Genomic DNA, 336,511 nt, shown 5'->3' on the forward strand with positions numbered 1-336,511 from the left:
TGAGGTGGCGGTGCGGCTGGATGTCGAGGTGCGCGGTGAGATCACGCAGCATGATGTGAAGGTCCTCGAACTGTCCACGCTCAAGGGCGTGTTCGAGGACGTGGTCGCCGAGACCGTCTCCTACGTCAACGCACCCCTGTTCGCCCGCGCCCGGGACGTCGAGGTGCGCTTCATGACGAGCAGTGAGTCCCCCGACCACCGCAACCTGGTCACCGTACGCGGCACACTGGCGACCGGTGAGGAGGTCTCCGTCTCCGGGACGCTGGCCGGCAACCGCAACCGCCCGAAGATCGTCGCCATCGGTGACTACGACGTGGACCTGGACATCACCGACCACATGGCGTTCCTGCGCTACGAGGACATGCCCGGTGTCATCGGCACCGTCGGCCGGGTCCTGGGCGAGGCCGGGATCAACATCGCGGGCATGCAGGTCGCCCGGGCCACCGAGGGCGGCGAGGCGCTGGTGGCGCTGACCATCGACAGCGAGGTCGCCCCGCATCTGATCACGGAGATCGCCGGGGAGATCGGCGCCACCTCGGCCCGCTTCGTCAGCCTGGCCTGACAGCGGGCGGCACCACGGGCTCGAACGGAGCCGGGGCCGCGGTGTGACGGGAGACGCCGGCACACCGCGGCCCCGGCCGCTGGGGGAACGGGCGCACGCGCCCGGGCGCACCGCAGGCTGTCACAGGACCGGCCGCCGGCGGACCGACCGTCAGAAGACCAGGGCCTGCTGCTGCGCGCCGGACGGCGCGAGGGCGCGTTCGTGCTCCAGCAGGGCGCGCTTGCGCTCCAGGCCGCCGCCGTAGCCGGTCAGGCTGCCGTCGGAGCCGACGACGCGGTGGCAGGGGACGATGACGCCCACCGGGTTCTTGCCGTTCGCCAGGCCGACGGCACGGGACGCCGACGGCCGGCCGATGTGGTGGGCGAGTTCGCCGTACGTCCAGGTCTCGCCGTACGGGATCTCGCGCAGTGCCGTCCACACGCGCTGCTGGAAGGCGGTGCCGCGCAGCATCAGCGGCAGGTCGAAGGTGTCGCGGTGGCCCGCGAAGTACTCGCGGAGCTGGTCGCGGGTGACGGCGAAGACCGGGTGGTCGTCGGCGTCCAGGCGCGGGCCGAAGGTCGCCTGCTCGGGGCGGTGCCGCTGGTCGACCATGTAGAGGCCGACCAGGTGCTCGCCCTGCGCGACGAGGGTGAGGGGGTCGTAGGGACTGTCGATGACGGTGTGCACGCGCTCACCGGCGCCAACGGCGCTCATGGTGTTCTCCTTGCCTGCCTTGTTCGCGGTGTGGTCCGCCGGTGCGCCTCAGGTCGCGGTGGCGGCCGCGGTGGCCCGGGCGGGGGCGGGCGGCGCGGCGACGACGTCGGCGGTCGGCATGTGGTTGATGGGGTGGTCGCCGGTGGCCCACAGGTGCTGCACGGCGTACGCGCGCCACGGGCGCCAGGACGCGCTGTGCCGGGTGAGCGCCACGGGCGTGGTGGGCAGGCCCAGCGCGCCGGCGGCGAGCTTGACGCCCAGGTCGGTGGCGGTGAACGCGTCCGGGTCGGCCAGCGCGCGCATCGCGATGGTCTCCACCGTCCACGGGCCGATCCCGGGCAGCGCGGCCAGGTCGGCGCGGGTCCTCTGCCAGTCGGAGCCCGGGCTCAGGTCGAGGTCGCCGCGGGCCAGCGCGCCGATCAGGCCGTTCAGCGCGGCCTGCCGCTTCTTCGGGAACGCGACGGTCGCCGGGTCCAGCTCCGCCAGGTCGGCGGGCTCGGGGAACAGGTGGGTCAGACCGCCGCCGGGGTCGGTGACGGGCGTGCCGTGCGCGGTGACCAGCCGGGCGGCGTGGGTGCGGGCGGCGGCCGTGGAGACCTGCTGGCCGAGCATGGCGCGGATGGCGAACTCGGGGCCGTCCACGGTGTGCGGGACGCGGCGGCCGGGATTCTTGCGGACCAGCGGCTCCAGCACCGGGTCGGCGCCCAACTGCTCGTCCACCGCGTCCGGGTCGGCGTCCAGGTCCAGCATCCAGCGGCAGCGGTTGATCGCCGTGGTCAGGTCGCGCAGGTCGGAGACGGTCATCCGGCAGTCGATGTACGCGGCCGGGGTGGGCCGCAGCTCCACGATGCCGTGGCCGTGCGGCAGCCGCAGGGTGCGCCGGAACGCGCCGGAACGCCACTCCTCGACGCCGGGCACCGAGGTGGCGACCAGGTGGCCGAAGAGGTTGTCCGGGCACAGCGGCTGGCGGTACGGGAGCCGCAGCGCCAGGCTTCCCGCGGCCGCCTGCGGCTGGCTGCGGCGGCGCAGCTCGGTCGGGGGCAGCCCGAAGACCATGAGTACGGTGTCGTTGAACGAGCGGATCGAGGAGAACCCGGCGGCGAAGGCCACCTCGGCCATCGGCAGCGTGCTGGTCTCGATCAGCAGCCGCGCGGCCTGCGCCCGCTGGGCCCTGGCCAGGGCGAGCGGACCGGCGCCCAGCTCGGCGCGCAGCTGGCGCTCGACCTGCCGGGTGCTGTAGCCGAGGCGGGCGGCCAGACCCGGCACGCCGTCCCGGTCGATGACGCCGTCCTTGATCAGCCGCATGGCCCGGGCGACCAGGTCGGCGCGCTCGTTCCACTCGGGGGAGCCGGGCGTGGCGTCCGGGCGGCAGCGCTTGCAGGCCCGGAACCCGGCCTGCTGGGCCGCGGCGGCGCTCGGGTAGAAGCTCATGTTGCGCGGCTTGGGGGGTACGACCGGGCAGCTGGGGCGGCAGTAGATCCTGGTCGTCAGTACCGCGGTGAAGAACCACCCGTCGAACCGGGCGTCCTTGGACTGCACGGCCCGGACACATCGCTCGGTGTCTTCGTACATGTCTCCAGGATGCGGCCCCGGAGCCCGGTCGGCTGGCGGAATTCCGACATCACCCTTACGAGCCGCCCTGCCGCGGGCGCCCGCGGAGGCCGCCTTCCCGTGCCCCGCCCGCGAGCCGCCCGCACGACCGGCCCGCCCGAACCGCCGCCGTCAGCCCAGGCCGCCGTCAGCCCAGGCCGGGGTCGCGGGCGACGCAGTCGTGGCAGAAGGCGGCGAAGGCGGCGGCGCGCCGGGTCGGCGTGGCCCCGGCGGGCCTGGCCAGCACCACGGGCAGCGGCACGACCTCGTCGCTGATCGGCCGGACGGTGACCTCGCGGCCCTCGTAGCTGTAGTCGAGTGCGGGTCGCTGGATGAGCAGCGAGTAGCCGAAGCCGCGGGCGACGAGACTGCGGACCATCTCGAAGCTGCGGGTGCGGTGCCGTACGCGCGGTGAGACCCCGGCGCCGACGAGGACCTCGGTGAAGTACCGCATGCTGGGCGGGACGTCGAGCATGATCATGTCCTGGTCGGCGAGGTCGCGCAGTCGCACCGTGGAGCGGCGCGCCAGCGCGTGGTCCCGGGGGAGCAGTACGTGCGGCTCGGTCGCGTAGAGCACCTCGTGGGCGATGCCGGGCTGGATGTCGACGCCGTAGAGCACGGCCACCTCGCAGCGCCCGTCGAGGAGTTGGTGCTGGAGGTCGACGAGTGAGCCCTCGACGAAGTCGACCCGGACCCGGGGGTGGGCGCGCTGGAACTCCTCCAGCAGTCCGGGCAGCAGGAACGGCGCGATGGTGGTGAAGCAGCCGACCAGCAGGTCCCCGGCCGGGGTCTGCCCGACGTCGCGCAGGCCCGCCTGCAACTCGTCGGTGCGGGCCAGCAGGGTGCGGGCCTGGGGGAGCAGCACGCGTCCCGCCTCGGTGAGGGTGAGCCCCTTGGACTTGGAGCGCAGCAGCAACTGGACGCCCAACTGCCGCTCCAGTTCGGCGATGCCGAGGGAGACCGCGGCCTGCGAGACGAACAGCTGGCGCGCGGCCCCGGTCATCGTCCCGGTCTGCGCGGCGACCACGAAGTAGTCCAGCTGGCGCAGGCTGATCCGGTCGGTCATGAGCTCACTTTATAACGCGGATCATATTAATATCATTTCCAAAACCGGCCAGGAGAAAGAGACTTGGAGGACCGAGACGAGGAGGTTGCGTCATGGCGATGACCGACATGACATCGTGCCCGGTCCATCAGTCTTTCGACCCGCTCGCGGAGCCCTATCTCGCGGACCCTTATCCGGACATGACCGCCGTACGCGAAGAGGTTCCCGCGTTCTACGCGCCCTCGATCGACATGTGGGTGATCACCCGCTATGACGATATCGAATCGGCCTTCAAGGATCCGGGCACCTTTTCCGCGGCCGTCGGTCAGCGCCCGGTCTTCCCGCTCACCGACGAGGCCCGCGCGATCATCGCCGGGGGGTTCCACGCCAGCCCGGTGATGTCCGACTGCGACCCGCCCAAGCACACCCGCATCCGGCGGCACAACCTCAAGGGGTTCTCCGCCCGCCGGGTCTCCGTGCTGGAGCCCAAGGTGTGGGCGAAGGCCACGCAGCTGGTGGACGACATCCGCCCGGGCCGGGTGGACCTGGTCCCCGCTCTGACCTACCCGCTGCCCGCCTACATGATCTTCACCTTCATCGGCTTCCCCGATGAGGACATGGACATGCTCAAGAGCTGGTGCGGCAACCGCATCGCCTTCAGCTGGGGCCGCCCCAGCCCCGAGGAGCAGCGCGAGATCGCCACCAACATGGTCCACTACTGGCGCTACTGCGAGGAGTTCGTCGCCAAGCGGGCCGCCGACCCGGTCGACGACTTCACCAGCGACCTGATCCGCATCCACCGCGAGGACCCCGAGGCGATCAGCCTGGAGGAGATCACCAACGTCGCCTACGGGCTCAGCTTCGCCGGCCACGAGACGACCACCAACTTCACCGGCAACGCCATCCGCCAGCTGCTGAGCCACCGCGAGCAGTGGGACGCCCTGTGCGCCGACCGCTCGCTGGTTACGGCCGCCGTCGAGGAGACCCTGCGCTACGACAGCAGCATCATCGCCTGGCGGCGCATCACCACCCGCCCGGTCACCGTCGGCGGAGTGGAGATCCCCGCGGACGCCAAGATCCTGCTGCTGCTCGGTGCCGCCAACCGCGACCCCAAGTACTTCTCCGCGCCCGAGGACTACGACATCATGCGCGGCGACGTCCGCGCGCACCTGGCCTTCGGCAAGGGCATCCACTACTGCATCGGCGCCGCCCTGGCCCGCATGGAGGCCCGCATCGCCCTCGACCTGCTGGCCCAGCGGGCGCCCGGCATGCGGCTGGTGGAGGACCAGGAGCTGACCTTCCCGGCCAACGTCTCCTTCCGTGGCCCCAAGCACCTGCTCGTCGACTGGCCCTAGCCGCCCACGGACCCGGTGCGCCGTCCTCCGCTGCACCGCGCGGGACGGCGCACCGGCACGCGACCACGCCGCCGCCAACACGCCTGCCGCGCGCCCTCGTTCAGCGTTCGGCGACCAGCAGCGTCTGCACCACCCGCCCGCAGTCCCCGGCCGCGTCGTCCAGCGTGCCCGAGGCCAGGCCCGAGCCGTCCGGGCTCGCCGCCGTCGCGGCGCGCAGGCAGAACCACTCGCCGACCGGCTCGCGGTGCAGGGCGAGCGTGACGTCGGTGTTGATCACCAGGCGGCGGTGGTGGTCGAGTTCGAAGGCGACCGCCCACGTGCTGTCCGCCACCGTCAGCGCGCGGGTCAGCGGCGTGTCGTCCTCACCGGCCACCAGCGGGACGCGCTGGCGCACCCAGGCGGTGCCGGGCCCGAGCGTGTCGAACCCCCCGCCCGGCTCGAAGCGCCACTCCATCGCCGAGACATAGCCGTCCAGGTGCGCGCCGGCCATGGTGTGAAGCGGCTGGGGGCCCGGCAGCTCGGGCGGCGGGGCCAGCGGGCGCAGCGCCGGGGTGTCGCCGGGCGCGGCCGCGATCCGCCAGGCCCGCGCGTACATCACCGGCCGTCCCTGCGCGCTCAGTTCGCCCTCCAGAAGTTCGGCCCGCCCGCCCGAGCGCACGGTCCGCACCGCCACCTGAACGTCACCGACCGGCACCGGGCGCGGCAGCTCCAGCGTGACCCGCGCGATCCGGAATCCGGGCCGGGGCTCGTGCCGCTCCAGCGCCCGGCCCAGCAGCGCCGAGGGCGGACCGGCGTGCTGGGCCTTCGGGCTCCACGGTCCCGCCGTCGCGGCGGTACTCTCGTAGCGCCCGCCGCCCAGGTCCCGGTAGAAGAAATCCGAAGCGGAATCCGGGCCCGCGGAATTGTTTGTCATAGCCGCCGTCCTCGCCGTATCAATTGGATGGGATAACTCGTCGGCACTGCGCCGCGATTCCTAAAAAGCATCACCGTTGACCGTGTCCGCCTCTCAAGGACAGGATGTAGTCATGCCCGAAACGGACATGCCCCGAACCGTCGCCGTCGCGATCTCGGACGGAATTCCGATCTTGGAGGTGGCCGCGCCGTGTGAGGTGTTCGGTGTCAACCGGGTCGATCTGGCCGATCCCTGGTACGACTTCATGGTGTGCGGTTCCGACTCCGCCCGGTTCGGCGGCTGGTTCCGTCCCGAGGGCGCGCGTTCCCTGGACGAACTCGCCACCGCGCACACCGTGATCATCCCCGCCTGCCGTGACGTCGCGGAGGAGCCGCCGGCCGAGCTGGTCGAGGCGGTGCGCGCGGCGCACGACGCGGGGGCGCGCATCGTGTCGATCTGCACCGGCTCGTTCGTGCTGGCCGCCGCCGGTCTGCTGGACGGCCGCCGGGCCACCACGCACTGGATCCACGCCGACCTGCTGGCCGCCCGCTACCCCGGCGTCACGGTCGACGCCGACGTGCTGTACGTGGACGAGGGCGACGTCCTGACCTCCGCGGGCAAGTCGGCCGGGATCGACCTGTGCCTGCACCTGGTGCGGCTCGACCACGGCGCCGCGGTCGCCAACGCCCTCGCGAGACGCCTGGTGATGCCACCGCACCGGGACGGCGGGCAGGCGCAGTTCGTGGCGCCGCCCGCGGTCAGCGGCCAGGACCACCCGCTGGCCGACCTGCTGCCGTGGGTGACGGCCCGGCTGGACGAGCCGATGACGGTGGTGGACCTGGCGCGGCGGGCCAACATGAGCACCCGCACCCTCAGCCGCCACTTCAATGCGGTGACCGGCAAGACCCCGTTGCAGTGGCTGCTGTCGCAGCGGATCAACCAGGCCCAGGAACTGCTGGAGACCACCGACCAGAGCATCGAGCAGATCGCCGCCCAGACCGGGATGGGCACCGCGGGCACGCTGCGGCGCCACTTCAACCGGATGGTGGGCGTCTCGCCCGACACCTACCGGCGCACCTTCAAGGCCGAGCCCCTGGTGCCGGAGGCGGAGGACGAACCGGCCGATGGGGAGGCCGAGTTCGCCCGGCGCTCCGGCGGCCGCGCCGAACTGCTCGCCCGGCGGCGTCCGCTGGAACTGATCTGCCACTGACCGACGGCACCCCGGCGCGGAAGCCCGCCACCGTGCCGCCCGCGACGCGCCGCCGCACCGGCCGTGACCGGTGCGGCGGCGCGTGCGACGGCCGTTCACGCGGGGAGCGACGCCCCGGACGGCGCCGCGGCGCGGACCGCCGCGGCCCTGGTCGTCCAGGCCAGCGTCAGCGCCGCCAGCACGGCGACCCCCAGCAGCACCGCGGGCGCCGGGACCACCGAGCCGATGGCGGCCAGCGGGTAGGACGCCATCATGCCCACGTAGGTGACGGCCTGATAGGTCGCGGTGAGCCCGGCCAGGTGCTCGGGGGAGGCCAGCTGCTGGACCTGGGTGAGCCCGTAGAACTGGCAGCAGCCGTACCCGGACCCCAGCACGAGGGAGGCCACCAGCACCAGCGCGGGCTGGTGGAGCCAGGCGGCGAGCGCGGCCACCAGCATGCCGCCCACCACGATCGCCAGCGCCCAGCCGAGCAGCCGGGGCGTCGGCGGGGTGTGCAGCCTGCGGGCGAGTGGCTGGACGAAGATGCCCGCTCCCGCGTTCGCGACGACGACCAGGGCGCTGAACATCAGGGGATCGCCCGCGATCTGATGGGCCACCAGCCCCGGCAGGTAGCCCACGGCCACCGCGACGGCGATGAACACCCAGGGCGCCAGCGGCAGGACCACGGTGACGAAGCGCCGCTCACGCACCTCGTGGAGGCGCAGGTTGCGCAGGAAGCTGGTGCCGGGGGAGGGGGTCAGGGTCTCCGGCACGGTGAGCAGGCAGGCGAACGCGGCGGCGCAGATCAGCAGGTGCGGCAGGTACGCGATCACGGTGGGGTCCGGGGCCCACTGGGCCAGCACGCCCGCGACGAGCGGACCGAGGCCGAAGCCGATGCCCATCGACACCGTCAGCCGCCGCGGGCCGTGGTCGGCGTCGCCGGAGGAGGCCGACAGCTCCTTGATCCAGGCACCGCCGCAACTGAAGCCCGCGCCGCTCGCCATGCCGGACACCAGGCGTCCGGCGAGCGTGAAGCCGAGCCCGTTCGCGCCGACGATCAGCAGCACGGTGCCCAGCACCGACAGCACGACCGTGGGCAGCATGACCTTGCGGCGGCCGAACCGGTCGGAGCAGGGCCCGCCGAACATCAGCCCGGGGATCAGGCCGATCACGTACGGCACGAAGGTCGCCTGCACGGTGGTGGCGGACAGGTGGAGCCGGGCCTGGTAGAGCAGCAGCAGCGGGGTGAACTGCTGGGCGCCCCAGCCGATCGCCACCACCGGTACGGCGGCCCGCAGCCAGGCGCGGCCCGGGCGGGGGACCGCCGCGGGGACGGCCGGCCCCCGCTCGGCCCGGGGGGTCACCGGGCTGCTCGCAATGCGTGTGTTCTCGTTCACGGCCACGATCGTGCGCCAGGCGGGGGTGCGATCACGAGTGTCGGAAACGACAACATGCGTGCAGTTTCGGGCATGCCTCGCGTGGTCACGGGAGCCCGGCGGGACGGCCGCGCAACTGGCGGCCGACCGAGTGCAGGATCGTTATTGCCAAGGTCGGCCGCCATGTTGTTGGGTGTCCCGGACGCCTTCCCCTTTCCCGCGGTCAGTTGGTGCGGAACAACCGGATGAGGTATCTCCATGAGTTCACCGTCCCCGCGGCCCACGGACGGTGCCAGGCACCGACTGGGCGTCCGCATGCGGGAACTACGGGATCACGCCGATCTCAGCGTCGAAGCTTTGGCCGTAGCTTCGGGAATTAGCCCGATGGAAATCAGCCAGATCGAAGCGGGCCGTCGTGTGCCCACCCGCCAGGAGATCGCCGCCTGGTGCGCGTGGACCCGTGCCGAGCAGCAGACGGAGAGCCTGATCGCGGCGGTCGCCCACCTCGACCGGGCGCCTTCGGCGAAGCCTGGTCCGGACGCGCCCGCCTCGGAGGGAGGCTTCTTCATGCGGAACGAGGAAAGCGGTCATCTGCGGGTCTACGAGCACAAGTTCATCCCGTCGCTCCTTCAGACCGACGCCTATGCCCGGGCGCATTTGACGAAGATCCTCAGCTGGCGTGGCGCGATGGACTCCTTCGAATCCGCGATCCGTGAACTGGAGTCACTCCAGAGGCAGTTGCGGGAAAACTGGCGGCGATACACCTTTCTCGTCGACGAACTCGCGCTCTACACCAAGGTCTGCGCCACCGGCGACATGGCCGCCCAACTCGCCCACCTGGATTACGTGGCCACCCTGCCCAACGTCGAACTGGGCGTCGTGCCGTCCGACGCCGAGCCGGCCGTCTGGCCCTCCGCGAGCTTCTGGCTGCACGAGACGCACGTACGCGTCGACGCCCTGACCGGCGAGCGCCAGCGGGTCGTCGACTCGCGCCAGGTCGCCGAGTACCACCGGGCCTTCCACGCCGTCGCGGTCTGCGCGGCCTACGGCGCGACCGCCCGCGGGCTCATCGTGATGGCCGCCGAGTACTGGGACCAGCTGACCGACTGACCGGGCACCGGCCGACGGACCGACCGGCCGCCGGAAGGGCGCGGAGGTCGAGAGTCGGCAGGTGGGCCGATCAACCGACCGTCCGACCGCGGCCCGGCGTGTCGCCGCGTCCCCGTGCCCGCGCGACGAGGTCACTGGCAGGTTCGCGACGTCATCGTCGCCAGACAGACGTCGGATTCCTGCCGGACTCCCGCCCCCGTGTGCTGCTGGACTGATCCCACAGTCACCGAGCGCCCAGCACAGGACGGGAAACCATGTCCACAGCCACCACACCTGTCGTCGGCGGTACGACGCGCACCACACGTTCGCCCCTGACCGGCTGGCTCGCCGTGGTCTCCGTGATGATGGGCATCTTCGCCATCGTCACCACCGAGATCCTGCCGATCGGACTGCTGACCTCGGTCGGCGCCAGCTTCCGCATCTCCGACGGCACCGCGGGCCTGATGATGACCATGCCCGGGTTCCTGGCCGCCGTCTCCGCCCCCACCCTCACCGTCGCCACGGCCCGCGTCGACCGCCGCGTGATGCTCTGCGCCTTCATGGGACTGCTGGCCCTGGCCAACTTCCTCGCCGCCCTCGCCCCCGGCTACTGGCTCGTGCTGGTCTCCCGGGTCATGGTCGGCATCACCATCGGCGGCTTCTGGTCGATCGGCGCCGGGCTCGCCGAGCGGTTCGTCCCCGCCGCGTCCGTCGCCCGCGCCACCTCCGTGATCTTCTCCGCGGTGCCGCTCGGCTCGGTCCTGGGCGTTCCCGTCGGCACGCTCATCGGCAACGTCGCGGGCTGGCGCACCGCCTTCCTGGTCATGGGCGTCTTCACGGTCGCCGTGCTCGCCGCGATCCTCGCCGTCGTCCCCGCGCTGCCGCCGCGGCAGACCACCCGGCTCAGCGTGCTGCGCGGAATGCTGCGCGGCGTCAACACCCGCTTCGCGCTGCTGCTCACCTTCCTCGTCGTCATCGCCCACTTCGGCACGTACACCTACGTCAGCCCGTTCCTCCAGGAGGTCACGCACGTCAGCCCCGGCATGATCACCGTGTTCCTGCTGGTCTACGGTGCGGCGGGCATCGCGGGCAACTTCGCCGGCGGCGCGGTCGTCGCCCGCCGCCCGCACCTGGTCCTCGCCACCGCGGCGGCCATGCTGGCGGCGGCCACCCTGCTGCTGCCGGTGCTCGGCCGCTGGGACGCGGGCGCCATCGCCCTGCTGATCGTGTGGGGCGTGGCCTACGGCGCGGTCCCGGTCTGCTCGCAGACCTGGTTCGTCAAGTCCGCGCCCGAGCACCCCGAGGCGGCGTCCGTGCTGTTCACCGCCTCGTTCCAGGCGACCATCTCGATCGGCGCGCTGGTCGGCGGCGTCATCGTCGACCGCACCTCGCCGTCCACCGTGCTGGAGCTCGGCGGCGTCGTCGCCCTGCTGACGGTGGCCGCGGTCCGGGCGCACCTGGCCCGCCGCCACGCCTTCCCCGGCCAGGAGTGACCGCGGCCCGCCCGGGCCCGTACTCCGGCCGCAGATCCCCAGGACACAGCCATCAAGGAGGACATGACATGTGCGGAATCGTCGGGTGGGTGGACTTCGAACGCGACCTCGGCCTGGAAGCCGACGTCATACGGGCCATGACCGACACCATGGCCTGCCGCGGCCCGGACGACGAGGGCACCTGGACCGGCCGGCACGCCGCGGTCGGCCACCGCAGGCTCTCCGTCATCGACCTGGAGGGCGGCCGCCAGCCGATGAGTGCCGAGGAGGACGGCCGCCTGTTAGCCGTCCTCACTTTCAGCGGTGAGATCTACAACTATCGCGAGCTGCGCGCCGAGTTGATCTCGCGCGGCCAGACCTTCCGCACCCGCAGCGACACCGAGGTGGTGCTGCGCGCCTACCTGGAGTGGGGCGAGTCGTTCGTCGACCGGCTCAACGGGATGTTCGCCTTCGGCCTGTGGGACGCGCGCCGCGAGCAACTGCTGCTGGTCCGCGACCGGATGGGCGTCAAGCCGCTCTACTACTACCCCACCCCGCACGGCGTCCTGTTCGGCTCCGAGCCCAAGGCGATCCTCGCCAACCGCGAGGTCCCGCGCCGCATCGGCCTCGACGGCCTGCGCGAGCTGCTCGACATGACCAAGACCCCGGAGCACGCCCTGTTCACCGGCATGAAGGAGGTGCGCCCGGGACACCTGGTCACCGTCCGCCGCGAGGGCCTTGCCAAGCGCCGCTACTGGGCGCTGGAGGCCAGGGAGCACACCGACAGCCTGGACGTCACCGTGCGCACCGTGCGGGAGCTGCTGGAGGACACCGTCTCGCGCCAGCTGATCTCCGACGTGCCGCTGTGCAGCCTGCTGTCCGGCGGCCTGGACTCCTCCGCCGTCACCGCGCTGGCCGCCAAGGCGCTGGCCGGGCGGGGGGCCGGGCCGGTGCGGTCGTTCTCCGTCGACTTCGTGGGCGCCGCCGACAACTTCGTGCCCGACCCGCTGCGCGCCACCCCCGACGCGCCCTTCGTCCGCGACCTCGTCCGGCACGTCGCCGCCGACCACCACGAGATCCTCCTCGACAGCGACGACCTGAGCGACCCGATGGTGCGCGCCGCCGTCCTCGGCGCGACCGACCTGCCGCCGGTCTGGTACGGCGACCTGTGGCCCTCGCTCTACCTGCTCTTCCAGGCCGTACGCGCCCACTCCACGGTCGCGCTGTCCGGCGAGTCGGCCGACGAACTGTTCGGCGGCTACAGCTGGTTCCACGACCCGGAGGTGCTCACCGCCGAGACCTTCCCGTGGCTGACGAGCACCCCCGGCCCGTTCTACGACGGCACCCCGCTCTTCGACGACGGCCTGCTGCGGACCCTCGACCTCCCCGGCACCCGCCGGGCCCGCTACCACGAGGCGATCGCCGAGGTGCCGGTGCTGCCGGGGGAGACCGGCCTGGAGAAGCGGATGCGGGAGATCGGCTACCTCAACCTCACCCGCTTCCTCAACACCCTGCTCGACCGCAAGGACCGCATGAGCATGGCCGTCGGCCTGGAGGTGCGGGTGCCGTTCTGCGACCACCGGCTCGTCGAGTACGTCTTCAACACCCCCTGGGCGATGAAGACCTTCGACGGCCGGGAGAAGAGCCTGCTGCGCGCCGCCACCCGCGACCTGCTGCCCACCTCGATCGTGGAACGCGTCAAGGCGCCCTACCCCAGCACCCAGGACTCCGGCTACGAGAAGAACCTCCACGCCCGCCTCGCCGAACTCGCCGCCAACCCCGACGCGCCCGTCCGCCCCCTGCTCGACATGGCCAAGGTGCGGCGCCGCCTGGAGAGCCCGGTCAGCGAGAACAGCACCCAGATCACCCGCATCGACCTGGAGGTCCCGCTGTGGGTGAACGCCTGGCTCGACCGGTACGAGGTCACCGTCGAGGACTGACCCCCGCCGCCGGCTCCCCGGCGGCCTGAACCGAGGGCGGTCCGCCCGTCCGCCACCCGCTCCCGCCCCCGCGCTGTTCCCCCGGCAGCCGGGGGCGGGCCCCTTTCCCCGCCGCCGAGGCCGCGCCTGGTGGGCCCGCGGCCGGACCGCGTAACCTGGAGTACGCAGTGAGGGGCCCGCTCAGGGCCCACGACACGTACAAAGGGACTGAACGACACTGGGCAAGCGACAGCCCGAAGGGCCGCCTCCGGCACCGGCGGTGCAGCGCATCCGTCTGCGCTACACCAAACGGGGACGCCTTCGGTTCACCAGCCACCGCGACTTCCAGCGCGCTTTCGAGCGGGCGCTGCGCCGCGCCGAGGTGCCGATGGCCTACTCGGCGGGCTTCACCCCGCACCCCAAGGTCTCCTACGCCAACGCCGCACCCACCGGCGTCGGCAGCGAGGCCGAGTACCTGGAGATCGCGCTGACCGAGCCCCGCGACCCGCAGCGGCTGCGGGCCCTGCTCGACGAATCGCTGCCTGACGGCCTCGACGTGACGGACGCCGTGGAGGCGCGCACCTCCGGTCTGGCCGACCGGCTGGAGGCGTCGGTGTGGCAGCTGCGGCTCGACGGGGTCGACCCTGCCGAGGCCCGCCGCGCGGCCGACGCGTTCCTCGCCGCCGAGGCGGTGGAGGTGCGCCGCACGACCAAGAACGGCGTGCGCGCCTTCGACGCGCGCGGCGCCGTGGTCAGCCTCACCGAGGTGTCGCCGGACGGTGCCGATGGGCCCGGGCAGGCGGCCTGTGCGATACTGCGGCTGGTTGTTCGGCATCTGACACCCGCCGTACGACCCGACGACGTCCTGTCCGGCCTCCGTGCGACGGCCGACCTCGCGCCGCCGGTCCCCGCAGCGGTGACCAGGCTGGCGCAGGGGCCGCTCGACGAGGAGTCCGGCACGGTGACCGATCCGTTGTCGCCAGACCGCGACGCTGCCTTGGCCGCCTCACCCACGGCCGCCGGGCTGCCCGTCGCGACGGTGCCGGCCGGTTCCGCGTAGGACACGTCGTCGACGCGTCACCGACGACCGGGAGCCACCCGGGTCCGGGGACGCGCTGACCAGGAGACTTTCGCCTGACCCGGACATCAACGGGCCCGGCGAGCGAGACGACAGCTCCCGTGTGGCGCCCGCGCCCCGGGCGGCGGAACCGTGAAGCAGCGGGACCGCCGCCGGAACCGAGCGCGGCGCCCGGGAGCGTGACGGGAGACATGCCCGCATGCTCGACAACGAGCCAGGCAACGAGGCGCCCGAGGCGCCCACCAGCGAAGACACCGCCGCCGCGACCAGCGGCAGCACCCCGCCGCGGCGCAGGCGGCGAGCCGCCTCGCGTCCGGCGGGACCGCCGGCCCAGGCCGCGGGGAACCAGGACGTGACGGCGCAGGACGCGCCCGCCGCGGACGCCCCGGCTTCCGAGCCCCCGGCCGCTGCCGCCGCCCCGGCCGAGGAGGCCGCCCCGGCGGCCAGGACCACGCGGCGCCGCGCCACCCGCAAGGCCACCGCGCCCGCCGGGTCCCCCACGGCCGCCGAGACCGCCGTCCCCGACGCACCGGCCACGCCCGCCGAACCGGCGAAGACGGCCGAGCCCACCGCCGAGGCCGAGCCCGCCGCCGAGGCGCCCGCGCCGCGCACCCGCCGTCGGGCGACCCGCAAGTCCGCGTCGCCCGCGCCCGCGCAGGAAGCGGCCGCGCAGGCGGCACCCGAGGCGCCCGCCGAGCAGGCCCCCGCCGCCGAGGCCGCCGCGCCCGCGCCGGAGGAGAAGCCGCAGCGCGCCCGCCGTACCCGTAAGAAGGCCGCCGCCGCGCCTGTCCAGGACGACTCGCGCCGCCTCAAGCCCGGCGCGCTGGCGCCCAAGGACGACCACGCCGCCGCCCCGGTGACCGCGCAGGACGAGCCGCGGGCCGAGGACGAAGAGGCCGAGGAGACCGAGGAGGCCGCGCGCACCGCCGCGGCCCCCGCCACCGAGCCCAAGGCCAAGGCCGGGCGCAGGACCAGGACCAAGGCGGCACCTGAGGCCGAGACGGCACCCGAGGCCGAGGCGGCGCCGGAACCGGCCGCCGAGCCGGAGTCCGAGCCCGCCCCCGCCCGCTCCCGTCGCCGCGCGGTCCGCCCGCCGACCGCGGTCTTCCAGGCCCCCGTCTTCGTCGCCCCCGAGGAGCGTCCCGCCGCGCCCGGCAGCGACCGGAGCCAGAACGAGGCCGACGACGACGAGGCCGAGGGCGCCGGCCGTCGCCGCCGCCGTCGCCGCAACGCCCCGGCCGAGGAGACCCCCGCCGAGGAGACGCGCGCCGAGGCGCCGGACACCGCGTCCGGTGAGGCCGCCGAGAGCGCCGACGAGCAGGACCAGCACGACGAGCACGACGACCACGACGAGCACGGGGACCGCCCGTCCCGTCGTCGGCGCCGGGGCGGCCGTCGCCGTCGCCGGGGCGAGTCCGGCGAGGGTGACGAGGCCCAGGGCGCCGAGGACGAGCACGACGAGCAGGACCACGAGCACGAGGCGGAGCACGCCGACGGCGCCGAGCACGACGACGAGGGCGACGAGCACACGGACGAGGGCGGCTCCAGCAGCAGCCGTCGTCGCCGTCGCCGTCGCCGCCGCAGCGGTGACTCCGCGTCCGACGCGGGCGGCGAGACGGGCGCGGACGACCCGGAGCGCACGGTCGTCAAGATCCGCGAGCCGCGCAAGAAGACCGAGCCGTCCGACGAGGTGCAGTCCATCAAGGGCTCCACCCGCCTGGAGGCGAAGAAGCAGCGCCGTCGCGAGGGCCGCGAGCAGGGCCGCCGCCGGGTGCCGATCATCACCGAGGCCGAGTTCCTGGCCCGCCGTGAGGCCGTCGAACGCGTCATGGTGGTCCGCGAGAACGGCGAGCGCACCCAGATCGGCGTCCTGGAGGACGGCGTCCTGGTCGAGCACTTCGTCAACAAGGAGCAGGCCACCTCCTACGTCGGCAACGTCTACCTGGGCAAGGTGCAGAACGTCCTGCCGTCGATGGAGGCCGCCTTCGTCGACATCGGCAAGGGCCGCAACGCCGTGCTCTACGCGGGCGAGGTCAACTTCGAGGCGCTCGGCCTCTCGGGCGGCCCGCGCCGCATCGAGACCGCGCTGAAGTCCGGCCAGCCCGTGCTGGTCCAGGTCACCAAGGACCCGATCGGCCACAAGGGCGCCCGGCTCACCAGCCAGGTCTCGCTGCCCGGCCGCTACCTGGTCTACGTGCCCGAGGGCTCGATGACCGGCATCAGCCGCAAGCTGCCCGACACCGAGCGGGCCCGCCTGAAGCAGATCCTCAAGAAGATCGTCCCCGAGGACGCCGGCGTCATCGTGCGCACCGCCGCCGAGGGTGCGAGCGAGGAGGAGCTGGCCCGCGACGTCCAGCGGCTCCAGGCGCAGTGGGAGGACATCCAGAAGAAGGCCAAGACCGGCAACGCGCCGACCCTGCTGTACGGCGAGCCGGACATGACCGTGCGCGTGGTGCGCGACATCTTCAACGAGGACTTCTCCAAGGTCATCGTCAGCGGCGAGACCGCGTGGGAGACCGTCCACGGCTACGTCTCGCACGTCGCGCCCGACCTGACCGACCGCCTCCAGAAGTGGACGTCCGACGTCGACGTCTTCGCCACGTACCGGATCGACGAGCAGCTGCTGAAGGCGCTGGACCGCAAGGTGTGGCTGCCGTCCGGCGGTTCGCTGGTGATCGACCGCACCGAGGCGATGGTCGTGGTCGACGTCAACACCGGCAAGTTCACCGGCCAGGGCGGCAACCTGGAGGAGACCGTCACCAGGAACAACCTGGAGGCGGCCGAGGAGATCGTGCGCCAGCTGCGGCTGCGCGACCTCGGCGGCATCATCGTGGTCGACTTCATCGACATGGTGCTGGAGTCCAACCGCGACCTGGTGATGCGGCGTCTGCTGGAGTGCCTGGGCCGGGACCGCACCAAGCACCAGGTCGCCGAGGTGACCTCGCTGGGACTGGTGCAGATGACCCGCAAGCGGGTCGGCCAGGGCCTGCTGGAGTCGTTCTCCGAGACCTGCGTGCACTGCAACGGCCGCGGCGTCATCGTCCACATGGACCAGACGACCACCAACGGCGGCGGTGGCGGCGGCAAGCGCAAGAAGAAGGGCCGCGGCGGCGCCGACTCCGCACCGGAGCAGCCGGTGGAGGGCAGCGCGATCGCCGTCAAGGACGTCACCGACACGCTGGAGGCGTTCGAGGAGCCGCAGGCCCCGGAAGCGGTCGCCGAGGAGGCCGAGGAGGCCGCCGAGGAGTGGTTCGGCAGCGCGGCCGAGGCGGAGGCCGCGGCCACCGCGACCCGGCGCGGCCGCAGCCGTCGCCGTGCGACCCGCGCCGCGAGCGCGCCCGCGGGGCCGCCGCCGAGCTCGGACGTCGAGCCGGAGATCGTCGTCGCGCCGCCCGCCGAGCCGCAGGCCGCCCCGGTCGCGGAACCGGTCGCCGAGGCCCAGCCGGAGACCGCGCCCGAGCCCGCCCCGGCGCGTCCGCGCCGCCGCGCCACCCGCAAGGCCAGCTCGCCCGCGGGAGCGCCGGCGCAGGCCGCGGAGGCGGAGATCGTGGTGGCGCCCTCGACGCCGGAGCCGGCGGCCCAGGCCGAGCCGGTCGCCGCGCCCGAGCCGGAGACCGCGCCCGCGCCGGAGCCCGAGCCGGTGCGTCCGCGCCGCCGTGCCACCCGTAAGGCGTCGGCGCCCGCGGGCCCGCCGCCCGCCGCGGAGGGCGACGCCGCGGTGGTCGTGGTGCCCGCGACCGCCGCACAGGAGGCGCAGCCGGAGGCGGAGGCCCCGAAGAAGCGCGCGCCGCGCAAGACGGCGGCGAAGAAGACGGCGGCCAAGAAGACCACGACCGCCGCCAAGAAGACCGCGGCCAAGAAGACGGCCGCGAAGAAGACGACGAAGAAGGCCGCCGCCAAGAAGACGGCGACCGCCCCGGAGTCGTCCGACGAGTAGGCACCACGCGTGAAGGGCCGCGGCGTCCCCGGGAGGGGTGTCGCGGCCCTTTCGGCGTCCGAGGGGCGGACGGGGGGCCGGACCGACGGCGAGCGGCCCGGCGGGGACGGCCGCCGCCCGGCGCCGTGCGGCGGGCCGCCCACGCGGACGGCGAGCGCCCTCGCAGACCAGTCGAACGCGGCCCGGCCGCGCGTGGCTGGTGCGCGCAGTACCGCAGTGCCCGGAGGCGCGCCGCACCGCAGTGCCCGGGTGGTGCGCGTCGCGCCCGCAGTGCCCGGGGGTCCGCGCAGTACCGCAGTGCCCGGGGGTCCGCGCAGCACCGCAGTGCCCGGGGGTCCGCGCAGCACCGCAGTGCCCGGGGTGCGCGCAGCGCCCGCAGCTCCCGGGTGGTGCGCCTCGCGCGCGCAGTGTCCGGCGGCGCCTCCCGCGTGCCCAGTGCCCCGGCAGGGCCCAGCGCGCCTTCGGCGCTTGCTGTGGCGCAGCGCCCGCCGGTGCCCGCCGTGTCCATCCGCGCCCACCCGCTCAGGGGACCGCTTCGCAAGGGGGCGCGGGAGCCGGCTCGCGCGCCGCGCCGCCCGCCCCGACTCCGCCTTCCCGTACTCCCCGTGGGCCCGCGCAGGGCCCGCGGAGCCGGTTTGACCCATCCGGGGCGGCCCCGTAACCTTGACCTTCGGCGTTTCTGCGCCCGCTCCTGAGCGAATCCCTCCCGGCCCGCCGGGAGAGGCCCCTCACCCTTCGCGGCCCGTGCCGCACGAGTGGCTGGCATCAGGGGTGCCATTTCGAGCGAAGAGAGTGAGATCCGCGTGTACGCAATCGTGCGCAGCGGTGGCCGCCAGCACAAGGTCGCTGTCGGTGACATCGTTGAGGTTGACAAGCTTTCCACCAGCAAGGTGGGCGACACGGTCGAGCTCTCGACCCTGCTCGTCGTCGACGGCGACTCGGTCACCAGCGACCCGTGGGTCCTGGCCGGCGTGAAGGTCCAGGCCGAGGTCGTGGACCACCACAAGGGTGCCAAGATCGACATCCTGCGGTACAAGAACAAGACCGGTTACCGCCGCCGTCAGGGCCACCGCCAGCAGTACACGGCGCTGAAGATCACCGGTATCCCCACGGCTGCGAAGTAAGGGACTGAGAAGAGATGGCACACAAGAAGGGCGCATCGTCCACCCGGAACGGTCGCGACTCCAACGCTCAGCGGCTCGGCGTCAAGCGCTTCGGCGGCCAGGCCGTCAACGCCGGTGAGATCCTGGTCCGCCAGCGCGGCACCCACTTCCACCCCGGCGTCAACGTCGGCCGTGGCAAGGACGACACGCTGTTCGCCCTCGCCGCCGGTGCGGTCGAGTTCGGCACCGCGCGCGGCCGCAAGGTCGTGAACATCGTTCCCGTCGCCGGCTGACCGGCCCCAGCGGAACGACACACAGCACCACGCCGAGGGCGGACGCCGTTTCCCGTAGCCCGGGAAGCGGGTCCGCCCTCAGCACGTTGTACGGGCAGACCCGCACGGCGAACCACCCTGTACGCATCTGGAGGCATCCGTCATGACCACCTTCGTGGACCGCGTCGAACTGCACGTCGCCGCGGGTAACGGAGGCCACGGCTGCGCCTCCGTGCACCGGGAGAAGTTCAAGCCGCTCGGCGGCCCGGACGGCGGCAACGGCGGCCGCGGCGGCGACGTGATCCTCGTCGTCGACGCCGGTGTCACCACGCTGCTCGACTACCACCACTCGCCGCACCGCAAGGCCACCAACGGCAAGCCGGGCGAGGGCGGTCACCGCTCCGGCGCCGACGGCCGCGACCTGATCCTGCCCGTCCCCGACGGCACCGTCGTCCAGGACCGCCGGGGCAACGTGCTCGCCGACCTCGTCGGCCACGGCACCTCGTTCGTCGCCGCCCAGGGCGGTCGCGGGGGCCTGGGCAACGCGGCGCTCGCCTCCGCCCGCCGCAAGGCCCCCGGCTTCGCGCTGCTGGGTGAGCCCGGCCAGAGCGGCGACATCGTGCTGGAGCTGAAGACCGTCGCCGACGTGGCGCTGGTCGGCTACCCGAGCGCGGGCAAGTCCTCGCTGATCTCGGTGCTGTCCGCCGCCAAGCCGAAGATCGCGGACTACCCGTTCACCACGCTGGTCCCCAACCTCGGTGTGGTGACCGCGGGTTCGACCGTCTACACCATCGCCGACGTGCCCGGTCTGATCCCCGGGGCCAGCCAGGGCAAGGGCCTGGGCCTGGAGTTCCTGCGGCACGTCGAGCGCTGCTCGGTGCTGGTGCACGTGCTGGACACCGCCACCCTGGAGTCCGACCGCGACCCGGCCACCGACCTGGAGGTCATCGAGGCCGAGCTGCGCGAGTACGGCGCGGGCCTCGCCGACCGCCCGCGCGTCGTCGTGCTCAACAAGGTGGACGTGCCGGACGGCCAGGACCTCGCCGACCTCGTGCGCCCCGACCTGGAGGCGCGCGGCTACCGCGTCTTCGAGGTCTCCGCGGTCTCCCACCAGGGCCTCAAGGAGCTGTCCTACGCCCTCGCCGGCATCGTCGCCGAGGCCCGCGCCGCCCAGCCCGAGCCGGAGGCCACCCGCATCGTCATCCGCCCGAAGGCGGTCGACGACGCGGGCTTCACCGTCACCCACGAGGACGGCTTCTACCGGGTGCGCGGCGAGAAGCCGGAACGCTGGGTCCGACAGACCGACTTCGCCAACGACGAGGCCGTCGGCTACCTCGCCGACCGCCTCAACCGCCTCGGCGTCGAGGAGGAGCTGGTCAAGGCCGGCGCCCGGGCCGGCGACGAGGTCGTCATCGGCGCCGAGGACGACGCGGTCGTCTTCGACTGGGAGCCGACGATGGCGGCCGGCGCCGAGATGCTGGGCCGCCGCGGCGAGGACCACCGCTTCGAGGCGCCGCGCCCGGCCGCCCAGCGCCGCAAGGACCGGCAGGCCGAGCGGGACGACGCGCAGCGCGAGTTCGACGAGTTCGGCCCGTTCTGAGGGCGGCGGACGGGCCCGGCCGCCGGCGGTCCGCCTGACGGTGCGCGCGGGCGCGCCCCGGCCCGGTTCCCGTAGATTGCGCGGGAGTACGTCACGAGGACTTGTGGGGTGGACGCGGTGGCAGGGCAGCACGGGGACGGACGGGCGGTGCGCGAGGAGGTCACGAGCGCCCGCCGGGTCGTCGTCAAGATCGGGTCGTCGTCGCTGACGACCGCGTCCGGCGGCCTGGACGCCGACCGGGTGGACGCCCTGGTGGACGTGCTGGTCACCGCCCGCGAGGCCAAGGAGGTCGTGCTGGTCTCCTCCGGTGCCATCGCGGCCGGGCTGGCGCCGCTGGGCCTGGAGCGGCGCCCCCGGGACCTGGCCCGGCAGCAGGCCGCCGCCAGCGTCGGCCAGGGCCTGCTGGTCGCCCGCTACACCGCCTCGTTCGCCCGGCACGGGGTGCGGGTCGGGCAGGTACTGCTCACCACCGACGACGTCAGCCGCCGCGCCCACTACCGCAACGCCTACCGCACGCTGGACAAGCTGCTGGCGATGGGCGCGCTGCCGGTCGTCAACGAGAACGACACGGTGGCCACCGACGAGATCCGCTTCGGCGACAACGACCGGCTGGCGGCCCTGGTCGCCCACCTGGTCCACGCCGACCTGCTGGTGCTGCTGTCGGACGTCGACGGCCTCTACGACGGCGACCCGCGCAAGCCGGGCACCCGGCGGATCGAGGAGGTCGCCGGGACCGCGGACCTGGAGGGCGTGGAGATCGGCAGCGCGGGCCGGGCGGGGGTCGGCACCGGCGGCATGGTGACGAAGGTGGAGGCGGCGGGCATCGCCACCGCCGCGGGCATCCCCGTCGTGCTGACCTCCGCCACGCACGCGGCCGACGCGCTCGCCGGGCGGGTCACCGGGACCCTCTTCCACCGCACCGGCAAGCGCTCGGCGGACCGGCTGCTGTGGCTGGCGCACGCCTCCACCCCGCGCGGCGCGCTGCGGCTGGACGCGGGCGCGGTGCGGGCGGTCACCGAACGCCGCACCTCGCTGCTGCCGGCCGGGCTGACCGGCGTCGAGGGCCAGTTCGCCGCGGGCGACCCGGTGGACCTGGTGGACGAGGACGGCGTCACCGTGGCGCGGGGGCTGGTCAACTTCGACGCGCGGGAACTACCCCGGCTGCTCGGGCGTTCAACTCGTGAGCTGGCCGCCGAGTTGGGCCCCGCCTACGAGCGTGAGGTCGTGCACCGTGACGACCTGGTCGTACTGCGCTGACCGGCCCGTCCGCGGTCCGGCGTGCCCCAGCGGTGTACGGGGGTGGCGGCCGGGGCGCGGGTGAGTGGACGTGTCGGTGATCCGGGGGCTTCTTGGTGAAAACCGCCCCGCGGCCCGTCCAGGACTGGTCAACTTTGATGCGGGGAGAGAGAACCGACAGCGGTGCCGGGCTTGCGCGGCACCGCACCACGACCCGCTTCCACGGCGAGCGGGGACCGCATACAGGAGGCCGCCGGTGAGACGAGGGCGCCCAGGGGCGTCGCCCCGAGGAACGGCCGGGCGGACACTGACCAGCGTCGGGGACATGCCTGTGGGCCAATCCGTACCGGATCGCGGGCCGCAGCCGGGGGCCGGCGAGCGCGAGGCCTCCCGGCTCTGGCACGTCACCTTGAACCTCTCCGGAGCCGAGGCACCGCTGCCCGAGGTCAAAAGGGCGCTCGAACAACTGGCGCACGACCACCCGTTCCTGCTCACCAGCCGGTACGCCGCCGACCACGCGGAGATCCGGTACTGGGAGGAGGCGCGCGACCTGCACGACGCGGCGGCGATAGCGCTGCGCCTGTGGGGCGAGCACAAGGCCACCGCCAAGCTGCCCCCGTGGGAGATCGTCGGCCTGGAGGTCATCGACCGCGAGACCTACCACCTGCGCGTCTCCGAGGGCTACGGCCCACCCCCGGCGACCCCGGTGGGCGTGCACCCCTACTGACCGCTCCGCCCGGCCGGGCCTTCCGCGCACTCACTAGAATCCGAGGTGGGGCGGGCCCGGTGGCAGGACGGAGAGCACATGGCGCAGCAGGCGCGGGCGGTCAGGACGCGGCGGAGCATTCTGGAGGCCGCCGCCTCGGTCTTCGAGGAACTGGGCTACGAGGGCACCTCGACCACGGAGATCCTGGCGCGCAGCGGCCTGACGCGGGGCGCCCTCTACCACCACTTCCCGGGGAAGCGGGCGCTCGCGGACGCGCTGATGGAGTTGCAGGAGGAGGCGCTGATCCTGCCGGACAACCCGGTGCGGCTCCAGGCGCTGATCGACCTGACCTTGATGTTCGCCGAGAGGCTGCGCAGCGACGTCGTGCTGCGGGCGGTGGTGCGGCTGACCGTGGAGAAGGGCTCCTACCAGACGGGGCAGAACTACCGCGGTGCCATGGTGGCAGCCTCGACCCTGCTGTCGCAGGCGCTGGAGGGTGGCGAGCTGCTGCCCACGGTGGATCCCGACGAGCTGGCCTTCCTGCTCCAGGGAATCTTCACCGGCACCCAGATCCTGTCCCAGGCCGTCAACGACCGGGCGGACCTGCCGCAGCGGATCTCCGTGATGTGGCGACTGCTGCTGCCGTCCATCGCCCATCCGCGGTTCCTGCCCGGTCTCAGCATCGACCCGGACCGGGGGCGCACGCTGCTGGAGTCGCAGCCGGCCTGAGGCCGTGGCGGGGTGAGGTGTCCAGGTGGGGGATGAGGGTGGGCACGGCGATGCCGGGCAGCAGGCTCTTCCACAGGAACGACACGCGATCCAGGAGGTCGGTGCGGCCGCCGGCCGCCTCGGAGAGGATCTGCAGGCCCGTGAAGAGCCCGACGACCAGCCGGGTGACTTCCTCGGGGTTCACGTGCGGCAGCAGTTCGCCGCCGTCGCGGGCCTCCTCCAGCAGCCGCAGGGTCACCGCGTGCGAGCCCAGGTACGGAGTCGCACGCGGCTTGCGGTAGACCGCCTGCTCGACGGCGAGGCGGACCGCGCCGCGCATCATCGGGTCGTGGCGCAGCATGTCGGCGAAGGACATGCTCAGGTCGATCGCCGCCTGGAGCCTGAATCCGTCCTCGCGAGGCACCAGTGCCTCGTCCTGCACGGCGATCACCGCGTCGGCGATGGCCTCCTTCGAAGGGAAATGCCGGTAGACGGCGGTGCGGGGGACTCCGCTGCACTCGACGATCTCGCTGATGGTGACCAGCTCGTAGCCCGCCCGCCCGAAGAGCAGTCCCGCGGCCCGCAGGATGCGCTCTCGCGTGTCGGGCCCGATCGTCTCCACGCGCCGCCCTTCCCGGATCGTGACCACTGTACGTGACGACGTATTACGTAGGATCCTAGTAGCGTCGCGCGCCGCCTGGACCGAGGTCGCGCGAGCGGAACTCGCGGGGAGGGGAACGTGGTGGACCTTCAGCTGTCGGAACGCACGGCGCTGGTGACGGGCGGCAGCAGGGGGATCGGCCTGGCCATCGTGCGCGCGCTGGTGCGCGAGGGGGCGCGGGTGGTCGCGGCGGCCCGCACGATCACCCCGGAGCTGAAGGCGTCCGGCGCCGTCCCGGTCGCCGTGGACCTCACCTCCGCCGACGGTTGCGAACGCCTCGTGGACGACGCCCTCGGCGCCCTCGGAGGCCTGGACGTGCTGGTCAACAACGCCGGAGGCGGCGACACCTACGCCACGGACGGCTTCCTCGCCACGGACGACGAGGTGTGGCGGCGCTCCTGGGAACTCAACTTCTTCGCGCCGGTCCGCATGGTCCGGGCCGCGCTGCCCGCCCTCATGGAGCGCCGCGGCACGGTGATCAACATCTCCTCGGTCGGCGCCCACATGCCGGGGCGGGGCCCGGTCGACTACAGCACCGCCAAGGCGGCTCTGGGCGCGCTGGGCAAGGCGCTGAGCGAGGAGTTCGGCCCGCACGGCGTCCGGGTCAACACCGTCACGCCCGGCCCCACCCGCACCGGCCTGTACGAGGACCCCGACGGCTACGCGGCCCGCAGGGCCCGGCAGCGCGGCGTCCCGCACGCCGACTACCTGGCGCGGGTGCCGCAGGGGATGGGCATGACCAGCGGCCGGCTCGTCGAGCCCGAGGAGGTCGCCGACCTGGTCGCCTTCCTCGCCTCCGGCCGCGCGTCGAGCGTGATGGGCGCGGACTACGTGATCGACGGGGGAGCGCTCAAGGCGCTGTGACCGCCGAGCGCCGCCGGGGATTCGTCCCGGTATGTGGGATGCGGCGTGGAGAGCTGGGCGCGGATCAGTACCCTTCGGGCATGACCACCACCGCATCGTCCCCCGTCATCGACACCGCACGCCGCGCGAAGGCGGCCGCCGCCGTGCTCGCGCCGCAGCCGCGGGCCGCGCGGGACGGCGCGCTGCTCGCCATCGCCGACGCCCTCGAAGCCCGTACCGCCGAGATCGTCGCCGCCAACGCCGAGGACGTCGGCAAGGCTCGCGCGGCCGGCACCGGTGAGGCCGTCGTGGACCGCCTCACCCTGACGGCCGAGCGCGTCGCGGCCATCGCCGCCGACGTGCGGGACGTGGTGGCGCTGCCCGACCCGGTCGGCGAGGTGGTGCGCGGCTCGACGCTGCCCAACGGGCTGGAGCTGCGCCAGATCAGGGTGCCGCTCGGCGTGGTCGGCATCGTCTACGAGGCCCGGCCCAACGTCACCGTGGACGCCGCCGCCCTGTGCCTGAAGTCCGGCAACGCGGTCCTGCTGCGCGGCTCCTCCTCCGCCTACGCCTCCAACACCGCGCTGGTGGGCGTCCTGCGGGACGCCGTGGAGTCCGCGGGCCTGCCGGCCGACGTCGTGCAGCTCGTTCCCGGGGAGAGCCGGGAGTCGGTCAAGGAGCTGATGCGGGCGCGCGGCCTGGTCGACGTGCTCATCCCGCGCGGCGGTGCCTCGCTGATCCGCACGGTCGTCGAGGAGTCCACCGTCCCCGTCATCGAGACCGGCGTCGGCAACTGCCACGTCTACGTCGACGAGCACGCCGACCTGGAGATGGCGGCGCGCGTCCTGGTCAACGCCAAGGCCTCCCGCCCCAGCGTCTGCAACGCCGCCGAGACCGTCCTGGTGCACGCGGCGGTCGCCGACGCCTTCCTGCCCCGCGCGCTGTCCGCGCTGGCCGAGGCCGGCGTCACCGTGCACGGCGACGAGGCGTGGCAGCGGGCCGGCGAGCAGGCGGGCCGCCCGGTCGTGGCCGCCACCGACGACGACTGGGCCGCCGAGTACCTGTCGTACGACATCGCGGCGGCCGTCGTGCCGTCGCTGGACGCCGCGGTCGAACACATCCGCCGCTGGTCCTCCGGCCACACCGAGGCGATCATCACCCGCGACCAGGGCGCCGCCCGCCGTTTCACCTCCCTGGTGGACTCCACCGCGGTCATGGTGAACGCCTCCACCCGCTTCACCGACGGCGGCGCCTTCGGATTCGGCGCCGAGATCGGCATCTCCACCCAGAAGCTGCACGCCCGCGGCCCGATGGGGCTGCCGGAGCTGACCTCCACCAAGTACGTGGTCACCGGCGACGGCCACGTCCGCTGATCCGGGCCGCCGACCGGGCCGTCCCACATTCCGGCACTCCCTGCCCAAGGCACCGCCCGCGGGCTTACCCTGGACGGGTGTCTGAGGATGTGGGCGGTAAGCCGTTCCCGGACGGTGACGACCACGGAGACGCGGGCGACGCGTTCGCATCCGTGGTCCTTGACGAGGCCTTCGTGGAGGCCGCGGTCTTCCACGAACCCAGCGCGGGCGAGCGCATGCTCGCCGCCGCCCAGGCGAGGGCGGAGGCGGAGGCCACCCGGGCGAGGGTCGGCGGCGCCGACGACGACGGCCCGGACGACGACCCCCGGTACTACGAGGGCACCTACGGGCCGGGCGAGTACGACGCCTTCGCCGCCGAGCACGGCCGCTTCGGCGTCTACCGCCAGCGCCACATCTACGGCACGCCGGCCCGCTGGCACCGCACCGTCGCGTGGGTGCTGGCGCTCGTGATGGGCGTCGGCGTGGTCTCGCTGGCCTTCGCCGCGGTCTACCGCACCGGTGGCCAGGGCCGCCAGCCCGCCCCGCCGCCCGCCACCGGCCGCGCGGACCTGCCCCGGGCCACCACCCGCCCGACCGCCGCGACCACCGCGGGGCCGCTGCTGACCGGGGGCGGCGCGCCGGTCGGCACCGGCTCGCCCACCGGCGGCGCCCCGCCCACCGGGGCGGCCACCGGGGCGACCCGCTGAGGGGCCGCTTGCGGCTCTTGGGATGACTGCCTTTCAGGACTACTTGCGGCACGGGACGTTCAGCCCGCGGGGCGGAGACCTACTCTTGTCGTATGACCGGGCGTGGAGACCCCCCGGAGGGGACGCCCCAGGGCCTTCCGGGAGGCGGTGACGACGAGTACGGAGCCATCGTGTTCGATGAGTCGTTCGTTCGTGCTGCCCGGATACGGGAGTTCTCCGCCCGCGAGCGGCTGGCCGGCGCGACCCGGGCGACCCGGCCCCGGCACCCGTGGGGTACCGGCGGAGCCCGCCCGCAGGCGTACGTCCTGGTCCTGCTGATCGCCCTCGCCTTCGGCAGCGCGATCTACCTGGGGGTGCGCCACCACTACCGGCCCGCCGCGCCGCCCGCCGCCGCTCCGCTGCGCATCACCCTGGTGCCGCTCGTCCCCCCGGGACCGGTGCCCGCCGCGAGCGCCGACCCGCTCTACGCCGCCGACGACGTGGCCCACTACCCGATCGGCCTCCAGGGCGTCTCCCTCCCGGCGGCCCACCGCACCGCGCACTTCACGGCCGGCCAGGTCGGCGAGGCGCTCGGCCTCACCCAGGAGTACCTGGTCGCCTCCTCGCTGGACGAGGCCGCGCTGACCGGCGGCGACGTGCGCGAGGTGCGCGACCTGCTCGATCAGGGGCAGCTCACCCAGTTCGACCACAGCCTGGCCAGCCCCGCCGACGACGGGCGTCACGCGGCGACCGGCTGGCTGGTGCGCTTCGATCCCGCCCGCTACCAACTGGCCGACCCCGGCATCCGCGTGCGCGGCACGGTCAGCTACGCCGAGCGGGACGGCGGCGCGGGACTGGAGGTCGACACCGACCACACGCTGGTCTACCGGATCCGCGCCGCGGGCACCTCCGCCGACCGCCCGGCCTCGCTGTTCACCGTGCGGCGCAGACTGAGCCTGTACTTCGACCGGGACGACCTGGCGGACCATCAGCTCCAGCTGCGGCAGGCCGCCGTCGAGGCCGGGCCGCTGACCTGTGCGGGCGACCCGTCCGGCTACTTCCGGCCGCTGCTGGCCGGACAGAGCGCCGCCACCGGCTCCGGCACCGATCCGTACGACCGTGCCGAGCCGATGGCGGCGGGCTGCGGAGCCCTCAGCCCTGGTCCGAGTCCGGCTCCGGGCCGGAGCCGGGACCGGAGCGCGCCCCCGAGCCGGTGAACCGGTCGCGCAGCTTGCCGCCGATGTCCCCGGCGCCGGTCGATATGTCCCGGATCAAGCCCATCAGCGGGTCCTTGCTGCTCTTGACCGAATCGGCGTAGTGGTTGGCCGACTCCTTGAAGGACTCGTACACCGAGGTGTCCTTGTCCTCCTCGCGGCGCGGGTAGTGGCCGTCCATGATCCGCTGGTAGTCCCGGCTGGCCGCCCACTTGCGCAGCTCGGCCGCCCGGACCGTGGTGAAGGGGTGGGTGCGCGGCAGCACGTTGAGGATCTTCAGCACCGAGTCGCGCAGGTCGCCGCCCGCCTCGTACTCGTCGGCCTGCTTGAGGAACTCGTCCACGTTCATCTCGTGCAGGTGGTTGCCGCCCGCCAGCTTCATCAGGCCGCGCATGGACGCCTGGAGGTCCTGGCCGACCAGCAGCCCGGCCCGGTCCGCCGACAGCTCCGACTTGCGGAACCACTCGCGCAGCGCGGTGACGATCGCCATGATCGCGACGTTGCCCAGCGGGATCCACGCCACGCGCAGCGCCAGGCTGGTCAGGAAGAGCAGCACCGTGCGGTAGACCGAGTGGCCGGACAGCGCGTGGCCCACCTCGTGGCCGACGACCGCGCGCATCTCCTCCTCGTCCAGCAGCTCCACCAGGCCCGTGGTGACCACGATGATCGGCTCGTCCAGGCCGATGCACATCGCGTTGGGCTGCGGGTCCTGGTTGACGTACATCGGCGGGACCTTCTCCAGGTCCAGGATGTAGCAGGCGTCGCGCAGCATGTCGTTCAGGTGCGGGAACTGCCTCTCGCCCACCCGCACCGAGTCCGACAGGAACAGCAGCCGCAGCGAACGCTCGGGCAGCAGTCCGCTGAGCGCCTTGAACACGGTGTCGAAGCCGCTCAGCTTGCGCAGCGCCACCAGCGCCGAGCGGTCCGCCGGATGCTCGTAGGCGCGTGAGGAGATACCGGGGAAGCGCCTGCGGCTGCGGCTGGGCACGGTCCCGCCGGGCGTCCCGGTGCCGGACTCGCCGGCGCCACCTGATTCGTTCGGCACGGTCATTGGGCCTCAATCCCTTGATAGCCGGTGCGTGCTCGTCCCCCGTACCACCCCACCTTAGGGCCCGGCACCGACAGGGCTACGCTGAACGGCATGCACAACCCCGTGACGCACGACCCCACCACACTGCTGGCCGTGGCCTCCGACTCGGCAGGCCCCGGCTGGCTGCTGCGCACCGTGATCGTCGTGTCGGTGCTCGGTGCCGCCTTCCTCGCCTGGTTCCTCCTGCGCGGTTACGGCGACAGGGACTGACCGGACGCGGACTGACGGGCGGTTACCTGGGCGAACCGCTCCCGATTCGCTTCTGTTGACGCTCGATCTCGTACTGCTCGTACTGGACGTACACAGTCAGGACGCGCGGGACCTGCGTAGGGTTCCGCGTGCCCACGGACGTACCATGTGCCACGAGTTCCAGACGGACGAGTCCTCCGACCGCAAGGGGTCCAGCCGACCATGACCGCACACATCCCAGCAGCTGTGGCAGCGCTCGCCGAGGGTGGCCAGCACAACAGCCTGAACCCGATCCTGACCGGTGGCGGCGCGCTGTTCGCGCTCCTGTTCCTGCTGTGGATCGTCACCCGGTTCAACCGGGACCGCTGACCCCGGGCCGGCCCCGGCTCCCGCCGGACGCCAAGTAGGGTGTGCTCGCATGGGAGAGCAGGCAGCGTCCGGGCGCCCCTCCGGACTGATCGTGGTCGACGACGGAGGGGCCGGGCCGGTGAAGAGACGACTCGGTGTGATGGGCGGCACGTTCGACCCGGTGCACCACGGGCACCTGGTGGCCGCGAGTGAGGTCGCGAGCCTCTTCCACCTCGACGAGGTGGTCTTCGTCCCCACCGGTCAGCCCTGGCAGAAGGAACACCAGCGGGTCTCCCCGGCGGAGGACCGCTATCTCATGACGGTCATCGCGACCGCGTCCAACCCGCAGTTCTCGGTCAGCCGCACCGACATCGACCGCGGCGGCCGCACCTACACCCTCGACACGCTGCGGGATCTGCGCGCCCAGTACGGCGACGTGGACCTCTTCTTCATCACCGGCGCGGACGCGCTCTCCCAGATCTTCTCCTGGCGGGACGCCGAGGAACTCTTCTCGATGGCGCATTTCATCGGAGTGACCCGCCCGGGGCACACTCTGTCGGACCCCGGGATCCCCGACGGCGGAGTGTCCCTCGTCGAGATCCCGGCCCTGGCCATCTCCTCGTCCGACTGCCGGCAGCGGGTGGCCCGGGGCGAACCGGTCTGGTACCTGGTGCCGGACGGCGTGGTGCGCTACATCAACAAACGGAAGCTGTACCGGGACGCCGGATAGCCTGCGGGCGGCAGTCGTGCGATCGGGAGGGGCACTGGTGAGTGATCAGGAGCAGTACGGCCAGGAGCCCTACCGGGGCCGCGACCCGTACGCCCCGTACTCGCCCGGCTACCCGCAGCCTCAGCCGCAGGACCACGAAGGCCAGGACGGCTACGAGGGATACGACCCGTACGCCGACCAGGTCCCGCCCGGGCAGCAGCAGTACGCGCAGCAGCAACAGCAGCAGTACGCACAGCAAGAGCAGTACGCACAACACCAGCAATACGGCGGTCAGTCCTACCCCGGCCCGGCGGCCCAGGGCTACCCGGAGCAGTCCCAGGGCCAGGGCTACGGAGCCCAGGGCCACACCCCGTACCCGAACCAGGGGTACGGGGGCCAGGGCTACGCGGAACAGGGCTACGCCGGCCAGGACTACGCGGGCCAGGGCTACCCGGAGCAGGGGTACGCCGGTCAGCGGCATCCCGTCCAGCCGCATCCCGGCCAGGGCTACGGGCCGGAGCAGGGCCACCCGGAGCAGGAGCACCCCGCCGCCCAGCCCTCCGCCGCCGTGCCCCAGCAGCGCTCACCCGGGCCGGGGCCCGCCGAAGCGGAATCCGGGCCGCCCTCCGGCGCGCAGGGAACGCAAGGGGACTTCCACACCGAGGAGTTCGCCTTCGTCGAGGAGGAGGACGAGCAGGCCGAGGACGTCATCGACTGGCTGAAGTTCTCCGAGTCCCGCACCGAGCGGCGCGACGAACGCAAGCGCCGGGGCCGCCATCGGGTCGTGCTGCTGGTCGTGGTGCTCGCGCTGGCCCTGGCGGGCGGCGTCGGCTACCTGTGGCAGTCGGGCAGGCTGCCGGGGCTGGGCGCGGGCCGGGGCACGGCAGCCGCCGCGGGCGCCCAGAAGCGCGACGTGATCGTGGTGCACCTGCGCGAGGTCGACAGCGACGACAGCTCCACCGCGCTGCTGGTGGGCAACGAGACCACCGGCGAGGGCACCACCGTGCTGCTCCCCAACTCGCTGACCCTCAGCCCCGACGCGGGGACCACCACGCTGGCCAAGTCCGTGGTGGACGACGGCGCGGCGCCCACCCGTGACGGGCTCGACACCCTGCTGGGCGCCGACATCCAGGGCACCTGGCGGCTGGACACGCCGTACCTGGAGATCCTTGTGGACGCCGTCGGCGGCATCACGCTGGACGCGGACGCCACCGTCGCCTCCGGCGGCAAGACGCTGGTCACCGCGGGCAAGGGCCAGGAACTCGACGGCCAGGCCGCGGTCGCCTACGCCACCTACCGGGCGCCCGGCGAGCCGCAGTCCCAGCAGCTCGCCCGGTTCGGGCAGGTCATGCAGGCGGTGCTGACGAAGATGCCGGCCACCGCCTCCGCCGCCACCAAGATCGTCAACACCCTGGGCGCGATCCCCGACCCCTCGCTGTCCAACGCCCAACTCGGCGCGACCCTGGCCCAGTTGGCGCAGCAGGCGCAGGGCGGCCACTACCGCACCACCATGCTGCCCGTGCGGAGCGACGGCACCCTCAGCGAGCAGGCCACCGACGACGTGGTGAAGAACGTGCTGGGCGGCGCCGTGAAGAACGCCGACCCCAGCGGCATCCCCACGGTCGCGGTGCGCAACGCGACCGGCAGCGCCAAGTCGGGCGACGCCGCCCAGGTGCAGGTCGTCAACTCCGGCTACACCTACGTCAGTGGCGGCACCGCCGCGCCGCAGAGCCGCTCCCAGGTGCTGTACGGCTCGACCGCGCAGAAGGCGGCGGCGGGCGAGCTGGCCAAGACGCTGGGGCTGTCCGCCTCCGAGGTCCGCCAGGGCCAGGGCGCGGCGAACGCGCAGATCACGGTGGTGCTCGGCGCGGACTACCACCCGGCGGCCGGTTCGTAGCCGGGCCGCCGCACGGCGGGGCCCGTCGCCGGGCGCGGCGCCGGCCCGGCGAGATCAGGTGACATGTCCGCCATAGAAAGATGACATGTCCGCCGTAGAAAACGGCGGCGGACATGTCACCGGGACGTGAGACCCTGGTGGGGTACCCGTACCCGACCGGAAAGCACACCCTGTGACCGCCACGGACCGCTCCATCGAGCTGATCAGCACCGCCGCCCAGGCAGCGGCCGACAAGCTCGCGCACGACATCATCGCGTACGACGTCAGCGACGTGCTGTCGATCACGGACGCGTTCCTGCTGGCCTCCGCGCCCAACGACCGGCAGGTCAAGGCCATCGTCGACGAGGTCGAGGAGCGGCTGAACAAGGAACTCGGCGCCAAGCCGGTGCGCCGCGAGGGCGAGCGCGACGGCCGCTGGGTCCTGCTGGACTACGTCGACATCGTCGTCCACGTCCAGCACGCCGAGGAGCGCGTCTTCTACGCGCTGGAGCGGCTGTGGAAGGACTGCCCGGAGATCGAGCTGCCCAAGGACGCGGTGGAGACCCGCGGCAAGGCGGCCGAGTACGCCCGCGAGCGGGACGCCCAGCCGGACGGGGAGACGAACTGAGCGCCCCGGCCGCGTCCGGCGGCGCCGCACCCCAGGCCGGACGGGGACGCCGCATCGTCCTGTGGCGGCACGGCCAGACCGCCTGGAACCTGGAGCGCCGCTTCCAGGGCACCACGGACATCCCGCTCACCGAGACCGGTGTGGCCCAGGCACGGCGGGCCGCCCGGCTGCTGGCCGCGCTCGGCCCGGACGCGCTCGTCTCCTCCGACCTGGAGCGCGCCCGCCACACCGCCGCCGAGCTGACCGCCGTCACCGGCCTGGAGCCCACGTACTACGAGGGCCTGCGGGAGACCTACGCGGGCGTCTGGCAGGGCCTGACCAACGGCGAGATCATGGCCCGCTACGGCGAGCAGTACGCGGCCTGGAAGCGCGGCGAGCCGGTCCGGCGCGGCGGCGGCGAGCTGGAGACCGAGGTCGCCGACCGGGCGGCCCCCATCGTGCTGCGCGAGGTCGAGAAGCTGCCGGAGGACGGCACGCTGGTCGTCGTCAGCCACGGCGGCGCGATCCGCACCACGATCGGCCGCATCCTGGGCCTCGCCCCGTCGTCCTGGGAGTCGCTCGGCGGGCTGTCGAACTGCTGCTGGTCGGTCCTGGGCGAGGGCGTGCGCGGCTGGCGCCTGCTGGAGCACAACGCGGGCACCCTGCCCGAGCCGGTGCTCGGCGACGACGCCTGAGGGCGGTCCCCGGGAGCGGATTTCGTATCCGGGCAGGTCACACGCTAAGCTCTAGGTGTTCCGAACGAGCGGCGAGTACGCGAGCGGGAACAGCGGGGCTATAGCTCAGTTGGTAGAGCGCCTGCATGGCATGCAGGAGGTCAGGAGTTCAATTCTCCTTAGCTCCACGAAGGCGAGAGGCGAGGCGTGGCCGCGTAGAAGCGCGGACCGCCTCGCCTTCGTCGTCTCTCCGTACACCTGGTCTGCGGGCTTGCGGGCGCTTCGCCCCCCGCGTCGCCGTGGCGTTCGGCTTCGTCCGCCCCAACTGGGCGCGGCTGCCCAGGCGTCGGCGGGCGGGGAAGCGCTAGGCGTCCGCCGCGTACATGTAGTCGCCGGTCCGCGCGGAGAGATGCGCACCGCCGCCGAGCGGGCGGCCCGGGGGCCTGCGCAGGGCCCGTACCGCCTGCACCCCGGTCAGTGCCAGGAAGGCCAGCCCGACCGCCGGGTAGGCGGCGGACAGCAGCATCTGCCCCGCGTTCTGACGCAGTTCGGGGCGCCCAGGGCCGTGCGGCACCGCCCAGATCAGGTAGCTGCAGAACACCAGCCCGGCCGCCCCCGCGCCGATCCGCCACCGCAACTCGCCGCGCCGCAACGCCTCCGAGGCCAGCAGCAGCACCATCGGCACGCACCACACCCAGTGGTGCGACCAGGAGATCGGGCTCACCAGCAGCGCGGTCGCGGCGCAGGCGCAGGCGGCCCAGGCCGAGCCGGACGGCAGCCGGTCGCCCGCCAGTGCCGCCGCGACGGCCACGGCGAGCCCGAGCAGGCCGATCGCGGCGGCCGACAGCAGCCAGGAACGGCCGGGGTCGGTGGAGTGCAGGACGCGGGCGATGACGCCGCGCACCGACTGGTTGGCGGTGTCCTCGACGTGGCCGACGCGATTGGCCTCGAAGATCATCCGGGTCCAGAAGCTGTGCGAGTCGCGCGGCAGCACGAGCGCGGCCGTGCCCGCGGTGACGGCGAACGCGGTGGCCGCCACCACCGCCCGGCGCAGCGCGGGGTTCCACACCCGCCGCCCCGCGCGCAGCCCGCGCCAGCCCTGGACGACGCCGACCAGCGCGAGGAAGACCGCGAACAGTGCCGGCGTCAGCTTGATCCCCGCGGCCACGCCGATGCCGATACCGGCCCAGCGGTGCCCGGAGCGCCGGGTCAGGTCCCACAGCACCAGGACCGCGAGCAGCAGGTTGATCTGCCCGTAGCGCAGCGTCGTCCACACCGGTTCGCACCACACGGCGCCCGCGGAGACGGCGAAGGTGGCCGCCGCGTGCGGCATCCGATGCGGCCGACCGACCAGCCGCAGCGACAGGTGGACGACGACGAGCAGCAGGGCGAGGTTGGCGGCGGTGGCGGCGGCGCGCATCGCGGGCACGCCGAGCCAGGTCAGCGGCGTGAAGATCATGGCGCCGAAGGGCGGGTAGGTGGTCGGCAGCTTGGCCCGCGTGGCCACCATCGCGTAGAGGTCACCGCCGGTCCTGATGGTCCAGCCCTCGGCGCGGTAGACCATGAGGTCGATCATGGAGACGTGGGCGGCCCGCTGCGCGATCCAGAAGCCGGTGAACGACACCAGGCACGCGACCGCCGCCACCACGGTCGGCCGCCTTGCCACCGCTCCCCGTACCCCGCCTGTCGGCCTGCCTTCGGCGATGGGTTGCGACGCGGTCACGGCGGCGGCTCCTGGGTCGACGGACACAGCCTCCTGACAGTACCCCGACCCACCCGCAACAGCAGCCCGTCCCACCGGCCCCGCCCGCCGCTTCCGGGCCCGAGCCCGTCCCCCCAATGGATTTGGCGAAAGGCCCCCCGGTCCGTGTAATGTTTACCCAGTCGCCGGGCCCGCCCGGCCGACGAAGACCTGGGGCTATAGCTCAGCTGGTAGAGCACTTGCATGGCATGCAAGGGGTCAGGGGTTCAAATCCCCTTAGCTCCACTTCCAGGACCCTTGTGATCTGCGGAAACGCGGTTCGCAGGGGTCTTTTTGTCAGCCCTCCGTGTTGACGCAGGGTCGCTGGGCCTGGGCCGCAAGGGTCTGGCGGAGGGATCGCCCGCCTGTGCTTCTCCGGGGGCAACGTGTGTGGGGCGACCGCTGGAGAAGCGTTCGTTGCCGGGCGAAGTCCTGGCGGGCCGGGCAACGAGTCCATCACTGGGCGATGGCTCCGCCTCCTCACCCCGGAAGAGGCCGCGAGGTCCATGGCGGCGCTCGCACGCGATGCCGCCCTCAGCCGCCAGGCGTTCGCGCACGTGGCTCAAGTCAGCAGTGGAGGGTGGGCGGAGCCAGTCGCTGAAACGCGAAGCCGCAGAGCTGCTTCGGGCCGAAGAGCAGGCGCGCCGCTTGCCGGGGCGGGGCCGTCAGCGCGCTCCGCGTCCGTAGCGGCGCTCGAAGCGTTCGACGCGTCCCGCGGTGTCCAGGACGCGTTGGGTGCCGGTGTAGAAGGGGTGGCTCGCGCAGGAGATCTCGACGTCGATCACCGGGTAGGTGTTGCCGTCCTCCCACTCGACGGTCTTGTCGCTGGTCGCCGTCGAACGCGTCAGGAACGCGTAGTCGGCGGTCCGGTCGCGGAAGACGACCGGGCGGTACTCGGGGTGGATGCCAGGCTTCATGGGATCGCCTCTCCTGCGGGGATGTCGGTGAGCGCCGGGCCGGGGGACCGGACGCGCCTCGTCGTGCGTGGTGTCTCCACTCTACAGGGAAGTGGTTGTCATTTTCATTAAGCTGGTACGGTGAGGTCCTGACGACCGGCCATCACTCATGCCCCGTTGGAGGGTCACCGTGTCAGCACAGTGCCAACTCACCGGCCGCAAGCCCGGGTTCGGCAACGCCGTCTCCCACTCGCACCGCCGCAGCAAGCGCCGCTTCGACCCCAACATCCAGCGCAAGCGCTACTGGCTGCCCAGCGAGGGCCGCCACGTCCGGCTCACGCTCAGCGCCAAGGGCATCAAGACGGTCGACGCCATCGGTGTCGAGGCGGCCGTCGCACGCATCCGCGCCAGGGGAGGCGACGTCTGATGGCGAAGAAGAGCAAGATCGCGAAGAACGACAAGCGCCGCGCCGTCGTCGCCCGCTACGCCGAGCGCCGCGCCGAACTCAAGGCCGTCATCGCCGCCCCGCACTCCACCGACGAGGAGCGTGACGCGGCGCAGCGCGAACTGCGGCGTCAGCCCCGCGACGCCAGCGCCACCCGGGTGCGCAACCGCGACGCCGTCGACGGCCGCCCCCGCGGTCATCTGCGCGCCTTCGGCATCTCCCGCATCCGCCTGCGGGAGATGGCGCACGCGGGCCAGCTGCCCGGCGTCCGCAAGAGCAGTTGGTGACGGGGCCGCTGAACCGGCGGCTGGCGCACGGATGGCGGCTGAGCGGTTCGCGCGTCCCGGGAGGTGGTCTCGTTGCGTAGGGAAGCGGATGAACTCCGCCCGAACGGACGGCCGTTCACCCTGGTCGTCTGCCGGACCGGGTGTGACGGCCCCGCGGCAGCCGAGGTCATGGACGAGTTCAGGACCGCGGTACGCGGGTGTCCGCACGGGGTGCTGGTCGCGAGCGGGTGTCTGGGCTCCGTGCTGCGCTGTGACGCGGGCACTGCGCACGGGTCCGGCGGTCGGGGCGTGTTCGCCGTGGTCCAGCCGTGCGACGCGGACCGCGGCCCGACCAGCCCGGCCATCGGACTGGGCCCCGTCCCCGACCGCGCGGGCGCCTCGGTGGTGTGCCGATGGCTCAAGGCCGGCTGCCCGGACGACGGGAGCCTTCCGGCGGAGCTGCGCCCAGGACCGCCACCGCGAACGGTGGCACACCTGAACTGATGGGCCCAACCCTCAACCCCCCCAACCCCCCAACCGATCGCCGGAGTGGCACGACTGCTGTAGCGGCCCCCGGCGGCGCGTCCGCACATCCGGTCGGCCTCACCGCCCGGCCAACCGTTGTTCTCATCCCATCCCCCGGAAAGGCCCCCGATGGCAGTCCCGAAGCGCAAGACGTCCCGCAGCAACACGCGTCACCGCCGCGCCCAGTGGAAGGCGACGGCACCCGCGCTGGTGCCCGTCACGGTCGACGGCAGCACGTACCTCGTGCCGCAGCGGCTGAAGAAGGCCTACGAACGCGGCCTCCTGCGCCCGGAGGGCTGACGCGGATGCCGTACGACCGCCTGCCGGTGAATGTGCTCTCGGGGTTCCTGGGAGCGGGCAGGACCACGCGGCTCGACCATGTCCTGGCCAACCGCGAGCAGTCGCGCGAGCACACCGGCCTCACCCGTCCCGCCCACGCCAGCATCCGCGTCCGTGGCACGCGGACCGGGACGTCGCTGATCCACGCCGTCGAAGCCTCGGAACCCGTCGCGGCCTGACCTCGGGCGGGAGGGGCGGATCCTCGCGGCCGCCCCTCCCCATCCGCTCGCCGCGGGCGACGGGCCGTCACCAGCCATACGGGCTAGCCGGTGTGGGCCCAACGCGGGAGCGGGAGGTTTGGGATGGGGGAACGGAGGCAAGCCAGCAGAGATGCTGGCGGTCCACCCTTGCCCGCCAGGTCGCCGACCCGCGTTCAGGAGAAGCGATGTCGCAGCTCGATGAGGACCGCCGCCGGCAGGCTGACGACGGGCAGGACAATCCGCGCGTGGTGTCGGGGACGAGGCTCAGGAACTACCTGACGACCACCGATCACAAGACGATCGGCAGCATGTACCTGGTGACCTCGTTCGGCTTCTTCCTCGTGGCCGGAATCCTGGCCATGCTGATGCGAGCGGAACTCGCGCGCCCCGGGCTGCAGATCGTCACCGAGGAGCAGTACAACCAGCTGTTCACCATCCACGGCACGATCATGATGCTGCTGTTCGCCACCCCGACGTTCGCGGGCTTCGCCAACGCGGTGATGCCCTTGCAGATCGGCGCCCCCGACGTGGCGTTCCCGCGGCTGAACGCCGTGACCTACTGGCTCTTCCTGTTCGGAGGGCTGATGGTCGTCTCCGGATTCCTGGTGCCCGGCGGCGCGGCGTCCTTCGGGTGGTTCGCCTACGCGCCGCTCAACAGCGCCGTCCACACTCCCGGCGCCGGCGGCGACCTGTGGACGATGGGCCTGGTCACCGCGGGGCTGTCCACCACGCTGGGGTCGGTGAACTTCATCGCCACCATCGTGTGCCTGCGGGCACCGGGGATGACGATGTTCCGGATGCCGATCTTCACCTGGAACATCCTGTTCACCTCGATCCTGGCGCTGCTGGCGTTCCCGGTGCTCACCGCCGCGTTGCTGGCCCTGGAGGCGGACCGCAAGTTCGGCGCGCACGTCTACGACCCCGCCAACGGCGGGGCGATCCTGTGGCAGCACCTGTTCTGGTTCTTCGGCCACCCCGAGGTCTACATCGTGGCCCTGCCGTTCTTCGGTGTGATCACGGAGATCATTCCGGTCTTCAGCCGCAAGCCGACCTTCGGATACGTCGGAATGGTCAGCGCGACGATCGCCATCACCATGCTGTCGGCGACCGTGTGGGCGCACCACATGTTCGCCACCGGGATGGTGCTGCTGCCGTTCTTCTCGCTGATGTCGTTCCTGATCGCCGTGCCGACCGGGGTGAAGTTCTTCAACTGGATCGGCACCATGTGGCACGGCACCCTGTCCTTCGAGACGCCGATGCTGTGGTCCATCGGCTTCCTGGTGACCTTTCTGCTGGGCGGGCTGAGCGGGGTGCTGCTCGCGTCACCGCCCCTGGACTTCCACGTCACCGACTCCTACTTCGTCGTCGCGCACCTGCACTACGTGCTGTTCGGCACGATCGTGTTCGCCACGTTCGCGGGGTTCTACTTCTGGTGGCCGAAGTGGACCGGGCGGATGCTGGACGAGCGGCTCGGGAAGATCCATTTCTGGACGCTGTTCGTCGGCTTCCAGACCACCTTCCTCGTCATGCACTGGCTGGGGGAGGCGGGCATGCCGCGGCGCTACGCCGACTACCTGGCGGCCGACGGCTTCACCACCCTCAACACGATCTCGTCCATCGGCGCGTTCCTGCTCGGCATGTCCACCCTCCCCTTCCTGTACAACGTGTGGAAGACCGCGAAGTACGCGCCGAAGGTCGAGGTCGACGACCCCTGGGGCTTCGGACGGTCGCTGGAGTGGGCCACGTCCTGCCCCCCGCCGCGCCACAACTTCCACGCCCTGCCGCGCATCCGTTCCGACTCACCCGCCTTCGACCTGCATCACCCCGAGGTGCTGCACCTGAGGCCCGGGACGACGGGCACGGTCGTGCCGACCCCCGACACGATGGGAGAGCAGAGCGAATGAAGGCCGAGGCGTACCTGTTCGGCGGCGTCGCCGCCTTCTTCCTGGTCACCGACGTCATCTACACCTGGTTCGCCAAGGAGCCGGCCGGCACCGCCGCGCTGACCGTGTCGTTCCTGATGGCGACGATCATCTCGTTCTTCTTCGCCATGACCTACCGGCGCAAGGGCCGCAGGCCCGAGGACGTCCAGGACTCGGAGATCCGGGACCGCGCCGGGCCGCTGGACTTCTTCCCGCCGCACAGCGGCTACCCGCCGATGACCGGGCTGGGCTTCGCGCTCCTCGGTGTCGGGATCATCTACGGGCTCTGGCTGTTCCTCATCGCGCTCGGCATCCTGGCCGCGGGCGTCATCGGCATGGTCTTCGAGTTCAACGGGCACGACTGACCGCGAGCGCCCTGCCCGCCGACCGGGAACCCCTGTCCGCGGACGGGCCCGTGCCGGCGGCCGGTCCTCGGCGGTCGCCCGCCGGTCGGGCCGGCGCTACTCGTCGGACTCGGCCACGGGTTCGGCGAGCCTGGCGGCGATCTCCCGCCGTTCGTCCTTCGTCACGGGCATCTGGACCGAGTCCCGGTAGTACCAGCCGCTGAGGAGCGCCCTCAGCCGCTCCCCGCGCGGGGCGTCGCCCGTGGGGCGGGGCAGGGGCCGGGGCACCTCCCGGACGACGAGCCGGTAGCGGTCCGCGGCCGAGACCGGGCGATGGCTCTCACCGAGCGCGCCCGAGACGTTCTGGCTGACCTTGCCGGTCTCGTGGCCCTCCGTCAGCAGCCGGCGGTCGTGGGCCTGCAACGCCAGGCAGATCCGCTTGGTGACGAGGAAGCCGATCACCGGTCCGACGATCACGGCGACCCGGAAGATCCACGTCAGCGCGTTGACCGACCACCGGAAGCTGTAAGCGATGACGTCGTTCCCGCCCGCCAGCAGCAACACCGCGTAGAAGACGATGGCGGCGACCCCCAGGCCCGTACGGGTAGGGCGGTCCCGGGGGCGGTCCAGCAGGTGATGCTCCGACAGGTCCCCGGTCACCCACTTCTCGAAGAACGGGTAGAGGTAGAGCACCAGGAACAGCACGGCCGGCAGGATCACCGCGGGGATCAGGACGTTCCACATGATCGTGTGGCCCGCCACGTTGTTCTCCGACGGCGGCATGATCCGCAGGGCGCCTTCGAGGAAGCCCACGTACCAGTCCGGCTGGGCGTCGGTGGCCGCCGTGTCGGGCACGTAGGGGCCGTAGTTCCAGATGGGGTTGATCTGCCCCACCGCCGCCAGGGCGGCCAGCACTCCGGAGACCATCAGGAACAAGCCGGTCGACTTCGCCATGAAGTGCGGGAACATCGGCTGGCCCACCACGTTGCGGTTGGTCTTCCCGCGTGCCGCCCACTGCGTGTGCTTGAGGTAGACCACCAGGACCAGGTGAGCGGCGATCAGCGCCACCAGCAGGCCGGGGACGAGGAGTACGTGGACGGCGTACAGCCGGGGGATGATCGCGTGCCCGGGGTAGGAGCCGCGCCACAGGAAGTAGGCCAGGTAGGTCCCGACGACGGGAATGGACAGCACGATGCTGTTCGCCGTGCGCAGGCCCGTACCCGACAGCAGGTCGTCGGGGAGGGAGTAGCCGCAGAAGCCCTCCAGCAGCGCCAGGAGGAAGAGCGTCACCCCGACGACCCAGTTGATCTCCCGGGGCCTGCGGAACGCCCCGGTGAAGAACACCCTCAACATGTGCACGCCGATGGCGGACACGAAGACCAGCGCGGCCCAGTGGTGCATCTGACGGATCAGCAGACCGCCGCGTACGTCGAAGCTGATGTCCAGGGTGGAGGAGTAGGCGTCGGTGACGACCAGGCCGCGCAGGGGCGCGTACGAACCGTGGTAGACCTGCTCGCTCATACTGGGCACGAAGAAGAGCGTCAGGTACACACCCGTCAGGAGCAGTACGGCGAAGCTGTAGAGGGCCAGTTCTCCCAGCAGGAAGGACCAGTGGTCGGGGAAGGCCTTGCGCAGCAGTTCCCGGCCCGCCTCGGCGGCCGGCAGCCGCCGGTCGAGTGCCTCGAACCCCGTGACCGCCTTCTCCCGTGCCTTCTCCTCGACCCTGGCCTTCTTCTGACGCCCCAGCATCCGCCACGCTCCCCATCCGCTTCCGTCGGCTGAGGAATGGGTAACCGGATCCGGCCGCCTCGAACCCGGCCGCGTCGGGCCGGGCGCACGCCACGCATGCGGGCCGGGGCGCACGGCACGGGGGCGGGCCGCGGCCCGCCGAACGTCTCACCAGCCGACGTCGGTCCCGCGCCGGCCCTCCGCGAGCGGCTCGTCCCCGGCCCGGGCGAAGGCCTGCAACGCCTCGATCAGTCCGCCGCGTTGGGTACGCGGCATGCCGGCGACGATGCGCGCGATCTCCGCACGGCGCCGTTCGGTCGCCTCGCCGACCACGCGGCGGCCCGCCTCGGTGAGGCTGATGAGGATCTCGCGCCGGTTGGCGGGGCTCGGCGCGCGGTCGAGCATGCCGGCGGTCGCCAGCCGGTCGACCATGCGCATCGCGGTGGAGGGGATCACGTCGAGGTGCTCGCCGAGCCGGGAGATGTTCATCGGGCCGCGGGTGTCCAGGACCACCAGCATGCGGAACTGCGGCAGGGTGAGCGTCTCCTCGACGGAGGCCAGGGAACGGGCGGACACCGCCACGAGCAGCCGGGAGGCGGTGAGGACGGCCGTGACGACCTCGTCGGCCGCGTCGTCGTGGGCCCCGCCGTCCTCGGGCTCGTCGGCGCGAGGGGGGCGGTCGGTGGTGGGCGCGCGCTTGGACATGCCCCCTTTCTACCCCGTCGCGCCGCCCGCCGGAGGACCCGCGGTCTCACGGATCGGACGGGTTTTGCACAGGGCAATGGTCGGTATTGCATAATGCAAATATGACGAACACCGCCGATCCCGCCTCCCCGCCCGCGATACCCGCCGGTGCGCCACGCGTCCGCCGAGGGCTTCCCCAGGCCCTGACGGCGCTGCGCGAGGCGAAGGGCGGCTTGCTGGTCCTGGCGCTGGTGGTCGGCGCGGGCGCCGGTCTCGGCGCGATCGCGTTCCGCTGGCTGATCAAGACCTTCACCCTGCTGCTGTCCGGCCACGCGGACTACTCCGCCGCCGGTCACGCGGCCAACCCGCACGTGCCGGGGCTCGGCCGGTGGTTCGTGCTGCTCGCGCCGGTGCTCGCGGGTCTGGTGTACGGGCCGCTGGTGCACCGGTTCGCCAAGGAGGCGCGGGGGCACGGTGTGCCCGAGGTGATGTTCGCGGTGGCCCGGCGCGGCGGCCGGATCGCGCCGCAGGTCGCGGTCGTGAAGTCGCTGGCGTCCGCGTTGTGCATCGGCGGCGGCGGGTCCGTCGGCCGGGAGGGGCCGATCGTGCAGATCGGCTCCGCGCTCGGCTCCACGCTGGGGCGGATCGTGCGGATCGCCGAGGACCGGATGCGGGTGCTGGTCGCGTGCGGCGCGGCCGGTGGGATCGCGGCCACCTTCAACGCCCCGCTGGCAGGCGTGTTCTTCGCGATGGAGCTGATCCTGCGGGACTTCACCGCCGAGTCCTTCGGCATTGTCGTGCTGGCGTCGGTCACCTCCTCGGTCATCGGCCGCGCCGCCTTCGGCAACACGCCCTTCCTCCACCTGCCGCCGTTCGCCGTGCACCACGTCTCGGAGTACCTGCTGTTCGCCGCTCTTGGGCTGCTGGCCGGTGCGGTGGGCGTCGGGTTCACCCGGATCCTGTACTGGGTGGAGGACGCCTGCGACTGGGCCTGGCGGGGGCCGGAGTGGGCGCGGCCCGCCGTGGGCGGGGTGCTGCTCGGCGTGCTGCTGCTGGTGCTGCCGCAGATGTACGGGGTCGGCTACCCGGTGCTGGAGAACGCGGTCAGCGGCAAGTACGTGATCGGCTTCCTGCTGGTGCTGCTGGTCGGCAAGATCGTGGCGACCAGTCTGACCATCGGCATCGGGGGCTCGGGCGGGGTGTTCGCGCCGTCCCTGTTCATGGGCGCGATGCTCGGCGCCGGCTACGGTGCCGCGTTGCAGCACCTCGCGCCGGGGATCGCGGGACCGGTGGGCGCGTACGGGCTGATCGGGATGGGCGCGGTGTTCGCCGGCGCGGCCCGGGCGCCGATCACCGCCGTGATCATCATGTTCGAGCTGACCGGTGAGTACTCGATCATCCTGCCGCTGATGGCCGCGATCGTGCTCGCCACGGGGGTGAGCCGCTGGCTGTCGAACGACACGATCTACACCCTGAAACTGCGCCGCCGGGGGATCGACCTCGACGAGCAGCCCGCGCACGCGCCGCTGGCCGGGGTCACCGTCGAGGCGGTGATGGAGCCGGTCCCGCGTCCGCTGGCCGGTGCCATGCCGCTGGCGGACGCCGTGGACGCGCTGGTGCGCTCGCCGCACGGCGTGCTGCCCGTCGTCACCGACGGCGACACCTACCTGGGCACCGCCACCGCCAGAACGGCCGCCGAGACCCTCGCGGGCGAGACCGGCACGGCGGCGCCGGTGAGTTCGATCACCCACCTGCCCAAGCCGGTGGGTGCGGCGACCGACCTGTCCGACGCGCTGGACGCCCTCGTCACCGCGGACGGGGCCGGCCTGCCGGTGCTGGACGAGACGGGCTCCCGGCTCATCGGCTGGGTCACCCACCAGAGCATCCTCACCGCGATGCACCGCGGCCCGGAGTCAGGAGCGGCGGCGCGGCCGAAGGCGGCACCGGACCCGGCATGACGCCGGGCGGCGCCAACGGCCGTGCGCGCGACCGGCGTTGCGCCGCGCGTCACGGCTGTGGTTCCGCCTCCGAACCCTTGCCCTGATTGGTCTGCTCCAATTAACGTCACGACCGCACAGAAGCCGGCAGAACCCATCCCCCCACCCCGTGTTCTGTCCCGATCCTCCCATCCCCCCTTATGGAGGACTGCGTGGTCTCCCGACGTTCCTTCCTGACGGCGGCCGGCGCCACGGCGACCGCCGCCGCCCTGTCGCCCTTCTCCCCGCTGTCGCCCTTCACGCGCGGCGCGACCGCGGCCGGTGCCTCGCTGCCGGTGTCGCTCGTGAACAACTCCGACAGCGACACCGTCTACGCGTACATCAGCGGCTCGGACAGCAGCGGCTGGCCCGTCTTCGTCTCCGCGGACGGCACCGTCAACCGGCTGCCGAACCCCTCCTCGACGGTGACGCCCATCGCCGACTACTCCATACCGCTCGGTGCCTCCGGCTCGGCCGCCACCAAGGTGACGCTCACGGACTACGTCATCGGCGGCCGCGTCTGGTTCTCCGTCGGCCAGAAGATCCAGTTCTTCGTCAACCCCGGCTCCCCGCCCGGCCTCGTGCAGCCCGGGTTCGTCAGCTCCGACCCCAACTGGCAGACGCACTGGACGTTCTGCGAGTTCACGTACAACAGCGCCAACCTGTACGCGAACATCTCCTACGTCGACATGGTGACGCTGCCGGTCTCCATGGCCAGCACCGGCAGCGCGGGCAACCAGTCGGTCAGCCCGCTGCCCGACGGCGCGCTCGCCTCCATCGCCTCCGGCCTGAAGTCCCAGCACGCCTCCGACGGCGCCCCCTGGGACCAGCTGGTGGCCACCGACTCCTCCGGCGCGGTCCTGCGCGTCCTGGCGCCCAGCCACTCGCCGGTGGACTTCGGCGGCTACTGGGACGACTACCTCGACCAGGTCTGGAGCCACTACGCGAGCACCACGCTGACCGTCAACGGCCAGGGCAGCATCGGCTCCTACTCCGGCACCGTCCAGGGCGACGCCATCGTCTTCTCCGGCCTGAACGACGACGGGGTGCCGTTCACCAAGCCCAGCGCCGCCGACATCTTCGGCTGCGCCAGCGGGCCGCTGTACAACTCCGGCTCCGACGCGCGCGGCGCGGTCGCCGCCCGCCTCGCCGCCGCGCTCAACCGCAGCACCCTGCTGGTGTCCGGCGGCGAGAACCAGCCCGACGGGATCACGCCCGCGCAGTACTACCAGAACGCGACCACCAACCACTACGCGCGGCTGGTCCACCAGTACGCCAGCATCGGCTACGCGTTCCCCTACGACGATGTCGGCCCCACCGGTGCCGCGCCCGTCGACGGCCACCTCCAGGACCCGGCGCCCACCTCCTGGACGATCGCGCTCGGTTCAGGCGCCGGGGGCGGCGGCAACAATGGTGGCGGGGGAGGCGGGACGACCAGCGCCTACACCACCATCCAGGCAGAGTCGTACACCGCGCAGAGCGGCACCGGCACCGAGGCCTGCTCCGACTCCGGCGGCGGCTCCGACGTCGGCTGGATCTCGGCCGGCGACTGGCTCAAGTACGCGTCGGTGGACTTCGGTTCGAGCTCGCCGAACCAGTTCACCGCCCGCCTCGCCTCCGGAGCGGGCTCGGGGGTCAGCGGCGCGATACAGGTCCGCCTCGACAGCACCACCGGCACGAAGATCGCGGAGATCGACTTCGCCAACAACGGCGGCTGGCAGTCCTGGCAGACCGTGCCCGCCAACATCGTGGCCCCGGCCACCGGCGTCCACGACCTCTACCTGGTGTTCGCGGGCAGCAGTTCGGACTTCGTGAACGTCAACTGGTTCGCGTTCACCCACTGATCCGTCCCCGCCGCCAGGGAACGGACCGGCGCCGGCGCCTCGTTCGGGGCACCGGCGCCTTGGCGTGCGAACGCGAGCGGTCGGAACGTCGCTCAGGGCCCGCGCCTCGGGCGAGGGCGCCCAGGGGTGATGGCCGGCCAGGCAGGCGTCGAGGGACGGCGCGTCGGCGAGGTGGCCGCTGCCGGAGCGCGGCCGCGTCGGTCAGGCCTGGCCGGTCTCGAAGCGGGCGATCTTGTCACCCCGGACCTCGAAGCGCCAGGCGGTGCGCATGGAACCCCAGCGGCTGTTGGTGTAGTCGGCCACCAGCGAACGGCCGCCGTCCGACACCGATTCGACGTCCATCCGGCCGTCGCTGCCGAAGGCCTCGCTGTCGATCCACTGCCGCAGGTCGCGCTCGTCGCCGTCGTCGCTCATCGTCGCGTCGTCGGTGAGCAGGGCGAACAAGCCCTGCTGATCACCGGAGTCGAGGGCGTCGACGAACTTCGCCACGACCGGGTCCAACGCGTTGGTCATCGAGTCTCCCGAAAGCGTCTGCCGGGGGAAGGGAGGCTGCCGACGGGCCCGGGTGCCGGGTGGGGCTCGTGCGCCCGGGCCCTCGCTGTCAGCCCAGCGGGCCCTGCTCGACCGAGGTCATCTCCTTCCAGGTCAGGCGGGGACGGGACGGGCAGAACGGCACCGTGCCGGTGTTGCGCACGTAGCGCGCGGCGACCCAGGCGACGCGGCCGTGAACGCGGTCGCGCAGCTGGTACCACAGGTCGTTGCCGTCGACCCGCTGGCCGTGGACCTTGCAGCGCAGGCCGACCTGGGCGTGGTACGGCAGGGCGCCGAGGCGGGCCGCGCTCGTGCTGGGCAGCTCCCGCTCGACGACCCCGCTGGGGCTGATCACCGTGCCGTACGGCTGCGGCGGGGCGGCGAGCGCCGGGGTCGCGGTCAGCAGGGAACCGGCTAGGGCCACCGTCGCCGTGGCGACCGCCGCGAACCGGCGGCTGGAAGTGAACGCCATCGAGAAGACCTCCTCTGGTGAGGAACAGGACGAGAGGTGTTGTCCTGGGACAACGCATCCTCAACGAGGCGCTACGACGGAGGTTGTGGCGATTCGCCCGGATGGCCCAGCGCCCGTGCGGGGCGTGCGCCGTGCGCGGTGGCCGCGTTCACCCCGGCGGCCACCGCGCACCGGGCAGCACGCCGCGCCGCCGGACCGCGCGCCCCCCTCACCGCGTCAGTGCTCCTCCAGCCGCAGCGCCAGCGCCGGGCAGCGGCGGATCGCGCGCAGCGCCTGGGTCTTCAGGTGGGCCGGCAGCGCCATGTTGGCCAGCGCCGGGTAGCCGTCCGGATCGAGCCTGATGACCTCCGGAAGGATGTCCGCGCACAGGCCGTGCCCGTCGCAGAGCGTCCAGTCGACCATCAACTGCTCGGTCGGCTCCTCGCGCGGCAGCGGCAGCACCCCGGTCACCGGGCGCCCGCAGCCGCCGCCCAGCACGTGCGCCGCCAGGTCGTCGGTGAAGACGGCGAGCGCGGAGCGCACGAAGCGGGAGGTGCCGTCCGGATGCGAGCAGGCACCGCGCCTGCGGACGGTCTGCGCGACCCGCCGCAACGCCTCCAGCGCGGCCTGCCCGCCGCCCCCGAGCACCTCCGACAGCGCGGCGGCGACGCTCGGCAGGCCCAGGCGGCACGGACCGCACTGGGCCGCCGACTCCGCCGCCAGCCACTGGGCGACCCGCAACGTCTCGCCCAGCGGGCACAGTTCGGGGGACAGCGGTGCCACCCCGCCCGCGCCGAGCGTCGCGCCGTGCGCGTTCATCCCGGCCCGGGACACCGCGGCGACCGACGCCGCGCTGGGGTCGAGCCAGCCGCCGTGGTAGCCGCCGACCAGCACCCCCTGCCCGATCCCCGAGCCGCAGGCGTGCAGCACGTAGCTGAGCGGCACCCCGCTGGGCACCTCGACCAGCATCGGACGCGGCACGGAACCGGTCACCGTCAGCAGTACCGTCCCGGGCTCCTCCGGCGTACCCGCGTGGGCGTAGCGGGCGGCGCCCAGGCGCGCGGCGACGGCGAGTTGGGCGTACGTCTCGGTGTTGGACAGCAGCGTGGGCAGGCCGTCGACGCCGGACTCGCTGGCGTGCGTGCGGCGGCCCGCTGGCAGCGGCACCTCGTCGTTGGCGCCGCGGATGATGGAACTGGCCTCGCCCGAAACGAAGCGCTCCGGCATGCGCAGCACCTGCGCCCGCAACGTGCGACCGCGCCGGTCGTCCAGGCCGCGTTCCTCCAACGCGGCCCGTACGGAGGCCTCCAGCGGGTCGCGGGTGACCGCGACGATCAGGCGTTCCGCGCCGAGGGCCTCGGCGACGAGCAGCGCGCCGTCCAGCACCAGGTGCGGCGACCGGGTCAGCAGCGCGGTGTCCTTGCGGCAGGCGGGCTCGCCCTCGCAGCCGTTGACGACGACGGCCGTACGGCACGAGCGCGCCCGCGCGGCGGTGGCCACCGCGCGCAGCTTGCGGGCGAACGGGAAGGCGGCGCCGCCGCGACCGCGCAGGTCGATCGACTCGGCGAGCGTCTCGACCTCGGCCGCCGGAAGCAGCGGCAGCGTGCCGTGCACGGAGTGGTGGGTGGCCAGGTCGAGCCGCGAGGCGATGTCGAACCCGGCGGTCAGCCGGGGCACTCCGAGGGTGTGCACGGCGAGCGGCGCGTCGGGCGGAGGGGTGGAGGTCCGTGCGGGCAGGTTCACCGGTGGCCTTCGCTGTGGGGGAGGGGGTCGCTCGCGGGCGTGGCGGCGGAGGGCTGGTGCGTGGCGTCGCTCCACGGCTCGCCGCCGCGCGGGCCGGCGCCCGACGGGGCGCTCCAGGGCTCGCCCGGCCGGGGCCCGGCGCTCCACGGGTCGGCGTGGGCGGCGCGCGCGTCGGGAGCCTCCTGGGGTTCCGCGGTGTGGCCGAACGCCTGTGGCTCGTCGAGGCCGTAGGCGTGCCGGGTCTCGTGCGCCGGGGCGGGCTCGTGGACCCCGTACGGGTCCGTGGCGTAGGCGGAGGCGGGTGCCGGGTGAGGGGCGTGGCCGATGCCGGGGGCGGGAACCTCCGTCAGCCCCGTGCCGGGGAGGCTCTCCGCGCCGTGCGCGCCGTGAGCGCTGTGCGCGCCGTAGGCGCCCTGATCGGCGCCGAACGGGTCCGGGGCCGCGGGGGCGTGCGCCGCCCGGCCGAAGGAGCCTGCGGGCCCGCTGTACCCGGGGGCCTGGCCGGTCAGGTCGTCGGCGGCCGTGCGCGCGCCGGGTATGCCGCCGCCGGGTATGCCGCCGCCGAGCCCCGCACCGCCGGTCAGGCCGGAACCGAGTCCCGCCCCGGCTGACAGGCCCGCGCCCGCGGCCTGCCCGGCGTCCGGCGCGAGTCCCGTGCCCGCCGCGAGTCCCGCCGCCGCACCGGCCCTCGTTCCCCCGCCGCGCCCGCGGGCCCCGCGCCGCACTCCGCCCGCCGCGCGGCGTGCCCCCGCGCCCGCGCGATGGCGTACCGCCGCGAGCCCCCGCCCCGGGGCGCCCAGCCGGGACGGTCCCGCCGAACGTCCCGCGTCAGCGGTGCGGCAGACCGCGGGCCGGTCCATCACGGCGCCGTCGCGCACGTGCGTCCGCCAGCGGACCACCAGCGCCACGCACACGCCGATGACGCACAGGATGTAGGAGGCGTTGACCCAGCCCGCCGCCGAGCGGCCCGCCTTGAGCCCGTGCAGCAGGCCGGTGAACCACGCCGGGTAGGCGCACGCGTGCAGCATCCGCCAGCGCCCGGCGTGCCCGCGTGCCGCGAACGCGCCGCGCAGCACTCCGGTGGCGACGGACAGGACCAGCAGGTAGCCGGCCACCACGCCGAGACCGATGAGGAACCGCTCGCGCCCTCCGCTGAACGGCACGAGAGCCGCCACGAGGGAGACGTGCGCCTCGCCGACCTTCACCGACACGTGCAGGATCAGGAAGCCGAACGCGGCCACGGCGGTGGCCCGGTGCAGCGCCTGCGTGGCGATGCGGTGGCGCGGGCCGAGCAGCGAGGTGCCGGTGCACATCAAGCCGTAGACGACCGTGGAGGTCAGCGAGACGAGGGTGAACACGCCCGCGCCGTAGTCGAGGAAGCGCCGCGGTCCCGAGCCCGTCGCCGGCACGAGGGCGAGCACCACGACGACGGCCGCGGTGACGGTGAGCAGCACGCCGGCGGGTATCCGGGAGGCGGCGGCCGGGCCGCCCGCGCCGGGCGTTCCGGCCGGCCCGAGCAGCCGGGCCGTCCACGGCGCGTACCGCTCCAGCGCTCTTAAGGGCGCAGTGGGGGAGTACCGCGAAGGCGGCGAGGAGGCCCCGGACTTCGTGGACGCCGACGGATTCGCGAACTGTGTGGACTTCACGAAAGAGGAGAACACCGCGAAAGCGGACCGCGGGGTGGATGTGGGGGAGGATGCGGACGAAGCGCGCCGCCGCCTGCCCCCGCCGCCGTGTTGAGGGTTGATGCGCATGGTGGTTTTCTCCGGCAGCCGTTGGGGGATACGGGGGAGTTGATGGCTGACGCTAAGCCGCTACCGCAGGTATGGCACCAGGCTTGCCGCAACTGCGTTCGTGTGGGCCGTCACACTGCTAACGTCATGTCAATTGATGCTCTACGGAGCGGAGTTGACGTCCGTCGAACCGGGTGGCGGAACCTTTCCCCAGCGTCCTACCAGGGACCGTTCAGTACGGACGGGCCTGCGCCAACTTCTCAGCCATTACTTTCACTTGACCATTTCTTGAACGGATCATGTCCCTGACGTGGACAGATCAGCGACAGAGTTTCGCTTTGTGCGGAGGTACCTCACCGGTATCCGGTGAACCCGCTCCGCGGTTCGCGACGCATCTCGACCAAGCGACGCGACGCATTTACGCGACGATCCGTTTCGCTGGGGGTTTCATGAAGCTTGTCCGCTCTAGAACTCGCGCCGGACTGGCGGTGGCGGCAACCCTGCCGCTGGTCGCCGGCGCACTGGCGATGGGCATACCCAACGCCCAGGCCGACACGGCGCACGGGCGCCAGGTGATCGCCAACACCAAGCCGTCCTGGGCCACGTCCAACGCCGACCACGGTACGGCCGCCGCCTCCACCAAGGTCGATCTGCGCGTCTACCTGGCCGGTGACGCCAAGGGCCTCGCCGCCTACGCGCAAGCGGTCTCCGACCCCAGCTCGGCGAGCTACCACAAGTACCTGTCCGCCAAGCAGGCCCAGGCCCGCTTCGGCGCCACCAAGCAGCAGATCGCCGAGGTCACCGCCTGGCTGAAGTCGTCGGGCCTGAAGGTCACCGGCTCCAACCAGCACTACGTGTCGGTCTCCGGCGACCGGACGTCCGTCGAGAAGGCGTTCAACGTCCAGCTGCACAACTACTCGGTGGGCGGCCACGTCTACCACGCGCCGTCCGCCTCGGCCACGGTGCCCGCCTCGCTGAACGGCGCCGTGCTGACCGTCACCGGTCTGAACAACGCCCCGGCCAAGGCCCAGACCGACGCCACCGTCGGCGCCGCCACCAACGGCACGACCCCGGGCGCGTCCACCCCGGGCGACCAGCTGCCGCCGCCCTCCGCGGTGTTCAAGAACGCCGGTCCGTTCTCCACGTACTACGGCTCGAACACCGACAACAAGCTGCCGTCCGCGTTCGGCTCCAAGGCGCCCTACGCGATCAAGGGCTACACCGGCAAGCAGCTGCGTGCCGCCTACGGCGCGGGCAAGTACACCGGCAAGGGCGTGACGGTGGCGATCACCGACGCGTACGCCTCGCCGTACATCGCCCAGGACGCCGCCGAGTACGCCAAGCGCAACGGCGACGCCCCGTACAAGAAGGGCCAGCTGACCCAGGTCCTGCCCGGCAGCTACAACAGCACCGCGCCCAACCAGTGCGGCGCGGCCGGCTGGTACGGCGAGGAGACCCTGGACGTCGAGGCGGTGCACGCGGTGGCCCCGGCCGCCGACATCACCTACGTCGGCGCGGCCTCCTGCAACGACCCGGACCTGCTCGACGCCCTGTCCAAGGTCGTCGACAGCCACCTGGCCGACATCGTCTCCAACTCCTGGAGCGACGTCGAGTCCAACGCCACCCCCGACTCGACGGCCGCCTACGACCAGGTCTTCGAGCAGGGCGCGGTCGAGGGCATCGGCTTCTACTTCTCCTCCGGTGACGACGGCGACTACGTCGCGGCCAGCGGCAAGAAGGACATCGGCGCCCCCTCCGACTCCCCGTGGGCCACCGCGGTCGGCGGCACCTCGCTCGCCGTCGGCAAGGGGAACACGTACGAGTGGGAGACCGGCTGGGGCACCGACAAGTCGGTGCTGTCGGCCGACGGCAAGTCCTGGACCGGCTTCCCCGGCACCTTCAGCTCCGGCGCGGGCGGCGGCACCAGCACCCTCTACAGCCAGCCGTTCTACCAGCGCGGCGTCGTGCCGACCTCGCTCAGCGAGGCCAACGGCACCAAGTCCCCGATGCGCGTCATCCCGGACATCTCCGCGGTCGCCGACCCGACCACCGGCTTCCTGGTCGGCCAGTCGCAGAGCTTCCCGGACAAGTCGATCAAGTACAGCGAGTACCGCATCGGCGGCACCTCGCTGGCCTGCCCGGTGACCGCCGCCGTCCAGGCGCTGGCCCAGCAGGCCCAGGGCGGCGTGCCGATCGGCTTCGCCAACCCGTCGATCTACGAGCGGTACGGCACGCCCGCGTTCCACGACGTGACCGACCACCCGCTGGGTCAGGGCAAGGGCATCGCCGACGTCCGCGTCGACTTCGCCAACAGCATCGACGCCAGCGGCGGCCTGATCACCTCGCTGCGCACCCTCGGCACCGACAGCTCGCTGCACGCCACCGTCGGCTACGACAACGTCACCGGCGTCGGCACCCCGGGTGCGGGCTACGTGAAGTCGTACGTCCCCGGCAAGCACTGAGCACCACCCGCGAAGCGGTACGCCGCACGCCGTGACGGCTCTTCCCGAGCGCCGGGACGGCACGCGGTGAACGTCGCACGGGGCCCGCACCGGACACTCCGGTGCGGGCCCTTGCGCGGCTGGGGTACCCTGTGCCACATGCGTGCCGTACGCCTTCTGCTTACCGGGCCGCGCTGACCCAAGGTATCCAGCACCAGGTCAGTCGCGGCGTCCCCTCCTGCGTGAGGGGATTTTTCGTTTCCGGACGTTTCCGTAGGACCAGACGCGACCGGCCTGCGCCTGTCATGACATCGATGGAGCTTCGAGGGACATGAGCGAGACCACCTCCGCCGCAGAGGCGACCGCCCCCCACCGCTACACCGCTCAGCTGGCCGCGCGCATCGAGGCCGGCTGGCAGGACCGCTGGGAGCGGGAAGGCACCTTCGAGGCGCCCAACCCGGGCGGCGGCGAACTGGGCGGCCCCGAGGACGTCACCTCGCGCCCCAAGAAGTTCATCATGGACATGTTCCCGTACCCCTCGGGCGCGGGGCTGCACGTCGGCCACCCGCTGGGCTACATCGCCACCGACGTCTTCGGCCGCTTCCAGCGCATGACCGGCCACAACGTCCTGCACACCCTGGGCTTCGACGCGTTCGGCCTGCCCGCCGAGCAGTACGCGGTGCAGACCGGCACGCACCCACGGATCACCACCGAGGCCAACATCACCACCATGCGCGCGCAGCTGCGCCGCCTGGGCCTGGCCCACGACAAGCGCCGCTCGATCGCCACGATCGACCCGGAGTACTACAAGTGGACCCAGTGGATCTTCCTGCAGATCTTCAACTCCTGGTACGACCCCGAGGCGCGCAGGGCCCGGCCCATCGCCGAGCTGGTCGAGCAGTTCACCTCCGGCGCCCGGCCCACCCCCGACGGCCGCCCCTGGGAGGCGCTGACCGCCGCCGAGCGCGCCGACGTCCTGGGTGAGTACCGGCTGGCCTACGCCTCCGAGTCGCCGGTCAACTGGTGTCCCGGCCTGGGCACCGTGCTGGCCAACGAGGAGGTCACCGCGGACGGCCGCTCCGAGCGCGGCAACTTCCCGGTCTTCAAGGCCAAGCTGCGCCAGTGGATGATGCGCATCACCGCCTACGCCGACCGGCTGCTGGACGACCTGGACGCGCTGGACTGGCCCGAGGCGATCAAGCTGCAACAGCGCAACTGGATCGGCCGCTCCGAAGGCGCCCGCATCGACTTCCCCGTCCACGTCACCGGTGACGGCGACGCGGCGATCACCGTCTTCACCACCCGCCAGGACACCCTGTTCGGCGCCACCTACATGGTGCTGGCCCCCGAGCACGACCTGGTCGACGCCATCGTCCCCGACGCCTGGCCGGAGGCCACCCACCCGGTGTGGACCGGCGGCCACGCCACGCCCGCGGAGGCCGTCGCCGCCTACCGCAAGCAGGCCGCCGCCAAGTCCGACGTCGAGCGGCAGGCCGAGGCGAAGGAGAAGACCGGCGTCTTCACCGGCGCGTTCGCGGTCAACCCGGTCAGCGGCGAACTGGTGCCGGTCTTCATCGCCGACTACGTGCTGATGGGCTACGGCACCGGCGCGATCATGGCCGTCCCCGCGCACGACTCGCGCGACTTCGCCTTCGCCCGCGCCTTCGAGCTGCCGATGCGCTGCGTCGTCGAGCCGTCCGACGGCCGCGGCCAGGACACCGCCGAGTGGCCCGACGCCTTCGACTCCCACGAGGCGCGCATCGTCAACTCCGCGTCCGGGACGATCTCGCTGGACGGCCTGACCGTTCCCGAGGCCAAGGCCGCCATGACCGCGTGGCTGACCGAACGCGGCATCGGCGAGGGCACCGTCAACTACCGCCTGCGCGACTGGCTGTTCAGCCGCCAGCGCTACTGGGGCGAGCCGTTCCCGGTCGTCTACGACGAGGACGGCGTGGCGCACGCGCTGCCGGAGTCGATGCTGCCGGTGCAGCTGCCCGAGGTCGAGGACTACAGTCCGCGCACCTTCGACCCCGACGACGCCGACACCTCGCCGGAGACCCCGCTGTCGCGCAACGAGGACTGGGTCAACGTCACCCTGGACCTGGGCGACGGCCCCAAGCCGTACCGCCGCGAGACCAACACCATGCCCAACTGGGCCGGTTCCTGCTGGTACGAGCTGCGCTACCTGGACCCGCGCAACACCGAGGAGATGGTCGACCCGGCCGTCGAGGCGTACTGGATGGGCCCGCGCGAAGGCCAGCCGGCGGGTGGCGTCGACCTGTACATCGGCGGCGCCGAGCACGCCGTGCTGCACCTGCTGTACGCGCGCTTCTGGCACAAGGTGCTGCACGACCTGGGCCACGTCTCGTCGTACGAGCCGTTCCACAAGCTGTACAACCAGGGCATGATCCAGGCGTACGTCTACCGTGACGCCCGCGGCTTCCCGGTGCCGGCCGCCGAGGTCGTCGAGCGCGACGGGGAGTACTACTTCGAGGGCGAGCGGGTCCGGCGCGAGCTGGGCAAGATGGGCAAGTCCCTGAAGAACGCGGTCACCCCGGACGAGATCTGCGCGGAGTACGGCGCCGACACGCTGCGGCTGTACGAGATGGCGATGGGCCCGCTGGACGTCTCCCGCCCGTGGGACACCCGCGCGGTCGTCGGCTCGTACCGCTTCCTGCAGCGGCTGTGGCGCAACGTCGTCGACGAGGAGACCGGCGAGGTCACCGTCGTGGACGACGAGCCGTCCGAGGAGACCCTGCGCGCGCTGCACAAGGCGATCGACGGCATCCGCACGGACATGGCGAACCTGCGCTTCAACACCGCGATCGCCAAGGCCACCGAGCTGAACAACCACGTCACCAAGCTGGAGCGGGTGCCGCGCACGGTCGCCGAGGCGATGGTGCTGCTGGTGGCCCCGCTGGCGCCGCACGTCGCCGAGGAGCTGTGGTCCCGGCTGGGCCACACCGGCTCGCTGGCCTACGCGCACTACCCGGTCGCCGACCCGGCGCTGGTCCAGGACGAGACGGTCACCTGCGTCGTGCAGGTCAAGGGCAAGGTCAAGGCCCGTCTGGAGGTGCCGCCCGGCATCGCCGAAGCGGAGCTGGAGGCGCTGGCGCTGGCCGACGAGGCGGTCGTCGCGGCGCTGGACGGCGCGGCCATCCGCAAGGTGATCGTCCGGGCGCCGAAGCTGGTGAACATCGTCCCGGCGTGAGGATCTTCCCGTGATCCCTTAGGGGGTCGCTGGGGGCCGGCTGCGGGTCCGTACGGAACCCGCGGCCGGCCCTTTGCGTTTACGGTGAAGGGGCGGGTCCCGGCCGTCGGGCCGTCGTGGTCGCCGCACGCGGTCCGCCGGGGCCGTGCCCACCGAACGCCTTCAGCCGCCAGGGGAGCGCCCATGGAAGCCGTCCTCATCGTGATCGTGCTGTTCCTCCTCACGCTCTTCGCGCTCGGGGTGGTCGCCACGGTCAAGACCGTGCGCGCGGTACGTCGCGGGGTCGAGCGCACCGGGGCCCAGGCGCGCCGCGTGGTCACCGAGACGACCCTGCGGGCCAAGCGCGCCCAGCCGGGCGCCTTCGGCGAGCTGGCCTCGATGCGGCTGAGCCTGCGGCAGTCGATCATCGGCACCCGGGAGGCGCTGGAGGGCTCCGTCGCGGACGACCCGTCGCTGAAGGAGGCGCTGGGCCTGCTGGAGCGGCTGCGCGAGCACGCCCACGCGCTCGATGACGAGCTGCGGGCGCTGGAACGCGAACCGGACCGCGCCCGGGTCGGCGCCCGGCTGCCCGAGCTGCGTGAGCGCACCGAACGGGTCACGCACTCCGCCGACTCGCTGCGCTGGGCGGCGCAGGACCGCGCCCGGCAGTTCGCGGACGACGAACTCGCGGCGCTGGGCCGTCAGATCGAGCTGGAGGCGGGCGCCCTGCGGCACTGGGTCCCGGCGGAGGGAACGCGCGCGCTGAACGCGGAGGGGCCGGACGCGCGGCGCTGAGCGCTCGGAAGCCGGGCGTGGAGGAGCGGCGGGGGGCGGGCGTGAGGGGCGGAGGCTTTCGGGGTCGGCGCCGTGATGCCGCGCCGCGATCGGGGTGGCCGTCGGGGCCGCCCGGGCGGAGCGGACCGGTCCGTTCGCGGGCGGGTACTACTGTCGGCCTCGGCCGTAGGCCGGTAATCTCGCGGCCATGTCCGCCCATGTCGCGATCGTGACCGATTCCACGGCCTATCTGCCGCAGGAGGCGCTGACCCACCACCGCATCGCGGTCGTCCCGCTCACCGTGATCATCGGCGACGAGGCGCTGGAGGAGGGCACCGAGGTCTCGGCGCGTTCGGTCGCCACCGCGTTGCAGCGCAGGAAGCCGGTCAGCACCTCCCGCCCGAACCCGGAGGAGTTCGCCGCCGCCTACCGCGCGGCCGCCGCGACCGGGGCGGGAGCGATCGTGTCGCTGCACCTGTCCGCCGAGTTCTCCGGCACGTACGACGCGGCGTGCGCGGCCGCGGCCGGGGCCGAAGTCCCGGTGCGCGTGGTGGACACCGGGATGGTGGCGATGGCACTGGGCTTTCCCGTGCTGGCCGCCGCCGAGGCGGCGCAGGCGGGCGCGACGGTGGACGAGGTGGTGCGTGCCGCCGAACGGCGGGCGGCGGACACCTCCGCGTACTTCTACGTCGACACCCTCGACTACCTGCGCCGGGGCGGCCGGATCGGGGCGGCGCAGGCGCTGCTCGGTTCGGCGCTCGCGGTCAAGCCGCTCCTCCAACTCGCCGACGGGCGGATCCAGTTGCTGGAGAAGGTGCGCACCGCGTCGCGGGCCGTCGCGCGGCTGGAGGAGATCGTGGCCGAACGGGCGGGCGTCAGCGGTCCGGGCGACGCGGCCAAGGTGGACATCGCCGTCCATCACCTCGCCGCGCCGGAACGCGCCGGGGCCCTGGCGGACCGGCTGCGTGACCGGGTCCAGGGGCTGGGCGAGCTGCACGTCAGCGAGGTCGGCGCGGTGATCGGCGCGCACACGGGTCCGGGGTTGCTGGGGGCGGTCGTGTCGCGACGGTGAGGGCCGTCTGCCGTAAGGCTTCCCGGGTCCCCTCCTAAGGCTCGCCGGGTTCCCTCCGTAAGGCTCCCCGGGTTCCCTCGCGAGGGTGACGGAGTTGTCCACAACTCCCGCCTCGTCCACGGAAATCCACCGCCCGGACCGGGGTCGCGCGAACGCGCCTACGGTCAGTGTCCATGGGAACGCAATGGGCTACCGGCCTGGGGCTGGGGCAGGCCGGGGATCACACGGGACATTTCGCCGGAGCGGGACGAGGGGAGAGTGCGGGGTGGAGTGAGCACGGGGGGCGGAGCGAGCAGGCGGGACGGAGCGAGCGGGCGGGACGGGGGCAGAGTGCGGGGTGGAGTGAGCTCGCGGGGCGGGCTGACGGCGGCGCGCGGCGGGCGGAGGCGCTGTTCGGGCCGCCGGTAGGCGTACGGGGGCGGCGGGTCGCGGAGCGCGGTGAGGGCGCGGAGTGGACGGACCCGGGCAGTGGCTCGGTCGGCGGTGGCGTCGTCGGCGGTGGTGGTGTCGGAATCGGCGGTGGCGTCGGAACCGGCTCCGGAGGGGCGGCGGGCGCGCGGTGGCGAGTGAGGTGGCGCGAGGCCGTGTACGAACGGCTGCCGGTGTGGCTCCAGTTGAGATGCGGCATGGAACCGCGCACGGTCGCCGCCCTGGCCGGGGTGCTGGTGATCGCGGTCGCCTTCGGCGTGCACCACTTCTGGGCCGGCCGCCCGCGCGCGATCGCGGTGCCGCCCGTCACCCGGGCGGCCATGTCCACCGAGGACGCCACGTCCAGGCCGTCCGGTGGACCGCCCGACGTCGCGCGTGCCGCGACGCCGAGCGCCTCGGCGAGCGGTGCCGTGCTGGTCGTGGACGTCAGCGGCAAGGTCCGCAGGCCCGGCGTCCTGCGGCTGCCGCCCGGCTCCCGGGTGCTGGACGCGCTCACCGCCGCGGGAGGAGCGCTGCCCGGAGTCGACACCGGCACCGTCAACCTGGCCCGCCCGCTGGTGGACGGTGAGCAGATCGTGGTCGGCGGACCGCAGGCGGCGGCGCCCTCGGGCGGGGGGCAGCCAGGCGCGGCAGCCGGCGCCGCGGCTGCGGGGGCGCCGGGTGCCCCCGGCGGGCCGGTCAGCCTGGGCAGTGCGACGGAAGCGCAGCTGGACGCGCTCCCCGGCGTCGGTCCGGTGCTGGCGCAGCGCATCATCGACTACCGCAACCAGCACGGCGGCTTCACCTCCGTCAACCAGTTGCGCCAGGTGACCGGGGTCGGCGAACGCCGCTTCCAGGAACTCCAGCCGCTGGTAAGGCCATGAGCACCGCGACGCGGCCCCGCGCGCCCGAGCCCGGTCGCCGGCCGCCGGGAGACGTGGGGCGCGGTGGTCACCCGGAGGCGAACGAACACGGCCCACACGCGACGGGCGAGCCCCATGACGCTCGGCCCGAGGCCCCGGCCGACCTGCGGCTGGTCGCGCCCGCGCTGGCCACCTGGCTCGCGGCAGCCGTGGCACTGACCGCCCCGGCCGGTGCGGTGGCACTGGCGACGGCGGGCTGCGTGACGGCCGGCCTGGTGCTGTGCCTCCTGCGGGTGCGCGGCGGGCGAGCCGGTCGGTCGGGGGCCGCGGTGCCGGGCCGGTTCGCTGCGGGGGCCCGCGGGGGAGTGTGCGGGCTCGTGGCGGCCACCCTGCTGTGCGCGGGCGCGGCGGCGGGGGTGGCCGGGCTGGACGCGGCCGGGTCGCGGCGCGGCCCGCTGCCGGCCCTGGCCGCTCGACACGGCCGTGCCACCGTGGAGTTGACACTCACCGGAGATCCACGGCGGGGGCGTCCGAGGGTCCTGGGGACGAGTCAGGCGCCGCCCTCGGTCGTCGTCGAGGCGGAGGTGGACCGAGTCACCGAGGACGGCCGGACCACCGCCGTGCGCACCCCGGTGCTGCTTGTCGTCGACTCCGGTCCGAGCACGGACCGGTGGCTGCGCCTGCTGCCCTCCACCCGTCTCACGTCGGCTGTGCGCGTGGCCCCGGTGACCGAGCCGGGTGACCGGACGGCCGCCGTGCTGCGCGCGACAGGGCCGCCGAAGGTGACCCGGCCGCCGACGGCCGTCCAGCGCGTCGCGGGAGCCCTGCGCGCGGACCTGAGGACCGCCACCGACCAACTGCCGCAGGACGCAAGGGCGTTGCTGCCCGGCCTGGTGGTCGGCGACACCTCGCGGGTGACCCCCGAGCTCCAGGATGCGTTCGAGGCCACCGATCTGGCGCACATCCTGGCGGTGAGCGGTTCCAACCTGACGATCCTGCTGGCCCTGCTGATCGGTCCGCCCGCGCTCGCCACCCGGGCCGAGCGCAAGGGCGTCGCCGCCCGGCTCGGGCTGCCGCTGCGGGCGACGGCGGTGCTGGGCGGGCTGCTGACCGTGGGGTTCGTGGTGCTGTGCCGCCCCGAACCCAGTGTGCTCAGAGCCGCCGCCTGCGGCCTGATCACCCTGCTGGCGATCGGCACGGGACGCCGCAGGGCGCTGCTGCCCGCGCTGGCGGCGGCGGTGACCGCCCTCGTCCTGTACGACCCGTGGCTGGCCCGCTCCTACGGTTTCGCGCTGTCGGCGCTGGCCACCGCCGCGTTGCTGGTGGTGGCGCCGGGATGGCGGGAGGCGCTGGTCCGGCGCCGGGTGCCGCACCATCTGGCGGAGGCGCTGGCGGCGGCAGCGGCGGCACAGGTGTGCTGCGCCCCGCTGGTCGTCGTGATCGCCGCGCACGTCAGCCTGGTGGCGATCCCGTGCAACCTGCTGGCGGAGCTGGCCGTGGCGCCGGCCACGGTGCTCGGTTTCGGTGCGCTGGCCGCCGCACCGCTGTCGATGGGGGCGGCCAAGGCGCTGGCGTGGCTGGCGGGCTGGCCCGCGGGGTGGGTGGCCGCGGTGGCGCGCCGGGGGGCGGAGCTGCCCGGCGCGGGCGTGGACTGGCCCGGTGGCTGGGTGGGCGGGCTGTCGCTGGCGGCGGTCACCTGCGCGGTGCTCCCCCTGGCCCGCGGCGCCTTGCGGCGTCCGTGGGCGTGCGGGGCACTCGTGGTGCTGCTGGTGGTCGCCGTGGCGCGTCCGGCGCCGCTCACCCGGCTGACCACCGGCTGGCCGCCGCGGGACTGGAGACTGGCCGCCTGCGACGTCGGGCAGGGCGACGCGCTGGTGCTCAACGCGGGCGCCGGTTCCGCGGTCGTGGTGGACGCGGGCCCCGACCCCGCGGCGGTCGGCGGATGCCTGCGCGACCTGGGCGTCGACGCGATCCCGTTGCTCGTGCTGACGCACTATCACGCCGATCACGTCTCCGGGCTGCCCGGTGTGCTGAGCGGCCGCCGGGTCGGCGCCATCGAGACCACCGGCCTCGAACTCCCCGCCCGGGAGGCGGCGTTCGTACGACGGCTGGCGGGCGCGGCGCACGTTCCGTTGCTGCGGGCGGTCGCGGGGGAGCGGCGCCGGATCGGGGACCTGTCGTGGCAGGTGCTGTGGCCGCCGGCGTCGGTCGACGAACTGCCGGGGGACGACCCCAACGACGCCAGCGTCGCCATGCTGGTCAGGGCGGGCGGCCTAACCGTCATACTGCTGGGCGACCTGGAGCCCGACGCGCAGCGGGAGCTGCTGGCCCGCGACCCCGGCCTGCCCGAGGTGGACGTACTGAAAGTCGCCCACCACGGCTCGGCCTACCAGGACCCCGACCTGCTGCGCAGACTCCGCCCCCGCCTGGCGCTGATCTCGGTGGGCGCGGGCAACACCTACGGGCACCCGGCGCCCCGCACGGTCACCGCCCTGAGAGCCGAGGGCGCCGTGGTCCTGCGCACCGACACCGACGGCCCGATCGCGGTGACCGGCGACCGGCCCGAGGACCTGAGGGTGATCACGGAGGGGAGGAACGCGTGACGCTCACAACAACCTCGCGGCGCACCGCCCGCGCCCCCCGGGTCCCTCCGCCGCACCGCCGCCGGTCGCTCCGGAACCCGGGGCAGGCGGTGCGGCGGGTCATTCCTCCTCGTGCCAGCCGTCGTACTCGCAGGCCAGCGCGTCCAGGTCGGCGTGGGTCAGCGCGGATGCCGGGTCCTCGATGACGACCAGCCACTGGGCGTCCTCGGCGTCGTCATCGCCCGCCAGGGCCTCACGGACGACCTGGGGGTCGTCCTCCAGGTCGAACCGTTCCGCGGCGGCCTCGGCCGCGTCTCTCGCGGCGTCCCGGTCCGGCAGTACCAACAGATGTCTCACAGCGTTCACCTGCACATTCTGCGATACGCCTCCGGTGGACCGGCAGCCGGTCCCGGTCCCGGTCCCGGTTGTCAGTGCTCCGTGGGATGCTGGAGCGCGATGGCGAAGAAGACTGCGACCGACGACCTGCTGGCCCCCGTCACCCTGGCGGTGGGGCAGGAAGACCTGCTGCTCGACCGCGCCGTGGCCGAGGTGGTGGCCGCCGCGCGCGCCGCCGACGCGGACACCGACGTGCGCGACCTCGCGCCCGAGGCCCTCCAGCCCGGCACGCTGGCCGAGTTGGTGAGCCCCTCGCTCTTCGCCGAGCGCAAGGTCATCGTCGTGCGCAACGCCCAGGACCTGTCGGCGGACACCATCAAGGACGTCAAGGCGTACCTGGACGCCCCCGCCGAGGAGATCACCCTCGTCCTGCTGCACGCGGGCGGCGCCAAGGGCAAGGGCCTGCTGGACGCCGCCCGCAAGGCCGGGGCGCGCGAGGTGGCCTGCCCGAAGATGACCAAGCCCGCGGACCGACTCGCCTTCGTGCGAGCGGAGTTCCGCACCGCGGGCCGTTCCGCCACCCCGGAGGCGTGCCAGTCGCTGGTCGACGCGATCGGCAGCGACCTGCGCGAACTCGCCTCCGCCTGCTCCCAGCTCGCCGCCGACGTCGACGGCACGATCGACGACGCCGTGGTCGCCCGCTACTACACCGGCCGCGCCGAGGCCACCGGCTTCGAGGTGGCCGACCTCGCGGTCACCGGCCGGGCCGTCGATGCGCTGGAGCGGTTGCGCTGGGCGCTCGCGGTGGGCCAGCCGCTGCCGGGGATCACGTTCGCGCTGGCGTCCGGGGTCCGTGCCATCGGCAAGCTCGCCACCGCCCCGCGCGGCGCCCGCCCCGCCGACCTCGCCCGGGAGCTGGGCATGCCGCCGTGGAAGATCGACCGCGTGCGCCAGCAGATGCGCGGGTGGACCGGGGACGGCGTGGCCGCCGCGTTGCGCGCGGTCGCCGAAGCCGACGCCGCGGTCAAGGGCGCCGCCGCGGATCCCGCGTACGCGCTGGAGAAGGCGGTCGTCACGATCGCCCGCGCGGCTCGCTCGCGCAGTTGATCAACCATTGATCAACAGTTGATGGTTGATCAATGGTTGACGAGCGACTGCCGCCCGACGTCCCTGGGAGCCCCACGGCTGACGCCTGCCCGCCGACCTTGCCCGCCGTGCGCCCCGCCGACTTGCCCGCCGGCCGTGCGCCCCGCCGACGCCACCCCCGCCGCCGTCCCCCGCCACTGACGCCGTTCCGCCCGCCCCCGTAGTCCGCCCGCTCCTCAACCGCCCGCCCGCGCCCCCCGGAAAAACCCCGCTCCCCAACCGCCCGCCCCCGCCCCCACCCCCCGAAAAAACGCCGAAGGCCCTCCCTCCCGTCGGGGAATGACGGGGGAAGGACCTTCGGTGTACATCCGGTGCGCCGCACCCGCGTGGCGAACGCAGGCCGCGTGCGGCGCGAGACCGGGCGGCGGAGCCGCCCGAGGTGGTGCCGGGCCGGAGCGGTTGAGAGGGTCCGCTGAATCCGTACCGGCGGGGTGGTCCCGGACGTCGCTTCGCGCGGAAACCCGCGGTGGAAGTCGTCCCGGGACAGGGCTTCAGGAGCCGGAGCGAGCCCTCGACGGGACCCGGTCCGTGCCCGGATCACACACGATCGGGCCGATCGAACAGAGAGAGATCAATCAAGCAGCGCGATCGAGCAGATCGAGGCGGTCGAGCAAGATGAAGCGGGAGGATCAAGCCTGGACGGAGGCGACCGACTTGGCCAGGGCCGACTTCTTGTTGGCGGCCTGGTTGCTGTGGATGACGCCCTTGCTGACGGCCTTGTCCAGCTTGCGCGAAGCGGCGCGCGCGGCCTCGGCGGCCTTGGCGGCGTCGCCGGACTCGACGGCCTCGCGGGTGCGGCGGATGGCGGTCTTCAGCTCGGACTTGACGGCCTTGTTGCGCTGCCGGGCCTTCTCGTTGGTCTTGATCCGCTTGATCTGGGACTTGATGTTCGCCACGTAGAGCCTCTGGTAGATCGATGGTTTCGTGAGGAGCGCCCCGCGCGGAAGACGGCACGAGGCACAGTGGTCCAGGCTACCAGCAGGCCCTCAGCGCGCCCAAACCGGTCACCCGCCCGCCCGGCGCCCCGCTCGCCCCCGCGGTCATGGGACTATGGAGGCTACGTATCGATCCGACCACAGGCGACAGGCGCCCCACCAAGGCGCCTAGAGAAACAGGACCCTGCGTGCCCGCGACCCCTTCCCACGTGCCGGAGCCGAGCCGTACCGACCCGGCGCTGATCCGCAACTTCTGCATCATCGCGCACATCGACCACGGCAAGTCCACGCTCGCCGACCGGATGCTCCAGCTGACCGGTGTGGTCGAGCAGCGGCAGATGCGCGCTCAGTACCTGGACCGCATGGACATCGAGCGTGAGCGCGGCATCACGATCAAGTCGCAGGCGGTCCGGCTGCCCTGGGCGCCGACCACCGGTGACGGCCAGGGCACCACGCACGTCCTCAACATGATCGACACCCCGGGCCACGTGGACTTCACCTACGAGGTCTCCCGTTCGCTGGCCGCCTGCGAGGGCACGATCCTGCTGGTGGACGCCGCCCAGGGCATCGAGGCGCAGACCCTCGCCAACCTGTACCTGGCGCTGGAGAACGATCTGACGATCATCCCGGTGCTCAACAAGATCGACCTGCCGGCCGCGCAGCCCGAGAAGTACGCCGCCGAGCTGGCGCACATCATCGGCTGCGACACCTCCGACGTGCTCAAGGTGAGCGCCAAGACCGGCGACGGCGTCGCCGAGCTGCTGGACGAGGTCGTCCGGCAGGTCCCGGCCCCGGTCGGCGACGCGAACGCCCCCGCCCGCGCGATGATCTTCGACTCGGTCTACGACTCGTACCGCGGCGTCGTCACCTACGTGAAGGTGGTCGACGGCCAGCTCTCCCGGCGCGAGCGCATCCAGATGATGTCCACCGGCGCCGCCCACGAGCTGCTGGAGATCGGCGTCTCCGCGCCGGAGATGGCCGCCTCCGACGGCCTCGGCGTCGGCGAGGTGGGCTACCTGATCACCGGCGTCAAGGACGTGCGCCAGTCGAAGGTCGGCGACACCGTCACCCAACTGCACAAGGGCGCCACCGTGCCGCTGGGCGGTTACAAGGACCCCAAGCCGATGGTGTTCTCCGGCCTGTACCCGCTGGACGGCTCGGACTACCCGGAGCTGCGCGACGCCCTCGACAAGCTCCAGCTCAACGACGCCGCCCTGGTCTACGAGCCGGAGACCTCCGCCGCGCTCGGCTTCGGCTTCCGCGTCGGCTTCCTCGGTCTGCTCCACCTCGACGTGATCCGCGAGCGGCTGGAGCGCGAGTTCGGCCTCGACCTGATCGCGACCGCGCCCAACGTGGTCTACCGCGTGATCATGGAGGACGGTTCCGAGCACACCGTCACCAACCCCAGCGAGTTCCCGGTCGGCAAGATCAACGAGGTCTTCGAGCCCGTGGTGCGCGCCACCGTGCTGGCTCCCAGCGAGTTCGTCGGCGCGATCATGGAGCTGTGCCAGAGCCGCCGCGGCGCGCTGCTGGGCATGGACTACCTGTCCGAGGACCGCGTCGAACTGCGCTACACGCTGCCGCTCGCCGAGATCGTCTTCGACTTCTTCGACCAGCTGAAGTCCAAGACCCGCGGCTACGCCTCGCTGGACTACGAGCCGACCGGCGAGCAGACCTCCGAGCTGGTCAAGGTCGACATCCTGCTGCACGGCGACAAGGTCGACGCGTTCTCCGCGATCCTGCACAAGGACAAGGCGTACGCGTACGGCGTGCGCATGGCGGGGAAGCTGCGCGAGCTGATCCCGCGCCAGCAGTTCGAGGTGCCCATCCAGGCCGCCATCGGCAGCCGCGTCATCGCCCGTGAGACGGTCCGCGCGATCCGCAAGGACGTGCTGGCCAAGTGCTACGGCGGCGACATCTCCCGCAAGCGCAAGCTGCTGGAGAAGCAGAAGGAGGGCAAGAAGCGGATGAAGATGGTCGGCAACGTCGAGGTCCCGCAGGAGGCGTTCATCGCCGCGCTCTCCACGGACGACGGCGACACGGCGAAGGCCAAGAAGTAGCCCCTTCGCAGGGCCCCCGGTACCCACGTAGGGACGCGGAGACGACGGCCACCACGTAGGGGCACAGCGAAGACGGCCACCATCAGGGGCGCGGGGAACTGCGCGACCAGCCACAGCGGATCCGAGGCCCGGGGGACGGCGTTCGCCCGTCGTTCGTCGGCCGCAGGCCGGTGGTCGGCTGAGCGCGCAGTTCCCCGCGTCCCTTTCGGGCGCCCTGCGGGCGCACCCCTTTCGGGTGCACCGCGTTCGGGCGGCGCGCCGCGTTCAGGGGCGCCGCAGGCCGTAACGGGCGCGAGCCCGAACCGTTACGCACGGTGGCAGCGGCGCGACGGGCGCGGCGCCAGAAGGGATCCGCGGTATGACTGACTCCTCGATGGCCAGGCGGGCGCTGTTCGTCGCGACGGGCTCGGCGCTGGCGCTGGGCGCGGCGGTGTCGGCGGCATCGCCCGCGCTCGCCGACGACTTCGACGGCGGCCACCTCAGCGTCAACCAGGGCGCGGAGTGCGCGCTGCGCGATGTCGGCGACGTCGGCCGCAACGTGGTGGCCACCGGGGCGCTGCCGAAGGTCTTCAACAACGTCGGCAACGGCACCGGGCGGGTGGACGGCGTCAAGGAGTTGTGCCACGCGGTCCAGCAGACCCCGCGTCCCACCCACGTCGCCCCCGCGCACGCCGGCGCCCACCACGGCGCGGTCCCGCAGGGTGGCCAGGTCCGGTCCCACCAGGCCACCGGCCTCCTCGGCGGCCTGCCCATCGGCCACCGCTGACACCACCGGGCCTCGCGTCCGCCACCGCCGCCGGGCCTCGCCGGGCCCAGCCGGACCTCCCCGTGGACGCCCGGCGGCGTGCGGAAACGCTTCCGTTAGGCCCCGGCGGCGCATGGGGGGCGAAGTATGTACATGGCACTCACCTCGCTCGTCACGGTTTGAACAACCGCACTCCGACGGGCGTTCAGGCCTTACATGCCGCGAGATCGGCGTCTACCCTGATGGCTGCCTAAAGGTTACTGGCGAGTCACTAGCAATGAGCGGGCCCCGGAGGTTTTCGTGACGCAGACACAGCCAATGATCGAGAACCGGCCGCCCTCCGTGGCCCACCTCTTCCTCCAGAGGGTCGAGGCCACCCCCGATCACGAGGCGTACCGGTACCCGGTGCCCGCGCAGGGCGGCGGTCCCGATCAGTGGCGGTCACTGAACTGGAGCCAGGCCGCGCAGCGCGTCGACGCCATCGCCGCGGGCCTGATGGACCTGGGCGTACGGCCGGAGGAGCGCGTCGCGATCGCCTGCGGCACCCGCGTGGAGTGGCTGCTGACCGACCTCGGCATCCTGTGCGCCGGCGCGGCCACGACCACCATCTACCCCAGCACCAACGCCGACGAGTCGGGCTTCATCCTCGCCGACTCCGGCAGCCGGGTGCTGTTCGCGGAGGACGCCGGGCAGCTGGCCAAGGCCCGTGAGCGCCGTGCCGAGCTGCCCGAGCTGGCACACGTCGTGGTGATCGACGCCTCCGCGGTGCCCGAGGGCACGGCCGACGACGGCTGGGTGCTGACGCTGGAGGAACTGGAGCGGCGCGGCGCCACGTACCTGGAGACGCACCCGCAGGCCATCAAGGAGACGGTGGCGGGAATCACCGCCGACCAGCTGGCCACCCTCATCTACACCTCCGGCACCACCGGCCGGCCCAAGGGCGTGCGGCTGCCGCACGACTGCTGGTCGTACATGGCCAAGGCGATCGCCTCCACCGGCCTGCTCGGCCCGGAGGACGTGCAGTACCTGTGGCTGCCGCTCGCGCACGTCTTCGGCAAGGTGCTCACCGCGGGCCAGATCGAGATCGGCCACATCACCGCGGTCGACGGCCGGGTCGACAAGATCATCGAGAACCTGCCGGTCGTCCAGCCCACCTACATGGCCGCCGTGCCCCGCATCTTCGAGAAGGTCTACAACGGGGTGGCCGCCAAGGCCCGCGAGGGCGGCGCGGCCAAGTACCGGATCTTCCAGTGGGCCGCCGGGATCGCCCGGGAGTACGCCAAGGTCTCCCAGGAGAACCGCAGGGCGACCGGCAACCCCTCGGTCCCGCTCGGCCTGTCGGTCAAGCACGCGGTCGCCGACAAGCTGGTGTACGCAAAGATCCGCGAGGCGTTCGGCGGGCGGCTGCGGGCCTGCGTGTCCGGCTCCGCCGCGCTCGCGCCGGAGATCGGCTACTTCTTCTCCGGCGCCGGCATCCACATCCTGGAGGGCTACGGACTGACCGAGTCCTCCGCCGCCAGCTTCGTCAACCCGGGCGAGGCGTACCGCACCGGCACGGTGGGCAAGCCGCTGCCCGGCACCGAGGTGCGCATCGCGGAGGACGGCGAGATCCTGCTGCGCGGCCCGGGCATCATGCAGGGCTACCACGGTCTGCCGGAGAAGACCGAGGAGGTGCTGGAGCCGGACGGCTGGTTCCACACCGGGGACATCGGCGAGCTGTCGGAGGACGGCTTCCTGCGCATCACCGACCGCAAGAAGGACCTGATCAAGACCTCGGGCGGCAAGTACATCTCGCCCGCCGAGGTCGAGGGCCAGTTCAAGGCGGTCTGCCCGTTCGTCAGCAACGTCCTGGTCATCGGCGCCAACCGCAACTTCTGCACGGCGCTGATCGCGCTCGACGAGCCGACGATCATGACCTGGGCCAAGGAGCACGGCCAGGAGGGCAAGCCGTACGCGGAGGTCGTCGCGAGCGAGGGCGCGCGCGAGCTGATGCAGGGCTACGTGGACCGCGTCAACGCCGACCTCCAGCGCTGGCAGACGATCAAGAAGTTCCGCCTGCTGCCGAGGGACCTCACGGTCGAGCACGGCGAGCTGACCCCGAGCCTGAAGCTGAAGCGGCCGGTGGTGGAGCGGGAGTTCCAGCCCCTGATCGACGAGATGTACGAGGGCGCGCGCGAGGCGTAGCCCCGCGGCGCGCGGGACCGGGGCCGCCCGCCCCGGTCCCGCCCTGGCCCCGCTCCGCCCCGGGGCCGGCCGCAACGGCGCGCGGATGCCGGACAATGGACGCATGCCCTCCGCTCTTCCCGACGGCGAAGCCGTTCCCGCCGACGGCTCGCTGCCGCCGTCCGCGCTGGACGGTTCCGCCTCCCGTCCGCTCGGCTTCTACCTGCATGTTCCGTACTGCGCAACGCGTTGCGGATACTGCGACTTCAACACCTACACCGCCACCGAGCTGCGCGGCTCCGGAGGGGTCCTCGCCTCGCGGGAGAACTACGCCGACACCCTGATCGACGAGATCCGGCTCGCCCGCAAGGTCCTCGGTGACGACCCGCGTCCGGTCGAGACGGTCTTCGTGGGTGGCGGCACGCCCACCCTGCTGCCCGCTCAGGACCTGGGCCGGATGCTGGCCGCGATCCGGGAGGAGTTCGGGCTCGCGGAGGGCGCCGAGGTCACCACGGAGGCCAACCCCGAGTCCGTCGACCCCGGCTACCTGGAGTGGCTGCGGGACGGCGGCTTCAACCGGATCTCGTTCGGCATGCAGAGCGCCCGGCAGCACGTGCTGAAGGTGCTGGACCGCACCCACACCCCGGGCCGCCCCGAGGCCTGCGTCGGCGAGGCGCGGGCGGCCGGGTTCGCGCACGTCAACCTGGACCTGATCTACGGCACCCCGGGGGAGTCCGACGACGACTGGCGGGCGTCGCTGGACGCCGCGATCGCCGCCGGGCCCGACCACGTCTCCGCGTACGCGCTCATCGTCGAGGAGGGCACCCAGCTGGCCCGCCGCATCCGCCGCGGCGAGATCCCGCCCACCGACGACGACGTGCACGCCGACCGCTACCTGATGGCGGAGGAAGCGCTGTCGGGGGCGGGCTTCGGCTGGTACGAGGTGTCGAACTGGGCGACGACGCGGGCCGGGCGCTGCCGCCACAACGAGCTGTACTGGCGCGGCGCGGACTGGTGGGGCGCGGGCCCGGGGGCGCACAGCCACGTCGGCGGCGTGCGCTGGTGGAACGTCAAGCACCCCGGCGCGTACGCGGCGGCGCTCGCGGAGGGCCGGTCCCCCGGAGCGGGCCGCGAACTGCTGTCGGACGAGGACCGCAGGGTCGAGCGCGTCCTGCTGGAACTGCGCCTGTCCGATGGCTGCCCGCTCACCCTCCTCCACGAGCCCGGCGCCCGCGCCGCGGCCCGAGCGGTAGCCGACGGCCTGCTGTCCCCGGCCCCCTACGCCCAGGGCCGAGCCGTCCTGACCCTGAAGGGCCGCCTCCTCGCGGACGCGGTGGTCAGAGATCTCGTGGACTGATCCGCCTACCCCGTGACGAAGTCGATCAACTCCTCCACCCGGCCCAGGAGTTCGGGCTGGAGGTCCTTGTAGGAGTTGACGTTCGACAGGATGCGGCGCCAGGCGGCGGGGGTGTCGAGGGGCCAGCCGAGGGCAGCGCACACGCCCGTCTTCCAGTCCTGGCCGCGCGGGACCCTCGGCCACTCGGGGATGCCGACGGAGGACGGCTTCACCGCCTCCCAGATGTCGATGTACGGGTGGCCCACGACCAGCACGTCGTCGCCGGTCACCTGGGCGGCGATGCGGGACTCCTTGCTGCCGGGCACCAGGTGGTCGACCAGGACGCCGAGGCGGGCGTCCGGCGCGGGGGAGAATTCGGCGACGATCGCGGGCAGGTCGTCCACCCCCTCCAGGTACTCCACGACCACGCCCTCGATCCGCAGGTCGTCGCCCCAGACGCGTTCGACCAGCTCGGCGTCGTGCCGCCCCTCGACGTAGACCCGCCCGGCGCGGGCCACCCGGGCCCGGGCGCCCTGGACGGCGATCGATCCGGACGCGGTCAGCCTCGGGCCGCGCGGCGCGGACGCGGCCGCCGGGCGCACCAGCGTGACGGTCTTGCCGTCCAGCAGGAAGCCGCGCGGTTCCAGCGGGAAGACCCGCAGCTTGCCGAAGCGGTCCTCCAGCGTCACGGTGCCCGCCTCGCAGGCCGTCACCGCGCCGCAGAAGCCGGTGGCGACCTCCTCCACGACCAGGTCGCGTTCGGCCGCCACCTCGGGCGCGGGCGCGGTCCGCTTCCACGGCGGGGTCAGGTCGGGTCCGTAACTCCTGCTGCGCATGGGCCAGATGCTACCTACGCCACGCCGAACCGCCGGGCCAGCACGTCGCGTTGCTCGCGGACGAAGCGGGCGTCCACGCAAGAGCCGTGCCCCGGCACGTAGACCGCCGTCTCGCCGCCGAGCTCCAGCAGCCGGTCCAGCGCGCCCGGCCAGGCGTCCGGCACGGCGTCCGGGCCCGCCTGCGGGTCGCCGGACTCCTCGACCAGGTCGCCGCAGAAGACCACCGTGGGGGTCCCGGGGACCACCACGGCCAGGTCGTGCCCGGTGTGGCCGGGGCCGACGGTGACCAGCCGCACCTCACGGCCGCCCAGGTCCAGGTCGTGCCGCCCGTCCACCAGCACGTGCGGGCGGACCAGCGCCGCGACCGCCTCGGCCGCCTCGCCGGGGTCCACGCCCAGCCGTACGGCGGTCTCCCGCAGGTCGTCGCGCTCCCGCTCCAGCACGCCGTCCAGCGCCCTGTCCGCGTACACCCGCACGTGCGGGCGGAAGGCCGCCGTGCCCAGCACGTGGTCGAAGTGGGCGTGGGTGAGGACGACGCCGGTGGCCTCGCGGCCGGTCAGCTCCCGCACCTGGCGGCTCAGCAGTTCGCCCTCGCGCACCGTGGAGCCGGTGTCGACCACCAGCACGCCGTCCGTGCCGACCACCACCCCGATCGTCACGTCGAGGAACGGCAGCCGCCGCCGGGCCACACCGGGCGCCAGCCGCTCCCATCCGTCGGGGCCGCCGCCCGGACCCCCCGGGACCCCGGACCCTCCCTGGTCTTCCCAACTGTTGTCCACAGGCACGACGCTATCCGCAGGCACCCCGCCACGCGCGCGGTACCGTGGCTGCGCGGACGGGGGAGAGCCGCCCTTGCCGGGGTCTTGCCACCGCGCCGTACACTGGCTCCGGAGAACCTGGCACTCGGAACCGGTGAGTGCCAGCAGCCGGACCCTACGGCTCGCCAGACACTTACGGCTTGGAGGTGCGCGCGAATGCTGAGTGAACGCAGGCTCGAAGTGCTGCGCGCCATCGTCCAGGACTACGTGGGCACCGAGGAGCCGGTCGGCTCCAAGGCGCTCACCGAACGGCACCGGCTCGGCGTCTCACCCGCGACGATCCGCAACGACATGGCGGTGCTGGAGGAGGAGGGCTTCATCCACCAGCCGCACACCAGCGCGGGCCGCATCCCGACCGACAAGGGCTACCGGCTCTTCGTCGACCGGCTCGCGGGCGTCAAGCCGCTGACCTCCGCCGAGCGCCGCGCGATCCAGAACTTCCTGGACGGCGCCGTCGACCTGGACGACGTGGTCGCGCGCACCGTGCGACTGCTGGCGCAGCTCACCCGTCAGGTGGCGGTCGTGCAGTACCCGTCGCTGACCCGCTCGACCGTGCGTCACGTCGAACTGCTCTCGCTCGCCCCCGCACGGGTGATGCTGGTGCTGATCACCGACACCGGCCGGGTCGAGCAGCGGCTCGTGGACTGCCCGGGGCCGTTCGGTGAGACGTCGCTCGCGGACCTGCGGGCGCGGCTCAACAGCAGGGTGGTGGGGCGCCGGTTCGCCGACGTGCCCTCGCTGGTGCAGGACCTGCCGGACTCCTTCGAGCCGGACGACCGCGCCTCGGTCTCGACCGTCCTGGCCACGTTGCTGGAGACGCTGGTCGAGGAGACCGAGGAGCGCATCATGCTCGGCGGCACGGCCAACCTGACCCGGTTCAACCACGACTTCCCCCTCACCATCCGCCCGGTCCTTGAAGCGCTGGAGGAGCAGGTCGTGCTGCTCAAGCTCCTCGGCGAGGTCAAGGACGCGGGCGTGACGGTGCGCATCGGGCACGAGAACGCCCACGAGGGACTGAACTCCACGTCGGTCGTCGCCGTCGGTTACGGTTCGGGCGACGAAGCGGTCGCCAGGCTCGGCGTGGTCGGCCCGACCCGTATGGACTACCCCGGAACGATGGGAGCGGTACGCGCAGTGGCGAGGTACGTCGGACAGATCCTGGCGGAGTCGTAAGTGGCGACGGACTATTACGCGGTCCTCGGCGTACGACGCGACGCGGGCCAGGACGAGATCAAGAAGGCGTTCCGCCGCCTCGCACGCGAGCTGCACCCGGACGTCAACCCCGACCCGAAGACCCAGGAGCGGTTCAAGGAGATCAACGCCGCCTACGAGGTCCTCTCCGACCCGCAGAAGAAGCAGGTCTACGACCTCGGCGGCGACCCGCTGTCGGCGTCCGGGGGCGGCGGCGCCGGCGCGGGCGGCTTCGGGGCCGGGTTCGGCAACTTCAGCGACATCATGGACGCCTTCTTCGGCCAGGCGTCGCAGCGCGGACCGCGTTCGCGCACCCGGCGCGGCCAGGACGCGATGATCCGGCTGGAGATCGAGCTGGACGAGGCGGCCTTCGGGACGACCAAGGAGATCCAGGTCGACACCGCCGTCACCTGCGGCACCTGCAACGGCGAGGGCGCGGCCCCCGGCACCTCGGCGCAGACCTGCGACATGTGCCGCGGCCGCGGCGAGGTCTCCCAGGTCACCCGGTCCTTCCTGGGCCAGGTCATGACCTCCCGCCCCTGCCCGCAGTGCCAGGGCTTCGGCACGGTCGTGCCCACCCCCTGCCCGGAGTGCGCCGGTGACGGCCGGGTCCGCTCGCGCCGCACGCTGACCGTCAAGATCCCGGCGGGCGTCGACAACGGCACCCGCATCCAGCTCGCCGGCGAGGGCGAGGTCGGCCCGGGCGGCGGTCCGGCGGGCGACCTGTACGTGGAGATCCGGGAGCTGCCGCACTCGGTCTTCCAGCGGCGCGGCGACGACCTGCACTGCACCGTGACCATCCCGATGACGGCCGCAGCGCTCGGCACCAAGGTCCCGCTGGAGACGCTGGACGGGCTCGACGAGGTGGACATCCGCCCCGGCACCCAGTCCGGCCAGTCGATCCCGCTGCACCAGCGCGGCATCACGCACCTGCGGGGCGGCGGACGCGGCGACCTGGTGGTCCACGTCGAGGTGCAGACGCCCTCCAAGCTCGACCCCGAGCAGGAGGAACTGCTGCGCAGGCTGGCCGTGTTGCGCGGTGAGGAGCGGCCGTCCGGCCACTTCCAGCCCGGGCAGCAGGGCCTGTTCTCGCGGCTGAAGGACGCGTTCAACGGGCGGTAGCCGCCCGGTGCCCGGTCCCGGGCCGGGGGTGCGCCCCCGCCTCGGGACCGGGCGCGGCCATGGCACGATGTCCCCATGGCCGCGTTGAACGACCTCGTGAGCACGCCGGTGATCCAGGCGCCCATGGCCGGCGGTGCCTCCTGCCCGGCGCTGGCCGCCGCGGGGGACCCGGAGGCGATGGCACTGCGGGCGGGCCAGGGCCACCGGCTCGCCCGCGAGCTGCCCGCCGCCCGTGTGGTCGCCGAGCTCGACGCCGAACTGGCCTGCGCTCGCGCCGAGTTGACCCACGCGCCCACCGGGGCGGCCCGCCCGTGACCGCCCCCGTCTTCGTCACCGAACCCGGCCACGTGACCGCGGCCCCCGGGGAGTCGATCACCCTGTCCGGGCCGGAAGGCCGCCACGCCGTATCGGTGCGCCGCCTGCGCACCGGCGAGGAGGTCGTCCTCACGGACGGCGAGGGCACCGCCGTCGTCGGCACGGTCACCGCGGTCGAGGGCAAGGACCGCCTCGAACTGACCGTGGTGCGCCGCGTCGAGGAGCCGCCGCCCGCACCCCGGATCACCGTCGTCCAGGCGCTCCCCAAGGGCGACCGGGGCGAACTGGCGGTGGAGACGATGACCGAGGCGGGCGTGGACGCGATCGTGCCGTGGGCCGCCTCGCGCTGCGTGACCCAGTGGAAGGCGGAACGCGGCGCCAAGGCACTGGCCAAGTGGCGTGCCACCGCCCGGGAGGCCGGCAAGCAGGCCAGGCGGCTGAGGTTCCCCGACGTCGCCGACCTCATGACGACCCGTCAGGTAGCGGAGCTGCTGTCCGGCGCGGCGTTCGCGGCCGTGCTCCACGAGGAGGGCAGCGCGCCGCTGGCCGGGGCCCGGCTGCCGGAACGCGGCGAGATCGTCCTCGTCGTCGGCCCCGAGGGCGGCGTGGCCCCCGAGGAACTGGCGGCGTTCGAGGCGGCCGGGGCGGGCGCGTACCGGCTCGGGCCGACCGTGCTGCGCACCTCCACCGCCGGCGTCGCGGCCACCGCTCTGCTGCTCGGCCGCACGGGGCGCTGGGGCTGACCAGGCCGGACGCCGCGGGGGCCGAACCGGCCCCGTCACGTGCACACTTGCGGGGCCGTGATCGGCAAAGGGGTCGTCGCGAGAGGAAGCACGACACTAGGGTTGCGTGCGTGACGCAGCCTTCCTACCTCCGCAATCCCCATCCGCACGGCGACCTGATCGCCTTCACCGCAGAGGACGACGTCTGGCTGGCGCCGATCGACGGCGGTGGCAGGGCCTGGCGGGTCAGCGCGGACAACGTACCGGTGTCCCGCCCGCGCATCTCGCCGGACGGCGAGCACGTCGCCTACGCCTCGACCCGCGACGGCGCCCCCGAGGTCCACCTCGCCCCGGTCGACGGCGGGCCGGTGCGGCGCCTGACGTACTGGGGGGCGTTCAGGACGCAGGTGAGCGGCTGGACTCCGGACGGCGAGGTCGTCGCGATCAGCCCGGCCGGGCAGGCCACCGCGCGCCGCACCTGGGCCCGCGTCCTGCCGGTGGACGGCGGCCCGGCACGGCTGCTGCCCTACGGGCCCGTCGGCGACCTGGCGTACGGGCCGGGCGACGCGGTGCTGCTGCTGAGCGCCCTGATGGGCCGGGAGGCCGCGTACTGGAAGCGCTACCGGGGCGGCACCGCGGGCAAGCTGTGGCTGGACCGCGACGGCGACGGCACCTTCGAGCGGGTGCACACCGGGCTCGACGGCAACATCGAGTGCCCGATGTGGGTCGGCGACCGCATCGCCTTCCTCTCCGACCACGAGGGCACCGGCGCGCTCTACTCCAGCCTGCCGGACGGCTCCGACCTGCGGCGGCACTCCCCGCTGGACGGCTTCTACGCCCGCCACGCGGCCACCGACGGCACCCGCGTCGCGTACACCGCCGCGGGCGTGCTGCACCTGCTGGACGACCTGGACGGGGCCGAGCCGCGCCCGCTGGACATCCGGCTCGGCGGGCAGCGCACCGACGTGCAGCCCTATCCGGTCCGCGCCGCCCACCACCTCGGCGGGGCCAGCCCCGACCACAGCGGCCGGGGCAGCGCCGTCGAGGTGCGCGGCACCATCCACTGGCTGACCCACCGCGAGGGCCCGGCCCGCGCGCTGTCCGCCGAGCCGGGGGTGCGCGCCAGGCTGCCGCGTACCTACCGCAAGGGCGGCGACGGCGAACCGCAGGTCGTGTGGGTCACCGACGCCGAGGGCGAGGACGCGCTGGAGTTCGCGCCCGCCACCGGGGTGCGCGAGGGCACCGAGCCGCTGCGGCTGGCCGCCGGGCGGCTGGGCCGGGTGCTGGAGCTCGAGGTCTCCCCGGACGGCCGGCACATCGCGATCGCCTCGCACGACGGCCGGGTGCTGCTGGTCGCCCCGGAGACCGGTGAGGTGCGCACGGTCTCCACCTGCGAGGACGGCGACGCGAGCGGGCTGGCGTTCTCGCCGGACTCCGGCTGGCTGGCCTGGTCGCAGCCCGGCCCCGAGCCGCTGCGGCAACTGCGCATCGCCAGCACCGCGACCCTCGCCGTCGCCGACGCGACACCGCTGCGGTTCAACGACTTCTCGCCCGCGTTCACCGCCGACGGCAAGCACCTGGCGTTCCTGTCCGAGCGGGCCTTCGACCCGGTCTACGACGCCCACGTCTTCGACCTGTCCTTCCCCAACGCCTGCCGTCCGCACCTGATCACGCTGGCCGCCGACACCCCCTCGCCGTTCGGCCCGCAGCGGCACGGCAGGGCGTTCGGCGGCGGGGACGACGACCACAAGGCGGACGGCGGCGACAAGCCGGGCGATGGCGAGGCCGGCCCGGGCCAGGCGGCGGGCGGCGACGAGCCGCGCCGCGCCCCGGTCACCCGCGTCGACCTCGAAGGACTCGCCGACCGCATCGTGCCGTTCCCGGTGGAGGCGGCCCGCTACAGCGACCTGAAGGTGGCCAGGGGCGGCGTGCTGTGGCTGCGGCACCCGCTCGCCGGGGTGCTGGGCTCGGCCCTCGCCACCCCGCAGGCCGAGCCGCCGGTCAGCGCGCTCCAGCGCTACGACCTCGACCGGCTGCGGTCGGACGACATCGCCGACGACGTCGACGAGTTCGAGGTCACCGGTGACGGCGAGCGGCTGCTGCTGTCCTGCGGCGGCAAGCTGCGGGTGGTCCCGGCCGACTCCAAGACCTCCGATGACGACGACGACCACAGCGTCACCGTCGACCTGTCACGGGTGCGCGTCACCGTCGAACCGGCCGCCGAATGGCGGCAGATGTTCGCCGAGACCGGCCGCCTGATGCGCGACAACTTCTGGCGGGCCGACATGGGCGGCGTCGACTGGGACGGCGTGCTGGAGCGCTACCGCCCGGTCGTGGACCGGCTGGCCACCCACGACGACCTGGTCGACCTGCTGTGGGAGCTCCAGGGCGAACTGGGCACCTCGCACGCCTACGTCTCGCCCCGCGGCGGACACGGCGACGCGCTGCACCGGCAGGGCCTGCTGGGCGCCGACATCTCCCGGGACGCGGACGGCGTGTGGCGGGTGGACCGGGTGCTGCCGTCCGAGACCTCCGACCCGCAGGCGCGCTCCCCGCTGGCCGCGCCGGGCGTCGCGGTGCGCGCGGGCGACGCCCTGGTGGCGGTCGACGGCCGCCGGGTCGACCCGCTGACCGGCCCCGGCCCGCTGCTGATCGGCACCGCGGGCAAGCCGGTGGAGCTGACGGTGCGCCCGGCGGCCGGCGGTGAGCCGCGGGCCGTGGTCGTGGTGCCGCTCGCCGACGAGGACGCGCTGCGCTACCACGACTGGGTCGCGGACCGCCGCGCCCACGTGCACCGGCAGTCCGGCGGCCGCCTGGGCTACCTGCACGTGCCCGACATGGTGGGCTCCGGCTGGGCCCAGCTCCACCGCGACCTGCGGGTCGAGGTCGTCCGCGAGGGCCTGGTGGTGGACCTGCGGGAGAACCGCGGCGGCCACACCTCGCAGCTGGTGGTGGAGAAGCTGGCGCGCAAGATCATCGGCTGGGACGTGCCGCGCGGCATGCGCCCGACCAGCTACCCGGCGGACGCCCCGCGCGGCCCGATCGTCGCGGTCGCCAACGAGTTCGCCGGATCCGACGGCGACATCGTCAACGCGGCCATCAAGGCGCTGGGCCTCGGCCCGGTCGTCGGCACCCGCACCTGGGGCGGCGTCATCGGCATCGACTCGCGCTACGGACTGGTCGACGGCACCGCCGTCACCCAGCCCAAGTACGCGACCTGGATGGAGGGTTACGGCTGGGGCGTGGAGAACCACGGCGTCGACCCGGACGTCGAGGTGCCGCACACACCGCAGGACTGGGCGGCGGGCCGCGATCCGCAACTGGACACCGCCATCCGCCTCGCCCTGGAGGCGCTGGCCGCCACCCCGGCCAGGTCGGCTCCCGCGCTGCCCGAGGTGTGAGGCGCGCGGACCGGGCCCGTGCCGCGCCGGTGCGGGCCCACCCGTGCCGCGCCGGTACGGGTCCGCCGTGCCGCGCCGGTGCGGGCCCGGTCCGATCATGGCGATAGCATGCGCCGGGACGGCGGCCGGGCTCCGCGGCGGGACGCCTCGGCCGGCTCCGGACCGCACACCACGACCGCGGGTCCCCACCGGGCCCGCGACCTCGAAAGGGAGGCGTTGCCGTGGCGGGAGAGCCGCAGGCGGACTGCTTGTTCTGCAAGATCGTCGCGGGGGACGTCCCGGCGACCATCGTCCGCGAGACCGAGACCACGGTCGCCTTCCGGGACATCAACCCCCAGGCGCCGACCCACGTTCTGGTGATCCCCAAGGAGCACCACCGCGACGCCGCCACGCTGGCCGCCGAGGCCCCGCAGGCCGCGGCGGACGTGCTGCGCGAGGCGCGTGAGGTCGCCGTCCACGACGGGGTGGAGGCCACCGGCTACCGGGTGGTGTTCAACACCGGATCCGGCGCCGGCCAGACCGTCTTCCACGCGCACGCCCACGTCCTGGGCGGTCGCGGCCTCAACTGGCCTCCCGGATAAGCGAGCTGACGGGCAGTCATGTCAGCGCGCGAACTCGTGGTGCTCGGCACCGCAAGCCAGGTGCCCACCCGGCACCGCAACCACAACGGCTACGTGCTGCGGTGGGACGGCGAGGGCATCATGTTCGACCCCGGCGAGGGCACGCAGCGTCAGATGCTGCACGCCGGGGTCGCCGCGCACGACCTGACCCGCGTCTGCGTCACCCACTTCCACGGCGACCACAGCCTGGGCCTGGCCGGGGTGATCCAGCGGATCAACCTCGACCGGGTGCCGCACGAGATCACCGCGCACTACCCGGCGAGCGGCGAGCGGTTCTTCGACCGGCTGCGGTACGCCACCGCCTACCGCGAGACCGTCGCGCTCACCCAGGCCCCGGTCGCCGCGGACGGCGTCATCGCCACCACCGCCGCGTTCACCCTCGAAGCCCGCCGCCTGTCGCACCCGGTGGAGTCCTTCGGCTACCGCCTCGTCGAGCCGGACGGCCGCCGGATGCTGCCGGAGCGGCTGGCGGAGCACGGCATCTCGGGCCCCGCGGTGGGGGAGTTGCAGCGCGGCGGGGTGGTCGGCGGCGTCACGCTCGCCGACGTCAGCGCGCCCCGCCCCGGCCAGCGCTTCGCGTTCGTCATGGACACCCGGCTGTGCGACGGGGTCCACGCGCTGGCCGACGGGTGCGACCTGCTCGTCATCGAGTCCACCTTCCTCGCCGCCGACGCGGAGCTGGCCCACGAACACGGCCACCTCACCGCCGAGCAGGCGGCGCGGGTCGCGGCCGGGGCGGGCGTGCGGCACCTGGTGCTCACGCACTTCTCCCAGCGCTACCCCGACGCGACCGCGTTCGAGCGCGAGGCGAGGGACGCGGGCTTCACCGGCCGGCTGACGATCGCCAGGGACCTGGACCGCGTGCCGGTGCCCAAGCGCCGCTGGGCGTCGTGACGTCCGCGCTCCGCCGACCGTACGCCGCGACCGCGCTCGCGGCGTACGGTGCCCCGACGAATCCGGGCGTACGATGATCAGATGGCTAGTGCACCGATCCCCAAGGCCGAGCTCCACCTGCACATCGAAGGGACGCTCGAACCCGAACTCGCCTTCCGGCTCGCCGGACGCAACGGGGTGGAACTGCGGTACGGCTCGGCCGAGGAACTGCGCGAGGCCTACTCGTTCTCCGACCTCCAGTCCTTCCTGGACCTGTACTACGAACTGATGGCCGTGCTGCGCACCGAGGACGACTTCGCCGACCTCGCCCGCGCCTACCTGGAACGCGCCGCCGCGCAGGGCGTCCGGCACGCCGAGATCTTCTTCGACCCGCAGGCGCACACCTCGCGCGGCGTGCCGATCGGCACGGTCATCGGAGGCCTGGCCAGGGTGCTGGACGACAGCGAGGAGCGGTACGGCGTCAGCACCGCCCTGATCATGTGCTTCCTGCGGGACGAGTCCGCCGACTCCGCCCTGGAGACCCTCCAGGCGGCCACCCCGTACCTCGACCGGATCATCGGCGTCGGGCTGGACTCCGCCGAGGTCGGCAACCCGCCGGAGAAGTTCCGCGAGGTCTACGACCGCGCCGCCGCCCTCGGCCTGCGCCGGGTCGCGCACGCGGGCGAGGAGGGCCCGCCGGAGTACGTGACGCAGGCGCTCGACCTGCTCGGCGTCGAGCGCGTCGACCACGGCCTGCGCTCGCTGGAGGACCCGGAGCTGGTCGCGCGGCTGGTGCGCGACCGGATTCCGCTGACCGTGTGCCCGCTGTCCAACGTGCGGCTGCGGGCGGTCGACCGGCTGGAGGACCACCCGCTGCCGCGCATGCTCGCCGCCGGGCTGCTGGTCACCGTCAACTCCGACGACCCGGCCTACTTCGGCGGCTACGCGGACGACAACTTCACCGCCGTGCGCGACGCGCTCGGGCTGGACGACGAGACGCTGCGCGACCTGGCCGCCAACTCCTTCCGCGCCGCGTTCCTGGACGACACCCGGCGCCGGGCCTACCTGGAGCAGGTCGCCGCCCACGAGTTCGGCTGAGCCGCCGGACCCCGCGCCGGGCGGTCCGGCGGCTCAGTACCGGCCGCCCGCTACGCCCGCGCGCCCGACCGGTCCAGGATGCGGGCCGCCACCGCCGCGGAGTCGACCAGCGGGTGCAGCGCCAGCGCGCGCAGCGCGTCACGGCGCGAACCGCTGTCCGCCGCCGCGATGGTGGCCCGCTCGACCGCCTTGACCGCGAGCATCATCCCCGCCTGGTGCTCGTCGGGCGGCGCCACCGGCAGCGGCCGGGCACCGTCCGCGCCGACCTCGCAGACCACCTCCACGACCGCGTCGTCGTCCAGCGCGGCGACCGTGCCGCCGTTGCGGACGTTGAGGATCAGCCGGGTGCGCTCGTCCCGGGCGATCGCCCGCATCAGCGCCAGCGCCACCTGGTCGTAGCCGCCGCCCTCCAGGTCGAGCGCGTCACGCTCCCAGCCGCCGGACGCCGCGCGGCTGTCGGCCATGTAGGTCTCCTCGCGCTCCAGCCGGGTGCCCTCCCACAGCTCGTACGCCCGCTCCGGGGCCGCCGCCGCGCGGGAGAAGAACCGCGCCTGCTGCCCGGCCAGGAACTCCCCGCGCGTCGCCTCCCCCGAGCGCGCCGCCGCCAGCGCCTCCCGGGTGAAGTAGTAGTAGTGCAGGTACTCGTTGGGGATCGCACCGAGCGCGCGCAGCCATTCAGGACCGAAGAGCCTGCCCTCCTCGAAGGCGCCAAGCGCCGCGTCGTCCGCCAGCAGCCCCGCCAGCAGGTCCCGCCCCGAGCCGTCCTCCAGGCGCCGCAGCCAGCCCAGGTGGTTGAGCCCCACGTAGTCGTACGACACGGCGTCCGGGTCCGCGCCCGCCGCCCGGGCCGCCCGCCGCACCAGGCCCACCGGCGAGTCGCAGATCCCGATCACCCGCTCGCCCAGCACCGCCCGCATCGCCTCGGTCACCATGCCCGCCGGATTGGTGAAGTTGATCACCCAGGCGTCCGGGGCCACCGCCGCCACCCGCTCGGCGATCCGGCGCGCCACCGGCAGCGTGCGCAGCCCGTACAGCACGCCGCCCGCGCCCACGGTCTCCTGGCCCAGCACCCCTTCGGACAGCGGGATCCGCTCGTCGTCCGCCCGGCCCGCCATGCCGCCCACCCGGATCGCGGAGAAGACGAAGTCCGCGCCGCGCAGCGCCTCGTCGAGACCGGTCGCGATCCGCACCGAGGGGGCCCGCGGCGCGCCCGCCGCCTGCGCGGCCAGCACCGAGGCGATCACCGACAGCCGCGTGCGGTCCTCGTCGTAGAGCGTCAGCTCCGAGACGGATCCGCCGTCGAGCAGAGCGCGGTACACCAGAGGTACCCGGAAACCCCCGCCGCCCAGGATCGTCAACCTCACTCCGACACCGCCTTCCCACGATGCGCGCGAAGGGCACCGGTGACGCCGGGCCCCGCTGTCATCGTGCCGTCACCCACGTACCGCCGTCATCAGGCACAGTGTCCAGCACCAGGCCATCCGCCCCGGGCGCCGACCGGCGTCCGGGCCGCGCCGGAAGGAGCACCGCCGTGGCCGTCCCGTCCGCCCTCGACCCGCTCGCCGCGCTGCGCGGCCCCGGCGATCCCGCAACGGACGTCTACCTGACCGGGACCGTGTTCCTGGACATCATCTTCACCGGCCTCGACAGCGCGCCGGTGCGCGGCACCGAGTCGTGGGCCCGCGGCATGGGCTCCAGCCCCGGCGGCATCGCCAACATGGCCACCGCGCTGGCCCGGCTCGGCCTGCGCACCTCGCTGGCGGCGGCCTTCGGCGACGACATGTACGGCGACCACTGCTGGGAGTGCCTGGAACGTGACGAGGGCATCGACCTCGCGCTCTCGCGCCGGGTGCCCGGCTGGCACTCCCCGGTGACCGTCTCGATGGCGTACGAGGGCGAACGCACCATGGTCAGCCACGGCCACGAGGCGCCGCCGCCCGAGGAGCCCGCTCCGCAGGTCCCGCCGCCCGCCCGGGCCTGCGTCGCCTCGCTCACCCCCGGCACCCGCCAGGACTGGATCGCCACCGCCGCCCGGCGCGGCAGCCGGGTCTTCGCCGACGTCGGCTGGGACGAGTCGGGCCGCTGGGACCCGGACGACCTCGCCGACCTCGCGCACTGCGACGCCTTCCTGCCCAACGCCGCCGAGGCGATGCGCTACACCCGCACCGACTGCCCCCGGCGGGCCGCCGCCAAGCTCGCGGAACGGGTGCCGCTGGCCGTGGTGACGCTCGGCGCGGAGGGCGCGTACGCGGTGGACTCCGCGAGCGGCGAGACCGCCGACGTGCCCGCGCTGACGGTGGACGCACTCGACCCGACCGGCGCCGGGGACGTGTTCGTGGCCGGCTTCGTCACCGGCACGCTGGCGGGCTGGCCGCTCGCCGACCGGCTGGCCTTCGCGAGCCTGACGGCCGCGCTGTCGGTGCAGGAGTTCGGCGGCTCGCTGTCCGCCCCCGGATGGGTCGAGATCGCCGCCTGGTGGCAGCACGCCAAGGCCTACGACGACCAGGACCGCGAGGCGCTGCGGCGCTACGCGTTCCTCGACCGCCTGCTGCCGGCCGGGGCGAGGCCGTGGCCGCTGCGGCGGGCGGTGCCGACGATCGGCTTCCGGCGCACGTGAGCGGCGCGGCACGCGAGGCACGGCGCACGGGCACCGCGCACGGGCGCGGCGGCACTAAACCCCTCGGCCACCACCCCCGTACCGTCGTACCCTTGGTACCCAAGGCCCACGTGGCGCGACGAAGAGACGAAGGCGGGACGAGAAGGCCATAGAGCCGGCCCATGACACAGACACCGACGCAGCAGCAGACGCAGGCCCGCGCCCACTTCGTCGTACCGGCCAAGCACCCCATGGTCACCGTCCTGGGATCCGGTGACTCCCTCCTGCGCGTGATCGAGGCCGCCTTCCCCGCCGTGGACATCCACGTGCGCGGCAACGAGGTCAGCGCCACCGGGGACGCGGCCGAAGTCGCCCTGGTGCAGCGGCTCTTCGACGAGATGATGCTGGTGCTGCGCGCCGGCCAACCGATGACGGAGGACGCGGTGGAGCGGTCGATCGCCATGCTCCGCAGGAGCGACGACGGCGAGGGCGGCGAGACCCCCGCACAGGTCCTCACCCAGAACATCCTGTCCAACCGGGGCCGCACGATCCGCCCCAAGACGCTCAACCAGAAGCGCTACGTCGACGCCATCGACAAGCACACCGTCGTCTTCGGCATCGGCCCGGCCGGCACCGGCAAGACCTACCTGGCCATGGCCAAGGCCGTCCAGGCCCTCCAGTCCAAGCAGGTCAACCGGATCATCCTGACCCGTCCCGCGGTCGAGGCCGGCGAGCGCCTCGGCTTCCTGCCCGGCACGCTGTACGAGAAGATCGACCCGTACCTGCGCCCGCTGTACGACGCGCTGCACGACATGATCGACCCCGACTCCATCCCGCGCCTGATGGCCGCGGGCACCATCGAGGTCGCCCCGCTCGCCTACATGCGCGGTCGCACGCTCAACGACGCGTTCATCATCCTGGACGAGGCGCAGAACACCTCGGCCGAGCAGATGAAGATGTTCCTCACCCGCCTCGGCTTCGACTCCAAGATCGTCGTCACCGGTGACGTCACCCAGATCGACCTGCCCGGCGGAACCAAGAGCGGCCTGCGCGAGGTCCAGCAGATCCTCGAAGGCGTGGAGGACGTCCACTTCTCCCGCCTGACCAGCACCGACGTGGTCCGCCACAAGCTGGTCGGACGGATCGTGGACGCCTACGAGGCGTACGACGGCCGCGGCGGCTTCGACGCCGGCCGCGGCGAGGGCGGCGGCCGCACCGGCCGCGCCAGGAACGACGGAAAGTAAACGACGGCCACATGGCGATCGACGTCAACAACGAGTCCGGCTGGGACATCGACGAGGAGTCGGTGCTCGACGCCGCCCGTTACGCCCTGGCGCGCATGCGCATCCACCCGCTCTCCGAGCTCTCGGTGATCGTGGTGGACGCCGCCGCCATGGAACAACTGCACATCCAGTGGATGGACCTGCCGGGACCCACCGACGTGATGTCCTTCCCGATGGACGAGCTGCGTCCGCCGGGCAAGGACGACGAGGAGCCCCCGCAGGGCCTGCTCGGCGACATCGTGCTGTGCCCCGAGGTGGCCAAGGCGCAGGGCGAGGCCGCGCCGACGAGGCACTCGATGGACGAGGAGCTGCAACTGCTCACCGTCCACGGCGTGTTGCACCTGCTCGGCTACGACCACGAGGAGCCGGGCGAGAAGGCCGAGATGTTCGGTCTGCAGAAGACGATCCTGGACGACTGGCGCGCCGAGCGCGGTGTCGAGGGGCCCTCCCCGGCCCCCACGACCCACTGACCGCCGTGATCGTCGCAAGCGTCCTGCTGATCGTCGTCGCCTGGCTCGCCGCCTGCGCGGAGGCCGGTCTCGCCCGCGTCTCCCGGTTCCGCGCCGAGGAGGCCGCCCGCACCGGGCGGCGCGGCGGCGACCGGCTGCTGGCCGTCGCCTCCGACCCGGTGCGCTACCTCAACGTGGCGCTGCTGGTGCGGGTGGCCTGCGAGACCTCGGCCGCGGTGCTCATCACCGTCGTCGCGGACCGCTCCTTCGCCCACACCTGGGAAGTCCTGGTCGTCGCCATCGGCGTGATGGTGCTGGTCAGTTACGTCGCCGTGGGTGTCTCGCCGCGCACCATCGGCCGCCAGCACCCGCTGAACACGGCCACCGCCGCCGCGTACGTGCTGCTGCCGCTGGCCCGGGTCATGGGGCCGGTGCCCAAGCTGCTGATCCTCGTCGGCAACGCGCTCACCCCCGGGAAGGGCTTCCGGCAGGGCCCGTTCGCCTCCGAGGCGGAGCTGCGGGCGCTGGTGGACCTCGCGGAGAAGGACTCGCTGATCGAGGACGAGGAGCGCCGCATGGTGCACTCGGTCTTCGAACTCGGCGACACCATCGTGCGCGAGGTCATGGTGCCGCGCACCGACCTGGTGATGATCGAACGCGTCAAGACCATCCGCCAGGCCCTCACCCTCGCCCTGCGCAGCGGCTTCTCCCGCATCCCGGTGACCGGCGAGAACGAGGACGACGTGGTGGGCATGGTCTACCTCAAGGACCTCGCCCGCCGGGTCCACGTCAACCGCGAGACGGAGAACGACCCGGTCTCCACGGTGATCCGCCCGGCGAGCTTCGTGCCCGACACCAAGAACGCCGGTGACCTGCTGCGCGAGATGCAGCGCGACCGCAACCACGTCGCCGTGGTCGTCGACGAGTACGGCGGCACGGCCGGTCTCGTCACCATCGAGGACATCCTGGAGGAGATCGTCGGCGAGATCACCGACGAGTACGACCGCGAACTGCCCGGCGTCGAGGAACTGGACGGCGGCGGCTACCGGGTCACCTCCCGCCTCGACATCGGCGACCTCGGCGAGCTGTACGGCGTCGAGCTGGACGACGAGGACGTCGAGACCGTCGGCGGCCTGCTGGCCAAGGCGCTGGGCCGGGTGCCGATCCCGGGCGCCAGCGCGGTCGTCCCGCTGCCCGAGCCGTCCGGCCCCGGGCCCGCCCCGGCCGCGCTGCGGCTGACGGCGGAGACCCCGGCGGGCCGCCGCAACCGCATCGGCACGGTGCTGGTCGCCCCGGTGGACGCGGCCGAGGCCCAGGAGGCGCTGGAGGAGGCGGAGCACGCCCGGCACGAGGGCGTGCGGCACGAGGGCTGAAGCGGGTGCGGGGCGGGCGGCGCGGGGCCGCGGATATGCTCGCCCGCATGAGCGACAGCGCAGCCGTGGACCTGGACCCGGAAGACCGCAAGATCCTCACCCTGGCGCGTTCCGCGCGGGCCCGCAACGGCGTTCCCGAGGGCGCGGCCGTACGGGACGAGACCGGGCGCACCTACGTCGCGGGCTCGGTACTCCTGCCGTCCCTGCCGCTGAGCGCGCTGCGCACCGCCGTCGCGATGGCGTTCGCCAGCGGTGCGAAAGCGCTGGAGGCCGCCGCCGTCGTCACCGAGGCCGCGTCGGTCCCGGCGGAGGACCTGGCCGCGGTGCGGGACCTGGGCGGGCCTGGCACCAAGGTCTTGCGGGCGGGCCCGGACGGCGCCGTGGCCGCCGTCGAGACCGCCTGAGCGGGCCGCCGGGGCGGGCACGCGGCGACCGCACGCCCGCCCATCGGGGAGAATGGTGCGCATGAGCGCTCGTACACACTCCGTCGATGCCCCGCACCGGGCCGGTTTCGTCTGCTTCGTCGGACGGCCCAACGCGGGCAAGTCCACCCTCACGAACGCTCTGGTCGGCCAGAAGGTGGCGATCACCTCCAACCGGCCGCAGACCACCCGCCACACCGTGCGCGGCATCGTCCACCGCCCGGACGCCCAGCTGGTGCTGGTCGACACCCCTGGTCTGCACAAGCCGCGCACCCTGCTGGGCGAGCGGCTCAACGACGTGGTGCGCACCACGTGGGCCGAGGTGGACGTCATCGGCTTCTGCCTGCCCGCCGACCAGAAGATCGGCCCCGGCGACAAGTTCATCGCCAAGGAACTGGCCGGGATCAGGAAGACGCCGAAGATCGCCATCGTCACCAAGACCGACCTGGTCGACCCCGAGCGGCTGGCCGAGCAGCTGATCGCGGTGGACCAGCTGGGCCGCGAACTCGGCATCGAGTGGGCCGAGATCGTGCCGGTCTCCGCCGTCCGCGGTGATCAGGTCGCGCTGCTGAGCGACCTCGTCGTGCCCCTGCTGCCCGAGGGCCCCGCGCTCTACCCGGAGGGCGACCTCACCGACGAGCCCGAGCAGGTCATGGTCGCCGAGCTGATCCGCGAGGCCGCGCTCGAAGGCGTACGGGACGAACTGCCGCACTCCATCGCGGTGGTGGTCGAGGAGATGCTGCCGCGCGAGGACCGCCCCGCGGACCGGCCGCTGCTGGACGTGCACGCCGTCATCTACATCGAGCGCCCCAGCCAGAAGGGCATCGTCATCGGTCCCAAGGGCGCCCGCCTGAAGGACGTCGGCAGCAAGTCCCGCAAGCACATCGAGGCGCTGCTCGGCACGCCGGTCTTCCTCGACCTGCACGTCAAGGTGGCCAAGGACTGGCAGCGCGACCCGAAGCAGCTGCGCAGGCTCGGCTTCTGACGACGCACCGACGGCACCGCAACGCCGACGGGCTTGCGGGCGGCCCCGCCGGGACCGCCCGCGCACCGGCGCCGGTCAGGAGTCCAGGACCGCCCGGACCAGCGCCCGCTGGGCCTCGCTCAGGTGCGGGTCGTCCACCCGTACCGTGCGGTCGCCCACCGTGATCTCGTAGCGGAATCCGTCCGGTGCCCCGCTCGTCCTCGTCCGGTCCGCCACCGCGTCCCTGGCCAGCGAGTCGAGCCGGGGCGCGTCCGCCCGGCCGGTGGTCTCCAGCTCACCGCGCCGGGTCAGCCCCGCGAAGCCGCCCGTCCTGGTCACCGATATCCGCATCGCGTCCTCACTCCGTGGTGGGGGCGGGCACGCCCGCCTGACGCGGCACCGCACCGCCGGTCGCGGCCGGCGTGACGCCGACGCCCTGCCACGCGGCCAGCACGGCGCGGTGCTCCTCACCGTCACCGTACCGGTGCAGCGCCGAAGCGGCGGTGGCCGCGGCGAAGGCGGCGAAGTCCGCGTCGTGCGCGAGGTGGCCGCCGGTCAGCGTGTCGTACCAGATCCGGCCGGCGCGCTCCCAGGCGAAGCCGCCCAGCGCGGTCGCCAGCAGGTAGAACGCGTGGTTGGGGATGCCGGAGTTGATGTGCACGCCGCCGTCGTCGTCGTAGGTGTCGACGTAGTGCGCCATGTCGCCGGGCTGCGGGTCCTTGCCCAGGCGCGGGTCGTCGTAGGCGGTGCCGGGCGCCTTCATCGAGCGCAGCGCGACCCCGTGCACGCCCTTGGCGAGCAGGCCCTCGCCGATCAGCCAGTCGGCCCGGTCGGCGGTCTGGCCGAGGTGGCGCTGCTTGATCAGCGAGCCGAAGACGTCGGAGACCGACTCGTTGAGCGCCCCGGACTGGCCCTGGTAGTCGAGGCCCGCCGTGTACTGCGTGACGCCGTGGGTGAGTTCGTGGCCGATGACGTCCACGGCGATGGTGAAGTCGTTGAAGATCCGGCCGTCACCGTCGCCGAACACCATCTGCTTGCCGTCCCAGAAGGCGTTGTCGTACTTCCTGCCGTAGTGCACCGAGGCGTTCAGCGGCAGTCCCGCGCCGTCGACGGAGTGGCGTCCGTAGGCGGAGAGGTAGAAGTCGTAGGTGGCGCCGAGGCCGTCGTAGGCGCGGTTGACCGGGGGGTCCGAGGTGGCGGCGGCGCCCTCCGCGCGGACCTCGGAACCGGGCAGCGTCTGGGTGTGGTGGGCGTCGTAGATGGTGCGCTTCGGCGTGTCGTCGGCGCGGGCGGCGATCGCCTCCGGAGCCACCGCCGCGTGACCGGCGACCCGGCGGCGGCTGCGGTGCGCGGCGTCCAGCTCAAGCGACAGGCGGGCGGGCAGGTGGAGTTCGGGGTCGGCGGACCGGGCGAGGTGGTGGAGCAGGTGCGGGGGGACGATCGAGCAGAACGAGCGGGAGCGGGCGTCGTGGCCGGTCGCGTGCGGGGGATCGGTGAGTGAGTCCATGAGTGAAATGTCGCACCCTGTAGTCGAGTTGTCACTATCCGTGGCAGAAATTGACGGGATGGAGTGGATTCCGGGCGGTTGGGGTTGCTTTCGTGTCTTGCATACTGAGAGGGACCGGGCTTGCGCTGGGCGTCGCAGGACCTCTCGGCTAGGCTTCCCCATCATGCGATGCGGGCTGCTTCTCCTTAGCCGCCGCGGTGAGGGCCTGTAGTCGAGGCCGACCCCCTCCCCGCGGAGTTCGGTGCTGCGCGATCTCGCCGCCGTCGGCCGTCCTACGAGCCACACGACTCCAGGAGCCTCCCGCATGAGCAGTCCCGCCCCCGTCGGCCGCCCCACGCCCGTCACCGCCGCCACCGTGCGGCAGCGCCCCTCCGGCATGCCGATCCACCGCTACGGCCCGTACGAGGCCGTCGACATCCCGGACCGAACCTGGCCGGACCGGCGGATCACCAAGGCGCCGCGCTGGCTCTCCACCGACCTGCGGGACGGCAACCAGGCGCTGATCGACCCGATGTCCCCGGCCCGCAAGCGCGCCATGTTCGACCTGCTGGTGCGCATGGGCTACAAGGAGATCGAGGTCGGCTTCCCCTCCTCCGGGCAGACCGACTTCGACTTCGTGCGCTCCATCATCGAGGACGGCGCGATCCCCGAGGACGTCACGATCTCCGTCCTGACCCAGGCCCGTGAGGAACTGATCGAGCGCACGGTGGAGTCGCTGCGCGGCGCCCCGCGCGCCACCGTCCACCTGTACAACGCGGCGGCGCCGCTCTTCCGCCGGGTGGTCTTCCGCTGCGGGCGCGAGGAGATCAAGCAGATCGCGGTGGACGGCACCCGGCTGGTGATGGAGTACGCCGACAAGATCCTGGGCGACGAGACGGTCTTCGGCTACCAGTACAGCCCGGAGATCTTCACCGACACCGAGCTGGACTTCGCCCTGGAGATCTGCGAGGGCGTGATGGACGTCTGGCAGCCCGAGGACGGCCGCGAGATCATCCTCAACCTGCCCGCCACCGTGGAGCGTTCGACCCCCTCCACGCACGCCGACCGCTTCGAGTGGATGTCGCGCAACCTGTCGCGCCGCGAGCACGTGTGCCTGTCGGTCCACCCGCACAACGACCGCGGCACCGCGGTGGCCGCCGCCGAGCTGGCCGTCATGGCCGGCGCCGACCGCGTCGAGGGCTGCCTGTTCGGCCAGGGCGAGCGCACCGGCAACGTCGACCTGGTCACGCTGGGCATGAACCTGTTCAGCCAGGGCGTCGACCCGATGATCGACTTCTCGCAGATCGACGAGATCCGCCGCACCGCCGAGTACTGCAACCAGATGGAGGTCCACCCGCGCCACCCCTACGCGGGCGACCTGGTCTACACCGCCTTCTCCGGCTCCCACCAGGACGCCATCAAGAAGGGCTTCGAGGCGCTGGAGGCCGACGCGGCCGCCCAGGGCCGGGGCGTGGACGAGATCGAGTGGGCGGTGCCGTACCTGCCCATCGACCCCAAGGACGTGGGCCGCTCCTACGAGGCGGTCATCCGGGTCAACTCCCAGTCCGGCAAGGGCGGTGTCGCCTACGTGCTGAAGAACGAGCACAAGCTGGACCTGCCGCGCCGGATGCAGATCGAGTTCTCGAAGATCATCCAGGCCAAGACCGACTCCGAGGGCGGCGAGGTCACGCCGGCCGCGATCTGGTCGGTCTTCCAGGACGAGTACCTGCCGGTGGACGGCGCCGCCTGGGGCCGGATCGCGCTGCGCAGCGCGCAGACCTCCACCAGCAGCGACGGCGCCGACGCGCTCACCGTGGAGGCCGTGGTCGACGGCGTCGAGACCGTGCTGACCGGTACCGGCAACGGCCCGATCTCCGCGTTCGTCGACGCGCTGACCGGCATCGGCGTGGACGCCCGGGTGCTGGACTACTGCGAGCACACCCTGAGCGAGGGCGCCAGCGCCCAGGCCGCCTCGTACATCGAGTGCGCCATCGACGGGAAGGTGCTGTGGGGCATCGGCGTCGACCCCAACACCACCCGCGCCTCGATCAAGGCGGTGGTCTCCGCGGTCAACCGCGCCACGCGCGGCTGACCCGGAACTCCCCGGCGCGCCGACGGCCCCGGCCCCCCTGTCGCAGCGGGGCGCCGGGGCCGTTTTCCGACCGGAACCCGTACGCGGTACTGACGGAGCCCCTCGGTGTGGCTAACATCACTCCAACACGGCAGCGTTGCCGGAGCATTACGTCACGTTGCGTCATGTTTCGTCATGGACGCGTAAACGTCACGTCGCCCTCCGTCGGCACGCCGTCCGTGATCGTGCCGGGACGAGCCGCCGGAGGTCGCGCCGTGAGCCTGTCATCTCTTGAACTGTGCTACCGGGGTCTGTACGTCTGGGGCGTCCGGACGACGTGGCACACCGAGGGAGACGGCGAGTTCTTCTGCCCCGGGTGCGGCGGGGACCGCAACTACCGCCGCCGCACCGGGACCCGCCGCCTGACGCTCCTCAACGTCCCGCTGCTGCGGCGCGGCTCCGCCGGGACGGTCGCCGAGTGCGGGGCGTGCGGGGAGCGCTTCGGCCTTGAAGCGCTCCAGGCGCCCACCACCGGCCGGTTCTCCGCGATGCTGCGCGACGCGGTGCACACCGTCGCCCTCGCGGTGCTCACCGCGGGCGGCGCCGGGTCCCGGGCGGCACGCGAGACGGCGCTTGAGGCGGTGCGCGACGCCGGGTTCAGCGACTGCACCGAGGATCAGCTGATCGGACTGCTGGCCGCGCTCGCCGCCGACGAGGGCCGGATGCCGGGCGCCTACGACGCGCGGGCCGAAGCCGTGGACGGCTGCGGCACCTGGCTGTCGATCGAACTGCACGAGGCGCTGTTCCCGCTGGCCGAGCACATGGAACCGCAGGGCCGCGAGCGCCTGCTGCTCCAGGCGGCCCGCATCGCCCTGGCGGACGGCCCCTACCAGGCGGCGGAGCGCGAGGCGCTGGCCGCGGTCGGGCGCTCGCTGTCCTTCCCCCAGGAGGACACCGACCGCCTGCTGGAGGCAGCGGCCGGCACGCTGTCCTGAGCCGGACGACTCCCCGGTCCGCCGTCCTCGGCCCTCGCCGCCCGGGCGCGGCCCGCCGTGCGCGACAATGACCCCATGACCCTCTTCCGTGACGACGGCCTCGTGCTGCGGACGCAGAAGCTCGGCGAGGCCGACCGGATCGTCACGGTGCTCACCCGGCGGCACGGCAGGGTGCGGGCGGTCGCGCGGGGGGTGCGGCGGACCAAGTCGAAGTTCGGCGCGAGGTTGGAGCCGTTCTCCCACGTCGACGTGCAGTTCTTCGCGCGCGGCGGCGAACTCGTCGGCCGCGGGCTGCCGTTGTGCACGCAGGTCGAGTCGATCGCCGCGTACGGCAGCGGCATCGTCGGCGACTACGCCCGCTACACCGCCGGGACCGCGATGCTGGAGACGGCCGAGCGGTTCACCGACCACGAGGGGGAGCCGGCCGTCCAGCAGTACCTGCTGCTGGTCGGCGCCCTGCGCACGCTCGCCTCCGGGGAGCACGACGCGCGCCTGGTGCTGGACGCCTTCCTGCTGCGCTCGCTGGCCGTCAACGGCTACGCGCCGAGCTTCGAGGCGTGCGCGCAGTGCGGCATGCCCGGCCCGAACCGGTTCTTCTCGGTCGCCTCGGGAGGAGTGGTGTGCGGGGAGTGCCGGGTCCCCGGCAGCGTCGTACCCTCTCCGGAGTCGATGGAACTGCTGGGGGCGCTCCTGACGGGCGACTGGCGGATCGTGGACTCCTGCGAGGAGCGGCACGCCCGGGAGGGCAGCGGGCTGGTCGCCGCGTACCTCCAGTGGCATCTGGAGCGGGGCCTGCGGTCGCTGCGGTTCGTCGAGAAGTCCGCCGGGTCGTAGGCCCGGACGGGGCACGGATACACGGGAGAAGGTAAAAGAGCGCATGGCACGTCGTGGGATTCTCAGCCGCAACCGCCGCGAGTACCGGGTCCCCGACCCGCACCCGTCCGGCGCCCGGCCACCGAAGATCCCCGCCGAACTGGTGCCGAACCACGTCGCCGTGGTCATGGACGGCAACGGCCGCTGGGCCAAGCAGCGGGGCCTGCCGCGCACCGAGGGCCACAAGGTCGGCGAGGGCGTGGTGATGGACGTGCTCAAGGGCTGCATCGAGATGGGCGTGAAGAACCTCTCGCTGTACGCCTTCTCCACCGAGAACTGGAAGCGCTCACCGGAGGAGGTGCGCTTCCTGATGAACTTCAACCGCGACGTCATCCGCCGCCGCCGCGACGAGATGGACGAACTGGGCATCCGCATCCGCTGGACCGGGCGGATGCCCAAGCTGTGGAAGTCGGTCGTCCAGGAACTCCAGGTCGCCCAGGAGCAGACCGTCGACAACGACGCGATGACGCTGTACTTCTGCGTCAACTACGGCGGCCGGGCGGAGATCGCCGACGCGGCGGCGGCCATGGCGGCCGACGTGAGGGCCGGGCGGCTCGACCCGTCGAAGGTCACCGAGCGCACCTTCGCCAGGTACCTGTACTACCCGGACATGCCCGACGTGGACCTGTTCGTGCGGCCCTCCGGCGAGCAGCGCACCTCCAACTACCTGATCTGGCAGTCCGCGTACGCCGAGATGGTCTTCCAGGACGTGCTGTGGCCGGACTTCGACCGCCGCGACCTGTGGCGGGCCTGCCTGGAGTACGCCTCCCGCGACCGCCGCTTCGGCGGCGCGATCCCCAACGAGATGGCGGAGGGTCTGCGCAAGGGCTAGCCCGCCCGCTTCCCGCCATACGAAGGCCCCGGCGTCCCCCGTGGACACCGGGGCCTTCGCCGTCTGCGCCTCCGCTCGCCGAACGTTCTGACATCTCATGCAATAATTGTCAGCATGTCCGACGACGAGAAGCTGGAAGCGATCCTGGGCGCCGCCTACGAGTGCTTCCGGCTGCACGGCGTGCGGCGGACGACCATGGACGACATCGCCCGTCACGCGGGCATGTCACGACCGGCCGTCTACCAGCACGTACGCAACAAGGAAGACGCCTTCCGGCGGCTGGCGACCCGGCTGTTCTCGCAGGCGATGGCCGACTTCCGGGCCGGCCTCGACGCCGACGCGCCGTTCCCCGAGCGGCTGGCGCTGGCCCTGGCGGCCAAGCTCCGACTGGTGATCAAGATCTGGTCGGAGAGCCCGCACGCCGAGGAACTGCTCGGCGAGGGCGTCAAGCTCACCGCCGACCTGGTCTTCGAGGCGCACGCCGCCACCCTCGACGCGCTGACCGCCGCCGTACGCGCCGAGCGTCCCGACGCCGACGCCGAGGAGTTCGCCGAGCTGCTGATGGCGCTCGGCCGCGGCCTGGAAGTGCGCTCGGCCGACCCCGACGTCCCGCTGCGGCGGCTGCGGCAGGGCGTCGCACTGCTCGTCGCGGGTCTCGACCACCCCGCAACCGCCTGAAGCCGTAAGGGGACGCCATGTCCGTACTGCTGCACCGAATAGGCCGCACCGCGTACCACCGCCGCAAGACGGTGCTCGCGGTGTGGCTGGTGATCCTCGCCGCGCTGGTGGCCTGCGTGGCCGCGTTCGGCGGCAGGCTGGACGACACCTTCAGCGTGCCCGGCGCCCAGTCCCAGCAGGCGCTGAACACCCTGAAGAAGACCCTCCCGGCCGCCTCCGGGACCAACGCCCAGATCGTCTATACCGTCCCGCGCGGCAAGGACGTCACCAAGCCGCCCTACGCCACCGCCATCGCGGACAGCCTGGCGAAGGTCGCGCGCACCCCGCAGCAGGACGCCGTCATCACGCCGCAGCAGGCCCACACGGTCTCCCCGGACCACTCGGCCGCCGTGGCCCAGGTGCAGTACCCGCTGCAACGCGCCGAGGTCAAGCAGTCCTCGCTGGACGCGGTCGAGGCCGCCGCGAGGACGGCGAAGGCCGACGGGCTGAGCGTCTCGGTCGGCGGCACCGCCTACGGCAGCCGGGGTGTCCAGGTCGGGCCCGGCGAGATGATCGGCGTGGTGGTCGCGCTCGCCGTGCTGGTGATCACCTTCGGCTCGCTGCTCGCCGCCGGGATGCCGCTGGTCTCCGCGCTGCTCGGGGTGGGTGTGGCGCTGGTCGGACTGATGGCGCTGACCCCACTGGTGTCGGTCTCCTCGACGGCGGTCACCCTCGCGCTGATGCTGGGGCTCGCGGTCGGCATCGACTACGCCCTGTTCATCCTCTCCCGGCACCGCTCCCAGCTCGCCCGCGGCATGGAGCCGCGTGAGTCGGCGGCCCTGGCCAACAGCACCGCGGGCAGCGCCGTGGTCTTCGCGGGCAGCACCGTGATCATCGCGCTGGCCGCGCTCAGCGTGATCGGCATCCCGTTCCTGACCGTGATGGGCCTCGGCGCGGCCGGCGCGGTGCTGATCGCGGTGCTGGTGGCGCTCACCCTGCTGCCCGCGCTCGCCGGGTTCGCGGGGGAGCGGCTGGTGCCCAAGCCGGGTTCGCGGGCCGCGCTGCGCGCCCGGGCGGCGGCCGGGGACGGGGACGACGAGGGCGGGCGCGGGCGCGACACGATGGGCGCGCGCTGGATCCGGTTCGCCACCGCCAAGCCCCTGCTGACCGTGGTCGCGGTCGTCGGCGCGCTGGTGGTCGCCGCGCTGCCCGCCGGGGACCTGCGGCTGGGGCTGCCGGACAACGGTTCGGCGGCCAAGGGTTCCAGCGAGCGCGTCGCCTACGACACCATCAGCGACCACTTCGGGCCCGGCTTCAACGGCCCCCTGCTGGTCCTGGCCGACGGCCCGGCGACCGGCCCCGCCGCCCAGCGCGCCGCGCTCGGCGTGGCCAAGGAGCTGCACGGCCTGCCCGGCGTGGTCGCGGTCGCGCCGCCGCAGCCGACCAAGGCGGCCGGGCAGTCGGTCATCCAGGTCGTCCCGGCCGGCGGTCCCGAGGACCAGCGCACCACCGACCTGGTCAACGTCATCCGCGACAAGGCCGGTGCCATCCACACGGCCACCGGCGAGACCGTCTCGGTCACCGGCACCACCGCCGTCAACATCGACGTCTCCAACCGCCTGCGCGACTCGCTCCTGCCGTACCTGGGCATCGTCGTCGGGCTCAGCCTGATCCTGCTGATGATCGTCTTCCGGTCCCTGGTGGTCCCGGTCAAGGCGACCGGCGGGTTCCTGCTGTCGGTCGCGGCCTCGCTCGGCCTGGTGGTCGCGCTCTTCCAGTGGGGCTGGCTCGCGGACGCGCTCGGGGTGGCCAGGACCGGTCCGGTCGTCAGCTTCCTGCCCATCATCCTGATCGGCGTGCTGTTCGGGCTCGCCATGGACTACGAGGTCTTCCTCGTCTCCGGCGTCCGCGAGGAATGGGTGCGCACCGGGCGGGCGAAGGAGGCCGTGGTGGACGGTGCCCGGCACAACACCCGGGTCGTCACCGCCGCCGCGCTCATCATGTTCACCGTCTTCGCGGGCTTCTTCCCGACCGACGACGCGTTCATCAAGCCGATCGCGTTCTCCCTCGGCGTGGGCGTGCTGCTGGACGCCTTCGCGGTGCGCATGACGCTCGTCCCGGCGATCCTGGCCCTGGTCGGGCGCGCCGCGTGGTGGCTGCCGCGACCGCTGGAGCGCCTGCTGCCCAACCTCGACGTGGAGGGATCGGGGCCCGCCGCGGACGGCGAGCGGGCCGCCGGGGTGCCGGTGCGGTAGTCCCGGGGGAAGGCGTGGGAGAGGGGCGGCGGCACCGGACACCGCCCCTCTCACGCGTTCAGTGCCCGGCCGGCGTCACTCCTTCATCCGGGCGCAGCTCTCGCAGGTGCCGAAGATCTCGATCGTGTGGTCCACGTCCACGTATCCGTGCTCGGTGGCGAGGGCCTCCGCCCACTTCTCCACCGCCGGGCCCTCCACCTCGACCGCCTTGCCGCACTCGCGGCAGACCAGGTGGTGGTGGTGGCCGCTGCTGCACCGCCGGTAGACCGCCTCGCCCTCGCTGGTGCGCAGCACGTCCACCTCGCCCGCGTCGGCCAGCGACTGGAGGGTGCGGTAGACCGTGGTCAGCCCGACCGAGTCGCCGCGGTGCCGCAGCAGGTCGTGCAGCTCCTGCGCGCTGCGGAACTCGTCGACCTCGGACAGCGCGGCCGAGACCGCTGCCCGCTGCCGGGTCGAACGGCCCTGCACGGGCGGGTTTGCGGTGGCCACGATCGTCCTCCTCGGTGCCGCGCGGGCTCGTGTCGCCGGTACTGCCCCCATTGTGCCAGCGCCCGCCGACAGCCGGGCGGGCGCGCGCCGGGCCCCGGCGGGGCGGCCGGTGCGCGGAAAAGCGGGAACCGATTTGATCCGGGGGGTGCGGACGCCGGTAATCTGAGGTATTCGCTGGGCCGCAGCGGGCCGCCTGAACACGACGCGCGGGTACCGAGCGGATCCCACACTGACCGCTTCGTCGTACTGAAGAGAGCACCGTGGCCGCCGACAAGATCGACACCATCGTCAGCCTGAGCAAGCGCCGTGGCTTCGTCTACCCCTGCTCCGAGATCTACGGTGGCCAGCGCGCCGCCTGGGACTACGGCCCGCTCGGCGTGGAGCTCAAGGAGAACATCAAGCGCCAGTGGTGGCGTTCCATGGTCACCTCGCGCGACGACGTGGTCGGACTCGACTCGTCGGTGATCCTGGCCCGCGAGGTCTGGGAGGCCTCCGGTCACGTGGCCACCTTCACCGACCCGCTCACCGAGTGCACCTCCTGCCACAAGCGTTTCCGCGCGGACCACCTGGAGGAGGCGTACGAGGCCAAGCACGGCCACGCCCCCGCCAACGGCCTCGCCGACATCAACTGCCCCAACTGCGGCAACAAGGGCGCGTTCACCGAACCCAAGCAGTTCTCCGGCCTGCTCTCCACCCACCTCGGCCCCACCCAGGACTCCGGTTCCGTGGCCTACCTGCGCCCCGAGACCGCGCAGGGCATCTTCACCAACTTCGCCGCCGTCCAGCAGACCTCGCGCAAGAAGCCGCCGTTCGGCATCGCGCAGATCGGCAAGTCGTTCCGGAACGAGATCACTCCGGGCAACTTCATCTTCCGCACGCGTGAGTTCGAGCAGATGGAGATGGAGTTCTTCGTCAAGCCCGGAGAGGACGAGACGTGGCACGAGTACTGGATGGAGCAGCGCTGGAACTGGTACCGCGACCTCGGCATCCGCGAGGAGAACATCCGCTGGTACGAGCACCCCAAGGAGAAGCTGTCGCACTACTCCAAGCGCACGGCTGACATCGAGTACCGCTTCAACTTCGGCGGCACCGAGTACTCCGAGCTGGAGGGCGTGGCCAACCGCACCGACTACGACCTGTCGGCGCACTCCAAGGCGTCCGGCCAGGACCTGTCGTACTTCGACCAGGAGGCCGGCGAGCGCTGGTTCCCGTACGTCATCGAGCCCGCGGCGGGCGTCAACCGCGCGATGCTGGCGTTCATGCTCGACGCGTACAACGAGGACGAGGCGCCCAACGCGAAGGGCGCGATGGAGAAGCGCACCGTCATGCGGCTCGACCCCCGGCTCGCGCCGGTCAAGGTCGCGGTGCTGCCGCTGTCGCGCAACCCGCAGCTGTCGCCCAAGGCGAAGGGCCTGGCGGCGGACCTGCGCAAGAACTGGAACATCGACTTCGACGACGCGGGCGCGATCGGCCGCCGCTACCGCCGCCAGGACGAGATCGGCACGCCGTTCTGCGTCACGGTCGACTTCGACACGCTCGAGGACAACGCGGTGACGGTGCGGGAGCGGGACACGATGAAGCAGGAACGGGTGTCCCTGGACCAGGTCCAGGCCTACCTGGCCAGCCGGCTGCTGGGCTGCTAGCCGGAGGTCGGGCCGGGGGCCACTCGCCGTTGTGGTTGCGGTGGTTGGGCGGCCACCGGCCGGTGGGGGTTGAGCGCGCAGTTCCCCGCGCCCCTTGCGGGGCTATCGCGGTCCGCTGTGCCTTTTAGGGGCGCGGGGAACTGCACGACCAGCCACGACGGTGGTGCTGGGGGCCACTCGCCGTTGCCATGGCGGTAGTTGGGCGGCCACCGGCCGGTGGAGGCCGCTCGCGCAGTTCCCCGCGCCCCTTACGGGGCGACCGCGGTCCGCTGAGCCTTTAGGGGCGCGGGAACTGCGCGAACAGCCACAGCGGTGCCGCGGGGGGCCACTCGCCTTCGTGGCAGCGGTGGTTGGCCGGCCACCGGCCGGTGGGGGTCAACCCAGCAGCTTGCCCACGATGCGGTCAAGGGCTGCCAAGTCCTCGGGCGGCAGGGACAGCAGGGCATCCGGCGGGGTGCCCAGGATCGCGTCGGCGCGCGAGGCCTCCGCCTCGCCCGCCTCCGTCAGGCGGACGAGTTTGGAGCGGCCGTCCGCCGGGTTCGCCGTGCGTTCGACCAGCCCGCGCCGCGCGAGGTCGTCGACGATGAGCGTCGCGTACGGCGCGTCGATGACCATCCAGTCCGCGAGCGCCCGCAGGGTGATCGGCCCGCGGGCGATCCGCCGCAGCGCCTTGACCCGGTTGAAGCTCATCCCGAGCGCGGCACCGACCTCCTTGCGGCGGTCGTGGGTCTCGTGCAGCAGCGTGTGCAGGTTCCGCCAGACCTGTTCCGCGGTCTGCGCGGTCGGGTCGGCGGTCACTCGTGTCGCGTCCATCAGGCGTTCACCGGCATCTTGATCTCGTCGGTCTGGAGGCGGTCCGCGGTGCGCTCCGCGGTGGCCCGCGCCCAGCGACCGGAGGTGATCGTACCGACGAGCAGGACGACCGCGCCGCACGCGGCGATGATCCACCACGCGGTCCGGCTGCTGTCGGTGAACTGCTGCCCGTAGCCGCCGGTGACCCCGGCGGCCATGACCGCGCCGATCACGGCGACGCCGAGCGAGCTGCCGATCTGGCGGCTGGTGGAGGCGACCGCGGCCGCCACGCCCGCCTGGGAGCGCGGCATGCCGGACACCGCCGTGTTGGTGATCGGGGCGTTGACCAGGCCGAAGCCGATGCCGAAGATCACGTAGCCGAGCATCAGCAGCACCGTCGGCATGTTCGTGGCGTAGCCCAGCGCCAGCATCACGCCGCTGAGGCACATGCAGGAACCGGCCAGCAGCAGCGGCACCCGCGGCCCCCGGCCGCCGACGATGCGGCCCGACAGCGGGGCGAAGACCAGTGCCATCGCGGCCATCGGCAGCATGTACAGACCGGCGTGGAGCGCGTCGAGGTGGCGCACGTCCTGTAGGTAGAGCGTGTTGAGGAAGAGGAAGCCGCCGAGCGCGGCGAAGCCGCTGACGGCGATCACGGTGGCGCCGGAGAACGGCGCGCTGCGGAAGAACCGCAGGTCGATCAGGGGCTCCTTGCGCCGCGGCTCGTAGAGCCCGAGGCCGACGACGGAGAGCACGGCCAGCGCGCCGCAGCCGAGGATCAGCGGCGAGGTCCAGCCGTGGCCGGGGGACTCGATGATGCCGTAGGTGACCGAGGCGAGCAGCACGATCATCAGCACCTGGCCGACCGGGTCGGGCCTGCGCGCCTTGGGTGCCCGGGACTCCGGGACGAACAGCCGGGTCAGCACCAGCGCGGCCAGGCCGATCGGCACGTTGATCCAGAAGATCGACCGCCAGCCGACCGTCTCGACCAGCGCGCCGCCGATGATCGGGCCCGCCGACATGCTGATGCCGACCACGCCGCCCCACACGCCGATGGCGCGGGCGCGTTCCCTGGGGTCGGTGAAGGTGTTGGTGATGATCGACATCGCCACCGGGTTGAGCATGGAGCCGCCGATCGCCTGGAGCATCCGGAACGCGATCAGCCAGCTCAGGCTGGGCGCCAGACTGCACAGCAGGGAGGCGGTCGTGAAGATCGCCAGGCCCGCCTGGAAGACCCGGCGGCGGCCTATTCGGTCGGCGGTCGAACCGGACAGCATCAGCAGGCTGGCCAGGACCAGCGTGTAGGCGTCGATCGTCCACTGGAGGCCGGACACGCCCGCGTGCAGTTCCTTCTGCATCGAGGGCAGCGCGACGTTGAGGACGGTGTTGTCCAGGCTGACGATGAGCAGGCTCATGCAGCAGATCGCCAGGACGAGCAGGCGTCGCCTGCGGGTCAGCTCGGGCACGTACGACTCCCCGTGAGTGGTTGTACGGATAGAACTATTAATACCGTACAACTAAAACGGGGCCGCGCTTCATTCCCGGGGGAGCGCCGGGGGGCGAGACCCCGAGGGCGGACCTATGGCCGGGCGGGGGCGCTCAGGCCCTCAGGCGGAGGCGCCCAGGCCGGTCAGGACCAGGGCGCGGATCGCCTCGAAGGCGGGGCGGATGTCGTCCGACGCCCAGTCCGCCGCGTAGGCGGGGTCGTGGAAGCGGCCGGTGGCGTCCCACACCGCGCGGGCGGCGCGCGCGGGCTCGGCGGCCGGGCCGCCCGCGGCGAACTCGCCCCGGGCGACGCCGTCCTCGATCACCTGGGTCAACTGGCCGACCAGTGTGGTGACATGGCGGTCGACCACCTCGCTGTGCTCGCCGACGAGCACCATGTACGTGGCGAACAGCTCGGGGTCGTCGCCCGCCTTGTGGCGCTTGGCCTCGAACAGCGACTCCAGCCACGCCCCCAGCCGCTGCGGCGCGGGGCCGGAGCCGGCCGCGACGTCGGCCAGCGCGATCTCCGACCGCTCCAGCCAGCGGGCGGTCACCGCCTCGCGCAGCGCCGCCTTGCTGGGGAAGTGCCGGTAGACGCTGCCGTGGCTGACCCCGAGCGCCCGCGCCACGTCCACCACGGTGGCCTTCGCCGGGCCGTAGCGGCGCAGCACCTCCTCGGTGGCTTCGAGGATGCGGTCGGGGGTCAGCGCGTCCGGCGGCATGCGGTCCGGCCTTTCTGCGTCGCGGGCGGCGGTAGGCCCGGCCGGGCGGCGGGCCGCTGCTCACCGCCCGGCGGGTCACTTCTCGCTGTCGAGGTGCGCCATCTGGGAGTCGGGGTAACGGGCACCCGCGGCGGCTCCGGCCGGTACGGCCTTCTCGACGGCCGCCAGGTCGGCGTCGTCCAGCGTGACGTCCAGCGCGCCGAGCGCCTCGGCCAGCCGGTCCCGGCGCCGGGCACCCACGAGCGGGACGATGTCCTCACCCCGGGAGAGCACCCAGGCGATGGCGATCTGGGCGACGGTAGCACCCTTGGCCTCGGCGATCCGGCGCAAGGCGTCGACCAGGTCGAGGTTGCGCTCGACGTTGCCGGCCGCGAAGCGCGGGCTGAAGGCGCGGAAGTCGCCCTCGCCGGGCTTGCGGTCGCGCGTCCAGTGGCCGCTGAGCAGACCGCGGGAGAGCACGCCGTACGCGGTGACGGCGACGCCGAGTTCGCGGGCGGTGGGCAGGATCGCGTCCTCGATGCCCCGGGAGAACAGGGAGTACTCGATCTGGACGTCGCTGATCGGGGCGACCGCGGCGGCCCGGCGCAGGGTGTCGGCGCCGACCTCGGACAGGCCGATGTGCCGCACCCAGCCCTTCTCGACCGCCTCGGCGATCGCGCCCACGGTCTCCTCGACGGGCACGTCGGGGTCGACGCGGGCGATCCGGTAGACGTCGATGTGGTCGGTGCCCAGGCGCTGGAGCGAGTAGGCCAGGAAGTTGCGGACCGCGGCCGGGCGGCCGTCGTAGCCGCCCCAGCCGCCCTCCGCGTCGCGCAGGGCGCCGAACTTGACGCTGATCAGGGCGTTGTCGCGGCTGCCGGGACGGGCGGCGAGGGCGTCGCGGATGAGCAGTTCGTTGTGGCCCATGCCGTAGAAGTCGCCGGTGTCCAGCAGGGTGACGCCGGCGTCCAGGGCGGCGTGGATCGTGGCGATGGACTCGGCGCGGTCCGCCTCGCCGTACAGGGCGGACATGCCCATGCAGCCGAGGCCGATCGCGGAGGTGACCGGACCGGTCGTGCCGAGGGTGCGGGTACGCATGCGGATGACTCCTTCGAGAGAACGTTGCTCAGCCAGAGTCGCATACGCGATGACAGATTTCAATATCTGTCATCGCGTACGCGTTCGTCATGCCGTCCCGCTCCGCCCGAACCCCCGTCGGGCCGCCCGTCACCGCACCGTGCGCGGCAGCCGCAGGCTCAGGCCCACCGCGGCGGCGACCAGCGCGACCTGCACCAGCAGCGCCGTGACCAGCGCGTCCCGCATGCCCGCCGACGAGGCCAGCGACAGGAAGAGCGTGCCGAGGGTCGCCACGCCCAGCGCCAGCGAGGACTGCTGGGTGGTGACCATGACGCCGCTGCCCACGCCCGCGCGCTCCGCCGGAACCTCCGACAGCACGATCCGGAACAGCGTGCTCATCGCCATGCCCTGGCCGAACCCGAGCACCGCCATGCCCGGTGTCAGCGCCAGCGGCCCGATGTGCGGCCACCCCGCGAGCGCGGTCGCGACCACCACGAGTAGGCCCAGCCCCTGCACGGTCAGGCCCACGCTGACCACGTGCCGCCCGTACCGGGTCACCAGCCGGGGCGCGACCAGCGACGCCGCGAAGAACGCCACCGCCATCGGCGCGAGTGCGGTGCCCGCGGCGACCGGTCCGAGCGCCAGACCCTGCTGGAGCGCGACCGCCATCACGAACATGAAGCCACCGAAGCCGGTGAAGAACGGCAGCGCGACCCGCAGTCCGCTGCGCATGCCGTGGTTGCCCAGCAGCGAGGGCGGCAGCAGCGGGTCGCCGCCGGAGCGCTCACCGGACCGCTCGACCAGCCAGAACGCGGCGCCCAGGAACGGCGAGGCGGCCAGCATCAGCCAGGTCCACAGCGGCCAGCCGACCGCCCTGCCCTCCATCAGCGGCACCAGCAGGGCCAGCAGCGTCGCGCCCAGCAGCAGGGTGCCGCGGGTGTCGATGCGCGCCGGGTTCGCCGACCGGGTCTCCGGGACGCTGCGCAGGCTGAGCAGGATCGCCGCCAGCGCCACGGGCACGTTGACCAGGAAAATCGAACGCCAGCCGGTGCCGGCCACGTTCGCCGCGACCAGCCAGCCGCCGAGCAGCTGGCCCAGCACCGCCGAGATGCCGCCGGTGGCGCCGTACAGGCCGAGCGCCCGGCCGCGCCGCGACCCGGTCGTGGTGGCCTGGATGGTGGCCAGCACCTGCGGCAGCATCAGCGCGGACGCGGCGCCCTGCGCGACCCGGGCGCCCACGAGTGTCCAGGCGTCAGGGGCGAGTCCGCAGGCCAGCGAGGTCAGGGCGAACAGCGCCGTGCCGATCAGGAACAGCCTGCGCCGTCCCACCATGTCGCCGAGCCGTCCGCCCAGCACCAGCAGGACCGCGTACGCGACGCCGTACCCGGCGGCGACCATCTCCAGCAGCGCCGGGCCGGCGTGCAGGTCGCGGTCGATGGTGGGCAGGGCGACGTTGACGATGAAGAAGTCGATCATGGGCAGCGCCGCGCCGAGCAGCAGCGTCAGCAGTCCGAGCGGGCTGAGGGCCGACGGCTCGGCGGCCTGCCTGCCGGGCGCCGCGTGGCGGCCCGGGCTGCGCACCCCGGCGGGCGCGGTCTTGGATGCGGTCGGTGAAGTCACCCCTTCACGATCCGGCCTCACGGAAGGGGGTACCAGAGTGTGCTTATCCAGGTATTGGGGGAACCTGGCAATCGTATGAGCGGTGCGGCACCCTGGTGGCATGAGCGCGAGTACCGACATCCGCCGCCGTGAACTGGCCGACTTCCTGCGCAGCCGCCGCGAGCGCATCACCCCCGAGCAGGTGGGCCTGCCGCGCGGCGCCCGCCGGCGCACCCCCGGCCTGCGGCGCGAGGAGGTCGCACAGCTCTCCGCGGTCGGCGTCACCTGGTACACGTGGCTGGAACAGGCCCGCGACATCCAGGTCTCGGCACAGGTGCTGGACGCCGTCGCGCGCACCCTGATGCTCGACCCGACCGAGCGCGCCCACCTGTTCGTGCTGGCCGGACTGCCCGACCCGGCGCCCGGCAGCGACTGCCCGTACCTCACGCCGTCGCTGCTGGAGGTGCTGGAACGGATGGAACCGCTGCCCGCCTGCGTGATGAACAGCCGCTACGACATCCTGGCGTACAACCGCGGCTACGGGTGGCTGGTGGACGACCTCGACGCGCTCCCGCCCGAGGAGCGCAACATCCTGTGGCTGATCTTCACCAACCCCGACTGGCGCGAGGCGGTGGTCGACCGCGACCAGGTGATCCGCCGCTGCACCGCGCAGTTCCGCGCGGCGATGGCCGAACACGTCGCGGAACCGGTGTGGAAGCTCCAGGTCAAGCGGCTCCAGCAGGTGTCGGAGGAGTTCCGCGAGGTGTGGAGCGAGCACGAGGTGATCCGGCCGTCCAGCACCACCAAGCGGTTCCTCAACAAGCGCTTCGGCCTGCTCAACATGCTCCACACCAGCATGTGGCTGGGCCAGCGCAGCGGCAGCCGGATGGTGGTCTACACCCCGCTGGACGAGGAGACCCGCGAGCGCCTGGACCGCCTGCACGCGTTCGCCCTGGCCCAGGAGGACGCCCGCCGCACGCCGCGGCGGAAGGCGCAGCCGGTGGCCGAGCGCCGCCCGGTCGCGGTCTGAGCCGGACCCGCCGGGCAACCGGACGGCGGGGCTGATTCGCGGCGGCCCGGATGCGGGACAATGGAGCTTCCGTCCGCATCCCCACGCCCCGAGGAACCGCCGCGATGACGCCCCCGCAGACCACGCCGTTGCAGATCGGACCGCACACCGTGACGCCGCCCGTCGTGCTCGCGCCGATGGCCGGGATCACCAACGCGCCGTTCCGCACGCTGTGCCGGGAGTTCTCCGGCGGCAAGGGGCTGTTCGTCTCCGAGATGATCACCACGCGGGCGCTGGTCGAGCGCAACGAGAAGACCATGCAGCTCGTCCACTTCGACGCCTCGGAGAAGCCGCGGTCCATCCAGCTGTACGGGGTCGATCCGGTCACCGTCGGCAAGGCGGTGCGGATGATCGCGGACGAGGACCTCGCCGACCACGTCGACCTCAACTTCGGCTGCCCGGTGCCCAAGGTGACCCGCAAGGGCGGCGGCTCCGCGCTGCCGTACAAGCGCCACCTGCTGCGCGCCATCCTGCGCGAGGCGGTCGGCAACGCGGGCTCGCTCCCGGTCACCATCAAGATGCGCAAGGGCATCGACGACGACCACCTGACCTACCTGGACGCCGGCCGGATCGCGGTCGAGGAGGGCGTCACGGCGGTCGCGCTGCACGGCCGCACCGCCTCCCAGCACTACGGCGGCACGGCCGACTGGGATGCCATCGCCCGGCTGAAGGAGGCGGTCACCGAGATCCCGGTGCTGGGCAACGGCGACATCTGGTGCGCCGACGACGCGGTGCGGATGATGCGCGAGACCGGTTGCGACGGGGTCGTGGTGGGCCGCGGCTGCCTGGGCAGGCCCTGGCTCTTCGGCGACCTGGTGAAGGCCTTCGAGGGCGGCGGTGGGCAGGCGAGGCCCACGCTGCGCGAGGTGGCCGCGGTCATGCGCCGGCACGCCGAACTGCTGGGGGAGTGGCTGGGCGACGAGCGGCGCGGCGTCATCGACTTCCGCAAGCACGTCGCCTGGTATACCAAGGGCTTCGCGCTGGGCGCCCAGTCCCGTCAGCGGCTGGCGCTGGCCTCCTCGCTGGCCGAGCTGGACGAGCACCTCGGCGCGCTCGACCTCGACCAGCCGTGGCCTGACGGCGCGGAGGGCCCGCGCGGGCGTACCGCGGGCACGAAGCGGGTCGTCCTGCCGGACGGCTGGCTCAAGGACCCCTACGAGACCACGGTCGCCGTGGACGCCGACGCGGAATCCGACACGTCGGGCGGCTGACGCAGGACATGCCGGGCGGTTGACGGGGGCACGTGGAGCGGGCGAGGGCGTTTTCACGCCGCTCCGCGCCCCCCGGATCACCCAATCCGGGAAATTCGGCGAATGATGGACACAAGGTGACCATTCCGGCGTCCGGATCCCAAGACGGGACGGTTTTGCGCCGCGTGATTCTCGCCACGTTTGATTTGACCCCCGCTCATATGAGCGAGATCGAAAACGGCACTCGGTGTCGTCACTTCTCCAATTCATGGCACCGAGTGCCATTCATCGTGCTTCAGTTCATCAAGGCGTCGTAACCTTGAGTCACGGTCGCGGCTGCTCAGCTGCCGGGATCGCCGCTCATGTGATGGCAATCGTTCAAGAAGTGAACACACGGGGGTGGCGGGTCCCGCATCCCGGATCCCAGGCGAATGGCCCAGAAATGCTTTCGATCTCCTGGCAGACGGGTGGTTACGGCCATGTGACGTGGCCGTGCACGTACTGCACCGCCTTGGAGATGGGTACGCTCCCCGCCGTCAGGGCAACCCCCGTGCGCGAGGAGTCGGTCCCGTGTCGGAAACACAAACACCCCAGAAGTTCGTCTACGACTTCACTGAGGGCAACAAGGACCTCAAGGACCTGCTGGGCGGCAAGGGCGCGAACCTCGCCGAGATGACCAACCTCGGTCTTCCCGTCCCTCCGGGCTTCACCATCACCACCGAGGCGTGCAAGGTCTACCTGGAGTCGGGCAGCGAGCCGTCGGCGCTGCGCGACGAGGTGAGTGCGCACCTCGACGCCCTCGAGAAGAAGATGGGCAAGAAACTCGGCCAGGCGGACGACCCGCTGCTGGTCTCGGTCCGCTCCGGGGCGAAGTTCTCCATGCCGGGCATGATGGACACCGTCCTCAACATCGGCCTGTCCGACGCCTCGGTGGCGGGCCTCGCCGCGCAGGCCGGGGACGAGCGCTTCGCCTGGGACTCCTACCGCCGCCTCATCCAGATGTTCGGCAAGACCGTGCTGGGCGTCGACGGCGACCTGTTCGAGGAGGCGCTGGAGAACGCCAAGCAGGCCAAGGGCGTCAGGACCGACGTCGACCTGGACGCGGACGACCTGCGCACGCTGGTGGACGAGTTCAAGGCCGTCGTCGCCAAGGAGGCAGGCCGCGACTTCCCGCAGGACCCGCGCGAGCAGATGGACCTGGCCGTGCGCGCCGTGTTCGACTCCTGGAACGGCGAGCGCGCCAAGCTCTACCGCCGCCAGGAGCGCATCCCCGGCGACCTGGGCACCGCGGTCAACGTCTGCTCGATGGTCTTCGGCAACCTCGGCCCCGACTCCGGCACCGGTGTCGCCTTCACCCGCGACCCGGCCAGCGGCCAGCAGGGCGTCTACGGCGACTACCTGCAGAACGCGCAGGGCGAGGACGTGGTGGCGGGCATCCGCAACACCGTGCCGCTCGCCGACCTCGCCCAGATCGACCGGCCGTCGTACGACGAGCTGATGCGCATCATGGAGACCCTGGAGAACCACTACAAGGACCTGTGCGACATCGAGTTCACGATCGAGCGCGGCAAGCTGTGGATGCTCCAGACCCGGGTCGGCAAGCGCACCGCCGCCGCGGCCTTCCGCATCGCGACCCAGCTGGTCGACCAGGGCCTGATCGACGAGGCCGAGGCCCTCCAGCGGGTCAACGGCGCCCAGCTCGCCCAGCTGATGTTCCCGCGCTTCGACGTGAGCGCGAAGGCCGAACTGCTCGGCCGGGGCATCGCCGCCTCCCCGGGCGCGGCGGTCGGCAAGGCGGTCTTCGACTCCTACACCGCCGTGAAGTGGTCGCGCTCGGGCGAGAAGGTCATCCTGATCCGCCGCGAGACCAACCCCGACGACCTCAACGGCATGATCGCCGCCGAGGGCATCCTCACCTCGCGCGGCGGCAAGACCTCGCACGCCGCCGTGGTCGCCCGCGGCATGGGCAAGACCTGTGTGTGCGGCGCGGAGGACCTGGAGGTCGACACCAAGCGCCGCTGCCTGACCGCCCCCGGCGGCGTCGTCATCGAGGAGGGCGACGTCATCTCGGTCGACGGCTCGACCGGCAAGGTCTACGTCGGCGAGGTACCCGTCGTACCGTCCCCGGTGGTCGAGTACTTCGAGGGCCGCATGCACGCCGGCGCCGACGACGCCGACGAGCTGGTCAAGGCCGTGCACCGGATCATGGCGTACGCGGACCGGGTGCGCCGGCTGCGGGTGCGGGCCAACGCCGACAACGCCGAGGACGCCGCGCGCGCCCGCCGGTTCGGCGCCCAGGGGATCGGGCTGTGCCGCACCGAGCACATGTTCCTCGGTGAGCGCCGCGAGATGGTCGAGCGGCTGATCCTCGCCGACACCGACGCCGAGCGCGACGAGGCCCTCAAGGCCCTGCTGCCCCTCCAGCAGCGCGACTTCGTCGACCTGTTCGAGTCGATGGACGGGCTGCCGGTCACCGTGCGGCTGCTGGACCCGCCGCTGCACGAGTTCCTGCCCGACATCACCGACCTGTCGGTGCGGGTGGCGCTGGCCGAGTCCCGCAAGGAGCCGCACGAGAACGACCTGCGCCTGCTCCAGGCGGTGCACCGGCTGCACGAGCAGAACCCGATGCTGGGCCTGCGCGGCGTGCGCCTCGGCCTGGTCATCCCGGGCCTGTTCACCATGCAGGTGCGGGCCATCGCCGAGGCGGCGGCCGAGCGGATCGCGGCGGGCGGCGACCCGCGCGCCGAGATCATGATCCCGCTGGTCGGCACCGTGCAGGAACTGGAGCTGGTCCGCGAGGAGGCCGACAAGGTCATCGCGGACGTCGAGGCCGAGCACGGCGTGGAGCTGAAGCTGGCGATCGGCACGATGATCGAGTTGCCGCGCGCCGCGCTCACCGCCGGACAGATCGCCGAGGCCGCGCAGTTCTTCTCGTTCGGCACCAACGACCTGACCCAGACGGTGTGGGGCTTCTCCCGCGACGACGTGGAGGCCAGCTTCTTCACCGCCTACCTGGAGAAGGGCATCTTCGGCGTCAGCCCGTTCGAGACGATCGACCGCGACGGCGTCGGCTCGCTGGTGGCGCTGGCCGCGAAGGCCGGCCGGGCCACCCGCCCCGACCTCAAGCTCGGCGTCTGCGGCGAGCACGGCGGCGACCCGGAGTCGGTGCACTTCTTCCACGAGGTCGGCCTCGACTACGTCTCCTGCTCGCCGTTCCGGATCCCGGTGGCGCGCCTGGAGGCCGGTCGCGCGGCCAGCCGCAGCGAGGGCAGCGACCACCGCTGACCGGCCGCTGATCACAGGACCATCGCGAAAACCCTCACCGGGGGCGGCGCCTTGTGCGAGGCGCCGCCCCCACCTCATGCCGTCGCGGTCCCAAGCCCTTCGTACCTGACCCCGGTCAGTTGCTCGGACGCCGTCCACAGGCGTTCGGCCGCAGTGTCGCTGAGGGTCCAGGAGGCCCGCCAGGACTTCGCGGGGCTGCCGCGCAGGCCCGGCCAGTGCGGCCCGTAGAAGTCGTCCGGTGCGACACCGGGCGCGGTCGCCGCGTACAGCGTGGGCAGCGCGCCGCCGGACGGCGGCTGGGCCACGACGCGGTTTGCGGCCTTCGCCAGCCGCGCCGCGAGCCTGCGGCCCTCCATCGCCGGGCCCGCCGTCTGGAGGTTGGTGTCGGCGTAGCCGGGGTGCGACGCGGCCACGACGAGCGGCGAGCCGGCCGCGGCGAGACGCCGGGCCAGTTCGTGGACGAACAGCAGATTCGCCGTCTTCGACCGGCCGTAGGCGATCCAACGGCGGTAGCGGCGCTCGCTGTTGAGGTCGCCGGGATCGATGTTGGCCAGCGCGTGCATGCCGCTGGAGACGGTCACCACGCGGGCGTCCGGGGTCGCCAGCAGCTTGGGCAGCAGCAGCCCGGTGAGCGCGAAGTGGCCGAGGTGGTTGACGCCGAACTGCGCCTCGAAGCCGTCCGCCGTCCGCGTGTACGGCAACGCCATGACGCCCGCGTTGTTGATCAGCAGATCGAGCCGTTCCTCGTCGGCGAAGTCCTCGGCCAACGCCCGCACCGAGGCCAGGTCGGCGAGATCCAGGAGCCGGAAGGCGACCCGGGCGCCCGGCGCCTCGGCCCGCATCCGCGTCGCCGCCTCCTGCCCGCGCCGCTCGCTGCGGCAGGCCAGCAGCACCCGGGCGCCGTGCCGGGCCAGCTCGCACGCGGTGTGGAAGCCGATGCCGCTGTTGGCGCCGGTGACCACGGCGACCCGGCCGGTCTGGTCGGGGATGTCCTTCGCGCTCCAGCCCATCGTGGCGGCCACCTCTCGCCCGTCGTCGCGGCACGTCGCGCACCGCCTGCCCGGTTGTCGAAGCCGCAGCCTAAGCCCTGGTCAGCCGCCGGTCACCGACCCGTCCGCGGTCAGTCGTCGATGCCGGACCTCTCCACGCCCGCCACGATGTGCCGCTGGAGGACGACGAAGACCACGACCAGCGGCAGCACCGAGACCGCCGCCGCCGTGAACAACTCGTGCAGGTTCACCGTCTGCGCGGTGGCGAACGACGCCAGCGCCACCTGCACCGTCCACGCCGACTGGTCCTGGCCGATGACCAGCGGCCACAGGAAGGAGTTCCAGGAGCCGATGAACACGATGGCCCCGACCGCCGCGAACACCGGACGCGAATTGGGCACCACGATCCGCCAGTAGGTCCGCCAGTACCCGAGCCCGTCCACCCGCGCCGCGTCCTCCAGCTCACCGGGAAAACCCAGGAAGTACTGCCGGAACAGGAACGCGGCGAACGCGCTGAAGAGCGTGGGCACCACCAGGCCGCGCAGGCTGGAGACCCACCCCAGCGACGAGACCAGCACGAAGCTCGGCACGAACGTCACCGCGGACGGGATCATCAGCGTGCCGAGGATGCCGTAGAAGACCGCGTTCGCGTACGGGTACGGGATGCGCGCGAGACCGTAGCCGCACATCGACGCCAGCAGCAGCGTGCCCGCGGTCGTCAGCACCGCGATGCGCGTGGAGTTCCACAGCGCGTGCGCCATCGGCACCGACGGATCGTCGAACAGCTCGCGCACGTTGGACAGATGCAGGGTGTGGGGGAAGAAGGTCCAGCCGGGCGCGGTGATGTCGGACTCGCTCGCGAGCCCGTCGCGGACCATCAGGTAGAACGGGATCAGGAAGAGCACCGCGAGCGCGATCAGCAGCGTCAGCCGCAGCGCCCGCGCCAGAGCGCGCAGGTGCGCGTCCATCTCACGCCTCCTTCCGGCCGAGCCCGAACCAGCGGGCCTGCGCCACCGTGACCACCGCGATGACCAGCGCGAGGATCACCGCGCCCGCGCTGCCGAGCCCGAGATCCTGGCCCTGTCCCAGCGCCACGTAGTACAGGTAGACCAGCGGCGGCCGGGCGTAGGGCGGGTAACCGGCGCTGGTGGACAGCAGGTTGTAGAACTCGTCGAACGCCTGGAACGCGTTGACGACCAGCAGCAGCACCACCGCCACCGAGGTCGCCCGCAACTGCGGGAAGGTGACGTACCGGAAGGTCTGCCAGCCGGGCCGCGCGCCGTCCACCGCCGCCGCCTCGTACAGCGAGCGCGGCACGCGTTGCAGTCCGGCGAGGAAGAGGATCATGTAGAACCCGGCCTGCAACCACAGCCGTACGGTGACGATCACCAGCCAGTACCACGGCGGGTGGGTGGTCGACAGCCACGCCACCGAGGCCGCGCCGAACCAGCGCAGCACCGTGTTGGCCAGCCCGAAGCGCACGCCGTTGAAGACCGCCATCTTCCAGACCAGCGAGGCCACCACGTACGAGCAGGCGGTCGGCAGGAAGAACACCGAGCGGAAGAACGCCCGCCACCGGCGCAGCCGGTGCACCAGCAGCGCGAGGCCCAGCGAGACCGCGAACGTCGTCGGCACGATGAACAGCGTGAAGACCGCGAACGTGGCCAGGCTGGAGCGGAACGCCGCGTCGTCCAGCATCGACGCGTAGTTGGCCAGGCCCACGAAGTGCCGCGGGGTGACCGTGTCGTGCGCGTCGAAGAAGCTGAGCACGACGCTCCACACCAGCGGCACGTAGCCGAAGACCACCAGGCCGGCGACGAACGGGCCGGTGAAGACCCAGAACCACAGGTAGCGCCGCTGCGGGCCGAGAAGGCGGGCGAGCACGCCCGCCTCAGCCGTTCTTCCGCACGCGCGCCAGTTCGGCCGCCACCACCCCGGCCGCCGCCCTCACCTGTCCCGCCGGGTCCGCGCCGTCCTTGATGATCCTGCTGTACGCGTCCTGCAACGCGGTGCGCGACCTGGGCGTCCACAGCAGCGGGTCGGCGTGCCCGTAGCGGGTCGCGAAGCGCACCGCGTCGGCCGCCGCGCCGGTGCGCAGCCTGGCCGCCCGCTCGGCCAGCGAGATCCGCGCCGGGATGTGCAGGCCGTAGGAGGTCGCGAAGTCCTCCTGGTAGTCGGTGCGTTGGACCCACAGCCAGGTCGCGAACCCCTTGGCCGCCGTCACGTGCCTGCTGCGGGCGCTGACCGCGCAGGCGTACGCGCCGACCGGCACCGCGGGCGTGCCGTGGGCGCCGTCCGCGGGGAACGGCAGCACGCCGAAGTCGTCGCCGAGCGCCTTGGAGATCTGCGGCAGCGCCCACAGCCCGGTCCACTGCATCGCGGTCAGGCCCTGGACGAACGCGGACGGGTCCGACCAGTCGGCGGGCGCGCCCAGCAGCAGCGACTTGTCGGCGTACAGGGTGTGCAGCTTGCCCAGCGCGGCGTACGCGGCCGGGCTGTCGAACCCCACCGTGCCGCCAGGGGTGACGAGTTGGAGTCCCGCCGCGTACAGCGGGGTGCCGCCCAGCACCCCGGCGCCCCCGTCGTTGCCGAGGAAGAGGCCCTTGACGTCCCTGGTGGTGAGCTTCGCCGCCGCGGCGACCAGCTCGTCCAGCGTCTGCGGCGGGGCGACCTTCGCCTTGGCCAGCAGGCTCTTGCGGTAGTAGAGCATCTGCGTGTCGATGGTCTGCGGGATGCCGTAGACCCGGCCGCGGTAGGTCTTGGGGCCCAGGACCGCGGGGTTGAAGTCGTGCTCGACGCCCTTGATCCCGTCCGTCAGGTCGACGACCTGACCGCCCTGGATCTGGTCCAGCGTGGGGCCGTTGACCTCGAAGACGTCCGGGCCGTCGTCGGTGAGCAGCGCGGCGGCGGTCTGCGTGTCGTAGTCGCCGGGCCGCCACTGCACGGTGACCCGCGCCCGCTCGTAGGCGGCCGCGTAACGCTTGACGGCCTGCTCGGTGCCGGGCTCGCCGTACTGGTGGTACCACTGCGACAGGGCGGGCCCGCTGCCCGAACCGCCGCCTCCGCGGCCGTTGTTCGACCCGCAGGCGGCCAGGGCCCCGGCGAGTGCCGCCCCGCCGGCCGCGGCGAGCAGACGGCGGCGCGGGAGTAACGTCGGATGTGATCCGGTGGTGTCACGCGTCGGCTCGGTCATGGTCATGAAGTATCGCCGGGATACGTGTAAGGCGCATTGCGTATCCGTGAAGTCACCCCCGTACGAGGGGCGTTGGGCGGCCCGCCGCGAGGTGTTCGGCTCACGCGGCCGTCGCGCCGGGGCTCACCAGGCGAAGGCGCGGGCCGGGTTGGCGACCAGGATCGCGTGGGCGCTCTCCTCGCCCAGCCGGTCCGCGAGGCGCGGCCTCAGCACCCGTGTCAGGTACGGCATGCCAGGACCGCCCCCGTTCACCGAACGGGCGGCGGCGGTCGTGGTGTCGCCGCCCAGCAGTACCTGACCGCCGAAGCCGCCCTCCACCAGCGCCGCCACGCAGTCCAGCATCCGCCAGTCGGTGGCGTGGTTGGCCCGCGAGGGACCGTCGAAGGCGAGGAACGCCCCCGACCGCGCGGCCTGACGGTGCACCCACTCGTCCGGCGACCTGTTGAGGTGGCCCAGGATCACGCTGCCCGGCGCGACCTCCAGCCGTCCGCACAGCAGGTCGAGCACGTCGAGCACCCCGGTGCCGAGTTCGTGGTGCACGGCGATCGGCGCACCGGTGGCGTGGTGCGCCTCCGCGGCCGCCGCCATGGTGTGCCGGGCGTGCGCGTCGAGGCCGTGGAAGGCGCCCGCGACCTTGATCAGGCCCGCGGTGACCGGCCGTTCCCCCGTCCCTCGCACGGCCTCGGTCAGTTCGGTGACGAAGACCTCGGCCAGCCGGGGCATGACGCGGGCGAGCAACTCATCGTCGTAGTGCGCCGCCTGGTGCAGCCCGGTCGCCGCCACGATGTGCGTGCCGGTCTCGCGGGCGAGGTCCACCAGCGCGTCCGCCCGGCGCCCGGTGCCGTACGGCGACCACTGCACGACGGCGTCGCCGCCCGCCGCGCTAAAGGCACGCAGTTCCGCCGCGGCGGCGGACACGTCGTCCAGTTCCTGGCCGGGCAGCTGGCGGCTGCGGAAGAACAGGTGGTCGTGCGCGTCGCAGACGCCGAGCAGGCCGGGGTCGAGCGGGCCCAGGACGGTGTGGATCGAGGGCGGCATGGGGATGACTTCCCTTTCGGGGCGGGCGGACTACTCCGCCGCGTCGGCGGAGGGTGACCAGACGCTCAACACGCCGTCCACCTCGGCCAGTTCGGCGACCAGCTGATGGATGCTACCGGTTCCCTGAAGGGACAACTGGACGTCGGACGTGCCGCCGCCGGGCGGCTGTTCGTCCTCCGCCTCCTTCCACGGCGCCCGGTCCACCCGTACGTCCAACACCTGGAAGCCGTCGCGGGTGCAGTGCTCCAGCACCCGCGGCAGCACCCCGCCGCCGACCCGGTAGGACAGCTGGAGCTGAGCCTGCTCGGCCGTCGAGATGGCCGGGAAGCGGCGGGTGACCAGCGGATATCCCCGGGCCACCAGGAAGTGCACGGCGGTGGCCGCGATCGCCAGCAGCGGCAGGCCGCCGCCGCACGCCATGCCGATCGCACAGGTCAGCCAGACGGCCGCGGCGGTGGTCAGGCCCCGCACCGCGTCCCGGCGCACGAAGATGATGCCGCCGCCGATGAAGCCGATGCCGGAGACGATCTGGGCCGCCACCCGCGAGGGGTCGAGGGCCACGTGGCTCATGCCCAGGACGCTGTTGAAGCCGTGCTGCGAGACCTCCATGAACAGTGCGCTGCCCACGCCCACCAGGGTGTGGGTCCGCAGCCCCGCGCTCTTCTGCTGGACCGCGCGTTCCAGGCCTACGAGGGTGGAGAGCACCAGCGCGAGACCGATCTCGGCCATCTGCCGCAGGCCCTGACCCGCGCCGGGATCCCACAGCGGCAACGCGATCGAGTGCGCGATATGCACGATCCACCTCCACTCGCCAGGCCATCAGCACCCTATCCCGCACGCTCCGGGAACCGGGTGTCTGGCCGCGGCGTCTCCTGGCTCGTGACGGCGCCCGTGCCGGTGCGCGTGTTCCCTCCCGAACGGCCATGATCCACCGCCATCGACGTGATCTTCGTCTCATGACGGCCTGACAGGCCCATGCCGCGCGGGCGTATCACTCCGTGCCCGTAAAAGACGGGCAAATCACCCCGTAAAGTCGAGTAAACCGAACCGAACGCATTTCCGTCCCTCCTGGTGAAGGGGCTGCCGGAAGAGAGAGCGACAACCGTGGGACTGACGTCCGAGATGTTCTTCGCAGGGCTGGTGATCGCCGCGCTGGTGGCGTCCGTCCTGGCGCTGTGGCTGTGGCCGCGCGTGGCGCGCGCGAGCGTGCCGTCCTGGCTGGGCCGGATCGGCCTGCTGGTGGCGGTGCAGGTGACCGTCCTGGGCGTCCTGCTGGTCGCGGTGAACAACTCCTTCGGCTTCTACTCCTCCTGGCAGGACCTGCTCGGCGCCCCGGTGGGCAAGCAGGTCATGGACACCAGCGACGCCAAGGGCGGCCGCCCCTCCGGCATCAAGGTCGGAGGCGTCGTCCAGGCGGGCCTCAAGGGCGGCAGGGAGCAGGCCGGCGAGGTCGAGTCGGTCCACTTCCAGGGCCTCGCCTCCGGCCTGAGCAGCGACGGCTTCGTCTACCTGCCCCCGCAGTACTTCCAGAAGGCGCACCAGGACGAGCGCTTCCCGGTCGTGGTCGCCCTCACCGGCTACCCGGGCGTGGCGTCCAACCTCATCACCGGCCTGAAGATCCCGCGCACCGTCTCCGACGACATCGCGGCGAAGAAGATCCGCCCGGTCATCTACGTCATGGTCCGGCCGACCGTGGTGCCCGGCCGCGACACCAACTGCACCGACGTGCCCGGCGGTCCGCAGGCCCTGACCTTCTTCAACCAGGACCTGCCGTACGCGGTCGCCTCCCGGTTCCGCACCACCGAGGGCCCCGGTTCCTGGGCCGCGGTCGGCGACTCGACCGGCGGCTACTGCGCGCTGAAATTCGCGATGACCAACCCGGCGCGCTACGGCGTGGCAGCGGGTCTGTCCGCCGACTACGGCGCCGCCCAGGACAGCCAGACCGGCGACCTGTACGCGGGCAACGCGCAGTACAAGCGCGAGCAGGACCTGAACTGGCGGATGGCGCACATGCCGCCCGCGCCGGTCTCCCTGCTGGTCTCCAGCAGCAAGAAGGGCGAGGGCAACTACAAGCAGACCCTCCAGCTCGCCGCGGACGCCAAGTGGCCCACCAAGGTCACCAAGCTGATACGCGACGAGGGCGGCCACAACTTCAAGACCTGGCGGGCCGAGTACCCGGACGTCATCCGCTGGATAGACCAGCAGCTGCCGCCCACCCCGAGCGCGGCCTCCGGCGCGAACTCCCCGTCCGGGCAGCCGCATTCCTGATTCCGCCGTTCTCCGCCGTCTTCCCCGCCCGTCTCCCCGTGCCGTCGGCCGCCGAATACTCATACATAAGGATTCGGAAAATCGGCGGGAGAAATGCCAAGGGCCCGCACACCGTCATCGGTGTGCGGGCCCTCGCGCTATTCACGGCGGTGATCCGGACACGGCCGCGCTGTCAGGCGGACGCGTCGCGCGGAATCAGCGGTTGGCGCCGTTCCCGGACAGAACCGGGATGTTGTCCAGGATGTGCGACAGCGGGTCGTCGCCCTTGACCTGGCTGGAGTTCTCGGTGCACTGCTGGATCTGCGGCTGGGTCAGGATGTCCTGGACCGTGATCGGGACCAGGCCGACGACCGAGCCGATGTCACCCTTCACCGGCAGACCGACACAGGGCTTGTTCAGCGAGCCCTGGACCAGACCGATCTGCGGGCTCATGTAGCCGCCGGTGGTGGTGTTGCCGTACACCTGGTCCGAGCCGTTGCCGTTGGCGGAGCTGGGGCCGTGGTTGTTGCCGATGGCCATCGCCGGGGCGGCAGTGACACCCACCGCGGAAACAACAACCGCAGCCGTGGCGAGAATCTTCTTGATCACGCGAGTCTTTCCTTCCGATCCTTGAGCGCCCCGCTACCGGAGCAGCCTGCACAACTCCCGCCGGAAGGAGAAGTTCCTATCGTTCACTCTCCCGGATCAATTGACATCGGTGCCGCGCGCTTCAGTAATCCGGATGGCCGGTCAACCCGTCGTGACGCGAGGGCCCCAGTAGGATTCCGGTATGACCGGTAGCGGGACCACGAGGGGGCGGGTCGCCATGGAAGACCCCGTCGGACCCGGCGGGCCGCGCGCTCAACGGCCGGACGGGAGCACGCCGGTGACGGAGGACCAGCTGGTCACCATCGCCCCGTTCGCCCCGCCGGCGCCGCAGCCGCCGGACCGGCCGTGGCTCGGCCCGCTGCTGATCATCGGCATGCCGATGGCCGCCGCCGTGCTGGTCTTCACGATCCTGTCGCTGCACTGAGCCGCCCGCCCCGGTGGCGGTCAGGGGCGGGCGCGGCGGACCGCCGCCGTCAGCGCGGTCTCCTTGCGGCCCAGCAGGCTCGGGTCCGGCCGCACCAGCGCGTCCAGCGCCGCCTTCGCCGCCGCGCCCACCTCCCGCGTCCCGCCGTAGTACCAGGTCACGTCATGCGGTTCGGCCACTGCGACACCGTAGGAGGTGATCCCCGCCGCCTCGCACAGGGCGATCGCACGGCGGATGTGGAAGCCCTGGCTGACCAGGACCGCGTGCGTCACGCCAAAGATGCGTCGGGCCCGAGCACACGAGTCCCAGGTGTCGAAGCCCGCGTAGTCCAGCACGATCTGCTGGTACGGCACGCCGTGCCGGGTCAGGTACGCGCGCATGGCGCCCGGCTCGTCGTAGTCGGTGCGGCTGTTGTCGCCGGTCACCAGCAGGGCCCTCACCTTGTGATCGCGGTACAGCCCGGCGGCGGCGTCCAGGCGGTGCGCCAGGTACGGGGAGGGCGCGCCGTTCACCAGGCCCGCGCCGAAGACCACCGCGACCGGCTCGGACGGCACGTCCGCCACGTTCCGCACCCGGCCCGAGGCGGTCATGTACATCCAGGTCATCGGCGCCAGGGCCAGCACGCACAGCGCGGCCACCACCCGCACCGCGCGCCGCCGTTCACGCGTCGTGCGCGGAAGCCGCACGCGGTGCGGCAGCCGTACGCACCGCGCAAGCCGTACGGACGGCGGGAGCCCTGCGCGTCGTGGAAGCCTCGGTCTCATGCCGTCCCCCTGAACGTGCGCCTGCGGAAGCCTCGCACGCGCGTACGGAAACAACGGACGCCGTGCGGCGGTCCCCGGTTCCGCCCGACGATGTGCCACCCGACGGAGTTCCGCCCGATGATGGGGGCATGGGGGACCTCACGACACCCGGCGCGACCGCGCCCGTCCTGCCGTTCTTCGTCTACGGCACGCTGCGGGCCGGGCAGGCCAACCACGACCGCGTGCTGCGCGGGCGGCTCGCCGCGCTGCGGCCCGCCGAACTGCCCCGGGCGGTCCTGTTCGACGGGCCCGGCTACCCGTACGCCCTCGACGGCGGCACGGGCGACACCGTGCGCGGGGAGCTGGCCGAGGCGCTGCCCTGGGCGTACGAGGCGGTGCTCGCCGACCTCGACCGGCTGGAGGAGTACGTCCCCGGGGCGCCCGGCAACCTCTACGACCGCGTGACGCGCGAGGTGCGCTGCGGCGGTGCGACGCGTCCCGCGTGGGTCTACCTGGCCGGCCCCGCCACCGCCGCCGCACTGCGCGCGAACGGCCGCCGGATCGCGTCGGGGGACTGGTCGGCGCGCGGCGCGTAGCGGTGGCGGAGGATCACCGGGTCGAGCGCGGCTGCGGTGGGCGCCCGCTACCGTCGCAGTATGAACGGGAACCACCTGCCCCCCGCCCCCTACGACGAGGCCGCCACCGAGCGCTGGGTGCCGGAACCCGACAAACGCCCGGGCCGCACCGCGTTCCAGCGCGACCGGGCGCGGGTGCTGCATTCCGCCGCGCTGCGCAGGCTGGCGGGCAAGACCCAGGTGGTCGATCCGGGCGTGGCCATGCCGGAGATCAACACCAGCCCGCGCACCCGGCTCACCCACTCCCTCGAATGCGCCCAGGTGGGAAGGGAGTTGGGCGCCGCGCTCGGCTGCGACGCGGACCTGGTGGAGACCGCCTGCCTCGCGCACGACCTGGGCCATCCGCCGTTCGGCCACAACGGCGAGGAGGCGCTCGCCGAGGTCGCGCGCCCCTGCGGCGGCTTCGAGGGCAACGCCCAGTCGCTGCGGCTGCTCACCCGCATCGAGCCCAAGCGCTTCACCACCGACCGCTCCGGCCGGGTCGCCAGCGTCGGCCTCAACCTCACCCGCGCCGCCCTCGACGCGGCCACCAAGTACCCCTGGCCGCGCGGCGGGCACCCCACCGATCCGGAGTCGCGCAAGTTCGGCGTCTACGAGGACGACCTGCCGGTCTTCCACTGGCTGCGCGCGGACGCCCCCGAGGGCCTGAAGTGCTTCGAGGCGCAGGTCATGGACTGGTCCGACGACGTGGCCTACTCCGTGCACGACGTGGAGGACGGCCTGCACGCGGGCCACGTCACCCCCGGCATGCTGCGCTCCGCCACCGAGCGCCAGGAGATCTACGCGGTCGCCGCGCAGCGCTACGCCCCGGGCGCGCAGGACGCCGAACTCGCCGACGCGCTCGACCGGTTGCTGGCCCAGGAGTGGTGGCCGGACGGCTACGACGGCTCCTCGGTCGCCCAGGCCCGGCTGAAGGACGCCACCTCGCAGCTCATCGGCCGCTTCTGCCTCGCCGCCGAGAGCGCCACCCGCGACGCCTACGGGCCCGGCCGCCTCACCCGCTACGCCGCGCAGCTCGTCGTGCCCCGCGAGGTGCGGCTGGAGTGCGCGGTGCTCAAGGCGGTCGCCGACCGCTACGTCATGCAGCGCGCCGACCAGGCCCGCCGCCGCGCCGAGCAGCGCGTCGTCATCGCCGAGTTGGCCGACGCGCTGGCCGACGGCGCGCCGGACGGGCTCGACCCGCAGTTCCGCGGCTTCTTCGAGGCGGCGGCCGACGACCGCGCCCGCCTTCGCGTGGTGGTCGACCAGATCGCGTCACTGACCGACGCCGCCGCGCTCGAACTGCACCACCGGCTCGCCGCGCCGGGCCGCCGCGCCGGGTGACCGCCGCGCCCGTCACGCCCGCCGGGAACGTCCGGCCCCGGCCGGACGTATGACACAAGACATGGCATATCCCGGCAGCCGGTACGACGGGCCGGGCCCGGCGGGCGCACGCGCCCGGGGCCCGGCGGTCCTCGCGGCGCCCTTCACGCGGACCGCGCGGTGCGGGACGCTCTCGTGCACGGATCGTGTACGGATCACGTGCCGGGCGCCGGCCACGTGTCGGGTGCCGCGAGACGGGTATCGAGTTCGGGTTACGGATCGCCGGGGGATTCCGCGCGAGGAGGCGCACAGTGGTCGACGCACATCAGACGTTCGTCATCGTCGGAGCGGGGCTGGCCGGGGCCAAGGCCGCGGAGGCGCTGCGGGAGCAGGGGTTCACCGGCCGGGTGATCCTCGTCGGTGACGAACGCGACCGCCCCTACGAACGCCCCCCGCTGTCCAAGGGCTACCTGCTCGGCAAGGACGAGCGCGACGCGGTCTTCGTCCACCCGCCCGCCTGGTACGCCGAGCACGACGTCGAACTCCACCTCGGCCAGCCCGTCGTCCACCTCGACCGCACAGCCAAGACCGTCACCCTCGGCGACGGCGCGGTCATCGGCTACGACAAGCTGCTGCTGGCCACCGGGGCCGAACCGCGCCGCCTGGACGTGCCCGGCACCGACCTGGCCGGCGTGCACCACCTGCGCCGCCTCGCCCACGCCGAGCGGCTGCGCGGCGTGCTGTCCTCGCTGGGCCGTGACAACGGCCACATCGTGATCGCGGGCGCGGGCTGGATCGGCCTGGAGGTGGCCGCCGCCGCCCGCTCCTACGGCGCCGAGGTCACCGTCGTGGAGCCCGAGCCGACCCCGCTGCACGGCGCCCTCGGCCCCGAGCTGGGCGCGGTCTTCGCCGACCTGCACCGCGAGCACGGCGTCCGCTTCCACTTCGGCGCCCGCCTCACCGAGATCACCGGCCAGGACGGCATGGTGCTCGCGGTGCGCACCGACGACGGCGAGGAGCACCCCTGCCACGACGTGCTCGCCGCCATCGGCGCCGCCCCGCGCACCGCGCTCGCCGAGGCCGCCGGGCTCACCATGGCCGCCCGCGCGGACGGCGGCGGCATCGCGGTCGACGCCTCCCTGCGCACCTCCGACCCGGACATCTACGCCGCCGGTGACTGCGCGGCCGCCCAGCACCCGCTGATCGGCGCCCGGCTGCGGGTCGAGCACTGGGCCAACGCCCTCAACGCCGGGCAGGCCGCCGCCCGCGCCATGCTGGGCGAGTTGGTCAGCTACGACCGCGTCCCGTACTTCTTCACCGACCAGTACGACCTGGGCATGGAGTTCTCGGGACACGCCGCGCCCGGCACCTACGACCAGGTGGTGTGCCGCGGCGACGTCGGCAAGCGGCAGTTCATCGCGTTCTGGCTGCGCGCGGGCGAGGAGGGCCACCAGGTGCTGGCCGCGATGAACGTCAACGTGTGGGACGTCACCGGACCCCTCCAGGAGCTGATCCGCACCGGCCGCCCGGTCGACCCCGAGCGGCTGTCCGACCCGGGTGTGCCGCTGGAGTCGCTGCTGGGCTGAGACGCCCCGACCGCGGGGGCGGCCGGCCGGCGACCGGGCCACCGGGCGAGGGGCGCTCCCGCGGTCGCCGTAGAATCCAGACGTGGCGGGTCGGATCAGGGACGAGGATGTCAAGGCGGTACGGGACGCGGTCCCGATCGACGCCGTGGTCTCCGAATACCTCCAGCTGCGGCCCGCGGGCGGCGGCAACCTCAAGGGCCTGTGCCCGTTCCACGACGAGAAGTCGCCGTCGTTCCAGGTCAGCCCGAGCAAGGGCCTGTACTACTGCTTCGGCTGCCAGGAGGGCGGGGACACCCTCGACTTCGTGATGAAGCTCGACCACCTCTCGTTCTCCGAGACGGTCGAGCGGCTCGCCGCCCAGGCGGGCATCACCCTGCGCTACGACGAGGGCGGCTACACCCCCGGCCGCCAGCAGGGCGAGCGGATCCGCCTGATCGAGGCGCACAAGGCCGCCGCCCAGTTCTACGTCGAGCAACTCGGCGGCGCCGAGGCCGAGATCGCCCGCGCCTTCCTCGCCCAGCGCGGCTTCGACCAGGCCGCCGCCGAGCACTTCGGCGTCGGCTACGCCCCCGCGGGCTGGGACCACCTGGTGCGCTACCTGCGCGGCAAGGGCTTCACCGACAAGGAACTGCTGACCTCGGGACTGGCCAGCGACGGCCGCCGCGGCGCCATCGACCGCTTCCGGGGCCGGCTGATCTGGCCGATCCGGGACATCACCGGAGAGGTCATCGGCTTCGGCGCCCGCAAGTTGCGCGAGGACGACAACGGGCCGAAGTACCTCAACACCCCCGAGACGCCGCTGTACAAGAAGTCGCAGGTGCTCTACGGGATCGACCTGGCCAAGAAGGAGATCGGCCGCACCGCCCGCGCGGTCGTGGTGGAGGGCTACACCGACGTGATGGCCTGCCACCTGGCCGGCGTCACCACCGCCATCGCCACCTGCGGCACGGCCTTCGGCGCGGACCACGTGAAGATCCTGCGGCGGCTGCTGATGGACAACTCCACCGCCGAGGTGGTCTTCACCTTCGACGGCGACGCGGCCGGCCAGAAGGCGGCGCTGCGGGCCTTCGAGGACGACCAGAAGTTCGCCGCGGAGACCTCCATCGCGATCACCCCCGGCGGCATGGACCCGTGTGAACTGCGGCTCGCCGAGGGCGACGCGGCGGTGCAGCGGCTGGTCGAGGGCCGCACCCCGCTGTTCGCCTTCGCGCTGCGCTCCATCGTCGGCCGCTACAACGTCGACACCGACGAGGGCCAGGTCGCCGCCGTGGACGCCGCGCTGCCGGTGGTCGCGGCCATCAAGGACCGCGCGCTGCGCGACCGTTACGCGATCCGGCTGGTCGGCATGGTCGGCATCACCTCCAAGACGGAGGAGGACGCCATCGTGCGCCGGGTGCGGGCGCTGGCCAGGAGCCGTTCGGAGCGCGGCCCGGTCGAGGCGTCCGCCCGGCGCGGCCAGGCCCGCCGGCAGCAGGCCGCCCCGCCGCCGCGCCGCACCCCCGCGGGCCCCCGGCTCGACCTGCGCAGCCCGCACCACCGGGTCGAGCGCGAACTGCTCAAACTCGCCCTCCAGCACCCGCAGTTGGTGGCCCCCGCCTTCGACGCCTACGGCGAGGACGAGTTCACCGGCCCGCCGTACGCCGCCGTGCGCCGCGCCATCGGCGACGCGGGCGGGGTGACGCACGCCGACGAGTCGTACCTGACCCGCGTCCGCGACCTCGCGCCGGACGACGCGGTGCGCGCGATGATCACGGAACTGGCCGTCGAACCGGTCATGCACAAGGCCCCCGACCTCTACGCGGGACAGGTCCTCGTCGAGGTGCGGCTGTACGCGGTCAAGCGCCGCGAGTCCGAGCTGCGCGCCGACTTCGCCCGCCTCGGCCCGCGCCCGGACCCGGCCAAGGCGGCCGCCGTGCAGAGCGAGTTGTGGGCCCTCCAGCAGTACGGGCAGCGGCTGCGGGAGCAGGGCGCGGCGGGCCTTTGACCCCAACGAGGGGTTTCGCAGAGAAACTGAGCGCACACCCCTCGTAGTCGGCGCGTGTCGTACCGCACACTGGTTGCCGGTGCCTGAGTCCTCGAAGCGCGGACCTCCGGTCGCGTCCGGTCGCCCGCCCAGTGTGGAGGCTGACCACGTGCAGACGCAGACCCTTGCCCCCGGGACCGCCGAATCCGACGCCGCGGCCGACTCCGCGTCCGGCGAGGCGGCCGACGCCGTGACCACGGAGCCGCTGCTCGACCGGGTGCCGGCGCAGGGACTGCCGCCGGGGCACCCCGAGGCGCGCGCGGCGGCAGGGGCGGACGCGAACGCCGACGCCGGTTCCGACGCCGATTCCGATTCCGACGCCGCCGGCGACGCCCGCAGGGATGCCGACGACGACGCCCCGCAGGCGCGGCGGCCGGTGCGCGAGGACGCCTCCGGCCCGTCCGCCGACCTCTTCCGCCAGTACCTGCGCGAGATAGGCCGCATCCCGCTGCTGAGCGCCGCAGAGGAGGTCGAACTCGCCCGCAGCGTGGAGGCCGGGCTGTTCGCCGAGGAGAAGCTGAGCACCACCCCCGACCTCGACTCCCGCCTCGCGAGCGACCTCGACCGGCTGGTGGTCCGCGGCCGGATGGCAAAACGCCGCCTGATCGAGGCCAACCTGCGGCTGGTCGTCTCGGTCGCCAAGCGCTACATAGGGCGCGGCCTGACCATGCTCGACCTCGTACAGGAGGGCAACCTCGGGCTGATCCGCGCGGTGGAGAAGTTCGACTACGCGCGCGGCTACAAGTTCTCCACGTACGCGACCTGGTGGATACGCCAGGCCATGAGCCGCGCGCTGGCCGACCAGGCCCGCACCATCCGCGTCCCGGTCCACGTCGTCGAGCTGATCAACCGGGTCGTACGGGTGCAGCGCACCCTGCTCCAGGAGCACGGCGTCGAGCCCGCCGCGGCCGACGTCGGCGAACGCCTGGGCCTGACCGAGGAACGCGTGCTGGAGGTGCTGCGCCTCGCCCTGGAGCCGGTCTCGCTGCACGCCCCGGTCGGCGACGAGGAGGACGTGGCGCTCGGCGACCTCATCGAGGACGGCGACGCGGCCTCCCCCGTGGAGTCGGCCGCGTTCCTGCTGCTGCGCGAGCACCTGGAGGCGGTGCTGTCCACGCTGGGGGAGCGGGAGCGCAAGGTGGTGCAGCTGCGCTACGGACTCGACGACGGCCGCCCGCGCACCCTGGAGGAGATCGGGCGGCTGTTCGGCGTCACCCGCGAGCGGATTCGCCAGATCGAGTCCAAGACCCTGGCCAAACTGCGTGACCACGCCTTCGCCGACCAGCTCCGCGGCTACCTCGACTGACCGTGCCGGCCGTACCGCGATCGGGCCTCAGTTCGCCGGGAACGCCCCCGGATGGGTCTGGTCGCGCACCGCCGTGAACTGCTGGCGCACCGCGGAGCCCGCGGCCAGGTCCTCGTCGCCCGGCTCGCTCACCCGGCTGCCGGAGCGCACCGCGGACTCCCAGTGCGGAGGATCCTGCGGCGAGAGCGACCCCTGCTGCGCGCCCAGCGCCCAGGCCGCCTGCCGTGCCGCGCCCAGCGCCGCGTAGTCCGCCGGCGGCGGGACCACCACCGGTGCCCCGAACAGCGCGGGCGCCAGCGCCTGGACGGCGGGAAGCTCGCCCGCCTGGCCCAGCAGGAAGACCCGGCGCACCGGCACACCCCGGCCGCGCAGTACGTCCAGTGCGTCCGCCAGCCCGCACAGCATGCCCTCGAACGCCGCCCTCGCGAGGTGCTCCGGCTTCATGCTCTCCCGCCGCAGGCCCGCCAACGTGCCCGCTGTGTGCGGCAGTTGGGGAACGCGTTCGCCCTCCAGGTACGGCAGCAGCACGAGGCCGTAGGCGCCGGGCGTCGAGCGCAGCGCCAGGTCGGACAGGCCCGCGAGGTCGGTGCCCAGCAGTTCCGCGGCGCCGCGCAGCACCCGGACCGCGTTGCGGGTCTGGACGACGGGCAGGTGGCGTCCGGTGGCGTCGGCGAACGCGGTGATGGCGCCGGTCGGATCGGTCAGCGGCGCGTCGTGCACCGCGAACACCGTGCCGGCCGCGCCCAGCGCCACGACCGCGTCGCCGGGGGCCAGGCCCAGGCCCAGCGCGGCGGCCATGTTGTCGCCGGTGCCGGCCGAGATCAGCAGGCCCTCCGGGGTCTGCCCGGCGGGCTCGGCGGGCCCCAGCACCTCCGGCAGCCGCACCCGGTGGCCGAGTGCCAGCTCCACCAGGTCCATCCGGTACCCGCCGGCCGCCGCCGACCAGTAGCCGGTGCCGGAGGCGTCGCCCCGGTCGGTGGTGCGGCGGGCCGGCCGCCCGAGCAGTTGCCACACCAGCCAGTCGTGCGGCGAGAGCACCTCGGCGGTGCGCTGCGCGGAGGTCGGTTCGTGCTGGGCCAGCCAGCGCAGCTTGGCCACCGGGTACGGGGCCTGTGGCACGCAGCCGACCGCTTCGGCCCAGCCCGCGGGCCCGCCCAGCGCCTCGGTCAGGTCGGCGGCGGCCACCTGGGCGCGCTTGTCGTTCCACAGCAGCGCGGGGCGGACCAGCACCCCGCCCGCGTCCAGCGCGACCAGGCCGTGCTGCTGGCCCGAGACCCCGATGGCCTGGACGCCTTCGAGCAGGCCGTCCTTGGCCGCCTCGCCCAGCGACAGCAGCCATGCCTGCGGATCGGTCTCGCTGCGCGGGACGGACTCGTCGACCGGGTGCGGCGCGTAAGCCTGCCTGAGCACGGCGCCGGTGTCCGTGTCGCAGACGACGACGGTGGTGCCTTCGGTAGAACTGTCCAGTCCGGCGACTATCCCCATGGGCCGATCATGCCGTACGGACGCGCGCGGCGGCGCCCGCGGTCCCGGTTACCGCCGGTCCGCGGGCGCCGCCGGAATGCCGTTGGGGGCTGCCGTTGGCGTGCCGCTTGGGGCTGCCGCTTGGGTGCCGCTTGGGTGCCGCGGCGTTCAGGTGTTGCTGGTGCCCCAGTCGTCCTCCGCCGCGCCGGAGCGCTCGCGCAGGTAGGGGACGCGGTCGGTGACCGAGTCCGGCAGCCGCTCGCCCGCCTTGTCGGCCAGCGACCCCGCGGCCTTGCGCGCGAACGCGCGGCCGTTGGTGCTCGCGGACTCCACGGTGTTGCGCACCGCGGGGTTCTGCGCGATCTGCTGGGCGGTCTTGCGCAGCTGCTCGTACCGGTCGCGACCGGCCCGCGCGCCGAGCACGTATCCCACGGCGACCCCGGAAATGAACGTCAGCCGGTAGCGCATGGCTCCACCCTTCCCTCTCGTCCTCAGGCTCTTCGCGCCTACCCCTCGTAGCGGAGCGACAACCCCGGCGATACGAGTTGGCGGAGCACCCCCCCACTTGCGCTAATGTATGTGGCGCAGCGAGCGCGCGCCGTCCGGGAGCCCCGGGCGTGGGTGCATTCGAGGCACCGAGGCGATCCCCTGTAGCTCAATTGGCAGAGCAGCCGGCTGTTAACCGGCAGGTTACTGGTTCGAGTCCAGTCGGGGGAGCTTCGATCCCCTGTAGCTCAATTGGCAGAGCAGCCGGCTGTTAACCGGCAGGTTACTGGTTCGAGTCCAGTCGGGGGAGCGCGACCGACGAGGACGAGCAGTCGAGACGGACCCCAGGACCCTCCGGGGTCCTTTTTGATGTCGGCCCGGCCCACGTTCTGATGTTGGCCCCGGCCGGCGGGAACCGTCCCACGCGCGGTGAAGTCCTTAGGGATGTGCGTGTGGGACCCGTGAGGGCGACAGATCGTATGAGCGGCTATGCTGCGGCAGACGATGTGCACGACACACCGTACGGGGCGGTAGCTCAGCCGGTTAGAGCAGCGGACTCATAATCCGTCGGTCGTGGGTTCGAGTCCCACCCGCCCCACCGGCAGCCTTCTGAGCCGAATCGTTTCTACCTCAGCATTGGCATGGAATCAGGCCCCACGGACCCGACATGCCGGGCCCTGTCACCCGTTCGGCAGGCACTTCAAGACCGCTTGCTCGCCCATTGCTCGCCCGAAGTGCGAACGACTCCTCGCGCCCGCTGCGCTTCACGCCGCGACCCCAGGAGGCTCGACCGCCTCGCACGGAGCGGAGGGACGCACTGGTGGCGCGTCGCCGATAGCTCCGCGACTGCCCGCTGCTGCGCCCTCAGGCGGATGTTCGTCGTTGCGGCACCGTGCGGCGCAACCCACCTTTGGCTCATCGCCGGACGTTCGAGTTCATTTCGGTTTTGATCACTGGCCGTGGTCGTCAGTGGCAAACGCCGGGGCTACCGCCTTGCCGCGAACCCGTTCTACGATCACCCGTATGCCGGGGCCGTGACCCCGGCTCCCTTGTGGGACTCACCGCCCCCTCTCCTCGTGATCTTTGTCGGCAAACACTGGGTGCGAGGCGCGAGGGACGGTTACTTATGGCGTGATTTATGGGGTAGAGGGTTATCCGAACGTCAAGGCGCGCTCAAGTGCGGCGGAAGGGGTAGCGCCCCGTACCCGGGGTCTGCGACCCTGCCGTTACATTCGCCGGTTTGCACCCCCCATCAACCCCAGAGTGCGGAGAGACAGACGCGCGCGACCGCGGGCCACCCCTCGGACCCCGGCGACGAGCCGTACGTGGCCCCGGTCCTGAATCTCGCCGCCCGACGCGGGCAGGTGAGGGCCGTGGCTGATGAGGTACCCGACGCCGACCACCTGGCCCAGGCTCGCGAATTCTGGGCCCGCGCATTCAGCGGCGCCGGCCTCGACATCGATGCCCCGCATACCACCGCGGTCGTGCAGCTCGTCAGCAAGCAGCTCGAACGGCTCGTGATGGGCATGCTTGAGGTCAGGGAAGGCAACGAGCGGATGGAGCCGAACCCGGAAGAGGGCATGGACTACCAGTCGGCTCTGGAGATGACCTCGCTCCTGCGTGAGCTGAGGCAAGTGGCACAGGTCGGGCACGTCCAGGGCGGGTGACCGCTTCGCCCTCCAGAGTTCAGCCGGGCACGGTGGTGTGGAAGGCGTGCAGATAGGCGTTGACCGGGGTGACGCGGCCGAGGCGCAGCCCGGCTCCGGTGATGAGCGCCGTGAGGCTGTCGCGGGAGTGCTTGGCACCGCCGACGTTGAGGAGCAGAAGCAGGTCCATGGCGCTGGTGAACCGCATCGACGGCGTGCCGTCCACGAGGTTCTCCACGATCACGACCGAGGCGCCCGGCCGTGCCGCCTTCATGATGTTGCCCAGCGTGCGGCGGGTGCTGTCCTCGTCCCACTCCAGGACGTTCTTGATGACGTACAGGTCCCCGCTCACCGGTACCGTCCGGCGGCAGTCGCCGGGCAGCAGGCGGGCCCGGGCGGCGAGGGGGCCGCCGTCCCGCAGCCGGGTGTCGGCACCGGCCACCACCTGGGGCAGGTCCAGCAGCGTCCCGCGCAGCGTCGGCTGCTTCTCCAGGAGCGCGGCCAGTACGTGTCCCTGGCCGCCGCCGATGTCCACGACCTCGGTGACGCCGGTGAGGTCCAGCGCCTGCGCGAGGTCCGCGGCGGCCTGACGGCTGGAGCGGGTCATGGCCAGGTCGAACACCCTCGCGCTGTCGGGCGCGTCCTCCTGGAGGTAGGGGAAGAACTCCTTGCCGAACACCTCGGGGAAGACGCTCGTCCCGGTGCGGACCGCCTCGTCCAGCCGCGGCCACAACTGCCAGGTCCACGGCTCGGTGCACCACAGGGCGATGTGGTGGAGGCTGTCCGGAGCGTCGGTGCGCAGCATCCGCGACATCGGTGTGTGGGCGAACGTCCCGTCGGGGCGCTCTTCGAACACGCCGTACGACGACAGTGCGCGCAGCAGCCGGCCGAGCGCGCGAGGGTCGGCGTCCACCCGCCGGGCGAGCTCGTCGGCGGGGAGCGGGGCGTCGTCGAGGGCGTCGGCGAGGCCGAGCCGGGCGGCGGCCCGTACCGCGCCCGCGCAGGCACAGCCGAAGACGAGCTCACGCAGCCGCATCGGCCCCTGGCCGTCGTGGTGGCCGGTGCCGATGCCGGTGTGGGTACCGGCACCGGGGCCGGTGCTGGTGCCGGTCACATCGAGCACCGGTGGATGGCTGACGGGGGTGCCACGTGGCGAAAGTCGCCGGTGACAAGGTGTGCGGCTGCGAAGCCGCGGCGTTCGGTCATGAGGTTCCCTAGCCTCTCCGCGTTCCGTGCGGCCTGCGACACAGCCACTCCCAAGCGAAGTTATGGGAGGTTCCCCCGCTCCGCACGCGCACGGAGCGCCGGATCGGCCGGATGGTTCAACGGCCAGGCGTGTCGGCGCCGGGAGACGGGACGCGTTGTCGCCGCGCCGACGCTGACGCGAGCCGGTCGGGGAATGGCCTCCACAAGGACACGACCAGGCCATTACTGCCAAAGGCTTGCAACTGGGACCACTTGTCAGTGGCTCGATCCGGCCCCTAGCCTTGCCGGGCCGTGGTGTTCGGGAAGACCGGTGTGATGCCGGAGCGGCCCTCGCCACTGTGATCAGGGAGTCATCGTGTCGTCCCCGCCGTGCGCGCGGCGGGAGCCACTGGGCCTCGGCCCGGGAAGGCCGACGCGGCGGCGTTCGACCTGTCAGCCAGGAGACCGGCCACGGCACCGCACGACGAACTGTCCACGAGGTGCTGGAGAGGCTGTCCCGACATGGCCCTGCCCGAAAACACGTCCGCTTCCCCCGACACACCCGCGATCCCCCAGCGCTTCGGCCGGGCCGACTGGATACGCACCGGCGTCCTGCTGTCGGTGATCGCCGCCCTGCACGTGCTGGCCTTCGCGATCCTGGTGATGATGGTCGCGCCGCACCACTACACCGTGGGCAAGCAGGCGTTCGGCGTCGGCCTCGGAGTGACCGCCTACACCTTCGGCATGCGGCACGCCTTCGACGCCGACCACATCGCCGCCATCGACTACATCACGGCGTTGCCGAGAACGCGTTCTGCCAGGTCACGGACCATGACCTCGTCCCGCAGCAGAAGGGCGACCTCGCGGTCCCAGACCGTCATGCCGCTGTCGAAGACGTTGACGCTGAGATTCCTGATGTGCGGCCGGACTTCGTTGAGCAGAACACGCGGGTCACGCGTCTGCGTGTGGGCAACTGTATTCATCGAAGGCCTCTCCAGTCGTCGGTTCCTGTGTGTGCGGGCCGTCCCGGCCAGGACGTGCGGGCAAGTCCTGTTCGGGCCGGAACGCCTCGATGAGCGCGCGGCCGTTCGCGGCGATGACGCAGGCGCGGCAGGCGTGGACGCCATGGCCGGGGCCCGAGTCGCCGTGGCCGAGGGCGATCTGGACCGGGTCGACGGTCAGGTGGAACGGGACGCCGTGGCATTCGCCGTACCAGCAGGGGGCGGGGAACGGGGTCATCGCTGCTCTCCGGCTCGCCGGTGTATGTGCGGGCCTTGGGCCCGTAACCGCTGGTAGGCCATCCGCTCAAGGGCGTTGAGGCAGTCCGGGCAGGCGTACATGGGGACGGTTCCCCCGCTGACGTGGACGGGACCGATCCAGGCGACCAGTGCGTCCGTCCGTCGGCAGTACAGCCAGCACGTTCCGCGTTGCCACTGGGCCGCGCGCGTCATGCGGTGATCGGTGCTCCGTCGAGGCGGGCGCGTTCGATCAACGACGCGCCGGGGCGCCGGTGTTCGCCGAGGGTCGTCTCGACGCGGGCGCCCAGCAGGAGGACGCGGCGCGTCAGCAGGCCGCAGGCCGCCGGGTCGCGGGAGAGCCGGTCCCAGTCGGCTACGAGGACGACGCGCTCAACGGCCGTACCGGCGGCGTGGATTGCGTTGAGCATCGCGTCGAACGCGGGACGCCGGTTATCACTGAGGGCGTCGTCGCCGATGTCCAGCCAGCGCCCGCCCCCGGCCCAGCCCTTGGCCTCCATGTACGCCGTGCAGGCGTCCATGCGAGCGTTCAGCATGCCGGTGGCGGTGGTGGCGTGACGGTCGTAGACGTACGCGACGGTGGCGGCTGTCATGGTCGGCTCCAGCTTCGTCCAACGGGGCGGCGCCGAACGCGAACGTCGGGATGTCCGGGTGGCGCCGCAGGGCATGCCGATCACGCTAAGTGTGCGGGCGATCACGCCCCAGGGGCGGGCGGCCCCAGCTTGGAGCCGGGCTGGGGCATACTGTCCTAGTTCAGGCCCAGGCGGTCGGCCAGTCCGATGACCGGTGCGTCGCGGCGGCGCGCTCGGGCGCGTAGGTCTTCGACCAGCCTCCGGGACGTCGAGTGGTACCTCATCCACTCCGGGGCGTCGGCCTCCGCCATCAGCAACGCCCGCTGGGCGGCGGATTCGTCGCCGAGGTCGGTGTACGCCAGCGCCCTGTCGACGTGGAACCTCGCCCGCCACGTCGGCGGAAGCGAGCCCACGTCGGGGACCGCCCGCGCCGCCCTGACCGCCTCGTCGCTCTCCTCCATCTCGACCAGGAAGTTCACCCGTGCGATCCCGGCGTTCGTCGGACCGAACGGAGTCGCGTACACGAGCAGGTCCTCGCCGATCGACGCGGCGGCGCCGGACGCCAGGTTCAGCAGCTCTCGCACGTCCGCCCGCTTGTCCTGCCGGGACGCGGCCGTCGCGGCCCGCAGCAGCAGCACGCCCCACAACGCCAGGTCGACCGGCGCCGAGCGGAACGTCGGCTCGATCCTCCCGGCTTGGGCGAGCGCCACCCGCTCGGCGTCACCGAGCCGCCCCTGCTTGGTGAACACCCACGAGAGGGTCGAGGCCGCCAGCGTCTCCAGTCGCGGATCGTCGCAACGGCTGATCGCGGCGAGGGACCGCTCGATGGCTGTGAACGCCGCGTCCTCCTTCCCGAGCGCCGTCAACGTCGTGGCGGCCACCTGATAGGCCACGGCCAGAACGGAGTTCGCCGCGGCGGCGGCCGGCCCCGTGTTCGCGTGCACCGCGGCCCGTGCGTCACGGATGAGTTGGGGCAGCAGGGCTCCGATCTCCGCCATGCGGCCTTCCCGGCGGATGACCTCCGTCGACCGAAGCGCCTCCCGCAACTGAGCGATGCTCGGAGGCTCTTCGGGGTCGCCGTCGCCACCCAGCAGGTCCGACACCGGTGATACCGCTTGACGCAGCGCCAGCACCGACGGCAGGTCGTCGCTCCTGAGCGGGTGGGCCTCGAAGGTCGTGGGCTGTCCTACGAGGTGACTCGGCTCGGTGTCCAGAGCGCGGGCGAGGGCGTTGATGCTCGTCAACCGGGCGGTCTTGCGGCGCCCTTGTTCCAGTTTGCGCACGACGTCGACGGACAGGCCGGCGGCTTCGGCCAGCTCCTCCTGGGTCAGGCCGCGACGACGCCTCAGTTCCGCGATGCGGTCGCCCATGCCCGTCTCGAATGCCGCGCCCATGCGCACCCCCCCGGTCAGAGGACTCACTTCCCACGGTACGCGGAACGCGACCGCAGCGGAGGCGGGGAGCGCTCCCGCACTCGAAAGTGGCGAAGGCGCCCTTGAGGCGCCGGCCGGTCCGTCTGGCCTGATTGATCCCACGCGGGCGGCCGGCTCCAGGACCGGAGCGTACCGGCGGGGCGGCACGGGGTAGGTCTCCACGATGACCTTGAGAAAGTCGCGGGGCCTCGTGTCGTTGGCCGACGGGGCGCGGCTGCGTTGGACGGCAGCGGGGGAGACCACTCGGCGGCCTCCCGTGGTCATGCTCCACGGCGGCCCCGGGCTGCCGGACTATCTGGGCGACGTGGCCCCCATGGTCGCGGACCTCGCGCTCGTGTACCGGTACGACCAGCGCGGCACCGGCCGATCCCCCTGGCAAGGCCGCCATTCCTTTGCCCGGCACGTCGCTGATCTCGCGGAACTGCTCGACGTCTGGGACGCGCCCAAGGCCGTGTTGATCGGGCACTCCTACGGCGCCGACCTGGCGAGCCGGTTCTGCCTGACGCACTCCGACCGGGTCGCCGCGATGCTGCTGATGTGCGGGCCGTTCGTCGGTGACTGGCGTACCGGGGACCGGGCTGAGCGTGACCGCCGCATGTCCTTGGCACAGCGGAAACGGCTTCGCGAGCTGAAGGAGTCGCCCCACCGCACGGAGGAGGAGGAAGGCGAACTGCTCACGCTCGCCTGGTTCACCGATCACGCGGATCCCGAACGAGCCTGGGGCTGGGCCACGTTGGGTGCCCGGCGGCGGCGCCCCGTCAACTGGGTCATGAACGGCGAACTCGGCGAGGAGCGGCGTGCGGACCCGCTCGACGCGCACGTTGCTGAACTGCGCGCGTGCCTGCCCCCGCGGGCGGAACTTCTCGGCGGGGCAGACGATCCCCGGCCCGTGTCGGCACTCGCGTCACTCGCGCACCGGCTCGGCCTTCCGCTGACGCGGATCGAGGGCGCCGGGCACGAGCCCTGGCTGGAGCGGCCCGCCGTCGTACGGGCGCATCTTCGGCGGTTCGTGCGGGGCGCGGTGGACGTCTAGGCGGCGCAAGGTTCGCCCTCCCGGCTTCGACGCCCTGTTCGGCGGCGACGTCAGAGACCTGCTTCGCTCCACGCGGGACGGCCGCCGAGGAGCGGCTCCGCGCAAAGGCGGCGCAGGCGTGCGCCCCGCACGGCGCGACCGCCCCCGCACCCCACATGCCCCCTTTCGACCTGCGAGCCCGGGACACCCCCGGCATCATGGGAAGCGAGGACGCGGACCCGCGGCCTGCCCGGTCCGGCTCCCCGCGCGGAGAACCCCCTACGTGGAACGGGACGGTCCATGAGCGAGCAGCACGCCCCCGGCGCATCCGGCCCCGTCGCGCGGGCCCTGGACGAGGAGGAGTGCCTGCGGCTGATCGCGCCCGGCGGCATCGGGCGGGTCGCCTACAGCGGGCGCTACGACCTCACCGTCCTGCCGGTCAACTTCCGCCTCTACGAGGGCGACATCGTGTTCCGCACCGAAGAGGGCAGCACGATGGACGAGGACCTGCGCAGCGGCATCCCCGACGCCGCGTACGAGGTGGCCTTCCAGGTGGACGACTTCGACGCCGACACCGAACAGGGCTGGAGCGTGCTGGTCCATGGGCCCGCCTACCACGTCGTGGACGAGCAGGAACGCGAGGCGCTGTCCGGGGCGGGCGTGCGCCCGTGGGCTCCAGGGGAGCGCCGCCTGTTCTTCCGCATCAAGCCCCACCGCGTCTCCGGCCGCTGGGTGCGCGGAGCCGAGGGCGAGGGCGGCGACGAGTGAATCCGGTCTGCTGAATTTTCCGTTCCGGATTCCTGGATCATTTTTGGGCCCGTTCCGTTCCGGTCCGGCTCGTCAGTGGGTTTTTGTGAGGCTGAATCCGGCGGGCGGACTTTTGGGCTTCGGCGCCGCTTTCGGTCGTTCGGGAAATGGCGCATTCCGGGCGGGGTGTGTGACCCGCGGGGCGTGGATTCGGCGATTCCGGTGCCTTCCACCTGCATACACGGTGCTCACCTGGCCTTTCTTGAATCGTTCGGGAACGTACGGGCGGGCCTTGTCGTGCGCTGCGCACCGCTGCTAGCCTTCCGGCGATTTCGTGGAGATTCCGTGTTCATTCGGTAATGCGCGCCCTGGCGACGCAATACCTTGATCCGTCGTCCCGGGGGGTTCGCGTCATGCGTCATGGCGGTTTCGCGGCACGTCGCACGTTCCCGTCCCGATGAGAACGCGAGCGGCGGAAACCGCCCCGGCCCACACGCCGGCATCACGGGACTTCCGGCTCTACTGGGGTGCCGACGCCGTCGACCGGCTCGGCACGCAGATGTCCCAGATCGCCCTGCCGCTGCTCCTGCTGGACGCGGGCGGTTCCGCCGCGCGGGCCGGGCTGGTGGCCACGCTCGCCGGGGCCGGCGGCGTGGCGGCGGGGCCGGTCGCGGCGGCGCTGGCCGACGGGCGGTGGCGCGGGCCGCTGATGCGCTGGTCCTCGCTGGCCGCCGCCACCGCGATGGGGTGGGCGACCCTCACCGTGCTCGGCCACCGGATCTGCCTGCCCTGCCTGGTCTGCGCCCTGCTGGTGGAACGGGCCGCCGCGTCCTGCTTCGAGGCGGCCGCCGCGGGCAGCGTGGCGCGGCTCGTACCACCCGAGTGGTATCCGCGGGCGGTGTCCCGCCTCCAGGCCGGTGAGCAGGGCGGCGCGATCGCCGGACCGGCGCTGGCCGGTTTGCTGCTGCGGCAGGCGAGGGCCCTGCCGTTCCTCGCCGACACCGTGTCCTACCTGGCCGCCGCCTTCCTCGTACGGGCGATCCGCACCGACCTGGCCCCGCCCGCCCTCGCGGACGCCCGGGAACAGCGGTTCGCCCGCCGGATGGGCGCGGGCGCCGGTTTCGTGCGCACCAGCCCGTTCCTGCGCTTCCTGCTCGTGTGGTCGTTCGGCGTCAACGCCCTTCTGGCACTGCTGAGTTACACCGCCGTCTTCGCTGTCCACGCCGCGCACGGGAGCGCCGCGGTCGGGCTGGTGCTGGGCGCGGCGGCCGGAGCCGGGCTGGTCGGATCGCTGCTCGCGCCGGTGGCGGTGCGCCAGGTGCCCGGCGGCGTGCTGGTGGTCGCGCTGTCCTGGCTGACCGTGCCGGCCGCGGCCGGGCTCGCCTTCGCCGGTCCCGCCTGGGTCTGCGGCGCGCTGCTCGGCCTCGTCGCGCTGCTGGTCCCGTCGGTGGCCGTGGTGCTGCACGCCCGCGCGGTACGTGTCGTCCCGCAGCACCTCCAGGCCCGGGTCGCGACGGTGGCCGGGACCGCGACGGCGGCGGTGGCCATGGCGGCGCCCGCGTCGGCGGGAGCGCTGACGGACGCCGTGGGGCCGGCCTGCGTGGACCTGGCCTGCGCGGCCGGCCTCGCCCTGCTGGCGCTGTACGCGGCGACGGGCCCCGCCGCCCGCGTCGACGCTTCGCCCGCCTTCGTGGACGTCGCACCCGAAGGTCCGACCGCCCTGGAGCGAGGATGACCGCCGCCCGCGACTTCCAGGTCTTCCGCCCCGCCCTCCCGCAGGCCGCCCGCCGCGCACCGCACCGGATGGTCTTCACCGGCGACGCGGACGGCCGGTGCGAGGTCTTCACCTGGGACAGCCGTACCGGCGCCGCCCGCCGGGTGACGAGCCGCCCACACGGCACCCTGCGCTGCGCGATCGGCTCCGGCGGCACGGTGTGGTGGTTCGACGAGGACGGCGGCGGCCGTGGCCGCTGGCTGCTTCAGGACTTCGACGGCGGCCCCGACGCCCCCGCGCTGGCGGGCGTGCCCACCGGACACCCGCGCGGGCTCGCCATCAGCGACTCCGGCACCGCCGCGATCGGCCTCGCCGAGGGGTCCGGCCTCGCGGTCCACCTCGGCCCGCCCGGCGGACGCGTGGAGCACGTGGTCCGCACCGGGTATCCCGCGACGCTCGTCGACATCGCCCCGGACGGCGGCCTGCTGGCGGTCACCGGCGGGTCCGGGACCGAGCACGCGGCCGTGCTGCTGCGGCCGGACGGGCACGTCGTCGCCGCGCTGCGGGGGTGCGAGGAGGCGCTGTGGCCGCTGGGCTTCCGCACCGCGCCGAGCACCACGGAACCCGCGGCGGGACCTGCCCCGGAACCCGCCGCGCAACCCGTCTCGGGGCCGGAACTGCTGCTCGTCGTCCGCTCCGGCGACGGCTACCGGCTGGCCACCTGGACCCCGGGCCGGGGCCTGCGCCGGTACGCGTGGTGCTCGTTCGACACCGAGATGACCGCCCGCTGGTACCCGGGCCGCCGCCAGGCCCTGGTGCGCCGCGACCGGAACGGGCGCAGCGAGCTGTACCGCGCCGACCTGGACCGGGCCGTGCTGGAACCGCTGCGGGTGCCGCCGGGCGCGGTGCTCGACGCGGTGCCGCGCGAGGACGGCGACGTGCACTACCTGTGGACCGACACGCTGACACCGCCCGTCGCGGTGTCGTCGCGCGGCACGCCGCTGCCGCAGCCGATGGCCGATCCGCCCCGGGTGCCCGGCCGCGCCCTGGAGGTGTGGACGCCGGGACCGGACGGCGAGGCGCACACCCTGCTCACCGTCCCCGAGGGCGCCCGGGCGCCGTACCCCACCGTCTTCCTGGTGCACGGCGGCCCGGCGGAGCACGACCGCGACGCCTACGACCCGGCCGTGCACTCGCTGGTCGCCTCCGGGCTCGCGGTGGCCCGCGTCAACTACCGCGGCTCGACCGGTTACGGACCGCACTGGCGGGACGCCTGGCGCGAGGGCGTCGGCCTCACCCAGGTCGCCGACCTCGCCGCGGCCCGCGACCACCTGGTGCGCGACGGCCTCGCCGACCCCGGCGCCACCGGCCTGTGGGGCACGTCCTGGGGCGGCTACCTCGTACTGCTGGCACTCGGCACCCGGCCGGAGCTGTGGCGGGCGGGGGTGGCCGTCAAGCCGGTGGCCGACTACCCGATGGCGCACCGCGACGGCACCCCGCACCTGCGCGCCCTCGACGAGCGGCTGTTCGGCGGCACCCCGCTCCAGGCCCCGCGGCGGTGGGCCCGCTCCTCCCCGCTGACCTACGCCGCGCGGGTGCGGGCCCCGCTGCTGGTGGTCGCCGCGCGCCAGGACGCCAAGTGCCCGCCCGCACAGGTCGAGTCGTACCTCGCCGCGCTGCGCGACCACGGCGTGCCGCACGAGTCGGTGTGGCTGGGCACCGGCCACGACGGCCTGGACGGCCGGGACCACCTGAAGGTCCTGCGCCACTCCCTGGTCTTCCTGTCCCGGCACCTGAACGGTCCCGGGCCCGGAAGGAACGACCCCAACCCCATCGCAACCACAAGGAGTTGACCGTCATGCAGAAGGACATCATCGACAACGACCCGCTCGTCGAGGCCGACGAGTCGAGAAGCGTCGGCGTGATCGTGGGCGTCCGCATCCCGTTCCGCGAGGCGGAGACCACCGAAGAGCAGATCTGACGCTCAGCCGGCCGTGAGTATTCGCTGACACTTCGTCAGCTGTGAGCCCCGCCGGACGCGTGTGCTCCCGCGCGCGTCCGGCGGCACCGCCCGCTCCGGCCCCCCGCACAGAGCCAGAACCAGCACAGGACAGCGAAGGAAGCAGAGGCAAGCCGTGCGCGTACTCCTGGTCAACATGCCGTGGTCGCCCGTCGACCTGCCGTCGCTCGCCCTCGGCATCCTGAAGCGGGCCGTCAACGAGCGGGTACCCGGCGCCGAGGCGGAGGTCCTGCACGCCAACCTGGAGTACGTCGACTGGCTCACCGCCGCCGACCCCCGCTTCGGATACGCGGACTACGACTACTACGCGCTGTCCTCGTACTTCCTCGGCTGCGGCGACTGGGTCTTCTCCTCCGCCCTCTACGACGACCCCGAGTGGCGGGTGGCCGAGTTCACCGCGGCGATGGGCGCGAAGATCGGCGAGGAGCGCCTGGCGGCCTCCATGCGCCTGCACGCCGAGGCGCCGCGCTTCGTGGCCCGGATCGTCGACCAGATCGTCCAACAGCGGCCGGACGTCGTCGGGTTCAGCTCCACGTTCCAGCAGAACACCGCCGCCCTCGCCGCCGCCCGCCACCTCAAGCGGCTCGCCCCGCACATCGTCACGGTGATGGGCGGCGCCAACTGCGACGGCGAACAGGGCGCCGCGGCGCACCGCAACTTCCCGTTCGTGGACTACGTGGTGCGCGGCGAGGGCGAGGCGTCCTTCCCCGCGCTGCTGACCGCGTTGCGCGACGGGACCGGCACCGACGCCATCCCCGGGGTGTGCCGCCGGGACGGCGAGCGGTCGGTGGCGAACCCGATGGCCACCGCGCCGCTGCCGCCCGCCGCGATCCTGCCGCCCGACTACTCCGGCTACTTCGAGCGGCTGGCCGCGTCCACCGCCCGCTCCTGGGTCGAACCCAAGCTGGTGGTCGAGGGCGCGCGGGGCTGCTGGTGGGGCGAGAAGCACCACTGCACCTTCTGCGGGCTCAACGGCTCGTTCATGGAGTTCCGCAGCAAGAGCCCGGAGACCTTCCACGACGAGATCATGGCCCTGGTGCGCGAGCACCGGGTCCTCGACATGTACCTGGTCGACAACATCCTCGACATGGGCTACCTCACCAGCGTGCTGCCCCGCATCATCGACAGCGGCTACGACCTGCGCATGCACGTCGAGATCAAGGCCAACCTCAAGAGCGCCCAGTTGCGCACCCTCGCCGACGCGGGCCTGGTCTTCGTCCAGCCGGGCATCGAGAGCCTGGGCGACCGGGTGCTCGACCTGATGGACAAGGGCGTCAGCGGATGCCAGAACGTCCGCATGCTGCGCGACGGCCAGGCCGCCGGGCTCTCGGTCTTCTGGAACTACCTGCACGGCTTCCCCGGTGAGCAGGACACCGACTACGACCCGGTGATCGCCCAACTCCCGGCGCTGGAGCACCTCGACCCGCCGGTCGACCAGTCCGCGCGGATCGCCATCGAGCGCTTCAGCCCCTACTTCACCCGCCCCGAACTCGGCTTCTGCGAACTGCGCCCGGCCCTGCCGTACCGCGTCACCTACGACCTGCCGGAGTCCGAACTGCTGGATCTGGCCTACGTCTTCGACGTGCCGCCGCGCGGCATCGGCGAGGCGACCACCGCCCGGCTCAACGCGGCCCTGCGCGTCTGGCAGGAGGCGCACCCCGGCAGCAGGCTCACCCACGTCGACCTCGGCGACCGCATCGTGCTGGCCGGCCGCCGCCGCGCGTTCGCCTGGCGCGCGCACGAGATCACCGACCCCGTCGAGGTCGCCGCGTTCCGGCTGCTGGACCAGCCGCACACCCTCGCCGCCCTCACCCGCAAGCTCGCCGCCCGGGTGGACGGCGAGCCGCCCGAGACGTCCGCGGTGCGGGAGATCCTCGACCGCTGGCTGGACTTGGGCCTGGTCTTCACCGACGCGGGCTCCTACGTCCACCTCGCCCCGCGCTCGGTCAACGACGACCTGCTCAGGCTCGGCTTCCTGCGGGCCCTGGACGCGGACGGCGCGCCGGTGGCCGCGACCGGGGCCGAGCCGGAAGCGGCGGCGGAACGCGCTCCGGCGACGGTCTGACGCCCGGCCCCGACGCCCTCCCCCTCGACTCCCGCCGACGACAGGAGACTTCCGCCGTGACCACCGCCCCCAACGCCCGCGCCGTCGTCAACGCAGTCGTCAACGCCGACGCGGGCGCCGACGCCTCCTTCGCGCGCGTCCTCGCCTGGCGGGACTACGATCCGGTCGTCCGCGCGCTGGACGGGATGTCCCTGGGCACCGTCGAGGTGGGCGGTGATCCGGCTGAGGCCGCGCGAGGGCTGTGGGACGCGGGCGCGCGCCGGGTGGAGCTGCCCGGGACGGTGGACCTGGCCGACCCCCGTGATCCGGTCGCCACCGTGTGGGCGCTGTGCCTGGTGCGCGACCTGACCGCGCTCGGCGCCGTCGTGGACTGGCGGCTGGCGCTCGGCCCCGGCACCGACTGGCGCACCCTGTCCCACCTCCAGCCGCCGCGCGCCACGACCGGCACCCCGGACGACACCGAGGTGCCCGGACGGTGGCGGCACGGCTACTACCTGGGCAAGTGCCTGTGGCGGCGCGGTCCCGGCTTCGTCCAGATCCGGGACCGGCGCTGGGGCGCGCTGCACCGCTTCACCGTGGACGAGCCCGAGTACCAGGAGGCGATCGCCCTGCTGTCGCGCGGCGTCCCGCGCTCGGCCGTGCCGCCCGCCGTGCTCGCCGACCTGGAGCGGGAGCGCCTGGTCGGCTCGGTCGGCGAGCAGGCGTGGTTCCTGCCCTACCGGGTGCGGCGCTGGGCCAAGGGCGCCATCACGCTGTGAGCCGAGGCCGCCCCGCCGGCCGTGAACGGGGGCCGTCCTAGCAGGCGGTGGACGGCCCGTTCTGCCGCACCATGTTGTCGGCCGACATCCAGCCCGCCTCACTGGTGCCGTCGACCCGCACGTACCACCACTTGTTGCCGAACGCGTTGTCCACCCAGCAGTGGTACATCAGCTTCGCGCCCGACTTGACCAGCACCAGGTCGGGGCAGGTCTGGTACGGGCCGCTCTCCAGGTGGTAGTCGCCCTGGAGGTAGGCGTACGTGCCGGGGTTCGGGTCGCGGTGGCTCCAGCCGGCGCACCCGCGCGAGACCGCCGTCGCGGTGGGCGCCGCCTTGCCCGGCGCGCTCGCGGAACCGCTGGGGGACGGCGGCGCCGGTGCCGAGGCGGAGGGGGAGACGGACTGCGAGGCGCTGGGGGAGGGCGGCGCGGAAGGGCGGGCGCTGGTCATGCCGGTGACCGCCTTGCCCATGCTGGGCTGCGGCACGCTCGCCGGAACGCTGATCGCGGGCGGCGCGGCGGGACCGTCGGACACGTCGTCCCGCGCCCCGCCGCCGCCCACCAGCGCGTACGCGACCCCGCCGCCCGCGAGCACCACGGCCGCCGCGGCGGCGACGATCGCGGTGCGGTTGCGGCGCCGGGCGGACGTACGGCGTCCGGGGGCGCTCGCTGTCGTGCGGGCGCTCGCCGTCCCGGCGCCGGGCGGCGGCTGGGGCAGGGTGCGGGCCCGGGCCGGCGGGGTGTAACCCGGCCGCGCGGGCTGCGGGCCGGAGGACGGCGCCGGTGCGCGCTGCCCGTACGGCGCGGGCCGGGGCGCCTGACCGCCCGTCGCGAGCGTGCCGGGGGCCGTGCCCAGGTTCGTCGTCGCCCCGGAGGCGACCGCCTCCAGCAGTTCGCGCGCTCTGGCGGCGGTGGGCCGCTCCGCCGGGTCCTTCGCCATCAGCGCGCGCAGCACGGGAGCCAGCGGGCCCGCCGCCCGGGGCTCCGGCAGCGGGTCGGAGACGATCGCGGTGAGCGTCGACCACACCGAGGTCCGGCGGAACGGCGAGGCGCCCTCCACGGCCGCGTACAGCGTCATTCCCAGCGACCAGACGTCGCAGGCGGGTCCCGGCTCGTGGCCCTGGGCGCGCTCCGGGGGCAAGTAGTCGAGCGAGCCGACGAGTTCACCGCTGCGGGTCAGCTTGGAGGCCGCCTCCCCGCCGCCGGCCTCCACGCTGGCGATGCCGAAGTCGGTGAGCACGACCCGGCCGCCGCGCTCCAGCAGCACGTTGCCCGGCTTGACGTCGCGGTGCAGCACACCCGCGCGGTGCGCGGCGGCGAGCGCGTCCATCAGCCGCGCGCCGATCCCGGCCGCCTCCCGCGGGTCCAGCGTGCCGCGTTCGGCCAGCACGTCGTCGAGCGAGGGACCGTCGACCAGCTCCATGACGATGACCGGAAGGCCCTGGTCCTCGATCACGTCGTGCACGGTGACGACGCCCGAGTGCCGGATGCGCGCGGCGGCCTGCGCCTCGCGCCGCATCCGTTCGCACAGGTCGGCCAGTTCGTGCGGGGAGGCGTCGGTGTACGCGCGCAGGATCTTGACCGCCACCTCGCGGCCCAGCAGTTCGTCGACCGCGCCGCCGACCACGCCCATGCCGCCGCGCCCCAGCGTCCGCGTCACCCGGTAGCGCCCGCCCAGCACCCGCCCGACCGGCTCACCTGCGCCGATTGCGTCCCCCGCCGTCACCGCACGCTCCGTTCCGTGATCGTTCCGGACCGGCCCGTCGCGCCGGACCGGTGCCTCTTCGCCGGCGGGCTACAGCGTAGGGGGTGTCCCGCTACGGGCGTGTCGCGCCCCGTACCACCAGGTCGTCCAGCAGCCGCGCGGTCGCCTCGGCGATCTCGTCGACGGCGCGGTCGAACACCTCCCGGTTGTGCGCGGCGGGCGTCCGGAAGCCGGACACCTTGCGCACGTACTGGAGCGCCGCCGCCCGGATGTCGGCCTCCCCCACGGCCTCGGTCACCGGCGGCCTGAGTGTCTTGATGCTGCGGCACATGTCTTCAGTGTGCCGCGCTCCCGTCCCCGGCGCGCCGTGCCGGGGACGGGAGCCGCGTAGCCGTCAGCCGAGCAGCACCGGCAGTTCGCGGTGGCCGTTGGAGATGAACGAGCTGACCGGACGCAGTTCGCGCTCCGGGACCGCCAGCCTGGCGTGCGGGAAGCGGTCGAAGAAGGCGGGCAGCGCGATCGACGCCTCCAGCCGGGCCAGCGGCGCTCCCAGGCAGAAGTGCACCCCGTGACCGAAGGCCAGGTGCTCCTTGTCGGCGCGGGTGACGTCGAAGTCGGCGGCGTTGGCGCCGTGCCGGGCGACGTCGTGCCCGGCGGCCTGGTAACCGGCGAGGATCGGCTCGCCCCGGGCGATGGTCACGCCGTCCAGCTCGATGTCCTCGACCGCGTAGCGCAGCGGAAGGTGGGCGACGGGAGCGCGGTGGCGCAGCGACTCCTCGATCACGTCGTCCCAGCTCGCCGCACCGGAGCGGACCAACTCCAGCTGGTCGGGGTGGGTCAGCACGGCGTGCACGGCGTTGTCGATGAGGTTGACCGTGGTCTCGTGGCCCGCGCTGATGACCAGCAGCAGGGTGTCGACCAGTTCCTGCTCCGACAGCTTCGTGCCGCCGTCCTCCTCGCGGGTGGCGATCAGCAGGCTGGTCATGTCGTCGGCGGGTTCCTTCCGCTTGACGGCGACCAGTTCGGTCAGCAGGGCATGGATCGCGTGGTAGGTGGCGAGCGCCTCCTCGGGGGTGCTGGAGGTGGCGAAGACGCCGTCCACGGCGGTGCGCAGCGGCTCGCGCAGGCGCTGCGGGACGCCGAACAGCTCGCAGATGACCTGGATCGGGATCGGGTACGCGTACCCCTCGCGCAGGTCGACGGCCGTGCCCTGGGCGGTCCGCGCGAGTGCGTCAAGCAGGTCCTGGGCGATCCGCTCGATCCTCGGGCGCAGCGCGGCGGTGCGCCGGGCGGTGAAGGCGGGCGCCACCAGCTTGCGCAGCCTGCGGTGGTCGGCGCCGTACGCGGTGAACATGTTGGTCACCGCCACCCACGTGAACAGCTGCCAGTCCTGCGGGATCTCACCGTTCGCGAAGGCCGGCCAGTGCTGCTTGGGGTCCTTGGAGACTCTGGGGTCGGTCAGCAGCTGCTTGAGCAGGTCGGCGTCGCCTATCGACCACGCCACCACCTGGCCAGGAAGTTCCACCCGCGTCGCCGCCCCGCGCTCGGCGATCCGCCGGGCCTCGCCGGGGATGTCGGTTCCTGCGGGGTCGATGACGTAAGGGGCGAGCTGGGTCGTGCCTGACTGCTGGTCCATCGGACGTCTCCGGGGGTCTCGGGGGATGCGGGAGATGCGGTGGGCGGTTCCTTCGGCAGTGCGGTACGGGGGGTGGTGGTACGGGGTGCGGCGTCGGGCACCGGGACCTCGGCGGGCAGCGGCACCCGTACCCCGGTCACCGGCGGGAAGCGCACCGGCAGCGCGGCCAGCGCCCGGTGGAACGGTCCCGGCCGCCAGGTCAACTCCTCGGCGGGAACGGCGAGTTCGAGGTCGGGCAGCCGGTCGAGCAGCCGCTCCAGCGCGACCGAGGCGATGATCCGCGCCTCGCGCTGCGCCGGGCAGCCGTGCGGTCCCGCACTCCACGCCAGGTGGGCCCGGTTGCCGGAGCGCCGGTCGGTGGCGAGGGCCGGGTCGGTGGTGGCGGCGGCGAAGCTGACCACCAGCGGGACGCCCGCGCGCAGCGGCACGCCGTCCAGCTCCACGTCGCGGAACGCGTAGTGGACGCCGTAGTTGGCCATCGGCGGGTCGGTCCACAGCACCTCGTCGAGCGCATCCTCGACCGGCAGGCTGCCGACGCCCAGGTCGCCCGCGAAGCGGTCGTCGGACAGCAGCAGCCGCAGGCCGTTGGCGATCAGGTTCTGCTGCGGCTCGGTGCTCGCGCCCATCAGCACGACCAGCTGGTGGATCATCTCCTCGTCGGTCAGCCGCGCCTCGTGCGCCAGCAGCCGCGAGACCATGTCGCCGCCGGGGCGCCGTCGCTTGAGCGCGATCAGCTCGACCAGGGCCTCGGTGATCAGGGCGTCGGACTTCTCCGCGTCGATGCCGTCGAAGATCCCGCGCATGCCGGTGTAGAGCCGGTCGCCCAGGTCGGCGGGGCAGCCGAACATCTGGCCCAGGACCCGCAGCGGAAGGTGCTTGGCGTAGTCGTTCAGCAGGTCCGCCTCGCCGACCGGGCCGAAGGCGTCGATGAGCGCGTCGGCGCTGTGCTCGACGTAGCCGCGCAGCGCGTCGGGCTCCACCGCGCGCAGGCAGTCGTCGATCGCCCCGCGCAGCCTGCGGTGCGCGTCGCCCTCGGAGAACAGCGCGTTGGGCCGGTACGCCATCATCGGCACGACCGGGTTGTCGGGCGCCACCGTCCCGTCGGCCAGCGCGCGCCAGCGGCGGGCGTCCTTGCCGAACGTCTCGGTGCCGCGCAGCACTTGCAGCGCCGCCGCGTAGGAGGTGACGAGCATCGCGTCGACGTCCGGCGCGAGCCGCACCGGGGCGGCGGGCCCGTACGCGCGCAGTCTCGCGTAGATGGCGCCGGGGTCCGCGGCGAACTCCGGGCCGTACAAGGGCGTCGCGCCGGCGGGGGCGTGCGCGGGGCAGCCGGGCGGCGGCGTGCCGGGGCGCGGGTCGTCCTGGGGTGCGGGGTGGGTCACGCGGGCTCCTGGCCTTCGCGGGCGGACAGGTACTGGACGAGGGCGATGAGGGCTTCGGTGGACGACCGCCGGTCGCGGGCGTCGCAGGTCACCAGCGGGGTCTCGGGCAGCAGGTCGAGCGCCTCGCGCAGCTCCTCCTCGGCGAACTCCGGCGCGCCGTCGAAGCGGTTGACGGCCACCGCGTAGGGCAGCCCGTACTCCTCCAGCAGCCCCATCACGTCGAAGGAGTGCTCCAGGCGGCGGGTGTCGGCCAGGACCAGGGCGCCGAGCGCGCCGCGTGCCATGTCCTCCCACAGCCGGGTGAAGCGCTGCTGCCCGGGGGCGCCGAACAGGTAGAGCACCAGGTGGTCGTTGAGGGTGAGGCGGCCGAAGTCCAGGGCGACGGTGGTCGTGGTCTTGTCCGGCACCCCCCGCAGGTCGTCGGTGAGCGCGCCCGCCTGCGTCATCGTCTCCTCGGTGCGCAGCGGCCTGATCTCGGACAGGGTGCCGACGAACGTGGTCTTGCCCACCGCGAAGTGACCGACCACCAGGAGCTTGACGGCCGTGCTCACCGTCGAGGGCAGGTAGACGTCGTCACAGGCGAGCGCGGAGCCCATCAAGGACCTCCTGGAGGATCCGGGGTTCGGTGGGTCGGGCGGACGGGACGGGGGAGCGGGTGAGGATCAGGCCGTCGTCGGCGAGATCCCCCAGCAGCACCTTGGTGACGCTCACCGGGATGCCCAGGTGCCCGGCCACCTCGGCGACCGACAGCGCGCCGCCCCGGCACAGCCGCAGCACGCGCTCCTTCTCCGGGCTCAGGGCCCCCGGTTCGGCGCCGGTGGCGATCACCAGCGTCACCAGGTCGAAGGTGTCGCGGGTCGGATGGGCACGGCCCTCGGTGATCACGTACGGCCGCACCAGCCCCCGCCTGCCGGGCCGCGGCGCGGTCATCCGGCGGTGCCCGCGCCCTGCCGCGGCGGGCTGGTCAGCGCCTTGCCGAGGCGGTCCACCAGCTTGTGCATGCGAAACGTCACCGCCTCCATGTCCACCTCGGCGGCGGCGGACACCGCGAGGTAGGCGCCGGGGCCCGCGGCGACCAGGAAGACGAAGCCGTCGGCGAACTCGATCAGGGTCTGCCGCCACACGGTGTCCGGGCGGTCGCAGAACTCCGCCGTGCTGCGGCTGATGGACTGGAGCCCCGACAGGGCGGCGGCCTGGCGCTCCGCCTCGTCCCTGCCGATGCCCTGGGAGTGGGCGCGCAGCATGCCGTCGGCGGACAGCAGGATCGCGTGCCGGGCACCGGGCACGGCCAGCGCGTCGTCCAGCATCCAGTCCAGGCGGTCGTCGGTCATGTCGCGGGGTTCCCTTCGTGGTCCGGGCGTGAGCCGTCGGACGGCGTCCCGGCGGCGGGGGGCCGGCGGACGGTCAGCGTTTCCTCGTCGGCGGGCGGTTCTGAGGCCGGCGCCGGGCGCGCGGCGGGGGCCGGTTCTCCCGCCGCGCGGCCCGAGCGGGTGCCGCGGGCGAACGCGCCGATCATCGCGGCGGCCTGTTCCGGCGAGCGGCCCGCGGGCTCCTCGGCCGGGACGGGCGGGGCGGCCACCGGGGCGTGCGCGCCCAGTTGCCTGCGACGGCGCCGGGGCAGCCCGTTGGCGGTCGTCGCCAGGGCGGTCGGCGGGGTGACGGCCGGCGCGCCGCCGGCGGCCGGGGCGGGCGCGGGGGCCGCGGGTACCGGGCGGGCGGCGGATCGCGCGGGGGCGGCGTCGACCGCGGGCGCGGGGTCCTCCTCGACCCGGGTGAGCAGCTCACCCGGCAGGAAGAGCACCGCCCGCACACCGCCGTACGGCGACTGGGTGTCGACCGAGACCCGGAAGCCGTACCGCGCCGCGAGCGCGCCGATGACCGCGAAGCCGAACTGCGGCGGGTCGCCGAGGTCGGCGATCTCCACCGGCCGGTGTCCCGACAGCAGTTCCGCGGCCCGGCGCACCTCCTGGTCCAGCAGCCCGACGCCCGCGTCGTCGATGACGATGGCGGCGCCGTTGTGCGCGGGCTGGATGCCGACCTGGACGGTGGTGTTGGGCTGCGAGTGCCGCGCCGCGTTGTCCAGCAGCTCGGCGACGGCCAGCACCACCGGTTCCACGGCGCGGCTGACCACGCCGGAGCCGACCTGGGAGTGCGCCTCGACGCGGCGGTAGTCGCGGATGCGGGAGGTGGCGCCGCGCACCACGTCCAGCAGCGTGGAGGCGGCCCGCTGGCGGCCCGGCCACGATCCGCACAGCACGGCGATGGCCTGGGCGCGGCGGCCGAACTGCGCGTTGGTGTGGTCGATCTCCAGCAGGTCCTGGAGCACGGCCGGGTCGTCGTGCCGGTCCTGCATCGCCGAGATCGCCAGCTGCTGCTCGTTCGCCAGGCCCTGCAGTGCCCGCATCGACGCCTTCAGCGCGTTGCGCGCGGTGCGGTCGGCGCGGGCCCGGGTGGTCTCCACGGAGGTGGTGAAGGACCGGATCACCGCCGCCAGGCTCAGCGCGTAACCGGAACCGACCAGCGAGGGCGGCACCGGCACGTTAGCGGCGGCGGCCGGCCCGCCGTCCAGCAGGGCGGGCAGCCGCACCTCGGCCAGGTCCCGCAGCGCCTCGTCGCGGTCGCGGGCCAGGCCCTCCAGCTCGGTGATCCGGCGGCGCAGTCGTACGACCGCCAGCCGCTCGCGGACCAGCAGGACGACCACGGCCAGGGCGACCGCCGCCAGGCACCACAGCCACGCCTGGAGTGTCTCTCGTGTCATCAGATCCTCGGGACGGGACGCGTGAGGGGACGGGAAAGTGCCTCACACGTCGGTCGTCGGGTCGGTGGCTCGTTCGCGTGTCCGGGCGGGAGCCTACGGGGCCCGGCGACCGGAACGCGACCGGGGGTGATCGCCAACTGCCCGTTCGAGTGCGGGATTTGGCCGGTATCGCGGCAGATCGACGGGCTGATCACCACAGCGAAGTGACCCGTTCGCGTTCCGTGACGATCGTCACCCGGCGCCCTCGTCCCGCGGGGTACGGCGGCCGTGCGCTGCCCGGCGCCCACCTCCCGCGGGCTACGGCGGCCGTGCGCCCGCGGTCAGGCCGCCGTACTCACGGGATTCTCGCATCGGACACCGAATAGTTCGGGAGCCGATGTATTCTGGAACCGGAGTATTCGGTGAGCGGCAGCCGTACCCCGGGCCGCCGCGGGACCAGGAAGGCGGGTGGACCGGTGGCGAGCGCCACGGCACGGCAGCTGACCGCCCTGCTCACCCAGGAGCGGCCCCGGCCCGCACGGATACGCGAGCGCCCCGGCGGCTGGTGGCTGGCGGTGACCACGGTCTGCTTCGGCGCGTTCATGGGCCAGCTCGACGCCAGCATCGTCACCCTGACCTACCGCGGTCTGGGCAGCGACTTCCACACCTCGCCCGCCGCCGTCGAATGGGTCTCGCTGGCCTACCTGATCACCCTGGTCGCCCTGCTGGTCCCGGTCGGGCGGCTGGCCGACGCGCACGGCCGCAAGCTGTTCTACCTGTACGGATTCGTGGTCTTCACCGCCGCGTCGGCGGCCTGCGGACTCGCGCCCTCGCTGGCGGCGCTGGTCGTCTTCCGGGTGGTGCAGGCCGCCGGGGCCGCGATGATGCAGGCCAACAGCGTCGCCCTGGTCGCCACCAGCGCCCCCAGGGAGCGGATGCGCACCGCGCTCGGCGTGCAAGCCGCCGCCCAGGCGCTCGGGCTCGCCCTCGGCCCGACGGTCGGCGGCGCGCTGGTGACCACCCTGGGCTGGCGCTGGGTCTTCGGCATCAACGTGCCGATCGGCGTGATCGCCCTGGTCGCCGGGCACTACCTGCTGCCCAGGACCCGCACCCGCAACCGGGTGCCCGGCTTCGACTGGCCGGGCCTGGCCCTGCTCGCGCCGGCCACCACCGCCGGGCTGCTGGGCGTCTCGGCGGCCTCGGGCCTGCGGGTGCCGGGCTGGGCGGTCGGCACGCTGTTCGCCGCCGCGGTGGCGGCCGGGTGGGGCTTCGCCGTACGGCAGGGCCGGGCCGCCGCACCGCTGCTCGACCTCGGGCTGCTGCGGCGCCGGGCGGTCTCCACCGGTCTGGCGGGGGCGCTCTTCGGCTACCTGGTGCTCTTCGGGCCGCTGGTGCTGGTGCCGGCCGCGCTGACGGCGGCGGGGCGCAGCGAGCTGACCGCGGGGGTGGTGCTGACGGCGCTGCCCGCCGGGTTCGCGGCCGCGGCCACCGGCGCCGACCGGGTGCTGCCGCGCGGCCTGCCGGACCGCACCCGCTGCCTGCTGGGCGCGGGCGTGTGCGTGGCCGCCCTCGCCTGGCTCGCCGCCACCGGCCCGGCCGCCCTCGGCACGCTGACGGCGGCGCTCGCGGTGCTGGGCCTCGGACTCGGGCTGTTCACCCCGGCCAACAACACCCTGATCATGAGCGCGATACCGGCCGGCTCCTCCGGGACCGGCGGCGGCCTGGTCAACATGGCCCGGGGCCTGGGCACCGCACTGGGCGTCGCGCTGGTGACGCTCGCCCTGCACCTGACCTCGGCCACCGGAGCGCTGGTCGTGCTGCTGGCGGCGGGCGGAGCGGCGCTGGTGGCGGCGGCCCTCGGACCGCGTACCGGACGCTGACCGGCCGCTCGCAGGTCCGCGTTCCGGACGGTGGCCCGCCGTGCCCGGTCCGCGTTCCGGACGGTGGCCCGGCCCGCGCGGCCCGCCGACTATGGTCGTGCCATGCCGACCCCGCACCACCCCGACGACCCGAACCCCGCGGCCCCCGGGCGCGGCGGGCCCGACGCCCGCCTGCTGACCGAGGTCGTCACCCGGCTGCGCAGGGCGCTGCGCGCCTCGATCCGCACCGACTACCCGTGGGAGACGCTGCCCATGGCCCAGGTCGAACTGCTCCAGGTGCTCGCCGAGCACTCGCCCGCCCGCATCGGCGACCTCGCCGCCCGGCAGCGGCTGGCGACCAGCACCGTCAGCGGGCTCATCGGCCAGATGATCACCTCGGGCCTGGTGGCCCGCGCCGTCGACCCCGCCGACCGCAGGGCGTCCGCCGTCACGCTGACCGATGCGGGCCGCGACCAGCTCACCGCCTGGGCGCGGGCCCACGAACGCCGCCTGGACGCGGCCCTGGACGCGCTGGACGCCCACGACCGCGCGATCGTCCGCTCCGCGCTGCCCGCCCTCTTCCGCCTCGCGGAGCACCTCGACGACACCGGAGCCCCGGACGGCCCGGCCACCGCCGCGCCGGACGGCCCGCGAGCCGCGTCCGGCTCTCCTACCCCCGCTGATCCGCCCGCGCCGCGGGGCTGAACCGCCGCATCCGGCGCGCCGTCAGCACGCCCTCCGCGCCCGCGTTGGCGACCGCGATGCGGGGCAGCTCGGTGGGCCGCTCGTAGAGCAGGAAGCGCGGCTGCCAGCGCGGGCGCAGCCCGGCGTTGTCCCGGTGCACCCCCTCAAGGCCGCGGCGCGGCGACAGCAGCCGCACGATGAGCCGGTGCACCCGGAAGACGAACCCGGTGCCCAGGCCCTGGCCGTACGTCACGGGGGCGTGGAAGACGGTGAAGTTGAGCGCGATCCGCTCGACGTCCGCCACCGGATCGGCGCCCGCACGCGCCCGCAGCAGCAGTTCGGTCAGCATCAGCGCGAAGACGCTGTCCGGCGACTCCCGTTCACGCCGCATCAGGTCCAGCGAGAGGCCGGCGCCGCCGCCCCACGGCACCAGGTCCAGCAGGGCGCAGGTGCGGTCGTTGGGGTCGCGGCACTCGACGATCACGCAGGCGCCGTCGGCCGGGTCGCCCATCCTGCCCAGCGCCATGGTGAAGCCGCGGTCCACCGCGCCGTTGCGCCAGGCGTCGGCCAGGTGGACCAGGCCGTCCATCTCCTCCCGGGTCACCTCCCGGTGCCGTCGCACCGTCACCGAGTAGCCGGCCGCCAGCAGTTCCTCGCGGGCGGCACGCAGCGTGCGGGCCTCGGGCGCGGTCAGGTCGACGTCCGCGACGGTGGTCACCGCCTCGTCGCCGAACGCCAGCACCCTCATCCCGGCGCGTTCGAACGCGCCGGCCGCCCGCTCGCTCGCCCCGGTCACCGCGGGCACCCAGCCGTGGGTGCGCGCGGTGCGCAGCCAGACGCCGATCGCGGCTGGCCAGGCCGCCGGGTCGCCCACCGGGTCGCCGGAGGCCAGCGCGACCCCGTTGACCACCCGGTAGGTCACGCCGGCCTCCTGGCCCGCCGACCAGGCGACCGCCTTGTCCCGGTGGAGCGCGAAATAGCCGAGCGAGTCGTCCGCGCCGAACCGGGCGAGCAGCCCGCGCAGCCTGTCCTCGTCGTCCGGCCCCAGCCGGGCCCGGCCGCGCGGGCTGCGGAAGAACGCGCGCAGCACCTGGAGCAGCAGCGCCACGCTGAGCACGTTGATCAGCAGGTCGATCCAGCCGGGGACGGTGATGTCGGGCAGTTCGAAGAGCGTGGAGAGGGTGAAGACCCGCAGCAGCGCGTAGCGCAGGCAGTCCGTCCAGGACGCGGCCGGTTCGGTGTCCGTCCCGTGCACCAGCACGGTGCCGAGCCCGGCGGCCAGCACCCCGCCCAGCACGAACCAGCCGATCCCCAGCGGGATGTTGCCGCGCTCCCCGCGTACCTGGCAGGCCGGCCGGGCGATCACCAGCGCCACGGCGACCGCGCTGGTCAGCCCCGCCGAGACCCAGTTGATCACGTGCTGCCGGGCGTCCGGCAGCACCAGCAGCGCCCCCCAGTACACCAGCGCGTTCAGCCCCGCCAGCGTGAAGGTGATCAGCCACGCGGCGCGCTTGCGGCGCCGCAGCATGACCGCGAGCAGGCTGGCCACCAGCGCCGCGGTGAAGCCCGCGGTCACCAGGAACGGGGTGAACAGGTCCCCGCTGTCGGCCCGGTAGATGCGGTCGCGGAACGGAGCGATCAGCCCGGTGAGCACGTCCAGCGCGGCGGCCAGCCGCAGGTACCACACGACGGCGACCGCGCACGGCTCCGCCAGCGGGCGCAGGAGCCGCTCGGCCCGGGTCGGCGGCAGGTCGGCCAGCGACACCCTCGGTGGTGCCGGGCGCCTGGACGGCGCGGGCCGCGGGCTCTCCAGGTGCGGCGCCCCGGCGACCGCGTTGTAGACCTTGCGGCGGGCCGCGTCCAGCCGCCCGTGCACCCGCTGCTCGCGGCGCTCGGCCCGGGCGAGCCTGCGCGGCCGCGAGTAGTAGCGCCAGCGCGCCCAGGGGCTCGCCGGGCGGGCCAGCCGGATCGCGCCGAAGAACGCGGGCAGCACCAGGAACAGCCCGAACAAGCCGGTCCACAGCTTGCCCTTGAGCAGGCTGATCACCACCAGCGCCAGCAGCACCCCGATGGCGACGGTCCGAGTCAGCAGCGAGCCGGTGAAGCCGCCCAGCGGGGTCACCCCGAGCAGCAGCAGCCCGATCACGGTGACCGCGAGGATCACCGCGTCCACCGACTGGCGGCCCTCCTCGCGCCAGTAGACGTCCTCCAGGTGCAGCACGAGCGCGAACTCGTCGAGCACCAGCCCGCACCCGATGCCGAACAGCAGCCCCAGCAGGTCGTGCCCCGTCCGCGCCTCGCCGCGCAGCGCGAAGGAGCCGATGCCCCCGACCAGCATCCCGGCAAGGCCGAAGACCACGTGGTGGATGTGGAGCCCGCCGGGCTGGACGTTCCCCGGCCACCAGCTCACCCCGCGGCGGATCATCCGCACGCTGAAGCGGATGAACAGGAACGACCCGAGCAGGCCGACGAGCAGCAGGAACAGCGGCTCACGCCCGGTGTCCACGATCCGGGTCTGGTAGCCGTGCGCCAGCCACTCCCACATGGGTACGCGTCACCTCGTCGTCGTCGTCGTCGCGGCAGCGGCGGTCGTCCGCCGTCGGAGGGGCGGCCACGGCGGGCCGCCCCTGGTCAACGACAGCTTCGCACCCGGGGCGACGCGAACGCCCGAGCGGCGTCGCGTGGCGGTCCGCGACGGCGTGCGGTGCGTGCGGCGGCACGGGGTGCGTGCGGCGGCGGATGGGCGCGGGACGGCGCGCGCGGCTACTTCACGGACGTCAGCTTCGCGTACACCACGACGTTGCCCAGGTAGCTGCGGGTGGCCTTGGAGAAGCCGCCGCCGCAGGTGATCAGGCGCAGCTCCGGCGTGGGGGTGTCGGCGTAGACCTTGGCGTCGGGAAAGTCCTTCTTCTCGTAGGCGTTGACGCCGTAGACGGTGAAGACCGCGACGTGCTTGTCGGCGCGGGTGACCTCGACGGTGTTGCCCTTGTGCAGCGAGCCGAGGTCGTAGAAGACGGCCGGGCCCTTGAGGTTGTCCACGTGGCCGGCGAGCACCGCGGCGCCCTTCTCGCCCGGCGCGGGGCCGCCGTCGTACCAGCCGGCCAGGTTCTTGTCGGCCTCCGGCGGCACCTGGAGCTGATTGCTCGCGTCCACGCCCAGCTTCATCAGCGGCGCGTCCACCTTGATGGCCGGGATGCGCACCCGTTCCGGCAGCGAGTACGGCAGCGGCGCGACGCTCGGGCTCGGCGAGGCGGAGGCCGCCGGGGCGCCGTGGCCCGGGGAGGGGGCGCCCACCGCCTGGGCTGCGGTCGGGGCGGGCGGCTGCGAGGTCTCGGTGCCGTTGTGCAGCAGCCAGGCCCCGGCGAGCAGCGCGGCGGCCGAGAAGGCGATGACGGCCCGGGGGGCGCGACGGGGGCGGCCGGTGCCGGGCGGATCGTCCGTCTGCTGGGGTTCGCCGGGTCCGTAGGGCCAGGGGCGCGGGGTGGACGGCATGGTCGGCGGCCTTTCGACGACGGTTGCGCGGCACGGCGGTCGGTACGGCTGGACGCCGGACGGCGAACACGGCGCGCACGTGATGACGTTATGTCCGATGTTCGCCTCATCTGACAGGGGATCACACGACACGGCGGACGGCGAGCGATGACCGACCCGTACGGAGCACACCCACCGGGCGCTTGTTACCGTTCGGTGTGCCACCGATACCCAGCCGGGACGTGAGTCCGGGCAAGCCCGCTCCGCAGCCAGGCCCGGCCCCCGCACGCCGCCGCCTGTTCGCCGACCTCACGCCCCTGCGCACCTCGGTCGACTACCGGCGGCTGTGGTTCGGCAACACCATCTCCTGGATGGGCCAGCAGATGACCGCCCTCGCGGTCTCGCTCCAGGTCTACGCGATCACCAGGTCGACCTTCGCGGTCGGCCTGGTCGGGCTGTGCTCGCTGGTGCCGCTGGTCGTCTTCGGGCTGTACGGCGGCGCCATCGCCGACACCCTCGACCGCCGCAAGCTCGGCCTGGTCAGCGCGACCGGGGCGAGCGTGATGTCGGTGGTCCTGGCGGGAGCGGCGCTCGCGCACTACCACCACGTCTGGCTCCTGTACTCGGTCGTGGCCCTCCAGGCGGTCTGCTTCGCCATGAACTCCCCGGCCCGCAGCTCCATGATCCCCCGGCTGCTGCCGCCCGAGCAGCTGCCGGCGGCGAACGCGCTCAACTCGCTGACCTCCAACCTCGGCCTGATGGTGGGACCCAGCCTCGGCGGCATCATCGTCGGCCTGTGGGGTTATCAGGCCGCCTACCTGGTCGACGTGGTGGCGTTCGGCGCCTCCCTCTACGCGATGTGGCGGCTGCCCGCGATGCGCCCGGACCACGGCGAGCGGGACGGTGCCGCGCCGCGCCGGGCCTCGGTCGTGGACGGGCTGCGCTTCCTGGCCACCCGGCCCAACCTGCGCATGACGTTCTTCGTGGACCTGGCCGCGATGGTGCTGGCCCAGCCGCGCGCGCTCTTCCCGGCGATCGCGGCGCTGTGGTACGGCGGCGACGCCAAGACGGTCGGCCTGCTGGTCGCGGCGCCCGCGGTCGGCTCGGTGCTCGGCGGGCTGTTCTCCGGCTGGCTGGGGCGGGTGCGCAGGCACGGGCGGGCGATCCTGTGCGCCGTGGCCGCCTGGGGCGCCGCGATCGCGGTGTTCGGGCTGACCCGGCAACTGTGGCTGGGGCTGTTCTTCCTCGCGGTCGCGGGCGCCGCCGACACCGTCTCGATGGTCTTCCGCTCCACGATGCTCCAGGCGGCCACCCCGGACCGGATGCGCGGTCGCCTGCAGGGCGTGTTCATCGTGGTGGTCGCGGGCGGACCGCGGCTGGGCGACTTCCTCGCGGGCTCCGCGGCCGACCTGACCTCGCCGTCCACCACGGTGTTCTGCGGGGGGCTGGCCTGCCTGCTGGTGCTGGCGTTGCTGGCGCTGCGGTGGCGGGGCTTCGCGCGCTACGACGCACGCGATCCACAGGCGTGACCTGGAACGATCTGGGCCGGCCAGGCGTGAACGGGCCGACCGTGGGCACAACTGGCTACGCAACCGCGTTCGACGCGGGGGCGTCTGACCGGGTGTAGGCGGTTGAAGGACCAGGGCGACCGGCCCGGTCCGCACGGAAGGCGGGACGAAGACGTGGGCATCATCGGCTGGATCCTCCTGGGGCTGATCGCCGGGGCGATCGCCAAGATCCTGCTGCCCGGGCGGGACCCGGGCGGCCTGGTCGGCACCACCCTCATCGGCATCGCGGGGGCGTTCGTGGGCGGCTGGCTGTCCATGCACTTCCTGCACCGCCCGGTGCAGCACACCTTCTTCGACGCCCGCAGCTGGGGCTCGGCCATCGTCGGTTCGCTGGTCCTGCTGATCCTCTACCGCATCTTCTTCGGCAACTCCCGCTCGCGGCGCGGCTGACGCCGGGATCGCCGGGGACGCGTCCCCGGCCGGTCAGCCCAGCATCTGCCGCAGCAGGTCGCGCAGCGTCGTGCGGTCGTGCTCGGACAGGGCGGCCAGGGGCTCGCGGGCGAAGCCCAGGGAGGCGCGCAGGCGGGTGGCGGTGTCCTTGCCGGTGTCGGTGGCGGCGGCGAGCTTGACGCGGCGGTCGGCCGGATCGGGGCGCCGCTCCACCAGGCCGCGCGCCTCCAGGCGGTCCACGATGCCGGTGACGTTGGACGGCTCGCACTTGAGCTGCTCGGCGATCCGCCGCATCGGCATCGGCTCGCGGGACAGCAGCCCGAGCACGCGCGCCTGGGCGCCGGTGAGCTGGTGCCGGGCCGCCGCCGTGTCGTACTCCTCGTAGTAGCGCGCCACGACGGTGCCGATCAGTTCGACGACCTCCAGCGTGAGGGGGTCCATGGGGGCGGGGGCCGGTGCGGTCATGGGGTCAGTCTACCCACTTGCTTGACATCATGAAATATCCAGGTGCATGGTTAGTTCAGTTAGTGAAGTACCTGGTGGTACCCGGAACTGCCTGCAAGTGCCGAAGAAGCAAGGAGATGCCCCCCGATGTCCGCGTCCGCACCCGCACACCCCCAGCTCCCCGCCACCGGCCGCGAATGGCACCTGGTCGCCCGCCCCGACGGCTGGCCCGTCCCCGGTGACTTCGCGCTGCGCGAGGCCGAGGTGCCCGCCCCCGGCCCCGGCCAGATCGCGGTGCGCAACCTCTTCATGTCGGTCGACCCATACATGCGCGGCCGGATGAACGACGTCAAGTCCTACGTGCCGCCCTTCCGGCTGGACGCCCCCATGGACGGCGGGGCGGTCGGCGTGGTCGTCGCCTCCGAGGCCGAGGGCGTCGCGGTCGGCGACCACGTGCTGCACGGGCTCGGCTGGCGCGAGTACGCGGTGCTCGACGCCCGGCACGCCACCGCCGTCGACCCGGACGTCGCGCCGCTGTCGGCCTACCTCGGCGTGCTGGGCATGCCCGGCCTGACCGCGTACGCCGGTCTGCTGCGGGTCGGCGCCTTCCAGGAGGGCGACGCGGTCTTCGTCTCCGGCGCGGCCGGAGCGGTCGGCAGCCAGGTCGGCCAGATCGCGAAGCTCAAGGGCGCCTCCCGGGTCATCGGCTCGGCCGGCTCCGACGAGAAGGTCAAGGTGCTCGTCGAGGAGTACGGCTTCGACGCCGCGTTCAACTACAAGAACGGCCCCGTGCGCGACCAGCTCAGGCAGGCCGCCCCGGACGGCATCGACGTCTACTTCGACAACGTCGGCGGCGAGCACCTGGAAGCGGCGATCAGTTCCCTGAAGGTGCACGGGCGCGCCGCGATCTGCGGCATGATCGCGCAGTACAACGCCACAGAGCCGCCCGCCGCCCCGCGCAACCTCGCCATGGTCATCGGCAAGCGGCTGCGCCTGGAGGGCCTGCTCGTCGGGGACCACGCCGACCTCAAGGACCAGTTCGTCGACGAGGTCGGCGGCTGGCTGCGGGACGGCAGCCTGCGCTACCGGGAGACCGTGGTCGACGGCATCGACCACGCCGTGGACGCCTTCCTCGGCCTGCTGCGCGGCGAGAACACCGGCAAGATGGTCGTCCGCCTCGACGCCTGAGACCGGCGCCGTCCGCGATCGGCACCGGGGGTGTGTTGCGTCCGCCCGCCCCCGCTCGCTTACGCTTCATCCGACCGCCGCGACCGTGGGCGCGAGTCGCGACGCATCTCAGGAGGATCATCCCGTATGTCCATCCAGTCCGTAGACGTCCTGTACACCGCCGTGGCCACCGCGGAGAACGGCCGTGACGGCCGCGTCGCCAGCGATGACGGCAAGCTCGACGTGGTCGTCAACCCGCCCAAGGAGATGGGCGGCAGCGGCGCGGGGACCAACCCCGAGCAGCTGTTCGCCGCCGGCTACAGCGCCTGCTTCCAGGGCGCGCTGGGCGTCGTCGCCCGGCAGGAGAAGGCCGACATCTCCGGCTCGACGGTGACCGCGAAGGTCGGCATCGGCAAGACCGAGGCGGGCGGCTTCGGCCTCACCGTCGAGATCTCCGCGTCCATCCCGAACGTGGACGCCGCCACCGCCCAGGCCCTGGTGGAGAAGGCGCACCAGGTCTGCCCGTACTCCAACGCCACCCGTGGCAACATCGAGGTGAAGCTCTCCGTGGCCTGACGCCTCGTCAGGATCACTCGCTTCGCGACTAACGCCCGTCCCGGACGCCGCTCAACGGCGCGCTCCGGGGCGGGCGTTCGCGTCTCATTCGCCCTTACCCGCGGTCCGCGCGGGGCTCGTCCCGTCCGCGGCGCCCGGGTCCAGCAGCCTGAGGAAGTCGCGGAAGGCCACCGCCATGTCCACCGACTCCGGGTCCAGCAGCCACTGGAGCTGGAGGCCGTCAAGCACCGCCGCCAGCAGCGGCGCCGCCCGCTCCGGGGTCAGGCCGCCCGCCAGCCGCTGCCCGTACTCCTCCCGCAGCGCGTTCGCGCCGCCCTCCCGGGCCCGGCGGTAGCGGCGCCGGAAGAAGGCGCGGGCCGGATGGCGCGCGGTGACGCTGTCGGCGGCGAGCACGGTGTAGGTCCTGACCAGGGCGGGCCGGGTCGCGTGGTACTCGACCAGCGAGGCCAGCATCTCCAGCGGCCAGCCCGTCCCGCGCAGCGCGGCGGCGGTGAGGTCCCACTGGCCTGACGCGTCCAGCACGGCTGCCAGCAGCGCCTCCTTGGTGGGGAAGTAGTGCAGCAGCCCCTGCTGCGTCAGGCCGACGCGGTCCGCCACGGCACCCAGGGTCGTGCCGCGGTAGCCGCGCTCGGCAAGCACCGCGAGCGCGGCCTCGACGATCTCGGCGCGCCGGTCCTCGGACCGTGCGGTCCGGCCCCCGCGGCGCCCGTCCGGGCTCTTCGCGGTCACGGTCGAGAGCCTAGGGGGTCCCGGGTGGATCCGCGCGGCGTCATGGCATCCACCCGGCCCTGGCACAACGTGACGCTCCCTGCGAAAAGGGGCGACGGCCCGCAACCGGCGCCTACCGGCCGTTCTGTCCGACATCGTTGTCTGACCCCGGCGGCGGTGAAGGGGACTCCGTACCCCAACTCACCTGCACCGAAGCGGATTTGAGCATGGGGGAGGAGGGGGCTACGGTCCATGGGTAACGGTGGCCGTCCGCCCGCGCGGCGGCGGTCCCGAGCGTGGCGCGAGGACGCCGAGGTATGCCTCGTGTCCGCGGGGGCGGAGCGTCCTGACGCGCTCCGCCCCTTTTCTCGTGCGCCCCCTTCGGACGGGCTGCGGGCCTGCCCGTGCTGACGCGCGTAGACGACCCGCGTAGACACTCCTTGACCTGCCACGGTCAACGGCTCTAGGTTCACGTCACCGTCACATCCCCTCAGGGGCCGCCACCCCGAAGGAGCCTTCCCATGCGCCGACTTCGCCCCCTTCCGACGACCCGCCGCGGCCGGGCCACCGCCGCCGTCGCGGCCGCCGCGGTCGCCGGGACCGCGCTGTTCGCCACCGGAGCGGCCACCGCCGACAACTCCGTGCCGCGCTCCGACAAGGAGATCCCGAACCTCACCAAGGTCGAGGACCAGATCGAGGCCTACTACGGCGACACGGTCATCAACGGCGAGCACTACGCGTCGCCCAACTCCCCGTACGCGCAGCAGGTCGAGGGCGTCGAGGCCAAGGCGAAGGCGTACTTGAGGCAGGCCGTCCGGCACGACCACGGCAAGAAGCCGGCGATCGTCCTGGACGTGGACGACACCACGCTGCTGACCTACAACTACGAGCTGGAAGTGGGCTTCGCCTACACCACGGCCTCCAGCGACACCTACATCCGCACCAGGACCATGCCGGCCGTCTTCGGCATGACGCGGCTGGTCGACTGGGCGGCCCAGCAGGGCGTCACGGTCTTCTACGTCACCGGCCGTCCGGAGGCCCAGCGCGCGCCGAGCGCCGCCAACCTGGCCGCGGTGGGCTACAAGCCGGCCGCCGACGCGAGCCACTTCTTCCTGAAGAACCCCACGAACCCGCCCGCGTACCTGCCGTGCGGTGCGACCTGCACGACCGTCCAGTACAAGTCCGGCACCCGCGAGCACATCGAGTCGCTCGGCTACGACATCGTGGCCAACTTCGGCGACCAGTACAGCGACCTGTCCGGCGGCTACGCCGACAAGGACTTCAAGCTGCCGAACCCGATGTACTACATCCCCTGAACCGCCCGCGTCCCTGCCGCGCCGGGAGTGACGGCGTGTCACACCCCGGGTGCGGCAGGGGGAGGCGGGGGTGGGCCCGGGCGGTGCGGGGGCTCGGGCGGGGGCGGGCCCGGGGGCGGATGGTGCGGCCCTGGCGGCTTGGGCGGGGGCTCCGGGAGCGAGTCCACGTCGGGCGCGGCCTGCGGCCACACCAGCAGCACCGGGCACGGCGCGTGGTCCACCACGAACCGCGTCGCGGGGCCGAGGCTGTGCGGGCCCAGCCGCTCGCGGTCGCCGTCGCGTGCGCACACCAGCAGGTCGGCGCCCTCAGCAGCGCGCACGATCTCCCGCTCGACCCGGCCGCTCAGCTCCCGCCGCCGCGCGGGCCTGCCCAGCCGCCGTGCCGCCGCGTCCAGCAGCTCACCGGCGGCGGTCGCCGACAGCTCCTCCAGCCGCGCCCCCGGGTCGCGCCCGGCCCGTCCGCGTCCCAGCAGTCCGCCGAACACCGCGTGCGCGGCCTGCGCGGGAGCGGGGTCGGTGACGTGCGCGAGCGTCAACTCCTCGTCGTCGCGGGCCCGTTCGCGGGCGGCGTCGACGCAGGCCGGCCAGGTGCCCTCGGCGATCCAGATCACGATCCCCACGGCGGCTCACCCTCCGATCGTCGTCAGCGACACCCACAGTGCCACGCTCGCGGCGATCAGCGTGGCAGGCACGGTCAGCAGTCCCAGCAGGGTGAAGGAGCCCAGCGCCGGACGCTCGTCGTGCTCGTGCAGCACCCGCCGCCACAGCAATGTCGCCAGCGAGCCCACGTACGTCAGGTTGGGCCCGAGGTTGACCCCGAGCAGGACGGCGAGCACCGGGGCCGCGCCGCCCGGCGAGACGATCGGCAGCAGGGCCAGCAGCGCGGGCAGGTTGTTGATCAGGTTGGCCAGCACCGCCGCGACCGCCGCGACGCCCAGCAGCGCGGGCAGCGAGGTGCCACCGGGCAGCACGTCGCGCAGCCCGTCGGCGAGCCCGTTGTCCACCACCGCCTTGACCACCACGCCGAGGGCCAGCACGAACAGGCAGAACGGCAGCCCGGCCGACTTCACCACCTCGACCGGCGTGGTCCGCCCCCGCCTCAGCGCCCGCACGGCCAGCACCAGCGCACCGGCGAACGCCGCCCACGCCGGATTCACCCCGGCGAACGAGGTCACCACGAACCCGGCCAGCGTGCAGCCCAGCACGGCGAGGGTGAAGACCGGCGGCGCGACGCGTTCCGCCTGGTGCCCGCCGCCCGCCCCGGCCGCGAGGTCGGCCCGGAAGAAGCGCCGGAAGACCCCGTACTCCACACCGATGGCCGCGAGCCACGGCAGTGCCATCAGCCCGGCGAAGCGGGCGAACGACAGCCCGCTCGCGGAGAACGCCAGCAGGTTCGTCAGGTTGGACACCGGCAGCAGCAGCGAGGCGGAGTTCGCCAGATGGGTGCAGGCGTACACGTGCGGCCGGGCCCTGGCCCCCGCCGTGGCCGCCGTGGCGAACACCACCGGCGTGAGCAGCACCACGGTGGCGTCCAGACTGAGCACGGCGGTGACCAGGGACGCGACGACGAAGACCCCGGCCAGCAGCCGCCCCGGGCGCTCGCCGCACACCCGTGCCACCAGATCGCCCGCCGCGCCGAACAGCCCGTCGTCGTCGCAGAGCTGGGCCAGCACCAGCACCGCGGCCAGGAACCCGACGACCGGCAGCAGGCCGCGCAACTGCGTCCAGGCGTCGTGCCACGGCACCGCTCCGACCGCCACCAGCACCACCGCGGCGGGCACCGCGGCCACCGCCTCGGGCAGCCCGCGCGGCCGCACCACGGCGAACGCCAGCACCACCAGCAGCAGGGCGACGGAGAGCACCTCGGCACCCGCGCCGTTCACCAGGAGCCTCCCGGGGTTCGCGTCGTCGTCACAGACCGGACCGTCACCACGGACCGGACGGTCATCACAGGCCGGACCGTCACCACGGGCCGGACAGGGGTCGGACGGCCATCGTCACACGCGGGCGCCACCGCGCCGCGCCCGCCCTCGCGTGTCCGCCGTCAGGGCCCACGGGAAGGCCTGTTTCCGGGCCCCCGGGCCGCGCGTCAGCCCGGTGGCGCGCGGTGCTCACTTACGGGTGACACCCGCGTAGGCGATCCTGGCCAGCTCCCCCTGCCCCTCGGTGCTCGGGTGGAACCAGTCCCACGGGCTCAACTCGGCCGTGGTGAACGGCTCGTCGTGCACCGCGCCGCCGTCGTAGCGGCACAGCGGGTACTGGCCGCAGACCTGCTGAAGCACCTGGTCGTACGCCGCCACCCGGGCGCGCACGGCCTCGCGGCGGGTGGTGTCGGCGGCCGTGGTGCCCGTGGGGTCGGCCAGCATCGACGGGCAGATGCCCAGGTTCCACACGGAACGGCCGAGCACGCTGGAGCGGCCCACCGACCACAGCCGGTACAGGTCCGGCACGCTCGCCACGTACACCTCGGTGTGCGGCGAGCCGGTGCGCAGTGCCCGCAGCGCGTCGGCGAACCGGGCCCTGAAGTCGGCCACCGGGGTCATCGCCGCCACCGAGTCCGCGCACGCGTCGTTGGCGCCGATCAGTATGGTCGCCAGCCCCGGGCGCTTCGCGGCGGCCTCGCGTGCCTGGTCGACGAGGGTGTCGACGCGGGCGCCGCTGACCGCGAAGTTCCAGGTGTGGCCGGCCGGCGAGGCGAGCAGCCGGGTGGCGAGGCTGTCGACACCGGAGCGGTCGCCGGTGGCCCAGGAGGCGTCCGGGCAGTCCGACAGCAGCGAACAGGCGTCGAAGCCGCGGGTGATGGAGTCGCCGAGCGCGGCGACGGAGGAGGGCCGTGGGTTCCACGCCGGCCCGCTCGGTGAGGGTGACCCGCTCGCCGCCGGACGCCCGGAAGGCCCGCATCCGGCCACCACCAGCAGCGCGGCGCACACCGCGGCGACGAGCCCGGCCCGCCGTCGCCGGACGGCCCGCGCCGGGTGACGGCGCTCGCGGCGGGGCCGCGGTGTCTCGCGCATATGCGCCCCCTCATCGGATGACCGGGTGATATCTGCGTCAGCCCGACGGTACGTCACTCCTCCAGGGGCGCCGCACGGTAGCTTTTCCTCGACAGCCACGTCACGGTCACACCGATTGGTTCAACTCGGTGGCACAGTGGGTGATCGACATAAGTTTGAATACGAGCGATCAGTTCTTGTCCCGTTTGGTAAGAATGGTGCAGAATGTCGGGCATTGTCCCGAGATGACCGGACCGGGCACGAGGCCGCTGGGGAAGGCGAACCTCGTCCCACACTGGAGGTCCCGGTGACGACACGTGGAGTTCTTTACGTGCACTCCGCACCCCGCGCGCTGTGCCCGCACGTCGAGTGGGCGGTCGCGGGAGTGCTGGGTGCGCGGGTCAGCCTCGACTGGATCCGCCAGCCCGCCTCGCCGGGCACCTGGCGGGCCGAGTTGTCCTGGCACGGCGACTCCGGCACGGCGTCCAAGCTGGCGTCCGCGCTGCGCGGCTGGCATCTGCTGCGCTTCGAGGTGACCGCCGAGCCCAGCGCCAACGCCGAGGGCGAGCGCTACAGCAGCACACCGGAGCTCGGCATCTTCCACGCCGTCACCGGGCTGCACGGCGACATCCTCATCCCGGAGGACCGGCTGCGCGCCGCGCTGGCCAGGGCACGCCGCGGCGAGGCCGACCTGGAGGCGGAGGTCGCCAAGCTGCTGGGCAAGCCGTGGGACGACGAGCTGGAGCCGTTCCGGTACGCGGGCGAGGGCGCGCCGGTGCGCTGGCTGCACCAGGTGGTGTGAGCACCAGGCTGTGTCGTTGACCCGGCTCGGGCGCCGGGGCATAGCGTGATCGCATGACCGACACGATCACCGTCGCCGTCCTGGGCACCGGCACCATGGGTGCCGCCATGGCCCGCACCCTCCTGAGGGCCGGTCACGACGTACGGGTGTGGAACCGCACCCGTTCCCGTGCCGAGCCCCTCGCCGCCGACGGCGCCACCGTGGCCGACGACCCGGCCGCCGCGGTCCGCGGCGCCGACGCCGTGCTGACCGTGCTGCTCGACGGGCCCACCGTGCTGGAGACGATGCGGGCCGCCGCGCCCGGGCTGCGCGAGGGCGCGGTGTGGCTCCAGGCGAGCACGGTCGGCCCCGAAGGGCTGGCGCCGCTGGCCGCGCTCGCGGAGGAGCACGGCGCGCTCTTCGTGGACGCCCCGGTGCTGGGCACCAAGCAGCCCGCGGAAGCGGGGGAGTTGCAGGTGCTGGCGGCCGGCCCCCAGGAGGCCCGCCCGGTCGCCGACCGGGTCTTCGACGCCATCGGCCGCCGTACCGACTGGCTCGGCGAGGAGGCCGCCTCGGGCGCGGCCAGCAAACTGAAGCTGGTCTTCAACAACTGGGTGCTCACGGTGATCAACGGAACCGCCGAGTCGCTGGCGCTGGCCAAGGGGCTGGGCGTGGACCCCGAGCGCTTCCTCGCCGCCCTGGAGGACACCGCGCTGGACTCGGGCTACCTGCGGATGAAGGCCAAGGCGATCCTGACCGGCGACTACTCGGTGAACTTCACCGTCGACGCCGCCGCCAAGGACGCCCGGCTGATCGAGCGCTCGGCCGAGGGCGCGGGCGTGCGGCTGGACCTCGCTCCGGCAGGCGTCGTCCGCCTGGCCCGCGCCTCCGAGGCGGGTCACGGCGACCAGGACGCCGCCGCCTCGTACTTCGCGAGCTTCGAGGGCCCGGCGGGCGGCTGATCGGCTCAGCGGACGGTGATCAGCCCAGCAGGCGGGTGAGCGCGCGGCGGTCGCGGTCCGCCGCCTCCGTCCCGCTCGCCGTGAGACCGTCCGCCGCGGTGAGGTGACGGCTCGTCAACTCCCGTGTCACAGGGGGATGTTGCCGTGGGCCCCGCGTCGCTGCGGGGCCCCGGCGATCGCGCGGGCCAGCGCGGAGCGGGTCGCGTCCGGCTCGATCACCTCGTCGACGACGCCCAGTTCCATGGCCTTCGGCAGACCGCCCGCCACGATCTCGTGCTCGGCGGCCAGCTCCAGCTCGACCTGCTCGCGCAGTTCCTCGGGGACCTCCGACAGCTTGCGGCGGTGCAGGATTCGCACCGCCGCCACCGCGCCCATCACCGCCACCTGCGCCGTCGGCCAGGCGAACACCCTGGTCGCGCCCAGCGAGCGCGCGTTCATCGCGATGTAGGCACCGCCGTACGACTTGCGGGTGACCAGCGTGATCCGCGGCACCACGCACTCGCCGAAGGCGTGCAGCAGCTTCGCGCCGCGCCGCACCACGCCCTCCCACTCCTGCCCCACGCCCGGCAGGTACCCGGGGACGTCCACCAGCACCACCAGCGGCACCCCGAACGCGTCGCAGGTGCGCACGAACCGCGCCGCCTTCTCCGCCGACAGCGAGTCCAGGCAACCGCCCAGCCGCAGCGGGTTGTTGGCGACCACGCCGACCGTGCGGCCACCGAGCCGCCCCAGCGTCGTCACCATGTTCGGCGCCCACCGCGGGTGCAGTTCAAGACCGGGGACGTCCAGCACCGCGTCCGCCAGCGGGTGCACGTCGTACGCGCGGCGCGGCGAGTCCGGCAGCAGCCCGCCCAGCGGCCGGTCGTCCACCGCCCGCGGGTCCACCTCGCCCTGCGCGCCGAGCAGCACCGCCAGCCGGCGGGCCCCGGCCAGCGCGTCCGCCTCCGAGTCGGCCACCACGTGCACCACGCCGGAACGCCTGCCGTGCGGTTCAGGGCCGCCGAGCCGGGCCATGTCCACCCGCTCACCGGTGACCGAGCGGACCACGTCAGGGCCGGTGACGAAGATGCGGCCCTCGGGCGCCAGGACCACGACGTCGGTCAGGGCCGGGCCGTAGGCCGCGCCGCCCGCCGCCGCGCCCAGCACCACCGAGATCTGCGGCACCCGCCCGGACGCCTGGATCATCGCCTGGAAGACCCGTCCGACCGCGTGCAGCGATCCCACGCCCTCCTGGAGCCGGGCGCCGCCGGAGTGGTAGATCCCGATCACCGGGCAGTTCTCCGCGACCGCGCGGTCGTAGGCGCGTACCACCACGTCGCAGCCGTCCGCGCCCATCGCGCCGCCCTGCACCGTGGGGTCGCAGGCGAACGCGACGACCTTCACGCCGTCGGCCGTGCCGATCGCGGCGAGCATCCCCGAGGCGTCGTACGGGGAGACCTCCTGGTAGCCGCCCTCGTCGAGAAGGGCCCGCAGCCTGAGCCGGGGATTGCGCGGATCGCTGTCACGCGGTGGTCGTCCGGCCATGCTGCGGGCCTCCTACGACCGGCACCGGGCCGGTCACGCTACGGCTGCCGTGCCGGTCAGCTCCTGCGGAAGGCCAGCACGATGTTGTGACCGCCGAAGCCGAACGAGTTGTTGAGCGCGGTGATCGTGCCGTGCGGCAGTTCGCGCGGCTGGTCGCGCACGATGTCGGCGTCGACCCCGGGGTCGAGGTTCTTGATATTGATCGTCGGCGGAGCGACCCGGTGGTGCAACGCGAGGACCGTCGCCACGGTCTCCACGCCGCCGGCACCGCCCAGCAGGTGGCCGGTCATCGACTTGGTGGCGGAGACCGCCATGTGGTCGAGGTCGTCACCGAAGACCGAGCGCAGCGCCTTCACCTCACCGACGTCACCGGTCGGGGTGGACGTCGCGTGCGCGTTGACGTGGGTGATCTCGGCGGGCTTGACGTCGTTGTTCGCCAGCAGGTTGCCGATCGCGTCCGCGATGCCGCGGCCCGAGGGCTCCGGCTGCGCGATGTGGTGCGCGTCGCCGGACACGCCCTGGCCCAGCGCCTCGCAGTACACCCGGGCACCGCGCCGCTCCGCGTGCTCGGCGGACTCCAGCACGACGACGCCGGCGCCCTCACCGAGCACGAAGCCGTCCCGGTCGACGTCGTAGGGGCGCGAGGCGCCCTGCGGGTCGTCGTTGTTCTTGCTCATCGCCTGCATGTTGCCGAACGCGGCGATCGGCAGCGGGTGGATCGCCGCCTCGGTGCCGCCCGCCACCACGACGTCGGCGCGGCCGGTGCGGATCATCTCCACGGCGTAACCGATCGCCTCGGCGCCCGACGCGCAGGCGCTGACCGGGGTGTGCACCCCGGCGCGGGCGTTCAGCTCGATGCCGACGTTGGCCGCCGGGCTGTTGGGCATCAGCATCGGCACGGTGTGCGGGGAGACCTTCCGCACGCCCTGCTCCCGCAGGATGTCGTACTGCCCCAGCAGGGTGGTCACGCCACCGATGCCGGAGGCCACCACGGTGCCCAGGCGGTCCGGGTCGACCGACGCGTCCTCGCCCGCCTTGCCGGAGAAGCCCGCGTCCGCCCACGCCTCACGGGCCGCGATCAGCGCGAACTGCGCCGAGCGGTCCAGCTTGCGGGCCTGCGGCCGGGCAATGACCTCACCGGGCTCCACGGCGATCTGCGCCGCGATGCGGACCGGCAGCTGCTCCGCCCAGTCCTGTTCCAGCGGGGTCACCCCGGACCGGCCGGCCAGCAGGGCTTCCCAGGTCGATGCGCTGTCGCCACCCAGGGGTGTGGTTGCGCCGATACCGGTGACGACCACGGTGCGATTGGTCGAGTTCACAGGAATTCTTGTCTCCACGTTTCGAGGGTGAAGCAAACGCGTACCACCCGTCGGGGTGGCGACAGACGCGTCGGCCTACGAGGTGCGACTGGGGGGCGTCCCTCAGTCCTGGTGCTTGAGGATGTAGTCGGCAGCGTCGCCGACGGTCTTGAGGTTCTTGACGTCCTCGTCCGGGATCTTGACGTCGAAGCGCTCCTCGGCGGCGACGACGACCTCGACCATCGACAGCGAGTCCACGTCCAGGTCGTCCGTGAAGGACTTGTCGACCTGGACGTCCTCGGTCGGGATGCCGGCGATCTCGTTGACGATCTCCGCGAGACCCTCGACGATCTCTTCCTGAGTGGCGGCCATGTTGGCGCTCCTTCGATGTGTTGCTCGGTGGTCGTGCGACCCGCGGAACTGCGGGTCGCCGGGATCTTGTGCCTAGGGGAGGGTAACGACCGAGGCCGCGAACACCAGACCCGCCCCGAAGCCGATGACGAGGGCCGTGTCGCCGCTCTTGGCCTGACCGGTGGCGAGAAGCCGCTCCATCGCCAGCGGGATCGACGCCGACGAGGTGTTGCCGGTGGTCTCGATGTCACGGGCGACCGCGACGTGCTCCGGCAGCTTCAGCGCCTTGATCATCGAGTCGATGATGCGCATGTTCGCCTGGTGCGGGATGAACGCGTCCAGCTGGTCGGCGGTGACACCCGCGGCGTCCAGCGCCTGCTGGGCCACCTTGGCCATCTCGAAGACGGCCCATCGGAAGACCGCCTGGCCCTCCTGGGTGATGGCCGGGAACCGCACCTCGTCCGGCCGGCCCTCGCGGTAGACGTCCCACGGCAGGGTCTGCTTGATGGTCTCCGCCTTGTCGCCCTCGGAGCCCCAGATCACCGGGCCGATCGCGGGCTCGTCGGACGGCCCCACCACGACCGCGCCCGCGCCGTCGCCGAACAGGAAGGCGGTCGCCCGGTCCTCCTTGTCGGTCAGGTCGCTCAGCCGCTCCACGCCGATGACCAGCACGTACTGCGCCGAACCGTCGGTGACCATGCCCTTGGCCAGCGACAGGCCGTAGGTGAAGCCCGCGCAGCCGGCGGAGATGTCGAACGCGGGCGGCGTGCCGGCGCCGACCCGGTGCGCGATCTCCGTGGCGACGGCCGGGGTCTGCTTGAAGTGCGAGACCGTCGCCACGATGACCGCGCCGATGTCCTCGGGGGCCAGCCCCGCGTCCGCGATGGCCTTGCCGGCCGCCTCGACCGACATCTCGGCGACCGTCTCGTCCGGGCCCGCCCAGTGCCGGGTGACGATGCCGGAACGCGACCGGATCCACTCGTCGGAGGAGTCGATGTACCGAAGGATCTCCTCGTTGGGCACCACACGGGTCGGCCGGTAGCCGCCGACGCCGAGGATCCGGGCGTGACGCGCGCCCTGGCTCGGCTTGATCTTCGCGGACATGCGGGGCTCCTCAGTCTTATTCGGCCGCGGGGTGGAGGCGCAGCAACGGCTGGCCGGGGGCGACCGGGTCGCCGTCCTCGACGAGCCACTCGACGACGGTGCCGCCGTGCTCGGCGACGACCGCCTGCCGCTCCCGGTTGTTGCCGACGTGGGCCACCGTCGCGCCCGGCGCCAGGACCTCGCCCGGCTTGACGGACGGCTCCATGCTCACCGTGCCCTTGAACGGGGCCACCGCGAGCCGCCACGTCGGCGCGTGCTCGAGCGGGTTCGAGGACTCGTCGCCGTGCTCCGCCACGATCTCGCGGGCCGCCTCGATGTCGTCCGGGGTCTTGAGTGCCAGCGTCTTCACGCCGGGCAGGGCGCGCTTGGCCAGCCCCACCAGAGTACCCGCGGGGGAGACCTCGATGATCGCGGTGACGCCCAGTTCCTTGAACGTCTCCATGCACAGGTCCCAGCGGACCGGGCCAGCCACCTGCTTCACCAGCCGCCGCGCGATCTCCGCGCCGCTGTGCACGACCTGGCCGTCGGCGTTGGACACGTAACGGGTCCGCGGGTCGCGCACCGTGACGCCGGGCAGCAGGGCCTGGAGCGTGGCGACGGCGGGCTCCATGTGGGTGGTGTGGAACGCGCCCGCCACCTTCAGCGGCATCACCCGGGCGCCCTCGGGCTTGTCGGCGGACAGCGCCGCGAGCTGCTCCGTGGTGCCCGCGGCGACGATCTGGCCGGCGCCGTTGACGTTCGCCGGGGTCAGGCCCAGCTCCGCGAGCTTGGCGTGCACGACCTCCGGGTCGCCGCCCAGCACCGCGGACATGCCGGTCTCGGTCACCGCGGCGGCCTTCGCCATCGCCAGGCCCCGCTGCCGTACCAGCGCCATCGCCGACTCGGCGGTGATCACCCCGGCACCGGCGGCGGCGGTCAGCTCGCCGACGCTGTGGCCGGCGACCGCGGCGATCCTGCGGCGGGCGTCCGCCGGGTGCGGGAAGAGCGACAGCGCGGAGACCAGGCCCGCGGCCACCAGCAGCGGCTGCGCCACGGCGGTGTCGCGGATCTCGTCCGCGGTGCCCTCGGTGCCGTAGTGCACCAGGTCCAGGCCGGCGACCGCCGACCACCAGTGCAACCGGTCGGCCACGCCCGGGAGTTCGAGCCAGGGGTTGAGGAAGCCAGGAGTCTGGGCACCCTGGCCGGGAGCTACGAGTACGAGCACCTTCACACTCTCTCTCGCGTCAGGTGGTCCCCGCCGGTGAGGACAGGGACCAAGAACGGTCAGGCGATTTGTGGGTGTCCCACAAAAGCTCAGCGCGGTTGATCGGTACTGGAGAGGCGGCCCAGGATCAGCGCGATCCGCAGGGTGAACGCGGAGCGCACATCGGAGGGTGACCAGCCGGTGACGTCGGTCACACGTCGCAGCCGGTAGCGAACGGTGTTGGGATGCACGAACAGCATCCGCGCCGCGCCCTCCAGCGAGGAGGCCTGTTCCAGGTAGACGCTGAGGGTCTCCAGCAGCGCCGAGCCCGCCTCCTCCAGCGGTCTGTAGATCTCCTCCACCAACTGCTCGCGGGCCGCGGGATCGCCCGCCATCGCGCGCTCCGGCAGCAGATCGTCCGCGAGCACCGGGCGCGGCGCGTCGGGCCAGGCGGCGCACGCCTTCAGCCCCGCCGCGGCGGCCTGCGCGGAACGGGTCGCGGCCAGCAGGTCCCCGACCACGGGGCCGGCCACCACCGGCCCGGCGGCGAACGGGCCGATCAGGTCCTTCGCGGTACGGATCGGGTCGTCGCTGCCGCCCGCCACCACCACCAGCCGGTCCCCGAACACCCCCGTCAGCACCTGGAGTTTGGCGTGCCGGGCGGCGCGGCGGATCGCCTCGACGGTCAGTTCGCTGTCGCCGTTGGGCGCCGTGCCGAGCACCACGATCACCCGATCCGGCGAACTCCAGCCGAGCGCGGCGGCCCGCGAGAGCACCCCCTCGTCGGCCTCGCCGGACAGCACCGCGTTGACGACCAGCGACTCCAGACGGGCGTCCCAGGCGCCGCGGGCCTCGGCGGCCTGCGCGTAGACCTGCGCGGTGGCGAACGCGATCTCGCGGGCGTAGACCAGCAGCGCCTCGCGCAGCACGGACTCGTCGCCGGGGGCCGCGATCTCGTCGATCGCGGACTCCATGACCTCGATCGTGGTGCGGACCATCTCCACGGTCTGCCGCAGCGAGATCGCCCGGGTCAGCTCGCGGGGCGCGGTGCCGAAGACGTCCGTGCTGATCGCCTGCGGCGCCTCCGGGTGCCGGAACCACTCGGTGAACGCGGCGATGCCCGCCTGCGCGACCAGGCCGATCCACGAGCGGTTCTCCGGGGGCATCGCCCGGTACCACGGCAACTGCTCGTCCATCCGCGCGATCGCCGCGGCAGACAGTCTCCCGGAGGACTTCTCCAGCCGCCGCAGGGTGGCGCTGTGCGGGTGGGAGCCGCTGGGGCTGCTGGAAGATCGCGTGGATTCGGACACGGGACAAGCCTGCCTCATGCACGACCGCTCCCGAACCGCTGGGTCACTCCGTGGGGGCCTTCTGCCCACCCGCCCAGCCGTTGGCGCGGTCAGGGGCGGTTCGGTTGACGCGGCCCGGTGGGTGGCCGGGGCCGGTCCCGCGTGGGTCTTCTGCCCACCCACCCGCCCGTTGGCGCGGGCGGTGCGTGCGGGGCTCAAGACATGGGGTCCGGAGGCCGGGTCGCGTGTGGGACCGTCTGCGATCACGGGCGGACGGGTGGGAGCCCGCGGCCGAAGGTGCGATCGCGTGCGTGTGCAGGGCAGGGGGGCGGGCCGGTGCCGGGACTGATCGAGTGAACGGGCGGGTGGGTGGGGGACTGCGTTCGGAGGCGCGATCGCGTGCGGGTGGTGCTGGGCAGAACCCCCTGCCGGTGCCGGGCTGACTGCGGTGGACGGGCGGGTGGGGGACCGCGTCCGAAAAGCCCGATCGCGGGGGCGTGGTGCTGGGCAGAACCACCCCCCGGTGCCGGGCGGCTGAAAGCCGCCTTCCTGCACGTGCGCCCGGAAGCTCGGGCCGTCGCCTACCGTGGTCCACGTGATCCGTCGGATGCCCGCCGCCGCCCGCTACCGGGGAGGCGATCCCGCCGCAGGGATCGAGACCCTGCACAGCTTCTCCTTCGGCCCGCACTACGACCCCGGCAACCTCCGCTTCGGCGCCCTCGTCGCGGTCAACGAGGAGCGCCTCGCCCCGGGCGCCGGGTTCGCGCAGCACGCGCACCGCGACGTGGAGATCGTCACCTTCGTCGTCGACGGCGAACTCGCGCACGACGACACCGCGGGCCACCGCCACCTCGTGCGCGCCGGTGAGCTCCAGTGGCTGAGCGCGGGCGGCGGCGTCCGCCACACCGAGCGGAACGCCAGCCCCGACCGCCCCCTGGCGTTCGTCCAGATGTGGCTGGAGCCGGGCGAGTTCGGCGGCCCGCCCGCGTACGGCCGCACGAGCGGTGACCGCGTCAGCACGCCCCGCCGCCCCGGCGCCGCCCTCGTCGTGCACCGGGGCCCGGCCCGCCTGACCGCCGCGCCACTGCGCCACCTGCACGTCGTACGGGGCCAACTCCTGCTCGACGGGCAGCCGTTCGGCCCCGGGGACGCCGCCCGCGTCACCGGCGGCGGCGAGTTGGCCGTCGACGCGGACCCGGAGGCGACCTACCTGGTCTGGTCGCTGGACGCCTGAGAGGGCGTCCCTACCGCGCGAGTTCCGCCAGCACCGCGTCCGTCAGCCGCGGCCACACCTCGATCGCCCACTCCCCGAAGTCCCGGTCGGTCAGGCAGACGCACGCCGCCCCCGCGTCCGGGTCCACCCACAGGAACGTGCCGGACTGGCCGAAGTGGCCGAAAGTGCGCGGCGAGGACGAACCGCCGGTCCAGTGCGGGGACTTGGCGTCGCGGATCTCGAAGCCCAGGCCCCAGTCGTTGTGCCGCTGCACCCCGTAGCCGGGCAGCACGCCGCGCAGCCCGGGGAACGCCACCGTGATGGCCCGCTCCAGGGTCTCGGCGGCCAGCAGCCGCGGCGCCTGCAACTCCGCCGCGAAGCGCACGAGGTCGTCCACGGTGGAGACCGCCCCGGCGGCGGGGGAGCCGTCCAGCGAGGTCGCCGCCATGCCCAGCGGCTCGAAGACCGCCTCGCGCAGGTAGTCCGCGAAGGGGATCTCGGTGGCCTTCGCCACGTGGTCCGCCAGCACCTCGAACCCGGCGTTGGAGTAGATGCGGCGGTCGCCCGGCGCGGCCTGCGCCCGGCGCTTGGCGAAGGCCAGCCCCGAGGTGTGCGCGAGCAGGTGGCGTACGGTCGAGCCCTCGGGGCCGGCCGGCTCGTCGAGTTCGACGGCGCCCTCCTCGACGGCGAGCAGCACCGCGTACGCGGTGAGCGGCTTGGTGACCGAGGCGAGCGGGAAGCGGTGGCCGGTCGGGCCGAAGGTCCCCGCCACCGTGCCGTCCGCGCGCACCACCGCCGCCGAAGCGGTCGGAACCGGCCAGTCCCCCATGCGTCCCAGGCTTTCCATGACCGCGAGCGTATCCGGTGCGGCTTGCCTAGAGTGCACTCAAGGTCTCTAGCGTGGAGATCACCGCGAGGGCGGGCGGCCCGGGGGACGGCCGCGAGGGCGCGAGCAGGCGGAAGGACGGTACGGCATGACAGTCGTGGACACCGCGATGGCCACCGCGCACCGGGCGGAGGCCGTGCGGCACTCCGCCACCGCGGGCGCGACGTCCGGCGATCCGATCCGGGACTGCGCGACGACGGCCCGGCCCGCGCGCCGGCCGGCCGGCCGAGACGGCTACACGATCAGCGAGGTCGTCTCGTACACCGGCCTGAGCGCCCACACCCTGCGCTGGTACGAGCGGATCGGGCTGATGCCGCACATCGACCGCTCCCACACCGGCCAGCGCCGCTACAGCGAGGCCGACCTCGGCTGGCTCGACTTCGTCAACAAACTGCGGCTGACCGGGATGCCGGTCGCCGACATGGTCCGCTACGCGGAGCTGGTCAGGGAGGGCGAGCACACCTATCCCGATCGGCTCCAGCTGCTGGTCGCGCACCGCGAGGACGTGCGCCGCAGGATCGCGGAGCTGGGCGACACCCTCGGGGTCATCGACCGCAAGATCGATCTCTACGCGAGCGCCCCCACGGGCGCGGGAGAGGTACGGAATCCATGAGCAGCAACAAGCTCGGCACCATCGCCCTGGGCACCGGCGGTCCGCTGGTCGGCGTCCAGGGGTTCGGCTGCATGGGCATCAGCGAGTTCTACGGGGGCACCGACGAGGCGGCCGCCCGCGACACGCTGGACGCGGCCCTGGAGGCGGGCGTCACCCTCTTCGACACCGCCGACATCTACGGGTCGGGGGCGAACGAGGAGTTCCTGGCCCCCTTCGTGAACGCGCACCGGGACGACATCACGCTCGCCTCCAAGTACGCCATCGTCCGCAAGGCCGACGACCCGGACTACCGCGGGGTCCGCAACGACCCGGCGTACATCCGGCAGGCCGTCGAGGCGAGCCTGACCCGGCTGAAGACCGACGTCATCGACCTGTACTACATGCACCGCAGGGACCCGGCGGTGCCGTTCGCCGAGTCGGTGGGCGCGATGGCGGAGCTGGTCGAGGCGGGCAAGGTCAGGTACCTGGGCCTGTCCGAGGTCACCGGCGCCGAACTGCGCGAGGCGCACGCCGTCCACCCGATCGCCGCCGTGCAGTCGGAGTGGTCGCTCTTCAGCCGGGACGTGGAGATCTCACTGGTCGGCGCGGCGAAGGAGCTGGGCGTCGCCGTCGTGCCGTACTCGCCGCTCGGCCGGGGCTTCCTGACCGGCGCCTTCACCGACGCGGGCAAGGACCTGGGCAGCGGCGACTTCCGCACGCAGCAGCCGCGCTTCACCGGCGACAACGCCAAGGCCAACGCCGCGCTGCTGGAGCCGGTCCGCGAGATCGCCGCCGCGCACGACGCCACGCTCGGCCAGATCGCCCTGGCCTGGGTGCACCAGCGGCAGCAGGTGCACGGCCTGACCGCGGTAGTGCCGATCCCGGGCACCCGCAAGCGTTCCCGCGTGCTGGAGAACACCGCGGCCGCCGCCATCACGCTGACCGACGACGAGCTGGCCCGCCTGGAGCCGATCGCCGGACAGGTCGCGGGAGACCGCTACCCGGACATGTCCAGCACCTCGGCCGCGCGCGAGTAACGCCTCGCCGGCTCAGCCGTCACCGGGCTCAGCCGTGACCCGCCGCCGACGGGCGCGGGCTTCGGCTCAGGCCACCGCCGCCGCGCCCGCCGTGCAGGTCGCGTCGTCCGAGGCGCACACGACCTGCCCGTAGCGGCCCAGCGCTATGCGGGTGAAGTTCTTCAGGCTCTCGGTGCCGGAGGCGAAGTAGCCGGTGTGCTGCTGCGCCCCGGCGGCCGAGACCACCCGCGCGCCGAACGACGGCGAGACCGGGTCGGGGCCGTGGCCGAGCCCGCCGACCTCGACGTAGGGCACGTCCTGGATCCAGTCGGTGGCGTCCCGCGCCGCCCACACCCGCGCGTCGGTGTGCAGGCCCGCCACGTTCTGGGCGCGCATGCCGGGGGAGCCGTAGACCGCGATGTCGGTGACCTTGTGCTGCGGCAGCCGCCCCGCGCCGACCCCGCACAGCACCGAGCCGTAGGAGTGGCAGAACAACTGCACGCTGGTGGTCGCGGGCAGGGCGCGCACCATCGCGTTGAGCCGGACCGCGCCGGCCTCGGCCATCGTGCCGGTGGAGGCGTCCAGGCCCAGGCCGTCCGGCGTGGTGTAGTCGGCCCAGGCGATCACCGCGTAGTGACCGGCCGGGTCGGCGGCGCGCTCGGAGTCGTACAGCGCCTCGGCCATGCCGTCCGGCGCGGAGTACGGCTTGCTGGTCTTCTCGAAGGTCAGGATGTCGGTGTCGACGCCCGGCACCACGACCGCGGTGCGCCGCGCGGTCGCGAGGTCGCCGAAGACCTCCGCGACGCGGCCCTGCCCGGTCGGGTCGAAGGCCAGGATCTGGCGGCCGGGGGCGCGCAGCGAACCGTAGCGGTGCGCGAGCTGGAGCGCCTCCGAGCGGCCGTCCGGGGTCAGGTCCTCGGCGTGCGAGCGCTTGATCTCCGCCGCCTGCTGCTGGCCGAGGGCGAGCCGGTTGGCCGCGTAGCGCAGCGGGATCGGTGCGCCGTTGAGGTTGCCGACGACCAGCGGGTAGCGGTCGGCCAGCCTCTCGCGCTGCGCGGCGGTCAGCGAGGCGAAGAACCGTGTGACGGTCCTGGCGCTCGCCGAGTCCGGGTTCGGCAGGTGGCGGCCGGCCACAGAGCCGTGCAGCCAGGCCGAGACGGCGGCGGCGCGCGGGTCCTGGGCGGGCTTTTGATGGCGCATCGCGGTCCAGCCACTGGTCGACAGCAGCACGAAGACGACCATGATGGCCAGCGCCGCGCGCCCCGGCGAGCTCAGGTCCTGCACGATCACGCGCAGCCAGGCCCAGCCGAGGGAGCGGGAGGAAGTGGGGGGAGCGCCGACGCGCTCGTCGAAGACATTCACCGCGGGCCACCATAGGAGACTTTCCGCGGCGTTCGTGAATCCGGTGACGTACGTCACGTTTGAAGTGGTCTCAAATGGTCGTTTCCGACACGAAACAGCCGCTGACCGAACGTAAGGCGACGGTGTGTCAGGCGTGATGCATCAGGGACACGCCAATGACGTCCCGGTGTTGAGCGGCGCACACGAACGGCGGCGGCCCGCACCCGGGAAACCGGGTGCGGGCCGCCGCCGTTCGAGGCGACGCCCGAGCGCGTGCGTCAGGCGTCGCCGCCCGCCGCGCCGGGGTCGGCCGCCGCCACGTCCAGCAGCTGGTAGCGCTCGATCGCCTGCTTCGGCGCGGAGCGGTCGACCTTGCCCTCCTTGGCCAGCTCGGTCAGGACCGCCAGCACCACCGACTGCGCGTCGATGTGGAAGAAGCGCCGTGCCGCGCCGCGGGTGTCGGCGAAGCCGAAGCCGTCCGCGCCCAGCGACTGCCAGGTGCCCGGCACCCAGCGGGCGATCTGGTCCGGCACCGCCCGCATCCAGTCGGAGACCGCCACGAACGGCCCCTGCGCGCTCTGGAGCTTGCTGGTGACGTACGGCACGCGCTGCTCCTCCTCCGGGTGCAGCAGGTTGTGCTCCTCCACGGCGACGGCGTCACGCCGCAGCTCGTTCCAGGAGGTCGCCGACCACACGTCGGCGCGCACGTCCCACTCCTCGGCGAGGATGCGCTGGGCCTCGACCGCCCACGGCACGGCCACGCCGGAGGCCAGGATCTGCGCCGGGACCGAGCCCTTCTCGCCCGCCTTGTAGCGGTACAGGCCCTTGAGGATGCCCTCGGCGTCCACGTTCTCCGGCTCGGCCGGGTGCTGGATCGGCTCGTTGTAGACCGTCAGGTAGTAGAAGACGTCCTCGCCGGCCTTGCCGTCGGCGGTCGGGCCGTACATCCGGCGCAGACCGTCCTGGACGATGTGCGCGATCTCGAACCCGAACGCCGGGTCGTAGGCGACGCACGCCGGGTTGGTGGACGCCAGCAGCTGCGAGTGGCCGTCGGCGTGCTGGAGGCCCTCACCGGTCAGCGTGGTGCGCCCGGCGGTGGCGCCCAGCACGAAACCGCGGGCGAGCTGGTCGGCCATCTGCCAGAACTGGTCGCCGGTGCGCTGGAAGCCGAACATCGAGTAGAAGACGTAGACCGGGATCAGCGGCTCGCCATGCGTGGCGTAGGCCGAGCCCGCCGCGATCAGCGAGGCGGTGCAGCCCGCCTCGGTGATGCCGTCGTGCAGCATCTGGCCGCTCGGCGACTCCTTGTACGCCAGCAGCAGTTCGCGGTCGACCGACTCGTAGGTCTGGCCCTGCGGGTTGTAGATCTTGGCGGACGGGAAGAGCGAGTCCATGCCGAAGGTGCGGTACTCGTCCGGCGCGATCGGCACGAAGCGCTTGCCGATCTCCTTGTCCCGCATCAGGTCCTTCAGCAGCCGGACGAACGCCATGGTGGTGGCGATCGACTGCTGGCCGGAGCCCTTCTTGACGGCCGCGTAGGCCTTCTCGTCCGGGAGGGCGAGCGGCTTGGCGCGCACCACCCGGGTCGGCACGTAGCCACCGCAGGCCTTGCGGTGGTCGTGCATGTACTGGATCTCCTCCGAGTCGCGGCCCGGGTGGTAGTACGGCGGCGCGCCGGACTCCAGCTCCTTGTCGGCGATCGGCAGGTGCAGCCGGTCACGGAACCGCTTGAGGTCCTCGACCGTCAGCTTCTTCATCTGGTGGGTCGCGTTGCGGCCCTCGAAGTTCGGGCCCAGCGTCCAGCCCTTGATGGTCTGGGCGAGGATGACGGTCGGCTGGCCCTTGTGCTCCTTGGCCGCCGTGTACGCCGCGAAGATCTTGCGGTGGTCGTGGCCGCCGCGGCCGAGGTGCAGGATCTGCTCGTCGGTCATGCCCTCGACCATCTTGCGCAGCCGCTGGTCACTGCCGAAGAAGTGCTCGCGGATGTACGCGCCGGTCTCGGTGGCGTACGTCTGGAACTGGCCGTCCGGGGTGGTGTTGAGCTTGTTGACCAGCAGGCCGTCCCGGTCCTGGGCGAGCAGCGGGTCCCAGCTGCGGTCCCAGATGAGCTTGATCACGTTCCAGCCGGCGCCGCGGAACTGCGACTCCAGCTCCTGGATGATCTTGCCGTTGCCGCGGACCGGGCCGTCGAGGCGCTGGAGGTTGCAGTTGACCACGAAGGTCAGGTTGTCCAGGCCCTCGCGGGCGGCGAGCGAGAGCTGGCCGAGCGACTCCGGCTCGTCCATCTCGCCGTCGCCGAGGAACGCCCACACGTGGCTGTCGGAGGTGTCGGCGATGCCGCGGGCCTCCATGTAGCGGTTCATCCGCGCCTGGTAGATCGCGCCGAGCGGGCCGAGGCCCATCGAGACGGTCGGGAACTCCCAGAAGTCCGGCATCAGCCGGGGGTGCGGGTAGCTGGACAGGCCGTCGGGGGCCTTCGACTTCTCCTGGCGGAAGCCGTCGAGCTGCGCCTCGGTCAGCCGGTCGAGCAGGTAGGCGCGGGCGTAGATGCCGGGGGAGGCGTGGCCCTGGAAGAAGACCTGGTCACCGCCCTTGCCGTCGTCCTTGCCCCGGAAGAAGTGGTTGAAGCCGACGTCGTACAGCGACGCGGAGGAGGCGAAGGTGGCGATGTGGCCGCCCACGCCGATGCCGGGGCGCTGGGCGCGCGAGACCATGACGGCGGCGTTCCAGCGGGTCGCGTTGAGGACCTTGCGCTCGATCTCCTCGTTGCCGGGGAAGAACGGCTCGTCCTTGGTCGCGATGGTGTTGATGTAGTCCGTGCTGCGCATCTCGGGCACGGCGACCCGCTTCTCACGGGCGCGTTCGATGAGGCGGAGCATCAGGTAGCGGGCGCGCTCACGGCCGCGTTCGTCAATAGCCGCATCGAGCGAGTCGAGCCATTCCGCCGTCTCCTCGGGATCGAAATCCGGGACCTGGCTGGGAAGGCCGCCAATGATGATCGGGTTGCGATCGGATCCGGAAGCCACGCTGTTCCTTCGCTACTAGGTCTTGCTCTGCTGTGTCGCGCCGCCTCCATCGTGTACCGCGGCTGGAGATTCCGTCATCTCTACTGAGTGGTAACTACCACTGGCTGAGACACATCGAGCTGCGACGGTGTTCGGCCCCGGTTCAGCCGGGCCAAATCGCAACTCTACGCCCAGGCCGGAAGCGGTCGGACACCCGTATCGGAAGAGAACTTCCATTCGCTCGCGTGGGGCTCGCGCCGCCCTCGGCTCCCCGGGCCCGCCACCGCGCGACCGGGTCCGAATCCTTCGGCGGGTAGCGGCGCCGCAAATGGGTAAAATCGGCTGTGGCGCCCGTCATGGCCGAGTGTGCGTCTTGCGGCGACACGGCCCCAATAGTCACCGTTTCGGCGATCTCGGCAGCCGGGTACTTGCGCGATCCGCCCGGTCCGTGTGGACTACGGCCAACGCCTCGCGCACGTGCGGGGCAGCACACATCCCCAAGACAGGAGGCAATCCGTGAGCGCGACCGCGGACCACGCGGAGGAGACCAACCCGGCGAGCCGGTTGGGGTTCCAGCCCGGACAGGTGGTCCAGGAGTTCGGCTACGACGACGACGTCGATCACGATCTCCGTGAAGGTATCGAGGAGCTTACGGGTACGGAGCTCGCCGACGAGGACTACGAGGAGCTGCCGGACGCGGTGCTGCTGTGGTTCCGGGAGGAAGACGGTGACCTCACCGACGCCCTGGTGGACGCCACCCAGGCCGTCGACGACGGTTCGCCCATCTGGCTGCTGACGCCCAAGACCGGCCGCGACGGCTACGTCGAGCCCAGCGACATCGGCGAGGCCGCCACCACCGCAGGCCTCACCCAGACCCGCACCTTCAACGCGGGCAAGGACTGGTCGGGCAGCCGCCTGGTCACCCCGAAGACCGCCAAGGCCGGAAAGCGCTGAGCGGGCCGGAAGGCACCCGGAAGCGCTGAGAAGGCGCAGAGCGCCCCCCCTGGCGCCCGCCACGAGCCAGGCCACGACGACCCTCGCGCCCCCGCCGGCCCCCCGTGCCCGCGGGGGCGCGTCGCGAGGCCCCCCGCGCCCGCGGGGGCGGCACACCGCGGTGACAGACTGTCCCGCGACGTAACCGCCCTACCGAAGGGACGCGACCCCATGGCGATCGAGGTCGGCACCAAGGCTCCGGACTTCGCACTGCGCGACCAGCACGGCCAGACCGTCCGGCTCTCCGACTTCCGGGGAGACAAGAACGTCGTCCTGCTCTTCTACCCCTTCGCCTTCACCGGGGTGTGCACCGGCGAGCTGTGCGCCCTGCGCGACGAACTGCCGAAGTTCGTCAACGACTCCGTGCAGCTGCTCGCGGTCTCCAACGACTCACCGTTCAGCCTGCGGGTCTTCGCCGAGCGCGAGGGCCTGGAGTACCCGCTGCTGTCCGACTTCTGGCCGCACGGCGAGGCCAGCCGCGCCTACGGCGTCTTCGACGAGGAGAAGGGCTGCGCGGTGCGCGGCACCTTCATCATCGACACCGAGGGCGTGGTGCGCTGGACCGTGGTCAACGGCCTGCCGGACGCCCGTGACCTCGACGAGTACGTCAAGGCGCTCGCCGAGCTGTGACGCGCCGCCCCCGTGGCGCTTGGCTGCCGCGGTGGCGGGGAACCGGTCACTAGGATCGGTTCGTTGACCCGGCGGAAGCCGGTGAGCACGACCGACCGGCGACCACCACCGGTGACCACCGGTGACCACGCACCACGGGGGCACCGCACCAGACGTTCCCCCTTTAGACCTTGGAGGACTCGTGGGAGTCAGCCTCAGCAAGGGTGGCAACGTCTCGCTGACCAAGGAGGCGCCCAACCTCACCGCGGTCCAGGTCGGCCTGGGCTGGGACGCGCGCACCACCACCGGCGCCGACTTCGACCTCGACGCCAGCGCCCTGCTGACGAACCCGGAGGGCAAGGTCCTCAGCGACCAGCACTTCGTGTTCTTCAACAACCTCAAGAGCCCCGACGGCTCCGTCGAGCACACCGGGGACAACCTCACCGGTGAGGGCGAGGGCGACGACGAGGTGATCAACGTCGACCTGGCCTCGGTCCCGGCCGACGTCGCCAAGATCGTCTTCCCCGTCTCCATCTACGAGGCCGAGACCCGCCAGCAGAGCTTCGGCCAGGTCCGCAACGCCTACATCCGCGTGATCAACCGGGCCGACGGCAACGAGCTGGCGCGCTACGACCTGAGCGAGGACGCCTCGACCGAGACCGCGATGGTCTTCGGCGAGCTGTACCGCAACGGCGCGGAGTGGAAGTTCCGCGCCATCGGCCAGGGTTACGCCTCCGGCCTGCGCGGCATCGCCCAGGACTTCGGCGTCAACGTCTGACGCTCCTACGTCGACGTCTGACGCCCCGGCGCCGGCGCGCGCCCGGCGCCCCCGCACCACCCGCCCCGTACGCCCGGCGTCGCGTTCCCCAGCGGACGCGGCGCCGGGCGCGCTGGGGCGGTACGCACCACGCACGCATCACCGGGGAGGAAGCAACAACATGGGTGTCACGCTCGCCAAGGGGGGAAACGTCTCCCTCAGCAAGGCCGCGCCGAACCTCACGCAGGTCATGATCGGCCTCGGCTGGGAGGCCAGGTCCACCACCGGCGCCGACTTCGACCTGGACGCCAGCGCGCTGCTGTGCGCGAACGGCCGGGTGCTGGGCGACGAGTACTTCGTCTTCTACAACAACCTCAAGAGCCCGGACGGCTCGGTCGAGCACACCGGTGACGAACTCGTCGGTGGCACCGGCGGTGACGACGAGACCATCCTCGTCGACCTCTCCAAGGTCCCGCAGACCGTCGACAAGGTCGTCTTCCCGGTCTCCATCTACGAGGCGGAGAGCCGCTCCCAGACGTTCGGCCAGGTCAGCAACGCCTACATCCGGGTGGTCAACCAGGCCGACCAGTCGGAGCTGGCGCGCTACGACCTGAGCGAGGACGCCTCCAGCGAGACGGCGATGATCTTCGGTGAGCTGTACCGGTACGGCGGCGAGTGGAAGTTCCGTGCGGTGGGCCAGGGGTACGCGTCCGGACTGCGCGGCATCGCTCTAGACTTCGGGGTCAACGTTTCGTAAAACTGCGCGGACTGCACGCGCGGGGGACCCTCAAGGATTGGATCGAGTGTGCTAGTCCGTACCTTCGGCTGGTCAATGGTGATCACGGTCATCGGCCTCGCCTTCGCCGGGCTCGTCTGGGGGTGGTCGGGTCTTGCGGTCGTCGCGATCCTGTCCGTCCTGGAGATCTCCCTCTCCTTCGACAACGCGGTCATCAACGCCGGCATCCTGAGGAAGCTCAACGCCTTCTGGCAGCGGATCTTCCTCACGGTCGGCGTGCTGATCGCGGTGTTCGGCATGCGGCTGGTCTTCCCGGTCGCCATCGTCGCCATCACCGCGAAGATCAACCCGGTCGACGCGGTGAAGGTGGCGGTGAACGACCCGGACCGCTACCAGCACCTGGTCACCAACGCGCATCCGGCGATCGCCGCGTTCGGCGGGGTGTTCCTGCTGATGATCTTCCTCGACTTCATCCTCGAGGAGCGCGAGATCGCCTGGCTCGCCTGGCTGGAGCGGCCGTTGGCCAAGCTCGGCAAGCTGGACATGCTCTCGGTGGTCGTGGCGCTCGTCGCGCTGCTGGTCGCCGCGATGACGGTGGCCACCGCGGTCCCGCTGCACGGCGGTCACGGCACGGTCGACAAGACCGCCACCGTGCTGCTCGCCGGGGTCGCCGGAATGGTCGCCTACCTCGTGGTGGGCGGCATCTCCGGCTTCTTCGAGGAGCAGTTGGAGGACGAAGAGGAAGGCGAGGAGGGCGAGCAGGCCGACGGCGAGGAGGCCTCCGGCGAGACCGCCGGTGGGGCGGCCGGTGGGGTGGCCGTCAACTCGGCGCAGAAGTCCGGCACTTCCGCGCTCGGGCTGGTCGGCAAGGCCGCGTTCTTCATGTTCCTCTACCTGGAGGTCATCGACGCCTCGTTCTCCTTCGACGGTGTGATCGGGGCCTTCGCCATCACCAACCAGATCTTCCAGATGGCCCTGGGCCTGGGCATCGGCGCGCTCTACATCCGCTCGCTGACCGTCTTCCTGGTCCGCAAGGGCACCCTGGACGACTACGTCTACCTGGAGCACGGCGCCCACTACGCGATCGGAGCGCTGGCGGTCATCCTGCTGGTCACCATCAAGTACGAGATCAACGACGTGATCACCGGCCTCGTCGGTGTGGTACTGATCGGTGCGGCGTACCTGTCGTCGGTGGTGAGGAACCGCCGGCTCGGGGAAGGCTCCGGGGAGCCGGAGCAGCGGACGGAAGTCCCCTCAGGGGTCTGACCGTCGATCTGAACAGTACGCCCGGCCCTCCGCCCGATACGGCGCGCAGGGCCGGGCGCGTCTGGGGAGGGTGACATGGCCAAGGTGTGGGACTTCCTGCGAGGCGGTGCCTCGCAACCGCAGTTCGACATGGGCAACGCCCACACGGTCACGCTGACCAGACGCCGCCAGGTCGTCTCGCTCAACCACCAGGGATCGGCCTCCGGCAACCTGCGGGTCAACCTCACCTGGTCGATGCGCACCTCCGACATCAACGACCGCACCAGCGGCGGCTTTTTGACCCGTCCGCTCAACCTCTTCAAGCCGCAGCTGGTCCAGGCCCAGGGGCCCGCCATGGTCAACGTCGACCTCGACCTGGCCTGCATGTACGAGATGGCCGACGGCACCAAGGGCGTGGTCCAGCCGCTCGGCGACTTCCTGGGCAACTTCAACGAGCCGCCCTACATCCAGCTCAGCGGTGACGACCGGTTCGGCTCGGGCACGGGCGAGACGGTCTACATCAACCTGGACAAGAAGGAGAAGTTCGCCCGCCTGCTGGTCTTCGTCTACATCTACGACGGCACCCCCGCGTTCGACCGCACCCACGCCGTCGTCACGCTCTACCCCAGCAGCGGGCCGCGCATCGAGATCCCGCTCACCGAGCGTGCCCCGCAGGCCCGTTCCTGCGCGGTGGTGCTCATCGAGAACCGCAAGGGCGAGCTGACGGTGCGCCGCGAGGTGAAGTACGTCTACGGCTTCCAGTCGGAGCTGGACCGGCTCTACGGCTGGGGCCTGCAGTGGGGCCGCGGCTACAAGACCAAGGCCTGACCGGCCCGTTCACCGCGGGCCCCGGCGGCCCGCTCAGCGCCGCCGCTGGAACTGTGGCCCCTGCGGCGGCAACGTGATCGCGGGCGGCGGCGCCTGCTGCGGGTATCCGTAGGCGGGGTGCGGCGGGTAGCCGTAACCGGTGGCGGGCTGCGCCGGCGCTGCGGCGGGCGGGGGCGGCGGATAGCCGTACGACGGCGGCACGGTGGGCGGCGGCGCGACGGTCGCCGCGGCGTCGGGCTGCGGCGCGGGCGGTACGGGCACGGAGGCGGGCGGCGGGCTCGCGGGCGCGGGCGGGGCCTGCGGCGCCTGTGGGGCGGGCGTGTCGGGGACGGTCAGGCCGTCCGGGCCGCCCGGGGCCGCCTCGGCCTCCCCCTCGTCGTCCTCCACCACGATGCCGAACTCCGTGGCCAGGCCCAGCAGTCCGGAGGCGTACCCCTGGCCCAGCGCGCGGAACTTCCAGCCCTCGTCCCTGCGGTACAGCTCGCCGCAGATCAGCGCCGTCTCCTCACCGGTGTCGGGCCGCACGTCGAAAACCGCGACCGGCTCCGCGCCCTCGCCCGCCGCCGCGTCGTACACCATCAGCCGCAGGTCGTGGACGGCCTCGAAGGTGCCGCCGTCGGCCGAGGCGGCCAGCACGATCCGGCGCACCGCGGGCTCCATCGGCGCCAGGTCCACCTCGATGCCGTCGGTCAGCCCGTCCTCGTCCTGCCGCTTGGCGCGGTGCCTGACCAGGCCGCAGGGGTGGGTGGGCTGGTTGTAGAAGACGAAGTCGGCGTCCGAGCGCACCCGGCCGTCCTCGCCCAGCAGCAGCGCCGACGCGTCGATGTCGGGCACCTCCGCGCCCGGTGACCAGCTCAGCACGGTGCGCACCGAGCCCGCCTCCAGCGGAATGTTGGACCCCTTGACCATCGCGTGCGTCATGGCGTTCATCCTGCCTCGTCACGGCCGACGGCACCAAGGCAGGGGGGCATGCGGGACGGCCGGAGGGCGTTTCCCCGGGCTCAGGTGGTTACGCGGATTTCACCTGTGATGGTAAAGACTGCCCCATAGAAATGCGTACGATAATCGGCCACGAGCGGCTCGGGGAGGGGCCTGCGCCAGGGCCCGGCAGGGGCTCAGCACGCGGTGCGAGCGCCGCCAGATCACCCACGGGGAGCTGTATGCACCACTTCGGACACCTCGCGCCCCAGGTGCGCGGCGAGCTGTTCCACCGGGAGCCCGCCGCGTTCAGCGCCTCCTCCCCGCTGCCGGTGCTGGCCGCCGCGCTCGGCGCCACGCTCTACAGCCCGGCCACCCGCCCGCGCCTCGCCGACGACGTGCGCAAGCAGACCGCCCGCGGTGTGGTGTCCATGGTGCTGTGCCTGGAGGACGCCATCGACGACGCCGAGGTGGGCGCGGCCGAGGACAACCTCGTGGCCCAGCTGACCCGGCTGGCCACGGAGGGTGCCGGGGGCGACGGCGACGGCCTGCCGCTGCTGTTCGTGCGGGTCCGCACCCCCGGCCAGATCACCGCGCTCACCCGGCGGCTCGGCCCGGCCGTGCGCGTGCTGTCCGGCTTCGTGCTGCCGAAGTTCACGGAGGAGACCGGCGTCCCGTTCCTCGAATCGCTCGCCGGGGCCGAAGAGGTTTGCGGGCAGCGGCTGCTGGCGATGCCCGTACTGGAGTCCGCCGCGCTGCTGTACGCCGAGACCCGCGAGGAGACCCTGCGCGGCATCGCCCGCACCGTGGAGAAGTACCGCGACCGCGTGCTCGCGCTGCGGCTCGGCGTCACCGACTTCTGCTCGGCCTACGGACTGCGCCGGGCGCCCGACATGACCGCGTACGACGTCGGCATCGTCGCCTCCGTCATCGCCGACGTCGTCAACGTCCTCGGCCGCGCGGATGGCACCGGCTTCACCGTGACCGGGCCGGTGTGGGAGTACTTCCCGCGCCAGGAGCGGATGTTCAAACCGCAGCTGCGCCGCACCCCCTTCACCCCCGGCGCCGAACGGCTGCGCTCCGCGCTCATCGAGCACGACCTCGACGGCCTGCTGCGCGAGGTCGAACTCGACCGTGCCAACGGCCTGCTGGGCAAGACCTGCATCCACCCCGCGCACGTCGCCCCCGTCCACGCCCTGTCCGTCGTCACCCACGAGGAGTTCAGCGACGCCGCCGACATCCTGCGCGAGGAGCGCGGCCGGGGAGGGGTGCTGCGCTCCGCCTACACCAACAAGATGAACGAGGTGAAGCCGCACCGTGCCTGGGCGGAACGCACCATGCGCCGCGCCCACGTCTTCGGAGTGGCCCGCGAGGACGTCACCTTCGTGGAACTGCTGGCCGCCGCCGTCCACGCCGCCTAGCCGCGCCCCCCACAGCAACCCCGCAACCCGCAGCCTTACAGGAGCACTTCGCCGATGACGACGACCGTGACGCCCCCCGCCGAATGGAGCGGCCGGTGGACCGCCGGACGGCTCGGGGTCGCCCTGGACGGCCCGCCCGAGCTGTACGGGCTGCTGGGCCTGGCCGTGCGCGACAACCCCAAACGGGCCCACCTGCTGGTCTCCACCGTGCTCGGCAAGCACGTGCCGCAGCGGCCCGGCGTGGTGCACGGCGCCGGCCTGCGGCTGGGCCGCCGGGTGCGCGAGCTGATCGGCGAGGACGCCCGCCCGGTCGTCCTCGGCTACGCGGAGACCGCGACCGCGCTCGGCCACAGCGTCGCCGACGGCCTGGGCGACGCGACGTACCTGCACTCCACCCGCCGCCCGGTGCCCGGCGTGCAGCCCGCGGGGCGGTTCACCGAGTCCCACAGCCACGCCACGGATCACCTGCTGCTCCCCGGCGATCCGGAACTCCTGACGGGGGCCGGGCCGTTGGTACTGGTCGATGACGAGTTCTCGACCGGCCGGACCGTGCTGGGCACGGTGACCGCGCTGCACGCGCTGCGCCCGCGCGACCACTACGTGGTGGTCGCGCTCGTCGACATGCGCACCGCCGCCGACCGCGAGCGGCTCGCGGCGCACGCGGCCGGGCTCGGCGCGCGGGTCGACGTGGTGGCGCTCGCCTCCGGGACGGTGCGGCTGCCGCAGGACGTACTGGAACGCGGGCGCGAACTGGTCGCGCGGCAGCGCGCTCTCGACGCCGGCGGGCACGACCTCGCCCGCGGCGGCGCGGGCGCGTCCGCGGGCGACGGGGGCCACGGGGCCGTGCGCGTCGCGCTGGAGTGGCCCGCCGGGGTGCCGGACGGCGGGCGGCACGGCTTCACCCCGGCCCACCGCGAGCGCCTGACGGCCGCGCTGCCCGGCATGGCGGAACGTATCCGCGCCGCCCTGCCGCCGCACGCCCGCCGCGTCCTGGTGCTCGGCACCGAGGAGCTGATGTACGCGCCGCTGCGGATCGCCGCCGAACTCGACCGCGACGACGCCTTCGAGGTGCGGTACTCCACCACCACCCGCTCGCCCGTGCTCGCGGTCGACGACCCCGGCTACCCCATCCGCACCGCCCTGGCCTTCCCCGCCCACGACGACCCCGACGACGGTCCCGGCCCCCGCTACGCCTACAACGTCGCCCCCGGCGCCGACCCCGCGCGCCGCTTCGACGCGATCGTCGCGGTCACCGACTCCGCGGGCGACACACCCGCGCTGCACGCCCCCGGCGGCCTGCTCACCCGGCTCGCCGCCCACACGGACCGGCTGCTGCTCGCCGTCGTGCCGTCGTACACCCCCGAACGACAGGTCGATACCCGTCATGCTTCCTGACCCGCTGCGCGGTCCCGCGTTCTCCAGCTACGCCCCCGACGAGGTCGGCTGGCTGCTGAAGGACCTCTCCGGCGTCCGCCTTGAGGCCCCGATCGAGGAACGCGAGGAGGCGGTGCAGAACGGCGGCGCCCACTACGCCGAGTCGCTGCCCGTCGAGTACCAGCCGACCGCCGAGTACCAGGCGCTCTTTCGCTCCGCCCTCGACGCCTCCGCGCGGCGCGTCGCCCACGCGGTCGCCGTCGTCACCGAGACCGTGCTCGCCGAACGCGGCCCGGCCCCGGTGCTGGTCTCCCTGGCCCGCGCCGGCACCCCCGTCGGCATCCTGATGCGCCGCTGGGCCCGCCACGCCCATGACCTGGACCTGCCGCACTACACGATCTCCATCGTGCGCGGCCGGGGCATCGACACCAGCGCGCTGCGCTGGCTCGCCGCCCACCACGACCCGGCCTGCGTCGTCTTCGTCGACGGCTGGACCGGCAAGGGCGCCATCACCCGCGAACTGGCCGCCGCCGTCCGCCCGTTCGACGGCTTCGACCCGCGCATCGCGGTGCTCGCCGACCCCGGCGGCTGCGTGGAGACCTTCGGCACCCGCGACGACTTCCTCGTCCCGTCCGCCTGCCTGAACTCCACCGTCTCCGGGCTGGTCTCCCGCACCGTGCTGCGCGACGACCTGATCGGCCCCGACGACTTCCACGGCGCCAAGTTCTACCGCGACCTGGCCGCATCCGATGTCTCCGCGCACTTCCTCGACACCGTCACCGCCCGCTTCGCCGACGTCCCCACGTCCGTCGCCGCCCCGCGCGAGGCCGACCGCACGCCCACCTGGGCGGGCTGGGAGGCGGTGACCCGGGTCAGCGAGGCGTACGGCATCGGCGACGTCAACCTGGTCAAGCCCGGCGTCGGCGAGACCACCCGGGTGCTGCTGCGCCGGGTGCCGTGGCGGGTGCTGGCCCGGCGCGGCGCGGGCCCTGACCTGGACCACGTACGGCTGCTGGCCGCGCAGCGCGGCGTTCCCGTGGAGGAGGTGGACGAACTGCCCTACCTGTGCGTCGGGTTGATCCACCCCCGCTACACCAGGGGCGCCACCGGCGCCGACGGCCGTGCGGTGGTGAGCGCGTGAACACCCCGCAGCCCGCCCCCGGCGCCCCCTCCCCGTCGGCCGCGAGGTCGACGGTCATCGCCACCGACCTCGACCGCACCCTGATCTACTCCACCGCCGCCCTCGCCCTCGGCATGCCCGACGAGCAGGCGCCGCGGCTGCTGTGCGTCGAGGTCTACAACGGCAGACCCCTGTCCTTCCTCACCGAACGCGCCGCCGAACTCGTCCAACAGCTCGCCACGCGCGCCGAGTTGGTGCCCGTCACCACCCGCACCCGCGCCCAGTACCACCGCGTCCACCTGCCCGGCCCGCCCCCCAGGTACGCCATCTGCGCCAACGGCGGACACATCCTGATCGACGGCAGGACCGACCGCGACTGGCACGACGAGGTCCGCCGCACCCTCGCCGACGGCTGCGCGCCGCTGGCCGAGGTGCTCGACCACCTCGTCGCCGCCGCCGACCCCGCCTGGCTGCGCACCGCCCGGGTCGCCGAGGACCTGTTCGCCTACCTGGTGGTGGAACGCGCCGGGGTGCCGGAGGGCTGGCTGAAGGAACTCCAGGCGTGGACCGCGGAACGCGGCTGGACCGCCTCCCTCCAGGGCCGCAAGGTCTACGCGGTACCCCGGCCGCTGACCAAGAGCGCGGCGCTGGCCGAGGTCGTGCGCCGCACCGGCGCCGACCGCGTGCTGGCCGCCGGCGACTCGCTGCTCGACACCGACCTGCTGCTCGCCGCCGACCGCGCCTGGCGGCCCGGCCACGGCGAACTCGCCGAGACCGGCTGGAGCGCGCCCAACGTCACCGCCCTTGACACCGTCGGCGTCGCGGCGGGCGAGGCGATCCTGCTGCGGATGAGCACGTGGACGGAGGCGACGAGCGTCGCGCAGAGGTGAGGCGGACGGTGGCTCCGTCGACCGGACGTCACCTCGTCAACGGGACACCACCCGCGAGCAGTTGGCCCGGGCCCGCTCCACCCGCCGGGCGTTGGGGCGTTCGCTGGAAGCGATGAACTCCAGCGCCTCGTCCCGGGACCGCCCGCCCCGCAGATGCCTGCGCAGCAGCCGCTCCTCGCGCACCTCGGGCGGCGCCTCGACGAACCACAGCGCGTCCAGCAGCTCGCGCACCCCGCGCCACCCCTCGCCGTCGTCCGCCAGGTAGTTGCCCTCGGTCACCACCAGCCGCGCGGTCGGCGGCACCACGATCCCCGCCGCCACCGGCTCGTCCAGCCGCCGGTCGAAGTCCGGCGCGTACACCGCCCGCCCGGTCTCGCTGCGCAGCCTGCGCAGCAACGCCACGTACCCGTCGACGTCGAAGGTCTCCGGCGCGCCCTTGCGCCCGCGCAGGCCCAGGCGGTCCAACTGCGCGTTGGACAGGTGGAACCCGTCCATCGGCACGTACGCCGCCGAGCCCGCGCCCAACCGCTGCTCCACCCCGTGCACCAGCCGCCTGGCGAGCGTCGACTTGCCCGCGGCGGGCGGCCCGGCCAGCCCCAGCAGCGCCCGCCGCCCCGCGGGGCCGGGGGCCAGGGCGGTGGCGTCGTCGATCAGGCCGCTGAGCATGCGCTCACCCTACGCAGCGGTGGCATGGCCGTAAACGGGTGGTGACGTGACCGTGGAGACCGTACCGTCCGCCGTTGCGCCGCCGCACGGTGCAGCGCGCACCGCAGCGTCGTGGCATCGTTCGTCGTCGTACCGCCCAGTCGTTTCGCCGGATTCCGCGAGGAGCACGCGTTGCCCGAGACCAAGAACCCTCCGCTCACCTCCGACCTGTACGCCTACCTGCTGGCCCACAACCCGCCGCTGGACACCGTGCAGCGCGAGCTGATCGACGCGACCCGCGCCCGGTTCGCCGACGACGCGGGGTTGCAGACCGCCGAGGAGCAGGGACCGCTGCTGGCCTTCCTGGTGCGGCTGACCGGCGCCCGCCGGATCGTCGAGGTCGGCACGTTCACCGGCTACTCGACGCTGTCGATGGCCCAGGCGCTGCCCGCCGACGGCCGGATCATCGCCTGCGACATCTCCGAGGAGTGGACGGCGCTCGGGCGCGAGGCGTGGGCCAAGGCGGGCGTCGCCGACCGCGTCGACCTGCGGATCGCGCCCGCCCTGGAGACGCTGCGCGCGCTGCCGGACGACGAGCCGTGGATCGACATGGCGTTCCTCGACGCCGACAAGGGCAACTACCTCGCGTACTGGGAGGAGTTGGTGCCCCGCACCCGGCCCGGCGGCCTGCTGGTCGTGGACAACACCCTCTTCCACGGCGGCGTCGTGGACCCCGCGGCGAGCGGCGGCGCGGCGGCCATCCGCGCCTTCAACGACCACGTGCTCACCGACGAGCGGGTGGAGGCCGTCCTGCTCAGTGTTGCGGACGGATTGACTTTGGCACGGCGGACGGGGCGTTGAGCTGACGCCGGGCGGCGGCGGCCCTGGCCGCCGCCGCCTCGCGCCGCGCCTGGTCGGGGTGGCGCTGCTGCCAGTACGGGTTGTCGTGCGGCAGATGGCTGTGCACCCGCCCGTACATCCCGAAGGTCATCAGGACCAGGCCGAAGACGAAGCTGAACAGCACGTTGGACATGTGGAACGCCAGGTAGTTGAGCCCGGTGTCCAGCACGGCGAGGTTGACGAAGCCGCTCACGACGAACAGCACGCCGAGCGTCATGTTGAGGTTGGACGCCAGGTTGCCGCCGATCAGCATGCCCGCGAAGAGCACCGCGCCCACGATCATGGACAGCAGGCTCAGGGCGCCGTTGGAACTCAGGCCCGCCACGCCATCGCCGTGGGTGGAGAAGAACCCCACGCGGCCGATGAACCCGAAGACGCCGAACACGACCAGGACGAGGCCCATGAGCCCGGCGCCGATCCGGTAGACCTTGCTGAGGCGGTGGTCGATGGGCAGGTGTTCGTCGAGTCTCATGCCGCCCTCCTCGACTGCGGCGTGCCCGCGCCTGCCGCGGTGCCTACGACCAGCATCCGCCTCGGCGGCGACCCGGGCCAGTCCTCGAAGGGGAGGAATCGTCCTCGACGGGGAGTAACCACCCTCCGCGGGGCATTCCCCACGGGGAGGAACGAGAGGTGTTCGGGCGATTCCGGCTCTGCGGTCCGGGCCGTCGCGCCCGCTCCCGCTGCCGGGCCCCCGGGCTCCCCGGCTGTCGCGTCAGCCGCAGCAGCCGCCCCCGCAGCAGCCGCCGCCCCCGCCGCCCTGCGGCGCGCTCGCGGCCCGGCCTGCGGACGCGGCACCGGTCACCGCCACGGTCGACAGCAGCTTGACGGTGTCGTCGTGCCCGTCCGGGCAGGCGGCGGGCGCGGACGACTCGGCCATCGGCCGGTTCAGCTCGAAGGTGGTGCCACAGGCGCGGCAGCGGTATTCGTAACGAGGCATGGCGGCAGGATAGCGGCCGCAGGCCCGCTTCAGGGGGCGGTCCGAGAGGCCGCGGCGCAGGTCAGCGGTGGGCCGCGCGGCCGCCGCGGATGTCGGCCACGACGCGTTCCACGGTCTGGCGGATCGCGGCGGTCTCGGTCAGGAACGCCCAGTAGTCCGGATGCCGTCCGGTCAGCGCGGCCACCGCCGCGTCCAGCCTGGTCACGGCCGCGTCCAGCGGGCCGGCGTGCCGGGGGTCGGGCGTCGTGCGCCCCTGCATGGCGAGCCGCTGCGCGTCGCGCACCGCGAACCGCGTCCGGTCGATCTCGGCCTGCGGGTCCTTGCTCACCTCCTTGAGCCTGCGCAGCCGGTCCCCGGCCGCCGAGACGGCCGCGTCGGTCTCGCTCAGCAGCTCGCGCACGGCGGTCAGCCCCGCGGTGGCGTCCGCCCAGCGCTGCTCGTCCCGCGCGGTCTGCGCCTCCCGCAGCCGCCGCTCGGCCTGCGCCGCCGCGGCCGCCGCCTGCTCCGGCACCCGTTGCAGATCCTGCCAGCACGCGGCGCTGAACCCGCGGCGCAGCTCGCTCAGCGTCGGCTCGACCTGGGCCGCGCGGGTGGTGATCGCCTGGACCCGGGTGCGCAGGCTGACCAGGCGGTTGTCGATCTCCTTGGCCCGCTGCGGCAGCCGCTCCGCCTCCGCGCGGATCTCCTCGGCCGCGCGGCGCACCTCGTCGGCCCGGCCGATCGTCTCCTGTACGCCGTGGGCGCTCGCCCCCTGGTTGAGCTTGGTCAGCTCGGGTCCGAGCGCGGCGAGGCGGGCGGCGAGGTCGTCCGCGCGCAGCCCCCCACCGCGAACGGTGTCCAGCGCCTGGGTGGCGGCCAGCAGCGACTGCTTGGCCTGCGCCACGGCGGGCGCGAGCCGGGCCAGCTCGGTCGCGGCGCGGGCCTGCAACGGTTCCAGGCCGCGCCCGAAGCGGTCGAGGTCCGCCCTGACCTTGAGGATCTCGTCCTTGGCCAGGGTGAAGGCGTTGCGGGCGCGGGTGGCGGAGGCCAGGTCGAGGTCGACCGCGTCGAGGTCGTGCTCGTCGACGGTGGCGATGTAGCGGGCGCTGACCTCGTCGACGCGGTGGCCCAGCGCCTGGAAGTCCGCCGCCGCCTTGCGGCCCGCGGGGGAGCGGTCGGCGGCCGTGATGGTCTCGATCGAGATGGCCAGGTCGCGTTGGGCGGTGTCCAGCTCGTAGAAGGCCTCGGCGGCGGCTTCCTTGGCGGCCTGCGCCCCCGCGCGGTGATCGTCCCCACGCCGCCACCACGAACGTGCCGTCGTCACATCCCTCTCCCGCTGGTCCGCCACGGTACTGGCGTCCATCCTCGCACCTGGCCCGCCCGAACACAGCGGCCGGGTGCGAGGCCGCGGGAGGTCAGGAGGCGGTGCGCACGGTGATCGACCCGTTGGAGCTGTGCGCGGTGACGACGTGGCCGCTGGAGGAGTCCTGTGGGACGCTCACGCTCGCGTGGCCGTTGTCGCTGGTCGCGGTGACGGCGTAGGAGGCGCGCGGCAGGCCGATGGTGACCGGGCCGTCGGAGGTGGAGGTGCTGACCCGGTCGGGCACGGCGGCGAAGTCGATGCGGACCTGGCCGTTGGACGTCCCCGCGCGCACCTGTTTCGAACGGACACCGGAGGCGACGATCCGCCCGTTGCCGCTGTCGAGGGTGAGCGTGCCGGTGGAGCCGCTGACGTCGACGGCGCCGTTGCCGGAGGTGATGCACAGCGGCCGGCTGAAGCCGGAGGCGGTGACGGCCCCGTTGCCGTCCTTGACGGTGACGGCGACGCCGCGCGGGACCAGGATCTGGTGGCGCACCGAGCAGTCGGCGACGATCCCGGAGCAGTGCAGCCGCAGGCGCAGGGTGGAACCGTCCATCGCCCAGGAGACGCTGGGCTTGCTCCCGACCAGCGTGTGCGCCGAGAACCACCGCGTGACCTGCACGTCCTTGACGTCGGCGGGCCGCACGTCCAGGGCGCTGTCGTCGCTGTCGATGGTCAGCGAGGTCCCGGCGAGCGCGAAGTCCTTGTGCTGGGGGTCGCTGTCACCGGAGGAACTCGAACACCCCGACACGGCGAGCGCGGCGCAGGTCGCCAGAGCGAGGAGCCCGGCGGCGTGGGCGCGGTTGCGCGTAGGCGTACGGACGGCAAGGACACGGGGCGAGGCGGACACGCGAACTCCCTGGCTGGTCACCGAAGAATGCCGCCAACGCTACGGATCCGGTGGCTGGGCGGTAAGCCGGTCGCCCCCCGGGGAGGGGGTGGGGGTAACCCGAGGGTCCCGGCTCTCGGGCGCGAGGGTGGTGGGCGCGGGGTCGTCGGGCCTTTCGGCGCTGGGGTCGTCGGGTCCCGGGGCGGAGCAGCGGCGGCGGGCTCATGGGCCGGAGAGGCGGGGCCGCCGCGGCCGTGAATTTGTCCCGGGCGCCCCGTGGCAGGGTAACCTGTCGTCTCCCGCATCCTGCGTGGTGCACGAGGGCGCATAGCTCAGCGGTAGAGCGCTGCTCTTACAAAGCAGATGTCACAGGTTCGAATCCTGTTGTGCCCACCAGGGAAAACGCCCCCGTAGCCAAGCGCTACGGGGGCGTTGACGGTAGGACTTGACGGCAACCGGGGTCAGCCCGGGTGCTTGCGCCGCTTGAGCAACCTGTCTATGTGCCCCATCGCCTCGCGGCGGGTGCTGTCCGACACGTGGGTGTAGACGTTCATGGTCACCGCGATCTGCGAGTGCCCGAGGATCTCCATGACCACCCTGGCCGGCACGCCTGCGGCGAACAGCAGCGTCGCGCACCCGTGCCTCGCGTCGTGCAGGCGGATTCTCGGCAGACCCGCGGCGGCCGAGATCCGTTCGAAGGACCGGCTGATGTTCCGAGGTTCGACGGGTCGACCGGTCCGTGTCGTGAAGACGTGACCGCTGTGCTGCCAGCCTTCACCGGCCAAGACCTGCTGTTCTCGTTGCCGCAGACGCTGCCAGCGCAAGGGCGCGATGCACATGGCCGGCAACGGAATCGACCGGGCACGCCGATTCTTGGTGTTGTCCTCGTAGAGCTCCTTCTGCACACGCTGAACCTGGTTCCGTACCGTCAGCGTTCGGTGCTCCAGGTCGATGTCGCGCCACCGCAAGCCGAGAACCTCACCACGTCGCAGGCCGAGAGTAATGGCCAGCACGAATGCTGCGTACAGCGGATCTGTTCGCGAGGCTTCGAGGAACGTCAGAGTCTCGTCCAGACTCCACGGGTTCAACTCTCGCGGCTGGACGCGCGGCGCGGGGACCAGCTGCACGACGTTACGGCTGATCAGCTCCTCGCGGCACGCTGCCGTGAGGGCGCTCCTCAGCACCCGGTGTGACTCCTTGGCAGTGGCCGGGGACGCCTGGGCGGCAACCGACGCCAGCATCCGCCTTACGTCAGGGACTCCCAGCGACTCCAGGCGTTTCCCTCCCAACAGCGGGATCAGGTAACGCCTGACGTGCGTCTCGTACTTCGCGTACGTGGTCTTCTTCCGCTCTGGCTTGACGAACTCCGCAAGCCAATACGGGAGCCACTCCGAGAGCTTCGCCGAGCGCGTCGGAGTCGGGATGCTCAGGCGGTCGCGTCGGACCAATTCCTGACGCTTGGTGTCGCACTCCTCCCATGTAGAGCCGTAGACAGTCTTGCGCTTGCGTGTGCCGTCAGGCTGGGGGACATAGACGCGGGCCTCATAACGGCCGTCTTTGCGCTGCCAGATACTGCCGGCACCGTTCGGGTTCTTCTTCCGCGGTGGCATCAGGCGGCGTTCTCCTCGATCTGTCCTTGAATGAAGGCACGCAGGCTGTCAGGGGTCACCCGCCGTGCACGCCCGACGGTGAAGCTCGCCAACTGCCGGGATCGGATCAGGTCGTAGACCTTGCTCCGACTCAGGCGCAGGGCTGTCATGACTTCCGGCACGGTCAGGGCTTGGATCTCGGGGATACTCACGGGTCCTCGCTTCGAACAGTGCTGGTCCTGCCGAGCGTCGTCGGTAGGACCAGCGGGCGAACGGGGCGGGGCGGTCAGTCCGCCTTGCTTCTGGGGGATCCGCAACATCCGCCACGCCGCAACACCACAGGTCAGCGGCTTGTATCTGTTGCGGATGCCGATTGTGTTGCGGATAGGTGCCGCCGCGCGGTGGCGCGGCGGCACCGTGGAGAGCGGCGGGTGTCAGCCGATGGCGCGCAGCGGGCGTGTGCCGGTTTCCTCAAGCATGTGGCGGCTCTCGGCGGAGCTTTCCGCCACACATCCGCCCCCGTTGACCTGCGATGTTGCGGATGTTGCGGATGTTGCGGACTTCTCGGGGGGCGGGGGGCAGTAGCGTGCCCAGGCGTCGGTCAGGTCCTCGGCGTAGTAGCCCTTGGGGGTGCCGCTGCCGACTCGGATGCCTCGGGGGCGGATGGGGGTGTTGTCGGGGCGGACGTACTGGCTCAGGAGCTTGGACAGACCACGGGCGGTGAGCGGTTTGCCGTCGTCGTTCAGGTCGGCCCAGGGTGCGTCATCGAGCCGGTGGAGGACTTCTAGGATGGCTGCGGTGGGCATGCGGTCGGCGCCGCAGAACACCTTGTCGCGCAGGTCGGTCAGCAGGCGGACCCCGAGGGAGGCTTCGTTGCCCTCGCCCGCTGCCTTGATGAGTTCCACGCAGGCGGCGCGGGCACGCTCGGGCCAGTGCCCGCCGGCCGCGTCGGCGACGGCGAGCAGAGGTTCCCACACGTCGGCGGGCCGGTCGGATACGCCCTCGGGCATCTCGGGCCAGGCTTCGGCTACCTGGTCATGCACGGTGGCGGCCCACTCGGCGAGCCGGTCACGGAGAGCGTGGCCCTGCTTCTCGTGGACGCGCCGGCGGTACGGTTCGGCCTTCTCGTTGGGGGCCTTCTTCCGCATCCGGATGATGACCGAGCGGGTCAGGATCGTGTCCGGCAGCGAGCCGAGTCCGGCCATGGCTACCGCGCAGAACGAGGAGAACCACTCGGTGGACTGGTTCGAGCCGTCCCCGACACAGCGCAGGGACTTCGCTCCCCGCCGGTAGCCGGAGTTCAGGAACCCGCGGACCTCCTCATTGCCCCCGGCCTTGGGGCCGAACACGGTGTCGATCTCATCGAAGAGCAGCGTCGGGGTTCCCCCGTCGGCCTCCACCAGCCGGAACAGGGCGTTGGCGGACGCGTTGACCGTGGTGACCGCACGCGGGGTGAGCGTCTCCACGATCTCCAGCGCGCGGGACTTGCCCGACCCCGGCTCAGGCGAGAGGAACGCGAGCCGGGCGGTGCCGTCGAAGGCGTCGATCAGATGCGCGTGCGCGTCCCACAGCGTCACGGCCACATACGCGGACTCGGTCGGGAAGATGTTGAAGCGGCGGTGGAACGCTTCGACCTCATCGAGCAGGGCGGCGCCGTCGATGGACGGGGCGGACCCGTTGGTGCTGGTCATGCGGCGTACCTCCTTTCGTGGTGCTGGGCGGGCGTGCCAGTGCAGAAGTCCTTGTGAGCGGCGTAGTCGGCGACCAGGGCCGCCACGGCGTCCCGTCCGCGCGCGGTGCCGGTCTGGCCGCATGGGCAGGCGTAGGCGGCGGTGGGGGTGTCGCCGTAGCGCTTGGACCAGCGCGCGCCGTCGTAGCGGTGGCGGTAGACCGGCGGGGCGCAGATGCGAATCCCCGGCCGCTCCGGCGTCGGGTCCTGGCCGTCGTGGCGGGCATGGCCGGTCGGGTGCGGGTCAGAACGAAGAGCTGAAAGGACGGCCTGGCGGCCGTCGCCCTTCGTGCCACAGCCCACGTCGGCGCCGCGCGACGCCGGGCGCGAGCGCACGGACGTGGGCGGGGTGGGCTTTTCAGGGCGGGGGGTCATGCGGCGTCCCGGGGCCGGCAGGTACGAATCGACCAGTCCAGGGCGCTGCGGATGGTGGCCCGGCACTCGCCCGATGCAAGTCCGGCCGCCTCACCGGCCGCCTGAAAAGCCTCCTCCACCACGTCCCGGGCGATCTCGCCCCATGCGACGAACCGCCCCAGGGCGCGGGCGCCCTCCAGCAGCCGGTTGTTCCGGCCGCCCTCCCCGGTGCCCCGCACGGCAGCGGTCTCGCGTTCCAGGGCGACCGTGGCCCGACGGGTGGCCGCCCCGCGGACGATGAGCGGCGCCATGGCCACGGGGGCGGGGGCGGGCCGCTGAAGCTCCCGCATCAGCCACGCGGGTAGTTCGGCCACCGGGCACCGGTTGACGGCCTCGTAGACCCCCTGGGGGGTGATGCTGCCCGCCGCGACGACGTTGCCGCCCCATGCGCGGGTGTCGACGTACGGGGCGAGGGTGCGGGCGCTGTTGTGCAGCTCGATGCCGGGCCCCACCGAGAAGTACAGGTGCATGCCGCCGCTGGGCGTCCGCACCGTGTAGGTCGTCGGCCATGGCTGTCCGGCGCGCTCGCAGAGCGCCGAAAAGAATGTCGCGCCGCAAGGCGCGTCCGAACTGCCCTTGTACTTTTCCTCCTTGGGCACGTCCAGGTCGATGACGACCAAGCCGGACGGGCCGGTGGCGATGCCGACGTTGTAGGGGCCCGTCGTCCAGGCGGCGCGGATGCGGTCGGGGTCGGTGGTGGCGCGCTGCTCCCACTTCACGTGGCCGCCGGCGCACGGGCCACTGTGCGGGCAGGCGTGCTCGCCATGCAGCGCGGGCGCCTTGCCGCCAGGTCGGAGCGGGTGGACGTGCCAGCCGCGACCGGCGGCGGCCAGAGCGGCGGCGAGCAGGTCTGCTCGCCGCGCGTCGGTGCGATGGGTCATGCTGGATGCCTCCAACAGGTCTGTTGTGGACTGGTTGGGCCGGGGCGACCGCGTGTCTTTGGCGAGATCGGGCGGTCGCCCCGGGCCTGCCTAGAACGGCGGTTCGGCGCCCTCCGCCGCGCTGGCCCCGCCTGTGGCGGGGGCGCTGGTTGCGGCCCACGGGTCGGCGCTGGCCTGGCCCTTCTGGGCGGGGTGCTTGCCGTTGATGATCACGGTGGTGAAGCGGACGGACGCGCCGATGTCGTCGACCTCGACGGCGAGCATGGAGCGCTTCTCGCCGGTGTCGGTCGTCCAGTCGTGCTGCCGCATCCGGCCCGTGGCGACGACGCGAGAGCCCTTGCCGAGGCTGTCGGCGACGTGCTCGGCGAGGGCGCGCCAGGCGGAGCAGCGGTAGAAGGCGGTGGTGCCGTCCTTCCACTGGTTGCTGGTGCGGTCGAAGCTGCGGGGGGTGACGGCGATCGTGAACTTCGCGAGCGCGGCGCCGCCGTCGGTGAACTTCAGCTCAGGGTCGTCGGTCAGGTTGCCGACGAGGGTGATCGGGGTCTCTCCGAACGACATGTGATCACTCGCTTTCGGGGGTCGTGGGCTGGTGGTCGGCCGTGAAGTACAGGCGCACCCGCTCGCCGTCGCGGGCGGGGTACTGGCGTGCGCGTTGGGTGTCGAACATGTCGGCCAGGGTGCGGCTGATGCGATCGGCCTCGGCTCGGTCGCAGATCACGCGAATCTCGAACACGGCGGGTTCTTCCGGGTAGTGGCGGGTTATGGCGGAGAGATCGGGCACCTCGGACGAGGCGTTAGGCAGGCCGGTGCGGCGGCCGTGGTGGCGAAGGCTGCTCAGGTTCTGCGTGGTTTTGCTGATGTATGAGGCAGCGGCCTCACTGCTGCACTTCGTCATTGGCCAGCCATGGGATCAGGCACTGTCCCTGGGGGCCGCGTTGGCGATCGGCTTGTTCATCGCCGAGTGGGTCGGTAGGCGACTTGGCCGGCCGTGGGCAGTCCGGCGCCGCCGCTGAGGCCTCGCTGGGCTAGCGAGACAGGGCGTTGCGGTTGCGGGCGATCAGCCCGTATGCCGGAGCGGTGATGGTGTTCAACTCCTGCCGGACCGGTCCGGCGTAGTGGTGGTGGGTCTCGGCGTGCGTGGCCTTCAGCGAGCGCAGCGCGGAGCCGATGGCGGCGGCGACCGCGGCTACGGCGGCCATCGGGAGGGTGACGAACAGGACGCTGGTCAGGGTCACGGCGGCGAACCCCTGGCACGCGAGCCAGATTCCGCAGCCGAGGCCGACGCACGTGACGCCGACGCCGATTCCGGCAACCGCGGTCCCGGCGGCCCACGCGGGGACGATCCGGTGGTCCGGCTGCGGGACCGGCGGCGTGGGGCCGTAGGACGGCAGCGGGGTGGTGTCGCGGTAGGCGGTCGGCATCTGTGGCACGGGCCGGTAGACGTCTTCGATGATCCGCCGGGCTTCGGCGGCGGCTTCCATGTCGGTCATGCGCGGCTGCCAGGCGCCGGGCGGGTCGTGGTCGGGCATGGCGGGCTCCTGTTCGAGGTCAGGTGAGGTGGCGGGCGGCCTCGGCGAGCGCGGCGCATACGGCGCGGACGGGTCCGGCGGCGCCGGTGCCGGCGGTGAAGAAGCCGAGCAGGAAGAGCACGAGGGCGCTGCACGGGCCGACGTAGCGGCCCCGTAGCAGAACGAAGGCCAGCGCCCCGAAGAGGGCGACGGCGGAGAGAGTCAGGATCACGAGCGGCCTCTCGGGAAACGGCGGCGGGCAGCACCTGGGGTGCTGCCCGTGCCTTGTTTTGTCGTGTGACTTGTCGTCTGGCTTGTCGTCTCGCCTGTCGCTTGTCTTGTCTTGTCGCTTGTCGCCCCGCAGGTCACAAGCCGTTTCCGGGCCTCTAGAACCTCCCCGGGCCCTTTGCTTTTGGCGAGGCGACAGGCGACAAGTGATCAGTTCTCGTCAGGCTGTTGAGGGGCGTGCCTGCGGTGGACGTAGCGGGCTTTGGTGCCCTCTCCGACGCGGACCGCGATGCCGTCCTCCACCCACGTCTTGAGCCAGCCGACGACCGTCTGGCGGGTCGTGCGGTACTCGTCGGCGAGTGCGCGGGCGATCGCGGATGCCCCGGTGCCCGCCGGGCCGGCGGCGAGCAGCGCGGCGAGCGCGGCTTGCTGTGCGGGGTTGTCCTGCTCGCCCCGCAGCGCCGACAGGTTCAGCCCTGTGGAAGCGGGCGGCGTGTCGTCGGTGGCGCGGGTGTGCGGGTCGGGTGCCGTGGCGAACTGGGCATCGATCTGGGCCCGGAACCGCCGCAGCATCTCGTCTTCCGGCGAGCCCTGTTCGGTCGGCCGCTCGCTGCGCAGGGCGGACAGGTTCAGCCCCTCCCCGGACGGCCCGGCGCCCGGGGCGTCATCGGTGGGGGTGTGGTCGCGCATCCATGCGGTGCGCTGCGCGTCCCAGCGGCGGGCGTAGGCGGGCCCGGCCGCCTTTGCAGAGATGCTGTCCAGCACGGGATGCCGGTCGGAGGTGGCGGCGATGATCTCGCGGATCTGGTTCGGCAGGATCCGCCACGCCTTGAACAGCGCGGCCGGGGACTCCGGGGTGCCCATGAACCCGGCGCCCTTGTAGGGGGCCTGGTCCACCCGCAGCCCGCGGGAGCCGGGGAACATCTTCGACAGGTCCATGCCCTCGGTCTCACCGCCGGTCAGGGCGACACGGGCCTTGGCTTCCCGGCGGATCATCAGGTTGCCCAGCACGCTGCCGGTTGCCCCGAGGGCGGTGAGCACGGTGCGGATGCCCATGGCGCGGGCGATCCGGATCACTTCCAGGATCTTCTCCGCGAGCTTGCGCATCTGCCGGTCTGGGCTCGCCAGGATCTCCGCGCCCTCATCGATCACCAGCATGATCTGCGGAATCTTCGCGCTGATCGGGAGCAGGTCGGTGTTGTGGCGGGCGAGCAGGTCCTGGTAGCCCATCTTGCGCTTTTTGGCCACCCTCACGGCGGTGTCCAGCATCGTCATGGCCTCATCGAACGTTCCGGCCAGCCAGTCGACACCCGGCCGCACTGCCCTGCCGCCCTCGGCCTTGATCTCCCTGTTGAGTGCCGGGAGGACCCAGGGCAGGCCGGCCGACCCGGCGTTGAGGTCGATGACCCAGGTCAGCATGTCCTCGGCACGGGCGAACCCGGCCAGGATCAGATGAACGAGGTTCGTCTTGCCCGAACCGGTCGGGCCGACGACCAGCGCGCACTGCTCCCGCAGGTAGGCCCGGATCTCTTCCGCGTTGGTGCGGTACCCCCACGGGATGCCGGTGTGCACGGACAGCGGCCCGTAGTCGGTGGGGTAGGTCCGCTCCTGCTCCAGCACGTTGACGGTGGTCACGTCGATGATGACCCGGCCCTGGTGGATGCCGGGCGAAGCAATGGCGGTGCAGCCGTGCGGCAGCCGCGCATCCGCCGAGAGCCGCGCCGACTCGGCGGCAATCTTGCTCCAGGTCGCCCCGCCGGGAGGGAGTTCGGCGTCGATGGAGTACCCGGTGCCGGTCTCCCACTTCTCCACCCCGACAACTTGGACGGTGATGGAGCACACCCGCTGGATGCGGTCGATCCACTCGGCGGCGATCGCCCGCCGTTCGGCGGACAGTTCGGCGGCGATCTGCCGCTGCTCCGCGGTGATCGCCTCCTCCTCCTGTGCCTCCTCATACAGGCCGACGGAGTGGGCGGCGGAGCCGATACCGACGCCGATCGTCGCGAGTGATCCCAGAGCGGCCCAGGTCAGGGGGCCGTGGGTCATGGCCCATGTGGTCCACCCGGCGCCAACGAGCCAGCTGGCGGCTCGGGTGGTCAGGGTGCGTCCGGCGTTGCGCCAGCGCAGTCCTGCGATGGTGTGGCCGAGGGCGCCGGCCGCGCCGACGGCGAGCGCCCAGCCGGGGGGCATGTGGGTGGCGGCGCCGACGGTGGCGACCGCGAACGCGCCGGTCGTGGCGGACAGCGCGCCGGTCACGGGTCCGTGACCGGCGGCGAAGTCCCATGCCACACCGCCACCCGCCCCGTCGCCCTTCTCCTTGCCCTTGGTCCTGGTCTTGGTGGTGGTTTTGGTCATGGTGACGGTGGGCGTGCTCATCTCAGACGTTCCAGCCCTTCTCCGCCTCGGGCCCGTTGCGCGGGTCCTCGTGGCGGGCGATGTCCTGCTCGTGTGCCTGACGGAAGATCGGGCCGAGGTCCTCGGCCGCCGAGACCGCGGTCATCAGCGCGGTGAAGACCTCGTTGAAGCCGCCGGCGACTTCCTTCTCCAGCGGGAACTCGCCGTCGGCTCGTTCCGCCAGGATCCGCAGGGTGTTGGCGACGCAGGTGAGGGCTTCGGGGAGCTTTTCGACCATGGCGAGGATCTCCATGCAGCCGTCCGGCTCGTAGGAGGTGGCGGCCGACTCCATCTCGGCTGCCGCGTCTTCGAAGTTGAACCCGTTCACGTGTCCTGCCTCCTTGGCGAGGGTGATGGTCGGGAAGGCTTGGGTAGGCCGCTGCACCTGGGCGGCGATCTCCTCGGCGCCCTGTTCGGCCGCGGCGTCGGCGGCGGTCTCGGCCTGTTCCAGCTCCTCGCGGATGGCCGCGTCGCGTTGGCTGCGCTCATCGGCGGCGCCGTTGACGAGGCGCCGGTACAGGCGGCGGCCGGGGTACTGCATCCACTGGCAGCGCATGCGTCGTCCGAGCGGGGTGGACACCAGCCCCACCACACCGATCACGGCGGCGAGGAGACCGGCGAGCAGCCTGCGGGAGTGGAACCGGGCCGCCGACCGTCGTAGTGCCCGGCGCGCCAACCTGCGTGCGGGTGCCTTACGGATTGCGGAACGGTGCCCGGCGACCTTGCCGCTCGCCCGCCGGTCACGCGCCGCACGCGACTTGTCCGTCAGTGCTCCGCGGGCCTGAGCGGCCTTGTTCACCGCCGCGGTACGGGACTTGCCCAACGGCCCCTTCCCGGCGGCGCGGTCGGTGCGGCGGGCGGCGGCACTCGCTTTGCGGGCGTCGGCCAGGCCCCGGCGCGCGGCTGTGGTCTGGGCCCGCTGCTGTGCCCGGCGCGGAGCCGCCGCACGCTGCTGCGCACGGAGCGCCTTCACCTGCCGTGCCCCGCGGCTCGCCGTGCCCGCGCCCGAGCGCAGCGCGGACTTCGCCGCACCCGGCGCCCGGCGCGCGGCGCCAGCCATCCGGGGTGCTGTAGAAGGCTGCTTGGCGCCACGTGAACGGCCCGCACTGCTGGCCGACCCGCCGCCTCCGGTGCTCTTGCCCTTGGTCTTGCGATTGCCGGTGCCGGTGCTGCGGGATTGTGAGGGGACCGAGGCGCTGCCGCGCCGGCGCAGGAGTCCCCCGCGGGCTTGGCGGGACCGTCCGGCGTTGTTGCGGGCTGTGGTCTTGCGGCCGTTGGTCTGACGGCGGGAGCGGGTGTAGGCGGCGGCCAGGCCCAGGGCCGCGGTGCCGCCTGCGCTGGCGGCCAGTGCGGCAGGGCCGCCCGCCAGAGCGGTGGTGGCCAGCAGACCGACCGTGGTGTTGCTCGCGGACAGCGCCAGCGGCACCACCGGCCAACCCCCCGGCGTGTGCGGCAACTCCTCCGGCGCGCTGTGTACGGCCGGGACGGGCAGGGCGGTCTCGGGCGAAGGTGGGGCGGTAGCCGGGGCTACCGGTTCGGTGGTCAGGTCCGTCATGCTGAGTGCACTCCCTTTCAGGGGGCAGGGGCCCGGCCGACGCGGTCGAGGCGACGGCCGGGCCCCGAAGTGTCGGCGGGAGATCAGGCGGCCGCCACGGGGGTGTCCGCGCAGGCCACGCAGGTGCCGAGCGAGGTGGGGATGACGTATCCGGCATCCCGACCGCAGATGGGGCACGTGCGGCGGGCGCGGTTCGCGGCCGCCAGGGCCGCGGTGCGGCCCGGCGTCATGGGCCGCACCGGCCGAGCCAGGTCGATGCGGTAGAGGTAGGCGACCCTCATGCCGCGGGTGCGGCGTGAGGTCCACATCAGTTGTGCGGCGATCGGCTGCCCGGCGGGCCGTAGCCCGCGTGCTCGGAGTTGGCGGCGGGTGGCGTAGCTGTCGGGTGCGAGTCGGTAGGAGTAGGTCGGCAGGCCGTAGCGGGTGCCGGCCGGATCGTAGAAGCGCAAACCGCCAACCCCCTTGTCAGCTGGCGATGGTGGTGGGGAGGTCGGCGAGGTAGGGCTCGCGGGTGCGGACCCGGCCGCGGGCGGTGCGGGCCGTCGACTCCGAACCACCGAGCCCGGCGACCGTCATGGCGGCCGTCATCTGGCTCGTCGTCGGCTGCGCTCCGAGCGTCCCGTATAGCGCCCGCACCAGCTGGTCGACCCGGTTCGGGTAGATCACCGGCGTACAGACACCGACGCCCGTCGGCACCCGCCCGCCACCCGTCAACGCGGGCGGCTCCGCCCGTCCGGCTACGGCCGCGTCCTGGTCTGTGGTGGGCGTGGGGTGGGGGCGGTCGAGGCGTACGGTCGCCGCCGGTCCGACGGGAGTCGGTGCCCCCTCGGCGTGGGCCGGATCGTGGGCGACGGGTGGGGTGGGTTGGCGGGTGAGGTAGGCGTGGACTTGCCGCATCAACGCGCCGAAGGCCAGTAGCGCGGCGACCGGCGGGACAGCGGCCACGATGTAATCCATGGGCTGCGCATCCGCACCGACACCGGCGACGTTCAAGGCGATCGATCCGGCGGAACCGGTCGCGGCGAGGCAGATGGCCCAGGGGTCGACCCTGCGGGCCAGTGAGGCGCGCAGGATCAGCAATTCGCCGATGACGATGAACAGGTCGACGGTTGCGGGCCACGCCCACGAGCGCATCACCGCGTCCGCCAGGCCATGACGGGCGGCGACGGCTTGCAGATGGTCGTACGACAGCCAGAACGCCGCGGCCGTCAGCACGATGGTGAGGGCTCCGGCGAGCGCGGTGATGCTCGACTCCACGGCGACGGGCGTCAACGGCTGCCCGTCACCCGTCGAACCCGACCCGACGGCACGAGGCTGGGGCGGGGTCATCGGGCCTCCTTGCCGCTGCGCAGGGCGGCCACCACGGGCCCGGCGTGCTCGTTGAGCCGGGCGGCGACCGCGGCCACCGACTGCTTGGCCGCCACCGTCAACGCGTGGCCCGGGGTCAGGTGGCCGGGCTCGGGAAGGTGCCAGGAGTCGTCCACCGGCAGGCGGATCACGCAGGTGGTCAGCACCGCCGGGCGGCCCCCGTCCGGTTCCGCCCACCACCGGTGCTCGTCCTCGCCGAAGACGCTCTCGTGCTGCCAGTCCCGCCACCGGGGCGGGACCGCCCGGCGGTCGGCGAGCGCTTGGTGGGGCAGCGGGAGGTGGACTTCGAACAGCAGTTTGCCGGTGGCCTCGTCCCAGGCGGGGGTGATGGCGCGCAGGTCGGGGCGGGTGCGGATGTAGCCGGGGGACATGACCGGTTCGGTGGCGATCCGCCACACCGAAGCGGCGAACTCCGCCGCGCTCAAGGGCCAGCCCGGGTCCGTCAACGGGGCTGCGTTCTGGCGCAGATAGACGCCGAACCGCGACAGGCCGTCCGAGGCCCGCTCGCGGTCGTAGTCGCCGTCGGGCAGGGCCACGGTGGCCGGACTCCATCGGATGCTCATGCCGGGCTCCCCTCTGGTGTGGTGGTGTGGGTGCCGGGGCGGCCGGCGCGGCGGCCGTTGACCGACGGCAAGACCGGGACGGCCTCGGTGGCGACCCGCCACCCGCCCCCGGCCCGCTTCGCCGCATACATCGCCTCGTCCGCCCTGCGTAGCGCGCACGACAGGTCAGGCAGCGGCTGGTCGACCGTCAGGGCCGCGCCGATAGACGCCCCCACGGTCAGGGAGCGGCCGTCGTGCCACAGCGGGGCGGTGATCTCGTCGTGCAGGCCGCCCAGCAGCCACGGCACCGCCGCCGCATCGGTTGCGGGGACGACGGCGGCGAACTCATCGCCGCCCAGCCGGGCCGCGATGCTGCCCGGGCAACCCTCCAGGATGTCGTTGAGACTTGCCGCGGTGCCGCGTAGTGCGGCGTCTCCGGCGGCGTGGCCGAAGCGGTCGTTGAGCTGCTTGAACCGGTCCAGGTCCAGGCAGACCACCACGGCGGGGCCCCGGCGCAGCAGCCGGGCGGCGCGGTGCTCGAACGCGGCACGGCCCATCAGCCCCGTCAGCGGGTCGCGGCGGGCAGCCTCGATCCGGCGGCGCATCCACCAGGTGTGGACCGACCATCCGGCCGACAGCGGCCCGGCGGCCGCGGCGGCGGGCCACAGCGTCATCATGCCGCCACCCCCTTCACCACCCGGCGCCCACGGGGCGCCGGCGTGACGACCGGCATGGGGGTGGGGGCGAGGCGGAGCAGCTCGGGCATGGTCACGCCGATGGTCTCCACGGCCAGCCGCAGGGTGCGGTCGGCCAGGCCGGGGTCGTCGGCGAGGATGTCGCGCGCCGCGTCCAGCCGCGCCGCGCGCTCCTGCTCGCTCTCGCCGTCCTCGCCCAGCCACAGCTCCACGGGCGTGCCCAGGGCCAGTTCGAGGAAGTCGGCGGTATCAGCGGCCCGGTACGGGCCGAGGTAGGTCTTCACGGTCGCGCTCTCCTGTCGCAACAGCGAAGGGCCGCGCCACCGCATACGGGTGGCGCGGCCCTTCGGGTCCGGGGGTCAGGCCGGACGGCGGGCGGGGTGCAGGTGCGGGTGCGGGCGGGGCGGACGGACCGGCAACGGCGGACGCTCATCCCGCCCGTGCCGGCCCTCGGCCCCGACGTGCGGCAGATGCGAGTCGTCCAAAGCGGCCCGCAAGCGTCGAAGCATCACCGCCGACCACCCCCGCTCTCGGAGCGGCCGTTGGCCTCGCGAACCTTGCGCGACAACTCCTCGCGCTCAGCGTCTGACAGACTGATGAACACAGGTCCTCCTACTCAGGTGCCTGTACGCGGTCTCTCGGGGGGCCACCCGAGAGACCGCTCTTGCGTGGTGCTACTGGTCGGCGATGTCGCCGCCGTGCCCCGGGCCCGATTCGATCGGGCGCCCTCACGGCAATAGCGCCGGGGCTGGTTGGACCTCAACTACACGCGGGCCCGCTCGCTTCGGGGAAGTCCCTCCCGAAGGTCTGAGGTGGCGGGCAGTCGCCGCGTCGGTCTTTGAGCCGGTTGCGCGGTACGTCGTGGGCGTGCGCCCTTTCTCGGCCGGCTGGTCTCCACTCGCTCCGGCCGGTGTCGTCACGGCCGTGCAATCGCGGTGGATCACGCTCTGGAGTTGATGAGCAGGCCAAAGAAGGCCGCTGTGCGCGGGCGCTCCCGAAGTCTGCGAAGCGATACATGTATTAACAGGTATCGCATGATGCTGCGTCAAGTCCGCAGGTCCGGGTGTGTTGGATCAGCGGTTGACGTTCACCGTGAAAGCCAGATTGCCGTCGTGCGGCCAGACAAAGGACTGCGCAGATGGACGACTTGGGGACGTCTGGCTAGGGTCGGAGTCGTCCCAGAACGTCCCTCGCGTCCGGGAGGACGAGTGGCCAACGAACGTCTCCGCGCGGCGATCGTCGAGCGCGGGCTGACACTGGAGCAGGTTGCCGAGCGGTTAGGCGTCGCACCGAAGACGGTTGAGCGCTGGATCAGTGACCCGGCAAGGAAGCCATACCGGCGCTTCCAGTACGCGACGGCGTCCCTGCTTCAGCAAGAGGTCTCGTACCTCTGGCCGGACGAGCGCACCGCAGCCGAGGTGACAGCGGCCGGCAACGCCGAGCTCATCCGCATCTACCCCCACCGGTCGACGGTCCCCAACGCCCTTTGGCCGACGCTCTATGCCGGTGCCCGCGAGTACTTCGATGTCGTTGCCTACTCCGCGTTTTGGCTCACCGAGGACACGGCCTTCCTCCGCATTGTGCGCGAGAAGTCCGCTGCGGGAGTCCGAGTACGGTTCATGCTTGGAGACCCCGACAGCCTGGCCGTCGCCCAACGCGGAGACGATGAAGGCATCGGCGCCGCCATGGCCGCAAAGATCCGCAACGCGCTTCTGAACTACGCCGGAATCTTCGACCTCCCAGGGGTCGAGTTCAGGCTCCACGGCACCACGCTGTACAACTCCCTCTACCGTTCCGACGATGCCATGCTCGTCAACGGCCACATTTACGGTGTCGGAGCGTACCTCGCACCGGTTATGCACCTTCAACGTGTCCCGGGCGGCGAACTCTTCGACACCTACGCCGAGAGCGTCGAGCGCGTTTGGGAAGGAGCCCGCTCGATCTCCTCACCCACTGACCTCACCGGAGCGACCGCATGAGCCGCATCGATTACTACCGCGACCCCGCCGCTCCGTCGGCTAACTCCGTTGTGCCTTCGGTCACGGCAGTCGTACGAGACGCAGAGGGGCGGCTTCTCCTCATTCACAAGACTGACAACGACCTTTGGGCTCTCCCTGGAGGTGGACACGATCTCGGGGAGTCCGTAGCCGACACCGTCGTACGTGAGGTACGGGAGGAGACCGGCGTCGAGGTGGTCGTCGACGACATCGTCGGCCTCTACACCGACCCGCACCATGTCATGGCCTACGACGACGGCGAGGTTCGTCAACAGTTCTCTATCTGCTTCCACGCCCATCCGGTAGGTGGCGAGCTGCGCACCAGCGACGAGTCGAAGGAGGTTCGTTGGGTCGTCCCAGCAGACCTCGACAACCTCGACATTCATCCTTCGATGCGGTTGCGAATCGCCCACGGGCTCGATGCCGCTCGAGCAGCTCCTTACATCGGCTGACCGGCCGCCTTCAGTCGCTCATCCACCCTGCATGCAGCGGCATGGATCTCTGGCGCCGCCCGCTGGATGAACCTGCCCACGATCGTGTCCGGCCCGTATCTGTCAACGATTTCGCCCACGCGGGCTGCTGTGGTGGTGCGAGCGCCGTCCGGCGTCGTAGTCATGTCGCAGAAGATGAGTGCGTCTACAAGTTCTGGCCGCTCCAGCTCGAACTCTGACTCCAATTCGCGACGTAGCCCGCGCTCCTCCGCCTCGAGCAGTGCGCAGGAGTGATGGGCGACCAGCCGCACTACGCGGTCGTCTGCGTTCTCCTGGTCTCGCAAGAATCGAGCCCCGTCGAGCGGGTGAAATCCTGTGAAGGCAATATGTGGCGAATAGCCAACATCGTGCAGTATCGCTGCGGCTTCCATCAGCTCCGCGTCGGGGCCGAGAATCGGCCTTAGCTCCCGGGCCCGGCATGCGACCCCCTGAACGTGCGCCCACCGCCGCGGCAGCGGCTCAGCAAGCATTCGTTCAGAGATGTCGTAGGCCCAGTCAGTGAGGTTCATCTACTCCAGCTTCCGAGGTTGCGATGGTGTTCGGGACGCGGAGCACTGTCCGTCCCTTGCCCGGCAGGGACAGCAGCACACCGTCTGCCTCGAGGACGGCGAGAGCACGGCGGATGGTAGGGCGCGACTTCTGAAACCGATCGCACAGGGTCGACTCGGATGGAAAGGCGTCGCCGACAGCCAGATGTTCGTCGTGGATCAGAACTGTCATCAGCTCAGAAAGCGACGGGGATGCCTCACCGCCCATCACCCGCCAGCCCACCCCTGGCTCTGGGCGGAGGAATCCATCTGCTTCCAAGACCTTCAGAGCACGCCGAGCAGTGGTTCGGGATACCTGGCGCTCCCGGACGATGTCCGACTCACGAACAAGTCCACCCTTGCCTGGGGCAGTCGCACGGACGACTTCCGCAACTCTGCGGAAGGTGCCCCGGGGATTGGCCTCAGCCACGAAGTCCTCCTGGCAGATGCAGCGGGGTCCAGTTCACGTGTCATGAGGGTCACATCTTCCGTCTGGGAACGCAAAGGCCGCGCAGCAGACGTTGGGACCATCCCCGCGGGCGCGGGGAGCACAGCACCGACGGCGCCCTGTTGGAGCGCATCGCGGGACCATCCCCGCGGGCGCGGGGAGCACCTCTGAGCACCGGCCCTGCTGGGGTTCTTTGAGGGACCATCCCCGCGGGCGCGGGGAGCACTTGCTGCGGCTCGCCGCGCTCCCCGAGGACGAGGGACCATCCCCGCGGGCGCGGGGAGCACACCTCTCGCACCGTCTTCTCGCCCCAGTACGGGGGACCATCCCCGCGGGCGCGGGGAGCACACCGCGAGCGACGGCCAGGCGGTCCGCGACGCGGGACCATCCCCGCGGGCGCGGGGAGCACATTTGCAGAACAAGATGGAAGACGTTGAAGACGGGACCATCCCCGCGGGCGCGGGGAGCACCCGCCGGTAGTCGGTGAAGCAGTACCAGCCGTGGGACCATCCCCGCGGGCGCGGGGAGCACGTAGGCCTGCTTCATCAGCACGGGGTCCGCAAGGGACCATCCCCGCGGGCGCGGGGAGCACTCGCCGACCCGATCGACAGATCGGGATGGGGCGGGACCATCCCCGCGGGCGCGGGGAGCACAGGAGTCTCGTTCGGTCGGCAGGCAGAGGGATGGGACCATCCCCGCGGGCGCGGGGAGCACGCCAAGGCCCGGTTCGCACAGGGCGTGTTGACGGGACCATCCCCGCGGGCGCGGGGAGCACACCTTCGCCGAGAAGGCGGAACTGGAGGCCTGGGGACCATCCCCGCGGGCGCGGGGAGCACAACCCGCCGAAGGGCGAGTGCCCGCAGTGCTGGGGACCATCCCCGCGGGCGCGGGGAGCACCAGTCGCGCGTCTGGACGCCCCCGGCCTGCGGGGGACCATCCCCGCGGGCGCGGGGAGCACCCGGCTATGTCACCATCCCCGTCGCTAACGGCGGGACCATCCCCGCGGGCGCGGGGAGCACTCTCCTTGACCTGGGACTTCACTGGCCTACGGCGTCGAGACGGACCACTTTCGCAGATTCCGACATAAGCATCCTTTTGGTTCAGGTTTGGCCGAAGCGTCGGCGCTTAGCCGCCTTGCTCCAGCCGGGACGTGGTTTGGTCTCGGTCGTTGGCCTCGTTGCGGATGCGTCTCCACCGGGGCGCCGGATGAGGGTGAGACCTTCGTGGTCGATCGGGTGCCAGGAGTGCTCGTGGGTCCGGAAGGTGAATCCCTGCTCGTTGTCGGCGGTGTGAGCGAGCAATGCGCGGCCTTGGCCGGACAGCTGGCACACCTCGTTCCAGAGAGTGTCCCGAATGCGGGCGGATGGGTTGCCGATGAAGACGCCCGGCGAGATTTCGAGTAGCCAGCGTGTAAGGAAGCCCCGTAGTCCTGGGGGACAGTTGGTTAGGACGATGACAGTCACCAGCTGTAGTCCGTCGCGTGGTTGAGACCTGCGGCAACGTGGTGGCCGTGGTCGGACTGCAGAGTGACCTCGTCGTAGGCGTCATCTTCTGCGGTCGTAAAGTCGGCGGGAAGGAGGAGTTCGTGGATGTCGTTGACGATGCGGTCCAGGAGCCGAACTTCGTTAATGCGGTCGCGTAGAGCTCGGCGAGTGCGTGCTCCGACGTCTTCCGGCGAAATGGCCGCTGCATCGAAGGCGGCCGGAATGGCGATGTCGGTTTTGTAGAGGTCGGCGATGTCCAGGACGAAAGACAGCTCGTGCCCGGAGTGTACGAACCCGAGGGCGGGCGAGCAGCCGAGGGCTGCCACGACGGCGTGTGCGACGCCGTACATGGCTTGGGCAGCGGCTGTGATGGCTTGGTTGGCGGGGTCGCTCGCGGCGAAGTCTCCTGGCGTATATCTCCGGCCTTGCCAAGGGACACCGGTGCGTTGGGCCTGCGCGCGATAGCACTCTTTGACGCGGTGGCCTTCGCGGCCGAGGAGTTCCTTGCGGGTGTAACCGGAGGGGTCCTCATTGGGAAAGCGAAGTCTGTACATCGCCCGGGCCACTTCCAACCGGGCACGACGGTTGGCCCAGCAGGTTGCTTGTGCTTGGGCTAGGGAGGCAGAGCGAGACAGCGCCCGGCCGGCCGCGTAGTAGCGAACGCCTTGCTCGCCAACCCATACGACGCCGGCGCCGGTCTCACCCAGGACGCTCATGGCCTGGTGGGTGATGCGGGTACCTGGTCCGAGCAGCAGTGTGCCGATGGTGGCTGAGGGGATGTGGGTGACGCCCTCGGCGTCCTGCACGGTGATGGCGTTTGCGTCCCGGTGAATCGTGCAACGTTCGAAGTAGACGAAGGAGATCCGGTTGGCGGTGCGTGTCAGTTCACGGGGGCTGGCCGTGGCTCTTTGGCTGACAGTTGTCAACGGGTTTCCTTCGCTGGGGCAAGGGTCATCAGACCGCAGCCGTAGGCCTTGGCCTTGCCCAGACCGCTGGTCAATACGCGTCGCAGTGCTTCGGGTTCGGTGATCTCCAGTCGTCCGTCATAGGTGACGGTGGTGAGGGTGACGCGGCGGCCGCGTGTGCCGTGTTTGCCGAAGTGGAGGCTTCGGTGGTCGCGGACGACGAGTTGGTGTTCGTCTCCGTGTTCGGTGTGGCGTGTGTGCTCCGGCTTGGCCAGGATCCGTATGCCGATGGTGTCCTGTCGTTCCAGGAGCCACCGCATCTGGTGGTGGGCGGTGATGTGTGCGGTGCGCTTGGTGGGCTGGCCGTCGCGGGTGCGGGCGTGATGCACGGGATTGGCGGTCAACCGGAAGTTGAAGACGTTGCCTTTCTCCAGTTTTCCCAGGAATGGGGCGTAAGTGAAGGTCTGCCAGCCTGGGGTGCCGACGGCGGCTGCGGCGGGCCAGCCGGCTTGTTCGACCAAATGGGTGAGGTCCGGGCGCTCGGGGCTCACCAAATACAGCAGCACTTCCGCGCGGGAGTTGTGGTCGACGCGCCACAGGATGCGTGGCTGTTCGCTGGAGGTCGGCAGGACGTTGGGAAAGGAGGACATGACCGCGGCGTGCATGACCTGGGGGGACGAGAGCAGGCGGCGGGCGTCTGCGCGGGCTGTGTTGAAACGGAAGCGGGTCAGGTACATCAGACGCCTTCCAGGTGTCCTGTCGGGTCGTGGGCCGGGGTGGTCGGGCGCGGTCGGGCGTGCGGGTTGCTGACGGTGACGGTGCTGGAATGGATGGTGCGCAGCGCGTAGCGGCGGTGCCCGGGGGCGAAGCTGAGGGGGTGGTCGCGAAGCGTGTCCCCGAGTGGCTCTGGCTCCCCGTCGGCGGACCGTGCCTCGATCAGGGTGGTGAGTTTGACGTGTTCTTGGAGACGAAGCCGCCGTTGGTACCAGTCGGCGGCCCGCCACGGTTCCCCGGCGAGTACATGTTGCAGTCCGATGTCGCCGTGCTGGACACTCGGGTTGATCGGGCGTGCTGGGGGGCAGGAGCGCCTTCCCAGGTACGGGAGGTATGCGGGGGCGCGCAGTGCGGCGGCGAGCCGGTCGATCAGTGCGGTCTCGCCTTCGACTGCGGCGACGAACACGGCGTCGGCAAGGTAGAACCGCTCGGAGAGCGGCATGGCTTCGTCGGTATCGGGGTGGTGCGCGGTCTGGAAGTCGCGGATACGGGTGCCAGGCTGGTCGACGCGGACACCGAAGCGCAGCGCGGCCAGCGCTTCGAGGTGCTCGTCGGCGTTGCGATCCAGGCCGAGCGCTGCGGCGAGCAGTCCGATGACGCCGCTTTTGGTCGGCGCGCCTTCCGTGGTACGGCGGGCGAAGCGGGCCGAGGCCCCCCACGATTGCAGGGGGCCGGCCAGCGTCAGCGTCAAGACGCTCATGCGCGGTGCTCCAGGCGCTCCGCGATGGCCTGGCCGACGGCGGAGACCAAGGCGGACAGACTGGGTGTCTCGATGCCGAGCGAGGTGAGCTTGGCGGTAGCCGGACCGACGCGCAGCACCCAGGTCATGGCGTCGTCTTCGCCGTAGGCGCGTTCGAGTTCTGGGACGTAGTCGGCCAGTCGGGCGCAAGCGGGTTCCATGTGTCCGCCGAATTCGTCGGCGACGACGGGCCGTTCGAAGGCGGAGACGAAACTGACAGGGCGGGCAGTGCGCAGTTTGACGACGACCGCGTCCGGCAAGGTGTGGTTCCCGAAGGTGTTGATCTTGCCGGTGGGCAAGGAGGAGACGAACCCGTCCAGGAACACCTCGACGGCCCGGCGCACGGGGGTGGCCGGTTCGTCCTCATCCAGGCCCTTGCCGAGGTTACGGGTCAGCAAGTCGATGTCGAGGGCCGCGTAGCGGTAGAGCGTGGCGGAGTTGAAGTCGACGGTTCCGATCATGCCGGCGCCCGGCTCGGCGTCGGTGTTGCGGTCATCGACGGCGGTGAAGTAGTCCGACTCGATTTCCGCGCGGTGAACGCTGAGCGCGTGGGCGACTTGCGCGGCGGCGTCGACGTTGATGTCTGCGGAGTCGGCGACCATCCGGCCGAACAGCGCGATGTCCACTGAGTGCCGTCCGTCCGCGATCTTCTTGGCTCGGGACTTGGTGTCCTTGCTCTTGAAGAACGCCTTGATGTCGTCGGCGCCTTCCACGGCCAGGTCGGCCAGCAGGTCCAGCTGGCGGGCGCTGAGGAACATCAGGTACGACGACTCGGGCGCCGGCTGCGGCTCACCGTTCTTCTTCGCAGCTTCCGCTTTGCGCTTGGGCGGCTCGATCTTCGAGCCGGTGGCGGTCTGCAACACCTCAGCAGCCAGGGCGAGAGCCTGTGGCCCGTCCAGTTCGGGCTGCGCCGCGGAGATGCGTGCGGCGAGGACTTCGGCGACGCGCTTGGTGCGCACACCGAGCTCAGCTGGGTCGAGGAGCTGGGTGAAGTAGCGTCGGGTAGCGCGCTTCCAGGCCTGGCTGGAGACTCGAGCCCGGGTCACCCCACCGTAGATGGCGGTCTTGGGGGAGCCGGTGTCATCGCGGTTGAGATTGCTGGGTGGCACGTTCTGCAGTGCGTGCACGTCGAGGATGAGGCGAGAGTTCACGAAGCGTCCTTCGAGTCGGTGGCGGTCTCGTTGTCCTGGCCGGTGGTGGGAGCACGGTGGGCGTGGAATGCCCGGCCCCAGGCGCGCCGCACCTGATCCGGGCCGCCGGGCTGCTGCCAGCGGTAGAGGTGTTCGGCCAGCAGGGCGTAGTCCAGGGCGATGTCCTGGCCGCGCAGCAGCAGGACGAGCTCGCGCAGGCGACTGGAGAGCATGGCCAGGGTGGGTGACATGCCGACGCGCACGAACCGCTTACGGACCGGCTCATCGATCTCTCCGGGCGGCATCAGTCGGCGCACAGCGGTGCCGAGTTCGATACCAGGGCGATGCATGCCGCTCCTGCGGGACTGCTGGTGCAGGGACCACAGCGTGGCCGAGGTGTAGATCGCGTCCGCGGCGGCCTGCTGGTGCAAACGCTCATCGGCATACAAGGGCGCGAGGTCGATCAGCCCCCACAAGTCCGGAACTGCGGAGGCGTCGCGACCCGCTCCGCGCCGCAGCCGGGCCAGTGCCGCGACGCAGTCGGAGCGGTCGGCTAGGTAGCCACCTTGCAGCCGCGTGATCTCGCCTGAGACCAGGGCCCGAATCGTGTTCTGCTCTTGCTGGGAGTGGTTGGCGGTCGGGGGCTGGCCGACGGTGGTCATGCGGATGCCTTCCGGAGGTCCTCATCAGCGGGGTCTGCGCATGGTGGTTCACCCGGGCCGGGACTACCTGTGGACTGCGCCGGCACGCCAGCGGAGACCTCACTGGTATCAGCCAGGGGCAGTGCCTTGCGCAGGCGGGCGTTGAACGACAGCTCGGCCGAGGCGGTGTTCAGCCAGACGTCGCCCTTGGGCCGTGACACGACCCGGCCCTGCCAGGCCGCCTGACCCGCAGTGGCGACCAGGTCGTCGCGGAGCCGCCCGACGACGCGCCGGGCAGTGTGCTGCCAGACGGCCCTGGCCGTCTGGGGGTCGGCGGTGTCGTGGAGGTCGGCCAGCCACCGTCGGTACGGCTCATCGAGTGCGCCGAAGCCGCGATCGCGCGCTTCAAGACGGTCCGCCTCCGATTCGCTGCCCGCTGCCTCAGCCAGGTCATTGGCCAGGTCACCGAGTGCTCGCACCGCCAGATCCGCGTCGGCGACCGCGTCAACCGCTGCTTGCCCGAGCGCTTGGTTGCCTTCGTGCAGCAGTACCACTGCCAGCGCCACCGCATCATGGGTGAGCTCATCGACCACGGACTGCTGCGTCCCGTACCGGACTCCATAGGTCCGCAGCCGCACCAGCGCCCGCCGCGGCAGACACCCCTCCTGTGACAAGCGGGCCAGCCACTCCACCACACCCGGCCTGAGTGATGATGCCGGGTCACCACCACTTGCGGTACGGCCGTCACGCGGCGCGATCAGCGCCTCCAGGCCCCGCCACGCTGCGCGGGCCGGATCGTGCTCACGCGGCATGTACACCAGTGGCTTGCCCAGCTTCTTCTCCTGTGCCTGGCTGCGTCTCCAGGCAGACATCGGCTCGAAATGCTGAGCGTTGTGCGGGGCCAGCGGGTCACCGTAGGTCAGCACCACACCGTGCACGCCCTCGGCGTCCGCATGCAGCAGCAACCGGCGTGACTGCCAGGTGTACAGATCCCGCAACCCCGCTGGGCGTGCCGCCAGATCGTCTGAGGCTCCGGGGCCGGTCGGCGGTTGCCGCCACGCCGGCCGGTCATCCACGGGTGCGGGGTGGTGGTCGGCGGCGAGCAGGTTCAGCAGGAGCGTCTCGCGCAGCGTCGCCCCTTCGGCCAGGACTCCGCCGAGGTTCCCGGCCCAGGCCACTCCTTGCGGATACGCCTTGCCGTTCTTGGCCCGCGGATCGCCCACCACACCGCTTTTGATTCCGGAGGTGTCGAAGGCCTGCGCGTGCACCACCCACCGCGCGGCCTCAGCGAATCCGATCCGGGCCACTCCGGGAAACCGCGTGGTGAAGAAAGGGCTGCCGTTCGGAACATCCGCCACGATCCGGTTGAGCGAGAACACTTCGTGGTTCGCCGTGTGCAACCCCGGTGTCTGGAAGAACGGCGTCAGTGGGTGGAGCAGATCGAAGCGCCCCCGGTGCTCGGCGAGGTAATCGGACGCCCGCGCGAAGGCGTTTCCGTCCTCCCACAGTTCAGCCCAGGCTTCCGTGTCCGCTGGCCCGTCCAATGCGTCATGCGCGATCGCCAGCAGCAGACGCGTCAGCGCGAAGTCCTGGGTCGGCAGATCACCCGCCAACCGCCTGATCCGTCCAGCCTCCCCGAAGGCCTGACGCAGCGACACCTCCCGCTCGCCGCCGTCGAGGAACTGCACGGGCAGCCATGGCTGGCCGGTCAGGTCGAACGACAGCAGGCCATCCGGCCGTACTGTCCGGTCATCAGTCACTAGACACCTCGAGTCCGTCGTCGGGGCTGTAGCTGAGCCGGAACCCTGCCACAGAGGTCTGACAACCGGGCCTGAGCGGCAGAATCAGTTCCCCCGCCAGCCAAAGGCTTTCCCGCGCTTGCCAGTTGGGGACGCAGAACTGCTCAAGCTCGGCGATCACGCGACCGATCACGTACGGCTTCGCCATGCGGGCCGGGAGCCGTAGCGTGCACGCCGCCGCGGCCTTCGCGGCATCCGACGAAGGCACGGCGCCGGTGGGCAAGGGGAGCCCTCCGCGCCCGTCGCCGGCCCAGCTCACGGTTGCGAGCGCCCCGTCGTCGAGCTGCTCGACGACGATGACCTCCACGCTTTCCGGGGCATCGCGCACCTGTGCCCGCCCGGCGCGGGTGTCATCCACGTCCCCCGCGCTACCGGCGAGCCAACCCACCAGCGACCGGCCGGGCCTGGCCGCGATGGCGATACGGAAGGTGTCGGCTGCCTTGGCCTTGGCCGCCTTGAGCGCATCGTCTTCGCGGCGGGCCTCGTCCATCGCCTGCGCCCACGCCGCAGGGCCGACGGGCTCGTCCGCGTAGGCCTGCTGCACCAGCGAGCTGATGTCCTGCGGCAAGCGAACCGTTCGGTACCCACCCCCAGACGGAAGGTCCAGCACCGCGACCGAACGCAGCAGCGCATGCCGCCCGTAGACGGCCAGGGAACCGCGAACCGGCTCTGGCGGCACGCCTTTCCAGTCGGCCACACCGGTGACCAGGCACAGCGGCTCACACAAACCCTCAGGGCGGACACCGCGCTGATGGCGGTGGAGCCGGCCCATGCGCTGCAGCAACAAGTCCACCGGGGCCAGGTCGGTGACCAGCAGGTCGAAGTCGACATCCAGCGACTGCTCGGCGACCTGGCTCGCCACCACCACGTGCCGGGCCGGGCGGTGCCCGTCGCTCGTCTCCGGCGGCCCGAAGCACTCGAGCAGCTTGTTGTCCTTGGTGGCCCGGTCGACGTCGATGAATCGGGCGTGCGCCACGGTCACCTCGCTCGCATCGAAGCGCTCGCGCAGCGCCTTGGCGGCCTCCAGCACTCGATCCACGGTGTTGCGCACCACCAGGGCACAACCCCCGTGGGCCAGCTCGGCCTCCAGGCGGTCGGCCAGGACCCGCAGGTCGTCCGACAGCGCCTTCACCCGTACCTGACTGCCGCGGCCTGACGCCTTTGGCCGCTCCACCCGAGGCAACTGCCCAGGGGCAGCAGCGATCAGCAGCGGATAGCCGTCCGCCTCCTCCAAGGCGACGAAATCCTCTTCTTGGCCGCCAACTCCCGAATACGCCCTAGCCAGGTCCCGCCGCCGCCCGGCCGGCAACGTCGCCGACAGCACCACCACCGGCACGCGATACTCGCCCAACCAGCCCAACACCCGGTCCAAGTAGGAGTTCATGTAGGTGTCATAGGCATGCGCCTCGTCGATCACGACGACTTTGCTTGCCGCCGCAAGGTGCCGCAGCGCCAGGTGACGGGTCTTAAGGCCCGCGAACAACAACTGGTCGACCGTGCCGACCACGAAGGACGCCAGCATGCCCTTCTTCCGGCCGCTCAACCACTGGTGCGCCACCAACTCGGCCGCCACAGCCACATTTTCCCGGCCAGGCCGCAGCGACTCCTGCACGCCATCCGTGTCCACCGCGGCGATGCGCTGCCACGAAGCCGCCTTCACCTCGGCAAAATCCTTGTTCAGCGCCGCCTTCGAATGCGCCAGCAGCACCGACAGCCGTTCCCCCTCTCGCGTCGGCAGTCGCTCCAGCCACGCAAGCAGCCGCGGGAACATCGCATTACTCGTCGCCATCGTCGGCAACGCGAAGAACACCCCGCCCGCACCACTACGCGCTGCCAGCACCTCAGCCGCGGCCAACGCGGCCTCCGTCTTACCCTCACCCATCGGTGCTTCGATGATCAGCAGCCCCGGCTCCGGCATCTCCCGCGCCACCCGCACCGCCGCTTCCTGCACCGGCCGCAACTGCGCACCGGGCGGAAGAGCGAAGCGAGCCGCGAACAGCTCCGCAACACTGCCCTGCGGCAACCGCGGTCGCCACGGCTCCGGCAGCCCCAGCCCCACCCAAGCCGCTCCCACCCGGTCCCCGCCCGGCGGCGACTGCCCAAGCCCCGCGTAGGGAAAGAGATCGGGATTGCTCGCCACCCAGTCCGCGACGATGACCAGCGCCGACAACAGCACCTGCACCGTCTGCGGCAACTTCACCCGCTGCCACGCCTCCAGCCGTTCACGGACACCGAACTCACCCGCGCACGCCTCCAGCAACTCCTCCTGAACCCGCCGCCACAACTGCTGACTCGGACCGGGAGTGCGCAGTAGCGCCGGACGTGCGTCCGCATCATCGAGCTGCGCGTAGTCGGGCGGCACGCCATGATGCCCCCCAACCACCACCGCGAACTGGCTTGTCGCCCGCCGCGGCCAGCCGCACCGCTCCTCCAGCCATTCCTCCAGCAACAACTGTCCAGCCAGCCCATGCGGAGCCAACCGCCGGTCCTGCCCCATCTCCCGCCGGTAAGGCATCTCCAACCCGACGGCACGCATCCCGTCTGCCAGCCCATCCACCTGACAAGCGAACGCCGGCGTCGCCTTCCCGATGTCGTGAACCCCCGCCAGCCAGACCGCCAGCGACCGCGCATCCGCCTCACCGCCCGGCAGCACCTCCACCAACCGCCGCCGCACTTGCTCAGGCAACCACCGGTCCCACAACAGCCCAGCCACCGCACCGCTGTCAGCCATATGCCGCCACAACGGCAACCAGCAGTCCGTAGCGGCATCATGCTTGGCCCAGGCAGACCGGGCTTCTTGGGACAGTCCCGCGCCGAGGAACTGCGGCGAACTCCCTCTAGATTCCTCCACGAAAGCAACAAACCGCATTCACAATTCGTTGTCAGCGACTTGACGAATTTGACACCTTGCCCTGGCCGTCCTCGAGGACGCCCGAGCTTGCCGCTTGCCGTGTGGCGTGGGGTGCCCCCGGCCCTGTCGTGAGCCACAAGCCGCCCGTGGTAGAGCTTCCGGGGTGCCGCCCCGGCAGACGGGATGCCGTCTTGTGACCAATGTCCACAATGTGTATTTCGGTGGAAGTACTTGAAATTAGCGAAAGTAGCGGCTGAAATGCCAGGTCAAAGAGTCTGCTCCCCGCGCCCGCGGGGATGGTCCCCTGTCCTCTGTACGCAACGCGGTTGCTACCGCCTGCTCCCCGCGCCCGCGGGGATGGTCCCGCAGCTAAGGCCAAGGGGACCCGGTACGAGGGCTGCTCCCCGCGCCCGCGGGGATGGTCCCGCCGTCACCCCCCTAGACAGGCCGCCGTCGGCCTGCTCCCCGCGCCCGCGGGGATGGTCCGACCGGATGCGGCAGGTCGTCATCTACTGGCCGCTGCTCCCCGCGCCCGCGGGGATGGTCCCACGTGGCATGCATTGGTCCGAACGGATCGGGACTGCTCCCCGCGCCCGCGGGGATGGTCCCGTGCCGGAGTCTGCGATGACGCAGTTCAACGACTGCTCCCCGCGCCCGCGGGGATGGTCCCCCTTGTTCGCTGGCATCACCCCCACCAAGTTCCTGCTCCCCGCGCCCGCGGGGATGGTCCCGACCCAGGGCTCTCCCGCGTGCGAGGCAGCCGCTGCTCCCCGCGCCCGCGGGGATGGTCCCGACCGCACATCGTCGACGACGCGCTTGAGGCCCTGCTCCCCGCGCCCGCGGGGATGGTCCCTAAGGCCAGTCTGATTGCTGGCCAGTGGGACACTGCTCCCCGCGCCCGCGGGGATGGTCCCGGGACCCATCCTCAACCGTCAATCACGAATACCTGCTCCCCGCGCCCGCGGGGATGGTCCCGTGCGGAAGATCTGCGGGGAGCTGGGGCAGCTCTGCTCCCCGCGCCCGCGGGGATGGTCCCACCCACTCCGAGTCGTGCGACGCCAGCAGCCGCTGCTCCCCGCGCCCGCGGGGATGGTCCCTACATGTCGGGCCTACAGGACCCACCCGCATCCTGCTCCCCGCGCCCGCGGGGATGGTCCCAGGTTCGTGAAAGCGTTGATCACGGCCGGGGTCTGCTCCCCGCGCCCGCGGGGATGGTCCCAAGAAGGGCTGGCCGCATCACCGCATGGCCGGCTGCTCCCCGCGCCCGCGGGGATGGTCCCCAACCGCGGCTAACGGCGTTCAGCGCGAGGAGCTGCTCCCCGCCCCCGCGGGGGTGGTCCCCTGGGTGGGTCGGCGCTCACCAGCCAGTACCACTGCTCCCCGCGCCCGGGGGGATGGTCCGGACTTGGCGTGCGCGCCGCGCAGCCTCCCGACCTGCTCCCCGCGCCCGCGGGGATGGTCCCGTCCTCGACTACGGCTACTCGGTCACCGGCAGCTGCTCCCCGCGTCCGCGGGGATGGTCCCAACGGACCTGCAGCACAGGGAGGCAGTCCTCAAAGGTGACGTCCTCGATCCACCCGCTTCAGGCGCGCTCTGACGGCAGTCGTTGACGGCAACGGAGGCGGACAGTGCCGGACGATGACACTCCTCTGGGCACCGGGCTGGCTCATAGGAGATGTTGATGCATTGATCACAGCGTGTGTGGGACGAACTTACAAAGCAGATGTCACAGGTTCGAATCCTGTTGTGCCCACCGGCGCCGAGGCCCCCGACCGACATGGTTGGGGGCTTTTGAGATCCTTGATCGGATATCAACGGCGGTAAGCAGTAAGGGGGTTGCCCCACAGCTCCGCCGAGGGCTCGGGCGCCCTGGCGCACCGGTACGGCAGCGAACTGGACAAGCCACCCCACAGCTCCTCGACGACTCTCGACTCTCGGCGGCCGGGAGAGAGACCAGGCGTATGCGGCTCGCCTCAGCTCCGTCCCGTCTGCCGCCTGACGTGACCGTCAAGAAAGACCGTGGGCTGGTCACTCACGCGTCGGGCAGCGGGGACGGTGGCCCCTCGCCGGGATGCTCGTTATCGTCCCGGCGGTGCTGCCGTCGGTCCACGCCGGAACTCGGACTGGGGACGGGCGGTCGCCCGTCAGGGCGGCGGCGCGACGACCCCGTCTCGCGCACGCCGCTCCCCCGTTCCTCCGCCGAATTCACGGAAGGGCAAGTGGGTCGTCCCGACCCGCGCATCACGGTCCCGTTCAACTGGGAAGGGAGGAACGGCGACAGTCACATGATCGCCGGCGGCCCGAAGTACCCCGTCTGGCGCACGAACCTGATCTGTTTCGTCGGACGCGTCCGGCGCGATGTCGGCCACGCCGACGGGATCCCATGTAGTGAGAGCGAACCGGAGGTTGTCTGTGCCTCCGTTGGTTCCACGGGCGCGCATCACGGCAACTCTCGGCGCACCAAGGCCTTGGCGAAGGGCTCAGCGCTTCTTCGGGCATAGCCCATACGTTCGCGGACCTCCGTGAGCGTCCGCGGGCGGTAGCCGGGCCCACCGCAACAGCTCTTGTGGAAACGGACACCGGCATTCAGGAGCACCGACAGCACGCGCCAGCCGGCGGCGTCCCGCCGACGCGGGGCGGCAAAGGCGGAGCCCACGTGGATGAGCGGTTCAGCGCAGCGCGGGCATACCCGTTCAGGGGCTCCGGCGTACGGCTGCTTGTACGAGGCACGGCAGGGCAGACAGACGTACGACGTTTTGGCGTGCGGCATGCGCGCAGGCTAGAGGGCGGCTGAGGCGGAACTCCACAGGATTGCGCGCGAGCGGCGGCGTGCCATCACACCGAGCACTACGCCGACGGCTACGGCCACCATGGTCGGTCCTTGCATGCGGCCCCTGAAGTCTCTGGCCCCTGTTTGCTCTCCCCGTCTGAGTAGCCGTACTCATGCGTGCGCGAAGCGATCCGGCTGAAGATGACGGGCATGGACACCACAGGGCGTGACGGCGGTACGCCGTCGGACTCGCGGTTACGGAAGAGCGTCGGCACTGCCTTGATGTGGCTGCTGGCGGCGGTGGTCTACGTGCCGGCCGTCTGGCTCTGGTGCGGCGCGGCCGACGGCGCCGCGCGCCCCTCGCCCTACTTCGCGCAGGCGAACCACGCGGCCAACGTCGAACTGGCCGAGGTCTCGGCCCTCATCGTCGTCGTGCCTCTGGTCGGGGCCGGTGTGGGCCTGGCCGTCGGCAGACTCGTGCGGACCTCGTCCCTGCCTCTGGCGTCGGCCATCGGCACCATCTGCTGCCTCATGGCCTGGTATTGGTGGATCCTCTTCCACATGCAACTTTCGTTCTCGTTCTGAGGCGGCGGCCTCAGTCCTCGGCTCCGGCCTCGTCCGCCGCTGTGAGACGCGTGAGGAGGGCGGTCAGCTGACCGAGTTCGTCGGGGGTGAGGGCCTCGACCGCTCGTGGCGGGCGCAGCAGGATCGCGTCGGCGGTCGCGATGGCCTGGTGCCCGGCCTCCGTGAGGGTGACCAGCTTGCGGCGGCGGTCGTCGGGGTGGGGGCGGCGTTCGACGAGGCCGTGGGCTTCGAGCTTGTCGACGATGAGGGTCGCGTAGGGGGCGTCGACGTTGTGGGCGGCCGCGATCTGGCCGAGGGTCATGGGGCCGCCGCGCAGTTGGAGCAGCACCTTGCCCCGCCCGCCGCCGAGCCGGAACCCGAGCGCTTCGGCGAGTTCGCCCCGGCGGCTGTGGGCTTCGACGAAGCGCTGCATGAGGGCCCACGCCTCCTGGACGGGGTCGGCCGGTCGTCTCGAAGTCGCTGCCATCGGTGGTCTCTCCCGCGTCCCTCACGTTGCGCGGCCCGAGTCGCCGTGTCGTGGTCCCGGCAGGCTGCGGCCGCCGAGGTCACCACGCTACCGTGCGGCCGAGGTAGTCGACGTAGTGCAGTCCCGGGCGGCCCCGGAGGGCGTCGAGCGTCCTGACGACGTTCGGGATGCTCTCGTCGATGCCGAGGCGGGCGTCGGCGCCGCCCATGTCCGTGCGCACCCAGCCGGGGGCCATCAGCACCAGCGTCCTGCGCTCGCCGGCGTGCCGCGCCGCGTAACTGCGCATGAACGTGTTGAGCGCGGCCTTGCTGCCGCGGTAGACCTCGTGGCCACCGCGTTCGTTGTTGGCGACGCTGCCCTGGCCCGAGGACATGACACCGATCGTGCCGTCGGGCTCGACGAGGTCCTGGAGCGCCTCGACGACGCGCAGCGGGCTCAGCGCGTTGGTGACCATGACGCGGGTGAACTCCTCGGTCGAGGTCTCCGCGACGGTGCCCTCCGGCTGGTTGGTGACGCCCGCGTTCACGAAGAGCAGGTCGAACCTCCGGTCCGCCAGGCGGTCGTGCAGCGCGGCGATCTGTGCGGGCACGGTGACGTCGACGGTCTCGACCTCGACCTGGCCCGGGCAGGCGTCCGCGAGCTCGTGCAGGCGGGTGCGGGCCGAACCGCGCACCGTGGCCGTGACCTGCCGGCTGTCCCGCGCCCACTCCTGCGCGAGCGCGAGCCCCAGCCCGCGGGACGCGCCGATCAACAGCACGCGCTTGATCGGGGTCGGGGGAAGGCCGGAGCCCGGCGCATGGAGGTCGCGAGAAGCCGGATTAGTTGTAGTCATAAGAATGATTGTGTTGTGTGTAAGTAATTGCGTCAAGGCCCATAGGTGGGTGGCGTGCGTCCGGCCGGTCCGTAGTGCGTGCGGGAAGGGGGTGCGGTGCCCGCCTGTGCGGGTCGGGCGCCGCATCCCGTCGCCGGTCGGGGTCGAGGGGGCCGGAAACGCAATCCTGAAGCTTGTGACCGGTCAGTGTGGGCGGGTGAGGACTCGCCCGGTCCAGACGTCGATGACGACCTGGTGGTGGTGCGCGCGCATCGCCGACTCCCCGGAGGCGTAGTTCTCGTCGACCTGGGCCGCCTCGGCCGCGTCCGGCTTGGCGTTCGTGCACGACGTGCCGGGACCGTGGCCGGACATGATCTCCGAGCAGGGGCCGCTGTAGTCGTCGGGCAGCCCCAGGATGTGCCCGGTCTCGTGCGCCGTGATCCGGGTCGCGTCGTAGCCCTCGTCCACCGCCTGCCGGCCCAGCTGCACCTCACCGCTGCCGCCGGGGAAGATCGGGCCCAGCGTGGTCTGCGGCCAGCCGCTGGTCCCCTCGTAGACGTAGTCGGCCGCTTCCGGGCTGCTCGCGGGCTCCAGGCGCACGTTGTGCACCGCGTTGTTCCAGTTCTGTACGGCCTGCTTGATCGGGCCGGCCCACTGGCCGGCGTCGCTGGCGTCGTAGGTGAGGGTGACCACGTCCGCGGACGCGTGCGGCGCGGGTGCGGGGTGCGCCTCGGCGGCGCTGACCGCGGTGCTCAGCAGGGCCGGAACGAGGACGGTCAGGGCGACTATTCGCTTGATCATGGGATTGGTGCGCCTCCTCGGGTCTCAGTTGCTGCCCGCAGTAAACGGTTTCGCCGCGAGCATGACAACGGCTTGGTGCGGGCGACTCACAGGAAACGCAAAGTTGGCTCGAAGTGCACAGGAGCGGGAGGGCGCGTGGTGGACGCCGGTCTCGGCCGGGTATCAGTGAGGGCCGCTGTGAGTGCCGCGAGAATGCCCGCGGCGGCGCCACACCTGTGTCACCTGCCGCCCTGCCGGCCCCTGGCGAGCCCGTTGCGAGGGGGACGGCCGCCCGATCGGTCTACCTTCCGTAGTACGTTCTGAGCTCCTCGGCCAACGCGTCCCGGACGGGGGCCAGTTCGGCGTCCATCGTCGTGGGTTCGTCAGGGCTCAGCGTGACCGTCGGCTTCGCGTGGGGGAGTTGCCGTATCAACCTCAGACGCAGGTGGATGGACGGCAGGCCGCCGTCGGCGATCGCGCCGCCCTGCCGCTCGGACAGACGCAGGCGTCGTGCGTGCTCTGTCTCGGGGACCGTCGACAGGTACGTGCGCAGTTCCTGCCACACGTCGCCGGTGGTCCTGGCGAAGCGCTCCATGGCGAACACCGCTGTCTCGGCCAGCAGCAAGCATCGCACCATGCCTTCGGCCGACTTCGTCGAGGCGGCCTTCGCGGCCAGGGCGTCCGCCCGGTAGGCGGATTGAGTGTCGGTGTGGAAGCAGAGGCCGACGAGCAGGCGGTGTGCGCGGTCAGTGACGTAGGCCAGCGCCGCCAGCAGCGGCCAGGTGATCATCTCGACCACGGCCACCAGCCCGTTCGCCGTACCATCCGTCCGCGGACCGGTGGCTGAGAAGCCGGCCCCGGCGTACAGCGCGTCCTGACGGGCCTGTCGGGACTTGCCCGGCCTGAACAGGTCCGTCCACACCGCGAGCGAGCTGGCGGCCACCGCCGTCCAACGGGTGCTTCCGCGGCCGGGGGCCGCGTCGCGGGCGAGTTCCCGGGCGATCAACGCCAGGCGCTGGTCGGGCGACAGGGCCTCCCACAGCGGCAGTCCCAGGATCAGGACGCCGCGCCGACGTGGGCCGAGCACGGTGTACGCGGAGCCGAACCGCGTGTCCACCGCCACCAGATCGACCGGGCGCGAGCCGAGTTCCGCCGCCACTCGGCCGATCACGGCGTGGAGCGCCGGCGCCTCGGCACGGTCGAGGGTGTGTCGAGGGACCCGCGGGCGGCGTGGACGCAGCACGACCGCCAGCGCCACCTCCAGGGCGCCGAGCACGCGTTGCGGCCACGTGCCGGCCACCAGCAACCACAGTCCCGTTCCCGCCAGGGCGATGGTGATCAGGTTGACCACGGTCGCCAGTGCCAGCGCCGCGCACGCGGAGGCGCTCCACGACTGTCCGGGCGCGCCGTCGCGGGGCATGCGCTCCAACGCCTGCTCCTGGCGGGCCAGTTGCTTGGCGCGGCGGGCACGCTCGGGCGGCGTGAGGGCCGCCAGGGTTCCCGTCGGGTCGACGTTCCAGTCGCAGTCCGGGCACCACACGGTGAAACGGGGGTCCGCGGACGGCAGTTGCGTGCCGCACTCCGGACAGAGAGGATCAGCCGAGTTGTCATGCACGAACGTCGATGATGCGCCCGAACGTTCGACTTCGTGGCGCCTGTTACGTGTTTTGACCGTCGCTTGACGGTTCCGGGACGGGAAGGCGGGCGGGAGCCGGGCGCGGGGCCGCCGGCGGCATGGGCGAGGCGACCGCACGACTGCTCGCGGCCCACGGCGCTCGCGTCGCGCTGCCGGCCCGGCGCGAGGACCGGCTCGCCGGGACCGCCGCCGCGATCGGCGCCGAGGGCGGCCAGGCGCTGCCGGTCGGCGTGGACGTCACCGACCCGGCCGCCGTGGCCGCGGCGGCGCACCGCGTGCACGCGGCGTACGGGGCCGTCGACCTGGTCGTCAACGGTGCCGGTGTCATGCTGCCATTGCCGTACCGGCCGGCCGTCGTGAACGCGTCCATCACCGAGGCCATCGCGTCGTCGGTGAGCATGAGGTCGTACGAGCCCGGCCCCTCGCCGTACTCGGCCAGGAGCAGGGGCGCGTAGGTCGTCCTGTCCATCATGCTTCGACGCTAGCGCGGGGGTCTGACAACGCCGCGTTCGTCCGGTTCGCCCCGGGACGCGGTGCGAGGGCCGGGTGGAGGAGAGCGGGGAACGGGCAGGGCGGGCGCGGGCTCGTCCTGGCGGGGGCGGCGGCACGTGAGCGGATTCTCACTCTGATCCGGGACCGGCTCGCGGTCACCAACTCCGCAGCTGGGGGCGGCACTTGGTGAAACGGTTCGCCAGTGGCCGGATCCGGCCCGCCACCCCGTGACAGATCTGTCATAAACGGCGCCTACGATCCCCGCATGCGCGACACGTTGGAGATAACCGACGAGCTGGTCCGGATGCAGCAGGCCGTCGACACGGCGTTCGCGGCGTTGGGGGAGTGGGACGGCGAGGAGAGACCCGATGCCCCGCCGTCGCAGTGGTCCGCCGAACGCCGGGCCGAGTGGGAGGCACGCTGGGCGACCTACCGGCGCGCGGTCCGTGACCTCGGCGCGCACCCGGTGATGCGCCGTGCCGCCGCCGAGCGGATCTACGGACGCATGCAGTCCGCCCTGCGCCAGGCGGCGCGTAGGCCGTAGCGGCCTCAGAGCCCGCAGGCCTCCCGCCACCGGCAGGCTTCCCGTCGATCACCCCGGGCCCGGGTGCGCCGCCTGTCCGCGTACGACGACGGCCTTCCAGCGATCACCTCGCGCCCCGCGCGCGCCGACCGCCCGCACACGACTACGGCCTCCCGCCGATCACCTCGGGCGCGCGCCCACCGACCGTCCGCGCACGACCACGGCCGACCGCCCGCGTCCTGCCGTCCGCCGCCTGCTGCCCCGGAACCTCCTCGTCACCGCCGTTGTCACAGGGACGTGGGAAAATCTGGCGAAGAGGTGATCCCCGGCCATGCGCACACTCCGCACACTGCTCATCGACAACTACGACTCGTTCACGTACAACCTGGTGCACCAGATCGCCGCCGCCACCGGGCGGGAGCCGGTCGTCGTGCGCAACGACGACCCGGGCTGGCGGTCCGGACTGCTCGACGAGTTCGACGCGGTCGTGATCTCGCCGGGGCCCGGCACGCCGGAGCGGGCAGCCGACTTCGGGGTGTGCCGCCAGGTCGTCGAGCGGTGCGAGCTGCCGTTGTTCGGGATCTGCCTCGGCCACCAGGGCATCGCCGCGTGGCACGGCGGCTCGGTGAGTCGCGCGGTCGAGCCGAGGCACGGCCGGATGTCGCCCGTGCTCCACCCGGGGACCGGCCTGTTCGACGGCATCCCCTCCCCGTTCGAGGTGGTCCGCTACCACTCGTTGACGGTGAACGGGCTGTCCGACGACCTGGAAGCGCTGGCCCACACGCCGGACGGCGTGCTGATGGCGTTGCGGCACTTGCGGCGGCCGATGTGGGGCGTGCAGTTCCACCCCGAGTCGGTCTGCACGTCGTACGGGGACCGGCTGATGGAGAACTTCGCCTCGCTGGCCCGGGAACACCACGAGGGGCTGGGCGGGACGCCGCGTGCGAGCGTACGGCTGCGCGGCGGCCAGGACGCGCGGGGTCCGGCGACGCGAGCGCCTGTGGACCGGCCGGCCACCCCGGACGCCGCGGCCATCCTGGGCACGCCGGCCCCGACGGCCACCCCGGACGCGCCGCGACGTTTCGAGATGCTCGTACACCGCCTGCCCACCCGCTGGAGTGACGAGGTCGTCTTCGACGCGTTGTTCCGCGAAGGGCCCTACGCGTTCTGGCTGGACAGCAGCCGTCCCGGTGGGGTGAACGGGCGGTTCTCGATCATGGGCGACGCCTCGGGGCCGCTGGCGCGGGTCGCCACCGCCGACACCTGGACCGGCACCGTGGACGTCCGCTCGGGCAGCGAGGAGCGCCTGGTCACCGGGGACTTCCTGGGCTGGCTCGACCAGGACCTGCGGTCGATGGAGGTCACGCAGTCCGGCTTCCACCACCTGCCGTTCGACTTCGCGCTGGGCTGGGTCGGGTACCTCGGGTACGAGCTGAAGGCGCAGTGCGGCGGGCGCAGGGCGCACCGTTCCGCGGAGCCGGACGCCGCGATGGTCTTCGCCGACCGTGCGGTGGTGATGGATCACGCGAGCGGGATGACGTACCTGCTGACGCTGGTGGAACGGGACGGGGACGGGGACCGGCCGGGCGGCGGCGACGGCCGGAGCGGGCGGGAGCGCGGGCGGGCCTGGCTGCGGGAGACGGCGGACCGGCTGGACGGCCTGACAGGGCGGATCCCGGCGCCCACGCGGCCCTTCCCGCGCTGCGAGATACGGCTGCGCCACGACCGCGACCGCTACCTGGAGCTCATCGCGATCGCGCAGGAGGAGATCGCGGCGGGTGAGACGTACGAGATCAACCTGACCAACATGGCCGAGGCCGACGTGCCGCCGGATGCCGACCCCTGGGAGGCGTACCGCCTGCTGCGGCGCGTGTCGCCGGCACCCTTCGGCGCGTTGCTGCGTTTCGGCGAGGTGTCGGTGCTCAGCACGTCACCGGAGCGCTTCCTGCGCGTCACGGCGGACGGCCGGGCGGAGTCGCGGCCGATCAAGGGGACCCGGCCGCGCGGCACCACGCCGGAGCACGACGCGCGGCTGCGGCGGGAGTTGGGCGCCTGCGAGAAGGACCGGTCGGAGAACCTGATGATCGTCGACCTGGTCCGCAACGACCTCGGCAGGCACGCGCGGACCGGATCGGTCGAGGTGACCGGGCTGTTCGAGGTCGAGACGTACGACACCGTGCACCAACTGGTCAGCACGGTGCGGGCACGGCTGCGCGAGGACGCCTCGGCGCTGGACTGCGTACGGGACGCGTTCCCCGGCGGGTCGATGACCGGGGCGCCGAAGATCCGGACGATGCGGATCATCGACCGGCTGGAGGCGGGGCCGCGCGGCGTGTACTCCGGCGCGATCGGGTACTTCTCGCCGAACGGCGCGGCGGATCTGAGCATCGTCATACGCACGGCCGTGATGACGCCCGGACGTCTGCGGTACGGCGCCGGGGGCGCGATCGTCGCGTTGTCCGACCCGGAGGCGGAGTTCGAGGAGACGGCGGTCAAGTCGGCACCGCTGCTGGCCCTCACGGGCGCCGACTTCCCGGGCAGGCGGGAGGCGGAGCGAGCGGAGGCGGTCGGCCTCACGTAGGCGTGACGACCTCAGGGCGCGGGTCCCGGCGGGCGGTCGGGCTTACGCGGAGGCGGTCGGCCTCACGTAGGCGTGACGACCTCAGGGCGCGGGTCCCGGCGGGCGGTCGGGCTGACGCGGAGGGGGTCGGACTTCCGGCGTCGGGCCCCGGCGCGCGGTCGGGCCTCCGGCGCCGGTCAGCCCGCTTCCGCGGGGATCGCCTCGCGCTGCTCGCGCCGGAAGACGTACGCCGCCAGTGCTCCCGCGCCGACCAGCGAGATGATCGAGACCGCCGTCGCCAGCCACGTCGCGCCGAGCCACTGGCCGCCCAGGTAGCCGACGCCCACTCCGTAGGCCGCCCACGCCAGCCCCGCCAGGGCCGACCAGGGCAGGAACTCGGCGGGCCTGCGGTGCGCCGCGCCCGCGCCGAGGCTGACCACCGACCGCCCCGCCGGGGCGAACCGGGCCAGGACGACCAGCGCGCCGCCGCCCCGCAGCAGCACCTGCCCGACCCGTTCCTGCGCGGCGGCCAGCCGGCGCGAACGCGTCATGCGCCGCTCCAGCCAAGTACCGCCACGGTAGGCGAGGCGGTAGGCGGCGAGGTCGCCGAGGCAGGACGCGGCGGCGGCGCAGCCCAGCAGTTCCACGACGTCGAGGATGTCCCGGGCGCCGTCGACACCCGCGGTGGCGGCGGTCGCGGCGGATATCAGCAGCACGCCGCTCGGCAGCACGGGCAGGAAGACGTCCAGCAGGACGGAGAGCGCGACGAGGGCGAGGCCCCAGGGCGAGTCGACGAGTGAACCCAAGTGTCCGAGCACCGTCGTTTCTCCTGGTCCGCGCGTCCGCCGTGAGGCGAACGCCGCCCCATCAGCCGTACAGCGTACGCCGGGAAAACCGGCGGTCAGCGGGCGGGGCGGCGTGACGTACTTCTCATCCCGGCCGCCGCCCGGCGTGCCGCCCGTGAGCGGCTGGGGGAAGGGTGCCGGAGTGCAGCGGAGCCCCGCTCGAACGCGGCTCGCAGCCCCTCGCGCGCGCCGGGACCGGGAGGGGGCCCTCCCCGAGCTGCTGGGCGGTCCCTCCCTCGCAGCCCCTCGCGCGCGCCGGGAGGGGCCCGATGTCACTGCTCATCAGTGGGCTCCTCAGTCGCCCCTCGCGCGCCCCGCGAGAGACCGCCCGAGCCCGGCGGCGCGGAGCCGAACCGCCGGGCGACCGGCGGCGGAGCCGGGAGGTCGCGGACCCCGGCCCCGGCCGCCGCGCGTCACGAAGCGACCGTGCTCCGCTCCGGCCGCGTCGCCGGCGTCGTGATCGTGCCGCCCTCGGCGCGCTCCTGCCCGTCGCGCTCCTTCTCGTGCTTCTCGTACGGCAGCAGGCCGTCGAGCGACCACGCGCCGGGGCCGGTGACGACGAGCAGCAGGAACGCCCAGGCGTAGATCGCCGCGGGCTCGCCACCGTTCTGGATGGGCCACAGCGCGTGCTGCGCGTGGACGCTGAAGTACGCGTAGGCCATCGAGCCGGAGCTGATCAGGGCGGCTATCCGGGTGCCGAGACCGGCCAGGACGAGGACGCCGCCGACGAGTTGGATGAGCGCCGCGTACCAGCCGGGCCAGGCGCCCGTCGCGACGGTGCCGCCGTGGGTGCCCATCGCGCCGCCCAGGACGCCGAAGAGCGAGGCCGCTCCATGGCAGGCGAACAGCAGGCCGATCACGATCCGGAAGAGTGCGAGCACGTGCGGATGAGCCTTGCCGGTCCACGTTCTGGTCCAGCGCATGGGGGATCTCCTTCGGTCGGTGGGGACGGGGATACCGAACGGAGTCCACACATTAGGAAGGCCTAACTAAATTCTGCAAGTTTCAAGCAAGAGGATGGGTGGAACCCGACCCGCAGGACGGCTCGCGGCGCCACCGCAGCCGCCATCCAGTGACCCCCAGGTGGGCACTCCGGTCGCGAAACTCCCTGGCTGTCATGAGGCTTGATGGCCGATCAGGTCACGCCGACGCGGGTCGACCGTGTTCATCGGCAGTTCACCGGACCGCGTGGGTGCCACATCCGCCCCGCCCCGGGGCCGGGGTCGGGGCCGGGGATCATGGCGGGGGCTGTCGGCGGCTTCGGTTAGGCTGGGGGCAGCAGAAGGGGAGTAGCTCTTCGCCGGACCGTCGACATACTGCTCGGGCCTCCCGAGCCGGCGCCCGGAGGCCGTACGGACGCGCACAGCGTGTGCCGCACGCGCCAGCGAGACCTTCGGCCGCAGTGTCCGACGCTGCCGTGCCGAAGCGACCCCTCTCCCCGAGGCCTTCCGGTGCGGCGAGCCCGACCGAAGAGGAAAGCCCTCCGTGTTCAGTTTCACCGTCGCCGCGATCGTCTTCGGCGTCATCTTCCTCGCGGAACTCCCCGACAAGACCGCGCTGGCCAGCCTGGTGCTCGGCACCCGCTTCCGCGCGTCCTACGTCTTCTGCGGCATCGCCGCCGCCTTCGCCGTGCACGTCGCCCTCGCCATCGCAGCGGGCAGTCTGCTGACGCTGCTGCCGCACCGGTGGGTCGAGGGTGTCGTCGCGCTGCTCTTCCTCGGCGGCGCGATCGCGCTGCTGCGGCACGGGCAGGGGGAGGACGAGGACGAGGAGGGCATGAAGACGCCCAGCAGTCAGAGCTTCTGGCGGGTGGCGGGCAGCGGTTTCACGCTCATCCTGGTGGCCGAGTTCGGCGACCTCACCCAGATCATGACGGCCAACCTGGCCGCCCGCTACAACGACCCCGTCTCGGTCGCCGTCGGCGCGGTGCTGGCGCTGTGGGCGGTGGCCGCGATCGGCATCCTCGGCGGCAAGGCGCTGATGAAGCGGGTGCCGCTGCCGTTGATCACCAAGATCGCGGCCGTGGTGATGGTGGTGATGGCGGGGGTGAGCCTGTACGAGGCGATCGCCGGGTGAGCCGGCGTAGCGCGGGGGCGTGCCAGGGTGCGCGGTCGGCCCCGCGCTCGCGTTCGCCCCGCGGGGCCGCGTTCGTACGCGCTCGGCTCCGCGCCCGTACGCCCCCGCGTTTCACGCGATGCGTCCGTACGCGCCCGCGTTTCACGTGATGCGTCCGTACGCGCCCGCGTTTCACGTGATGCGTCCGTACGCGCCCGCGTTCACGTGATGCGTCCGTACGCGCCCGAGTTCACGGAATGCACCCGGCTTGAATATGCCGTACGCGCCGAACATGCCGACGCGGGCGGCCCGCGCCCCCGGGCCACCCGCGTCGAGTCCTCTCCCCGCGCGTCAGAGCGCGCGGGTGCGCGTCAGCCCACGCGCAGGGTGAAGGTGCCGTCCGCCTCGCGCCGGACCTCGACCGCCTCCAGCGTGGGCGCGTACGCGGTCGGGCCGAAGGCCTCGGCGCGCGGGCCCACGCCCACCACGCGCATCCCGGCCGCGAAGCCCGCCGCGATCCCGGCCTCGGAGTCCTCGAAGACCACGCAGTCCCCGGGCGCGAAGCCCAGCTCGGCCGCGCCCTTCAGGAAACCCTCCGGATCGGGTTTGCTGGCGCTCACGCATTCCGCGGTGATCCGCACCTCCGGCATCGGCAGCGCGGCGGCGTCCATCCGGGCGCGGGCCAGGGCCGCGTCGGCCGAGGTCACCAGCGCGTGCGGGCCGTCCGCCAGGGCGGCGAGGAACTCAGGGGCGCCCGCGACCGGCACCACGCCCTCGGTGTCGGCGGTCTCCCTGGCCAGCATCTCCGCGTTCTCGGCGTGGTTGACGGCCATCGGGCGGTCCGGCAGCAGCGCGGCCATGGTGGCGTAGCCCTGCCGTCCGTGCACCACCCGCAGCACGTCAGCGGTGTCAAGGCCGTGCCGCTCGGCCCACTCGCGCCAGCAGCGCTCGACGACCGCGTCGGAGTTGACCAGCGTGCCGTCCATGTCCAGCAGCAGCGCGCGAGCGGTCAGGGTGACGGCCGTCATGGGCGGACTCCTCGGCGTCGACCGCTGCGGTACGGGAACAGCGGCGGGGCGGTAACGGCAGCGGAAAGAACACAAGCGGCTCGCCCGCCGGTCAGGGGAAACGGGCGAGCCACTTTGTTCCTCAACGATACAAAACGATCCCCCGATCGCGCCAACGGCCCCCCTTCGCGGCCGCCCGGCCCCCGCGGCGCGATCCCGCGCCCGCGCCCCCGACGCCCGCCCCGTGCCCCCGACGCCCGCCCCGTGCCCCCGACGCCCGCGCCCGCCTTCCGGCGCCGGCGCCGGCGCCGGGAACCCCCTCAGGCCCTCGGCTCCACGTCCACGTACTGGAGCAGCCCGTACGTGAAGTGCGCGACGTGGCCCTCGAAGGCCAGCCGCCAGCGGGTCGGCGCGTCGCCCTCCATGGGCCGGGCGGGGGCGAATGCGCGGGCCACCTCGTCCACCACGCACGACCACGGCGTCAGGTCCTGCGGGCCGCCCAGGTCGGGCGAGGGCTCGCCGGGCGCGCGGACCAGCCACTCGTTCCATACCCGGCCGCCCGGCCCCGCCATCACCTCGAACCGCAGGGTGGGCCACAGCGGCACCGGCCACAGCAGAGCGCGGCACGTGATGTCGCCGATCCGGCGGTCCAGCTGCGCCTCGGGCGGCCCGAGCAGCACGTGGTGCCGCCGCAGGCCCTTGGGGAAGCCGCGGGCGCGCAGCGTGGCCTGCCAGTGGCGGTTCGCCTCCCTCATCCGGGTGCGGTCGGTGCCGAGGTCGCGCAGGGCATCTTCGACCAGGTCAGGGCGGTGGTCCGCCATCCGCCGCAGCAGCACCAGCTGTAGACCCGCCGTTCCGAAGTCACCATTCGCCACCAAACGAGCCTATGTGCCCCGGCGGTGGCCCCGGCGACCGGTGGGGCCAGCCGCCGAGGCGGCCCGAGCGCGACCGGGTCCGACGCGGGACCCCAAGCGGGACCGGGCGAACGGTGTGAACATGTAGAAATGGCACAGGACGCGACCAACGAGGCGGCCACCTCCCCGGCCGCCGAGCCGCCCTCCGGCACGCCCTCGCACCGCACCGTCCTGGTGGCGATGAGCGCGCTGCTGATGGGCATGCTGCTCGCCGCGCTGGACCAGACGATCGTCTCGACCGCGCTGCCCACCATCGTCAGCGACCTCGGCGGACTCGACCACCTGTCGTGGGTGGTCACCGCGTACATGCTCGCCTCCACCGCCGCCACCCCGCTGTGGGGCAAGCTGGGCGACCAGTACGGGCGCAAGAGGCTGTTCCAGACCGCCATCGTCATCTTCCTGGTCGGCTCCGCGCTGTGCGGACTCGCCCGCAACATGGGCGAGTTGATCGGCTTCCGCGCGTTGCAGGGCCTGGGCGGCGGCGGGTTGATGGTGTTGTCGATGGCGATCGTCGGCGACATCGTGCCGCCACGCGACCGGGGGCGTTACCAGGGCCTGTTCGGCGCGGTGTTCGGAGCCAGCAGCGTGCTCGGGCCACTGCTCGGCGGGCTGTTCGTGGACAACCTCTCCTGGCGCTGGGTCTTCTACATCAACCTTCCCATCGGCATCGTCGCGCTCGCCGTCATCGCCGTCGTACTGCACATCCCCGTGCACCGCACCAAGCACGTCATCGACTACGCCGGGACCGGTGTGATCGCGGGCGTCGCCACCTGCCTGGTGCTGGTCGCCTCGCTCGGCGGCACGACGTGGGCCTGGGGTTCACCGCAGATCATCGGTCTGGCCGTGCTGGGCGTCGTGCTGCTCGGCGTCTTCATCGCCATCGAACGCCGGGCGGCCGAACCGGTGCTGCCGCTGCGGCTGTTCCACATCCGCACCTTCACGCTCTGCTCGGTGATCGGCTTCGTCATCGGGTTCGCGATGTTCGGCGGCATGACCTACCTGCCGACCTTCCTCCAGGTCGTGCACGGCGTCACACCCACCCTGTCCGGCGTCCACATGCTGCCCATGGTGCTCGGCCTGCTGATCGCCTCCACCGGCTCCGGTCAGGTCGTCAGCCGCACCGGCCACTACAAGGTGTTCCCCATCGCCGGGACCGCCGTGGTCATCGTCGGCCTGCTCCTGCTGCACACCCTCAGCGAGACCAGCGGCACGTGGGCGATGAGCGGCGTCTTCTTCGTCTTCGGCTTCGGGCTCGGCCTGGTCATGCAGGTGCTGGTGCTCGTCGTGCAGAACTCCGTGGGATACGAGGACCTGGGCGTCGCCACCTCCGGCGCCACGTTCTTCCGTTCCATCGGCGCCTCGTTCGGCGTGGCGATCTTCGGCACCATCTTCACCAACGAACTGCGCACCGAACTGCGTGCCGCGCTGACCGGCAAGCCACTGCCGCCCGGCTTCAACCCCGGGCAGCTCCAGACCGACCCGCACACCATCTCCCGGCTGCCGGCCTCCACACGGGCCGGCGTGCTGCACGCGTACTCCGTGGCGATCACCGACATCTTCCTGTACGCGGTGCCGGTCACGGCGGTGGCGTTCGCGCTCGCCTGGTTCCTCAAGGAGCAGCCGCTGCGCGGGTCGGTCACCGCGCCGGACGTGACCGAGACACTCGCCTCCAACCCGGTGGAACGCTCCTCGCGCGAGGAGGTGGCCCGCGCGCTGTCCACCCTCGGCACCCGCGAGGGACGGCGCGACCTGTACGTGAGGATCACCGAACGCGCGGGCCTCGACCTGCACCCCGCCTCCAGTTGGCTGCTGCTGCGCATCAACCGCTACGGGTCCGCCGCGCCCCAACTGCTGGCGGAAAGGGTGTCGATCCCGAGCGAGATCGTCTACCAGGCCACCGCGGAAGTGGAGTTGCGCGGGCTGGTGCGACGCGAGGGACTGCTGCTGGTCCTCACCGAATCCGGCCACGAGATGGCGCAGCACCTGGTACAGGCCCGCACCGAGGTGCTGGCGGAACTGCTGGGCGACTGGTGGGATCCGGCCCGCGCGGCCGATGATCTGCACGGCCTGCTGAGGGAGTTGAGCACGCACCTGTGCGGGGACGACTCCGACCACCCGGAGCGCGGGGGTTCGACGGTGGCGGCGGTCAAGCCCGCGTGAGGGGGTTCGCGTGACGCGGCTCGGGCGAGGCGGCTCGGGCAGGCCGGCCCGCGGGAGCGGCTCGCGTCAGGGGGCGCACGGGAGGCGGCTCGCTCGGGCGGTCCGCTGACGGGTCGTCACCCATCGCTTACGCGCCGTTTCCGTGCGCGACCCTTGCGTGGCCGTACCCCGGGTAATACAAACGTGCCGGATCAACGGAACGCGTACCCGTTCCGCTCCGGGCGCCGGGACGCCGCCCGGGGCCGAGGAGAGGACGAGCTTCATGGCCCCTGAACCCGTCATCGTCGAGGCGGTGCGCACCCCCGTCGGCGCACGCGGCGGCGCGCTGGCCGCCCTGCACCCCGCCCGCCTGCTGGGGGAGACGTACCGGGAACTCCTGGAGCGCACCGGCATCCAGCCGGACTGCGTCGAGCAGGTCGTCGGCGGCACGGCCACGCTCGCGGGCGAGCAGTCGGCGAACCCGGCGCGCACGGCGTGGCTGGCGGCGGGGCTGCCGTACGAGACGGCCGCCAGCACCGTGGACTGCGCGGGCGGTTCGTCGCAGCAGGCCAACCACGTCGTCGCCGCCATGATCGCGGCCGGCGTGATCGACGTCGGGATCGGCTGCGGGGTGGAGTCGGTGTCGCGGGTGCCGCCGGGCAGCGCGTCCCAGCACGGGCCGGGCGGACCGTTACCCGACGAGTGGAACGTGGACCTGCCCGGCCGGTTCCACGCCGCGGAACGCATCGCCGCCCGGCGCGGCCTGACCCGGGAGCGCACCGACGCGTTCGCGCTGCTGTCGCGGACGCGGGCGGCGCGGGCATGGGCGGAGGAGCGCTTCAAGCGCGAGACCTACCCCGTGCAGGTGCCGACGACCCACGAGGAACAGGCCGCGGGCCAGGGCGTATGGCGGTACCTCGAACGCGACGAGGGGCCGCGCGAGGCGAGTGCGGACGCGCTGGCCGCCCTGAGTCCGGTGATGCCGGGGGCGGTGCACACGGCGGGCAGCACCGCCCCGGCCGCGGACGGCGCGGCGGCGGTGATGTGGGCGTCCAAGCGCATGGCGAAGGCGCTGGGGCTGCGGCCGAGAGCGCGCGTCGTGGCGCAGGCGCTGGTGGGCGCCGACCCGCGCTTCCACCTCGACGGGCCGGTCGACGCGACGCGGGCGGTGCTGGGGAAGGCGGGCATGACGCTGCGGGACGTCGACGTCGTCGAGGTCGACGAGGCGTTCGCGTCCGTGGTGCTGAGCTGGGCCCAGGTCTTCGACGCCGACCTGGACAAGGTGAACGTCAACGGGGGAGCGATCGCCCTCGGTGACCCGGCCGGCGCGGCGGGCACCCGCCTGATCACGACGGCCTTGCACGAACTGGAGCGCGCCGACCGGGAGTTCGCCCTGATCACGACGTGCGCGCAGGGAGCGCTGGCCGCGGGGACGATCCTGCGGAGGCTGTAGCCCGTGAGGGGCTCAGGGCGGACGCCTCACGGTGGCAGCACCATCGCGGCCGTCACCGTCCCCAGCAGGCCGATGTACGCCCAGGCGTGGAGGCGGTCGGGGATGCGCGGCGGGCGGCGGCGCAGCACCGCGATCACCGGCAGCGCGCCGAGCAGCAGCGCGGCGGCGGCACGCGGGTCGACGAGGCCGACCAGCCGCACGTGCGCGTCCACCGCGGCCGGGACCGCCGCGCCCCGCAGGGACACCGTGGCGGCCGGGACCGCGATCGCGAGGGTGAGCGGGTTGGCCGGCGCGGTCGCCACCCGCGTCGGGTGCCCGGCACGCCGCATCGCGGGCACGGTCATCACACTGCCGCCCACCCCGAGGAACGCGGCGACCGCGCCGACCGGCGCGCCGAGGACGGCAGGCAGCGGACGCGGAACGGCCTCGGCCCGCGCCCGCGCCGCCGGGGCCCGCGGGCGCAGGAAGCCCGGACGCAGGAGCAGGTCGACGACGGTCACCGCGACGTAGGCGACGAACGCCGCGCGGGCCAGGCCGGCCGGGGCGAGGCGGGCGGCCAGAGCGCCGGCCACCGCTCCGGCCGCCAGCAGGAGGACCAGCGCGCGGGTGCCGCGCAGCTCCACGAGTTCCCGATGGTTGACTACAGAACGCGAGGCGGAGCGAGCCGTGGCACGAATTCCTCTTCGCCGATCGGGCAGGCTACTGCGCTGTTCCCGTCCCTGCGCTTCAGCTCAGCTCGTCGAAAATGTCACGATCGGGCCGTCGGGCGTCTTCAACAGTCGCACGTCGAACTCCTCCTGCGGGAAACTCTCCTTGAGTGCTGCACGCCAGCAGTTCGCGATCACGCGGGCGATGCGATGGAGGGCGGCATCGTCCTCGACAGTCTCTTTGCACTCGATGACCTGCCAGAGCTTCAACTGGTTCAAGGTCGATTCAATGGATGCCCGGTCGCCGGAGGTGGCCTGGAACCAGGCATCGAGATTCTGTTCCTCGTACGACCGTTCCCGCAGGATGCAGTTACGGACCTCAATGAACGCTGGCCAGAAAATATCGGACAGGGCCAGGACGATCGCCAGTGAAGCGTGTTGCGTCAGGAAGTCCACGGAATCTACTTCGCCTTGGACGGAATTCATCCACGACTGGATCTCAGGATAATCTTCCGCCCTCAATGTCCATCCTTAATCATCTGGTATTTCCTCTGGCCGTGCCGGCCGCGGCATTTTGTCCCAAGTGTAGAACACCTGCCCCGTCCTGGGGTTCACATTCTTGTGCATCTCCAGGACGTGTGGCGGCGGAACTCCTCCATGGGGAGCCGAGTCTAGGTCCACGTCCACACGCTTTACGGGTATCCCGTTCTGGTCGTAGACAGCGTACGCAGTCACTGATCCGTCGTCCTTGCGGCGAACGAGGATCTCATCGGGCCCTGCTGTCTTCGGGAATCGCCCGCTTACCTGTCTGGCGTAGGTGAGGTCGATCTTGGGTCCTGGGCAAGGCGCGAGACCGAGCGGATCCACGACAGTAAGAGGGTTTGCCGTATAGTGCGCCGGATTGAGACTCGGCTCAAGTCCCAAAGGGTCTTGGCTGATATATCTGGAAATTTCCGGATCGTAGTACCGGTAGAGGTTATAGTGCAGACCGGATTCCGCGTCCCGATATTGTCCGGGGAAGCGGAACGGACAGTTCACCTTTTCCGAATCCGCAGTGCCGGAAAGCCTTGCCCCCCAACTGCTCGTTCGTTGCTGCCATGCGAGGGCGCCTGAGGGGTCGACCAGTTCCATCGGCGTGCCGACCGCGTCGGTGATGATCGCGTGGAAGCGGACGGGAGGTCGGTCCGTTGCTTCGGTGAGGGCGGCCAGGGAGCGGCGGCCCGGGTCTTGTGGGGTGGGGTGGTGGTCGGTCTGGGTCAGGGGGCGGTGGGTTCCGGGGGCGTAGTCCCACGTCGTGGTCGTGCCATCGGGCGAGACGCGTTCCGCCAGGGTCGTGCCGTCCCAGGTGAAGTCTTCGTGGTCGGTGGCCTGGTCGCCCTCCGGCATCCGCTGTTTGGCGATGCGGCGGCCGAGGGGGTCGTAGCGGTACCGCCAGCGCTCGCCGTCCGGCGTGACCAGTTCCGTGAGGCGGTCTTCCGGGCTCCAGCGGTACCTCCACGTCTGGCGTTGGCCGTTCAGCAGCTTGCGGGTCTTGCGGACCACGCGGCCTTGCGCGTCGTGTTCGTACGTGGTGCTGCCCGCGCTGCGGATCAGCACGCCGTCGAACTGCCGCTCGCCGGGGGCCGGGTGGCCGGGGGCTCGGGCGGTGGTCAGGTTGCCTGCCGCGTCGTAGGCGTAGGCCTCCGTCCAGCCATGGGCACGGACCGCGGTGATACGGCCCACCGGGTCCAGTGCGAACCGGCGTGTGCCCGAGGTGAGTTCGCGGATCTCCTCGACGTAGCCGTCGGCGCGGTAGGCGTAGGAGCGGTACTGCAACTGCTGGATGGGCTGCGTCGCGGGGGACTTCGCCGTCAGGGACTGCGACTTCAGGCGGTCCGCGTCGTCCCAGACCTGGGTCAGCGCCACGTCCGGCCCGATGCGGCGGTGTGTTTCGCGGCCTGCCGCGTCGTAGGAGAAGGTGAGGGTGCCTGTGTCCGTGGTGAGGGCGGTGGGCCGGCCCGCCGGGTCGTAAGTCCACCGGGAGGTCAGTCCGCTGGGCATGGTGCGCAGGACGCGGCGGCCGAGTGGGTCGTAGGCGTAGCGCGTGGCACGGCCGTTGACCGATTCGGTGAGGGTGCGGCCCAGTGCGTCGTAGGTGGTGAGGATCTCGGCGTCCGGGTTCGCGATGCGGGCCGGGCGGCCGTCGTCGCCGTAGGCGTACGTGGTCACCTCGCCGTTGCTCGCACGCTGCTGCGTGACGCGGCCGAGGGCATCGCGGGTGAAGGCGAGCGTTTCGCCCGCGCCGTTCGTGCGGGAGATCAGGGCGCCGGACGCGTCGTGGCCGTAGCGCAGGGTGCGGCCGTTGAAGTCCGTCTCCGCGGTCAGGCGGCCGGCGGCGTCGTAGGTGTACGACCAGGTCCTGCCCTGAGGATTGGTGACACCGGTCAGGCGCAGCTCGGTGTCGTAGGTGAAGGCGTACGCGGCGCCGTCCGGGTCGAGGCGCTGGGCCGGCAGGTCGAACGGGCCCGGAGTGTGCTGAGTGATGTTGCCGGCCTGGTCGGTGTGGGACAGGAGGTTGCCCTCGCCGTCCCAGGTCCAGGACTCATGGGTGCCGTCCGGGTGTTCGCGTCGGCGCGGCCTGCCCTCCGTCGTCCAGGTGAGGCGGGTGACGCGGCCGAGCGGGTCGGTGATCTCGGCGACCCTGCCGAAGGGGTCGCGGAGTACGGCGGTGACGTGCCCCAGTTCGTCGGTGAGCGCCACCGGCAGGCCCGCCGCGTTCATGGTGAACGCCCGCATGCCGCCCAGCGCGTCCGTGACGCTCGTCAGCCGCCCCCCGTCGTCGTAGGTGCGGCGGGTCTCGGCTCCCGTCGGGTCGGTCGTGCTGAGGAGGTTGCCCCGGTCGTCGTAGGTGTGGCGCCAGGTCGCCCCGCCAGGCTCGACGACCTCCTCCGGCAGACCGAGCTGGTTGTACGCGGCCCGGGCCACCGAACCGTCCGGCAGGGTGACCTGGGTCGGGCGGCCATAGGCGTCGTAGGCGTAAGTCGTGGTGCGGCCGAGCGGATCGGTGATCGCGAGCGGTTTGTCGCCGTGGGCGTCCCACCGGGTGCGGGTGGTGTTGCCGAGAGCGTCGGTCTCCTGCGCCACCTGTCCGTCGACGGTGTGGCGGTAAGTCGAGCGATGGCCCTGGGAGTCGGTGTACGTCGTCGTGCGGGTCGCGTCGTCGTAGGAGAAGGACGCCGACAGGATGCCGTCGACGCCCTCCGTGCGGACCACCCGGCCCCGCTCGTCGTAGGCGTAGGCGAACCAGGTGCCGTTGCGGTCGGCCCACCGGCGCACCCGCCCCTGGTCGTCGTACGCGAAACGCAGCGGCGAGCCACTGGAGTTGACGACTTCGGTGAGGTTGCCGGCCTCGTCGTAGCCGTAGCGGACCACCACCGTTCCGGCGTCCCGGTCCGCGCCGTCGTCATAGCGGGACGGCGGCTCGTCCAGCAGGCGCAGCGCCGTCACGCGCGGGCCCGCGGTGTCCACGGCCAGGTAGTACCCGCCCGAGTGCCGCAACCCCACCGGCAGGCCGTGCGCGTCGCGTTCGATGTCGATCCGATTGCCGTTGCGGTCCCGGAGGCTGTCGAGCGGGAGGTGGAAGACACCGGGGGTCGCGGATGGAACGGCGGCGGTGAAGGTGCGCACGACGCCGGTGTCGGGGTCGGTGACCTCGATCGTGCCCTCCGGCGCGCCGTCCCACACCAGAGGCAGGCGAGCGCCCTTCACCGGCATCGTGGGCTCGCCCGGCCGCGGCACCGGGTAGACCAGTCGCCTGCCGTCCGCGGCGGCGAACACCACGCCCTCGCCGTCGATCTGGCAGCACTCGTCCAGCGTCGAGGCCCACACCGGCCCGAAGCAGACCCCGCCGCGATAGGATGACTGATGGGTGCGTTCGAAGACCAGCGGCAGGATTCCCGGCAGCGTCAGATCGGTCTGCCGCATCAGCATGGCGCCGGTCGCCACGTCGACGGGGTCGTTGACGCAAGGGATGTCGTCCCCGGCGCGGGCGGCCGGCCCCAGGTCGACGAGATCCGGGCGCAATGACGGCGGATACAGCATGAGCGGCACGCCGTTGCTGAACGCGCTGTCGACGCCCGCCTTCAGCACGCCCACGCCGCCGCCCATCATGGCGCCGGAGATCGTGCCGTCCTTCGCCGCCTGGGCGACCTCGTCCAGGCTCAGATGCTGCTGCGTGCCGGTGGCGATGGCCAGAGGCTGGGCGACGGCCAGGTCCACCGTCACCGACTGCACCCCGCCGAAAGCCGCCGACACCAGCGTGCCCGCGGCGATCGTGGCCACCTCTTCCGAGACGCTCACCGCGAGCGCCTCTCCCATCGCGATGATGCCGTCCGCCACCGCCGCCACCCCGGCGGAGAAGGCGCCCGCGGTGAAGAACGCGAGCGTGATGCTCCCGGCGATCGCCGCGGCGTCGATGCCGATCTGCGTCCACAGCTTCGCGACCGCGTGGTCCACGACGTCCGCGAACTTCTCCAGGGCGTCGGCCATCTTTCCCGCCGCCTGCGACAGGTCGCTCAGCCAGCCGCCGTCCTTGCCCTTCGCGTACCGGCCCCAGAAGACCTCGAAGGCGTCGATCGCCTCACCCGAGTTGTTGTGGACGAGAGAGGCGGCCGTGTTGTTCACCGGTGTGCGAACGTCGTCCACGGCGGTCGCGAACGTCCGCCACGCACCGGCGGCCGTACGCAGCGTGCCGGAGTTGGCGTCGGGCCACCACAGGCCCATTTTGAGCAGAATGGCCTTGGCGTCGTCTTCAAGGCTCACGGCGCCGCGTCCCCCGGCTGTCGCGCGGCGGCCGCAGGCTGCGCCTTCGCCTTCGTGAACATGCCGGCGATCACCTGGTCGTTGGCGACGTGACCGTCAGCCATGTCCGACATCGCCTCGTGAATGCTCGTCAGCCCGAGGACGAGAACGCCGGTCGCGCTCTCGATCGCCTTCTGCTGCGGCGAGTAGGCCTTCTCGAACTCCTTGCCCTGCTTGTCCTCACCCCACGGCGTACCCAGGCCGTCCAGCGTCTTGATCAATGTCGTCAACGCCGAACTCAGCGCCTCCGCCTGCGTCTGGAACACCGGCGCCGACACCTTCAGGTCCGCCGTCTTGATGTCCAGCACCTTGCCGCTGTCACCCATGCGGCAACCCCCTCCCGTCCCCGGCCGATCCTAGGTGACACCAGGTAGGCGGCCAGCGGTGAGTACGGCCACCCCCGCACGGGCAGCCCGGCGGCTGGGTGTTGGGCTGCGTCCGGCGAAGAGGCTGGAACCAGCCGCCCCCGCCTTACGAAGCGTGCACGCGGGCCCGCCGGATGACGAGGAGTTCGCTCGCGGTCACGCCCCAGTAGAGCGCGCCGAGCCAGGGCAGCAACGCGTCGGTGGTCAGGCGGTGCGTGGCGAACAGCGCGGCCACCGCGACGGCCGGCGGGACGAGCGCCGCGACAGGCCCGCGTGCCGACTCGCCGCGTCGCGGGCCTGATCCCGCGCGACGGCAACCGCGCCACAGCGTCGTCACCGTCATCACGAGCAACCCGCCCCACACCAGGATCCCGGCCATGCCATTCTCCTCCCGCGCGCACCCGGCCGGGGCACCCTACCGTTCTCTCAGGCGCGCGGCCTGCGGAACCAGTCGCCCGAGACGCTGCGGGAGAGGTTGACGACCACGGCTACCGACAGGGCCAGCGGTATCAGGCCCGTGCCGGGGCTGCGGCCCAGGGCGGCCAGACCGGAGGCGATCGTCAGCGAGGCGAAGACGATGGCGGTCACCCGGCAGGCCGGACCCGCGCGGTGGAACAGCAACGCGCAGACGAACAGCCCGATCACGGGGAAGCCCCCACCCACGATCGCACCCGCGACGACCGGCCCCGCCAGCGCCCCGCCGATCACCGCACCCAGTATCAGCAGCCCGAACGCCACGTACGCGAGCACCCGCGCCGCCTTCACCGGCCCCGGCATCTCCACGGCCGGCGCGGTCGCCACCGGACCGCCCGGGTAGGGCGGGTAGGGCTGCTGGTACGGGTTCTGCGCGTACGGGTTCTGGCCGTATGCGTTCTCTCCGCACGGCGACGCGCCGCCCGGCCGCTGATAGGCCTGCGGACCCTCCGGCGGAGGGGGAGCGGGCCAACCTTCCTCGTTGGGAGACGAGTTGTAGGGGTTCTGGTACGACATGTCCTCAACCTACCCACTGCCACTGACATCACCGCCCCGCCTTCCAGTCGGCCGTCGGCCGCCCTTCGTGCCGCCCCCAAGCCGCCCTACGCTCGACGCGTCGGACCCGTCGAAAGGGGGCTCGGTGGCGAACGCCCCGCTGGACGGGTTGATCCGTCACGACGACGCCGGACGCATGGTCCCGGTGGACGCAGAGGCGGTCGAGCACGTCGTGCGACGGTTGCTCGACGACGCCTCGGCACCGTGCGCCAGGCTCCGCGAGGCGGGCGTCGGGCTGATCGTGCTCGGGCGGTACGAGCAGGCCCGTACCGTACTTCGGCGGGCGCTCGCGCTCGCGGACGAGCGGCAGGCCGTCGCCGTCCACATCAACCTCGGCGACGCACACCGCTACGACGGCGATCTCGACGGCGCCGAGCGGCACTACCGCGACGCGCTGCGCACCGCACGCGAAGTGCGGCCTGCGGCCGTCCACTTCTGCCTCCAGCACCTCGGCAAGCAACGCGTCGACCAGGGTCGCATCGCTGAGGCCGTCGCACTGCTGCGTGAAGCACTGGCGCTGCGCGAGACCTTGGGTGATCCGGCGCTGGTAATGGCTACGCGTGAGGCACTTCGACTGGCTGTCCGCGGCGGGGGACCGGGGCTCCCCGGGGCTCTGCCATGAGCATCGCCCGCCGGACTACGCGCCGCCGCCCGCCTCCCCGTTAAGTCTCCCTACCCCGCCGGAACTCCTGGCCCCGCCGGAACCCCCCGACTCCCCGCCCGGACTCCTCGCCGCCCCCGCAAGGTCCGCCTCCCCGAAATCCCCCTCCGTCTCGAACGCCGCCCTTCGGGTGGCCCTGCGCAGCGCCTTCAGCAGGGGCTTGCCCAGGAGGAGGGTCAGTGTGGCGGTCAGGGCCGCTCGGGGGAGGTCCCAGCCCAGGGACGTCGTCAGGTCGTACGCCGCGAAGCGGGTCAGGTTGGACGCCAGGGGCGCGCCGGGGACGTAGCTCACGCCTGACGCCATGCCCGCGATGTACGGCCAGCCCTGGAGGTTCATCACGGTGCCGTACAGCAGGGCCGACAGCGCGCCGTAGACCGCGAGCAGCGCCAGCTCCGGCCTGTCGCGCGGCCGTTGCGGCAGCAGCCCCGCGCCCATCGAGACCCAGCCCATGCTGAGCATCTGGAACGGCATCCACGGGCCGACCCCGCCGGTCAGCAGCGCCGAGGCGAACATCGACAGCGCGCCGAGGACGAAGCCGAAGCCCGGGCCGAGCACTCTGCCCGCCAGCACCATCAGGAAGAACATGGGCTCGATGCCCGCCGTCCCGGCGCCCAGCGGCCGCAGCGCCGCACCGGCCGCCGCCAGCACACCCAGCATCGCGATCGCCTTGGCGTCCAGGCCCGTATCGGAGATCGCCGCGACGACCACGGCCAGCAGCAACGGCAGCAACGCGGCGAAGAGCCAGGGCGCGTCCGCGCTGTGCGCCAGGCCCGAGCCCGGCGAGGCCAGCAGCGGCCAGCCGAACGCCACCACCCCGATCGCGGTGATCAGCGCCAGCGCCGCGACGGAGCGCGGGCCGAGCCGCACCGCCCGCGCCCCGCGTGCCCCACGGATCCCGCTCACCCCGGCCATCCCATCGCCCCCGCGACCTGACTCACCGTCAGCCAGTCCTGCGGGCGCAGCACCTTCGACACCTGCGGCGCGAACGCGGGGCTGGAGACGGCCACTTGCGCGGTCGGGCCGTCGGCCACCACCTCGCCGTCGGCCAGGACGACCACCCGGTGGGCGAGTTCGGCCGCCAGCTCCACGTCGTGCGTGGCCAGCACGATCGCGTGGCCCCCGGCCGCGAGCGCGCGCAGGTGGGCGACGAGGCGGGCCTTCGCCGCGTAGTCCAGGCCCCGGGTCGGCTCGTCCAGCAGCAGCAGCGGGGGACGCGCGGTGAGGACGACCGCCAGCGCCAGGGCGAGACGCTGGCCCTCGGACAGGTCGCGCGGGTGCGTGCCGTCCGGCACTGCGGGCAGGAGTTCCTCCACCAGCGCCCGGCAGGTCCCGGCCGCGGCGCCCGCGTCGTCGTCCGCCGCCGCGCACTCACCGGCCACCGTGTCCGCGTACAGCAGGTCGCGCGGCTCCTGCGGCACCAGCCCCACGTGGCGCACCAGTCGGCGCGGCGCCGTGCGGTGCGGCACGACGCCGTCCACGCGCACCGCGCCGGATGCGGGCTGGTGCAGGCCGGTCAACGTGCCCAGCAACGTGGACTTGCCCGCGCCGTTGCGACCCATCAACGCGATCGCCTCGCCCGGCCGCACCGCCAGGTCCACGCCGCGCAACGCCTCGGTCCTGCCGCGCCGCACCGCGAGGCCCGACACCCGTACGACCGGCTCGCCGTCCGCGGCGGGGGCGGCCACCGGAGCGGGCGAGCGTCCCGCCAGTGCCTCCCGCAGCGTCCCGGCCGCCCGTCGCGCGTCACGTACCGACAGCGGCAGCGGCGACCAGCCCGCCATCCGGCCCAGCGCGACGACCGGCGGGAACACCGGCGAGACCGCCATCACCGAGGCGGGGTCGCCCACCACGGGGGGCTCGCCGGGGCCGGGCAGCAGCACCACGCGGTCCGCGTACTGCACGACCCGCTCCAGGCGGTGTTCTGCGAGCAGGACGGTGGTGCCCAGGTCGTGCACGAGGCGTTGCAGTATCGCGAGGACCTCCTCTGCGGCGCCCGGGTCGAGCGCGGAGGTCGGTTCGTCCAGCACCAGCACCTTCGGGTGCACGGTGAGCACCGAGCCGATCGCCACCCGCTGCCGCTGACCGCCCGAGAGCGTCGCCAGCGGGCGGTCGCGCAGCTCGGCCAGGCCCAGCAGGTCGAGGGTCTCCTCGACGCGCCGCCGCATCACGTCCGGCGCGATCCCCAACGACTCCATGCCGTAGGCGAGTTCGTCCTCGACGACGTCGGTCACGAAGTGCGCCAGCGGGTCCTGGCCCACCGTGCCGACCACGTCGGCGAGTTCACGCGGCTTGTGGGTACGGGTGTCGCGCCCGGCGACGGTGACCCGGCCGCCGAGACGGCCGCCGGTGAAGTGCGGCACGAGCCCGCTCACCGCGCCGAGCAACGTGGACTTGCCCACCCCCGAAGGCCCGGCGAGCAGACACAACTCGCCTTCCTCGACGGTGAGTCCGACACCGCTGATCGCCGGGCGGTCGGCGTCGGCGTAGGTGACCGAGACGTTCTCGAAGTGGATCAACTCGCCTCCTGCTCGGGCACGTTCACGCGCGCCCTGTCCTGCGGCACGGGTACGGTCGCGGGGCCGCGTCCGACAGCCCGCGCGGGCAGCGGCGCCACCACCGCGGGCACCAGCCCCAGCAGCAGCGAGACGGCGGGCCACAGCGGCAGCGTCGGCGCGGACAGCGGAACGGCCGGAGGGTCGAGCCCGGCGGGGTCGTAGGACGCCGCCCAGACGGTCAGCGCCGCCACCGCGATCCCGGAACCTGCCACCAGCCAGGCCCGGGTGCCCCAGCGGTCCGGCCGGTACCGGGTGCGCACGCTGCGCCGCCCGCCCAGCCACAGCCCGGCCAGCGCCGCCGCCAGGCCCGCCGCCAGCAGCGGCGCCCCGAAGCCCGCGCCCTGCGCCGCCAGCAGCCCGTACGAGCCGACGCACACGCCCAGCAGCCCGCCCAGCGTCAGCGCGGCGGTCAGCCGTCGCACGCCGCGCGGGACGTCGGCGGTGCGGCCGTAACCGCGCGCGTCCATCGAGGCGGCCAGCGCGACCGAACGCTCCAACGCGCCCTCCAGCACCGGCAGTCCGACCTGCGCCAGCGCCCTGATCCCGGTGTCGGCGCGGCCCCGCATCCGGCGCGCGGCGCGCAGCCTGCCGACGTCGGCGACGAGGTGGGGCGCGAAGGTCATCGCCACGACGACGGCGACCCCCGCCTCGTACAGCGCCCCGGGCAGCGACTTCAGCAGCCGCGCCGGGTTGGCCAGCGCGTTGGCGGCGCCGACGCAGACCAGCAGCGTGGCCAGCTTCAGGCCGTCGTACGCGGCGAACGCCACGCCCTCCGCGGTGACCCGGCCGCCGAGCCGCACGCCCTGCGCCCAGTGCGGCAACGGGATCTCGGGCAGGGTGAACAGCGTGTGGGTGCCCGGGATCGGGGAGCCCAGGACGATCGCGAAGACCACGCGGACGCCCAGCACGAACACGCCGAGCTTGAGGAACGCGCCGTAGGAGCGGGCCCAGGGCGCGTCGGTCCTCCGGGCGGCGACGACGTAGCCCGCGACCGCGACGACGAGCAGGAGCAGCAAGGGATCGGTGGTGCGCGACGCCGCGGTGGCCAGGCCCAGCGCCCACACCCACCAGGCGCCCGCGTGCAGCGCGTTGGACCGGCCGGCCCGCGCCGGGGCCGCCGACGAGCAGGCGCGCGTCATCGCTCGTGACGACCGGGCGCGGGTCATCGCTCGCGCCGCCTGCGCACCTGCCAGGCCGCGCCCGCGCCGAGCACCAGCACGACCGCGCCCCCGGCGAGCACGCCCAGCGACGGGCCGGGGTCCGAACCGCCGCCGCCGGGACCGCCGTTCGCGCCCGCCGAGCCGGACGCGGCCGGGGCGGGGGAGGAGCCGGTGGCGCCGCCCGAGGAGACCTGCTCACCGCAGCCGGTGGCCGGGTAGCCGGTGATCGCGCAGACCAGCCCGCTCGCGTCGTACCGCAGCGGCTTGGCCACCGCCGCCAGCGCGTCGGCCGCGGTGGCGTCCTCGGGCACGCGGGCGCAGGAGGCGCGCCCGGCCGGCGGGGTCTCGCCGTCCGGGGCGTCCCGCGACGTGCCGAAGTCCAGCACCAGCGCGACCCGCTTGGTGCCCGGCCGCGGCGGCGTGCCCGCGCAGATCGTCGCGAACGCCGCCGCCCCGCGCGGCTTGACCGCGTCGGCGGAGTCCGCGCTCACCGCGAACCGCCAGCCCTCCACCGAGCCGTCCGCCGGGTCGGTCATCGCCGGGCCGGTCCGGGCGAACGTCCAGGCGGAGCCGGTGCGTTCCCAGAACGACCAGTAGCGGTATCCGACCGCCCGCGCCGGGCTCGCGGCGACCAGCGAGGCGGCCGTCGCGCAGAGGGCGAGCAGGAGCAGCGGCAGCAGCCAGGACCGTACGAGGTGCCGAGCCCCCGCGGCCGGCGTCCGCGGCGCGGCCCGCACCCTCAGCCCCGCTTCCTGCGCAGGCTGAGCGCGAAGCCGATGCCGACGCCCGCGACCAGGCCGACGCCGACGACCCACCAGACGCTCTCGCCGCCGCCCTTGCCGGTGCTGTTGTCACTGCTCGCGGACGGTGCGGGCGCGGCGCTGCCCCGCGGCCCGGTGCCGGCCAGCTGCCGCACCAGGTCGGTGCCGCCGAAGTCGTGCGGGTTGGCGCCGACCGCAGCCGAGGCCAGGACCAGCTGGCCGAGCGCGGCCGGGTTGTCCTTGGCCCACCCGGAGGCGTTGGCCACCAGCCAGTCGTACGGCTTCCTCGCCGCCGCGAGGTGGCCGTCACAGGCGAGCGCGAGCACCGCGTCCGCGGTCGTCGAGTAGTCCGGCGTCCTGGTGGTGGAGCCGGGCTGCGCGGTCGTCAGGTGCTGCCCGCCCGCGTCCAGCACGCCGGCCAGGTAGGCGGACCCGGCCTGCGCTGAGGCGTTCGCGTCGCCCGGCTTCGCCGAGGAGCCGGACGGGCAGGCCGGGGCCTTCGGCGCGCTGTCGGCCGCGGGCGCGGCGATCAGGTAGCCGGAGCCGTGCGCGCCGATGACGCCGTCGGTGGTCGCCTTGTCGTTGGCGGTGAGCTTCCCGCCCTTGGGGTCCGGCTGGTACGCGAACGCGCCGCGCTGCGCCTGCGGGGCGTCGCAGCCGAGCTGGAGCCCGCGCAGGGCGTCCATCCCGTTCCTGCCGTCCTTGGTGATCTGAGCGGGCTGCTGCCCGGCGGCGGTCAGCGCGCCCTCGACGACGGCCGTGGAGTCGGCGTCGGTGGCCGCGCCCTGCTGGTAGCCCCAGCCGCCGTCGCTGTCCTGCATCCCCTTCAGCCAGGTCACCGCCTTCGCCACGGCCGCCTGGTGCCCGCCGAGCGCGGCCAGCGCCTGCACGGCCAGGCCGGTGGAGTTGGTGTCCTCGTTCTTCGCCGCGCACGGCTGCGCGGTGTCCGCGCGGTACGCGGTGAAGCCGCCGTCCGCGCACTGCTGGCCGGTCAGCCAGTCCACCGCCGCCGCGGGCGGTGCCGTCTTCACCGCGTCAAGCGCCAGCAGCGCGGTGGCCTGCCGCCACACCCCGTCGTACGTGGGGTCACTCGCCCCGTACAGCCCCGCGGGCAGCTTCGGCGGCGCGGACGGCGACGGGGAGGCCGCGGAGGCGACCGGGACCACCGCGGCGCCGAGCGCGGCGGCGGCGACCAGGGCGCCCAGGGATCGGGTCACGGCGAGGCGGAGGGCCATGGCGTGTTCGGTGCCTTTCGGGAGACGTGACGAGCGACCTCGCGAACGCGGAGCGCGGCACGGCGCGCCGCCGCGTGCCCCCGCGGCGGGCGGGGGCACGGCACCGGGCTCCGGCTCCGCGTTTCCTCGACGGTGCCGGTGGCGGCGCTCGCGCGTCGTCACCGGGAGCCTCACGCGTGCGGACGGGCACTCCGGCTGGGCGTCCGTCCCGGGTCGGGCGGACGCGTCACGGTTGCGGGTCAGCGCCGGAATCCCACCGGCTTTCCCCGGGCGCACACGATCGTTTTGTCGACTGTTCGGTCGCCCTCACTTTACGTGCTGCCGTTCGCGCCCCGGATCGGCGGTGGGTGCCGTCAGGTCGATCAGGCGGCACGCGGTCGCGATGTCGGCGCGGACCTGGGTGATCGACGCGCGGCCCGACAGCCAGGTGACCAGCGCCGAGTGCCAGGTGTGCTCGACGACGCGTACCGCGGACAGCTGCTCGGCGGTCGGCGGGCCCGGCAGCCGCATCGCGTCCAGGATGATCGCCGTGGTCAGCCGGGAGACGGCGGCCACCTCTTCGCCGACCGAGCGGTCGGCGAAGATCACCGCGCGCACCATGGCGTCCGCGAGGTCCGGCTCGCGCTGCAACGCGCGAAAGGCCCGCATCAGCGTCTCGGCGACCCGTTCCGAGGGCTCCGGCGCGCTCGGCGGGCGCTTGCGCAGCGTCTCGTGCAACTGCTGGAGCTGGTCCTGCATGGTGGCGACCAGCAGATGGATCTTGGACGGGAAGTACCGGTAGAGCGTGCCGAGCGCGACCTGCGAGGTCTCGGCCACCTCCCGCATCTGCACGGCGTCGAACCCGCCGCGCCCGGCCAGCCGGGCACTGGCGTGCAGGATGCGCCGGCGCCGGGCCTCCTGACGCTCGGTCAGGGGCGCGGAGGCCGGTCGGGATTCTGTGGCCATGTGCCCCGTTCCGTTGGCTCGTCCGTGCGTGTTCCGCGGCTCGTGCGCGGCGTGCGCCCGCGCTCGCGGCGCGCCGGGCGTGTGCGCATGATGGCAGCACGCCGAGCCGTGGCGCGAATCACCTGATCCGCCTCTGGCGGCCCGGTTCCCGGCCGGTAGATTCGAGGTCCGTCGAACCCCCGGGTCTGAAACTTGTTCTAGATTAGCGCCGCCGGTTACGCTCCGGCTGATCGCAGTGAGAAGGGGGCCGTGAGTGCCAGCTGAGGCCGCTGAGGCAGTCGGGCGCAGGCCGCCGGTGCCCCAGGTGAACGGGGTCCGGGACGGCGACGGCGACCGGCCGCTGCGGATCGCGCTGCTGAGCTACAAGGGCAACCCCTTCTGCGGCGGACAGGGCGTCTACGTGCGCCACCTCTCCCGCGAACTCGCCCGGCTCGGCCACAGCGTCGAGGTCATCGGCGCCCAGCCGTACCCGGTGCTCGACGAAGTGCCCGGGGTGGCCCTCACCGAACTGCCCAGCCTCGACCTGTACCGCCAGCCGGACCCGTTCCGCACCCCGCGGCGCGAGGAGTTCCGCGACTGGATCGACGCGCTGGAGGTCGCCACGATGTGGACCGGCGGCTTCCCCGAGCCGCTGACCTTCTCGCTGCGCGCCCGCCGCCATCTGGCCGCCCGGCGCGGCGAGTTCGACGTGGTGCACGACAACCAGACGCTCGGCTACGGGCTGCTGGGCCTGGAGCGGGCGGGTCTGCCGCTGGTCACCACCATCCACCACCCGATCACCGTCGACCGCCGCCTGGACCTGGCCGCCGCGACCGGCGTCAAGCGGCGGCTGTCGGTGCGCCGCTGGTACGGCTTCGTGCAGATGCAGAAGCGGGTGGCGCGCAGGCTGCCGTCGGTGCTGACCGTCTCCGGCTCCTCACGCCGCGAGATCGTCGCCGACCTCGGGGTGCGCCCCGAGCGGGTGCACGTCGTGCCGATCGGCGCCGACACCCGCCTGTTCTCGCCCGACCCCTCGGTGCCCGAGGTGCCCGGGCGCATCGTCACCACCTCCAGCGCCGACGTCCCGCTCAAGGGCCTGGTCCACCTCGTCGAGGCGCTGGCGAAGGTCCGCGGCGAGCACCCCGGCGCCCACCTCGTCGTCGTCGGCAAGCGCCCGGACAAGGGCCCGGTCGCCGACGCGATCGCACGGCACGGACTCACCCGTGCGGTGGAGTTCGTCAAGGGGATCAGCGACACCGAGCTGGTCGACCTGGTGCGCAGCGCCCAGATCTCCTGCGTGCCGTCGCTCTACGAGGGCTTCTCGCTGCCCGCCGCCGAGGCGATGGCCACCGGCACGCCGCTGGTCGCCACCACCGGCGGCGCCATCCCCGAGGTCGCGGGGCCGGACGGGCAGACCTGCCTGGCCGTGCCGCCGGGGGACCCGGACGCGCTCGCCGTGGCGCTCAACCGCCTGCTGGGGGACGCCGGGCTGCGCTTGCGGCTCGGCGCGGCGGGCCGCACCCGGGTCCTGACACGCTTCACCTGGGAGGAGGCCGCGCGCGGCACGGTGCGGCGCTACCGCGAGGCCGTCACCGCCGCAGGACGGCGACCCAGGACCACCCCCAGCACCTCCAACTGAAAGCAGAGTCCACGTGCTGACCGTCGACTTCTCCCGCTTCCCGCTCGCCCCCGGCGACCGGGTGCTCGACCTCGGCTGCGGCGCGGGCCGCCACGCCTTCGAGTGCTACCGGCGCGGCGCCAACGTGGTGGCCCTCGACCGCAACGGCGAGGAGATCCGCGAGGTCGCCAAGTGGTTCGCCGCCATGAAGGAGGCGGGGGAGGCACCGGCGGGCGCCTCCGCCGTCGCGATGGAGGGCGACGCGCTGCGGCTGCCGTTCCCCGACGCCAGCTTCGACGTCGTGATCATCTCCGAGGTCATGGAGCACATCCCGGACGACAAGGGCGTGCTCGCCGAGATGGTGCGGGTGCTGCGGCCGGGCGGCCGGATAGCGGTCACCGTGCCGCGCTGGCTGCCGGAGAAGATCTGCTGGGCGCTGTCCGACGCCTACCACGAGGTCGAGGGCGGCCACATCCGCATCTACCGCGGCGACCAACTGCTGGAGCGGATGCGTGAGGCCGGTCTCGAACCGTACGGCACCCACCACGCGCACGGCCTGCACTCCCCGTACTGGTGGATCAAGTGCGCGGTCGGCGTGGACAACGACCAGGCGCTGCCGGTGAAGGCGTACCACAAGCTGCTGGTCTGGGACATCATGAAGAAGCCGCTGGCCACCCGGCTCGCCGAGCAGGCGCTCAACCCGCTGATCGGCAAGAGCTTCGTCGCGTACGCCACCAAGCCGCACCTGCCGGCCGGGGCCGCCCTGTGACCTCTCCCGGGCGCACCGAGCACCTGGTCCTGCCCGGGGTGCTCACCGCGGGGCAGGCCGCCCGGACGGTCGCCGGGATCGCCTGCGTGCAGCGGCCGGACGGCGCCATACCGTGGTTCGACGGCGGCCACCTCGACCCGTGGGACCACGTCGAGGCGGCGATGGCGCTGGACGCGGCGGGCGAGCACGCGCGCGCGGCGGCGGCGTACGCGTGGCTGGCCCGGGTCCAGAACGCGGACGGCTCCTGGTACGCGGCGTACGACTACTCCGGCGGCGCGGAAGGATCGCCCAAGGACCGCGGGCGGGAGGCCAACTTCTGCGCCTACGTGGCGGTCGGCGTCTGGCACCACTACCTGTCCACCGGCGACGACGCCTTCCTGGACGTGATGTGGCCGCACCTGTTCGCCGCGGTCGAGTTCGTGCTCGCGCTGCAACTGCCCGGCGGCGAGATCGCCTGGAAACGCGACGACGACGGGAGCTTCCCGCGCGAGGCGCTGCTGACCGGCTGCTCGTCGGTCTACCACGCGCTGCGCTGCGCGCTCGCCGTCGCAGAGGCACGCGAGGACCCGCAGCCCGACTGGGAACTGGCCACCGGCAGGCTGCGGCACGCGATCGTCCACCACCCGGAGCGGTTCCTGGCCAAGCCGCACTCGATGGACTGGTACTACCCGGTGCTGGGCACGGCGCTGCGCGGCGACGCCGCTCGCGCCCGCGTCCAGGAGGGCTGGGACCGCTTCGTCGTCCCCGGCCTCGGGGTGCGCTGCGTGGAGCCCAACCCGTGGGTGACCGGGGCGGAGAGCGCCGAACTCGCCCTCGCGCTGTGGGCGATCGGCGAGTCGGACCGCGCGGTGCGCCTGCTCACCGACATCCAGCACCTGCGTGCCGAGGACGGCATGTACTGGACCGGGTACGTCTTCGAGGACGACGCGGTCTGGCCCGAGGAGCGCACCACCTGGACGGCGGGCGCGCTGCTGCTGGCGGTCGCCGCGCTCGGCGGGGACGAGGCGACGACGGCGGTCTTCGGCGGCGACCGGCTGCCGCTGGGGCTCGACGACCCGGCGGAGAGCTGCTGTTGAGGGGCTGACCCCGCGGAACGCGCCGTGCGTCCTCCGGATGGGGGCGCTCCGGTGGCGGGGCGGTGGCGGCGCCGTGACGCTCGCAGGGATGCCCGCCCCCGCCCACGGAGGACCCATGTCCACTCGCCCGTCCGGCCCGCCGCTCAGCCCGTCAGGTCCGCCGTCCCGCACGACGAGGCGGCCCCCGCGTCCCGCCTCGGGGACGCGCGCCCGCGGGCTGGTCGCGTTGCTGCTGGCCGCTGTGCTGATGACGCTGACCGCGTGCGGCGGCGGCCACAGGGCGGCGGCCGGTGCGAGTGCCACGGCCGCGGCGAGCCCCCCGGCGGCGGCGCCCGCGACGGGTGCGGCGGCCGACTCCTCCACCTCGCCGGTGAAGCTGGCGAAGACGAAGTTCGTGCTCAACTCCTCGCTCGCCGCGGGGGCGACGTACCAGTGGATCTACAAGCCGTACAAGGCGGGCACGTTCAAGAAGGGCGCCAAGGGCCGTACCTTCGCGCTGGTCAAGGCGGGCCTGGCCGGAGCGTTCACCTACAACCGGCTCAAGGCCGCGCTGCACGACGCGCAGGGCGACAAGACGCTCGCCAAGCTGGTCGCGCCGCTGACCAGGAGTGTCGACTCGCTCAAGGCGCTGCCGTCCAAGCTGAAGAAGGGCGAGTCGCCGGACAGCACGGTCAAGTCCTTCCAGGACACCATCAACGACGTGAAGTCCACGGCCAAGAAGGACGGCGACAACGTCACCGACAAGGTCCCCTCGCTCAGCCAGCTCAAGAGCGGAAGCTGACCAACGCGGCCCGCTCATGCGGGAGTTGACGAAGGCGGCCCCCTCCGCCGGTGCGGAGGGGGCCGTCGTGCGGCGAGCAGGCGGGCGGTCAGCCGCGCTGGATGCCCGTGGTGTCCTGAAGGACGCCGCGGCGCCCGTCCTGGGTCTGCGCCACCAGCGCGGAACCGCGCTGGTCGACCGCCAGGTACCAGGTGCCGGGGGTCAGTTCGGCCAGCGGGGTCGGTGAGCCGTCCTCCGGGTACAGCGGCCGGGCCACCGGCACCGCGAACCAGAACGGCGCGAAGTCCTGCGCGTGCGCGGCCTGCTGAGGCTGCGCGGCGGCCGCCTGATGACCCTGCGCCGCGGCCGGGGCGGGCTGCACGCCCCCGATCGGGGCCCCCGGCTGCTGCGGCTGGGCACCGTAGCCGTGCGGCTGGCCCGGGTAGCCGTAACCGCCGCCGGGCTGGCCGGGGCCGGGGGCGAAGGGCTGCTGGCCGGGGAAGGCCTGCTGCGGCTTCGGGGCGCCCAGCAGCGCCGCCTTCAGCGCGGGCACCCGCGGCGTGGCGATGGCCGCCGCCGCCAGCACCAGGGTCGCCACCAGACCGAGGATCGCACCGGCGCCGGGGCTGAGCTGCGAGCCGCCGCCCATGAGCGACCACAGCGCGCTCCACGCCGCGAACACCGCGAGCGCGGTGCCCCACTGGTCCAGGGTGAGCCCGGCGACCCTGCGGTTCTGCGGCAGCAGGCGCGCCGCCACGATCAGCACGGCGGCGATCAGGCCGGCGAGGAACACCGAGGGCAGCACGGGGAAGATCTCGGACTTCCAGCCGGACGGCATCTGGACCTGGCCGCACAGGTTGCCGCAGTCGCTGACGCTGTAGAAGTCGAGGAACGACGCGATCAGCAGCAGCACGGCTGCACCGATCACCGCGCCGTCTCCTCGGGTGAGGGAGCGGATGTTCACGTGGAGTGTCCTTCGTCAGTCTCGGTGGTCGTCGCTGGCGCCGGTACGCACGGGGCGCTCCCGGTCCCGGCAGGGGGCGAGCGCGGGGGGTGGGGGACCCATCGTACGGGTGTGACCTGGTGCCGGTCAGCCGGGTTGGGCGGGCGTCCCCAGGCGTCCCGAGCCTCCGGAACCCTCCAGGTATGCGGCGATCCCGTCCGCGATGCCCCGTGCCGCCCGCTGCCGCCAGGAGGCGTCGGTCAGCCGCGCGGCGTCCTGCGGATCGCGCATGTTGCCGCACTCGATGAAGACCTTCGGCACGGTCGACAGGTCGAGCCCGCCGAGGTCGCCGCGCACGTCCAACGCGGTGCCGTGGCCCACGTAGTTGGAGAACGGCTCGCCGGTGTCGGCGGCGAATCGATTCCGCAGGTCGATGCCGAGGGTCCGGGACGGCGCCACGATCGGCCGGGTGTCCGCGATCCCCGCGTGCACCGCGGCGGGCAGGATCACGTGGAAGCCGCGATCGCCGACGGCCGCGCCGTCCGCGTGGATCGAGACGGCGGCGTCGGCGTGCGCCGCGTTGCCGATCCGGGCCCGCTCGTCCACGCACGGGCCCCACGCCCGGTTCCCGTCCTGGGTGAACGTCACCTTCGCGCCCAGCGCCGTCAGCAGCGTCCGGGCCCGGCGTGCGACGTCGAGCGTGAAGTCCGCCTCCGGGTAGCCGGCGTCGGTGGCGGTGCCGGTGGTGTCGCAGGCCTTGCGGCTGCCGCCGATGTCGACCAGCCGGTCGATCTCGGCCGTGTGGTACTGGTTGCCGGTGTTGTGGCCGGGGTCGATCACCACGACCTTGCCCGCCAGGGGCTTGCCGGGCGAGGCGCCGGAGTCGTGGACGGTGGGGGAGACGCGCGGCGCCGGCGAGGTGGGGGGAGCCGGCGGACGCTGCGCCGAGCACGCCGTCACGAGGGCGGCGAGCCCGAGCGCGACGGCCGTGCCGCGCCGTGTGGGGCTGGACATGGGCGTAGACCTTAGACGCCTTCCGCGACCCGGCGCAGCACGCGCAGGGACCGCGTGACCGACGTCTCGGTGAACGCGCCCGACTCCAGCGCCCTGCGGTAGATCCGGAACGGGGCCTGCCCGCCGTCCGCCGGGTCGGGGAAGACGTCGTGCACGACCAGCAGGCCGCCGGGTGCCACGTGCGGCGCCCAGCCCTCGTAGTCGGCCGTGGCGTGCTCGTCGGTGTGCCCGCCGTCGACGAAGACCAGGCCCAGCGGGTGGCCCCACAGCGCGGCGGCCCTCGGGGAGCGCCCGACCAGGGCCACCACGTGGTCCTCCAGGCCCGCGGCGAACAGCGTCCTGCGGAACGTCGGCAGGGTGTCCATGCGCACGGTCCGCGCGCCGTCCCCTCCGGTCTCCGTCAGCTCGGGGTCGACCAGCTCCGCGTCGTGGTACTCCCAGCCCGGCTGCTGCTCCTCGCTGCCGCGGTGGTGGTCGACGGTGACGGCGGTCACGCCCGCGTCGCGCGCGGCGGCGGCCAGCAGGATCGTGGAGCGCCCGCAGTACGTGCCGACCTCCAGCAGCGGCAGCCCCAGCGCGGCGGCCTCGACGGCGGCGGCGTACAGGGCCAGGCCCTCGTCGACGGGCATGAAGCCCTTGGCCTTCTCGAACGCGGCGAGGACCTCGGGGTGCGGTGCGGGGTTGCTCATGCCCACATCGTGCCGCAGGCGGCGCGCGGGACGACGCCCGGGTGCGGGCCGCCGCGGTCCGCGGGCACCGGCTGCCCGCGGGCACCGGCTGCCCGCGGGCTCCGGGCTGCGGGCAGCGGCCTGGGACCTGCGGTCTGCGGCCCGCGGCGGAACTCCCCGTACTGCGGCGGACCCCGGAGCAGGGGCGCTGTACGCCGCCGGACCTACGACGTAAATCCGATGCGCGTTCCAGCGGCGCGCGACAGCATGGCGAGCATGCCCGACCTCACCGCGCAGCTGAACACCTCCGGCACGGACCGGCGGCCCGCGCCGCCCGCCTGGGCGGTGCTGCTCGCCGCCTGCGCCGGGCAGTTCCTCGTCGTGCTCGACGTGTCCGTGGTCAACGTGGCGCTGCCGTCGATCCGCGGCGACCTCGGGCTGAGCGCGACCGGCCTGCAATGGGTGGTCAACGCCTACGCGTTGACGTTCGCGGGCTTCCTGCTGCTGGGCGGCCGGGCCGCCGACCTGTTCGGGCGCAAGCGGGTCTTCCTGCTGGGGCTCGCCCTGTTCACCCTCGCCAGCCTCGCCGGCGGGCTGTCCCAGCAGCCGTGGCAACTGGTCGTGGCGCGGGCGGTGCAGGGCCTGGGCGCCGCCGTGCTGTCGCCCGCCACGCTGACCATCCTCACCACCAACTTCCCCGAGGGATCGGCCCGTACCCGAGCGATAGGCACCTGGACCGCGGTCGGCGCGGGCGGCGGCGCGGCCGGTGGCATGGTCGGCGGCATCCTCACCGACTACCTGTCGTGGCGCTGGGTGCTGCTGGTCAACGTGCCCGTGGGCGCCCTCGTCCTGGTGGTGGCCGCGCTGCGGCTGGCCGAGTCCCGCGCGCAGGGGCCGCGGCGCAGGCTGGACGTGCCCGGTGCGCTGCTGGTGACCTCGGGCGTGGCCGCGCTCGCCTACGGCATCGTCAACTCCGGTCAGTACGGCTGGGGTTCGGGCCGGGCGCTGGTGCCGCTGCTGGGCGGGGCGGCGCTGCTGGCCGGCTTCGGTGTCGTACAGGCGCGGACCCGGGAGCCGTTGATGCCACTGGGGCTGCTGCGGGTCAGGTCGGTGTCCGCGGGCAACGCGATCATGCTGGTGGGCGGTTCCGCGATGTTCTCGATGTGGTACTTCATGTCGCTCTACATGCAGAACGTGCTGCGCTACTCGCCGTTGCGCGCCGGGTTCGCCTTCCTGCCGTTCACGGTGTCGATCATCCTCGGCTCCAAGCTCGCGCCCCGGCTGATGGCCCGGGTCGACGCGCGGCTGCTGTGCGTGGTGGGCGCGCTGGCGCAGGCGGCCGGTTTCGCCTGGGAGAGCCGGATGACCGCGCACGGCACCTTCACCGGGACGATCCTGGGTCCCGCGGTGCTGATGTCGCTGGGCACCGGGCTTTCGATGACACCGCTCGCCACGGCGGCCACCTCCGGGGTCGCGCCGACGGAGGCGGGACTGGTCTCGGGCCTGGTCAACACCTCGCGGCAGATGGGCGGCGCGCTGGGCCTGACCATCCTGGCCACCGTCGCCGCCGACCGCACCGGCACGGCGACCTCGGCCGCCGCGCTGGCCGCCGGATACGGCAGGGTCTTCCTCGTCGCCACCGGCTTCCTGCTGGTCGCCGCGGTGCTGATGGCGGTGGCGCTGCCTCGGCCCGCGACGCGCGCGGTGAAGGCGGGCTGAGGGGCGATCGCGGGCGCCGGGCGCCCCCAGGGATCGAGGGGGCCCGGCGCGGTGAGCCCACCGGCTCCTGAGGAGGCCAGGCGCGGTGATCACTCCGGCTCCTGAGGGGGCCAGGCGCGGTGATCACTCCGGCTGCGGATCGTCCCGCACGGGTTCACAATCAAACGCATGAGCAGCGGTACCCCCTCCGCCGCGAGTCCCCCGGCCGAGCGATCGGACGTGGTGGTCTCCGGCGGGCCGATGCGTCCGGGCCGCCAGACCCTCGTTCTTGCGGCCATGCTCTTCACGGTCTCGATGACGTTCATCGACCAGACCATCGTCGCGATCGCGGCACCCAACATCATCAGCGAGCTGAACCTGACCGCGTCCGGCATGCAGTGGGTGGTCAACGCCTACCTGCTCTCGCTGGCCGCGTTCTTCGCGTTCGGCGGACGGCTCGCCGACCTGCTGGGGCCACGCCGGGTGGCGCTGGGCGGCACGATCGTCTTCGTGGTCGCCTCGGCGCTGTGCGGTGCGGTGCCCAAGGGGTCGGGCGCCCTGGCCTGGCTCGTCACCTGCCGCGCCATCCAGGGCTTCGGCGCCGCGCTGCTGTTCCCGGCCGCGCTCGCCGTGGTCGTCGCGGTCTTCCCCGTCGAGCGCAGGGGCCGCGCGCTGGCGCTGTTCTTCGGCATCTCCGGCGCGCTGACCTCGCTCGGCCCGATCCTCGGCGGCTGGCTGACCACGTGGACGTGGCGGGCGATCTTCTGGGTCAACGTGCCCGTCGCCGTCATCGCCGTCACCCTCACGCTGATGGCCAGGCTGCGCGACCGGCCGCGCCACGAGGCGATGGACTGGCGGGGCGCCGCGCTGGTCGCCGTCGGCATGGGCGGTGCGGTGCTCGGACTCCAGCAGTCGACGACCTGGGGCTGGGGCGACTGGAAGACGTGGGTGTGCATCGTGGGTGGTCTCGCCGTCCTGGCGGTCTTCTGCCGGGTCGAACTGGCCACCGCCCACCCGCTGATCAAACTGCGGGTCTTCCGCGACCGGGCGTTCGCCATCGACAACGGCGTGCTGTTCTTCGCCATGATGGCGTTCGTCCCGCTGTTCTTCTTCGCCTCCGTCTACGGGCAGGTCTGCCTGAGCATGTCGCCCAGTGAGGCGGGCTCCTACCTGTTCATCTTCTTCGCCGGGTTCGCGGTCGCCTCGCAGATCGGCGGGCGCATCCTGGACCGCAACGGCGCGCGGCCCGCGATGCTGCTGGGCACGGCGCTCGGCGCGGTGGGATTCGCGTTGTGGGCGGCCAAGCTGACCGACCTTTCGCTCAGCGGGCAGTGGTGGTTCGTGGTGATGGCGGGCGCGGGCATCGGCTTCCTGCTCGCCCCCGCCTCGACCGACGCGGTCAACCGTGCCATCGACGCCAGTTACGGCGAGGTCACCGGCATCACGCAGACCGTCCGCAACTTCTCCGCCGCGATCGGTCTCGCCGTGTTCAGCACCGTGCTGAGCCACGTCACGACCGACCGCATCGTCTCCTCGTTCCAGGCCCGCGGCGTCCCACCGTCCGTCTCGCACAACGTCGCCCACCAGATCAGCCAGTCCATCTCCGGCCGTGGCAACGCGAGCGCGCCCACCGGCAACGGCCCGGCGGCGACGCTCGCGCGCGGCGCGATGGCGACCGTGCGCGACGACTTCGCCCAGGGCAACCAGGCGGTCTTCTACGGCATGGCGGCGGCGCTCGCGGTCGCGTTCCTCGTCGCGCTGTGGCACCCGGGGACGCGGGTCACGCAGGGGGAGCGGGCTGTGGTGCCTCCGGGGGCAATGCCGCCGACACAGGCGGGAGTTGACCGCCCGCCAAGTTGACTGAGCCTCACAACCAGCCGTTGGTACGGGCGGTGCGGGCGGCCTCGGTGCGGTTGCGGGTGCTGGTCTTGCCGATGGCGGACGACAGGTAGTTGCGCACGGTGGACTCCGACAGGTGCAGCTTGGCCGCGATGTCGGCGACCGTGGCACCGTCCGCGGAGGCGGTCAGCACGTCGCGTTCGCGCACGGTCAGCGGGTTGGGCCCCGCGCTCAACGCGGCGGCGGCCAGCGCCGGATCGATGACCCGTTCGCCCGCCAGCACCCTCCGGATCGCGGCGGCCAGTTCCTCGACGGGTCCGTCCTTGACCAGGAACCCCGACGCGCCCGCCTCCATCGCCCGCCGCAGGTAGCCGGGCCGCCCGAAGGTGGTGAGTATCAGCACCCGGCACTCCGGCAGGGCGGTGCGCAGCTCCGCGGCGGCGTCCAGCCCGCTGCGGCCGGGGAGTTCGATGTCGAGCAGCGCGACGTCGGGTCGCGCACCGAGGGCGGTCGGCACGATGGCCTCGCCGTCCGGGACCTGGGCGACGACCTCCATGTCGTCCTCCAGTCCCAGCAGCAGCGCGAGGGCGCCCCGCATCATGCCCTGGTCCTCGGCGAGCAGGACCTTCACGCGGCCGCTGGCGGCGGACTCGCCGGAAGCGTCAGTCATGCGGGCAGCTTAAGGGGTGCGCCGTGCCCCGGGGCGGGCCGTCACGGCGCCGAACCCGCGACCGGCGGCCGGGTGTCCGCGCGGTCGGCGAGGGCGCGGACCTCGTCGGCGTAGGAGGCCCAGGAGTCGCGGGCCAGGAAGTGGCCGACGCCGGGCATGGTGCGCAGGCGGGCGCCCGGGACGGCGGCGGCGATGTCGTACGCGGCACGGACGCGCAGGAGCGGGTCGCCCTCGCCGTGCAGGACGAGCGTCGGCGCGGTGATCCCGGCGAGCGTGCCCCCGTGCCACGTGGCGCCGATCTGGCGGCTCTGCGCCTTGGCGTCGCGGAAGCTGGTCACGCCTTGCGCCGCCTCCTTGTCCACGAACTCCCGCACGTCGTCCTCGCCGAGCCGTTGCCCGGGCGCGGCCAGCAGCTGGGCGACGCGGGCGGCCAGGGCGAGGTTGCCCTCGGGGGTCTCCGGGTGGTGCAGCGCCGCGAAGCGGGCCACGCACTTCAGGCGCAGATAGCGAAGGACGCTCGGGCCCTTGGTGTCGCTGGGGACGGCCGAGGACGTCGTGACGCTGCGGACGCGGCGCGGGTGGCGGATGGCGAGGCGCTGGGCGACCAGACCGCCCATGGAGTGGCCGAAGACGTGGGCGTCCTGCCAGCCCAGCGCGTCGAGGACGGCGACCGCGTCGTCGGTCAGGTCCTCGGCGCTGTACGCCGGGGGCTTCGCGGCGGAGCAGGGCCGCCAGGGGCGGACCGACGCGGCGGTCGGGCAGACGGCTGGACTCACCGGCGTCGCGCTGGTCGTAGGCGACGACGTGGAAGCCGCGGCTGACGAGCGCGGCCACCAGCCCGTCGGCGAACCAGAAGCGCGACGTACCGAGCCCCATGACCAGCAGGAGCGGGATGCCGCCGGCTCCGCCGAGTTCCTCGAAGGCGATCCGGGTCCCTCCGTTGTGCGCGAACTGTGTCGTCACAGCGCCCTCCCCTGCTTGGCGGTTCGTGTTCGCGAACGATGTATGCGAACACCGTATGCGAAGGGATAGGGTGACGGCAACGTGGAGGCGGCGGAAGGCGTCGAAAGGCGGCGGAAGCGTCGGAGGCGGCGAAGAGGCCGGAGGCGGCCGGGGCTCCCGGACTCCTGGGCTCCCGGGCCTTCCGGGCCTTCCGGGCCTTCCGGGGGCTTCCGAGGTGCGGGAGGTGGCGTGGCGGTGGTACGAGAGCAGGACCTGGTGATCTGGCTGCGGCCGGAGCAGGCGCGGGTCGGACGCCCGGCCGAACGCAGCCGCGCCGAGATCACGGCGGCCGCGGTCGAACTGGCCGACCGCGAGGGCCTGGAGGCCGTTTCCATGCGCCGGGTGGCCGCGGCCCTGGGCACCGGAGCCGCGTCCCTCTACCGGTACGTGGCCACCCGCGACGACCTGCTCGACCTGATGACGGACAGCACGGCGGGCGAGTACGACCTGCCGGCGCCGAGCGGGGACTGGCAGGCCGACCTGCTGCGGATCGCCGAGCAGGCACGCAGCATCATGCGCCGCCACCCGTGGCTGCCGGGCCTGGTCATCACCCGCCCCACCCTCGGGCCGAACGGCGCGGACCTGCTGGAGCACGTGCTCGACGTCCTGGCGGACCATCCGGCGCAACCCGCCCGAAAGCTGGAGGCGTTCGCGGTCCTGAACGCGCTCACGGCGATGTTCGTCCAGAACGAGGCGGCGGCGGGCGCCCCGGCGGCGCAGCGGCAGGCGGCGTACCTGCGCCACGTGGCGCAGGAGGGCAACCACCCGAGGCTGGCCGCCCTCTTCACGACGCCTCCCGCGGCGGACCCGCCCGCCGACCGCTTGCCTGCGGTGCTCATCAGGGCGTTGGCGGGTGTGCTGGGCTGAGGGTCCCTATCGCTGCGCGATGCCCCGGTGGCGCAGCCAGGCCCGTGCGGCGTCCGTCATGACGGAGAGCCAGGCTGCGCCGGGACTCCGTAGCGAGTGCGTTCGGTACATCCGAAAGCAGGCCGTGGCGAAGGCGTCCAGCGCCCGTGGTTGCGCTGTGCGCCAGGCCGGGCAGTGCGCGGCCCAGGATTCGGCCGATGCGGCGGTGTGCCCGGCGGCGAGGAGTTGCAGGACGAGGCAAGCGGGGTCGATGAAGGCGGCACCCCGGCTCGGCCAGGCCCAGTCCACGATCCAGGTGGAGCCGGGTCCGAGGAGGATGTTGTCCGGGTTGAGGTCGGTGTGCAGCAGGGTGTCGCCACGGAAGAGGGTCGCCGCTGCCGACGGGTCGTCGGCGAAGCGGTCCCAGCGGGTTTCGTGCCAGTCGCGGGCGAACGAGGGGAGGCGGATACCACCGACGCGCGCAACGCCGGCGACGACGTGCCCGAGATCCGCCGAGCCGGGTTCGATCCTCGACCGGCTGGCCCAGGAGGCCGGAAGCCACCTGCGGTGCGACAAGTACACGGTGAACAAGTGGACCGGGGGAACCACGCCCCGCGAGGCCATCAGACCCCTGGTGGTGGAGGCGCTGGCCCGCCGCTTACGACGTCCCGTCACCCTGACCGAAGCGGGTTTCCCGTCGGTCGTGGCCGGATCGGCACTCGGCGCCGGCCCGCCGGGGGACACTCTGGAAGGACTTCTCACTACCGGAAGGGAAGATATGGACCCCTCACGGCGGAAGTTCCTCGCCACGACGCTCTACTCCGCGGCACTGCCCATCCCGGCCTTCCACGAAGTCGCCGATCGAGCGGAGAAGCAGACCGGCGCCCCCACGGCCCGCGTCGGGAAGGGCCACGTCGCGACCGTTCGTGGGGTGACCGACTCGATCGCCGACATCCTGGACGAACACGGGGGCGCCATCGCCCGTCCCATGGCGGCCTCGTTCATCGTGAACACACTCGGTCCCTACCTGCGTGCCGACGCGTCCGGCGCCGTGAAGCGGGACATGCTCTCCGCCGCCTCCGACCTCGTCTACCTGACCGGGTGGATGGCCATGTACGAGAAGGAGCACGGGCGCGCGCAGCAGTGGTACCACCGGGCCCTGACGCTCGCCCGGGACGCCGACGACCACGTGACGTACTGCCGCACGTTGCGCGGCATGGCACTGCAAGCGGCCAACCTGAAGCTGGGCCGCCGGGCGCTCGACCTCGCCGACTCGGCGGCGCAGGCGGCGCCCAGGTCCGGGCCGCGCCTGCGCGCGTTCCTCACCGGCCAGCAGGCGCACGGTGCCGCCCTGGTCGGTGACCGGCGTCAGGCGTTCACCCGGCTGGCCGAGACGGAAGCGGCACTGTCCAGGGCGGACGACCGGCGGGACGCGATCGGCGGCTACGACCTCGCCGCCTACTACTTCCACGTCTCCAGCGTGACCTACGCGCTCGGCGATCTCCCTGCGTCCATCAAGGCGATGCAGGACTCCAACCGTGTCCGCCCGCCGATGGAGAAGCAGGGCCGCGCCCATGCCAGCGCGCTGCTCGCCCAACGTCGCCTGGAGGCCGGACACCTCGAAGCCTCGTGCGCGACCTGGGAGAGCTTCCTCGACGACTACGAGAACCTCTCCTCGGCCCGCGCCGACGAGCATTTCACCACTCTCCGGGCGACGCTCAGGCCGTACCGAGACCACCGCACCGCACGCAGCGTGCTCATCCGGGCCGGCGAGGTCGGCCGACGGAAGGTGACCGTCTGATCGATCTCGGGAGGACAGACATGGATCCGTCCCGTCGGGTGTCATCGCCGCCGGGCTGTTCTCCGTGGCCCTCACCGTTCCCGGGTGGCCCGACGTGGTCGGTCGTATGGAGGCCGTTCAGACAGGGATGACACGACGCGTCGGCATGCCCGAGGTCGACATGGTCGTCGCGATGACCGAGCGGGTCTCCGGCCTCGACGACCGTTTCGGCGGGCGCCACGCCAGGCCCATGGCGGCGGCCTTCCTTGTGAACACCGTTGCCCCGTACCTGCGGGCCGATGCTCCCGCGACGGTGCGCAAAGCTATGATGTCGGCCGCTTCGGACCTGTGTTATCTCACCGGCTACATGGCCGTGGACGAAGGACTCCACGGGCTGGCACAGCGGTACTACACGAAGGCGCTGGAACTGGCCGGAGCCTCCGAGGACCATCTGACCTACTGCACGACACTGCGCGGAATGAGCGTCCAGGCCGTCGACCTCGGCCATGGCCGCGAAGCGCTGCGCCTGGCCGACGCGGCTGCTGCTGCATCGCCGAGTGCCGGGCCGCGTATGCGCGCGTTCTTGGCAGGCCAGCAAGCGCACGCGGCAGCCCGGACGGGAGACCGGGGCCGCGCCCTGAGACTTCTGCGCGAGGCGGAGTCCGCGATGGACAGAGCCGAGTCGCAGGAGCGGGCCTTCGGCTCATACGACCCGGCAGCGCTGAAATACCACGTCAGCCAGGTGCGTTACGAACTCGGCGACCTGGCAGGGGCGATCGCGGCCATGGAGGAGTCCGATCGCGTGCGCTACAGCACGTACCGGCGAGCCCGCGTCCGTCACCGCTGCACTCTCGCGGAACGGCAACTCGCCGTCGGCCACCTCGAAGCCGCCTGCGCCACCTGGCACCTCGCGTTGGACGACTACCCGGGCCTGCAGTCCGGCCGCGCCGACGAACGGCTCCGTGCCATGTACCGCGCGCTTCGCCCGTACCTCAGGAACCCGATGGCCCGGGACCTCTACGAACGCGCCCGCACCGTCGCCCCTGCGCCTGGCTGACCGCTCCTACCCCAACTCCTCCCCGTCCACCGGAAGTTCCGCCGTCAGGCGGAAGCCGCCTCGGGGGATCGGGCTCGGTGTCAGGGAGCCGCCTGCCATCGCGAGGCGTTCCTTCAGGCCCTTCAGGCCGTTGCCACTGCCTCCGCCGGCGCCTGAACCGTCGCCGTCGTCCGTGATGTCCAGCCGCGCGCGGCCCTCCTGCGTACGCAGTTCGATCCGGCAGGACGACGCGCCGCTGTGCCGCACGACGTTCGTCACCCCCTCGCGCACCACCCACCCCAGCAGCGCCGCCGCCTGCGGGGGCAGCGGGGGGCCGGACTCCGTCACCGTCAGCTCGACGCCGGACGCCTCCAACGCCGAACGCGCGCGGTCCAGTTCCGTGGTGAGGCTGCCCTCACGGTAGCCGGAGACCGCCTCGCGGATCTCGGTGAGCGCCTGACGGGCCACCGACTCGATGTCCGCCGCCTGCCCCAGCGCCGCGTCCAGGTCGCGCGGCGCCAGCCTGCGCACCGCCTCCGCCTTCACCACGACCACCGACATGGTGTGCCCCAGCAGGTCGTGCAGGTCCCGCGAGAAGCGCAGCCGCTCCTGGTTGACCGCCGCACGCGCCAACTCCTGCCGCGCGGACCGCAGTTGGCCGATCACCTCGTACAGCGACAGGATCGCGCCGGTCACCAGGCCGGAGACGAACGTCGCGTACGCGATGCTCGCCGCGCTCCACAGACTGGCACCGCCGTGCCCGGCGACGACCCCGGCCGAGATGGCGAGCACCGCCACGATCTGGCCCAGGTGCCGCCCCCGGAAGACAGTCCCGCACGCGAATGCCAGCATCACGATCAACGTGATCCAGTTGTGCCGGAATCCGATCGCGCCCGCGTAGGCGATCACCGCGCTCGCGCCCACCAGCACCTTCGGCGACACCCCGAACCGAGGCCGCTCGTCGAACGCCGAGATGACACTCATCGCGTACAGCGCGCAGAACGCGGCGAGCGCGAGCCACGCCAGCCATGCCGGATGCGCCCGGTGGTGCAGCACGTCCGCGGCCGGGGCCACCATGATGGTCAGCCACGGCAGCATGATCCGGCTGTCCGGCCGCTTGATGCGCTCGATGTACGAATCGAGTTCCGCGCCCTGCAACGAGCCCAGGTCGTGCACCTCCAGGAGGTTCTGCCCGCGCTGTCGCGGCCTCCCGCGACCCCGCCGCGCCACCTCCACGCGGCCCCACCACCGCCGCGCCTCCTGCCAGGCCCGCCGCGCCCGCGTCCCCCGGTTGCCCGCCATCCGCCTCGTCCGTTCCTCGTGTCCTCGTGCCTTGGGCCTCGTGGCTCGTGCCTCGCGCCCTCGTGGGCCGGTCCCCGTACCGGCTCCATCATGGTGCGGGGGCGGGGGGCCGGGCCATTCGGCTCGATCGGGTGACTCGCGGCCGGCGCGGGCGAGGATGCCCCGGCGCTCGCGAGCGGACGGCTACGTTGAACGAACGGGCGGCCACGTCGAGTGGGGGCCGGCCGCTGAAAGCGGTGCCGACCAGGCCGGATCACCGCCCCCGCGGTTCGGCGGCCCGCAGCACGTCGCACTGCGACCCAACCCCTCGCAGCAAGGAGTGCCACCACCGGCATGGACGTTCTGTTCATCACGAGCGTGGCGGCGGTCGTCGCCGACCCGCCGCTGAGCCGCAAGCTGTTCATCGAGGCGCTCGGGCTCCCTCTGGAGGGGGAAGGCGAGGGCTACTACTCCAGCGGGAACATCCCCGGCAGCAGGCACTTCGGCCTGTGGCCGCTGTCGCAGGCGGCCGAGGCGTGTTTCGGCACGGCCGAGTGGCCCGGCGACCGGGTGGTGCCGCAGGCGTCGATCGAGTTCGAGGTGGCCGACGCGGACGCCGTCACGGCCGCGGGCGCCGAACTCCAACGTGCGGGCTTCGAGCTGCTGCACCCTGCCCGCACCGAACCGTGGGGCCAGACGGTGGCCAGACTCCTCACGACGGACGGGCTGATCGTCGGGATCTCCTATGCGCCCGCTCTGCACGACGCCCGAGGGGACGATCAACGTTGATCAATATTGATCAACGTTGCGGCGGAGTCGATGAGGCGCCCGGTGAGTCGATGAACTGCCTGGGTGAGTCAATGAACTGACTGCGTGGATCAACAAGTTGACCTGGGCCAACAAACGAGTTGACCTGGCGAATCAATGGATTGATTGCGCATCAGGTTCGGCCCTTTGGGGGCCTGCGGAGCCTCCGGACACGCCACGGCGGCCGGTCCGGGGACGCTCCCGGGGCCGGCCGCCGTGGCGTGGTGGTGCGAGATCCGCCTGCTCAGCCGTTGTCCTGCTCGGGCCTGCGGTGCTTGCCATGGGCCGGGATGCCGGACTCGTCTGCGGCGGAGGCGGGACCACGGTGCTTTGGGCCCTCGGCTCCCAGGCCGGCCGCCTGCATGGCGCGGTCGTCGGTGACGTCGGTGCGGGCTTCGGACATCAGAAGTCTCTCCGTCGGGATCGCTTACTGGGATGGCGAGTCGGGGCGCATGACACATGACGCGCCTTGACACAACCGCCCGTTGCGCACTGACGTGGCCGGGTCGTCCGGCTGTGCAGCCCCCGTTCTCGAGTCTAACCGTGGACATGATCACTGAAACCGGCGGTCCGACTCGCGTCTGTCACGGTGGTTGTTGCTGAATCGTGGCGCGACGGTGACGCTGAATCGTTTGTGCGCACGGGGCCCTCCGCGGCGGACATCGGCGCCTGCTGGAGCGGGACGACACGGTTGGCCGGATGGTCGGACACCGGGTCCTTGGCCTGGTCGGGGCGCTGGTCCGGTTGCTCGGCGGGGGGCGGCGCGTCGGAGGGCCCCGGCGGGGCGTCGGGCGGCGCGGAGGCGGGCTGCTCGGCGTGGGATCCGGAGGTGCGTCGCGCGGCGGTCTCCACGCGCGGCCCGGCGCTTCGGCCGACCGGGGCAGGTCCCGCCGTGTCACCCTTCGCTTCTGAGGACGGGGCGGCGTAAACATCCCGCACGTCAGCCCGGAGGGTGATGTCGCGCACGCCGTACGGCTGTTCCGGCCGCGCGTACGGGAGGCGCAACGTGTCGCCGTCGCCCCACCACGCGCCGTCCACCAGCCACCCCGGCGGCGTGGGCAACGGCTCCAGCCGCCGGGTCGACGGGCGCCACAGCACCGCCCGGTTCCCGATCCGCAGCGCCACGCCGCATGCCTCGGGCGTCAGTGCCTGCCCCGGCTGCACGGCCAGCGGCACCGCGCCGGGATCGCGCAGGCAGTCGGGGAAGCGCACCGGGCGCGTGCTGCCCAGCACGCCCCAGCCCAGCCGGGCGTCCCCCGGCGCGTCGCTGCGCACCAGCAGCAGACCGCTGTCGGGGTCGGCGAGCAGCAGCCGGTCGTCGCTGTCCTCGGTGATCTGGAGCAACGGGTGCACGCTTCCGTCCGCCAGGTCGACGGCGACCGTCTTCGTCCGCCCGTCGATCTCCCGGTCGAGCGCCAGCGTCCGGCCTTCGCGGTCGAGCCAGATCCCGCCGTTGCAGCGGCCGGGTACCTCGGCGAGCGGGGCGAGCCCGGGGCCGCCGTGCACCAACCAGACCGTGCTGACGCCGTCCGTGCGGGCCAGCGCGTACGCGGAACCGTCGGCCGCCGCGGGCAGCAGGCGCACCTGCTCGCCGTGTAGGAAGCCCACCGGCAGCTCCCCGGTGCCGGGGCCGGTGGGGTAGAGCAGCGCGAGGTCGTGGCGGTCGCCGTCGCCGGGGCGGCGGATGAGCACGCGGCCGTCCGGCAGCGGCAGCACCTGCGCCTCCGGCGACTCCGGCCGGGCGCCGGGCAGTCGCACGGTGTACGGCTCGGGCCCGCCCAGCGTCCAGCGTTCCGGGTACCAGCCGCCGTCCCCGTGGTCGGCGAGGCAGGCCCCGTACGAGCCGTCCCGGGTGACGGCGAACCCGATGCGGCGCGGAGTGGCGAGCGGGACTGCCGCGCGCGGGCGGGCCGAGACGGGCGCCCGCGGTGCCGGGGCCCCCGGGGGAGCGGTGCGGGCCGCGGAGGCCCGCGGGGAGCCCTGATCCGGATCGGGGCCGCGGGACGGCGCCGCCTCCGCCGCTACGGGCGCCGCCTCCGCCGGCACGGGCGCCGCCTCGGCTTCCGTCGGCACGGACGACGCCGCCGCCGACCCTGAAGACGCCGCCGCAGCCCCTGAAGCCGCCCCGGCTTCCGTCGGCGCGGGCCCGCCCGCCTCCGCTCCTGCGCCCGCAGACGCCTCCGTCGCGGCCCGTACCCCCGAAGACGCCTGCGCCCCAGCCCCCGAAGGCGCCTGCGCCCCAGCCCCCGAAGGCCCTTCCGCCGCCGTCCCCGCCCCCGAAGGCGGCGCCTCCGTTCGCGCGCGCCCCGGCGCGGCCTCCGCCTCCGAAGACCGCGCCTCCGGCATCGTGACGCGCAGCGTCCTCGTGCCGGTCAGGCCGAAACCGGTCGCGGCGGAATTCGCGGTGTGCGTGGCCAAGACGGTCATCTTCCTGCGTCACCTCCGAGCGCAGACGCTAGTTTTCGTACGCCCAGCCGATCGCCACGAGTTGCCGCGCTTCACACATAAGGGTGGCCGCGTTCCGGAACGGCGTGAAACGGGCGCTCGGATGTGCTGCGCGCCCCCGGGCGGAACCCGGCGGGAGGCCCCGGGGCCGCCATGAGAGGTAACCTTCCACCCGTGCCCAAACTGTCCGACGTGATCGCCGCCCTCGACGGCCTGTGGCCCGCCGACCGGGCCGAGCAGTGGGACGCCGTGGGACTGGTCTGCGGCGACCCCGACACCGAGGTCGGCCGGGTGCTGTTCGCCGTGGACCCGGTGCGGGAAGTCGCCGAGGAGGCGGTACGGATCGGGGCCGACCTGCTGGTCACCCATCACCCGCTCTACCTGCGGGGCACGACGACGGTCGCGGCGACCCACTTCAAGGGCCGCGTCGTCCACGAGCTGATCAAGCACGACATCGCGCTGCACGTCGCCCACACCAACGCGGACCGGGCCGACCCCGGCGTCTCCGACGCCCTCGCGGCCGCCGTGGGCCTGCGCGTCACCGGCCCCCTCGTGCCCGACCCCGGCGACCCGGCGGGCCGTCGCGGCCTCGGCAGGGTGGGGGAGCTGACGGTGCCGCTGACGCTGGCCGAATTCGCCGCGCAAGCCGCCCGCGGCCTGCCCCGCACCGCCACCGGGCTGCGCGTCGCCGGCGATCCGGAGCGCGAGATCCGTACCGTCGCCGTCTGCGGAGGCTCCGGCGACAGCCTCTTCGACCAGGTGCGCGCCGCCGGGGTGGACGCCTACCTCACCGCCGACCTGCGCCACCACCCCGCCTCCGAGGCCACCCAGCACGGTGGCCCCGCCCTGATCGACGCCGCGCACTGGGCCACCGAGTGGCCGTGGTGCGAGCAGGCCGCGGCGGAGCTGGACCAGATCTCCGACCGGCACGGATGGAGCCTGCGCGTCCACGTCTCCCGTCAGGTCACCGACCCGTGGACGCTGCACGCGTCCGCCCCTCCGGTCCAGGAAGTCCCCCCGGCCCCGGAAGTCCCTCCGGTCCCGGAACCGGAATCCGCCCCCTCCAGCAGCTCAGGAGCCCCGAACTGAACGCCGCGCCCGCTGACCAGATCCGCCTTCTCGACCTCCAGGCCCTCGACGTGCGTCTGGGGCAGCTGGAGCACAAGCGCACCCACCTCCCGGAGCACGCCGAGGTCGAGCGGCTGTCCGCCGACGCGGCACAGCTGCGCGACCTGCTGGTGGCCGCGCAGACCCAGGAGAGCGACACCGCGCGCGAGCAGACCAAGGCCGAGCAGGACGTGGACCAGGTGCGCCAGCGCGCCTCCCGCGACCAGAAGCGGCTGGACTCCGGCCTGGTCACCTCGCCGAAGGACCTGGAGAACCTCCAGCGCGAGATCGCCTCGCTCGCCAAGCGCCAGGGCGACCTGGAGGACGTGGTGCTGGAGGTCATGGAGCGCCGCGAGGCCGCCCAGGAGCGGGTCGCCGAGCTGACCCAGCGCCTGGAGTCGGTGCAGGCCAAGGTCGCCGAGGCGGAGGCGCGCCGGGCCGAGGCGCTCAAGGAGATCGACGCGGAGGGCTTCACGGCCGGCAAGGAGCGCGAGGTCGTCGCCGCCTCCATTCCCGCCGAGCTGCTCGCGCTCTACGACAAGCTGCGCGCCCAGTTCGGCGGCGTCGGCGCGGCCAAGCTCTACCAGAAGCGCTGCGAGGGCTGCCGCCTGGAGCTGAACATCACCGAGCTGAACGACGTCAGGGCCGCCAAGCCGGACGAGATCGTGCGCTGCGAGAACTGCCGCCGCATCCTGGTGCGCACCCCGGAATCCGGCCTGTGAGCAACGCGTTCGTCGTCGAGGCGGACGGAGGGTCCCGGGGCAACCCGGGCCCCGCGGGATACGGCGCCGTCGTCGTCGACGCGGCGAGCGGCGAGACGCTGGCGGAGGCCGCCGAGTACATCGGCACCGCCACCAACAACGTCGCCGAGTACCGCGGCCTGATCGCGGGCCTGCGCGCGGCACACCAACTCGACCCGGACGCCACGGTCCTGGTGCGGATGGACTCCAAGCTCGTCGTCGAGCAGATGTCGGGCCGCTGGAAGGTCAAGCACCCCGGCATGCAGCCGCTGGCCGCCGAGGCCCGTGCGATCTTCCCGGCGGAGCAGGTGTCGTACGAGTGGGTACCGCGCTCGCGCAACAAGCACGCCGACCGCCTCGCCAACGAGGCGATGGACGCGGGCAAGCGCGGCGAGCAGTGGGATCCCGCCACCTCGACGGCCGCCCTCAAGTCCCCGCGTGGACAAGGAACTTCGGGAGTTGACGTGACGTCAGGTCCGGGTGGCGCCGGTGCGGACGCCGCGGTCGCCGCGCCCGCTGTGGAACCGGTCGCCCAGCCGCTCGCCGAGCCCGCCGCCGTCCCGGTCGGCTGGGGCGCCGCGGACCTGGGCACGCCGACCACGTTCGTGCTGCTGCGGCACGGCGAGACCGCGCTGACCCCGCTCAAGCGCTTCTCCGGCTCCGGCGGCGAGGACCCGGGGCTGTCCGAGAAGGGCCGGTGGCAGGCCGACCGCGCCGCCGACGCGCTGGCCGCCCGGGGCACCGTCCAGGCCGTCGTCACCTCGCCGCTGGCCCGCTGCCGCCAGACCGCGCAGGCCGTGGCCGACCGGCTGGGCCTGGAGGCCGGCGTCGAGGAGGACTTGCGCGAGACCGACTTCGGGGCGTGGGAAGGACTGACGTTCTCCGAGGTGGGGGAGCGGTACCCGGACGACCTCCGGGCATGGCTGGCGTCCGCGAAGGCCAGGCCCACCGGCGGGGGCGAGAGCTTCGCGACGGTCGCCCGCCGGGTGGCGGGCGCCCGCGACCGGCTGATCGCCCGCCACGCGGGGAAGACCGTGCTGCTGGTCACTCACGTCACCCCGGTCAAGACGCTGGTCCGGCTCGCGCTGGGTGCGCCGCCGGAGTCGCTGTTCCGCATGGAGCTGTCCGCCGCCTCGCTGTCGGCGGTGGCGTACTACGCCGACGGCAACGCGTCGCTGCGGCTGCTCAACGACACGGCGCACCTGCGGAGTTGACGGGCCCGGGCTCCGGGGCGCCCGGTAGCGTTCCGCCCGCGGCGGCCGCCGCCCGGGCCAGCCGCTCGATCCGCCCCCAGTCGCCGGCCCGTACCGCATCGGCGGGCACCATCCAACTCCCGCCCACGCACGGCACGTTGGGCAACGCCAGGTAGTCCGCCGCGCGGGCCGCGTCGATCCCACCGGTGGCGCAGAAGCGCGCCGAGGGCAACGGTGCCGCCAGCGACCGCAGATACCGGACGCCGCCCGCCGCCTCGGCGGGGAAGAACTTCATGTCGCCCACCCCGCGTTCCAGCAGCGCCATCGCCTCCGACGCGGTGGCCACCCCGGGCAGCACCGGCACCCCGGAGCCCAGCATCGCCGTCAGCAGCCCGTCGGTGCACCCCGGGCTGACGAGGAAGCGAGCGCCCGCGTCCAACGCGCCGCTCACCTGGCGAGGCGTCAACACCGTTCCCGCGCCCACGATCGCGTCCGGCACGTCCCGGGTGACCGCGCGGACGGCGTCGAGTCCGGCGGGCGTCCGCAGCGTGATCTCGACGGCCGGCAGACCGCCCGCCACCAGTGCCCGGACCAGCGGTACGGCGTCGTCGGCGTCGTACAGCGTGACGACGGGGACGACGGGCGCGAGATCGAGGACGGACGGGGCGGCCGGGACGGAAGAGGTGGCGAGGCCGGAGGCGGGCGCGTCGGGCATGGCCGTCATCGTGCCGCTCGGGTCCGCGGACCGCAACAACCGTTGCGCTCATCGCAACGCGATACCCGTTCCGTTGATCGCGATATACCTCCCGGGCGGCAACGGGCCAGCCCTGTCCGCCCGGAACCCTTGATATTGCTGGTCGCTCTTGACGTCTCCGGCTTCGGCGCGAGTGCTTGACATGTATCGCGATAGTCATAATATGAATATCGCGAGTCGTCGTCCCGGCAGGGCGCGGCATCCCACCCATCCCACGGAGACCCTCATGTCCCGCACATCCCCGCACGTCATCGTCATCGGCGCAGGCTTCGGCGGCATGGCCCTCGCGCACGGCCTCAGGCGGGCCGGCATCGCGGTGGACGTCTACGAACGCGACCGGACCCGCTCCGACGGCCTGCACGGTTACCGCGTCGGCATCGACCCCGACGGCTCCCGGGCGCTGGAACGCAGCCTGCCGCCCGAGCTGTACCGGACCTTCCTGGCCACCTGCGCCCGCTCGCCCGAGCACTTCGTGATGCTCTCCGAGAAGCTGCGCACGACGCTGGACATACCGCTCACCGAGGAGACCGCCGGCCACTCCGTCAGCCGCATGACGCTGCGTCAGGTACTCCTGACCGGCCTTGAGGACGTCGTGCACTTCGACAAGACGTTCACGCACTACGAACAGCTGCCGGACGGCCGCGTCACCGCGCACTTCGCCGACGGCACCAGCGCGACCGGAGACGTGCTGGTGGCGGCGGACGGCGCCAACTCCCGCGTACGGCAGCAGTATCTGCCGCACTCGACCGTGCTGGACTCCGGCATCGTCGCGCTGGCCGCCAAGGTCCCGCTCACCGACGCCACCCGCGCGCTGCTCCCGGAGCACGTCTCGCAGGGCATCGGCATGGTGATGGCACCGCGGGGCTTCGGCGGCATCCTGCACACCATGGAGTTCAAGTGGGACCGCTCCGGCGCCCTGAAGAACGGCATCGGCGGCAACGACGCCGAACTCCTCGCCGAATGGCCCGGGTTGCTCTTCGACAACACCCGCGACTACATCAACTGGTCGGTGTGGGCCGCCGCCGACAAGTTCCCGGCCGGCGCCGCCCGGCTGCGCGGCACGGACGTCGCCGACCTCGCGCTGCGCCTCACCTCGCACTGGCACCCGAACCTGCGCCGCCTGATGGAGCTGTCCGACCCCTCCTCGGCGTTCGCCCTGGCCATCCGCACCTCGGTCCCGGTCGAACCGTGGCGGCCGACCCCGGTCACCCTCCTGGGCGACGCCATCCACACCATGACCCCCGGCATGGGCGTGGGCGCCAACACCGCGCTCATCGACGCGGTGGAGCTGTGCCGCGCGCTGACCGCGTACCGCGACGGGGCGCGCACGCTGACCGAGGCGGTCGGCGGCTACGAGGAACGCATGCGCGACTACGGCTTCAAGGCGGTCGTCGCCTCCCGCGAGCGGATGAGCTCCGACGGCGTGATCCACAAGCCGTACGTGGGCCGCCTGATACTCGGAGCCCAGCGCGCGTTCCTGCGCACGGTCAACCACACGCCGCCGGTCAAGCGGAAGCTCACGGAGAAGATGATGGCGAAGCGCACGGAGGGGCGGGAGGGCTGAAGCCCGCCACCCCGGGGTGGCCGCGGGCCTTGCGGTCACGGGACTGCTGCGGCCTGCGGCGACGGCCGCGTACGGTGACCGGCGTACGGTAGCGCCCGTCCGCGTACGCGGCCCGCGCGGAAGCAGAAGGAGACCCATGGCCACCGCCGACGCCCCGAGCCCGCGCCGCTCCACGCTGGCCATGACCGTCCTGCTGCTGCTCGGCATCGAGCCCCTGCACCCGTACGCGTTGCGGCAGCGGATCTACGCGTGGGACAAGGACCGCGTGGTCAACGTCGGCCAGCGCAACTCGGTCTACCAGACGGTCGACCGGCTGGCCCGCTCCGGACTGATCGAGGCGGTCACACCGGGCGGCCCGCGCGACCGCACCGTCTACCGCACGACCGAGCGCGGCGCGCGGACCGGCAGGCGCTGGCTGCTCGACCTGCTGGCCGAGCCGCTGGACGAGTACCCGGCCTTCCCCGCCGCGCTGGCCTTCCTCGGCGCGCTTCCCCGGCCGACGGTACTGGAGGCGCTGCGCGAGCGGGCCGCGTCGGTCGCGACACGCCTGGAACGCGAGGACGCGGAGGTCGCCGAGGGCCTGGCCGCGATCCCGGGCGGCGTCGACCGGATCAACCTCGTCGAATACGACTACCTGCGCACGATGCGCGCGGCGGAACTGGCGTGGCTGCGCGGGCTGATCGAGGAACTGGAGCAGTCCGGACCCGAGGACGGGCAGGAACCGGCGCCGAAGTGAGGCCGGCGGACCGGCTCAGTGCACGTCGGACACCAGCACGTCGAGTTGGCCGGGCTTGGCGCCCTCCTCCACGGTGAAGCCCAAGTCCCGCCAGACGTCGGCGAGTTCGGCGGCCGTGCCGGGGCGGGCGTTCGCTTCGAGGAGGGCGCGGACCAGTCGGCCCTTGGTCGCCTTGTTGAAGTGGCTGACCACGCTGCGCCGTTCCACGCCGTCCACCATCCGCACCTGGAGGACCCGCACGGCGACGGTCCTGCGGGCGAGTTCGCCCTTCGGCTTCCAGGCGGCGGCGTACGCGGAGGAGCGCAGGTCGAGCACCAGCCCGTCCCCGGCCACCTCCGGCATGACCCGGGACATCGGCTCGCGCCAGAACGCGGCGAGCGCGCCGAGGGCGGGAAGCTTGACGCCCATCGGGCAGCGGTAGGAGGGGATGCGGTCGCCGATCCGCACGGCGCCCCACAGACCGGAGAAGACGAGCAGCGACTCACGGGCGAGCCGCAGTGCGTGCGGGGCGAGACCGGCGAGCCCCAGGGCGTCGTACAGCACCCCCGTGTACACCTCGCCGGCGGGCAGGGCCGGGGCGGTCTCCAGGGCCGCGTTCCTGGCCACCTCGCCCCGCAGCCGCTCCCCGAGCCCGAGCACCTCGAGGGCCTTCGCCTCGTCGCCCCGGCACAGCTCCACCAGCTCGCCCAGCACCGTGCGCCGCGCCTCGGTCAGCCCGGGCAGCGCGAGGGCGTCCAGGTCGAGGGCGGGACCCTCGCTCCCGCAGGCCTTGCCCTCGGACGGCGGAAGCAGGACGAGCACGGCGGTTCTCCCTCGTACGGCCGGTGACGGATCCCGTGCAGCCTACGACGCCCCGGTGGTCGACTAGGATGGCGGGACGGCAGACGAGTCGTGCGGGCGGTCGCGTCAGGGCATTTGGTCCTGCCGAGGAACGTCCGGGCTCCACAGGGCAGGGTGGTGGGTAACGCCCACCCGGGGTGACCCGCGGGAAAGTGCCACAGAAAGCAGACCGCCGGGGACCTCGGTCCCCGGTAAGGGTGAAACGGTGGTGTAAGAGACCACCAGTGCCCAGGGCGACCTGGGCAGCTAGGTAAACCCCACCCGGAGCAAGGTCAAGAGGGACGCCCCAGGGCGTCCTGCGCGGATGTTCGAGGGCTGCCCGCCCGAGTCCGCGGGTAGACCGCACGAGGCCGGCGGCAACGCCGGCCCTAGATGGATGACCGCCTCCCGGCGGACCGCGAGGTCCGCCGGAGACAGAACCCGGCGTACAGCACGACTCGTCTGCCGCTCACCGTTTCCCCGCGGGACAGGGGCCGCGTTGCCGGCGCGCCTGCCACTGCCAGGCCGGATCCGGGCCGCTTCCTGAGCGGTGGGGCCGGGCACCGCGTCCGCGGGGTCAGTCCGGGCGGTTCCGGGAGACGGCGCGGCGCAGGGACAGTCCCAGCACTACCGCCACCGCGGCGGGCGGCAGCCACCAGGCGTTGACGCCCGCGCTCGTGAGACCCGCTGTGGCGGCCAGGGCGAGGAGGACCCCGCACGCGATCCGCCAGTCGTCGCCGATGACGAAGTCGCGCCAGAACGCGGCGAAGGCGCGGATCCGGGTCATGGGGAGACTCCTTGCGCGGAGGACTTCCGCGTGGGGGTGGCGGGGGGACGGGTCCGGCGCAGCAGCGAGGTGCAGGCGAGGGCGAGCAGCGCCACGGCGGGCACCGTCGCGAGCAGAGCGGCGTCGCCGCCGGGCCAGTGCGCGCCGGTGCCCTCCGTCGCCCAGAACAGGCCGAAGGCGGTGAGCATGACGCCCACGGCGAACTTCATGGTGTTCTCCGGAACGCGGGCCAGAGGGGCGCGCACGGCGAAGCCGACGGCCGTGACGAGCAGGACGGCCGCTGCCGCGCCGAGCACGGCCACGGGTACGTCGTGCTGGTTGGCGCCGAACGTGACCACGATGAACACGACCTCCAAGCCCTCCAGGAGGACGCCCTTGAAGGCCAGGGTGAAGGCGTACCAGTCGCGGACCCGCCACCGGCCGCCGGTCGCCGCGGTCCGGGCCGCGGCGACCCGCGCGGCGTAGATACCGGCTTCGTCGTGCAGCGCCTTGAGGCCGGAGGCGCGCAGCACGGCCTTGCGCAACCACTGCAGACCGAACAGCAGCAGCAGCGCGCCGACGACCAGGCGCAACGCCCTGAGCGGGAGCAGGCCGACGGCCGGACCCAGTGCGGCGACGGCGGCGGTGAGTACGGCCATCGCCGTCACGGTGCCGGAGGCCACCGAACCCCAGTGGCGGCCGACGCCGGCGGCCAGGACGATCGTCAGCGCCTCCACCGCCTCCACCGTGCAGGCCAGGAAGACGGTGAGGAACAGGGCCCAGGCCGTCACGTCCCGCGCCGCGGGAGTGGAGCGGACTGGCGAGCGGACACGGAACCTCCCGGCCGTCGAGCGGGCCCCGGCCGGTCGTGCGGCGGCCGCCCGGCGCCCTGGGACGGCTACCACCCTAGAGGGCTTCGCAGTTCCCGCCCAGTGCTCGCCCGCAGCAGCCGGCCCGCCTGCGTAACCGGCCCCGCACGATGCGCCACGTAGTACCGCGGTACCACCTGCGACGCGATGATCGCTCCTGGGTACGACGGGTCGCGCCGCGCGAGGCTCCTAGCGTGGGGACCCGATGCGGCCGGACGGGTCCGGCGGCCGAGACCGGAAGAACGGGTCCCGATGATCGAGGCACAGCAGCTGACCAAACGGTACGGGGAGAAGACGGCGGTCGACCGCCTCGACTTCACGGTCAAGCCGGGTACGGTGACGGGATTCCTGGGCCCCAACGGGGCGGGCAAGTCCACCACGATGCGCATGATCGTGGGCCTGGACGCCCCGAGCAGCGGGTCCGTCACGGTCAACGGACGCCGGTACGCCGAGCACACCGCTCCGCTGCAGGAGGTCGGTGCGCTGCTCGAGGCGAAGTCGATCCATCCCGGGCGCTCCGCGTTCAACCACCTCAACTCCCTGGCGCTGACCCACGGCATCCCGCGCCGCCGAGTCGAGGAGGTGATCGAGCTGACGGGCATCGAGGGCGTCGCCCGCAAGCGCGCCGGCGCCTTCTCGCTGGGCATGGGGCAGCGGCTCGGCATCGCCGCCGCGCTGCTGGGCGACCCGGCCACGATCATGCTGGACGAGCCGGTCAACGGCCTCGACCCGGAGGGCGTGCTGTGGATCCGCAACCTGCTGACCGACCTGGCCGCCGAGGGCCGCACCGTCTTCGTGTCCTCGCACCTGATGAGTGAGATGGCGCTGACGGCCGACCACCTCATCGTGGTGGGCCGGGGACGGCTGCTGGCCGACACCACGGTGCAGGACCTGATCCGGCAGTCCGGCGGTGACACCGTGAAGGTGGCCGGCTCGGACCCGGGCCGGTTGCGCGAGGTGCTGGCGGGCCCCGGTGTGGAGATCACCGGGCGGTCCGGTTCCGAGGAGCTCCAGGTCACCGGGCTGACGGCCCGCGCCATCGGGCTGAAGGCGGCGGAGGCGGGCATCGCCCTGTTCGAACTGACCACGAAGGGCGTCTCGCTGGAAGAGGCGTTCATGGAGCTGACCCGGGACGACGTGGAGTACCACGGCCGCACCACGGTCCGCACCACCCGCGACACCGAGGCCGCCGAGCCGGTGGGGAGCGCAGCATGAGCACGACGACGACCACGGCCGCGGCCACACCGGCGCGGCAGGTCCACAAGGTCACCTTCGGGCGCGTGGTGCGCGCCGAGTGGGCCAAGTTCTGGTCGCTGCGCTCCAGTTGGATCACGCTCGGACTGGCGCTGGTCTTCATCCTGGCGTTCGGCCTGATCCGGGACTGGCGCTACACCGCCATGATCAACGGCGGTCACGTCCACGACCCGGAGGTGCTCGGGGCCAACGCGGTGGGCCTGTCCCTGTTCGGGCTGAACTTCGGACAGCTCGCGGTGGGGATCCTCGGGGTGCTGGTCACCGCGGGCGAGTACTCGACCGGGATGATCCGCTCCACGCTCGCGGCCGTCCCCCGGCGGCTGCCCGTGCTGTGGTCCAAGGCGGTCATCTTCGGCGCCGTCGCGCTGCTTCTGGGCGTCGCCGGGGCGTTCTGCGCCTTCGGCATCGGCAGCGGCATCGTCTCCGGGACCCGGGCCGCGCTGGGGTTCTCCGACGCGGGGGTGCTGCGGGCCCTGTTCATGGCGGGCCTGTACCTGGCGCTGATCGGCATCTGCGGGGTGGCGCTGGGCGCGCTGCTGCGCTCGGTCGCGGGCGGCATCGCCGTCCTGGTCGGCACGCTGCTGCTGGTGCCCGGCCTGATGGAGCTGCTGCCGACGACCTGGCAGAACAACGTCAGCCAGTACCTGCCCAGTCACGCGGGCGACTCGATGTACGCGTTGCACCAGGATCCGCATACCCTCTCTGCGGGCGCCGGCCTGGCCGTGCTCACGGGGTGGGCACTGCTCGCCCTGGCCGGTGCGGCCTACCGGCTCGGGCGCACCGACGCCTGAGTGATCCGAAGGGGCCCGAGGGGCCGAGGCAGTGCTTGGCGTGGTGAGGATGGGCAGGGCAGGTGACGGCAGTGGCTGAGCCGGCGGAACGGGACCCGGTATGGGGTCACCCGTCGGTGGCCCGTCTGCTGCGGGTGTGCCGCCGGCTCCGGCAGGGCGACCGGAAGCGGCCCTGGCTGCTGGACGCGCTGCTGGTCGCCACGGTACTGGCGCTCTTCGGCCTGCCGGACCTGCTGCACGGCATGGGACCGGTCCGCCACGGCCACGGCGGTCTGTCGCCGGCCGCGGTCGTGGCGGCGCAGCTCGGGCTGGCCGTGCCGCTGCTGTGGCGGCGCCGGTGTCCGACGGCGGTCTTCGCCGTGGTCGCGGCGGTCTTCGTGGCGCAGTGGAGCTGGAACGTGTGGCTGCACGCGGACATCGCCCTCTTCCTCGCCCTGTACAGCGTCGCCCGGCTGGCGCCCCTGCGCCGGCTGCCGTGGGCCGGCGCCGCGACCGTGGCGGCGCTGCTGCTGGTGGTCTTCAGGGTCTCGGTGGTGATCTCGCCGCTGATCGCGCTGTTCTTCCTGAGCAGCGCGGCCACGGCCGCCACCGCCCTGGGTCTGGCCATCCGGATCGGCACGGCCTATCTCGCGGCCCTGCGGGAACGCGCCGCCCGGCTGGAGGTGGAGCGCGACCAGCGCAGCCGCCTGGCCGCCGCCGCCGAGCGCACCCGTGTCGCCCGGGAGATGCACGACATCATCGGCCACCACCTCGCGGTCATCATCGGCCTGGCCGACGGCGGCCGCTACGCCGCCGAGACCAGGCCGCAGCGCGGCAGGGAAGCCCTCCAGCTGATCGGCGGGACCGGACGCCAGGCCCTGGACGAGCTGCGCCGGATGCTCGGCGTCCTGCGCGAGGAACAGGAACAGGACCCGCAGCTCATGCCGCAGCCAGGGGTCGCGGACCTGAACGCGCTGTGCGCACGGGTGCGAGCCGCGGGCCCGCAGGTGTCCTACCGCACGGTCGGGGACTGGGAGTCCCTCGACCGGGGACGGCAGTTGGCGGTGTACCGCATCGCGCAGGAGGCGCTCACCAACACCCTCAAGCACGCTGGCGCGGACACCCGGGCGCAACTGACGGTCGCCGTGGAGGAAGCGGGGGTGCGCGTCAGGGTCGAGGACAGCGGCCGTCCGTACGACGGCGACCACCCCGCCGAGGAGCGGCCGCACAACGCCGAGGGGCAGGGGATCGCCGGCATCAGGGAACGCGCGGCGCTCTACGACGGGCAGGTGAGCGCGGGCCGCCGGCCCGGCGGCGGCTGGGTGGTCGAGGCCACGCTGGCCGGGCCGTCCCTGACGGGCGCGGCGTCGTGACCACTGTCCTCATCGTGGACGACCAGCCGTTGCAGCGCTTCGGCTTCCGCATGCTGCTGGACAGCGCCCCGGGCACCCACGTGCTCGGAGAGGCCGGCAACGGGGCCGAAGCGGTGCGCCAGGCCGCCGAGCTGCGGCCCGACGTGGTGCTCATGGACGTACGGATGCCCGGCATGGACGGCATCGAGGCGACCCGCCGGATCATCGCGGCGGGCGGCCGTTCACGCGTCCTGGTGCTGACCACCTTCGACCTCGATGACTACGCCCACGCGGCACTGCGGGCCGGAGCCAGCGGATTCCTCCTCAAGGACGCCCTGCCCGAGGAACTCCTGGCCGGGATCCGTGCCGTGGCCGCGGGTGACGCCGTGATCGCCCCCGGCCTGACCCGGCGCCTCCTGGACGCCTACGCACACCGGCTGCCCGGGGCGTCGCCCGCGCCCGCTCCGCGGTCACACCCCCGGCTGCGCGCACTGACGGAACGCGAGTACGAGATCCTCGTCGCCATCGGCCAGGGCTGGAGCAACGGCGAGATCGCGGAACGCCTGGTGCTGTCGGAGAGCACGGTCAAGACCCACGTCGGCCGGGTCCTGGCGAAGATCGGGGCCCGCGACCGCGTCCAGGCCGTGATCCTCGCCTACGACCTCGGCCTGGTCCGCCCCGCCCCGCCCACCGAGGCGGGGCCGCCCTGAGGGGCCCGAGAACCCAGTCCGTTTCCCCAGCAAGTCAGTCGTAGGAGAGGGATGTCATGCGAGGTTCGGCCAAGCCGTCGGGATCGACGCGAGAGCCGCTGGCCGCGAAAGTGCCCGAGATCACCGCGCTGTTCTGGGTGGTCAAGATCCTCACCACGGGCATGGGCGAGGCGACGTCGGACTTCCTGTCCAACGGCAGCCTGCCCGTGGCCGGGGCCGTCGGCCTGGGCGGATTCTGCCTGGCCCTGGGGTTGCAGTTCCGCGTCCGGCGCTACCACGCGGCGGTCTACTGGCTCGCCGCGGTGGCGGTCGCGGTCTTCGGCACGATGGCCGCCGACGGCCTGCACGTCGGGCTCGGGCTTCCCTACTACGCCACCTCAACCCTGTACGCGGTGTTCCTGACCGTCGTCCTGGTCGCCTGGTACCGCAGCGAGGGGACCTTGTCCATCCACAGCATCACCACCCGTCGCCGGGAGGTCTACTACTGGTGCACGGTCCTGGCGACGTTCGCCCTGGGCACCGCGCTGGGTGACTTCGCGGCGGCAACCCTGCACATGGGATTCCTGGCCGCCGGAGTGGTGTTCGCCGTCCTCATCGCCGTTCCGCTGCTCGCCTGGTGGAAGTTCGGCATGAACGCGATCCTGGCCTTCTGGTTCGCCTACGTGGTCACCCGCCCGCTGGGCGCCTCGTTCGCCGACTACCTCGGCAAGCCGCACTCGCTCGACGGCCTCGGCTTCGGCGACGGCACCGTCGCGGCGGCCGCTTCCGTGGTCATCGTCGCTCTGGTGGGATACGCGGTCGTCACGCGCAGCGACATCCAACGCCCCGCGGCAGCCGAACCGGTGCCCGTCGGGGACCAGGCCGGCGTCGGCCACGGGCGCGTTCACGACGACGAGAGCCGCCAGTACCTGACGGCCAACGGTCCCGGCGGGACGAGCTGACCGGCGGTCTTCGCATCCCGTACTCGGTAGGAGCGGGCGGCGGCCGACGGCGAACCGCCCGGCATCCGCGGAGGGCGGCTGCCGGGCTTCGTCGCGGCTCGCCGGAACACGCCGTGATCTCGTGCTCGGGAGACGAGTTGGCGCGGCGGCTCCCCAGCCCCTTCAGCGACTTGAAGGCAAGGCTCACCTAAGTTAAGGTGGCGCGTCGGTGCGAGGACACACGGCGGCTGCGTAGTCGCAGGTGAATTCGCCCTCGCCTCGCCGACGCGGCGGTCCGGGGCGGATCAGTCGGACGAGCCGCGTTCGCCGCCCCGGTCTCGCGAGTCGCCTGAGCCCGTGGCCGCCCCCGAGGAGGATGCCAGTGCCGGCCGATGTGTCCGAGTCGACAACGGCAGACACACCCGTGGTGGACGCGGCGGCGGCTCCACGCCGCCGCTTCTCCTTGACGCGGCGTCAGATGGTGATCTGCGCGATGCTCGCGGCGTGGGGGCCGGGGCTGATCGTGATGCTGGCCGACACCGACGCCGGTTGCCTGATCACCGCCGCGCAGTCGGGCGACCAGTTCGGCTACTCCATGGTCCTGCCCCAACTGATACTGATGCCGATCCTGTTCGCGGTGCAGGAGATAACCGTCCGGCTGGGCATCGTCACCGGCAAGGGGCACGGGACCCTCATCCGGGAGCAGTTCGGCAAGTGGTGGGCACTGCTCTCGGCCGGCACCCTGTTCCTGTCGGCCATCGGCGCACTGCTCACCGAGTTCGCGGGCGTGGCCGGCGTCGGCGAACTGTTCGGCGTCTCCAAGTGGGTCACCGTGCCCACGACCACGGCGTTCCTGGTCGGTTTGGCCTTCACCGGCAGCTACCGGCGCTCGGAGCGGATCGGGATCGCCATCGGCCTGGCCGAGCTGGCCTTCGTGCCGGCCATGATCATGACCCACCCCAAGGCCCATGACCTCCTCCACGGCCTCGGCTCGTTTCCCGGCCACAACACCCAGTACGTGTACCTGCTGGCCGCGAACATCGGCGCGGTCATCATGCCGTGGATGATCTTCTACCAGCAGAGCGCCGTGGTGCAGCGGAAGCTCGCGGTCTCCGCCCTCCGGCAGGCCCGCTGGGACACCGCGGTCGGTACCGTGCTCACCCAGGGCATCATGGTCGTCGTGGTGATCGCGCTGGCCGCCTCGGTCGGACGCAAGAACACCGAGGCCACGCTCAACGACGTGGGTCAGATCGCCAACTCGCTCGCCCCCTACCTGGGAACGGGCAGCGCCAAGTGGCTGGTCGGCGCCGCGATCCTGGGCGGCGCGCTGGTCGCGGCACTGGTGGTGTCGCTCGCCGGGTCCTGGGGCCTGGCCGAGGTCCTGGGCTGGAAGCACAGCCTGGACGAGCGGATCAACCGCCGCAACGCCAAGTTCTACGTCACCTACGCCCTGTCGCACATCGTCGGCGCCGTGCTGGTGCTGGCCAGCTTCGACCTCGTCAGCCTGGCCGTCGACTGCGAGGTGATGAACGCCTTGCTGCTGCCCATCGTCCTCGGGTTCCTGCTGGCGCTGGAGGCCAAGGCCCTGCCGCGCGAACACCGGATGCGCGGAGCCTACCGCGTGACGATCACCGTGCTGTGCGTCGTGGTGATGGGCTTCGCGCTCTACATGATCCCCAAAACCCTCGGCTACTGAGCAGCGGCCCGCGGCCGGACCAAGGCGCCCTCGACCGTGCGTACGCGGGCTCCCTTGACGTAATTATTCTGGAGACCAGAATAATGTGATGTCGTTCCACCGAGGCCATGGACGCAGGTTCGCCGACCTGGTGACATGGCGTCAGAACGACTCGCCACGTGCGCGCCGGCGTCGCGCTACTCCTTCAACGCGACGTCACCCGCCGGCGGTTCGAAGACGATCACCATGCGGAACACCGCCACCGGCGACTGCGACCTGCACGAGACCAACGTCAGCTACACCTACACGGACGACGATCTCGTGCCGGGGCCCGACTACCAGCCCCTGAACATGGCCGAGGGCACCCAGCGTCTCGTACCACGCGAACATCCACCACAACGGCGGCTTCACGTGCGGCCAGCACCGGGCCATCCTCACCACGGACTTCATCTTCCAGGACCCGCACAACGGCCCCGGAAAGCCCGATGTCATCTCCGTCGTCCACTTCGACCCCGGCACCTTCCAGCCCGTCAAGTCCAACGGGGTCCAGTGGGACAACGCGTACGACGACCTCATCCAGGGCGAGTGCGGGTCGGGCTGCCGGGTCATGGTGCACAGCGACGCCCAGATCCCCGACTCCACGACGACCTCGGTAACCGACGACTTCGGTCAGCTGTTCCGGACCTACAAGTCCTACGTCGACCCCTGGAACCTGCCGGACTCCGACTTCGTCCTGCGCGGGGTCCAGGTCGTCAGCAGCAACGAAGGCAGCGACACGACGTCCTCGGTGAGTGATGTCGACGCCACCTTCACACCGAACGCGGACCCGAGCGCCGCGCCTGAGGGCCCCCTGCGGTACGGCATCCAGGGAAGCGGCGGATCGAACCTCTGCCTGGACGACTTCGGCAGTGCCACGCAGGCCCCCGCCACCGCGGACCTCTGGGACTGCACCAGCGGCGACGGGGCGCAGAACTGGACCTTCGGCCTGGACGGCACCCTCCAGGTGAACGGCCTGTGCCTCGCGGCGGACGGCACCGCCGCCGGCTCCGCGGTCGCCCTCGCCTCCTGCGACGGCACCACCGGCCAGAAGTGGGTCACCCCGCAGCAGTGACGGCCGCAGCCCCGTCGTCCCGTCCCGCCGGCCGCTGCTCGCGGTCGACGGGACAGGACGAGGGACCCGGAGGGCGACGGCCGAGGACCAGGTGAACGATGGGCAACTGAACGATGACCTCTCGGCGCGCCGCCGTGCCGCCGGCGCGGACCGAGGACCGGCCGCCCGCGCCCGGAGCGCTGCCCGCCGCCCCCGACGAGGAGGCGGCGCAAACCTGGCCGCCGCCGGGTCCGCGCGGCCTGCTACACCCCGCCGTAGGACTGAACACCGGTAAGCGGCAACGGCGTTCAGCCCCGGCCGACGTATGGCATCGTCGTCGCCATCACCGTCACGAACTGCACGTTGGCCTCCAGCGGCAGCGACGCCATGTGCAGCACCGTGCCGGCCACGTCGGCCGCGTCCATCACCGGCTCCGGCACCACACGGCCGTCCGGCTGCTCGATGCCCTCGGCCATCCGCCGGGTCATCTCGGTGGCCGCGTTGCCGATGTCGATCTGGCCGCAGGCGATGCCGTACGGGCGCCCGTCCAGCGACAGCGAGCGCGTCAGGCCGGTGATCGCGTGCTTGGTCGCGGTGTAGGCGACGCTCTTCGGGCGCGGCACGTGCGCCGAGATGGACCCGTTGTTGATGATCCGCCCGCCCATCGGGTCCTGCTCGCGCATCGCGCGGAACGCGGCCCGAGCGCACAGGAAGGCGCCGCCCAGGTTCACGTCGACGACCGCCCGCCACCGCTCGTACGACAACTCGTCGATCAGCGACGGCGGGGCGCCGGTGCCCGCGTTGTTGAACAGCAGCCCGAGCGCCCCGAAGCGCTCCGCGACGGTGGCGAACAGGGCGTCCACCTGGCCCGGATCCGTCACGTCGGTGGGCACCGCGACCACCGGCGCCGCCTCGCCCGCCAGCCGCGCGGTCTCCCGCAGCGGTTCCTCCCGGCGGCCCGCGAGCGCCACCGACCAGCCCGCGCCGGCCAGCGCCAGCGCGACCGCCCGCCCGACACCGGAACCGGCGCCGGTCACCACGGCGGTCCTCGCCGCGATCTTCCGAATTTCGCTCATGCCCGATGAGGGTAGGGGGTGGGACGATGGGACATCACGGACACAGCGTGACCGATGAGCATCCTGTGAGGGGAGTCCGCCCAATGCCGAGCGCAGACCCGCTGTCCAACAAGGAGATCGAGGACCGCCTCGCCGAACTGCCGGGCTGGCGGCTGTCCCTGGACGGCACCGCCCTCACCCGCGTCTACCGCCTCCCGCACCTGCGCGCCGCCATCCTCGCCCTGCACATCGCGGGCGTCCAGGACGAGCTGAACCACCACTCCGACCTGGCCCTCGGCTACGACACTCTCGCGGTGTCCATCACCACGCACGAGGGCGGCGGCGGGCTCACCGCGAAGGACTTCGACCTCGCCCAGCGCATCAGCGAACTCGCCCCGACGCACGGCGCCGCCTGAGCCGCGCTCTTCGAGCCGCACTTCCCGCGCCACGCTTCCCGAGCCGCGTCCAGGTCACCCCGGGCCGTCCCCGCCGCCGATTCCGCATCGCGGTGGGCGGGGCGGCGCGCACCGGAATCCTGAGAGACTGATGGCCGTTGCAACGACCCATGGAGAACAGGATGACGGAGCCCGGCCCCGCCACGCCCGCGGACAACGCCGTGCCCGCGGAAGCCGCCGCGCCCGCGGAGAAGGCCACGCCCGCCGACGGCCGAATACCTGACCATATATCGGATGATTCGGAACTATCCGGACGTTCGCCTTCGTCCTCCGGGCACCCGGCGAGCCGCCGACTGCTCGTCACGTTCGTGCTGGGCGGCCTGACCGCGCTGCCCCCGCTGTCCATGGACATGTACCTCCCCTCGCTGCCCGCGGTCACCGCCGCGCTGCGCAGCCCGGCCGCGACCGTCCAGCTCACCCTGACCGCCTGCCTGCTCGGCATGGCCCTCGGTCAACTGGTCGTCGGCCCGATGAGCGACAAGTGGGGCCGCCGCCGCCCGCTGCTGATCGGCATGACGGTCTACGCGCTCGCCACCGCCGTCTGCGCGTTCGCCCCGAGCGTCGAACTCCTCATCGGCTTCCGCCTGGTGCAGGGCCTGGCCGGTGCGGCGGGCATCGTCATCGCCCGTGCCGTGGTGCGTGACCTGTACGACGGGGTGGCGATGGCGCGGTTCTTCTCCACCCTCATGCTGATCTCCGGCGTCGCCCCCGTCGTGGCGCCCGTCATCGGCGGCCAGATCCTCCGGTTCACCGACTGGCGCGGGGTCTTCGTCGTCCTCACGGTGATCGGCGCGCTGCTCACGCTGCTGGCGACGCGCGTACTGCCCGAGACGCTGCCGGCCGCACGACGGCACGACGGCGGCCTGCGTGACGCGGTGCGCACCATGCGCGCGCTGATGGCGGACCGGGTCTTCGCCGGATACATGCTCGCCGGAAGCTTCGCCTTCGCCGCGCTGTTCGCGTACGTCTCCGGCTCCTCCTTCGTCGTGCAGGACATCTACGGAGCCTCGCCGCAGACGTTCAGCCTGCTGTTCGCGCTCAACTCGGTCGGGCTGGTGGGGATCGGGCAGCTCAACGGCAAGGTGCTGGTCGGCCGCGTCCCGCTGGACCGCGCGCTCGCCGTCGGGCTGAGCGTCATCCTGCTGGCGGCGTGCTGCCTGCTGGCGCTTACCTGCGGGGTGTTCGGGCACGCCGGGCTGCCGCCGGTCGCGGCCTCGCTCTTCGTGCTGATGTCGGCGATGGGGCTGGCGATGCCCAACACCAACGCGCAGGCGCTGATGCGTACTCCGCACGCCGCCGGATCCGCCTCGGCGCTGCTGGGCGCTGGACAGTTCCTGGTCGGCGCGGTGGCCTCGCCGCTGGTCGGCGTGGCGGGCAGCGGGACCGCGGTGCCGATGGCGCTGGTCCAGGTGAGCTGCGCGGTGGTGGCGCTGGGCGCCTTCGCGGGCATGTGCAGGCCGTGGCGGCTAGCGTCGGCGGTATGAGAACGCGGGAGGGCGGCACGCCGGGGGAGGACGGAGCGGGCGCGGACCACGGGCTCGCGGCGGAGTCGGCCCGGGCGTCCGGGATGGCCGAGGCATCCGGGGCGGACGCTCTCGCCGGGCTGATCCGCGGTGACCTCGACGACGCGGTCGCCGTCCCGCCGCCCTCCGGCGCCGGGCGGGCGCACCCCTGGTGTTCCGGCGTCGTCGCGCTGGCCGGTCGTGGCGAGGACGTCGTGTGCCACGAGGCCGCGGGCTGGGCGGTGCGCTACGCCTCGTACGACGAAACGACAGACCGGGGTGTGGAACTGCCGCGCGAGCGGTGGCTTCCGGTCCGCCGGGACACCGTCTTCGACCTCGCGTCGCTGACCAAGCTGTTCACCGCGATCGCCGTGATGCGGGAGGCGGAACGCGGCACGCTGGAGCTGGACGCGCCGGTGGCCCGCGGTCTCCCGGAGTTCGGCGCGCACCGCAAGCAGGATGTGACGGTACGTCAACTGCTCGCACACACTTCGGGGTTGCGGCCGGAGCTGGCGTTCTGGGCGGAGCCGACCGCGTCGGCGCGGCGTGGACTGCTGTGGCGCGAGGAGCCGTTGACGGCGCCGGGGGCCGCGTACCTCTACTCCGACCTCAACTTCCTCGCCGCGCAGTTCCTGCTGGAACGGGTGACGGGCCGCCCGCTGGACGTCCTCGTGCGGGAGGGGATCACCGGACCGCTGGACATGCGGGACACCCGGTTCGCGCCGCCTTCCGCGTGGCTGCCGAGGATCGCGGCGACCGAGGACCAGCGCGGGCCCTGGGGGCGGCTGGAGCGTGGGATGGTGCACGGCACGGCGCACGACGAGAACGCGTTCGCCTTCGGCGGCGTCGCCGGGCACGCCGGGCTCTTCTCCACCGCCGCCGACCTCGGCCGGCTCTGCGCGGCGCTGCTGGACGGCGGGCGCGGGGTGCTGCGGCCGGAGTCGGTCGCGGAGATGTTCGCCGACCACGGTGTGCCGGGCCGCCCGCACGGCCTGGGCTTCGACCTCGGCCAGCCGTGGCTGACCGGCGGGCTGTCGGGCCCCCGCACCGCGAGCCACACCGGCTTCACCGGCACCAGCCTGGTGATCGACCCGGTCTCCGGCGTCTACGTGATCCTGCTGGCCAACGCCGTGCACCCGGTCCGCACCTGGCGGCGGGGAAACGCGCCGCGCGCGGCGGTGGCCGACCGGCTGGCCGGATGGGTCAAGAGTTGGCAACGATTGTCATAACAGACCGGATGGGGCTGGTGGTGAAAATCGTTTCCACTTAGCGTGGGGTCATACCGAACGATCGAGGAGTCCCGCGCCGATGAGTGCCGCCCGCCGTACCGACCGCCCCGCGATATCCCGCGCCGCCCGTGCCGCGCTCTCCCGTGCCGCCTCCCGCGCGACCACGACCCGCGCCGCGCGCCGCACGAGGCGGGTGGGCCTGGGCGCCGCCACGGTGGCCGCCCTGGCGGTGACCGCTACCGCCTGCGCCACCTCCTCCCCGAACGCCTCGACCGGATCGCCGTCCGGCTCCTCGGGGTCCTCCGGCTCAGGCAAGGTCGTCCAGGTCGTCGCCGCCGAGAACTTCTGGGGCAGCATCGCCGCCCAGCTCGGCGGCAGCCACGCCAAGGTGACCAGCATCATCACCAACCCGGCCACCGACCCGCACGACTACGAGCCCACCGCCGCCGACGCCCGCACCGTCGCCGGGGCGCAGTTCGCCATCGTCAACGGCATCGGCTACGACGCCTGGTCCGACAAGCTGCTGTCCGCCAACCCGGCCGGCGACCGCACCGAGCTGAAGGTCGGCGACCTGGTCGGCATCAAGCCCGGCGGCAACCCGCACCGCTGGTACTCGCCCGCGGACGTCCACCAGGTCATCGAGCGGATCACCGCCGACTACAAGAAGATCGACCCGGCCGACGCCGCCTACTTCGACGCCCGCAAGACCGCGTTCGAGGACACCGCCCTGGCCCCGTACAACCAGCTCATCGCCCAGATCAAGGCCAAGTACGCGGGCACCCCGATCGGCGCGTCCGAGTCCATCGTGACCCCGCTCGCCGAGGGCCTCGGCCTGAAGATGCTCACGCCCGAGTCGTTCCTCGACGCCATCAGCGAGGGCTCCGACCCGACCGCGCACGACAAGGCGGAGATCGACCAGCAGATCAAGACCAAGCAGATCAAGATCTACGTCTACAACAGCCAGAACTCCACCCCCGACGTCCAGGCCCAGGTCAATGAGGCCAAGGCGGCGGGCATCCCGGTGACCACGGTGACCGAGACGCTCACCCCGGCGGGCGCCTCGTTCCAGGACTGGCAGGTGCGGCAGCTGGGGGGCATCGAGCAGGCGCTCGCCAAGGCGACCGGCAAGTGACCGCGACCGGCACGACAGCAGGCGGTGACCGGATGAACATCCCCCTCCCCACCCAGCAACGGCGCCGGGCCGCGTCCGGCGACGCCCCCGTGCTCGAACTGCGCGGCGCGGCCGTACGCGTCGGCGGCCGCACCCTGTGGTCCGGCGTCGACCTCGCCATCGGCCCCGGCGAGTTCACGGCCGTCCTCGGACCCAACGGCGTCGGCAAGTCCACCCTGCTCAAGGCCGTACTGGGCCTCCAGCAGCTGGCGTCCGGCGAGATCCGGGTGCTCGGCGCCCCGCCCGGGCAGGCCGGACGCGCCGTCGGCTACCTGCCGCAGCGCCGCAGCTTCGATGCGTCGCTGCGCATCCGGGGCCGCGACATCGTCGGCCTCGGCCTCGACGGCGACCGCTGGGGCGTCCCGCTGCCGGTGCCCGCCCGCTTCAGCGCCCGGCGCCGCGCGGCCCGGCGCCGGGTCGCCGAGGTCATCGAACTCGTCGGCGCCTGCGCCTACGCGGACCGGCCCATCGGCCAGTGCTCCGGCGGCGAGCAGCAGCGGCTGCTGATCGCCCAGGCCCTGTGCCGCAGGCCCGACGTCCTGCTGCTGGACGAACCCCTCGACAGCCTCGACCTGCCCAACCAGGCAGCCGTCGCCCGGCTGATCGGGCGGATCTGCCGCGAGGAGCGCGTCTCGGTGGTGATGGTCGCCCACGACGTCAACCCGATCCTGTCCTACCTCGACCGCGTGGTGTACCTGGCCGAGGGCGGCGCCGCCACCGGCACCCCCCACGAGGTCATCACCTCCGCGACGCTGACGAAGCTGTACGGCACGCCTGTCGAGGTACTGCGCACCTCCGACGGCCGCCTGGTCGTCGTCGGCGGCCCGGAGGCCCCCGCGCTCCACACCGACCGCCACGAGGACGACCGGCACGCCGGGGCCGGGCGCGCGGACGACCCGCTCGCCGGCGGCGGCTCGCCCGAGGGGAGCGCGCATGCCGCTCGCTGACGCCGCCACCGCGCCCTGGTCGTGGAACCCGCTGACCGACATCCAGCTGATGTGGTCCTACCCCTTCATGGTCAACGCCTTCCGCGCCGGCGCGGTCATCGCCGTACTGGCGGCCGCGGTGGGCTGGTTCGTGGTGCTGCGCCGGCAGACCTTCGCCGCGCACACCCTCGCCGTGGTCGGCTTCCCCGGCGCCTCCGGCGCCGTGCTCCTCGGGATCGCCGCGGGCTACGGCTACTTCGCGTTCTGCCTCGCGGCGGCCGTCGTCATCGCGCTGATCCCCGGCGCCGGGCAGGGACGGGGCGAGGAGTCCGCGCTGACCGGCACCGTCCAGGCGTTCCTGCTGGCCTGCGGCTTCCTGTTCGTCGCCCTCTACAAGGGCTTCCTCGGCGGGGTGAACGCGCTGCTGTTCGGCTCCTTCCTCGGCATCAGCGACAGCCAGGTGGTGCTGCTCGCCGTGGTCGCGGCCGTCGTGCTCGCCGCGCTCGCCGCGGTCGGCCGGCCGCTGCTGTTCGCCTCCGTCGACACCTCGGTGGCCGCCGCACGCGGCGTCCCGGTGCGGGCGCTGTCCACGCTCTTCCTCGTCCTGCTCGGGGCGGCGACCGCGGAGGCCAGTCAGATCACCGGCTCGCTGCTGGTCTTCGCGCTGCTGGTGATGCCCGCCGCGACCGCCCAACTCCTCAGCGCCCGGCCGGTGGTGAGTCTGCCGCTGGGCATGCTGATCGGTGTCGCGGTCAGCTGGCTGGGCCTGACCGCGGCCTACTTCTCGCCCTATCCGGTGGGCTTCTACGTCACCACCTTCGCCTTCGGCGCCTACGTCCTCGCCCGCCTGTGGCGCTCCGCGCTCACCGCCAGGTCCGCGCGGCCGGCGGGCGGCGAGCCGCGTCCGCGCCCGGCGGAGAAACGTCCCGCCGCCCCCGCCGGGAGGGCCGCCGCATGAGCTGGAGCAGCGTGGGCCTCGCAGCCCTCGACCACCCCTTCTTCCTGCACGCGGTCCTCGCGGGTGGCGCGATCGCGGTGGCCGCCGGACTGACCGGGTACTTCCTGGTGTTGCGCGCCCAGATCTTCACCGGCGACGCGCTCAGCCACACCGCCTTCACCGGCGCGCTGGCGGCGCTGGCCCTCGGCTGGGACCTGCGGATCGGGTTGTTCGCCGCCACCATCGGGGTCGCGCTGCTGCTGGGCGTGCTGGGCCGCCGCAGCCGTGCCGACGACGTGACGATCGGCAGCGCCTTCTCCTGGATCCTCGGCCTCGGCGTCTTCTTCCTCACCCTCTACACGACGACCCGTTCCACCGCCAACGGCAACGCGGGCGTCAGTGTGCTGTTCGGCTCCATCTTCGGTCTGTCGGCGTCGGCGGCCTGGACCGCCGTCCTGATCGCGGCGGCGGTGTGCGTCGCGGTGCTCGCGCTGGCCAGGCCGCTGCTGTTCGCCTCGCTGGACGAGGCGGTGGCGGCGGCGCGCGGGCTGCCGGTGCGCCTGCTGGGGCTGGCGTTCCTCGCCCTGGTCGGGGCGTGCGCGGCGGAGGCCACGCAGGCGGTCGGCTCCCTGCTGCTGCTCGGCCTGCTCGCGGCACCGGCCGGGGCGGCGCAGCGGCTCACCGACTCCCCTTACCGCGCGCTGGCGTTGTCGGCCGTGCTGGCGCTCGGCGAGATGTGGGCGGGGCTGGCGCTCGGGTACGCGGTGCCCAGCGTGCCGCCCAGCTTCGGCATCATGGCTGCGGCCACGGTGGTCTACGGGCTCACCTTCCTGCCCAGGCCGTCCGCCCGACGCGGGCCCGCCCTGCGGGCGCCGGCCTGACCTCGGGTACGCGCCGCAGGCGCCCGGGGGCGAGCCCCGGCCGTCGCGGCGGTGGCGGCCGGGGACCCCGGCTCAGTCCGGTGCCCGCGTCCCCGCCTCGCGGGCGGCGTCCACGATGGCCTGGAGCGCCGCCAGATGCCGGGTGAGCGCGGCGCGCCCGTCGCGGGTCAGCGACAGCCAGGTGCGCGGCCGGCGTCCCACGTACCCCTTGCGCACCTTCACGTAGCCCGCCTCCTCCAGCGCGGAGGCGATCCGGCTCACGCTGGCGTCGGAGACCTGGAGGTAGTCGCGCACGGCGGCGAACTCCGCCTCCAGGCAGCCCGCCAGGAACGCCATCATCGTCAGCCGGGTGGGGTGGTGGATGACCTCGTCCAGCGCGGGGGGCGTCGGCTCGTCGGGTATGTGCGCGGTCACGCGGCCAGCTTCGCACGGGCCTCGGCGGCGAGGCGGTTGTGCCGTGCGCAGCGCCGCCACAGGCCGGCGCCGCTGAGTATCGCGCCGGTGAGCACCGCCGCGTCCCAGCCGCTCGCCAGGTAGACCAGGGCGGCGGCGGGCAGCGCCAGTATCGGGGTGAACTCCGTCACCATCCGCTGCCGCGTCGTCCCGGGTGGCAGCGTCACGACGCTCGTGCGCCGGGCCCGCAGCACGCAGAGGGCGGGGAAGACCGCCAGCAGCGCGAGCCCCAGCAATGTGCTCGGCTCGGTACCCAGCAGCCGGTGCGGCCAGGACCCGAAGAACAGGGCCACGCCCGCGACTTCACAGGCGCCCGCCACGGGGCCGCACCAACGCGGCCACGGCGTGAAGAGGTTGGAGGTGGCGCGGGCGCGGTCCGCCGCGCGCAGGGCGGCCTCCGCGTCGTCGGCGGCGGCCATCCGGCCGCTCGGGTCGCTGGGGCCGCTCGGCTCGTTCCGGTGGCTCGGGCTGTCGTTCCGGTCGTTCCCGCCGCTCGGACTGTCGCTCCGGTGGCTCGGGCTTTCGTTGCGGTCGCCGGACACAGCGTTCTCGCCGCCGGACACGGTGTTGTCTTCGTCTGACATGACGGTCTCCATGCCTGAGGGGTGCGGCCGCCCCCGCGGTGGCCGCACCCCCCATCATGGCATCTACTTTCGCGACCCGAAAGTCCTTTCGCCTGGAGAACTCCTTCGGGTGATGGCGGTCAACTACCGTCCGCTGTACGGGATCAGCGCCATCTCCCGCGCGTTCTTGATGGCGCGCGCGAGTTGCCGCTGCTGCTGGGCGGTCACCCGGGTCACCCGCCGACTGCGGATCTTGCCCCGGTCGGAGATGAACTTCCGCAGCAGATCGGTGTCCTTGTAGTCGACGTACGTGATGCCCGCGGCGTCCAGCGGGTTGGGCCGCTTGCGGTGCGGGTCGGTGCCCCTGGTGGGACGGCGTGCCATCGCGGTGGTCCTTTCGGTGGTGGCCGGCGCCGGGCCGGTCATGGGGGAGCGGCGGGGGGAGAGGGGGCCTCAGGAGACCGGGTCGAGCAGGCCGTCGAAGGCGTGCGGCAGGCGCGCCCAGGCGTCCGGCCCCGCGCGGTACTCGGCGTCCGTGAGCAGGCAGGAGTCCAGCAGCACGCGCAGGCCGTCGTCGTCGAGGCCGGGCGAGGTGAACGTCAGGTGCTGCCCGCGGTCGCCGTGCCGGGGGTGCCAGTCGAGGGCGGCGGCGACCCGGCGTTCCGCGGGGACCATCTCCCAGGCGGCGTCCGGCAGCGCGGCGAGCCAGGGGCCGGAGGGCTCCACGCACAGCGCGCCGCCCGCCGCGTCCCACGACAGCAGTGTGTCCGGGCGGTCGGCCAGCCAGAACCGGCCGCGACTGCGGGCCGCCGCGCACGCCAGGTCCTCCAGCGCCGCGTACAGCCGTTGCGGGTGGAACGGCCGGTCGCGGCGCCAGACCATCGTGCGGATCCCGTGCGCGTCGGCCTCCTGCGGCAGCAGCGCGCTGGCCGGATGCATGCGCGCGGTGGCGGCCCGCAGGTCGAACCCGGCGGCGAGCGCGGGACCCAGCGGATCCCGGTCCAGCACCAACGTCCGTGCGGTCGGGTGGAGTTGAGTCAGCAGTTCGCGGTCGGCGTCGTCGCCGGGGCCGCCCAGGAGCAGCAGTGTCGGGTACTCCAGCTGCCGGGCGAAGGTGTCGGCGACGGTGCGCCGGTCGGTCGGCGCGGCGGCCAGGCCGACCTCGTCGAGGTCGTCGCCGGTGGCGAGGTACGGCACGACGAGCGCGGGATCGACCGCGGTCGCCACGGCCGCCAGTCGCAGCGGCGCGCCCGCGGCGGCGATCACCGCCGCCATCGCCTGCGGCTCGACGGAGTCCCACAGTTCGACCACGGCCAGCCGGTGGCCGCCCCCCTCCGCGAGGCGCAGCAGTTCGGGGACGAGGTCCTCGCGCAGCGCGCAGCAGGCGCAGTCGTTGACCAGGGGCGCCTCGCCGACGCCCAGGAGGCCGGACGCGTCGCGCACGGTCCTGCGGACGGAGCCCTCGGTCGCGGCGGACAGGTCGTGGTGCAGGACGACCGCGCCGGCGACTGTGCGAAGGACCGCCTCCACGGCCTCCCGGCGGGTGTCCGCGTGCAGGCCGCCGATGATCGCGACGTCCAGCCTCCCGGCGTCCGCCGCGGTCATCGCTCCTCCCGGAAGTCGACGTGGCGGCGGACGACCGGGTCGTACTTGCGCAGCGTGAGCCGGTCGGGGTCGTTGCGGCGGTTCTTGCGCGTCACGTAGGTGTACCCGGTCCCCGCCGTGGACCGGAGCTTGACGATCGGACGCAGTTCGTTGCGGGCCATGAGCCGCAGTCTATACGGAAGTGGTTTTCGTTTTCATCTGGCGACGGAAGTCGGGCAATTACTTGCCGGAGACAAGGGGTGACAAGCGATTCCCGGAGACATCCCCTGGCAAGCCTCCGGTAGACGCCCCCGCTCCCGCCCGGCCGAGCGCAGGCGCAGGCCACCCGGAGCAGTGCCCCGCACCGCATAGGGTGAAGAGGTGAACGCCCCCGCCCCCGCTCTCGACGCCGAACTGCGTGACGCGCTGCGTGCCCGGCTCGACGACCTCACCCCCCGCCAGGCGACCCAGGCCGTCGAGCGCCTGATCGCCAACTACCGGGGGCGGACGCCCACCGACGCGCCGGTCCTGCGCGACGCGGCCGACGTCGCCGCCTACGCCGCGTACCGCATGCCCGCCACCTTCGAGGCGGTACGGGCCGCGCTCGACGCGTTCCGCGCGCGGGCCGGTGACTGGACGCCGGCCCGCCACGTCGACGTGGGCGGCGGGACGGGTGCCGCGACCTGGGCCGTCGCCGACGCGTGGCCCGGCAGCGCGCACGAGACGACCGTCGTGGACTGGGCGCAGCCCGCGCTCGACCTCGGCCGCACGCTCGCCCGCGACGCCTCGCACCCCGCCCTGCGCACCGCCACATGGCGCCGCGAACCCATCGGCCCCGCGCTCGCCCTCCCGGACGCCGACCTGGTGACCGTCAGCTACGTGCTGGGTGAGCTGACCGACCGCGACCGGGCGTCGGTCGTCGCCGAGGCGGCCCGCGCCGGACGGGCGGTGGTCGTCGTGGAGCCCGGCACCCCGCCCGGCTACGCCCGGGTCATCGAGGCGAGGGCGCGGCTGATCGAAGCGGGGTTCACGGTGCTCGCGCCGTGCCCGCACGACGCCGCCTGCCCGATCGAGGAGGGCGCCGACTGGTGCCACTTCGCGGCCCGGGTGAGCCGTTCCTCGTTGCACCGGCAGGTCAAGGGCGGCTCGCTGCCGTACGAGGACGAGAAGTTCAGCTACGTCGCCGCCGTGCGGGAGGGCGAGCCGGGGGCGGCGCGGGCCCGGGTCGTACGGCATCCGCAGACGCGCAAGGGGCAGGTGCTGCTCGACCTGTGCACCCGCGACGAGGGGCTGCGGCGGGTGACCGTCTCCAAGCGGCAGGGCGAGGTGTACCGCGCCGCGCGGGACGCCGAGTGGGGCGACGTGTGGCCGCCGAGGTCAGCGTCCGAGGACTGACATCGCCGCGTTGTGGCCGGGGACGCCGCTGACCCCGCCGCCGCGCACCGCGCCCGCGCCGCACAGCAGCACGTTGGGATGGGCGGTCTCCACGCCCCAGCGGCCCGTCGCCTCGTCCGCGTACGGCCAGGACAGGTCGCGGTGGAAGATGTGGCCGCCGGGCAGCCCGATCTCGCGTTCCAGGTCGAGCGGGGACTTCGCCTCCAGGCAGGGCCGCCCGTCCGCGTCGCGCGCGAGGCAGTCCTCCAGAGGTTCGGCGAGCACCGCGTCCAGGCGGGCGAGCGTGGACTTCAGCAAGGCCTCCCGCGCCCCCTCGGGGTCGTCGGCGAACAGGCGGGCGGGCGCGTGCAGGCCGAAGAGGGTGAGGGTGTGGCAGCCGGCTTCAGCCAGCCCGGGGGAGAGGATCGACGGGTCGGTCAGGGAGTGGCAGTAGATCTCCGAGGGCGGCGCGGCGGGCAGCGCGCCGGACGCGGCCTGCGCGTAGGCCGTCGCCAGCTCCTCGTAGGACTCGCCGACGTGGAAGGTGCCGGCGAACGCCTCCCGTGGGTCGACCCCGGCGTCCCGCAGCCGGGGCAGACGGCGCAGCAGCATGTTGACCTTCAGCTGGGCGCCCTCGGGCGCACCGGCCGCGTCCGGTGCGCCCAGCAGCCCCGCGAGGGTGCGGGGTGCGGCGTTGACCAGGACGTGGCCGGCCTCCACCGACTCCGCCGAAGCGTCACCGCGGTGGGTCACCCGCGCCCGTACGCCGTCCGTCTCGATGCCGGTGACCTCGCGGCCGGTGCGGATCTCGGCGCCCGCCGTGCGCGCCGCGGCCGCGAGCGCGTCGGTGAAGGCGCCCATCCCGCCCACGGGGACGTCCCAGTCACCGGTGCCGCCCCCGATGACGTGGTAGAGGAAGCAGCGGTTCTGGCGCAGCGAAGGATCGTGCGCGTGGCTGAACGTGCCGATCAGCGCGTCCGTCAGCACCACCCCGCGCACCAGGTCGTGGCCGAAGGCCGCCTCGACCGCCTCGCCGAGCGGGCGCTCGAACAGCGCCTCCCAGGCGGCCGGTTCGCCGATCCGTGCCGCCAACTCGCTTCGCGTGGGCAGTGGTTCGGTCAGCGTGGGGAAGACGGCGCGGGCCACCCGGCCGGTCATCGCGTAGAACCGCTGCCACGCCTCGAACTCCCGGTCGGAGCCGGTGAGCCGGGCGAAGCCCTCCCGGGCGCGGGCCGGGTCGGCGGTGTCGACCAGCAGGCCGGGCCCTGACCTCGCCGGGGTGTAGGAGGAGATCCGGCGGCGGCGCACCGCGAAGCGCAGCCCCAGGTCGTCCACGATCTTCCGGGGCAGCAGGCTGACCAGGTACGAGTAGCGCGAGAGACGGGCGTCGACGCCGGTGAACGCACGGGTGGAGACCGCCGCGCCGCCGGTGACCGGGAGCCGTTCGAGGACCAGCACGGAGCGGCCCGCGCGGGCCAGGTAGGCGGCGGCGACCAGTCCGTTGTGGCCGCCTCCGACCACCACGACGTCGTACCGGGTGCGCTCGGGCATGGGGCTCCCTCCACCGTGGCCGTCCGATCCTGGGACGCTATCCGGCCGCGGCGCGCCGCGCACCCTAAACGTGCGACGAGGGCGGGGCGGCCGGATCGCGGTCGCCCCGGCCCCGCCGGCCGCGTCAGTCGCGCAGCTCCAGCGTGCAGCACTTCACGCTGCCACCGGCCTTGTGCAGTTCCGACAGGTCGACGCCGACCGGCTCGAAACCGCGCCTGCGCAACGGCTCGAACAGGCCCGAGGCGCCGGCCGGCAGGACCACGTGGCGGCCGTCGCTGACCGCGTTGAGGCCGAGCGCCGCCGCGTCCTGCTCGGTGGCCAGCAGCGCGTCGGGGAAGAGCCGGGCGAGCACGTCCTGGCTGCCGGGGGAGAAGGCCTGCGGGTAGTACATGACCTCGTCCCCGTCGAGCACGGCGAGCGCGGTGTCCAGGTGGTAGTAGCGGGGGTTGACCAGTTCCAGGCCGATCACCGGGCGGCCGAAGAACTCCTGGGCCTCGGCACGCGCCGACGGGCTGCTGCGGAAGCCCGCCCCCGCCAGCACCCAGGAGGCGGTGGGGGTGAAGTCGCCCTCGCCCTCGTTGATGTGCTCCGGCTCGTGGACCCGGCGGTAGCCGTGCTCGCGGAACCACGCCAGGTGGGCGGGCGCCTCGCCGCGCCGCTCGGCATTGGCGAACCTGGCACCGAAGACCCGGCCGTCCACCACGGTGGCGCCGTTGGCCGCGAAGACCATGTCCGGCAGGCCGGGCACCGGCTCCAGCACTTCGACGGTGTGGCCGAGCGCGCGGTAGCGATCGCGCAGGTCCTCCCACTGCAACAGCGCCAGCGCGCTGTCGACGGGCTTGTCCGGGTCCATCCAGGGGTTGATGGAGTAGGTGACCCGGAAGTGGGCCGGGGGACACATCAGATAGCGCCGGGGGGTGGCGACGCGTTGTGTGGGCAATGAAGGCTCCTCACCGTTGAGGCTCCGTGCACGCGGTTGCGTCCGTGTACGCATGGTCCACCCCGCGCGGCCGGTGGCGCACGCTCCTTTCGAGTGGTTCGCCGAACCGTGACCCGGTGGCCGGGCGCACCCGCCCCGGGCGTTGCCGCAGGTCCCACGAGACCACTCGAACGAGCGACCGACGACGTTTCGGCCAAGCTGGGCCGACCGGCCGGTTGGACGCCACCCCGCGTTCACACTTCGGACGCGCGAGGAGCAGGATGGAGGGTGGGCCCGGGTCGTGACCACCCCGGGAGCGGTGAGCGCGCTGATGAGAGGGGCTCCATGGAACGCAGGAGCAGGCTGGCGGAGTGGCTGCGGCGGCGCCCGGGTGCCCCGGGGGGTACGGCCCGGGGGAGCGCGGCCGCGGCCGACCGGGAGGCCCTCCTGCTGGGCGCGGCGGCCGCGTCCTTCCCCGTCGCGCCGGCCGCCCACCCGTCCGGCTTCGGGTGCTCCTGCGACCGGGTGGGCTGTCCCACGCCGGGCATGCACCCGGTGTCGTTCGCCTGGCAGACCGAAGCGACCACCGACGCCGCCAAGATCACCCGCTGGCTGCTGGCCGATCCGCTCGCCAACTTCGTCACCGCCACCGGCGCCGGCCACGACGTGCTCGACGTGCCCGCGCAAGCCGGCCGGATCGCCCTCGCCCGGCTGGAGGCCGAGGGCACCGGCACCGGACCGGTCGCCATGTACGGCGACGACCGGATGCTGTTCTTCACCGCCTCGCGCGGCACCCCGGACGACGAGGACGAGTGGTGGCCGTGCGAGCTGGACTGCCATCCCGAGACGCTCGACGAACACCCGGGGCTGCGCTGGCACTGCCGGGGCAGTTACGTGCTGCTGCCCCCGTCCCGGCTGCCGGACGGCTCGGCGGTCACCTGGCTGCGGCCGGCCGACCGGCCGCTGCCCGACCCGCTGCCGCTGCTCGCGGTGCTGACCGACGCCTGCGGGCAGGTCCCCGAGGCGCCGGAGCCTGAGGCCGCGGGCGGCTGGCCGAGCCGCTGAGCTCGCCCGTACCCGTACGGGCCCGTCCCCCGAATCCGCCGTTCGTGCCCACTTCCCGGGGCGGTGTCACTGGCCGGTGGCGGAGACCAGGCCGGCGATGCGGTCGACGAAGGCCACCTTGCCGCCGCTCGTGGTGGCCGACGGCACCGTCACCACCTGCTCCGAGACGTAGGTCAGCGTCACCGACCTGCTCGGGGTGCCGGTCAGCAGGGCGTTGACGGTGGGGTCCTGCACGCGCACCGGCCCCTTGGCCACCGTCTGCTTCATGATGTGCTGGGTGGTGAAGAACACCAGCGCGCCGCCGTCCGACAGCCGCAGCGCCACCGGGGGGTAGCGCACCGGGTCGGCGCCCGAGTCGGCGAACTGCGTGACGACCTGCGGGGTCGGCGCGTACTGGGTGCGGCGCTGCGTGCGCAGGGCCGTGGTGTCCGGCCCGGCCGCGAAGTCCGGGGACCCGGCGTCGCCCCGCTGGAGGTAGGCAGCGTAGGCGGGGCCCAGGCCACCCGGCTGGACCAGCAGGCCGGAACCGGTCACCGGCACCGGCTCGGCGTACCCCTTCGCGTCGGTGGCGAACCGCGGCTCCGCGCCCGGCGCGACGACCAGCAGGTACGACGCCCTCCACTGCTCGGCCACGCTGTCACGGGTGAAGACCAGCAGCCAGCGGTCCTTGTCGCGGTTGTCGGCGGTGTCGACCACGAACCACTTGGGCCAGCCGCGCTGCCGGGGTATGACGAACCGCGAGTCGGTGAGCACCAGCGGCTTGTAGCCCGGGTTCCCGGCGGGGGAGCCGACGTGCCGGGCCTTGATCCCCGCGCCGTCGATGGCGCCCAGCGCGCCGGTCTCGGCCTGCGTGTTCACCGACGGGTCCAGCCGGGTGTTGGCCTCGTTGGTCAGCCGCACGAAGCGCTCCAGCGCCTCGGCCGCGTCGGCCCGCTGGACCGAGGGGACCAGGGCGCGTTCGCCGTGCACCGTCACGCAGCCCGTCGCGCCGACGGCCAGCAGACCGGTCGCGGCCAGCCACACCGCCGCGCGCCGCGCCCTCGACGCGCGGCCGACGCCGCAGACGCAGGCACCGCCATGGACGCCATCGGTGGCGCTGCCGGAACCGCTACGGGGCCCGGGGCGGGCCGGACGCGCGGCGGGCGACGGCTCGGCCAACGCCCTTACGGGCGACGGCGGTTGCGCTGCGGACGGCGCCTTCATCGGGGGCGGGCTCCTTCGAAGTGGCGGAAACGCGCACACATTACCGGGCCCGCCCGTGTGTTCGTCCCCGATCGCGGCCCGCCGTCCCGGCAGCCGGCTCAGGGCAGCGTCAGCACCTCCGCGCCGGTGTCGGTCACCACGAGCGTGTGCTCGAACTGGGCCGTGCGCTTGCGGTCCTTGGTGACCACCGTCCAGCCGTCCTCCCACACGTCGTACTCGTGCGTGCCGAGGGTGAGCATCGGCTCGATGGTGAACGTCATGCCCGCCTTGATCTCGGTCGTGGCGTGCGGGCTGTCGTAGTGCGGCACGATCAGGCCGGAGTGGAACGAGGTGTTGATGCCGTGGCCGGTGAAGTCCCGCACCACGCCGTAGCCGAAGCGCTTGGCGTACGACTCGATGACCCGGCCGATGACGTTGATCCGGCGGCCCGGCTTGACCGCCTTGATGGCGCGGGTCAGCGACTCGCGGGTGCGCTCGACCAGCAGCCGCGACTCCTCGTCCACCTCGCCGCACAGGTAGGTGGCGTTGGTGTCGCCGTGCACGCCGTTGATGTACGCGGTCACGTCCAGGTTGACGATGTCGCCGTCGCGCAGCTCGGTGGAGTCCGGGATGCCGTGGCAGATGACCTCGTTGAGCGAGGTGCAGATCGACTTGGGGAAGCCGCGGTAGCCCAGGTCGGAGGGGTAGGCCTGGTGGTCGCACATGTACTCGTGGGCGATGCGGTCCAGCTCGTCCGTGGTGGTGCCGGGCTTGACGGCCTTGGCCGCCTCCTCCATCGCCCGGGCGGCGATGCGGGAGGCGATCCGCATCTTCTCGATGGTCTCGGCGTCCTGCACCTCGGGGCCGGTGTACGGGGTCGGCGCGGGCTTGCCGACGTACTCGGGGCGCGGAATGGACGCGGGGACGCGGCGGGTCGGCGACAGCGTGCCGGGGACGAGGAGTGACTGGCCAGACATGTCAGCGAGTGTATCGGCGGCACACAGGGCACGATGGCGGACAGGGGAGGCCGCGGGCCGCGGCACGACGCGAGGGTGCGAAGGAGCGAGAACGATGGCGCTGTTCAAGGCGAAGAAGGAAGCCGCCAAGCCGGGCGAGTGGTACTACTGCCTCAAGCACCACACCGCCGAGGAGGGCATGGTCTGCGCGGGACGCAACCGCATGGGCCCCTACACCAGCCGCCGGGCGGCGGAGCACGCGATGGAGACCGCCGCCGAGCGCAACGAGGAGTGGGACGCGCGCGACTAGGCGCCCGCGACGGCCGGCGCCCCGCCGGCCGCCCGGGCCTCGCGCAGCCGCACCGCGTGCTCGCCGGACCGCGCGTCGTACGCCGTGAGCCGGGGCGGCGCCGCCTCCGGCAGGGCGACCGCCGCCGCGCACTCCAGGCCGCCGGACCACAGCGAGGTGCGCACCGACGTCCACGCCGCGACGGCGCCCGGGTCGGTCGGAGGCCACAGGAGGCCACGCTGTGTGCGGTGTGATCGGTTCCGCAACGCAATTGAGCGATCACCGGGCGGGGGGCTGGCAGGATCGCCGTATGACTACTGATGCGAATCCCCCGGCCGACGCGAACCCCCCGGCCGCGGCGAAGGCTCCGGCCAAGGATCCCTGGGACCTGCCGGACGTGTCCGGGCTGGTCGTCGGCGTCCTCGGCGGCACCGGTGACCAGGGCCGCGGTCTGGCCTACCGGCTCGCGCGGGCCGGGCAGCGGGTCATCGTCGGCTCCCGCGACGCGGGCCGCGCCGCCACGGCCGCCGAGGAGATCGGCCACGGCGTGCGGGGCCTGGAGAACGCCGCGTGCGCGCGGGAGAGCGACGTGGTGATCGTCGCGGTGCCGTGGGAGGGCCACGCCAAGACGCTCCAGGCGCTGCGCGAGGAACTGGCGGGCAAGCTGGTGGTGGACTGCGTCAACCCGCTGGGCTTCGACAAGAAGGGCGCGTACGCCCTGGTGCCGGAGGAGGGCAGCGCCGCCGAGCAGGCCGCGGCCCTGCTCCCGGACTCCCGGGTCGCCGCCGCGTTCCACCACCTGTCGGCGGTGCTGCTCCAGGACCCGGCCGTCGAGCGCATCGAGACCGACGTGATGGTGCTGGGCGAAAGCCGCGCGGACACCGACGTGGTGCAGGCGCTGGCCGGGCTGATCCCGGGCATGCGCGGCGTCTTCGCCGGGCGGCTGCGCAACGCGCACCAGGTGGAGTCGCTGGTGGCCAACCTGATCTCCGTCAACCGCCGCTACAAGGCGCACGCGGGGCTGCGGCTCACCGACGTGTGAGCCGGGGCGGGGCGTGCGGCACGTCGCGCGGGGCGTGGGGGACAATGGGCGGTGCCGCAAGCCGTACCACCCAGGAGCCGAGGACCCATGCCCCGCATCGCCCTGTTCGCCGTCGTCGTGTGCGCGCTCGCCCTGGCCGCCGCCGGGGTCTCCTTCGCGCAGGGCAGCTTCCTGGGCGTCGTGTGGATCCTGCTGGCGGGCGTCTCCAGCAACATGGCCTGGTTCTACGTGCGCCGGGCCCGGTCCGAGCGCCGCACGACGGCGGGCTGAGAACGACGGCGGGCCCAGGCCCGGGCGCACCGGGGGCGGCGGGGCCGCGCGTCAGCCGAGGCCCTGGCCGCTGCCCGCGCCCCATTGCTTCCAGAAGCGGAACGTCTCGTAGCCGGTCGCGGTGTACCAGTCCTGCACCCCGAAGGCGCGCATCACGGCGTCGATGAACTCCCAGAAGTAGGTGTTGACCTCCGGGATCCACAGGCAGCCGAAGACCGCGATCAGCCCGAACGGCGCGAAAGGCTCGACCTGGCGGCGCACCTTGTACGACAGCCACGGCTCGACCACCCCGTAGCCGTCCAGGCCCGGCACCGGCAGGAAGTTCAGGATCGCCGCGGTCACCTGGAGTTCCGCGAGGAACGCCACCGCGCTCATGAACGGCGCCGGACCCCACGCCTGCCCGCCGATCGCGAACGGCAGCATCAGGACCAGCGCCCAGACCGCGTTGACCAGCGGCCCCGCCGCCGAGATCAGGCTGTGCCGCCAGCGGCCCCGGATGCGGCCGCGCTCGATGAAGACCGCGCCGCCGGGCAGGCCGATGCCGCCCAGGATGACGAAGACCACCGGAAGCACGATGCTCAGCGCGGTGTGGGTGTACTTCAGGGGGTTGAGCGTCAGGTAGCCCTTGCCGCCCACCGAGATGTCGCCGCCGTGCAGCGCCGTGCGCGCGTGCGCGTACTCGTGCAGGCACAGGGAGACGATCCAGCCGGAGACGACGAAGAGGAAGACCGCGAAGCCCGGGTTGTTCGCCAGGCCCTGCCAGACGGCCCAGCCGGAGACCACCATGATGGCGACCAGGCCCAGGAAGACGGGGCTGATGCGGCGGTCCCGGCCACGTGCGGAAACGGTCGTCGTCATGCGCCGGACGTTAGCACCGGCCCGGCGCGGGCCGCTGCCGGGCGCCGGGCCGTGTCCCGCCGCGACGTCCACCAGAATGGACCCGTGCGCTACAGCATCCTGGGGTCCACGCGGGCCCACCGGCCGGACGGCACCGCCGTACCCCTCGGCGGGGCGCGGCTGCGCGCCCTGCTCGCCGCGCTCGCGCTGCGGCCCGGCCGGGCACTGCCCGCCCCGGCGCTCATCGACGACGTGTGGGACGGCGACCCGCCCGCGGAGGCGGCCGGCGCCCTCCAGGCGCTGGTGGCCCGGCTGCGCAGGGCCCTCGGGCACGCGGCGGTGGACTCCGTGGACGGCGGCTACCGGCTGTGCGCCACCGCCGACGACGTGGACCTGCACCGCTTCGAGCGGCTGGTGGCGGACGGCGCACGGGCGCTGGGCGAGGGCGATCCGGCCAAGGCCGCCGGGCTCCTCACCGAAGCGCTCGCGCTGTGGGGCGGCGCGCCGCTCGCCGACCTGCCCGGCCGGGTCGCGTACGCCACGCGCTACGAGGCGCTGCACGAGGACGCGGTACGACTGCGACTCACCGCGGAACTCGGTCTCGGCCAGGCGGAGCGCGTCCTGCCGGAGCTGTCCGCGCTCGCCGCCGCCCAGCCGCTCAACGAACCGGTGCAGACGCTGCACATCCGCGCGCTGCGGGACGCCGGGCGCGGCGCCGACGCGCTCCAGGCGTACGAGCGGGTACGCGCAGCCATCGCCGACCGGCTGGGCGCCGACCCCGGCCCCGAACTGCGGGCGCTGCACGCCGAGTTGCTGACCCCCGCGCCCACGCCCCCCGCGCCTGCCGCCCCCGCCCCCACCGCCGCCCCGGCTCCCACCGCCGCGCCTGCCGCCGGGGCGCTCAGCGCGGCCACCGAAGCCCCGCGGCAGGCGGCGGCTCCGGGCGGGCGCGGGACGCTGAAGGCGGTGCTGACCAGTTTCGTCGGGCGGGACGCCGACCTGGAGGGGGTGCGCGACGACCTGGCCGCCGCCCGGCTGGTCACCCTCCTCGGGCCCGGCGGCTCCGGCAAGACCCGGCTGTCGCTGGAGGCCGGACGGCGCTACGGGACGCAGTGGCGGGACGGGGTGTGGCTGGTGGAGCTGGCCCCGCTGGCCGACCCGCGCGGCGTGCCGGAGGCGGTGCTGACCGCGCTGGGGCTGCGGGAGATCGCGCTGCACGGCTCCGCGGACAAGACGCTCGCCGAGGCGCGGGCACAGGACCCGGCGCGGGTGCTGGCGGAGTACTGCGCGCGCCGTGAGCTGCTGCTCGTACTGGACAACTGCGAGCACGTCGTCGACGCGTGCGCCGGGCTCACCGAGCGGCTGCTGACCGAGTGCCCGGGCCTGAGCGTGCTGGCGACCAGCCGCGAACCGCTTGGCGTGCCGGGCGAGTTGACGCGGCCGGTGGACCCGCTGCCGGAGCCGACCGCGCTGCGGCTGCTGGCCGACCGGGGGGCCGCGGCCCGGCCCGGGTTCGACCCCGCCGAGGACCCGAAGGCGTGCGCCGAGATCTGCCGGCGGCTGGACGGCCTGCCGCTCGCCATCGAGCTGGCGGCGGCCCGGCTGCGCAGCCTGACGCCACGCCAGATAGCCGGACGGCTGGACGACCGCTTCCGCCTGCTGACCGGCGGCAGCCGCACCGTCCTGCCCCGCCAGCAGACGCTGCGCGCGGTCGTCGACTGGAGCTGGGAGCTGCTGGATCCGGTCGAACGCGCGCTGCTGCGCAGGCTGTCGGTCTTCTCCGGCGGCTGCGAGCTGACCGCCGCCGAGGAAGTGTGCGCGGGCGACGGCGTCGAGGCCCGCGACGTCGCGGGCCTGCTGGGCTCGCTGGTCGACAAGTCGCTGGTGATCGCGGACTTCGGGGTGAGGACCGCCCGCTACCGGATGCTGGAGACCATCGGCCAGTACGCGGCGGAACGGCTCACCGAGTCCGGCGAACGCGCCGCGGTCGAGGCCCGGCACGTCGACTGCTTCCGGGAGTTCGCCCGCCGCGCCGACCCGATGCTGCGCGGGCCGGAACAGCTGGAGTGGCTGGAGAAGCTGGAGCGCGACCACGACAACGTGCGCTCCGCGCTGCGCCGCGCGGTCGACTCGGGCGCCGAGCAGGAGGCGCTGCACCTGGTGCTGTCGTGCCTGTGGTTCTGGACGATGCGCAACTACCGCACCGAGCTGAGCGAGTGGCCGCGTGCGGTGGCGGCGCTCGGCCCCGACCCGTTCGCCGAACCGGCCGCCCCCGTCGTGCCGCTGGAGCGCACCCCCGTCGAGGTGCCGCTGCCGTTGCCGCCCGCGCAGCTGGACGAGGCGCGGCGCTGGGTGCGCATGGTGCCGCTCAGCGTGCCCGACGAGGACCTCGACCTGCTCGGCGGCGACCTGGACGCCCTCGGCCGCGCGATCCGGGACGCCTACCCGCCGCACCTGCCGCAGGCCAGCCTCCGCCAGGCGCTGGCCGTGCCGTTCACCGCGTTCGTCACCCACGACTTCCACGCGATGGAGGGCATGGTGGACGCCCTGGTCGAAAGCTGCCGGGCGCACGGCAGGGTCTGGGAGCTGGCGTACGCGCTGCAACTGCGGGCGAGGGTGGACAACGAGGTGCCCGGCGACCGCAGGGCGATGGACGACGTGCGCGAGGCCCGGGAGCTGTTCGCCCGGGTGGGCGACCGGTGGGGCATGGCCGAGACACTGTCCGCGGAGGCCGAGGCGACAGCGGCGCGCGGTGACTGGCGGCGCACCGCCGACTGCTGCCGGGAGGCGATCGCGCTGGCCACCGAACTCGGCGCCCACCAGCAGGTCCCCGAGCTGACGGTGCGGCTCGGGGAGGCGATGGTCAACGGCGGTGACCCGGCCGAGGGGGAGCGGCTGCTGCGCGAGGGCATCGCGGAGGGACTGCGGCAGGGCCCGGGAGCCCACGGCGCCACCTACCACGGCCGGATGACGCTCGCCGGACTGCTGGGGCTGCGCGGCGAGGCCGACGCGGCGATGCGGCTGGTGGACGAGATGCTGGGCGAAGGCAGGCCCGCCGTACGGGAGTTGATGGGCGGCATGCTGCTGTGCCTCAAGGGCTGGCTGACCGCGGTCGCGGGCGATCCGGCGCGGGGCCTTCAGCAGGTGGGCGAGGGCGTCGAGACGGTGTCCTCGCACGACTACGCGGAGGTCGTCCTGCCGCGCCTGGCCGGCATGGTCACCGCGATGGGGTCCTCGGTGCTGGGCCGCCTCGTGGCGGAAGGGCCCGCCGCGCACACCGGCGGGAGCGCGGCCGGGGCCGCCCCCGCAGCGGACGCGCCCGGTCCCGCCCGGGCCGGTGCGGTGCTGCTGGGCTCGGCCCGCGCGCTGCGGCCGATAGTCGCTCCGCTGGTGGACCGCGAGGAGCTGGCCGCCACCACCCGGCGGCTGCGCGACGCGCTGGGCGACGAGGCGTACGAGGCCGCGTACGCCGAGGGCGACGGACTCTCCCCCCGGGAGGCCGTCGCCCTGCTGCGCTCGGTGGTGGCGGGCCAGGCCTGACCGGCCTGCGCGAACCACCCGTCCGCTAGGCGGACTTGTTGCGGAACTTCGCCACCGCCAGCGGCGCGGTCACCACGGTGATGCCCACCGTCCAGGCCAGCGTGATCCACACAGAGTGCGCCACCGCGCCGCCGTTGATCAGCGCGCGGGAGGCGTCCGCGAGGTTGGAGAGCGGATTGGCCTTGGTGAAAGCCTCCAGCCAGCCCGGCATGGTGGAGGTCGGGGCGAAGATGGAGCTTCCGAACTGAAGTGGCATCAGCACCAGCATCCCGATCCCCTGGACGGCCTGCGCCGTCTTCATGGTCAGACCCAGCAGGATGAAGATCCACATCAACGAGGCGCCGAAGACCAGCGCGAGCAGCACGGCGGCCAGCAGGTGCAGCACCGAGGTGTGAATGGTCAGGCCGAGAGTGAAGCCCATGCCCAGCAGGATCGAGGTGGCCAGCAGCATGCGGCCGATCTCCACGACGATCTTGGCGATGAGGACCGAGGACCGGGCTATCGGCATGGTCCTGAAGCGGTCCATCACCCCCTTCTTGAAGTCGTCGTTGATGCCGCTGCCGACCGCCTGGGCGATGTTCATGCCCATCATCGCCATCAGGCCGGGGACCACGTAGTTGACGTACTCGTGCTGGTTGCCCTTGCCGGAGATCGCGCCACCGAAGACGTACACGAACAGCAGGGTGAAGATGACCGGCATCAGCAGGGCGTCGAACATCGACTCCGGGTCCTGCTTGATCTGCAACGCGTTGCGCCGCACCAGGGCGCCGATGTGCCGCAGGTTGGCCCGCAGGCCGATGCGGCCTTCCGCCGGGCGCGCGGTCGCCGTCGCGCTGATCGTGGCCGCACTCATGCCGCCACCTCCTCAAGGGTCTCGTCGGACACGGAGTCGTCGTTGCCGGCCGGGGCCGAGGCCTTCTGGCCGGTGATGGCCAGGAACACCTCGTCCAGGCTGGGCAGATGGGTGCTGATGCCGGCGATGCGGAACGACCGCTCGCCCAGCAGGCCGACGATCGCGGTCAGCTGCTCGTCGCTGACGATCGCCACGTTGACCAGGCCCTCGGTCTCGTCGACCACCACGCCGCCGACCCCGTCCAGGCCGGAGCGGGACAGCGTCTGCGCCATCGCGCGCAGGTCGGCCCGGTCCGCCGGACGGATCTGCAGGGTGCGTCCGCCGACCTTCGCCTTCAGCTCCTCGACCCGGCCCTCCGCGATGACCCGGCCGCGGTCGAAGACGGTCAGCTCGTCGGCGAGCTGCTCGGCCTCCTCCATGTACTGGGTGGTGAGCAGCACCGTCGCGCCGTCGGCGACCATGCGCTGCACCTCCTCCCAGACCTCGTTGCGGGTGCGCGGGTCCAGGCCGGTGGTCGGCTCGTCCAGGTAGAGCACCGCGGGCCGGCCGATCATGCTCGCGGCCAGGTCGAGGCGGCGGCGCATACCGCCCGAGTACTGCCCGGCGGGCCGCTTGGCCGCGTCGGTGAGCGAGAAGCGCTCCAGCATCTCGTCCGCGCGTACCTTGGCGTCCTTGCGGGACAGGTCGAGCAGCCGCCCGATCATGTAGAGGTTCTCGCGTCCGGAGAGCTTCTCGTCGACGGACGCGTACTGTCCGGTGAGCCCGATCACCCGGCGCAGCTGCCGCGGCTGGGCGAGGACGTCGTACCCGGCGACCCGGGCGCTGCCGGCGTCGGGACGGATCAGCGTGGACAGGACCCGTACGAGCGTGGTCTTGCCCGCACCGTTCGGCCCGAGCACTCCGAGCACCGTGCCCTGGCGCACGTCCAGGTCCACTCCGTCGAGGGCTTTCGTCGGGCCGTAGTGCTTGACCAGGCCCCGTACTTCCACGGCGTTCTCGCCGCCACTGGTCTGCTCGATGCGTGTCATGCCTCTACGGTGACCCACCCCGCCGACAGGTCGCCGACAGCCCGCTGACAGCGCCGCCCGGGCCCTGACAGCGCTCCGACGAGCCCCCGCCGAGGCGGTCGGGGCACGTCGGCGCCGCAGGTCAGGCGGGTACCGAGACCAGGCGCTGGCCCTGCGTGGTGACCACGTCGAAGCGGGCGATGTCCGAGGGCGACAGGGCCGTGGCCCCGGAGACGCTGATCGGCCTCGGTTTGCCGCCCGACGTGTAGCCGCCCGGCGGCACCGTCCAGTTGGCGACCGTCTCCTGCTGCCCGTTGGTGCCGACGACGACCAGGTGGCAGGTACGGGGGCCGCCGACGTCGGACAGCCGCATGTCGATCTGGGTGCCCCACTGGCGTGCGGTCAGCCCGATCGTGGCGGACACCCCGGTGCCGGCGTCCGTGGCGGTGTAGCTGTGGCCGAACGACTGGCTGGCGACGGGCGGGCTGCTGGTCGCCTCCATGCTGACCACGGCCGCGGTCGGACCCGCGACGATCAGCGCCGCGGCGGCCACCGCCATCAGCCTGCGCCGCCGCCGCTTCGTGCGGCGCTCGCCGGCCACCTCGGCGAGCAGCCGGTCCAGCAGGGCGCCGTCCGGAGGCCGGGGCGGGCCGTCCTGACCGATCTCGGCCAGGATCGGCACCAGGCCGCTCAGCTCCTCCAGCCGGGCGGAACACGTGCCGCACACCGCGAGGTGCTGTTCGAACCGGTCCATGTCGGACTCGTCCAGCACGCCCAGCACATAGGCGCCGACATCGACGTGCGGGTCGAACGGTTCGAAACCGGTCACGAGGTCACCCCTCTCTCCTCCAGTGCGATCCGCAGGCTGCGCAGCGCGTAGAAGACGCGCGAACGCACCGTGCCGGGCGGCACCCCCAGGTGGGCCGCCGCCTCGGTGGTGCTGCGGCCCTTGAAGTACGTCTCTATCAGTACCTGACGGTGCGACTCGGTGAGGTCGTCCATCGCGTCGGTGATGGTCATCATCCGCAGGGCGCGGTCGAGTTCGTCCTCGGCGGGCAGTTGCTCCAGCGCGGCCGGGCCGGTCTCGGGCGGGCGGGTCATCCGGCCGCGGTGGCCGTCGATCACCACCCGGCGGGCGACCGTCACCAGCCAGGGCCGCAGGGACCGGGCGGCCGGGTCCAGCCGGGAGGCGCTGCGCCAGGCACGCAGCAGCGTCTCCTGCACGACGTCCTCGGCCAGGTGGCGGTCACCTGCGACCAACCGCATCACATAGGCCAGCAGCGGGCCCGCGTGCTCGCGGTAGAGCGCCCGCATCAGTTCTTCCTCCGGTCCCTGCTCCGGAGGGTGACGTCGCTCCACACCCACATCCTCGCGCACGCCCGGCTCCTGTCCCACCCGTTCTCCGCTCTCCGTGGCCCCAGCGGGCTCAGTAGCCGTTGCCACCGGACCCGCTCGGGGTGCTCGGAGCGCCGGAGACCGCCTGCGCCCTGCCGCCGCTCGGGGTGGCGGCGAACCAGGTGCCCTGCACGCCCTGACCCTTGGTGTCGCCGGGTTTGGTGTCGGGGGCGTAGCGGTACAGCGGCCAGCCGTTCAGCGTGAGCTGCTTGCTGCCGTCGGGCCGGGTGACGCTGCCGACCAGCTTGGCGTCGACGCCCTTGAGATGGCCGGCGTCGGAGGCGGGCTCCGGGGGCCACACGGCGGCGCACTGGCCGGTGCAGTGGGACATGGGGGGTTTGTTCATGTCCTTGTCGAAGCGGTAGAGCGTCCAGCCCTGCCCGTTGACGACGATGGTGCCCAAGGACGCGTTGTGGGCGGTGGTCAGCGCGGCCTGTCCGGCGGGGGCGGCCGCCGAGCCCGCTCCGGAGGAGCTTCCCGAGCCGGACGAGCAGCCCGCGAGGACCAGCAGCGAGGCCGCCCCCGCCGAGGCCACCAGCACGGCGGTACGGCGCACCGGCCGCGGGTGGTCGGCGAAGCGCTTGCTGTGGGGGGACATGGTTGGCTCCTTCCGTATGTCCAGGGGCCTTCACCTGGTCATACGGAAGGAGCCGGGGGATTGCTCAACGCGCGCGGCGCCGGGTCTCGGGGAAGCCGCGCCCGGTCACCGCGAGGTCACCCCGCGAACTCAGTGGAAGCTGTGCTCCGCCGCCGGGTACACGCCGCCGACCACCTCGTCGGCGAACGACCGTGCCGCGCCGCCCAGCGCCTCGCGCAACCGCATGTACTGCTTGACGAACCGCGGCACCCGGCCGCCGGTCATGCCCGCCATGTCGGTCCACACCAGCACCTGCGCGTCGCACTCGGGGCCCGCGCCGATGCCGACGGTGGGGATGTGCAGGGCGGTGGTGACCTCGGCGGCCAGCTCGGCCGGCACGACCTCCAGCACGACCGCGAAGGCGCCCGCGTCCTGCACCGCCTTGGCGTCCCGGAGCAGCTGCTGGGCCGCCTCCTCGCCGCGCCCCTGCACCGGGTAGCCGCCGAAGGCGTTGACGGACTGCGGGGTCAGGCCGACGTGCGCCATGACCGGGATGCCGGACTGCACCAGCAGCTCGATCTGGTGGGCGGAGCGCTCGCCGCCCTCCAGCTTGACCGCGCCGACCCCGGAGTCCTTCATCAGCCGGGTCGCGTTGCGCAGGGCCTGGGTGGCGCCCTCCTGGTACGAGCCGAAGGGCAGGTCGGCGACGACCAGCGCGCGCTTGGTGCCCCGTACGACGGCCGCCGACAGGATGGCGATCTCGTCCATGGTGACCGGGACGGTGCTGTCGTAGCCGAGGTGGCAGTTGCCCATCGAGTCGCCGACCAGCAGCACCGGGATGCCCGCGTCGTCGAAGACGGAGGCGGTCATGGCGTCGTAGGCGGTGAGCATGGGCCACTTCTCGCCGCGCTGCTTGGCGGCGGCTATGTCGCGGACGGTGATACGGCGAGTGCTCGTGCCGCCGTACAGCGCCTTGCTGCTGTCGGAGGATTTCTGGGCAGCCTCGACGTGCGTCATGGCAACGGCTCCTGTTCGTGTCTCGAGGCGCCCTGACGGCGTCCCCGGATCGCCTTCCATGCTGGCACGGCGCGGCGGCCGCCGGAAGTCCACAGGGACGTAACGTCCATCTCGCGGTGGCCCGGCACGGCGCGGGTGGGCCCCTCGGCGCGGCCCCGCGGCGCGGGCGGGCCCCTCGGCGCGGTCCCCGATCAGGTGCGTCCGCCCGGCTGATGTGCGGGCTCCGCGACGGCAGTATGTGCATCCTGTCACGAAGCGCTGATCAGGGCTGTTACCGGGGAACTGGTCCTTCCGGATGCCTCGTCCCACGGGAGGAGCGCGCGCCCCCCGCCGGTTCGCCGACCGTCTAGGGTCGGACCGGCGGACCGGGGGCGCGGGACAGCACGGAGAGCGCAGCGAGTACGAGCGAGTGAGGTCGGCCCATGGCGCAGGCGTACAGGACGGGCGAGACCGTGGACGGTCCCGGGCCGGACGGCGGCCGGGGGCGCCGGGAGAGGGCGCGGTGGCGGGACGGCGGGGCGTGGCGGCGCGGCAAGGTCCCGGCGGCGCTGGCGATGGCCGTCGCTGCGCTGATGCTCTTCCACGCCGACGTGCCCAACACCGTCGGCAACCTGGGCTCCCTGCTGGAGACGTTCCTGCCCTGGGTGGGCATGCTGGCCGTGCCGCTTCTGCTGCTGTGGGCCCTGCTGCGGCGCTCGGCGACCGCGGTGGTGGCGCTGGTGCTGCCGGTGGCGGTGTGGGGCAGCCTGTTCGGAGGCCTGCTCAGCGACAAGGCGGTGCCGGGCGGTGACCTGACCGTCGTCACCCACAACGTGGACGCCGCCAACCCCGACCCGGCAGGCACCGCCAAGGACGTCGTCGCCTCCGGCGCGGGCATCGTGGCCCTGGAGGAACTGTCGCCCAAGGCGCTGCCGGTCTACGAGCGGGGCATGGCGGCGGCCTATCCGTACCGCGCGGTCGAGGGCACGGTCGCGCTGTGGAGCAAGTACCCGCTGAGCGCCACCCGGCCGGTCGACATCCGGCTGGGCTGGACCCGCGCGCTGCGCACCACGGTCAGCACGCCGGAAGGCGACATCGCGGTCTACGTGGCCCACATGCCGTCGGTGCGGGTCCACCTCCGGGGCGGCTTCACCGCCGACCAGCGCGACACCAGCGCCGCGGCGCTCGGCGACGCGATCGCCGCCGAGCCGCTCAAGGACGTCCTGCTGCTCGGCGACCTCAACGGCACGATGAACGACCGCAGCCTGTCCCCGATCACCGCGCAGATGCGCTCGGCGCAGGGCGCCGCGGGCGACGGCTTCGGTTTCAGCTGGCCGGCGTCGTTCCCGATGGCGCGGATCGACCAGATCATGGTCAAGGGCATGACGCCGACGCGCTCGTGGGTGCTGCCGAGGACCGGCAGCGACCACCTGCCGGTGGCGGCGACGCTGAAGGCCGGCCCGTAGCGGGCCGCGGAGCGTCCGCGCGTCGCGGAGGCAGCTCGTAGCGGGACCCTTCGCGGCCGGGGCCGTTCGTAGCGGGGCCGACACCTTTCGGTTACGCGCTGGAATACTGCGTGGGGCAGACTTTGTTCCGTAACGGAACAAGCTCGTGTTCCGCGCACCTCCCGCACCGCCACCGAAACGATGGAAGGCTCCCGCCCCATGCCCCTGGCCCTGCTCGCTCTCGCCATCAGCGCTTTCGGCATCGGCACCACCGAGTTCGTGATGATGGGCCTGCTGCCCGACGTTGCGGCGGACCTCAACACCTCGGTGCCCACGGCCGGTTACCTGGTCTCCGCCTACGCGCTCGGCGTCGTCGTCGGCGCGCCGCTGCTCACCGCGTTCGGCTCCCGGCTGCCGCGCCGCCGGATCCTGGTGCTGCTGATGGCGGTCTTCACGGTCGGCAACCTGGCATCCGCCCTCGCGCCCGGCTACGGCACGCTGCTCGCCGCCCGCTTCCTGGCCGGGCTGCCGCACGGCGCGTTCTTCGGCGTCGGCGCGGTGGTCGCCGCGCGGCTGGTGGACGAAGGACGCGGCGCCCGCGCGGTCGCCCGGATGTTCCTCGGCCTGACCGTCGCCAACGTCGTCGGCGTGCCCGTCGCCACCCTGCTCGGCCAGCACCTCGGCTGGCGCGCGACCTTCGCCGTCGTCGCGGTCATCGGACTGGCCGCGATGGCCGCGCTCGCCGTCCTGCTGCCCGAACTGCCCGCGCAGCGGCGGCACTCGGGCGGTCTGCGCGCCGAGGTCGGGGCGCTGCGCGACCGCCGGGTGGTCCTCGGCCTGCTGACCACCGTCCTCGGCTTCGCCGGCGTCTTCGCGGTCTACAGCTACCTGGCCTCGATGCTGACCCGCGTCACCGGGGTCTCCGCCGCGATGGTGACCGTGGTGCTCGCGCTGTTCGGCGTGGGCATGACGCTGGGCGCGCTGATCGCCGGGCCGCTCACCGACCGCGCCCCGCGCCCCACTCTCTACGGCGCGCTGGGCGCTCTCGCCCTCGTTCTGGCGCTCTTCCCGTACGCGATGCGGCACACGGCGACCGCGCTGGTGGCGGTCGTACTGCTGGGGCTCGTCGGGTTCGCGACCACCACGCCCCTGCAGATGATGGTGATGCGGCACGCCCGGCACGCGCCGACGCTCGCCTCGGCGTCCAACCAGGCCGCGTTCAACCTCGCCAACGCGGGCGGCGCCTGGGTCGGCGGCGCCACGATCGCGGCGGGCCTCGGCTGGACCTCGCCCGCGTGGGCGGGCGCCGGGCTGGCCGCCGCCGGACTCGCGGTCGCCGTGCTGGGCGGGCGGCTCGGCGCGGGGGGCGAGGCGGCGGCGACGCGGGTGATCGCCTCGTCTCGGGAGGACGCGGCACGCGAGTCGTCCGCGTCCCCCTGCTGAGCCCCGTGGGGGAGCGGGCGGCTAGAAGCCCTCGCGCCAGCGGTTGGTGATCGGCAGGCGGCGGTCCTTGCCGAAGCCCTTCGCCGTGATCTTCGTGCCCGGCGGGTACTGGCGCCGCTTGTACTCCGCCGTGTCCACCAGCCGCAGGATGCGGGTGACCAGCGTCTCGTCGAACCCGGCCGCCACGATCGCCGCGCGGCCCCGGTCCTGCTCGACGTACAGGTCCAGCACCGCGTCCAGGACCGCGTAGTCCGGCAGCGAGTCGGTGTCCACCTGGCCGGGCCGCAGCTCCGCGCTGGGCGGCTTGGTGATGGAGTTCTCCGGGATCGGCGGCACCTGGCCGCGCTTGCGGGCCGCCTCGTTGCGCCACCGCGCCAGGTCCCAGACCTTGGTCTTCAGCACGTCCTTGATGGGCGCGAAACCGCCCACCGCGTCGCCGTAGAGCGTCGAATAGCCGCACGCCAGCTCGGACTTGTTGCCGGTGGCCAGGACGATGTGGCCCTCCTGGTTGGAGATGCCCATCAGCGTCGTGCCGCGCAGCCGGGCCTGGAGGTTCTCCTCGGCGAGGCCGGTCAGCTGCAACGACGACATGTACGCGTCGAACATCGGGCCGATCTCCACCGTGCGGTAGTTCAGCCCGGTGCGCCGCGCCATCTCGGCCGCGTCACCGCGCGAGTGGTCGGAGGAGTAGCGCGACGGCATCGACACCGCGTACACGTTGCGCGGCCCGACCGCGTCGCAGGCGATCGCCGCGACCAGCGCCGAGTCGATGCCGCCGGACAGCCCGAGCAGCACGCTGTGGAAACCGTTCTTCGCGAGGTACGCGCGCAGGCCCACGACCAGCGCCGTGTAGACCTCCTCGTCGTCGTCGAGACGCGGCGCCAGCTCGCCCGGCACCTGCGGCTCGTACGCGGGCAGCGGCTCGGCGGAGACGACGCGGTGGTCGATGACCAGGCCGTCGTCCACCGTGCCGGACGGCGCCTCACCGGCCGCGGGCAGCTCCAGGTCGACCAGCACGCAGCCCTCCTCGAACTGCGGCGCGCGGGTGATCACCTCGCCCTCGGCGGAGACCACGATGGAGTCGCCGTCGAAGACCAGCTCGTCCTGGCCGCCGATCATCGCCAGGTACGCCAGCGTGCAGCCCGCCTCCTGGGCCCGCTTGCGCACCAGTTCAAGACGCGTGTCGTCCTTGCACATCTCGTACGGCGACGCGTTCACCGACACCAGCAGCCCGGCGCCCGCACTGCGGGTCGCGGGGACCCGGCCGCCGTCCTGCCACAGGTCCTCGCAGATGGCGAGCGCGATGTCCACGCCGCGCACCCGCACGACCGGCAGCGTGTCACCCGGCACGAAGTAGCGGAACTCGTCGAAGACGCCGTAGTTCGGCAGGTGGTGCTTGGCGTAGCGCAGGACGACCTCGCCGCCGTGCAGCACCGCCGCCGCGTTCTGCGGCGCACCGGCGGGCTGGCCGTAGCGCGGCTCGGCCTTCTCGCTGCGGTCGAGGTAGCCGACGAGCACCGGCACCTCGCCCAGGCCCTCGGCGGCGAGCCGGGACGCCAGCGAGGTGAGCGCCGAGCGCGACGCCTCGACGAACGAGGAGCGCAGCGCCAGATCCTCCACCGGGTAACCGGTCAGCGCCATCTCGGGGAACGCCACGAAATGCGCGCCCTGGTCGGCCGCGTGCCGTGTCCAGCGCACGATCGCTTCGAAGTTTCCGGCGATGTCACCGACGCATGAGTCGATCTGACTGAGGGCGAGTCGAAGTTGAGGCACGGGCCCAGCGTAATCGTCCGATCGACGCGATGTCCCCCGGGGGACGGCCGGAAACGGTCCGGGCCGTTCCCCGGGGGTCCCGCGCTCATCGCCGGGCGCCCCGCGTCACCGTTCCCGGTAGCCGAGGACGGTCATCATGCCGCTCTGCGCGTGGTAGGCGTTGTGGCAGTGCAGCATCCACAACCCGGGGTTGTCCGTGTCGAAGTCCACCGACACCGTGCGCCCGGGCAGCACGATCACGGTGTCCTTGCGCGGGCCGCCGTCCGGCAGCGCGAAGCTGTGGCCGTGCAGGTGCACGGGGTGCCACATGCTCGTGGCGTTGCGGAACGTCAGCCGGACCCGCTGCCCCGCCGTCACCGGCACCCGCCGCGCCGGGTCGTACGCCTTGCCGTCGATGCCCCAGTCGTACGAGGCCATGCCGCCGGTGAGCGTCAGCGGCACGGTCACGTCGGGGGCACGGGAGGACAGCGCGACGGAGGCGTCGGCGCGCAGCCGGTCCGCCGTGAGCAGCCGCCCGTTCAGCTCGGCGGGCCGGGTGCGCGCGTCGGGGGCGGTGCCGGAACCGGTCCGCAGCACGGCCAGCCCGCTCGCGCCCTTCCCCTCGGCGAGCGCGACCAGCGGGAATACCCCGTCGCCCGCGGTGACCAGCACGTCGTAGCGCTCGCCCATGCCGAGCAGCAGCGCGTCCACCGTCTCGTGCGCCACCGGGCGGCCGTCGGTGTGCGTGACGGTCATCCGGTGCCCGCCCAGCGCCACGCGGAACGCCGTGTCGCCGCCCGCGTTGACGATCCGCAGCCTGATCCGGTCTCCCGGCCGCGCCGAGAACGACGTCGGCGCCGTCGGGACCCGCCCGTTGACCAGGTAGTACGGATACGCCACGTCTCCGGCGTCCCCGCCCAGCAGCTCGCTCCTGGCGCCCATGAGCCTGCGGTCGGGCCCGGAGGGGGAGGGCGCGGCGCCCGGCATGCCGGAGCGGGAGGACATGGGCATGCCCGAGTCGGCGGGCGTGGACATGGCCATCCCGGAGTCGGCGGGCGTGGGCGTGTCCATGCCGCCCATGCCTGGCATGCCCCCCATGCCCCGGGACAGCCCGGCCAGCACCGCGTCGGGGGTCGAGCCGTCCACCCCGTCCAGCCAGTCGTCGAGCACGATCACCCATTCGTGGTCGTAGGCCAGCGGCTCCCGCGGGTCCTCGACGACCAGCGGTGCGTACAGACCGCGGTCGGCCTGCACGCCGACGTGTGGATGCAGCCAGTACGTGCCGGGCTCCGGCACGGCGAAGCGGTAGGTGAACCCGGCGCCCGGCGGCACCGCGCGCTGGGTGAGGTCCGGCACGCCGTCCATGTCGTTCCGCAGCGCCAGCCCGTGCCAGTGCACGGTGGTGGGCTGCGGGAGGTGGTTGGCGAGGACGGCTTCCAGCGTGCCGCCGGCGGTCGTCCGGATCTCCTGCCCCGGCAGCCGGCCGCCGTACGTCCAGGTGCGGACGGCCGGGCCGCCGAGGTCGACGGTGGACCCGGTCGCGGTCAGCCGGACCCGGTGGACCGCTCCGCCGTGGCGGCGGCGTTCGGCCGCGGCGACCTCGGGGCCGTTCGGGGAGACGTATCCGGCCGCTGCTTTGGGAGAGCCGGAGCCGGACCGGGGGCGGGAGGCCGAGCAGGCGGTGAGCGGGCCGGCGGCGGCCAGCCCGAGGGCCGCGCCGAGTACGGCGCGTCGTCGGTGTTCGCGCATGGTGGAGGCACCCTCGTGGTGTCGGTGGGCACGTGCGGGCGACGCACGTGTGATGGCGGCGGTGAGGGGACCGCGGCCTATATGCGCAGCACCGACTGCCGTACGAGGGCGGTGGAGGGCGGAGGGGGCTGCGGCCACCGGACCCGCCCCAGCCGGCGCGCCGGAGCCGCCGCCGGGTCGCCCGGGCGCCGCAGCGCCGCGACCCCCAGCAGCAGGAGCAGGGCGACCGCCCAGGAACCGAGCACGGCGAGGCAGACGTCCATCGGGTCCATCGCGGGCACGGAGCGCGAGCCGCCGCCGTGCGCGGCGTCGGCGCTCCGGCCCCCGTCCTGATGAACCGTCACGGCGGAGGTGAGCGCGGCCGCCGCCTTCGGCGGTGTGGCCGCGGACGCCATCGGCCCGCCCGACGCCATCGCCCCGGCCGACGTCATCGGCGCCACCGACGTCGTCGAGGCCACCGGCGCCGTGGCCGTCATCGTCCCCATCGGTGCCATGGGGTGCCCGAACGAGTGCATCGCGGCGACCCCGAGCACCAGCGCGGCGACCAGCAGCAGGCGGCGGACCATCGTGACACCCCCCTCCGGTATCGCAACCCTCCCCAACCGGGACCACCGAGAGAAACCCTACCCGGGCCCACTGACACCCCCTCCGGCCCCGTGGGCGCGAATCCGCGCTCGTGTTCCACAATGGCGGAGAGCGCGCGCGCAGCGTTACGCACAGGAAACCCCCGACAGTGATACTGGCTGTGCCCTCCGCCATTGCCCTACGGTGCCCCGTGACCGGTGACCAAGCCGTCTGACCTGCGAGGATATGAGGACCATGGACAAGCAGCAGGAATTCGTCCTCCGGACCCTGGAGGAGCGGGACATCCGCTTCGTACGGCTGTGGTTCACCGACGTGCTGGGCTTCCTCAAGTCCGTCGCCGTGGCCCCCGCCGAGCTTGAGCAGGCGTTCGACGAGGGCATCGGCTTCGACGGCTCGGCCATCGAGGGGTTCGCCCGGGTCTACGAGTCGGACATGCTGGCCAAGCCGGACCCCGGCACCTTCCAGATCCTCCCGTGGCGCGCCGAGTCCCCCGGCACGGCCCGGATGTTCTGCGACATCCTGATGCCGGACGGCTCGCCCTCCTACGCCGACCCGCGCTACGTGCTCAAGCGCACCCTCTCGCGCGCCTCCGACCTCGGGTTCACCTTCTACACCCACCCCGAGATCGAGTTCTTCCTGCTCAAGGACAAGCCGGTGGACGGCACCCGGCCCACCCCCGCGGACTCCTCCGGCTACTTCGACCACACCCCGCAGCACGTCGGCCAGGACTTCCGCCGGCAGGCCATCACCATGCTGGAGTCGATGGGCATCTCGGTGGAGTTCTCCCACCACGAGGGCGCCCCCGGCCAGCAGGAGATCGACCTGCGGTACGCGGACGCGCTGTCCACCGCGGACAACGTCATGACGTTCCGTCTGGTGATGAAGCAGGTCGCGCTGGAGCAGGGCGTCCAGGCCACCTTCATGCCCAAGCCGTTCTCCGAGTTCCCCGGCTCCGGCATGCACACCCACCTGTCGCTGTTCGAAGGCGACCGCAACGCGTTCCACGAGTCCGGCGCGGAGTACCAACTCTCCAAGGTCGGGCGGTCGTTCATCGCCGGCCTGCTGCACCACGCGGGCGAGATCTCCGCGGTCACCAACCAGTGGGTCAACTCCTACAAGCGCATCTGGGGCGGCTCGCAGCGCACCGCGGGCGCGGGCGGCGAGGCGCCGTCGTACATCTGCTGGGGCCACAACAACCGCTCCGCGCTCATCCGCGTGCCGATGTACAAGCCGGGCAAGACCGTCTCCACCCGGGTCGAGGTCCGCTCCATCGACTCCGGCGCCAACCCGTACCTGACCTACGCCGTCCTGCTCGCCGCGGGCCTGAAGGGCATCGAGGAGGGCTACGAACTGCCGCCCGGTGCCGACGACGACGTGTGGGCGCTGTCCGACGCGGAGCGCCGCGCCCTGGGCATCGAGCCGCTGCCGCAGAACCTCGGCGAGGCCATCACCCTGATGGAGCGCAGCGAGCTGGTCGCCGAGACCCTCGGGGAGCACGTCTTCGACTTCTTCCTGCGCAACAAGAAGCAGGAGTGGGAGGAGTACCGCTCGGAGGTCACCAAGTTCGAGCTGACCAAGATGCTGCCCATCCTGTAAGCACAGGTCAGGGCAGCTTTTCAGGGAGGTGGGGCGGGGGCCCGTGGTCTGTGACCCGGGCCCCGAACCCTGGCCTTACGCCTCCGGGGCCGTCTGTGGGCCGTCCGCCGTGGGATCGGCGGCCCGATACCCGTTGTCCACGGCCTTCCTGCTGTGAGCGCCGCCGCTGGGGCATCCAAGGGGACAGCCCCTTTACCCGGTCGCCGCGACGTGATACGACCGCGACAGCAAGTGGTGGACTTGCTTTATGCGGCTCAGGAGTTATTGTATGCCCGAATTCCGGGAAGCTATATCGTCCGCTATGCAGCGCGAGGTACGCCAGAGGTGCGGATTCGGCTGCGTATTCTGCGGCAAGCCATTCTATGACTATGATCACATTGAAGAATGGAGCGAGGTAAAGGAGCATGAAGTCGACAACCTCACGCTCCTTTGCCCTGAACACCACAGAGAGAAGACGAATCGTCTGAGATCTAAAGAACAGGTGCGGATTGCAAACGCGAATCCATTCAATAGGAGAAACCCTTCCTCAAGTCCATACCTTCTTGCGTACGATGGATCGTCGTGCACGGTGTCGGTCGGTTCAAACAAGTTCGTCCAGAGTATCGGGCCAGCCTATAAAGAGCCGCTTGCTCTGAATGGTGAGCCATTGGTCAAAATTCGCACTGAAGAAGGGCACCTTCTTCTCAGTGCGAAGCTATCCGACTCTTCGGGCTCCACGATCCTCAGCATCGAAGAGAATGTCCTGACCTATGACACGGAACTCTGGGATGTGACTTTCGTGGCGAACACACTTGTGGTGCGGGAGGGGCGCAGGAAAGTCACGGCAAAGATCGTATTTGAGCCGCCTAGCGCAATTACTATTGAGCGCGGCTACTTTTCTCACGAAGGTCTCTTGGTTCAGGTTACCCCTAGGGAAATCATCGAGAAGAAGTGTAACAATATAATCTCTGGGATTACCGTGAGTGATGTACCCTTCGTTCGCGGAATCTGCATCACGGATGCGGAGCACCGGGGGATGGTGCCGCCATCAACGGCTGCGATACGCTTCATTACTGCGCCCTGCGTAGAGGTATCTCGATGAACTCGGAGACCTTGTAAAAGTCGGGCCAGCAGTTATGGCTGCTGACCCGACCGCGCCTAGGCGTCTTCAGAGTTCCCTGAAGCGTGTGGTGCCGATCCGGAAAGTCTGTACATGGTGTCCATGGCCTTCCGACTTCGGCTGTCGCTTGCGGGGAGCAGATGAGTGTAGACGCGGAGGGTGAAGCCTGGATCGGTGTGGCCCAGATAAGTACTCAGGGCCTTGATGTTCTCTCCGGCGTCCAAGAGCACTGAGGCGTAGAAGTGCCGGAGCGCGTGCATGCCGTGCTCACGGGCTGCGGCGTGGCGGACACCTGGTTCTGGAGCGGGAATGACTCCTGCGGTCACGAGGGCTGGTTTCCACACTCGCGGGTTGAAATCCGTACGCCGGACGGCGCCGCCGTCTTGGCGCACGAATAGCAGCCGCTTTGTGACAGCGGGTCCGTCCGGCCTTAGCCAAGGCAGAGTCACGGCAACAGGCGGGTAGTCCTTTATGTGCCGCTTAAGCGCCTGCGCAACGCTATCAGCCAGGGGAACATCTCGTTCCTTGGCCCGCTTCGGGGGCGCGAATACGAGTGTTCCTCCCGTTACCTTCACCTGGTAAGCGACGTGTAGCCAGCCGGTTTCGAAGTTGATTTCGTCTGCAGGGAGTCCGAAGATCTCCCCTTGGCGGAGCCCGCAGCCTCCGCCCAAGTCCACCATGGCTCGATATTCCTTGGGCAGGGCCTTGCGGACGGCGAATGTCCGTTGCGCCGTCCACGGGACAACACGACGACTGCCAGGCGAGGGGGTGCGCACTGTGCGAGCCTTGCAGGGGTTTCGGCGCAGGTGGTCATCCTCTACAGCCGCAGCGAACACTGCTGACACGCTCGCGAAGATGACGCGGCGGTACGAGGAGGCGTGAATTACGCGCTCCAGCTCACTCAGCCAGTCGCGGATGTGCTCAGGCTTGAATGACCCCAGGGGACGGGTTCCCAGGTAGGGGATCGCGTGGCGGCGTATTTGTACGTCCACCGATGAGCGAGTGGTCATTTCAGTTGTCTGGGCTGCGAGCCACTTCTCGGCGTACTGCCGAAATGTGACTCGGCCTGCGCTCGGGTCGATGTACTGGCCCCGTGACATGTCGGCTTCGATGTGGGCTAGCCACTGTTCGGCGAGGCGCTTTTGTCGGTCGGGGAAGCTTTTGGACTTCTCAGCGCCGTCGGGGCCTACGTAGCGTGCGCGGTAGCGCATGCCGGTTCCGTGACGGTCGGTTTTGGTCCGGACGGCGTTGCCCTCCGGGGTAATTTCGGTCTTAAACCAGCGGTCTTGGATGTGGCCTGCCATGTTGGGCTTGCGATCCCTTCAGCACATGGAAGAGGGAGGGCCACGGTGTGACCCTCCCCACGGAGTGAACGGTTGGGTGCCAGCGCTCAGGCCACGGCCTGGTCCTGCTGTTTGCACTGGGTGACGTAGGTGCGTACGTCGGCGGGGTCGTAGCGCACGTGCTTGCCCACCCGGAAGCCCGGTGGACCGGTGCGCTTCCTGCGCCACTGGTAGACGGTCTCGACTGGCACACCGAAGATCTCGGCAATGTCCTGGGGAGTGAGGTACCGGTCCGGCAGGCCACCCCGGAGAGCGGCCCGAGGATCTGTTGTGAGGGGCATGGCGGGGCTCACTGGGTCCTCCGCAAGTCCGGGTGACATTGCTCTGAGTCGCGACTCATCGCGACTCAGAGCGGTTGTGAGGGGTCTTGAGTCGCGATGAGTCACGACTCAGGCGAATGTGGTTCGCGTTGGTTGAGGGTGATCCCGTTGTAGGTGGCGACCTGGCGGCCGTAGGGGTCGCGGGGCCGGGTGCGGTTGAGCTGGGGGATGACGGACAGCAGGTTGCGGCCGAAGACCTGCTTGGTGCCGATGGCGCGGACGCCGTTGTCCTCGGCCCATTCGCGCCAGGCGGCCCACAGGGCATCCACGGGGACGCTGTGCACGGGCCCGGTGGTGCAGCGCTCGCGGACGAACGCGGACGTGGGTGAGGCGGTGTCCTGCATGGTGGTGACCGCTTCTCGGCTGGAGGCGGGCTGGCTGATGCGGCCGGTGCGCTCCAGGCGGGCGAGTCCTTCGAGGGCCCAGTTGAGGATGCCGGGCATCTCGGTGGTGAGCCGGTCGGTGAGGGTGGGGTCTTCCTTGCCGAGCCAGGAGACGGTCATGTTCAAGACGATGAACCGCTTGGCGATGACGCCGGAGGCATCGCCGAAGTAGGGCAGCTCGTTGGACAGCAGCATCAGCCGGGTGGGCAGCTTGCCGGTCCACGGCTCGCGGTACTTGCGGTCGATGTCGATCGTGTCCTCACCCGAGATCGTCAGCAGCCGTTCCACGACCTGGCTGTTGTCGTTGCCGGACAGCCGCGCGTCGGAGATGACCGCGAGCGGCTTGCCGATCAGCGTGGACAGGCCGAAGTTCGTGCCGAGTCCGGCGAGGGTGGGGCCGGCGAGGTTGTCGCGGCCCACCAGTTCCTTCAGGACGCGGGCGATGGTGCCCTTGCCGGAGCGGGACGGGCC

The 336,511-nt window shown here is 72.7% G+C and carries 301 protein-coding genes, 6 tRNA genes, 1 other RNA gene, 9 pseudogenes, 2 CRISPR repeat arrays and 1 riboswitch; of the genes and pseudogenes, 161 read left to right on the forward strand and 156 right to left on the reverse strand.

Translation table 11 applies throughout. The features are described from left to right. Nucleotides 1–562 (forward strand): ACT domain-containing protein (locus tag CK485_RS12600; protein WP_146214561.1); only part of this gene is annotated, 562 nt, incomplete at its 5' end. A gap of 150 nt (nucleotides 563–712) precedes the next feature. Here the strand turns inward: CK485_RS12600 and CK485_RS12605 are convergent. The 3 genes from CK485_RS12605 to CK485_RS12615 form a co-directional block, all read right to left on the reverse strand. Continuing rightward, entirely contained in the window at nucleotides 713–1,255 is a 543-nt protein-coding gene (locus CK485_RS12605; RefSeq protein ID WP_109449978.1) for a methylated-DNA--[protein]-cysteine S-methyltransferase, read from the reverse strand. A gap of 48 nt (nucleotides 1,256–1,303) precedes the next feature. Next, nucleotides 1,304–2,827 (reverse strand): AlkA N-terminal domain-containing protein, encoded by a 1,524-nt coding sequence (locus CK485_RS12610; protein WP_109449980.1) that lies wholly within the window; start codon nucleotides 2,825–2,827, stop codon nucleotides 1,304–1,306. A gap of 166 nt (nucleotides 2,828–2,993) precedes the next feature. After that, complete coding sequence (locus CK485_RS12615; RefSeq protein WP_109449982.1) at nucleotides 2,994–3,911, reverse strand: LysR family transcriptional regulator; 918 nt, start codon at nucleotides 3,909–3,911, stop codon at nucleotides 2,994–2,996. Between the two features lie 92 nt (nucleotides 3,912–4,003). Between CK485_RS12615 and CK485_RS12620 the strand changes: the two genes are divergently transcribed. Beyond that, nucleotides 4,004–5,245, forward strand: coding sequence for a cytochrome P450 (locus tag CK485_RS12620; protein WP_109449984.1), 1,242 nt, complete (start codon nucleotides 4,004–4,006; stop codon nucleotides 5,243–5,245). A 100-nt stretch (nucleotides 5,246–5,345) separates the two neighbouring features. On the opposite strand, the gene CK485_RS12625 is transcribed toward CK485_RS12620, so the two are convergent. Continuing rightward, on the reverse strand, nucleotides 5,346–6,158 hold the full coding sequence (locus tag CK485_RS12625; RefSeq protein ID WP_109449985.1) for a thioesterase family protein: 813 nt from the start codon (nucleotides 6,156–6,158) through the stop codon (nucleotides 5,346–5,348). Between the two features lie 112 nt (nucleotides 6,159–6,270). Between CK485_RS12625 and CK485_RS12630 the strand changes: the two genes are divergently transcribed. Beyond that, entirely contained in the window at nucleotides 6,271–7,347 is a 1,077-nt protein-coding gene (locus tag CK485_RS12630; RefSeq protein ID WP_241968320.1) for a helix-turn-helix domain-containing protein, read from the forward strand. A 95-nt stretch (nucleotides 7,348–7,442) separates the two neighbouring features. Here CK485_RS12630 and CK485_RS12635 read toward each other — a convergent pair whose 3' ends face one another. Continuing rightward, nucleotides 7,443–8,723, reverse strand: a complete 1,281-nt coding sequence (locus CK485_RS12635) for an MFS transporter (protein ID WP_199239322.1) — start codon at nucleotides 8,721–8,723, stop codon at nucleotides 7,443–7,445. Between the two features lie 237 nt (nucleotides 8,724–8,960). Here CK485_RS12635 and CK485_RS12640 point away from each other — a divergent pair, with 237 nt between their 5' ends. From CK485_RS12640 to CK485_RS12690, 11 genes are all read left to right on the forward strand, one after another. After that, complete coding sequence (locus CK485_RS12640; protein ID WP_109449989.1) at nucleotides 8,961–9,812, forward strand: Scr1 family TA system antitoxin-like transcriptional regulator; 852 nt, start codon at nucleotides 8,961–8,963, stop codon at nucleotides 9,810–9,812. A 254-nt stretch (nucleotides 9,813–10,066) separates the two neighbouring features. Next, nucleotides 10,067–11,284: an MFS transporter gene (locus tag CK485_RS12645; protein WP_109449991.1), complete on the forward strand. Its 1,218-nt coding sequence runs from the start codon at nucleotides 10,067–10,069 to the stop codon at nucleotides 11,282–11,284. A 68-nt stretch (nucleotides 11,285–11,352) separates the two neighbouring features. After that, nucleotides 11,353–13,203 carry an asparagine synthase (glutamine-hydrolyzing) gene (gene asnB / locus CK485_RS12650; protein ID WP_109449993.1) on the forward strand — a complete coding sequence of 617 codons (1,851 nt, stop codon included), beginning with the start codon at nucleotides 11,353–11,355 and terminating at the stop codon, nucleotides 13,201–13,203. A 259-nt stretch (nucleotides 13,204–13,462) separates the two neighbouring features. Then, nucleotides 13,463–14,242, forward strand: coding sequence for a TIGR03936 family radical SAM-associated protein (locus CK485_RS12655; protein ID WP_109449995.1), 780 nt, complete (start codon nucleotides 13,463–13,465; stop codon nucleotides 14,240–14,242). A 217-nt stretch (nucleotides 14,243–14,459) separates the two neighbouring features. After that, nucleotides 14,460–18,197 (forward strand): Rne/Rng family ribonuclease, encoded by a 3,738-nt coding sequence (locus tag CK485_RS12660; RefSeq protein ID WP_109449997.1) that lies wholly within the window; start codon nucleotides 14,460–14,462, stop codon nucleotides 18,195–18,197. An 803-nt stretch (nucleotides 18,198–19,000) separates the two neighbouring features. Next, on the forward strand, nucleotides 19,001–19,321 hold the full coding sequence (rplU, locus tag CK485_RS12665) for a 50S ribosomal protein L21 (RefSeq protein WP_109449999.1): 321 nt from the start codon (nucleotides 19,001–19,003) through the stop codon (nucleotides 19,319–19,321). Between the two features lie 14 nt (nucleotides 19,322–19,335). After that, nucleotides 19,336–19,593, forward strand: a complete 258-nt coding sequence (gene rpmA / locus CK485_RS12670; protein ID WP_109450001.1) for a 50S ribosomal protein L27 — start codon at nucleotides 19,336–19,338, stop codon at nucleotides 19,591–19,593. A gap of 142 nt (nucleotides 19,594–19,735) precedes the next feature. Then, nucleotides 19,736–21,172 (forward strand): GTPase ObgE, encoded by a 1,437-nt coding sequence (obgE, locus tag CK485_RS12675; protein ID WP_109450003.1) that lies wholly within the window; start codon nucleotides 19,736–19,738, stop codon nucleotides 21,170–21,172. 117 nt (nucleotides 21,173–21,289) lie between these two features. Then, nucleotides 21,290–22,429, forward strand: a complete 1,140-nt coding sequence (gene proB, locus CK485_RS12680) for a glutamate 5-kinase (RefSeq protein WP_109452891.1) — start codon at nucleotides 21,290–21,292, stop codon at nucleotides 22,427–22,429. 235 nt (nucleotides 22,430–22,664) lie between these two features. After that, complete coding sequence (locus CK485_RS12685) at nucleotides 22,665–23,135, forward strand: hypothetical protein (RefSeq protein ID WP_109450005.1); 471 nt, start codon at nucleotides 22,665–22,667, stop codon at nucleotides 23,133–23,135. 78 nt (nucleotides 23,136–23,213) lie between these two features. Then, nucleotides 23,214–23,843 (forward strand): ScbR family autoregulator-binding transcription factor, encoded by a 630-nt coding sequence (locus tag CK485_RS12690; RefSeq protein WP_109450007.1) that lies wholly within the window; start codon nucleotides 23,214–23,216, stop codon nucleotides 23,841–23,843. Here the strand turns inward: CK485_RS12690 and CK485_RS12695 are convergent. Beyond that, a complete protein-coding gene (locus CK485_RS12695) occupies nucleotides 23,791–24,444 on the reverse strand; it encodes a ScbR family autoregulator-binding transcription factor (RefSeq protein WP_199239323.1) in 654 nt (217 codons plus the stop codon). The genes CK485_RS12690 and CK485_RS12695 overlap by 53 nt on opposite strands. Nucleotides 24,445–24,564: 120 nt before the next feature. On the opposite strand from CK485_RS12695, the gene CK485_RS12700 reads away from it, so the two are divergent. The 4 genes from CK485_RS12700 (at nucleotide 24,565) to CK485_RS12715 (ending at nucleotide 28,581) form a co-directional block, all read left to right on the forward strand. After that, the gene (locus CK485_RS12700) at nucleotides 24,565–25,347 is read left to right on the forward strand and encodes an oxidoreductase (RefSeq protein WP_109450009.1); all 783 of its coding nucleotides are present in this window, start codon (nucleotides 24,565–24,567) and stop codon (nucleotides 25,345–25,347) included. Between the two features lie 80 nt (nucleotides 25,348–25,427). Next, on the forward strand, nucleotides 25,428–26,699 hold the full coding sequence (locus CK485_RS12705; RefSeq protein ID WP_109450011.1) for a glutamate-5-semialdehyde dehydrogenase: 1,272 nt from the start codon (nucleotides 25,428–25,430) through the stop codon (nucleotides 26,697–26,699). 77 nt (nucleotides 26,700–26,776) lie between these two features. Continuing rightward, nucleotides 26,777–27,385: a hypothetical protein gene (locus CK485_RS12710; RefSeq protein ID WP_199239324.1), complete on the forward strand. Its 609-nt coding sequence runs from the start codon at nucleotides 26,777–26,779 to the stop codon at nucleotides 27,383–27,385. Between the two features lie 170 nt (nucleotides 27,386–27,555). After that, nucleotides 27,556–28,581: a hypothetical protein gene (locus CK485_RS12715; protein WP_109452895.1), complete on the forward strand. Its 1,026-nt coding sequence runs from the start codon at nucleotides 27,556–27,558 to the stop codon at nucleotides 28,579–28,581. On the opposite strand, the gene CK485_RS12720 is transcribed toward CK485_RS12715, so the two are convergent. Beyond that, nucleotides 28,517–29,629, reverse strand: a complete 1,113-nt coding sequence (locus CK485_RS12720; protein ID WP_109450013.1) for a M48 family metallopeptidase — start codon at nucleotides 29,627–29,629, stop codon at nucleotides 28,517–28,519. The two genes, CK485_RS12715 and CK485_RS12720, sit on opposite strands and share 65 nt — an antisense overlap. Nucleotides 29,630–29,719: 90 nt before the next feature. Between CK485_RS12720 and CK485_RS29030 the strand changes: the two genes are divergently transcribed. The 7 genes from CK485_RS29030 to CK485_RS12745 all read left to right on the forward strand — a co-directional run bounded on the left by CK485_RS29030 (nucleotide 29,720) and on the right by CK485_RS12745 (nucleotide 34,259). Next, nucleotides 29,720–29,878, forward strand: a complete 159-nt coding sequence (locus CK485_RS29030) for a hypothetical protein (protein ID WP_199239326.1) — start codon at nucleotides 29,720–29,722, stop codon at nucleotides 29,876–29,878. A gap of 201 nt (nucleotides 29,879–30,079) precedes the next feature. Beyond that, nucleotides 30,080–30,226 (forward strand): hypothetical protein, encoded by a 147-nt coding sequence (locus CK485_RS29035; RefSeq protein ID WP_199239327.1) that lies wholly within the window; start codon nucleotides 30,080–30,082, stop codon nucleotides 30,224–30,226. Between the two features lie 139 nt (nucleotides 30,227–30,365). Continuing rightward, nucleotides 30,366–30,935, forward strand: a complete 570-nt coding sequence (nadD, locus tag CK485_RS12725) for a nicotinate-nucleotide adenylyltransferase (protein WP_241968447.1) — start codon at nucleotides 30,366–30,368, stop codon at nucleotides 30,933–30,935. Nucleotides 30,936–30,972: 37 nt separating this feature from the next. Further along, complete coding sequence (locus CK485_RS12730) at nucleotides 30,973–32,811, forward strand: LytR C-terminal domain-containing protein (RefSeq protein ID WP_109450017.1); 1,839 nt, start codon at nucleotides 30,973–30,975, stop codon at nucleotides 32,809–32,811. A gap of 172 nt (nucleotides 32,812–32,983) precedes the next feature. Next, nucleotides 32,984–33,418, forward strand: a complete 435-nt coding sequence (gene rsfS / locus CK485_RS12735) for a ribosome silencing factor (RefSeq protein ID WP_109450019.1) — start codon at nucleotides 32,984–32,986, stop codon at nucleotides 33,416–33,418. Continuing rightward, nucleotides 33,415–34,092 (forward strand): histidine phosphatase family protein, encoded by a 678-nt coding sequence (locus tag CK485_RS12740; RefSeq protein WP_109452896.1) that lies wholly within the window; start codon nucleotides 33,415–33,417, stop codon nucleotides 34,090–34,092. Before rsfS ends, CK485_RS12740 begins: the two co-directional genes overlap by 4 nt. A 94-nt stretch (nucleotides 34,093–34,186) precedes the next feature. Continuing rightward, nucleotides 34,187–34,259, forward strand: a tRNA-Ala gene (locus CK485_RS12745). 176 nt (nucleotides 34,260–34,435) lie between these two features. On the opposite strand, the gene CK485_RS12750 is transcribed toward CK485_RS12745, so the two are convergent. Next, nucleotides 34,436–35,794 carry a glycosyltransferase 87 family protein gene (locus CK485_RS12750; RefSeq protein WP_109450020.1) on the reverse strand — a complete coding sequence of 453 codons (1,359 nt, stop codon included), beginning with the start codon at nucleotides 35,792–35,794 and terminating at the stop codon, nucleotides 34,436–34,438. 191 nt (nucleotides 35,795–35,985) lie between these two features. Here CK485_RS12750 and CK485_RS12755 point away from each other — a divergent pair. Continuing rightward, nucleotides 35,986–36,058, forward strand: a tRNA-Ala gene (locus CK485_RS12755). Between the two features lie 419 nt (nucleotides 36,059–36,477). On the opposite strand, the gene CK485_RS12760 is transcribed toward CK485_RS12755, so the two are convergent. After that, nucleotides 36,478–36,729: a type B 50S ribosomal protein L31 gene (locus CK485_RS12760; RefSeq protein WP_109450022.1), complete on the reverse strand. Its 252-nt coding sequence runs from the start codon at nucleotides 36,727–36,729 to the stop codon at nucleotides 36,478–36,480. A 169-nt stretch (nucleotides 36,730–36,898) separates the two neighbouring features. On the opposite strand from CK485_RS12760, the gene rpmB reads away from it, so the two are divergent. The 6 genes and pseudogenes from rpmB (at nucleotide 36,899) to CK485_RS12795 (ending at nucleotide 40,770) form a co-directional block, all read left to right on the forward strand. After that, nucleotides 36,899–37,135, forward strand: coding sequence for a 50S ribosomal protein L28 (rpmB, locus tag CK485_RS12765; RefSeq protein ID WP_109452898.1), 237 nt, complete (start codon nucleotides 36,899–36,901; stop codon nucleotides 37,133–37,135). Continuing rightward, nucleotides 37,135–37,440 (forward strand): 30S ribosomal protein S14, encoded by a 306-nt coding sequence (gene rpsN, locus CK485_RS12770; protein WP_109450024.1) that lies wholly within the window; start codon nucleotides 37,135–37,137, stop codon nucleotides 37,438–37,440. The genes rpmB and rpsN overlap by 1 nt, the downstream gene beginning before the upstream one ends. A 633-nt stretch (nucleotides 37,441–38,073) precedes the next feature. Next, entirely contained in the window at nucleotides 38,074–38,244 is a 171-nt protein-coding gene (gene rpmF, locus CK485_RS12780; RefSeq protein ID WP_109450028.1) for a 50S ribosomal protein L32, read from the forward strand. Nucleotides 38,245–38,249: 5 nt separating this feature from the next. Then, nucleotides 38,250–38,342, forward strand: a pseudogene (locus CK485_RS30080) (GTP-binding protein); the annotation flags it as partial. Nucleotides 38,343–38,668: 326 nt separating this feature from the next. After that, the gene (ctaD, locus tag CK485_RS12790; protein WP_109450032.1) at nucleotides 38,669–40,387 is read left to right on the forward strand and encodes a cytochrome c oxidase subunit I; all 1,719 of its coding nucleotides are present in this window, start codon (nucleotides 38,669–38,671) and stop codon (nucleotides 40,385–40,387) included. Then, on the forward strand, nucleotides 40,384–40,770 hold the full coding sequence (locus tag CK485_RS12795) for a cytochrome c oxidase subunit 4 (protein ID WP_109450034.1): 387 nt from the start codon (nucleotides 40,384–40,386) through the stop codon (nucleotides 40,768–40,770). The genes ctaD and CK485_RS12795 overlap by 4 nt, the downstream gene beginning before the upstream one ends. Nucleotides 40,771–40,866: 96 nt before the next feature. Here CK485_RS12795 and CK485_RS12800 read toward each other — a convergent pair whose 3' ends face one another. Next, nucleotides 40,867–42,498: a cytochrome bc complex cytochrome b subunit gene (locus CK485_RS12800; RefSeq protein ID WP_109450036.1), complete on the reverse strand. Its 1,632-nt coding sequence runs from the start codon at nucleotides 42,496–42,498 to the stop codon at nucleotides 40,867–40,869. Between the two features lie 147 nt (nucleotides 42,499–42,645). Further along, nucleotides 42,646–43,182, reverse strand: coding sequence for a MarR family transcriptional regulator (locus tag CK485_RS12805; RefSeq protein ID WP_109450038.1), 537 nt, complete (start codon nucleotides 43,180–43,182; stop codon nucleotides 42,646–42,648). Between the two features lie 215 nt (nucleotides 43,183–43,397). On the opposite strand from CK485_RS12805, the gene CK485_RS12810 reads away from it, so the two are divergent. Both CK485_RS12810 and CK485_RS12815 read left to right on the forward strand, forming a co-directional pair. After that, the gene (locus CK485_RS12810; protein ID WP_199239426.1) at nucleotides 43,398–45,119 is read left to right on the forward strand and encodes a chloride channel protein; all 1,722 of its coding nucleotides are present in this window, start codon (nucleotides 43,398–43,400) and stop codon (nucleotides 45,117–45,119) included. Between the two features lie 191 nt (nucleotides 45,120–45,310). Beyond that, the gene (locus CK485_RS12815) at nucleotides 45,311–46,981 is read left to right on the forward strand and encodes a beta-1,3-glucanase family protein (RefSeq protein ID WP_109452900.1); all 1,671 of its coding nucleotides are present in this window, start codon (nucleotides 45,311–45,313) and stop codon (nucleotides 46,979–46,981) included. A 201-nt stretch (nucleotides 46,982–47,182) separates the two neighbouring features. Here CK485_RS12815 and CK485_RS12820 read toward each other — a convergent pair whose 3' ends face one another. The 4 genes from CK485_RS12820 to CK485_RS29040 form a co-directional block, all read right to left on the reverse strand. Continuing rightward, on the reverse strand, nucleotides 47,183–47,494 hold the full coding sequence (locus tag CK485_RS12820; protein WP_109450042.1) for a nuclear transport factor 2 family protein: 312 nt from the start codon (nucleotides 47,492–47,494) through the stop codon (nucleotides 47,183–47,185). An 88-nt stretch (nucleotides 47,495–47,582) separates the two neighbouring features. Continuing rightward, nucleotides 47,583–47,984 (reverse strand): SH3 domain-containing protein, encoded by a 402-nt coding sequence (locus tag CK485_RS12825; protein WP_199239329.1) that lies wholly within the window; start codon nucleotides 47,982–47,984, stop codon nucleotides 47,583–47,585. A 216-nt stretch (nucleotides 47,985–48,200) separates the two neighbouring features. Beyond that, nucleotides 48,201–49,655: an NADH-quinone oxidoreductase subunit NuoF family protein gene (locus CK485_RS12830; protein ID WP_109452902.1), complete on the reverse strand. Its 1,455-nt coding sequence runs from the start codon at nucleotides 49,653–49,655 to the stop codon at nucleotides 48,201–48,203. A 47-nt stretch (nucleotides 49,656–49,702) separates the two neighbouring features. Beyond that, complete coding sequence (locus tag CK485_RS29040) at nucleotides 49,703–51,352, reverse strand: hypothetical protein (RefSeq protein WP_199239330.1); 1,650 nt, start codon at nucleotides 51,350–51,352, stop codon at nucleotides 49,703–49,705. 536 nt (nucleotides 51,353–51,888) lie between these two features. Between CK485_RS29040 and CK485_RS12840 the strand changes: the two genes are divergently transcribed. The 6 genes from CK485_RS12840 (at nucleotide 51,889) to CK485_RS12865 (ending at nucleotide 62,790) form a co-directional block, all read left to right on the forward strand. After that, nucleotides 51,889–53,901, forward strand: a complete 2,013-nt coding sequence (locus CK485_RS12840) for a S53 family peptidase (RefSeq protein WP_109450044.1) — start codon at nucleotides 51,889–51,891, stop codon at nucleotides 53,899–53,901. 310 nt (nucleotides 53,902–54,211) lie between these two features. Beyond that, nucleotides 54,212–57,091, forward strand: coding sequence for a leucine--tRNA ligase (gene leuS, locus CK485_RS12845; RefSeq protein WP_109450045.1), 2,880 nt, complete (start codon nucleotides 54,212–54,214; stop codon nucleotides 57,089–57,091). 183 nt (nucleotides 57,092–57,274) lie between these two features. Continuing rightward, nucleotides 57,275–57,865 carry a hypothetical protein gene (locus CK485_RS12850; protein WP_109450047.1) on the forward strand — a complete coding sequence of 197 codons (591 nt, stop codon included), beginning with the start codon at nucleotides 57,275–57,277 and terminating at the stop codon, nucleotides 57,863–57,865. A 187-nt stretch (nucleotides 57,866–58,052) separates the two neighbouring features. Further along, complete coding sequence (locus CK485_RS12855; RefSeq protein WP_109450049.1) at nucleotides 58,053–58,916, forward strand: DegV family protein; 864 nt, start codon at nucleotides 58,053–58,055, stop codon at nucleotides 58,914–58,916. A gap of 584 nt (nucleotides 58,917–59,500) precedes the next feature. Further along, nucleotides 59,501–60,208, forward strand: coding sequence for a ComEA family DNA-binding protein (locus CK485_RS29610; protein WP_241968448.1), 708 nt, complete (start codon nucleotides 59,501–59,503; stop codon nucleotides 60,206–60,208). Continuing rightward, entirely contained in the window at nucleotides 60,205–62,790 is a 2,586-nt protein-coding gene (locus tag CK485_RS12865; protein ID WP_109450050.1) for a ComEC/Rec2 family competence protein, read from the forward strand. Before CK485_RS29610 ends, CK485_RS12865 begins: the two co-directional genes overlap by 4 nt. Nucleotides 62,791–62,889: 99 nt before the next feature. Here CK485_RS12865 and CK485_RS12870 read toward each other — a convergent pair whose 3' ends face one another. After that, on the reverse strand, nucleotides 62,890–63,135 hold the full coding sequence (locus CK485_RS12870; RefSeq protein WP_241968321.1) for a hypothetical protein: 246 nt from the start codon (nucleotides 63,133–63,135) through the stop codon (nucleotides 62,890–62,892). A 90-nt stretch (nucleotides 63,136–63,225) separates the two neighbouring features. On the opposite strand from CK485_RS12870, the gene holA reads away from it, so the two are divergent. After that, nucleotides 63,226–64,212, forward strand: coding sequence for a DNA polymerase III subunit delta (holA, locus tag CK485_RS12875; RefSeq protein WP_109450054.1), 987 nt, complete (start codon nucleotides 63,226–63,228; stop codon nucleotides 64,210–64,212). A 668-nt stretch (nucleotides 64,213–64,880) separates the two neighbouring features. On the opposite strand, the gene rpsT is transcribed toward holA, so the two are convergent. Beyond that, the gene (rpsT, locus tag CK485_RS12880; protein WP_109450056.1) at nucleotides 64,881–65,147 is read right to left on the reverse strand and encodes a 30S ribosomal protein S20; all 267 of its coding nucleotides are present in this window, start codon (nucleotides 65,145–65,147) and stop codon (nucleotides 64,881–64,883) included. 227 nt (nucleotides 65,148–65,374) lie between these two features. On the opposite strand from rpsT, the gene lepA reads away from it, so the two are divergent. From lepA to hemW, 4 genes are all read left to right on the forward strand, one after another. Then, nucleotides 65,375–67,246: a translation elongation factor 4 gene (lepA, locus tag CK485_RS12885; protein WP_109450058.1), complete on the forward strand. Its 1,872-nt coding sequence runs from the start codon at nucleotides 65,375–65,377 to the stop codon at nucleotides 67,244–67,246. Nucleotides 67,247–67,604: 358 nt separating this feature from the next. Further along, nucleotides 67,605–68,012: a hypothetical protein gene (locus CK485_RS12890; protein ID WP_109450060.1), complete on the forward strand. Its 408-nt coding sequence runs from the start codon at nucleotides 67,605–67,607 to the stop codon at nucleotides 68,010–68,012. Nucleotides 68,013–68,291: 279 nt separating this feature from the next. Further along, the gene (locus CK485_RS12895) at nucleotides 68,292–70,175 is read left to right on the forward strand and encodes an AMP-dependent synthetase/ligase (protein ID WP_109450062.1); all 1,884 of its coding nucleotides are present in this window, start codon (nucleotides 68,292–68,294) and stop codon (nucleotides 70,173–70,175) included. Between the two features lie 103 nt (nucleotides 70,176–70,278). Next, nucleotides 70,279–71,511: a radical SAM family heme chaperone HemW gene (gene hemW / locus CK485_RS12900; protein WP_109450064.1), complete on the forward strand. Its 1,233-nt coding sequence runs from the start codon at nucleotides 70,279–70,281 to the stop codon at nucleotides 71,509–71,511. A gap of 5 nt (nucleotides 71,512–71,516) precedes the next feature. Here hemW and CK485_RS12905 read toward each other — a convergent pair whose 3' ends face one another. Beyond that, a complete protein-coding gene (locus CK485_RS12905) occupies nucleotides 71,517–72,326 on the reverse strand; it encodes a DUF3097 domain-containing protein (RefSeq protein ID WP_109450066.1) in 810 nt (269 codons plus the stop codon). A 14-nt stretch (nucleotides 72,327–72,340) separates the two neighbouring features. Further along, nucleotides 72,341–73,027, reverse strand: coding sequence for an MBL fold metallo-hydrolase (locus CK485_RS12910; protein WP_241968449.1), 687 nt, complete (start codon nucleotides 73,025–73,027; stop codon nucleotides 72,341–72,343). Nucleotides 73,028–73,300: 273 nt separating this feature from the next. On the opposite strand from CK485_RS12910, the gene hrcA reads away from it, so the two are divergent. The 8 genes and pseudogenes from hrcA (at nucleotide 73,301) to CK485_RS12950 (ending at nucleotide 82,486) form a co-directional block, all read left to right on the forward strand. Then, nucleotides 73,301–74,317: a heat-inducible transcriptional repressor HrcA gene (hrcA, locus tag CK485_RS12915; RefSeq protein ID WP_109450070.1), complete on the forward strand. Its 1,017-nt coding sequence runs from the start codon at nucleotides 73,301–73,303 to the stop codon at nucleotides 74,315–74,317. After that, nucleotides 74,318–75,457: a molecular chaperone DnaJ gene (dnaJ, locus tag CK485_RS12920; RefSeq protein ID WP_109450072.1), complete on the forward strand. Its 1,140-nt coding sequence runs from the start codon at nucleotides 74,318–74,320 to the stop codon at nucleotides 75,455–75,457. A 147-nt stretch (nucleotides 75,458–75,604) separates the two neighbouring features. Further along, a pseudogene (locus CK485_RS12925) lies at nucleotides 75,605–75,772 on the forward strand (nitronate monooxygenase); the annotation flags it as partial. Further along, the gene (locus CK485_RS12930; protein WP_109450074.1) at nucleotides 75,769–76,515 is read left to right on the forward strand and encodes a 16S rRNA (uracil(1498)-N(3))-methyltransferase; all 747 of its coding nucleotides are present in this window, start codon (nucleotides 75,769–75,771) and stop codon (nucleotides 76,513–76,515) included. The pseudogene CK485_RS12925 and the gene CK485_RS12930, both read left to right, overlap by 4 nt. A 110-nt stretch (nucleotides 76,516–76,625) precedes the next feature. Then, a complete protein-coding gene (locus tag CK485_RS12935) occupies nucleotides 76,626–79,895 on the forward strand; it encodes a S41 family peptidase (protein WP_109450075.1) in 3,270 nt (1,089 codons plus the stop codon). 221 nt (nucleotides 79,896–80,116) lie between these two features. After that, the gene (locus CK485_RS12940; protein WP_109450077.1) at nucleotides 80,117–80,476 is read left to right on the forward strand and encodes a histidine triad nucleotide-binding protein; all 360 of its coding nucleotides are present in this window, start codon (nucleotides 80,117–80,119) and stop codon (nucleotides 80,474–80,476) included. Between the two features lie 18 nt (nucleotides 80,477–80,494). Then, the gene (locus tag CK485_RS12945; RefSeq protein WP_109450079.1) at nucleotides 80,495–81,409 is read left to right on the forward strand and encodes a ribonuclease Z; all 915 of its coding nucleotides are present in this window, start codon (nucleotides 80,495–80,497) and stop codon (nucleotides 81,407–81,409) included. 81 nt (nucleotides 81,410–81,490) lie between these two features. Next, nucleotides 81,491–82,486 (forward strand): adenosine deaminase, encoded by a 996-nt coding sequence (locus CK485_RS12950; RefSeq protein ID WP_109450081.1) that lies wholly within the window; start codon nucleotides 81,491–81,493, stop codon nucleotides 82,484–82,486. A 50-nt stretch (nucleotides 82,487–82,536) separates the two neighbouring features. Here the strand turns inward: CK485_RS12950 and CK485_RS12955 are convergent, their stop codons facing one another. After that, nucleotides 82,537–83,850 (reverse strand): 6-phospho-beta-glucosidase, encoded by a 1,314-nt coding sequence (locus tag CK485_RS12955; RefSeq protein WP_109450083.1) that lies wholly within the window; start codon nucleotides 83,848–83,850, stop codon nucleotides 82,537–82,539. Nucleotides 83,851–84,017: 167 nt separating this feature from the next. On the opposite strand from CK485_RS12955, the gene CK485_RS12960 reads away from it, so the two are divergent. The 6 genes from CK485_RS12960 to era all read left to right on the forward strand — a co-directional run bounded on the left by CK485_RS12960 (nucleotide 84,018) and on the right by era (nucleotide 89,594). Continuing rightward, nucleotides 84,018–85,103, forward strand: a complete 1,086-nt coding sequence (locus CK485_RS12960; RefSeq protein WP_241968322.1) for a PfkB family carbohydrate kinase — start codon at nucleotides 84,018–84,020, stop codon at nucleotides 85,101–85,103. Between the two features lie 161 nt (nucleotides 85,104–85,264). Continuing rightward, on the forward strand, nucleotides 85,265–86,326 hold the full coding sequence (locus CK485_RS12965; protein WP_109450087.1) for a PhoH family protein: 1,062 nt from the start codon (nucleotides 85,265–85,267) through the stop codon (nucleotides 86,324–86,326). 11 nt (nucleotides 86,327–86,337) lie between these two features. After that, nucleotides 86,338–86,835, forward strand: coding sequence for an rRNA maturation RNase YbeY (ybeY, locus tag CK485_RS12970; protein ID WP_109450089.1), 498 nt, complete (start codon nucleotides 86,338–86,340; stop codon nucleotides 86,833–86,835). Then, on the forward strand, nucleotides 86,832–88,187 hold the full coding sequence (locus tag CK485_RS12975; protein ID WP_241968450.1) for a hemolysin family protein: 1,356 nt from the start codon (nucleotides 86,832–86,834) through the stop codon (nucleotides 88,185–88,187). Before ybeY ends, CK485_RS12975 begins: the two co-directional genes overlap by 4 nt. 47 nt (nucleotides 88,188–88,234) lie before the next feature. Beyond that, complete coding sequence (locus tag CK485_RS12980; protein WP_109452906.1) at nucleotides 88,235–88,591, forward strand: cytidine deaminase; 357 nt, start codon at nucleotides 88,235–88,237, stop codon at nucleotides 88,589–88,591. A 61-nt stretch (nucleotides 88,592–88,652) separates the two neighbouring features. Then, nucleotides 88,653–89,594, forward strand: coding sequence for a GTPase Era (era, locus tag CK485_RS12985; protein ID WP_109450093.1), 942 nt, complete (start codon nucleotides 88,653–88,655; stop codon nucleotides 89,592–89,594). A gap of 75 nt (nucleotides 89,595–89,669) precedes the next feature. On the opposite strand, the gene CK485_RS12990 is transcribed toward era, so the two are convergent. Both CK485_RS12990 and CK485_RS12995 read right to left on the reverse strand, forming a co-directional pair. After that, the gene (locus CK485_RS12990) at nucleotides 89,670–89,924 is read right to left on the reverse strand and encodes a protealysin inhibitor emfourin (protein ID WP_109450095.1); all 255 of its coding nucleotides are present in this window, start codon (nucleotides 89,922–89,924) and stop codon (nucleotides 89,670–89,672) included. A gap of 7 nt (nucleotides 89,925–89,931) precedes the next feature. Further along, nucleotides 89,932–91,080, reverse strand: coding sequence for a M4 family metallopeptidase (locus CK485_RS12995; protein WP_109450097.1), 1,149 nt, complete (start codon nucleotides 91,078–91,080; stop codon nucleotides 89,932–89,934). A 304-nt stretch (nucleotides 91,081–91,384) separates the two neighbouring features. Here CK485_RS12995 and leuA point away from each other — a divergent pair, with 304 nt between their 5' ends. From leuA to CK485_RS13025, 6 genes are all read left to right on the forward strand, one after another. Then, complete coding sequence (gene leuA, locus CK485_RS13000) at nucleotides 91,385–93,151, forward strand: 2-isopropylmalate synthase (protein ID WP_109450099.1); 1,767 nt, start codon at nucleotides 91,385–91,387, stop codon at nucleotides 93,149–93,151. A gap of 254 nt (nucleotides 93,152–93,405) precedes the next feature. After that, entirely contained in the window at nucleotides 93,406–94,125 is a 720-nt protein-coding gene (locus CK485_RS13005) for a TerB family tellurite resistance protein (RefSeq protein WP_241968323.1), read from the forward strand. Nucleotides 94,126–94,200: 75 nt separating this feature from the next. Then, a complete protein-coding gene (gene recO / locus CK485_RS13010; RefSeq protein ID WP_109450103.1) occupies nucleotides 94,201–94,959 on the forward strand; it encodes a DNA repair protein RecO in 759 nt (252 codons plus the stop codon). Nucleotides 94,960–95,002: 43 nt separating this feature from the next. Then, nucleotides 95,003–95,830 (forward strand): isoprenyl transferase, encoded by an 828-nt coding sequence (locus tag CK485_RS13015; protein ID WP_109450105.1) that lies wholly within the window; start codon nucleotides 95,003–95,005, stop codon nucleotides 95,828–95,830. 114 nt (nucleotides 95,831–95,944) lie between these two features. Continuing rightward, a complete protein-coding gene (locus CK485_RS13020) occupies nucleotides 95,945–96,508 on the forward strand; it encodes a TetR/AcrR family transcriptional regulator (protein ID WP_109450107.1) in 564 nt (187 codons plus the stop codon). Nucleotides 96,509–96,525: 17 nt separating this feature from the next. Then, a complete protein-coding gene (locus CK485_RS13025) occupies nucleotides 96,526–98,742 on the forward strand; it encodes an MMPL family transporter (RefSeq protein ID WP_109450109.1) in 2,217 nt (738 codons plus the stop codon). 75 nt (nucleotides 98,743–98,817) lie between these two features. Here the strand turns inward: CK485_RS13025 and CK485_RS13030 are convergent, their stop codons facing one another. Then, the gene (locus tag CK485_RS13030) at nucleotides 98,818–99,231 is read right to left on the reverse strand and encodes a Fur family transcriptional regulator (protein ID WP_109450111.1); all 414 of its coding nucleotides are present in this window, start codon (nucleotides 99,229–99,231) and stop codon (nucleotides 98,818–98,820) included. Nucleotides 99,232–99,491: 260 nt separating this feature from the next. Here CK485_RS13030 and CK485_RS13035 point away from each other — a divergent pair, with 260 nt between their 5' ends. Continuing rightward, complete coding sequence (locus CK485_RS13035) at nucleotides 99,492–100,874, forward strand: glycine--tRNA ligase (RefSeq protein WP_109450113.1); 1,383 nt, start codon at nucleotides 99,492–99,494, stop codon at nucleotides 100,872–100,874. Between the two features lie 375 nt (nucleotides 100,875–101,249). On the opposite strand, the gene CK485_RS13040 is transcribed toward CK485_RS13035, so the two are convergent. From CK485_RS13040 to CK485_RS13060, 5 genes are all read right to left on the reverse strand, one after another. Continuing rightward, the gene (locus CK485_RS13040) at nucleotides 101,250–101,687 is read right to left on the reverse strand and encodes a MarR family transcriptional regulator (RefSeq protein ID WP_109450115.1); all 438 of its coding nucleotides are present in this window, start codon (nucleotides 101,685–101,687) and stop codon (nucleotides 101,250–101,252) included. Continuing rightward, nucleotides 101,687–103,132, reverse strand: a complete 1,446-nt coding sequence (locus tag CK485_RS13045; protein ID WP_109450117.1) for an MFS transporter — start codon at nucleotides 103,130–103,132, stop codon at nucleotides 101,687–101,689. Before CK485_RS13045 ends, CK485_RS13040 begins: the two co-directional genes overlap by 1 nt. Before the next feature lie 141 nt (nucleotides 103,133–103,273). Next, a complete protein-coding gene (locus CK485_RS13050) occupies nucleotides 103,274–103,873 on the reverse strand; it encodes a TetR family transcriptional regulator (RefSeq protein WP_109450118.1) in 600 nt (199 codons plus the stop codon). Nucleotides 103,874–103,948: 75 nt separating this feature from the next. Beyond that, nucleotides 103,949–104,950, reverse strand: coding sequence for an aldo/keto reductase (locus CK485_RS13055; RefSeq protein ID WP_109450120.1), 1,002 nt, complete (start codon nucleotides 104,948–104,950; stop codon nucleotides 103,949–103,951). Nucleotides 104,951–105,079: 129 nt separating this feature from the next. Then, nucleotides 105,080–106,510 (reverse strand): MFS transporter, encoded by a 1,431-nt coding sequence (locus CK485_RS13060; protein ID WP_241968451.1) that lies wholly within the window; start codon nucleotides 106,508–106,510, stop codon nucleotides 105,080–105,082. Between the two features lie 139 nt (nucleotides 106,511–106,649). Between CK485_RS13060 and CK485_RS13065 the strand changes: the two genes are divergently transcribed. From CK485_RS13065 to ppdK, 3 genes are all read left to right on the forward strand, one after another. Then, nucleotides 106,650–107,558, forward strand: coding sequence for a helix-turn-helix transcriptional regulator (locus CK485_RS13065; protein ID WP_109450122.1), 909 nt, complete (start codon nucleotides 106,650–106,652; stop codon nucleotides 107,556–107,558). Between the two features lie 104 nt (nucleotides 107,559–107,662). Next, nucleotides 107,663–108,808 carry a tRNA dihydrouridine synthase DusB gene (gene dusB / locus CK485_RS13070; protein WP_109450124.1) on the forward strand — a complete coding sequence of 382 codons (1,146 nt, stop codon included), beginning with the start codon at nucleotides 107,663–107,665 and terminating at the stop codon, nucleotides 108,806–108,808. Nucleotides 108,809–109,357: 549 nt separating this feature from the next. After that, nucleotides 109,358–112,072, forward strand: a complete 2,715-nt coding sequence (gene ppdK / locus CK485_RS13075; protein WP_109450126.1) for a pyruvate, phosphate dikinase — start codon at nucleotides 109,358–109,360, stop codon at nucleotides 112,070–112,072. A 74-nt stretch (nucleotides 112,073–112,146) separates the two neighbouring features. On the opposite strand, the gene CK485_RS13080 is transcribed toward ppdK, so the two are convergent. From CK485_RS13080 to CK485_RS13105, 6 genes are all read right to left on the reverse strand, one after another. Further along, on the reverse strand, nucleotides 112,147–113,082 hold the full coding sequence (locus tag CK485_RS13080) for an oxidoreductase (protein WP_109452910.1): 936 nt from the start codon (nucleotides 113,080–113,082) through the stop codon (nucleotides 112,147–112,149). 110 nt (nucleotides 113,083–113,192) lie between these two features. Further along, nucleotides 113,193–114,029 carry a carbohydrate ABC transporter permease gene (locus CK485_RS13085; RefSeq protein WP_109450128.1) on the reverse strand — a complete coding sequence of 279 codons (837 nt, stop codon included), beginning with the start codon at nucleotides 114,027–114,029 and terminating at the stop codon, nucleotides 113,193–113,195. A 1-nt stretch (nucleotide 114,030) separates the two neighbouring features. After that, nucleotides 114,031–114,945, reverse strand: a complete 915-nt coding sequence (locus CK485_RS13090; RefSeq protein WP_109450130.1) for a sugar ABC transporter permease — start codon at nucleotides 114,943–114,945, stop codon at nucleotides 114,031–114,033. 7 nt (nucleotides 114,946–114,952) lie between these two features. Next, a complete protein-coding gene (locus CK485_RS13095) occupies nucleotides 114,953–116,260 on the reverse strand; it encodes a sugar ABC transporter substrate-binding protein (RefSeq protein WP_109450132.1) in 1,308 nt (435 codons plus the stop codon). 117 nt (nucleotides 116,261–116,377) lie between these two features. Continuing rightward, nucleotides 116,378–117,292 carry a phosphotriesterase gene (locus CK485_RS13100; protein WP_109450134.1) on the reverse strand — a complete coding sequence of 305 codons (915 nt, stop codon included), beginning with the start codon at nucleotides 117,290–117,292 and terminating at the stop codon, nucleotides 116,378–116,380. Between the two features lie 30 nt (nucleotides 117,293–117,322). Next, a complete protein-coding gene (locus CK485_RS13105; protein WP_109452912.1) occupies nucleotides 117,323–118,021 on the reverse strand; it encodes an MgtC/SapB family protein in 699 nt (232 codons plus the stop codon). Nucleotides 118,022–118,396: 375 nt separating this feature from the next. Between CK485_RS13105 and CK485_RS13110 the strand changes: the two genes are divergently transcribed. Continuing rightward, entirely contained in the window at nucleotides 118,397–119,560 is a 1,164-nt protein-coding gene (locus tag CK485_RS13110; protein WP_241968324.1) for an alpha/beta hydrolase-fold protein, read from the forward strand. A 195-nt stretch (nucleotides 119,561–119,755) separates the two neighbouring features. Here the strand turns inward: CK485_RS13110 and CK485_RS13115 are convergent, their stop codons facing one another. Continuing rightward, entirely contained in the window at nucleotides 119,756–120,148 is a 393-nt protein-coding gene (locus CK485_RS13115) for a rodlin (protein ID WP_109450136.1), read from the reverse strand. 277 nt (nucleotides 120,149–120,425) lie between these two features. Here CK485_RS13115 and CK485_RS29050 point away from each other — a divergent pair, with 277 nt between their 5' ends. Then, nucleotides 120,426–120,572 (forward strand): hypothetical protein, encoded by a 147-nt coding sequence (locus CK485_RS29050; protein ID WP_199239333.1) that lies wholly within the window; start codon nucleotides 120,426–120,428, stop codon nucleotides 120,570–120,572. Between the two features lie 20 nt (nucleotides 120,573–120,592). On the opposite strand, the gene CK485_RS13120 is transcribed toward CK485_RS29050, so the two are convergent. Further along, nucleotides 120,593–121,336, reverse strand: a complete 744-nt coding sequence (locus CK485_RS13120) for an ElyC/SanA/YdcF family protein (protein WP_109450138.1) — start codon at nucleotides 121,334–121,336, stop codon at nucleotides 120,593–120,595. Between the two features lie 128 nt (nucleotides 121,337–121,464). Here CK485_RS13120 and CK485_RS13125 point away from each other — a divergent pair, with 128 nt between their 5' ends. From CK485_RS13125 to CK485_RS13145, 5 genes are all read left to right on the forward strand, one after another. After that, complete coding sequence (locus CK485_RS13125) at nucleotides 121,465–121,911, forward strand: gamma-glutamylcyclotransferase family protein (protein ID WP_109450140.1); 447 nt, start codon at nucleotides 121,465–121,467, stop codon at nucleotides 121,909–121,911. Between the two features lie 60 nt (nucleotides 121,912–121,971). Beyond that, nucleotides 121,972–123,273 (forward strand): deoxyguanosinetriphosphate triphosphohydrolase, encoded by a 1,302-nt coding sequence (locus CK485_RS13130; RefSeq protein ID WP_109450141.1) that lies wholly within the window; start codon nucleotides 121,972–121,974, stop codon nucleotides 123,271–123,273. Nucleotides 123,274–123,563: 290 nt separating this feature from the next. Then, on the forward strand, nucleotides 123,564–124,838 hold the full coding sequence (locus tag CK485_RS13135) for an FAD-dependent oxidoreductase (protein WP_109450143.1): 1,275 nt from the start codon (nucleotides 123,564–123,566) through the stop codon (nucleotides 124,836–124,838). 82 nt (nucleotides 124,839–124,920) lie between these two features. Further along, nucleotides 124,921–126,822 (forward strand): DNA primase, encoded by a 1,902-nt coding sequence (dnaG, locus tag CK485_RS13140; RefSeq protein WP_109450145.1) that lies wholly within the window; start codon nucleotides 124,921–124,923, stop codon nucleotides 126,820–126,822. A gap of 148 nt (nucleotides 126,823–126,970) precedes the next feature. Next, complete coding sequence (locus tag CK485_RS13145) at nucleotides 126,971–128,167, forward strand: RNA polymerase sigma factor (RefSeq protein WP_109450147.1); 1,197 nt, start codon at nucleotides 126,971–126,973, stop codon at nucleotides 128,165–128,167. A gap of 27 nt (nucleotides 128,168–128,194) precedes the next feature. Here CK485_RS13145 and CK485_RS13150 read toward each other — a convergent pair whose 3' ends face one another. Beyond that, entirely contained in the window at nucleotides 128,195–129,652 is a 1,458-nt protein-coding gene (locus CK485_RS13150; RefSeq protein ID WP_109450149.1) for an FGGY family carbohydrate kinase, read from the reverse strand. Between the two features lie 147 nt (nucleotides 129,653–129,799). Then, nucleotides 129,800–130,099 (reverse strand): hypothetical protein, encoded by a 300-nt coding sequence (locus tag CK485_RS13155; protein ID WP_109450151.1) that lies wholly within the window; start codon nucleotides 130,097–130,099, stop codon nucleotides 129,800–129,802. Nucleotides 130,100–130,275: 176 nt separating this feature from the next. Between CK485_RS13155 and CK485_RS13160 the strand changes: the two genes are divergently transcribed. From CK485_RS13160 to CK485_RS13175, 4 genes are all read left to right on the forward strand, one after another. Continuing rightward, a tRNA-Asn gene (locus tag CK485_RS13160) sits at nucleotides 130,276–130,348 on the forward strand. Nucleotides 130,349–130,354: 6 nt separating this feature from the next. Next, nucleotides 130,355–130,427 (forward strand) — tRNA-Asn (locus CK485_RS13165). 214 nt (nucleotides 130,428–130,641) lie between these two features. After that, nucleotides 130,642–130,715 (forward strand) — tRNA-Ile (locus tag CK485_RS13170). A 775-nt stretch (nucleotides 130,716–131,490) separates the two neighbouring features. Then, entirely contained in the window at nucleotides 131,491–131,784 is a 294-nt protein-coding gene (locus CK485_RS13175; RefSeq protein WP_146214531.1) for a hypothetical protein, read from the forward strand. 19 nt (nucleotides 131,785–131,803) lie between these two features. Here the strand turns inward: CK485_RS13175 and CK485_RS13180 are convergent, their stop codons facing one another. Further along, nucleotides 131,804–132,799, reverse strand: coding sequence for a methyltransferase (locus tag CK485_RS13180; RefSeq protein WP_109452915.1), 996 nt, complete (start codon nucleotides 132,797–132,799; stop codon nucleotides 131,804–131,806). Between the two features lie 445 nt (nucleotides 132,800–133,244). Beyond that, a riboswitch (cobalamin riboswitch) is annotated at nucleotides 133,245–133,437 on the forward strand. A gap of 33 nt (nucleotides 133,438–133,470) precedes the next feature. On the opposite strand from CK485_RS13180, the pseudogene CK485_RS29620 reads away from it, so the two are divergent. Next, nucleotides 133,471–133,734 (forward strand): annotated as a pseudogene (locus CK485_RS29620) (HoxN/HupN/NixA family nickel/cobalt transporter); the annotation flags it as partial. A gap of 2 nt (nucleotides 133,735–133,736) precedes the next feature. On the opposite strand, the pseudogene CK485_RS29625 reads toward CK485_RS29620, so the two are convergent. The 3 genes and pseudogenes from CK485_RS29625 to CK485_RS13205 form a co-directional block, all read right to left on the reverse strand. Next, a pseudogene (locus CK485_RS29625) lies at nucleotides 133,737–133,931 on the reverse strand (hypothetical protein); the annotation flags it as partial. Between the two features lie 464 nt (nucleotides 133,932–134,395). Beyond that, the gene (locus tag CK485_RS13200) at nucleotides 134,396–134,797 is read right to left on the reverse strand and encodes a recombinase family protein (protein ID WP_158288209.1); all 402 of its coding nucleotides are present in this window, start codon (nucleotides 134,795–134,797) and stop codon (nucleotides 134,396–134,398) included. A gap of 155 nt (nucleotides 134,798–134,952) precedes the next feature. Next, a complete protein-coding gene (locus CK485_RS13205; RefSeq protein ID WP_109450159.1) occupies nucleotides 134,953–136,170 on the reverse strand; it encodes a helix-turn-helix domain-containing protein in 1,218 nt (405 codons plus the stop codon). Between the two features lie 301 nt (nucleotides 136,171–136,471). On the opposite strand from CK485_RS13205, the gene CK485_RS13210 reads away from it, so the two are divergent. The 7 genes from CK485_RS13210 to CK485_RS13235 all read left to right on the forward strand — a co-directional run bounded on the left by CK485_RS13210 (nucleotide 136,472) and on the right by CK485_RS13235 (nucleotide 144,525). Then, nucleotides 136,472–137,242 carry an alpha/beta hydrolase gene (locus CK485_RS13210; protein WP_241968452.1) on the forward strand — a complete coding sequence of 257 codons (771 nt, stop codon included), beginning with the start codon at nucleotides 136,472–136,474 and terminating at the stop codon, nucleotides 137,240–137,242. A 279-nt stretch (nucleotides 137,243–137,521) separates the two neighbouring features. Then, on the forward strand, nucleotides 137,522–137,989 hold the full coding sequence (locus tag CK485_RS13215) for a pyridoxamine 5'-phosphate oxidase family protein (RefSeq protein WP_109450162.1): 468 nt from the start codon (nucleotides 137,522–137,524) through the stop codon (nucleotides 137,987–137,989). 436 nt (nucleotides 137,990–138,425) lie between these two features. Further along, entirely contained in the window at nucleotides 138,426–139,703 is a 1,278-nt protein-coding gene (locus tag CK485_RS13220) for an MFS transporter (RefSeq protein ID WP_109450164.1), read from the forward strand. After that, the gene (locus CK485_RS13225) at nucleotides 139,700–141,535 is read left to right on the forward strand and encodes an alpha/beta fold hydrolase (RefSeq protein ID WP_109450166.1); all 1,836 of its coding nucleotides are present in this window, start codon (nucleotides 139,700–139,702) and stop codon (nucleotides 141,533–141,535) included. The genes CK485_RS13220 and CK485_RS13225 overlap by 4 nt, the downstream gene beginning before the upstream one ends. Nucleotides 141,536–141,540: 5 nt before the next feature. Further along, nucleotides 141,541–141,663, forward strand: a complete 123-nt coding sequence (locus tag CK485_RS30085) for a hypothetical protein (RefSeq protein WP_275124616.1) — start codon at nucleotides 141,541–141,543, stop codon at nucleotides 141,661–141,663. 154 nt (nucleotides 141,664–141,817) lie between these two features. Continuing rightward, a complete protein-coding gene (locus CK485_RS13230; protein ID WP_109450168.1) occupies nucleotides 141,818–143,767 on the forward strand; it encodes a RiPP maturation radical SAM C-methyltransferase in 1,950 nt (649 codons plus the stop codon). A gap of 56 nt (nucleotides 143,768–143,823) precedes the next feature. After that, nucleotides 143,824–144,525, forward strand: coding sequence for a DUF5825 family protein (locus CK485_RS13235; RefSeq protein WP_241968325.1), 702 nt, complete (start codon nucleotides 143,824–143,826; stop codon nucleotides 144,523–144,525). A gap of 37 nt (nucleotides 144,526–144,562) precedes the next feature. Here the strand turns inward: CK485_RS13235 and CK485_RS13240 are convergent, their stop codons facing one another. The 8 genes from CK485_RS13240 to CK485_RS13275 all read right to left on the reverse strand — a co-directional run bounded on the left by CK485_RS13240 (nucleotide 144,563) and on the right by CK485_RS13275 (nucleotide 152,003). Then, a complete protein-coding gene (locus CK485_RS13240) occupies nucleotides 144,563–146,248 on the reverse strand; it encodes a serine/threonine-protein kinase (RefSeq protein WP_109450170.1) in 1,686 nt (561 codons plus the stop codon). A 91-nt stretch (nucleotides 146,249–146,339) separates the two neighbouring features. Then, on the reverse strand, nucleotides 146,340–146,558 hold the full coding sequence (locus CK485_RS13245) for a DUF2277 domain-containing protein (RefSeq protein ID WP_109450172.1): 219 nt from the start codon (nucleotides 146,556–146,558) through the stop codon (nucleotides 146,340–146,342). A gap of 63 nt (nucleotides 146,559–146,621) precedes the next feature. Beyond that, entirely contained in the window at nucleotides 146,622–147,734 is a 1,113-nt protein-coding gene (locus CK485_RS13250; protein WP_241968453.1) for a cytochrome P450, read from the reverse strand. Beyond that, complete coding sequence (locus CK485_RS13255) at nucleotides 147,716–149,245, reverse strand: cytochrome P450 (RefSeq protein WP_241968326.1); 1,530 nt, start codon at nucleotides 149,243–149,245, stop codon at nucleotides 147,716–147,718. The genes CK485_RS13250 and CK485_RS13255 overlap by 19 nt, the downstream gene beginning before the upstream one ends. Next, nucleotides 149,242–149,841 (reverse strand): ATP/GTP-binding protein, encoded by a 600-nt coding sequence (locus tag CK485_RS13260; protein WP_109450176.1) that lies wholly within the window; start codon nucleotides 149,839–149,841, stop codon nucleotides 149,242–149,244. Before CK485_RS13260 ends, CK485_RS13255 begins: the two co-directional genes overlap by 4 nt. Continuing rightward, a complete protein-coding gene (locus tag CK485_RS13265) occupies nucleotides 149,819–150,175 on the reverse strand; it encodes a DUF742 domain-containing protein (RefSeq protein ID WP_109450178.1) in 357 nt (118 codons plus the stop codon). Before CK485_RS13265 ends, CK485_RS13260 begins: the two co-directional genes overlap by 23 nt. Continuing rightward, nucleotides 150,172–150,576 carry a roadblock/LC7 domain-containing protein gene (locus CK485_RS13270; RefSeq protein ID WP_109450180.1) on the reverse strand — a complete coding sequence of 135 codons (405 nt, stop codon included), beginning with the start codon at nucleotides 150,574–150,576 and terminating at the stop codon, nucleotides 150,172–150,174. Before CK485_RS13270 ends, CK485_RS13265 begins: the two co-directional genes overlap by 4 nt. After that, nucleotides 150,573–152,003 carry an ATP-binding protein gene (locus tag CK485_RS13275; RefSeq protein ID WP_241968327.1) on the reverse strand — a complete coding sequence of 477 codons (1,431 nt, stop codon included), beginning with the start codon at nucleotides 152,001–152,003 and terminating at the stop codon, nucleotides 150,573–150,575. The genes CK485_RS13270 and CK485_RS13275 overlap by 4 nt, the downstream gene beginning before the upstream one ends. 455 nt (nucleotides 152,004–152,458) lie before the next feature. Between CK485_RS13275 and CK485_RS13280 the strand changes: the two genes are divergently transcribed. Both CK485_RS13280 and CK485_RS13285 read left to right on the forward strand, forming a co-directional pair. Further along, nucleotides 152,459–153,862 carry an MFS transporter gene (locus CK485_RS13280; RefSeq protein WP_275124617.1) on the forward strand — a complete coding sequence of 468 codons (1,404 nt, stop codon included), beginning with the start codon at nucleotides 152,459–152,461 and terminating at the stop codon, nucleotides 153,860–153,862. Between the two features lie 102 nt (nucleotides 153,863–153,964). Next, nucleotides 153,965–154,546 carry a MarR family winged helix-turn-helix transcriptional regulator gene (locus tag CK485_RS13285; RefSeq protein WP_109450181.1) on the forward strand — a complete coding sequence of 194 codons (582 nt, stop codon included), beginning with the start codon at nucleotides 153,965–153,967 and terminating at the stop codon, nucleotides 154,544–154,546. Here CK485_RS13285 and CK485_RS13290 read toward each other — a convergent pair. Next, nucleotides 154,512–157,070, reverse strand: a complete 2,559-nt coding sequence (locus CK485_RS13290; protein WP_109450183.1) for a phosphatidylglycerol lysyltransferase domain-containing protein — start codon at nucleotides 157,068–157,070, stop codon at nucleotides 154,512–154,514. The two genes, CK485_RS13285 and CK485_RS13290, sit on opposite strands and share 35 nt — an antisense overlap. Before the next feature lie 218 nt (nucleotides 157,071–157,288). Beyond that, nucleotides 157,289–158,017, reverse strand: a complete 729-nt coding sequence (locus tag CK485_RS13295; protein WP_109450185.1) for a class F sortase — start codon at nucleotides 158,015–158,017, stop codon at nucleotides 157,289–157,291. A 221-nt stretch (nucleotides 158,018–158,238) separates the two neighbouring features. Between CK485_RS13295 and CK485_RS13300 the strand changes: the two genes are divergently transcribed. After that, nucleotides 158,239–159,525, forward strand: a complete 1,287-nt coding sequence (locus CK485_RS13300) for an MFS transporter (RefSeq protein ID WP_241968328.1) — start codon at nucleotides 158,239–158,241, stop codon at nucleotides 159,523–159,525. Between the two features lie 153 nt (nucleotides 159,526–159,678). Then, entirely contained in the window at nucleotides 159,679–159,954 is a 276-nt protein-coding gene (locus CK485_RS13305; protein ID WP_109450189.1) for a GlsB/YeaQ/YmgE family stress response membrane protein, read from the forward strand. 33 nt (nucleotides 159,955–159,987) lie between these two features. Here CK485_RS13305 and CK485_RS13310 read toward each other — a convergent pair whose 3' ends face one another. Further along, nucleotides 159,988–160,419: a MarR family transcriptional regulator gene (locus CK485_RS13310; RefSeq protein ID WP_241968329.1), complete on the reverse strand. Its 432-nt coding sequence runs from the start codon at nucleotides 160,417–160,419 to the stop codon at nucleotides 159,988–159,990. 126 nt (nucleotides 160,420–160,545) lie between these two features. Between CK485_RS13310 and CK485_RS13315 the strand changes: the two genes are divergently transcribed. Further along, nucleotides 160,546–161,586 (forward strand): NADP-dependent oxidoreductase, encoded by a 1,041-nt coding sequence (locus CK485_RS13315; protein ID WP_109450193.1) that lies wholly within the window; start codon nucleotides 160,546–160,548, stop codon nucleotides 161,584–161,586. Between the two features lie 126 nt (nucleotides 161,587–161,712). Continuing rightward, nucleotides 161,713–162,141, forward strand: a complete 429-nt coding sequence (locus CK485_RS13320; protein ID WP_109450195.1) for an organic hydroperoxide resistance protein — start codon at nucleotides 161,713–161,715, stop codon at nucleotides 162,139–162,141. An 84-nt stretch (nucleotides 162,142–162,225) separates the two neighbouring features. Here the strand turns inward: CK485_RS13320 and CK485_RS13325 are convergent, their stop codons facing one another. Continuing rightward, nucleotides 162,226–162,870 carry a TetR/AcrR family transcriptional regulator gene (locus CK485_RS13325; protein ID WP_241968330.1) on the reverse strand — a complete coding sequence of 215 codons (645 nt, stop codon included), beginning with the start codon at nucleotides 162,868–162,870 and terminating at the stop codon, nucleotides 162,226–162,228. A gap of 500 nt (nucleotides 162,871–163,370) precedes the next feature. Between CK485_RS13325 and CK485_RS13330 the strand changes: the two genes are divergently transcribed. Next, the gene (locus tag CK485_RS13330; protein ID WP_109450199.1) at nucleotides 163,371–164,165 is read left to right on the forward strand and encodes an HAD family acid phosphatase; all 795 of its coding nucleotides are present in this window, start codon (nucleotides 163,371–163,373) and stop codon (nucleotides 164,163–164,165) included. Nucleotides 164,166–164,203: 38 nt separating this feature from the next. Here the strand turns inward: CK485_RS13330 and CK485_RS13335 are convergent, their stop codons facing one another. The 3 genes from CK485_RS13335 to CK485_RS13345 all read right to left on the reverse strand — a co-directional run bounded on the left by CK485_RS13335 (nucleotide 164,204) and on the right by CK485_RS13345 (nucleotide 167,179). Beyond that, nucleotides 164,204–164,785 (reverse strand): universal stress protein, encoded by a 582-nt coding sequence (locus tag CK485_RS13335; RefSeq protein WP_109450200.1) that lies wholly within the window; start codon nucleotides 164,783–164,785, stop codon nucleotides 164,204–164,206. 6 nt (nucleotides 164,786–164,791) lie between these two features. Further along, entirely contained in the window at nucleotides 164,792–166,048 is a 1,257-nt protein-coding gene (locus CK485_RS13340; RefSeq protein WP_109450202.1) for an SLC13 family permease, read from the reverse strand. 228 nt (nucleotides 166,049–166,276) lie between these two features. Beyond that, nucleotides 166,277–167,179: a GDSL-type esterase/lipase family protein gene (locus CK485_RS13345; protein ID WP_109450204.1), complete on the reverse strand. Its 903-nt coding sequence runs from the start codon at nucleotides 167,177–167,179 to the stop codon at nucleotides 166,277–166,279. Nucleotides 167,180–167,465: 286 nt separating this feature from the next. Here CK485_RS13345 and CK485_RS13350 point away from each other — a divergent pair, with 286 nt between their 5' ends. Further along, entirely contained in the window at nucleotides 167,466–167,960 is a 495-nt protein-coding gene (locus CK485_RS13350) for a DUF3145 domain-containing protein (RefSeq protein WP_109450206.1), read from the forward strand. Between the two features lie 53 nt (nucleotides 167,961–168,013). Next, complete coding sequence (locus tag CK485_RS13355; protein WP_109450208.1) at nucleotides 168,014–168,901, forward strand: NAD(P)-dependent oxidoreductase; 888 nt, start codon at nucleotides 168,014–168,016, stop codon at nucleotides 168,899–168,901. Nucleotides 168,902–169,027: 126 nt separating this feature from the next. Here CK485_RS13355 and CK485_RS13360 read toward each other — a convergent pair whose 3' ends face one another. The 6 genes and pseudogenes from CK485_RS13360 to CK485_RS13385 all read right to left on the reverse strand — a co-directional run bounded on the left by CK485_RS13360 (nucleotide 169,028) and on the right by CK485_RS13385 (nucleotide 175,671). Continuing rightward, nucleotides 169,028–170,425 carry a carboxyl transferase domain-containing protein gene (locus CK485_RS13360; protein WP_109450210.1) on the reverse strand — a complete coding sequence of 466 codons (1,398 nt, stop codon included), beginning with the start codon at nucleotides 170,423–170,425 and terminating at the stop codon, nucleotides 169,028–169,030. A 56-nt stretch (nucleotides 170,426–170,481) separates the two neighbouring features. Continuing rightward, nucleotides 170,482–171,744, reverse strand: a complete 1,263-nt coding sequence (fabF, locus tag CK485_RS13365; RefSeq protein ID WP_109450212.1) for a beta-ketoacyl-ACP synthase II — start codon at nucleotides 171,742–171,744, stop codon at nucleotides 170,482–170,484. Between the two features lie 102 nt (nucleotides 171,745–171,846). Beyond that, complete coding sequence (locus CK485_RS13370; RefSeq protein WP_109450214.1) at nucleotides 171,847–172,095, reverse strand: acyl carrier protein; 249 nt, start codon at nucleotides 172,093–172,095, stop codon at nucleotides 171,847–171,849. Nucleotides 172,096–172,167: 72 nt separating this feature from the next. Then, nucleotides 172,168–173,178 (reverse strand): ketoacyl-ACP synthase III, encoded by a 1,011-nt coding sequence (locus CK485_RS13375; RefSeq protein ID WP_109450216.1) that lies wholly within the window; start codon nucleotides 173,176–173,178, stop codon nucleotides 172,168–172,170. 280 nt (nucleotides 173,179–173,458) lie between these two features. After that, nucleotides 173,459–174,382, reverse strand: a pseudogene (locus CK485_RS13380) (ACP S-malonyltransferase); the annotation flags it as partial. 89 nt (nucleotides 174,383–174,471) lie between these two features. After that, on the reverse strand, nucleotides 174,472–175,671 hold the full coding sequence (locus CK485_RS13385) for a helix-turn-helix domain-containing protein (protein ID WP_241968331.1): 1,200 nt from the start codon (nucleotides 175,669–175,671) through the stop codon (nucleotides 174,472–174,474). Nucleotides 175,672–176,257: 586 nt separating this feature from the next. Between CK485_RS13385 and CK485_RS13390 the strand changes: the two genes are divergently transcribed. Continuing rightward, a complete protein-coding gene (locus tag CK485_RS13390) occupies nucleotides 176,258–176,884 on the forward strand; it encodes a pirin family protein (RefSeq protein ID WP_109450220.1) in 627 nt (208 codons plus the stop codon). Nucleotides 176,885–176,894: 10 nt separating this feature from the next. Here the strand turns inward: CK485_RS13390 and CK485_RS13395 are convergent, their stop codons facing one another. Continuing rightward, a complete protein-coding gene (locus tag CK485_RS13395) occupies nucleotides 176,895–177,710 on the reverse strand; it encodes a serine hydrolase domain-containing protein (protein ID WP_109450222.1) in 816 nt (271 codons plus the stop codon). 127 nt (nucleotides 177,711–177,837) lie between these two features. Between CK485_RS13395 and CK485_RS13400 the strand changes: the two genes are divergently transcribed. Together CK485_RS13400 and CK485_RS13405 are read left to right on the forward strand one after the other, a co-directional pair. Beyond that, on the forward strand, nucleotides 177,838–178,362 hold the full coding sequence (locus CK485_RS13400) for a MerR family transcriptional regulator (protein WP_109450224.1): 525 nt from the start codon (nucleotides 177,838–177,840) through the stop codon (nucleotides 178,360–178,362). Next, nucleotides 178,359–179,378, forward strand: coding sequence for an aldo/keto reductase (locus CK485_RS13405; RefSeq protein WP_109450226.1), 1,020 nt, complete (start codon nucleotides 178,359–178,361; stop codon nucleotides 179,376–179,378). The genes CK485_RS13400 and CK485_RS13405 overlap by 4 nt, the downstream gene beginning before the upstream one ends. Nucleotides 179,379–179,444: 66 nt before the next feature. Here CK485_RS13405 and CK485_RS13410 read toward each other — a convergent pair whose 3' ends face one another. Both CK485_RS13410 and aceE read right to left on the reverse strand, forming a co-directional pair. Then, a complete protein-coding gene (locus CK485_RS13410; protein ID WP_109450228.1) occupies nucleotides 179,445–180,719 on the reverse strand; it encodes an alpha/beta hydrolase in 1,275 nt (424 codons plus the stop codon). Between the two features lie 257 nt (nucleotides 180,720–180,976). Continuing rightward, a complete protein-coding gene (aceE, locus tag CK485_RS13415) occupies nucleotides 180,977–183,724 on the reverse strand; it encodes a pyruvate dehydrogenase (acetyl-transferring), homodimeric type (RefSeq protein ID WP_109450230.1) in 2,748 nt (915 codons plus the stop codon). 495 nt (nucleotides 183,725–184,219) lie between these two features. Between aceE and CK485_RS13420 the strand changes: the two genes are divergently transcribed. The 6 genes from CK485_RS13420 (at nucleotide 184,220) to CK485_RS13445 (ending at nucleotide 188,871) form a co-directional block, all read left to right on the forward strand. Next, nucleotides 184,220–184,657 carry a DUF3052 domain-containing protein gene (locus tag CK485_RS13420; RefSeq protein ID WP_109450232.1) on the forward strand — a complete coding sequence of 146 codons (438 nt, stop codon included), beginning with the start codon at nucleotides 184,220–184,222 and terminating at the stop codon, nucleotides 184,655–184,657. Between the two features lie 210 nt (nucleotides 184,658–184,867). Further along, complete coding sequence (locus CK485_RS13425) at nucleotides 184,868–185,326, forward strand: peroxiredoxin (RefSeq protein ID WP_109450234.1); 459 nt, start codon at nucleotides 184,868–184,870, stop codon at nucleotides 185,324–185,326. 181 nt (nucleotides 185,327–185,507) lie between these two features. Continuing rightward, on the forward strand, nucleotides 185,508–186,083 hold the full coding sequence (locus CK485_RS13430) for a TerD family protein (protein WP_109450236.1): 576 nt from the start codon (nucleotides 185,508–185,510) through the stop codon (nucleotides 186,081–186,083). 160 nt (nucleotides 186,084–186,243) lie between these two features. Then, the gene (locus CK485_RS13435) at nucleotides 186,244–186,819 is read left to right on the forward strand and encodes a TerD family protein (RefSeq protein ID WP_109450238.1); all 576 of its coding nucleotides are present in this window, start codon (nucleotides 186,244–186,246) and stop codon (nucleotides 186,817–186,819) included. Between the two features lie 48 nt (nucleotides 186,820–186,867). After that, nucleotides 186,868–188,064: a DUF475 domain-containing protein gene (locus CK485_RS13440; protein WP_109450240.1), complete on the forward strand. Its 1,197-nt coding sequence runs from the start codon at nucleotides 186,868–186,870 to the stop codon at nucleotides 188,062–188,064. A gap of 75 nt (nucleotides 188,065–188,139) precedes the next feature. Further along, nucleotides 188,140–188,871, forward strand: a complete 732-nt coding sequence (locus tag CK485_RS13445) for a Tellurium resistance (protein WP_199239336.1) — start codon at nucleotides 188,140–188,142, stop codon at nucleotides 188,869–188,871. A gap of 33 nt (nucleotides 188,872–188,904) precedes the next feature. On the opposite strand, the gene CK485_RS13450 is transcribed toward CK485_RS13445, so the two are convergent. Next, a complete protein-coding gene (locus tag CK485_RS13450; protein WP_109452925.1) occupies nucleotides 188,905–189,792 on the reverse strand; it encodes a TerD family protein in 888 nt (295 codons plus the stop codon). Nucleotides 189,793–190,031: 239 nt separating this feature from the next. Between CK485_RS13450 and CK485_RS13455 the strand changes: the two genes are divergently transcribed. The 3 genes and pseudogenes from CK485_RS13455 (at nucleotide 190,032) to CK485_RS13465 (ending at nucleotide 194,594) form a co-directional block, all read left to right on the forward strand. Continuing rightward, nucleotides 190,032–191,210, forward strand: coding sequence for an HpcH/HpaI aldolase/citrate lyase family protein (locus CK485_RS13455; protein WP_109450242.1), 1,179 nt, complete (start codon nucleotides 190,032–190,034; stop codon nucleotides 191,208–191,210). Between the two features lie 54 nt (nucleotides 191,211–191,264). Further along, a pseudogene (locus CK485_RS13460) lies at nucleotides 191,265–193,725 on the forward strand (phosphoribosyltransferase). Further along, nucleotides 193,722–194,594: an HAD family hydrolase gene (locus tag CK485_RS13465; RefSeq protein WP_109450244.1), complete on the forward strand. Its 873-nt coding sequence runs from the start codon at nucleotides 193,722–193,724 to the stop codon at nucleotides 194,592–194,594. Before CK485_RS13460 ends, CK485_RS13465 begins: the two are co-directional and overlap by 4 nt. A gap of 36 nt (nucleotides 194,595–194,630) precedes the next feature. On the opposite strand, the gene CK485_RS13470 is transcribed toward CK485_RS13465, so the two are convergent. Beyond that, nucleotides 194,631–195,260 carry a nucleoside/nucleotide kinase family protein gene (locus CK485_RS13470; protein WP_109450246.1) on the reverse strand — a complete coding sequence of 210 codons (630 nt, stop codon included), beginning with the start codon at nucleotides 195,258–195,260 and terminating at the stop codon, nucleotides 194,631–194,633. Between the two features lie 171 nt (nucleotides 195,261–195,431). On the opposite strand from CK485_RS13470, the gene CK485_RS13475 reads away from it, so the two are divergent. Then, nucleotides 195,432–196,100: an O-methyltransferase gene (locus tag CK485_RS13475; protein WP_109450248.1), complete on the forward strand. Its 669-nt coding sequence runs from the start codon at nucleotides 195,432–195,434 to the stop codon at nucleotides 196,098–196,100. On the opposite strand, the gene CK485_RS13480 is transcribed toward CK485_RS13475, so the two are convergent. From CK485_RS13480 to CK485_RS13495, 4 genes are all read right to left on the reverse strand, one after another. Then, nucleotides 196,054–196,611, reverse strand: coding sequence for a DUF4383 domain-containing protein (locus tag CK485_RS13480; RefSeq protein WP_109450250.1), 558 nt, complete (start codon nucleotides 196,609–196,611; stop codon nucleotides 196,054–196,056). The two genes, CK485_RS13475 and CK485_RS13480, sit on opposite strands and share 47 nt — an antisense overlap. A 240-nt stretch (nucleotides 196,612–196,851) precedes the next feature. Further along, nucleotides 196,852–197,076, reverse strand: a complete 225-nt coding sequence (locus CK485_RS13485) for a zinc ribbon domain-containing protein (protein WP_109450252.1) — start codon at nucleotides 197,074–197,076, stop codon at nucleotides 196,852–196,854. A gap of 61 nt (nucleotides 197,077–197,137) precedes the next feature. Next, a complete protein-coding gene (locus CK485_RS13490; protein WP_241968332.1) occupies nucleotides 197,138–198,418 on the reverse strand; it encodes a hypothetical protein in 1,281 nt (426 codons plus the stop codon). A gap of 52 nt (nucleotides 198,419–198,470) precedes the next feature. Then, complete coding sequence (locus tag CK485_RS13495) at nucleotides 198,471–199,265, reverse strand: DUF4097 family beta strand repeat-containing protein (protein ID WP_109450254.1); 795 nt, start codon at nucleotides 199,263–199,265, stop codon at nucleotides 198,471–198,473. A 300-nt stretch (nucleotides 199,266–199,565) separates the two neighbouring features. On the opposite strand from CK485_RS13495, the gene CK485_RS13500 reads away from it, so the two are divergent. Continuing rightward, a tRNA-Val gene (locus tag CK485_RS13500) sits at nucleotides 199,566–199,640 on the forward strand. A 65-nt stretch (nucleotides 199,641–199,705) separates the two neighbouring features. Here CK485_RS13500 and CK485_RS13505 read toward each other — a convergent pair. The 16 genes from CK485_RS13505 to CK485_RS13580 all read right to left on the reverse strand — a co-directional run bounded on the left by CK485_RS13505 (nucleotide 199,706) and on the right by CK485_RS13580 (nucleotide 212,431). Then, on the reverse strand, nucleotides 199,706–200,854 hold the full coding sequence (locus CK485_RS13505) for a site-specific integrase (RefSeq protein WP_109450256.1): 1,149 nt from the start codon (nucleotides 200,852–200,854) through the stop codon (nucleotides 199,706–199,708). Further along, nucleotides 200,854–201,045 (reverse strand): helix-turn-helix domain-containing protein, encoded by a 192-nt coding sequence (locus CK485_RS13510; protein WP_275124618.1) that lies wholly within the window; start codon nucleotides 201,043–201,045, stop codon nucleotides 200,854–200,856. Before CK485_RS13510 ends, CK485_RS13505 begins: the two co-directional genes overlap by 1 nt. Before the next feature lie 222 nt (nucleotides 201,046–201,267). Further along, nucleotides 201,268–202,524, reverse strand: coding sequence for a DUF3631 domain-containing protein (locus CK485_RS13515; RefSeq protein WP_109450258.1), 1,257 nt, complete (start codon nucleotides 202,522–202,524; stop codon nucleotides 201,268–201,270). After that, the gene (locus CK485_RS29630; protein WP_241968333.1) at nucleotides 202,521–202,937 is read right to left on the reverse strand and encodes a hypothetical protein; all 417 of its coding nucleotides are present in this window, start codon (nucleotides 202,935–202,937) and stop codon (nucleotides 202,521–202,523) included. The genes CK485_RS13515 and CK485_RS29630 overlap by 4 nt, the downstream gene beginning before the upstream one ends. Then, nucleotides 202,934–203,857, reverse strand: coding sequence for a bifunctional DNA primase/polymerase (locus CK485_RS13525; protein WP_109450260.1), 924 nt, complete (start codon nucleotides 203,855–203,857; stop codon nucleotides 202,934–202,936). The genes CK485_RS29630 and CK485_RS13525 overlap by 4 nt, the downstream gene beginning before the upstream one ends. Nucleotides 203,858–203,947: 90 nt before the next feature. Continuing rightward, nucleotides 203,948–204,415 (reverse strand): single-stranded DNA-binding protein, encoded by a 468-nt coding sequence (gene ssb, locus CK485_RS13530; RefSeq protein WP_109450262.1) that lies wholly within the window; start codon nucleotides 204,413–204,415, stop codon nucleotides 203,948–203,950. A 4-nt stretch (nucleotides 204,416–204,419) separates the two neighbouring features. After that, nucleotides 204,420–204,752: a hypothetical protein gene (locus CK485_RS28510; protein WP_146214535.1), complete on the reverse strand. Its 333-nt coding sequence runs from the start codon at nucleotides 204,750–204,752 to the stop codon at nucleotides 204,420–204,422. Between the two features lie 130 nt (nucleotides 204,753–204,882). Then, entirely contained in the window at nucleotides 204,883–205,386 is a 504-nt protein-coding gene (locus CK485_RS13540) for a hypothetical protein (protein WP_109450272.1), read from the reverse strand. A 19-nt stretch (nucleotides 205,387–205,405) separates the two neighbouring features. After that, complete coding sequence (locus tag CK485_RS13545; RefSeq protein ID WP_109450274.1) at nucleotides 205,406–205,597, reverse strand: hypothetical protein; 192 nt, start codon at nucleotides 205,595–205,597, stop codon at nucleotides 205,406–205,408. Nucleotides 205,598–205,803: 206 nt separating this feature from the next. Beyond that, nucleotides 205,804–207,969 (reverse strand): hypothetical protein, encoded by a 2,166-nt coding sequence (locus CK485_RS13550; protein ID WP_241968334.1) that lies wholly within the window; start codon nucleotides 207,967–207,969, stop codon nucleotides 205,804–205,806. 1 nt (nucleotide 207,970) lies between these two features. Next, on the reverse strand, nucleotides 207,971–209,542 hold the full coding sequence (locus tag CK485_RS13555) for a hypothetical protein (protein WP_109450276.1): 1,572 nt from the start codon (nucleotides 209,540–209,542) through the stop codon (nucleotides 207,971–207,973). Nucleotides 209,543–209,625: 83 nt separating this feature from the next. Beyond that, nucleotides 209,626–209,991 (reverse strand): RRQRL motif-containing zinc-binding protein, encoded by a 366-nt coding sequence (locus CK485_RS13560; protein ID WP_109450278.1) that lies wholly within the window; start codon nucleotides 209,989–209,991, stop codon nucleotides 209,626–209,628. 16 nt (nucleotides 209,992–210,007) lie between these two features. Next, entirely contained in the window at nucleotides 210,008–210,871 is an 864-nt protein-coding gene (locus tag CK485_RS13565; RefSeq protein WP_109450279.1) for a DUF2637 domain-containing protein, read from the reverse strand. Next, nucleotides 210,868–211,473: a hypothetical protein gene (locus tag CK485_RS13570; protein WP_109450281.1), complete on the reverse strand. Its 606-nt coding sequence runs from the start codon at nucleotides 211,471–211,473 to the stop codon at nucleotides 210,868–210,870. Before CK485_RS13570 ends, CK485_RS13565 begins: the two co-directional genes overlap by 4 nt. After that, nucleotides 211,470–212,129, reverse strand: a complete 660-nt coding sequence (locus CK485_RS13575) for a GGDEF domain-containing protein (RefSeq protein WP_241968335.1) — start codon at nucleotides 212,127–212,129, stop codon at nucleotides 211,470–211,472. Before CK485_RS13575 ends, CK485_RS13570 begins: the two co-directional genes overlap by 4 nt. Beyond that, nucleotides 212,126–212,431 (reverse strand): hypothetical protein, encoded by a 306-nt coding sequence (locus CK485_RS13580; protein ID WP_109450283.1) that lies wholly within the window; start codon nucleotides 212,429–212,431, stop codon nucleotides 212,126–212,128. The genes CK485_RS13575 and CK485_RS13580 overlap by 4 nt, the downstream gene beginning before the upstream one ends. A gap of 924 nt (nucleotides 212,432–213,355) precedes the next feature. Here CK485_RS13580 and CK485_RS13585 point away from each other — a divergent pair. Continuing rightward, on the forward strand, nucleotides 213,356–214,126 hold the full coding sequence (locus CK485_RS13585) for a helix-turn-helix transcriptional regulator (protein ID WP_109450284.1): 771 nt from the start codon (nucleotides 213,356–213,358) through the stop codon (nucleotides 214,124–214,126). Beyond that, entirely contained in the window at nucleotides 214,123–214,596 is a 474-nt protein-coding gene (locus CK485_RS13590; protein WP_109450286.1) for an NUDIX domain-containing protein, read from the forward strand. Before CK485_RS13585 ends, CK485_RS13590 begins: the two co-directional genes overlap by 4 nt. On the opposite strand, the gene CK485_RS13595 is transcribed toward CK485_RS13590, so the two are convergent. From CK485_RS13595 to CK485_RS29635, 11 genes are all read right to left on the reverse strand, one after another. Further along, nucleotides 214,584–215,144, reverse strand: coding sequence for an HD domain-containing protein (locus CK485_RS13595; protein ID WP_109450288.1), 561 nt, complete (start codon nucleotides 215,142–215,144; stop codon nucleotides 214,584–214,586). The genes CK485_RS13590 and CK485_RS13595 overlap by 13 nt on opposite strands. Further along, nucleotides 215,131–215,592, reverse strand: coding sequence for a GntR family transcriptional regulator (locus CK485_RS13600; RefSeq protein WP_109450290.1), 462 nt, complete (start codon nucleotides 215,590–215,592; stop codon nucleotides 215,131–215,133). Before CK485_RS13600 ends, CK485_RS13595 begins: the two co-directional genes overlap by 14 nt. A 93-nt stretch (nucleotides 215,593–215,685) precedes the next feature. Then, nucleotides 215,686–216,629: direct repeats of the CRISPR family, unit length 29 nt; unit sequence GGGACCATCCCCGCGGGCGCGGGGAGCAC. 81 nt (nucleotides 216,630–216,710) lie between these two features. Continuing rightward, nucleotides 216,711–217,073: a type I-E CRISPR-associated endoribonuclease Cas2e gene (gene cas2e / locus CK485_RS13605; protein ID WP_109450293.1), complete on the reverse strand. Its 363-nt coding sequence runs from the start codon at nucleotides 217,071–217,073 to the stop codon at nucleotides 216,711–216,713. After that, entirely contained in the window at nucleotides 217,070–218,020 is a 951-nt protein-coding gene (gene cas1e, locus CK485_RS13610) for a type I-E CRISPR-associated endonuclease Cas1e (protein WP_109450295.1), read from the reverse strand. Before cas1e ends, cas2e begins: the two co-directional genes overlap by 4 nt. Beyond that, nucleotides 218,017–218,736 (reverse strand): type I-E CRISPR-associated protein Cas6/Cse3/CasE, encoded by a 720-nt coding sequence (gene cas6e, locus CK485_RS13615; RefSeq protein ID WP_109450296.1) that lies wholly within the window; start codon nucleotides 218,734–218,736, stop codon nucleotides 218,017–218,019. The genes cas1e and cas6e overlap by 4 nt, the downstream gene beginning before the upstream one ends. Beyond that, nucleotides 218,736–219,473, reverse strand: a complete 738-nt coding sequence (gene cas5e / locus CK485_RS13620) for a type I-E CRISPR-associated protein Cas5/CasD (protein ID WP_109450298.1) — start codon at nucleotides 219,471–219,473, stop codon at nucleotides 218,736–218,738. The genes cas6e and cas5e overlap by 1 nt, the downstream gene beginning before the upstream one ends. After that, nucleotides 219,470–220,663, reverse strand: coding sequence for a type I-E CRISPR-associated protein Cas7/Cse4/CasC (cas7e, locus tag CK485_RS13625; protein WP_109450300.1), 1,194 nt, complete (start codon nucleotides 220,661–220,663; stop codon nucleotides 219,470–219,472). Before cas7e ends, cas5e begins: the two co-directional genes overlap by 4 nt. Then, nucleotides 220,660–221,304: a type I-E CRISPR-associated protein Cse2/CasB gene (gene casB / locus CK485_RS13630; RefSeq protein WP_109450302.1), complete on the reverse strand. Its 645-nt coding sequence runs from the start codon at nucleotides 221,302–221,304 to the stop codon at nucleotides 220,660–220,662. Before casB ends, cas7e begins: the two co-directional genes overlap by 4 nt. Beyond that, nucleotides 221,301–223,043 (reverse strand): type I-E CRISPR-associated protein Cse1/CasA, encoded by a 1,743-nt coding sequence (casA, locus tag CK485_RS13635; protein ID WP_241968336.1) that lies wholly within the window; start codon nucleotides 223,041–223,043, stop codon nucleotides 221,301–221,303. The genes casB and casA overlap by 4 nt, the downstream gene beginning before the upstream one ends. Then, nucleotides 223,036–225,813 carry a CRISPR-associated helicase Cas3' gene (gene cas3 / locus CK485_RS13640; protein ID WP_109452943.1) on the reverse strand — a complete coding sequence of 926 codons (2,778 nt, stop codon included), beginning with the start codon at nucleotides 225,811–225,813 and terminating at the stop codon, nucleotides 223,036–223,038. Before cas3 ends, casA begins: the two co-directional genes overlap by 8 nt. Before the next feature lie 395 nt (nucleotides 225,814–226,208). Then, nucleotides 226,209–227,457: a CRISPR direct-repeat array (repeat unit 29 nt; unit sequence CTGCTCCCCGCGCCCGCGGGGATGGTCCC). A 916-nt stretch (nucleotides 227,458–228,373) separates the two neighbouring features. Further along, nucleotides 228,374–228,703 (reverse strand): deoxyxylulose-5-phosphate synthase, encoded by a 330-nt coding sequence (locus CK485_RS29635; RefSeq protein ID WP_109450304.1) that lies wholly within the window; start codon nucleotides 228,701–228,703, stop codon nucleotides 228,374–228,376. A 177-nt stretch (nucleotides 228,704–228,880) separates the two neighbouring features. On the opposite strand from CK485_RS29635, the gene CK485_RS13650 reads away from it, so the two are divergent. After that, nucleotides 228,881–229,288: a hypothetical protein gene (locus tag CK485_RS13650; RefSeq protein WP_146214536.1), complete on the forward strand. Its 408-nt coding sequence runs from the start codon at nucleotides 228,881–228,883 to the stop codon at nucleotides 229,286–229,288. A gap of 10 nt (nucleotides 229,289–229,298) precedes the next feature. On the opposite strand, the gene CK485_RS13655 is transcribed toward CK485_RS13650, so the two are convergent. From CK485_RS13655 to CK485_RS13670, 4 genes are all read right to left on the reverse strand, one after another. Continuing rightward, nucleotides 229,299–229,754, reverse strand: a complete 456-nt coding sequence (locus CK485_RS13655) for a MarR family transcriptional regulator (RefSeq protein WP_199239337.1) — start codon at nucleotides 229,752–229,754, stop codon at nucleotides 229,299–229,301. A 79-nt stretch (nucleotides 229,755–229,833) separates the two neighbouring features. Next, on the reverse strand, nucleotides 229,834–230,520 hold the full coding sequence (locus tag CK485_RS13660; RefSeq protein WP_342673489.1) for an SDR family oxidoreductase: 687 nt from the start codon (nucleotides 230,518–230,520) through the stop codon (nucleotides 229,834–229,836). 249 nt (nucleotides 230,521–230,769) lie between these two features. Then, nucleotides 230,770–231,366 carry a snapalysin family zinc-dependent metalloprotease gene (locus CK485_RS13665; RefSeq protein ID WP_109450312.1) on the reverse strand — a complete coding sequence of 199 codons (597 nt, stop codon included), beginning with the start codon at nucleotides 231,364–231,366 and terminating at the stop codon, nucleotides 230,770–230,772. Nucleotides 231,367–231,646: 280 nt separating this feature from the next. Beyond that, the gene (locus CK485_RS13670; RefSeq protein ID WP_146214537.1) at nucleotides 231,647–232,960 is read right to left on the reverse strand and encodes a M48 family metallopeptidase; all 1,314 of its coding nucleotides are present in this window, start codon (nucleotides 232,958–232,960) and stop codon (nucleotides 231,647–231,649) included. 119 nt (nucleotides 232,961–233,079) lie between these two features. Here CK485_RS13670 and CK485_RS13675 point away from each other — a divergent pair. The 3 genes and pseudogenes from CK485_RS13675 to pabB form a co-directional block, all read left to right on the forward strand. Next, nucleotides 233,080–233,322, forward strand: a pseudogene (locus CK485_RS13675) (SDR family NAD(P)-dependent oxidoreductase); the annotation flags it as partial. Between the two features lie 416 nt (nucleotides 233,323–233,738). Further along, a complete protein-coding gene (locus CK485_RS13680) occupies nucleotides 233,739–234,017 on the forward strand; it encodes a hypothetical protein (protein WP_109450318.1) in 279 nt (92 codons plus the stop codon). Nucleotides 234,018–234,327: 310 nt separating this feature from the next. Next, nucleotides 234,328–236,577: an aminodeoxychorismate synthase component I gene (pabB, locus tag CK485_RS13685; protein WP_109450320.1), complete on the forward strand. Its 2,250-nt coding sequence runs from the start codon at nucleotides 234,328–234,330 to the stop codon at nucleotides 236,575–236,577. A 176-nt stretch (nucleotides 236,578–236,753) separates the two neighbouring features. Here the strand turns inward: pabB and CK485_RS13690 are convergent, their stop codons facing one another. Both CK485_RS13690 and CK485_RS13695 read right to left on the reverse strand, forming a co-directional pair. Then, nucleotides 236,754–237,374, reverse strand: a complete 621-nt coding sequence (locus CK485_RS13690) for a VTT domain-containing protein (protein ID WP_109450322.1) — start codon at nucleotides 237,372–237,374, stop codon at nucleotides 236,754–236,756. A gap of 440 nt (nucleotides 237,375–237,814) precedes the next feature. Then, on the reverse strand, nucleotides 237,815–238,324 hold the full coding sequence (locus tag CK485_RS13695) for a DoxX family protein (protein WP_109450324.1): 510 nt from the start codon (nucleotides 238,322–238,324) through the stop codon (nucleotides 237,815–237,817). 562 nt (nucleotides 238,325–238,886) lie between these two features. Here CK485_RS13695 and CK485_RS13700 point away from each other — a divergent pair. Continuing rightward, entirely contained in the window at nucleotides 238,887–239,477 is a 591-nt protein-coding gene (locus CK485_RS13700) for a TMEM165/GDT1 family protein (RefSeq protein ID WP_109450326.1), read from the forward strand. Between the two features lie 350 nt (nucleotides 239,478–239,827). On the opposite strand, the gene CK485_RS13705 is transcribed toward CK485_RS13700, so the two are convergent. Next, complete coding sequence (locus CK485_RS13705) at nucleotides 239,828–240,484, reverse strand: HAD-IA family hydrolase (protein ID WP_109450327.1); 657 nt, start codon at nucleotides 240,482–240,484, stop codon at nucleotides 239,828–239,830. 299 nt (nucleotides 240,485–240,783) lie between these two features. Then, nucleotides 240,784–241,284, reverse strand: a complete 501-nt coding sequence (locus CK485_RS13710; protein ID WP_109452945.1) for a hypothetical protein — start codon at nucleotides 241,282–241,284, stop codon at nucleotides 240,784–240,786. A gap of 183 nt (nucleotides 241,285–241,467) precedes the next feature. On the opposite strand from CK485_RS13710, the gene CK485_RS13715 reads away from it, so the two are divergent. After that, nucleotides 241,468–243,537 carry an MFS transporter gene (locus tag CK485_RS13715; RefSeq protein ID WP_109450329.1) on the forward strand — a complete coding sequence of 690 codons (2,070 nt, stop codon included), beginning with the start codon at nucleotides 241,468–241,470 and terminating at the stop codon, nucleotides 243,535–243,537. A 262-nt stretch (nucleotides 243,538–243,799) separates the two neighbouring features. Next, the gene (locus CK485_RS13720; protein ID WP_109450331.1) at nucleotides 243,800–244,969 is read left to right on the forward strand and encodes a steroid 3-ketoacyl-CoA thiolase; all 1,170 of its coding nucleotides are present in this window, start codon (nucleotides 243,800–243,802) and stop codon (nucleotides 244,967–244,969) included. Nucleotides 244,970–244,995: 26 nt separating this feature from the next. Here CK485_RS13720 and CK485_RS13725 read toward each other — a convergent pair. The 6 genes and pseudogenes from CK485_RS13725 to CK485_RS13750 form a co-directional block, all read right to left on the reverse strand. Further along, nucleotides 244,996–245,646: pseudogene (locus CK485_RS13725) on the reverse strand (TSUP family transporter); the annotation flags it as partial. A 54-nt stretch (nucleotides 245,647–245,700) separates the two neighbouring features. Beyond that, nucleotides 245,701–246,072 carry a hypothetical protein gene (locus CK485_RS13730; protein WP_146214538.1) on the reverse strand — a complete coding sequence of 124 codons (372 nt, stop codon included), beginning with the start codon at nucleotides 246,070–246,072 and terminating at the stop codon, nucleotides 245,701–245,703. A 75-nt stretch (nucleotides 246,073–246,147) separates the two neighbouring features. Next, a complete protein-coding gene (locus CK485_RS13735) occupies nucleotides 246,148–250,416 on the reverse strand; it encodes a DUF6531 domain-containing protein (RefSeq protein ID WP_146214539.1) in 4,269 nt (1,422 codons plus the stop codon). After that, nucleotides 250,413–250,781, reverse strand: a complete 369-nt coding sequence (locus tag CK485_RS13740; protein WP_109450338.1) for a hypothetical protein — start codon at nucleotides 250,779–250,781, stop codon at nucleotides 250,413–250,415. The genes CK485_RS13735 and CK485_RS13740 overlap by 4 nt, the downstream gene beginning before the upstream one ends. 145 nt (nucleotides 250,782–250,926) lie before the next feature. After that, nucleotides 250,927–251,199: a hypothetical protein gene (locus CK485_RS13745; RefSeq protein ID WP_109450339.1), complete on the reverse strand. Its 273-nt coding sequence runs from the start codon at nucleotides 251,197–251,199 to the stop codon at nucleotides 250,927–250,929. A gap of 47 nt (nucleotides 251,200–251,246) precedes the next feature. Continuing rightward, entirely contained in the window at nucleotides 251,247–251,810 is a 564-nt protein-coding gene (locus tag CK485_RS13750; RefSeq protein ID WP_109450341.1) for a hypothetical protein, read from the reverse strand. 124 nt (nucleotides 251,811–251,934) lie between these two features. Here CK485_RS13750 and CK485_RS13755 point away from each other — a divergent pair, with 124 nt between their 5' ends. Beyond that, nucleotides 251,935–252,471 carry a tetratricopeptide repeat protein gene (locus tag CK485_RS13755; protein WP_158288211.1) on the forward strand — a complete coding sequence of 179 codons (537 nt, stop codon included), beginning with the start codon at nucleotides 251,935–251,937 and terminating at the stop codon, nucleotides 252,469–252,471. 15 nt (nucleotides 252,472–252,486) lie between these two features. Here the strand turns inward: CK485_RS13755 and CK485_RS13760 are convergent, their stop codons facing one another. The 6 genes from CK485_RS13760 to CK485_RS13785 all read right to left on the reverse strand — a co-directional run bounded on the left by CK485_RS13760 (nucleotide 252,487) and on the right by CK485_RS13785 (nucleotide 259,166). After that, nucleotides 252,487–253,413 (reverse strand): ECF transporter S component, encoded by a 927-nt coding sequence (locus tag CK485_RS13760; RefSeq protein WP_241968338.1) that lies wholly within the window; start codon nucleotides 253,411–253,413, stop codon nucleotides 252,487–252,489. Further along, a complete protein-coding gene (locus CK485_RS13765) occupies nucleotides 253,410–255,026 on the reverse strand; it encodes an ABC transporter ATP-binding protein (protein WP_109450353.1) in 1,617 nt (538 codons plus the stop codon). Before CK485_RS13765 ends, CK485_RS13760 begins: the two co-directional genes overlap by 4 nt. After that, complete coding sequence (locus tag CK485_RS13770) at nucleotides 255,023–256,204, reverse strand: CbiQ family ECF transporter T component (RefSeq protein ID WP_109450355.1); 1,182 nt, start codon at nucleotides 256,202–256,204, stop codon at nucleotides 255,023–255,025. The genes CK485_RS13765 and CK485_RS13770 overlap by 4 nt, the downstream gene beginning before the upstream one ends. A 23-nt stretch (nucleotides 256,205–256,227) precedes the next feature. After that, on the reverse strand, nucleotides 256,228–256,902 hold the full coding sequence (locus tag CK485_RS13775) for an SCO2322 family protein (RefSeq protein WP_241968454.1): 675 nt from the start codon (nucleotides 256,900–256,902) through the stop codon (nucleotides 256,228–256,230). Between the two features lie 62 nt (nucleotides 256,903–256,964). Further along, nucleotides 256,965–258,221 (reverse strand): prenyltransferase/squalene oxidase repeat-containing protein, encoded by a 1,257-nt coding sequence (locus CK485_RS13780; protein ID WP_109450357.1) that lies wholly within the window; start codon nucleotides 258,219–258,221, stop codon nucleotides 256,965–256,967. 306 nt (nucleotides 258,222–258,527) lie between these two features. Further along, entirely contained in the window at nucleotides 258,528–259,166 is a 639-nt protein-coding gene (locus CK485_RS13785) for a TetR family transcriptional regulator (protein WP_109450359.1), read from the reverse strand. 304 nt (nucleotides 259,167–259,470) lie between these two features. Here CK485_RS13785 and CK485_RS13790 point away from each other — a divergent pair, with 304 nt between their 5' ends. The 4 genes from CK485_RS13790 (at nucleotide 259,471) to CK485_RS13805 (ending at nucleotide 263,389) form a co-directional block, all read left to right on the forward strand. Continuing rightward, complete coding sequence (locus tag CK485_RS13790) at nucleotides 259,471–260,784, forward strand: glycosyltransferase family 4 protein (RefSeq protein WP_241968339.1); 1,314 nt, start codon at nucleotides 259,471–259,473, stop codon at nucleotides 260,782–260,784. Between the two features lie 13 nt (nucleotides 260,785–260,797). Then, nucleotides 260,798–261,532, forward strand: a complete 735-nt coding sequence (locus tag CK485_RS13795) for a class I SAM-dependent methyltransferase (RefSeq protein ID WP_109450363.1) — start codon at nucleotides 260,798–260,800, stop codon at nucleotides 261,530–261,532. Next, nucleotides 261,529–262,608, forward strand: a complete 1,080-nt coding sequence (locus CK485_RS13800; RefSeq protein ID WP_109450365.1) for a prenyltransferase — start codon at nucleotides 261,529–261,531, stop codon at nucleotides 262,606–262,608. The genes CK485_RS13795 and CK485_RS13800 overlap by 4 nt, the downstream gene beginning before the upstream one ends. Before the next feature lie 115 nt (nucleotides 262,609–262,723). Then, nucleotides 262,724–263,389, forward strand: coding sequence for a hypothetical protein (locus CK485_RS13805; protein WP_241968340.1), 666 nt, complete (start codon nucleotides 262,724–262,726; stop codon nucleotides 263,387–263,389). Nucleotides 263,390–263,477: 88 nt separating this feature from the next. Here the strand turns inward: CK485_RS13805 and CK485_RS13810 are convergent, their stop codons facing one another. The 3 genes from CK485_RS13810 to CK485_RS13820 form a co-directional block, all read right to left on the reverse strand. After that, nucleotides 263,478–264,332: a DUF5336 domain-containing protein gene (locus tag CK485_RS13810; RefSeq protein WP_109450366.1), complete on the reverse strand. Its 855-nt coding sequence runs from the start codon at nucleotides 264,330–264,332 to the stop codon at nucleotides 263,478–263,480. Nucleotides 264,333–264,458: 126 nt separating this feature from the next. After that, on the reverse strand, nucleotides 264,459–265,325 hold the full coding sequence (locus CK485_RS13815) for an N-acetylmuramoyl-L-alanine amidase (RefSeq protein WP_109450368.1): 867 nt from the start codon (nucleotides 265,323–265,325) through the stop codon (nucleotides 264,459–264,461). 11 nt (nucleotides 265,326–265,336) lie between these two features. Then, complete coding sequence (locus CK485_RS13820) at nucleotides 265,337–266,014, reverse strand: class I SAM-dependent methyltransferase (RefSeq protein WP_109450370.1); 678 nt, start codon at nucleotides 266,012–266,014, stop codon at nucleotides 265,337–265,339. Nucleotides 266,015–266,269: 255 nt separating this feature from the next. Between CK485_RS13820 and CK485_RS13825 the strand changes: the two genes are divergently transcribed. Both CK485_RS13825 and CK485_RS13830 read left to right on the forward strand, forming a co-directional pair. Further along, entirely contained in the window at nucleotides 266,270–267,712 is a 1,443-nt protein-coding gene (locus tag CK485_RS13825) for an MFS transporter (RefSeq protein ID WP_109452951.1), read from the forward strand. 240 nt (nucleotides 267,713–267,952) lie between these two features. Next, a complete protein-coding gene (locus CK485_RS13830) occupies nucleotides 267,953–269,551 on the forward strand; it encodes an MFS transporter (RefSeq protein ID WP_241968455.1) in 1,599 nt (532 codons plus the stop codon). Nucleotides 269,552–269,558: 7 nt separating this feature from the next. Here the strand turns inward: CK485_RS13830 and CK485_RS13835 are convergent, their stop codons facing one another. Then, complete coding sequence (locus CK485_RS13835) at nucleotides 269,559–270,200, reverse strand: response regulator transcription factor (protein ID WP_109450372.1); 642 nt, start codon at nucleotides 270,198–270,200, stop codon at nucleotides 269,559–269,561. Nucleotides 270,201–270,241: 41 nt separating this feature from the next. Beyond that, on the reverse strand, nucleotides 270,242–270,976 hold the full coding sequence (locus tag CK485_RS13840) for an alpha/beta hydrolase (RefSeq protein WP_342673476.1): 735 nt from the start codon (nucleotides 270,974–270,976) through the stop codon (nucleotides 270,242–270,244). Nucleotides 270,977–271,391: 415 nt separating this feature from the next. Here CK485_RS13840 and CK485_RS13845 point away from each other — a divergent pair, with 415 nt between their 5' ends. Beyond that, nucleotides 271,392–272,069, forward strand: a complete 678-nt coding sequence (locus CK485_RS13845; protein WP_342673477.1) for a TetR/AcrR family transcriptional regulator — start codon at nucleotides 271,392–271,394, stop codon at nucleotides 272,067–272,069. Nucleotides 272,070–272,075: 6 nt separating this feature from the next. On the opposite strand, the gene CK485_RS29060 is transcribed toward CK485_RS13845, so the two are convergent. Then, nucleotides 272,076–272,630: a protein kinase gene (locus CK485_RS29060; protein ID WP_199239452.1), complete on the reverse strand. Its 555-nt coding sequence runs from the start codon at nucleotides 272,628–272,630 to the stop codon at nucleotides 272,076–272,078. A gap of 196 nt (nucleotides 272,631–272,826) precedes the next feature. On the opposite strand from CK485_RS29060, the gene CK485_RS13850 reads away from it, so the two are divergent. Beyond that, on the forward strand, nucleotides 272,827–273,849 hold the full coding sequence (locus CK485_RS13850; RefSeq protein ID WP_241968341.1) for a hypothetical protein: 1,023 nt from the start codon (nucleotides 272,827–272,829) through the stop codon (nucleotides 273,847–273,849). A 20-nt stretch (nucleotides 273,850–273,869) separates the two neighbouring features. Further along, nucleotides 273,870–274,885, forward strand: a pseudogene (locus tag CK485_RS13855) (transcriptional regulator). 6 nt (nucleotides 274,886–274,891) lie between these two features. Here the strand turns inward: CK485_RS13855 and CK485_RS13860 are convergent. Beyond that, nucleotides 274,892–276,166: a histidine kinase gene (locus CK485_RS13860; protein WP_241968342.1), complete on the reverse strand. Its 1,275-nt coding sequence runs from the start codon at nucleotides 276,164–276,166 to the stop codon at nucleotides 274,892–274,894. Between the two features lie 333 nt (nucleotides 276,167–276,499). Between CK485_RS13860 and CK485_RS13865 the strand changes: the two genes are divergently transcribed. Further along, nucleotides 276,500–276,934 (forward strand): VOC family protein, encoded by a 435-nt coding sequence (locus CK485_RS13865; protein WP_109450374.1) that lies wholly within the window; start codon nucleotides 276,500–276,502, stop codon nucleotides 276,932–276,934. A gap of 262 nt (nucleotides 276,935–277,196) precedes the next feature. On the opposite strand, the gene CK485_RS29065 is transcribed toward CK485_RS13865, so the two are convergent. Together CK485_RS29065 and CK485_RS13870 are read right to left on the reverse strand one after the other, a co-directional pair. After that, on the reverse strand, nucleotides 277,197–277,355 hold the full coding sequence (locus CK485_RS29065) for a hypothetical protein (protein ID WP_199239338.1): 159 nt from the start codon (nucleotides 277,353–277,355) through the stop codon (nucleotides 277,197–277,199). Between the two features lie 134 nt (nucleotides 277,356–277,489). Beyond that, nucleotides 277,490–278,821 (reverse strand): hypothetical protein, encoded by a 1,332-nt coding sequence (locus CK485_RS13870; protein WP_241968456.1) that lies wholly within the window; start codon nucleotides 278,819–278,821, stop codon nucleotides 277,490–277,492. 750 nt (nucleotides 278,822–279,571) lie between these two features. On the opposite strand from CK485_RS13870, the gene CK485_RS13875 reads away from it, so the two are divergent. From CK485_RS13875 to CK485_RS13885, 3 genes are read left to right on the forward strand one after another with little or no spacing between them, the layout of a single operon-like run. Further along, nucleotides 279,572–280,486: a Nif3-like dinuclear metal center hexameric protein gene (locus tag CK485_RS13875; protein ID WP_109450378.1), complete on the forward strand. Its 915-nt coding sequence runs from the start codon at nucleotides 279,572–279,574 to the stop codon at nucleotides 280,484–280,486. Beyond that, complete coding sequence (locus CK485_RS13880) at nucleotides 280,483–281,226, forward strand: C4-type zinc ribbon domain-containing protein (protein WP_199239431.1); 744 nt, start codon at nucleotides 280,483–280,485, stop codon at nucleotides 281,224–281,226. The genes CK485_RS13875 and CK485_RS13880 overlap by 4 nt, the downstream gene beginning before the upstream one ends. After that, entirely contained in the window at nucleotides 281,223–282,458 is a 1,236-nt protein-coding gene (locus tag CK485_RS13885) for a bifunctional RNase H/acid phosphatase (RefSeq protein ID WP_109450380.1), read from the forward strand. The genes CK485_RS13880 and CK485_RS13885 overlap by 4 nt, the downstream gene beginning before the upstream one ends. Here the strand turns inward: CK485_RS13885 and eda are convergent. After that, the gene (gene eda, locus CK485_RS13890) at nucleotides 282,430–283,152 is read right to left on the reverse strand and encodes a bifunctional 4-hydroxy-2-oxoglutarate aldolase/2-dehydro-3-deoxy-phosphogluconate aldolase (RefSeq protein WP_109452967.1); all 723 of its coding nucleotides are present in this window, start codon (nucleotides 283,150–283,152) and stop codon (nucleotides 282,430–282,432) included. The two genes, CK485_RS13885 and eda, sit on opposite strands and share 29 nt — an antisense overlap. Before the next feature lie 265 nt (nucleotides 283,153–283,417). Between eda and CK485_RS13895 the strand changes: the two genes are divergently transcribed. Beyond that, nucleotides 283,418–284,755, forward strand: a complete 1,338-nt coding sequence (locus tag CK485_RS13895) for an NAD(P)/FAD-dependent oxidoreductase (protein ID WP_109450382.1) — start codon at nucleotides 283,418–283,420, stop codon at nucleotides 284,753–284,755. Nucleotides 284,756–284,891: 136 nt separating this feature from the next. Next, nucleotides 284,892–285,491, forward strand: a complete 600-nt coding sequence (locus CK485_RS13900; RefSeq protein WP_241968343.1) for a PadR family transcriptional regulator — start codon at nucleotides 284,892–284,894, stop codon at nucleotides 285,489–285,491. A gap of 15 nt (nucleotides 285,492–285,506) precedes the next feature. On the opposite strand, the gene yaaA is transcribed toward CK485_RS13900, so the two are convergent. After that, a complete protein-coding gene (gene yaaA, locus CK485_RS13905; protein ID WP_109450384.1) occupies nucleotides 285,507–286,292 on the reverse strand; it encodes a peroxide stress protein YaaA in 786 nt (261 codons plus the stop codon). Between the two features lie 84 nt (nucleotides 286,293–286,376). Between yaaA and rnpB the strand changes: the two genes are divergently transcribed. Then, nucleotides 286,377–286,775: RNase P RNA component class A (rnpB, locus tag CK485_RS13910), an RNA gene on the forward strand. Nucleotides 286,776–286,887: 112 nt separating this feature from the next. Here the strand turns inward: rnpB and CK485_RS13915 are convergent. Together CK485_RS13915 and CK485_RS13920 are read right to left on the reverse strand one after the other, a co-directional pair. Then, complete coding sequence (locus CK485_RS13915) at nucleotides 286,888–287,097, reverse strand: hypothetical protein (RefSeq protein WP_109450386.1); 210 nt, start codon at nucleotides 287,095–287,097, stop codon at nucleotides 286,888–286,890. Continuing rightward, nucleotides 287,094–287,867, reverse strand: coding sequence for a TMEM165/GDT1 family protein (locus CK485_RS13920; RefSeq protein ID WP_109450388.1), 774 nt, complete (start codon nucleotides 287,865–287,867; stop codon nucleotides 287,094–287,096). The genes CK485_RS13915 and CK485_RS13920 overlap by 4 nt, the downstream gene beginning before the upstream one ends. A gap of 330 nt (nucleotides 287,868–288,197) precedes the next feature. Here CK485_RS13920 and CK485_RS13925 point away from each other — a divergent pair, with 330 nt between their 5' ends. The 7 genes from CK485_RS13925 to CK485_RS13960 all read left to right on the forward strand — a co-directional run bounded on the left by CK485_RS13925 (nucleotide 288,198) and on the right by CK485_RS13960 (nucleotide 295,737). Continuing rightward, nucleotides 288,198–289,160, forward strand: coding sequence for an ATP-binding cassette domain-containing protein (locus CK485_RS13925; RefSeq protein ID WP_109450390.1), 963 nt, complete (start codon nucleotides 288,198–288,200; stop codon nucleotides 289,158–289,160). Further along, on the forward strand, nucleotides 289,157–289,990 hold the full coding sequence (locus CK485_RS13930; RefSeq protein WP_109450392.1) for a hypothetical protein: 834 nt from the start codon (nucleotides 289,157–289,159) through the stop codon (nucleotides 289,988–289,990). The genes CK485_RS13925 and CK485_RS13930 overlap by 4 nt, the downstream gene beginning before the upstream one ends. Nucleotides 289,991–290,061: 71 nt before the next feature. Beyond that, nucleotides 290,062–291,342, forward strand: a complete 1,281-nt coding sequence (locus tag CK485_RS13935; protein ID WP_109450394.1) for a histidine kinase — start codon at nucleotides 290,062–290,064, stop codon at nucleotides 291,340–291,342. Beyond that, nucleotides 291,339–292,031 carry a response regulator transcription factor gene (locus tag CK485_RS13940; RefSeq protein WP_109450396.1) on the forward strand — a complete coding sequence of 231 codons (693 nt, stop codon included), beginning with the start codon at nucleotides 291,339–291,341 and terminating at the stop codon, nucleotides 292,029–292,031. Before CK485_RS13935 ends, CK485_RS13940 begins: the two co-directional genes overlap by 4 nt. A 56-nt stretch (nucleotides 292,032–292,087) precedes the next feature. Then, the gene (locus CK485_RS13945) at nucleotides 292,088–292,972 is read left to right on the forward strand and encodes a hypothetical protein (protein ID WP_109450398.1); all 885 of its coding nucleotides are present in this window, start codon (nucleotides 292,088–292,090) and stop codon (nucleotides 292,970–292,972) included. A 361-nt stretch (nucleotides 292,973–293,333) separates the two neighbouring features. Continuing rightward, the gene (locus tag CK485_RS13950; protein ID WP_199239339.1) at nucleotides 293,334–294,647 is read left to right on the forward strand and encodes a divalent metal cation transporter; all 1,314 of its coding nucleotides are present in this window, start codon (nucleotides 293,334–293,336) and stop codon (nucleotides 294,645–294,647) included. A 586-nt stretch (nucleotides 294,648–295,233) separates the two neighbouring features. Continuing rightward, complete coding sequence (locus CK485_RS13960; RefSeq protein WP_109450403.1) at nucleotides 295,234–295,737, forward strand: RICIN domain-containing protein; 504 nt, start codon at nucleotides 295,234–295,236, stop codon at nucleotides 295,735–295,737. Between the two features lie 287 nt (nucleotides 295,738–296,024). On the opposite strand, the gene CK485_RS13965 is transcribed toward CK485_RS13960, so the two are convergent. After that, complete coding sequence (locus CK485_RS13965) at nucleotides 296,025–296,792, reverse strand: SDR family oxidoreductase (protein WP_109450405.1); 768 nt, start codon at nucleotides 296,790–296,792, stop codon at nucleotides 296,025–296,027. 83 nt (nucleotides 296,793–296,875) lie between these two features. On the opposite strand from CK485_RS13965, the gene CK485_RS13970 reads away from it, so the two are divergent. The 7 genes from CK485_RS13970 (at nucleotide 296,876) to CK485_RS14000 (ending at nucleotide 303,872) form a co-directional block, all read left to right on the forward strand. Further along, the gene (locus CK485_RS13970; protein WP_109450407.1) at nucleotides 296,876–297,187 is read left to right on the forward strand and encodes a 4a-hydroxytetrahydrobiopterin dehydratase; all 312 of its coding nucleotides are present in this window, start codon (nucleotides 296,876–296,878) and stop codon (nucleotides 297,185–297,187) included. Between the two features lie 161 nt (nucleotides 297,188–297,348). Then, on the forward strand, nucleotides 297,349–298,710 hold the full coding sequence (locus CK485_RS13975) for a multidrug effflux MFS transporter (protein WP_109452973.1): 1,362 nt from the start codon (nucleotides 297,349–297,351) through the stop codon (nucleotides 298,708–298,710). Beyond that, entirely contained in the window at nucleotides 298,707–299,957 is a 1,251-nt protein-coding gene (locus CK485_RS13980; protein ID WP_109450409.1) for a serine hydrolase domain-containing protein, read from the forward strand. Before CK485_RS13975 ends, CK485_RS13980 begins: the two co-directional genes overlap by 4 nt. A 79-nt stretch (nucleotides 299,958–300,036) precedes the next feature. After that, nucleotides 300,037–301,089 carry a zinc ABC transporter substrate-binding protein gene (locus CK485_RS13985; RefSeq protein ID WP_109450410.1) on the forward strand — a complete coding sequence of 351 codons (1,053 nt, stop codon included), beginning with the start codon at nucleotides 300,037–300,039 and terminating at the stop codon, nucleotides 301,087–301,089. Between the two features lie 32 nt (nucleotides 301,090–301,121). After that, on the forward strand, nucleotides 301,122–302,075 hold the full coding sequence (locus tag CK485_RS13990) for an ATP-binding cassette domain-containing protein (protein ID WP_109450412.1): 954 nt from the start codon (nucleotides 301,122–301,124) through the stop codon (nucleotides 302,073–302,075). After that, nucleotides 302,062–303,012, forward strand: coding sequence for a metal ABC transporter permease (locus CK485_RS13995; protein WP_109450414.1), 951 nt, complete (start codon nucleotides 302,062–302,064; stop codon nucleotides 303,010–303,012). The genes CK485_RS13990 and CK485_RS13995 overlap by 14 nt, the downstream gene beginning before the upstream one ends. Then, complete coding sequence (locus CK485_RS14000) at nucleotides 303,009–303,872, forward strand: metal ABC transporter permease (RefSeq protein ID WP_109450416.1); 864 nt, start codon at nucleotides 303,009–303,011, stop codon at nucleotides 303,870–303,872. The genes CK485_RS13995 and CK485_RS14000 overlap by 4 nt, the downstream gene beginning before the upstream one ends. A 72-nt stretch (nucleotides 303,873–303,944) precedes the next feature. Here CK485_RS14000 and CK485_RS14005 read toward each other — a convergent pair whose 3' ends face one another. The 5 genes from CK485_RS14005 to rpmG all read right to left on the reverse strand — a co-directional run bounded on the left by CK485_RS14005 (nucleotide 303,945) and on the right by rpmG (nucleotide 306,654). Further along, nucleotides 303,945–304,211 carry a transcriptional regulator gene (locus tag CK485_RS14005; protein WP_109452975.1) on the reverse strand — a complete coding sequence of 89 codons (267 nt, stop codon included), beginning with the start codon at nucleotides 304,209–304,211 and terminating at the stop codon, nucleotides 303,945–303,947. Nucleotides 304,212–304,282: 71 nt separating this feature from the next. Then, nucleotides 304,283–304,909 carry a hypothetical protein gene (locus CK485_RS14010; protein ID WP_146214541.1) on the reverse strand — a complete coding sequence of 209 codons (627 nt, stop codon included), beginning with the start codon at nucleotides 304,907–304,909 and terminating at the stop codon, nucleotides 304,283–304,285. Nucleotides 304,910–305,032: 123 nt separating this feature from the next. Continuing rightward, nucleotides 305,033–305,272: a 30S ribosomal protein S18 gene (gene rpsR, locus CK485_RS14015; protein ID WP_109452977.1), complete on the reverse strand. Its 240-nt coding sequence runs from the start codon at nucleotides 305,270–305,272 to the stop codon at nucleotides 305,033–305,035. Between the two features lie 69 nt (nucleotides 305,273–305,341). Then, nucleotides 305,342–306,493: a GTP-binding protein gene (locus tag CK485_RS14020; RefSeq protein ID WP_109450419.1), complete on the reverse strand. Its 1,152-nt coding sequence runs from the start codon at nucleotides 306,491–306,493 to the stop codon at nucleotides 305,342–305,344. After that, the gene (gene rpmG / locus CK485_RS14025; RefSeq protein ID WP_109450421.1) at nucleotides 306,490–306,654 is read right to left on the reverse strand and encodes a 50S ribosomal protein L33; all 165 of its coding nucleotides are present in this window, start codon (nucleotides 306,652–306,654) and stop codon (nucleotides 306,490–306,492) included. The genes CK485_RS14020 and rpmG overlap by 4 nt, the downstream gene beginning before the upstream one ends. Nucleotides 306,655–306,853: 199 nt before the next feature. On the opposite strand from rpmG, the gene CK485_RS14030 reads away from it, so the two are divergent. Then, a complete protein-coding gene (locus CK485_RS14030) occupies nucleotides 306,854–307,867 on the forward strand; it encodes a small ribosomal subunit Rsm22 family protein (RefSeq protein WP_109450423.1) in 1,014 nt (337 codons plus the stop codon). On the opposite strand, the gene CK485_RS14035 is transcribed toward CK485_RS14030, so the two are convergent. Further along, nucleotides 307,850–309,397: an NAD(P)/FAD-dependent oxidoreductase gene (locus CK485_RS14035; protein WP_109450424.1), complete on the reverse strand. Its 1,548-nt coding sequence runs from the start codon at nucleotides 309,395–309,397 to the stop codon at nucleotides 307,850–307,852. The genes CK485_RS14030 and CK485_RS14035 overlap by 18 nt on opposite strands. 124 nt (nucleotides 309,398–309,521) lie before the next feature. After that, entirely contained in the window at nucleotides 309,522–310,337 is an 816-nt protein-coding gene (gene ddaH / locus CK485_RS14040; RefSeq protein ID WP_109450427.1) for a dimethylargininase, read from the reverse strand. Nucleotides 310,338–310,661: 324 nt separating this feature from the next. Here ddaH and CK485_RS14045 point away from each other — a divergent pair, with 324 nt between their 5' ends. Beyond that, nucleotides 310,662–311,381 carry a bifunctional DNA primase/polymerase gene (locus tag CK485_RS14045; RefSeq protein WP_109450429.1) on the forward strand — a complete coding sequence of 240 codons (720 nt, stop codon included), beginning with the start codon at nucleotides 310,662–310,664 and terminating at the stop codon, nucleotides 311,379–311,381. A 66-nt stretch (nucleotides 311,382–311,447) separates the two neighbouring features. Here the strand turns inward: CK485_RS14045 and CK485_RS14050 are convergent, their stop codons facing one another. Together CK485_RS14050 and map are read right to left on the reverse strand one after the other, a co-directional pair. Further along, a complete protein-coding gene (locus tag CK485_RS14050; protein ID WP_241968344.1) occupies nucleotides 311,448–312,584 on the reverse strand; it encodes a hypothetical protein in 1,137 nt (378 codons plus the stop codon). Nucleotides 312,585–312,682: 98 nt separating this feature from the next. Beyond that, nucleotides 312,683–313,540 (reverse strand): type I methionyl aminopeptidase, encoded by an 858-nt coding sequence (map, locus tag CK485_RS14055; RefSeq protein WP_109450431.1) that lies wholly within the window; start codon nucleotides 313,538–313,540, stop codon nucleotides 312,683–312,685. A 94-nt stretch (nucleotides 313,541–313,634) separates the two neighbouring features. Here map and CK485_RS14060 point away from each other — a divergent pair, with 94 nt between their 5' ends. Next, nucleotides 313,635–313,829, forward strand: a complete 195-nt coding sequence (locus tag CK485_RS14060; RefSeq protein WP_109450433.1) for a hypothetical protein — start codon at nucleotides 313,635–313,637, stop codon at nucleotides 313,827–313,829. Here the strand turns inward: CK485_RS14060 and CK485_RS28770 are convergent. After that, entirely contained in the window at nucleotides 313,826–313,993 is a 168-nt protein-coding gene (locus tag CK485_RS28770; protein ID WP_158288212.1) for a hypothetical protein, read from the reverse strand. The two genes, CK485_RS14060 and CK485_RS28770, sit on opposite strands and share 4 nt — an antisense overlap. A gap of 125 nt (nucleotides 313,994–314,118) precedes the next feature. On the opposite strand from CK485_RS28770, the gene npdG reads away from it, so the two are divergent. Both npdG and CK485_RS14070 read left to right on the forward strand, forming a co-directional pair. Continuing rightward, on the forward strand, nucleotides 314,119–314,850 hold the full coding sequence (npdG, locus tag CK485_RS14065) for an NADPH-dependent F420 reductase (RefSeq protein WP_109450435.1): 732 nt from the start codon (nucleotides 314,119–314,121) through the stop codon (nucleotides 314,848–314,850). 87 nt (nucleotides 314,851–314,937) lie between these two features. Next, on the forward strand, nucleotides 314,938–315,120 hold the full coding sequence (locus CK485_RS14070) for a hypothetical protein (RefSeq protein WP_109450437.1): 183 nt from the start codon (nucleotides 314,938–314,940) through the stop codon (nucleotides 315,118–315,120). A gap of 51 nt (nucleotides 315,121–315,171) precedes the next feature. On the opposite strand, the gene CK485_RS14075 is transcribed toward CK485_RS14070, so the two are convergent. Next, nucleotides 315,172–315,978, reverse strand: a complete 807-nt coding sequence (locus CK485_RS14075) for a site-2 protease family protein (RefSeq protein ID WP_109450438.1) — start codon at nucleotides 315,976–315,978, stop codon at nucleotides 315,172–315,174. An 84-nt stretch (nucleotides 315,979–316,062) separates the two neighbouring features. Between CK485_RS14075 and CK485_RS14080 the strand changes: the two genes are divergently transcribed. After that, entirely contained in the window at nucleotides 316,063–319,497 is a 3,435-nt protein-coding gene (locus CK485_RS14080; protein ID WP_109450440.1) for a BTAD domain-containing putative transcriptional regulator, read from the forward strand. 25 nt (nucleotides 319,498–319,522) lie between these two features. Here the strand turns inward: CK485_RS14080 and CK485_RS14085 are convergent, their stop codons facing one another. The 6 genes from CK485_RS14085 to panB all read right to left on the reverse strand — a co-directional run bounded on the left by CK485_RS14085 (nucleotide 319,523) and on the right by panB (nucleotide 324,346). After that, nucleotides 319,523–320,350, reverse strand: coding sequence for an ABC transporter permease (locus CK485_RS14085; RefSeq protein ID WP_109450442.1), 828 nt, complete (start codon nucleotides 320,348–320,350; stop codon nucleotides 319,523–319,525). Next, a complete protein-coding gene (locus tag CK485_RS14090; protein ID WP_109450444.1) occupies nucleotides 320,347–321,378 on the reverse strand; it encodes an ATP-binding cassette domain-containing protein in 1,032 nt (343 codons plus the stop codon). The genes CK485_RS14085 and CK485_RS14090 overlap by 4 nt, the downstream gene beginning before the upstream one ends. A 121-nt stretch (nucleotides 321,379–321,499) precedes the next feature. Further along, the gene (locus CK485_RS14095; RefSeq protein WP_241968345.1) at nucleotides 321,500–322,186 is read right to left on the reverse strand and encodes a zf-HC2 domain-containing protein; all 687 of its coding nucleotides are present in this window, start codon (nucleotides 322,184–322,186) and stop codon (nucleotides 321,500–321,502) included. Further along, nucleotides 322,183–322,734 (reverse strand): sigma-70 family RNA polymerase sigma factor, encoded by a 552-nt coding sequence (locus tag CK485_RS14100; protein WP_275124620.1) that lies wholly within the window; start codon nucleotides 322,732–322,734, stop codon nucleotides 322,183–322,185. The genes CK485_RS14095 and CK485_RS14100 overlap by 4 nt, the downstream gene beginning before the upstream one ends. 49 nt (nucleotides 322,735–322,783) lie before the next feature. After that, the gene (locus CK485_RS14105) at nucleotides 322,784–323,350 is read right to left on the reverse strand and encodes a hypothetical protein (protein ID WP_109450448.1); all 567 of its coding nucleotides are present in this window, start codon (nucleotides 323,348–323,350) and stop codon (nucleotides 322,784–322,786) included. Nucleotides 323,351–323,479: 129 nt separating this feature from the next. Beyond that, nucleotides 323,480–324,346, reverse strand: a complete 867-nt coding sequence (gene panB, locus CK485_RS14110; protein ID WP_109450450.1) for a 3-methyl-2-oxobutanoate hydroxymethyltransferase — start codon at nucleotides 324,344–324,346, stop codon at nucleotides 323,480–323,482. A 422-nt stretch (nucleotides 324,347–324,768) separates the two neighbouring features. Here panB and CK485_RS14115 point away from each other — a divergent pair, with 422 nt between their 5' ends. Both CK485_RS14115 and CK485_RS14120 read left to right on the forward strand, forming a co-directional pair. Further along, nucleotides 324,769–325,791 (forward strand): endonuclease/exonuclease/phosphatase family protein, encoded by a 1,023-nt coding sequence (locus CK485_RS14115; protein ID WP_109450452.1) that lies wholly within the window; start codon nucleotides 324,769–324,771, stop codon nucleotides 325,789–325,791. A 198-nt stretch (nucleotides 325,792–325,989) separates the two neighbouring features. After that, on the forward strand, nucleotides 325,990–327,213 hold the full coding sequence (locus tag CK485_RS14120; protein WP_109450454.1) for an MFS transporter: 1,224 nt from the start codon (nucleotides 325,990–325,992) through the stop codon (nucleotides 327,211–327,213). A gap of 21 nt (nucleotides 327,214–327,234) precedes the next feature. Here CK485_RS14120 and CK485_RS14125 read toward each other — a convergent pair whose 3' ends face one another. The 3 genes from CK485_RS14125 to CK485_RS14135 form a co-directional block, all read right to left on the reverse strand. Continuing rightward, complete coding sequence (locus tag CK485_RS14125) at nucleotides 327,235–328,986, reverse strand: NAD+ synthase (RefSeq protein WP_109450456.1); 1,752 nt, start codon at nucleotides 328,984–328,986, stop codon at nucleotides 327,235–327,237. A 105-nt stretch (nucleotides 328,987–329,091) separates the two neighbouring features. After that, the gene (locus tag CK485_RS14130; protein WP_109450457.1) at nucleotides 329,092–330,714 is read right to left on the reverse strand and encodes a multicopper oxidase family protein; all 1,623 of its coding nucleotides are present in this window, start codon (nucleotides 330,712–330,714) and stop codon (nucleotides 329,092–329,094) included. 77 nt (nucleotides 330,715–330,791) lie between these two features. Continuing rightward, a complete protein-coding gene (locus tag CK485_RS14135) occupies nucleotides 330,792–331,280 on the reverse strand; it encodes a hypothetical protein (protein WP_109450459.1) in 489 nt (162 codons plus the stop codon). A 253-nt stretch (nucleotides 331,281–331,533) separates the two neighbouring features. Between CK485_RS14135 and glnA the strand changes: the two genes are divergently transcribed. Together glnA and CK485_RS14145 are read left to right on the forward strand one after the other, a co-directional pair. Next, nucleotides 331,534–332,895, forward strand: a complete 1,362-nt coding sequence (gene glnA / locus CK485_RS14140; RefSeq protein ID WP_109450460.1) for a type I glutamate--ammonia ligase — start codon at nucleotides 331,534–331,536, stop codon at nucleotides 332,893–332,895. 268 nt (nucleotides 332,896–333,163) lie between these two features. Further along, nucleotides 333,164–333,976 carry an HNH endonuclease signature motif containing protein gene (locus CK485_RS14145; RefSeq protein WP_158288213.1) on the forward strand — a complete coding sequence of 271 codons (813 nt, stop codon included), beginning with the start codon at nucleotides 333,164–333,166 and terminating at the stop codon, nucleotides 333,974–333,976. A 56-nt stretch (nucleotides 333,977–334,032) separates the two neighbouring features. Here CK485_RS14145 and CK485_RS14150 read toward each other — a convergent pair whose 3' ends face one another. From CK485_RS14150 to CK485_RS29645, 3 genes are all read right to left on the reverse strand, one after another. After that, nucleotides 334,033–335,298 (reverse strand): site-specific integrase, encoded by a 1,266-nt coding sequence (locus tag CK485_RS14150; protein ID WP_109450463.1) that lies wholly within the window; start codon nucleotides 335,296–335,298, stop codon nucleotides 334,033–334,035. 86 nt (nucleotides 335,299–335,384) lie between these two features. Continuing rightward, the gene (locus CK485_RS14155) at nucleotides 335,385–335,618 is read right to left on the reverse strand and encodes a helix-turn-helix domain-containing protein (RefSeq protein ID WP_109452983.1); all 234 of its coding nucleotides are present in this window, start codon (nucleotides 335,616–335,618) and stop codon (nucleotides 335,385–335,387) included. Nucleotides 335,619–335,719: 101 nt separating this feature from the next. Beyond that, nucleotides 335,720–336,511: phage/plasmid primase, P4 family (locus CK485_RS29645; RefSeq protein ID WP_241968346.1), on the reverse strand; the 792-nt coding region annotated here is incomplete at its 5' end.

The sequence above is a fragment of the Streptomyces sp. ICBB 8177 genome (genome assembly GCF_003144095.1).
In the GTDB taxonomy this organism is placed as follows: Bacteria; Actinomycetota; Actinomycetes; order Streptomycetales; family Streptomycetaceae; genus Streptantibioticus_D.

Excerpts from the sequence above, each read along its gene's own strand:
- CK485_RS12605 (WP_109449978.1), bottom strand. The coding sequence starts at position 1,255 with ATGAGCGCCGTTGGCGCCGGTGAGCGCGTGCACACCGTCATCGACAGT.
- CK485_RS12610 (WP_109449980.1), bottom strand. The coding sequence starts at position 2,827 with ATGTACGAAGACACCGAGCGATGTGTCCGGGCCGTGCAGTCCAAGGAC.
- CK485_RS12615 (WP_109449982.1), bottom strand. The coding sequence starts at position 3,911 with ATGACCGACCGGATCAGCCTGCGCCAGCTGGACTACTTCGTGGTCGCC.
- CK485_RS12620 (WP_109449984.1), top strand. The coding sequence starts at position 4,004 with ATGGCGATGACCGACATGACATCGTGCCCGGTCCATCAGTCTTTCGAC.
- CK485_RS12625 (WP_109449985.1), bottom strand. The coding sequence starts at position 6,158 with ATGACAAACAATTCCGCGGGCCCGGATTCCGCTTCGGATTTCTTCTAC.
- CK485_RS12630 (WP_241968320.1), top strand. The coding sequence starts at position 6,271 with ATGCCCGAAACGGACATGCCCCGAACCGTCGCCGTCGCGATCTCGGAC.
- CK485_RS12640 (WP_109449989.1), top strand. The coding sequence starts at position 8,961 with ATGAGTTCACCGTCCCCGCGGCCCACGGACGGTGCCAGGCACCGACTG.
- CK485_RS12645 (WP_109449991.1), top strand. The coding sequence starts at position 10,067 with ATGTCCACAGCCACCACACCTGTCGTCGGCGGTACGACGCGCACCACA.
- asnB (WP_109449993.1), top strand. The coding sequence starts at position 11,353 with ATGTGCGGAATCGTCGGGTGGGTGGACTTCGAACGCGACCTCGGCCTG.
- CK485_RS12660 (WP_109449997.1), top strand. The coding sequence starts at position 14,460 with ATGCTCGACAACGAGCCAGGCAACGAGGCGCCCGAGGCGCCCACCAGC.
- rpmA (WP_109450001.1), top strand. The coding sequence starts at position 19,336 with ATGGCACACAAGAAGGGCGCATCGTCCACCCGGAACGGTCGCGACTCC.
- obgE (WP_109450003.1), top strand. The coding sequence starts at position 19,736 with ATGACCACCTTCGTGGACCGCGTCGAACTGCACGTCGCCGCGGGTAAC.
- CK485_RS12690 (WP_109450007.1), top strand. The coding sequence starts at position 23,214 with ATGGCGCAGCAGGCGCGGGCGGTCAGGACGCGGCGGAGCATTCTGGAG.
- CK485_RS12705 (WP_109450011.1), top strand. The coding sequence starts at position 25,428 with ATGACCACCACCGCATCGTCCCCCGTCATCGACACCGCACGCCGCGCG.
- CK485_RS12720 (WP_109450013.1), bottom strand. The coding sequence starts at position 29,629 with ATGACCGTGCCGAACGAATCAGGTGGCGCCGGCGAGTCCGGCACCGGG.
- CK485_RS29030 (WP_199239326.1), top strand. The coding sequence starts at position 29,720 with ATGCACAACCCCGTGACGCACGACCCCACCACACTGCTGGCCGTGGCC.
- CK485_RS29035 (WP_199239327.1), top strand. The coding sequence starts at position 30,080 with ATGACCGCACACATCCCAGCAGCTGTGGCAGCGCTCGCCGAGGGTGGC.
- nadD (WP_241968447.1), top strand. The coding sequence starts at position 30,366 with ATGGGCGGCACGTTCGACCCGGTGCACCACGGGCACCTGGTGGCCGCG.
- CK485_RS12760 (WP_109450022.1), bottom strand. The coding sequence starts at position 36,729 with ATGAAGCCTGGCATCCACCCCGAGTACCGCCCGGTCGTCTTCCGCGAC.
- rpsN (WP_109450024.1), top strand. The coding sequence starts at position 37,135 with ATGGCGAAGAAGAGCAAGATCGCGAAGAACGACAAGCGCCGCGCCGTC.
- rpmF (WP_109450028.1), top strand. The coding sequence starts at position 38,074 with ATGGCAGTCCCGAAGCGCAAGACGTCCCGCAGCAACACGCGTCACCGC.
- ctaD (WP_109450032.1), top strand. The coding sequence starts at position 38,669 with ATGTCGCAGCTCGATGAGGACCGCCGCCGGCAGGCTGACGACGGGCAG.
- CK485_RS12795 (WP_109450034.1), top strand. The coding sequence starts at position 40,384 with ATGAAGGCCGAGGCGTACCTGTTCGGCGGCGTCGCCGCCTTCTTCCTG.
- CK485_RS12800 (WP_109450036.1), bottom strand. The coding sequence starts at position 42,498 with ATGCTGGGGCGTCAGAAGAAGGCCAGGGTCGAGGAGAAGGCACGGGAG.
- CK485_RS12805 (WP_109450038.1), bottom strand. The coding sequence starts at position 43,182 with ATGTCCAAGCGCGCGCCCACCACCGACCGCCCCCCTCGCGCCGACGAG.
- CK485_RS12820 (WP_109450042.1), bottom strand. The coding sequence starts at position 47,494 with ATGACCAACGCGTTGGACCCGGTCGTGGCGAAGTTCGTCGACGCCCTC.
- CK485_RS12825 (WP_199239329.1), bottom strand. The coding sequence starts at position 47,984 with ATGGCGTTCACTTCCAGCCGCCGGTTCGCGGCGGTCGCCACGGCGACG.
- CK485_RS12840 (WP_109450044.1), top strand. The coding sequence starts at position 51,889 with ATGAAGCTTGTCCGCTCTAGAACTCGCGCCGGACTGGCGGTGGCGGCA.
- leuS (WP_109450045.1), top strand. The coding sequence starts at position 54,212 with ATGAGCGAGACCACCTCCGCCGCAGAGGCGACCGCCCCCCACCGCTAC.
- CK485_RS12850 (WP_109450047.1), top strand. The coding sequence starts at position 57,275 with ATGGAAGCCGTCCTCATCGTGATCGTGCTGTTCCTCCTCACGCTCTTC.
- CK485_RS12855 (WP_109450049.1), top strand. The coding sequence starts at position 58,053 with ATGTCCGCCCATGTCGCGATCGTGACCGATTCCACGGCCTATCTGCCG.
- CK485_RS12865 (WP_109450050.1), top strand. The coding sequence starts at position 60,205 with ATGAGCACCGCGACGCGGCCCCGCGCGCCCGAGCCCGGTCGCCGGCCG.
- holA (WP_109450054.1), top strand. The coding sequence starts at position 63,226 with ATGGCGAAGAAGACTGCGACCGACGACCTGCTGGCCCCCGTCACCCTG.
- CK485_RS12890 (WP_109450060.1), top strand. The coding sequence starts at position 67,605 with ATGACTGACTCCTCGATGGCCAGGCGGGCGCTGTTCGTCGCGACGGGC.
- hemW (WP_109450064.1), top strand. The coding sequence starts at position 70,279 with ATGCCCTCCGCTCTTCCCGACGGCGAAGCCGTTCCCGCCGACGGCTCG.
- CK485_RS12905 (WP_109450066.1), bottom strand. The coding sequence starts at position 72,326 with ATGCGCAGCAGGAGTTACGGACCCGACCTGACCCCGCCGTGGAAGCGG.
- hrcA (WP_109450070.1), top strand. The coding sequence starts at position 73,301 with ATGCTGAGTGAACGCAGGCTCGAAGTGCTGCGCGCCATCGTCCAGGAC.
- CK485_RS12945 (WP_109450079.1), top strand. The coding sequence starts at position 80,495 with ATGTCAGCGCGCGAACTCGTGGTGCTCGGCACCGCAAGCCAGGTGCCC.
- CK485_RS12950 (WP_109450081.1), top strand. The coding sequence starts at position 81,491 with ATGGCTAGTGCACCGATCCCCAAGGCCGAGCTCCACCTGCACATCGAA.
- CK485_RS12965 (WP_109450087.1), top strand. The coding sequence starts at position 85,265 with ATGACACAGACACCGACGCAGCAGCAGACGCAGGCCCGCGCCCACTTC.
- ybeY (WP_109450089.1), top strand. The coding sequence starts at position 86,338 with ATGGCGATCGACGTCAACAACGAGTCCGGCTGGGACATCGACGAGGAG.
- CK485_RS12980 (WP_109452906.1), top strand. The coding sequence starts at position 88,235 with ATGAGCGACAGCGCAGCCGTGGACCTGGACCCGGAAGACCGCAAGATC.
- era (WP_109450093.1), top strand. The coding sequence starts at position 88,653 with ATGAGCGCTCGTACACACTCCGTCGATGCCCCGCACCGGGCCGGTTTC.
- CK485_RS12990 (WP_109450095.1), bottom strand. The coding sequence starts at position 89,924 with ATGCGGATATCGGTGACCAGGACGGGCGGCTTCGCGGGGCTGACCCGG.
- CK485_RS12995 (WP_109450097.1), bottom strand. The coding sequence starts at position 91,080 with ATGGACTCACTCACCGATCCCCCGCACGCGACCGGCCACGACGCCCGC.
- leuA (WP_109450099.1), top strand. The coding sequence starts at position 91,385 with ATGAGCAGTCCCGCCCCCGTCGGCCGCCCCACGCCCGTCACCGCCGCC.
- recO (WP_109450103.1), top strand. The coding sequence starts at position 94,201 with ATGACCCTCTTCCGTGACGACGGCCTCGTGCTGCGGACGCAGAAGCTC.
- CK485_RS13015 (WP_109450105.1), top strand. The coding sequence starts at position 95,003 with ATGGCACGTCGTGGGATTCTCAGCCGCAACCGCCGCGAGTACCGGGTC.
- CK485_RS13020 (WP_109450107.1), top strand. The coding sequence starts at position 95,945 with ATGTCCGACGACGAGAAGCTGGAAGCGATCCTGGGCGCCGCCTACGAG.
- CK485_RS13025 (WP_109450109.1), top strand. The coding sequence starts at position 96,526 with ATGTCCGTACTGCTGCACCGAATAGGCCGCACCGCGTACCACCGCCGC.
- CK485_RS13040 (WP_109450115.1), bottom strand. The coding sequence starts at position 101,687 with ATGGACGCGACACGAGTGACCGCCGACCCGACCGCGCAGACCGCGGAA.
- CK485_RS13050 (WP_109450118.1), bottom strand. The coding sequence starts at position 103,873 with ATGCCGCCGGACGCGCTGACCCCCGACCGCATCCTCGAAGCCACCGAG.
- CK485_RS13055 (WP_109450120.1), bottom strand. The coding sequence starts at position 104,950 with ATGCGTACCCGCACCCTCGGCACGACCGGTCCGGTCACCTCCGCGATC.
- CK485_RS13065 (WP_109450122.1), top strand. The coding sequence starts at position 106,650 with ATGAGCGCGAGTACCGACATCCGCCGCCGTGAACTGGCCGACTTCCTG.
- dusB (WP_109450124.1), top strand. The coding sequence starts at position 107,663 with ATGACGCCCCCGCAGACCACGCCGTTGCAGATCGGACCGCACACCGTG.
- CK485_RS13080 (WP_109452910.1), bottom strand. The coding sequence starts at position 113,082 with ATGGGCTGGAGCGCGAAGGACATCCCCGACCAGACCGGCCGGGTCGCC.
- CK485_RS13085 (WP_109450128.1), bottom strand. The coding sequence starts at position 114,029 with ATGGACGCGCACCTGCGCGCTCTGGCGCGGGCGCTGCGGCTGACGCTG.
- CK485_RS13095 (WP_109450132.1), bottom strand. The coding sequence starts at position 116,260 with ATGACCATGACCGAGCCGACGCGTGACACCACCGGATCACATCCGACG.
- CK485_RS13100 (WP_109450134.1), bottom strand. The coding sequence starts at position 117,292 with ATGCCGCCCTCGATCCACACCGTCCTGGGCCCGCTCGACCCCGGCCTG.
- CK485_RS13105 (WP_109452912.1), bottom strand. The coding sequence starts at position 118,021 with ATGGCCGAGATCGGTCTCGCGCTGGTGCTCTCCACCCTCGTAGGCCTG.
- CK485_RS13120 (WP_109450138.1), bottom strand. The coding sequence starts at position 121,336 with ATGAGACCGAGGCTTCCACGACGCGCAGGGCTCCCGCCGTCCGTACGG.
- CK485_RS13125 (WP_109450140.1), top strand. The coding sequence starts at position 121,465 with ATGGGGGACCTCACGACACCCGGCGCGACCGCGCCCGTCCTGCCGTTC.
- CK485_RS13130 (WP_109450141.1), top strand. The coding sequence starts at position 121,972 with ATGAACGGGAACCACCTGCCCCCCGCCCCCTACGACGAGGCCGCCACC.
- CK485_RS13150 (WP_109450149.1), bottom strand. The coding sequence starts at position 129,652 with ATGGGGATAGTCGCCGGACTGGACAGTTCTACCGAAGGCACCACCGTC.
- CK485_RS13155 (WP_109450151.1), bottom strand. The coding sequence starts at position 130,099 with ATGCGCTACCGGCTGACGTTCATTTCCGGGGTCGCCGTGGGATACGTG.
- CK485_RS13180 (WP_109452915.1), bottom strand. The coding sequence starts at position 132,799 with ATGCGGCTGCGTGAGCTCGTCTTCGGCTGTGCCTGCGCGGGCGCGGTA.
- CK485_RS13200 (WP_158288209.1), bottom strand. The coding sequence starts at position 134,797 with ATGACAGCCGCCACCGTCGCGTACGTCTACGACCGTCACGCCACCACC.
- CK485_RS13205 (WP_109450159.1), bottom strand. The coding sequence starts at position 136,170 with ATGGGCGCGGCATTCGAGACGGGCATGGGCGACCGCATCGCGGAACTG.
- CK485_RS13210 (WP_241968452.1), top strand. The coding sequence starts at position 136,472 with ATGCTCCACGGCGGCCCCGGGCTGCCGGACTATCTGGGCGACGTGGCC.
- CK485_RS13215 (WP_109450162.1), top strand. The coding sequence starts at position 137,522 with ATGAGCGAGCAGCACGCCCCCGGCGCATCCGGCCCCGTCGCGCGGGCC.
- CK485_RS13220 (WP_109450164.1), top strand. The coding sequence starts at position 138,426 with ATGAGAACGCGAGCGGCGGAAACCGCCCCGGCCCACACGCCGGCATCA.
- CK485_RS13225 (WP_109450166.1), top strand. The coding sequence starts at position 139,700 with ATGACCGCCGCCCGCGACTTCCAGGTCTTCCGCCCCGCCCTCCCGCAG.
- CK485_RS30085 (WP_275124616.1), top strand. The coding sequence starts at position 141,541 with ATGCAGAAGGACATCATCGACAACGACCCGCTCGTCGAGGCCGACGAG.
- CK485_RS13245 (WP_109450172.1), bottom strand. The coding sequence starts at position 146,558 with ATGTGCCGCAGCATCAAGACACTCAGGCCGCCGGTGACCGAGGCCGTG.
- CK485_RS13260 (WP_109450176.1), bottom strand. The coding sequence starts at position 149,841 with ATGGGCTCCGCGCTCGCCTGTGACGACGTCTACCTGCCCTCGACGGTG.
- CK485_RS13265 (WP_109450178.1), bottom strand. The coding sequence starts at position 150,175 with ATGACCGCGCCGCGGCCCGGCAGGCGGGGGCTGGTGCGGCCGTACGTG.
- CK485_RS13270 (WP_109450180.1), bottom strand. The coding sequence starts at position 150,576 with ATGACCGACGACCGCCTGGACTGGATGCTGGACGACGCGCTGGCCGTG.
- CK485_RS13275 (WP_241968327.1), bottom strand. The coding sequence starts at position 152,003 with ATGACACGAGAGACACTCCAGGCGTGGCTGTGGTGCCTGGCGGCGGTC.
- CK485_RS13285 (WP_109450181.1), top strand. The coding sequence starts at position 153,965 with ATGCCGACCCCGCACCACCCCGACGACCCGAACCCCGCGGCCCCCGGG.
- CK485_RS13290 (WP_109450183.1), bottom strand. The coding sequence starts at position 157,070 with ATGTGGGAGTGGCTGGCGCACGGCTACCAGACCCGGATCGTGGACACC.
- CK485_RS13295 (WP_109450185.1), bottom strand. The coding sequence starts at position 158,017 with ATGCCGTCCACCCCGCGCCCCTGGCCCTACGGACCCGGCGAACCCCAG.
- CK485_RS13310 (WP_241968329.1), bottom strand. The coding sequence starts at position 160,419 with ATGACCGCACCGGCCCCCGCCCCCATGGACCCCCTCACGCTGGAGGTC.
- CK485_RS13315 (WP_109450193.1), top strand. The coding sequence starts at position 160,546 with ATGTCCGCGTCCGCACCCGCACACCCCCAGCTCCCCGCCACCGGCCGC.
- CK485_RS13320 (WP_109450195.1), top strand. The coding sequence starts at position 161,713 with ATGTCCATCCAGTCCGTAGACGTCCTGTACACCGCCGTGGCCACCGCG.
- CK485_RS13330 (WP_109450199.1), top strand. The coding sequence starts at position 163,371 with ATGCGCCGACTTCGCCCCCTTCCGACGACCCGCCGCGGCCGGGCCACC.
- CK485_RS13345 (WP_109450204.1), bottom strand. The coding sequence starts at position 167,179 with ATGCGCGAGACACCGCGGCCCCGCCGCGAGCGCCGTCACCCGGCGCGG.
- CK485_RS13355 (WP_109450208.1), top strand. The coding sequence starts at position 168,014 with ATGACCGACACGATCACCGTCGCCGTCCTGGGCACCGGCACCATGGGT.
- CK485_RS13360 (WP_109450210.1), bottom strand. The coding sequence starts at position 170,425 with ATGGCCGGACGACCACCGCGTGACAGCGATCCGCGCAATCCCCGGCTC.
- CK485_RS13370 (WP_109450214.1), bottom strand. The coding sequence starts at position 172,095 with ATGGCCGCCACTCAGGAAGAGATCGTCGAGGGTCTCGCGGAGATCGTC.
- CK485_RS13375 (WP_109450216.1), bottom strand. The coding sequence starts at position 173,178 with ATGTCCGCGAAGATCAAGCCGAGCCAGGGCGCGCGTCACGCCCGGATC.
- CK485_RS13390 (WP_109450220.1), top strand. The coding sequence starts at position 176,258 with ATGCCCGCCGCCGCCCGCTACCGGGGAGGCGATCCCGCCGCAGGGATC.
- CK485_RS13395 (WP_109450222.1), bottom strand. The coding sequence starts at position 177,710 with ATGGAAAGCCTGGGACGCATGGGGGACTGGCCGGTTCCGACCGCTTCG.
- CK485_RS13400 (WP_109450224.1), top strand. The coding sequence starts at position 177,838 with ATGACAGTCGTGGACACCGCGATGGCCACCGCGCACCGGGCGGAGGCC.
- CK485_RS13405 (WP_109450226.1), top strand. The coding sequence starts at position 178,359 with ATGAGCAGCAACAAGCTCGGCACCATCGCCCTGGGCACCGGCGGTCCG.
- CK485_RS13425 (WP_109450234.1), top strand. The coding sequence starts at position 184,868 with ATGGCGATCGAGGTCGGCACCAAGGCTCCGGACTTCGCACTGCGCGAC.
- CK485_RS13435 (WP_109450238.1), top strand. The coding sequence starts at position 186,244 with ATGGGTGTCACGCTCGCCAAGGGGGGAAACGTCTCCCTCAGCAAGGCC.
- CK485_RS13445 (WP_199239336.1), top strand. The coding sequence starts at position 188,140 with ATGGCCAAGGTGTGGGACTTCCTGCGAGGCGGTGCCTCGCAACCGCAG.
- CK485_RS13450 (WP_109452925.1), bottom strand. The coding sequence starts at position 189,792 with ATGACGCACGCGATGGTCAAGGGGTCCAACATTCCGCTGGAGGCGGGC.
- CK485_RS13455 (WP_109450242.1), top strand. The coding sequence starts at position 190,032 with ATGCACCACTTCGGACACCTCGCGCCCCAGGTGCGCGGCGAGCTGTTC.
- CK485_RS13470 (WP_109450246.1), bottom strand. The coding sequence starts at position 195,260 with ATGCTCAGCGGCCTGATCGACGACGCCACCGCCCTGGCCCCCGGCCCC.
- CK485_RS13480 (WP_109450250.1), bottom strand. The coding sequence starts at position 196,611 with ATGAGACTCGACGAACACCTGCCCATCGACCACCGCCTCAGCAAGGTC.
- CK485_RS13485 (WP_109450252.1), bottom strand. The coding sequence starts at position 197,076 with ATGCCTCGTTACGAATACCGCTGCCGCGCCTGTGGCACCACCTTCGAG.
- CK485_RS13490 (WP_241968332.1), bottom strand. The coding sequence starts at position 198,418 with ATGGACGCCAGTACCGTGGCGGACCAGCGGGAGAGGGATGTGACGACG.
- CK485_RS13505 (WP_109450256.1), bottom strand. The coding sequence starts at position 200,854 with ATGCCACCGCGGAAGAAGAACCCGAACGGTGCCGGCAGTATCTGGCAG.
- CK485_RS13515 (WP_109450258.1), bottom strand. The coding sequence starts at position 202,524 with ATGACCAGCACCAACGGGTCCGCCCCGTCCATCGACGGCGCCGCCCTG.
- CK485_RS29630 (WP_241968333.1), bottom strand. The coding sequence starts at position 202,937 with ATGACCCCCCGCCCTGAAAAGCCCACCCCGCCCACGTCCGTGCGCTCG.
- CK485_RS13525 (WP_109450260.1), bottom strand. The coding sequence starts at position 203,857 with ATGACCCATCGCACCGACGCGCGGCGAGCAGACCTGCTCGCCGCCGCT.
- ssb (WP_109450262.1), bottom strand. The coding sequence starts at position 204,415 with ATGTCGTTCGGAGAGACCCCGATCACCCTCGTCGGCAACCTGACCGAC.
- CK485_RS28510 (WP_146214535.1), bottom strand. The coding sequence starts at position 204,752 with ATGACGAAGTGCAGCAGTGAGGCCGCTGCCTCATACATCAGCAAAACC.
- CK485_RS13540 (WP_109450272.1), bottom strand. The coding sequence starts at position 205,386 with ATGCCCGACCACGACCCGCCCGGCGCCTGGCAGCCGCGCATGACCGAC.
- CK485_RS13550 (WP_241968334.1), bottom strand. The coding sequence starts at position 207,969 with ATGAGCACGCCCACCGTCACCATGACCAAAACCACCACCAAGACCAGG.
- CK485_RS13555 (WP_109450276.1), bottom strand. The coding sequence starts at position 209,542 with ATGACGGACCTGACCACCGAACCGGTAGCCCCGGCTACCGCCCCACCT.
- CK485_RS13565 (WP_109450279.1), bottom strand. The coding sequence starts at position 210,871 with ATGACCCCGCCCCAGCCTCGTGCCGTCGGGTCGGGTTCGACGGGTGAC.
- CK485_RS13570 (WP_109450281.1), bottom strand. The coding sequence starts at position 211,473 with ATGAGCATCCGATGGAGTCCGGCCACCGTGGCCCTGCCCGACGGCGAC.
- CK485_RS13575 (WP_241968335.1), bottom strand. The coding sequence starts at position 212,129 with ATGATGACGCTGTGGCCCGCCGCCGCGGCCGCCGGGCCGCTGTCGGCC.
- CK485_RS13590 (WP_109450286.1), top strand. The coding sequence starts at position 214,123 with ATGAGCCGCATCGATTACTACCGCGACCCCGCCGCTCCGTCGGCTAAC.
- CK485_RS13595 (WP_109450288.1), bottom strand. The coding sequence starts at position 215,144 with ATGAACCTCACTGACTGGGCCTACGACATCTCTGAACGAATGCTTGCT.
- cas6e (WP_109450296.1), bottom strand. The coding sequence starts at position 218,736 with ATGTACCTGACCCGCTTCCGTTTCAACACAGCCCGCGCAGACGCCCGC.
- cas5e (WP_109450298.1), bottom strand. The coding sequence starts at position 219,473 with ATGAGCGTCTTGACGCTGACGCTGGCCGGCCCCCTGCAATCGTGGGGG.
- casB (WP_109450302.1), bottom strand. The coding sequence starts at position 221,304 with ATGACCACCGTCGGCCAGCCCCCGACCGCCAACCACTCCCAGCAAGAG.
- cas3 (WP_109452943.1), bottom strand. The coding sequence starts at position 225,813 with ATGGCTGACAGCGGTGCGGTGGCTGGGCTGTTGTGGGACCGGTGGTTG.
- CK485_RS29635 (WP_109450304.1), bottom strand. The coding sequence starts at position 228,703 with ATGCCGCACGCCAAAACGTCGTACGTCTGTCTGCCCTGCCGTGCCTCG.
- CK485_RS13655 (WP_199239337.1), bottom strand. The coding sequence starts at position 229,754 with ATGGCAGCGACTTCGAGACGACCGGCCGACCCCGTCCAGGAGGCGTGG.
- CK485_RS13665 (WP_109450312.1), bottom strand. The coding sequence starts at position 231,366 with ATGATCAAGCGAATAGTCGCCCTGACCGTCCTCGTTCCGGCCCTGCTG.
- CK485_RS13680 (WP_109450318.1), top strand. The coding sequence starts at position 233,739 with ATGCGCGACACGTTGGAGATAACCGACGAGCTGGTCCGGATGCAGCAG.
- pabB (WP_109450320.1), top strand. The coding sequence starts at position 234,328 with ATGCGCACACTCCGCACACTGCTCATCGACAACTACGACTCGTTCACG.
- CK485_RS13695 (WP_109450324.1), bottom strand. The coding sequence starts at position 238,324 with ATGCGCTGGACCAGAACGTGGACCGGCAAGGCTCATCCGCACGTGCTC.
- CK485_RS13705 (WP_109450327.1), bottom strand. The coding sequence starts at position 240,484 with ATGACGGCCGTCACCCTGACCGCTCGCGCGCTGCTGCTGGACATGGAC.
- CK485_RS13710 (WP_109452945.1), bottom strand. The coding sequence starts at position 241,284 with ATGGCGGACCACCGCCCTGACCTGGTCGAAGATGCCCTGCGCGACCTC.
- CK485_RS13715 (WP_109450329.1), top strand. The coding sequence starts at position 241,468 with ATGGCACAGGACGCGACCAACGAGGCGGCCACCTCCCCGGCCGCCGAG.
- CK485_RS13720 (WP_109450331.1), top strand. The coding sequence starts at position 243,800 with ATGGCCCCTGAACCCGTCATCGTCGAGGCGGTGCGCACCCCCGTCGGC.
- CK485_RS13740 (WP_109450338.1), bottom strand. The coding sequence starts at position 250,781 with ATGGGTGACAGCGGCAAGGTGCTGGACATCAAGACGGCGGACCTGAAG.
- CK485_RS13745 (WP_109450339.1), bottom strand. The coding sequence starts at position 251,199 with ATGGCCGGGATCCTGGTGTGGGGCGGGTTGCTCGTGATGACGGTGACG.
- CK485_RS13750 (WP_109450341.1), bottom strand. The coding sequence starts at position 251,810 with ATGTCGTACCAGAACCCCTACAACTCGTCTCCCAACGAGGAAGGTTGG.
- CK485_RS13770 (WP_109450355.1), bottom strand. The coding sequence starts at position 256,204 with ATGACGCGCGCCTGCTCGTCGGCGGCCCCGGCGCGGGCCGGCCGGTCC.
- CK485_RS13780 (WP_109450357.1), bottom strand. The coding sequence starts at position 258,221 with ATGGCCCTCCGCCTCGCCGTGACCCGATCCCTGGGCGCCCTGGTCGCC.
- CK485_RS13785 (WP_109450359.1), bottom strand. The coding sequence starts at position 259,166 with ATGGCCACAGAATCCCGACCGGCCTCCGCGCCCCTGACCGAGCGTCAG.
- CK485_RS13805 (WP_241968340.1), top strand. The coding sequence starts at position 262,724 with ATGTCCACTCGCCCGTCCGGCCCGCCGCTCAGCCCGTCAGGTCCGCCG.
- CK485_RS13815 (WP_109450368.1), bottom strand. The coding sequence starts at position 265,325 with ATGTCCAGCCCCACACGGCGCGGCACGGCCGTCGCGCTCGGGCTCGCC.
- CK485_RS13820 (WP_109450370.1), bottom strand. The coding sequence starts at position 266,014 with ATGAGCAACCCCGCACCGCACCCCGAGGTCCTCGCCGCGTTCGAGAAG.
- CK485_RS13825 (WP_109452951.1), top strand. The coding sequence starts at position 266,270 with ATGCCCGACCTCACCGCGCAGCTGAACACCTCCGGCACGGACCGGCGG.
- CK485_RS13830 (WP_241968455.1), top strand. The coding sequence starts at position 267,953 with ATGCGTCCGGGCCGCCAGACCCTCGTTCTTGCGGCCATGCTCTTCACG.
- CK485_RS13835 (WP_109450372.1), bottom strand. The coding sequence starts at position 270,200 with ATGACTGACGCTTCCGGCGAGTCCGCCGCCAGCGGCCGCGTGAAGGTC.
- CK485_RS13850 (WP_241968341.1), top strand. The coding sequence starts at position 272,827 with ATGGACCCCTCACGGCGGAAGTTCCTCGCCACGACGCTCTACTCCGCG.
- CK485_RS13860 (WP_241968342.1), bottom strand. The coding sequence starts at position 276,166 with ATGGCGGGCAACCGGGGGACGCGGGCGCGGCGGGCCTGGCAGGAGGCG.
- CK485_RS13865 (WP_109450374.1), top strand. The coding sequence starts at position 276,500 with ATGGACGTTCTGTTCATCACGAGCGTGGCGGCGGTCGTCGCCGACCCG.
- CK485_RS29065 (WP_199239338.1), bottom strand. The coding sequence starts at position 277,355 with ATGTCCGAAGCCCGCACCGACGTCACCGACGACCGCGCCATGCAGGCG.
- eda (WP_109452967.1), bottom strand. The coding sequence starts at position 283,152 with ATGCCCGACGCGCCCGCCTCCGGCCTCGCCACCTCTTCCGTCCCGGCC.
- CK485_RS13895 (WP_109450382.1), top strand. The coding sequence starts at position 283,418 with ATGTCCCGCACATCCCCGCACGTCATCGTCATCGGCGCAGGCTTCGGC.
- CK485_RS13900 (WP_241968343.1), top strand. The coding sequence starts at position 284,892 with ATGGCCACCGCCGACGCCCCGAGCCCGCGCCGCTCCACGCTGGCCATG.
- CK485_RS13915 (WP_109450386.1), bottom strand. The coding sequence starts at position 287,097 with ATGACCCGGATCCGCGCCTTCGCCGCGTTCTGGCGCGACTTCGTCATC.
- CK485_RS13925 (WP_109450390.1), top strand. The coding sequence starts at position 288,198 with ATGATCGAGGCACAGCAGCTGACCAAACGGTACGGGGAGAAGACGGCG.
- CK485_RS13930 (WP_109450392.1), top strand. The coding sequence starts at position 289,157 with ATGAGCACGACGACGACCACGGCCGCGGCCACACCGGCGCGGCAGGTC.
- CK485_RS13945 (WP_109450398.1), top strand. The coding sequence starts at position 292,088 with ATGCGAGGTTCGGCCAAGCCGTCGGGATCGACGCGAGAGCCGCTGGCC.
- CK485_RS13960 (WP_109450403.1), top strand. The coding sequence starts at position 295,234 with ATGGTGCACAGCGACGCCCAGATCCCCGACTCCACGACGACCTCGGTA.
- CK485_RS13965 (WP_109450405.1), bottom strand. The coding sequence starts at position 296,792 with ATGAGCGAAATTCGGAAGATCGCGGCGAGGACCGCCGTGGTGACCGGC.
- CK485_RS13970 (WP_109450407.1), top strand. The coding sequence starts at position 296,876 with ATGCCGAGCGCAGACCCGCTGTCCAACAAGGAGATCGAGGACCGCCTC.
- CK485_RS13975 (WP_109452973.1), top strand. The coding sequence starts at position 297,349 with ATGACGGAGCCCGGCCCCGCCACGCCCGCGGACAACGCCGTGCCCGCG.
- CK485_RS13980 (WP_109450409.1), top strand. The coding sequence starts at position 298,707 with ATGAGAACGCGGGAGGGCGGCACGCCGGGGGAGGACGGAGCGGGCGCG.
- CK485_RS13985 (WP_109450410.1), top strand. The coding sequence starts at position 300,037 with ATGAGTGCCGCCCGCCGTACCGACCGCCCCGCGATATCCCGCGCCGCC.
- CK485_RS13990 (WP_109450412.1), top strand. The coding sequence starts at position 301,122 with ATGAACATCCCCCTCCCCACCCAGCAACGGCGCCGGGCCGCGTCCGGC.
- CK485_RS13995 (WP_109450414.1), top strand. The coding sequence starts at position 302,062 with ATGCCGCTCGCTGACGCCGCCACCGCGCCCTGGTCGTGGAACCCGCTG.
- CK485_RS14000 (WP_109450416.1), top strand. The coding sequence starts at position 303,009 with ATGAGCTGGAGCAGCGTGGGCCTCGCAGCCCTCGACCACCCCTTCTTC.
- CK485_RS14005 (WP_109452975.1), bottom strand. The coding sequence starts at position 304,211 with ATGATGGCGTTCCTGGCGGGCTGCCTGGAGGCGGAGTTCGCCGCCGTG.
- CK485_RS14010 (WP_146214541.1), bottom strand. The coding sequence starts at position 304,909 with ATGTCAGACGAAGACAACACCGTGTCCGGCGGCGAGAACGCTGTGTCC.
- rpsR (WP_109452977.1), bottom strand. The coding sequence starts at position 305,272 with ATGGCACGCCGTCCCACCAGGGGCACCGACCCGCACCGCAAGCGGCCC.
- CK485_RS14020 (WP_109450419.1), bottom strand. The coding sequence starts at position 306,493 with ATGACCGCGGCGGACGCCGGGAGGCTGGACGTCGCGATCATCGGCGGC.
- rpmG (WP_109450421.1), bottom strand. The coding sequence starts at position 306,654 with ATGGCCCGCAACGAACTGCGTCCGATCGTCAAGCTCCGGTCCACGGCG.
- CK485_RS14035 (WP_109450424.1), bottom strand. The coding sequence starts at position 309,397 with ATGCCCGAGCGCACCCGGTACGACGTCGTGGTGGTCGGAGGCGGCCAC.
- CK485_RS14045 (WP_109450429.1), top strand. The coding sequence starts at position 310,662 with ATGGAACGCAGGAGCAGGCTGGCGGAGTGGCTGCGGCGGCGCCCGGGT.
- CK485_RS14050 (WP_241968344.1), bottom strand. The coding sequence starts at position 312,584 with ATGAAGGCGCCGTCCGCAGCGCAACCGCCGTCGCCCGTAAGGGCGTTG.
- map (WP_109450431.1), bottom strand. The coding sequence starts at position 313,540 with ATGTCTGGCCAGTCACTCCTCGTCCCCGGCACGCTGTCGCCGACCCGC.
- CK485_RS14060 (WP_109450433.1), top strand. The coding sequence starts at position 313,635 with ATGGCGCTGTTCAAGGCGAAGAAGGAAGCCGCCAAGCCGGGCGAGTGG.
- npdG (WP_109450435.1), top strand. The coding sequence starts at position 314,119 with ATGACTACTGATGCGAATCCCCCGGCCGACGCGAACCCCCCGGCCGCG.
- CK485_RS14070 (WP_109450437.1), top strand. The coding sequence starts at position 314,938 with ATGCCCCGCATCGCCCTGTTCGCCGTCGTCGTGTGCGCGCTCGCCCTG.
- CK485_RS14075 (WP_109450438.1), bottom strand. The coding sequence starts at position 315,978 with ATGACGACGACCGTTTCCGCACGTGGCCGGGACCGCCGCATCAGCCCC.
- CK485_RS14085 (WP_109450442.1), bottom strand. The coding sequence starts at position 320,350 with ATGAGTGCGGCCACGATCAGCGCGACGGCGACCGCGCGCCCGGCGGAA.
- CK485_RS14090 (WP_109450444.1), bottom strand. The coding sequence starts at position 321,378 with ATGACACGCATCGAGCAGACCAGTGGCGGCGAGAACGCCGTGGAAGTA.
- CK485_RS14105 (WP_109450448.1), bottom strand. The coding sequence starts at position 323,350 with ATGTCCCCCCACAGCAAGCGCTTCGCCGACCACCCGCGGCCGGTGCGC.
- panB (WP_109450450.1), bottom strand. The coding sequence starts at position 324,346 with ATGACGCACGTCGAGGCTGCCCAGAAATCCTCCGACAGCAGCAAGGCG.
- CK485_RS14115 (WP_109450452.1), top strand. The coding sequence starts at position 324,769 with ATGGCGCAGGCGTACAGGACGGGCGAGACCGTGGACGGTCCCGGGCCG.
- CK485_RS14120 (WP_109450454.1), top strand. The coding sequence starts at position 325,990 with ATGCCCCTGGCCCTGCTCGCTCTCGCCATCAGCGCTTTCGGCATCGGC.
- CK485_RS14130 (WP_109450457.1), bottom strand. The coding sequence starts at position 330,714 with ATGCGCGAACACCGACGACGCGCCGTACTCGGCGCGGCCCTCGGGCTG.
- CK485_RS14135 (WP_109450459.1), bottom strand. The coding sequence starts at position 331,280 with ATGGTCCGCCGCCTGCTGCTGGTCGCCGCGCTGGTGCTCGGGGTCGCC.
- glnA (WP_109450460.1), top strand. The coding sequence starts at position 331,534 with ATGGACAAGCAGCAGGAATTCGTCCTCCGGACCCTGGAGGAGCGGGAC.
- CK485_RS14145 (WP_158288213.1), top strand. The coding sequence starts at position 333,164 with ATGCCCGAATTCCGGGAAGCTATATCGTCCGCTATGCAGCGCGAGGTA.
- CK485_RS14150 (WP_109450463.1), bottom strand. The coding sequence starts at position 335,298 with ATGGCAGGCCACATCCAAGACCGCTGGTTTAAGACCGAAATTACCCCG.
- CK485_RS14155 (WP_109452983.1), bottom strand. The coding sequence starts at position 335,618 with ATGCCCCTCACAACAGATCCTCGGGCCGCTCTCCGGGGTGGCCTGCCG.